The following is a 457232-nucleotide window of genomic DNA, read 5'->3' as shown; positions in this document are numbered from 1 at the left end:
TCACAAAACAAGATCGCTATGCAGTTGACAACATCAAAGACCAGATAGGTCAGCCTTAGCAGCACCCACCCGATCGGCTCATCCACTATTCAGGCACTTTCGTTGTCAACGCCAATGCGTGCAACTCACCAGCCGGGCCATCCATCTTGCCCTTCAGGGCCGCATAGACAGCCCTCTGCTGTTGAACGCGGTTCTTGCCGCGAAAGCTCTCGTCCACGACCATGGCGGACATGTGTACGCCGTCCTGACCACCGACCTGTATTTCTGCATCGGGAAAGGCTTCACGCAGCAGGTGTTCGATTTCGTGGGCGCTCATCGGCATGTAGGTAACTCCTAATGGTCTTTCTCAAGATGTAGAGCGCCGGAACCAAGCGTGCAAGAGCGCTTGGTCGTGCTGGAACAACGAAACCTGCGCCCTGTCCGGGCGCAGGTTCAGCGCTTTCCTGATACCGTGTGATCAGGCAACTGCATCGGCAAAGCTGCCCCGATAGGTTGCCGCCAAATCTTCCAGTGAGGCCTCGGAGGTACCGATCCTGACGGTGTTGTCCGTGAAGCGACCGACCGAGATCAGCGGGACCCCGGCCTGACCGGCGGTGATCATCAGTGCTTCGGCCTGATCGAAATTACAGGCCACCAAATAGCGGGCCTGATCTTCGCCGAACAGAAACTCGGTCGAGGCATCATCGAGACAAACGCCGACACCTGCGGCTTCGGCCAGTTCAAACGCTGCCAATGCGAGCCCGCCGTCGCTGAGATCAGTACAGGCCTTGATCATCTCACGGTTGGCACGGATGAAGTCGCCGTTGCGCGCCTCAGCATCCAGATCGACATGTGGCGCGTCGCCGTCTTCTCGGTTGAACACTTCAGCCAGCAGTGCGGATTGCCCCAGATGGCCATTGGTTTCGCCGATGACCAGCGCGACGTGGCCGTCGCGGACCTCGTTGCCAATGATCTCGTCACTATGGGCCAGCAGGCCAACTGCGCCGATGGTCGGCGTTGGCAAGATCGCTTGACCATCCGTTTCATTGTACAGCGAGACATTTCCCGAAACGATTGGCATATCCAGCGCGTCAACGGCTGCTCCGATACCCTTGATGGCGCCGACAAACTGGCCCATGATTTCGGGCTTTTCAGGGTTTCCGAAGTTCAGGTTGTCGGTGGTTGCCAGCGGCTTGGCGCCAACGGCAGTCAGGTTGCGATAAGCCTCGGCTACTGCTTGTTTGCCACCTTCAACCGGGTTCGCGCGGACATAGCGCGGAGTCACGTCGCTGGTAAAGGCCAGCACCTTGTCGGTGCCATGCACACGGACCATGCCTGCACCCAGACCCGGGATGCGCGCTGAATCCGCCATCACCATCGTATCATATTGCTCATACACCCATTGCTTGCCCGCGTAGTTGGGAGACGAGAGCAAGGCGCGCAAACCGTCGATCGGATCGATTTGCGGGATGTCGGCCAGGTCTTCGGCTTGTGGGGTAGGCGCCCAAGGGCGGTCGTACTCCGGAGCGGTCGAAGAGAGTTTGGACAGGACCAGATCGGCTTTGACCTCACCATTATGCATAATCAAGAAACGGTCTTCGGCAATCGTTTCACCAACGATGGCAAAATCCAGATCCCATTTCTCGAACACGGCACGGGCCTCGGCCTCAAGCTCGGGTTTGAGAACCATCAGCATCCGTTCCTGAGACTCCGACAGCATCATTTCATACGCTGTCATGTTCTCTTCGCGTTGAGGGACGCTTTCGAGGTCGAGGCGTACGCCGAGCCCGCCTTTGTCGCCCATTTCAACGGCCGAGCAGGTCAGACCCGCAGCACCCATATCCTGGATCGAAATCACGGCACCGGTCTGCATCAGTTCCAGCGTCGCTTCCATCAGGCGTTTCTCGGTGAAGGGATCGCCGACCTGAACGGTGGGGCGTTTTTCTTCGATGGTGTCGTCGAACTCAGCCGAAGCCATGGTTGCGCCGCCCACGCCATCGCGACCGGTTTTTGCGCCCAGATAAACGACCGGCATACCGACGCCCGAGGCCGCCGAGTAGAAAATCTTGTCACTGTCGGCCAGACCTGCGGCAAACGCGTTTACGAGGCAATTGCCATTATAGGCCGGGTGGAAGCGAACTTCGCCACCCACGCAGGGTACACCGAAACAGTTGCCATAGCCGCCGATACCTTCGACTACACCATTCACCAATTGGCGGGTCTTGTGGTGGCCGGGTTCACCAAATGACAGCGCGTTCATCGAAGCGATTGGACGCGCACCCATAGTGAACACGTCACGCAGGATACCACCTACGCCGGTCGCGGCGCCCTGATAGGGCTCGATATATGAGGGATGGTTGTGGCTTTCCATCTTGAACACCACAGCCTGGCCATCGCCAATGTCGACCACACCGGCGTTTTCACCCGGGCCGCAAATGACCTGAGGGCCCGAGGTCGGCAGGGTACGCAGCCACTTCTTCGACGATTTGTAGGAACAATGCTCGTTCCACATCGCGGAAAAGATGCCGAGTTCCGTAAAGGTCGGTTCGCGCCCGATGATCTCGAGGATCATATCGTATTCTTCGGGCTTCAACCCATGTGCGGCAATCAGATCCGGGGTGATGGCGGGCTCTTGCATTGTCTGTCCTGTGTCCATGGTAGCCGAGATTGCGCGCCTTTTATGACAAGGGGGCGCCCGTGGGAAGGGTCAAGTCAGCGCAGGTCTGCCTCGAAAAGAAAATACGGAACCGACAATACCGCCGGTTCCGTATGTTTATTTGTTGATTTCGGGATCAGCCATCGAAGCGATGATGACTGACCCGTCCAGTTTACGCCGGGTTTTGTGCTTTATTGACGGCGTCGGCAGCAGCAGCGCCGGCGGCTGCTTTTTGCTCTTCTGTAAGACTCTCTGCTTCTTCCAGACCCGGGATCGCCACCCGAACTTCACGGCGGGCAAAGTCGATGCCATTGGCATTGAACTCGGCCTTAACACGGTTGAAGATTTCCTTTCGTAGTGTGAATTGCTTGCCGGGTAGAGCCATGAATTTACCGCGGATGATCATGCCAACATCGTCAAAGTCAAAGACACCTTGCGATTTGAAGGGCTGCAGGAAACCATCCTTGTGGGTTTCGTCGGCCATCATCTCGGCACCGATCTTCTTAAAGATCTTCTTGACCTTGTTGGGATCTGTGTCGAAGGGCACGGTGAACTTCAGCTTCATGATCACCCAATCTCGGCTGAAATTGGTAAGTTTCTGAATCTCACCATAGGGGATCGTGTGAACCGGACCACGGTGGTGGCGCAGCTGCATCGAGCGGATCGAGATTTTCTCGACCGTTCCCATTGTGCCGCCTACATCGACATATTCGCCAACACGGAAGGCGTCATCAATCAGGAAGAAGATGCCGCCCACAATATCAGCCACCAACTTCTGCGCACCAAAGCCGATGGCCAGACCCAGAACGCCAGCACCAGCTAGAAGTGGTGTGATGTTGATGCCCAGCGCACCCAGCGCCAACAGGCCGAAAATGACTGTGATGGTAGCCTGCGCGGTGATCCGCAGCAGTGGTAGTACGGTTGCCAGACGAGATCCGCCCGCGCCGCCGCCTTCGCCACCGGCTTCTTCGTCCAATTCCTCGGCTGCGGTTTGCTCTTTCGCCAAACGGCGGTTGATCCAAAGCGAGACAATCTCGTTCAGGATGTAACCCACGGCAATGATCAGCAGGAACTCAATAATCGCTCCGCCGACTTCAGCTCCGATACCGGCAGATGCGACATGGCGCAGATCAAGATGCCAGACACGGGCAATCATGAAGACAACAAACAGCCCGGCCAGAACGCGGCCAATCCGGATGTAGCTGCGCTTGGTCGACCGATAAGCTTTTTCGGCCAACGGTCCTTCACCGGACATGGGGGGCTGAAGGTGACGTACGAGTCCGCGTATGAGCGTATCCAGCGCTGGTGCAATCAACAGCCAGAACATTGTCGTGAAGTGTGGCCCCTTAGAGAGCAGAGCGATGGTTGTGGGATCACGCTGTGCAATAAGAAACTCGACAAGAAACCAGATGACCGCTGAAACGCCGATAGCGAAATAGGGGTAATAGTGGGCCACTTCTTCGTCAAATTTGGTGTGATCCGGGTCGGTGCCCAGCATCATCTGAGACAACCCCTCCCGCGCCGTCCAGGCAATTACGCCGATATAGATGTGTATCGCTGCATTGAGCCAGAAACCGATCCGGGTATCCGCAGGTGTGACGCCGTTGAGCGCATTAAACCGGACGACGAACAGAGTTAACCCGACCAGGATAAGGAGGCCTATCAGATTTCGGTGCAGGTATTTCGCCCAATGATCATCAATATTGACCAACCGATAGTGCGGCTTGTTGGGGGCCAATATGAAACGTGAGGCTGCAGCACCCAATCGCGGAATCCAGATCAAGTAGAATACAAATGGAGCAGCAAACGTGATCTGTTCTGTCGTCAACAGACCACGCCCGAGCGCACGTATCACGACATAGAACACAACCAGTCCGGCGATCTCGCGACAGAACCGGCGAAACAGATACCGCACGGCACCCCAAAGGTCTGCATCGTCTTCACCGCCTGCGTGTTCGTGCCACTTGCGGGTGAGTAGGCTAAACAGCTTTTCGGCGACGTATCCGGCCACCAGAACCATCAAGATCAGTCCAAGAAGCTTCAACACGCCGCTTGACCCAAACGTCGTTGAAAAATTGTCGAACGCTTTGACCTGTGCGCTGACGATATTGGGTAGAGTCGTCAGAACCTGGGTCCACGATGTGACCATCTCAGCCCAGATTTCGTTGATCTCGGTCAGAGGGTCCTCATGATCTTCATTGGCTTTGGCGTGCTTTTCGGCAACTGCGTCAAGGCGTTCCAACAAAATTGCGCGTACCTGATCATCAGACATGCGAGCCACGAGGTCGTCGACCTGCTCGGGCGTTAGATCCTCGGGTATCGTTACCGTGGAAGTTGTGCTTGAGTCTTGTGCATGAAGCGGAACAGCCAGTAACAAGACAGATACCATCGCCAGCAATAGGCGGATTGAGTGGAACATGAATTTGCCCTCGAACACGAATTTTGATTGTTTTTCCGGGATCATAGGCCCGGGTGTTCGATTTTCCCAGTGCTTTCCTTGGAATTGCATCTGCCTGGTGCAAAAAAAAGGCCGAGCACTAAGCTCGGCCGTAGTCCAACAGGGAGGTATGAAGATGATGAGCGTTACAGCATCACCGCCTTCAATTGCCCATTTAGGGATCAGTTTGTTAACGATCAAGGTCTATTAGTGCATGCGAATGACATGCCCGCTATGCTCAGCGTGCATGGCTACAGTTTGCCCAATTGCCTCAGTTGTTTACGATGGGCGATAATCTCGTCTTGCACGAAATCCCGAAACGCAGCTATCCGTTTGGAATGACGCAATTCTTCGGGGTAGGCGAGGTATACTGGAACATCCGCGCTTTCAATATCTGACATGACGGGAACCAGGTCTGGGAAGTCCTCGGTCACATAGTCAGGCAGCACTCCGATCCCAAGATCATGAAGCACGCCCTGAAGAACTCCGAAATAATTGTTCACGGTCAACAACGAGCCAGGATTATAGGTCATCACGTGCCGAACCATTGATGCACTTGCGCCGACCTGCGGGGCCGATGGTGTTTGGCAGATCAATCTGTGCTTTGAGATTTCTTCCAGCGTTTCAGGAGCGCCGCCATGAGTATCGAGATAGCTTCGCGTTGCATAGAGCAGCATCTGAACCGTCATCAGGCGCTTGCGCACCAGATCGGCTTGGCTGGGCTCTTTCATGCGGATGGCCACGTCGGCTTCGCGCATGGGCAGGTCCAAAACCCGTTCTTCAAGCATGAGGTCGATATTGAGGTCGGGGTATTGCTCATAGAGTTTGGGCAGGCGCGGGGCGAGCCACAAGGTGCCAAATCCAAAAGTCGTGGTTACCCGTAGGACGCCGAACACCTCATCTTCGCTGTCACGGATGCGTGCGGCGGCAGCGTCCAGACGTTTCGACATTGCCGACGTGGCATCAAACAGCAATTCCCCCTGTTCGGTCAGGATCAATCCGCGCGCGTGCCGGTGGAACAGGGTCGCATCCAGTGATTCTTCGAGCGCCCGGATCTGACGACTCACGGCAGATTGGGACAAATTCAGCTTGTCCCCTGCATGTGTGAGGCTGCCTGCATCCGCAACCGCGTGAAATATTCTGAGCTTGTCCCAATCCATCGCCGCAACTTTCGTTATCTTTTGGCAGCCCTATATGAAACAGGTAACAAATTCCACATTCAAACCGGGAAATCGTTACGGCAATAGAGAAATTTGCTATACAGGTCAGTAATTATGACCTAATATGATACCAAATACAGCACACTAATCCGACGAGGGGAGACGTCAGATGAGTCAGCCGAAAATCACATTGAATGATCGGTTCGATCTGTCCAAAAGCCCGGTTCTTTTGAACGGCACACAGGCGCTGGTGCGACTGATGCTGATGCAAAAGGAACGCGACAGGGCGGCGGGGCTGAATACCGCGGGTCTTGTGACGGGATATCGTGGTTCACCGCTTGGGGCGGTTGACCTTCAGATGTCGCGTGCTGAAAAGCAACTGGCTGAAAGCGATGTAACCTTTCAATACGGTCTGAACGAAGACCTTGCGGCCACCGCACTGTGGGGCAGCCAACAGGCCGGATTGCGCGGGGACGGCAAATTCGATGGTGTGTTTGGTCTGTGGTACGGGAAAGGTCCCGGTGTCGACCGGTCGGGCGACGTCATGCGCCATGCGAATATGGCTGGTACCGCTCAGCATGGGGGCGTGCTGATGGCGATGGGGGATGATCATACCGGCGAAAGCTCAACCGTGTTGCATCAGTCGGAATGGTCTTTGGTCGATATGTATATGCCTGTTGTCAGCCCGGCTGGTGTTCAGGAAATACTGGATTATGGCGTTTACGGCTTTGCACTTAGCCGGTTCGCTGGCGTCTGGGTCGGATTGAAGACGATGAAGGACACAATCGAGGTCACCTCGGTTGTGGATGGTCACCCCGACCGGATGCAGTTGACGGTTCCTCCGTTCGATATGCCTGATGGCGGTCTGAACATTCGGTTGGGCGATACGCCTCATCTGCAAGAGGCACGTGTCATTGATTACAAACGCTTCGCGGCCGAAACGTTTTCTCACGCCAACAAATTGGACAAGCGGGTTTGGGGAAAACCTGGCGCGAAGATCGGTTTTGTTGCTGCGGGCAAGAACTGGTTGGATTTGGTTCACGCCATGTCGCTACTCAATATCAACGCCAGCGAAGCCGAGCGATTGGGTATAACGACCTACAAGATCGGTCAGACTTTCCCGTTAGATATGAAGGGGTTCCACGACTGGGCTGAAGGTCTGGATCTGATCGTTATCGTCGAGGAAAAACGCAAGCTGATCGAAGTTCAGGTCAAAGAGGCCATCTTTGACGACCGGCGCGGTCGTCGCGTGTACGGCTGGTACAAGGGTGGTGCCGGAACGCTGCACCGTGAAGAGCTGTTCCCGACCCGAGGGGCGCTTGACCCGATCATGATCGCCGAAAAGCTGGGCGAGATTTTGATTGAGGAAGGTCATGATACGGACGGCGTTCGCGCCGGACTAGCAAAACTTGATGAGGCGCGGCGAGCCGACAACGCACAAGAAATCGCGGCTCGATTGCCGTATTTCTGTTCGGGTTGCCCGCATAACAGTTCGACCAAGTTGCCGGAAGGCAGCCGGGCTTATGCGGGGATAGGCTGTCACTACATGGTGCAGTGGATGGATCGTGAAACCACCGGGTTCACTCAGATGGGTGGTGAAGGGGCAAATTGGGTAGGGGAGGCTCCGTTTTCGACCACCAATCACGTGTTCCAGAACCTCGGTGATGGTACATACAACCACTCGGGCGTTCAGGCGATCCGGGCTGCGCTGGCGGCGGGTACCAACATCACGTTCAAAATCCTGTTCAATGATGCCGTCGCCATGACGGGGGGGCAGGAAAACGAAGGCGGGTTGAGCGCCGAACGGATCGTGGCCGAGGTCAAGGCCATGGGTGTCAGGGACGTCGCGGTCGTCTATGACGAGAAAGAAGATGTGAATTTCAAGGCCATGCCTGCCGGTATCGAGACTTTTGAACGGGCAGACCTGATGAAGGTTCAGGGTAAGTTTCGCGAAATAGAAGGCGTATCGGTCATTGTTTACATCCAGACCTGTGCTGCCGAAAAGCGCAGGCGGCGCAAGCGGGGGATGTTCCCGGACCCGGACAAGCGTGTGTTTATCAATACCGATATCTGCGAAGGGTGCGGTGATTGCGGGGTGCAGTCGAACTGCGTCTCGATTGTTCCGAAGGAAACGGAGCTGGGACGAAAGCGGTCGATTGATCAATCAAGCTGCAACAAGGACTTCTCGTGTTTGAACGGATTTTGCCCCTCGTTCATAACCGTCGAAGGTGCAAAGGTTCGCAAAGAGGCAACGACCGAGATCGATCTGCCGGACCTGCCCGGACCGAGCCTGCCGCAAATTGACGGCACACATAACGTTGTCATCACAGGTGTCGGTGGTACCGGCGTTGTAACGATTGGTGCAGTTCTTGCGCAGGCCGCACAGATCGACGGTAAGGCTGCAGGCATGATGGAGATGGCGGGTCTGGCACAAAAGGGCGGTGCGGTTCACATCCATTGTCGCCTTGCGAACGCGCCTGATGATATCAGCGCAATTCGCGTCGCGACCGGAGAGGCTCATGCTCTGATCGGGGGGGATCTGGTTGTGTCGGCTGGCGCGAAGACTCTGGGGCTGATGCGCGCAGGCCAATCCGGTGCCGTGGTGAACAATCACGAAATCGTCACGGGCGATTTCACCCGCGACACTGATTTTAAGATCCCAGGCGACCGCCTCGAGCTGGCGTTGAGAGCACGGCTTAAGGATTCGGTTGATCTGTTTGATGCCACCGATCTGGCGCGCGCAGTAATGGGGGATTCGATCTATTCCAACATGATGGTGTTTGGCGCCACTTGGCAGCGTGGGTTAATACCAATCCGGCATCAGGCAATCATGGAAGCGATCGAATTGAACGGCGCTGCTGTGGAACGTAACAAACGCGCCTTTGAGGTGGGTCGTTGGGCGGTCACACATCCCGAAGAGGTCGAGAAGACTCTGCGCCCAAACGTGGCGGAACTGCCGAAGACTCTGGATCAGGTGATCGACTTTCGCGCCGCACATCTTGGCGATTATCAAGGCAAGCGGTTGGCGAAACGCTATCGCAAGCTGGTCGCGAGTGTAGAAGACAAATTTGTTCGCGAGGCGGTTGCAAAAGGGTATCACAAGCTCTTGTCCTACAAGGATGAATACGAGGTCGCGCGTTTGCTGCTCGACAGTCGTCAGAAGGCCGCGGCCGAGTTTGATGGTGACTTCAAGATGACCTTTCACCTTGCGCCACCGACGTTGGGCACAAAAGGCGAGAATGGTCGCCCACCTAAAAAGGCCTTTGGTGAATGGTTCTTGGGGCCTTTGGGGGTGCTTGCGAAGCTGAAAGTTCTGCGTGGCACGCCGCTGGATCTGTTCGGTTATTCGGCTGAACGCAGGATGGAGCGCGCCCTGATCCGTCAGTATGAAAAGGACATGAAAGAAGTTCTGACAAAGCTCACCCCAGAGACACGCGATGCGATTGCAACACTCGCGGCATTGCCATTGGACATTCGCGGGTTTGGTCAGGTTTTGATCGCAAACGAAGCCAAGGCTGCGAAACGGCGAGAGGAATTGCTTGCCGTGATCCAAAATGGTGGGCCCGAGATGCGGTCTGCGGCAGAGTGAAGCTTTGCAAGCAAGACTTAAAATCTAGGCAAATTGGTTGCTCGGTCGTATCAAGGCGATATCAAACCGGAGGAATCAATGCCCTCGCGTCATCACGTCGCTCGTGACATTTCCTACGCCCATTCCGCGGAAACGCGGAGCGGGCGGATGGTGATCAAACTGATGGAAAACACCACCGGCCGCCTGCGCCTGATCCGCCGCGCTGACGGGTATGAACAGGAGGTCGCGCAGGGGCGTGATTTTTGGTCGGTGATGGCGGATCGTTATGGGCTGACTCTGGACGTGGTTGGGGGCGCATTGTCGAACATCCCCAAAGATGGGCCGCTGATTCTGATCGCAAACCATCCCTACGGTATTCTGGATGGGCTGATGATGGGCCACATCCTTTCGCAGACGCGCAGAGATTTTCGCATTCTGGCCAATCATGTGTTTCGCAAAGCCGAAGACCTAGAGCGCATTGTCCTTCCGATCTCATTCGATGCCACCAAGGAGGCGATGAAGCTGAATCTGGAAACTCGAAAGACGGCCCTGAACTATTTGGGTGCCGGCGGGGCAATCGGGATATTTCCGGGTGGTACAGTCAGCACGGCTGCCAAGCCATTCTCTTACCCGATGGACCCGGGCTGGCGCGGGTTTACGGCGCGGATGGTAGCAAAATCGAACGCGACTGTGTTGCCTGTATTTTTTGACGGTCACACTTCGCGCCTGTTCCAGATTGCCAGCCATCTGCACAACACGCTGCGGATGGGCCTGCTGATCAAAGAGTTCAAGAAACGTGTTGATACGCCTGTTCGCGTGGTTGTCGGCGACCCCATTGGGCGCGACGTTCTGGACCCATTGGGCAAAGATACGCGCAAGATGATGGATTTCCTGCGCAAAGCCACGTATGAGCTGTCTCCAACACCGCTGAAGTCCTATGACTACGGCTATGAATTCGAGGAACGGCATCGCGCCTGAAGGGGCAAATGGCAGTAGGCATCTTTGATTCCGGGTTGGGCGGTCTGACCGTCTTGAACGCCGCGCAGAAACGTCTGCCCGACGTTGGTTTCCTGTATTATGCAGATAGCTTACACGCGCCTTACGGTGTGCGTGATGCCGATGATATCTATAACCTGACCCGCACTGCGGTGCAGAACCTGTGGGATCGCGGCTGCAATCTGGTGATTCTGGCCTGCAACACCGCTAGCGCTGCCGCTCTGCGTCGGATGCAGGAGGCTGGTGTGCCCGAGGGTAAACGGGTGCTGGGCGTCTTTGTGCCACTGATCGAGGCGCTGACGGAACGGCAGTGGGGGGACAATTCTCCTCCGCGTGAAGTTGAGGTGCAGCACGTGGCGCTTTTCGCGACACCTGCAACCGTCTCTAGCCGCGCGTTTCAGCGGGAACTGGCGTTCCGGGCGATTGGCGTGGATGTCGAAGCACAAGCCTGCGGGGGCGTCGTCGATGCCATCGAAGAGGGCGATATGATTCTGGCCGAGGCGCTGGTGCGCAGCCATGTGGATGCCTTGAAACGTAAGATGCCAGAGCCACAAGCGGCGATTCTGGGCTGCACTCATTATCCGCTGATGGCCGAGGCGTTCCAACAGGCTCTTGGGCCGGATGTGAAGGTTTACAGCCAGGGTGATCTGGTTGCTGAGAGCCTGACGGATTATTTGCAGCGCCACCCGAATATGCTGGGCGACAGTGCTGGCGGGTTCCTGACAACAGGCAAACCAGGTGTGGTGACGGATCGTGCGACGCAGTTCCTCCGACGACAGATCACCTTCGAAGCCGCCTGACCTAGGTCAAGGACGGCGCTTTTCCGATTTCGTAATTCGTTGACCGTCACAGCGGCGGTCACCCCATGTGAACATGAATGAAAGAGGTCTGATATGACCCATAAAATCGCAATTCTGGGTGCTTCCGGTTATACCGGCGCGGAACTCGTGCGGCTGATTGCCGGGCATCCGAACCTGGAAATCACCGCTCTGGCCGCTGAGCGCAAGGCAGGGCAGACCATGGCGCAGGTGTTTCCGCATCTGCGGCATATGGATTTGCCTGTTTTGTGCAAAATCTCCGAGATCGACTTTTCACAGATCGATTTGTGCTTTTGTGCCTTGCCGCATAAGACCAGTCAGGAAGTCATCCGGGATCTGCCCAATAGTTTGAAAATCGTTGATCTTTCAGCAGATTTTCGGCTTCGGGACGGTGATGAATACGAGAAGTGGTATGGCAATCCACATACTGCACTCGGGCATCAGCAAGAGGCTGTTTATGGCCTCACAGAATTTTACCGCGATGAGATTCGTGCCGCGCGGTTAGTCGCCGGGACCGGATGCAACGCAGCGACCGGTCAATATGTGTTGCGGCCGTTGATAACGGCGGGTGTGATTGATCTGGATGATATCATTCTGGACCTGAAATGCGCGGTTTCGGGTGCTGGACGTGCGATGAAAGAGAACCTTTTGCACGCGGAGCTGAGCGAAGGCGCGAATGCTTATGCAGTTGGCGGTACACATCGGCATCTTGGTGAGTTTGATCAGGAATTCTCGGAACTCGCGGGCCGTACTGTGCACGTACAGTTCACGCCGCATTTAATCCCGGCCAACCGGGGTATTCTGGCGACTTCTTATGTGAAGGGCGACCCGCAGAGCGTTTATGAGACGCTGCAATCGGCATACGAATCTGAACCCTTCATCGAATTGCTGCCCTTTGGCGAGACACCTTCAACCCATCATGTCCGTGGGTCAAACTTCTGTCATATCGGTGTAGTCGGAGATCGGATCGAACGGCGTGCAATCGTCGTGGCTGCATTGGATAATTTGACAAAAGGTAGCAGCGGGCAAGCCTTGCAGAACGCCAACCTGATGTTAGGTGAAGATGAAACCCAGGGGCTGATGATGGCCCCTCTGTTCCCGTGAGGACGGTATGAAAACGCTCAAGAAACGTCGTCGAGTTCAGGTCATTCTTCTGGCTGTCGTAGCCTTGGTGCTGGCGACGGGTCTAATCGGATTTGCGATGCGCGACGGCATCAACTTCTTTCGCTCACCCAGTCAGGTGATTGCGGAACCGCCCAAACCGACCGAGGTGTTTCGGATCGGCGGGTTGGTCGAAGAGGGTTCGATCATTCGAGGGCAAGGTGAAACTATATACTTCGTTGTCACTGATGGAGGTGAAAGCGTTAAAGTTGCGTTTACCGGTGTTTTGCCTGATTTGTTCTCGGAAAATCAGGGAATGGTCGGCACAGGTAGTTATGTGAATGGCGTCTTTGAAGCCACTGAAATACTAGCAAAACATGACGAAACCTACATGCCGAAAGAGGTCGTGGATGCGCTGAAAGAGCAAGGCGTTTATCAGGAAGCCGGCGATAGCTGAGCAGTTCCGAATTCTTACAAACGATAAGGGCGTTGCATGGGAAAGCCATGCAGCGCCCTCTGTTCTAGCGTCAGATTAATACAATTGCTCGACCGTCTGCCAGACCAGAGCAGAGGTGAAGAGAATGCGGACGGTGCGACAGATCGCAAACGGAATCGTGGCGCGGGAAGGCGGGTTTGTGGATGACCCCGATGACCCCGGAGGGGCAACGAAATACGGGGTGACGATCCACGCCATGCGTCGGTTGGGTCTTGATCTGGATCGTGATGGCGCGGTGACACAACTAGATGTGCGGGCGCTGAGCAAGGCACAAGCCGTCGACATCTTCCTTGAACATTATTTTGAGAAACCACGTGTGGGGCTTTTGCCCGGCGCAGTGCAGGCGTCTGTTTTTGACATGTATGTGAATGCCGGGGCGCAGGCGGTGAAGATCCTTCAAAACCTCCTGCGTCAGATGGGGTATGACGTCAGCGTTGACGGCATGATCGGGCCTCAGACTGCGCACGCGACTAAGGATGCCACCAAACCCAGACCGCTCGCCCTGCGAGACGCCTACGGGGTTGCGCGGAGAAACTACTATTTCCGTTTGGCAGATCAGCGGGCAACGCTGAGAAAATACGCTCGGACGCGCGCAGGAGGGAAAGGTGGCTGGATCAGGCGTGCCGAGGAATTTTTGTCCGCCAAGTACCATCTGAGCGACGATGATTTTCAGAAAAGGATTTCGGGATGGGTTTGATATCTGGTCTTCTTGGGTTTCTGTTTGGCGGAGGTCGCAACGTGATCCGCGAGACTGCTGAGGTCTTTCGCGAAAATGCAGATCAGGGCGCCGAGCGCTCCGCGGCATTGCGCAGTGCAGCAATGGCGCAATTCGGAACCGAATTCCAAAATCCCGCCAAGGGTGGTTTTGATCGTTTTATGGACGGGTTGAATCGCCTGCCGCGCCCTGCGTTGGCCCTAGGTACATTGGGGTTGTTTCTTGCGGCAATGTTTGATCCGCTATGGTTCGCTGCGCGAATGCAGGGGATTGCTTTGGTTCCGGAACCACTTTGGTGGCTTCTGGGGATTATCGTGTCGTTCTATTTTGGTGCGCGACATCAGATCAAAGCGCAGGAATTTCAACGGGAGATCGGCGCAACAGCACTGCGGGTGCCCGAAGTTATCGCCAATCTCGAAATGATCCATGAGCTGCGCGATGACAGCCCGGGTGTTGCGGATACTGGACCGGATGCAGCGCTGGCCGAGGTAGTAGGCCGGGCAGAATCAAATCCAGCACTTGAGGATTGGCGGCGCCTGCGCAAGACCTGAGGCGCGACACTATGTGCGGCGATCCTTGACGAATGTTAATGGCACATGCCGGGTCGCCGGAGTATAAGCGGGCCATGATTACAGAGCTCGGCCATTTCGCACTGATCCTAGCCTTCCTAGTCGCCATCGTTCAGACTGTGGTGCCTCTGATCGGGGCTGCCAACCGCTGGAACGGGTGGATGGTTTTCGCAGAACCCGCGGCGATCGCTCAGTTCCTACTGACGGCGTTCTCGTTTGGCGCTTTGGTCTGGGCGTTCGTGGCCTCTGACTTTTCGCTCAGGATCGTGGTAGAGAACAGTCATTCCGCCAAGCCAATGCTGTACAAGATCAGCGGAACTTGGGGCAACCACGAAGGCTCGATGCTGCTGTGGGTCTTTATCGTTACCATTTTTGGGGCATTGGCGGCGGTGTTTGGTGGGGGACTACCACCGACGCTCAAGGCGCGCGTGCTGTCGGTGCAAGCCGCAATCGGCGTGGCGTTTTTTGCATTCATTCTGTTCACCTCGAACCCGTTCGATCGCCTGCCGGTGCCGCCATTTGATGGTCGAGACCTGAATCCTCTGTTGCAGGACCCCGGTTTGGCGTTTCACCCTCCATTTCTGTATCTGGGCTATGTCGGCCTCAGCATGGCCTTCAGCTTTGCTGTTGCTGCGCTGATCGAAGGCCGCGTGGATGCGGCGTGGGGCCGTTGGGTGCGGCCCTGGACGCTTGCGGCGTGGATCTTCCTGACTATTGGTATCGCATTGGGGTCTTGGTGGGCCTATTACGAACTTGGCTGGGGCGGATTCTGGTTCTGGGATCCGGTAGAAAATGCCTCATTCATGCCATGGCTTCTGGCCGCAGCGCTGCTTCATTCAGCCATCGTGGTCGAAAAACGGGAGGCTCTGAAAAGCTGGACCATTCTGTTGGCGATCATCGCCTTTGGCTTCTCGCTGATCGGTACGTTTATTGTAAGATCGGGGCTTCTGACTTCGGTTCATGCCTTCGCAAATGACCCTGAGCGCGGTGTGTTCATCCTGTTCATTCTGGTGATTTTCATCGGCGGTGCGTTGACGCTGTTTGCGGCCCGTGCGCAATCGATGGAGGCCAAGGGCGTGTTCGGGATGGTTAGCCGCGAAAGTGCGCTAATTCTGAACAATATCCTGCTGGCGGTCAGTTGTTTCGTCGTGTTCTTTGGCACGCTCTGGCCGATGGTTGCCGAGATGGCCTTTGACCGTAAACTCTCGGTTGGGGCGCCGTTCTTTAATGCGGCCTTTACGCCGTTCATGATTGCCCTCGGTATCGTACTTCCTGTCGGGGCAATGCTGCCATGGAAGCGGGGCAGACTGGGACGGGCGGCGTGGTCTCTGCGTTATGCGTTTGTTCTGGCATTGGCGCTGGCAATATTGGTCTGGGTTATGCAGACCGGACGCAGCGCATTGGGGCCGGTGGGTCTGTTCCTTGGGGCTTGGATCACTTTTGGCGCGATTGTCGATCTCTGGAGCCGTACAGGTCGCAAAGGTAGCTTGACGCGTTTGTTCCGGCTGCCAGGAGCGGACTGGGGTAAGGCCGTTGCTCATACCGGACTGGGTGTGACGATATTCGCGATTGCCGGGCTGACCGCATGGGAGGTTGAAGATATCCGCGTGGTGCAACCAGGACAGCCATTCGAAGTTGGACAGTTCACCCTGACGCTAAAGGACGTGCGCCGGGTTCAGGGGCCGAATTACTTTTCGACAATGGCGGATGTGGTTGTCGAAAAGAATGGACGCCAGATAACGACGGTACATCCCGAAAAACGCGACTATCCGGTGGCGCGGATGCCCACGACCGAAGCCGCGATTGACTATCGGTTCCTGCGTGATCTGTATGTAGTGATCGGCGATCAGCAGGCAGATGGCGGTTGGGTGATGCGGACCTACATCAAGCCTCTGGCAAACTGGATTTGGGGCGGATGTATCCTGATGGCTCTGGGCGGTGTGCTCAGCCTGTCAGACCGCCGGTTCCGTGTTGCCGCCGGGGCACGGAAAGCGCCCGCAAGCGGAGTGCCTGCCGAATGAAATATCTGATTTTGACCCTTTTGCTGCTTGCGTCTCCGCTCTTGGCAGTTCAGCCGGACGAGGTGCTCGACGACCCGGCGCTTGAGGCGCGGGCGAGAGATATAAGCACCGGCTTGCGCTGTCTGGTCTGTCGAAACGAAAGCATTGATGAAAGCAACGCCGAGCTTGCACGTGATCTGCGTATCCTGCTGCGCGAACGTCTTGTCGCGGGAGATACGGATCAGGAGGCGGTGGAATTCATCGTTGATCGCTATGGCGAATATGTCCTTCTGAAACCGACCACGACCGGAGCCAATCTGATGCTTTGGTTAGCAGGACCGATCATGTTGCTGATCGCGGCAGGCATGGGATGGAGCTTTTTGCGGAAACGCTCGCAACATCAAAAAGCGGCCCATTCTGACGCTCTGAGCGAGGAAGAACAGGAACGCCTGCGCCAAATATTGGAAGACTGACGCGCGGTTCTGCTTTTCCTTTTTCCACATTTACGTCAGGGTTTTGCACAACGCTGCGCAGGTGAGGTTTAAATGGAATACGAAGCGGTCCTTCTGGATATTACCGACGATTTGGCGGTTCTAACATTGAATCGGCCAGACAAGATGAATGCGCTGACAACGCAGATGCGGGCCGAGATTACCCACGCAATGAAAGAATCAGCGCGTCACGCTCGGGCAATTGTTGTGACGGGGGCAGGGCCTGCATTCTGTTCTGGTCAGGATCTGGGCGACGCGTCAAGCACCGGAAAGATCGATCTCGAACGCGCACTGCGGGATGAATACGAACCGATGCTTGAGGCGATCTATGATTGCCCGGTTCCAACCATCGCGGCTGTTAACGGCGCGGCAGCAGGGGCAGGGGCCAATCTCGCGCTCTGTGCCGATGTCGTAATCGCAACCGAGCGGGCGTATTTCCTGCAGGCATTCGCTCGGATCGGATTGCTGCCCGACGCTGGCGGTACCTGGTTCATGCCGCGTCAGATGGGAATTGCCAAGGCAATGGGGGCTGCTTTGTTTGCGGATAAGATCAGCGCGCGTCAGGCAGATGACTGGGGGCTGATCTGGGAGGCGGTTTCTGACGATCAGTTTGATGCGCACTGGCGTGAGCGCGCTGCCTATCTGGCCAACGGTCCAACTGCCGGTTTCCGGGCGATCAAACAGGCAATCAGGGGTACTTACGATAGAACATTGCCGAAACAACTCGCTGCCGAGGCGCATCTTCAGGGCGAATGCGGCAGAACCCGCGACTTTGCCGAAGGTGTGGTGGCCTTTCTGGAAAAACGCCCCCCGAAATTCGAGGGGCGTTAATCAATCATTCAGGCGCGGCGGCGGCGGCGCGTGCGTCGTTCAGGCACGGCCTCGTCTCCGGTGCCATCTGAGGCTGATGAAAACGGGCCAAGCGCCGATGTAATCTGATCCAGTGTCGGGCGCTCTCCGCGCCGGCCGCTATCCAGTGCCTCACGCATCTTGCGCAAATGCGCGGACATGGTGCCACAGCAACCACCAATAATGGTCGCACCCGCATCTCGGGCCATGGCGGCATACTGCCCCATCAGTTCGGGCGTTCCATCATAATGGATATGGCCATCCACGTATTTCGGAATGCCCGCGTTGCCTTTGGAAATCAGCGGACGTTCACTTCCCTGAGCGGCGAAACCCAGCACCGTACGCAGAATATCCGACGCGCCGGTGCCACAGTTAGCCCCAAAGGCCACAGGTGGGTTGGGCAGGGTTTCCACCATCATTGCCATATCCGATGAAGTAACACCCATCATGGTGCGGCCAGCCGTGTCAAAGCTCATGGTGCCGCACCACGGCATGTCGGTCAGCGCAAACGCTTCGGCGGCTGCCCTGAATTCTTCCGGTGCGCTGATGGTTTCAAGCCACAGCACATCCGCGCCCCCGGCCTTCAACGCCTCGGCCTGTTCATGAAACATCTCGACGGCCGCCGCATGAGACAGGCTGCCAACCGGTTCCATGATCTCTCCGGTTGGACCGACAGAGCCCGCCACAACAATCGGGCGACCCGCTTTATCGGCAACCTCGCGACCCAGCTCTGCTCCGATACGGTTCAGTTCTGCCACGCGGTTCTGGGCGTCGTGCAATTTCAGTCGCGCGGCTGTGCCGCCAAACGTGTTGGTCAGAAACATATCGCTGCCTGCATCGACCGAGCCCTGATACAAAGCCCTGATCTTGTCGGACGCATCGACGTTCCACAATTCCGGCGCGTCACCGGGTTGCAGGCCCATGTTGAACAGGTTGGTGCCGGTCGCCCCATCCGCAAGAATGACGTCGACGGTTTCCAAAAGGGTGCTGAGCGCGTTTGTCATTGAAGTATTCCAAATATGAGGTCAAAGCCCATCAAAATGAGACGCCCCGTGTCTCATGACCGGGGCGTCAAATCAAACTCGTAAAACTCATGAAGATCATGAGCTTTGTATCTCAAGCCATCAGTCTTCGGCTTCTGCGATGACCTGTTCTTTGGCTTCAACCAGCAATTCTGACATTTTCTCACGAATCTTGGTCTCATCCGCAAGATCGCCAAGGTAGCCTTTGACCGCTTCTACGACATCATCTTCGCTGACATTCTGAAGATCAGTATGGACCAGCTCCTGACCGTATTTCCGTGCTTGCTCTACGGTTTCGCCCTTCAGTGCCGAGGCCCAGACGGCCATAAACCGGTTGCGGCGCATCCGTGCGATAAACTGCATTTTTTCATCATGAGCGAATTTGCTTTCAAATGCGGCTTCACGTTCGTCGAATGTGGTCATTGGTTGGGGACCTCTTGGCTTGAATTCTCTTTAGTGATGATATGACTATACGACGCCTCGGGTGCAAGGTATTTGCGCTGCGTCAAAGCCTCTCGGGGTCGCGAACTTGCGGGAAGGCGGGGCTTGCACTATGAGGGCGCCAACGTAAGGGGACTCATTCCCTTTCCCCAGCCTGGAAAGGTCGCTCATGGCGCGTCGCAAGAAGATTTACGAAGGTAAGGCCAAGATCCTGTATGAAGGCCCCGAACCCGGAACCATCGTGCAGTATTTCAAGGACGACGCCACCGCATTCAATGCCGAGAAAAAAGACGTGATCGACGGCAAGGGTGTTCTGAACAACCGCCTGAGCGAGTACTTTATGACAGGCCTATCGCAGATAGGCGTGCCGACCCATTTCATCCGCCGTCTGAATATGCGGGAACAGTTGGTTCGGAATTGCGAAATCATTCCGTTGGAGGTGATCGTTCGCAACTATGCCGCCGGGTCGATGTCCCAGCGTCTTGGTATTGCCGAGGGTACTCAGCTGCCGCGTCCGATTGTCGAATACTGTTATAAGGACGATGCGCTGGGTGATCCGCTGGTCACCGAAGAGCACATCGCCGCTTTTGGTTGGGCGAGCCAGCAGGATATGGACGATATTCTCAGCCTAGCCCTGCGTGTGAATGATTTCATGAGCGGTGTAATGCTTGCTGTCGGCATCCGTCTGGTCGATTTCAAGATCGAAATCGGGCGTGTGTACGAAGGTGATTTCCAACGCCTGATCGTCGCAGATGAGATCAGCCCCGATAGCTGCCGCCTGTGGGATATCGAAACGGGTCAGAAGCTGGATAAGGATGTATTCCGGCGCGATCTTGGAAATCTGACTGACGCGTATTCGGAAGTCGCCCGACGCCTAGGTGTTCTTCCCAAAACCAATGTGGCCAAGCCAACGCTGATCAACTGATCCTGCCCAAGATGGGCAGGGTTGTCCGACACGCCCAAGCGGGGTATCCCGCGCGCATAGAAACGGATCGGGGATCGGTCCACCAGTGGAGTTTTCGAATATGAAGGCACGTGTGCATGTGATGCTCAAGAACGGGGTTCTGGACCCGCAGGGTGAGGCTGTGCGTCACGCATTGGGTGCGATGGGTTTTGATCAGGTCGAAGGTGTTCGTCAGGGCAAAGTAATCGATCTGGAACTGGCAGAGGGCGCGACCAAAGCGGACGTTACCGAGATGTGCGAAAAGCTGCTGGCCAACACGGTCATCGAACGCTTCGAGATTGAACTGCTCTGAGTTTTCCAACCTAGGAGGGTCCGCCATGCGCGCAGCTGTCATCGTTTTTCCTGGTTCCAACTGCGATCGTGATCTTGCCGTCGCATTCGAACAGGCCGGTTTTTCCGTCGAAATGGTTTGGCATAAAGATGCCGTGCTGCCCGACGGTATCGACATTGTTGGTGTACCGGGTGGATTTTCCTATGGTGACTATCTGCGCTGCGGCGCGATTGCAGCCCAATCGCCGATTTGCAAGGCACTTACCGCACATACCGAGCGTGGTGGCTATGCTGTTGGTATCTGCAACGGGTTTCAGGTTCTGACCGAAACCGGAATTCTGCCCGGCGCGCTTCTGCGCAATGCCGGTCTGAAATACATCTGCAAGACAATCGGCCTGAAGGTGGAAACCAGCGACAGTGCCTTTACAGAAGGGTATAATTCCGGGGATGTGATCGATATCCCGATCGCGCATCACGATGGGAATTATTTCGCCGACGATACGACTCTGGCGGAGCTGAGAGATCAGGATCGCATTGCCTTTACCTACGCCGAGAATCCCAACGGTTCACGCGACGATATTGCAGGTATCTTGTCACACAACCGTCGCGTGTTGGGTATGATGCCCCACCCCGAACGGGCGGCGGATTCAGGCCACGGAGGCACTGATGGGACGGCGCTCTTCCGCGCATTGGCCGGGGTGCTGGCGCCTGTGTGACTTGAGGTCAACGGTCCGGACGATTAGCGTCGGGACATGAGTGCGGAAGATCTATCAGACGGAAACGGGTTTTTGAACCGGCTGCGCGGATCGCCATTGGGTTGGCGATTGCGGCTTGCCGTGTTCCTGTTGCTGATTGCAACCGTCGCGACGGTATGGATCACTAACAGCCTGTTAACCAGTCGCTTTACCGAGTCCACAAGAAATAGGGCAGAACTGCGCCAGGCACTGTATTCCGGCAACTTGCTCAGTGAATTGCGGCGCAACTCTATCGTTCCGCAACTCCTCGCGCGCGATCCGACGCTGATCTCGGCGTTGCAATCCAGCGACTATACGCTGTCGACCCAGCGTCTGATTTCCTTTGTTGAAGAAATTGGTGCTGCCTCGCTTGTTCTTCTGGATGGAGACGGGCTGACGGTTGCGGCAACGGATCGTAGCCGTTTGGGCGAAGGCCACCGCGGCTCTCCGTATTTCATTGATGCGATGCGGTCGAACGCGACGATTTTCTCGGTCATTCCGCGCGAAGCGGGTGGCTACAGTTTTGTCTACTCGCGCCGGATCGAAGCCAATGCCGAGATTCTCGGTGTGATCGTGGTCGAGGTCGACCTGCAGAAGTTTGAACGCGCCTGGGCGGGAATTTCTGACGCGGTGATGGTAACGGACAGCACCGGTGCGATCATCCTGTCGACTGAACCACAATGGCGCGGGCTGGACGAAAGCAGTGCAATTCTGCGCCAGCCCCCGCAGACCGCCATCCAGCGGGCGATCCGGGCAACAACGGATTGGAACGCGCTGCCTCCGGATGCCTATCTGCAAGGTGAAGCGGTGATGCGGATGGAGACACGTATCCCATTCCGCGGCTGGCAGATGACCTCGTTCACCACCTATTCGCCGATCCGGGAAAAGGTGAACAGCGTGCTGGCACTTGAGATCATGGCCTTCGCGATTCTTCTGGCGCTGGCTTTCTATGCGCTCAGCCGCCGGGCCACGTCGCGTATGACCTTGTTCCAGCGCGAGTCGGCGGAGCTTCGCGCATTGAACGCAAGGCTGCAGCGGGAAATTGCTGAGCGGGAACGGGTTGAAAAGACGTTGGAAGTTGCCGAGCAGACCCTTGCGCAAAGCTCGAAACTGGCGGCCTTGGGTGAGATGTCTGCCGCAGTCAGTCACGAGTTGAACCAACCGCTAGCCGCGATGAAAACTTATCTGGCTGGCGCACGCCTGTTGCTGCGACGCAACCGACCCGAAGAGGCGCTGGCCAGCTTTGGCCGGATTGACGGCCTGATCGAACGGATGGGCGCGATTACGCGTCAGTTGAAATCTTATGCCCGCAAGGGTGCAGACGCGTTTTCCCCAGTAAACCTTAGCGAAGCGCTTGCCTCATCCCTGTCGATGATGGAGCCGCAGTTGCGGCAACGTCATGTGAAAATTACTCAGATTCTGCCGGAAGATCCTGTTATAGTGATGGGAGATCGGATGCGGATTGAACAAGTTATGGTCAATCTCTTGCGCAATGCGCTGGACGCAACCAAATCAGTTGAAGACCCGGATGTTGAGATCATTCTCGCGGCAGGTGACACTGCGGTGCTTACTGTGCGCGACAACGGGCACGGGATCGATGACATCGAGAGCCTGTTTGAACCGTTTTATACGACCAAACGCCCGGGGGATGGCGTGGGTCTGGGGCTTGCCATCTCGTCCGGGATCGTGAACGACCATGGCGGACGGCTTACCGCACGCAACGGCCAGCAAGGCGGTGCGGTGTTTGAGATGCAAATGCCCATTTTGGGAAGCGACGGCCTTGAGGCCGCAGAATAAAAGGGAAGACTATGGCACAGGCCATGAAGATCGCCATCGTGGATGACGAACAGGACATGCGTCAGTCGATCAGCCAATGGCTTGCGCTGTCCGGCTATGACACCGAGACCTTTTCGAGCGCCGAGGATGCGCTCAAAGTACTTGGTCCGGATTATCCGGGGATCGTGATTTCGGACATCAAGATGCCTGGAATGGACGGGATTCAATTGCTGAAAAAGCTGATGGGCGCGGACAGTACGCTGCCGGTCATCATGATCACCGGCCATGGCGATGTGCCCATGGCGGTTGAAGCGATGCGGGTCGGCGCGTTCGACTTTCTGGAAAAACCGTTCAACCCCGACCGGATGTCCGAACTTGCCAAACGCGCCAGTAATGCGCGCCGTCTGACATTGGACAACCGCGCCTTGCGGCGCGAGCTGTCGGGTGGAACCCAGATCATGAACAAACTTATCGGCGCGAGCCCGGTGATGGAGCGTCTGCGCGAGGATATTCTGGATCTGGGCCAGGCTGATGGCCATGTCCTGATCGACGGTGAGACCGGCACTGGCAAGACCCTTGTTGCCCATGCCCTGCACGCTGTCGGCAGTCGGGCGGGCAAAAAATTTGTCCTGGTCTCCTGCGCCGCGCTTGAGGAAGAAACGCTTTCCAAACGCCTGTTTGGTCCGATGCTACCGGAAGACACCCAACTGCCTGCGGTTGAAGAAGCGCGCGGCGGGACGTTGGTTCTTGAGGATGTCGAAGCTCTGAGCGATACGCTTCAGGCCCGCCTTCTGAGTGTGATGAACGAACAGGGCACCCCGGCGGAAACGCGGATCGTTGCGATTTCGAACCTGCAGGAGGCAGGCAAGACTTCGGAGGACGTTCTGCGCCCGGACCTGTTCTACCGGCTGGCTGCGTTGCGCATCACGATGCCGCCGCTGCGTCAGCGGGGCGAGGATATTCTCACACTTTTCACACGTCTCAGCGAACAGTTTGCCGAAGAGTATGGCTGTGATGCGCCTCAGGTCAGCGCGCAGGAGGCGGCGCAACTATTGCAGGCACCGTGGCCGGGCAATGTGCGCCAATTGATCAATATCGCTGAGCGGGCCGTGTTGCAGTCGCGACGCGGGTCGGGGACGATAGCCTCACTTCTGATGTCGGATCACGAGGAAATGCAGCCGGTGATGACGACCGAAGGCAAGCCGCTTAAGGAATATGTTGAGGCGTTCGAACGGATGCTGATCGACAATACGATGCGGCGTCACAAGGGCTCGATCGCGTCCGTCATGGATGAACTGTGCCTGCCGCGCCGGACTCTGAACGAGAAAATGGCGAAATACGGACTGCAGCGTTCGGATTATTTGTGAGGGCAGGGAGGGGGTCCGCCCCCTCTTGAACCTGCGGCTTAATTCGTCTCCGGAGTATTTTTGGCCATATGTAGAGATCAGCGCGCGGGTTCTGTGCGCGGTGATGCAGTTTGACCATTGTCTTTTCCACAGGACTGCTTTTATTGTGTGCAGACGGGCCGGGTGATTTGACACTCAGAAGTCCCGAATCTTTGAGTTTCGCTGCTGATCCGGCGTTGAGGATCATACCCATGCGGTTCAGCAGACCGATTATGCCCCAAACGGGGCAGCTGAATACCTGAGCCCGTTCTGACGGGTGAAAGGAATAAATGGGCAGGCAGCGGCCCTATCCCGCGCCTGTCGGAGAAGAACCGCGATGACGCGCGCGCAACGATTGAGTATACGGGCAGGGGGCCACAGCGCCAGACCCTGCCGCGCGCCGTCTGATATCGCCCTGACAAGACACCTCCCCAAAAGCGCCCGTCCGCCTGGACAGGTCAGGACAACGCGTTTGGCGCGGTGCACCAAGGACACATGGCTAAGAAAATGCTTATCGATGCCACCCACGCGGAGGAAACTCGCATTGTGGTGGTCGACGGAAACAAGGTTGAGGAATTCGACTTTGAATCCGAAAACAAACGCCAGCTTGCTGGCAACATCTATCTTGCAAAAGTAACACGGGTCGAGCCGTCGCTACAGGCGGCGTTCGTGGATTATGGCGGAAACCGGCATGGGTTTCTGGCGTTTTCCGAGATACATCCGGATTATTACCAAATCCCCGTCGCCGACCGTGAGGCGCTGATGGAGGAAGAACGCGCTTATGCCGAGGCAATGAAAGCGCGGGATGAGGCGGAAGAACCCAGGCCTAAGAAGCGCCGGTCGCGTTCGCGTAGCAAGGCAGCGGATGTGAAATCTGACGATCCGGTCGAAACCTTGGAACTTTCGTCCGAACCTACCGGCATGGAAACCATTGATCTGGGTGATGAAGCCGAGGACGCCGATCTATCGGTACCCGAGGGTACTTCGCCCATGGATACGGTTGCTGAGACCCCGGTTGAAGAGCCGAAAGATGACGCGGTTGATCAGTCGGAAGAGGAAGCCGCTGAACTGGTCTCCGAGGAAGCGACGCCTGGCACAGAAGAAACGGCCGAAGAACAAACTGAAGTTGTTGCAGAAAGTACATCTGAAGAGGCTGTTGCTGATGCCGCTCAGGAAGAGAGCACCGGAGATTCTACTGACGTAGAGACTCCTGAAGACGCTGATGATGGCGAGGATGCTAAGGCCTCGGACGCTGTATCAAAAGACGACTCGATCGAATCCGTAGCGGATGAAGATGACAGCGAAGATATTCGCCCTCCGCGTAAGCCGCGTCCACGCCGGTACAAGATTCAGGAAGTCATTAAGGTGCGCCAGGTTCTGCTGGTGCAAGTCGTTAAGGAAGAACGCGGCAACAAGGGTGCGGCGCTGACGACATATCTGTCTCTGGCTGGGCGCTATTGCGTATTGATGCCCAACACCGCGCGGGGTGGTGGAATCAGCCGTAAAATCACCAATGCGGCAGACCGAAAGAAACTTAAGGACATTGCGTCGGAAATCGATGTGCCGGTTGGTGCGGGCCTGATTGTGCGAACTGCAGGGGCCAAGCGCACAAAATCCGAGATCAAGCGCGACTATGAATACCTGCAGCGTTTGTGGGAGCAGATACGCGAACTGACGCTGCAATCGATTGCACCGGCGAAGATCTATGAAGAAGGCGACCTGATCAAACGCTCGATCCGAGATCTGTATAACCGTGATATCGACGAGGTTCTGGTCGAAGGCGAGGGCGGGTATCGCATCGCTAAAGACTTTATGAAGATGATCATGCCGTCGCACGCCAAGAACGTGAAACGGTACGAGGATGCCTTACCTCTTTTCGCGCGCTATCAGGTAGAAAGCTATTTGGCGGGGATGTTTAACCCGACCGTTCAGCTGAAATCGGGCGGCTACATCGTGATCGGCGTGACCGAAGCGCTGGTGGCGATCGACGTGAACTCAGGTCGGGCGACCAAAGAAGGCTCGATCGAAGAAACGGCGCTTAAGACCAACCTTGAGGCGGCCGAAGAAGTCGCGCGCCAATTGCGGTTGCGTGACTTGGCTGGTCTGATTGTCATCGACTTTATCGATATGGACGAGCGCAAAAACAACTCGGCCGTCGAAAAGCGTATGAAGGACAAGCTGAAGACCGATCGCGCCCGCATCCAGATGGGTCGCATTTCAGGCTTTGGCCTGATGGAGATGAGCCGTCAGCGGCTGCGTCCAGGTATGCTTGAGGCGACGACCCAGCCTTGCCCGGCTTGCCACGGAACGGGCCTGATCCGATCCGATGACAACATGGCGCTTTCGATCCTGCGTCAGATTGAAGAAGAAGGTACTCGCCGCCGTTCGCGCGAGGTTTTGGTGCGCTGCCCGGTCAGCATCGCCAACTTCCTGATGAACCAGAAGCGCGAGCATATCGCACAGATCGAGGCCCGCTATGGCCTGTCTGTTCGGATCGAAGGTGATGTGCATCTGGTCAGCCCTGATTTCTCGATGGAGAAGTTCAAGACTGCCAGCCGCGTTGTCCCCGAGGCCACGGCACCTGTGGTGTCGGTAGATGCCTCGCTGATGGATATGATCGACGCGACCGACGAGGACGAGAGCGAAGAAGACACTGCAGTCCAGAGCGAGGAAGAGGCCAAGCCCAAGCGTAAGCGGCGTCGGCGTCGGCGCAAGAAGGGCTCGGGCGGGGGAGAAGCGTTGGACGGCAATGCCGACGACCCTGATGCGGTCGCCAACGCGGAAACGGACGATCAGGCCGAGACCGTCGAACCTCAGCAGACCGAGGATGAGCCAGCCGCCGAGGAAGAGGCCGAAAAAGCAGCCAAACCCAAAAAGCGCCGGGCACCGCGTCGTCGAAAGAAAGATGTCGAAGCAGAAACAAAGGTCAGTGAAGCGCAGCCTGCAACTGATGAAATAGCTGCAGAGCCGGTTAAAGCTGAGGCTGAAGAGGCGGAACATTCTGAACCCGCAACCGAGGTTGAGACTTCCGAGAAAGCACCTGAACCCGAGGTTGCCGAGGCTCCGACAGAGACCGCGGCTGAATCCGAGGTGGTCGCAGCTCCGAGCGAGGATGCGGTTGAACCAGAGGTTGCGGAAGCTGAAATTCAGCTCACTCCCGTTGAACCCGAACGTGTTGAGGCCGAAACACCCGCACCGGTTCTCGAAGTTGTGACGGAAGAACCTGATCCGTCACCTGACAAACCCAAGCGACGCGGATGGTGGTCTTTGGGACAATAAATGAAAAGGCGGGCCATGCGGCCCGCCTTTTTCATTGGCCAAAGATAACCTCTATTCGCTTTTGCGTATCAGATAGATTTGATGCCCGTCCGCGCTGTTTTGTGAGACCAGCGTATGGCCTGCCTCAGAACAGAAATGCGGCACGTCGATAATTGCCGCCGGATCATCTGCCAACAGTCGCAGCAGGCCTCCGGCGGGCAGAGATTTGAGCCGTTTGCGGGCTTTCAGGACGGGCAGAGGGCATAGCAACCCCAAGGCATCCAGCGTTTCTGTCTCATCAGTCATTTGGTTGAGATATTTCGATCAAACGATACTGTCCAGCGTGCAACCACGAGGATGTGACCGAATGGCCCCGTGACGAAACCGATGCGATGCCATATGTCCTGATTCATGTTCGGAATTGAAATCATCGATGCAGGTCTGTTGCCTGCCATGTTTGTTGCCATGCTTGGCGGGCTGATCAGCTTTTTGTCACCCTGTGTGCTGCCGATTGTGCCGCCATACCTCGCGTATATGAGTGGTGTAACCATCAACGAGATGCAGGACGAGGCACGTGCGCGCCGCAAGGCGACGCTGTCTGCGCTGTTTTTCGTGCTGGGTCTGTCGACCGTCTTCCTGCTGCTTGGGTTCACGGCGTCAGCTTTTGGCGCTTTTGTTCTGCAGAATCAGGAGCTTTTTGCCAAGCTGTCAGGCGCTGTCGTGATTGTCTTTGGTCTGCATTTCCTGAACGTTTTCCGCATTCCTTTGCTGGATCGTGAAGCGCGGGTTGATGCCGGTGAATCCGGTGGATCAGTTTTTGGGGCGTATATCCTCGGGCTGGCCTTCGCATTTGGCTGGACTCCGTGCATTGGGCCGCAACTAGGTGCGATCTTGTCGCTGGCCGCGTCTGAGGCCTCGGTTGCGCGGGGCACATTACTGTTGGGTTTCTATGCGGCGGGGCTTGGTATTCCGTTTTTGCTGGCCGCAATGTTCCTCAATCGTTCGATGGCGGTGATGAACCGCATCAAGCCGCATATGGGCGCGATCGAAAAGGTCATGGGCGGGCTGCTGCTGTTTGTCGGCATCATGCTTGTCACCGGGCTGTTCACAGAATTCAGTTGGTGGTTGCTCGAGACCTTTCCGGCTTTGGCAACCCTGGGTTAACCCTCTGACGTTAAATGCTGTTGGGCGTACGGCAGGTCTTACTTTGGCCGCTTCGCTGCGCTAATCTGCGGGGCAGAGGGCCGGGTAATGAGCAGTCAACAACCCCATCCGCAGGTGCGAACGCGCCGGGTGTTTTACATTCCCGGATATGATCCGATTCACCCACGCCGGTATCGTGAACTATACCGAAAAGAAGGGTCTGCGCAGGCGGATATCTCAGGCTACAAGATTGATATCCGTGCCAAGCCTGGTGACGGGCCATATGGTTGGCACGTGACCTCACGGCAGGGCAACCACAATGTCGAGACGGATGTCGACGTACTGGTTTGGTCCGATATTGTGCGTGACAGTATGGCTCAGTCGATCCCGGCGACCTATCTTCAGCTGGCGCGGACGGCTTGGATCTATATCGCAACAGGTACGCTTTGGCGGCTGACGCGGTTGCGCAAAGGTCCAGTGATCGCGGCCCTTTATCCGGTTGGGATGTTGCTGGCGCAACTCACATTTTCATTGCTGGTTGCTTGGGGTTTGGCGGCCGCACTATTGACGATTATCGGATGGATGGCGCTGTTTCCGGCGGCAGGGTTGGCCTACGCGTTGATGCACTGGTTTCGAAAGCTCGATAACCGGTTTTTCGCCTATTATCTGATGCATGATTACGCCCATTCCGCACGGTTGCAAGGTGCCTGTTCGCCTGATCTGCAGGTCAGGTTGGGGCAGTTTTCCGACCTGATCGCACAAGCGTTGAAGACAGATGTCGATGAGGTGTTGATCGTCGGTCACAGCTCGGGTGCCCATATGGGCGTATCCGTTCTGGCAGACCTGTTGCGACGCCAGGATGGTGCATTAGATCAGCCAGTATTGTCTTTTCTGACATTGGGGCAGGTGGTGCCTATGGTGTCGTTTCTGCCTCAGGCACAAGCTTTACGCGCCGATCTTCAGTATCTGTCAGAACGAAAGGACATTACCTGGATTGACGTATCGGCACCGGGGGATGGCTGCGCGTTTGCGTTGTGCGACCCGGTCGCGGTCAGTGGTGTTGCCAGCCCCGATAAACGCTGGCCTCTGGTTCTTTCGGCAGCTTTCACCCAGACTCTGACCCCCGCACGATGGCAGCAATTGCGGTGGCGATTCTTTCGCCTTCATTTTCAGTACCTTTGCGCATTTGATCGGCCCGGTGTATACGACTATTTCCGCATCACTGCGGGACCCAAGACATTGAGGCAACGATTTAAGGGGCGCACGCCGTCGCGTTCACGTATCGATCGTGCCGTTTCAAAATACACCTCGGTGTCTGCATGAAGCCACCAAAACCCATGGCGCGTCCCGACAAGATCTCGCTCTGGCGGTATCTGCGTCTGTTTCGGCAGGATCTGTTATCTGCACAGCCACAGCGCCTATACCGGGCGTGGATGGCTGAGTTCCGAACGCCATTCTTTCGTTCGTATATGATCAATCAGCCTGATCTGATCCACACGGTGCTGAAGAAACGACCCGATGCATTTCCCAAATCAGGCCGCATCAGCGAAGGTCTGCGGCCCTTGCTGGGTCAGTCGGTGTTTCTGACCAATGGTGAGATATGGAAACGCCAGCGACGGATCATTGATCCGGCCTTTGAGGGCGGACGGCTGAAAGAAACGTTCCCGGCGATGGTTGAGGCCGCTCAGGCCTGTGTAGATCGGCTTGGAGTACGTGTTGGGCAGGTGGTGGAGTGCGAAGAAATTACCAGTCACGCCGCGGCTGACGTCATCTTCAGGACCTTGTTCTCGGTTCCGATCGAACATGAGGTTGCGGCTCAGGTGTTTGATAAATTCCGCACTTATCAACGCGAACAGCCCCTGCTGAATCTTGCTGCTTTTATTCCTGTTCCCAATTGGGTGCCCCGTTTCCATTCCCGCAAGACGCGCCAGACTGCCCGCCGGATTCGGGAGTTGATCAGCCGTTTGACCACGCAGCGCGCCAACGCGATTTCGGATGGGACAGCGCCCGACGATCTTGCGACCAAAATCATGACGACTCCGGATCCGGAAACCGGGGAATGCTTCGACACACAGGAAATGGTTGATCAGGTCGCAATCTTCTTTCTGGCAGGTCATGAGACCAGCGCCTCGGCGCTGGCTTGGACCCTCTATCTGATGGCCTTGTATCCAGAGTGGCAGGACAAGCTGGCTAAGGAAGCGCAGGCGCTGGACGCGCCTGACTTTTCCGCCATGTCCCGGCTGAAACTCAGCCGTGATGTATTTCGCGAGGCGCTCCGCCTGTATCCTCCGGTTCCGATGATGGTGCGCGAGGCAAGCAGCCCTGAACAATTCCGCGACCGGGACGTCGCGAAAGGGTCTCAGATCGTACTCAGCCCCTGGCATTTGCATCGGCACGAACGGCTTTGGGACAATCCGGACGATTTCGACCCGACGCGGTGGTCGACTGAAAATGGCAAAAAATGCCAGCGCGAGGCCTATATTCCCTTTTCGGCGGGGCCCCGCGTCTGCACGGGGGCCGGATTCGCGATGGTTGAGGGGCCATTGATCTTGTCGACGCTGTTGCGCCGGTACCGCTTTGAAATAGTCGAAGGAAAAACACCTGTTCCGGTTGCGCATCTCACGGTCAGATCAAAAGACGGAATATGGTTGCGCTTGGTTGAGCGCTAACAAACTACCATCGTTCTGCGGCATGCTGTATGCGATTGGCAAATGCGGAATCATATTGAACGGGAATGAGTTATGTCGAAAGCAGAACAGCACGCACAAATGTCCGACGGCGCAGGATTTGTCGCAGCCCTGGACCAAAGCGGCGGTTCAACCCCCAAAGCGCTGGCGCTGTATGGTGTTGAAGCATCGGAATATGGTTCGGACGAAGAGATGTTCGGCGAAATCCAAAAGATGCGTGCGCGGATCATTCTGGCTGATGATTTCACCAACGATAAGGTGATAGGCGCGATCCTGTTTGAACGGACGCTGGGTGAGGAAATTGATGGCAAGAAAGTTGCAGACTACCTCTGGTCCGTCAAAGGCATCGTACCCTTTCTGAAGATCGACAAAGGGCTTGAGGATCAAGCCAATGGCGTTCAAATGATGAAACCGATCCCTGGTCTGGCCGGTACATTGGCCAAAGCAGAAGGTGTTTTTGGCACCAAGGAACGTTCGGTCATTCACGAAGCCAACGCGCAGGGTATTGCTGACGTTGTTGCACAGCAGTTCGACGTGGCGCGCGTGGTAACCGGTGCAGGTAAGGTGCCAATTGTCGAGCCCGAGGTGAATATCCATTCGGAAACCAAAGCCGAGGCCGAAGATATTCTGAAATCGGAAATCCTGAAGAATCTCGATCAACTGTCCGAAGGGCAGGAAATCATGCTGAAACTGACCATTCCAAATCAGGCAAATCTGTATGACGAACTGGCCAATCACCCGCGCGTTCTGCGTGTCGTGGCGCTGTCCGGTGGTTACTCGACCGAGCAGGCCTGCGACTTGCTAAGCCAGAACGGCAAGATGATCGCGTCATTCTCGCGCGCGCTGACTGAAGGATTGTCCAAACAGCAATCCGATGCGGAATTCAACGCAGCACTCGGTGGCAATATCAACAATATCTACCGCGCGTCGGTTTGATCTGAGGCGAAATTACACGGGTTTGAAGAAATCGCGGCGCAACTGCGCCGCTTTTTCGCGCATAATACACCCTTTGGCGTGATCATTGATCAACCCCATGGCCTGCATGAAGGCAAATACAGTCGTAGGGCCGACAAATTTCCAGCCACGTTTCTTCAAGTCCTTGGACATTGCGACGGATTCAGCCGAGGTGGACGCGGTCTGAGGCGCTGCTGGAGGTTCGGCTTCAAATCTCCAGACATAAGCAGCCAGAGAACCCTCAGCGGCGATCAGGTCCTGTGCGCGGCCGGCATTATTGATTACGGCCTCGATCTTGCCGCGGTGACGTACGATACCACTATCGGACAACAGCCGTTCGACATCGACATCAGAAAACTCGGCTACCTTGTTGAAATCAAAATTACAAAACGCCTCCCTGAAATTCTCACGCTTGGCGAGGATCGTTCGCCAGCTCAGGCCGGATTGAAAGCTTTCGAGACAAAGTTTTTCGAAAAGCCGACGGTCGTCTGCAACGGGATATCCCCATTCATTATCATGATACTCAAAGAATTCTGGTGCCGAGTTACACCATGCGCAGCGTGGTTGTCCGTCAGGACCTGGAACTGTATCGCTCATAAATGTACACCCTTTGTTCCGAATGAACATAGGCGATGCGATCAGCTCAAATCAAGGGGTTACTCGGCTTGACGGTACCAATCCAAAATGAACACACGAATGGCCGACGCCAATCCAGTATCGGGATCGCGATCTGCGTCAATTTGTGCTGCCAAAACATTGATCGGAAGCTCTTTTTCACGAGCGATATCGCGAAAGGCCTGCCAAAATTCATCCTCTAGTGAAACCGAGGTGCGATGACCTTGCAAGGTCAGCGAGCGTTTGACAGGGCGTCCTTTCATTCGTCAACCTTGTGGCCGTCAAGATCTCGTCGTTGCTTGTCCTTCTCCAGCTTCACAACCGTCTTGTTTGCCTTGGATTGCCCGAACTTAGCAGCGTTTACATCAGCGCGGACCTTTTTCTCGGCCCGCGCCTTTTCTTTTCGATACCGGTTCAGGTTGACCGGTTTGCCCATTATAACTCTTTCGGCCCGATCATATGTTCAGGGCGTACGACGGCGTCAAAAGTTTCTTCATCCACGAAACCCAGCGCAATTGCTTCTTCTTTCAGGGTCGTGCCGTTTTTGTGCGCCGTTTTGGCGACGGTGGTGGCATTGTCGTACCCGATGGTCGGCGCCAAAGCGGTAACGAGCATCAGTGATTCCATCATCAGTTTTTCGATACGTGGCTCGTTGGCTTTGATTCCAAGTAACATACGTTCCGTAAAGCTGTCGGTCGCATCGCCCAGTAATTGTATCGATTGCAGTAGGTTATAGGACATCATCGGGTTGTAGACGTTCAACTGGAAATGCCCCTGCGATCCAGCAAACTTGATCGCAGCATCATTTCCCATCACATGGGCTGCAACTTGGGTCAAAGCTTCGGCCTGTGTCGGGTTCACTTTCCCGGGCATAATCGATGACCCAGGTTCGTTTTCGGGAAGAATGAGCTCGCCTAGACCAGAGCGGGGGCCAGAGCCCAGCAGGCGGATATCGTTGGCAATTTTGTAACTTGATCCAGCGATAGTGGCGAGCGCACCGGACAGGAATACCATCGCGTCATGGGCTGCCAAGGCTTCGAACTTGTTGGGTGCAGTAACGAACGGCAGGCCCGTAATCTCAGCCATGTTGGCGGCTACAGCTTCATCCCAGCCGTGATGTGTATTCAGACCAGTGCCGACTGCGGTGCCACCCTGTGCCAGTTCATAAATACCCGGCATCGATGCCTCGACCCGCGCGATGCCCTGACGAATCTGATGTGCGTAGGCACCGAATTCCTGTTCCAGCGTCAGGGGTGTCGCGTCCTGCGTGTGGGTGCGGCCGATCTTGATGATGCCCGCAAACTCGTCGGCTTTTTGTTCCAGCGCGGCGGCCAGCTTGTTTAGACCGGGCAGCAGCACGTCGCGTACACTGACGGCGGTGGCGATGTGCATTGCGGTTGGGAAAGTGTCGTTTGATGACTGGCCCATATTACAATGATCATTTGGATGTACCGGATCTTTTGAGCCAATCACACCGCCCAGGATCTCGATCGCACGGTTCGCGATCACTTCGTTCGAGTTCATGTTCGATTGCGTGCCAGATCCGGTCTGCCAGACGACCAAAGGGAAGTTGTCGTCGAACTTGCCCTCAACTACTTCGCCTGCGGCCTGAATGATCGCATCAGCAATTTTGGCATCCAGTTTGCCGATGGCCTTGTTTTCCATCGCGCAGGCTTTCTTGATCACGCCCAGTGCGCGCACGATGGCAACAGGTTGTTTTTCCCATCCAATGGGAAAGTTAATGATCGAGCGTTGCGTTTGTGCGCCCCAATATTTGTCGGCAGGTACTTCAAGCGGGCCAAAGCTGTCGGATTCGGTGCGGGTTCGGGACATCGGTCACTCCGGTCTGGTATGCAGTCGTATGCCGTTTACCCGCAGCAAAGCCGGGGTGCAATCGGCCAGTTGTGCGCACATTAAACGCGGGTTGATTAAAGGTATAGGTGATGCGCTGCCAAAAAAATTCTGTTAGCGAAAACAGTGCCATTGTACGTCAGCGGGCTAAAGTTAAGATGAGGGAACAAAAATAGCGGAGGCAGCCATGCGCGTATCAATTCCGGAACGAGCCATACATGCGGTCGTATTGGCGCTTGCTGCAAATATCTGGATGACGGTGTTTGCACTGCAAGCGCTGGCTGGCGAAATCGATCCGTTTGTTGGCGACTATACCGGATCAGCCGATGTCATCGATGCGGATGGAACTTCGACACCTCGGGATATGAGCGTCTCGATCCATGAAATCAAAAGCGGTTTCAATGTGAGCTGGTCAACAACAACGTACAAGGATGATGGGCGGATCAAGGACGAGAAGTACTCGGTTGATTTTCAACAATCGGACCGGCCGGACGTCTATTCAGCAGCGATGAAGCGCAATGTATTCGGCCATGAGGTCCAGCTTGATCCCATGAAGGGCGAGCCGTTCGTTTGGGGGCGGATCGAGGGGGGTACTCTGACCGTGTTTTCACTGTTTATTGCGGAAAATGGCGGTTACGAGCTGCAGCAATTTGATCGAACGCTGGCCGAAGGTGGGCTGAACCTGTCCTTTACCAGATTCCGCAATGGCGATAAATCCCGCTCGGTCGAGACATTCCTGACAAAGAAATAAACTCCAATTTAATGGGTTTTTTTGCAGTCTATTTGCGGAAGCTGTCCAGTGAAACCACATCCGCATCATGATGGGATTCGGGCTCTTCTACCCCGATCTCGATCGGGGCTTCCTCGATCAGATGATCTTCTTCATTCTCATCCTCGGGGCTTTCAAAGCGCAGGCCGAATTCAACCGAGGGGTCGACGAAGGTTTTGATCGCCAGATACGGGATATAGAGCGGTTCAGGTGCGTCGCCGAAATTCAGGGTGATCGAGAATCCCTCATCCCCGACTTCCAGATTTTCGAACCAGTGCTGCATGACAATCGTCATCTCACCCGGATACCGCTGACGTAGCCAATCGGCGAGTTCGACACCCTCATGTCGTGTATCAAAGGTAATAAAGAAATGATGTGCACCGGGCAGGCCTGTTTCGGACACGCCGGTCAGGACGGTCTTTATCAGGCCACGCATGGCCGTGTGCATCAGATTCCCGTAGTCGATGTCTTGCGACATGATTGATCCTCGAAAGTGGTTATTCCCAGCATAGGGCATTCAGACGGAAACGAAAGACCGTGATGGGCTGTATTGGTTACAAAACCTGCAATCCGATTCCGGCTAAAACCATAATACTCAACGTGGTCGCTAAACCGGATTTCATACGGAAAATCAACAGGCCAGCTGCAACGGTCAGAATCAATGCCCTGATATCAAGCGTTGTCAGATCGGGCAGGGGTAAAGATACAGGTCCCAACTGCCATCCCGGGAGGCTGGCGAACAAGACATTCAGTCCGAACCACACGGACAGGTTGAGAATCACTCCAACAACAGCAGCCGTGATTCCATGCATAGCCGCACCAAGACGCGGGCGTGCGGCAATTCTATCCAGATGCGGCGCTGCAAGGAAAATCCACAGGAAACATGGGACAAACGTTGCCCACAGCGCCACGAGCCCGGCAGCCAGCGCGAGGGAGGGGCCTCCGGCAATTTGCCCGCTGAGCATGGCGACAAACTGGGTCACCAGAATGAGGGGACCGGGCGTGGTTTCAGCCAGCCCCAGCGCGTCAATCATCTGGTCAGTGTTGATCCAGTGATAGGTTTCGACAACGGTTTGCGTCATATAGGCCAGAACTGCATAGGCACCACCAAAGGTAACAACCGCGAGACGGGCAAAGAACCAGCCCAGATCACTGAGCAGTTCCTGCCCGCTCAGATGCAGCAGAACCAGCGGCGCCAGCCAAAGGATCAGCCAGAAGACCGCTGTTCGAACCGACCCGACAAGAGCTGGGCTTGTCTGGATGGTCGCAGGCGCAAGATCTTTCGATGTGGCATACCCCCAAGTTGCAGCCCCGAGGATGATCAGCGGGAATGGCAGATTGAATGCAAAAATGCCAAGAAAGGCGAGGCCGGCGATCACCTGATGTTCGGTGCCAATCAACGCCTTCCGCGACAGGTTTCGCAGCGCTTTCAGGACAATGATGATGACAGTGGCCTTGATGCCCAGAAAACCGGCCTGAACCAGCGGTAAGGTGCCATAAGTCGCATAAAGCGCAACAAGAACCGCGATCACCAAAGCACCGGGCAGAACAAACAATGCACCTGCGATCAGCCCTCCGGTCACGCCGCGCAGCCGCCAGCCCGCATAGGTGGCCAGTTGCATGGCTTCGGGGCCGGGCAGCAACATACAAAGCGAAAGCGCGCGCAGATAAGTTTGCTCATCCAGCCAGGGTCGATTCTCAACCAGTTCCTGATGCATTAGGGATATCTGTGCGGCTGGCCCGCCGAAAGAGAGCAGGCCAATGCGCCCGAACACCTTAATCAGTTCTCGGAAAGATGGAGTCATTGACCGTGACCTGCGGGCCAGTCATGGGTTTCACCTGTTCCATCCCGCGCCCAGCGATAGAGCGCGTCGTACAGGTGTAGCCCAGCCTCCAATTGCTGTTGATCGTCCCGATATTGGCGAGACAATCCGACAGATAAGGCCAGCAGCCCGGCTGCTTCCGGCGACAGATCATGTCGATTTGTATCAGCCGCGCGTACGATGGTGGCCATTCGGTCCAGCGGCTCGGAATGCAGTCTGAAATCATCCAGCATCGTGTCAAAGGTACATTTGTCGCCGCGATGGCTCCACTCGGCCCCTTCGACATCAAAAGGGGTGGCGCCAAAACGTTCGGCGACGCCCTCAACTTCGGCAGGCGCAACAAAGAGGAACCGGGCGCGAGTATCGACAAACCTGCGGATGAGCCACGGACACGCGATACGGTCGATTTTGGGGCGGTGCCGGGTCACCCAGAGTGTGCTGCCACCGACAGGTGCCGGCAGATATGAGGCCGGGACGGATTGCGCGCCCGCCGTCGCACGCCACGCAACCGTTCCGCCTTCGAGATATTCGGCCCGCACCCCATCCGCCTGCAACCAGGAGACGACGCCCTGACTCAGTTTCTTGCCTTTCTGACAGATTACAACGCAAGCGCGATCACCGGTCAGCTTTCGGATGCCTTCGATATCTTCATAGGAATGTCGGATCGCACCCGGGATCAGGCAGGCATCGTCATTGAAATCTTCTTGTGTTCGTACATCAACAAGCAGAGGTGCTTGAGGTGTACCGATCAGCCGCAAGAGTTGTCGGGGCGTAATAGCATTGGGGGCAGCCATAGCATGTTTCCTTGTCGCTTTGGATACATGCGAACTTGGGCTGCCGCCTCACGGGGTGTTCGCAAGCTTACCCCTTAATGCTCTGCTATCGTGCATAAGCGGTATGGGTCAAGCTTGTGATCTCGATTAACCGGCCCAGTCCAGCCTTTGCCCAGTCATGCAGACAGGCAGCGTATCCTGTGGAAACTGACCCAGCTGTTCGAAGAATGATACGAAATCGAACTGATTATAGGCCTCGACCATCTTGTCGCCCTTGAATCGGGCCATGACCTGGCCCGTAACCTCAAGCGGGGCGCCATTGTCAGCTCGGAACGTTCGGACATGCAGGATGCCGGAAACCCAATCTCCATTCTCGATGATCTTGGGTAGTTCGACAGTGATGTCGCCCAGCACATGACGGAATGCCATGACCAGATCGCGGAAGTCATCCGCACCGACCTGCATTTCAGGGATCAACCCTTCGGCCATCGTGTCAGGGGCGAAAAAATGATCGATCGCATCGGTATTGCCCTTTTCCCAGACCTCCGAATACCACGCCCTTAACCTATCAGAGTTCGTCATCTCAGCCCTCCTGTCGTATAAACAGGAAAATGGCCGAGAGAAATGAACAAACCCTGAATCTCAGATCAGTTATGGGCTTTGAATAGGCATAATTTGGAAAATGCAGGTTTCTGTTGCCAGGTACCTGCGAACCCCGCCTTACGCGGCTAGGCGCAAGGGCTTAAGTTTCGGTTTTGCTACTGCTTACGCAGCAACAGCAACCGGAGCACGATTGTCGTTTGCAATTGTACTATTTTCGCCGGTAACGGTGGCAGACAGCCGAGACAAAGCTAACCCCTTTAGACGTTCGTCGATCCTATTTCGGCCCCAAAATCCCCAAACGAAGGATGGTTGGTGGAGCCGCCGGGTACCGCCCCCGGGTCCGATCCGCTTATTACGAGCGCGTTTATGTCCATAGTCCCGAAAGACATTCCATATATAGGTGAGGACGAGGCGGGATGCAAACTCGGATTATTTTATCAGGCTGTTAAGTAATTCAGATGCTTACGGTGTTTTGCTTATGTTGGCGAAGATGAGCCAGATGGCGAGAGCCAGTTCGATTCCACCAAAAGTCAGGGCCTTGGTCATTGGTGGATTGTCCAGAAAAACGGAAACGAACCGACCCAGTGCGGCCCCGGCATAAACAACGCCCAACATTGCATAGGCCATCGGAGTGTTAAGCCAGAGTACAGCAGCACCGGTTACAACAAACAATCCGCCCACCGAGGCGCGCATCTCACTGAGACCCATGGTGCTTTTGGTTGGGGCCAGATCCAGCGCGTTGGCGGTGAACGCAGGGGCCAGAAAGCCAAAGAGGCCAAAACCTATCGTCAACAAGGCGGCTATCACGTTGAGAGTTGCGGTCATTCTGTCCTCGTGTCCCATTTGATCTGCACGGATAAACTAGCGTGGTATCGGGCGAAGAAAAGCACCTAAATTGCTGACCAAAGGCCTAAAACTCCGACCAGTATCAAGCTGAGGGCCCAGATAAGTTCAAGATTGAACCAGCTGCGAGACAGAAACTGTAGGCCCAGCCAGCGATAGACTGCGAACGCAAGGATTGCTCCACCCAGGATCATAGCGGTGGTATGGAGAGCGGCGACTGCCAATACCAGCAGCCCGTTTGTGGTCATGATTTCCGATACCGCCCGATGCCCGGCATCCAGTTCATCCAGACCGCAAAGCCCAAGATAAATCGGGACCAACATTAACGCGGCACCGTGGGCCAGAGCCACAAGGAACGACCAGAGCGCCAGTTTGCCGGGCGGTATCCGTGACAACATTCGCGGGTGGCGACGCGTTATCGCGATGTATGTGCCCATGGTGATCACAATCAGAGCGGCACCGATACGAATTTCGCGCTGATACTCGACCAAAGCCGCCATCAGGGCGAAGGGCAGCAAGACCCCCAGCATCGCCACAAAATGCCCGCCTGCCAGTGCCGCCAATGCGCGCCAGAGGGCCGATTGACGTTGTTCCATCAATGCGGAAGACACAGCAAGCGGCCAGCCCATGCCGGGGTTCAGACCGTGATAGGCGCCGCTGAGTACAACGGCCAGCCAGAGGCCAGCCGTTGATGTCATCAAAATCTCCAACTCAAACTGATGGGTAGCAGAAGCTGTCGGTCGAGCAGTCTCCGCCTTCCAAACGGATTTGGTGGGCGCGATAGCCGTCGGGAAAATCGACCCAGAACTTCGGGTCGAGAGTCAGGCTTCCGTTCTCTCCGACATCCGCTTTGACCATGGCAGCACCACCCTCGCCGGGATAAAACTGATCGTCCCATGTGGAATAGAGAGAGTTGGTCCAATAGACGCGTTTGCCATCGCGGCTGATCTCGACCATCTGCGGGCCATATCCAAATTCCTGACCGTTGGGATGCTTGGTTTTCTTGACGATGCCACCAATTTCTACCTTGCCCGCTAGTTTAGGGTTCATCGGGTCTGAGACATCATACTGATGCATCTCTCCCGTGCCCCAGCACGCCACATAAAGGTATTTATCGTCCAGGCTAAGGTCGATATCTGTCACCAGCGGCGGAACGGCTGAAAAGCCTTTCAGCAATTCGGGCAGGTCATCGGGGTCAGCGGGCTCCGGATCAATCGTGATGGTCTTCTTGGCCTCAAATGTGCCGTCCTCGTTGCGCCACCAGGTGAAGATTGCGCCTTGCAGATTTGTGGTATCCACCACAACGCCGCAGAAGCCATATTGCTTGACCGGATCATGTGCGGGACGGATTTCCAGCGCCATCTGGTGGTTTTCCCCCAGATCGATCGTTTGAATGTTCGTCCGGTCCCGTAGATTCCAGAAATGGATGCTGTGGCCATACTTGTTGGATAGCAAATCCTCGGCCACGATCCCGTTCTCGAATTGCGGTGGCAGGCCCCACTCGGAACTGACCATGTAATCGCGCGGCAGGTTCCACCAGAAATCATAGTGCTTGTCCTGCACCCCGCGCTCAATCTCATAGCGCCCGATGATTTCGAAGCTTTCGCAATCCATGATGAAGATACCCGGAGGTCCATCGGTGCCATCTTCACCACCGCCACCCAGGGTGCTGACATATATACCTTCAGGACCACAATGGATCGTATGAGGGCGGGAATATCCGGTTTTAGCAAAGACTTCTTCTGGTTCGATGATCTTGTGGATCTTAGCTTCCAGTGGGTTTTTGACGTCGATGATATAAATCCGGCTCGACCGAATGCCAGGGACGATCAAATACCGGCGTTCCAAAAACGCATGACCGCTGAGCGGTGACAGAGAAGAAGAGCAGGCGTTCCATCCGAAGTGGTGAAATTCATCGCCTTTTTCCGGCATAATCACCTGATGAACAATCTTTCCATAGTCATCTGAAGTTGGGTCGACATTCACAACGGCCAATCCGTCCGGTTGTGAAAAATCAGGGCTGAGCATCAGCGTGAAGGCCAGAGTCTCAGTGGGGCCCTCCATCGCCAGCTTGGCTGATGGATAAAAGGTTGGGTCCGGTCTTTGGTTCATAACGTCCTCCCGTAAGCAATTGATATTCAATTTTTTGAGAGTTCCGGTCTTTCCGCCGGATGTCATGCTGCCTGCTCGGGATCCTCGTTAGTTTCGGTCTTCTTTCTTATGCGGGTCTGCGCCGCTGTTCGGCCACGTCTTGCGCCAGTTGTCTTGTATAGCTCTCCAGTTTGATCAGCGCGGCATCCACGGTCGCCGCATCGCGTGCCTCCAGCGCGTCGGCGATATCTGTGTGCAAAGAGATGATCTCCTCGCGGGAGCGTGCGCCAAAGGTGATCATGTTCATCAGCGGCTGCATTGCTTCGACAGCACCTGCAAGTTGGTACGATAGCACCGGATTGCCTGCGCCATCGACCAGCGCGCGATGAAAGGCCACGTCCGAGGCGCAGAAAGCCTCATCTGTCAGACCCGGTTGTGCCTGTCGAAAGATCTCGGCCCGCATCGTTGCAAGTTGATCTGCGGTGCGTCGTTGTGCCGACAGAGATGCACAGGCGCGCTCCAGCGCATAGCGGGCCTCGCAGGCCGTATCAAAGCTGACTGCGTTCATCGAAAGTAGCAGGGTTGAGGTTGTGATCTGCTGTGAATAGGCGTCCTCAAAATTCAGTCGGTTCACAAAAGCCCCACCTGACGCGCCGCGTTGCGTGCGGATCAGCGACTGCGCAGCAAGCCGTTTCAACGCTTCGCGCACTGTTGGGCGAGAGACCTGAAACTGGTCAGCGAGCTCAGACTCGGACGGTAACCGCTCATCCACGATCAACCGCCCGGACACAATCGCATCCCGAATTGCCTGCGCAATTTGGGCCGATAGATCAGCAGGGCTTCGTGGGTCAATTTTCATGGTCATCGTTCGGATTCGTAAATTTTCATTTGTCTGACATTTAAAAGTCTGACATTTGAAAAGCAAGAGAGTTGAGTCGGGAGGCGCAAGTGAGTCGCTCAGTTTTCCGCAGTGCGCTTTGGTTGGGCTTCTACATCGCGATCCTTTGGGCGTGGTGGATGATGGTCTCGATGAGCCGCGATATGGACCTGGACTGGATTGGTCGGCCCGGGCCGATGGGGCAGGTCATGGCGGCGATGGATCCGCGCATGGACATGTACATGCCCATGGCCGAGTTCGGGCCTTTGTTTTGGATGTGGGCGATTATGATGGCCGCGATGATGCTGCCAACATTGGTCCCAACCTTACGCAGCTATGATGACCTGATCCGCAGCGCCAATGGCACTCGGGCAGGGTGGTTGGGTGTATTGCTGGGATACTTCTTTGCCTGGGTCGGTTTTGCTGCTTTGATCACCGGCCTACAACTTGCGTTATTGTTCGGCGGTGCGATCGATATGCTGGGGATCGCAAAGTCTCCTTATCTGGCAGCCGGTCTTCTGATCGTGGTTGGAGCATTCCAGTTTTCCCGCACGAAAGAGGTCTGCCATGGTGTGTGTCATGCACCTATGACCTATTTCCTAGGCCATTGGAGAACCGGATTCGCAGGCGGGGTGCGCATGGGGCTGGGGCTGGGAGCGTTCTGCGTCGGCTGTTGTTGGGGGTTCATGGCGTTGGGTTTTGTCGGCGGAGTTATGAGTCTGTTGTGGATGGGCCTCGCAACCCTATTCATGGTTTTGGAGAAAATTCCCCAGATTGGGCATGCGGTGACGCGCCCTATGGGGGTCATCTTGATTGCGGGTGGCTTAGGATTGCTCGTGCATCACATTGCTTACGGAGGATAAGTGAATGGCTAAGAACAGAAAACCGGAGGCGGATAAGCTGCCGATCAGTCAGCGGATTGACAGCCGGATGCCCAATCCCAAACGGCGCGAGATGAGCCCGACGGACTGGGCAATTAAGGGTGAACTCATCCTGAACTGCTCCTGCGATGTGTTCTGTCCTTGCGTGGTTTCGCTGGGTGCGCACCCTCCGACCGAAGGGCATTGCCATGCGTGGATGGGCATCATCATTGATGAGGGTCACTATGAGGGCGAAGACCTCTCCGGTCTGAATGTGGGACTGCTCGTCGATATTCCGGGCCGTATGGGAGAGGGGCAGTGGAAAGTCGCAGCGTATGTTGATGAACGCTCCAGCGGGAAAGCCTATAACGGGTTGCTGCAGATTTTCAGCGGTCAAGCGGGTGGAACAACTGGCCTGTTCACTATGTTGGTCAGTGAAATCATCGGGGCCGAGCGCGCGCCTGTTCAGATTGAAAGGGATGGCACAAAACGCCGGATCACGATCGGGCGAAAGATTCAGGGTGAGATCGAGATGCTGGCGGGAAAAGACCCCGAGCATCCGGTGATGGTTTCGAATTCGAAATACTGGATGGGCCCGGACATTATCGTGGCCAAAGGGACAAAATCCAAAGTGCGCGATTATGGTCGTGTTTGGGATTTTGGCGGCAAATCGGCTGAGATTTGCCCCATCGACTGGCACGGGCCCAAGTGATGATAACCGGAGCTTACGCGCGTGAGATGGCGCGATATAGCCGTTGGCAAAACAAACAGTTAAAGGGATTTCTTCAATCGCTACCTGCCGAAGAACTCACCCTTGATCGCGGTGCCTTCTTCGGATCAATCATGGGAACGGCCAATCACTTGCTTTGGGGGGATTGGATCTGGATTTCACGGTTTGATAATGGACCCGGACCAGGTGGTGGCATCCCCGAGAGTGTCTCAATTTGCACCAATATGTCCGACTGGTTGCCGTTGCGCGACACGATAGACGACCGGATCACCAGATGGGCGGATACGCTGGGAGATGACGAAATATCCGGCTCGTTCACGTGGTTTTCAGCGGCAAAAGAGAGTGATGTAACAAAGCCTTATGCGCAATGCATTATCCATATGTTCAACCATATGACGCATCATCGCGGGCAATTGCATCAAATGCTGACAGAGGCGAGATCTCAGGCGCCGGTCAGTGATCTTGTCTTTCTGCCCGAGGATTTATGACATGGCAGTCATCATGCCGAACCGACGTGTACGAAAAACCCCATTTACGTCAGGCGTCGAGACCGAAGGGGTCAAGGCTTACACGGTCTATAATCACATGCTGCTACCAACGGTCTTCGAAAGCGTTGAGGCCGATGCCGCGCATCTGAAACAGCATGTGCAGGTCTGGGATGTCGCGAGTGAGAGACAGGTTCAGATCAAAGGTCCCGACGCGCTCCGGCTGATGAAGATGCTCAGCCCGCGCGATATGGACAAGATGCAGGCAGACCAGTGTTACTACATACCGATTGTCGATCATAATGGCGGCATGTTGAACGATCCTGTCGCGGTTAAACTGGCGGATGATCATTATTGGTTGTCGGTTGCCGATGGCGATCTTTGGCAATTCGCTTTGGGCATGGTGATTGCGTTGGGGCTGGACGTTGATGTCACTGAGCCGGACGTGTCGCCGCTGGCCGTGCAAGGTCCCAAGGCAATTGATCTGATGGCGCGCGTTTTTGGCGATGCGGTAAGAGACATAAAATTCTTTCGATACAAACGGTTGGCGTTCGAAGATACATCATTTGTTGTTGCCCGGTCCGGTTGGTCGAAACAAGGTGGCTTCGAAATTTACGTCGAGGGGGCCGAATATGGAATGCCGCTTTGGAACGCTTTGTTTGCGAATGGTCGCGATCTAAATGTGCGTGCGGGATGTCCGAACGGAATAGAACGGATTGAAAGCGGTCTTTTGAGTTTCGGATCGGACATGCGGCGTGAGAACACGCCATATGAATGCGGGTTGTCGCGGTTTTGCAACTCACCATTGGATTATGTCGGAAAGGCTGCTCTGGTCGATCAGGCAGAGAACGGGCCTTCAAGGCAAATCCGTCCGCTTGTAATCGAGGGTGAAATCGGCCCGTGCACTGAATCCTGGACCTTGATGGCCGGGGGGCATCAGGTCGGGCAGGTGGCCTCGGCTGGGTATTCGCCCGAGTTTGGCGTGAATGTTGCTATTGGAATGGTTGACCAGTCACATTGGACTCCTGGTACGCGGATCGAGTTGATGACCGAACATGGAATGCGGTGGGTCGAAGTGCAGAAGAAGTTCTGGCGCTGAGTCCGAGATTCAGGAACACAGCCCATTGAGGCAATAAAAGGAGCAAGTTTATGTTTAACGCACTTGTTGTTGAAAAAGATGAAGAAAGTGGTTTGGCAAGCGCTTCGGTAAAGCAATTGTCGTTGGATGCATTGCCCGAGGGTGAAGTGACCGTCGCTGTTGAATACTCGACAGTGAACTACAAAGACGGGCTGTGCATGTCGCCAAAGGGCGGTGGCCTGGTGCGAAGCTATCCACATATTCCGGGCATCGATTATGCGGGCACGGTCGAGCAATCATCGGATGACCGCTACAAACCCGGTGACAAGGTTGTTTTGACCGGCTGGCGTGTGGGTGAGGCGCATTGGGGTGGATATTCCCAGAAAGCCAACGCCAGGGCAGATTGGCTGGTTCCTTTGCCGAACGGGTTGGATACACGGCAGGCCATGGCGGTTGGGACCGCCGGGTTTACTGCGATGCTGGCCGTCATGGCGCTTGAAGATCACGGAATGCAGCCGGGACATGGTCCTGTGCTTGTCACAGGTGCTGCGGGCGGTGTTGGCTCGGTCGCGACCGCCATTCTGGCGCATCTGGGCTATGAGGTCGCGGCGGTTACCGGTCGTCCGGAAACCGCGAATTATCTTAAATCTCTGGGCGCAACCTCGATCGTTCCACGCGATGAACTGAACGAGACCATCAAGCGTCCATTGGAAAGTGAAAACTGGGCAGGGTGCGTCGATGCAGTTGGCGGAGCCATGCTTGCCCGTGTTTTGGGGCAGATGAAATATGGCGCTTCGGTCGCTGCGGTTGGTCTGGCCGGTGGGGCGGCGCTGCCGGCAACGGTGATCCCGTTCCTGCTGCGCGGTGTGAGCTTGCTGGGCATCGACAGCGTCATGCAGCCCTATGACAACCGGGTACGTGCCTGGCAGCGCATCGCGACCGATCTGCCAATGGACAAGCTTGAAGCGATGGTTCAACCGGCAACCTTGTCCGATCTGCCGAAATTGGGTGCGGACATTCTGCAGGGACAGGTGAAGGGTCGTGTTGTCATCGACGTGAACGCCTGATCAGAAAATTGGATGAGCAACCGGCTGGATCGCGTATCTGGCCGGTTACTTTGAAATGAATGATGGCAAAACACCGGAAACAGTTCTGGTCATTGCCACAATTCGTGAGCATGATTGCTATACATCCCAATTGTGATGGCTTAAGACCCATCCAAACATCACCTGAAGACGGGGAGTGAGCAGCATGTCTGATGATTTCGAACTCGATACTGATGATCTGAAACGCCGTATGGACGGCGCTATGGCAAACCTCAGAACCGAGTTCGCCTCATTGCGGACCGGGCGCGCGTCGGCCTCGATGCTTGAGCCGGTGATGGTTGATGCTTATGGATCAATGACCCCGATCAATCAGGTTGGCACCGTGAACGTCCCTGAACCGCGCATGGTCACCGTGAATGTCTGGGACAAGGGTTTGGTCGGCAAGGTCGAAAAAGCCATCCGTGAAAGCGGTTTGGGTATCAATCCGCAACTGAACGGAACGATCATCATGCTGCCGATTCCTGAACTGAACGAAGAACGCCGCCGCGAGCTGGGTAAAGTGGCGGGCCAATACGCGGAAAGTGCACGTGTTTCGGTCCGCAATGTGCGACGCGATGGGATGGATCAGATCAAGAAAGCCAAAGGTGACGGAATGTCCGAGGATGACCAGAAGTTCTGGGAGACCGAGGTACAGGAACTGACGGATTCGATGATCAAATCCGTCGATGAGGCGCTTGAGAACAAACAAGCTGAGATCATGCAGGTTTGAGCCCGGAAAATGCCCAAAGATCCCGATAACTCACCGCTTGCCGGACCGCGCCATGTGGCGATCATCATGGATGGAAACGGTCGTTGGGCGCAGGCAAGGGGACGGCCCCGGCTATTTGGTCATCACGCAGGCGCACGCCGCGTTCGCGAGGTGGTTGAGGCCTGTCCGGGACTGGGGATCAAGTACCTGACGATCTTTGCGTTCTCCACTGAGAACTGGAAACGTACGCAGGTCGAAGTTGCAGGTCTGATGAGCTTGTTCCGACGCTATATCGTCAAAGAAACCAACACGCTGAAATCGAGCGGCATTCGGGTGCGCTTTATCGGGGATCGTGTGCGGTTGGATGCCAAGCTGACCGAATTGATGGATGCGCTCGAACGCGAGACGCAGGATAATGATCTTGTTCATCTGACAGTCGCCTTGAATTACGGCGGTCGGGACGAAGTGGCGCGCGCGACCAAGCGTCTGGCGCGTGACGTGGCCGACGGTGTGTTGCGCCCCGAGGATGTTGATGAAGAGACGTTGCCCAGATATCTGGACACGCGTGTACTGCCCGATCCGGATCTTGTGATCCGCACCAGTGGCGAAGCGCGGATTTCGAACTTTCTGCTCTGGCAGTCGGCCTATTCCGAGTATGAATTCATCGATACTTTGTGGCCCGATTTTACCGCCGCCGAACTCGAACGTCTGTGCCGAAGCTATGGATCGCGCGAACGGCGGTTTGGAGCGGTTCCGGCATGAGTGACGGCCGATGGTCTGATCTGACTGCCCGGGTTTTGTCGGCGGCAGTATTGGTGATCATTGCGGCCATCATGGTTTGGCTCGGCGGCCTGTGGTTCGAAGCATTCATCGCCACGGCTTGTGGGTTGATGACCTGGGAACTGGTACGCATGATCGATCCCCAGCGGCGCGGGGTGGCGGTTCAACTGGCTATCCTGACCGGCGTTGCAGTTGTATTGAGCTATCATCTGGCCCCGCTTTACAAGCTGCCGATCCTGCTGGCACCGGCATTGGTCGGGGCAGGGCAGATCGGTCGGGCGCGTGGTACGTACATATTGTTTGCGATCTGGATCGCTACATCGGGGCTGGGATTCATCTCGATTCGCGAAAATCTGGGCTTTGGCTGGATGGTCTGGCTGATTCTTGTGGTCATAGCGACGGATGTCGCCGGGTATTTTGTGGGCAAGACGATCGGAGGACCTAAGTTCTGGCCCAAGGTAAGCCCCAAGAAGACCTGGTCAGGTACTGCCGGCGGGTGGGTTGCCGCGGCTCTGGTTGGGACTGTTTTTGCGATCCATGCCGGGTTTGGCGTTCCTTTTGTGCTGGTATCGGTATTGGCCTCGATGGCCAGCCAGGCGGGCGATATCGTCGAAAGCGCCACGAAACGCGGCTTTGGGGTCAAGGACAGCTCGAACCTGATACCAGGCCATGGCGGATTTCTGGACCGGTTCGATGGGATGATGGGCGCATCGGTCTTTGTTCTGATCGCGGGGCTGATTTACGCGCCCGGGGGTATGTAATGCGAAAAGTATCCATTTTCGGCGCGACCGGTTCAGTTGGTCAGAATACGCTCGATTTAATCTCGCGAAATCCGGATGACTATGATGTCATCGCGCTGACAGGTGGTGGGAATATCGCGCAACTGGCGAAAGATGCTGTGCGTCTTGGTGCCGACGTGGCGGTGACGGCGTTTGACGACAAGCTCGATGACCTTCGCTCCGCCTTGTCTGGCAGTGGTGTGCAGGCGGCAGCGGGACAGGCGGCGTTGATTGAGGTCGGCGCGCGCCCCGCTGATTGGGTCATGTCTGCGATTGTTGGTGCAGCTGGACTTGCACCGGGGATCGAAGCTTTGAAACAGGGCGCGACACTGGCACTGGCGAACAAGGAAACGCTGGTTTGTGCAGGGCCTCTGGTATTGGAAATGGCTCGGACCCATGACGCCCGGCTGCTTCCCGTGGACAGCGAGCATTCGGCTGTATTTCAAGCCCTCGTGGGCGAAGATATGACAAGCGTCGAGCGGATCATTATCACTGCAAGCGGCGGGGCTTTTCGGGATTGGCCGCTAAGCGATCTGGCAGGTGCGACTGTTGAGCAAGCCTCAAACCATCCAAATTGGAACATGGGCCAGCGGATTACCATCGATAGTGCATCTATGTTTAATAAAGCATTGGAAGTCATAGAAACAAAAGAATACTTTGACGTTCACCCGTCAAAAATTGAAGTACTGGTACATCCCGAGTCTATGGTCCATGCACTGGTTGGTTTTCAGGATGGCGCATTGATGGCACATCTGGGAGCGCCGGATATGCGCCATGCCATTGGATACGCCCTGCATTGGCCTGAGCGGCGCGACTTGCCGGTTGAACGGCTGGATCTGGCTCGGTTGGGACAGTTGCGTTTTCATGCTCCCGATGAGGCCCGTTATCCCGCTTTGCGCCTAGCGCGCGAGGTGATGGAACGCGGTGGCCTGTCAGGCGCGATCTTTAATGCCGCCAAAGAGCGTGCTTTAGATCATTTTATCGAGCGCCGGATACGGTTTCTGGATATGGCTGATGCGGTTTCGGATGTGCTGGAACGATTTGAGGCCGCGGACGGCCTCATTGATGCACCTTTGACACTTGATAATGTACAACAAACGGACCATCTCGCACGGAAGTGGGTCGATGAAACCGTACTTGAACGAGCAGGATAATACTTTTGGACATACTCTCTTTGATCCCGCAATTCGGCAATCTGCTCTATACGATCATGGCTTTTGTTGTTGCGCTTTCGGTGATTGTCGCGGTGCATGAATACGGACATTACATCGTGGGTCGATGGTCCGGCATCCATGCTGAAGTTTTCTCGATCGGATTTGGTCCGGTATTATGGAGCCGCGTTGATAAGCGTGGGACACGTTGGCAGGTCGCGCTGCTACCGTTTGGCGGTTATGTCAAGTTTCTGGGCGATTCCAATGCTGCGTCCGGTAAAGACGCAGATGCGATTGGCGAAATCGCCACGCAAAACCCTGAAGAATTGCGCCGCACCATGCATGGCGCCCCGTTGTGGGCACGCGCCGCCACTGTGGCGGCCGGGCCGGTTTTCAATTTCGTGATGTCGATATTGGTATTCGGCCTCATATTCTGGTCCCAGGGCGTGTCGCGTGAACCGTTGACCGTAAGCGCACTGCAACCGCTGCCGGGTACTGCGCAAGGTCTGCAGGAAGGCGATGAGATCGTTGCAATCGCGGGCATTCCGACACCAGATTTCGATGACACGGCCAATTGGTCAGGCTTCATCCGCGCGCTACCGGTACAACCGACGCTGGACTATTCTGTGATCCGTAACGGAGAGACCTTTGATGTCGAGGCACCTTGGCTGTTTCCGCCGCTTATTCAGCAGGTTGCGCCGCGCAGTGCAGCCATGGATATCCAGTTGCAACAGGGTGATGTGATTACTGCCGTCGATGGCGATCCGATCTTTGCCTTCAAGCAGCTCAAGGAATATGTCGAAGGATCTGACGGGCGTGTATTGCTTTTGAATGTATGGCGAGATGGCGCGGATCTAGAGTTTGCCCTCGCCCCACGACGGACGGATGAACCCAAGGCGGACGGTGGATTTGTCACCCATTGGCGTATCGGCATCGTCGGCGGCATGATGATCGAGCCTGAAACTGTTCCAGCGGGTATCTGGGATTCCGTCAAGGGTGGTGTGGATCAGACCGGACGCATCATAGAAGGGTCTCTGTCCGGCATGTGGCACATGATCACCGGCGCGATCAGCACCTGCAATATCTCGGGCCCGATAGGCATCGCCGAGACGTCAGGGGCGATGGCCAGCCAGGGGGCGCAGAACTTCATCTTCTTCATCGCAGTATTGTCCACAGCGGTCGGGCTACTGAACCTGTTCCCAATTCCGGCGCTGGATGGCGGGCACTTGGTGTTCTACGCGTATGAGGCCGTGTCCGGCAAACCACCGAGCGACAAAGCGTTGCGGTTGCTGATGGGGATCGGAATAACATTGATTCTGTCGCTGATGATTTTCTCAGTCAGCAATGACTTGTTCTGCTGAATAAGGCGGCCGCGGCACTGTTCCGACGCAAAATTGCCGTATTTCTAAACTAACATATTTGGGGTGTTTCCCGGTGAATGGGCGTGAGAGCGATGACCAAGGCATTTCATAAATCCTACCAGAGTGTGAGTGTGCTGCTCGAACTGAACTGGGATGTTCTCCTAAGCTTTGGCGTAACCGCTTTGGCGTTGGCCGCTGGTGGTTATCTCGTCGGTTTGTGATTCTTCCGAACATGTTCGGTTGCTGCTTAACGGCCCGCTGGGCAGTTTTTGCGTTTTCGTCTTTTGACATGGCCTCACAATCGGGCTACTCAGCAGCTAAAGTCTGAAAATTCTGGGTAGCGATAAAAATGACTGACAGCAGGGGTACGGGCACATTCTGCGGCTCTCATGGGCGGCGAAGCAACATTTTGTGGCAGGCACTAACATTCTTTTTTCTCTTTGCTACACCGGGTTTGCTGGTTCTGCCGCAACCCGCGCAAGCGCAATCCTACACGATCAACAACTTCGAAGTTGAGGGAAATCGACGGATCCAAACCTCGACGATTATTTCGCGTACGGGAATCGAACCGGGGCAGACGGTCAGCGCCGGTCAGCTGAATGATGCCTTTCAGCGTTTACTTGACAGTGGTGTTTTTGAGACAGTTGAGCTGACCCCGCGCGGCAGCACTCTGGTCATCGAGGTCGAAGAATATCCAACGATCAACCAAATCAGCATTGAGGGAAATCGACGCGTCAAAGACGGGGTTCTGCTCGACGTGATCTCATCCGAGACCCGCCGTGTCTTTACGCCGCAAGTCGCCGAAGCGGACGCGGATCTGATTGCCGAGGTGTATTCAGCGCAGGGCAGGGTGTCTGCCACCGTGATTCCGCGCATCATCCGTCGCAGCGACAACCGCGTCGATTTGGTGTTCGAAGTTGCCGAAGGCACAACGATCGAAGTCGAGCGTGTCAGCTTTGTTGGCAACCGGGCCTATTCGGACCGCCGTCTGCGTCGTGTGCTTGAAACCAAGCAAGCGAACATTCTGCGGACCTTCCTGCGGGGTGATACGTTTATTGCAGACCGGATCGAATTCGACAAACAGGTGATCCGCGATTTCTACCTGTCGCGTGGATATATCGATTTTCGCGTTAACAGCGCCAATGTCGAATTCACCCGTGAGCGCGATGCATTCTTCCTGGTGATGAACATCACCGAGGGTCAGCGCTATTCCTTCGGCCAGATTTCGACAGTCAGTGAGATCCCGGGTGTGGATGCGGCCAAATATCAGGCTGCGTTGAAGGTCAAGCCCGGTGTCGTCTATTCGCCAACGGTAATTGAGAACTCGATTGCGCGGTTGGAACGTCTGGGTCTGAAAGAAGGCGTCGATTTTCTTCGGGTCGAGCCGCGTGTTACACGCAACCCACGTGATCTGTCGCTGGATGTGCAGTTCGTCCTTACCCGTGGGCCACGCATCTTTGTTGAACGCATCGATATCGAGGGCAACACCACCACGCTGGACCGTGTGATCCGCCGCCAGTTCGACACCGTTGAAGGCGATCCGTTCAATCCGCGCGAAATCCGCCAGAGTGCCGAGCGTATCCGTGCTCTTGGTTTCTTCGCGGTCGCTGATGTGGAAACACGCGAGGGCTCGTCGCCTAGCCAGGTCATCGTGGACGTCGATGTAGAAGAGCAACCCACCGGCTCGCTGAGCCTTGGCGGTAGCTACTCGGTCTCGGACGGTTTCGGGATCGCGATTGGGCTTAACGAAGCGAACTTCCTTGGTCGTGGTCAGAACCTGGGCGTCACCCTATCGACCGCGCAGGATGCCGAACAATATACGATCAACTTTACCGAGCCCTACCTGCTTGGGCGCAAGCTGCGCTTTGACCTGGGGCTTGGGCTCTCCAGCACCAACTCCAGCTTCGCCAGCTACGATACAAAGACCGTGTTCTTCCGACCTCAGCTGAGCTATGCGATCGGTGAATTGTCCTCGCTGCGTCTGCGGTATGGTTGGAATAACAGCGAAATGTCTCAGCAGAGCAATGAGACGAACGGTGCGGTAATCTCCTCGGAAATCGACCAGGGAAAACGAACCACCAGCTCATTCGGTGTGTCCTACGTCTATGACAGTCGTCTGGGTGGCCTGAACCCGACAGCGGGTGTCTTGTTCGAAGTCGGCGTAGACGCTGCCGGCGTCGGGGGGGACAATGAGTTCATTAAAACCACTGCCCGGGCGATTGCGCAGCAACGTGTTCTAAACGAAGAAGTCGTATTGCGCGCGTCTCTGGAACTTGGGGCACTGAACTGGACCGGCAATGATTTCAGTCGGACTCTTGACCGATTTGTTCTGGGACCCAACACGTTCCGCGGGTTTGAACCTGCGGGTATCGGACCGCGTGACCTTTCGAACGGTCAGGATGACGCTATCGGTGGTAACTACTATTGGGTTGCGCGTTTCGAATCCGACTTCCCGCTGGGACTGCCCGAGGAATTGGGATTGCGTGGTGGTGTGTTCTATGACGTCGGCAACCTCTACAACATCAACAATGTGGACACTACGGGTGCCGAAATTGTTGGTGCAAACGGTTCGATCCGGCATGTGATTGGCGTTTCAGTTCTGTGGGAAACGCCGTTTGGACCGCTCCGCTTCAACTTCTCGAACGCTCTCAAGAAAGAGGAGTTCGATAAAGCACAGAGCTTTGACCTGACCATTCAAGCCCGGTTCTGATCTCTGATGATCGACAAAGCTAAGAAAATCCTACAGGGCCCGTTCAGGGCCCTGTGTGTTTTGGCTGTGCTGTGGGCCGCAATGCCGACGGCTGCGCAGCAGTTGGGATTGCCACAGACGGATGTTCTGACAATCTCGAGTGACCGGTTGTTCGCCGATTCAGCTTTTGGGCAGCGCGTTTTTCGTGAAATCGAAGCTGAAAGCGCACTGTTGGCCGAAGAGAACGAACGAATCGTGGCCCAGCTAAGCCAGGAAGAAAAAGATCTGACCGAAAAGCGGGCTACACTTTCAGCAGAAGAGTTTCGCCCGATGGCTGAGGCTTTCGATGAAAAGGTCCAATCGCACCGTGACGGGCAACGTGCAAAACTGGACGCTCTGGCACGGCTGGGGGAGCAGGCCCGCGACCAGTTTTTTGAGATGGCGCAACCTGTATTGATTGAACTTCTGCGCGACTACGGGGCGTCCATTGTCATCGAACGAGCCAATGTTGTGCTCAGTTCGGACGCCTCTGATATCACCCAGGCCGCAATCACGCGGATCGATGCAGCAATCGGCGACGGCGCGGTGCTTGAAATCAATAACAGCGAATAGGCTGGCTTGCCCTTGGGTACGTGTATTGCTAACCACGCTTGAAAGAGACATCCAGAACAGGACATCTGCACTATGACCACGGAAACCAAGAGCGCCGACATTCAGCTGATTCAGCGTATATTGCCGCATCGCTATCCGTTTTTGCTGGTCGACAAGGTTGTGGATATCGACGGCTATCAATCGGCGGTTGGCATCAAGAATGTCACCATGAATGAACCACACTTTCAGGGCCATTTCCCTGGAACTCCGATTATGCCGGGTGTGACCATTGTAGAGGCGATGGCGCAAACCGCCGGGGTTATGCTGGGTGTCGGTATGGATGTGATCGATAGCGAGCTGCTGATCTATTTCATGAACATCGACAAATGCAAATTCCGCCGCAAAGTGGTGCCTGGCGACGTGCTTGCGATGCACGTTGAGACGGTGCGCGGCAAGAAGGGCGGCAAGATCTTCAAATTCAGCGGTCGCGCGACCGTTGACGGAGAAGTTGCCGCCGAGGCTGAGTTCTCGGCCTATGTCGATTGGGACATGGAAAAAACGACATGAGCGGTATTCATCCCAGCGCAATTATCGAAGACGGTGCGCAAATTGGTGAGGGCTGCACGATCGGGCCGTTCTGCCATATCGGCCCTCAGGTTCGTTTGGGCGACCGGGTTGAGCTTAAATCCCATGTTGTTATCACCGGAGCGACCTCGATCGGTGAGGACACGGTGATTTTCAGCTTTGCCGTTGTCGGAGAAATTCCGCAGGACAAGAAGTTTGGCGGCGAAAACACGCGGCTTGAGATCGGAGAACGCAATCGCATTCGCGAGCATGTGACCATTAATACCGGCACCGATGGCGGTGGCGGCGTTACCCGGATCGGCGATGACTGCCTGCTTATGGCCGGTGTCCATGTGGCGCATGACGTGCAGATCGGCAACCGAGTCATTATGGTTAATCACGCAGGCGCAGCAGGTCATTGCATTATCGAGGATGACGTCATCGTTGGTGGCATCTCGGGCTTGCATCAATTCGTGCGTGTTGGTCGTGGCGCCATCATCGGTGCGCTGACCATGGTTCCGAACGACGTGATTCCCTATGGTCTGGTTCAAGCGCCTCGCGGAGAGCTGGACGGCTTGAATCTGGTTGGGTTGAAACGGCGTGGTGTAACGCGTGAAGATATCTCGGCATTGCGAGCGGCATTCAAAGAATTGTCGGAAGGCGACGGGACTTTCATGGATCGTGCCCATCGGATGGGCGAGGATGTCGACAACGAATATGTGCGCCAGATCGTCGAGTTCGTGACGGGCAACACAGATCGTTCCTTCCTGACACCGAGGAAGTAAGACCATGTTGGCATTGATCGCGGGAACTGGGGCTTTGCCAGACGAGGTGGTCACGTGTTTGCCGAACCGGCCATTGGTTTGCGCGTTGGAGGGGTTTGAACCGGATACGCTAACTGTTGATGTGGTTTTTCCGCTTGAGCAATTGGGCAGCTTTATCGCTGATCTCAAAGCCCGGGGCGTGACCGAGATTTGCATGGCGGGGGCCGTGCGCCGCCCAACAGTCAATCCCGCGCGCATTGATGCCGCGACGATGCCGTTGGTACCGATCCTGCAAAAGGCCATTATGGCCGGGGATGATGGCGCCTTACGAGCGGTCATCGGAATTTTCGAAGATGCTGATCTAACAGTCCGTGCGGCGCATGAAATCGCACCGAATCTACTGCCGCCCCTTGGCGCATTGACCGAAGCCCAGCCCTCTGATGTGGATCACGAAGACGCAGACCGCGCCGCAGGTATCCTTCGCAGCATGGGGGTTGTGGATATCGGTCAGGCCTGTGTGGTTCACAAAGGCCAGGCGCTGGTGATCGAGGGGATCTATGGCACAGCCTGGATGCTACAGTCATTGACTCAACGCCCCGACGCGGGCGGAGGCATTCTGTTCAAAGGCCCAAAACCCGATCAGGATCGGCGCGCTGATATGCCCGCAATCGGGCCCGATACCGTGTCAGGTGCGGTTGCTGCTGGTCTGTCGGGCATTGTCATCGAAAAGGGCGGCGTCATTGTGCTGCAACGTGACTGTGTGATCGAAGAGTGTAACCGCCTCGGGCTGTTTCTCTATGTTCGCGAGCGCACGGTCTGATGCGCGTATTCCTGGTCGCCGGTGAACCTTCGGGCGACCGATTAGGGGCAGCGTTGATGGAGGGTCTTAAAACCCTCGTGCCAGAAGCGGAGTTTGACGGAGTCGGCGGGCCGCTGATGCAGGCTCAGGGGTTAACCAGCCGGTTTCCCATGTCCGAACTCAGCGTCATGGGCTTGGTCGAAGTTCTTCCAAAGTTTTTTCACCTCAAGCGTCGCATTGCCGAAACGGCTCAGGCCGTTCTGGACACACAGCCGGATGTGTTGATCACCATCGACAGTCCCGATTTCTCGCTTCGTGTCGCAAAGCTTGTGAAGGCCTCAAGCGATATTCGCACCGTCCACTACGTTGCGCCCAGCGTCTGGGCCTGGAGGCCGGGGCGAGCGGACAAGATGGCGAAGGTGATCGACCACGTATTGGCGCTTTTGCCGTTTGAACCACCGTACATGGAGCGGGCAGGGATGGAGTGTGATTTTGTCGGTCACCCCGTCGTCAACGAACCGATCGCGTCAGACCAAGACATCCAGAATTTTCGTGTGGAACAAGATTTAGGCGACGCACCTATCGTCCTTGCATTGCCCGGCTCTCGGCGGGGTGAAGTCGAACGGCTGGCCCCTATTTTTGGCGCTGCTCTGCAAAAGTTCCTGATGGATCGCCCGGACACTCGTGTCGTAGTGCCAACGGTTGCGCACATGGTAGATGTGGTTGCCGAGCATGTACGGAACTGGCCGGGTAATCCCATCGTTGTTGATCCACGAGAGTTGCCTTCGGACGACGCTCAGGCACAGAAAAGGGCGGCCTTCGCGGCAGCCGATCTTGCGTTGGCGGCATCGGGTACGGTGTCGCTAGAGTTAGCGGCACAGGCAACGCCGATGGTGATCGCTTATAATCTGAATTGGCTGACCACGCTGATTGCAAAGCGCATGGTCAAGCTTGATACGGTCACACTGGTCAATCTGGTCTCGGACACGCACGCTGTACCCGAATGCCTTCTGGATGACTGCCAACCGTTCAAGATCGCTGAGGCCTTGGAGCAGGTTGCCGCTATGCCTGACGCTCAACATCAGGCAATGGCGACCACGATGGAACAGCTTGGGCGGGGCGGAGAAGCACCGGGCCTGCGTGCGGCAAAGGCTGTATTGGATAGAATGAAACCGTAATGCTGGATCACGTGATCTTTGCCGCCTCTGCCTTCATGGCGCAGGTACTGACAAACCTGGACAATCTTGCGGCACTTGTTGCGCTGATGATGGTGTCCGGCCCACGCCGGACTGTTGCTGGATTTCTGCTCGCGCAGATGCTGATCATCGCTGCTGCCTTGTTGTTGGCTTTGGGTGTCGATGATGTGGTGCCACATTGGGCTGGTTTTCTGGGTGTGATACCGCTTGGCCTCGGCGTGATCGGGGTTGCCCGTCAATTCCGGGGATCAGAGTCCGGGGAGACACCGCAAATATCCTCGGGTGCCTCGACCTTTGTAACGATGCTGCTGTTCATAAGTCTGTCGATGGACACATTTGCTGTCCTCGCGCCGCTCTTGGCCGACTCGGCCCCCAGCTATCGTATCGCAGGCGTCACAGGTGCGGTGGTGGCGGCACTGACGCTGACCATGCTGGGGCTATTGGGCGCGCGTTCTCCGATCATGACCGGCGGGTTTGCGCAGCGGCTTGAGAGACTCGTGCCATACGTGATGATCTGCGCCGGGATCTATATCCTCAGCAATTCATGGACTGACGCGATTTAATAACCGCGCCAGATCCAGCCGCCACCAAAGATACGGCTGCCACCGTTTTCATAAAATACGCAAGCCTGCCCCGGAGAGATGCCTTCCTCGGGTGTCAGCAACTCGACCTCAGCCGTTGTGTCGGATAAGGGCCTAATGATCGCCTCACGCGGTGGGCGGGTTGAGCGGACCTTGACCGAGACATGCCATTCATCCAGCGACGTGAAGGGTTCGTCGCCAAGCCAGTTGATTTCACGCACAGGAACGGTCCGTGTGGCCAACAGTTCTTTCGGCCCGACGACAACCTGCTTTTTGTCTACGTCCAGTCTGACCACATATAAAGGCTCACTTAGACCGCCGATGCCGAGCCCGCGGCGCTGACCGATCGTATAGTGAATAACCCCATTATGCTGCGCCAGAACGCGGCCATCGGCATGCACGATTTCACCCGGCTCGGCAGCGCCGGGGCGCAGCTTTTCGATCACGCTGGCATAGTTGCCGTCGGGTACAAAACAAATGTCCTGACTGTCTGGCTTGTCTGCGACCGCCAACCCGTATTGCGCCGCCATCTCGCGCGTGGCGTCCTTGGATGGAAGATGGCCCAGAGGGAAGCGCAGGAAATCCAATTGTTCAGGCGTGGTCGAAAACAGGAAATAGGACTGATCCCGGTTTGCATCCTCAGCACTGTGCAGTTCGGCCCCGTCGGGGCCCATCTTGCGCTGGATATAGTGACCGGTGGCCATACAGTCAGCTTCAAGGTCCTTGGCGGTTTCCAACAGGTCCTTGAACTTCACACGCTCATTGCAGCGAATGCAGGGCACCGGAGTCGCACCTGCCAGGTAGCTATCGGCGAATTCGTCGATGACTGCATCCTTGAAGATGTTCTCATAGTCCAAAACGTAATGAGGGAAGCCGCGCTCTTCGGCCACGCGTCGTGCATCGTGTATATCAATCCCCGCGCAACAGGCGCCTTTCTTGGCCAGCGCTGCGCCGTGATCGTATAGCTGCAGCGTTACCCCCACGACATCGTATCCCTGATCGGCCAGATAAGCCGCAACTACGGAACTATCCACACCGCCGGACATAGCAACAACAACCCGCGTTTCCGAGGGCGGTTTGGCGAAGCCAAGCGAGTTCAGCGGTGTCTCGGTATCGAGGGCCATAGTCGGTTCCAGTCCGGAGTAAGAAAGACCGGCAGAATATAGGAAAATTCTACACACTCTCAAGGGGTGGTTTCACGTCCTTTTAAGTAGACTTGACGCAGCTTTGTCGCAGCAGAAAGGGTATGAGAGATGTATTTGCACAAAGTGGAAGGACCTAGGTCAGTCACCCTACCGGATGGAAGCGTGCTGACACGGGCCGATTTACCTCCGGCGGACACGCGGCGTTGGGTGGCATCGCGCAAGGTGATCGTGGTGCGTGGTGTGCTTTACGGGCTGATTTCTCTGTCAGAGGCGAAAAAACGTTATGGCATCAGTGATGAGGAATTCAATTCGTGGGTTTCAGCAGTCGCTGAACATGGGATCGACGCATTGAAAGCGACGACTTTAAAAAGATATCGACAACCTAAAGGAGAGAGTGAATAAATGATTCAACGGTAACGCCAGATTAACCATTTTTATTCAGGCTCAGATCAGTTGAAGAATTTGACCCAAATTGGAGCAGTAAAAAATGCGCATACTTCTTGTTGAGGATGATCCTACCACGTCCAAAAGCATCGAGCTGATGCTGACGCACGCTAATCTTAACGTGTATGCGACGGACCTTGGCGAAGAAGGCATCGATCTGGCAAAGCTTTATGATTACGACCTGATTCTGTTGGACCTTAATCTTCCGGATATGAACGGCCACGAGGTGCTGCGTCAGCTACGGATCGCACGGGTCGAAACGCCGATCCTCATCCTGTCGGGCGCTGATGACACCGAAAGCAAGATCAAGGGCTTTGGATTTGGCGCCGATGACTATTTGACCAAACCGTTCCATCGTGAGGAACTGGTGGCACGCATTCATGCCATTATCCGCCGCTCCAAAGGGCATTCACAGTCTGTCATCCACACCGGGCAAGTCGCCGTCAATCTGGATGCCAAGACCGTTGAGGTGGAAGGAAAGACTGTGCATTTAACGGGCAAAGAATATCAGATGCTCGAGCTTCTAAGCCTGCGGAAGGGCACAACCCTGACCAAAGAGATGTTTCTGAACCATCTCTACGGCGGTATGGATGAGCCTGAGCTGAAAATTATCGACGTATTTATCTGCAAGCTACGCAAAAAACTTAGCAACGCCACCGGCGGCGAGAATTACATCGAAACGGTCTGGGGCCGTGGATATGTTCTGCGTGATCCGCAATCCAGCAGCATGGGTGAAACCCGGATGGCGGTCGGCGCCTGACTTGATCTGACATATACCGTCGATGGTCCGGGGCGGTAATTCCACTCGCGTCTTAGCACAGCACTGGACCTGACCATGGCCTCGCCCTATCACTGAGGTTCAAGACGACGTGACAGGGCGGGGCCATGAGCGATACCATTGCAATCGCAGATCTAACGGGGGACGAAGCGAGGGATGAATTGGCCCGGCTTGCCAAGCTACTGCTGCGGGCAAATCAGCTTTATCACACTGAAGACGCTCCGGAATTGTCGGACGCAGACTACGATGCGCTCAAGCGACGCAATGCCGGGATCGAGGCGCGATTTCCTGACCTGAAACGCGCAGACAGCCCTTCGGATCAAGTAGGTGCACGGGTCTCGGATGGGTTTGCAAAGGTAACACATGCAGTACGAATGATGTCATTGGGCAATGCGTTCGATGACACTGATGTTGCCGATTTCGACCGTTCAATTCGCAAATATCTGGGATTAAGCGATGATGCACCGCTCGGCTACACCGCCGAGCCCAAAATTGATGGCCTCTCGTTATCCTTGCGATACGAACACGGTGAATTGGTTCAGGCCGCAACCCGAGGCGATGGTGAGAGCGGCGAAAACGTAACGGCGAATGCGCGAACGGTGTCGGATATTCCGCATCGAATTGAGGGCGCACCAGACGTTCTTGAGGTTCGTGGTGAGGTTTACATGTCTCATCACGATTTTGACGCGCTAAATGATCGGCAGACAGAAATTGGGGGCAAAACCTTTGCAAACCCTCGCAACGCGGCTGCTGGTTCTCTTCGCCAATTGGATTCGGAGATAACCCGATCGCGTCCGCTAAGATTCTTTGCCTATGCCTGGGGCGAACTGTCCGCGCCTCTGGCTGAAACACAGATGGGGGCGATTGAGCGTCTCAAGGCATTGGGGTTCCAAGTCAACGCGCTGACGCGCCTCTGTTCCACGACTGATCAGATGCTGGATCATTACCGGGCGATTGAAATACAGCGCGCAACCTTGGGCTACGATATAGACGGGGTTGTCTACAAAGTAGATGATCTGAGCTTACAAAACCGGTTGGGATTCCGCTCGACCACGCCGCGATGGGCGATTGCGCATAAGTTTCCGGCCGAACTGGCCTGGACTCGGCTTGAAGCGATCGACATTCAGGTGGGCCGGACCGGAGCGATCAGCCCGGTTGCACGTTTGCAGCCAGTGACCGTTGGTGGGGTGGTTGTGTCAAATGCAACCCTGCACAATGAAGACTACATCGCAGGTCGGGACGCCAAAGGCGGGGTTATTCGCGATGGCAAAGACATACGCGTCGGCGATTGGGTGCAGGTCTATCGGGCAGGTGATGTGATCCCTAAGATTTCGGATGTTGATCTGTCGAAACGACCGGATGATGTGCAACCCTATGTTTTCCCAACGAGATGCCCGGAATGCAGCAGTGATGCGATCCGCGAAGAAGGGGATGCAGTGCGCCGCTGTACCGGAGGTCTTATTTGCCCTGCGCAGGCGGTTGAAAAACTGAAGCACTTCGTCTCGCGCAAGGCGTTCGACATCGAAGGGTTAGGGGCAAAACAGATCGAGATGTTCTATGGCGACAGTGTTCTACCGATTAATACACCTGCGAATATCTTTACGTTGAAAGAACGGGACGCTGGAAACCTTGCCCGATTGAAAAATCGCGATGGCTGGGGGGAAACGTCCGTCAGCAATCTATTCGCAGCGATTGATGACAAGCGAACGATACCTTTCGCTCGCCTCTTGTTTGCACTTGGGATTCGCCATGTGGGCGAAGTCGGGGCAAAGGATCTTGCTCTGTTCTATCGCGATTGGGATGTCATGGCTGCATCCATCGATACCGCGCGCTCAGCCGCCCTTGCACAACGCGCTGCTGATGAAGCCGAAGATGCTGAGAGGATCACGGCAACAGCTGAAGGTCGGCGTGCAAGGATCAAAGAGGTTCGGGATGCGGCGGTGGCCATTTTGAATGTCCCGTCATCCTCTGCGAGCGCCTGGGCCGATCTGATTGGTATTGACGGCATAGGGGCCACACTTGGGCTGTCTCTCTCGGATGCATTTGCAAACCCAGAAGAGCGCGAGGCATTTGATGATTTGCGCAAGCATTTGACGATCGTTCCGCCAGACGCCCCTGCATCGGACAGCCCGGTAGCGGGAAAAACCGTTGTGTTCACCGGAACGCTTGAGAAGATGACCCGCGCCGAGGCAAAAGCCCGCGCCGAGGCCCTTGGGGCCAAAGTTTCGGGTTCTGTCAGCCAGAAAACCGACTTGTTGGTGGCGGGTCCGGGCGCAGGATCCAAGGCAAAGAAAGCAGCTGATTTAGGGATTGAGACCTTGGACGAAGACGGCTGGCTTCAGTTGATCGGCGATCTATGAGCGGAAGGCCTGAGCAACTCTTTCCACTGTTCGCAGGGCTTGAAACTCTGGATGGTGTGGGTCCGAAAACAGCACAACTTCTCGGTCAACTGGATATCGAGTCGCCACGAGACGTGTTGTTTTCCTTGCCTTACGCCGTCATCGACCGACGCCGACGCGATACCATACAAGGGGCCGATCTTCCGACTGTTCTGACGGTTGAAGTCACGATCGGTCCCCACCGGCCTCCGCGTAACAAAGGAGGAGCATACCGCATTCATGTAGAGGACAGTCAGGCGGATTTTCAACTGGTGTTCTTTCACGCGCGAGGGGACTATCTGAAGAAACTGCTGCCTCAGGGTGCACGCCGTGTGGTTTCAGGTAAGCTGGAACTGTTTGATGGCATGGCCCAGATGGTGCACCCTGATCACATGGTTGCACCTGAAAATTCCGGTGAATTGCCAGAGTTTGAGCCTGTTTATCATCTGACCCAGGGCGTGACGCAGAAAACGGCGTACAAAGCGGCGCAAAGCGCGCTGGATCGGGTGCCAGTTCTGGCTGAATGGGCGGATCCGGCTCAGGTGGATCAGCAAAACTGGCCCGAGTGGTCTAACGCAATTCGTGCTGCACACTATCCGAACGGGGCAGATGACGTGGCACCATTTGCGCCGGCAAGGGAGCGTCTGGCCTATGATGAGCTTCTCGCGCATCAACTAACATTGGCGTTGGCACGGCAACGCGAACGAAAGGCGCGTGGGATTGTCAGTCTCGGCACAGGAGCACTGCAATCGAAGGTGCTTGCAAGTTTGCCCTATCGACCGACTGATGCTCAAACGCGCGCGGTTGAGGAGATTTCGGAAGATATGGCCTCGGGCTCTCGCATGAACCGATTGCTGCAAGGCGATGTGGGTGCGGGCAAGACGCTTGTGGCGTTTATGGCGCTTTTGATTGCGGTCGAAGCAGGCGGGCAGGGGGTGATGATGGCACCTACCGAAATCCTTGCCCGACAGCATCTTGAAGGGCTGCGGCCATTGGCCGAAGAGGCTGGTGTTGTTCTTGAAATCCTGACCGGGCGTGACAAAGGTGCCGACCGCAAGGCAAAGTTGGCCGCACTGAAACGGGGTGACATTCAAATACTGGTCGGCACCCATGCGGTGTTTCAGGGCGATGTCGAATTCAAGGCCTTAAGACTGGCCATTGTCGATGAACAGCATCGTTTTGGCGTTCGCCAACGCATGGAACTGTCCGAGAAAGGCCAGCGCGCGGATGTGTTGGTGATGACCGCAACGCCCATCCCTCGCAGCTTGGCGTTGGCACAATATGGTGACATGGATGTCTCGGTTCTTGATGAAAAGCCACCCGGTCGCAAACCCATCAAAACAGCCATCGTCAGCACGCAACGCATGGACGAGGTTGTGGCCCATCTACGCGGGGCGATTGACGCGGGCAAACAATGCTATTGGGTGTGCCCTCTGGTCGATGAATCCGAAGTCTCGGACCTGACCGCCGCCGAGGAGCGCTTTAAACGTCTACGTGCAATCCTGGGGGATGATGTTGGCCTCGTGCATGGTCAAATGCCACCAGCCGAGAAAGACGCAGCCATGGCGGCGTTTCAGTCTGGCCAAACCAAGGTTCTGGTGGCGACCACGGTGATCGAAGTTGGTGTGAACATTCCCAATGCAACGATCATGGTCATTGAACGCGCCGAGATCTTTGGTCTGGCGCAGTTGCACCAGTTACGGGGTCGTGTTGGACGAGGTGAAGATGCCTCAACCTGCCTGCTGATGTATCAGCCGCCACTCAGCCAAGGGGGGCGCAAACGTCTGGAGGTTCTGCGTGAAACTGAGGATGGGTTTCGGATCGCCGAGACTGATTTGCAAATGCGTGGGTCTGGTGATCTGATCGGGACGGCGCAATCGGGCCTCCCGAAATTTAGGATTGCTGATCTGGAAAGACAGGCCGGATTGATGGCGGTGGCGCAATCTGACGCGCGCGCCTTGTTGTCCGCGGACCCAAAATTGACCTCAGACAGGGGGCAGGCGGCGCGTGTTCTTTTATGGCTTATGAAGCAGGATCAGGCGATCCGTTTAATTTCAGTGGGTTAGGCGGAAACCCCTATAAAGTTCACAAATGTTCTATAAAAGTTCTTTACCGACTCACTGAAATATGAGAACAAAAGGTCAACAAAGGATTAAACCTGACCGGAGGTGAGACCATGCTGAGCCAGATCAAGACTACCTTTACCCGTTCGCAATCCACGATATTGCAGGATGCGGCGGGCGCGGTTTCTCTGATTGTGATGCTGGTGGTTGCCCTTCACCTGCCAAGCGGGTTCTAAGCCTTTCTGCCTGCGATCTCGTGCCGATCACACCGCGCTTGTCTCCCCGTCATGATCAAGGGTGACCTGCCTGTCCCATTTCCCTTGAAGGGGCCAGCCTCGGCCCCGTGCGGTTATCCGGACCCTACATGAGAAACGCATGACTTGCCGCCGCCCTTTCCGCCCGGAAGGAGCGGCGGTTCTTTTTACAGCTCTCCGGTTTTTATGATTTCTATCGTCGCCGACAGGACAGAGTTGACCGCGACTGAGGCCAGGATCATGCCCATCACACGGCTGATGATCGCGGCACCGGAATGTCCGATCAAACGGATGATCGGCTCGGCCAGCAACATCAATACAAACGCTATCGCAATCACAACCAGCATCACCAGTGCGGTAATGCTCTGATCTGCGATGCTGAACCGGTTGTTGTCGGTCAGAACAACAATTGCCAGCATCGCGCCGGGTGACGCCAGTGAAGGCACGGCAAGGGGAAATATGGCTGGGTTCGTCTTGTGCATTTTGTCATCCAAGTCTTCCTCGGCCTGACGCTGTTCAATCTCTTGTTTGCTTTCCCCAAAGATCATGGTCAGCGCGAACAGGAACAGGATGATTCCACCCGCGACCTGAAAAGAGTTCAGGCCGATATCCAACGCTTCGATTACCACTTGGCCGAAGACGAGAAAGAAGAGCAAAATGCCCGCGCTTACCAATGCGGCCAGCAGGGCGGTTTTTCGACGCTCACCAGCGGCAATTCCTGCGGTGACGGCGATAAAGACGGGGATCGTGCCGATCGGGTCGATGACAACCCAGAGCGTTACAAAATGTTCCAGCAAATTGTTCACGTTAGCCCCCCAAGACAGTTGAGGAACCCTATACGGCTTTGCCGAGAAAAGCCACGTTCAGGCGCAATTTGCTTGTTCGGCTTGCTCCATCGCATCGGCAGTCGCGTCAAGTGCCAACAGGATCGAAGCATGGCGGTTCTTGTAATCCCGCGCAGGCAAAAGAACTTCGAGCCCGTCAAAGGGCGCATCGGGGGCAGGGCCGTCTTTCTTTAGCATCGCGGTAAGCTGATCGCGCGCGGTTTCGACCTGCGCCTGTGTCGCTCCGATCATTGCACTGCCTACGACCGAGGCCGATGCCTGACCCAGCGCACAGGCCTTGACGTCCTGCCCAAACTCCGTGATCCGCCCGTCTTCAACCTTGACGTCGACTGTCACGGTTGATCCACATAGAGGCGCGCGTTTCTTCACCGTCGCATCGGGATTGTCCAATCGGTCCAGATGCGGAATATCCGCCGCAAGTGCAAGGATGCGTCCGGAATAAAGCTTGATCAGATCGGTTTCGCCGCTCATGGCTTTCCCTCGTTGTTTATTCCCCATACATAATGGCGGGATTTTGGGATGCAAAAGGTTTTTGCGATGGCTAACGCAGTCTTGTTCGATCCGTCGACACTGAAATACAACGAGGCGGGTTTGCTCCCTGCGATCGCGCAGGACGCAGAAACCGGAGAGGTTCTGATGATGGCCTGGATGAATGCGCAGTCCATCGAGCGCACGCTGCAATCCGGGCGTGTTACCTATTGGTCGCGGTCGCGACAGGCGTTCTGGGTCAAAGGAGAGAGCTCGGGCCACGTGCAGGAACTGGTGGATTTTCGCATCGACTGCGACCGTGACTGCCTGCTGGTTGTGGTGAATCAGACCGGGCCTGCCTGTCACACCAATCGACGCAGTTGTTTCTACACAGCTCTACGCGACGGAAACGAAGTTGAGCTTATGTCACCGATGGTGTGAGGCTACTTGTTATGCAGTCTTTGACTATACTCTGGTCAAAGACCAACCATCTCTCTGATCTCTGTAGGTGAGGCACCCTGTTGCCGATATAGCGAGATTGCACGCGCGTCATCGCGCTTTGCCAGCCGTTTGCCGGCCGCGTCCCGGATCAGCTTGTGGTGATGGTAGACCGGCGTCGGTACCCCAAGCACGCCTTGTAACAAGACATGTATCTGCGTGGCTTCGAACAGGTCTTCGCCACGCACGACATGCGTGATATTCTGATCCGCATCGTCAACGACAACGGATAAATGGTAAGAACTGCCCATATTGCGCCGGACGAGAACGATATCGCCCACAGTGCCCAGAAGGGCGTCAATATTAAGAGCATGGGTTCCTGAATGGGTCGCTCCGGTTTCATTGAATGTTCGCAGGTTAGATGTTTTTACGGCCTTTTGCATATCTAGGCGCAGAACATCATCAGGGGCTGCATCCGACAAAGTGCGCTCACGGCAGGTTCCGGGATAGATGCGCCCGTCCGGCCCAAATTGTGGCACACCCTCCTGAGGAGCCCCAGCGGCAGTCTCGATATCGGTGCGCTTACACCTGCAAGGATAGACCAGTCCCATATTGATCAGTGTTTCGAGGGCCCGACGGTATCGCGGTAGCCGTTCTGACTGGCGCACCACCGGTTGCGGCCAGCTTAGGCCAAGCCAATGCAGGTCATCGAAAATTTGGGCTTCCCAATGGGGGCGTGACCGGGATTGATCGATATCCTCTATCCGCAAATGGGAGATGCCCGCCGCACACTGCGCAAAATCATATGCTAGAAGCGCTGAATAAGCGTGCCCCAAATGCAGTGGGCCTGTCGGAGATGGTGCAAATCGAGTTGTGAAAGTCACGCTTTTTCAACAACGTAAACGTCAGATTTCATGTCCATTCCAGGTAGATGCGGGCCATGCTCGCGAAATAACAATCTTGCATACCCCATGTCCAGCCAGTCGTTAAGCCGCTCGGTATAGGCAGGTTCGGACAACGTGTGGTCATTGAAGGAAAAGGCCAGATACCCACCACGGGGCAGCGCGTTCATGAGCAGATCGAAGGTTTCAGGCGGGGCCGCGCCAACGCCGATTACACCGATTGATGTGATGGCAGAGTAGGAGCCAGCCTCGATCGGTTCCGGGTCGGTGACGTCAAAGCTGATCAGTTTGCGATAGACACCTTTGGCGGCAGCACCTTCCAGCATTGCGAGCGTCGGATCCATTCCATCGATCACGCGGAACCCGGCCTTGCTTAACGCCACACCGGACAACCCGGTCCCACATCCGTAGTCCAACACCGGGACCTCAGCATCAGAAACAAAAGACCCAAGCGCCGCCGCCACACGATCCGGAGTGACATAGCCGTGATCACCGACATCTTCGTCGTAAGAGGTCGCCCATTTCTGGTAGTGGTCATGGGTGTCCCGCGCAGTGCGCAGATTGTATGTGTCTTTCAGAAACTTGTTACTCATACCTTACATGTTAGGCGCAGGCCGGGCGGGGCGTCCAGTCAACACTGCTTTACCCAGTCGCTCCAGACGGCTTTCGCCCGATCTGTATAGGCTTTGTAACGATCCTTGCGACCCCGGCGTCCGCCTTTCAGGCCATCGACCGGACGGAACAGGCCGAAGTTCACGTTCATTGGCTGGAACGTCCTGGCTTCGGCGCCGCCCGTGATGTGATGGATCAACGCGCCCATGGCGCTGTCCTGCGGCACATCGGGCAGGGTGCGACACTGAATCTCAGCGGCAGCCAAACGCCCCGCCAGCAGACCCATCGCGGCGCTTTCTACATACCCTTCTACCCCGGTGATCTGACCTGCAAAGCGGATATTCGGCTGTGATTTCAGCCTCATCTGCTCATCCAGTAAGGTCGGAGAGTTGATGAATGTATTGCGATGAATACCGCCCAAGCGCGCAAAGCTGGCGTTTTCCAGCGCTGGTATCATTCGGAACACATCAGTCTGAGCGCCATACTTCATCTTGGTTTGAAAGCCGACGATATTGAACAAAGTGCCCAAGGCATTATCGCGGCGCAGTTGTACGACCGCATGGGACTTAACATCCGGTTGATGCGGATTGGTAAGACCAACAGGTTTCATCGGGCCGTGGCGCAGAGTTTCTCGGCCACGCTCGGCCATAACCTCAATCGGCAGGCAACCATCAAAATAGCCTGCCGTTTCGCCTTCGTGGAACTCGGTCTTATCCGCTGCCAGCAGCGCATCAATGAACGCTTCGTACTGATCACGATCCATTGGGCAGTTGAGGTAGGCCGTGCGTTCTTCCTCGGTCTCACCTTTGTCATAGCGGGACTGCATCCAGGCTTTGTCCATATCAATGCTGTCGGCATAGACGATCGGCGCGATTGCGTCGAAAAAGGCCAGTGCGTCAGCACCTGTCGCGGCTTGAATGGCCTGACCCAAATCTGGCGAGGTCAGCGGCCCGGTGGCGAAAATCCAGTGATCGTCTTCGGGCAGTGAGGTGACTTCCTCACTTGTGACCGAGATCCGGGGGTGGGCGTTCAGCCTGGCGGTGACGGATTCGGCAAATGGATCACGATCAACCGCAAGCGCGCCGCCGGCTGGCAGGCGATGGCGATCGGCAGTGGACATGATCAGTCCGTTTGCAGTGCGCATTTCCCAGTGAAGCAATCCGACGGCGTTCTGTTCATCATCGTCTGAACGGAACGAGTTCGAACACACCATTTCGGCCAGATTGCCGGTTTGGTGCGCAAAAGTGCCCACGTTGGGTCGCATTTCGTGGATCACAACATCCACGCCCATTTCCGCCGCCTGCCATGCGGCCTCGGACCCGGCCATGCCGCCGCCCACGATATGCAATTTGTCTGTCATGCGCTGCCAAATAGGGCAGAGCAACGCCATGCGCAATGCACAGATATCAGCTTATTTTTCGGGTGGAGTCTTGGGGTCGCCGCTGCGGGGATGTCTGCGCCGGTGAGAGAAACCAGGCTGGAGGGACCTTCCGCCCACGGCGACCCAAAAGTGTATCAAGGCCTTGGCCTTGTCCCAGCTTTGCCACAGTGTCGCCCTTTTGAAAAGTGAAAAAATGCGAACAGTAGGCAAAAATGTATAAAATAATTGCGTCACTGACGCCAATCAGGCGGGCGTTTTTCAATAAAGGCACTTATGCCTTCCTCGGTATCCCGATCCATCATATTCTGTGCCATTACTTCGGCGGTATAGGCATAAGCTTGGTCAACAGGCATCGGAAGCTGCTGATAAAAAGCACCTTTTCCTATTTTTACCGCACTGCTTAACTTGGTTGCCAGCTTCTCGGCCAGCGCGTTTGTTTCCTCTTCCAGTTGCTCTTTGGGGACGGCCCGATTGATCAGGCCCAGCTCAGCCGCACGTTCGGCGGTAATGAAGTCGCCGGTCGTCAACATCTCAAATGCCTGTTTTCGCGATATATTCCGACTTAACGCCACCATCGGCGTTGAACAGAACAAGCCGATATTCACGCCGTTTACGCCAAACCGCGTCCCTTCGGCCGCGATGGCCAGATCGCAGGTTGCAACCAATTGGCATCCGGCGGCGGTGGCGATGCCATGCGTTTGTGCGATTACAGGCTGGGGCAGGGACTGAATCGACATCATCATTCGGGCACATCGGTCGAAAAGGTCCTGAAAGTAGGAAAGCCCCCCGTCGCTGGCCTGTCGGCCCTGCGTCATTTGTTTCAGATCGTGCCCGGCGCAAAAGGCCTTACCGGACCCTGAGAGAATGACAGCACGAATTGAGCTGTCTTCACGCAATGCGTCAAATTCGGCCTGCAGTGCCGCCAGCATTTCGTCGCTCAGCGCGTTCAATCGCTCGGGCGAGTTCATTGTAAGACGTGTTATGGCGCCTGTGTCGCTACGTTCCAGAATTGCCATCTTGCCCTCCTGCTGGCGTTCGGGCCAACTCTAGGCGGACAGAGGCAGGAGGGGAAGCATGTCATTAGCGCTGAACAAACAAGAGTTGACTGAGTATCTGGCGCAGGTTTTTCCGCAGGTTCACAAGGACTTTGTTGTGGAGGATCTGACTGAGACTGCGATCACCATGCGCCTGAAGGTGGAGGATCGCCATCTGCGGCCGGGCGGCACCGTGTCAGGGCCGTCCATGTTCGGGCTAGCCGATGTCTGCGTTTATGCGATGGTTCTGGCGCGCAAGGGGCGGCAATCTCTGGCAGTTACAACCAGCAGTTCGATGGACTTTCTGCGCAAACCCGAAGGCGGAGCGGACATGATTGCAGAATGCAGGTTACTGAAATTGGGGCGAACTTTGGCTGTCGGGGATGTGCTGATGTACTCTGATGGCTCGGACAAACCTGTCGCGCGGGCCAGCCTGACGTATTCCATTCCTCCCGTAGGGTCCGAGGCAGCAGCGTTTGGATAAAAAGGGCCGGGGACAAGCCCCGGCCAGGAAGAGGTCCCAAAAAATGGGACTGGGGATAAACTATTTCATCCAGAAGTAACGGCTTACTTCGGCATCGGCGTGATGTCGGGTCAGTCCGACATCACGAAGCAGCCTGTCATCCAACCTGCCTAAATTTAGGCGGCTGCGGCGGCGTTGTTCCCACTGTGTGACAATCGCCGCAAACCGCACGGCCAGCGCGGCGATCAGCGGCAGCCGAGGGCTGGCGTTCAGCAGCAAGAGGGCGGGGTTGTGCATTGCGCGTGTCATCTTAGGTATCCTTTCAAATTGTATTGACACAAAGTAATATGCTCGGTACACTATTTTGATACATTCAATATTGTGTCGAAATCAAAGGAAGAATTGTAATGGATACAATTTGGCCAGAGGCGCTACCGAAATCCAAAGGTCCAAAGTATACTCTGGTCGCCGACACGATCCGAAAAGCAATAGAAAACAAAGCGCTGGAAGTTGGAAAGAAACTGCCTCCGGTGCGGGATTTAGCGTACCGACTAAAAATAACGCCCGGCACGGTCGCGAGGGCATATACGATTTTAACCAATGAAGGCTTACTACAAGCTGAGGTTGGACGTGGTACATTTGTTGCCCCACCGCGATCGCCCATTTTGGATGATGTCTGGTCGCGGCAGCTGCATCTGAGGGACGACAAATATGAGTCCAACGTAAGCCTGTTTAGTCCCCGCCTGCCAGACGTGGGGCAGGTGACATTGATCCGCGAATGCCTTGAAAAGGTTGCAAAAGGTGATCCGCGGATGTTCATGAACTATCCCACCCGAGACGCCTATCAGCCGGTTCGCCAGGTCGTGGCCGACTGGTTGTCTGATCTCCCGCTCGGTTCGTTGAGTGCAGATGATATTGTACTGACACACGGTGGGCAAAGTGGAATTTGCGTTGTTTTCCAGACCGTTCTGAGAGATGCGAAACCAGTCGTTCTGGTTGAAGACTTGTCCTACGCTGGCTTCCGGCGGGCAGGTGAGTTGATGCGTGCTGAGATTGTCGGGGTAAAGATGGACAAATGGGGTATCAGCCCCGAAGCTCTGGATCACATCCTCAGGCAAACAAAGGCACAGGCCATCTGTGTCTCACCCGAGGTGCAAAACCCGACGGGCGGGCATTCTCCGTTAGAGCGACGTAAAGAAGTTGTCGAGATCGCGCGCAAGTATGAATTGCAGATCATCGAAGATGATTGCTATCGCATGGGCGAGGCCCGCGCACCCAGCTATCGTGCTTTGGCACCCGAGCGGGGTTGGCATGTTTCCTCAATTTCCAAGACCCTGACGCCGGCGCTGCGCGTCGGCTTCGCGATTGCGCCAAGGGAACGGAGTGTAGATCTGCGCCGATCCGCCGAATACGGATACTTCGGATTGGCCCAGCCTTTGGCCGAACTGACGCGGTTGCTGTTAGGGCACCCGGATGCGAGGCAACTTGCACGGGATGTTCGCGTCAAAATGGGGGAATATGTGCGGGTCGCTGTAAATGCCCTGGGCGGATTCGATCTGAATTGGGATTCCGAGATTCCCTTTGTTTGGCTGCATTTGCCTTCGGGTTGGCGTTCTGCCGCGTTCAGTCGCGCGGCTGAACGTGAAGGTATTCAATTGCGATCTGCCGACGAATTCGCGCTCCGAGACGGCAGGGCACCGAATGCGGTCCGCATTGCTGTGAACGGGCATGTCTCGCTGGGCAAATTCGAAGATGCCATGCTGCGTCTGCGAGCACTGTTGGATAATCCACCCGAGCAAATAAGCGTCTAACTGCTAATTCAACGAGACGGGATCGCCAAAAAAACCTGCAAGATGTGCAATCTTGCCGTCGATATCAAGACGAATGAAGTCATGTCCAGCAACCATGATCGACCCATCAGGCGCAACCATATGCCAGGTGAAGTGAACCACATCGTGGTGTGAGGCGGGCGCGCTGGTAAGCTCAACGCGTCCTCGCGTGTCTTTCAGAACCGCTCCGATATGGTCAGACAGTTGATTTCTGCCGGATACCTCAGCGGTTGGATCCACGTAGTGAGCAGTTTCAGCAAAACACTGGTTAAGCAGCTCTAGCCGTTTGTTCGGCTCTGTTTCCCGCCATGCTGCACCATAAGCGGCAATTACTTGGTTTAATTCTTGCATTGTAACCTCCGGCACTTGTTGAAATTGATGAGTGAGTTACGCCTGAACTTCTTAAAGTTGGATATGACATGTGAAATTGTGGGGTAAAATAATACCTATTTTATAAAGCACTGATTTTGCGTAATTAAATCTAGTTCACGTGTATTGACCTGCATAACGAGTAGGTCTAAACCCCCTCCATCGAATTCGGGCCGCTCCGCCACGGGGCGGTCTTTCACATCAAACAGGACTATCCTGCCATGAAAACTTTTTCTGCAACACCTGCAGACATCGACAAGAAATGGATCCTGATCGACGCCGAGGGCGTAGTTCTGGGCCGTCTTGCTTCGATCGTCGCCATGCGTCTGCGTGGCAAGCACAAGCCGTCGTTCACTCCCAACATGGACATGGGCGACAATGTCATCGTGATCAACGCTGACAAAATCCAGATGACCGGCAAGAAGCGCGAAGAGAACTTCTACTGGCACACTGGTCACCCGGGCGGCATCAAATCGCGCACCAAGCAGCAAATCCTTGAAGGCAAGCACCCCGAGCGTGTCGTGACCCAGGCGGTCAAGCGTATGCTGCCGGGTAACCGCCTGTCGCGTCAGGTTATGACGAACCTGCGCGTTTATGCCGGTGCCGAGCATCCTCATGAGGCGCAAGCGCCCGAAGTTCTGGATGTTGCATCCATGAACAAGAAAAACACCCGGAGCTAATGACCATGGCTGATCAGATCAATACTCTCGAAGAGCTGAGCGCCGTTGCAGGCGTTGAAGCCGTGGCCGAAGAAGTCATCGTGCGCGAACCCGTACGTGACGAACTGGGCCGCTCCTACGCCACCGGCAAGCGTAAAGACGCTGTTGCCCGCGTTTGGATCAAGCCGGGTTCCGGCAAAGTCACCGTAAACGGCAAAGATCAGGACGTGTATTTTGCGCGCCCCGTTCTGCAGCTGATCCTGCGCCAGCCGTTCCAGATTGCTGGTGTTGAAGGTGAGTTCGACGTTGTTGCAACCGTTAAGGGCGGTGGCCTGACCGGTCAGGCCGGTGCAGTCAAGCACGGCATCTCGAAAGCGCTGCAACTGTACGACCCCAGCTTGCGTGGCGCACTGAAAGCCGCTGGCTTCCTGACCCGCGACAGCCGCGTTGTGGAACGTAAGAAATACGGTAAGCGCAAAGCGCGTCGTTCGTTCCAGTTCTCAAAGCGTTAATCGCCACAGACTACGAATTAGAAAGGGCTCGCAACTGCGAGCCCTTTTTCTTTGCATTGCTGATTTGCTTACTCTTCGTAAACCAGCTTCCACGCACCATTTTCTACGACGCTGACAAAGACAGTATCCGCGCCCTGATGGTCGTCGGGCCCATAGGTGATCTGGTTGCCAACCAGCTCATCCTTGTAGTCCAGCGACTCCATCGCAGCGATAAAGCTTTCGTGGGATAGGTCGGGGCCTGCGGCCTCAAGCGCTTTGACCATCATCTCGGCGGCTGAATAGCCCAGCATCGAGAAACCGACCGGATCCTCACCCGTGGCCTCTTTGTATTCCGCGATAAAAGCTGCCGGGGCGGGTTCTTCGGCGCGTGCCCACAGATCCAGCCACGACGCGGCGGCATAGAACCCATCTGTTACGCCACCCGGAACCTGCGCCACGACGGTTAGGAAGCTGGCCGAGGTGCCGAGGAACTTCATATCCTCAAGGCCCATTTTCTTGGCCGTTCCAACAACTGTGATCGCCTGACGTACGCCCAAAGCCATCGTAACGATATCGCAGCCTTCCTCTTTGAGCTTGCTCAGAGAGCCCACGAAATCTGTCTCGTCGGGTTTATGGGTCGTTTCTGTGCCAAAGGTGATGCCAGCCTCTTCGGCCCCGGCTTTGCTGCCTTCAAGGATTTCCGCGCCAAAATCGGTGGGCAGATACATGGTGCAGACGGTTTGCGATCCGAACTCACCGTTCAGATACTTCACCCCGATCCGCGCCTGATCGTAATAGGTCGAGAACGAGGTGAACTTGTTCTTCACCGGCTCCTGCAGCATTTGCCGCGCAGCGGTCAGAGGGGCGACGTTGGGAATCCCTTTCGGGTCCAGCAGCTTGAACCCGGCCAGATTCATAGGCGTTCCCAATGATTGCAACATGGCAAACACCTTGTCGCGGTTCAGCAGCTTGTTGTACCCCTGCATCGCGCGCGGCATCTGATAGCCGTTGTCTTCGACCACATAGCGGATTTTGCGCCCGTGAACGCCGCCCGCTGCATTCACGCGGTCGAACACCACGTTAGCGCCCTTGGTGGCGGGTACACCGACAGCCGCGAATATACCGCTCAGATCGTTGACCGAACCGATTACGATCTCATCATTGGTGACGCCTTGGGTCTGTGCTAAGCCCATGGTTGCCGACAAACTTAGTGCGGCGGCCAGCCCTTTTATTGCGTTGCTCATCTTTATCCTCCCTGTAAGCCTTTAACTAATTGTACATGTCTTCAATGAGATGTGCGTGTTTTTGTTCCACCAGCCCGCGCTTCAGTTTCATCGTTGCGGTCAACTCTTCGTCTTCGGCGATCAGTAGCACGTCGATCAGGCGGAAATCCTTGATCTGCTCGACCCTTGCGACACGCTTGTTCACAGCCGTCACTTCGTCCCCGATTAGGGCCGCCACTTCGGGTGCAGCGCAAAGAGATGCGAAGTTTGAGAAGGGTATCTTTCGCTCCTGCGCGAATTTCTCGACGTTTTCCTGATCGATCATGATCAACGCGGTCAGATATTTGCGCCTGTCGCCGACGATGACTGCATCCGAGATATACTGGCTGAATTTCAACCCACTTTCGATCTCAGCGGGTGAGATATTCTTGCCGCCCGTCGTGATGATGATATCCTTGAGGCGACCGGTGATTGTAACATAGCCGTCATTGTCGATCTGCCCCACGTCGCCGGTACGCAGCCAGCCATCGGCTGTGAAGGTTTCGGCGGTTTTGGTGTTGTTACGCCAGTAACCTTGAAACACGTTCAACCCTTTAATCTGGATTTCTCCATCCTCTGAAATACGCAGATCATTGCCGGGCACAGGCCGGCCTACGGTACCGACACGATTATCGTTCAGAAGGTTCAATGCGGCGATGCCCGAGGTTTCGGTCATCCCAAATCCCTCAACCAGCGGCACACCTATTGCCCAGTACCATTTTAACAGTTCGGGCGAGATCGGCGCAGCGCCTGAGCCACCACGGCGCAACCGATCCATACCCAGCATCCGGCGCAGATTGCGTAAAACAAGCCGGTCCCACAGCAAAAATCGCAGCGCGACCGCGGTTGGGACCGGTTTGCCCGCAAGAATGTATTCGGCCCGCGCCATACCCGCCTTTAACGCGCAGGCGAAAGCGAGGCGACCTGTAGGGGTGGCCTCATTTTCCATGAACTGGACCTGAGAATAAATCTTCTCCCACACGCGCGGGACGGCGGTGAAGGTGCTAGGAGAGACCTCTTGCATGTTGGCGAATACCGTCTCGGGGCTTTCCGCGAAATTGACTGTGCTTTTGGATGCCAGGGGGAAATAGATTGACACGTCGCGCTCAAGGATATGGCAGAGCGGCAGAAAGCACAGTTGTTCATCTGTATCACGTGCGGGCAGGGCGTGGGCGCCGGATTCAATCGCGGCCATGATGTTCTCATTGCTCAGCATCGCGCCCTTGGGTTTTCCCGTGGTGCCGGAAGTATAGACCAGCAGCGCAGTATCCTGAGACGTGCCGAGCGCGATTTCAGCTTCAAACGCTCCAGGCTCTTCGGTTTCTGCCTGACGGCCCAGGGCGTACAGGTCCCCAATCAACATGCAGCGGGGATGATCCAGATCGTGCAGCCCCTCGTCTTCGAGGATGATAACTTTGCTCAGATCGGGCAGGTCGTCTTCGGTTTCAAGGAACTTGTCCAACTGCTCTTCGTCTTCAACGATCAGAAACCGGCTACTGCTGTCATTGATAAGATATTTCAGTTGGCTGGCGGAATCGGTCGTATAAACGCCTGAGGCAATTCCCCCAACGCATTGGATGCCCATATCGAACCACGCCCATTCCTTGCGATCCTCAGACAGGATCGAGACAACCTCGCCACGTTGCAGGCCCAGCTTGCGCAGCGCTAATCCAATCCACTTGGCGTGTTGCCAGTAATCGGCCCAGGAATAGGATTTCCAGATGCCGAAGTCCTTTTCGCGATGCGCCGTACGCGATCCCAGCTCAGCGCAGCGTTTCTGAAACAGCTCGCAAATCGTGACACAACCATCGACACGCAACGGTCTCTGACCCGGCGTTGCGTTGAACTGCACACCGTCGATCGTGATCTGAGGGGGCAGGGGGTTTGTGTCCATCCGGCTCACCTCCAGGTCTTTTTGCGTTTCCAGCGGCGGCTTTCCCGCGCACCTTTTTCCTGAACGCCCAGATAGAAGTTCTGAATGTCTTCAGACAGCAGCAGCGTTTCGGCCGCACCATCCATGACGATCCGCCCGATCTCCATCACATAACCATGATGGGCGAGTTTCAGAGCGGCGTTAGCATTCTGTTCGACCAGCATCATGGTCATATTCTGTTCGTCGTTGAGGCGTTTGAGGATGCCAAAAATCTCTTGCACCAGAAGCGGCGAAAGGCCCAGCGAGGGCTCGTCCAACAACATGATCCGCGGGTTGGCCATAAGGCCGCGTCCGATCGCCAGCATTTGTTGTTGCCCACCCGAAAGCGTCCCGGCCTCTTGTGTGCGACGCTCTTTCAGAACCGGAAAATATGAGAAGACCAGATCGCGGTCGTGATCGATTTGACCTTTGTCAGAAAGGGTATATGCCCCGAGACTCAGATTTTCATCGACGGTCAAAAGCGGAAATACCTCGCGCCCTTCGGGCACATGCACAATACCTTTCTGAACAACCTTGTGAGGTTCCGATCCTTGTATCTGCTGGCCATCAAATGTGATCGTACCTTTCTCGGGATCCATCACGCCCGAGACGGTTTTCATCAGCGTTGTCTTGCCCGCGCCGTTTGCACCCAGGATCGAGACGATCTTACCCGGATGCACATCCAATGATACGCCGCGAATGGCCATGATCGGGCCATAGAAGCTTTCGATATTGCGAATGCTGAGGATCGGCTGGCTCATGAAGCTTTGCCCAGATAAGCCTCGATCACAGCCGGGTGGGACTGGACCTCTGCCGAGGTTCCGAGCGCAAGCTTCGCACCATCTGCCATCGCAAGAACCCGGTCAGACACGCCGGACACAAGTCCCATGTCGTGTTCCACCATCAGCACCGTAATCCCCATTTGCCGCCGGATGTCCTCGATCCACCAGCGCATATCGGTGGTCTCTTCCACCGACAGGCCCGAGGCGGGCTCATCCAGCAACAGAAGTTTCGGATCGGTGGCCAGGGCGCGGGCGACTTCGACCACCTTGCGGACACCATAGGGCAGGCCCGAGATCATCTTGTCACGGAAGGCCTGAAGGTCGAGAAAGTCGATGATTTCTTCAACCCTTTCGCGGCTTTCGATCTCTTGCCTGCGTGCTGATGGCATAAACAGGATTTCCGAGATCATGTTTGTTTTGCGGTGCCGGTGACGCCCGACCAGAAGGTTCTGCAAAACGGTCGCGTGCTCGAACAGTTCGATATTCTGAAACGTTCGCGCGACACCATAGGCTGCGACGCCCGAGGGTTTGACGCGCAGAAGATCATGATCATCAAATCGGATCGCTCCTGCATAGGGGTCATAAAAGCGCGAGATCAAGTTGAAGACCGTGGATTTGCCAGCTCCGTTGGGGCCGACGATGGCGAAGACCTCACCTTGCTGCACATCGAAGGACAGATCATCCACCGCGGTCAAGCCGCCGAATTTGAGCGTTACGTTTTCAAACTCAAGCAAACTCATCTCAGACGTTCCGTCTTGAGGTAGGACTTCTGCCGTTTGAACATATCCTTGCGGTAGAAGGGGAACAGTTCGAACCACGTTCGGATTTTCAGCCATCGGCCATAGAGACCCATCGGTTCGAACAGGATGAATGCGATCAGGATCATCCCGAAGATGCCGAACTCCAGTCCCGGAATGGCGACCGTACTACCGCCGAACAGAGCAGCGGCGTACTCTTTCGAGATAGAAAGGAACTGCGGCAAGAATCCAATCACGATCGCCCCCAGAAACGCACCGTGGATTGAGCCTAGCCCGCCGATCACGATCATCATCAGCAATTGGATTGAAATGACGACGCTGAAGGTCTCGTTATTGAACGCCCCGGCAAACATCCCCATCAGTGCGCCCGCCAGCCCGGTGACTGCACAAGACAATGCGAAAGAGATCGCCTTGGTGCGCGCAATATCCACGCCCATCGCCTGTGCTGAGACCTCTGAGTCTCGTACAGCGATAAAACTGCGGCCCAGCGGCGCGCGCAGCAGATTGATGTAACCAAGCGTCACGATCACGGCGACGGCCAGCACCAGCCAGAAGAACGGACCCGGTGTGGCCCATCGATCAACCAGATGGCCAAAGATTTCGACACCGCCCAGATACTTGCCAGAGACGCCACCGGTGATGGGTTCGGCAAGAACAATGATGTCGTCCATGAGTACTGACAAGGCTAGCGTAAAGATCGCCAGATAGATGCCGTGAAGACGTAGCGCGGGTATGGCAACTGTCGCGCCCACGATGCCGGTCAAAAGGCCCGCCAGTGGGAAAGCGATGAGAAACGGAACACCGGTCTCGATCAGTATGACATTCGCATAGCACCCAACGGCCAGAAACGCAGCGTGGCCAAGGCTGGCCTGCCCGGTATGGCCCGTCAGGATCATCAGGCCAAGACCCGCTATGGCCCAAATCAGGACGTTGGTCAGTTCGCCCAGATAAAAGTCATCCAGCCACCACGGCGCGGCAGCCACGGCAGCCAATAGGATCAGATAGAGGCTGAACTGGTAGCCATCCTTCCAAGGACGAATGTCCTGCATATAGTTGGTTTTGAAAATGATCCGCATAGTGGTCAGACCTTTTTGACGCGCACTTGGCTGAACAGCCCGTGCGGACGAAAGATCAAAACGGCCAGTAACAGTGCATAGGGTGCGATCTGGCTGTAGCCGGCGGCGATGTAGCGGCTGGCGAAGGGCTCAATTACACCAACGATCAGACCTCCGGCCAATGCGCCAGGCAGGCTGCCGAACCCACCAATCACCGCAGCTGCAAATGCCTTGATTCCAAGCAAGCCAGTTGTGGGATCAACGGACCCCTTGGCAGCAAACAATATTCCGGCGATCCCGGCGACAACGCCCGCCAAAGCCCAGATGAAACCCTGAACGCGTTTGACCGGGATACCCATGTAATATGCCGCCAACTGGTTCTGAGACGCGCCCTGCATGGCGAGCCCCAGCTTGGTCTTGCTGAAGAACACATAAAGACCCCAAGTCAGCAGGACGGTGACGACAATAACCGCGATATCCTCCAACCCCAGCACAAGCCCACCGAACCGGATTTCCTTTCCGGCCAGAGGGTTCTGCAATGTCTGCGGCTCATGCCCCCAGATCAGCCCGGCGGCAAACCGGATCACAAACCCCAAAGCGATGGTCAGGATCACAACGGCAGTCTGGCTTTCGCCAAACAGGCGGCGGATGATCAGCCGATCAACCAGATACCCCAGCCCCCCCATGATCCCCAGCGAGATCGGCAGCGCTAGCCAGAAGGGAAGGCCCATATATTCGGTATTGGTCAGACCGATGGTGACAAACGCACCCAGCATCATGAAGTCGCCTTGCGCGAAATTTACCGCCTCGGTCGCTTTGTAAATCAGAACAAAGCCAAGTGCGATCAGGCCGTAGACGCAGCCATTCGCCAGCCCGCTGATCAGCAGCTGTGCGTTATCCAATCTCACCCTCCCTCAGCCGGTTACCTCCGGCGCTTTGTTCTACTATGGCGTGATAATTACCTTGCCGTCACTCTTTTTCAGAGCGTCTGCCAGACCTTGCACCACGTCGCGCAGGGTAAGCCGTTCAGATATGTCAGTTTTCCAGCGTCCATCGGCAAAGCGTGCCTGCACTTCGGCAACCACGCGCAACTGATCGGCGGGTGGGGTCTCCATCATCCAGCGCGTCAGCCAGAACCCCTCGATCTGTTTACTCATAAAGATCAGCTGTCCCATCTGGGTCAGCTTTGGCAATTCCGAGCTGAGTTTACCGTAACACACCCAGCGCGCACCGTTGGGCATCGCGCAAAATATCTGTTCCGAAAGCTGGTCGGCTACCGCATCAAGAAAGACCCGAGGCTTCAGATTAGCGCTAATGTCAGCGAACTGCCTGGCGGCGTCGGGGTCACCGGTCACCAAAACCTCTGCCGCGCCCAGGCTTATCAGCGTATCGACTGTATCGGCTCGGCGCACCAACGCGATCGGCTTCAGGCCAAGATCCCGTCCAAGGCTGCACATCAGCTTACCCAACTGACTGGTAGCAGCAGAAACCACAAAAGCATCACCGACATCTCGCGCAATATCGACCATCGCCATGGCGGTCAGCGGGTTTACGATCTGCGCAGCGCCGTCTTCGTCTGAGATATCAGGCCGTAACGGAATACACATCTGCGCCTGTGCCACGACATACTCGGCCCAGGCACCTGCGCCTGCGGCCACGAACGCAACCCGCTGACCCTGCAACGCTTCCGCTCCGGCGCCGGTGGCAACGACGTCACCACATCCCTCGAAACCGGCTGCAGTGCCTTTGACCCGGGGTTGACCATATTCGCCTTTGATAAAGTGGATATCGGAAGGGTTGACCGAGGCTGTGCGCAATTGGATCAACACTTGGCCCGGTCCTGGGCTTGGCAATGGCACCTCAGCTTCCGCCAGCCAATCCGAGGCGGTTTCTAGGGTGGGGCCCGTCGCAGTTCCGGAATATCCGTCATGCGTCTGAACAACTGCAAACATGGTGTCAGGCAAATTGGTCATCATACGATCCTTCTTAGATGCAAGTTCAGCACAAGACCGTTAACGGAACAATGTAACTCTCTGACAAACGATCTGAAATTTGGAACTCAATTCCACAACGGCAATCAAATGAGACGTGTGCTGTCAATCAGATATTGCCGCATGATCACGGAAATCGCGCGATGCCCGGTTGGGATGAACCAGCCCGCAAGGGGCTGGTTCCAGTTTTGTTTATTGCTGCGTCAGCAAATTGCGCAGGTCCTGAATCTTTTCGACAATCAGCTCAGGTGAAGCTTTGATGTCGTCAATAATCTTTAGGGCCTGTGTTTTGATTTCCTGAGTCAGCGTGCTGTCCTGAACAGATGCGACCATGGCGTCATAGTCGAAATTCTGCGCGGTCAACGTACCGTCCTGAACCCAGGAATTGAACAATTCCTGCCCCTGACCCGCAAGTGCAGCAACCTGATCGCCGGCTTCCGAGGCTGCGTCAGTGGCTTGCTCGGTCAAGGATGCCGCAGCGTCGCTGGCCTGTTCCGAGACCGAAGATGCAGCTTCAGTGGCCTGATCCGCCACCGACGACGCAGCTTCGGATGCTTGTTCGGTCGCCGCATCGACCGCATCGCTTGCGGCCTCTTGCACGGCTGAGGCCGCCTCACCAACCGCTTCCGAGGCTTCTTCCGCAGCTGATTGAAGCTGTTCTGCGGGTGTGGGATCTGGTTTCGTGGCAAAATAATAGGCGCCAGCACCGACTACGGCGATAGCTACGATAAGCAATAGACGCGACATTGAGTGTCTCCTTCAAATGATGTGTCGCCGAGATGGCGGTAAAATACTCCAATGCCAAGGGGAAAACCCGTGAATTTAAAACACATTCCGGGTTTAAGCCACACTGCGCTGATTGGCGCGTAGGCAGTGGCAACATCATGCCATCTCGGGTCAATGCTGTGGCCGAAAGGTCAAAACTGCCTTGAAGGATTGAAAGTTTTGTGGCGGAGAGACAGGGATTCGAACCCTGGGTGGGCTTGCACCCACAACGGTTTTCGAGACCGCCCCGTTCGACCACTCCGGCACCTCTCCGCGGGGGTCTGTGAGGGGGGGATTTAGTGAGGAACGGGCAGGGGTGCAAGCAGAAAATTCGGGAATTCGATGATCCCGGGATTTTCCATTGCCAGAGACCAGAAAACACCTAGGCTGATAAGTATGACCTACTACATACGCCAGTTCGCCTTCGGCCTCATTCTCGCGCTTGCAGCCTTGGCGCCGCCGTCGCAAGCCGCCAGCCGAGATCAGATAGAAGCTTTTCTGACCACAACCGGGTTTGACGTCGCACTTGAGAGCATTGCACAGGCCTCTGCCTCGGCTCCGCAGATGCTGGGGGTTGATCCCGATGGATTCGGGTCGGATTGGGCGCGGCTGACCGAAGAGGTGTTCGATACCGCACTGATGCACGAAACCGCCGTATCAATCCTTGAGCAGACGCTCAGCGACGAAACGCTGACCCATGCGGTGTCCTTCTATGCCTCTGAACTGGGGCAAAGACTGGTTGTTGCGGAAAACGCGGCTCATATGGATGACGATGATGACGCCAAGCAACTTGCCGGACAGGAAATCATTTCGAACTTGATCAAGGATGGATCATCCCGTGTAGAGAGTCTGAAACGGATGAACCGAGCCGTTGACGCAAGCGGGACTTCGCTGCGAGCGCTGCAGGAGATTCAGGTAAGGTTTTTGCTGGCGGCGAGTGCGTCTGGCATCATTGACCTTCAGCTCAGCGCGGACAAGTTGCGAGAAATGATGCGCCATAACGAAGCCGACATGCGTCGGGCGCTGCAACTGTCAGCCTTGGCTGGGGCGGCCTATACCTATCAGGACTTCTCGGACGAGGATGTTGACGCCTATGTCGTGGCGCTGGAACAACCTCTGATGCAAGAGGTGTACGAGCTGCTGAACGCCATCCAGTACGAGATCATGGCCATGCGGTTCGAAGTGCTGGCGACGCGTATGGCTGAGTTACGTCCGGCACAGGATATCTGATGCGGATTCTGGCCACTGCAGTTGCCCTGATCATCTGGGTCGTCCCGTTGGCGGCAGAAGAAAATGCTGACCGCCTGATGAGCGCCATGCACGTGTCGGACTTCATGGAAATTCTGAGTGACGAGGGCGTAGCACAGGGTCTTGTGATGAATGAGGCGATGCTGGGCGGTTCAGGAGGGTCATATTTTCAGGCGCAAGTTGAGGATCTGTACGATCCAGAGGCCATGCACCGGCAACTCTCTCAGTCGGTTGGGCGCTTGATGACTGATGCCCAGTTGGAGCAGGCATCAATCTTTTTTGAAAGCGATCTGGGGCAAAGCATCGTTTCACTGGAGAACTCGGCGCGACGAGCGATTACAGATGAAGCGATCGAGGAAATGGCGCGCACCGCCTACAAACAAGCGAGCCGTGAAGATGTGTTCTTTCGATTGGTGGATGAATATGTTCAGGTCAATGACCTGATTGAAAAGAATGTCGAAGGTACGCTGAGCGCAGACTACAGCTTCTATAGGGGTCTTGCTTCGGGGCAGAATGATACGATCGACGAGGCCTCGGTTCTAGAGGAATTGTTGTCTCAGCATGAACATACCACGGCGGAAACGACCGAATGGATGTATTCCTTTCTTCTTTTGGCGTATCAGCCTTTGAACGAATCCCAGATGCGCGAGAATATTGCCTTTTCGCGTACCGATGCCGGGCAGGCCTTGAATACGGCTTTGTTCAAGAGTTTTGACGAGATGCTCAACAGCATTTCGTTTCAGCTTGGGCAAGCCGTTGCGCAGGCGATGCGGGCCTCGGAACTTTAGCGCTGGTTTATGGTTGACTTTCGACCCCCATGCTTGGATAAGCACGCATCCCGGCCGGTTTTCTGCGCCGGGTATCGTTATTCTTTGACCTGATGCCATTGCGCTGAGGGTCATTCACACGGCCCGAAAAGGGCGCGCTGTTCGAGGTGGCGTAAGCCGGTAACACCCATTCGGGGACCACAGAACGCGGTTTAGACAAAGGAAAGACGCATGTTTGCGGTCCTCAAGACTGGCGGCAAGCAGTACAAAGTTCAGGCGGGTGATATCCTCCGCGTTGAAAAATTGGCTGCCGACGCAGGTGAAAAAGTTCAATTCAACGATGTTCTGATGCTGGGCGGTGACGCTCCGGTTGTTGGTGCACCTTTCGTTGAAGGCGCAGGCGTACAGGCCGAAGTGATCGAACAGATCAAAGGTGACAAGGTCATCAAATTCGTCAAGCGCCGTCGTAAGCACAGCTCGAAGCGTACCGTTGGCCACCGTCAGAAACTGACACTGGTCAAGATCACCGACATCCTGTCGTCGGGCGCTGACAAGTCGGGCATCAAAGTTGCAACCGGCTCGGCTCCGGCTGGCGAAGCTGTTCCGGCGGCGAAAAAGCCTGCCAAGAAAACTGCAGCCAAAGCAGAGGCACCCGCCGCTGTTGCTGCTGACGATCTGACCGCGCTGACTGGTGTAGGCCCTGCCGCCGCCAAGAAGCTGAATGAGGCCGGTATCGAGAGCTTTGCTGCTCTGGCCGCCTTGTCGGACGAACAGATTGCTGCTATCGAAACGGTCAAAGTGAAACCCGAATGGGTTGAGCAGGCCAAAGAGCTGGCTCAAGGCTAAGGAGAGAGAGAATGGCACATAAAAAAGCTGGCGGTTCCTCCCGTAACGGTCGCGACTCAGCGGGTCGCCGCCTTGGCGTGAAACTATATGGTGGCCAGGCCGCCATCCCGGGCAACATCATCGTGCGTCAGCGCGGCACCAAGTTCTGGCCGGGCGAAGGCGTAGGCATGGGCAAAGATCACACAATCTTTGCAACTGTCGATGGCGCCGTAAAGTTCCACAAGGGACTTAAAAACCGCACCTTCATTTCGGTCCTGCCAGTGGCGGAGGCCGCAGAGTAAGCCGAAACCCAGAAGGTTTAATAAAAATTCATGGGGGACCGGCACAAAGTGCCGGTCCCTTTTTTGTTTTAACGCAGTCGTGATCCAACGCTCAGATGACAGTCGCAACCACCAGTTTCCTGATTTTTGCCGCCTCGCAGGTTGGCACACCGGGACCAGCCAACATGGTTCTGCTGGGTACAGGTGCGCGCTATGGCTTTCGGGCGGCGCTGCCCTTTGTGGGTGGGGTCATTCTGGGTAAGCAGTTGATCATCTGGCCGGTTGGTTTCGGTCTGATGCAGGTGGCCGATCAGGCACCGCTGGTGTTCGAGGCTTTAAAATACGCTTCAGCCGCCTATATTTGCTGGCTCGCATGGAAGATTGCCAATTTGCGGCTGTCACGCGGCCATGCAGAAGGTGACGTTCCAGGGTTTTGGGCGGGCTTGATTGTCCACCCTTTAAACCCCAAGGCATGGGCGATGATTATCGCGGGTTTCACCGGGTTTGTTGCTGCAGGGACCCCTAGTTTCGAGGCGACTCTCACGATCGCTCTCTGTTTGTTGATCTGCCAGATCGTATTGCACCCGATCTGGACATTTGCAGGAGATCGGATTGCCCATGTGGTTGAAGGTCGGCCTGCGGAAAAATATCTGATGTGGACGTTAGCCAGTTTGACAGTTGCGTCCGTACTTTTTGTGTTGTTCGGAGGAGGAGCGCACTTATGAAACTTGAGGCAATAATAAATCAGCCGGTCATTGAAACCGAGCGGTTCGACCTGCGCCCTCTGCGCCGGTCGGATATGGGACTGATCGAGCATTATGCAGGCGATGAGCGCGTTGCGCGCATGACGACATCGATCCCGTATCCTTTACCACCGGGCACAATAGATGCGTTTGTGACGCGTGCGATGGCCGATGACCGAGACGAAGATGTCTGGGCCATGGATGCCATCAAAGATGGTGGACCGGAGCTGATCGGCCTGATTTCACTGACACGGCTAGATCGCAATCAATCCGAGGTCGGCTATTGGGTTGCTCCGGTGTATTGGAATACCGGCATCGCGTCGTTGGCTGTCGAGACGCTGGTTCTTGCCAACCCGCTGGAGAACTCCTCGATGTTCGCCAGCGTGTTTCAGGACAATCCCGCTTCGGCCCGGGTGCTGACCCATTGCGGGTTCCAGTATCTTGGTGATGCCGAAATCTATTCAGTGGCGCGCGATGCGAATGTGCCCACCTGGACATATACAAAGAAACTCTGACTTGTGGCCGATGGGGCCTTTGCAGTAGGGGACACACATGAAATTTCTCGATCTTGCAAAGGTCTACATCCGGTCCGGGGCCGGAGGTGGCGGTTGCGTCAGCTTCAGGCGCGAAAAGTACATTGAATATGGCGGTCCCGATGGCGGCGACGGCGGTAAAGGCGGATCGGTCTGGGTCGAGGTCGTGGATGGGCTGAACACCCTGATCGACTTCCGGTACCAGCAGCATTTCTTTTCCAAGAACGGCCAGCCCGGTCGCGGCCAGCAGCGCACCGGCAAGGATGGTGACGACATCATTCTGCGCGTGCCGGTGGGCACCGAGATTCTGGATGAAGACCAAGAAACCGCGATTTGTGACCTGACCGAGGTCGGGCAGCGGATCTTGTTGGCCAAAGGTGGCAATGGCGGGTTTGGCAACCTGCATTTTAAATCCGCAACCAATCAAGCGCCGCGCCGTGCCAATCCGGGACAGGCGGGGATTGATCGCACCATTTGGTTGCGGCTGAAGCTGATTGCAGATGTTGGTCTGTTGGGGATGCCTAACGCCGGTAAATCAACCTTTCTGGCCACAACGTCCAATGCGCGACCGAAGATTGCGGACTACCCGTTTACCACACTGCACCCGAATCTTGGGGTTGTTGGCGTGGACAATGTGGAGTTTGTTGTTGCCGACATTCCCGGCCTGATTGAAGGCGCGCATGAGGGGCGTGGTATCGGAGATCGCTTCCTTGGCCATGTCGAACGTTGCGCCGTTCTGCTGCATCTGGTCGACGGCACTTCCGAAACTGTGGCCGATGACTATCGCACCATCATTCACGAGCTTGAAGCCTATGGCGGAGAGTTGGCGGACAAGCCGCGCATCACCGTTCTAAACAAGGTCGATGCGTTGGATGAGGAAGAACGAGAACAGGCCAGGGGCGAATTGGAGCAGGCCGTTGGTGGGCCGGTCATGATCATGTCAGGTGTGGCGCATCTCGGCGTGACAGAGGTTCTTCGCGCATTGCGGGCTCAGATCGATGAAAACCGTCTGAGGCAAAAACCCACCGAGGAGGCGGAGTCTTGGCAACCCTGACGACCGCAAGCCGCATGGTGGTCAAGATCGGGTCCGCCTTGTTGGTAGACCGGAACACAGGCCAATTGCGGTTGGAATGGTTGCAATCGTTAGCGCAGGATGTGGCCTGGTTGAAGGGGCAGGGGACAGATGTCATCCTGGTGTCTTCGGGTTCGATCGCGCTTGGGCGTGGCGTTCTGGGATTGCCGATGCAGACCCTTCCGCTTGAGCAATCTCAAGCCGCTGCGGCGGTTGGTCAGATCCGGTTGGCTCGCGCCTATGAAGAAGCATTGACACCGCATGATATCACGACCGCGCAAGTTCTGGTGACGCTGGAAGACAGCGCGGATCGCCGACGATATCTGAACTCTCGCGCGACGCTTGAGACATTGCTGGGGTTGGGCGTTGTGCCAATCGTGAACGAGAACGATACGGTTGCGACCGATGAAATCAGATACGGTGACAATGACCGATTGGGGGCACAGATTGCAGTGACGGTCGGCGCGGATCAATTGATCTTGCTGTCGGATGTAGACGGATTTTACTCCGGCAACCCAACCGAGGATGCGACCGCCACGCGCTATGATGTCATCGAACAGATCACTCCCGAGATTGAAGCAATGGCCGGTGATGCGGGGTCGGGTCTGTCCAAGGGCGGCATGAAGACCAAGCTGCTGGCCGCCAAGATGGCGACGGCTGCCGGATGTGCCATGGCGATCACCGAAGGGTCACCCCTGAACCCGCTCAAAGCGCTTGAGAAAGGCGCAAACTGCACCTGGTTCACTGCAACACTTGATCCGCACGCCGCCCGGAAACGCTGGATATCGGCCATGAAACCGCGTGGCGAGATATTGATTGATGACGGTGCGGTTACCGCTCTGACGAACGGCAAAAGCCTTCTGCCTGTTGGAATTGTCGATGTGACTGGCGAGTTCGGACGCGGTGACCCGGTTACAATCCTCGACGCCGCAGCCCGACCTCTGGCGCAAGGGCTTAGCCGCTATACGGCTTATGAGGCCAACGCGATCAAAGGGCGCAAATCTTCCGAAATTGAGGCGACCTTGGGCTATCCGGGCCGTGCGGTGTTGATTCATCGCGACGATCTAGCGCTGTGATAGATTAGAAAAGACCACCTGAAAGGCATATGAGATGAAAGATTTCGACAGCATTCCCAGCCTGATGGACGATCTTGGTAAGCGCGCCAAAGGGGCCGCGCGCGAATTGGCCTTTGCAAGTGCCGAACGTAAACACGCTGCTCTGATCGCTGCAGCCGATGCCGTCTGGGCCAATCGCGCTGGGATCATCGAAGCAAACCAGAAAGATCTGGAATTCGGTCGCGACAAAGGCCTGAGCCCGGCCATGATGGATCGTCTGATGCTGGACGAGTCGCGTGTACAGGGAATGGTGGACGGGTTGCGCTCAGTCGCGGATCAGGCCGATCCGGTGGGTGAAGTGCTGACGGAATGGGACATGCCCACGGGCCTCAATATTCAGCGTGTGCGCACACCCTTGGGTGTGATCGGGGTGATCTACGAAAGCCGCCCCAACGTGACGGCAGATGCCGGCGCTTTGTGTCTGAAGTCCGGCAATGCCGTGATCCTGCGAGGAGGTTCCGAGAGCTTTCATTCGTCAACAGCCATTCATGCTTGCCTTGTTGCAGGGTTGAAGGACGCCAACCTGCCCGAGGACGCCATTCAACTGATCCCGACGCGAGATCGCGCAGCGGTGCAAGAGCTTTTGACGATGACGGACTATGTTGACGTCATTGTCCCGCGCGGCGGCAAAGGACTGGTAGGGTTGGTCCAGCGCGAGGCGCGGGTTCCCGTATTCGCTCACCTTGAAGGCATCGTTCACATCTACGTCGACAAGGCTGCCGACCCTCAGAAGACGCTGGATGTGGTGCTGAATGCCAAGACACGACGCACCGGTATCTGTGGCGCCGCCGAGTGTCTGCTGGTGCATCAGGACGTGGCCGAAGGGCTTGGGCGCGACCTCGTGGCGGCCCTTCAGGCGGCGGGTGTTGAGGTTCATGCACAGGGCATTCTGGCCAATGACAGAACAATCCCGGCCACGGATGAGGACTGGGGCAAAGAGTTTCTGGATAGCATCATCGCTGCCAGACCCGTCGCTGATATCGATGAGGCAATTGCGCATATCAGCCGGTATGGTTCAAGCCATACAGATTGTATCATGACTGAGGATACGGCCGCCGCCGCGCAGTTCTTTGAACGCCTCGATAGCGCGATCCTGATGCATAATGCCTCAACCCAATTCGCCGATGGCGGAGAATTTGGTATGGGGGCCGAGATCGGTATTGCGACGGGCAAGATGCACGCACGTGGTCCGGTCGGGGCGGCACAGCTGACCAGCTTCAAGTATCTGGTGCGTGGGAACGGAACGACGCGCGCTTAAAAACGCAGCATGACCTGGGTCGAGGCGGTCTCTGCTGCAACCCGGCGACTCATTGTCGATGCGGTGTTGGGCAGCAGTGCGAACTGTACCTGAGCGGGGTTCAACTTGTCGGCAAACCGCCCCGTTGCAACCCCTGCCCACAGACCGGTATCGATGTTCATCTTGTCCGCCTTACCGGTCACAGTCCAAGCGGCGCCCAGGGCCTCTATATCCACCTCGCCGCCAAACGGCATCGCGCTTTCGCAGCACATCACCGCAAGGAATGCGAGCTTTACCTGATTGCGCGGCACGGGCTCGGTCAGGTTCCAGTTGATCCGGACCCGGCCTGCACGCTCTACATCCCTGAGAAGCTCAACGACCTCGGAGCGTCCCAGAGGTTGGTCGCTGGCCGGCCCGAAAGCCACGCGGAAAAACCGTATCCGGGCCCCGGCACTGCCGACGCTTCCGGAAATCAACTCCATTTCCGGACCTTGGACCGTGCCAACCATCTCCAACAGCTCAAGCCCGTTGGTGATTGCCCCAATCGGGCTGATCAGATCATGACAGATCCGAGAGCCGATCAGTTCGGCCAGGTTGACGTCTGAAGCGCCCATGCGTACCTCCTGCTGTATCTGCCACAGGACCCGGAGCCCAACATGACAGATTTGAATGCCATTCTTGCACCGGGCATGTATGTCCGCCACCCTGATTTCCCCGATTGGGGCGTTGGACAGGTGCAGTCCAACATCGGAGGCAAGATTACCGTTAACTTTCGCGAGCAGGGGAAAGTGGTAATCGACGGAACACGCATAGCCCTGATGCCGATCTTTGATCCGTGAAACTGGTTTAGGAAAGGTTAACAACTCAGGTGAATCCTGGGCTAGTTGCCTTTCTCCGCGCAATCGCGCTATCTGCGCGCAACCACAAACAACGGACCATTCTTTGATGCCGGACACAGGCCCCTCATTCACCGTAAAACTGGCTGAAACCGAGGCCGAGCAGCGCGCGGCCCAGCGTCTGCGCTATGATGTCTTTGTGCGCGAACTCGGCGGCGGTGGTGAGATGGTGGACCATGAGGCCGGGCTCGAGAAAGACCGGTTCGATCCGTTTTTCGATCATATGCTGGCCATTGACGATTCAACGGGCAAGGTTATCGGCGTATATCGATTGCTTCCCGGTGAGCGAGCGGCTGAGTTGGGGCAGTTCTATTCCGAGGATGAATACGATCTCACCGTCCTGAAGCAAAGCGGGCGTAAACTGCTGGAACTTGGTCGTTCTTGTGTGCATCCTGATTACCGTGGTGGCACCGCGATGTATCATCTGTGGAATGGGCTGGCAGCCTACGTCACGGAACGCGATATTGAGGTCCTGTTCGGCGTCGCCAGCTTTCATGGCATTGATGTCCAGGAGCTGGCGCAACCGCTGTCGATGCTGCATCACAACCATCTGGCCCCTACGGATTTGAGGGTTAGGGCACAGCCGGACGTGTTCCAACCCATGGACCTTATGCCCGTCGATGCACTGGATCGACGCGTGGCAATGGTGCAGGTGCCATCGCTGATCAAGGCCTACCTTCGCCTGGGCGGATTCGTGGGCGAGGGGGCCTTTATCGATCATGCCTTCAACACAACCGACGTGTGCCTGATCCTCGACACCGCACGCATGAACGAGCGTCAGCGGCGTATATACAGCGGAGCGTAACTCGGTGAGCGATCCCTCATGGCAGAGCGAAGACGAACCTGATCCAATCGAGCTTGGTGTTTCAGGCTGGATACTGGTGTTTTTGCGCGGTGTTCCTCTGGCAGTCCTTGTTTTTGGAGGTTTGATCGCTCTGTTGGCGATACGCCTGATCGAACGCCCATTGTTCGGCGTTCAGCGTCCGGTTACGCCGTACATCTCTCAATTCGTATGCCGCAATGCGTTCAGAATCCTCGGGATCGGGTTTTGCAGTTCTGGGGAATTGATGCAGGAACGTGGCGCAGTGGTGGCCAACCATACATCATGGCTGGACATTTTCGCGCTAAATGCCCGCAAACGCGTTTACTTTGTCTCGAAAGCCGAGGTCGCAAAATGGCCGGGGATCGGCTGGCTGGCGCAGGCAACTGGTACGGTTTTTATTGAGCGAAATCCCCAAAAAGCCCGAGAACAGACCCTAATATTCGAAAAGCGCCTGAAAGCTGGACATAAGTTGCTGTTTTTCCCGGAGGGCACATCGACCGATGGGTTGCGTGTTTTACCATTTAAAACAACGCTCTTTGCCGCGTTCTTTACAGATGAACTGCGAGATATCATGTATGTGCAGCCTGTTTCGGCCATCTTTCATGCACCAGTGGGGCAGCCTGACCGTTTTTACGGTTGGTGGGGCGATATGGAGTTCGGGCCGCATCTACTCAAGACTTTGGGTGCGCGGCGACAAGGCAAGGTTGAGTTGATATACCATGTGCCAGCCAAGGTCAGCGACTTTGAAAACCGCAAAGCTCTGGCGGCACATTGCGAGCAGGCCGTGCGCCACGCTCACAGCTTGATCCGACTTGAAAAATAAGGGCATTTGACCCTTGCACTGTCTCAAATCCTGCCGTATACGCGCGCCATTAAAACCCGCAGGCGGGGTTTGGGCTTTATAGGGGAGACATCCTTATCTGGCCCGCCGGTTGGAGCATCCGCTTCTTTCACCCCCGCCGAGGCGTAAACCGGAAAAGGAAAATAGCATGGCTCTTCCCGAGTTCACCATGCGTCAGCTGCTGGAAGCTGGCGTTCACTTTGGTCACCAGACACAGCGTTGGAATCCCCGCATGGGCCCGTTCATCTACGGCTCGCGCAATGGCATCCACATCATGGACCTGACCCAGACCGTTCCGATGCTGGACCAGGCTCTGCAGGCCGTTCGTGACACCGTTGCAAAAGGTGGCCGCGTTCTGTTCGTCGGCACCAAGCGTCAGGCGGCTCAGCCGATCGCTGAAGCGGCTGAAAAGTCGGCTCAGTACTATATGAACCACCGTTGGCTGGGCGGCACGCTGACCAACTGGAAAACCGTTTCCCAGTCGATCAACCGTTTGAACCAGATCGACGAAGCGATGGAATCGGGCGCCGAAGGCCTGACCAAGAAAGAGCGTCTGGGCATGGAGCGTGACCAGGGCAAGCTGCAGTCTTCGCTGGGCGGTATCCGCGAGATGGGCGGTGTTCCTGATCTGCTGTTCGTCATCGACGTTAAGAAAGAAGCACTGGCCATCGCCGAAGCCAACAAACTGGGTATTCCGGTTGTGGCCGTGGTTGACACCAACTGCTCGCCCGACGGCGTTGACTACATCATCCCCGGCAACGACGACGCTGCTCGTGCAATCTCGTTGTATTGCGATCTGGCCGCACGTGCTGCTCTGGACGGTATGACCGCGCAGATGGGTGCAGCAGGCGTTGACCTGGGTGCATTCGAAGAAGCTCCGGTTGAAGAAGTCGTTGCAGAAGAAGCACCTGCAGAAGCAGCGGCGGCGGAAACCAAAGCCGAAGCGTAAGCTGCCCGTCACGTAATTGACATATGGGGCAGGGTAGACCTGCCCCAATTCCGTTTGAATTGAGGAGAGCCAAAAGATGGCAATCACAGCAGCAATGGTTAAAGAACTGCGCGACTCGACCGGCGCAGGCATGATGGACGCGAAAAAAGCGCTGACCGAAACCGGTGGCAACATGGACGAAGCCGTTGACTGGCTGCGTACCAAAGGTCTGGCCAAAGCAGCCAAGAAATCGGGCCGTACCGCGGCAGAAGGTCTGGTGGCCGTTCACGTAAACGGTGGCAACGGCGTTGCTGTCGAAGTGAACTCGGAAACCGACTTTGTTGCGAAGAACGCCGATTTCCAGGAAATGGTTGGCAAGATCGCATATGCCGCCGAAGGCGTCGACAATGTCGAAGCACTGCTGGCTGCTGACCTGGGCGGCAAAAACGTTGCAGACACCCTGACAGACAAGATCGCCACCATTGGCGAAAACATGTCGGTGCGCCGTATGGCTAAACTGTCCGGTGATACCGTGGTTTCCTATGTCCACAACGCGGCCACCAACGGCATGGGTAAAATCGGCGTACTGGTTGCTCTTTCGGGTGGTGACGAAGCCATCGGCAAACAGGTTGCAATGCATATCGCAGCGCAGAACCCAGCCGCCCTGTCCGAAGCAGACATGGATCCGGCCGTTGTCGAGAAAGAGAAGCAGGTTCAGATGGACATTGCCCGCGAATCCGGAAAGCCGGAGCAGGTGATCGAAAAGATGATCGTTGGTCGCATGAAGAAATTTGTGGCTGAATCAACTCTGCTGAACCAAGCGTTTGTTGTGAATCCTGACCTGACCGTCGAAGCAGCGGCTAAAGAAGCAGGCGCTACCATCACTGGTTTTGTCCGTTTGGAAGTAGGTGAAGGCATCGTCGTCGAGAAAGAAGACTTTGCGGCCGAGGTTGCCAAAGCAGCCCAAGGCTAAGTGTTCTAATGCAGCCTCGTTGCGGGACTGCACATGACAATATACCCGGTTGCGTTGCGCAGCCGGGTTTTTTTGTACCTATACGCCAGCGAAAGCGCGGCGTTCAACAATTGGACAAAGGTGTTGGATTGAGGGGCCCCGCATGATGGGGATGGAAGGGCCCCTCAAAAATTCCGACAGAAAGACGCGGACGAATAGGCGCCTCAGAGTCAGAGCGACCAGAGAGCTTTGGTATCGCAAAGATCCGATCAAAATGTTCCCTGGCTAAAGCCACCACTCACGGAACAATACCAACTTGCAATTTTAGAGAGAGATTCGGAAAGTCATGTATTCCTTACCCTAGGTCAATTTGACGCAAGTTAGCGTCAAATTAGGGTCATGCTTCCATCACAAACATCTGATTCTGTAGTGCGGCTTTGAGTACGGCCTGTGCGGTTGTTTCAACCGAAAGCGCCTCACGTGCCAAACGAAGATGTTTTTCGACGGTTGCCGCTGTCAGTCCCATCAGCAAAGCGATGTCCTGTGTGGTTTTCCCATCACCTACCCATTGCAGAGCTTCACGCTGACGTTTTGTCAGGGCACGGTTCGGAGCGTTATAGGGCAGGGTCAGGATCTTCAGATGAGCAACATTGTTCATCAGCAAGATATCCTCGCCATGTTTTTTCCAAACCTCGTCCATCTCTTCCTGGCTGTTGTTACGTGCCGCCAGCGAGATCGCGCCTTTGGAACGCATCGAGACAGAGTTGAAACTGACCGTATAACCGACTGTAACTCCACGTGATTTGTTGAAATCAAAAACTCTGCGTTCTTCGGGCGACATAACACCACTGGACATCATATCCTGGATCATGCTCCAACTTGCCGCCCCTTCATTGTTCAGTGCCCATTTCAGCATCGGGGCATGAAAATAGAGACCAGATTGAAGGAAACCATCCAGATATTCGGTGCAATGATTGGTCAGGATCACGAAGTCTTCGGGGTCGCCCAATGACGTCGCTGTCCGGTACTGTGTGTACCCATACAGCAGCCGATCGAAGCCGAACTTTTCCATCTGGCGGCTATGTGCGTCCCACAACTCTTCCAGCGTTTTTGTGTAGCTCAGAAAACTCAGATATTCCTTGAGGTTCATCCCGCGCCCCTCTCAGCCAAATAAGCGGCAAGGGCGTTTAGGGCCAGAACATAGCTTTGGGCGCCGAAACCGCAGATCTGTCCAATGGCGACAGGTGCAATATGGGATTTGTGCCGAAACTCCTCACGAGCATGGATGTTAGACAGGTGAACCTCGACCACTGGCACTTCGGCCGAGGAAATAGCATCCATCAGCGCGACCGAGGTGTGTGTGAATGCGCCCGCGTTCAGCACGATCCCGTCTTGCTTGCCCCGTGCGGCATGGATTGCGTCAATCAGTGTGCCTTCGTGATTGGACTGGAGATGGCTAACATTCTGATCCAGAGTTTTGCCATGTGAGGTGCACAGATCTTCGATCATCTTTAAAGTCGTCGCGCCATAGACCTCGGGTTGCCGCGTACCAAGCAAATTCAGGTTCGGGCCATTCAGAACCAGGATATTGTGCATCTTCAAACTGTCCCCATCTTCCTTTTTTCATAAACCCGAATTTCCGGGGCGTCTAGCCGCCTTCGCTCTTATGGGTAGAGCTGTGTTGCCACATATTGGCCTACGGGTTCTGCCTAGAGTGTAAAACTCTTCACATATCGGCAATTTAGTTCACAACCATACCGAGAGTTCATGCGGGCCTAACGTGGGCTTGACCAGAATTTCCGTTGGACAAACTCATCAGTCCTGAGTTTCAGCGCGGACAGCGAGACCCGCTAAAAGCCTCAAGGTCGTCTGGTTTGACGCGGAGTAATGTCCGAATGTCTTCTACTTGTCCCTTGCTTCGGTTGAGTTGAAGTCGTTGGATTGAAGGCAAGCATTGCCACAATGACGACCTGGCAGGTTCCACAGCGACAAATTCAATCCGAAAGGGGATTTAATGACGCCCGAGACACTATTTTCACTCAGTGGCAAGACTGCGTTGGTGACAGGCGGTGCCACTGGTATCGGTCGTATGGCCGCCGAAGCGATGGTGCGCGCCGGAGCTCATGTACTGGTCGCCTCGCGCAAGGGACAGGCGTGTGAGGCAACCGCAGCTGAATTGAACGCCCTGGATGCGCCGGGATCTGCCGAAGGTTTTGCGGGTGACCTAAGTGATGAGGCAGGGATTGATGCATTGGTTGATGAGGTTAGTAAGCGTTCGCAATCGCTTGAAATCTTGATGAATAACGCGGGTGCTACCTGGGGTGCGCCGATGGGTCAGTTTCCCTATGCCGCATGGAACAAGGTCATGTCCGTCAATGTTGCGGGAATTTTTGATCTGACCCAAAAACTGCTGCCGCTGCTGATGAAGTCCGCATCCGATGATGACCCTGCGCGCGTTATCAACGTAGGTTCGGTTATGGGTGAAGTCCCAATGGGCGATGGAGCCTATAGCTATTCTGCGTCAAAGGCGGCAGTGATTCACCTGTCGAAAATCATGGCTAAGGAACTGGCGCCCTATCGGGTTACGGTAAATGCGCTGGCTCCGGGGCCGTTCGTGTCGCGCATGACAGCGTTTGCAACCGAAGACGAAACCAAGCGCGAGCGCGTGGGTAAGGGTGTACCGCTGGGCCGGGTGGGTCGCGCCGATGATATCGCCGGTTGTATGTTGTTCCTGTGTGGCCGTGGGGGTAGCTATATCACCGGAGCGGTTTTGCCTGTTTCCGGTGGGATCAATGTGCAGACCGCCGGCAATATTTTTTCTGATGCTCTTTAGCTGCTGTACTAAACACAGGTGGCCCAGATGACCAGAGCAGATAATTCTTTGGATATTAATGCGGTAGATGCTTATCTGAAAGCGAATCTTGAGGGATATCGCGGCCCGCTTGAAGCTACAAAGTTCGCTCTGGGCCAGTCCAATCCAACCTATTTGTTGCGCACCCCGGACCAAGCTTTTGTGCTGAGACGCAAGCCGCCCGGAACCTTACTGAAATCCGCCCACGCGGTGGATCGGGAATTTCGCGTGCAAGCCGCGCTTGCCAATAGCAGTGTACCGGTTCCACAAATGTATATTCTATGCGAGGACGATGGCGTCATAGGCTCTGCCTTCTACGTGATGGAGCATTTGCAGGGGCGCACGTTTGTCGATCCGGTCATGAAGGGTGAGAACAACGCCACGCGCGCCGGGGTGCTGGATCAGATGAACCGTGTGCTGGCCGACCTGCATACGGTCGATATCGACGCTGTGGGTCTTTCGGACTACGGCCCCCCCGGCAACTATTTCGAACGTCAGATAGCCCGCTGGACCAAGCAATACCGCGCCTCGGAAACCAACAAGATCAGAGAAATGGACCAGTTGATTTCGATGCTTGAGCAACAGGTCCCCGAGGATGACAACCAAAGGACGCTGGTTCATGGGGACTATCGCATCGACAACCTGATGTTCGAAACGAATGATACCGCCTGTATAGGGGTTCTGGATTGGGAGTTATCGACCATCGGTCACCCCTATGCAGATCTCGCCGCTGTTATCATGCAATGGCAACTCCCTCCCGGAAGAGAAGGCCGGGGGCTGGCGGGCGTGGACCGGGCTAGTCTCGGGCTGCCGTCTGATCAGGCGTTCATAGCTGATTATTGCGCACGTCGCGGTCTTGCAGGGGTTGATAATTTCGGTTTTTACCTCGCCTTCAACTTTTTCCGGATGGCCGGCATTCTGCAGGGCGTCTATAAGCGTGCGCTGGATGGAAACGCGTCAGACCCGGCCCGCGCACGGGCGTTTGGCGCCTATGTTCCAATCTTTGCGCAAAACGGCCTGTCTGCGCTGGAAAGGGCGTAAGGGGAAATCTCCGGCGCTTATATCAATTCTGTAGATACCGGCAGATCGCAGCAAATATCGCTGTTACTGCGGTCTACATAAAGGCAAGATCGGCGCAATCGATACGGAGCAACCTCATGGGATTTTGTTCGACCGCGCAGGGCAACATCTGCAACTGGATGCACAGATACATAGATCAGAGGAAGTACGCAGGCAGCGCACTCCTGATCTGCCAGAATGGGCAAGAGGTATTCTTTCATGCCTGTGGCCACCGTTCGATCGAAAACAATCTGAGATTTCAGCGCGATAGCCTAGTGCGGATATATTCGATGACCAAGCCTGTGACCTCGGTCGCCCTGATGATGCTGGTGGAACAGGGCTTGTTTCATCTTGATGCACCGCTTTCTGACTTCCTGCCGGAATTTGCATCCATGCAAGCCCTGATCCCGGGCGCAACACGTATTGATCAGACCGAAGATGCACCGTCGCCCAGCCTGCATCAGTTGTTGACGCATACCAGCGGCCTAAGCTACCCGTTCAACCTTGGCGTTTTGCCCATGGCCATGGACGAGCTTGATCTGATATTCTCTCCCCAGCAAGGCCCGCTGGCTGACCGGGTAAAATTGCTGGCGCAACTGCCGCTGGCATTTCAACCCGGCGCGCGCTGGGAATATGCGGTCGGAATCGACGTCATCGGTCACGTTATCGAGGTCGTTACGGGAAAGTCGCTGGACGTATTTCTGGCCGAGCATATCTTTCAACCACTCGAAATGACTGAAACCGCGTTTTCAGTGCCTTCGGGGGCAGGGGATCGGTTCGCCTCTCTGTATACGCCGCTTGAAGGTAACGCCATGGCGTTGGGCGCGGCCAAAACCGGCAGCGAAACACTTCGCCTATTCGATAGCCATGGGAAGTCACCGTTCGAGGCGGCAACGACCTTTTCCGGTGGTGGCGGGCTGGTCAGCACGATTGACGATTACAGCAAGTTTGCAGAGATGTTGCGGAACAAAGGAACCGGAAAAGGCGCCAGATTGCTTGGACAAAAGACAGTAGAATTCATGTTTTACAATCACTTGCCGGGCGACATTGCATCCATGGGGCCGCAGAGCTTTGCCGAGCAACCCATGGACGGCACAGGTTTCGGCATCGGAGGTGCAGTAGTCCTGAACCCAGCGCGCGCCAGGTGTCCCGGCTCGGTCGGCGATTTCGGCTGGGGGGGCATGGCGTCAACCTATTTCTGGATCGATCCGGTCAACCATCTTTCGACCGTGTTCTTTACTCAACTTTCACCGTCCAGTTCCTACCCATCCCGTGCCGAATTGAAAGCACTTGTACATTCGGCACTCGTTGATTGATCGGTCCACAGATGATACCCGGAAAGACCCAATCGCCGGAGAACCCTGGATGACCGAAGCCGAACGCATATTGCTTGATCTGCTGGATATCGAACCGCTCGAAGTCGACCTGTTTCGGGGAACCGGTTCAGGCGGGGAAACACCAACACGCATATTCGGCGGGCAAGTGATCGCACAAGCACTTGCCGCCGCCTACAAAACAGTCGCGGACCGGTTGTGTCATTCCCTGCACGCTTATTTTATCCGCCCCGGAGATCCATCTATTCCTGTTATATATCAGGTAGATCGCGCCCGAGATGGAGGTTCTTTTACAACCCGTCGCGTTGTTGCAATCCAGAATGGCAAGCAAATCCTGAACATGTCTGCCTCGTTCCATAAACAGGATGACGGTTGGGAACATCAACATCCGATCCCTGTGATTGACGCGCCTGAGCACCATCCGTCACGCGACGAGTTGCGGCAAAAGTATCTGGACCGTGTTCCCGAGAACCTGAAATCAGAACTGCTGCGTGAGCGTCCAATCGAGGTGCGTGAGGTAGATCCACTGGACCTGTTTACTCCTTCCAAGGCAGATGACAGGAATTATCTGTGGTTTCGCATGAATGCAGCCAACCATGCGGATACGATTACGCAGCATCTTCTATTGGCATATGCGTCGGACATGGGCTTGCTCAGTTCGGGAATGCGGCCCCATGGGCTGAGCTGGTTTACCGGTGAGATTGATGGCGCCAGCCTGGACCATGCTATATGGTTTCATGCACCTGTTCAGTTCCAGAACTGGCATCTCTATTCCATGGAGGCGCCTTGGACGGGGCAGGGGCGTAGTTTCAATCGTGGCTCGATATACTCTCAGGATGGAAGACTTGTTGCCTCTGTCGCGCAGGAAGGCTTGTTGAGGCAACGTATCGTACGTTAGATATTTCCGGTAAATTGCTGATTAAGCTTACTCATACCAGAAATCCAGCGATCGTAATCTGCAGATTTCAATCGCATGTAATCAAGCACTTGTGGGTGTGGCAGAATTAAAAAACGCTCTTCTGCCAAAGCCTCGACGCAGGTCTGCGCGACGTCATCGGGTTCAAGTATACCGTCGATTGCTGCGACCGATTCCTCATGTCCACGTATCATCTCTGATCGAACGGCTTGCGGGCACAATACAGAAACCCGAATTCCCTGGGCGCCATATGTCAACGCGATCCATTCCGCGAAACCCACGGCTGCATGTTTCGTCACGCCATAAGGCGCAGCACCGGGCTGGTTGAGCAATCCAGCTGCAGAAGCCGTGATCATCATATTACCGCCACCACGCGCGATCATCCTCGGGATCAGATGCCGACCCGCCCAGACGTGGGACATGACATTGATCTTCCAGATATGATCCCAGTCAGCGTCAGGTACGTCGAGCCCGCCCAAAGTTAGAATTCCGGCATTCGCGCAGAATAGATCAATCGGGGCAATCGTGTCCTCAACGGTCTCGATCAGTGCGCGAACATCGTTCTCCACGGACACATCACATTTGATGGCATGGCCGTCGATTTGCTTCGCAATAGCTTGCGCTCCGGTAAGATCAATATCTGCGCAGACCACAAGCGCACCATCTTGTGCAAACCGCTCCGAAAGACCTCGACCAATTCCATTTGCTGCACCGGTGATTACGACGGTCTTCTTGCTAAGGTGCATGATATTGTCCGTGGTCTACATTTCGAACACAGCGTAACATATTGGCAAACCACAGCCAATCAGTGAGTTGCGGCCGTGGTTTGCTTGATCATTATATTACATAATACTGATTATACGTATTATTCTAGATGCTTCAGTAGAACGCCTGAAGTCCAGTTTGTGCCCGCCCTAGGATCAGTGCGTGGACATCATGTGTCCCTTCATAGGTATTCACTGTCTCCAGATTGATCATGTGGCGAACCACATGAAACTCAAGCGAGATTCCGTTGCCGCCGTGCATATCCCGAGCAACCCGTGCGATATCCAGAGCTTTACCGCAGTTATTCCGCTTGATGATCGAGATCATCTCGGGTGCGGCCTCGGCCTGGTCCATCAGGTGTCCAACGCGCAGGCTCGCTTGCAAGCCCAGCGAGATTTCAGTCTGCATCTCTGCCAACTTGCGTTGGAACAGCTGAGTTTGCGCCAGTGGTCGATTGAACTGTTTGCGGTCCAACCCGTATTGCCGCGCCGAGTGCCAGCAACTCTCTGCAGCACCCATCGCGCCCCAGCTGATGCCGTAACGTGCTCGATTCAGGCAGCCAAACGGACCTTTGAGGCCTTGAACATGTGGCAGCAAAGCGCCCTCGTCCACTTCAACGCCGTCCATGACGATTTCGCCGGTAATCGAAGTTCGCAGGCTCAGTTTGTTTTCAATTTTCGGTGCGCTCAGACCTTTGGCGCCTTTGTCCAGAACAAACCCCCGGATCTTTCCGTCATGCGCATCCGACTTTGCCCAAACGACAAAAACATTCGCAATCGGAGCGTTTGAAATCCACATTTTGGTACCGGTCAAACGGTAGCCGCCATCGATTTTTTCCGCACGGGTTTTCATCGCCGCCGGGTCCGATCCGGCATCCGGTTCGGTTAACCCAAAACAACCAATCCACTCACCGCTGGCCAATTTCGGCAGGTATTTGCGTCGCTGTTCTTCGCTTCCGTAAGCGTAGATCGGGTACATCACCAAAGAGCTTTGCACCGACATCATCGAGCGGTAACCGGAATCAACACGTTCAACTTCACGCGCGACTAATCCATAGGATACGTAGCCCGCGCCGATACCGCCATATTCCTCGGGGATGGTTGTTCCAAGAAGGCCCATTTCCCCCATCTCACGGAAGATTTCCGGGTCCGTCTTTTCATCCTGGAAAGCCTGCGTGACACGCGGTTGCAGTTTCTCTTGTGCATAAGCGCGCGCGCTGTCGGCGATCAGGCGTTCCTCCTCTTCCAGTTGATCGGACAGACGGAATGGATCGTCCCAGTTAAACCTTCCGAGTTCGGGCGCATCCTTGGCGCGCAGGGCGGGTCTTGTGTCTGGAGCGTTCACTCTACTTCTCCTGCTAAATTGAGTTTAGCGGATCATATCCTGAGAGAACGTCAAAAAACAGCGAGACATTTGCATTGTTTCATGATCAAAGCGCATAGATGAGAACAAATCGCCCCATTCTGCCACCAATATCGGCACTGCGCGCGCTTGAGGCACTGGACCGCCTCGGATCAGCCTCTGCAGTTGCTGATGAAATGGCTCTGACGCAAAGCGCCGTCAGTCGACAACTTCAGACACTTGAGGCGCATCTGGGCGCTGAACTGGTCAGCCGCGATCGCAAGAGATTGTCGCTGACAAAAGCAGGTGATGATTATGTCAGGGAAATTCGACCAGCATTGTCGCAGATCGCCCAAGCGGCGCTAAAACTGCACATCGCTCCGGTAGGAGGTACATTGAACCTTGCGATCCTTCCAACCTTCGGAATGCGTTGGCTGGTGCCGCGTCTGCCGGATTTCGCGCGCCTCCATCCGGATATCACGATCAACATGACAACGCGGCTGCGGCCGTTTAGTTTTGTGTCTGAACCCTTCGACGCGGCACTGCATTTTGGAGAACCGGATTGGCCGGGGACTGATCGGCTGTTGCTGAGTATGGAACGTGTTCTGCCCGTGTGCGCGCCCGAGTTGCTGCCGCAAGGGGTACCAGAATCTCCGCGCGATCTTCTCAAACTGCCTTTGTTGCACATCCAGACGCGGTTACGCGCGTGGCAGGACTGGTTTCGGCAAATGGGGGTCGAACATCCACATCCCCTGCCCGGCACGGTGCATGATCAGTTCAACACCATCAATCAGGCGGCGTTGCATGGGTTGGGCGTAGCCTTGTTGCCGAATTATCTGGTCGAACAGGACTTGGCGACGGGCAGATTGGTGGCAGCTTTCCCTGATGCGGTAGAGGCCATGGACGCATACTATCTGGTTTGGCCGCGCGAAAAATCAAATGACGAATCGCTGCGGGAATTCCGACACTGGCTTGCCTCGCAAGCACAGCCCGAAGAAGCGCTGCCGCGTTAGCCCAACGCGTACCCTGCCCCGCGAACCGTCCGAACCGGATCTTCGCCACCGTGTTGGGTCAGCGCCTTGCGCAAGCGTCCGATATGGACGTCTACGGTGCGCGTATCTACATAGATATCCCGACCCCAAACGCGATCGAGCAATTGCTCGCGGCTCCAGACCCGGCCGGGCTTTTCCATGAAGGTGCTCAGCAGCCTGAATTCGGTCGGACCAAGTTTGAGCAGCCTGTTGTCACGGCTGACCTTGTGGGTTTCTGAATCCAGAATGATGTCATCGTACTCCAATCGGATACCAACAGTCGCAGGCCTCACCCGCCGCAGTTGCGTTCGAACGCGTGCCATCAATTCCACGACCGAGTACGGCTTGACCACATAATCATCCGCGCCCGTTTCAAGGCCGCGCACCTTGTCGACCTCTTCGGAACGTGCCGATAGCATGATGATCGGGATCGAGCGGGTGTCGGGGCGTGTTTTCAACCGACGGCATACCTCGATGCCGCTGAGATTGGGCATCATCCAGTCCAGAACGATAATGTCAGGGCAGTCTTCTTCGACCAGCAACAGGGCTTCATCTCCGTTTTCCGCACGTATTACACGGAATCCTTCGGCGTCCAGATTATAGGCCAGCACCTCACGCTGAGCCAGTTCATCCTCAACCACCAGAACCGTCGGTTGATCAGCGGACATGACAGCGGTCTCCTAGATCGTTTGCGAGGTGTTGTCGGCTTTGGGCCGGGCTTCACTGGGCCTTTCGCCAGTGACGAGATAAACCACTTGCTCGGCGATTGCAGTGACGTGATCCCCCATCCGCTCGATATTCTTCGCAATGAAATGCAGGTGCATACAGGACGAGATGTTGCGCGGATCCTCTGCCATGAAGGTCAGGAATTCGCGGAACAGACCATTATACATCTGATCCACCTCGTGATCGCGTTCAATCACATCAGCGGCCAGTTCCGCATCCCGCTGGATATACGCATCCAGTGCGTCGCGCAGCATCCGTTCCACCTCGCGCGCCATGCGGCGTAGGGCGGCGGCGCTGCCGTTGATCTCACCCGCGTTGACCAGAACAGTGGTCCGCTTGGCAATATTCTTCGAATAATCGCCAATCCGTTCCAAGTTGGCCGATACCTTGAGCACAGACAGCACCAGCCTCAGATCGCCTGCTGTTGGCGCGCGCAATGCAATCAGGCGTGCGGTTTCCTCATTGATCAACTCCTCCAGCGCATCGATGGCTTTGTCGCCTTGTCGCACCTCTTGCGCCAGTTCCTGATCGCGGGTTTCCAGCGCGCGGGCTGCACTCATGATCGCCGCCTCGACCAGTCCGCCCATCTTCATGATTTGGGCCTGTATAGTTTCGAGGTCCCGGTCGAAAGCGGATGCAATATGTTGTTCGCTCATGTCTGAATACCTGTTCTCAGCCGATCCGGCCAGTAATGTAGCTTTCGGTCCGGGGGTCTTCCGGATTGGTGAAAATCTGTCCGGTCTCTCCGAATTCCACCAGATTGCCCAGATGGAAGAACGCCGTCTTCTGGCTGACCCGCGCGGCCTGTTGCATCGAGTGCGTCACAATCACAACCGAGTATCGCTTGCGCAGATCGTCGATCAGTTCTTCGACTTGCGCCGTCGCAATCGGGTCCAGTGCCGAGCATGGTTCGTCCATCAACAGAACCTCGGGTTCTGTTGCAACTGCGCGGGCAATGCACAGGCGCTGTTGTTGACCGCCCGACAGGCCGGTGCCGGGGGCATCCAGACGATCCTTGACCTCATCCCAGATCGCGCCGCGACGCAGGGATTTCTCAACCAACTCATCCAGTTCCGCCTTGTTCTTGGCCAGGCCATGGATGCGCGGGCCGTAGGCTACGTTGTCATAGATCGACTTTGGGAACGGGTTTGGCTTCTGGAACACCATGCCGACCTTGGCCCGCAGCTGAACCGGGTCAACACGCTTGTCATAGATATCTTCGCCATCCAGCAGGATATCCCCGGTGACGCGGCAGATATCGATGGTGTCGTTCATCCGGTTCAGGCAGCGCAGGAACGTGGATTTACCGCAGCCCGAAGGGCCGATGAAGGCGGTGACCGTCTTATCCTCGATCTCGACATTCACGTCCTTGATGGCGTGGGTGTCGCCGTAATGGACCTGAACATCGTTCGCGGCGATCTTGATTGCTTTGGAGTCCACGGTTCTCTCCACTCGTGTCATATCGTTCATCATTGCCCCTCTTACCAGCGGCGTTCAAAGCGGCGGCGCAGGATGACCGCAATGGTGTTCATTGTCACAAGGAAGATCAACAGGATGATGATGCCTCCCCATGCGCGTTCGTAAAAGGCCGGATCAGCGCGTTTGGACCACTCGTAGATCTGCGCCGGCATGGCCGAGTTGGGTGATAGAAATCCAGCGACAATCCCGTCTGGTGGGTTCGATGCGATAAAACCCACCATACCGATCAGCAGCAGCGGCGCGGTTTCACCCAGCGCCTGCGCCAGCCCGATAATCGTACCGGTCAGAATACCGGGTGCGGCCAGCGGCAGAACATGGTGGAACACCGACTGCATTTTCGAGGCCCCTACCCCAAGCGCGGCATCCCGGATCGACGGCGGTACCGCTTTTAGCGATGCACGGGTCGAGATGATGATCGTCGGCAGCGTCATCAACGTTAGTACCAGACCACCCACCAGCGGTGCTGAAGTCGGCAGGTGCATGTAGTTGATGAACACCGCCAGACCCAGAATACCGAATACGATGGACGGCACAGCGGCCAGGTTCGAAATGTTTACCTCAATGATATCGGTCAGCCGGTTCTGGGGCGCGAACTCTTCAAGATAGATCGAAGCGGCAACACCGATGGGCAACGCCAGTGCCAGAACCACCAACATCATGAACAGCGATCCCAGCATGGACACACCGATCCCGGCAGCCTCGGGCCGTTGGTCGGACGCGTCTGAACCAAAGATGAAATCCGGATTGAAGGTTTTGTACAGAACGCCAGCGTCCCGCAATTGGTCAACCAAATCCAGCTGCGGGACCGAGATGCTTTTGTCATTGGCGATAGACTCGCGGGTCACACGACCCTTCATGTAACCATCGACACGGCTGTTGACCAAAAAGCGGAAGCTGACCGTATTGCCGATCTCATCCGGATTGGCGATGACATAATTTCGCAGATCAGCTTGTGTAGCTTTGGACAGAATCTTACCCATCCCCTTGGGCTTCAGATCCGTCTGAATGCCTAGCTTCTGAACTTCGGCTTCCAGTGCTGCGGATATCAAAGGCGCATAGCCAAAGGTCGAAACCTTTTTGATATCCTCGATATTACGGTTGCCCTTCTTGTCCAGCTTGTCTTCTTTCAGCTCGACACTCAGCTCAAGAAAGCTTTGCTGGAACGCGCCCGTGCCAGCGGTCACGATTTTGGTGACCAGAACGACCAGCATCAACAGACCGATGCCAATAGCTGCGATGCCATACAGCTTGAACCGGCCTTCTGCGGCATTGCGACGTTTGGTGCGTGCGTCCTTGTCAAACAGCGACCCTTTGGGTTTCGCAACAGGTGTGGTGTCAGGCGTTTGGGAAATATCGGTCATTCGTACTGCTCCCGGTATTTGCGTACGATGTAGAGCGCGAAGATATTCAGCCCCAGCGTGATGATGAACAGGGTCAGACCCAGTGCAAAGGCCACCAGCGTCTCGGGGCTGGCAAAATCGGTATCGCCGGTTAATTGGCTGACGATGCGGGTTGTGATGGTTGTCATCGCCTCGAACGGATTGCCCGAGAATTTCGCAATCGCACCAGCAGCCATCACGACAATCATTGTTTCACCAATGGCGCGACTTGCCGCCAACAAGATCGCACCAACGATTCCCGGTAGCGCCGCAGGCAGAACCACCTGACGCACGGTTTCAGACTTGGTTGCCCCCAGCCCCAGTGAACCATCGCGCATCGATTGTGGTACTGCGTTGATGATGTCATCCGACAGCGACGACACAAAGGGGATCAGCATGATCCCCATGACCAGACCAGCAGTCAGAACCGCGTTGGAACTGGCCATCCAACCCAGGCCCAAAGCTCCGCCATCCCCAAACAGGGACACCAGCGCCGGACCTACGGTAAGCAAGGCAAACAGACCATAAACGATGGTCGGGATACCGGCGAGAATTTCCAGCAGTGGCTTGGCAATCGACCGGGTTGCGCCGGTCGCATATTCCGACAGGTAAATCGCCGCAAACAGGCCAACAGGCACCGCAACCAGCAGCGCAACGAGTGATATGTATAGAGTACCCCACAACAGCGGCAGGATTGAAAGCTCGCTCCCGCCCCGGAAGTTCGGCGCCCATGTGCTGCCAAGGAAAAAGTCCTTCCACGAATGCAGTTGGAAGAAGTTCATCGTTTCGAACAGCATCGACAGAACAATGCCGACCGTCGTTAGGATGGCTATTGAGGCTGCCAGCAAAAGCAACGCCAGAATGCCTTGTTCGACTACGTTACGAGCGCGAAATTCCTTGTGCGTACGAATATAAGCCAACGCAGCACCAACAAGCGCAACGATCAAAACGGCCATCTGCATCGCGATCGAACCAGTAGAGGTGATGCCACGGTACTTTTGCGCAGCCAACAGAATGGGCTTTGAGATGTCCTGAGTCAGCACTTGCCCCGCATCTTTCAGTGACTGTGTCAGTGCTTGGACATCTGCATCGGCGTTGCGTGCCTGCGCCTCGGACAGCAGGCCAGAAGCAATTGCACCGTCCAACCCATAGGCGACGCGGCGGACTTCGCTCATGACCAGACCACGATCCGAACCTTCAGAGATCGCAGTATCCGGGATCATTCCAGACACAGTGTTTTCAACGATCAACGGCTGGGCCAGCAACCAAATGATCAGTATTCCCAGCGCAGGGATCAGCGCGGTCAGCGCGACGTTGTACCCGTAGTAAGATGGCAATGAATGCAATGCACGTGCATCACCGTCGGCACTTGCCAAAGCGCGGGACCGACCCGCAAAATAACCGATCACCGCCAATGCAAGCAGAATGAGCAACAGCCAGGATAACGCCATGTGAACTCCGTAGGGATGACAGTGGTGGAGTCAAATGAACCGGGGCGCATAGGCGTCGCCCCAGTTCAAGATTAGGGTTTAGGAACCGCCGCCCAGTACGGTTTCATTTGCAACCGCTTCCTGAACCTCAACCAGTTCCGGATCCGACACCAAGCCGTATTCGGCCAGCGGGCCATCAGGACCTGCAATCTCGTCCGCCACGAAAAATTCAGCGTATTCTTTCAGGCCAGGGATCACACCGATATGCGCTTTTTTCACGTAGAAAAACAGCGGGCGAGAAACTGGATATTCACCGGTTGCAATCGACTCGGTCGACGGAACCACGTCCGACATGGTGGCAACCTGCAGCTTGTCGGTATTGTTCTCGTAAAACGCCAAACCAAAGACGCCGATACCGTCCTTGTTGCTGTCGATACGCGCCAGAGTCTCGGTGTAGTCGCCGTCGATATCGACCGAAACGCCATCGGTACGCAGTGCGATACAGGCCTTTTCTGCTGCTTTCTCGTCATCGCCATTGGCAGCTTTGTAGGCTTCAAAGTCACCTGTGTGCTCGCAACCTGCCAAAATCACTTTGTCTTCAAAAACTTCACGGGTGCCGTGCTTGGTGCCCGGTACGAAGGCTGCAATGGGTTGCGCCGGGAAGTTCGGGTTTACCTGGTCCCAGGTCTTGTAAGGGTTGTCGACCAGTTGGCCGTCAACAACAACCTGAGCGGACAGCGCTTTGTACCAGTCATCCGGTGTAAACGCGAAAGTGTTGCCGTTAATGTCGGATGCGAAAACGATCCCGTCGTATCCGATCTGAACTTCGATGATATCTGTTACGCCAGCGTCAGCGCAGGCTTTGATCTCGTTTTCGCGGATTTTGCGCGATGCGTTGGCAACGTCGATGGTGTTTTCACCCACACCTTCACAAAAACGCTTGAGACCTGCGGATGAACCGCCGGATTCAACAACGGGTGTCGGGAAATCAAAATTCTCACCGAAGGCTTCAGCAACAATCGAAGCGTAAGGCAGAACGGTCGACGAGCCGGCAACCTGAACCTGATCACGAGCAGCAGCAGTAGTCGCCGATACGGCAGCGATGGCAAAAGCCGAAGCCGACAGTTTTACAAAGGACATCTCAGTCTCCTTGAGAAAGATACGTTCTGATCATCCCCATGATGATCTGAACGCAGCACTATGACGCGTGCGTAAGTCTTTTGTGACAGGTGTGTAACAGTTTCATGACAACACACGAATTTCCCAGAATATCTTAAATTGACGAGGCTTCAGCGTTCGAATTTCAGCGTCGCACTCGCTTTCAACGCGGCAGGATCACAGTGAAAATCGCACCTTGGCCCAACTCGCTTTCCACCCGCAGCCGTCCGCGATGGCGATTGACGATATGTTTCACGATTGCAAGGCCCAACCCCGTGCCGCCCAACTCGCGTGAGCGGTGGCTATCGGCTCGATAGAACCGCTCGGTCAGCCTGGCTAGATGCTTGGCATCAATGCCGGGTCCCTGATCTATGATCTTAATCCGTACGGCAGGTCCGCGCATTGCCGTATCTCGGTCGGACAGGTTCACGAACACATCAACCTGACCGCCGCTCCCGCCGTATTTGATCGCGTTTTCTACAAGGTTGGTGAAGACCTGACGCAGCTGGTCGCTGTCTCCAATCATCGTGATTGGCTCGCTTGGCGCATCCAGTGAAAGGTTAACGCCAGCATCATCGGCCAACGGTCGCAGCGTGTTTAACGTCGATTGAATCAGCCTGGTCAATTCCAAGGGCTCCTTTGGCCTGACCCTCTCTTCACTTTCGACGCGATTAAGCGAAAGCAAATCCCCCACCAACCGGTTCATTCGATTGGCCTCATCAGCCATAATCTGCAAAAACCGATCACGTGCCGCAGTGTCATCGCGGGCTGGGCCCTGCAGGGTTTCGATGAACCCCATCAGCGCAGTCAGTGGTGTGCGCAGTTCGTGGCTGACATTGGCCACAAAATCGCGTCGCATCTGACCTGCCTGTTCCAGATGCGTGACGTCCTGAAACACCACCAGAACGGCATCGGTCCCATTGACGGGTCTGCTCTGCACTTCAAAGCTGGTATCCTGTGCGCCGTCGTTTGACAAATGTCGCGCCCTGCCCGGTTCTTTTGACCGAAGGCTCTGCTCAACTGTGTCGATGACCTGTGGCTGTCGCAAAATCGTTGCAAAGTGCCTGCCTTCGATCGCTTGGCCCAACAGCGACTGAGCCTCAGTGTTCGCAGCAACAATCCGCTCGGTTTGGCCGACCAGAAGCGCAGGCATTGGAATGGCTGAGATAAGATCGGTGAGCAGAGTGTCGGTCATATGAACTCAGACAGATCGCAAATTTTCGCGAAATTTACGCATGTTTTCCTGATAGTGCAGAGCACTTAAGGTCAGCTTCTGAGCCGTTTCATCATCAATCTGTCGCACGATCTTGCCCGGCGAGCCCATGACAAGTGAGTTATCGGGGATCTCTTTACCTTCTGTGATAAGTGCCCCCGCCCCGATCAGACAGTTTTTACCGATCTTCGAGCCGTTCAGAACGATGGCCCCCATACCGATCAAAGAGTTTTCCCCAATCGTGCAGCCGTGCAGCATGACCTTGTGACCGATGGTGCAGTTCTGACCGATCGTCAAAGGGTATCCTGCATCGATATGCATCACGCAATTTTCCTGCACGTTGCTGCCAGCCCCCACACGGATTTCTTCGTGATCAGCGCGGATAGTGCAACCAAACCAAACCGAGGCGCCCTGTTCTAACACCACTTTGCCGACCAGGTTGGCATCAGGCGCAACCCAGGTGTCTTCGTGAATCTGTGGCTTATGTTCACCTAATGCGTAGATCGTCATGATAGCCCGTCGAACTCGGTTTGCAGGGTGCGGATGTGGTTTTGCAAACTAGGTTGCTGAATGCGGCGCATACGCTCAGCGCTGACAATGGTCTTCAGCTTTTCTTCGGTTGCATCCAGATCGTCATTGATTAGGACGTAATCGTAATACCCCCAGTGGCTGATCTCGTCCCAACTTTTCAGCATCCGTTTTGAGATTACATCCGCACTGTCTTGCCCGCGCTCTTCCAGCCTGCGCCGAAGCTCACGGATCGATGGCGGGAGAATGAAGATCGACAGTGCATGTTTGCCAAGATCGGAATTGCGGATTTGCACCTCACCTTGCCAATCAACATCGAACAGCACATCGCGCCCCTGCGTGATTGAATCACGTACCGGTCCTGCTGGTGAACCATAGAAATTACCGAAGACATGCGCGTGCTCCAGCATTTGCCCGTCCGCAACCTGCTGCCTGAACGCGTCCTCGGACAGGAAATAATACTCCCGCCCATGCTCCTCACCCGGGCGCGGGGCCCGCGTGGTAGCCGAAATCGAAAACTCAAGACCGGAATCCCACTGCATCAAGCGGCGGGCCAGAGTGGATTTGCCCGCACCCGAAGGCGAGGACAGAATGATTAATAGACCGCGGCGATCCGCCATTTGATTTTCCCGTCCTTATTCCACGTTCTGTACTTGCTCGCGCATCTGATCGATGACGGCCTTCAGCTCTAGCCCCACCGAGGTCAGCTCGGGGTTCTGCGATTTCGAGCAGAGCGTGTTGGTCTCGCGGTTGAACTCCTGCATCAGGAAGTCCAGCTTGCGCCCGACCGGTCCGTCCTGAGACAACAGCGCGCGTGCTGCTGCGATATGTGCAATCAATCTGTCGATCTCTTCTGTGATGTCTGCCTTGACCGCAATCAGCGCAAGCTCTTGCGCAACTCTTTCAGGATCGGCACCTTGCGCATTGTCGAGAACCCGCGCGAGATTGTCGCGCAGGCTCTGTTCCATCTCATTTCGGCGACGCTCGGCCAGCTCCGCAGCTTGATCCGTCAATTTTGCGATCTGGTTCAACTGCCCGCCAAGAATTCCTGCCAGCGCCTCCCCTTCAGCGCTTCGCATTTCGATAAACGCCGAGAGCAGGCCGCCAAATTCGATTTTTAGCTGTTCAACAAGCGGTTCTGGATCATCAGAGTCACTCCCGGCCTCCATCATCCCTTTCAGGGCGAGCAGATCGCTGGCTTTGGATGGTGCCAACAAGACCCCGCGCGTACCAGCCATGGCTTCGGTTTGAGCCAAGGCATCCAACGCAGCCTCCATCGCAGACGTGTTCAATTGGATATCCGCAGTGGCTTCCTCGCGGGTGAGCCGAAGGGACAGCGTGACGTTACCTCGGTTTACCTGCTTTGACAGGTCGCTTCGTAACGCGGCCTCAAGCCCGGTCAGCCAATCAGGCAATCTAAGGCGCAGATCCAGCCCCTTGCCGTTGACGCTGCGCAACTCCCAAGTCCAGCTATGAGGGCCGAACGCCCCCTTGCCCGAGGCGAAACCGGTCATGGATTTGATCATGCCTGCCCTTTCAGTCAAATTTACTCGTCGCACCTAAAGCCATTGACCAGTAAGGGGCAAGACCTTGCTCATCCCAGGCTCAATTCAGAGAGGTTAACCATTCGTTAAAGAATTGCTCCAAAATTGTATTAACCCATGTCAATCTGACAGCCAGAAGAGCTGGAAGATCGCAGCTTTGCCCATTAGTGGGCATTTTAGACAAATCGTGAGTGATTGACGGTAGGGTGATGAAATGAAAACCTTTTTCGGGACTGGTTCCGGCTCAGAATTTGGAAAGATCGTCACAATGGACCGATTTGACAGCGGGCGAAGCCTGTCTCCTATCCGTCAGGCCGAGGCCTATTGGACCGCACTGCTGACCGGCGACGGGGTTCCGATGCGATCGCAGATCGACCCGCGCGGGCTTGAAAATATTCTTGAATACACATTTGTCCTGGAACGCATCGCGCCCGGCTTGGCCCGATATCGGCTGGCCGGGAGCCATCTGAACAAACTGGCAGGGATGGAAGTTCGCGGTATGCCGCTGACCGCCTTTTTTGAACCGGCCGCGCGTGATGACGTCAAGACCCTTCTGGATCAGGTTTTTTCCGCACCCGCGATTGCCGAGCTGGGTTTGGTTTCGAAAGGCAAGCTGGGTCGGACCAGCCTGCAGGCTCGCATGATTCTGTTGCCATTAAAGAGCGATCTGGGCGACGTCAGCCGGGTTCTGGGGGTCATGATCAGCGACGGCGCCATCGGTGCAACACCACGCCGGTTCATCGTATCCGATCATCGTGTGCGTAGTGTTTCTGCGATTCAGCACCCTCCCACCCCAGCGCCACAGCCTGTCGAAGGCTTTGCCGAGAACCAGCGCACGTTCAAAGGCGCCCCGCATCTGCGGCTGGTCTCGTCACGCGACGATTAACAAAAAACGGCGGGCACACGACCCGCCGTTTTCAACTTGGGAAGTTACTGATGTTAACTCGCGGCGCGCTTGATCCGGTCGCGGCGCAGGTTGGTCAATTCTTCCGCAACAAGGAAGGCCAGTTCCAGTGATTGCGACGCGTTCAGACGCGGATCGCAAGCGGTGTGATAGCGATCCGAGAGGTCCTCTTCGGTGACGGCGCGGACACCGCCCGTGCATTCGGTGACATCCAGTCCGGTCATCTCGAAATGTACACCGCCGGGGATCGTGCCCTCGGCCTGATGTACGCCGAAGAAGTCGCGAACTTCGCGCAGAACAGAATCGAACGGCCGGGTCTTGTAACCTGTCGCCGACTTGATCGTGTTGCCGTGCATCGGATCACAAACCCAAGTGACCTTTGCGCCCTCTTCTTTAACGGCTTTGACCAAACGCGGCAGATGTTCACCCGCGTTGCCCGCACCGAACCGGGCGATCAGTGTAAGACGCCCCTCTTCGTTTTCCGGGTTCAGCTTGGCCATCAGAACCTTAAGGTCCTCTGCCGTCGTTGTCGGTCCGCACTTTAAGCCGATCGGGTTCAGGACGCCGCGGCAGAACTCGACATGCGCGCCATCGGGCTGGCGGGTGCGATCGCCGATCCAGATCATGTGACCGGATCCCGCCAACCAATTGCCCGAGGTCGAATCAAGACGGGTCAACGCCTCTTCGTACTCAAGCAGCAGGCCTTCGTGGCTGGTATAGAATTCAACCGACGAGAATTCGTGGGTGGTATCTGCCGTAATTCCTGCGGCGCCCATGAAATCAATGGAATCCTGGATACGGTCAGCAATTTCCGAATACTTCTGAACATCCTGCCCATCAGCAAAGCCCAGCGTCCAGGAATGTACGTGGCTCATGTCCGCGAAACCACCGGTCGAAAACGCACGCAGCAGGTTCAGCGTTGCTGCCGCCTGGGTGTAGGCCTGCAGCATTTTGTTGGGGTTCGGGATGCGCGACTCAGGCGTGAAGGCCAGCTCGTTGATGATATCGCCACGGTAGCTGGGCAGCTCTACGCCATCCACCATTTCAGTAGGCGCACTGCGTGGCTTGGCAAATTGGCCAGCCATACGGCCGACTTTAACCACAGGCACCTTTGCGCCATAGGTCAGAACCATTGCCATCTGAAGCATCACTTTGAACGTGTCGCGGATCGCATCCGCGCTGAATTGTTCAAAGCTTTCGGCACAGTCACCACCTTGCAACAGGAACGCTTCGCCACGACCGGCGGCCCCCAGATGTTGCTTAAGGCGGCGCGCTTCTCCCGCAAAAACCAGCGGGGGATACTGCGACAGCTGCGCCTCGACTTTGGCCAGTGCGGCCTCGTCGGTATAATCTGGCATCTGAACCCGTGGCTTGTTGCGCCAGTTCGTTTTTTGCCATTCGGTCATAGCTCATATCTCCGCTGAGGTATTTCAGGAGGTCTCTATACAAAATGCTTAGATGAGAGGCCATATCCCATTTGCGCCCCTTGACGCCGCAAACAAGCTTTGAGCATGTTGACTAGCATACCCGCCGCCGTAGAAATCCGGCGTGCGCCGAATCAAGGACAGTTCGCCATGCAAGAGCAACGCCAAGTTGTCACTGTGGATAATAGCACGAGCAAGCCGCATAACTTTGTATTTGTGCTTCTCGATAAGTTTTCTCTGCTGTCTTTCGCTTCGGCTTTGGACAGCCTGCGCATCGCGAACCGGATGGCCAACCGTGAGCTCTATACTTGGACGCTGTCGGGTGAAGGCGGCGAAACCGTTAGTTGTTCAGCCGGAACCACCTTCAAGCTGGATGCCGACCTTTCCGAGTTGCAGCGTGATGAAGTCATCCTGATCTGCGGCGGCGTTGATGTACAGGCGGCGACCACCAAGCGCATCTTAAATTGGGTGCGCCGCGAGGCACGCAAAGGGCTGAAAATTGGCGGGCTATGCACTGCTGCCTATACGTTGGCAAAGGCCGGGTTGTTAGAGGGCAAGCGCGCAACGATTCATTGGGAAAACTCGGACAGTTTCTCTGAAGAGTTCGACACGGTCGAACTGACCAAATCGGTGTTTCAGGTCGATGGAAACCGGATGACGACAGCGGGCGGAACGTCTTCCATAGACCTGATGCTCAAGATCATAGCCGAAGATTACGGCGAAGACCTCGCCAACGCGGTTGCGGATCAGATGATCTATTCCTCAATTCGCACCGATCAGGATACGCAGCGCCTGTCGACCCCGACACGGATCGGCGTCCGTCATCCCAAGCTCAGCCAGGTCATTCTGATGATGGAAAAGAACATAGAAGAGCCGATCTCGCCTTCTATTCTGGCCAAGGACGTTGGCATGTCCACGCGCCAGCTTGAGCGCCTGTTCCGCCGCTATCTCAGCCGATCGCCCAAGCGATACTATATGGAGCTGCGTCTACACAAAGCGCGCAATCTGCTGATGCAAACCGATATGAGTGTCATCAACGTGGCGCTTGCATGTGGCTTTGCCAGCCCTTCGCATTTCTCAAAATGCTATCGGGCGCATTACAACACAACGCCCTATCGCGAGCGCGGAGCGCAGAGCGGGCGGCTGTCGGTATAACGTCAGAACCTTGTAAAAAGTTCTTCAGGACTGGTGTTAATATAAAATTGCACAACCACGAAATCATAGTCGCGTTCGTGTAGCAGAGCATAAAAATAGATGTAACTATTCTTGTCATTCCAGTAGCCCCGCAGTTCCTGCGAGAAACCGTTCTCCAACTCAACCCGCTTGATAATTCCGGTGTCCGTCAGATAAAACGGAACTACATCACGAAGCTGGGCTTGGGCGCGGTCCAACTGATGTTCAGTGTATTCATCCGCTCCGCCCAAATCTCTGATTACAGTAGAGAACTCACGGTTCTTCATCTTCTTGTCTAAGAAGTTCTGATATTCTTCATAGGATGAAAACTCTTGGGCAAGAACCGGCATTGCGCACAGAAGCACGGCAACAAAAGTTAGAATTCGAGTCATGGAAATTTTCGATAGGTGGCGAAATGTCTGTGTTACGTCGCAGGCGTCATCTTGTAAACTGCCCCCATCCCAACCGAGATAAACCAGATCGATCCATCAGGCCCTTCGACAATGTCGCGAATGCGTTCGGTCTCAGGGCCTTTGATTTGCTCAACCTCGCGCAACGCCTTTCCTGACAGCCGCGCGATATAGTCAAACTTCAATGAACCCACGAACAGATCACCCTTCCATTCTGGCCAAAGCTTGCCCGAATAGACCATCAATCCAGAAGGCGCGATGGATGGGTCCCAATAGTGCATAGGCTGCTCCATCCCCGGTTTCGATGTGCCTTCGCCAATCTTCTGACCCGAATAATGCACACCAAAAGAAATCACCGGCCAGCCGTAATTGGCACCAGGGCGGATCAGGTTGACCTCATCACCGCCTTTGGCCCCATGTTCCGACACCCACAGTCGTCCTTGCTGATCCAGATCCGCCCCTTGCGGGTTTCTATGGCCAAAGGACCAGATTTCGGGACGGAAACCAGTATCGCCAACAAACGGATTGTCAGGAGGTATCGAGCCATCGCGGTTGATCCGGATAACCGTTCCCATGTGATTTGACCGATCTTGCGCAGCCGGTCGATCGCCCCGATCACCAATGGTGACAAACAAGGTACCATCACCAGCCTCGACAACCCGAGAGCCAAAATGCCGCCCCGCCGACCCGCCGGGGACGGCCTCGAACAGTACGCGCAGGTTGGTCAGGCGATCTCCGCCCTCTGACAGACGCGCGACGGCAACAGCCGTGCCCGCGCCGCCCCGCTGCGGCTTGGCGAAAGTCAAAAAGAGCTCACGGGATTGATTGAAATCCCGCGCGATGGTGACATCAAGCAGACCACCCTGCCCGTCGGCTGCCACTTTCGGCACACCCTTGACCCGCTTTACATCCTTGCCGTCGATGGACAAAAGCGCGCCGTCTCGCTCAGTCACGACAAAATTTCCACTTGGAAGAATACCCACGGCCCAGGGAGTATCCAGGCCCTCGACCATCGGCGTGACCTGAACCGGCCCTGCCGAAGTTTCCAGAACTTCAGCCCCACCGGCAATTGGTAAGCAGGACAGGATGAGAATCACAAAAACTCTGATCATTTCTTTTCGCTCCGCGCTTGCTGCCCAGCACCGTCGTGGCAATCCTATCAAATCAGATAGAACCACTGCGCACAAAAGCACTTTTTGTTAGGACTTTTCTTTTTCGAACAGCTTGCCTAGGGTCATGCCCAGAACGACGACGTTCATACAATAATAGGGAGTAACCTAATGAAAAAGCTGCTTACCGCGACCGCAGCAACCGCTTTGCTGGCGGGCACCGCAATGGCCGACGATGTCAAGCTGGGTGTTCTGTTCGGCTTTACTGGCCCAATTGAATCACTGGCACCGGCAATGGGCTCGGGCGCCGAGATGGCAATGGCCGAAGTTACCGAATCCGGCAAGTTGCTGGATGGCGCAACCGTCACCGGATCGCGCGCTGACACCGGCTGCATCGACAACGGTCTGGCCACTTCGAACGGCGAACGCATGATTGCGGACGGCGTTTCAGGCATCATCGGTGGCGACTGCTCGGGCGTGACTGGCGCGATCCTGCAGAACGTGGCGATCCCGAATGGCATGGTTATGATCTCTCCTTCGGCTACCTCGCCGGGGCTATCGACCATGGAAGATAATGGCCTGTTCTTCCGCACCGCTCCGTCGGATGCGCGTGAAGGTCAGGTAATGGCCGATATCCTAAAAGACCGAGGCATCAGTTCGATTGCGCTGACCTACACAAACAACGACTACGGCAAGGGCTTGGCAGACGCGATCCAGTCTTCGTTCGAGGCAGCCGGTGGCGAAGTCACCATCGTTGCCGCGCATGAGGACGGCAAGGCCGACTATTCGGCTGAAGTTGGCGCGCTGGCTTCGGCCGGTGGCGATATCCTGGTTGTTGCGGGCTATCTGGATCAGGGTGGTCTAGGCATCATTCAGTCAGCGCTGGACAGTGGTGCATTTGACACTTTCGGTCTGCCCGGTGGCATGATCGGTGACTCGCTGCCTTCCAATGTCGGCCCCGACCTGAACGGCTCGTTCGGTCAGATCGCCGGTTCGGGTGGCGAAGGTGCTGAAAAGTACTTTGCCATGGCCGAAGCTGCCGGATACGACGGTTCGTCGCCCTATTCGCCTGAATCGTATGATGCTGCAGCGCTGTTCATGCTGGCCATGCAAGCCGCAGGCTCGACCGCTCCGGCTGAGTACGGCGCAAAGATCATGGACGTTGCCAACGCCCCGGGTGAGAAAATCTATCCCGGTGAGCTGGCCAAGGGTCTGGAACTGTTGGCTGCGGGTCAGGAAATCGACTATGTCGGCGCATCGGGCGTTGAACTGATCGGACCTGGTGAAAGCGCGGGTTCCTATCGCGAGATCGAAGTGACCGACGGCGAGAACAAGACCGTAAACTTCCGTTGATCCGGACTTAACAGTCATAAAATCAAGCAGCCCGGGCCTTGTGTCCGGGCTGTTTCAATGACAAAAGGCCGCACCCATTCTAATGGGACAGGGCAACAAGAACGCCGAACAGGGCGGCAAGGGGAAAAGATGATCGTCGTCGAAGACGTGCACAAGCATTTCGGCGGGTTTCATGCGGTGGACGGGGCATCGCTGGAAATCCAAAACGGGTCCATCACCGGCCTGATCGGTCCGAACGGGGCCGGAAAGACCACTCTGTTCAATGTGATCGCGGGTGTACTTCCGCCAACCTCTGGCCGTGTCTTCATGGATGGTGAGGATATCACCGGCCTGCCCCCGCACGAGCTGTTTCACAAAGGTTTGCTGCGCACTTTTCAGATCGCGCATGAGTTCTCGTCGATGTCCTGCCGCGAAAATCTGATGATGGTGCCCGGCACGCAATCGGGTGAATCGCTCTGGAACACTTGGTTCGGGCGCAAACGTATCGCAGACGAGGAGCGCGCGCTGAGGGCCAAGGCCGATGAGGTGTTGGAATTCCTGACAATCGAACATCTGGCAGATCACAAGGCTGGCCAAGTCTCGGGCGGGCAGAAGAAACTGCTGGAACTGGGCCGAACCATGATGGTCGACGCCAAGATCGTGTTTCTGGACGAGGTGGGCGCGGGCGTAAACCGTACACTGCTGATGACCATCGCCGACACGATCCTGCGCCTGAACAAAGAGCGTGGATATACTTTCGTCGTCATCGAACACGACATGGATTTCATCGGCAAGATCTGTGACCCGGTTATCTGCATGGCCGAAGGTAAGGTTCTGGCCGAAGGCACTCTGGACGAGATCAAAGCCAATGAGCACGTGATCGAGGCCTATTTGGGCACTGGTCTGAAGAACAAAGACAAACTGGAGGCGGGCGCATGAGCGACAACCCCTACCAGGACGACCACGGCAACAAGGATGCTTCGATCACCAATACACATGGGGTCGGTTCCATGACGCCGGCCCATCGAAAAAGCGGTGAGACCCACAAGGTCGAGGGCGGGCCGTTTCTGATCGGCGACACGATGACCGGTGGCTATGGCAAAGGGCCCGATATCCTGCACGACTGCACCATCGCTGTCGACAAGGGTGAAATTGCAGTGATTGTTGGCCCTAACGGCGCGGGCAAATCGACCGCGATGAAGGCCGTGTTCGGGATGCTGGATGTGCGCGCCGGTTCCGTGCGGTTGGATGGTGAGGACATCACCAACCTCAGCCCGCAAGACCGCGTGGTGCGTGGCATGGGATTTGTGCCGCAGACATCGAACATCTTCACCTCGATGACCGTAGAAGAGAACCTAGAGATGGGGGCCTTCATCCGTCGAGACGATTTTTCGGACACGATGGAGCAGGTCTATGACCTTTTCCCCATCCTACGCGACAAGCGCAATCAGGCTGCGGGAGAATTGTCGGGCGGTCAGCGCCAACAAGTCGCCGTGGGCCGCGCGCTAATGACTCAGCCCAAGGTGCTGATGCTGGATGAACCGACCGCCGGTGTCTCGCCCATCGTGATGGATGAGTTGTTCGACCGGATCATTGAGGTGTCGCGCACCGGCCTTCCGATCCTGATGGTCGAGCAGAACGCGCGGCAAGCGCTGGAGATTGCGGATAAGGGATATGTGCTGGTTCAGGGGCGAAATGCCTATACGGGCACGGGCAAGGAACTGCTGGCTGATCCCGAAGTGCGTAAGAGTTTCTTGGGAGGGTGAGGTGAGATCTGCAATGACGATCGCATTTGCCTCAATGTGCAGCACAGCTTGGGCGGCGCCTTGCGTCCTGCAAGAGACCTGCGCAGACGTGCAAAACTGTGAGGGTGGGGAGCTCATGCTTGTGCTGTTAGGCACCCCGCCCGAGCGCATAGAAAGTAACTTTGGTGACTTTTCAGTCGATCGGATTGCCAAGGCCGGTGAAATCACTTCCAAAATTCGCTTGTCCGATGGGCAAGAATGGACAGCCACTTCACAAAACGACTTGCTGACGGCGTCCCGGATCGAAGGCGGTAAACACGAGTATATGTATGTGACAAAGACTTCGACCACCGAACTAACGGTAACATTGCTGACCCAACCGCTGCGTTATGCCGACTATACGAAAGCTAACAACGGACGACGCGCATTCTCTGGCAAATGCGAGCAGGAGTTTTAATGGACTTCCTCAACGCCCTTGTGGCGCTCTCCAACTTCGTCCTTGTTCCCGCAATCGCCTATGGCAGCCAGTTGGCGTTGGGCGCGTTGGGTGTGACATTGATCTATGGCATTCTGCGGTTCTCGAACTTTGCCCATGGTGACACGATGGCCTTTGGCGCGATGATCGCCGTTATGGTCACGTGGGCTTTGCAGGCCGCCGGGGTCAGTTTAGGACCTTTGCCGACCGCATTGCTCGCCCTGCCCTTTGCCATTCTGGGCTGTATCGTTCTGGTGCTGGTCACCGACCGGCTGGTCTATCGCTTTTATCGAGAGCAAAAGGCAAAACCGGTGATTCTTGTGATCGTATCGATGGGCGTGATGTTCATCATGAACGGCCTCGTACGGTTCATCATCGGACCGGATGATCAAAGGTTCTCGGACGGTGCGCGGTTCCTGATCAAAGCGCGGGACTTCAAGGCCTGGTCGGGCCTAAGCGAGGGACTGGCCATCCGGACCTCGCAAGTGATTACGGTCGTGGTTGCTGTGATTGCCGTGGCCGCACTGTTCTGGTTCCTCAACAAGACCCGCACTGGCAAGTCGATGCGCGCCTATTCGGATAATGAAGATCTGGCGCTGCTGTCCGGCATCAATCCCGAACGTGTTGTGATGATCACTTGGATCATCGTCGCCGCGCTGGCGACCACGGCGGGCGTTCTTTACGGCCTCGACAAGAGCTTCAAGCCCTTCGTCTATTTTCAGCTGCTGCTACCAATTTTCGCCTCGGCCATCGTTGGCGGATTGGGCAATCCGCTGGGCGCGATCGCGGGTGGGTTCATCATCGCGTTTTCCGAGGTGACCATCACCTATGCATGGAAAAAGGTGCTGACCTATCTGGCACCCGAAAATCTTGAGCCATCCGGATTGGTTCAGTTCCTGTCCACCGATTACAAATTCGCAGTCAGCTTTGCCATCTTGCTGATCGTACTGCTGTTCAAGCCGACGGGCCTGTTCAAAGGAAAAGTGATATGAGCGAGCCCCTCAAAAACACGCTGCTTTTTGTTGTCGTCGGTGCTCTGATCGTGCTGACAGGATTCACGCAAAGCTGGAACGCGGCGATTTTGATCATAAACATGGGTCTGATCTCGGCCATCATGTCGATCGGAGTGAACCTGCAATGGGGTTTTGCAGGCCTGTTTAACGTCGGTGTCATGGGATTTGTCGCGCTGGGCGGGCTTGCGGTGGTTTTGGTCTCGACCCCGCCGACACCCGGTGCTTGGTCCGGTGGAGGATACGGAGTCATCCTTTCGCTTTTGCTGGGCGCGGCAACAGTGGTTGCAGCCGTAATGGTTGCTCAGAAGATGCCCAAGGGGCGTACGCAAACCTTTGCGATCATCGGCATATTGGTCGTTGGATTCTTTGTTTATCGTGCAATCTTTGATCCAAACGTCGCTTCTATTGAGGCGATTGATCCTGCTGTCGCGGGCAATATCGGCGGTCTGAACCTGCCTGTCCTATTCGCCTGGCCCGCCGGAGGGTTGCTTGCAGCGGGTGCTGCTTGGCTGATCGGCAAGACAGCGCTGGGTCTGCGTTCGGACTATCTGGCGATTGCGACGTTGGGGATCGCCGAGATCATCATCGCGGTCATGAAAAACGAAGACTGGCTGGCCCGAGGGGTCAAGAACGTCTATGGCATTCCGCGCCCGGCACCTGTGGTTGGCTATGAGGTTGAGCTGCAGCAAGACCCCTCCTTCCTCGCACGGGCCGAGTGGTTCGGACTTGATCCCGTCACCGCCTCAACCCTTTCAGTGAAGCTGGGGTATTCTCTGCTTTTCTTGATCGTCTTGCTGGTGTTGCTCTGGATGGCGCAGATGGCATTGAAAAGCCCATGGGGCCGTATGATGCGCGCCATTCGCGATAATGAGGTCGCGGCTGAGGCGATGGGCAAGGACGTCACCCGCCGCCACTTGCAAATCTTCGTTCTCGGCTCGGCCATCTGTGGCATTGCCGGTGCGATGATGACTACGCTGGATGGGCAACTGACACCAGGCACTTACAACCCGCTGCGCTTTACGTTCCTGGTCTGGGTGATGGTGATCGTCGGCGGGTCGGGCAACAACTTTGGCGCTGTTCTGGGGGCTTTCCTGATCTGGTTCCTGTGGGTTCAGGTTGAACCGATGGGCTTGTGGCTGATGAACCTGATCACCTCTGGCATGCCGGATGGCAGCGCGCTTAAGGCGCATCTGATCGAAAGCGCTGCACATATGCGCCTGTTCACTATGGGATTGATTCTGTTGATTGTCCTCAGATTCAGTCCAAGAGGGTTGATCCCCGAGAAATAAGCAAAAATTTGTGAGAATTTCCCCTACCGCGCCGCCAAAAGGCGCGGTTTATTGTGCGGGAGATCAGAAAGATCTAAACATGTATACCGCGATCCACCACATCGCTGGCGTGCCCTGCGCAAACCTGGCGCAGAGTTTTTAACGATCTGACAGTTACCAGAATGAAAGCATCGTAATCGCAATGAAAAAACCACTCAGATTACTCGCAGTCGCTGTACCGCTGATGGCAACTCTTACAGCTTGTATTCCATCGCCCGAGGACCTGGAGACCACCCCAGTCAAGGTTCAGACACCCAAAGGGGTCGTGACCTGCCAGCTTTACCGCCAAAACCGCGTCAACTGGGATCGAGCGATTGATTTCCCCGCAACAAAGATGTCAGTGCCCGAAGCAGATAACTACTGTAAACAGGAAGGTCTGCGCCGTTTGAAGCGCTGACCACAACGGCGCGCGTCCTGTAGATGGAGCGCGTCACCCAAATCCTCAGCGATTTCGGAACAATCCGCCCAAAATACCCCGGACGATGCGACGGCCGGTTGTCCCTTTCAATTCCTTGATTACGGCCTCGCCCATGGCGGTGGCAAAGGTATCCTTTTTGCGTGAGATACGTGAGGATGACCGCCCGACCCGGCTGCCCGAATACCGGCGGGCCGAGGCATATTCGCGTTCAACTGGATTCTGTTGTTCAAGCGCTTCATCAGACTCAGCCTGTTCAGCGGCGCTGGCAGCTGCATTGGCGCGCGCCTGTAGAATCTCAAACGCCGATTGGCGATCAATACGCTTGCCGTATTTTGCATCCATCGAAGACGCTTTGATAACCGATTGCCGCTCGACCTTTGTAATCGGTCCGAGTTGCGAACCCGGCGGCCTGATCAGCGTCCGCTCGACCACGCCCGGAATACCCTTCTTTTGCAGCATCGAGGTCACCGCTTCGCCAACGCCCACTTCCCGAATTGCGGTTTCGGTGTCAAAAGCGGGGTTTTCTCGGTAAGTCTCGGCAGCAAGGCGCAAGTTCTTGCGGTCGCGTGCTGTGAACGCCCTAAGCGCGTGCTGAACCCGATTGCCCAGTTGGCCAAGGATATCCTCGGGGATGTCAGCCGGGTTCTGGCTGATAAAGTATACCCCTACGCCTTTGGACCGGATCAGCCGCGCCACCTGTTCGACCTTGTCCACCAACACTTTGGGCGCGTCGTCGAACAACAAATGTGCCTCATCAAAGAAAAACACCAGCTTGGGTTTTTCGGGATCTCCGACCTCGGGTAATTCCTCAAACAATTCACTAAGGAGCCACAACAGAAACGTTGCATAAAGGCGCGGGGATCCCATCAGCTTATCTGAGGCCAGAATGTTCACCATCCCCTGCCCGTTCGCATCGGATCGCATCAGGTCAGAAAGGTCCAGCGCAGGTTCACCAAACAGATTTGTTCCACCCTGGTTCTCTAACACCAACAGGCGACGCTGAATGGCACCAATAGACGCCGTCGAGACATTGCCATACCGGAGCGACAATTGAGCCCGGTTCTCGCCAATCCAGACCAGCAACGCTTGCAGGTCTTTCAGGTCCAGCAGCGGCATCCCCTCTTCATCGGCGACCCGAAAGGCAATATTCAGAATACCCTCTTGCGCCTCACTGAGTTCCATCAGGCGTGCAAGCAGAAGCGGGCCCATTTCGGTGATGGTGGTACGAACTGGATGGCCTTGCGCGCCAAACAGATCCCAGAAAGTAACGGGACAAGCTGCGTATGAGAAGGCGTCAAACCCTATCTTTGCTGCCCTGTCCTGAAAGGCCTGGTGCAATTTGTGCCCATCAGATCCGGGCAGCGCCAGTCCAGACAAATCGCCTTTGACATCGGTCAGAAACACGGGAACGCCAGCTTGTGAAAACCCTTCGGCCAGAATTTGCAGTGTCACTGTTTTACCCGTACCGGTCGCACCCGCGATCAGGCCGTGGCGGTTTGCATACTTCAACGATAGCCCCTGTTGCACCGAATACTCTTCGCCGCCACCGCCTATGAAGATCTTGTTGTCCATTAAAAAACTGTCCCGATAACTACCGATCTGCTGCAAGCATACAAAGTTAACCTTTCGCTGCGAGTGTAAATGTTGCCTTTCGCGGTCTGACTGCGAGGGGCAAACTTCCTCCCTGTCGACTGGCCGTGCCTTCGGGCACGGCTTTTTTCGTCATATGGGTCGAAACCGTAATGCAGCGTTCAATTTTTTCCGGTTAGGAGTTGACCGCTGGGTTCCCCTTTCGTAACGTCTGCGCATAACTAAGTCGGCCAGTCCGACGGGGAGAAAAATTCATAAAGGGAGCCGCTCTACCGGCTCCCTTTATTACTGAATATGTTCAACTCTGCGCATTTCGGCAAAAAAGGATCAATTCCCGGTCTGGTATTCGGTTTTATCCTGACACCACTGAATTGCGGTGATACACGAAACAAAAAACTGAATCTGCTAGATGAGGCATTCATGATCAGGAAGCTTGTTCCCTTTACTATGGTGGCCGCGCTATTGTGCGGAACGGCCATTGCGCAAGAAACCACGGAAGCGCCCGAAGCCGGTACCGAGACCGAAGCCGAAGTTGGCAGTGATCTGGATCTGGGACAGTCCGGCCCCAGAGTCGGTGAACAATACGTAAAAGAGCAATCTGGCGACTGGAATATTTCCTGCATCAAGGCCGAAGGCGCAGAAGATCCTTGCGCCATGGTTCAGATTCTAAGCAACCAGCAAGGTGATCCGATCGCCGAAGTCTCGATCGGGAAACTGCCCGAAGGCGGTGCTGCTGTTGCTTGGGCGAATGTGGTCGTTCCGCTGGAAACACTGCTGCAGGCGCAGCTGGCAATGTCGATCGACGGGGCGCCGCGCAAGCTCTACAACTATCACCACTGTGTTCCGGTTGGATGCGTGGCTCAGTTGGGGCTTACACAAGGTGATATCGATGCGATGAAATCAGGTTCAAAAGCCGTGCTGTCGCTGGTACCTGCACGTTTGCCAGATCAGATTCTGAATATGGATATGTCGCTTGGTGGTTTCACTTCCGGCTATGACGGGTTGAATGTCTCGGTAAACTGAAACCCGTAGCATCCAAAGCCAAAGCCAAAGCCGCCGTGAAATTACGGCGGCTTTGTTCGTTTTACATCCGCTTCAACGCCAAAACTGCATTCAGCCCACCAAACGCAAAAGCATTGCTAAGCGCGACATCAACTCTCGCCTCGCGTGCTTCGTTCGGTACAACATCCAGCGCACATTCGGGATCTGGCTCTTCATAACCGATGGTCGGGGCAATCACCCCATCGCGCAGCGCCATTATGCACGCCAACAATTCAACCGCACCAGTTCCACCGATGAGATGGCCGTGCATAGATTTAGTGGACGAAATCATAAGATCATCCGCATGAGGGCCGAACACATCAGCAACGGCCGCGCATTCCGTTTTGTCATTGGCCGCCGTACCAGTGCCGTGCGCGTTGATATAGCCGACGTCGCTGGCATTCAGCCGCGCATCTGACAGTGCCCCCGCCATAGCGCGTGCGGCGCCCTGTTTGCTGGGCATTACGATGTCCGACGCGTCCGAGGACATGGCAAAACCCACCACCTCACACAGAATATCAGCCCCCCGCGCGCGCGCGTTTTCGTATTCCTCGAAGACAAAGACGCCGGCTCCTTCGCCTTGTACCATGCCATTCCGGTTGGCGCTGAACGGCCGGCAAGCATCTTTGGACATGACCCGCAGGCCTTCCCACGCTTTGACACCTCCGAAACACAGCATCGATTCAGAGCCTCCGGTCACCATTGCCGGAGCCACGCCGCTTCGTACCATTTGGAACGCCTGTGCCATAGCGTGGTTGGACGAGGCGCATGCGGTCGACACCGTGAAACTTGGGCCTTTGAGGTTGTGTTCCATCGACACGTGGCTGGCTGCCGCATTGTTCATCAGCTTGGGAACCACAAACGGGTGCACCCGGTTTTTGCCGTCTTCGTAGACAGAACGGTAATTGTCATCCCAGGTAGAAACACCGCCACCAGCTGTTCCCAAAACAACGCCCGATCGCGCCGCCGTATCACCCGAGAAGACGATGCCGGATTGATCGACCGCCTCTTTCGCAGCGGTTAGTGTGAATTGGGTAAACCGGTCATACAGGGTCATCTGTTGCCGGTTGAAACGGCCTTCGGCCTCAAACTTTCGTACCTGGCCGCCGATCTTGATCGACAAACGGTCAACATCGCGAAACTCAAGCTCTGAAATACCGCAACGACCTTCGCGCATGGCTTCCAGAGTATCAGGAACGGAATGGCCCAACGAGTTGATGGTGCCTGCACCCGTAATGACGACGCGTTTCATACCGATGGTCAGACTTTTTCGGATACGAGTTTTTCAATACCCGTAATGATCGCGGCCACGTTTGAGATGTCAAAATCGCTGGCGGTGGGTTCGTTCGCGTTGAAGGGCACGGTGATGTCGAATTCCTCTTCGATGGCAAAGATGCTTTCGACCAGGCCAAGGCTGTCGATGCCCAAGTCCTCAAGCGTGCTGTCGGGCGTCACATCCGAAGGCTCCAGCACGGCCTGTTCGGCAATAATCGCAATGACGCGGTCGCTGATGCTCATCTCAATCCCCTGATTGTCGCGTTGGGCATGACTTAATCGCTTGAAGGCTGTTTGAAAACCGCCTTTTTCAATGCCTCGACGTCGCGCGATAATCGGGGCAGTCGTCGTTGCGCTTTATAGATATCGGTGTGACTTTCCATTTTGATCCCCGGATATCCCATTATCACACGACCCGCCGGAACATTGGATAGAATTTTGGTACCACCACCGGAAACCACACCATCTCCGATGAAAATATTATCGACCACACCAGTTTGACCGCCCAACACAACATTGTTGCCGATCTCAACCGAGCCGGACACGCCGGTCTGGCCACACAGCAGGCAATCCTGCCCTACGCGCGTATTGTGACCAACATGCACGAGGTTATCCAGCTTTGACCCGCTGCCGATCACCGTATTGCGTATTGTGCCGTTATCGATTGTGCAATTCGAGCCGACTTCGACGTCATCGCCGATCTCGACCGCGCCGAGCGAATGGATGCGCAGCCAGCTTTGCGCCTTGGCGTCCCCCTGATCTCCTAGTGATTTCCGCGCATTCTCGGCGCCAGAAACCTCGGGTGTGACATAGCTGAACCCGTCCCCACCGATACGGGCCCCGGGTTGCGCAATGAAACGATCACCGATTTGTGCCCGCGCACCAATGCTCACCATTTCGCGCAGAAGGGCATTCTCACCCAGCGCGGCGTCCATGCCGATTACGCAATGCGCCCCGATGATCGAACCTGCTCCGATTTTCGCCCGCGCGCCTATGACCGCGAGCGGACCAATTGACACATTCGGCCCGATCTCGGCAGTTTCATCAATCACAGCAGAGGGGTGAACGCCTGGCGCAACCCCCTGCCCCCGATCCAGCATTGATGTGATCCCTGCCATCGCCATTCGCGGGCGCTGAATAAAGATTGCGGCCTCAAGCCCCAGTGCCTTCCAGTCCGCCCCGTCCCACAGAACCGCCGCCCGCGCTGCGCCATTTGTCAGGGCCTCGGCGTATTTGGGTGACATCGCCATCGCAAGATCTGTTGGCCCCGCATCCCCGGGTTCGGCTGCGCGCAGAATGGTCAGGCCTGTCTGGCCCTCGGCCTGGGCACCAAGCGCTTCGGCGATTTGCTGTACGGTGAGCTGCATGTCAGGCTTCCTCGTGGCGGGATTAGCCCCGTGATTACCCCTGAACGTCCGGCAGGACCACCCCTGCCTTTTGCAATGCCTCCCAGATCTTGCGATCCCGGTCATAAACGTCGCGGCGGTACTGAACCTCTCCTTTGGGGCCGATATAGGCAGTGCGATAAATCAGGTGCACCGGTACCGGTTTGTCCAGATTTACCTTAGTCTCTTTCCCTGTGTTAAGTACGCGGTGGAAGAATGCTTTTGGATCCTCCTCCTGACGGGCAAGCAACGCATATGCAAATTCAAACGGTTGCGCCAACCTGATACACCCATGAGAAAACGCCCGCACCTCACGCGCGAACAGAGTTTTCTGAGGAGTATCATGCAGATAGATGTTGTACTTATTAGGGAACATGAACTTCACCAGACCCAGCGCATTGCTTTTGCTCGGCGGCTGACGCATGGAGAACGGGAAGTTCCGCGCAGTGAACTGATTGAAATCAACGGCACCGCGATTGACCTGCCGCCCCCTTCGATCCGTGATCTGGATATGTCCGACGGCGTTCGGATTGGCCCGTAATTTCGGCAGATACTCTTTGGTGATGATCGAGCGCGGAACATACCAGCTCGGGTTGATCACCATATGCTCCATCTCGTCCGAGAATTCGGGGCTGCGGCGGTCATGAGTGTTCTTGCCAATCACCGCGCGGGTCTCGAATGTGACCCGCCCCTCATCGACGATTTTTGCCGAAAAATCGGCCTGATTCACCAGAATGTGCCGCTCACCACGCTTTTCGGGCAGCCAGCGTTCTCGTTCGAGCGCCACGTAAACTGCTTTCAAGCGATCTGAAACTGGCCGGTTGATCTCGGTTATTGTGCCATTTCCTGCAACGCCATCCGGCTCAAGCCCGTGTGCAGTTTGAAAGGACTGAACTGCGGCGGTCAATGAATCGTCATAGGCTGGGCTCGCTGTGGGCCTCAGAAAACCCATCGCAACAAGTCGATTGCGCAGCTTGATGACGTTCGCCCCTGAATCTCCGCGTTCGAGCTTGGTGACAGGAACGGTTTCCCCCCAACCACCTTGCACCATCAGGGTTTCCAGCACCTTTTTCTGTTTCAGCAAAGCACGATACTGCCGCGATTGCGGCATCAGTTCCCTGAAATAGCCATCGCCCTTGCTTGCGGTGAGCAATTCAAGATGCTCAGTGGCTGAACGCCGTTCTACCGTACGCACCAGCCCCTCGTCGATTTGCGAAGGGCGCACAGAACCGGATTGTAAGTCACTGGCAAATTTTATGAAAACAAGTGTCAGCTCGGCTTCGAGCAACCCGAGGTCGCGCGTGGTGCGAGCCTTTTGCATGTTAGATATCAACGTCTGGATATCGTAGCGCCCGCCCGGCAAACCATGCAACTCGGTCGATGACAACGCCTTGATCAAAGCCGTGCGCCGCGCCGCATGTTCCGGGGTGTCACCGACCCAAAGAGCATCGAACCCGTTCTCGCGATAGAACTCGGCCACCGCCGGGCTGGACGTCGCGCTTTCAGCCACAGCCATCTGAAACGCCGTCCCGTTTGTTCCGGCCTGCACAAATGAGGCAGAGGCAGCCAGAAACGCGGCAATAAAAACACTGGAACGGGCACGGGTAACAAACGTCATGTGATGACCTTGATTATTCAATGACTTTACCACCTTTTAGCAGGCGTCCGAAAATAATGTTTTGCTGCGCGTCAGATGTCTATTCACAAATTCATCACTTGACCGCTTCTTCTACCCGTGGTGCGCGTTTGCATCGCCACGGCGCTAACTGCGCCAAAAGCAAGCATACTTGCATCAGTTGCGCAAAAAACTGCCGAAAATTCCCCCTTGAACACCCTGCGACCAAAGATTTCTTGGCTGTTGATTCTGACTGTGCAATAAATCCCACATCTGGGATGGGAAAAAATTAAGATCGCGCGCGTAACATCGTGTGCAGGCAGGAACAGTACGGGACGAAACAAGAAATGACCAAGAGCAGTACATCGGGCATGACCCGGCGTGCCCTATTGGGCGCATTCGCGGCAACCGCAGTTGTAGCAGCACCGACATATTCCAAAGCAGCCGGATTTCTACGCGGCGGTGGCGACATCCGCCGTATCCGTATGTATTCGGGCCGCACCGGTGAACGTATCGACATGGTTTACTGGGTTGATGGCAAGTACATCAAAGGCGCGGTGAAAGAGGTCAATCAATTCATGCGTGACTGGCGCAGCGATCAGGTCAAGGACATGGACCTTCGCACCATCGATATCATGGCAGCCGCACACAACATGCTGGACGTCAGCGAGCCTTATATGCTGCTTTCGGGCTACCGCTCACCACAAACCAACGCAATGTTGCGCAGGCGCTCGCGGGGTGTTGCGAAAAATTCACTCCATATGAAGGGTCAAGCCGCGGATCTTCGACTGTCGTCACGCTCGGTCTCGCAAATGGCAAAGGCAGCAATGTCCTGTCGCGCTGGCGGTGTTGGCCAATATTATGGCTCGAATTTCGTACACATGGATTGCGGTGTAATCCGTACATGGCGCGGCTGAACAAGCTTTCCTTCCAGTACTGCTAAGCTACCCCCATCGGATAATTCTGGCGGGGGTTTTGTTTTGCCTGAAGGTCACCAATCTGTGCACCGTAAACACCGCGCCTTATGACTACCAAAATCGTGAATTGGCGCACCTGAGAGGATTCGAACCTCTGGCCTCTGCCTTCGGAGGGCAGCGCTCTATCCAGCTGAGCTACAGGTGCCTTGGCCGTTAGCTATCCTCGTTCCAATCCGGGTGCAACTGCAAATCCGCACTACGATCAGGCAAACAGATCGTGGGCCAGTTCCAGTGCATCAATCAGAGTATCGACTTCTTCGGTCGTGTTATAAAGCCCAAAGCTGGCGCGGCAGGTGGCGGTGACGCCCAGGTGATCCATCAGCGGCCCGGCACAATGGTGGCCGGCACGTACGGCGACACCTTTCTTGTCCAGAATGGTTGAAACGTCATGGGCATGCCCCGCCCCATCCAGCGTAAAGCTGAAGATTGCAGCCTTGTTTGCCGTCGTTCCCTGAACCTGCAGCCAATTCAATCCGTTGAGGCGCTGCACAGTATAATCGCGCAAGCGCGCTTCGTGTGCTGCTATGTTCTCCATGCCGAGGTCCATCATGTAATCCAGAGCAACGCCCATACCGATGGTCTGCACAATGCCTGGCGTTCCGGCCTCAAACTTCATCGGAGGATCATTATAGACCACCTGATCTTTAGAAACCTCTTTGATCATATCGCCGCCACCGATAAAGGGGCGCATCTCGGCCATACGCTCTGACTTGATATAGATCGCGCCAGACCCGGACGGACCATAAAGTTTGTGCCCGGTGATGGCGTAGAAGTCACAGCCAATTTCATTGACGTTGACCGGCATATGCACCGCGCCCTGACTTCCGTCGACCAGAACCGGAACGCCTTTGGCTTGAGCGCCTTGCACGATCGCTTTGACGTCGACAACTGTGCCCAACACGTTGGAACAATGGGTTACCGCAACCAGTTTCGTCTTCGGGCCAATTGCATCAATCACGGCCTGAGGGGCCAAATGGCCGGTTGAATCCACATCGACCCATTTCAGAATTACGCCCTGCCGTTCGCGAAGAAAGTGCCACGGTACTATGTTTGCATGGTGCTCCATCACGCTGAGGACAATCTCATCCCCAGCCTGAAGATTTGACATCGCCCAGCCGTAGGCGACAAGATTGATCCCTTCGGTCGTGCCCGAGTTCAGGACGATCTCATCCTCGTTCGGCACGCCCAGAAACCGCGCAACGGTGCCGCGGACAGACTCGTATTTCTCGGTCGCGAGATTTGACAGGTAGTGGAGCCCGCGATGAACGTTCGAGTATTCATGCGCATAGGCCTGCGTGACCGCATCGATCACCGCCTGTGGCTTCTGCGCAGAAGCCCCATTATCAAGATAAGTCAATGGCTTACCATTAACCTGACGCGACAGGATCGGAAAGTCGGCGCGGATTTTCTGAACGTCATACATGGAAAAGACTTCCCTATACAGGCCCGCTTGGGGACAGCCAAAGAACAAACGGGATGGCCACAAGGGCAGACAACAGGATCACCAGAAACGATTTTCCCAGCGATGCAAAACGATGTGCCTCATTAAGGAAATGAAGGGTGATATAGAGGCTCAGTGCCAACATTGCGAGGCTTGCCGGTAGAAACAGGAACGGAACGATTGCGACCAGAACTAACACGATCGCCTGCCCCACAATTTGCAGGATTTGCAGCCATACAATCAGAGTCATGATGTCATTGAACGTTCCGGTGCCACCCAACGTCCGTCCGACAAGCAGGAAAGTCATAACACTGATCAGAATCGCCGCGACGGAAACGAACAGCGTTCTCGACAACGGTTCGGCAAGCTGCTGAACATCCGGGCTTATTAAAGGCAGGACAAAGCCCGACGCTGACTGAACCATCGCATTCAGAATGACCGCAAGAAAGAAGGCCAACCACAACACATCCGCCCCAAGGCGCATGGCCAGTAGCCGCCGAGCAGCCTCTGCTGGATCTCGCAGGGTCAGGATCACCATATTCAACAGCACTGCGGAACTCATTTGATGGCCTTTTGCGATTGTCTTAACCCGGACAACCAGAACCAGACGAAAATCGCAACCCATAACAGCCCGGCCAGTGTTTGCGCCGGGCCCGGGCCGATGAAACCGGCCACCAAACCGTTCAAAAGCACCAATGGCGTCGAAGCCAAAAGCGCCCAGAACAGAGCGAGCCGCGCCCCATAACTGGTTCCAGCACCACCAAACATCCGGGCCACAAGATGGGTAAGCCACGCCAGAAGATAGAAAAACAGCGGCAAGATGAAGACTGAGCCTAACAAGGCCCCACCCATCAGCATGTTCAGTTCCAGCCCTTCAAGATGGGCGCGACGCGCAAGACTTGGGAGTTGCGCAATAAAGCCTACGACACAGAATGCCATCACAAATGCCAGCGCCCGATCTTCACGTGGACCCATATCCAGCAAGCGACGCACAACACGCCCCGGCCCACGATACGTGGCCACGATATCTGTGGTGACAGGCATCAGCGGCGGCGTGCCAGCCAATCTTGCAAACGAGCGACGATCACATCGGCCAGAGCTTCATCCTCGATCTCCTGTACGGCTTCGGCCAGAAAAGCCAGCGTCAGCATATCGGTCGCCTCACGGGTTGGAATCCCACGTGAGCGCAGATAAAACATGGCTGTTTCGTCTATCGCGCCAGACGTTGATCCATGTGAGCAGGCCACATCATCGGCGTAGATTTCCAGTTCGGGCTTGGCGAGAAACTGGCTGTCGCCATCCAGCAACAGGGATTGGCTAATCTGATAGCCATCCGTTTTCTGCGCACCTTCCTTCACCAGAATTTTGCCCTGGAACACACCGGTTGCGCCGTTGCGCAACACCTTCTTGAACACCTGACGGCTTTCGCAGTTCACCGCGTCATGCGTAACGAATACCGTGTCATCGTGGTGGAACTCACCATCGCCCACACAAGCACCCGCAACATGGGCTACCGCATCATCGCCAGTCAGCTCAACCACCTGTTCGTTCCGTGTCAGCACGCCGTTCACGGTGAGAGTAAACGATTTGTAGACCGACTCGTGCCCCATACGGGTGAACATATGCGTGGCTGCACGACGCTGATGATCACGACCTTGCGCGCGCACATGATGAAGCGTTCCACCATCAGCGATATCAATCTCCATACATTTGTTGAAGCGTGATGCGGCTGGACCGTTTTCAAGAATGGTTACCTCGGCCCCGCTTTCCACGCGTATGACATGATGCAGAATTGCGTCCGAAGTTTCCGAGGCGTGGCGGTAGATCAGGCTGATCGGTTTTGACGGTTTGCCAGTGACGTGAATCGCAACACCATCCGAGGCAAACGCCGTATTCAACGCTGCCAGAGGTCGTGGCACCGGATTCTGACCATTCGCTTCAAGAACACCATATAACTCTTTAGCCCAATGGATATCTTTGCAGCAGATGTCTTCCAGCCGGTCGATGGAAACGCCTTCCAAAGACAACTCATCTGACTCTTCGGGGCTGAATACACCGTCAATGAAAACGATCTTCAGCCGGTCGAATTCGTCAAACATGGGCGACTCGTCATTCACGAACAAAGCCGCAGGCAGCGCATCGGCCGAGATCAGTGTATCGGGTCGAGTGTATTTCCAATACTCATCGCGCCGGCCAGGCAGACCCATCTGGCGCAGGCGCTCAAGCGCAGCCTCACGCGCCTTTCGCGTACAACCCGCATCCGGCATACGCAGCACGGCCAACCTTTCTTCGGTCGCTGTTTGTTTTGCTTGGGGCAAAGCCATCAGTTCACCTCGGCCAGAATGTCGGCATAGCCGTTATGTTCTACTTCCAATGCCAGTTCCGGACCGCCCGATTTCACAATGCGACCCTCGGCCATGATATGAACCACGTCTGGCTTGATGTGATCCAGCAGGCGCTGATAGTGCGTAATCACAAGAAATCCGCGCTGCTCATCCCGCAAGGCATTCACGCCTTCCGCAACCAGTTTCATTGCATCCACATCAAGGCCCGAATCCGTCTCGTCCAGGATGCACATCTTTGGTTCCAGCATGGCCATCTGCAGAATTTCGTTGCGCTTTTTCTCACCGCCCGAAAAGCCCACATTGACCGGGCGCTTCAACATTTCGGCGTCGATTTTCAACGCCTTGGCTTTGGCGCGTACTTCTTTCAGGAAGTCCGTCGCCGACAGTTCATCCTGACCGCGCGCTTTTCGTTGTGCGTTCACTGCGGTGCGCAGGAAAATCATATTGCCCACACCCGGAATTTCTACTGGGTATTGGAACGCCAGAAACACGCCTGCAGCCGCACGTTCTTCGGGCTCCATTTCAAGCAGGTCCGCACCGTCGAGCGATGCTGTACCCTCGGTCACCTCATAGCCATCACGCCCCGACAGCACGTAGCTGAGCGTCGATTTACCCGAACCGTTCGGCCCCATGATCGCGTGCACCTTGCCAGCCTCGACTGTCAGGTCGACGCCTTTCAGGATTTGCTTGTCTTCTTCCTCAAGTTTGACGTGCAGGTTTTTGATTTCCAGCATTTTTTGTCCTTTTGCGTATCGCAAGGGGGCATATTTTCAGCCCCGATAAGTTCCTATCCCAGCGTTTTGCGGATCACCCGGGCGATGATCCAACCAAGCAGTGCACCACCGCCCACTGCCCAAACCGGGTTAATGAAATCCATGTAGTTGGTGTTGACATAAGCAACCCCCAACAAGCCGCCAAGCACCGGCAGTGCATAACCGAGCACGGTCAACACATCATCCTTCCGGAAACGCTGGCGTGGTTTTGGCGTCATCAGCCCACTGATCCTTCAAGACTGATCGCCACAAGCTGCTGCGCCTCCATGGCAAATTCCATCGGCAATGCCTGCAGCACATCCTTGCAGAATCCATTCACAACCAGCGCCACAGCTTCTTCTTCGTCCATCCCGCGTTGGCGGCAATAGAACAGTTGATCATCATCTACCTTTGAGGTCGTCGCCTCATGTTCGACCCGAGATGAGTTGTTCCTGACCTCGATGTACGGAACCGTATGCGCCCCGCATTTATCGCCAATCAGCAGGCTGTCGCACTGAGTATAGTTGCGGCTGTCCTTGGCTTTAGGGTGCATCGAAACCAATCCGCGATAAGTGTTCTGCGCTTTACCCGCACTGATGCCCTTCGACACGATCCTAGATTTGGTATTCTTGCCCAGATGCACCATCTTCGTGCCGGTATCAGCTTGCTGATAGTTATTGGCGATGGCGATCGAATAGAACTCTCCCTGGCTATCATCGCCTCGAAGGATGCAGGAAGGATACTTCCACGTCACGGCCGAACCGGTTTCCACCTGGGTCCACATCACTTTGGAACGGTCACCACGGCAATCGGCGCGCTTGGTCACAAAGTTGTAAATACCGCCCTTGCCGTTCTCATCACCAGGATACCAGTTCTGAACGGTCGAGTACTTCACCTCAGCATCTTCTTCGATGATGATTTCAACAACGGCAGCGTGCAACTGGGTCGTGTCGCGCTGCGGGGCAGTACAACCCTCCAGATAGGACACATACGAGCCCTTGTCAGCGATGATCAGAGTGCGTTCAAACTGGCCGGTATTTTCGGCGTTGATTCGGAAGTAGGTACTCAACTCCATCGGGCAGCGGACGCCTGGGGGCACGTAAACGAACGAGCCGTCCGAGAACACGGCCGAGTTCAGTGTAGCATAGAAATTGTCGGACGCTGGAACGACGGTGCCAAGATATTTCTTCACCAGTTCGGGATGCTCCCGGATCGCCTCGGAAATTGAGCAGAAGATAACACCAGCTTTCTTGAGCTCTGCCTGAAAGGTGGTCCCGACCGAAACCGAGTCAAACACCGCATCCACCGCAACTTTTCGCCCTTCGGCAGGGGCAGTTTCAGCACCTTCGACACCAGCAAGAATTTTCTGCTCTTTCAGCGGGATACCCAGCTTTTCGTAAGTAGCCAGTAGCTTGGGGTCCACGTCGTCCAGAGATTTTGGCTTTTCTTCCATCGATTTCGGGCGGGCATAGTAATACTGATCCTGAAAATCGATCTCGGGATAGCTGACCATGGCCCATTTGGGCTCGTCCATCTTGGTCCAGCGTTCAAACGCGCTCAGGCGCCACTCCGTCATCCACTCGGGCTCTTGGTTCTTGTCCGAGATCAGGCGCACGATGTCTGGATTCACGCCCTTGGGCGCATATTCCATCTCGATTTCGGTTTCCCAGCCATACTTATAGGTTCCGGCCTCGCGCACCGCATCCACGGTTTCCTGATCGACACCTTCTTTTACCTGGGTCTGGTCCAAAGCGGCCATTTGACACCCTCCGTCAGATCACGCGGCACGCGCGCGATGCTTTTTCTCTTTTTCTAGCCACGTTTCCGCGAAACGCAGCACATCTTCTTCCGTTGTTTCCGGCCCCAGCGATACACGGATTGCGTTGGCCGCCGTCTGGCCATCAAACCCCATGGCTGTCAACACGGCACTTGCGCGCACCTTGCCACTGGAACAGGCCGAGCCCGCACTGATCGCGAACCCTGATAAATCCATCTGCATGACCTGGGTTTCTCCCTTCCAACCCGGAGTGACAAAGCACGAGGTGTTAGGAAGCCGCTCCTGATCTTTCCCGACAAAAATAGTAGCTTTCGAACCGGCCTCAAGAGCGTCTTCTAGAATATTTCTAAGTTCGCTCACTTTTTCCCAAACACCATCGGCCAATGCCTTGGACGCTGCTTGAGCTGCTGCCCCGAACCCTACGATTCCAATGACATTTTCCGTACCTGAACGACGCCCCATTTCCTGTCCGCCGCCCTTGATCTGTGCGGCAAGATCGGTGCCGCGTTTCATCACCAACGCTCCGATCCCTTTTGGTCCGCCAATCTTGTGCGCGGAGATCAACGCCATCTCAGCACCTAGCCAGTTGAACGCGATCGGCAACTTGCCAAAGGCCTGAGTTGTATCAGTTACCGCCAGACCAGACGGCAAAGCCTGAACAATCCCGGTTTCCGAGTTTGCCAGTTGAAGGGTCGATTGAGACGCCTGTGAAACCGCAATACGCCCTTCAGTTGAAGTCGGTAAAACCTCGCTTGTCCAAGCTCTTACCGCGTCATGTTCAATTGCCGCGCCCTGTAGGTCGCGCCCCGCCATGGCCAATGCTGCGGCCTCGGTCGCACCCGAGGTGAATATAATGTCGGCGCCGTCCGCGCCAAAGGCGGTTGCAATTTGCGCGCGAGCGTTTTCAACAACCGCTTTTGCTGCGCGTCCTTCGGCATGAACCGAAGACGGATTTCCGACCAGATCCATCGCCGCGCTCATCGCGGCCCGAGCTTCGGGCCCCAGAGGGGCTGTCGCGTTATGGTCGAGATAAACCCGTTTCATAGATGTATCTTTTTCAGCATAAGTTTTTGCAGAGCAGTCCAGCACTTCATTAGCTTAGTCGTCCACGACCGCAAACAGATTGGGCACAGCCGGACACGGCGCCAGATCATTTCGGATCACATCCGACAATCGCGTCTGATGCAGGAATACATAAACGGTCGCGCTGAGGCTTTCCCAAAGTCGATTGGTCAGTGACTGCGCCCGACTGCCAGACGATGCACCCGAGGCACCGGCACCCTTGTGCATTGCATCCACTGTCTCATCAACGGCTGCCAGTATTTCAACTACACGAATTTCGGATGCAGGGCGGGCCAAACGATATCCCCCACCCGGCCCTCGTACTGAACTGACCAAATCAGCCCGGCGCAACTTGACGAAAAGCTGCTCTAGATACGGTAAAGAAATATCCTGACGCTCAGATATTTCGCCTAACGTGACCAACTTGTCAGAGGATTGTAACGCAATATCCGCAAGTGCAACCATCGCATAGCGGCCTTTGGTCGACAGCTTCATATTATTCCCTCTAGGCAAGAACTGCGCGAAAACATTGACGCCGCCGCAGCCAGTGCGTATCTCCCACTGACAGCGCTTTCATGCGACACAATGTAATTAGAACCGTTCTAAGGTACCTGATGATTACCGTCAAGATAATCTCAGGGCCGACGCGTCAAAAAACAGGACCAATGCACACATGCCCGAGGTGATTTTTCCCGGACCCGAAGGCCGCCTGGAAGGCCGCTACCACCCGCAAAAGGAAAAAGACGCACCGATCGCAATCGTGCTGCATCCGCACCCACAATTTGGCGGGACCATGAACAATAAGGTGGTCTATAACCTTCACTATGCCTTCTACAACATGGGCTTCACAGTTCTGCGCTTTAACTTTCGCGGCGTGGGCCGCAGCCAAGGTGAATATGATCAGGGCATAGGCGAACTGAGCGATGCCGCCTCGGCGCTGGACTATCTGCAATCGATGAACAACAATTCCAAGCACTGCTGGGTCGCAGGATTCTCGTTCGGCGCCTGGATCGGTATGCAGCTATTGATGCGTCGACCGGAAATCACCGGATTCATCAGCGTCTCACCGCCTGCGAATATGTATGATTTTTCGTTCCTTGCGCCCTGCCCGTCTTCGGGTCTGATCATCAACGGGTCGTCTGACCGCGTTGCCCCACCGGCAGACACCACGTCACTGGTTGGGAAGCTGCACGAGCAAAAGGGGATCACTATTACTCATAATGAGGTCGAGGGCGCCGATCACTTTTTCCAGGACCGCCACATGGACACGCTGATGACCGATGTGACGGATTATGTAAAACGCCGCCTGACCGAGAATACGCGCTAATGTCTGACACCATCACCTCCCTCGCCGCCAGACTGGCTGAGGACACGATGAAGGTTATGGATGAGACTGGTGAGGACCGATTCTTTGTTGAAGTTGGCGAAGTCCTCGGGGCGGCGTCACAATCACTGGAAGAAGCGTTTCTGACCGAAATCCGGGTCAGGTTGGCGGAACGCAAGGCTCGGCAGTTTGTAGTGAAAAAACTGACCGAGCATCGCTCGAAGGTTAAGGCAATCGAAAAGCAGTGATTGCCATCCCCGGAACAGCGCCCGACAACAAAGAAAAGGAGCCCGAAGGCTCCTTTTCGCGGATATCGTCCGATCGGCGCTTAAACTGGAAAACCCGATAACCTATCAACATTCTGGGCTGCATCAATGTCGACGGACCCCCCGTCTGCAAGCCACCCTAACGCCACAATCAATATCGAAACGATAACGACGGATTTTGCAAAAGCAGTCATTTTATCAAACTCGTTAAAAACAAACTAAAATCTGTAAACCAGCTAACACAAATGGCAAATTCAGAATAGTCAGGTTTACCTGACCTTTGGTAAAGATACAGCGTCGGCCTGAGCTACCCGAATTCGCTTGCCCGAACGCTGGCAAATATGCTCAATCTTCCGCGACATTTCGGAAAGACCACTCTCGTGCCCAAGACCTATCTGATCCTGCTATTGGCAGTCATCGCTGAAACCATCGGCACCACAGCGTTGCAGGCAAGTCATCAGTTCACCCGCTTCTGGCCATCGGTTCTGGTTGTGATTGGCTATGGTTTCGCTTTTTACCTTATGGCTCTTACGCTCAAGGTCATGCCGGTCGGTATTGTCTATGCGATCTGGTCTGGCCTTGGGATCGCCCTAATCGCGCTGATCGGGTTTCTGGTCTTCGGTCAGCGACTCGATTGGCCAGCGGTTCTGGGTCTGGCCATGATTCTTGGCGGTATCCTTGTCATCCACCTGTTTTCTGCAACTGCAGGTCACTGAGCGGCGGTTAGGGCTGGTATATTTTGTCGCGCCGCGTTATGCGCGCGGCAACTTCCCGTTCAAAGGCTGACCTCTCATGGACCTGCGCAATATCGCAATCATCGCTCACGTGGACCACGGCAAGACGACCCTGGTGGATGAGCTGCTCAAACAATCCGGCGCGTTCCGGGAAAATCAGGCTGTTGCTGAACGCGCCATGGACAGCAACGATTTGGAACGTGAACGTGGCATCACCATTCTAGCCAAAGCGACTTCGGTCGAATGGAAAGGTACGAGGGTCAACATCGTCGACACCCCCGGCCACGCCGATTTTGGCGGCGAAGTTGAACGTATTCTTAGCATGGTGGATGGGGTTGTTCTGCTTGTGGACGCCGCAGAAGGTCCCATGCCGCAGACCAAGTTTGTGACCTCCAAAGCTCTGGCGCTGGGTCTGCGCCCGATCGTCGTACTGAATAAGGTCGATAAGCCCGATGCCGAACCTGATCGCGCGCTGGATGAGTGCTTTGATCTGTTCGCCAACCTTGGCGCCGACGATGATCAGCTGGATTTCCCGGCCATGTATGCCTCGGGCCGATCTGGCTGGGCCGATATGGAACTTGATGGTCCGCGGCAGGATCTTTCTGCCCTATTTGATCTGATTGTCGAGCATGTTCCGGCCCCAAAGCAGGCCGAGCAAAAAGACGACCCCTTCCGAATGCTCGCCACCACGCTGGGCAGCGACCCGTTCATCGGCCGCATCCTGACTGGCCGTGTCGAAAGCGGTACGCTGAAAGCGGGTGACAGCCTCAAGGCACTCAGCCGCGACGGCACGCTGATCGAGAGTTTCCGCGCCTCGAAGATTCTGGCTTTCCGTGGCCTCGCACAGCAGCCGATCGAGGTTGCCGAGGCAGGCGATATCGTCACCATCGCAGGCATGAGCAAGGCGACCGTGGCTGATTCACTCGTTTCTCCTCAGGTGGATGAAGCTCTGCCTGCTCAACCAATCGACCCGCCGACCATCACGGTGACCTTCGGCATTAACGATTCCCCACAGGCCGGACGCGACGGCAAAAAGGTCCAGTCCCGCGTCATCCGCGAACGGCTGATGAAAGAGGCCGAATCGAACGTCGCTATCCGCATCACCGACACGCCCGGCGGCGAGGCTTTCGAGGTCGCAGGCCGCGGAGAGCTTCAGATGGGTGTTCTGATCGAGAACATGCGCCGCGAAGGATTTGAGCTAAGCATCTCGCGCCCGCAGGTTCTGTTCCGGGAAGAAGATGGCCAACGTCTTGAGCCGATCGAAGAGGTCACGATCGACGTCGACGATGAATTCTCGGGCGCCGTCATCGAAAAAATCACAGGCACGCGCAAAGGCGAGTTGGCCGAGATGCGCCCTGCCGGTGCTGGCAAGACCAGGATCATTGCGCACGTGCCCTCACGTGGCCTGATCGGATATCACGGAGAATTTCTGACAGATACCCGTGGTACCGGCGTTCTGAACCGCGTGTTCCATGGCTGGGCGGCTCATAAAGGTCAAATCCCCGGTCGACGCGCAGGGGTTCTGATCTCGATGGAGAACGGACAAGCAGTTGCTTATGCGCTTTGGAACTTGGAAGAGCGGGGTCGCATGTTTGTCGGACCGCAAACGGACGTCTATCAAGGCATGGTGATCGGCGAACATTCCCGGGACAATGATCTAGAGGTGAACCCACTGAAAGGTAAGAAACTGACCAACGTGCGCGCCAGTGGCTCGGACGATGCGGTTAGGCTCACGCCTCATATCCAGTTCTCTCTGGAAGAAGCCATCGCCTATATTGACGACGACGAACTTGTTGAGGTCACACCAAACGCAATCCGTCTTCGCAAACGTTATCTTGATCCGCACGAGCGTAAACGGATGTCCAGATCAGCCTGATCACTGTCAATTCGCCCGAGATTTGGAAACAATGCCGCATTTGTGACATTTTTGCGCCAAACAGGAAACGATATCTACAAAGAAGACCTGCCGCTACGTCAGGTCTTCTTTTTGTTTTTATGAGAAAATCACCTTGTGAGTGAGCTAGGTTACAGATTCGCGTTAAAAAGTTTGCTTGAAACTAGGCAGTAGAAAGAGGAAATTGTGTTCGAAGTGTGACGCCGGTTTTGTATACGGCAATATAGTTAACGAGTACCTGAGGAGTAGCGCAATGCGCATCAAATCCAAACTTTTGTCAGTTTCATTTGCTATCGCAACATTACCCCTGATCTCGGCGAACGCTGCGCAGGCTTCCGACATGTGCACGGCGAAAACAGCCAAAGAGTCCGTGTCGTCAAGCGTATTGTGCGGCTGCGGCACTGTCAGCACACTTATGCTGAAGTACATTCAGCGACGCTCTGATTTTGAAGAGATCCTCGAGAGAACTTCAAATGATTGCCCCGGTTTCGCCGCTGTGCTTACCGACCTTCCGACCGCAAGCCTTAATGCACGTGAACGCCGCTCGGGCGACGGTCATGCAGATGAATCGCGTGATGACGGCTTTGGCGGCCCGTCTGAACCTGATCGTGAAACTTCCGATAAAGGCGGTTCAAAACCCGATCCTGAACCCCCGACAAAAGACGATGGCGGCCCAAAAACCGGCGGCCCGGGTGGTGAGAAGCCTGGCCCTGGAGGGGGAGGTCCGGGTTCGAATTCAGGCAACACCTGAACACGCTATTGGTGCAGCGACCGAGCAAATGGTTGCCTGCTAAATGTCAGAACGAGGCAATGCCGCTTTCGCATTACCTCGTTCCAACAATTCTCAGAGCTGTTTTAAGAAGTATTCCGGCCCTCTAATGGTCAGCTTCGTCCATATATGCCAACCCACTTCCTTGGCTGTTTGGGATCTTGCATTCTAAGAAACAGATAGCGTGTCGCAGACCATGGTTTGATGCTATTTGTCAGATTATCCAAGACCAGATCACCTTGGCTTGATCGATAAACCAACACAGCATGTGAGTTTCTGCGGGTATCAAGCACGGTCGCGATCAACAGCTTCCGAGGGTCGATCCCCGCCCTGATCAGGTCACGCTTCTTCAACAAGGCAAAGTCTTCGCAATCACCACCCATTGATGTGGGCAACGCCCATAACTCGCGCGTCTTGTATTGGGATTGGTCCGTCACCGCCCGGGTTGAGGCATTTACCTGCCTGTTGATCTGCTTAACTAGTTGCATTTCCTGCGTATTGGAAAGCGAAGCTGCACCCTTCTGCGCGCAGGCCCAGGAATATTGTCTGCAAAGCTGCCGCGCCCCTGAAGGTGGAGGAGAGGCAGCGATCGTTTGAATGAATGCACCATCTTTTGCGGATGCTTCTGTACCGATTAAGAGTGATCCAGCGACCAATGCAGCCATGCTGAGCTGGCCACCCAGCTTGGCGGCGCCGTTAAAAATGGCGTCAATGCTTGTGCCTACTATTGTCATGCCGATCCCTCGAGTCCTGCTCAATCCATACGATCAGCGTGGTTCAGACCCATATCAGTTCATCGGATCATATCCGTAAACCGTGGGTCTCACGCAATCGCTTCCGAGATTGAGCAGGAAAAGCGGCGGAAATTCGTCACTTTTCATGACCATTTCCGCGCAAGATCATGGCGCAGTTCGCCACAATCACAACGCCCGAAGTCGTTTTGGCTTGAAGACTTTGAAGGCTAAATTATTGTAATAAATACTAAATATGTGATTTTGGGTATAACAAACACCGGCCCCAATGTTGTCGAAGGATCGACAGGTTTACAAAGGGACCGACCTTGTCTCGTCACCTAAAACAGAAGCAACCTGATTCTCAGTCTGTGATTTCGACAACAACCAGCTCTCGCTCGCTGGCACCTCGGGCATGGTCGAGCGCTTGTTGATAAGCGGCAGAATTGTAGCACGCCACCGCATCCTCGACCGACGGGAAGCGGGCAACCACATTGCGAGGTCGTTCTTTGCCTTCCAATTGCACGTATCGCGCGGCCCGTGCGATGAACTCACCACCATGCGCAGCGATCGCAGGCCCGGCGAGTTCGGCATACTTTCCATAGGCCTCAGCATCCGTCACTGTGACATGCGCTATCCAGAGAGCAGGCATATTATCCTCCCAATACCTGTTCGGCGGCCTTGATTGCCGCGTCCGCGTTCGAAGCATCCTTGCCCCCGCCCTGCGCCATATCGGGCCGACCACCACCGCCTTTGCCACCCAATTCGGCAACAGCGGCCCGAACCAGATCCACCGCCGATACCGTGTCCGTCAGGTCCTGTGTTACACCCGCAGCCACCGCTGCTTTGCCACCGGTATCCGCTATCAACAACACCGCACCCGTCCCCAATCGGCTTTTGTGTTCATCTATGAGTGCGGGCAAATCCTTCCCGGATACGCCCGTAAGCGCCTGTGCAATGAACGCCACGCCATTCACATCGCGTGTTTCAGACCCGCCGCCCTGCCCCGCACCGCCGGCCATTGCCAGATCCCGGCGCAATTGAGCAACTTCATTCTGCAAAGCTTTGCGCTCATCCAGCAGCGATTTCACCCGCGCAACAACATCATCCGGCTGCGCTTTCAACTCTAGTGCAAGCGCGCCAAGGCGATGATCCTGCGCCGACAAGTACCTGAACGCTTCGTCACCGGTCAAAGCCTCGATCCGACGCACACCGGCGCTGCTGGCGCTATCACCAAGCACGACAAAGGTTCCGATATCGCCGGTCTGACGCACATGCGTACCGCCGCACAACTCGATCGACCAGGTATCACCGTCCTGTCCTTTGCCAGTGGGCGCTTTGCCCATCGAAACTACACGCACCTCATCCCCGTACTTCTCGCCAAACAAGGCTTGCGCACCCAAACCGCGCGCGTCATCCGGCGTCATGATACGGGTCTCGACCGTTGAATTCTGACGGATGAACGCGTTTACCTCTCGCTCAACCTTTTGCATCTCTTCCAGAGTCAGAGCCTTGGAATGGCTGAAGTCGAACCGCAAACGATCCGACGCGTTCAACGAGCCGCGCTGCGCCACGTGGTCCCCCAGCGTTTCGCGCAGAGCTTCATGCAGCAGATGCGTTGCCGAATGGTTCGCGCGAATGGCGGTGCGGCGGGCATGATCCACTTCCAGCCCAACCGCGTCACCTTTCGAGATCGTACCGTGATCGACCGTAACCTTGTGTGCATAGATTTTGCCGTCGGCGAACTTTCTGGTGTCGGCGACGCGCGCCACATCCCTAGTTTCATCCAGACGGCGGATTTCACCCGAGTCCCCGACCTGACCGCCCGCTTCGCCATAGAACGGCGTCTGATTGACCACGACCCAACCACTGCCATCTTGTTCGATCTTGTCAACCAAAGCGCCATCAACCACCAGAGCGGCTACCTGACCTTCGGCTTTCTCAGTGTCGTAACCCAGAAAATCCGTTGCGCCGGCTAAGTCCAGCACATCGAACCAAACGACCTGATCCGCAGACTCTCCGGATCCGACCCATGCGGCACGCGCCTTGGCCTTTTGCTCGGCCATGGCAGTGTCGAACCCGTCTGTATCGACGGTCCGCCCCTTCTCGCGCAGCGCATCCTGTGTCAGATCAAGTGGGAAACCGTATGTATCATACAGCTTGAACGCCGCATCTCCGGGCAGAGGATCATTTTCGGACAAGCTGGCGACTTCATCATCCAGCAGTTTCAGACCACGATCCAACGTCTGCTTGAACCGGGTTTCTTCCAGCAGCAATGTCTCCTCGATCAGCGGTTGCGCTTGGCCGAGTTCGGTGTACTGCGCGCCCATCAACTGAACCAATATCGGCACCAATCGGTGCATGACCGGATCTTTGGCCCCCAACAGATGCGCATGACGCATCGCGCGCCGCATGATACGGCGCAGAACGTATCCACGCCCGTCATTTGATGGCATAACCCCATCCGCGATCAGGAACGAAGTCGAGCGTAAGTGATCCGCAATTACCCGATGGTGCACGTTCTGATCCCCATAAGGATCGACATTGGTTACATCGGCCGAGGCCTCGATCAGGGTTTTGAACAGATCGGTGTCATAATTGTCATGGCTGCCCTGCATCAGGGCACCTATCCGTTCAAGCCCCATGCCGGTGTCGATCGACTGCATGTCGAGTTCCACCATCGAGCCGTCTTCGAACTGTTCGTTCTGCATGAAGACGATGTTCCAGATTTCAATGAACCGGTCGCCATCTTCCTCGGCAGAGCCCGGAGGGCCACCCCAGATGTGATCACCGTGGTCATAGAATATCTCGGTGCACGGGCCACACGGACCGGTTGGACCCATCTGCCAGAAATTGTCATTCGTGGCGATACGGATGATCCGATCCTCGGGAACGCCGACCTTTTTCCAGATCTCAAATGCCTCGTCATCGGTGTGATAGACTGTAGCCAGCAGACGGTTCTTGTCGATTCCGAATTCTTTGGTGATCAGTTCCCACGCAAAGGGGATCGCTTCAGGTTTGAAGTAGTCTCCGAACGAAAAGTTCCCCAGCATTTCAAAAAACGTATGGTGGCGCGCGGTATAACCTACATTGTCCAGATCGTTGTGTTTTCCACCCGCGCGTACGCATTTTTGCGCCGTCGTGGCACGCTGATAATCGCGGGTTTCAACGCCAGTGAACAGATTCTTGAACTGCACCATGCCCGAGTTCACGAACATCAGTGTCGGATCGTTACGCGGCACCAACGGGCTGGATGCAACCACTTCGTGGCCCTGCTTGTCAAAATAGTTCAGAAAGGTCGATCGAATATCGTTCAGCGTGGGCATTTGGGCTCTCTCAGCGCGCAATCAGTTTATCCGCAAAGGTTTAGCTGCGCGCCTTCGGAGTGTCCACAGGCGAGGCGCGCCTGAACGAAACAAGGCGGCCCGATGAGACCGCCTTGTTCCAGATATTCTCGGCACCATCAGGACGCCGGAAGATTTCCGCTGTTCCCATCAGAAACTGATTAGGCTTCGAGGATATCATCCTCTTCCGCTTCGGGCGGCATCTCGAATTCCAGACCGTGCGCCGCGCGGATCTTGTCTTCGATCTCGAGCGCAGCGCGACTGTTATCGCGCAGGTATTGCTTGGCATTCTCACGCCCCTGCCCGATCCGTTCGTCCCCATAGCTGAACCATGATCCCGATTTCTCGACCACGCCAGCCTTGACACCAAGATCCAGCAACTCACCCATTTTGCTGATGCCCTCGCCATACATGATGTCGAATTCCACCTGCTTGAACGGCGGCGCCACCTTGTTTTTGACGACCTTGACGCGAGTCTGGTTGCCAACAACTTCATCGCGGTCTTTGATCGCGCCGATGCGGCGAATATCCAGACGAACCGAGCTGTAGAACTTCAGGGCGTTGCCACCAGTCGTGGTTTCGGGGCTGCCAAACATCACGCCGATCTTCATCCGAATCTGGTTGATAAAGATCACCATGCACTTCGAGCGGCTGATCGAGCCCGTCAGTTTCCGCATGGCCTGGCTCATCAACCGGGCCTGAACACCGACGCTGCTGTCGCCCATATCGCCCTCGAGTTCAGATTTCGGCGTCAGCGCCGCAACCGAGTCGACGACGACCATGTTCACCGCGCCCGAGCGTACCAGTGTATCGGTAATCTCAAGTGCCTGTTCACCGGTATCGGGCTGCGAGATCAGCAGCTCGTCCAGATCAACACCCAGCTTGCGCGCATATTGCGGGTCAAGCGCATGTTCTGCGTCCACGAACGCACACACACCGCCACGTTTTTGCTGTTCCGCAATACAATGCAGCGTCAGCGTGGTCTTGCCCGAACTTTCCGGGCCATAAATTTCAACAATCCGCCCCATCGGCAGACCACCAATTCCCAGTGCGATGTCCAACCCCAGCGAGCCGGTCGAGCTGGCCTCGATATCTTGCTTGGAGTCTTCGCCCAGCTTCATGATCGAGCCTTTGCCAAACTGCCGCTCAATCTGTGCCAACGCGCTGTCGAGCGCCTTTTGCTTGTCCGCGTTTTTCTTGTCGCTCATTGTCAGAAGATCCGCCATTGTCCTGTCACTATCCCTTTTGTCACACCCTTTGACGGGCGGCAATCGCTGCTTTGTTCGCCTCTTGTTCCTTATGGGACCAAAAAGAGAACATTTCAACTAAAACTTATGCAATCAACATTTCAACAATTGTGTTAAAGAGTCGTTTACGACAACCTGCGACACGAAAAAGCGTTGAAGAGAAAAGATAAATGCTTGTTTTCTATGAAAAGCGGCTGGCGCTTTTGTCCGTCCCCAAAACTGGCAGCACCGCTTATCAGACCGCCTTACGCGACTGGGCAGATATCGTTGTATCTGGGCCCACCGACCTGAAACACGCGAACATGCGCCGATATGATCGCTTCTTTCAGACCATGTTTCGAAAAATGTTCGATACCGAGATGGAGGTGATGGCGATCGTCCGCGAGCCCATCGACTGGCTGGGAAGCTGGTATCGGTATCGCTCGCGCCCAGAATTGACCAACCACGAGCATTCCACACAAAACCTGAGCTTCGATGCGTTTTTGAACGCATACATGCAAGGACCCCGCCCGGCTTTCGCAGATGTCGGATGTCAGAGCGATTTTCTGTTACCTCGCAGCAATGGTGCGGGTGCAACCCATGTCTTCAAGTACGAAAACCAAGAGAAGATATTGGAGTTCCTGCGGGAACGACTTGAATGCGACATTGAGCTTCGGCGTGAAAATGTCTCCCCTGACCGCCCGATGGACCTTTCGACAGACACCAAACGGCAGTTTCAGTCACTCCACACAGCGGAATTCGCCCTGCATCAGGCCGCAAGATAGTACACTCAGTTCAGCTGCTGAAACACCGCTTCGGTCAATTGCGTCAGCGAGAAAGGCTTCGGCAGGAAGGTAGAGTTCTCAATCTCGGGACCTGCTTCGCCAAATGCGCCTTCGGTGTAACCTGACATGAAGACCACCCGCACGTCCGGGCGCGTCTTCATGGCTTCGCGTACCCAGGTCGGGCCGTCCATGCCGGGCATGACCACATCGGTAACGAAAACATCCACCGAAAGGACTGGATCATCCAGCAATTGCAAAGCATCCTCGGCCGATTCAGCCTCGAGCACGGTGTAGCCTTTCAACCGCAGCGCTCGCGTCGCAAAGGCCCGAACCGGAGCTTCGTCTTCGACCAGAAGAACAACGCCTTCTCCCTGCCCCGAGCTCTGTTCATCTATAGCTGCCGGAGCAACCGGCTTGGGCGTTTCAACAGCGGCGCTGACGGGCAAAAGGACGGTAAACTCGGTTCCCTTGCCCTGAATGCTGTCGACAAAAATAAAACCGCCGGTCTGCTTTACGATCCCGTAGACAGTGGACAGACCCAAGCCTGTACCTTCGCCGGTGCGCTTCGTGGTATAAAATGGCTCAAACACTTTCTGCAACTTGTCCGCAGGAATGCCGACACCGCTGTCGATGACCTTTACCGTCACATACTCGCCCGGCTGCACCGTTGCCCGATCGCGTGAGATGGGCCGGTCCAGCGTCACCACTTCGGTTTCGATCCGAATCTCTCCGCCCTCAGGCATGGCATCGCGCGCATTGACGACGAGATTCATCAACACCTGCTCGAGCTGGCGTTTGTCGGCGCACACAGGCTTGAGAACCGGATCATGGCTGAGGGTGAGACGCACCTTTTCGCCGACCAACCGGTTCAACAGATGAATGAGATCGGAAATCGTGTCGCGCAGATCCAGAACCTCGGGTCGAAGGGTCTGTTTGCGAGAAAATGCCAGCAACTGGCTGACCAGAGCCGCCGCGCGATTAGCGTTCTGGTTGATCTGCACAAGATCACCGTAGTTCGGGTCGTTCTGATCGTGGCGCAATAGCAGCAGATCACAGTGGCCTGAAATCGCGGTCAGCAAATTATTGAAGTCATGCGCAACACCACCGGCCAACTGCCCGACGGCTTGCATCTTTTGGCCCTGAACAAATTGCGCCTCCAGCGTTTTCAATTCTGTCGCATCGTTCAGAACGGCGATCAGGCAGACCTGACCATCGCTGAAAATACGCGACAGTGTGACCTGTACGAAAACCTCTTTGTCTTTTCGTGCCAGACGCAATATTTCCGACCGCGATGCCGAGCCCTGCTCGGCGGCATGGGTCAGCCAGTCCCGGATCGGGTAGCCCAACCCCTGCATCATTTCTTCAATATTGGATGTGCCCGGCTGTATCTCACCCACCAGTTCCTTAGCGAGCCGGTTTGCTTCCCAGATTTCACCGTGCGGAGACAAACGCATGATCGGAACCGGCAGGTCGGCGAACGACGCTCTCTGCTCGGTTACTTCTGCCTCGCAAACCGGCGTCAAAAGCAATTCACGCGCAATCCCGCTGTGCCTTAGGGTTGAAATCTCGTACGCCCTTTCGGCATCAGTCGCACCGACCCGAATGATATTTTTACTCTCTTCGTTATCGGCCTGAGGAATTTGATTCAACACTGTCGGGATCTGACCAAACAACTCAATCGCCGCTTCGTTGGCATCAAGGACAATTTCATTTCTCCCGACCGTCACGACGGGCAGTTGAACGTTACGCCACAATCGCGGCGCACCCAGCCTAAAGCGCCAACAAAAACGGTCATTACTTATCTTTGAAACGGAAACTGGTACTGATTGTCCTCGCGTAACAATGTCTTCCTCGGCAGTGCCTGTTACCTGAGCAAGCGACTGCAATCGCAGCAGAACGGCGGACGGATTTGCGAACACGGATCCGAGACATTCATCGAGGCGCGTTCCTGTGTTCTTTACCAAACGGGCCTTGGCGTGTGAATTTACCAGCTGAATCTCACCGGCAATATCGGTAATGACACAGGCGTCGGGTTCCTGTTCCAGAAAGGTCGATAGTGCTGCATAAGTTTGCGCCTGGATCAACGTAGCAATCCTGGCACGTAGCAGCGCGACGGCCACCACCACGAGAAACGACAAGCCAACTGCTGAGACCCCCGCGTTCAACTGAGGCGGCAGGACACCCAAAATGGGCAATGAGCTTAGGAGAACGGCGATAAGAGCAAGCGAGACATAGCGCCCGCGATCAATCCCCCATCGACCTGGACGGTAGGGAAATACTTCAGAAACACTAGACATAAATAGCTCGGGTTATGATAATTTCTGACCTTTATCGGCCAGTAATGGTTAATCATCGCTTAATAGTTTTGCGACGTAAACTCCCCAGAGTTGTTTTTTATTACCTAATCTCGCGTCAAGTGTGCGCTATAAAACCCGTCGGTTCCTTCTGAAACCAGCCATGTTTTGCGAAATCCGCAGTGCCAGCTTGGGTGTCTGCTAAGGAAATCATCAACAATTCCATCGTTTTCGGCGGTCAACATCGAACAGGTCGCATAGACAAACACGCCTTTTTCAGCAACCAGCGGCGCGGCATTCCTCATGATCGAAGCCTGGGTCTGTGTCAGCGTGTCCAACCCATCTGGCGTCAGTGCCCATTTACCCGCCGGAGCGCGCCGCCACGATCCGCTGCCGGAACAAGGTACATCAATCAATACCACATCAAACGGAGCCTGATCTGCAACCTGATCAGTGGTCAGTATCGTGACCTCGGCCCCGGCTCTTTTTGTACGCGCCGGCAGGTCACGCATACGGTCTGGATTGGCATCATGAGCAAAGACCTGAACGTCCTGCGCCCTTGCTGCCAAGGCCAGAGTTTTGCCACCGCCACCTGCGCAGTAATCTAGGACCCGCATTGCCGGACGCAATTCCAGCGCCGCAATAACCGCCTGACTTGCGGCGTCCTGCAGCTCGACAATCCCATTGGCATAGGCCTGGCTGTGAGAAATCCGGCGCGCGCCCTCCGTGACTTCAAGTGCAGTGTCGCAAGCCGGATGAGGATGTGTTTGTATGCCGTCATCCGACAACGATTGCATGGCCTGTGGCAGATCTGCCTTGGCCAGATTTACTCTCAGATGCACAGGGGCGCGGGATTGCAGTGAATTGGCGGCAGGTTCAGCCTCATCTTTCAGTGCGGCCTGAAATGACGGCCAAAGCCATTCTGGAATGTCCAGGCGCTCTGCGTCGGTCTGAAACGCCCGGCCCTTTTCGGCTTCGGTCACCTGCGCAGGGGCATAACGCGCGCCAGTAAATACATCCGCAAGATTGCCCTCTGCGGACCGAACAGCGCCGATCATCAGACCGCGACCTGTTTCCGACCCTCCGTAAGCTGCGAAAGATCGCCTGCATCGCAATGCGTCGAATACATGGTCGCGTATTGCCGCTCGGTCTTTTGAACCCGCAAACCGGCTGCGCCGTGCCCAGCCGGTTAATGCCTTCTCAACCGGGGCGCCGGAAAGAATATCGTCGAGAATCTCGATCGAGGCTTGAACACGGGCAGCAGGTGTCATCGCGGTTTCCGTTCGTCTGCGCCAATAGTTTTGCAATGCCCCGATCAGGGCATCGCTTCCTTACATCACCCGGTAGTTGGGGCTTTCACGAGTGATCTGGACGTCATGCACATGGCTTTCTTTCAGGCCCGCACCAGTGATTTTGACGAATCTGCAGTTACGGCGCATTTCTTCGACTGTCGCACATCCGGTATAGCCCATCGCAGCGCGCAGGCCGCCGACCAACTGGTGAACAACGGCGCTGGCTGAGCCTTTATACGGCACCTGACCCTCAATCCCTTCGGGCACCAGCTTGTCGTTAGCGGCATCCTTCTGGAAATACCGGTCGGCTGAGCCGCGCGCCATGGCGCCCAGACTGCCCATCCCCCGGTAGGATTTAAACGAACGGCCCTGATATAGGATCACCTCTCCTGGGCTTTCGTCCGTGCCTGCGATCATCGAACCGACCATGGCGCAGGATGCGCCCGCGGCAATGGCCTTGGCGAAGTCACCCGAGAATTTGATGCCGCCATCCGCGATGACCGGCACATCGCCCGCCGCAGTCGAACAATCCATGATCGCGGTCAGTTGCGGAACACCAACACCTGCCACCATCCGGGTCGTGCAGATCGAGCCTGGTCCGATTCCAACCTTGATTGCATCTGCACCAGCGTCAATCAATGCCCGAGTCGCCTCGCCTGTGGCGACATTGCCAGCGATGATCTGTACTTCGTTCGAAAGGGACTTCACGCGTTTGACCGCATCCAAAACCCCTTGAGAGTGCCCGTGCGCAGTATCGACAACAATAATATCGACCCCCGAGTCCACCAGCTGTTCGGATCTCTCAAACCCAGCATCGCCGACCGACGTGGCGGCGGCGACACGCAGACGGCCCAGCCGATCCTTGCAGGCGGTCGGGTTTAATACGGCCTGCTCGGTGTCTTTCAAGGTCAACAGGCCGGTCAGCTTGCCTTCACCATCGACGACCAGCAGTTTCTCGATCCGGCGCGCACGCATCAGGCTTTTGGCTTCTTCCAGATCGGCGGGTTCTTGCAGCATCGCCAGATTGTCCGAAGTCATCATCGCCTTGATGGGCGTGTCGTCCGAAGTCGCAAAACGCATATCCCGGTTTGTGACGATACCCACGACCCGACCGCTTTCGTCAATGACGGGAAAGCCGGTAAAGTTGTAACGCTCGACCAGAGCCTGCGCATCCGCCAGGGTTTGATTCGCCCGCAATGTCACCGGGTTATAGACTATGCCTGATTCAAAGCGTTTGACCCGGCGTACCTCGCGGGCCTGTTCTTCGATCGATAGGTTTTTGTGCACCACGCCGATGCCGCCCGCCTGCGCCATGGCAATCGCCATGCGCGCCTCGGTCACCGTATCCATCGCTGAACTCAGCAGCGGGATGTTCATGGAAATTTCGCGCGTCACGCGCGTTGTTGTATCCGCCGTCGCCGGAAGCACAGAAGATGCGCCCGGAACCAGAAGAACGTCGTCAAAGGTGAGTGCCTCACGAATCTGCATCTGATAACCCCATGCAAAAGCCCGTTTGACGGTGACCCTATTACATGGATTTCCCCCAAGGGAAAGCCCTGAACCCAAGTTGTTTTCACATGCGGGCTTCTGCCGCGCCCGAAAACGACGCAAGCTGTGCAAAACGTGCCGCGGAATACCCTTTCCCTTTGCGTTCAAACTCATATGTTCCCCGACATACGCGCGAACACAAAGGCAGGCCATTCATGACCACCGATCCCCTTGTCGTCTTCACCCCTTCCGGCAAACGCGGGCATTTTCCCGTTGGCACTCCAATCCTGACAGCGGCACGCCAGTTGGGCGTCGATCTGGATTCGGTCTGCGGTGGGCGCGGGATTTGTTCGAAATGTCAGATCACCCCCAGCTATGGCGAGTTTCCCAAGCATGGCGTCACCGTCTCTGAGGACGCGTTGAGTGAATGGAACGCAGTTGAACAGCGCTATGATGATAAACGCGGACTGAAACCGGGCCGTCGTTTGGGCTGTCAGGCATCAGTACAAGGCAACGTAGTGATCGACGTACCACCTGAAAGTCAGGTCCACCGCCAGGTTGTTCGCAAGGCTGCAACAGCCAGAGCTATCATCATGGACCCCGCGACCCGTCTGTATTTTGTTGTGGTGGAAGAACCCGACATGCATTCCCCCACCGGTGATCTTGAGCGACTGGAACGCGCGTTGCGCGAGCAATGGAACATCGAAGCCGTGACTGCAGATCTGTCGTTGATGTCCAAACTGCAACCCGTCTTGCGCAAGGGCAAATGGGAGGTCACGGTTGCCGTTCACAAAGGCCACAAGGATACTGTGGCGCGTGTCATCGAAATCTGGCCCGGCCTGCACGAACAGGGCCTGTATGGACTAGCCATCGACCTGGGCTCGACAACCATCGCGGCGCATCTGACCGATCTGGACACAGGCGAAGTCAAGGCATCTTCGGGTCTGATGAACCCGCAGATTCGTTTTGGCGAAGATCTCATGAGCCGTGTGTCCTATGCCATGATGAACCCCGGCGGTGATCAGGAAATGACCAAAGCCGTGCGCGAGGCGATCAATGATTTGACCACCTCGATCGCTGACGAAGCCGGGATTGACGCCGCGCTGATTGTCGAGACGGTTTTCGTGTGTAACCCGGTCATGCACCATCTGTTGCTGGGCCTCGATCCGGTCGAACTGGGTCAAGCCCCGTTCGCATTGACAACTTCCGAAAGCATTTCCCTGCCTGCCCGCGAGATGGGCCTGACCAACATGAATCCACGCGCTCAGGTTTATATCCTGCCTTGTATTGCGGGCCATGTGGGGGCTGACTGTGCTGCGGTCGCGCTCTCTGAGGAGCCGGGAAAATCTGAAGACCTCGTGCTGATCGTGGATGTCGGCACCAACGCTGAAATCCTGCTGGGTGACACGCGCCGGGTGCTGGCCTGTTCCTCGCCCACCGGGCCCGCCTTTGAGGGGGCCCAGATCAGCTCTGGCCAGCGCGCCGCGCCCGGAGCCATTGAGCGGATCGAGATTGACCCGGTAACCAAAGAACCCCGGTTTCGCGTCATCGGATCTGAAAAATGGTCGGATGAAGACGGCTTTGATCTGGATATCGCGACCACCGGCATCACCGGCATCTGCGGCTCGGGCATTATCGAGGCTGTGGCCGAGATGCGTATCGCCGGGTTGCTGGATGAAAGCGGATTGATCGGATCGGCCGAACAGACCGGCACAACCCGCAATGTCCCCGAAGGACGAACGCACGCATATCTGATCCATGACGCCAGCGCCGAGGGTGGCCCACGTATCACCGTCACCCAAGGCGACATCCGCGCCATCCAATTGGCCAAATCCGCGCTTTATGCCGGTGCGCGGTTGTTGATGGACGAAATGGAGGTCGACCGAGTCGATCGCGTGGTGCTGGCCGGAGCTTTCGGAGCACATATTTCAACCAAACACGCGATGGTGTTGGGCATGATCCCCGATGCGCCGTTGGAGAAGGTTTCCAGCGCAGGCAACGCCGCCGGAACCGGCGCGCGGATTGCGCTGTGCAATATCGGATCACGGGTTGAAATTGAACGCGTTGTGCGCGAAATCACCAAGGTTGAAACCGCTATCGAGCCAAAGTTCCAGGACCATTTCGTCGCGGCCAACGCGATTCCGCACAAAACCGACCCATTCCCTGAACTGGCACAGATCGTCACCCTGCCCTCGCCGTCTTTCAATACCGGCGGCGATGATCAAAATACTGGTCGTCGACGTCGCAGGAGGTCATAGTCCCCCCAGAAACGGAGGATGACATGCTGTCAATTAACGGAGATCAGGAAGAATTCTGGGGTAAATCCGAAATGGGCGGTCGCTGGCTGACCTTCGAGGATCAGTTGGATCACCTGTTCTCACCGGTTCTGGATCTTTTGCTCGATCGCGCAGCCCTTACCCGGGGGATGCGCGTTGTCGATATCGGATGCGGAACCGGAGCAAGTGCGTTGACCGTGGCGCAGCAGATTGGGCCTGAGGGGCATGTTCTGGGCGTCGACATCTCGGAACAATTTCTTGAACGCGCGCGCAGGCGCGCGGATCAGGCCAATCTCAACAACGTGAAATTCAGATACGCGGACGCACAGGTTGCTGCGCTTTCAACGGGTGATTGCGACGCGCTGATCTCGCGTTTTGGCGTAATGTTCTTTTCGGACCCGGTGGCAGCCTTCGCCAACATGGCGCGGGCACTGAAACCCGGTGGGCAGATAACCTTTGCCGCCTGGGGTGCCCTGTCCGAAAACCCGTGGTTCAAGACCCCTCATCTGGCCGCAGTCAAGCAACTGGGACAACCGCCAAAGGTTGATCGAAATGCGCCCGGGCCGCTTGCATTTCATGACCGAGACCGAGTGTCGGACCTGATGTCCCGCGCAGGATTGGCCGATATCAAAGTCAAAGCGATCCCACTGACACTTGCAGCGCCCTCCAGCGCCAAAGAGGCCGCAACACTGTGCACACGCGTCGGCCCTGCGGCTCGGGTCATAGCTCATTTCGAGGGGGAACAGGGTGACGTTGACGCCATCATCAATGCAGTGGCTGACGAATTTGAAGCTTATCGCACCCCAGAAGGCGTACGTGTACCTGCAGTCATAAATCTGCTTCAAGCACGAGCATCGTAAGAAAACTGAAACCTGGAGCGGGTAGCGGGAATCGAACCCGCGCGTTCAGCTTGGGAAGCTGACAGGCTACCATTACATCATACCCGCCGCGCCGCCCTGACTAACATCGCTCATTGCCGGGGTTCAAGAGCAAGCAACGTTCTTAATCGCCAAAACACTCTTCGGAAGATGAAAAAGGCCGGATCATTAATCCGGCCCAATTACTTGAATTCAAACGCTTACGCGCGGCGGCGACGACCCCCGCCACGACGGCCACCTGCCGCACCAGCCTCTTCAGGAGATTTGTTGAACCTGATCCAATCACCACCATGCGGATCATTGTTGGTCAGCAGGTTTGCGGCGCGGATGGCTTCCATCTCTTTGCCTGCACGCGGCATGGTCGAACCCAGACCAAACAGCTGGCAAAAGGTTTCATCGTCCATGTCTGCAGGCAGGATGATGCCTTTTGCCTCAACCTCGGCCTTTTTCTCGGCCAGTTTCTTGGGGCCAACAGGCAACGCCACCGGGTTCATGATCGCCGAAGTCATGCCTGCACCCATTGCCATCGGCAGGAACGCGTTGTTGATGCCATGACGGTTCGGCAGACCGAAGGACACATTTGACGCGCCGCATGTGGTGTTTACGCCCAGCTCCTCACGCAGGCGACGAACCAGAGCGAACACCTGCTGTCCAGCGGTCGCCATCGCACCGATGGGCATGACCAGCGGATCAACCACGATGTCATGCGCCGGAATGCCGAAGTCGGCTGCACGCTCAACGATCTTCCTGGCCACTTCGAACCGCACGTTTGGGTCTTCGGAAATACCAGTGTCGTCGTTCGAGATCGCAACGACCGGCACATTGTACTTCTTGACCAGGGGCAGAACCAATTCCAGGCGATCTTCCTCACCCGTGACCGAGTTCAGCAGCGGACGGCCTTCTGCCGCTTCAAGACCGGCCTCCAGTGCACCAGGAACCGAGGAATCGACGCACAGCGGCACATCGACAAGACCCTGTACCAGCTCAACGATCTTGCGCATCAGCGGCGGCTCGGTTTCGTTGGGATTGGGGTTCGAGTTGTAGACAACGCCCGCATTGATATCCAGAACGGTTGCGCCTGCTGCAACCTGAGCAACAGCGTCCTTCTCGACGGTTGAGAAATCTCCCGCTTCCAGCTCGGCAGCCAGTTTCTTGCGCCCTGTCGGGTTGATCCGCTCACCGATCACGCAGAACGGTTCATCAAAGCCCAGAATGGCGGTTTTTGTTTTCGATTCTACAACTGTTCGGGTCATGTCCGTTCCTTAGGAGTTTACGGGCTTTGCCGAAGCGCCGCCATTGTTGATCGCCCAGTTGGCGTTGGTCTTGATGCCGCCAAGCGGGAAGAAGTGTACATTGGTGATGTTGAAATCCGGGTTGGCGGCCTTGTGGTTTGCCAGCTCGGTAACCACGTCGGTCGGCTCGTAGGGCAGCAGCAGCTTGGATACATCCATGGCACGCTTCTGCAGTACCTTGAGCGACGGACCAACGCCACAGGCGATCGCGAACTTGATCAGGGTCTGCAGTTTGGCGGGTCCTGCAATGCCAATATGGATCGGCAGGTCGATGCCAGCCTCTTTCAGGCTGTCGGCCCAGGCGATGATCGGTTTGGCGTCGAAGGCGAATTGAGTGGCCAGCGCCATTTCAGCATCGGTGGTCTCGTTGAACTTCTGTTTCCAACGCAGCGCGTCCTCGACATTCTTGGTCGATCCATCCGGATCAATGTCCTTGTTGCCCTCTGGGTGACCCGCAACATGCAATTTCTTGAACCCAGCCTTGTCGAACAGACCGGTCTCCATCAGTTGCATCGAGCTGTCGAAATCACCATGCGGCTGAGCAACACCACCGGCCAGCAGCAGAGCCTGCTCGACCCCGGCTTCGCCCTGATACATCGAAATCCAGCTCTCAAGTGTCGCCGCATCCTTGATGATCCGCGCCGGGAAGTGCGGCATAACCGGGTATCCTTCGGCCGCTATGCGCTTGGCGGTTTTCACCATGTCTTCGATTGGCGTGCCCTCGATATGGGCGATATAAACGCGTGTGCCTTCGGGCAGCAGCGCGCGGAAATCTTCGACTTTTTCAGCCGTACGCGGCATCACCTCGATCGAATAACCTTGCAGGAAGGCTTCGACGGTCGGGTTCACCGGGGCCTTGGCGGCCGCATCACGATTCTTGAAGTTCAGCAAAGCCATTTTTGGCCTCCCATTAAGATTTGGGGCTTAAGCCCAACCGTCATTGGCGATCAAGGCCTTGATGCGATCCTGATCGTATTCAGATTCCAAACGCGCGGCCTCGGCCTCGGCAATCTCGGACGGGTCGCCTTCGACTGCAAAAGGTTTGGCTTTGCGCCACTCGGCCAGATAGGCATCACTGTCCTTGGCATTCACCTTCATGGCGGCCCGGTCGATCGCTTGTTCGAACCGTTCCTCCAATTGCCGCTTGGCACCTCGACGGCCTTTGCCGACGATGACCTGAGCGGGAATGTCGCGCCAGTAAACGATGGTGACGTCAGGCATAGCTGTGATTCCTCCTAACCCTATGGGCCGGTTCTAAACTTCAATATGGGCGTAGGTCGGTCGATTTTCGACACAAGGCGTATTTGCAGCGACCTTTTTGCCCACGGCTGCATACTGCAGCTTTTAACGACTGGATCATCAAAACCGAACATCAAAATCCTAATGACTTTAATGAGCATCTTGCGTGATCGAAGCGCGCGACCTATGGTCGAGTTAACTCGAAAATTGGAGGGCGTTTCAGATGGCGCCCAAGCGTCCCAGAGGTGCGGGCGCGTTCCCAAAAGCGGTCGAAAGCCCCGCGCCGGCAAGACCCGATCCGGATGCTCTCTATGCGGCACTGGATCTGGGAACAAATAGCTGCCGCATGTTGATTGCCCAGCCCAAGGGCAGCGGGTTTCATGTGGTGGATAGCTTCTCCAAATCGGTGCAATTGGGCGCCGGTCTGGAACGCACCGGGCGGTTGTCGCGTGCGTCTATGGCGCGCACCGTGCAGGCCCTTCGGATCTGTCAGCAAAAGCTAAAGCGCAATAGGGTCAGGCGGATGCGCCTGATCGCGACCGAAGCCTGTCGTCGCGCCAAGAACTCTCGTGACTTCATCCGTCAGGTCAAACGTGAGACTGGGCTGACGCTAGATATCATCCAGCCCGAGGAAGAGGCACGTCTGGCCGTCATCTCGTGTGCGCCGCTTGTTTCGACCAAGACCGAGCAATTGCTGGTCGTTGATATCGGCGGCGGCTCGACTGAGCTGGTTTGGATCGACATTTCTTCGGTCCCGCGGCGCGATCGGCCGGCGGCGATCATGCGGCTGCATAACGGTTTCCACCCGTCCGACAGCCCTTTTCCTGCGGCCAAGGTGGTTGACTGGATCAGCGTACCGCTGGGGGTGGCCACTTTGCGGGACCAATTTAACGATGTCGAAAACGATGCCGCGCGATTTGCTCTCATGAGCTGGTTTTTCGAAGAAAATCTGGCAGATTTTGCGCCTTACAAAGATGAACAGACACGCGAAGGGTTCCAAATCGTGGGAACCAGCGGCACCGTGACCACGGTCGCAGCCTCACATCTGGGACTAAAGCGTTATGACCGCACCAAGGTGGACGGGCTGCGCATGACGAGCGATCAGATTGACAAGGTCATACGAGGCTATCTAGAACTCGGCCCTCGTGGGCGCCGCCGCGATCCCCGGATTGGGGATGACCGGCAGGCGCTGATCATGTCCGGCTCGGCTATTTTGCAGGCTTTGTTGCGTTGCTGGCCCACCGACCGCCTTTCTGTAGCGGATCGGGGGCTGCGCGAAGGTCTGCTTTATGCGCAGATGAGCGCGGACGGTGTATTGGAAGACGGACCGTTTTGATGGCGAAGACACCGACTGGAAAAAGCAACTCGGGTCGCGGGCAACGTGATCTGAAGGTCAAAGTCAAGACCGCACGCGGGCGCAAGATCAGCTCGACCCGCTGGCTTGAGCGGCAGTTGAACGACCCTTATGTCAAGCGGGCACAGGTCGAAGGATATCGTGGGCGCGCGGCATTCAAAATACTGGAGCTAGACGATAAATTCAGGTTCCTTGTTCCGGGCGCACGTGTGGTTGATCTTGGGTGCGCCCCTGGCGGTTGGCTGCAGGTGGCAGTGAATCGCGTCAACGCTCTGGGTGAGAAAAGCGGCAAACGTATAGGCACGGTTCTGGGAATTGATATCCAGGAAGTTGAACCAGTTGCTGGTGCAACGGCCCATGTGCTTGATTTCATGGAAGATGACGCCGATCAGAAGGTCAAAGACTGGCTGGGCGGCAAAGCGGAAGTTGTCATGTCCGACATGGCGGCCTCGGCCTCGGGTCACAAGCAGACCGATCATTTGAGGATCATGGCACTGTGCGAAACAGCGGCCTATTTCGCGTTTGATGTACTGGAAGAAGGCGGCACATTCGTTGCCAAAGTTCTTGCAGGCGGAGCCGAGGGTGACCTTCAAAAACTGCTTAAGCAGAAATTTACCAAGGTCGCCAATGTAAAGCCCCCTGCGTCACGCTCGGACAGTTCCGAGAAATTCGTGATCGCGACCGGTTTCCGCGGTTAAACAAGACTAGTCCAGATCAATCTTTCTTTGCGCGATAAGTTGCTTTCGCAAAGACGCCGTGGCGATGCCTTGTAACAACAGCGCCTCGCCGTGATTGATATCGACTGGCTCACGCGCGCGCAGTTCCTTGATACGCTGATCCAGTGTCGATTTTCGTGCGGCCATTGGCGAGTTTGTAAACGTTGCTGTGCGATCCGTCATGCATCACCCTAGAAAATCCGAGATCTTACTGTGGATATCTAACTGGACATTGGGTCTGTAACGTGGCGCAAATCTGCCGGTTCGGTGCCGGTCAACGTTCAAATTCCTGCGCCAATTGCCTCAGATTCGGATCGTCCGGAAGCAATGACAGAGCCTCGATCAGTACCGCCTGCGCTGCCTGAGGTCCGCGATTGATATGGGCCAATTGAACCAGCATCGGCCAGGCTTCGGCGCGTTGAGGGTCCAATGTCACGACTTCGCGGAACGCCCGCTCTGCAGCGGGTGCGTTTCTGAGCGTCAGCGCCCAACCGCCAAGCACCATGTGGATTTCAGGAAAGTCCAACCGATGCGAGATGCTGCGCTGCCAGTCGGCCATTCCTTGCTGTGCGCTTACGCGCTGTTCCGGCGTCATGGCCTGCGCGGGAATGGCCAGAAACTCTTTGGCGGCCGATACGCGAACATTGCGAGTTGGGTCAGACAAAAGCGACTCGAGCCGGGAAATCCGCTGGTCCAGAGGCGCGGGCCGTTGCAGCACTGGCCCGTTCGCCCGCACCAGCGGGTCGGAATCGGCTAGAAGCGGTGCAAGCCGATCTGCCAGATCAGGCGTGGCAAAGGGTTGCAGCAGATACAACGCAGTCGCCCGGACGATACCCGCCTGCCCATTATCCAGCGCGATCGCGATCAAGGTCTCAGGATCGTCTAGTTCACCGCTGCCAACGGCAGCAAACGCAGTTCCATAATGCGCGGTTCTTCGCGTGGAGTCCGGAAACCAACTTGCGATCTGTTGCGCGGCCCAGGGCTGCCCTTCGTCCGCATGACAATCCGTACAGGCGTCGGTTCCAAGCCTCAGATCAGGCCGGGGAATGCGAAAGCTGTGATCGCGCCTGCCATCCACCCCCATGTAGGCGCGTTCGATCATGTGACAGCTTTTGCACTGGGCACCCTCGGTGTCTTCGATATGGTTGTGATGTTCTGGCGTGTCGTAACTGGCTTGCCGCAGGGTTGGGAAATCCGGGTTCCCAGCTGGTGAGTGGCATTGGGTACAAAGGCCATTCCCCTCGGCTTTCACCTCTGCGCGGTGTGGATCATGGCAATCCATACATCCGACGCCCTGCGCATACATACGCGACTGCAGGAACGAGCCGTAAACGTAGACCTCATCCAAAATCTGGCCATCAGGATGATAGAGACCCGGTCGCAACACTGCCAGATTGTAGGCGTCATGATACGGTGTGCCGGGGTCTGGGTTGCCATCCTCAAGTGCCTCACGCCGAGAGTGGCAGCCTGCGCATTGCTGTACCTCGGCTTCGGTTTGCCCCCTGCCCCAGTTCATCGGGAATCCGAACGTGCCCAAACCGTCCTGCAACGCTTTTCCTGTCGTCCACTCCAGATGCGCAGACCCCGGCCCATGACATGCTTCGCAACCCACGCCAATTTCAACTTGCGTCGAGTTATAGCTCTTAGTGTCTGCGTCGTACTTTTTCACATAACCTGTCGCGTGACACTCGGCACAGCGCGCATTCCAGTTTTTGTACGGCCCCGTCCAGTGCAACCCGTCATTCGGAGGCAGGTCCTGCTCGGGGTAGAGATGGTACCAGCGGCCCTTTTCCGTGTCCCAAACGACATCGAAACTCTGCAACCTACCCGGCTGGGTTTCAAACAGGTACTGCTGCAGCGGTGCTATGCCGACCGCCGAATGAACCGGATATTCTGTGGTGGTGCCATCCTTTTCAGTGACTTGCGCCGACAGAACGCCCATTTGATCCACAAAAGCTACGCGCATCCCATCGTGGGAAAAACTGGTGCCATCAAAATCTGCAAGGACATGACCGTCTTCCACTTCGGTCCAGGCGAGTGCGTGATGCGAGTTTTGCCAGGCCTCGGTCTGCTCGTGATGGCAATCCGCGCAAACCTCGGACCCGACATAATCCTGCGCACGGCCTTCCTGTGCCATCGCCCACAATGTCGCGGCAAGCAATGCTATCCGGGTAAACATCATTTGATTTCAGAATTTTGAAGATCAATCAGGGCACCATTGTACTCGGCACCGAGGATCAGCATGGCGGAACACAGGTATAGGAAAATCAAAGCCGCCATCGCCCCCGCAAGCCCGGCATAGGTTGCGCTATAGGTGGCAAACTGGGCGATGTAGATCGAGAAACCCCATCCCCCCGCTGCCCACAATGCCAAAGTCAGGATCACACCCGGCAGAATTTGCAGCAAACTGTGCCGCCGGGTGGGCAAGATCAGATGGGCCAGAAGGACGGTGCCAGCAGGGACCGCAACAGTGAAGGTCCATCGCAAGCGGTCCACCGACAGCCAATTGTCAACATCCACTGCTGTTTTCTCTGAAACCAGACGCGTGTAAACCGGCAAAACAACTTCGACTGCGGCGATCGTCAAGATGGCGGCGCCACCGATGATCACAAGCGCAAAACACAACAGACGAGTCTTCCAGAACGGCCAGCTGTCTTTGTCATGATAGGCCTGCGTCATCGCGCGGCGCACTGCAGCAACCCCGTTAGAGGCAAAATAAATCGCTAACAAGCCACCCAAAGTGATCACACCAGAGCCCGCACTGGCCAGAACGGCACGCAGTTCTGCGACAATGGGATCGGCCACGTCTTTCGGCCAGGCACCAAAAATCAGATCGATCAATTCGTCCGTCACATATCCTTGCGACAGCGTTCCTGCCAGCGCAACGGTGAACAAAACAAAGGGAAACAGTGCCATCATCAGCGACATTGCAACGTGGCTGCTCATGACAAAGCCGTCCTTGTCGTTGAAGCGGCGAACGGCAAGCCATAGAGCGCGGACGAACTGGTTGGATGAAGGAATCGAAACACGTGACATCACCCAAGACTAGCCTGCCTTTTCCCCGGGCAGAACCGCCAATCAGCCGAGGATGTTAATTTCGCGTACTTAACCTTCTGTATGGATTGCATAAACCCGTCAGCCTGTGCAGGATCGTGTCAAACGCCAAAAACACCCAAGAACGGCATCCAGAGCAAGGCCATCACATGACCTCTGACCCACAAAGCAGCCCATCCAAAGCCCGCCTGCAGCTGAGCGTACTGCGGGACGTCGTGATCGTGGCCACTCTGGTTGTGCTCGGCCTTTATGCGGGGGCCAATTTCCTGGTGCCGCTGACCATGGCGTTGCTGGTCAATGTGCTGATCCTGGCCCTCAGCGACCGGGTCATTGCGGTGACTCGAGCACCGATCTGGCTGGCAAACTTGGCGGGCGTCACGGTCGTTCTGGCTGGGTTATTCATGATCATGTACATTCTTGGCAGTCAGGCCACACAGTTTGCCCGCTCGATCAACACGTATGAAAGCCAGTTCGATGGGGCGGTTAACAGGATTACCGGATTGGTCGGCAATGACGTCACCAGCTTTATCCGGGACAATTTGGTCAGCATCGACATGTCCTATGTCGCGCGGGTCATTCTGGGTAGCGCCACCTCGCTGCTGAACCAGTTCTTTCTAATCAGCCTCTACGTCGCGTTTCTGATGGCCGAACGGTTGGCGTTTCGTAAGAAAATCCAGCTTGCTGCAGGCAATCCCCGGCTTGGCGCAGACCTTGCAACGGTTCTGGATGCGATCTCGTTCAGCCTGCAACGTTACGTTGGCGTGAAGACATTCATCAGCTTGATCACCGCAACCATAAGCTATGCTGTCTTCAAAGCTTTGGGCTTGGAATATGCCGAGACCTGGGCCGTTCTGACTTTTGCCCTGAACTTTATCCCTTCAATCGGGTCGATCATCGCGGTCATCTTTCCTGCGATGATCGCTCTGGTTCAGTTTGACACCATCGGCCCGTTTCTGATCATCGTTCTGGGTTGCGGCACACTCCAGTTTGCCATCGGTAACTTTCTGGACCCCGCAATGCTGGGCCGGTCTCTGAATATGTCGACCTTCCTTGTCATTTTGGCACTTACGTTCTGGACCACAGTCTGGGGCCTGATCGGCGCGTTTCTCAGCGTGCCTCTGACCGTATGTATCCTGATCATCTTCAGCCACATCCCCGCATTGCGTCCAGTAGCTATCCTGATGTCCCTTGACGGGCGCTTGGGTGAAGATGAACAGTCAGCCTAAGTTATTGTCATCTAGATATATAAGCTTTATTATATATATTGAGTTCCTATCAGCCAGGCTGAACTACATTACTGCCAAGCGTTTCCAAAAACCAATTAGTTTGAACGGGAAATGCACAGCATATCGACTGTAACTGATCCTGTTTCGGCCGCAGATTTTTCGTAACTCGCAAGGATAAATGTTCATAAATTCAGGAGCAAGACATGTTACCCAACACACGGTTCTTGGAAAGCTGGCGCGCTGGACTGCGACGCGCCTCAGCTGCATCAATCGCAATTGTGATGGCCCTACCTGCGTGGGCGCAGGATCAAAAGCCAAACATTCTGGTCATTTGGGGCGACGATATCGGCCAGTCCAATATTTCGGCCTATACGATGGGTATGATGGGTTACAGAACCCCCAATATTGATCGCGTCGCCGACGAGGGCATGATCTTTACCGATTATTATGCCGAGCAATCCTGCACCGCGGGGCGATCCTCTTACATCATGGGGCAATCAGTGTTCCGGACCGGTCTTTCCAAGGTCGGTCTGCCCGGCGCCAAAGAGGGAATGCAGATTGAAGACCCCACAATTGCCGGCCTGCTGAAGGACCAAGGCTATGTCACTGGTCAATTCGGCAAAAACCATCTGGGCGACAGGGATGAACATCTTCCGACAAACCACGGATTTGATGAGTTTTTCGGAAACCTGTACCATCTAAATGCCGAAGAAGAACCCGAACATGAAGACTATCCAGGAGACGCCCTTCTGCCAGACGGACGCACGTTTCGCGAGGCATATGGTCCTCGTGGCGTAATCAAATCCAAAGCGGGCGGTGCGATCGAGGATACTGGTCCATTGACACGGAAACGCATGGAGACGGTCGATCAGGAAACACTTGAAGCTGCCGTGGAATTTATCCGCGAGGCAAATCAAAGCGGAACGCCCTTCTATGTCTGGTGGAACGGCACACGGATGCATTTTCGCACCCACGTAGGCGATGAAATGCGCGAACGCGCAAACGAAATCTACGGCGGCCCTGCTGATGAATACACCGCTGGTATGATCGAACATGACATGCAAGTGGGTCAACTGCTTGATCTTATTGATGAGTTAGGCATTGCCGACAACACCATCGTGCACTACTCAACCGATAATGGCCCGCATTACAACACGTGGCCGGATGCTGCCTCGACGCCGTTCTGGGGCGAAAAGAACACCAATTGGGAAGGTGGCTGGCGCGTGCCATCCATGGTGCGCTGGCCCGGCAAGATCGAAGCGGGCTCGGTCTCGAACGAGATCGTGCATCACATGGATTGGCTACCAACCTATCTGGCCATAGCCGGAGACAGCGAGATCAAGGAAAAGCTGAAGGCCGGATATTCGTCACCCGCAATGGCGCGCGACTACAAGGTGCATCTGGACGGTTACAATATTCTGCCGCTGCTAACGGGTGAAACCAAGGAAAGCCCGCGCCGCGAGATATTCTATTTCACTGACGATGGCGATCTATCGGCGCTGCGTTTCGATGACTGGAAGCTGATCTTCCTTGAGCAAAAAGCCTGGGCCACCTTCCGCGCGTGGATGGAACCGTTCACTGAGCTCCGCGTGCCGATCATCGTCAATCTGCGTCGTGACCCCTATGAGCGTGGTTACCGCACGTCCAACACCTACTACGATTGGATAATCGATCGTGCCTACTTCTTGGTGCCTGCCCAGCAATATGTCGGTCAGTTCCTGAGCACATTTCAGGAATTCCCGCCCAGGCAGGAGGCCGCGAGCTTCAGTCTGAATCAGGTGATGGAAAAACTTTCATCACCCACGTCCAACTGAGACAAAGCAAGCGGGGCCGCGCAATGATGCGGCCCCAAGCCTACACAATCCGAGGCCTTTCATGAGCATTCTCAAGCTAAGCGCATTTATCGCCACTGTCCCATTCGCATCATTGGCAGATCCCCTGCCCAGTTGGACTGAATCGGATTCGAAACAGCAGATCATAGGTTTTGTCGAAGCGGTCACTGATCCGGCGAACAAGGACTATGTGACCCCCGCCGAACGGATAGCGGTGTTCGACAATGACGGCACGCTCTGGGCCGAGCAGCCGGTCTATTTTCAGTTCATTTTTGCAATGGATCGCTTAACTGAGATGGCCGAACAGGACCCATCCATACTGACAACCCCGGCCCTTAAGGCCGCGGCCAAAGGCGATGTAGCGACCGTGCTGGACGGCGGCCATGACGCACTGATTGAGGTCGTGAATGCCTCACATTCCGGGGTAAGCGTTGATGCGTTTCAGGATTCGGTGACCACTTGGCTTGAAATCGCCCGGCATCCCGAGACCAATTTGCCTTATGACCAAATGACCTATCAACCGATGGTCGAATTGCTGCGTTATCTGCGCGACGAAGATTTCAAGACCTATATCGTTTCGGGCGGAGGACTGCATTTTATGCGTGTCTTTGCAGACCATGCCTACGGCATCCCGCCAGAACAGATACTGGGCACCTATGGCGAGACCACCTATGACGCCTCGGGCGGCTCTCCGGTGATCAACAAAACCCCCGGTATCGCCTTTGTCGACGACAAGGACGGCAAACCGATCAATATTGAGCGCACCATAGGCAGGCGTCCTATTCTTGCCGGAGGGAACTCGGACGGAGACTTTGCCATGATGGAATGGACCACCGCAGGCGAAGGGCCAAGGCTTGGTGTTTTGATCCATCATACGGACGCGGATCGCGAATGGGCCTATGACCGTGAAAGCGCCGTGGGACGACTAGTCGACGGGCTGGACAAAGGTCCGGAAATGGGCTGGGTCATGGTTGATATGGCCAACGACTGGTCTCGCATCTACACTGGAGCAAACTAAACAACCCGATCGGCACGCATCAATGTGGGCATTGCTCGTCTCGTTTTTTCTGTTTGCTCTCTACTGTGTAGCGGTCATCTTTGCGATACGTGCCGCGCAAACTGCGCGCACTCCGCAGGGCGCGGTTGGCTGGGTTGTGTTCCTGCTGTCCGCCCCAATGTTTGGTGTTCCGTTTTATCTGTTTCTGGGGCACCACCGCTTTGCGGGGTATCGCATCGCCCGTCAGGAAAGCGAGCGCGTAGTCGAAGGGATCAAGACCTTTGCCGATTACTCCAAGCCTGATCCCGATACGATGCGGATCAACCCCCGCCCGTTCGAAGCGCTGGCGCATTTACCCGTCTCGCGCGGAAACGGTGCAGAGCTGCTGATCAACGGAGACGCGACATTCAAGTCAATTCTCGATGCTATCGACACTGCGAAGAACTATGTACTGATTCAGTTCTACATCGTCCGCGACGATGATCTTGGGCGAAAGGTACAAGACAGGTTGATCGCCGCAGTCAAGCGGGGCGTGCATGTGCGATTCATGACCGACGCGGTAGGCAGCTACGGTCTGCCTACAAGCTATCTTGATAAAATGCGCGAGGCCGGTGTTGATGTCGCCAATCCCCGCAAGCAGCGCGGTCCAAATTTCCGTTTTCAGCTCAACTACCGCAATCACCGAAAGACCGTAATCGTGGATGGCGAGACCGGGTTCATCGGGGGTCACAACATCGGGGTCGAGTATCTGGGACAAAGCCGCCGGTTTGGCAACTGGCGCGATACGCATATCAGGATGACTGGCCATATGGTTCGTCAGTTGCAATTGATTTTCTGCGAGGATTGGCATTGGGCGCGCAGCGAAGACCTGATCGACCAGCTTGATTGGGCAGGCAGCGAGTCTGATCAGGATATGAACGCATTATTGGTGGCAACAGGTCCGGGTGACGACACGGAAACGGGCGCGATGATGTTCTTCTCGGCCATCACCGAAGCAAAAGAGCGTCTGTGGATCGCCTCGCCGTATTTTGTGCCGGACATCGACATCATGACTGCACTGCAACACGCGGCTTTGCGTGGTGTGGATGTACGTATTCTTGTGCCAGATGTGATCGACCATCGCCTACCATGGCTGGCCGCTTTCGCTTATTTCGACGACATCCGCGACTGCGGTGCCCGCGTGTTTCGATATACGGATGGTTTCATGCACCAGAAGGTGTTTGTCGTCGACGATACGCTTGCTGCTGTTGGCACTACCAATCTGGACAACCGATCCTTCCGCCTGAATTTCGAGGCGATGGCCCTGTTCTTTGACGCCCGCGCAGCGAATGCGGCGGCGGCTATGCTGGAAACCGATTTCTCGTCGAGCTACGAATTGACCCGCACCCTGCCCCAACAACCGATCTATATCCGGTTTGGCGCGCCGCTTGCTCGTCTGTTTGCCCCGATCCTCTAATTCAAGAACCGCTCTTCGAATACGCGCGTCATGAGGGCCACGAGGAACGCTGTGGAAAGCCCGAATGCCAACAGCCCGGTGACCGAGGCGAACGCACCGAAGATACGCAGCCCTTCGCCAAGCACAATATCGCCGTAACCCAGTGTCGTGAAAGTCACCAATGAGAAGTAGAGCGCCGAATTCCAATCGGGCAGCACATCACCCATCACCCAGACAATCGCCCATATCCAGACCTGCACAGTATGGGTCAGAACGATGAATAAAAGCGCCACCGAAATTGGGCCGGCGGTCGCAAGTATGGTGCTGCGAACCTCCCATTTTTCGACCAGTTTGCGGATGACCAGAACACACCATGTCAACAGCATGATTTCGATCAGAAAACAAATACCTAGATAGAAGCTGCCCCATATGATCTGCTGCGACAATGTCATGAAAACGGCCTTTGTTCTGATCACGGATGACACCGCAAGCATGGGGCTTTCGCGCGCTGTCGACAACCCCGCTCTGGACACAGCTGCGCCACGTTGCACATTGTGACAGGAACAGATGAGAATTCACATGCTGCTATCGATTGAACACGTTAGAAAATCCTATCCCGGCGGGAGGCCCGTGCTGAACGATGTCTCGCTGACATTGGAACAGGGACAGACCTTGGCGCTGACCGGAGAAAGCGGCAGCGGAAAAAGCACTCTGCTGCATCTGGTTGCCGCGCTGGACGGTTTTGACAGCGGAGAAATCACTCTGGATGGTGGGCCCATGTCACCACTGGACGATGCTGCGCGTGCAGCCCTGCGTCGCAACACCCTGTCGCTGGTGTTTCAGCAGTTCAATCTTATCCCGTCGTTGACCGTTGCCCAGAATCTGTCAATTCACGCACGACTTGCAGGTCGGGATAATCCGGAATGGATCACGCACCTGACCGAGCGTCTGGGTCTGATCGATCTACAGGATCGGTATCCCGAAAACCTCTCGGGAGGACAACAGCAGAGGGTCGCAATCGGACGTGCGATGGCAATTCGACCACGGCTGCTGTTGGCAGATGAGCCGACGGGCAATCTGGACGAGACGGCCAGCGCTGTGGTGCTGGACCTGATGCTCTCGCTGGTTGCAGATACCGATGCCGCCCTCTTGCTGGTTACGCATTCAACCGAGATCGCCAGCCGACTTGACCGACGCGCCCATCTGACGGGCGGGTGTATCGAATGATACCTCCAGCGATCCAGGCATTGCTGTCCCATTGGCGAACGCATCCTCTACAATTGGTGACCCTACTGACTGGCATCGCATTGGCAACCTGCCTTTGGTCGGCCGTACAAGCCATCAATGCCGAGGCGCGCGCCAGTTATAAACGCGCTAACGCGCAGCTTGCCATCGGGCAGTTTGACGAACTACGCGCAACTGGTTCCATGATCCCCCTGTCGCGTTACGCAGAACTCAGGCGTGCAGGCTGGCAGGTTGCGGCGGTGCTTGACGGATCGCTGCGCGTAGATGGCCGATCGGTGCGCCTGATGGGTGTGGATATGGTAGCCTATCCTGCTCTGCCCGCGATTACTCAGATCGAACAAGGCGCGGATGCCCCAAACCCTGCCGATATCCTGACCGCACCGGGACGGCTGTTGATGTCACCCGAGCTTGCGCCTCACTTTCAATCCGATGACGAATTTCCACCAATCCTAACCAGCATGGCGCTCCCTCCTGATCTGGTGCTGACTGATATCGGCGTGGCAGAACATCTTCTTAACCGCTTTGGTCAGATTTCCCGGCTGGTGGTCCTGCCCGATCAACCTCGTGACCTGCCACCCCTTTCAGATATTGCGCCTGACCTTCAACGGATCAGCCCGTCAGCGCAGTTGGATACTGCGCAACTGACCGACAGTTTTCACCTGAACTTGTCCGCCTTCGGCCTGCTCTCATTCGCCGTTGGTCTATTCATCGTGCATGGGACCGTTGGGCTCGCCTTTGCACAGAGACGCGGGACGATCCGAACGCTGCGCGCATTGGGCCTTCCGATGAGGCATCTGATTGGGATCGTTCTGGTTGAGCTGCTTTTATTGGCCCTGATCGGAGGTTTGTTCGGACTGGGTCTGGGGTACTTTCTTGCAGGCGCATTGTTGCCGGATGTCGCGGCCACCCTGCGCGGCCTATACGCAGCGCCCATTGACGGCCAGATGTCGTTGCGTCCGGAATGGGTTGCAGCAGGGCTTTCTATGGCGATCGGCGGTACGCTGGGGGCTAGCGGTCACGCCCTTTGGCGGCTTTCAAACATGCCCATACTCACCGGACCGGGCCTGCAAGCTTGGGGCGGAGGAAAGACCCCCGCTCGTATCACTGGCGCGTTGGGTTTTGGTCTGCTTGTTGCAGGCATCCTTGCGTTCTATGCTTTCCAGGGATTGATCGGCGGGTTTGCCCTGCTTGCCGGGTTACTGACCGGGGCGGCACTATTGCTACCGATTGTTTTGTCAGGCGTATTGGCGTTTCTGCAAAAGCGGTCAAATACACCCGTTGGCCAGTGGGTATTGGCCGATATGCGCGCCCAGCTCCCCGGTTTATCGCTCGCGCTGATGGCTTTGCTGCTGGCTCTGGCCGCGAATATCGGTGTCGGAACAATGGTTTCGAGCTTTCGATTAACCTTTACTGGCTGGCTGGATCAACGCCTGACCTCCGAGCTTTATCTGACCGCCGCCGATGATCAACAGGCAGAATTCATAACCGCATGGCTGACCCCGCAGACCTCGGCAATTCTGCCCATCCGCAGCACCGAGTTGACCCACGAAACGGGGCCGTTGTTCCTTTATGGGGTCATTGATCACGAAAGTTACCGCCGAAACTGGCCGCTGATCGACGAGGGGCCGGATGCCTGGGATCACGTCCTGAACCGTGGCGCGGTTCTGATCAACGAACAACTCGCACGCCGTGCGGATCTGTGGCCCGGAGATACGGTCGCGATTACACCAAGGCATACACTACCGATCGCGGGCGTGTATTCCGATTATGGCAATCCGACTGGCCAGGCGATTGTCTCAATGTCTGTGCTGGATGAGATTGCACCCGGCACGCAAACCCGACGCTTTGGTATCCGCATCACGCCCGATCGGGCCTCTGATCTAGCTCAGGCGCTGCGCGATAGATTCGATCTGGCCCCCTCGGCAGTGGTGCAGCAAACAGCCATGAAAGCGCAATCTTTGGCGATATTCGAAAAAACCTTCGTGATCACCTCAGCGCTGAACGTGTTGACGTTGGGCGTGGCGGGTTTTGCGATCCTGACCAGCCTGCTGACGTTGTGGACCCAGCGTCTGCCACAGGTCGCGCCGGTTTGGGCGCTAGGCCTGACGCGCGCGAAATTGGCCCGGCTGGAGCTTCTGCGCAGTGTCCTGCTCGCAGCGATGACGGCCTTTCTGGCACTTCCACTGGGCCTGATTCTCGCTTGGGTTCTGCTAGCCGTGATCAACGTTCAGGCCTTCGGTTGGCGCCTGCCCATGAACCTGTTTCCCGCAGATTGGCTAGGCCTGTTCGTATTGACCCAGATTGCCGCTTTTCTTGCCGCCGCACTGCCGGCCTGGCGGTTGCTACGCCTGCCACCAGCTGCCTTGCTGAGGGTTTTCGCCAATGAGCATTAGAGCGTTCATCCTGTTTGCCTTGATCCCAATAACCAGTTGGGCGCAGGGTTTTGCCGGGCTTGGCGGCAGCGCCGAGGGGTTCTCTCGACCGATGCCCAGGTACAGTTTTGAGTTTCCAAGGGATCATGGCCCACACCCGACTTATCGGATCGAATGGTGGTATCTGACCGCCAATCTCAAAGACTCTGAGGGTCAAGACTATGGTATCCAATGGACGTTGTTCCGATCTGCCTTGAAACCCTCTGAGACTGACGGCTGGCAAAGCCCACAGATTTGGATGGGACACGCCGCGGTGACAACGCCGGATAACCACTATTTTGCAGAACGCCTTTCGCGCGGTGGCGTCGGACAGGCCGGAGTTACAGCACAACCATTCGAGGCATGGATTGATGAGTGGCACATGCGCGGTGATGATCTGGACACCCTGAACCTGACCGCAAATGGCGCGGATTTCGGCTATGATCTTGACCTGCAGGCCCAGGGTTCATTGATATTTCACGGCGACGCGGGCTATTCGGTGAAATCCGCTGACGGTCAGGCGAGCTATTACTATTCGCAACCTTTCTACGCAGTCGAAGGCACACTTCACCTGCCTGACCGGGACATTGAAGTATCCGGCCAGGGCTGGCTGGATCGCGAGTGGTCCTCGCAGCCACTGGCCGAAGATCAAAGCGGCTGGGATTGGTTTTCGCTCAGTTTTGACGGTGGAGACAAGTTGATGGCCTTCCGTCTGCGTGGGGATCGAGGAGACTTTACCGCTGCCACGTGGATAGAACCTAACGGCCACGCAACACCCCTGCCCGACGGTTCTGTGGCATTGACGCCGCTTGAAACCACACGCGTGGAACAACGCGATGTTCCGACCAGATGGCAGGTGTCATTGCCCGATCGCGGAGTAGATGTCGAAGTTTCTGCCATCACATCCAAGGCCTGGATGGGAACCCGATTCGAATATTGGGAAGGTCCGGTTAGCATCTCGGGCAGCCATGAGGGACGCGGATATCTTGAAATGACCGGATACTAAGGTGCGTTTCCTGTGGTTTGTCATGCAGAAGTTCAATCCCATTCGCCCAGTATCGAGGGCAGAATTTTGCTGACTTAGTTGCTGCACACGCAACATACCGCCAAGAGTCTAAAGGGCCGTGGCAGCCACCTTGAATCGCTAAGGGCGCCAGGTACGGTTCGGGCGACTTTATAATTTCACTATCAGGCCGTACTCTTGCTAAATTCTTCCACACACACTGTTCGAAGCCGCAAACAGGCAAAGGCAGATGTCGTGCTTTCCGATTACATCATAGTTGGACCAAAGCTGGAGAAGTGTTTCCGCACCAGAGACCCGGAGATCACTTTTGTTCTTGCGGTATCTTACCTGTCCTTGGGTGTATTTATTCTTATTCTCGCGACATTTGTGCTTCGGGCAGCAGGAATTCCCAGTTTGAGCTTCCTTTGGGAACTGATCATGTCGCTTTGCGCCTAGCACGCCGGCCTCAAACAAAACCGCCCATTTGAAACAACAGGGCTCATGGCACCACGGCCTTTTCGACGCTTTCTTTCTAGTGTCTCAGCACTGAGAATCCTGTCGTGGATTCAAGTGAAATCCACCTGCACACCACCCCGCACGCCAACGCGACGCACATGATTTAAACGCGGATCTCTGGGATCGGTATCTGAAGTCTTCGAGTTTCTTGATTGCTATTCAACTTTAGCAGGCCCGAGATGAATTTACTCAGACCTCAGAATAGGTTTCTGCATCTGTTGAGGTGTGTACAAAATCAGAGAATATGCTAAAATAATACAAGTTTCGTTGGACAGTGACTTTGTTGGAGAGTGATGATGGGTATCAAGTCTATAGCGGCTGCTATGTGTCTTACAGTTTTAGGAACCGGAGCGTCCGCCGCCACTTTGAACGCGACTGACAATTTCCTGGATTTCAGATTCTCTGTGCCCAGCCAGCCTGCATCACACAACGCTATTCAGTTTTCATTTGATACTGTGTCAAGAATCGGAAGCCTTACCGGGATTGCTTCCCTATATGATGGGACAACGCTACTTGCCTCTCATACAGTAACCGATCTTCTCGGGGGGCGGTTTTTTGATCCCGCATCTTTCTTTGCCTCAGTTCCCTTTGGGACGAGCACCGATTATTCAAGCGTAGCCGACGGAACCATTGATGGCCGTTTCACTTTCTTGGTCACTTCAACATCCGCTGGCGCTGCATACAATTTTGACCTTGCAGACCTAAGAGTCCGCACATTTGGAGACTCTGGGAACTTGGGTTCCGATGGGTCAATCACTGAAAGGCCAACTATTACCAGCGTGACCATCGCGCCAGTCCCGCTTCCTGCGTCCGTTCTCATGCTTATGGGGGCACTTCTGGGTCTTGCAGGACTTCAACGGATGAGCCCAAAGCTTGTACGCACAAGGTCTGCGGCCCCGGCTTGAATCTGCTTTCAGCATAAAAATTCTCGTCAGTTTCTCTGTGAACGACTTCTGTTGATCAAGTCGACAGAAAAGAACCAAATTGTCCTCATTGCGGACCTTCGGTGGAATCGCTGTTTCCTGTTCGAACGTCGATCAATACGCTTCAATTTCACAGTAAGATTCGTGGCTGTGTCCTGCTCGTGTGTCAGGAGGCAAGCCCAGGACCCTTATTTTCAAGTATTACAGATCAAAAAGGGTTGATGTGGTGCCCAAGGAGAGATTCGAACTCTCACGCCCGTGAAGGCGGGGGATTTTGAATCCCCTGCGTCTACCATTCCGCCACTTGGGCCACGATCACTGGATTAGCGCTCAACCGAAGGAAGGTCCAGAGGCAAAAAACAACCACCCTGTCGATTGTTTCCGCGCCAGAGGTTGACCGTCAGGCAGGTGCATGGTTTGGCTTGCTGCAACTGTTACCGGGACAATTGTTCTTTATGTTGCGATCACTTTATGCTTGGACGCTTCGTCTGGCCGAACACCCTCATGCGCTCTGGGCATTGGCAATCGTGGCCTTTGTCGAAAGTTCGGTTTTTCCGATCCCACCCGATGTTCTGATGATCCCCATGATCATCGCGCGACCATCGCGCGCGTGGCTGATTGCTACCGTGGCACTGGTCGCGTCAGTGTTGGGCGGGATGCTGGGCTATGCCATTGGCGCATTTTTCTACGAAAGCCTCGGACAACCCATTCTTGAAGCCATGGGCAAAGCCCATGCGATGGAAGAGTTCAATGAGCGTTTCAATGATTTCGGGTTCTGGGCCGTGCTTGCGGCCGGCGTGACCCCCTTTCCTTACAAGGTTATCACCATCATGTCGGGCTGGACCGGAATGCCGTTGGGCACGTTCATCGCGACTTCGATCCTGGCGCGTGCGTTGCGGTTTTTCGTTGTCGCCGGGCTGCTCTGGGGTTTTGGTGAACCGATCCGAGGCTTCATTGAAAAACGGCTGGGTCTGGTCTTTACCCTGTTCGTCGTGCTGCTGATCGGGAGTTTCTTTTTGGTGAGATACCTATGACGAAGAAAACACTCATCCTGATCGCGACCGCAGGCTCGGCAGTTCTGTTGCTGAGCGCCTGGGGCTTTCAGTACATCGGTGGGCTGGCGCCCTGCAAGATGTGCATTTGGCAACGCTATCCGCATGGTGCTGCAGTCGTTCTGGGTGTGCTCGCATTCGCGTTTCCCGGAATTCGCCCGCTACCTCTGCTGGGCGCACTGGCCGTTTCCGCAACCGCCGGGATTGGCATTTATCATGCAGGGGTCGAGCAAAGCTGGTGGGAGGGTCCATCGACCTGCACGTCAGGCGATATCGGCGGATTGAATGCCGAGGAATTGATGAATCAGATCATGTCCGCCCCACTCGCGCGCTGCGATGAAATCCCATGGGAGATGTTCGGGGTTTCAATGGCAGGTTGGAACGCTTTGCTTTCGGCCGGCTTGGTCCTGGTCTGGATTGCGGCCTGGCGGGCGCGATAGGCGTTATTGCTGATCCAGTTCGGCGTCCCAGTAAAGGAAGTCGATCCAGCTGTCATGCAGGTGGTTGGGTGGAAATTTCCGCCCGATGTTCCGCAACGCTTCGGCATCGGGTTGGCGGGGCGGTTTGTTAAGCGACATTCGCGCCTGCCTCAACGATTTAGACCCTTTGCGCAGGTTACAGGGGCTGCAGGCCGCCACCACGTTCTGCCAACTTGTGACGCCACCCGCAGCACGTGGTACCACGTGGTCAAAGGTCAGGTTTTCGCGGCTGCCACAGTACTGGCAACGAAATTCGTCCCTCAGAAATAAATTAAAGCGCGTGAAGGCCACGCGCTTTCTGGGTTTTACATAATCTTTAAGGACAACGACCGAGGGTATTCGTATCTCGGTACTCGGGCTTCGGACCACTTCGTCGTATTCGGCAACGATGTCCACCCTGTCCAGCCACGCGGCTTTGATTGCTTCTTGCCAAGGCCAGAGAGACAGCGGGTAATAGGATAGCGGGCGATAATCGGCGTTCAAAACCAATGCCGGATGATGCTTGAGCGCACCGGTTTCCCTGACAAACTCGGTCCTGAAGTCTCCGTCCATAACAGAATCGCTCCTCACTCTGTACTGCCCGTTTGTGACATCAGAGCGGGGAACACCCGCCCCGACCTTTATTCAACTATATATCGTGTTAAATCTCTGACAAGTCCCGAGTTTACACAACATCTCGAGTATTGATTAGGCCTGTTCAGTAACAGATAAGTGACAGTTATCCACAGGTTGCACTGATTTGACTGGCGGGCTATGGCGAGGTCCATGTCCTGGTTCATCCGCTTCAACAAACCGTACAATGTACTGCCGCAGTTTACCGACCGCGCGAACACAGATTCGCCTCGCAGTACTTTATCGGATTTCATCGACCTGCCAGGTGTCTACCCGGCGGGCAGACTGGATCGAGATAGCGAAGGCTTGATGCTTTTGACCGACGACGGTCGCTTGCAGGCCCAGATCTCCGACCCCAAACACAAGATGGCCAAAACCTACTGGGTGCAGGTTGAAGGTATCCCGGATGCGACGGCGCTTAAGGCTCTGCGGGATGGAGTTGATCTGAAGGACGGGATGACACGTCCCGCCAAGGCGCGCCTGATTGATGAGCCCGAGAACTTGTGGCCGCGCACCCCACCCATCCGTGTCCGCCAGACAGTACCGGACAGTTGGGTAGAACTGACCATACGCGAAGGTCGCAATCGTCAGGTACGCCGAATGACAGCAGCAGTCGGGCACCCAACCCTGCGCCTGATCCGATCCCGGATCGGAGACTGGTCTCTGGACGGGCTCAATCCCGGCCAGTGGGACAGCCTGCCGGTACCAGCAATAAGCGCCACGCCATCGCGCAAACGGGACCGGCGCCAGCGCCGATGACAAAAACAGCGTGATGTGATACACTTACGGCATGAAAGTCACTCCGGACATTCCTGCCCCATCGGCAATTCTTGAAGCCGCACTTTACGTCGACGATCTGGACGCGGCTGAAGAGTTCTATGGCCAGATACTGGGATTGGAAAAAATCCAACGCGTACCCAACCGTCATGTATTCTATCGGATCGGTGAGTCGGTTCTGTTGTTATTCGTTGCTGACGAGACCGAGAAACCGCCAAGCAACCCGGACCTGCCTGTACCACCGCATGGCGCACGTGGACCAGGCCATGTCTGTCTTGTCCTGACCCGCGATGAAATTTCTTTGATGCGCAAACATCTGTTGGATTGGAATATTCCCGTTGATGCCGAGTTCGACTGGCCTAACGGGGCCCGGTCTCTTTATGTGTGTGACCCCGCTGGAAACTCGGTCGAGTTTTCAGAAAGCAGGCTGTGGGATTGATCGATTAGCGCAGCGGTTGCTTCTCGCCCCTGACCACGCGATAGACTTCGCTGAAGATCACACCGACCTCGCCCAAAGTGGCTTGAAATTTTGCCATATGCGGAGTCGCGAAATGGGCCTCTAGCGCGGCCTGATCCTGCCATTCTTCATAAACCCGAAACCGAGTTTTTTGCCCCAGAAGCTGACTGAACTCATAGACTAGGCATCCGGGCTCTTTCAGGGTCTCCGCAACCATTTCCTGTGCAGCGGTCGAGGCTTTCTCGACCCCTGCTTCAGAAACTTCCACCACTCCTGTCACGATCAGCATCATGTGCTCCTCGGATCAACGCGCAAAGGTCAGAAACTCAGCTTGTCCCGCATGAAGGCCAGCGCCACGCTCAGGCCATCTGGTGCAATCCCGTGGCCGGTACCTTTCATCACATGGGCGTAAACTTCTTTGAAACCAGCGGTCTGAAGTGCCTCGGCAGCTTCGGGCAACGATTGTGGCGGCACCACATCGTCAGCATCGCCATGGACCAGCAGAACCGGCATCCGGCTGACCACCTCATCGGGCAACAGATCGGGTTCCAGCAACCGGCCAGAAAAGGCGACGATCCCGGCTACGGGGTCTTCACGGCGTGGCGCAACGTGAAGACTCATCATTGTGCCCTGTGAGAAGCCGAACAGCACAACCTGCTCGGGCAGCACATCTTCGTCCACCATCAGGGCATCCAAGAATGCGTTGAAATCCTCGACCGCCATTTCCATACCCCGGCGCGCTTCTTCCTCGGACGAGCCATCGATCCATGGGATCGGGAACCACTGAAAGCCGTTGGGCATGCCAGGGATCTGTTCAGGCGCGTCAGGGGACACGAACAGCGTATCCGGCAAATGTTCCGCCAATGGATCGGCAAGCCCGAGCAGATCAGCCCCGTTGGCGCCATAGCCATGCACGAACACCACGACCGAGCGTGTATCGCCCGAAACCGGTTCTTTCCTCAGCGCATTCAAAACCCGTGTCATCTGATCCCTTCTCTGTCCTTTGCGACCCGGTAATAGGCCCACAAAACCCGAGCTGCAACCGATCGCCAAGGCGACCAAGCCTCAGCCATCTGGCGTAACTCTTTGTCGGTTGGTCGTTTTGGCAAGTCATAAAGGATGCGTGCAGCTTCTTGCAGGGCCAGATCACCTGGTGCGATCACATCGGCACGGCCCAGCGAAAACATGGCATAAATCTCGGCGGTCCAGACACCGATGCCCGGCACCTCGGTCAGGATAGCCACAACTTCGTCATCCGGGGCGTCTCGCAAAGCCGGGTAGTCGATCCGCGCCTCGGCCAATGCGCGGGCATAGCGGATTTTCTGACGGCTGAGACCCACGGCCCGCAGGTCATCATCCGTGGCCCACATGATCTTGCGCGGGCCGTTCAGTTTGGCATCCTGCAGCCGCTTCCAGATCGCATTGGCCGAGGCCACGCTGACCTGTTGGCTGACGATTGCACTCAGTAGCTGAGCAAACCCATCGGGCTTGCGCCGCAACGGCAAAGGACCGGTTTGCTCAATAGCATAGGCCATCCTTGGGCAAGCCTTGGCCAGCCATTCGGCCCCTTCGGTCACGCAGTCCGGTGTTTCGATGATACGTCCGACGGACATGCGCTCTCCGATAGGTGATCCTTGTCCGCACGTTAGGCGGATGTGCCGCATATGCAACCCGCTTGTGCCAAGTCTCAATCGTAGATAACCATTCGCCTATGACAATGATCGCCGCCACCCCTGACGACAGTCGGGCCAGACGCAACGTCACCGTATTGGTGGCGGCGCAGGCGATTTTGGGCGCGCAGATGCCGATAATGTTCATCGTCGGTGGCCTGGCCGGGCAATCGCTGGCCAGTAATGCCTGCCTCGCGACGCTGCCGATTTCGCTGATCGTTCTGGGTTCAATGCTGGCGGCCACACCGATTTCGGCGATTATGCAACGCTGGGGACGTCGCGCCGGGTTCCTTGTCGGATCGACAGCAGGCGCTGCGGGCGGCATTATCGGGGCCTACGGTCTGTTTCTGGGATCGTTCCCGATCTTCTTGGCTGGCAGCTTTTTGACCGGCATCTACATGAGCGCGCATGGCTTTTATCGTTTCGCCGCCGCCGACACCGCATCCGATGCGTTCCGGCCCAAGGCGATATCCTACGTTATGGCCGGAGGTCTCGCAGCGGCCATCATTGGCCCGCAGATCGTTAAGCTGACCTCACAGGCCTATGTGATCCCATTCCTGGGCACCTATCTGGCCGTGATCGCGATCAACGTAATCGGCTCGGCCCTGTTCTTCTTCCTCGACATCCCCACGCCGCCGAAACCAACCGAGGACGAACCCAAAGGTCGGACCCGGCTGGAGCTGCTGAAAACTCCGCGCATCGCTGTGGCGATCATCTGCGCCATGGTCTCTTATGCGCTGATGAACCTTGTGATGACTTCGACTCCGCTGGCCGTTGTCGGGTGTGGCTTCACCGAAGGCGATGCGGCAGATATCGTGACCAGCCATGTGCTGGCGATGTACATTCCCAGCTTTTTCACCGGCCACCTGATCGCACGGTTTGGTGTAGAGAAGATCGTTGCCCTCGGATTGGCGATTCTGGGCGGGGCGGGCGTTGTGGCCCTTCAGGGCGTTGATCTCGGCAACTTCTTCATCGCCCTGATCTTGCTGGGCATCGGTTGGAATTTCGGCTTCATCGGCGCCACCAGTATGCTCGCCGCCTCGCATGAGGTGCACGAGCGTGGGCGGATGCAGGGCCTGAACGACTTACTGGTCTTTGGAGGTGTGACCTTCGCTTCGCTGGCCTCTGGCGGGTTGATGAACTGCTCGGGCGGCTCCGCCGTCGAGGGCTGGACGGCCGTAAACCTCGCCATGATTCCACTGCTGACGTTGGCAGGCGGCGCGCTGCTATGGCTGGTTCTGAGGTCGTCAGACCCTCAGGCTGCCTGACTTACCAGCGCCCCGTCGCTGCGGTCTTCATCAAAGAAAACCGGCGGCGAATCTCACCCTGCGCCAAGGCACCCGCGGCCACACGGCCCGGCCGTGTCAAAGCCGCCCGCAACACCCATTCCGTCTGCCACCCTGTATAGAGCGCAGGCCGTGCTTTGGCCGATACATCACCACGCGCAGATCGCGCACGCTCCAGTCGTTCCAACGCTCTCTGCGCCAGTGCCTGCACCCCCTCTGGCGTCCCATTAAGCAACGGGATACGGCCGCGCGCCTCAAGCTCAGGAGCAGCGCGCAACCAATTCGCAATCCCTGAGGCATAACCAAAATCCCGAAGCACAAACTCATCTGCCGCGCCCAAGGCCTGCCCGGACACCACCATCAGCGTACCGGCGCTGTGGTCAATATAGGCGTCAAAATGCTCTTCATCCTCGAACGGATCACGATAAATATCCCAACGCCTTACGGCCACATATTCATCCAATTGCGCAGCTAGATGCGGCGAGAGAACGCGTGACAACGGCGTGACCACTTCGTGCCGTCGAACCGTTGGACCTTCAACAATCTCCTGCAAGGCGTCCCGCCACCATTGCAGGCGCATCTCGGCGATCATGCTCTCTTGCGTTACCCATGGTGCGCGGGCTACCTCGACATTTAACGCATAAATGGGGAATAGAACCGCCCGCGCAGCCACTGGTGCAGCCATGGCGGCCATGAACCGATCTGGATCAGCCCGATGCACCAGCGCCGCACAGGCCTTTATGTCATCGTCGAATTCCACGTTATTCGGCAGCCGCCGAGTGTGGGGCACAATCGCTCACCAGTTTCCACTGGATTGCATCCAGCAAAGCCTCGAAAGATGCATCGATTATGTTGGCGCTCACGCCAACGGTAGACCAGCGCCGCCCCTGCCCGTCCTCGCTGTCGATAATCACGCGGGTCACCGCCTCGGTCCCGCCCTGAGTGATGCGCACTTTGAAATCAACTAGCCGCATATCCGATAATATCTGCGAATACTGCCCAAGATCCTTGGCCAAAGCCTTGGCAAGTGCGTTCACCGGGCCGCGATCATTACCGCTCTCATCAAGTGATTCACTAACCGACAGCTTCTTCTCGCCATCCACTTTCACGACAACAACCGCCTCTGACAGGCTGACCATTTGGTTGTATTTGTTTTTCCGGCGCTCAACGGTCACCTTATACCGCTTTACCTCGAAGAACTCGGGCAGCTGACCCAATTCATCGCGCGCCAACAGCTCGAAACTGGCTTGCGCGGTGTCATAGGAATAACTCTCCGCCTCACGTAGTTTGATCCGCTCAAGGATACGCCCCAGTGCCGGGTCACCCGCGTCAACCGCCAGCCCCGCATCGGTCAGACGTTTGCGCAGATTCGACTGACCGGCTTGGTTGGACATCGGTATGATGCGCGTGTTTCCGACGCTTGCCGGGTCGATATGCTCATAAGTGGCCGGGTCCTTAAGAATCGCACTGGCGTGCAATCCGGCCTTATGCGCAAACGCCGACGCACCGACATAGGCGCTCTGCTTACGGGGTACACGATTCAGGATATCGTCCAGCATCCGGCTGATGCGCGTCAGACTGGCCAAAGCGTCAAATTTGATCCCGACCTCATAGCGCGATGCATAGGGTTCCTTCAGCATCAGCGTCGGGATCAGAGCGGTCAGATTGGCATTACCACACCGTTCACCCAGCCCGTTCAAAGTGCCCTGAATCTGCCGCGCCCCTGCATCAACGGCGGCCAGTGAACACGCCACTGCGTTTTCGGTATCATTATGCGTGTGAATGCCAAGACGATCACTGGGCAGACCAGCTGCGATCACTTCGGAAACGATCCGACCAACCTCGGCCGGTAACGCACCGCCATTGGTATCGCACAATACGACCCACCGCGCCCCTGCTTCCAAAGCGGCTCGGCATACCTCTACCGCGTATTCCGGATTGTCTTTGTAGCCATCAAAGAAATGCTCGGCATCGAACAAAGCTTCCCGGCCCTGCGCCACGATATGCGCAACCGAAGCACGAACGTTCTCGGTGTTCTCCTCCAGCGCAATGCCAAGCGCTTGGGTTACGTGATAATCATGCGATTTGCCCACCAAACACACGGCAGGCGTTCCGGCATTCATCACTGCGGCCAGTACATCATCATTCTCTGCCGACCGGCCCGCGCGCTTTGTCATCCCAAACGCGGTCATACAGGCCGCTGTCTTGGGAACGTTTTCAAAAAAAGCACTATCGGTCGGATTGGCCCCGGGCCAGCCACCCTCAATGTAATCAAGACCCAGCGAATCCAACGCCCGCGCGATCTGTACCTTCTCTGCGGTCGAGAACTGCACACCCTGCGTTTGCTGCCCGTCCCGCAGCGTAGTGTCATAGAGGTAGAGGCGTTCCTTATTCATCGCTCGCTCCCGCTGGCTTTCCATTAACTGCTGCGCCCGAACAGGGCAGTTTCAAAGTTGGAACCTGTCATCAGACGCATCCGAGCTTTGCAGCATCGAAACCTGCAACCGGGACCAGCTCGATGCCGTCTTTGCTCATCCGGACCTCCAGGCCCGCCGCGACATATGCGGCCTTAAGTCGATCTACTTCCGAAAAGTCCTTGCTCTGCATTGCCACTGCTCGTGCATCAGCCAATCGATCGGCATATGAGGACAGATCAATGGCACCTGTCTCGGCCCAACCCGCAAGCTCGTCCGTCAAAAGCCCAAGTAGCCGAGCACCTGCAAGCAGTCCCGCAGCGTCGCCACCCGCAGCAAATCGGTGAAGTTCGGCAATGGCGCCTGCTGTGTTCAGGTCATCCGCAAGCGCGTCGACCACCGCAGGGGCTGCGGTGACGGCGGGCTCGATGTCCGCCGTCAGCGCCCGCCACTTGCGCAAAGTTGCCTCGGCCTCACGCGCCTTCTTCTCGGTCCAATCCATCGGCTTGCGGTAATGGGTCTGCAGGAAAACGAACCGGATGATCTCACCCGGAACACCCTGTTCCAACAGGTCATGCACTGTGAAGAAATTGCCCAGTGATTTGGACATCTTCTTGCCCTCGACCTGCAGCATCTCATTGTGCAGCCAGTAATTTGCAAAAACGTCCTGCTCATTTGCGCAGCAGCTCTGGGCAATCTCGTTCTCATGGTGAGGAAACATTAAATCGTTGCCCCCACCATGAATATCGATGACATGAGGATGTTGCAGCGCTTGTTCAGACAAAGCGCCCACAGCCAACGGTTGCTTCCACAACAAATCATCTGCCATCGCCGAGCATTCAATATGCCAACCCGGACGACCCCGGCCCCACGGGCTGTCCCAACCGGGCAGCTCATCCGTCGAAGGTTTCCACAGAACAAAATCCATCGGATTTTTCTTATAAGGAGCGACCTCAACCCGGGCACCGGCAATCATGTCATCTACTGACCGACCGGACAGCGCTCCGTAATGGTTCTTCCAACTATCCACCGCAAACAGCACATGACCCACGGCGGCATAGGCATGACCCTTGGCAATCAGATCCTCGATCATGGCAATCATCTGGGCGATGTATTCCGTGGCGCGCGGCATGGCATTAGGTTCCATCGCCCCCAGCGCACCCATGTCGTGCAGATACCATCCAATGGTTTCGTTCGACCGCTCCTGAACCAGCTGCTCCAGCGAACCCTCAGCCCCGGCCCGTTTGCGCGCCAGAGCGGTTGCGTTGATCTTGTCGTCCACGTCCGTGAAATTGCGCACATAGGTTACGTGATCCGGCCCGTACGCATACCGCAACAAACGATAAAGGACGTCGAACACAACAACAGGGCGCGCGTTCCCCAGATGGGCACGGTCATAAACCGTCGGCCCACAGACATACATCCGCACATTATCTGGATCGATCGGAACGAAATCCTCTTTCGTCCGAGTCCTTGTGTTGTGCAGTTTGATTGTCGTCATCGGGTCGTGCTCCTGAAACAGCATATACGTCACGCGTTGGCGCGGGCTTAGCAACTTGTCTCAGGGAAGAAAACGAAAGAAACCGGCCCGCTTGAGAAATCAGCAGGTAATGCAGCAGATAATGATGCAGGTATTCGGGTTCATGCACATCCGATATCACGGGTTTGCATCTGAGCCAAGACTTGAGTTTGCACCGCTCTTGCCTATCAGCCCGAAGCTGATTGACAAAATTGTGGTGCTCTGACCCATTCGGCACAAGGGCTGGTTGGGAAGGCGCCATGAACCTATCACATCGCATCAGGCATCTGACCGGCAGCAGTTCGGACGGCTGGGAAGTATTCTATCGCGCACGACGCATGATTGACGCGGGCCATGCGATAACCGAGCTGACCATCGGCGAGCATGACACGCGAACTGACCCCTCGATACTGGCGGTGATGGAGGCTTCGGCCCGCGCCGGGCACACCGGATACGCAATGGTCCCAGGCATCGATCTGCTGCGCGACACCGTGGCTGCGCGCATCCAGCTGAGAACAGGTGTCCCAACGACCCGCGATAATGTAATCATCACTCCGGGCGGTCAGGCAGGGCTGTTTGCAGCGCACACAGCGGTTTGTGATCCGGGCGATACCGGCCTGTATCTGGACCCGTACTATGCCACCTACCCCGGTACGATCCGCGGTGCCGGTGCCGTGGCAAAACGCATCGAGACGCGAGCCGAGGACGCTTTTCAACCCCGCGCATCAGATATCGATGCCGCAGCTCATGGCGCGGTCTCATTGCTCATCAATACCCCGAGCAATCCGACGGGGGTGGTGTATTCCCCTGAAACGCTTTCCGCTATTGCTGACGTCTGCCAGCACCGGGATCTTTGGCTGATCTCGGATGAGGTATATGACACACAGGTTTGGGAGGGCGAACATCTGTCGCCCCGTGCTTTGCCGAACATGGTCGAGCGCACTCTGGTCGTTGGGTCGATGTCAAAATCCCACGCAATGACCGGTTCGCGCTGCGGTTGGATCGTGGCGCCCGAAAGCGTCATTGAGCATCTGATCACCCTAGCGACGCATACAACTTATGGCGTACCCGGCTTTATTCAGGATGCCGCAAACTTTGCGCTGAGCGCGGGCCAATCACTGGAGGACAAGATCGCTGAACCGTTTCGCCGTCGGCGGGCCCTTGCGGTTGAAGTTCTTGCCGCGCAGCAGACTGTCAGCCTGATCCCGGCACAAGGTGCTATGTATCTGATGCTGGATATCCGCGCGACCGGCCTCAGCGGAGAATCCTTCGCCAACGCCTTGCTGGATACACACGCGATCGCGGTGATGCCCGGTGAGAGCTTTGGTGCCGCTGCTGCGGGTCATATCCGTGTCGCCATGACGATCGCAGATGAAAAATTCGTCGCATCCCTGCAGAAGCTCTGTGATTTCGCATCACAGCTTGCAGAGTCGCGCTGATCGTCCGAAAGCTGTGGGTCAGAAACGAAATGTCGTGCGCAGGTTGAAAACACTTGTGTCGAGGCTTCCGCCGGACTGTGGAACATTGTCGAAGTCCTGCCGCAAAGCCTCGCCACTGATGACAAACCGATCGCCAATTGGATAGGCAACACCGATCCCATAAACGGCGGCCGTATCGCTGTCGCCAGATGTACTGGCCCGTGCGGTCCCCAACACAATATAACCAAGGGCCGAGCCAAAATCGTAGCCTCCCCGAAGCTTGAGACGTGAAAGGCTGTCAAGGCTACCTTCTGACTGGCCCAGATCAAGGTTCAGGCGGTTATACTCCAGTTCGCCACCCAACACGAAACTACCGAAATCATGATCATACCCAATCAAAGGGCCAAAGCTGGCGCTGCTGCCGCCTACCCCGCCGGATCCATCGGTATCTGCATAGCCAAAACTGAAACCGGCATATGGTCCAGTCCAGTCTTCCGCCACGACCGACCCGGCACTTGTTACTAGTGCAGCGACGAGAACGGTCGTAATTGACTTCATGCAGACCTCCAAACAATCGATGCCGGTTTGGGCACATCTGAGGGGCCGTGATCATTGGTCAGCAAGCCCCGAATTATATATAAACTTAGGGTCCTTATTCAAATACCTAAGAGCAGGTTAACAGATTCTTGTCATGACGTGAAAAAAACATTTATGAGCGGGGTTTTGCGATGAATTCAATGTAGGTGACCCCGAAAGAAAAACGAGCGCAGGTCGCAAATGGAATAGATTGTGACGAAAAGGCTTGAAACACTTGCTGCATCGAACTGAGGAAGTTGATGCAAAACGAGGTTTGGAAAATCTGTCTGATCAGCCGCACCATTGGTGCGGATCGTGGTCGTGCGGCACGTGGGCGACCAATGGCGGTCTGAGTACACTCAACCCTACACGTACTATTTCGACCGGACCCATACTATGAACGAACAAACCCGAAACTCATCGCGCAGCGGCGGACGCGCCGCGCGCCGAGCAGCGCGCGCCACGGCACTACCGGAACATCTGCGGCCCATTCGGTCTGGCATGGAAGGCGGAACTCTTAAAGTTCTGACCCAGACACAGATCGAACGCATCCACGAGGCTGCCCTGACCGCACTGGAAACCATCGGCCTGGCTGACGCACCGCAAAGCGGTATCGATTATCTCGTCGCCGCTGGCTGCACCTTGGGCGACGATGGCCGCATTCGATTCCCACGTGCTTTGGTCGAAGACACTATTGCCAAGGCCAATCGCTCGATCACGCTGCACAGTCGGGACGGAAAATCCGATCTGGAGCTATCGGGTAACCGTGTCCATTATGGCACCGCCGGGGCGGCCGTAAGTATGGTCGACGTGCACGGGCAGGAATATCGCGATTCGACTCTTCAGGATCTCCATGATGCTAGTCGCATCTGCGAACAGCTTGAAAATATTCACTTTGTTCAACGCCCTATGGTGTGCCGCGATATTGCAGACAATCTTGAAATGGACCTGAACACCGTCTACGCCACCACATGCGGTACGTTCAAACATATAGGCACGTCCTTCACTGAACCCAGCCATGTGGCCCCCGCCATCGAAATGCTGCACATGATCGCGGGTGGAGAGGACAAGTGGCGCGAGCGACCTTTCATGTCCAACTCCAACTGCTTTGTCGTGCCGCCGATGAAATTCGCCACCGAAAGCTGCGAAGTGATGGAGGAATGTATTAAGGCCGGTATGCCGGTATTGCTGCTCTCTGCTGGCATGGCCGGGGCGACAGCGCCTTCGACAGTCGCTGGGGCGATCGCTCAAGCCACAGCCGAATGCTTGGCCGGGTTGGTTTATGTAAACGCCGTAAAGCCCGGTGCTCCCGCAATTTTTGGCACTTGGCCCTTCGGTCTTGATCTGCGCACAGGTGCGATGTCAATCGGTTCGGGCGAGCAAGCACTGCTGACCGCCGGTTGCGCCCAGATGCACCATTTCTACGATCTTCCCGGCGGTGCTGCCGCCGGTGCCTCGGACGCGAAACTGCCGGACATGCAAGCCGGGTGGGAGCAGATGTGTTCAAACGTCATGGCGGGTCTTTCAGGTCTCAACATGGTGTATGAGGCCGCAGGTATGCACGCCTCATTGCTGGGGTTCTGCCATGAAAGCCTGATTCTAAGCGATGACCTGATTGGGCAGGCACAGCGATGCGTACGTGGAATCGAGGTATCGGACGAGACCTTGGCACTGGATCAGATGGCCGAGGTTTGTTTGGGTGGCCCGGGCCACTATCTTGGGACGAGCGCGACTTTGGGCCGAATGCAGGCAGATTATGTTTATCCTACCTTTGGTGACCGGTCGTCTCCGAAAGAATGGGTGGAGCTAGGCAAGCCGGGCCTGATCGAAAAAGCGATAAACCGGAAGGAAGAGATCTTGGCGATCCCATCTCCAGCGCGGTTCGATGCGCTTTTGGATGCTGAAATACGCAGCAGATTCAACATTTACCTACCCGCGTAAGATACTGATAATAGACGGCCCGAGACATTCGGGCCGTCTGATGTCTTACGCGATCAACCGTTTGAAGGCGGTAGAAGCCCTGCTTCCTGAGCTATGGTGATTTCATCCTGATCCAACGCGCCGTCGCCGTTTGCGTCCATCAACGCAAAACCTTCGGCATCGACCTCTGGAACGACCGCCTGAACTTCGTCAATCGTCAGTACGCCATCGCCGTTGGTGTCGGCTGCGCTCTGGGCGATCGCCAATGTCGGCAGACCTAGTGCCAATGCCGAGATTACGGCCAGTTTTTGCGGTTTCATGTTATGCCTCCTGATTGCATTTTCTTAAGTGTTTGTGTCCGGACAGGCGCCAGATAAGCGCCACCTGCCAGCCGCGTCACCCGCACAGATTGATTTCGCAGCATTCGCGCCAATCTCCGCGTGTTTGGCAGAGTCGCATATGCGAAGGATTGCCGGACAAAATGGACAGGTACGGTTTCGGCGACTCTTGCCCGATCCAAACTGGATGATCCGGCAAAGCCCTGCTCAAAACCCGACTCGGAGTTGAAAAAAGAAAGGGGGCCGAAGCCCCCTGTCAGTTTCGCCCTCCAGGCTCATTTCGTTGACCGCCCGGTATTTTTTTGCCTGCGGCCTGGACTGCGCATGGGGCGAGCGCACCCGCCCCGTGAGAGAGTGGGAAAGAGCAAATATTCCGCCCCACCCTGTTCCCGGCCAACACGGGCATGTCGGCCGAGTGGATCAAGGCATTGAAGGTAAGTCTCAGCGCCTTGCTCCGTATTCGTCGGGGCCGGTTACTGCGGCAGCATCCGACCCCTGCACCCCGGTTTGCCGGGGCGTTTAACTCAGCTACACCCGCTTGTGGAACCGCAGGTGTTGCATTTCATGCAGGTGCCATTGCGCACCAGCGTGTAGTTTCCGCATTCTCCGCAGGGGTCACCTTCATAACCTTGCATCTTCGCTTTGATGCGGGCGTCCATTCCGGTTGCCACTGCAGTTTCGGCGGGCGCTTCGAACGGCGCCGCGGTTTCTGCCATTCCGGTCGTGTCAGACTGACCCCCATTGAACACCATCAGATCCTGAGGCAAACGCTTACGAAGATAGCCAGTCGAGCTGATTTGTTTCAGCACTTCCAAAGACTTGGTTGCGGCACTGTCACTGATCTCCGAGACGTTTGACAGACCGTCCTCTTCACCACGCCCCAAATCGTCAAAGCTTGCGCCTTCGGGTTTCACATGGGCCAGATCGGTGCGATCAAGGTAGGACACGGCCAACTCGCGGAAGATGTAATCCAGGATCGACGTCGCATTCTTGATCGAGTCGTTGCCCTGCACCATCCCAGCCGGTTCGAACTTGGTGAAGGTGAAGGCATCCACGAATTCTTCCAGCGGCACACCATATTGCAGGCCAACAGACACCGCGATGGCAAAGTTGTTCATCATCGCCCGGAAGCCAGCGCCTTCCTTGTGCATGTCGATGAAGATCTCACCCAATTGGCCGTCTTCGAATTCACCTGTGCGCAGATAGACCTTGTGGCCCCCGACGATTGCCTTTTGGGTATATCCCTTGCGGCGATGCGGCAGTTTCTCGCGGTGGCTGCGGATGATTTCTTTGACCACAACCTTTTCGATCACCTTCTCGGCGAGAACGAGGGCTTTTTCCTGAGGCGATCCGCTTTCCAGCACTTCCGCCGCTTCGTCGTCATCTTCAACCAGTGCCGCCGCCAGTGGCTGCGACAGTTTCGAGCCATCACGATACAGGGCGTTGGCCTTCACACCCAGCGACCACGACAGTTCGTATGCCTTCTGGCAATCCTCGATGGTTGCATCATTCGGCATATTGATCGTTTTCGAGATCGCGCCAGAGATGAAGCTTTGCGCCGCTGCCATCATGGTAATGTGGCTATTGACCTCAAGGAAACGCTTGCCCTTTTTGCCGCACGGGTTGGCGCAATCGAAGATCGAATAGTGCTCTTCTTTCAGATGCGGCGCCCCTTCCAGCGTCATGGTTCCACAAACGTGATCGTTGGCCGCGTCAATATCCGCTTTGGTAAAGCCAAGATGGCGCAGCAGGTCGAACGTCGGGTCGCTCAATTTGGTCGCCGGGATGCCTAGAACGCCGGTGCAGAACTCTTCGCCCAGCGTCCACTGGTTGAAGACGAACCGGATGTCGAAGGCGCTTTCCAATGCAGCATCCACTTTGGCCAGCTCGTTCGGACCAAAACCATGGCCCGTCAGCGAAGTATGGTTGATGCCCGGCGCGTTGCCGATGGTGCCGTGACCAACCGCATATCCAACGATCTCTTCAATCTGAGACGAGGAATAGCCCTGCTTTTCCAACGCCGCAGGAACCGAGCGGTTGATGATCTTGAAGTAGCCACCGCCGGCCAGCTTTTTGAACTTCACCAATGCAAAATCAGGCTCGATCCCGGTGGTATCGCAATCCATCACCAGACCGATGGTGCCGGTCGGGGCGATCACTGTGGCCTGCGCGTTGCGGTAGCCATTCTTTTCGCCAAGACTCAGCGCCTCATCCCAGGCCGACATAGCCAGATCAACCAAACGCTTGTCCGGGCAGTTGCCGTGATCCAGAGGCACGGGCTTTACGGCCAGCTTCTCGTATCCGTCGGTCACGCCCTGCGACGCACGGCGGTGGTTCCGGATGACCCGCAGCATATGGTCTGCATTGCGCTCATAGCCTTTGAATGGGCCAAGTTCGCCAGCGATCTCAGCCGAGGTCGCATAGGCCACGCCTGTCATGATCGCAGTCAGTGCGCCACAGATCGCCCGGCCCTCGTCCGAGTCGTAGCTGTAGCCCATGTTCATCAGCAGACCGCCGATATTGGCATAGCCCAGACCCAAGGTGCGGAAGTCATAGGACAGTTGCGCGATTTCCTTCGACGGGAACTGCGCCATCGTCACTGAAATTTCCAGTGTCAGAGTCCACAGGCGCGAGGCGTGCATATAGTCCGCCGCCTGGAATTCATCATCCTTCAGGAATGTCAGCAGATTCATCGACGCCAGATTACAGGCCGTATCATCAAGGAACATATATTCCGAGCACGGGTTCGAGCCGCGAATCTCACCGTCTTTGGGGCACGTGTGCCATTCGTTGACAGTGTCGTGGAACTGGATCCCCGGATCGGCACAGGCCCATGCCGCGTGGCCGACCTTTTCCCACAGATCCCGCGCCTTTACGGTCCGGGCAACCTTGCCATCCTTACGATTGATCAACTCCCAATCGGCGTCTTTTTCAACAGCCGTCAGGAACGCATTCGTCACACGGATCGAGTTGTTTGAATTCTGGCCCGAAACCGAGCTGTAGGCTTCCGAATCCCAATCTGTGTCGTAGGTCGGGAATTCGATGCTGTCATGGCCCTGTTTGGCATAATCCAGAACGCGCTTGATGTAAGTTTCTGGGATCGCAACCTTTTTCGCCTCGCGAACGGCGGCTTTAAGGGCGTCATTCTTCATGGGGTCATACGCGTCGTCCTGCGTTCCGTCCCATGTGCGGATGGCCTCGAAAATGCCGTTCAGCATCTTTTCGTGCATCTTCGATCCGGCAACGATCGAGGCCACCTTCTGCTCTTCGATCACCTTCCATTCGATGAATTTCTCGATGTCAGGGTGATCAGCATCGACGATTACCATCTTTGCTGCTCGACGGGTTGTGCCGCCTGATTTGATCGCGCCAGCGGCGCGGTCGCCGATCTTGAGAAAGCCCATCAGGCCCGAGGATTTGCCGCCACCCGAAAGCGCTTCGCCCTCTGCACGCAAATGGCTGAAATTGGTGCCGGTGCCCGAGCCGTATTTGAACAGGCGCGCCTCACGCACCCACAGGTCCATAATGCCGCCTTCGTTCACCAGATCATCATCGACCGACTGAATGAAGCACGCGTGCGGCTGCGGATGTTCGTAGGCGGATTTCGATTTGGTCAGCTTGCCGGTTTTGTAATCTACATAGTGGTGCCCCTGTGCAGGACCGTCGATTCCATAGGCCCAGTGCAGGCCAGTGTTAAACCATTGCGGCGAGTTCGGAGCCGCGCGCTGGGTCGCCAGCATATAGCGCATCTCGTCAAAATAGGCGCGCGCATCTTCCTCGGTCGAGAAGTATCCGCCCTTCCAGCCCCAATAAGCCCAGGCACCAGCCAAACGGTCAAACACCTGCTTGGAAGACGCCTCGCCATCAAATTCTGCATCTTCCGCAGGAACTGAACGCCACAGGAACTCAGGAACGTCTTTCTCTTTGACTTTCTTCAGCTTGGACGGGACGCCAGCTTTGCGGAAATACTTCTGTGCGATGACATCGCTGGCAACCTGGCTCCACTTTGCGGGAACCTCAATCTCGTCCAGGCGGAATACGATGGTCCCATCGGGATTACGGATTTCAGACGTCGCAGACACAAAGTCCAGATCGTCATATGCATCCTGTCCCGGTTTGGTGAATTTTCTTTCAATCTTCATATCCGCTGCCCCAGCTTCGATCTGTCCAAATCTTTATTCTCGGCACCAATCTCAGATAACGTGGGGTGCCGCCCACATTGCCGTTAAAATCAAGACGAAAGCGACCGGGCGCTGCCCGCAGCAGCGCGGAACCGTAATTACGGGTTCACGTCTTACTGGTTTGCTTTCCGTCCCTAGCCCGATGCCCCTTTCCGGTCATTGTCTACCAGATTTAGTGGCTCGTCATTCGGCCCATACAATCTGGCGTATATTTCCATAGTTGGTCAACGGGCTTTTTCAGCCAATTAGGGAATCTTTTAGCTTGACCCGATTTAGAATTCCGGCGGATTTCCGCCAGATCGCGATTCCCGATCTGACAAGTTTAGGGCTGCACCGCAGCGGTCTACAAAAGGGCCACCGTGAATTCTCTTTTTTTCCGCCACAGTTAGAAGCAATTGATCAACTGGGCTAACGTTAAGGACCCTTTCAGAGAATCATCGTCACGACGATGCAGCGCATGTCATAATTGGAATGCCACGACATTTCTGGATGGGAATTCTGTTCAACATGCGTTTGTTTTCATTGTTAACTATTCTGGTCGTGATCGTGTCTTGCACATCACAGGAAAGCCCTCCTGCGTCTCGCAGTGCGCAATTCACAGGATACCCGCAGAATCTGTTCAATTCCTTCAAGACAGACTGCGCCGGCCCCGGTGACAAATACATCAAGACCGCAGCAGGCAGTTTTGAATGCCGCGAGACCCTTTCGCCCGAGGCAACAGCCTATCTGATTCTCAGTTTTGACGGATATCCACAAAACCTTCCGCAAATTGTGACGCAGCTGAAATCAACAAAGAATCAGGCGGGATATCGCGTCGATGCAGAACTGTTTTTTCTGGTGCCGCAGAAAAATGGGTCCACTCTGCGGATACCCATCGAAAGCGAGCAATTGGACAGGGATTTTTCCAGACTCTACACCGATTATGGTGGGACACCGGTGTAGAGAGGAAATGGTCGGGGCGGCAGGATTCGAACCTACGACCCCCTGTACCCAAAACAGGTGCGCTACCAGACTGCGCCACGCCCCGGACCGTGCGCCTTCCTAAACGTGCCAATCTGATTTGAAAAGCCCTAACAGGGCCAAATAGCGGGCCCTTGCGAAAAAACTTCATGGCGCATCTGCGTTCCGGCTCGAATACCATAGCGCTCGGCAAGCCCTGCGTTGATTTCCAGAACCGCATAGACCGAATCGCCACCCTCGATCGGGCTCAGATCACCCGGGATCGCGCCCTCATGCACACGTGTCACCGTACCTGCGCGATCTACAAAAATCATATCAAGTGGAATCAGAGTATTCTTCATCCAGAACGCCACAGGCTGCGGGGGATCAAAAACGAACAACATCCCTGACCTGCCGGGCATACTTTCGCGGAACATCAAACCGCGGGATCGATCTTCGTGGGTCAATGCCAGTTCGATGTCGAAACGAATCTGTGCCAGATCATTCCGCAGTTCGACGCGATCCAGACGGCATTCAGCCTGTGCGACCCCGCCGGACAACAGTGTCAGGATCACCAATACTAATGCTGTTCTCATCATTCGGAACCTAGTTGTTCAGAGCGGATTCCCAAGCCAGAACTTGCGCAGCCATCCGGCCTCTCTTGCCATCGATCACCCGCATGGCCAACGCCTCGCCCGGTTGCAGATCAGCCAGGCCCGAGCGGCGCAAAACCTCGATATGCAAGAACACGTCTTCGCTGCTGCCGAAGACATTGGCAAAACCGAACCCCTTGCCCTTGTCGAACCATTTGACGCGCGCAGCCTCCAGCGGGGCGCTGCCAATTACAGCTGGATCAAGCTCGGCGAAATCGGCCAGCATCATCGTTTCCGCCCGTTCGGGCGGGTCGACGCTGACCACCTCGACCGCCTGAACACCACGGTCGGTTTTGTGGGTCATAATCTCTATGCCCGCGCCATCCGCGACCGAGCTTTGCCCGAAGTTCCGCAGCACGTTGACATGCAGTAGAATGTCCGGACCGCCTTCGTCGGACACAACAAATCCGTATCCCTTCGCGGGATCGAACCATTTTACGTGTCCTCGGACGCGATACATGCTGTTCAAATCTTCTGGCACTGTTTTCCCATTACGATGATACGCAAGTCGTTAAGGGTCTGTTGTTTATGGCATTGGCCCGCAAATTCAAGCTGAAAAAAGCTTTTATTTGCAACCATTTGCATTTCACGATACGCGAGCGTCATGGATTCAACCTCTGCACTTGCCAGTCGGAATCGGCGCTGGACCTTTTCCACTGAAACCTGTCATGCAACCTAAAGGCACCATCAGCCCAAAATTCTACCTCGACCGGCGAAATCCGATACCCTCCCCAAAACTCAGGCCGAGGCGGATTGGTGCCAAGCTTGGCTGTCACCTTGGCCACTTCAGCCATCAGGGACGCTCGGCTATCCAAAGGTTGCGACTGGTGCGATGCCCAGGCGCCCAGACGGCTTTTTAGCGAACGTGATGCATAGTATTCGTCCGCCTGCGGCCCTTCTTCTTTGGTAATTATACCACGAACACGGATTTGACGCCGCAAAGATTTCCAATGCATCACAAAGGCTGCTTTATGGGCGCTATCCAGCTCCTGCGCCTTGGCACTTTGATAGTTCGTGTAAAAGACAAACGCGTCTTTTTCGATCTCTTTCAGCAATACCATGCGAGCATTTGGCAAACCATCTGAATCCACGGTTGCCAAAGCAATCGCGTTAGGGTCATTCGGTTCGGTCTTTTCAGCCTCAGCCAGCCACCGCCCCGCGATTTCAAACGGATCGGACCCGGCAAAGATGCCACTATGCTCGTTCATTTCCATCCCCTGGAAATAATTAACCCGACCCTAAGGCGAGAACCCGCTGCGGGCAAGAGCACATGGCCTTGCCGCAGGACAATCAATGGCATAAACCAACCCAACACAATGCGACGACAGGCGGAGAACCGAAGATGTCAAATCAGTTGATGGCCGGAAAACGCGGCCTCATCATGGGACTGGCCAATGACAAATCAATCGCTTGGGGGATTGCCCGCGCCCTGTCCGACGCCGGGGCAGAGCTGGCTTTCTCTTATCAAGGAGACGCACTGAAGAAACGCGTCGATCCTCTGGCCGCGCAACTGGGCAGCGAAATCGTGCTTCCCTGCGATGTCAGTAACGAAGATTCGATCAACGTGCTGTTTGCTGCGCTCGAACAGAAATGGGGCAAACTGGACTTCGTTGTTCACGCCATCGGCTTTTCGGATAAGAACGAACTGCGTGGTCGCTATGTCGATACTTCACGCGCAAATTTCAATCTAACCATGGATGTCTCGGTTTATTCGTTCACAGCCGTCATGCAGCGCGCGGAAAAGATGATGAACGAAGGCGGCAGCGCAGTCACCCTCACCTATTACGGCGCCGAACAGGTCATGCCGCACTATAATGTGATGGGTGTCGCCAAAGCAGCGCTTGAGGCGTCCGTGAAATACCTGGCCGAAGATCTGGGCAAGGACGGTATCCGTGTCAATTCGATTTCAGCAGGCCCGATCAAGACGCTCGCCGCCAGCGGCATCGGCGATTTCCGCTATATCATGAAGTGGAACGAGTATAACTCGCCCCTGCGCCGGAACGTGACCATTGATGATGTTGGCAAATCGGCACTATATCTGCTGTCCGATCTCAGCAGTGGCGTGACCGGAGAGAATCTGCACGTGGATTCGGGATATCACATCGTCGGAATGAAAGCCGTCGATGCGCCGGACGTTGAAAAGGGATAAGAAAGCATGAGCGCTAAGGACCGTCTGCCGCACGAAAAAGGATTCCATATCAGCTGGGATCAGATCCATCGCGACTCGCGCGCATTGGCTTGGCGTCTGGATGGACAAGGGCCCGACGATGGCGCATGGCGCGCAGTCGTGGCGATCACCCGCGGCGGCATGGCCCCTGCGATGATCGTCAGCCGTGAACTGGATATCCGTACGGTCGACACTGTAAGCGTGAGATCCTATCACCACCAGTCACAGGGTGAGGCTGAGGTACTCAAAGCCCCAAATGCCGAACTGATGGGCGATGGAACCGGCATCCTGATCATTGACGATCTGGTCGACAGTGGCAAAACACTGGAACTGGTCCGCGAGATGTATCCCAATGCGCATTTTGCAACCGTATACGCCAAACCCAAAGGCCGCCCGCTGGTGGATACTTTCATCACCGAGGTCAGCCAGGACACCTGGATCTTCTTCCCATGGGACATGGCGTTGCAATATGTCGAGCCCTACAGAGGCACAGACTGATCAAGCCTTTTTGCTTGGACGCTGAAAACACGGACTTTCCATGAAAGCAACTCGAACCAACGCCACCTTTGCCCCTCCGGTGATGGAGGCGCGGCGCTGGCTTGATGGGGTTGTTTTTACTGCCGACCGTCCGCTGATCAATGTTAGCCAGGCCGCACCAGTTGATCCTCCTCCATTGGCTCTGCGGCAGGCGATGGCCGAGTTCGCAATCGAACAGGACAGCGCCCATCTTTATGGCCCGGTTCTGGGTAACAACGACCTGCGGTCCGAGTTAGCTATTCAGATCAGTGCCCATTATGCAGCAGAGGTTTCGGCGGATCAGGTCGCGATCACCTCAGGCTGTAATCAGGCTTTTTCGGCCGTGATCTCGGCAATCACTGATCAAGGTGATGAGGTGATCCTGCCAACGCCGTGGTACTTCAACCACAAAATGTGGCTTGATATGGCTGGTGTTAAAGCTATCGATCTGCCTGCTGGCGATGATTTACTACCAGACCCCGAGAAAGCTCGCACGCTTATCAACGAAAACACGCGGGCCATTGCATTGGTCACGCCGAACAATCCCGGCGGCGTCGAATACCCTTCGGATCTGGTGCATCGCTTTTATGATCTGGCGCGGGAAACGGGGATTCGTCTGCTCGTTGATGAAACTTATCGCGATTTCGACAGCCGATCCGGTGCTCCACATGAATTGTTCCAACAGGCGGATTGGGACGATACCTTTATACATCTCTACTCGTTCTCGAAAGCCTACCGACTAACCGGGCACCGTGTCGGCGCGATTGCCGCCGGTTCACCGCTTCTGTCTGAAATTGAGAAATTTCTGGATACTGTTGCGATCTGCCCTGGCCAGATCGGCCAGTTTGCCGCTTTATGGGGAATGCAAAACCTGACCCAGTGGGTTGCAGGCGAAAGGGATGAAATTCTCGACCGCCGGGCCGCAATTGCAGAAGGAATGCCACGGCTAGAGGCAAAAGGCTGGCGCTTGCTGGGGTTGGGTGCCTATTTCGCTTATCTTGAACACCCGTTTGAGATCGCTTCAGACGATCTGGCACGGCAATTGGTGCCCGAGGCAGGTATTCTGCTGTTGCCGGGCACTATGTTCACGCCCTCAGAAGATCCGGCAGGAAAGCGGCAGGTTCGCATCGCATTCGCCAATCTCGACCGCGCTGGAATCGCGCAGTTGTTCGACCGATTGCAGGCCCTGTCCTTCTAAGCTTGCCCCTCGGCTGCACGCATCGTATTCAGGGCCGCAACCGACAGGGCAGACACTTGCCGACAAAACCAAGAGGGCACCATGGCCGCAGGCATGAAAAACCTATCCAAAACCTTTGTCTGGATTCTTATGGGCCTTCTGATGCTGGGCCTTGCGGGCTTTGGCGCCACCAGCCTGACCGGAACCGTGCGTACGGTTGCGCAGGTCGGTGATGAAAGCGTAACGGTCGATGCCTACTTTCGCGAACTTCAACGCGAAATCCGCGCGGTTGAGGCGCAAACCGGACAGCCAATGCAGATTTCGCAAGCCCATGATATTGGCCTTGACCAACTGGCCTTGTCCCGCCTGATCGCTCTGGCAGCGCTCGATAATGAGGTCGGGCAGCTTGGCATCTCGATCGGGGATGAAAACCTGCAAAACGAAATCGTCCAAATTCCGGCCTTTCAGGGCGTGGATGGCACCTTCGACCGCGAGGCATATCGCTTTCAACTGGAACAAGTCGGCATGTCCGATACCGAGTTCGAATCGGATTTGCGAAAGGAATCAGCCCGCACGATCGTACAGGGCGCGGTGATGGGTGGTGTTGAAATGCCGCGCACACTGACCGACGCATTGTCGAGCTTTGTGCTCGCCCGCCGCAGCTTTACCGTTGCAACCCTGTCCGCCGACGCCTTGGAGTCCCCAGTGGCAGAACCGACAGAAGATCAAATCCAGACTTTCTATGATGAAAACACTGATCAGTTCACCCTGCCCCGCACCAAGCAACTAACATACGCTATTTTGTCGCCAGAGATGCTGCTTGATACGATTGAGGTCGATGAAGACTCATTGCGCCGCCTCTACGATCAGCGTGCCGAACAGTACTTTCAGCCCGAACGCCGTTTGGTCGAACGCCTGACCTATCCCAACGAAGAAGCCGCGACTGAAGCGTTGGCTCAGTTAGAGGTCGGCGGAGCGGATTTCGAACAATTGGTCCGCGATCGGGAGCTTGAGCTGAGCGACGTTGATCTGGGTGACGTCACGCGCGAAGACCTGGGCGATGCCGCCGATGCTGTTTTCGCAGCCGAGATCGACGATGTAGTTGGCCCGCTTCCTTCGGTATTTGGCCCAGCCTTGTTCCGTATCAACGGGTCGCTTGCCGAGAATAACGTAAGCTTTGAAGACGCCGAGCCCGAGTTGCGTGAAGAACTCGCCGCAGACCGCGCGCGTCGCCAAATCGAAGCGCAGGCCGAAGACATCAACGACTTGCTAGCCGGCGGCGCGACGCTGGAAGAACTGGTCGGTGAGACCGAATTGGAACTGGGCCAGATCGACTGGACCCAGCAGAACGACGATGGCGTTGCCGCATATGACGGCTTTCGCTCTGTCGCCGAAGCTGTGCAAGAGGGTGATTTCCCCGAAGTCGCATTTCTTGAGGACGGTTCGATCTTTGCCTTGCGCCTGAACGAGGTACTGGAGCCACGCCCGGAACCATTGGAAAGCGCACAGGCGCGTGTTGCCACAGCTTGGACACGGGCAGAGACCGCGAAGGCGCTGCAAAATCAAGCCAACTCAGTTCTGACCCAGCTGGCGACCGATGGCGATTTCACTGCAACAGGCCTGCCCTTCCGGGTCGAAAATGCACTGACGCGAACCGCGTTCCTTGAGGATGCTCCAGTAGATTTCATGACGCAGGTTTTTGAGCTGGAACCAGGTGAGTTGCGCGTCATCCCAGGAAACGGCACTGCGCTGATCGTTCGTCTGGAAGAAGAACTGCCACCGGCCGAAACCGACGAACAACGTCAGATGCAGGATGCTCTGGCCGCGCAGCTTGATCAGGCGTTGGCACAGAACATCTTCGATATCTATGTGCGCAACGCCCGGACACGCGCGCGCCCTGTGCTGGATCAGCAAGCGCTGAACGCGGTACGGGCAAGCTACTAAAGAGACAGCACATGGCCCTGACCCCGGAATTCGAAACCTTCGCACGCGCCTATGACGCGGGTGAAAACCAGGTCGTCTACACCCGGCTTGCCGCCGATCTGGATACGCCAGTGTCCCTTATGCTCAAACTGACGGGCGCACAGAAAGACGCCTTTATGCTCGAGTCGGTAACCGGCGGCGAAGTACGCGGGCGCTATTCGATCATTGGCATGAAGCCCGATCTGGTCTGGCGTTGCCACGGCGAAACATCTGCCCTGAACCGATCGGCCCGGTTTGATGCCGACGCGTTCCAGCCGCAAGACGGCAACCCGATGGATAATCTGCGCGCCCTGCTCGCCGAAAGTCGCATCGCGCTACCCGATGATCTGCCGCAAGCTGCTGCCGGGCTGTTTGGGTATCTGGGCTATGACATGGTGCGACTGGTAGAATACCTGCCGGATGTGAACCCTGACCCGCTGGGCCTGCCCGATGCGATCATGCTGCGGCCTTCGGTCATCGCCGTGCTGGATGGCGTCAAAGGCGAGGTCACCGTGGTGTCCCCCGCATGGGTCAGCGATGGGCAATCCGCCAAGGCCGCGTATGCGCAAGCCGCCGAACGCGTTATGGACGCCGTTCGCGATCTGGAACGCGCAATGCCCGCAGAAACACGTGATCTGGGCGATGCGATTGAAGTTGGAACTCCGGTATCCAACTTCACCAAATCGGGCTATATGCAAGCTGTTGAAAAGGCCAAGGAATATATCCGCGCGGGCGACATCTTTCAGGTCGTCCCGGCCCAACGCTGGACACAGGATTTTCCGCAACCGCCGTTTGCGCTCTACCGCTCGCTGCGGCGTACGAATCCGTCACCATTCATGTTCTATTTCAACTTCGGCGGTTTTCAGGTTGTGGGCGCGAGCCCGGAAATCCTCGTGCGTGTGTTCGGTGATGAGGTCACGATCCGCCCCATCGCAGGCACCCGTCCGCGTGGCGCGACGCCCGAGGAAGACAAAGCCAACGAAGTCGATTTACTGGCCGACAAAAAGGAACTGGCCGAGCACCTCATGCTGCTTGATCTCGGCCGCAACGACACGGGTCGTGTGTCAAAGATCGGAACCGTGCGCCCCACCGAAGAGTTCATCATCGAGCGCTATAGCCACGTGATGCACATCGTATCAAATGTGATCGGAGAACTGGCCGCGGACAAAGACGCTCTGGATGCCTTCTTTGCCGGGATGCCCGCAGGCACGGTTTCTGGCGCGCCAAAGGTTCGCGCAATGGAGATCATCGACGAGTTGGAGCCCGAAAAACGCGGCATCTATGGCGGCGGCGTTGGATATTTCAGCGCGGGTGGTGACATGGATATGTGCATCGCCCTGCGCACGGCCATCGTGAAGGACAACAAGCTCTATATTCAGGCGGGCGGCGGCGTGGTCTATGACAGCGACCCTGAGGCTGAATATATGGAAACCGTCCATAAATCTAACGCGATCCGGCGCGCCGCGGCTGATGCAGCACGGTTCACCGGAAGTGGAAACAGCTAATAATGGCGGCGCATAATAGGCGCCGCTTGTTCATCAGGACCCGGAGTCGTCCTGCTGGACCTCTTGCATCATCACAGCTGAGATCGGTGCCATCGCCACACGGTTGCCGCGATCTTCAAGCCCCCAGAGCAACAAAGCCGAAATCGTCTCGGGGCGCAGACGGCCCAGCATTACCACAGCACCTTCCTGACCGGCGCGGAATGCGGCCTGATCCAGAAAACGCCGCATGATCTTGGGGTCTTGCTTAGCTCCGTCAAAGTCCCGAAATACGACGCTGGACGGGACTCCGTTGCGCGCAGCCAGCTTTTGCACGGTGTTCAATCCATTATCCTGCGTCACCAGTCCCCGTCCGGTATCACCGGCTATCGCAGCAACCTGATCGGCCAGCTTTCTGTTTCCTTGAATGCCGCTTTCGACGCCTTCCAGAATGCCAACCGTTTGGGGTAATTCATCCAACCACACAGACAATGACACTTCTGCATCCTGTGCACTGGCGGCTTCGTGTAGATCAATCAGGGCAAGCACTTCGAATCCGGCTTCACGATGACGCGCCATCTTCTCGGCGGCTTGCGGGTCGGAAGGGCTGACGGCAAAGCTCAACGGGTATGGAAAGTCCTGCAGGGCCTCGGCGCCAAACGCACCCACATCGTCAATCAGAATGATCGACATCAGCGGTTTGGACTCGGTGTTTTCGAAGGTGGCCGCATGTTCCTCGATCGGTTTTGATACCGTTGTCGTCACCAGCCCGGGCTCTTCGGCAATCGGATCATCCCGCTCGGTCAGCGGGATGACACGCTTTCCGACCAATGTGCCCGAGCTTGTGGCGCCGTCCCCGTCGATCTGAGGCAGGGTCAACACACGTGGCTGGCGTACGGGGCGGGTATTTTCTTCGCCTTCGACGGCAATCGGGTTGCGCTCGGGTTCGGTTTCAGCGTCCGGTGCTTCCGGCGCGACATCGGGGAGTAGTTCGGGCCTTGGCTGAAGGGCCGCGACCTGAGGGGCAGTTTCTTCAGGCGTCTCTTCCACCACCTGCGGTTCTGGTTCTTCCACAGGCTCTGATGGCGACGGAGCGTCTGCAAGAATCGCAGGCTCAGCCTCCTGCTGTGGCGTTTCCGGGGTCGCGGGCGGCGCTGGTGGCGCCGTTGGTGCATCGGTCTGGACGGCCACGGCAGGCGATGAAACGCTTACCGGCGCTTCGGTGTCAGTGGGCGTCTGCCCCGCCGCCGGCGGCGCGCCCGGATCGGTTTCGATATCGGCCAGGCTATCCAGAGAATCAGACGATTGCGCCGGGCTTTCTGGGCCTGCGGGCGGCAGTTCAAGCAAATCGGCATCAACACCGGCTTCACCCACCTGCGCCGTCTGAACCTGTTCGGGCGCATCGGCCACTTCGGGCGCCGTGGCTGCAACTTCAGGTTTGCGCGACAATGGGGTGCTCAGCGACAGGATCGCGCCCAGTGCCAATACAGAGACCGCCCCGGCGATCAGTCCACCATAAAATCCGCCCATCGAAATCTCGCCTCTCGCGTTGTTTCGTGCCTCAATCGCCCGTGTGCCATCTTCTGTGGCGCTCACTTGCACATGGGCCAAGTTGGGTATGTCCTCTTGACGCTGCCGTACAAGCCTGAGCATGTATGTCCCGACATTATATCGTGGCAAGGGGCTGCATCGCCAGCCTGAAATGCCCTCAGGAAGATAAGTGCCTAAATGCTGCTGCTGATCGACAACTATGACTCGTTTACCTACAACCTCGTTCACTATCTGGGCGAACTGGGCGCCGAGATGGTCGTACGCCGGAACGACGCGCTGGATGTGCAGGAAGCGATGGCGATGAACCCGGCCGGAATATTGCTCAGCCCCGGCCCATGCGACCCGGATCAGGCCGGCATCTGCCTGGCCCTGACCGAAGCCGCAGCCGAGACGCAGACCCCGCTGATGGGTGTCTGCCTGGGCCACCAGACCATCGGTCAGGTTTTTGGCGGCAATGTCGAGCGCTGTCATGAGATCGTGCACGGTAAAATGGGAACCATGCATCACACCAACAAAGGCGTGTTTGCGGGCTTACCGTCTCCGTTTGAAGCGACGCGATACCACTCGCTGATCGTGGATCGGGACACCCTGCCCGACTGTCTTGAGATAACAGCTGAACTAGAAGATGGCACAATCATGGGCCTGCAACACAAGAATCTGCCGATCCATGGCGTTCAGTTCCACCCTGAATCCATTGCCTCCGAACATGGGCACGCCCTGCTCAAGAACTTCCTGAATGAAATGAAAGTCCCCGCATGAGCGACGCTTTGAAACCGCTGATTGGTGCTGCGGCCGACCGCGCGCTGACCCGGGCCGAGGCTGAACAGGCCTTTGGGATCTTGTTTGATGGCGCTGCAACACCCAGCCAGATCGGCGGGCTGTTGATGGCCATGCGGACCCGCGGAGAGACGGTGGAGGAATACGCCGCAGCCGCAGCCGTTATGCGCGCCAAGTGCAATGCCGTCACCGCCCCAGCGGGTGCGATGGATATTGTCGGAACCGGTGGCGACGGCAAAGGCACACTGAATATATCGACCGCGACCGCATTCGTGGTGGCAGGTGCCGGTGTCACTGTCGCCAAGCATGGCAATCGAAACCTGAGTTCAAAATCCGGCGCAGCAGATGCGTTGGGGCAACTTGGCATCAACGTGATGGTCGGGCCGGAAGTGGTTGAAAAAGCGCTGGAAGAGGTCGGTATCGGCTTCATGATGGCTCCGATGCATCACCCGGCAATTGCCCATGTCATGCCTTCGAGGCAGGAACTTGGAACGCGCACTATTTTTAACATTCTGGGCCCACTCACCAACCCTGCTGGTGTTAAGCGCCAGCTGACCGGCGCTTTCAGCCGGGACCTGATCCGTCCCATGGCCGAAACTCTGGGTTTGCTGGGCGCAGAACACGCATGGCTGGTGCACGGGTCTGACGGCACCGACGAACTGACCATCACCGGGATCAGTTGGGTCGCATCGGTCGAGGACGGCACCATCAAAGAGACCGAACTTCACCCGGAAGACGCAGGTCTACCGGTGCATCCGTTCGAGGATATCATCGGTGGCACGCCTGAGGAAAACGCCATCGCATTCCGCGCTCTGCTGGATGGGGCTCCATCAGCCTACCGCGATGCGGTGCTGTTGAATTCCGCCGCCGCTCTGGTCGTGGCCGACTCGGCAGGAGATTTGCGCGAGGGTGTCGCCATGGCCACCGAAAGCATCGACAGCGGCAGCGCGCGGGACAAGATCTCGGCTCTGGCGCGCATTACACAGGAAGCCGCATGACCGAAACCGTTCTGGACAGGATCAAAGCCTACAAGCTGGAAGAAGTTGCCTCAGACAAAGCGAATGTGTCGCTGGAGACGCTGGAATCTGAGGCCCGCAATGCACCAGATGTGCGTGGCTTCGCCGAAGCTTTGCACAATGCGACCCGCACCGGTTATGGGCTGATCGCCGAGGTCAAAAAAGCCAGCCCATCCAAAGGGCTTATCCGCGATGACTTCAACCCGCCGGAATTGGCCCAAGCCTATGAAACGGGAGGCGCTGCCTGCCTGTCAGTGCTGACCGACACACCCAGCTTTCAGGGTGCAAAAGAGTATTTGACCGAGGCGCGCGCAGCATGTTCTCTGCCCGCGTTGCGCAAGGATTTCATGTATGACCCGTATCAGGTGGTCGAGGCCCGTGCATTGGGCGCCGATTGCATCCTGATCATTATGGCGTCGGTCAGCGACGCTCAGGCCGCTGAGCTGGAGCAGACGGCTTTTGACTGGGGTATGGACGTTCTGATCGAAGTCCATGACGCCGAAGAACTGGAGCGCGCGGCGCAGCTGAAAAGCCCCTTGATCGGGATAAACAACCGCAATCTCAAAACCTTCGAGACCAGCCTTGATACAACGCGCGATCTATCCAAATTGGTTCCCGAGGGCCGCACAATTGTTTGCGAGAGCGGCCTGAGTACCCCTGCTGACCTTGCCGATATTGCCCGTTATGGAGCACGGTGCTTTCTGATCGGTGAAAGCCTGATGCGGCAAGAGGATGTCGCCACCGCCACCCGCTCGTTGCTGGCCAATCCGCTCATCCCCGGAGTCATGTGATGCCGCTGACCCATTTTGATGCCAAGGGTGAGGCCCATATGGTGGATGTCTCCGACAAGGCTGTCACCGACCGGGTTGCGGTTGCATCTGGTCACATTAGGATGGCGCAGGAAACCTTTGATATCATTTCAGAAGGTAGGGCCAAAAAAGGCGACGTTTTGGGTGTCGCCCGACTTGCTGGCATTATGGGGGCCAAGAAGACACCGGATCTGATTCCGCTTTGCCATCCTCTGCCGGTTACTAAAGTTGCAGTCGAATTGACCCTGGACCCCGATCTTCCCGGTGTGCAGATCGCGGCGACAGTCAAGACCTCGGGTCAGACCGGTGTTGAGATGGAAGCGCTGACTGCTGTTTCAACTGCGGCCCTGACAGTTTATGACATGGCCAAAGCCGTAGACAAATCTATGGAGATCAGCGGCATTCGCGTTCTTCTGAAAGATGGCGGTAAATCAGGTCGTTACGAGGCATCATGATCACAGTAGAAGAAGCGCGGGCGCTGCTTTTCGATCTTGTTGCACCTCTGCCCGCAGAAACGACCCAATTGTCCGAGGCTTCCGGTCGCATCCTGGCCAAAGACGTTGAAGCGACACGCGATCAGCCACCTTTTGCAGCTTCTTCGATGGATGGTTACGCTGTCAAATCGACTGAGGTTGAATTGCACGCGATGTTCAAGGTGGTGGGCGAAGCAGCGGCGGGTCAGCGCTTTGACGGGACCGTTGGGCCAGGTCAGGCCGTGCGAATTTTTACCGGCGCGCCCGTGCCCGACGGAGCAGATTTTGTCGTCATTCAAGAAGATGTCGACCGCAGAGGCGATCTGATCACCATCACTGATGGCCCGGGAGCCAAGGCCAATATTCGTCCCGCTGGTGTTGATTTCACGATCGGCGCACGGATCAGCGCGCCTCGTCTCCTCCGGCCCGAAGATGTCGCCTTGATGGCAGCGATGAACATCGCCTCGGTTCCCGTGACGCGAAAACCTGTGGTCGCCCTGATTTCAACCGGCAACGAATTGGTGATGCCCGGCGAAATGCCCGGGCCCGATCAGATCATCGCGTCGAACACCTTTGGCCTTAAGGCACTGCTTGAACAAAACGGTGCACATGTACGGGTTCTACCGATCGCTCAAGACACGGTAACCTCGCTGGAAACAGCCTTTGACTTGGCGCAGGGTGCAGACCTTGTGGTGACCATCGGAGGGGCATCCGTCGGCGAGTACGATCTGGTCGCCGACGTCTCGGAGGGGGTTGGGCTGGAACGGTCGTTTTACAAGATCCGTATGCGCCCCGGTAAACCGCTGATGGCTGGTCGTCTCGGCGATGCCGCAATGGTCGGCCTTCCTGGCAACCCGGTCAGCGCCATGGTGTGTGGATATCTGTTTCTGGTCCCGATGGTGCGCCGAATGCTGCGAATTGATCAAGTGCTTCCCCCTCTGCAGCGGGCCCGACTAATTGCACCTCTCGCTGAAAATGGTGGGCGCGAACACTACATGCGCGCGATTGTGAACCATGATGGAATTCGGGCTTGTGACAATCAGGACAGCGCGTTGCTAAGTGTGCTGGCGCAAGCAAATGCATTGCTGGTCCGCCAACCGCACGATCCCGCACGAACAACCGGTGATGAGGTCACCTACCTGCCCATCCAGTAAATCCGTTGACACAAAACGTGAACATGCGTAGAACAAAAGAAAACGCATAAGCGATGAGGTGCGAGCGATGCTGACCAAGAAGCAATTGGATTTGCTGGAATTCATCCACAAACGCGTTCAAGCGGTCGGTGTTCCACCCAGTTTTGACGAGATGAAGGCCGCTCTGGACCTTCGATCGAAATCAGGAATTCATCGCCTGATCACCGCATTGGAGGAGCGTGGCTTTATCCGCCGCCTTGCCCACCGTGCCCGCGCTATCGAAATCGTCAAGCTACCCGAAAGCCTTGGTGGTGAACCGACCGCAGGCTTCAAACCGCGCGTGATCGAGGGGAATCGCCCGGAAGGTCCACGCCCGGCCAATTTCGAGCCTGTAAGAGTTGACGCTTTGGAGTTGCCGGTCATGGGGCGGATCGCTGCCGGTGTGCCGATCGAAGCCATCAGCCATGTCTCGCACCACGTCGCCGTACCGGGGTCGATGGTATCGGGCAGTGGTGAACATTATGCGCTTGAGGTGCGTGGCGACTCGATGATCGAAGCCGGGATCAATGATGGGGATGTAGTAGTAATCCGCGAGACCACAGCGGCCGATAACGGCGATATCGTGGTTGCATTGGTCGAAGATCAGGAAGCCACGCTGAAACGGTTCTTCCGCCGGGGTCAGGCTATTGCACTTGAAGCTGCAAATCCGGCCTATGAAACCCGTGTGCTGCCCGAGGACAAGGTAAAGGTACAAGGTCGCTTGGTCGGTCTGATCCGAAGCTACTGACGCGTGTGCGGCGACCATAGGCGGCGACCCGTGGCTTCGGAGCTGGTGAACATACGTCCTTTGGACAAGGCCAGACTGCCCGTTTTCTGCAATGTGTCGGGATCGTACACGCTGCACTCTCCGTTCAGGGTCAGCGATACGGATGCGACAATGATCTGATCCGGCCTGCATTCCTCAAAGGTCTGCGCGACCCGCTTTCCGGTCAGGTGAACAAGCTCTTTGCCGCCGATCAGGTAGCGTTGAACACCGCCCGATGCATCCGGCCATCGCTGCGCCGCCTTTGGTTGATCCGCACCATCACCGTCATTCTCCAGCCAGACCGATGCAACGAAACCACTTCCCTTGTGCTTGCTGAGAGCCCGCCCTTGTTCGGTCATTACGCCAACTAGCCCCCCGGTTTCAGCAATTAGCACGTCCGGGCGATGCCCCGGCCCCCACATCGCAATTGCCATGACTGCGGGCGCAACCCCAAACCACCTTGCGCGCCCTTGCCACAGCATCAACCAAAGAAAAGACATCGCCAGCACAGGCAGAACAAAATCCGCTGGGCTCACTACATAACCGCGCGCACCATCCAGGTCCGAAACCCAACGCGCGACGGCCAGTATCCAGCGTAGACCGGCGCCCATCACCTGCAGCGCCAGTGCTTCAAGCCCGAATGGCGCCAAAAGTGCGGCGACGACCGCGGCCGGAACCACCACCGTACCCATGACTGGCACAGAAACCAGATTCGCCAGCAATCCGTAGTGTGACATGGTATTAAAATGTGCCGCTCCGATCGGCGCCGTCGCGACCCCGGCGATAGCCGAGGACATCAGCAGAGCCAACACAGGTCGCAACCATTTCGGGCCGGGCATCGGACCGTAACCCCGCAGCCCGCCAAATGCCGCCACCAACGCCGTCGTTGCTGCGAACGACATCTGGAAACCAGGGCTCAGCAGGGTCTCCGGGCGTAACACCAGCACGATCAGCGCCGCCAACGCCACGGCCCGCAGCGAGATCGCACGGCGATCCAAAAGCACAGCGCCAAACATGACGCAAACCATAACAAAGGCACGCTCGGTTGCGACGTTGCCGCCGGACAGGAAAAGATAGACCGTCGCGGCCACCAGTGCACAGATTGCAGCCACTTTACGTACTGGCAATCGAAGGGCCAAGACTGGGATCACCGACAGTCCGACGCGGCAGGCCATAAATACGAAGCCCGTCAGCAAACCCATATGCAAACCCGAGATCGCAAGAAGGTGCGCCAGATTAGAGGCGCGCAATGCCTCCAATGAGGTCTGACCAATCCCACTGCGATCACCGGTGGTGACGGCAGCGGCAAATCCCCCAACCTCGCCGGGTAAAATTGCACGCACCCGATCCGAGATCGCCATTCGCCACACCGTGATATGTACTCCGTCACGCCCGGCCCAGGGTGGCGCAACGCTCAGAACCGGAACCCGTGTGTAACCGACAGCGCCCAGCTCCTGAAACCACGCATGGCGGCGAAAATCAAAGCCTCCGGGTTCGACAGGCCCTTGTGGCGGTGACAGATGGGCGGTGGTCATAATTCTCTGCCCCGGTGACAGATTCACGGTTGCTCCGTGTATGGACAGCCGGATGCGCCGGGGTCTCTGATCAGCAGGAACGTCCCCGATGCGTACCTGATCCAGTGTTACCCGCAGCGCATCCGACGCAGAGCGGTCCAGCGCCACGACCCTCCCCTCGACCGGGCCGTAATAGCGCCATTGCAGAACCGGCTCTGCAACCTTGTGAGCCCGTGCGCCCGCCAACAGGAAACCCACAGCAATCAGGGCTAGACCTATGGCCAATGGTGCCCATGCCACACGCAACCAGCGGGTGATGACAATTGCCAGCAACGCAAAAGCCAAAACCCCGTCATAAAGATTGACCCCGGGTTCAAACCTCAGGCTGAAATAGCAGCCAATTCCGACCGCAAGACCAACCGGAGACCAAGGAAACAAATGTCCCCGCTGGGTCAGCAGCGCAGTCTCGACCCGTGTCAGAACACGCATGGTTGCCCCCGTCCTTCGGGCTGGGTAGATAGTCGCCAAACTATGCCCGCTTAGGTTACCAAAAGGTTAATCCATACAATGTCCGATCAGGTCGTCACCCGCTTTGCCCCCTCTCCCACCGGATTTCTGCATATCGGCGGCGCGCGTACCGCGTTGTTCAACTGGCTCTACGCGCGGGGTCGCGGAGGCAAATTCTTGTTGCGGATTGAGGATACGGATCGGGAACGGTCCACCCCTGAGGCAACGGCTGCAATTCTACAGGGAATGGAATGGCTGGGGTTGGATTATGATGGAGATGTTATCAGCCAATTCGAAGGCGCCCTCCGACACGCCGAGGTTGCGCATCAGTTGCTGTCTGAAGGCAAGGCGTACAAGTGTTTTTCAACGCAGGAAGAGATCGCGTCGTTCCGCGAACAGGCGCGAACCGAAGGGAAATCGACCCTGTTCCGCAGCCCATGGCGAGACGCTGATCCGGCATCGCACCCTGACGCACCCTATGTGATCCGCATTAAGGCACCGCAGGACAGTACCACGGTGATCGGCGATCAGGTGCAAGGTGATGTGACCATTCGCAATGATCAATTGGACGATATGATCTTGCTGCGCTCGGATGGAACTCCGGTCTATATGCTGGCAGTTGTGGTTGACGACCACGACATGGGCGTCACCCATGTGATCCGGGGCGACGACCACCTCAATAACGCGGCACGCCAAATGATGATCTATGAGGCCATGGGTTGGGAAGTGCCGGTCTGGGCCCATATTCCTCTGATCCATGGGCCGGATGGCAAAAAACTTAGCAAACGCCATGGCGCTTTGGGCGCGCAGGAGTATCAGGCCATGGGATATCCCGCCGCCGGGATGCGCAACTATCTGGCGCGACTGGGTTGGAGCCATGGGGATGACGAGTTTTTCACTGACGCGCAGGCCAAAGAATGGTTCGATTTGGATGGCATCGGCAAGAGCCCTGCCCGGTTTGATGTAAAGAAACTGGAAAACCTGTGCGGGCAGCATATTGCCGTAGGGGAAGATGCTGCATTGCAGCAGGAAATCGTGGCCTACCTGGCTGCGGCAGAGTTGCCAGCCTTGACCGACACACAATCTGGTGATCTGGCCCGTGCGATGTATTGCCTCAAGGATCGCGCACGAATTTTCCCGGAACTCCTTGAAAAAGCACATTTTACACTGATTTCCCGCCCAATTCGACCAGACGAAAAAGCTGCTAAAGCACTGGCATCAGTATCCGATGGTATACTGAAAGAATTGACGCCGCAGTTGCAAAATGCTAGCTGGTCTCGGAACGAACTGGAGGAGACCCTGAATTCGTACGCAGAGGCGAATGGGGTTAAGTTCGGCAAATTAGCCGGCCCGCTGCGGGCGGCGCTGGCAGGCCGAGCAGTAACACCTTCGGTATTTGACATGATGCTCGTGCTTGGGCGGGATGAAACCCTGGCGCGGCTTTCTGATGTAGCAAACCCTGATTAGTTTCGCATTAGGGTAACGCTGCTCCGTTAATAACGGACTGCGCGACGAACGCAGTCGTTGCCTGCTTTGTCGGACAGCGATCCGGCACATGCACGAATGAAGAAGGGATAAACATGACCGAGAGCAAAAAAACAGCCACTCTGACTGTAAACGGCGAAAGCTATGAACTGCCGGTGTTTTCTCCGACTGCGGGTCCCGATGTAGTCGATATTCGCAAGCTCTATGGTCAGGCCGGTGTATTCACATATGACCCTGGCTTCACCTCGACCGCGAGCTGTGACAGCACCATCACCTTCATCGATGGCGACAAAGGTGAATTGTTGCACCGCGGCTATCCGATCGAACAAATCGCTTCGAAATCACACTTCCTGGAACTCAGCTATTTGCTGCTCTACGGTGAACTGCCTTCGGCAAAAGACCTTGAGAACTTCGAGACCACGATTACCCGACATACGATGCTGCACGAACAGATGCAGTATTTCTATCGCGGTTTCCGCCGGGATGCGCACCCCATGGCCATCATGGTGGGCGTGGTCGGAGCCATGTCAGCCTTCTATCACGATTCCACCGACGTCTCGGACCCGCGCCAGCGCGAAATCGCGTCGCATCGATTGATCGCGAAGATGCCAACCATCGCGGCCTGGGCTTATAAGTACCACATCGGTCAGCCCTTCGTGTACCCGCGCAACGACCTGGACTATGCATCGAACTTCCTGCGCATGTGTTTCGCGGTTCCCGCCGAAGATTACGAGGTGAACCCGATTCTGGCGCGTGCCATGGATCGTATATTCATGCTGCAGGCTGACCACGAACAGAACGCCTCAACTTCGACGGTTCGTCTTGCGTCGTCATCGGGTGCCAATCCGTTTGCCTGTATCGCGGCAGGTATCGCCTGCCTCTGGGGGCCGGCGCATGGCGGCGCAAACCAGGCTTGCCTTGAAATGCTGGAAGAGATCGGCAGCGTAGATCGAATCCCTGAATTCATCGAACGCGCCAAGGACAAGGACGATCCGTTCCGCCTGATGGGCTTTGGACACCGCGTTTATAAGAACTTTGATCCGCGCGCGACTGTGATGAAGCAGTCTGCGGATGAGGTTCTTGACTTGCTGGGTATCGAGGGCAACCCCAAGCTGCAGGTCGCGAAGGCACTGGAAAAGCAGGCGCTGGAAGATCCGTATTTCATCGAAAAGAAGCTGTTCCCGAATGTCGACTTCTATTCGGGCATCGTGATGGAAGCGATGGGTTTCCCAACCTCGATGTTTACCCCGATCTTTGCATTGTCGCGCACGGTTGGATGGGTCAGCCAGTGGAAGGAAATGATCGCCGATCCACAGAACAAGATCGGCCGTCCGCGCCAGCTCTATCTGGGTGCGACTACGCGCGATTACATGGATATCGAGAACCGCTGAATCACCACTGGAACTCAACGAATAGGCCCCGGTTTTCCGGGGCCTTCTTTTGTTTCGAAGCGTTACCAAAATGAAACCGTTCAGAGGCAATCATTATCCATCAAGATGTTCGTTCTTTTTGCTAATGCCCTCTCAGCCTAGGGTTGCTGCGTCCTACGAATGGTTTTCAAATCCTCATGCGTTTCGCCTTAATATTCTTATCATTGTTGTTCGCTCAGACTGCATCCGCACAAAGCTTGCTTGAAAAGGCCTTTGAAAAGCAGCAGCAAGAAAACGCTGCCGGGTCACTGGCGATTTTGGGTCTGGCGGGCATTCCGGACGATTCTGCCAGTACTATCTCGTTGCGATCAAATACCGACAATCGCGATTATGATTTCAAATCCGCCCAGTTGGGTGGTGGTTTTCGTCTGGCTGAAGGTGTTCCCATTTATCTCGAAGGTTACATTGGCTACGCGCGCTATGACCCTGTTTTGACTTTCAGCGGCACCGGCGAGACGACCCGCATTCCGCTGAAGTGGACCAGCCTCGCCCTCACCGGTGGTGTCGGCTATCAGTTCGATATTGGCGAGTATTGGAAACTGACTCCGATGGCCCATATCTCGGTCGGGCGCACTCAATCCGATGCGTCGGTCGGTGCGCAAGCCATCGCCAACCGCCTGGGGCTTGATCGGGATTTTCTAGAAAGCGGTGGCATTTGGGCGGGTGGCGCGGGCGGTTCGATGACCGCCTCATACGAGCAACCGATGTCCAATGATCGGGATTTTGAAGCGAGCCTGCGTTACACACACATCGAATACTGGCCCATCGGCGACAGTAAAGACCTGCTGGTCGAGTCAACCGCTGCAAACGCGGTTCTGTGGTCACGGTATCGTTTTCCTACAGGCAAACGCATGTTCGGGCGCCCGGTCCGCTGGGTTGGCGATCTGTCTCTGTCTTATCTAATCGGGGACCAGTCACTGGTTTTGGGCACCGATTGGCTGGCCCGCGTTGGTGGCGGGATCGAGGTTGATCTGTCTGATACTTGGGTGCCCTGGGTATCAACAACCCGTTTCATGGTCCGTTATTATGGCAGTGATACAGTAAACGGATTTTCCGCAGGGATCGGGATCAGCTTTTGATCAACAGCATCAAAACAACGACAACTGATCCCCGGGCTGAGGCGGAGGCGCAAAAGCATCGCAGTTCAGTGGCGGCAGATTGACCGCCAAATCCAAACGTTTCACAGCGGCCTTGAACCGTTGTGCAATCATCTCGGCATAGTTGCCTTCGCCGCGCATCCTGTGCCCCCAACGGGGATCATATTCTTTGCCGCCATGCATTTCACGCAGCCGCGCCATGACTTTCTCTGCCCTGCCCGGTTGATGCTCGGCCAGCCATTCGCGCCACAGATCAGACACTTCGCGCGGCAGCCGTAACATGATCCAGCTTGCGGAATCAGCACCAGCCTGCTTTCCCGCCTCCAGCAGGTTCTCAAGCTCATGATCGGTCAGACCTGGTACGACGGGCGAGGTCATGACGCGCACGGGCACCCCTTCCCCGGTTAGATTACGAATCATGCGCAGCCTGCGCTGCGGCGACGGTGCGCGCGGCTCCATCCGCCGGGACAGATCCGGATCCAATGTGGTCAGAGAAATCCCGACCCGCACAAGGCCCTTCCGAGCCATCGGCGCCAGAATATCAAGATCACGTTCAATCAACGTGCCTTTCGTCACAATACCGACAGGGTGCCGGAAATCCCTGAGAACTTGCAGGCAGCCCCTTGTTATTTCGTGACTTTTCTCAATCGGCTGATAGGGGTCGGTGTTGGTGCCCAAAGCAATCGTTGCCACCTTGTATGATCGCGCAGAAAGCTCTCGGCGCAGTATCTCGGCAGAATTGGGGCGCGCGATAAGACGTGTTTCAAAATCCAAACCCGGTGACAGGCCGAGATAGGCATGGGTTGGCCGGGCAAAGCAGTAGACACACCCATGCTCGCATCCTCGATACGGGTTGATCGAACGATCAAAGGGCAGATCAGGTGATTTGTTATAGGTAATCAGGCTGCGGGCCATCTCATTTCGAACCTCGGTTCGCAGCGGCGGCAAATCGTCGGGACCATCCCAACCATCATCGGCCGCTTCGGTTGCAAAGCGTTCGAACCGGCCTACCGCGTTCGAGGCTGAACCACGCCCCGGATTCTTCACGTTGGCAGCCATTTGTTCACAGTTTGTTCCATAAACTGGATGTAATCGAATCCCGGTTCACTGGCAAGTTCCATGACCTGCAAACGACAATCGCGGAATACGAAGCCAGGCAAAGCAGTTGACAGAGGACGAGTTTGCCGTGGCTGATGAAACAAATGCAGGATGATCTTGCAAAATTCGATATCGCTGGGTGCGATAATTCGGCCTATAGGTCGGTCTCGGAACGACCAAGGTCGCAATCGTCTCAGTATAACTGCGACGAAATGGCCAAAACGGAAAAAATGCCACCCGGGCCACAGGCCCACTCAGCTCAGGGAAACACCCATGTCCGATGAAGAAGACATCGTCCTGTCCGAACTGAATGACGACGAACTTGTCGAACAGATGTTCGATGACCTCTATGACGGTCTGAAGGAAGAGATCGAGGAAGCTGTGAACATCCTGCTAGAGCGCGGATGGGTACCCTACGACGTCCTCACCAAAGCGCTGGTCGGTGGTATGACTATCGTTGGCCACGACTTCCGTGATGGCATCTTGTTTGTGCCCGAAGTGCTGCTGGCCGCCAACGCCATGAAAGGCGGCATGTCCATCCTCAAGCCGCTGCTGGCCGAGACCGGTGCCCCGCGCGTCGGCAAGATGGTCATCGGCACCGTCAAGGGTGACATCCATGACATCGGCAAGAACCTTGTCGCCATGATGATGGAGGGCGCCGGGTTCGAGGTTGTTGATATCGGCATCAACAACCCGGTTGAAAACTATCTTGAAGCGTTAGAGAACGAGCAGCCCGACATTCTGGGCATGTCCGCCCTTCTGACGACGACCATGCCCTACATGAAGGTTGTGATCGACACTTTGGTCGAACAAGGCCTGCGCGAAGAATACACTGTTCTGGTTGGCGGAGCCCCACTGAACGAAGAGTTCGGCAAGGCAATTGGCGCTGATGGCTATTGCCGTGATGCAGCCGTCGCGGTTGAGATGGCCAAAGACTTCATGTCGCGCAAGCACAACCAACTGGCCGGCTAAAGCACGAGACCATACCGTGAGACAGGCCGCCCTATTTGGGGCGGCCTTTTTTGTCCAACGCCCGCAATCATGTATGATACTTGCCAGCCAGAGAGATCAGATGACAGACACCCAAATGCCAGATGATGACAGCCTGACCCAGCAGGGTTACGTCGCGCCTCGCGCTGCTGAGTCGATTCTTTTGATCGCCTGCGGTGCACTCGCGCGGGAAATTCTGGATTTGAAAGAGCGCAATGGCTGGGATCACATGGCGCTGACCTGCTTGCCCGCGATTCTGCATGTACACCCGGAAAAGATTACTCAGGCGGTTGAGGATGCCGTCGCCAAGCATCAGAACACATATGACCGAATCTATGTAGTCTATGCTGATTGCGGAACCGGCGGCCTGCTACAGGCGGCTTGTGAACGTCTGGGAGTCGAGATGATCCAGGGCCCGCACTGCTATTCTTTCTTCGAGGGGAATCTTACCTTTGCCGCCCATAGCGACGAAGAGATCACGGCCTTTTATCTGACTGACTTTCTCGCTCGGCAATTTGATGCGTTTGTCTGGAAGCCGCTTGGTCTGGACCGGCACCCCGAACTGCGCGAGATGTATTTCGGAAACTATACCAAACTTGTCTATCAGGCCCAAACCGACAATCCGGACCTCACCCGACGGGCGCAGGACTGCGCCGAACGGATGGGACTGGCGTTTGAGCGCCGCCAGACCGGTTATGGCGATCTGGAAAGCACACTGTCTGATTGGGCGGCACGTAAAGCATCGGACAAACCAGACTGAGGGTCAGGCGCTGGCCAGCGCCACTTCGCGAATCCGATCAATCATCGCACGTAGCCCGTTCGAGCGCTGCGCCGACAAGTGGTCATGCAACCCCAGACGCGCCAGTTCACCCCCGGCATCCACCTTCGGCACATCACCCACAGGTAAGCCGTTATAAAGGGTCCGCAAAACCGCGATCAGCCCCCGCACGATCAACGCATCACTGTCACCGTCAAAATGGAACTGGCCATTCTCGATGGTCGGCTGCAACCAGACCTGACTGGCACAGCCATTCACTTTGGTCGCAGGAACCTTGAACGCGTCATCCAGTGGCTCCATCGCTTTGCCTTGCTCGATGACATGGCGATAGCGGTCTTCCCAGTCCTCAAGGAACTCGAAATCTTCGACTATCTCTTCAAAGGCGGGCGTTGCCATAGTGGGCTGTCCTTGCGTTATGCGGTCACAAATGTGAACTATGTCCAGCTTAACCGGCTGTCCACCCCTTTGCGTGGCTTTTCAAGTGGTCGAAATTGCGATAACCCCAATGCATGTAAAGTTGCGCAAAGTGTTGGGTCCATGCACAAAACTCTGTCCGTTCTTCTGATCTCCACAATGGTTCTCTCCGCTTGCAGCAGCTGGCGCAATTCACGAGCGAACCCATCAAACTGGTTTGGCAGCAGCACACCCAGCCCAACCGAAACCTCTCCCAATGATGCCAATGCGTTGCTTCCCGATAAAGCTGAAGAAAAAGGGCTGTTCGCCAAACCGGATGCGGAGGATAACAGTGTTTCGATCGCGGTAATCAATGAGCTGCGGATCGATCCCACCCCCGCGGGTGCGATAATTTATTCTGCCGGGACTGCAACACGACAAGGCGCCTACAATGCGCGGCTTTCGCGGGTAAATTCCGAAGAACTTGCGAAAGATGGCATTATGGAATTCACTTTCCGCGTGGATTATCCGGAATATGCCACAGCGCAGGGCACCGAACGGTCACGCATGGTGTCAGACGCTATCAACGTCACCACTCAGGAACTGGAAGGCATTCGTCTGGTCCGGGTTAAGGGCCAGCAAAATGCGCTGGAATCACGTCGCCGCTAAAGCGAGACGACCTGTACGGCCTGCCCCTTTGCGGCCAGCGCGATCTTGCCTTCGCATAGCTTTAGTGCGTCTTCGCCAAACACCTCGAACCGCCAGCCGGACATTGCTGGCACCTCACGCTCACCGGCGGCGATCTGATCCAGATCGGCGCTGGAGGCGATCAGTTTCGCCGCAACGCCTGCACTTTCGGTTTTGGATTTCAACAGCACCCGCAACAAATCTGCCAGTGCCGGATTGACCTTCAACTTGTCGCGACTGTTGTCGATCTTGGGTAACTGATCCTGAGGGCAATTCACACCCCGTTTCACCGCCGCCAGAATACCATCCGCAATCGCCCCTTTGCGCCCCTCGCGCAACAACAACCGTGAGCCACCCAAATCCGAGGGTGTTTTGGGCTTGGTCGAAGCCAACTCGATCAATGCGTCATCCTTGAACACTCGGCTGCGGGGCACATTGTTTTCCTGCGCGTAAGCTTCGCGGAACTGCGCCAGCTCGCGCACCACGGCCAGAAACTTAGCAGAATTGGTGCGGGTCTTGACCCGGCGCCACGCCTCTTCGGGGCGGATGTCGTAGGTCTCGGAACGTGTGAGGATGCGCAATTCTTCCGCCACCCAATGATCCCGCTGCGTTTTCTTCAGTTCACCAGCCAGATGCTCGTAAATATTCCGTAGATGGGTTACGTCAGCCAGCGCATAGGTCTTCTGCGCCTCCGTCAGGGGGCGGCGCGACCAGTCAGTAAAACGGGATGTTTTGTCCACGCCTTCCTTGCAGATCTTTCGCACCAGTGTCTCATAGCCGACCTGCTCTCCAAAGCCGCAGACCATCGCTGCAACCTGCGTGTCAAACAGCGGTGTCGGAAAGACGCCTGCATCGACCCAGAAAATCTCCAGATCCTGTCGTGCCGCGTGGAACACCTTGACCACGCTTTCATTCCGAAACAGTTCATACAAAGGCTCCAGCGACAGGCCGTCAGCCAAGGGATCAACCAGAACGGCACTATCTTCGTCTGAGGATGGCACCGCGAGCTGCACCAGACAGAGTTTGGAATAATAAGTTCGTTCGCGCAGAAATTCGGTATCTACAGTGACATAGGGGTATTGTGCAGCAGCCGTGCAGAATGCGGCCAGCTCTTGCGTCGTTTTCAAGGTTTTCATGCGCGGTGCTGTTCTTGTTTTTGGTTCTTGTGACTGCCCGTGCCGTCCTCGTCCCGAGCGATATCGGACCATAAGACGAATACCCTGCGCGTGTAAATCACCCCTTGGTGTCAGGGCAACAGAACTGGGTCTTTGTTGCCCAAAGAGAACTGGCGCAGAACGGCGGGATAGAGTTTGTGCTCTTGCACCAACACACGGGCGGCGAGGTCTTCGGGCGTGTCTCCTGCCCTTACCTCCACGCGCGCCTGTCCCAGAACCGGGCCGTCATCCAGCGCGGCGGTGACTTCGTGAACGGTGCAACCATGTTCGACATCGCCTGCTTCGATGGCACGGGCATGGGTGTTCAGACCTTTGTATTTAGGCAACAGCGAGGGGTGAATGTTTAGCATTCGCCCATGGAATCGTGACACAAAATCACCGGTCAGAACGCGCATGAACCCAGCCAGACATATGATATCCGGTTGTGCTGCCAGCAGCGGTTTAAGCAATTCAGCCTCAAACGCGGCGCGATCGCCGCAAAACGGCCGATGGTCGATGGCTGCGGTGGGAATGCCACGCTCGGCCGCTTTTCTAAGACCGCCCGCCTGCGCTTCGTTCGACATTACCAGACACGGCCGCGCCGGGTGATCTCCGATCATGCTGTCGACCAGCGACAGCATGTTTGACCCGCCACCGGATATCAGGATTGCGACGCGCTTGTGGCTCACAGCAGCTTGCCTGAATACGCCACACCCGGTGTTTCGGAAACAGACCCGATCCGGGCAACGGTTTCGCCCGCGTCAGTCAGCATCTTTGACAGGTCGTCGGCCTGCTCTGCCGCGCAGACAACGATCATACCGATACCGCAGTTGAAAGTCTTGAGCATTTCGGCTTCGGCCATCCCGCCGGTCTCACCCAACCACTCAAACACACGCGGTAGATTCCAGGAGTTCAGATCGATTTCGACCCCAAGCCCTTCGGGCAGAACGCGCGGCAGGTTTTCGGTCAGACCCCCGCCAGTGATATGGGCCAAAGCATGGACGCCCCCTGCCCGGATCGCCTGCAGAGCGGGTTTTACATACAGCCGCGTCGGTGTCAGCAGCGCCTCGCCCAAAGTGCCGTCGCCAAAAGGAGATTGTGCATCCCAACCCAGTCCAGATATCTCGACCAGTTTACGTACCAGTGAATAGCCGTTGGAATGCACACCGTTCGAGCCCAACCCCAGCAGGACATCGCCCTGTTGCACACCTTCAGGCAGCGCCATTCCGCGTTCCATCGCACCAACAGAGAACCCGGCCAGATCGAAATCACCCTCCGGGTACATGCCCGGCATCTCGGCTGTCTCACCGCCGATCAATGCGCAACCAGACTGAACGCACCCTTCGGCTATACCTTCGATGATCCGCGCGGCTGTTTCTGCGTCCAGCTTGCCAGTGGCGAAATAATCCAGAAAAAACAGCGGCTCAGCCCCTTGGCAGATCAGATCGTTGACACACATCGCCACCAGATCAATGCCAACGCCATCAACTACGCCAGTATCAATCGCGATTCGCAACTTGGTTCCCACGCCGTCGGTAGCGCCCACCAAAATCGGGTCTTCATACCCAGCTGCTTTTAGATCGAACAGAGCGCCGAAACCGCCCAGCCCGCTCATCACACCCGAGCGATTGGTGCGCTTCGCCGCAGGCTTGATCCGGTCGACCAGAGCGTTGCCTGCATCGATATCCACACCTGCGTCGGCATAGGTGATTCCGTTCTTGCCCGCTGTCATGGCCAATCCCTCATGAGTGCTTTGCGCGCGGGTTATTCGATTGTGGACGATGTTGCAACGGTCAGGCTTGACGCGGGCAGCCATCGTGATACGCAAGGCGCATCGGCGGGCCTGTAGCTCAATTGGTTAGAGCAGAGCGCTCATAACGCTTTGGTTGGGGGTTCGAGTCCCTCCGGGCCTACCATATTGCTGTTTTTTCAAGCGCTTACGCGCTGGTTAGCCATAATCTATGGTGGCTAACCAACTGATATTGTTGAATTGTAAGCTTTCTTGAACGTTAGCGTGCAGTCCGATCAGGAACTCAATCTCACATTCTGTCCATCTCTCAGGACCATTCTACAATCATATATAGAAAGATTATCCTTTTACTAAACTTGGGATTGCAAATCAATTCCCAAGATGATTTGTGGCTTTGTCAGCCGTGGAAAGGAACAGGTTTTGCCTGTATACTGTTCCAGACTGGGTACCTCCGGAGGTCAGCTTCTCAGGCCACCTCTGGAGGTACCATTTCAACTGACTTTTGGCCTGTTGCGGAACTAAAAAGCCCACAACTGACGGCTTCGATTGTTAATCATGTACCACCACACAGCACAAAGTTGATCTTATTGGGTTAGCCAACTCGAAGATGCATTTGGGTTGAGGTGCGCCCACTTAACAGATTGTTACAAAATGATTTTCTACGCCCCTCCGGGCCTACCAAATCACCGCCCAATCACGATATCCGCGCATAACCCGCCCAATCTTTCACTGCTGCCAAGCCGCAAGATACCGCCGTGCACACGTGCAATGTCGGCGACAATCGCAAGACCCAGACCAACTCCGCTACCCTGATTCTGGTTTCGAGCCGGGTCAAGACGCGTGAAGGGTTTGACGGCCTCGGTGCGCAGCTCAACTGGAATACCGGGACCGTCATCTTCGACCCGAATGCGGAGCGATTTTGGGGTCATCGACAGACTGACTTCGGCCCGAGAGCCATAGCGAATCGCGTTTCCGATCAGGTTCTCGACTGCCCGGCGAATCGCGGTCGGACGCACCATCGCGGTGCCTTGTCCTTCGACCGAAACCAGTTCGACATTCTGGCCCGCGCGCTGCGCATCATCAATAATCTGGCTCAACCAGTACTCAGGCTCTACCTCCTCGGGTGAACTTTCCGCAGTTCCCCGCGAAAAATCCAAAAACGCATCCAGCAGCGATTGCATCTCGTCCACATCCTGCAGAAGCGGGGCTGCCTCTTCTTCCGGCAGCAAAGCCAGACCTAACTTAAGCCGCGTCAAAGGCGTCCGCAGGTCGTGGCTGACACCAGACAGCATCAAGGTGCGCTGTTCGATCTGCCGTTCGATTCGGGCGCGCATGTCGACAAAGGCATTGCCTGCTGCGCGTACCTCGATTGCGCCGCCGGGTGAGTATGGCACCACGCGCCCACGACCGAACGCCTGAGCCGCATCTGCAAGTCGGGTGATTGGCCGCAATTGATTGCGCATATATAGAAACGAGATCGTGGTGATCAGAGCCGCAAAGAAAACCATCGTTACGATAAGCTGATGCGGTGCCGTCGGTGACAGGCGTCGTCGATCGAAACTCAATTCCAACGTGCCGAGATTTGTTCCCAGATAAAGCCGTACCTCATGCCCATTTGGCAATGCTATTTCTTGCATTTGGGGCAGCAACACGCGCATTTCAGCTTCAACCTGTGGTGCGATGAAATCATACCACCGACGCTTGTCAATCTGTGGTTCTTGATTCAGCGGTAGGAATTTTGCAGTCATGTTCAGAGCCGCAAGATCTGACCGCGCAGCAGCCAGCGCCTGCTGCTGGGTCTCAGCACCCTCCATCACATTCTGCACCAACGTCACCTCACGCGCCGCGGTGCGCGTCATTTGGGCGGTAACTTCCTCAAGGTGCCTTTGCAGAAATGCAATCGCCACAACCAGAAGCACAACTATCACCGGCAGCACCAGAATAAGTGCGGCGCGCGCGTAAAGACTGCGCGGCATATAGAGTTTGAGCCATTGGGTCGTCATGCGCTAAACCTAGCGGGCTGCCCGGGCAAGAGGAAGAGGTCAGAATGCAAACCCCCGACGATTTCAACCCGCCCCCCGGACGGGTCGATGAACTTGCCCCCGGCCTCAGACGGGTGCTGGCGCCCAATCCTTCCCCAATGACTTATCGCGGCACGAATACGTATCTGCTGGGCAACAAAGACATTGCCGTAATTGACCCGGGACCGCTGAGTGACGTGCATTTGCGGGTCATTCTGGATGCGCTGCAACCCGGTCAACGGATAAGCCACATTTTTGTGACCCACACCCATCTGGATCATTCCCCACTGGCGGCCCCACTTTCGGGCCGGACAGGCGCCCAAGTTCTGGCATTTGGCGGTCCACAGGCCGGGCGCAGCGATGTGATGACCGAATTGGCACAAAACGGTCTTGCGGGTGGTGGTGAGGGAATCGATTCTGATTTCCGTCCCGATATAGAATTGGAAGACGGCGAAGTCGTCTCGACCGGCGACTGGCAGCTCGAGGTCATTCACACTCCGGGCCATCTGGGCAATCATATCGCACTGGCATGGGGAGATGCCTGTTTTACGGCAGATCACGTGATGGGATGGGCCAGTTCGCTGGTCTCACCTCCGGATGGAGATCTGACAGATTTCATGGCTGCCTGCCACCGCCTGCGCGCGCGGGAATGGTCGGTGTTTCATCCCGGCCATGGCGCGCCCGTTTCCGAACCGGGTGAACGGCTGGACTGGTTGATCCAGCACCGCCTGACGCGCGAGACCCAGATACTCGAGGTCCTCGCGCAAGGCCCTGCCACGGCCCGACAACTGGCGCAACGAATCTACGCCGAGACACCAGATGCATTGCTTCGGGCCGCCGAAAGGAATGTCTTCGCCCATCTGGTCGATCTGACGGGAAAGTCGCGCGTGGCACCTGATGACACGATTTCGGCTACTGCCCGATTTCGAAGGATCAGCTGAGCGCGAAAAAAGTTTGCAGCCATGCGCTTCCCCTCTGGACGGCGAAAAACCGGGTTGTTATACGCCCCTCAGTTCCGGCGTAGCTCAGCGGTAGAGCAGTTGACTGTTAATCAATTGGTCGTAGGTTCGATCCCTACCGCCGGAGCCAATTTCTCTTAAAATACTGCTTACATCGTACCGCCAAGAGCGGGCAGAGATTTTTGAAGAAAAACACCACCACCCCTCTGGACGCCGCAAAACGAGATTGCTATACGGCGCGAACCGTTCCGGCGTAGCTCAGCGGTAGAGCAGTTGACTGTTAATCAATTGGTCGTAGGTTCGATCCCTACCGCCGGAGCCATATTCCCTAAGGCAAACGATCACCCCATCAGGATATCGCTGAAATCAGCACGCAGTTGGCGTTTCAGAATCTTGCCCGTCGCGTTCAACGGTAGGGCATCCACGAACACGACCTTGTCAGGCACCTGCCAGCCCGCAATTTTACCGTCAAAGAAGGCCAGCAAATCCTGCTCGGTGGGGTCTTCGCCTTCCGCTTTGACGGCGATCAGCAGAGGACGTTCGTCCCACTTAGGGTGCGGGACCCCGACCACCGCGGCGGTGGCAAGTTGTGGGTGGGCAACGGCAATGTTCTCTAACTCAACCGAACTGATCCATTCGCCCCCCGATTTGATGATGTCTTTTGATCGGTCTCGGATCGTCATGTAACCATCCGCATCCAGCGTTGCTACGTCTCCGGTTGCGAACCACCCATCCTGCAGTATGTCCTGGTCCTTCAAAAGATAGTAACTGTCCAGAACCCAATGCCCCCGCACCATCAGATCGCCCTGAGTTTCGCCGTCATGCGGCAGGTCGTTGCCGTTATCATCCACAATCTTCAACTCGACACCAAAAGGTGGTCGCCCTTGGCTTTCGCGCAACTTGTGCTGGTCCTCGACTGGTAGGTCCAGGTGTTTGGCGAGCGGAAAGTTCGTGCTGCCCAGAGGGCTCATCTCGCTCATCCCCCAGGCATGAATGGTATCGACGCCGTAGGTTTCGCGGAATGTCTCGATCATCGTTGGTGGACAGGCGGCCCCTCCGATGACCGTACGCTTGAGGCTTTCCAGCTTGGAGCCGCTTTGGTCAGCATGTGCCAGAAGCCCCTGCCAGATGGTCGGAACCCCCATCGCCAGCGTTACCCCATAAGTATCGATCAGATTGACCAGCGCCTCGCCATGCAGGTCGGGTCCGGGCATCACCATGCGTGACCCCGACATGGCACAGGCGTAAGGCGATCCCCAGGCATTGACGTGGAACATTGGCACGACTGGCATCACCACATCTACGGCTGAGTACCCAATCACATCACAGGTATTCGAGGCAAAGCTGTGGAGCACGGTCGAGCGATGGGAATACAGAACCCCTTTGGGATGGCCGGTGGTACCAGAGGTGTAACACAGGCTCGAGGCTGTATTTTCGTCAAAGCTGGGCCAGGCGTAATCCGGCTCGCCTGTTTCAATAAGCTCATCGTAAAACATCAGGCCGGGCACCTGCGATAGCGCTGCTTCGTCCCGCCCCCCCATCAGTACGAAATGGTGCGCCTCAGTCAGTTGATCACGCAACGCAATAACAAGCGGCAGGAATGTCGTGTCAAAGAACAGCACCCGATCCTGAGCGTGATTGATGATGTATGTCATTTGCTCGGGGAAGAGGCGTGGATTGATTGTATGGCAGACAAATCCCGCACCTGAGACGGCGTAGTAAATCTCGAGATGCCGACGATTGTTCCAGGCAAGCGTGCCCACACGATCCTGCGGTCTAAGCCCCAGCTTGGTTAAAGCCGAACCCATCCGCCGAGCGTTTTGCGCAACGTCCGCCCAATTTGTCTCGAAGATCGTTCCATCTGCTTCAACCGATATGATCTCGGTCTGATCGTGATAGCGTTCGGCGTGATCAATCAGTGACGAAATCAGCAGCGGCTGTGTCATCATCTGTCCCAGCATGGACATCCCTCCCGTTGCCAGCGCTTTTCCGCAGCGGTCGCGCCGTGTCCTCAGACACGACCCTGCCAATGTTTCAATTGTCTGACAATAAAAGAGTGCGGCTTAAGACAAAATCAATCGCGATGCCGCAATGCGTAGCCCACCAGCGCTGCGGTCGATCCGTCCTTGCCTTTGGCGCTGACTTCACCCTCCACAATCGGTCCCAGCGAGGTCGCCAGTTCCTTTCCCAGTTCAACCCCCCACTGGTCGAAGGAATTGATGCCAAGCAGCACGCCCTCGACAAACACCCGGTGTTCATACAGCGCGATGATCTGACCCAGCACATAGGGCGTAAGTTGCGGATAAATCAGCGTCGTCGAAGGACGATCCCCGGAAAACACCCGATGGCGAGCCTGGCGTTCAAGCTCAGCACCGGTCAGGCCCTGTTCGGCCATTCGCGCGCGCGCCTCATCCAATGACCGCCCCTGCATCAGAGCCTCGGACTGGGCAAGGCAGTTTGCCAGAAGCAGGTGATGGTGATGGACAAGCTCTGGTTCGTGTCCGTTTGCAGCCACCATGAATTCGCAGGGGATCACATCAGTGCCCTGATGGATCAACTGATAAAAGGCGTGCTGCCCGTTGGTGCCGGGTTCACCCCATACAACCGGACCCGATGGCATGGTCAAAGCGCTGCCATCCATTGCCACGGATTTGCCATTCGATTCCATCTCAAGCTGCTGGAAATACGCAGGCAGCCGCACAAGGCGCTGATCATAGGGCAAAACCGCGCGGCTGGTATGTCCAATTACCTGTCGATGCCAGACACCCACAAGCGCCAGCATGACCGGCATGTTTTCAATCCACTCGGCAGATTGGAAATGCAGATCCATCGCCTGCCCGCCCCTTAGAAAGGCGTCAAACGCGTTTGAACCGACGGCGATCATTACGGGCAAACCGACCGGTCCCCAGACCGAATAGCGCCCGCCGACCCAATCCGCGAAACCGAACACACGTGCCTCGGGAATGCCAAACGCCTGCGTTTTGTCGACCGCGCTAGAAACCGCCGCGAATTGCTGCGCCGGATCGCCACCGCCATCGATCATCCACGCCCGCGCCGTTCTCGCATTGGTCATTGTTTCGATGGTCGTAAAGGTCTTGGACGCGACGATCACCAGCGTTCGCGTCGGATCAAGCGGCCGCAATGTATCCGCAATTTGCGCCCCGTCTACGTTCGAGACGTAGTGCAGCCTTGGCCCATCGTGATAAGGCGCCAGCGCATGGGTCGCCATGACCGGGCCTAGGTCCGAGCCTCCGATCCCGATATTCACTACATCGGTAAAGCTGCCTCCCGTCCCCGTGATCGTGCCGCCGCGCACTTCTTCAGCGAAGACACGCATCCTTTGCAGGGTGTCCAGTACGTCTGGCATCACGTCCTGACCATCGACCTCGACTGGCCCACCATCGAGGTTGCGCAATGCTGTATGCAACACCGCACGCCCTTCGGTTTCGTTGATCTTGTCACCCGCGAACATCGCCGCCCGCCGGTCCGACAGATTTACCTTATCACAAAGCCGGATAAGAGCCGCACGGATATCGTCGTCGATTTGCGTCTTTGAATAATCAAACAACAAATCACCGGTAGAGGCGGAAAAGCCCTGCGCCCGGTTGGAATCTGCGCCGAACAGATCGAGTATCCTGCGGCTGTTCACGGACCCCACAAGGGATTTTAATTGATCAAGCTGCATCGCGCCTACTCCGCCCAATGGACCGACATGCCGCTCAGAACGGCTGCGATTGGCGCCTCTTCGGGCGGCAACGACGTGGCGCGGCCAAACGCATTGCGCTTGGCTTCCCCGAATATGACGAGATGCTTCGACAACGCGCCCTCTAGTACTGGCGCTGTCAGCGTGATCCGCGCCTCAGGCTGTACATCCGTACGCGCCACGGCCAGCGTGGGCGCATGACTGTCCAACGCGGCGGACAAGCCCTCCATCCCGGGGAAAAGTGAAGCTGTATGCATATCTTCCCCCATACCCAGCACAAGAACCGATAAGGGCAGGATCGGGGTGATCAGGCTTTCAATCTCGGGCAGGACCGCCTCGGGCTCATGGCCCGCAACAAACAAAGGAATGTACTGCGCGACAGATGCTCGGTTTGTCAGCAACCGGTCACGGATCAACCGCTCATTCGAGCGTTCGTGATCGCCCGGCACACACCGTTCATCGGTGGGCAGAACACACACACGATCCCACTCAAGATCAGCCGCACATAACCCATCGAAAACGGGGCCTGGAGTTGTGCCTCCGGGCACAGCCAGCGAGACCGTATCATGATGTAGCAACGCAGCCTCAAGATCCCCGGCCAGTGCATTCGCGACATCAATAGCAAGCATGTCGCGGTCGGCATATTCTTTGATATTCATGGGTTTATTCCTTGCCAGCGGCGGTGGTCTCGTTTCATCAACAGCTCGGCGTCACCGGGGCCGGTACTGCCGTTCTCATAGGGTTTGGGCACGTCTCCGCGCGCCTGCCAGCCCGCGATGATCGGGTCGGTCCAGGCCCATGCGGCCTCAACCTCATCACCGCGCATGAACAGCGTCTGGTTGCCACGAATGACATCCATCACCAACCGTTCATAAGCGTCGGGCGGGTCCTGGCTCTCTGGACCCAGTGCCTCGGCAAAACTCATGTCCAGCGGGACGTCGACCAGACGCATTCCACCCTGCCCCGGTTCTTTGATCGTCACCGTTAGGGTAATGCCTTCATTCGGCTGCAACCGGATCGACAAAGCATTGGCATGGCGCCCGGCTTCCTCTCCGAAGATCGAGTGCGGTGCGTCCTTGAACATCACATTAATGACCGAGGATCGTGCCACCAGTTCTTTGCCCGTGCGCAGATAAAACGGAGTGCCCGCCCATCGCCAGTTGCTGACATGCGCGCGCAATGCGACATAGCTTTCAGTCGTGGATCGCGGATTTCCGGCAACCTCGCGATATCCCCGGCCATTCGCGCCCCCGGCAAACTGACCCCGCACGATGTGGTGCGGTTCAACCGGGTCCAGTGCGCGGATCACCTTGAGCTTTTCATCGCGCACCGCGTCGGGATCGAATTTCGCAGGCGGCTCCATTGCGATCAGACACAAAAGCTGCATCAAATGATTCTGCATCATGTCGCGCATCGCACCAGCGCGCTCATAATATTCCTCGCGCCCGTCGATACCGACTGTCTCGGCCACCGTAATCTGAATGTGGTCAACATACTGGCTGTTCCAGAGCGGTTCGAACAACATGTTCCCAAACCGCACAGCCATCAGGTTCTGGACCGTCTCTTTGCCCAGATAGTGATCGATCCGATAGATCTGCCCTTCGTCAAAATGCGCCGCCAGCGTCGCGTTCAGCGCACGCGCGCTCTCTAGATCGTGCCCAAAGGGTTTTTCAACAACGATTCGGGTTTGGGCGTTGGCCAGATCATGCGCCCTTATCCGTTCAGCCAGCGGGCCGAACAATCTCGGCCCGACCGAGAAGTAGAAGGCCCGCACACGTTCAGTTCTCAGCGTCTTGGCCAATTGCGCCCAGCCGTCTTCGGACAAAGCGTCCAACGCGACGTATTCCACCCGCTGCAGAAAACCTTTTACGGCTTCGGGGTCTTTAGAACGCTTGGGCGCGTGTTTGCGCAACGAGTCGGACACCATGTCTCGGAATGCATCAGTGGTTAATCCGGCCCGGGCAGCTCCGATGATCCGCGTGGCGTTAGGCCACTGCCCGGCGCAATAACGACGAAACAGCGCCGGCACGATCTTGCGCTGTGCCAGATCGCCGGTTCCACCGAAAATGACCAGATCAAACGGGTCTACAGGGATAACGCGAGAAACCATGGCTTTTCCTTACCTTGCCGCTTGCGGCATGTCCAATGTTAGCGCAATCAATCTGCGATTTTGTTCCGACATCAAAACTCTGTCAGCAAAGGATGATCGCACTTAACTAAACCGTCGCTAACGGTTAAGTCGGATCGGTCACTGCACAAAACCGGATGCCGGAATGAAAGACAACGCCCCTCAGGCAGCCAATATCGGAAAGTTCCAAAACTGTCTGGTGACAGCGGACGGACAGACGCGCGCGTCCGTTGCTCTGACCAAGCCCGAGACTTTGTGGTTCAACACCGGTACGCTGTGCAACATCGAATGCGTGAACTGCTATATCGCCAGCAGTCCGACCAATGATGCGTTGGTTTACATCACGGCGGATGAAGTGCGCGACTATCTGGACCAGATCGACTTGCGCCAGTGGCCGATCCACGAGATTGGTTTCACCGGGGGTGAACCCTTTATGAACCCCGAGATGATCGAGATGACCCGCGCCGCCCTAGAGCGCAGATACGAGGTTTTGATCCTGACCAACGCCATGTTGCCTATGATGCGCCGCAAGATGCGTGAAGGCTTGTTGGAATTGCAGCGCGATTACGGCGACAAGCTGACGCTGCGGATCTCTGTCGATCATTACCGCCCTGCGTTGCACGACGAAGAGCGCGGCAAGGGCAGTTTCGCCAAAACTGTGACGGGAATGGAGTGGCTGCGGGACAACGGCTTTAAGATGGCCATTGCCGGGCGGACAGTCTGGGGGGATAGCGACGCCGAAAGCCGCGCGGGCTATGGCGCGTTCTTTGCAGAGCACCGCTTTGACATCGATCCCCATAATCCCGGGCAAACTGTGCTGTTCCCCGAGATGGATGAGACCGTTGAAGTTCCTGAAATTACAACCGATTGTTGGAACATTTTGAACAAATCCCCCGAATCGGTCATGTGCGCCAGCTCGCGCATGGTCGTCAAACGCAAAGGCGCGGATCGACCTGCGGTTCTGGCGTGTACCCTGCTGCCCTACGCACCCGAGTTCGAGTTGGGCACGACCCTCGCCGAGGCTGAATCCGAAGTCTATCTGAACCACCCGCATTGCGCGAAATTCTGTGTTCTCGGCGGGGCTAGCTGTTCGGCCTGAGGCTTAGTTTACCCGGAACTCACCCACCATGTTGCGCCATTCGCCCGGCGCGATCATCTTGCGATGCGTGAATTTGACCGAGTGCAACGGACCTTCGATCTCGCGCTGCCAGAATTCAATAAACTTAAACAGTTTCGGATGGTCAGGCGCCAGATCATATTCCTGCCATATGAAGGTGTTCAGCACGTGAACATAGTCAGGCATATGATAGAAAAATTCCGCCGTCGTCAGCCCGTACCCCTTAAGCATCAATTCGGTTTCGTTTTGCTCCATGCAGACCTCCAAAATCATGTAAGGTCTCTTCAGCGTACCACGAAAATTACCTAATACTTATATAACAATATGTTACTCTGGCGTTACCGACCTAATTTACCCACGGGACAGTTGCTTGCTTGCACCTTATATGCCGCGTCTGATAAGGTGCATCCACAAGATATAGATCAAAAACAAGACACAGGCAGCCTACGTGAGCGATACGCCAGAAACACCTGAAAACATGGATGAAACTCCGCCAGAACGCCCGGTCTATGATGGTCCGACGGTCTCTATCGAATCCGAGATGCGCACGTCCTATCTGGACTATGCCATGTCTGTCATCGTTTCTCGCGCGATCCCCGATCTGCGCGATGGGTTGAAACCGGTGCACCGCCGCATTCTCTATGCGATGCACGAGACCGGAAACACGCATGACAAATCCTATCGCAAGTCGGCCCGCCCGGTGGGTGACGTGATGGGTAAATACCACCCACACGGCGACAGTGCGATCTATGACGCCTTGGTACGGATGGCACAGGACTTCTCGATGTCGCTGCCGCTGCTGGATGGTCAGGGCAACTTTGGCTCGATGGACGGCGATAACCCGGCGGCCATGCGTTACACCGAAGTGCGGATGGACAAGCCCGCTGCATATCTTCTGGCTGATATCGAAAAAGATACGGTCGATTTTCAAGACAACTATGACGGCAAAGACAAAGAACCGACCGTCCTGCCCGCCCGCTTCCCGAACATGCTGGTCAATGGTGCCGGTGGTATCGCTGTGGGTATGGCAACCAACATTCCTCCACACAATCTGGGCGAAGTCATCGACGCGACGCTGGCACTGATCGACGATCCGGACCTGACATCAGAGCAGTTGATCGAATACGTTCCCGGCCCCGACTTTCCGACCGGCGGTGTGATGCTGGGCCGGTCCGGCGCGCGCAAAGCCTATCTGGAAGGCCGCGGCAGCGTCATCATCCGCTCCAAGACCCGCGTCGAGGAAATCCGCAAGGATCGCTATGCCATCGTCGTGGATGAGATCCCTTATCAGGTGAACAAAGCCTCGATGATCGAGAAAATCGCCGAAGCAGTGCGCGAGAAACGCATCGAAGGCGTCGCCCACGTGCAGGACGAATCCGACCGCAACGGTGTACGTGTCGTAGTCGAACTTAAACGCGATGCAACACCCGAAGTGGTCTTGAATCAACTGTTCCGCTTCTCGCCGATGCAGACCTATTTCGGCTGTAACATGCTGGCACTGAATGGCGGACGGCCCGAACAGTTGACGTTACGTCGCTTTTTGACCTCGTTTATCGATTTCCGCGAGGATGTCGTCGCCCGTCGAACCGCGCATCTGTTGCGTAAGGCGCGCGAACGCAGCCACATTCTATGTGGTCTGGCCGTGGCCGTCACCAATATCGATGAGATTGTTACGACGATCCGCCAATCTGCAGACGCCGCCGAAGCCCGTGAAAAGCTGATGACCCGGCGTTGGCCCGCGCAGCCGATCCTGGAATACATCGCACTGATCGATGATCCGACCCACACGGCAAACGAGGATGGGACCTATAACCTGTCCGAAACACAAGCCCGCGCCATTTTGGAATTGCGGTTGCAGCGCCTGACCCAGATTGGCGTGAAAGAAGTCACCGACGAGTTGGAAGAACTAGCAGGCAAGATCAAGGAATACCTTGAAATTCTTGGATCTCGCGAACGCATTATGTCCATTATCGGTGACGAACTGCGTGAAGTACGCGAACAGTTTGCTGTGCCGCGACGCACGGAAATCGTCGACTGGTCTGGCGACATGGACGACGAAGACCTGATCGAACGCGAAGATATGGTCGTGACCGTCACCTCAGGCGGCTACATCAAGCGTACCCCGCTGGCCGACTTCCGTGCTCAGAAACGTGGCGGCAAGGGCTTGTCGGGTATGCAAACCAAAGAAGAGGACGTTGTCACCAACCTCTTCGTGGCCAATACTCACACGCAACTGTTGTTCTTCACCACCGATGGCATGGTCTACAAGCTCAAGACCTGGCGTCTGCCGCAATCGGGGCGAACCGGCAAAGGCAAGGCTATCGTCAATATACTGCCAATCCCGACCGGGGTTTCCATCGCCGCGATCATGCCAGTGGATGTGCCGGATGAAGAATGGGAAAACTTGCAAATCGTGTTCGCCACCAGTGCGGGCACCGTGCGACGCAACCGCCTGTCGGATTTCACCAATGTGAAACGCAACGGCAAGATCGCCATGAAGTTCGAAGAAGATCATGCGGATACCAAACTGATCAACGCACGTATCTGCTCGGATGATGATGACGTGATGCTGGTCACCAAATCCGGTCGTGCAATTCGCTTTTCAACAACGGATGTACGCGTCTTTAACAGCCGGTCCTCGGTCGGTGTGCGCGGTGTGCGCCTGACCGGCAAGGATGAGGTAGTCTCGATGTCTGTTATCCGCCACTTCAACGCCACTTCAGATGAACGGGCCGCCTACCTTAAGATGCGCCGTCTGATGGCTGGCGTGACGGATGAGGCCGAGACAGATGAAGATGAAGGCAATGCCGACAGCGTCCTGCCTCAGGAACGCTATGCCGAGATGTCGGCGGCCGAGAACCTGATTTTGACCATCACCGCTGGTGGCGCTGGCAAACTAAGCTCCAGCCACGACTACCCCGTTCGCGGGCGTGGCGGTATGGGTGTTGCGGCCATGGACAAGGCCATGCGCGGCGGTGAATTGGTGGCATCCTTCCCGGTTGAGATTGACGATCAGATCATGCTGGCCACCTCCAAAGGTCAGTCGATCCGGGTGCCAGTTGATGGAATATCCTTCCGCTCCCGCAGCGCCGGGGGTGTGAAGGTCTTCAACACCGGCAAAGGCGAAGAGGTCGTCAGTGTGGCCTGGATCGCCGAACAGGGTGACGAAGAGGTCGAAGAGTGAACTCACCACGGATCTCAGGGCGCAGCGGCCCAGTGATCCGTTGTTGTACAGCCTCCCTAGTTTTTGGCCGGCAATTTCTCGAACCAGTCAAGCACAAGAGTCATCCAACCTTGGGGAATTCCGTGGCCACCTTCAAACCCAAGCAGGGAAATTTTGCTTCCGGTTTCGCATTCGCTCCAGTTTCTTCGATCGTGTTTCTCGGTCTGAATAAACTCGTTTGAATGGCATTTCGATAGTATTGCAAGGCCACCCGCGGACTCCACCGCCCCCAGATAGCCCGGATAGACTTCGCGAGAACTGGCCCCTTCGAAGGGGATGACTGTGTCCGAGTAGCCATGGCTGTAGAACATGTTGAATTCGAAATCCGAGGTGGTGCAACCGCCGGGATTGTTTCGTTCCAGCGTCCCGCCGATCGGTGCAAAGGCTGTCAGGCGTGGGTCACTACCTTCACAGGCAAGGTACCAGGCGAACGATCCTCCTCGTGAGTGGCCGGATACCAGGATACGCGAAGCATCGAGAGGAAACCGCTTGGCGGCATCATCGATCACCTGCGTGACAAAATCAAAATCCGTTCTGCCATATGTCGACATATCCCAAACCCAACCAGTGCCGGGCCCGTTCACATAGTTGATGTCAAGCGCCGTCGGGGAAATGATTGCATAGCCACGTTCGAGGATCGGTCGAACCAATCTCTGCTTCCGGATGAGACCTTGGCCGGTTCCGTTCGATCCGGGAAAGAAAATAACAGCAGGAAATGGCCCAACGCCTTTAGGAAACAGCGCGCTGTATTGCCGATTAGAAACATAGCAAGGAGCACCAACGCCACCACAGTCAAACGTCTGAGATAACCGCGCAAAGTACGCGTCAGTGGATCGACCTTTCAAAGCCAGGAAAAGGGCCAGCGCGGCCACGGCAATCGCGGCCAACCTGATGCCAGATTTCGCGCGCCATTTCGTCAAAGCTCGTAAAGCCCACCAAATTTCTGCTCAAGATAAACCAACAAAGGCTCCGGCCCTGGCTCTACCCCACTGGCGCGCTTGATAATTTCACGAGGCGCATAAAGCCCGCCGAATTGCTGGACGTTCTCGCGCAACCAACCCGTCGCGTCCGAGGTGTCGCCCTTTGCCAATTGTGTATCCAATTCCGGAACAGCTTTCTGTAACGCTTGGTTGAGGCATCCCGCGTAGACATTACCCAGCGAATAGGTTGGGAAGTACCCAAACAGGCCGACAGACCAGTGCACATCCTGCAGACATCCATTCGATGGCTTGTCGACCGCATATCCGAAATCGGCAGCGAAACGATCGTTCCACGCGGCTTCAAGGTCGCCGACCTGAAGATCACCCGCCATCAGCGCCCGCTCAAGATCGAAGCGCAGCATGATATGCAGGTTGTACTGAACCTCATCCGCTTCGGTTCGGATATATCCGTTGTGCACACGATTAACCGTTGCGTAGAAGGCATCAGCATCAGCGATACCAAAATCGCCAAAGGCTTCTTTCATCTGGTCGAACAGCCAGCCGGTAAACGCGCGAGACCTGCCCAACTGGTTTTCGTAAATCCGGCTCTGGCTTTCATGCACCCCCATGGATACGCCGCGTCCCAATGGCGTCAGCAGATAGGCCGGATCAATGCCTTGTTCATAGGCCGCATGCCCCACCTCATGAATCGTCGAGTAGAAACAGTTGAACGGGTCGGTCTCGCTGGTTCTGGTGGTGATCCGCACATCCAACCCACTGCCCGAACTAAACGGGTGCACCGCTTTGTCCACGCGGCCATTGTTCAGGTCATACCCAAATGCTACTGCCAGCTTTTGCGTCAGTCGCATCTGGGTCAATTCGTCAAAGCTGCCGGTCAGTGCCGCGGGTTCGGGCCGATCCAGTACTGCCGCGCGCAAGGCGACCAAACGCGGGCGCATCTGGTCGAATATCTCGGCAATCTGGGCGCCTGCTGTATGGGGTTCGTAATCCTCGACCATTGCGTCATAGATATCGCCCCCTTGGGCAAGCGCCGAGCCCTCCTCACGCTTGAGCGCAACAACCTCTTCCAGAACAGGTAGAAATGCTGCGACATCCTCGTTCGCGCGGGCCTGCGCCCACTTTCCCTGAGCCTCGGACGTCAAGCGCGCAATCGCTGTTGCCAGATCCGATGGAACCTTTACCGCCCGATCATATTCACGGCGTATTTCGCGCAGCTGGGCCTTGTCCGCTTCGCTGGTTGCATATGCGCTTTCCAACCACTCTGCCACGCGCGGATCTGATCGGCGCGCGTGAAGCACGGCTTCGATCGCGGCCATCTCCTCGGCCCGCTGCGGGGCGGCGCCACGCGGCATTACGGTTTCCTGATCCCAACCCAGACGTCCGGCAATCTGACCAAGGGCCGAGGTTTGGCGCTGATAGGCCATCAAGTCGTTGAAAGCTGTCATCTAGATCATGCTCCGCGCAGAGAGGTTGAAATGGGATAGGCCGTCAGAAAACGTGCGCGCAGGATCAGTGTCCAGACCACAACAGCCATGAATTGGTGGAATATCGCGATTTGCCAGGGTGCTGCATAGATCACGGTCATGATCCCGACCACAACCTGCAGCGATAGCGCAGCGAACAGCGCATTAAAGGCGAACCGGGTCTGCGGATGCGCGCTGGCGCTGCCACGCCGCCAGACAACGACTCCGAAAGCGAACAGCAGATAGCCAGCGCAGCGGTGGATGAACTGCACCAGACCCGGACTTTCAAAGAAATTACGCCACATCGGTTCAAGCATCGTGGCATCTGGTGGTAGGAGTTGACCTCCGATCAATGGCCAATCCGTATAAGATCGGCCGGCGTCGATGCCAGCCACCAGCGCGCCAATGAGTATTTGTAAAAAGGCGAAATGCATCAGGCCTGTGGACAGCGAGAACAACCGCGTTTCTTTCGCGCGCCGGGCCTGCATCAGATCGCGTTCCTCGCGTCCCAACATGAAGATGTACCAGGCCAGAAATCCGAGTATGACGAAGGCGAGCCCCAAATGAACGGCCAGCCGATAGCTGGCGACTGCGGTCATCCCTTCGCCCTGTGTCACGCCCGACGCGACCATCCACCATCCAACTGCCCCCTGAACGCCGCCAAACGCTCCGGGGATCAGCAACCGGCCGGTCCAACCTGTCGGTATCTTGCGGGCGATAAGAAAACCAAAGAAACCAAGCGCCCAGACCAAACCGATCACGCGGCCCAGTTGGCGGTGGCCCCATTCCCACCAGTAGATTGATTTGAAGTCAGCCAGCTCCATCCACTGGTTCTGGATACGCCATTGGTCGATTTGCTGGTACTTGTCGAACTCGGCCTGCCATTCGGCTTCAGAGGTCGGCGGGATGGCTCCTGTGATCGGGCGCCATTCGGTGATGGATAGGCCGCTATCCGTCAGCCGGGTCAAGCCACCGACCGCAATCATGATGACCACTAGCGCGAACAGGATCATCAGCCAGATGCGAATGGCCTGACGCGCGCCGCCACGCCCGCGATCAATCATGCCCGGTTGAATCGCCTCTTGTTTTTCCGTGTCTGAGACGTCTTCGAAGATGCTGCGCTTACCGCTCATGCTGTCCTCTTATGCCTTGGATTTCGTCGCAAGCTAGGTCTACTTGGGCGTGAGGTCCAGCCTCAGCCCCGATCCTTCCAGCGGACCATCTGACGCATCACCCCGTGCAGCATCTGCACATCCGCCCGCGTCATCCGCATTCGCGACCATAGGTTGCGCAGGTTGGTCTTCATCCCTTCAGCCTTTTCGGGCGGGTAGAAGAAACCAGCTTCCTCCAACCGATCCTCGTAGTGCTCGACCAGTTTTTCGACCTCGATCCCCGTCGCCCAATCGCCCTTACCCAGATCGGTGGCTTCATGCACCACATCCCCGGCCTGGCGCATCCACTCATAAGCGGTCAGAAGCACACATTGTCCAAGATTCAACGAGGCATATTCAGGGTTTACCGGCACCGAGATAATCGCGTTGGCCTTGGCTATGTCCTCGTTTTCAAGCCCGGCCCGTTCAGGTCCGAACAACACAGCAACCTTTTCACCTGCAGCCACCTTTTCCGCAGCAATCTGCATCGCGCGTTCGGGGCTGAACACAGGTTTCGTCAGACCCCGCTGCCGGGCCGTGGTTGCAAAGACATAGGTGCGGTCCCCTAATGCTCCGGCCAGATCATCGAATAACTGCGCCTCATCCAACAACCGCCCTGCCCCGCTGGACATCGCCACGGCCTTGGGGTTCGGCCACCCATCGCGGGGTGCAACGATCCGCATCCGGTCCAGCCCGAAATTCCACATCGCCCGTGCCGCGGCACCAATGTTTTCGCCCATCTGCGGGCGCACAAGAACGAAAGAAGGTTGGGATGTATCGCTGGGCATCGCTATCTCCGAAAAGGTCTGCCTGCTCTAATCCCGACGCCTGCGCAGGGCAAGGCACCCTGCGTGCCAAATCACGCGCATAAGGGCATAAAAGTTTGCTTCCCGGCCGCAATCCGCTAAACCGCGCGAAAGACTAAAAACCAAGGACGCGCCAATGGACACCCCCGAGCAGCCGCAGATTTATCTGATTACTCCGCCAACGATCACCCTGAGCACGTTCCCCGACCAACTGTCCCGCGTTCTGGACGGGGTCGAGATCGCTTGTATACGGCTGGCGTTAGCGGGAAGCGATGAAGACACCATCGCCCGTGCTGCCGATGCCTGTCGCGAAGTTGCTCATGCGCACGACGTGGCGCTTGTGATATCGAACCATGTGTTGCTGGCCCAACGGCTTGGACTGGATGGGGTGCATCTGGAAGATGCAGCACGCTCGGTCAGGGCCGCACGTAAGGAGCTGGGCCCGGATGCCATCGTCGGCAGCTTTTGCGGAACCTCCAATCACGATGGCATGTCCGCTGGCGAAGGCGGAGCGGACTATGTTTCCTTTGGACCGGTCGGCAACGTCGCTCTGGGCGACGGAACCCACGCCGAGCATGATCTGTTCCAGTGGTGGTCCGAAGTGATCGAGGTTCCGGTGGTGGCCGAAGGCGGGCTAACCCAAGAACTGGTCCGTGACCTTAGCCCCTGCACTGATTTCTTCGGCATCGGGGATGAAATCTGGTCACAGGACAACCCACTGGATGCATTGAACACCCTGATCGCCGCAATGCGCTGAAGACTGTGAGCGTTAACCCTTGCACCGGCTCCGGGGCTGCGGCATGACACGAGACATGACTCAGAACAACGAAATCCTGTGTATCGGATCGGTCCTGTGGGACGTGATCGGTCGGTCTGCCAGCGTAATGCGGCAGGGATCGGATGTGCCGGGGCGGATTACCCGCTTACCCGGCGGAGTTGCCATGAACATCGCCATGACGCTGGTGCGCTTCGGGATGACCCCAACGCTACTGACTGCGATTGGTCGCGATCCCGAAGGGAACGAGCTGGTTCACGCCTGCACACGGCTGGGTATGATCACCGACCACATCTACCGCTCGCAAGACCTGCCAACTGACCGCTATATGGCTGTTGAAGGCGCTAACGGGTTGATCGCGGCGATTGCAGACGCCCATTCTCTCGAGGCGGCGGGCGCCAAGATTCTACGTCCGTTGATGCATGGTCCATTGGGTTTTGAAAACACACCCTTTGAAGGCCCCATCGCGCTGGATGGGAACTTGACCTTGGACCTGCTGAAAGAAATTGCGCAAAGCCCAGCCTTTGCCCGCGCCGATCTTCGCGTGGCCCCTGCATCACCCGGCAAGGCCGAACGTCTGTTACCCTTTCTGAAACATGCCCGCGCGACACTCTATGTGAATCTCGAAGAAGCGGGCCTGCTCTGCCAGCGCGAATTCACCGATTCCGAAAGTGCTGCCAAGGGCTTGCTTGAGCGCGGCGCGTTACGCGTTCTGGTGACCGATGGCGGCAACTCGGCCACTGTCGGCAGCGCCGAGAGTGTTCTGACCCACAAACCTCCATCCGTACTGGTCACGCGCGTGACTGGCGCAGGTGATACTTTCATGGCCGCCCATATCGCCGCCGAGGCAGACGGTGCAGACAACGACGCTGCGCTCAAGCGCGCCCTGCACGCTGCCGCAACCTACGTTTCCGGAGAAACCCCACTGTGATCAACATCCAATATTCCGCCGAGGTTCGCGCCGCAAAGGACGCAAGCCAACCCATCGTTGCACTTGAAAGCACCATCATCACCCACGGGATGCCCTACCCTCAGAACATCGAGGTGGCTGCTCAGGTCGAACAGGATATTCGCGATGCAGGCGCGGCACCCGCTACGATTGCTGTGATCGACGGCGTGTTGAATGTTGGCCTGGAGCCCGACCAGCTTAAGGCATTGGGTCAGGCGCAAGGGGTTGCCAAGTTATCGCGCGCCGATATGGCTGCCTGCCTTGCTACTGGCGGAACAGGGGCCACCACCGTCGCTGCCACCATGATAGCTGCGCATTATGCGGGTATCGAAGTCTTTGCCACCGGAGGCATCGGCGGTGTGCATCAAGGCGCTGAAACCTCGTTCGATATCTCTGCCGATCTGCATGAGCTTGCGCAAACCCCCGTGACCGTTGTCGCGGCAGGAGCCAAAGCTATCCTGGATCTGGCCAAAACGCTTGAGGTAATGGAAACGCTGGGTGTGCCTGTCATCGCGCACGGGCAGGATGAGTTTCCTGCTTTCTGGTCCGCCAAATCCCCGCTTGTTGCACCCTTGCGCATGGACAGTGCGGCAGACATTGCCAGGGCCCATGCCACCCGCCGCGCGCTGGGCCTGCCCGGCGGTCAGTTGATCGCCAACCCAATCCCGCAGGCTGATCAGATCGCAGCCGAGGAACTGGCCCCGATCATTGCATCAGCTCAGGCCGATGCCGAAACGCACAGAATAACCGGCAAGGGCGTTACCCCCTATCTGTTGCAGCGCATTTATGAACAAACCGATGGTCGTTCGTTGATCGCCAACATCGCGCTGGTGCGCAACAATGCGCGTCTGGCAGCGGGCATTGCAAAGGCGCTGGTCAAAAGCACTGAGTGACATAAGCCTATTGTACCAACGCTTAGGACTGCTTAACTAATTCCGCAAACCACTCAGGCCCGTAATGAACACACCATTTGACGAAGAACCTCATCGCCGCTCAGGCCTATTATCCGGGTTGCGCGCGTCATTTCTGACGGGCATCGTCGTCATTGCACCGGTCTGGCTGACGATCTGGCTGATCTGGTCGGTCGTGGGCTGGATCGACAGCGCCGTGCTGCCGCTGATCCCTCAGCAATTCCAGCCTGCCGAATATGTGGGGATCAACCTGCGTGGCGTCGGCGTCGTCATCTTCCTGATCTTCACGGTTGTCGTCGGGTGGGTTGCCAAAGGCATTCTTGGCCGCTCGTTGATCCATTTTGCCGAAAGTCTGGTCAATCGGATGCCCGTCGTCCGCTCAGTCTATTCCGGCATCAAGCAAATCTCGGAAACGGTTTTTGCGCAGACCGAACGCTCGTTTGAGAAAGCCTGCCTGATCCAATATCCACGCCGGGGCATATGGGCGATTGGATTTGTCTCGACCACGGCCCGGGGTGAAGTCAGCCAGCGTGCCGAAACCGGTGGCGAATTGCTGAGCATCTTTGTCCCGACCACTCCGAACCCGACTTCGGGATTCCTGCTGTTTTTTCCAGCCGAAGATGTGATCCTGCTGGACATGTCCATCGAAGACGCAGCCAAATTGGTGATTTCGGCAGGGCTTGTATACCCCAACGACAAAGATCCGACACAGCCGCCCGAGTAATTACCCTGTAATCACCCAAACATTGCGGGCAGATCGACTGTACTGCGCTCACCCAGATCAGATTTATGAGCGCGCAAAAACCGGTTGGCAGCGGTGCGACCAGCCTGTTTCAACCGGTTTAGTACAACCGGGTTCGGAACAGTCTTAGTTGCTGCTGACAGATCATTCATCAGTTCGTCATCCGCGATCATATGAACCAGAACCCGGCTCATCTCGCCCGCCCTCAACTTTCCCTCGCGCAGCAGCCGCTGCACGAAACTGATCGCCCGCAACTCACGAAACAGGGATGAGTTAAAGCTGATCTCGTTGATCCGGTTCTGTATCTGCTGTGGTGTCTTGGGCACTTCATCCCGCTCAAGCGGATTGATATTTACAATCACAACATCATCCGGAAGGCCACTGTCGAACAGAGGGTAAAGCGCCGGATTGCCGGTATAGCCTCCATCCCAATACGCCTCGGTACGGTTGGTATCCGGATCGAAAATCTCGACCGCTTGAAACAGATTGGGCAGACATGCCGAGGCCAATATCGCATCCGTCGAAATTTCATCACCCGCAAACACTCGGATCTTGCCACTGCGCACACAGGTCGCGCAAACGAACAGGCCTGGCCCCTCATCCGCACAAATTTCATCAAAGTTGAACTTGTCGACGACCGGTTCCAAGGGGTTGCGATAGAACGGCCCATAGGCGTAGGGCGACACCAGCCGCGACCATGTATCGGCGATCGAATACGGCAGCGAGTATTCCAGCGCCTGAGCGATCTGAGCGGGCTCGATGCCCCGCATCCAATGGGTGATCCGCATATCCCCCACGGCTCCCATGCGCTTCCACAATCCGTCAAGACCGGCCCGCGCGCCTTCGCGCCCTGCCTGCACCATACCGGATTTGAACGCAGCACCGTTCAGAGCCCCAGCCGAAGTTCCGGTGATCGCAGCGACCTCGATATCCTCTTCATCCAGCAGACGGTCCAGTACCCCCCAGGTGAATGCGCCGTGGGCACCGCCGCCCTGCAAAGCCAGATTGATCCGTTTCATGTTCCCGCCTCTTCATCTGGCCCAAAATGCTCCGGGATGGGTATGGGGGCTGAGCCCCCATTTAACATCAAAGTGCTGTCCAGCCTCCATCAACTGAAATCGTTGTCCCGGTAATCTGTGCCGCCGCATCCGAGCACAGGAAGATCGTTGTCCCCCCCAATTGCTCTACCGTGGCGAACTCTTTTGACGGTTGCCGCGTCAGCAGAACGTTCTTCACCACATCCTCGCGGCTCATGTTGTATTCTTTCATTGTGTTCGGGATCTGCGCCTCGACCAGCGGTGTCAGCACATAGCCCGGGCAGATCGCATTGCAGGTAATCGGTTCCTGTGCGGTTTCCAGAGCCACTGTTTTGGTCATCCCGACCACGCCGTGCTTGGCCGCGATGTAAGCCGCCTTGAAGGGTGATGCCGTCAATCCATGAGCCGAGGCGATATTCACAATCCGGCCCCACCCCGCCGCACGCATCATCGGCAATGCCGCCGCCATCGTGTGGAAGGCCGAATTCATATTGATCGCAATGATCGCGTCCCACTTATCGGCTGGAAACTGATCAATCGGGGCCACATGCTGAATACCAGCATTATTCACCAGAATGTCACAGGCACCCGCCTGCTCGATCAGGGCGCGGCATTCATCACCTTTCGACATGTCCGCCTTGATGTAGCGCGCCTTGGTTCCGGTCTCTTGCCCTATCTCGGCTGCCAGCGCGTGATCCTCATCCCGGTCAGTGAACGAGTTCAGAACCACGTCCGCACCGGCCTTGGCCAGCTCACGCGCAATGCCCAGTCCAATCCCTGAATTCGATCCCGTTATGATGGCCGTTTTTCCCGACAAGCTCATGACCGCACTCCGTCCTGATTTCATTTTCGGACACACAGTGCCATGCTGCACCTGCAAAGGAAACGGGGAATGATTTTGCGTGCGTATCCCCGCAATTTCAGCCAAAAAAAACGCCCGCACGAAGCGGGCGTTAAGTTATTGAGGCAGGTTTCATACAGGCAAGAAACCTATCGAGCAGTGCAACCTTTATAAGCAATTCTGCGCCTTCGTCCAAGCTAAAAGTTTGATAATAAGAAAAATCATGGCTACGGTGAATCCCAAATAAAATAAGGCCAGAGCAGGATTGTTTCCAAAATGAGCCCCGATTATCTTCGCCCCCTTCGTCCTGCGATTGTGGGAATCGCTTCCATTTTGGCCGCCTCGCTGGCCTCGGCAGAATCGGCCCATGGCATAGCTATGTACGGAGACCCGGCCCTACCACCGGATTTTGTGTCGCTACCCTACGCAAACCCTGACGCGCCAAAAGGTGGCAAGGTCGTGTTCGGCAATACCGGCGGCTATAACAGCCTAAACCCGTTTGTGCAAAAAGGCACCAGCCCCTGGCAGCTACGATTTTGGACTCATGAAAGCTTGATGGGCCGGTCCTGGGACGAACCTTTCTCTCTTTACGGGTTGTTAGCCGAATCAGTTGAGACCGATTCAGACCGGTCCTGGGTCGAATTTACCCTGCGTGACAACGCCCGATTCTCGGATGGTTCTCCGGTCACCGTCGATGATGTGATCTGGTCATATGAGACGCTGGGCACCGAGGGTCACCTGAGGTACCGCGGCTTGTGGGGCAAAATCGAAAGCATAGAACAGACCGGCCCGCGTAGCGTTCGGATCACCTTTAACGAGCCCGATCGGGAGCTGGCACTGATCGCCGGGTTGCGCCCGATCCTGCAGAAGGCGCAATGGGAAGGGAAATCATTCGCTGATGCCCAGTTGCACGACATTCCCATCGGGTCGGGACCTTACGTGATTGATGATTACGAAGCCGGTCGTTACGTGAATCTGCGCCGCAACCCAGACTATTGGGGAGCAGACATCCCCTACCGCAAGGGTACGATGAACCTGGACGATATGCGGATTGAATTCTACGGCGACGGCACTGTCGCCTTCGAAGCCTTCAAAGCCGGTGAACTTTCCGCTGTGCGCGAGTTCAACGCAGACAAGTGGAACACCCAATACAACTTTCCCGCAGCTCAGCGTGGCGATGTCGTGAAGACGGAAATCCCTCATCAAAAACCATCGGGCATGACCGGGTTCGCCATGAACACGCGCAAAGCTCCGTTCGACAACTGGCGGGTCCGCGAAGCCCTGACGCTGGCGTTCAACTTCGAGTTCATCAACGACACGATCACAGGCGGCGCGCAGCCCAGAATTGCCTCGTACTTCTCAGGCTCCAAACTGGGTATGAAGCCCGGCCCTGCCTCGGGACGTGTCGCCGAATTGCTGCAGCCCTATGCTGCCGAGTTACCGCCCGGAACACTAGAAGGCTATGTGCCACCACAGGGAGATGGCACCGAACGCAACCGCCGCAATGTTCGTAAAGCGCTGAAACTGCTGGAAGAGGCAGGTTGGACGGTTCAGGATGGTCTTCTGCGCAATGCCGACGGTGCGCCGTTCCGGATTGATCTGGTCATCAGTCAGGGCAGCCTGAACGTCGTGCAGGACGTCAGTGTGATCGCCGAAATCTATGCGCGCGCCCTAGAGCGACTTGGCATCCAGCTGACGGTCGAAAAGGTCGACGACGCGCAGTATACCTCGCGTATCGACGCACAAGATTTTGATATGACGCCATTTCGGCGCGCACTTTCACTGTCACCGGGCAATGAGCAGCGTTTGTACTGGGGCAGCGAAAACGCTGATACAGCAGGAACACGGAACGTGATGGGACTGACCTCACCAGCCGTGGACGGGTTAATCGACGAAATGCTGGCCTCGGAAAGCCACGAGGATTTCGTTGCCGCGACCCGAGCGCTGGATCGTGTTCTGACTGCAGGTCGATATGTCATCCCGGTCTGGAGCTTTGATGTCGGTCGCATCGCTCATATCAAAGAGCTTAAGCAACCTGAAACCTTGCCGATCTATGGCGACGGACCTGAATATATGCCTCAGGTCTGGTGGTATCAGGATTGACCACCGCTCATTATTTCCATATTTCTTGAAATATGGAAATAATGATTCACGACAGACTTGGCGCCCTTGCGCATCCTAAACGGCTGGACCTGTTCCGGCTGTTGATGCGGCGCTATCCCGATTCCGTCGCGGCAGGTGAAATTGCCGAGGCTTTGGCATTTAAGCCAAACACCACGTCGACTTACTTGAATGCACTCAAAACCGCCGGCTTGATCGAGCAATCCCGCAGCGGCACATCATTGCAATACACGGCGAACCTGCCCGCAGTGCGCAGCATGTTTGACGAGTTGTTGGGTGGATGCTGCCAGAATCGCCCCGATCTTTGCCTGCAGACCTCAGAGACACGGGTCAGATTGAACCCACACCGCATTATGAACGCCCTTTTTATCTGCACCGGAAATTCTGCCCGCTCGATCATGGCCGAAGCCATACTGAACACCGAAGGCAAAGGCCTGTTCCGCGCCTTTTCCGCTGGTACTGCGCCGTCTGAAAGTCCGAATCTGAACGTCCTCGAGTTGCTGAGGCAGAAAGGGTACGACACCTCTCTGCTCCGTTCGAAATCGGTAGATGAGTTCACGGCTCCTGACGCTCTGGAAATGGATTTCGTGTTTACCGTCTGCGACCATGCTGCAAATGAGTCCTGTCCGGCATGGCCAGGCCAGCCTATGAGCGCGCATTGGGGGCTGCCCGATCCGGTCAAGGCAGAGGGGACTCATGCCCAAAGGCAATTGGCGTTTCAACAAGCTTATGGCTTGCTTCGCAATCGCATCACTGCCTTTGCGAACCTGCCGTTTGAAACGCTTGATCGTATCTCACTGCAACACAAGGTGGACGATATCGGTCGCATGGCTGACTAACCCCCGATCAATTCAAGGATTTCCCGATGAACATACTGGTTCTGTGTACCGGCAATTCGGCCCGGTCGATTCTGCTGGAGTCGATCTTCAATCACACGGCAAAGGGGCGTGTGCGTGCTTATTCCGCAGGCTCCAATCCGGCCGGGAAGGTGCATCCGCAATCTCTGGCGCTGCTTGGTGCCAAAGGCCATGACGTCCGCGATGCGCGCTCAAAAAGCTGGGATGAGTTTGCAGTCGGGGATGCGCCTGAAATGGACGTGGTGATCACTGTCTGCGGCTCTGCTGCAGAAGAGACCTGTCCCGTTTGGCCCGGCACCCCGCTCCGTGCCCATTGGGGCGTCGAAGATCCGGCTGCTGCATCCGAAGCAGACTGGGATCGCGCCTTTCGCACAGCCTATGACATCCTGGGCCGCCGTGCCGAGGCCCTTTTGGCTCTCCCCATCGAGTCCATGGAAAGCGGCGAACTTGGCGCGCATCTGAAACGCATCGGAAGTAGCCTATGAGCGCCCGCCAATACTTCGCTGAGTTTCTTGGAACCGCTTTCCTGCTGATCGGTGTCGTCGGATCGGGCATCATGGCGCAAACTCTGTCCGATGGGAACATCGCGCTGGCTTTGCTGGCAAATGCAATCGCAACGGGCTGTATGCTCTATGCGATCATCACCACACTCGGCCCAGTCTCAGGAGCGCATTTCAATCCGGCGGTAACTTTGGCTTTCGCGCTACGGGGCGAGCATCCGTGGCGCGCGGTTGCCCCATATGTACTGGTTCAAATCGCGGGTGGTGTCATTGGTGTCTGGGCCAGCCACTACATGTTCGACCTGCCGATTCTGCAGACCTCGGGAACCCTGCATCGCACCGGATCACACCAGTGGTTCTCAGAAATCATCGCGACACTGGGTCTGCTGTTCGTTATTTTCGGCGGAATTCGGCACAAACCGGACACGGTACCAGCACTTGTGGGTCTCTATATAACGGGCGCCTACTGGTATACGTCATCCACAAGTTTTGCTAATCCTGCCGTAACCATAGCAAGGGGCTTTACGGATACGTTCGCTGGGATATACCTTGCGCATATTCCGATGTTTATATTAATGCAGATAATTGCTGTATTTATCGGACACTTGACACTGAACTGGCTGTTCAAGCCAGAAGAATAACGGACCGGCCGCCACTCACTTAACTGCAGGTCCGTAGGCCCGTTGCGGTTTCTCCGCAGCGGGTTTTTTGCGCTCGGTTGCCCTTACGGCAACATGCGACATTTTGTCATGTCTTCTACCATACCCGAACCTTCCTACGCTGGTGTCGGGGAGAGCAATCCTGAGAACATTGACAAAGGAAGGCTCGCAGATGCTGAACTGGGCTGATCTGACACAAGACTGGGGCGCGTCCTATGCACGCGCGAAACGCAGGTTTCCGAACCTGCTGGATAGGGATATGGCGCGCGTCGGCGAAGATCGCAAACGATTCGAAGCTTATCTGGCAGAGCGTCACCACCTGACGGTCAACGAAGCGCGCGAAGAACTTGAGGATTTCTTGTTCACCGAGGCTTTGAACCGCGAAGCCTCCCAGGTTTTAAGTAAGTGACGTCACCCACAAGATCGTAGCGTCTTCGTCGCTGACCGAAATAACATTGTGACCCATGCTGCCATCGTAGTATGCACTGTCGCCCCGGCGCATATCGACGGGCTCGTAGAACTCGGTAAACAACTGCACCACTCCCGTCAGAACGTACAAGAATTCCTCACCATCGTGACGAACCCAACCATCGAATTCTTCCATCGATCGTGCACGTACGCGGGCGCGGTAAGGAAGCATCTGTTTTTTGGTTAGTGTTTCGGCCAGCAGTTCGTGTTCATAGGTCGTGGTCGGGTGTGCAGCACCCTCGCCCATCTTGGTCACCGCCATCCGGCCAATCACCTGATCGCGCTGCGGCGGGGTGAACAACTGAGGCACCGATATCTCCAGCCCGATCGCCAGCTTCTTCAACGCATCATAGGTCGGTGACATCTGGCCGTTTTCGATCTTGCTGAGTGTCGATCGCGCCAACCCTGCCTGGCCGGCGGCCTGTTCCAGCGTCCAGTTGCGTGCCTTGCGCAATTCGCGCACGCGCGCGCCGAGGTCAACCGGTTCAAGCTCGGTGTTTACGCCGTTGTCGCGGGCGATGCGGACGATAGAGTTTTGATCTTTGACGGTCATGGGTCTTTCTATAGGGCCAGCCTGCCCCGCTTGCAACGCGCCTCGCGCGGCGGTAGCCAGTTCTCATGTTGTCGATTTTTGATCAGGGGCCGCCAGAGCCCTGCCCGACCCCTTTCAATCTTGCCGCACATGTCCTGCGCCATGCACAAACTTCTGCCGAGAAGACGGCGCTGTCGGTGCTGGGACCTAATGGCGCGACAGATTGGACATATTGCGCGCTGCAATCGGCGATATTGGGAACCGGCACAGGATTACTGCAGCGCGGTCTAAACGCCGGAGACATCGTTTTGATGCGGCTTGGGAACACGGTCGATTTTCCAATCGCTTATCTGGGTGCAATCGCCGTCGGGCTGGTCCCGGTACCAACCTCGTCACAACTGACCGACGCAGAAACGGCAAAGATCATCGAAGATCTGAAACCAGCCGCCATTTTGCGCGACCCCGAGGTTCCCTGCGCCCCACACCCCGATCAGATACTGCTGTTCGATTTGGTCGGGATGCGGTCATTGCCCCCGGCAACCTTTGCGATGGGCGATCCCGATCGGTTGGCCTATGTCGTCTACACCTCGGGCACATCGGGCAAACCCCGCGCGGTAGCCCATGCGCACCGTGCTATATGGGCACGGCAGATGATGGTTGACGGCTGGTACAGCCTGCAGCCTTCGGACCGTCTTTGTCACGCTGGGGCATTCAACTGGACCTATACACTGGGAACGGGGTTGATGGACCCCTGGACCATTGGCGCAACCGCCCTGATTCCAGAGGCTGGAACGGAAATCCGCGATTTACCTGCACTGCTTGGACAACACCGCGCGACCATCTTTGCCGCCGCGCCAGGTGTCTTCCGGAAGATGATGCAACGACAGGCGCCTATCAGCTTGACGGATTTGCGCCACGGCCTTTGTGCCGGCGAAAAGCTTTCGCGGCGCCTGCACGAGCAGTGGTTGGCGACCACCGGGACCGAACTGTATGAGGCATTTGGCATGTCCGAATGTTCGACCTTCATCTCATCCAGCCCCTTACACCCCGCACGTGGAGATGCATTGGGTCAGCCACAGCCGGGACGTCGCGTGGCCATTCTGGGGCCGGATGGGCCAGTTCCATGTGGACAGGAAGGCACGATTGCGATTCACCGCAATGACCCCGGCCTGATGTTGACCTACCTGAACGCGCCCAAAGAGGCCGAGGCGCGCATGGTAGGCAACTGGTTCCTGACCGGTGATCAGGGCGCGATGGCAGCAGATGGGCAGATCACCTATATGGGCCGTGACGATGACATGATGAATGCTGGCGGCTACCGGGTCTCTCCAGTCGAAGTTGAGGCAGCCTTGTCCAAACACCCCCACATCACTCAGGTCGGTGCTGCAGCGGTTGAAGTAAAGCACGACAGTTCGATCATCGTTGCCTTCTATACTGGCCCCGAAGAACTGGACGCGGCGGAACTGCGCGCCTATGTGTCTGACAAGCTGGCGCGCTACAAACAACCGCGCGCCTTTGTTCATATGTCTGCGCTGCCAACCGGGGGCAATGGCAAACTCCTGCGCCGCGCCCTGCCGGCCTATTTCAAGGCGACGTCCGAATGACCCAAACCGTCAAGCTTGACATCATGTCCGATCCGATCTGCCCCTGGTGCTATATCGGCAAAACCCATCTGGACAAAGCATTGGCCGCGGTGCCTGACCACCCATTCGTGATCGAGTGGCACCCGTTTCAGCTGAACCCCGAGATGCCGGAAACAGGCATGGACCGGCGTGCGTATCTCGAAACTAAGTTTGGTGGCAAGGAAGAGGCCGTGCGCGCCTATGCGCCCGTGGTTGAACATGCTGAAAACGCAGGTTTGAAGATCGATTTTGAAGGCATGAAACGTACGCCCAACACATTGGATGCCCACCGCCTGATCCACTGGGCCGGGATCGAGGGCAAACAGAACGCGTTGGTCGATGCGTTGTTCAATGCCTATTTCGTCGAAGCACGTGATATCGGCGACGCCGAGGTTCTGGCCGATATCGCCGACAGCGTTGGTATGGACGCAGCAGTCGTGCTGAAACTTCTGAAATCGGATGCCGACCGCGAGGACATTCGCACCCGTGACAGCCATTCCCGCGAGATGGGCGTGACCTCGGTCCCCACGTATATCGTTGCAAATCAGCACGCCGTTCCGGGTGCGCAACCTCCTGAACTATGGGAAAAAGTGATCTCGGACATCATGTCTCAGATTGAGGCTTCCCCTGCAGAATAGCACATACCTCTGTGCATTTCTGATCTAGTCCAACCCGGTGCGCCGTGATAGCGCATTTGGGAAGGAGTTCCCCATGACTAACCGCATGTCCCGGGGCGAATTCATTGCGCTGGTCGCGATGATGTTCGCCACGATTGCATTTTCGATCGACTCAATGCTGCCCGCCCTGCCCGAGATCGGGGCAGAGCTTAGCCCCAATGACATGAACAATGCGCAGCTTATTCTGACTTCGTTTGTTCTGGGCATGGGCATCGGAACCTTCTTCACGGGGCCGATTTCGGATGCAGTTGGGCGCAAACCGGTGATCTATGGGGGCGCTGCCCTCTATATTCTGGCATCGGTTGTAGCATGGTTCAGTTCGTCGCTGGAACTGGTATTGGCTGCGCGTGTTGCACAAGGGCTAGGTGCGTCAGGGCCACGCGTCGTTGCCATGGCGATTATCCGGGACCTCTTTTCAGGGCGCGAGATGGCTCGCATTATCTCAATCGCGATGATGATTTTCACGCTGGTTCCAGCGATCGCGCCATTGCTCGGCGCGGGCGTCATTGCACTGGCCGGTTGGCGCAGTATCTTTGTGTCTTTCATTTTGTTCGCGTTCGTCATTGTCGTCTGGATGGCCACACGACTGCCCGAGTCTCTGGCCCCGGAAAACCGCCGTCCCTTCCGCCTTCCGCTGATGATCGCAGCAGTGCAGGAAATGTTAACCCATCCTACCGTGCGTCTCTCAATACTGGTACAGACGCTTTGCATGGGGCTGCTGTTTACCATGCTGACGATGGTGCAGCCAATTTTTGACGTGGTGCACGACAGGGCCGAAAGTTTCCCTTTCTGGTTCGGCGTCGTGGCACTGATCTCTGGCTCGGCCAGCCTTCTGAATGCCGCTTTGGTGGTGCGAGTAGGTATGCGCCGCATGGTGACGTGGGCCTTGGGCGGCCAGATCTTGATCACAAGCTGCGTCATCGTCTTGAACATGTCACCACTTTCGCCCGACACATCCTTCGCAGTGTTCGTGGCGTGGCAGACCTCGATCTTTTTCATGGCTGGTGTAACCATGGGCAACCTGAACGCGATAGCGATGGAGCCGATGGGCCACATTGCGGGTATGGCAGCCTCGGTCATAGGATCAATCGCCACCGTGTTGGCAGCAGCGATTGCAGCCCCGATCGGGCTTCTGTTCGATGGCTCGATCACGCCACTGACGACCGGAGTGCTGGCCATGTGCATTCTTGGCTTTGGCCTGATGCTGCATATGGGTCGGATCGAAAACAGGCTGCTCGCCTGATCTGTGCAGAACCGCTGAAACGCGCTAACCTTCCCTCCATTCGTCGGGAGGGGGCGTTATGAGCGACTATTATGATCTGGGCACGTATTCCTGTGCCGTTACCACTGCATCACCCGAGGCGCAGCTTTGGTTTAATCGCGGTCTGATATGGACCTATGGTTATAATCATGACGAGGCGGTCGCCTGTTTCCAACGCGCTGCCGAAATTGACCCCGATTGCGCCATGGCCCAATGGGGTGCCGCCTATGCGGCAGGACCGAACTACAACCTGCCATGGGATCTTCGCGATGATCAGGGACAGGCCAAATCATTGGCCATTGCCTATGATGCCACGCAAAAAGCCATTGCCCTTCTGGATAGGTGCACACCGGTTGAGCAAGCACTAATCCGGGCACTACCATCTCGCTATCCGCAGCGTGATCCGGTTAAGGACATGCACGCTTGGGACTATGATTTTGCCGATGCCATGCGTGCAGCATTTGCCGAGCAGCCCGGCGATCTGGATCTGCGTACAATTTATGTTGAGGCATTGATGAACCTCACGCCTTGGCAGATGTGGAATCTGAAAACCGGACAAGTCGCCGAAGGTGCGGCCACGCTTGAAGCGCAACAGACGCTGGAAACGGCGATGGCTGAAGACCCCGCGGCGATGTCACATCCCGGCCTGTTGCACCTCTACGTACATCTGATGGAAATGTCACCGACACCAGAGAAGGCCCTGAAGGCCGGGGATATCCTGCGCACGCTGGTTCCGGATGCGGGGCATCTGGTACATATGCCGACGCATATCGACGTGCTGTGTGGCCATTATCACAACGTCGTCCATTGGAATGAACAGGCGTCAGTCGCTGATTTGAAGTATTACGAGCGCGAGGGCGCGTTCAATATCTACACCGGCTATCGTCAGCACAATTACCACTTTGCAATCTATGGTGCATTGTTTCTGGGCCAGATGGAGCCAGCCTTGCGCGCCAACAAGGGTCTGTGGGACACCACACCCGAGGAGATGCTGCGTACCGAAAGCCCGCCAATGGCGGATTATTTCGAAAGCTATATGTCCATGGGTCCGCATATCTTGATCCGTTTCGGGCGGTGGGAGGAGGCAAAGGTGCTGGAACTTCCCGAAGACCCCGACCTTTACCGCACACTGACCGCAACAACGCATTACGCACGTGCAATCGCATTTGCTGCGACCGGACAGATTCCCGAGGCAGAAGGCGAAGAGAACCTGTTCCTCGCCGCAAAAACCTGCGTGCCCGAGACGCGCCGCCTGCACAATAATCGTGTCATTGATCTGCTTGAAATCGCAGCAGAAATGTTGCGCGGTGAGATCGAGTATCGCAAGGGCAACTACGATATCGCCTATGCCCATCTGCGCCGGTCCGTCGAATTGGATGACACTCTGCCCTATGACGAGCCATGGGGCTGGATGCAGCCCACCCGCCACGCGCTTGGCGCGCTGCTGTTCGAGCAGGGCCATGTCGCTGAGGCCGAGGCGGTCTATCGCGAAGATCTGGGCCTCGGAGGTGACCTCAGCCGCGCGTCGATCCACCCCGACAATGTCTGGAGTCTCAAGGGCCTGCACGATTGCCTGAAAGCCCGAGGAGAAACCATAGAGATCGGGCAGATTCAACAGCGTCTTGAACTGGCACTTGCCCGCGCAGACGGGGTGGTCGGCGCATCCTGTTTCTGTGCCCAAGCCGCGATGAGAGCCGCCGAATGAGAATAGGGCCCTGGGTTCTGGCCCTGCTGCTTTGCGGCCCGGCAATTGCGCAGCGGCAATCGTTTCCGCCTATTGATGAGGCCGAACAGGACCCCTCACTACTGGCCTTCAAGGCCGACTTGCTCAAAAGGATCGCGGCACGTGATACCGAGGCCGTGGTGGCCGCTGCCTGCCCCGATATCTACCTGAGCCATGGCAGCGCTGATGGCCCCGACGCGTTCCGTACAAACCTAACTGTACCACCCGAGTTGCTGGGCGAAGAATTCAGGGATGAGGCCGACGAACTGCGCGAGACCTACTGGGCCGATCTGCAGAATACGCTTTCAAAACCGGGCTATTTTGACGATCAGGGTGAATTCTGGATGCCGTCTCATTGGCGGATCGCCCTGCCCGCCTCGCTTGATCCGTTCACCGCGTATTACGTGTCGGCCGAGCAGGTTTCGCTGCGCCGATCGCCCTCGATCAGCGGCGGAATCGTCGACCTGATCAGCCATGAGGTAGTCATCGTTCCCGATTATCAGTCAGAGGAGCCCTATCAGAAAATTAGGCTGACGGACGGAACCACGGGTTACATGCATAGCGACTTTTTGACCTCCATGGTCGGGTATCGCGCGGCACTGGTGATATCCGACACCGGCGACTGGCAGCTCTGTACCTTTGTAACGGGTGACTAAGCCTTAGCCTTTTTCTTCGCGGCCACAACTTTTTCGGCCAGATCGCGGGCGATTGCGAAGGCTCCCTTGATCTTATCGCTGTCCTTCTTCCAGTCGCGCCGCACAACGATCTTGTTGTCTTTGACCTTTGCCAGCCCGTTTTGATTCTGGATGAATTCCACCAACCCCTGAGGTGAGGCGAATTTATCATTGTGGAACTGGATCGTCGCGCCTTTCGGACCTCCATCCAACTTGGCAATGCCTGCCCGCTTGCACATTGCCTTGATACGCACGACCAACATCAGAGTGTTGACCTCTTTCGGCAAAGAGCCGAAGCGGTCGATTAGTTCAGCGGCAAATCCTTCCAGCTCTACTTTGGTCGAAAGTGACGAGAGACGACGATATAGGCCCAGACGCACGTCCAGATCGGGCACATAATCCTCGGGGATCAAAACTGGTACACCCAGATTAATCTGCGGGGCCCATTGATCGTCGGCATCTGACAGCCCTTCCATCTCGCCGGCTTTGATCTTGGCAATCGCCTCTTCCAGCATCGACTGATAAAGCTCATAACCCACGTCGCGCATCTGGCCGGACTGTTCCTCGCCCAGCAGATTGCCCGCGCCACGAATATCCAAATCCTGTGAGGCCAGCGTAAAACCGGCCCCCAATGTATCCAATGAACCAAGTACGCGCAGACGTTTTTCGGCTGTTGTCGTCAGGCGCGCGCGCGGTTTGGTGGTCAGATAAGCATAGGCCCGAGTTTTCGAGCGCCCCACCCGACCCCGGATTTGATAAAGCTGCGCCAGACCGAACATATCCGCCCGGTGCACGACCATGGTGTTTGCCGTGGGAATATCCAGTCCGCTTTCCACGATCGTTGTAGCCAGAAGCACGTCGTATTTGCCGTCGTAGAACGCGTTCATCCGGTCGTCGAGCTCGCCCGCCGCCATTTGCCCATGCGCCACCATATAGGTCAATTCAGGCAACTGCTCTTTCAGAAACTCCTCAATATCCGGTAGGTCTGATATGCGCGGCACCACGTAAAAGCTCTGACCACCGCGATAATGCTCGCGCAACAGCGCCTCACGGATCGTGACCGCATCGAACTCGCTGACATAGGTGCGGATGGCAAGGCGGTCGATAGGCGGGGTGCCGATGATCGACAGATCACGCACCCCCGTCAGCGACAGTTGCAGCGTCCGAGGGATCGGAGTGGCAGTCAGCGTCAGGACATGAACGTCCGAGCGCATCTGCTTTAACCGTTCCTTGTGTGCCACACCGAAATGTTGCTCCTCGTCGATGATCAACAGACCCAGATTATTGAACCTGACCCCCTTGGCCAACAGCGCATGGGTGCCGATTACAATGTCCACAGTCCCGCGCGCCATCCCGTCACGGGTTTGTTGCGCGTCTTTCGCGGACACAAAGCGTGACAGCTGCCGCACCTCCAACGGAAAGCCCCGGAACCGTTCCTTGAATGAGGCCGCGTGTTGGCGCGCCAACAGCGTGGTTGGCGCAATAACGGCGACCTGCACACCAGACATGGCTGCCACAAAAGCGGCGCGCATGGCGACCTCGGTTTTGCCAAAACCAACATCGCCGCAAATCAGGCGATCCATCGGCGCACCGGAGTGCATGTCTTCCATGACTTCCGATATCGCGCGCAACTGATCGTCGGTCTCCTGATAGGGAAACCGCGCGCTGAACTCTTCCCACGCATGGGTCGGTGGGTCCATGACCGGAGCTTTTCGCAATGCACGTTCGGCGGCGATGCGGATCAACTTGTCCGCCATCTCTCGGATGCGCTCTTTTAGCTTGGCTTTTTTGGCCTGCCATGCGCCGCCACCCAGACGGTCCAACAGCCCTTCATCATGGCCGTATTTCGACAGCAATTCGATGTTTTCGACAGGCAGGTAAAGCTTGGACTGTTCGGCATATTCCAGCAGCAGGCATTCATGCGCGGCCCCCGCAGCCGTAACGACCTCCATCCCCTGATACCGCCCGATGCCGTGGTCAACATGCACCACCAGATCCCCAGGGCTGAGCGACTGCGTTTCGGTTAGGAAGTTCTCGGCCTTGCGGCGTTTCTTCGGTTGGCGGATCAGACGGTCACCCAGAACATCCTGTTCCGAGATCACGGTCAGATTTGGCGCTTCAAACCCGTGTTCCAATGCCCAGACGGCCAGATGCAGGCCGCGCTTGCCAACCCGCGTGCCGTCATTCACAGGGATTGCCTCGGCCAGACCTTCATCTTCGATCAGCCCGGTCAACCGTTCGCGGGCGCCTTCGGAATAAGAAGCGATGAGGACTGGACCCTTGTCCAATTTGTCGGTGATATGCCCCGCCAATGCGCCAAACAGGCTGATGCTTTCCTGCTGACGCTCTGGCGCAAAATTACGCCCAATTCTACCGCCCGCGTCGATCACACCGGGTCCACTGGATTGCGGCAAAGGATTGAATTGCAATACCCTTCGATCGCCCACAGCCTGCTCCCAAGCGGTGTCATCCATGTAGAGTAAACCGGGTGGTGTGGGTTTATAGACGGTATCCATACGCGCCCGGTTTTCGAGTGCCAGCCGCCTGGTTTCGTATTGATCCTCGATGCTGTCCCAGCGCGCCAATCTTGCGGGTGTGACCTGATCGTCCAGCGAGACCGTCGCCCCAGGCAGATAGTCGAACAATGTTTCAAGCTTTTCATGGAAAAAGGACAACCAGTGTTCCATACCCTGTTGCTTACGACCGGCGCTGACCGCCTCGTACAATGGGTCATCGGTCCCCGCGGCGCCGAATTCGATACGATAATTCTGACGGAACCTGGTGATGGCGGCGTCATCCATAATGACCTCGGACACCGGGGCCAGTTCTACCAGGTCAAGCTTTTCTGTAGTCCGCTGGGTCGCAGGATCAAACCGGCGTGCACCATCCAGAACGTCTCCGAAAAAATCCAGTCGAACGGGGCCACTGTCACCCGGGGGAAAAATATCGATTATGCCACCACGAACGGCGTAATCGCCCGGCTCCATCACCGTGGGGCTTTGGGTGAAACCCATCCTCACCAGAAATGCGCGAAGGGCCGCTTCGTCAATGCGCTGATCCACGCGGGCAGTGAACGCAGCCTCGCGCAAAACCTCGCGGGCGGGAACTCTCTGTGTCGCCGCATTCAGGGTTGTCAGCAGAACAAATTGCTGCGGCATCTGATGCACCAGCGCCGCCAGAGTCGCCACACGCGCTGCGGAGATATCAGCATTGGGTGAAACCCGATCGTAGGGCAGACAATCCCATCCGGGGAACACGAATACAGGCATGTCCGGGGCGAAAAATGTCAATGCAGCCCGCATCGCCTCCATCCGCTTGTCATCGCGGGCGATATGGCAAACCGGGCCACCCGAGCGGGCGATCTCATTCAAGACCAGCTGTGCGTCAAACCCCTCGGGGGCGCCGCCGACTGTTACGTGGTTCGGAGCCTTCATTGTCTCGCCTTTTTTGATTTCACCAGCCCAGCACACCGACTGTAAAGTTCTGATACATTCCCCAAAACGCTGTGACCAGAATGGCAAACATGCCGATAATCTGCGTAAAGACCCGACAGCGTGTCAGCGTTTTGGATACCGTCTCCAACGTTGCCTCTTGTCGTCGCAGCCGCCTTGCAGCCGAAATGTTGACCAGCATCACGAAACAAGCCGGAAACAGCAGCAGAAAAATAGCTTGGGCGAATTCCACTCCGTAAAAGAAGCCCAGTATCGCCAGCCCCGAAAAGACAAAGCAACACACGGCCATGATGATCAGCCCTGAAGTATCAACAATGTATAACAATCTGTTCGAGTTGATCCTCACAATGTCCAGCAGATCTTGTTCCGACTGGCCACCAACCCGACGTGCGCGCGTAACAAGGTCATAGGGGACGCCCATCACCCAGTGGCTGACCGATGACCACATAACAGCCAAAGCGATCCAATACCAAAGATTCGAAAAGCTTCGCATGTCGATGTGTTCGAATATCGAAGAGTATATGTCCAAGCGTCTGCCCTTTATTACTGTCCGCAGGGACTCTCATCGCAGCGATGCGTCCATTGTTACCCTTGAGACCACCCGGAATTCATGCCACCCAATGCGCAATTGTTCAAGGAGAGTGCGCCATGAAACCGACCATCGCCCCTTATCCCCGGACACGGTTCCGCCGGACCCGTCAATCCGAGGCGGTCCGTGGACTGGTACGCGAGAACTTTCTGACCGTGGATGATTTCATCTGGCCTGTTTTTGTCCGCGATGGTGAGGGCATCGAAGAGCCCGTCCCCTCGATGCCCGGTGTCGTGCGCCGTTCGGTCGATATGATCGCCAAGGCCGCCGTTGAGGCGCAGGCTCTTGGCATCCCGGCGATTTGCATCTTTCCTTACACCGATCCCAGCCTGAAGACCGAGGATTGCGCCGAAGCCTGGAACCCCGACAACCTGTCGAACCGCGCCACTCGCGCGGTCAAGGCCGCCGCGCCGGACATTGCGGTGATGACAGATGTGGCGCTTGATCCCTATAATATCAACGGCCATGACGGCTATGTGGTCGACGGTGAAATCGTGAATGACCAGACGGTCGAAGCGCTAGTTAAGATGACGTTGGCGCAAGCCGAGGCCGGGGCCGACATCATCGGCCCTTCTGACATGATGGACGGCCGCATCGGGGCAATGCGCCACGCACTTGAGGCCGCGGGGCATCACAATGTCATGATCCTGAGCTATGCCGCCAAATACGCCAGCGCCTTCTATGGCCCGTTCCGCGATGCCGTCGGAGCCTCTGGTGCGCTGTCGGGTGACAAAAAGACCTATCAGATGGACCCTGCGAACTCGAACGAGGCTCTGCGCCTGATCGAACGTGACCTGACCGAGGGCGCAGATATGGTCATGATCAAACCCGGAATGCCCTATCTGGATATCTGCCGCCGGGTTAAGGACACTTTTGGCGCGCCGACCTACGCGTATCAGGTATCGGGCGAATATGCGATGATCCAGGCCGCCGCCCAGAACGGCTGGATTGATGGAAAAAAGGTGATGCTTGAAAGTCTGCTGGCATTCAAACGCGCGGGCTGCGACGGCATTCTGACCTACTTTGCCCCCGAGGCCGCACGCATACTACAGAGCTAACACCGCAGTTTGTCGCAATTTTTCGCCGATTTGCTGCGCTTGCAGCGTAGCTTTCCCGTGACAGGCGGGCGCAATCGGCGTATTCTTGCAAACAAGATCGGGACTACCCGACATTTCAGGCACATATACAGAGACAGAGAAACATGAGCAGTTCAATCTCCCCCCGACTCAGCCGTCGCGGTTTTACTTTTGGCATGGCAGGACTGACGCTGACAGCCGCCTGCAGCAACGGCGTCGGTAATTCCAATGCGGTGGCGCTCGATGCCCGTGTTGATGCGACGCTAAATGAAATGTACAGCAAGTACCCCAATACCGTTGATATCGCCAACAAAGCCAACGGGATGCTGGTCATGCCGTTGATCACCGATGCCGGGTTAATCTTCTTTGGCGGTGCCTATGGTCAGGGTGCACTGCGTATTCAGGGTGCAACGGTAGATTACTATTCGGCCATCTCCGGCACGGCGGGCCTACAGATCGGCGCACAACAATATGCGCATGTTCTTTTCTTCATGACCGAGGATGCGCTGAATGACTTCCGTCGATCCAGCGGTTGGACCGCAGGCGCCGATATCGGGTATGTCGTTGACGCAACCGGCGAGTCGCTTTCGACTGATACCAATCAACTGGGCAAACCCGTGCTGGCGGCGGTCTTCGGGCAAGCGGGCTTGAAATTCGGTGCCACCATCGAAGGCACCAAATACACGCGCATTATCCCCTGATCTGCAAAATACCACCCTCCCCCCTCTAACGAGCCCTGCTACATCTTGTGGCAGGGCTCAGAGTTTTGGTGAATTTGCACAATTTCAGGTAGCATTTCTCTTTCGATCCGGCAGGGGTTCCAGTAATCTCCGCGTGAACGAATACACTGATTTCTCGGGGGACAGATGGGTCTGGTTTTTCGCTGGCTGGTGAGAATTACAACGAGCCTGATCCTGCTTGCGGTCGCCGCCGTCGGGCTGATCTATTTTCTGGCAAGCCAATCCTTACCCGAATACAATCAAACTCTCGACGTCGAAGGGGTATCTGCCCCGGTCGAAATCATTCGCGATACCGCAAATGTGCCGCATATCCTGGGCCAGTCCGACCCCGATGTGTTCTTTGGCCTTGGATATGCACACGCACAGGACCGGCTGTGGCAGATGACTGTTCTGCGTCGCACCGTGCAGGGCCGCTTGTCCGAAGTGTTTGGGCAACGCACGGTACATATCGACAAATTACTGCGGCGGCTTGATCTCTACGGTCTTGCCCATCGCTCGGTCGATGTGCAGGACGAGTACACCATGGCGGCGTTGCGGGCCTACTCCAATGGTATCAACGCCCGCCTGACCGAGATAAATGAACAAGCACTTGGACGCGGCGCGCCAGAAATGTTTCTGTTCAACGCTCCGGTCCCTCCTTGGCAGCCAGGCGACAGCGTTGCCATCATCAAACTGATGAGCCTGCAGCTATCCGGTCATCTCGAAGATGAGGTGCTGCGCGCGCGTACCTCTTTGATGTTGGAAGACCCTGCGCTGCTGGCCGATATACTGCCCGACGTGCCCGGCTCCGGAATCGCCGCCCTGCCCGAATACGCCGCGCTGTTTCCGAACTTGCCCCGCTATGCCCGGGGTACGCCCTTGTCCGAAACGCCATTGTCACCGTTTCCCGAACGCGGATTGGCCGGGGCGTCAAACGCATGGACTGCGGCACCGTCCCGCTCTGCCAGCGGCGGTACGTTGCTGGCCAACGATCCACATCTGGGTTTCACAGCGCCGGGCATCTGGTATCTGGCGCGACTGGAGCTGGCCAGTGGCGGCGTGATCGGCGCAACCATTCCCGGCGTTCCCGCCATTTCTGCGGGACGCAGCGACCGTTTAGGATGGGGGTTGACCTCGTCTTATTTGGACGATCAGGACGTTCATATCGAACAGCTGAACCCAGACAATCCCGAAGAATATTTGACGCCAGATGGCTACAAACGATTCCAGACCCGCCCTTCGATCATCGAGATCAAGGACGCAGCCCCAATCACCCTGACCCTGCGCTGGACCGATAACGGACCCGTTCTGCCGGGCACTCACTATGATCTGGGAACCATCACCCCCCCGGGCCATGTGGCCTCATTGTCCTGGAGCGCGCTGAGCCCGCGTGACACTTCAATGAGCGCATCTCTGGCATTGATGAATGCCGATACAGTGCGACAGGCGATTGATCTGGCTGAGGATTTCATCGCTCCGTCCCAGAACCTGTCACTGGTCGATGAGAACACGATTGGCCTGAAACTTGTCGGTGCCATGCCTCGACGAGACCTGAACAACCAAAGCAGGGGGCGCATCCCAACCCCCGGCTGGCTGGACCGGAACCGCTGGCAAGGCCGCCTGCCGTATGCGGACAATCCAGAATTTGTGGCACCGGTCGGAGGGGTGCTGGGCAATACCAACAACAAGATCATTGATCGTCCGTTCCCCCGGCATGTGTCCTACGAATGGGGCGACACGCAGCGGGTCCACCGCTGGGAGCGCCTGATGCAATCGCGTGAGGTACATACCCGCGACAGCTTCATCGAGGCACAGCTGGATACCGTCAGTTACACCGCACGATCCCTGCTGCCCCTGATCGGAGCCGATCTCTGGTTCACCGGAGAGGCCGCACCCGAAGGCACCCCGGAACGTCAACGCCAGATCGCGCTGGACCTGCTTGCCAACTGGAACGGTGAGATGAATGAACATCTGCCCGAGCCCCTGATCTACGCCGCATGGCTGCGTGCGCTGCAAATCCGCCTGACCTCGGATGAGCTCGGGCCGTTGGCGGCGGAATACAAACATGTCGAACCACTGTTCATCGAACGCGTTTACCGCGATATCGACGGCGCATCGGTCTGGTGCGACGTGCGACAGAGTGCCCCTGCCGAAACCTGCACCGACATGGCGCGACTGGCGCTTGACGACGCGATCATCTGGATTTCGGAACGATATGGCACTGCGCTGGAATCTCTGCGTTGGGGCGACGCGCATCAGGCCACCCATGATCACCCGGTACTGGGCGAGGTCCCAGTGCTGCGTTTCTTTGTGAACATACGACAATCGACCAGCGGCGGAGACAACACCCTGCTGCGCGGGCGCACCTCAGGCGAAGGGCCGGATCCGTTTCAGAACGTGCACGGCGCGGGTTATCGTGGGGTCTATGACTTCGCCGATCCCGACAGCTCGGTCTTCATTACCGCAACCGGTCAATCCGGCCACTTCCTGTCACGCTATTATGATGATCAGGCGCAGCTTTGGCGGCGTGGAGAATATATCCCGATGTCGCTGGACATCGGGCTGGCCCGCGCTGCCTCGGTTGGGGTGACGGTGCTAAACCCGCGCTAAGATCTACCCCTTCGGCAATTCCCCGCCCCTTTCAAGACATCGCGTGGACGCGGGTCTTTGTCTTCGCCTAAAATCATCGGGCAGCCACATTGGCATAAAGGGGGAAATGCATGGGCAGCATTCGCGATACATTGAACAACCTCGCCCGCGACTATGCCATCGCCTGGAGTTCGGGCGACGCCGACGCTGTGGCCGGATTCTTTGCGCCCGAAGGGCTGATCAGCGTCAATCGGGGCGAACCATTACAGGGTCACGCTGCCATTGCCGGGATGGTACGGGGTCTTTATTCTGAGTTCCCCGATCTTGAAGTCCGTTGCGACATGATGCGATGGGCAGGACCCCATGCATTATTTGTCCGAACGCTGGAAGGGCACCATGCCAGAACCGGGAACCCGGTCGTTACACGTGGCTGGGAACAGTGGGAACTGACCTCCGACAACAAAATCCAATCTGCATCCGAGTGGTTTGATGCGGCAGAGCAACAGCGTCAGATTGACGGGGCATGACAACAGCTGCTGTCCACTGCAGCAGATCTGTTTCTAACCTTTGGTAATGGAATATTCGCGCGGGAGACCCTGCGTGATCTGATACCAATCCGATGCGCGCGTTCGCTTCTGGTGTGAATCGAATGCGGCTTGGTTTGTGAACAGCTCCGCAACGTTGAAGCGCCCCGGATGATCACCGTCTTCGACCACCTCGAAGGAAATGCAGCCCTGTTCCGCGCGTGTCAGTGCGATATGTTCCGGCAATGCGTTGCGGACTTCTTCAAGCCTGTCGGCTGGAACCGTGATAAACCCGTTCAGGTGGACTTTTGCATTGTCGTGATGCGCCATCGCCAGCTCCTTGTCATCAAACCACGCACTGATCAAAGCGCTGCGAACTTCGACGCCTGCTTGTCCGTCCACAGAACAGTGATTTCGAATCCCTGCTCGGTTTGTTCTTCCTCACGCACCACGTCCTGACGGTACAGCCAGGCGCGCTTGTCACCTTCGGTAAAACCAAGTGTCAGTTTGGCTTGATTCCGGGTGCCCTGCAGAACTTTCGCAATCTCGTTCAACAGGGGCTCAACCCCCTCGCCCGTCACTGCCGAGATAGCAAAAATGGCCGGATCGCGATCCGCCCGCGCCAGTGTCGCGTCGCGGTCTTCCGGGCTCAGAAGGTCGATCTTGTTCCAGACCTCAAGTCGGGGGCGATCATCCTCGACGCCTAACGAAGTCAAGATCGTCTCGACATCTTGTGCTTGTGCCTCAGAATCTTCGTGGCTGATGTCACGCACATGTACGATCAGGTCAGCGCCCAGAACTTCTTCCAATGTGGCGCGGAAGGAAGCAACCAGTTCCGTTGGCAGGTTCGAAATGAAACCCACCGTATCCGACAGGATTACCTCGGGTCCGTCGGGCAGTTCGACACGTCGCATAGTCGGGTCCAGCGTGGCAAACAGCATGTCCTTTGCCATCACTTCAGCCCCGGTCAGGCTGTTGAACAGAGTGGATTTACCTGCGTTGGTATACCCGACCAAGGCGACAATCGGATATGGCACCTTGGCGCGCGCGGCGCGGTGCAATGTGCGTGTCTTGACCACCTTCTGCAATTGGCGGCGTAAACGCACCAGTTGTTCATCAATCGCACGACGGTCAGCCTCGATCTGGGTTTCCCCTGGTCCACCAACAAACCCCAGCCCACCGCGTTGCCGTTCGAGGTGGGTCCAAGCCCGCACCAATCGCGTACGCTGATAGCTGAGCGCCGCCATCTCGACCTGCAACACACCTTCCCGGGTGCGTGCGCGGTCGCTGAAAATCTCCAATATCAGCCCGGTTCGGTCGAGGATTTTGACCTTCCATGCCTTTTCAAGGTTGCGTTGCTGCACCGGTGTCACCGGTCCGTCGATCAGAACCAGCTCGACCTCGTTCTCTCGAAATCGTTCGCCCAGTTCCTCGATCTTGCCGCTGCCGAACAGAAAACCGGCTTGCGCGCGCGGAAGGCGTACGACTTCCGAACCGATCACATCCAGATCGGGCAACGCGGCAGCCAGTGCAACCGCCTCGTCCAGCGCTGGTTCAGGAACGCGGCGCTGTTCATCTGACTTGATTTCCGGATGCAACACCCAAGCCCGGGTGTGCGTCCTGTCATGTTCCATCAAGAGGCGTCTTCGCCCTCATACAGGCTGATCGGTTGCGACGGCATGATGGTCGAAATCGCGTGTTTGTAGACCAGCTGCGACTGTCCGTCGCGGCGCAGCAATACACAGAAATTGTCAAACCAGGTGATTACACCCTGCAATTTCACGCCGTTGATCAGGAATATCGTGACCGGGACCTTTGCTTTACGTACATTGTTCAGGAACGCGTCCTGCAGATTCTGTCTGTCCGAAGCCATATTTTGTTAACTCGCCATTGTTCTTGCTACGCGCTGCGGACCAACGCGCTCCCTCTGGCTGAGTATGGAGTGCTGTGAACAGATATTCCAGATGAAAAATCAGGCAGTAACGCCAGCAGCTTTCCGTAAGGTCAATCGCGCCACAGCGTTGGCGTGATCAGCGCAACGATCGCCAGCGTTTCCAACCGTCCGATCACCATCGCTGCGCAGACAGTCAGTTTGGCCGCACCGGATAAATCAATCAGGCGGATGGGCACATCTGTGGCCAACTCAATAAGCGGTCCGGTCGTGCTCAGCGCAGCAACGCTCAGCACCATCGCCTGCTCAAACCCAACACCCATCGCTGCCAGTAGCAGATCGAACAAAGCCAGCGTAAGGGCGAACATCATCAGGAAGATCCAGGCGATGAAGGCCCCGTCGCTTCGGATACGGCGGCTACCACCGCCCTCGCCGCTGACGGAGGAAGGATAGATCAGCCGGTCGATCTCACGCTTACCATTGAGGTATAGCGCAAAGACACGCAGCAGTTTTACCCCCCCTGCAGTGGTGGCCACACCGCCGCCGATCAGGGCCAGCCCCATCAGGATCAGACCGGGCGTCCCGAGGCCAGACAATTGCTGCGCATCGTTCCAGTTGGCGCTTTCAAACCCGGCGGTGGTCAGGAAAGACATCACGGTGAACACCATGCCCCATGCCACATGCAATGCCTGTGCAATCTCGATCTGGATGCCAAGCTCTGCCGTTCCCGCCAGAACGCGGATAAACAGCATTGCCGCAACCACCAGCACGATGAAGAGACCGATCCGGAACTCGGGGTCTTTGTCCAACCGGGAATAGCCCGAGGTTGCCGTATCAGTCGAAAAGGTCAGCCGCGACAGGGCGAAGAACAGGAACAGGAACAGGATCGCTTCACCGGTGATGCCCGCGGTCGAGCCTTCCAGCCCACCAACTGGCGAGATACCGGAGGTCGCCATCACCGACATCGCATGGCACACGGCGGTCAGCCCCTGCTCGCCCGCGATCAGAAGCAAAATCCAAATCACCCCCGTCAGACCCGCATAGACCGGCGTCAAAGTGCTTGATACCCGGATCAGATGACCGCGCGGGTCCGCCCGTTCGCTTTGTGCCACGCCCGAGACCGGACGACCTGGTTGCCCTCTGGTTGTTACCTCAAAACCGCCCAACGACAATGGTGCAAGGATCGCAGCAGCCGAAATCCACATGAGCAGACCTCCCATCCAGCCAACCAATGCACGCCACAAATGCAGTGGCGCCGACAGGCGTGCGGGATCGGGGAACAGATCGGCTCCAGTCGTGGTCAGCGCACTGACCATATCGAAATACGCGTTCAGGAAACTGGTCGTCCCCAGTGCATCATGGAATGGTATGGCGAGGAATATCGGCAATATAGTGAAGGCCGCCAGCAACACGGCCAACTGACCAAGCGTTCCGCGCCTTGGATTTCGGTTCGACATTGCCAACGCGATGATCGAAACCGCGAAAACACCCAGCAACCCTGAATAAAAGAAGGATCGCGACGTATCGTGATCATCAAGCGCCAGCGCATACACTGCCGGTATCCACATCGACAGCGAGACAATCCCCCAGATCATCAGCAACAGCGGCAGCCGCCGCATTACCCCAATCCGTTGCTGTCCGCGCACCTGCACCATCAGAAGAAATCGATCGAAACCTGCATCAGGCGCTCGACCTCGGGTACATCCTTGGTCATCGCAAAGATCGCAACGACGTCTTTCTCGTCAATGCGCAGGCTGCCGGTCGGACGTATGACCTCGTCGCCTTTGCGTACGGCTCCGACTAGAACTCCTTCAGGAAACCCGATGTCACGCAACCTCTGCCCCGCCATGGGTGAGGTCGAGAGCACTTCGGCCTCGATCACTTCGGCTTCGGCGTCGCCAATGGAATAGACCTGTCGAACACGCCCGTGACGGATATGGCGCAGGATCGAACTGACGGTTGTGGCGCGCGGATTGATATAGGCATCGATGCCCAGCGGACCCATCAGGGCGACCATGCTGGGGTCGTTGATCAAGGCGATGGCCAGAGCGCAGCCATCGCCCTTGGCACGCACCGCAGCCAACATATTTGTACGATCATCATCCGTGACCGCCAGCATCGCATCGGCCCGTTCGATGCCTGCCTCGCTCAGTAGCGAGGAATCCAAACCATCCCCGTTCAAAACGATCGTACGCTCAAGCGCTTCGGCTGCAATTTCTGCACATCGTCGGTCGCGCTCGATGATCTTGGCGCGCACCCGGCTTTCACGCTCTTCCAGCGTGCGGGCGACTTCCAGCCCGACATTGCCGCCGCCAACGATAACCACGCGATCCTGCTTGCGCTGCGCTTTGCCAAACACTTCCATCGTGCGGTCGACGTCTTTCACATTGGTGAAAACGTAGCATTCATCGCCGACAAACAGCTGATCCTCGGATTCAGGCGCGAACAGAGTACCGTCACGCCGAACACCGACTACAATCGAACTGAGCGTCGAAAACAGATCGGTCAACTGGCGCAGCGGTGTGTTAACGACGGGGCAATCCTCTTCTACGCGAATGCCAAGAAGCTGCGCTTTGCCGTCCATGAAAATTTCGGTGTCAAAAGCCGAAGGCGCCGACAACCGACGCATAGCGGCAGCCGCGACCTCGCGCTCGGGGCTAATCACGACGTCGATGGGCAGATGGTCACGGCGATAAAGATCCGAGTGAATCGCCTCAAGATAGGATTTCGACCGAAGGCGTGCGATTTTGCGTTGGATCGAGAACACTGAATGGGCCATCTGACAGGTGACCATATTCACCTCATCTGAATGGGTTGCGGCGATGATCATGTCAGCGTCCCGTGCCCCTGCGCGTTCCAGCACATCCGGATAGCTGGCAAACCCGGCGATCCCCTGCACATCCAACGTCTCGGTCGCGCGACGCACCAGATCAGGGTTGTTATCGACCACAGTCACATCGTTCAACTCGCCCGAAAGGTGACGCGCAATCTGCCAGCCCACCTGACCGGCACCGCATATGATGACCTTCATGCTCTTGGCCTTTCTGCCTGAAATCTTTGAATGACAGATGCCCCTAAAGCGGTCAATTGAATTGTCATGCTTCCAAAGCTGCGCCAAAGTAAGTGTATGAAAACAGTTCTACCCGCCCTGGTTTGCCTGCTGACACTCTCGGCCTGTGGCCCGCTTTCACTGTATTATCGCGAGGGCGAGAGCGTTTCGCGTATGCAGACCGAGACAACGAATTGTCAGGTGCAGGCCCTCAGGGACGCGCCGGTCGCTAATCAGGTTCGGCAGAGCCCGCCGACCTACTGGCCCGGGCGCACATATTGTGATGGCCGGGGGCGTTGTTATCGCAACCCCGGGTGGTGGCAACCGGGGCGTGTTTATACCGTAGACGTCAATCAGGGTCTAAGAAGCAAAGTCGAAGCACAGTGCATGGCCCAGAAAGGTTATCGCCCGGTCAGCCTTCCGCCCTGCAAACAGGGCGTCAAATCGCGGGTAGCACCGACGCGCACCACGACGTTCCCACCGTTGAGCACCGAATCCTGCTTTGTGAAATTCGATGATGGGTCATTTCAAATCATTACTCCCGGGCAATCCGGTTGATTTGCGGCGCTTCGCCAGCGCTAGGTGAACAAGTATCGCGATGCCGTAAAATGCGGCCACGGCCACAAACATGCTGGCCTCATTTGCGCCCATAAGTATCGCCAGCAATACTGGCGCACCCAACAGATTTCCGGCATTTCCCATCTGAGCCATTGCGCCATAACTGAGCGCTTGGGTCTCGGCGGTGTCATTTAACTCGGGAACAGCAGCGAAACTGCCGCCCTGAACAAGCCCAAGAACCGCAAACAACGCAATACACCCGAAGGCGAGCGGCGCCCCCAGAAACAGCGCAATAATCGTAATAATACCCAGTGCGAACCCCAGATTGACGACACTGATGCAGGATAGCACGGTCAGAAGAAACGGGACCAACAGCCAAGACAACACGATCCCTGCCAATGGCATCAGCGCAGCGATTGATGCACCCTGCCCCTCGGGCAAGCGCCCCGGTAGAATCGCCAAAAGCGAGACGAAGGTCAGTGTGTAGAAGAACCAGCCGATCGCTGGCGCTGAGATGAATGGCGAGCGATAGGTTCTGAGATGTACGCCAAGAAAAGCGGTTAAACCCCAGCCCATGTCGTCGGGCTGGTCGATGTCGATCTTCAGTTTGCTGAGCGCAACCAGTATGGCAATCACCAACATCAATCCACCATGCAGGGCAAAATACGCGGGCAATCCGTAGTGATTGACAATTGGCAGCCCCAACCAGGCATTCAGCGCGAAGGCGACGCCGAAAAACGTGCTCCACAGCACCATGGCGTTATACCGCGCGCGTCCAGTTGTGATCTGAGCAATCAGTGTCGGCGCAGCTACCACAATCGCAAGATGGGACAGCCCTTCGATCACCCGGCTGAGCAACATCAGTTGGAACCCCGGCAGGTTCGCCTGTAAAAAGGACAATGCACCCCCAAGGAACAAACCCGACAAAAGCAGACGTTTCGGCCCAATCCTTGCGGTGAATGCCCCGGATATCGCACCCAGTGCTGCTCCCATCAGGCTGATTATCGATAACAGCCAGCCAATCACCGCCGCATGATCGGGATACAGCAAGCCAATATCAGCGAACGGAACGGCGATTTTGGCGAATTGGGTCGCAGCCCCAAGGCCTGCGAACCAGATCAGTATAACTTGCAGAAATATGCGGAAAGAGTCGCTCATGACCCCGGTTTATCGCGACCACCGCAACAGCGGAACGCATAAATTATGCGGCACCCTCTCGCCGCCCGCTGACCAGACGAACCGGGGTGCCATCCGAAAGGTACAGCCGCTCCCAAACAATCTGCCCGGCGCTGATCCTGATCTGGTCATGTACGGCCTCTGAGGTCAGAAAAGCCTTGGGCGAAGGCGCGTGCAGATCCCACCAGCCATCTTGTTGGAGTTCCGCTTCGGCCTGCCGGATCTCATCCGTGGCAAATTGCCAGAGCGATACGCCCAGCAACGCGTTCTGAGAGGTTTTCCAATCCCGCGCACGGCTGGCCGAATAGGCAAGGCAGGTGTGTGTGACTTCTTCAACAAGGTGGAGGCACTCGGACGAATTCACCACCAGCCGTTTCAGCCCGGAATCCTGAACCCTGACCGGGCCGAGGGCGGAAAAGACCGCCTGCTGAACATGCGCCGAGGGTATCTGAGTGCCATTTTCCCAACGAGAAATCGTGGTCTGATCGACCTCCAACAAATCAGCAAGGGCGGATTGCTTCAACCCGACCGACCGGCGCAAACGCTTCAGCCTTTTCCCAAAAGCCGGGAAGCCAACGGAAACGGCTTTGGTCTTCGCATTCCTTACGGTCATTGAGGCAATTCTCGTTGCTTAAATCACTCAGCGGGTTCAGGCTCATCAATCTGCGCCACACGTGCGCCCGATTTGTTTGACGTCACTACGCCCAAGGACTTGAGCTTGCGATGCAAAGCGCTGCGCTCCATGCCGACAAAGCTGGCAGTACGACTGATATTGCCGCCAAACCGATTGATCTGGGTCAGTAGATACTCACGCTCAAACGCTTCGCGGGCCTCGCGCAGCGGCAGCGTTGCCAGCGCACCAGACAGAACCACCCGCCCGGATTCATCGGCTTTCTCTTCTTCATTGGGCAGTTCGCGCGCCTCGATCGGGCCGGTGCTGTCCCCAAGGATCAGCACTCGTTCGATCAGGTTCTTGAGTTGGCGCACATTGCCCGGCCAAGTCATCGTTTGCAGCAGCGCTACAGCCTCATCCGAAAGCTCACGCACCAGCAGGCCCTGCGTTTCGTTGCAGACTTCGATGAAATGTTGTGCCAGAACCGGGATATCCTCGCGCCGTTCTTCCAGCGAAGGTACGGCAATCGGCACCACGTTCAGCCGGTGATAAAGTTCTTCACGGAACCGATCGGCTGCAATTTCAACCTCCAGATCACGGTTGGTCGAAGAGATAACGCGCAGATCAACCCTTACTTTGTCGGAACCTCCGACGCGCTGGAATTGCTGATCGACCAGCACACGCAATATCTTGGATTGCGTTCCCAGCGGCATATCCGCGACTTCATCGAAGTACACAACGCCGCCATGCGCCTCTTCCAGCAGACCCGACTCGACACCTCGTTCAGAGGATTCGCGTCCGAACAGAACCTCTTCGACCCGCTCAGGCTCAACCCCGGCACAGTTCACAGTGACAAACGGGGCATTGGCGCGATTGGAATGGGCATGGATGTATCGCGCAGCGATTTCCTTGCCCGATCCCGCAGGTCCGCTCAGCATGACCCGACCATTGGATTTGGTCACTTTGTCCAACTGGCCTTGCATTGCCCGGAACGAAGCCGACTTACCAATCATATCCGAACAGCTGACTTCCTGCCGTTTCAACGAGGCATTCTCGCGGCGCAAGCGCGAAGTTTCCATCGCGCGGCGGATCACCACCATCAGCTGATCTATATTAAAAGGCTTTTCAATAAAGTCGTAAGCACCTTGCTTGATGGCAGCCACTGCAATCTCGATATTGCCATGGCCAGAAATGATCACCACCGGCACATCCGGGTTATCTCTCTTCACCGTTTTCAGGATGTCGATCCCGTCCATACGGCTGTCCTTAAGCCAAATATCCAGAATCAACAGCCCCGGAGGTTCGGCATTGATCGACGACATACACTCATCCGAGTTTGCCGCCAGCCGGGTGGAATAGCCTTCGTCCTCTAGAATATCGGACACCAGTTCGCGAATATCGCGTTCGTCATCTACGATCAGAATGTCGCTCATCTTTGGCCTGCTTTCAGTTTGTTGGTTTTATTCGCCTGTTTTACCAGCGCATCTGTCGGGCCGCCTGAGGCCCCAGCGAGACGAATGACAGCCATTGCGCCGAAATGGTTCTGTCCGTCAAAGACGGGCGCGTCTTCTAATGTCAGCGCTCCGCCATGTTCTTCGATGATCTTTTTGACGATGGGCAAGCCAAGGCCGGTACCCTCGTCGCGCGTGGTTACATACGGCTCAAACAACCGCGCCCGATCCTCGGGCAGGCCGATACCGTTGTCGGCAATGGTAATTTGCGTTCCTCCCGCATCATCGCTGGATACCGCGACTTTGATCTGAGGCTTCAGATTGTCAGGTGCGCCCTTTTCTTTCAGGGTTTCAATGGCCTCGCCCGCGTTCTTGATCAAATTCGTCAGGGCCTGGCTCAACATGGTCGAATCCACATCTGCCAGAATAGGTTGTTCCGGAAGGTCAGCATCTATCTGAACTTCGGGCTGACCAGCCTGTTGTAACAACACAGCCTCGCGAACCAGTGTAACGATATTTTCTTCGCGCCGTTCCGGCTCCGGCATCCGCGCGAATTTCGAGAACTCGTCCACGATCCGCCGCAGATCATTGGTCTGACGTACGATCACATCGGTCATCGATTCCAGGCTGGTGCAGTCTTCTTCATCCAGCTTGCGCGAGAACTTGCGCTTAATCCGCTCAGCGCTCAACTGGATCGGGGTCAACGGGTTCTTGATCTCATGCGCAATACGGCGGGCTACATCACCCCAAGCTGCCATTCGCTGTGCACTGACCAGATCGGTCACGTCGTCAAAGGCGACCACGTAGCCCTCCAACCCACCGTCCTCACCACGCCGCGTGGCCATGCGTACCAGCAAATTCTCTAATTGGCCCTTTCGGGTAACTTTCACTTCGCCTTGTACCGCCTCTTGGCCACTGTCCTTGAGCGTTTCAAACAATGGCAAAAACTCGGGCACGGCTATGCCTATCGCGAGATGATGCTCACCACCGGACCAACCCAACAGGCGTTCCGCGGATCGGTTCACGAAAGTCACGCACCCTTCGGAATCAACACCCACAACCCCGGATGTCACCGAACTGAGCACCGAATCGAACAACCGCCGCCGACGCTCGATCTGGCGCGTGTTCTCCAGCAGGGTATCGCGCTGTCCCTTCAACTGGCGGGTCATCTGGTTGAAGTATCGGCCCAGCATCGCGATCTCGTCATCGCTGGCCTCTTCGATGACCTGAACACCCAAATCCCCGGCTCCAACGCGCTGCGCGGCCGTCGTTAGTCGCCCCACAGGGCGTGACAACCGCTCGGCGAACCACATACCCAGCGACATTGCGGCAAGGATCAAGATCACCGCAAATCCAAGGTATAAAAGACCGAACTCGAACAGCACCCTACCCCGCTCGCTTTCGAGCTGACTATAAAACTGCGCGGTTTCCTTAGTCTCATCCAACAAGGTCAGAAGCTGCCCATCAACTTCGCGGCTGACATAGAGATATCGATCCAGATAAGCCTGCAACGGTACCAGAGCACGAAACTCGCTATTTTCCCAATCCGCAATGATAGCCACACCTTGATCGCTGGCTTCGACTAACTCTTCGGGGGTTGGTGCCTCATAGTCGAACAGGTAAGACCGATCCCCCCGGGATCGTATTTCTGCACTGCCATCAATCACATAAGCTTCGCGCAGACCGCGCTGAATCTGCGCTTGTCCCTGCGCAAGAACCTCACGCAGCTCGGCATCCGAGATGAAATAATCCAGCGAGCGCGCGTTATCGAGGAAACGCGCCAGAACAACCGCATCCTGTGTCAAACCCTCGCGGTGTTCTTGCTCATAGGCTTCGGCGGCCGTCAGAGAGGACCCGACGACCTGTCGAACCCGATCCGAGAACCAGCCTTCAAGGCCAATATTTACCGTGAGCCCGGCGAAGATCGCCACCGTAACGGTCGGCACCAGAGCCAACAGCGTAAACGCGCCAATCAGGCGCAGGTGTAGCCGAGAGCCTGCCGACTTTGCGCGCCGGGCGGCAATCAGGCTGAATAATTGCCCCAGCACCAGCGCGGCCACAACCAGTACATAAACCAGATCAGCTAACAGAATCAGCCGCAGCGTTGGCGCTGCCGCGCCAAGATCAAAAGGACCGATGACCAGATACGTCGCAAGTGCCAGAATGGGGCCCAGGATGACCAGACCCAATGTACTGAAATTGCGCATCCTCCGGGACTTGCGCCACCGGTTGATCGATAGGATCGGCCCGCTCTGTGCCCGAGTTGCCACCGTCTGCCCTCATTCTGATGTGCTGCTTGCGCAGCTGACCGCCATATGTCGTGGTCGTTCCCGAGCGCGAACCCGAATGCCACGGCTTGTGTGGCGATATTACATCAGTTTGCGGCGACGTGTCACCTGAATATCGAGGTCAGTGATCTTTTTCCGCAGCGTATTCCGGTTAATCCCCAGAAGATCAGCACATTTTGCCTGATTGCCCCCGGTCGCATCCAATGCGATTTCGATCAAAGGCGCCTCTACTTCGCGCAAAATACGTTGATAGAGGCCGGGTGGAGGTAGGATATTCCCGTGCAAATCAAAGTACCGTCGCAGATGGCGGCCCACCGAAGAAGACAGCTTCTCGCGCTCTCCATCGCCCAGAACCGGCTCAGCCTCGGGCTGGCTGCCCAGTACCATCTCAACTTCTGTGCGTGAGATTTCCTCGGCCCGACTGGTCAAGCTGAGACGGCGGATTGCGTTTTCCAGCTGACGCACATTGCCAGGCCAGGAATACCGGCGCACGAGTTCCACCGCTTCGGGGCTGAGGCTACGTTGAGTGCCGCTTTCCCGCTCCTCCCGCGTCAGAAAGTTCTCGGTCAACAGAGTGATATCATCAACACGCTCGCGCAGGGCCGGAACGTGTATCGTTGCGCCGCAGAGGCGATAATACAGGTCCTGCCGGACGCGGCCGCTCTCCATCGCATCGGTCATATCCGATTGGCTGGTGGCAATGAAACGCGGCACATGATCACCCGGTGTGTCCATCATTCGCACGATACGGGCCTGAATCTCATCATCAATATCCGCGATTTCGTCGATCAGCAGCGTCCCGCCCCGAACCCGAGCCATGACTCGCGCCGGACCTTCCAGATCGCGCAGATCAGCAGCCGTTGCAGTGACAAACGGCAACGTCCGACGGTCTGAAAAATCATGAATTGCGCGCGCGATCAGGGACTTACCCGTACCGCTTTCGCCCGAGATCATCACCGATAAATCTGTGTTCATCACCCGCGCCACAAGACGATACAACGCCTGCATCACCGGCGTACGCCCGACCAGCGGCAGCTCGTCGGGTCGTTCACTGATGGCTTCGGCAGGTTCGACCAAGGCACGCTGTTTCTGATCCAATGCGCGCGCAGTGCGTTTCATCAGATCGGGCAAATCGAAGGGCTTGGGCAGATAATCATACGCATCCGCCTCAGCCGCCTGAATCGCCGTCATGATGGTATTCTGGGCCGAGATCACAATGACCGGCAATCCGGGCCGGTCCTGTGCAATTTTTGGCAACATCTCAAGCCCGTTTCCATCCGGCATCACCACGTCCGAGATCACAACGTCGCCCTTCCCTTCGGCCACCCAGCGCATCAGAGTAGTCAGCGACGAGGTTGCATGTACCTTGCACCCCGCCCGCGTCAAAGCCTGCGTCAGAACCGTGCGGATCGTGCGGTCATCATCTGCAACCAGAACTGTGCCATCCATCAGATGCTCTCCTTTTCATATGCGTCCGGCGGCGCGCGCCGCAGGGACAGGCGGAAAACAGTGCGCCCTGGCACGGATTCCGCCGAAATCCAGCCGTCATGGTCGGAAACGATCTTGCTGACTAAAGCCAGTCCAAGCCCGGTACCGTTTTCCTTGCCCGAGACGAAGGGATCGAAAATGTCGCCCTGAATCTTCTCAGGCAGGCCCGGCCCATCATCTATGATCTCGATCTGCAGGGGCAGAGAATGGCCAGAGCCGTCGCTGCGCCGCAGCCGGAACGAGTGTTCGAAATAGGTGCGCAGTCGGATCGTGCCGCCGCCCTCTGCCGCCTCGGACGCGTTTCTGAGCAGATTCAGAACCACCTGCAAAAACTGATCCGGGTCACCATATGCCAGCGGTAGCGACGGGTCGTAATCCTCGATTATGGCCATATGCGCACCGAAGCCCAGCAGTGCCGACCGGCGCGCGCGGTCCAGAACGTCGTGGATATTGACCGGTTTGAAATCGGGTTGAGACAGGTTGCCGAACTGCTCCACCTGCTCCAAAAGCTTTACGATCCGGCGGCTTTCTTCGACGATAAGATCTGTCAACTCAAGATCTTGCGGCGTGATGTTCATGCTAAGCAACTGCGCCGCACCGGTGATCCCGGCCAGAGGGTTCTTGATCTCATGTGCCAGCATTTCTGCCATGCCGATGGCTGATTGCGCCGCCGATTTCACCGTATTGCCGCGGGTCATGCGCCCGGCTAGTTCGCGCGGTGAGATGATCATAATCATCGAACTGGGATGGCCCACCAAAGGTGCGATCTGCAACGCACATTGCAGCGGTGCACGATTACCCGACCCTACATCCACATCATTGACGAACAAGGGCGTCCCCTGTTGACGGGCGCGCAGGAACGCTTCTTCCAGCGGCGCATCCACCGCGATCTGATCCCAGACCGGATGCCCCAAGACCGCCTTTCGGGACACGTTCAGGAAACCCTCGCCCGAAGAGTTTACGTCCGTTATCCGATCCGCGGCATCAATGATGAAGGCCGGAACGGGCAGCGAGGTCCAGATGCTATGGTCCGAGGTCATGCCGCAACCTCAGCAGAGACGCTCAGAGCATCGCCAATCAGCCGCAGCACTTCCTGCGGATCGCGTGAGGTCAGGACGGCGCGACGCGTGGGCGAATGCGTTCCTGCCTCATCCATGTACCAGCCCAGATGCTTGCGCGCGACGCGCAGACCAAGATCAGTGCCATAGAATACGAGCATGGCCTGATAATGGCCGCGCACCATTTCAATCAGGTCGGGACCCGTCGGTTTTACCGGCGCCGCAGCACCAAACAGATCATGGCAGATTTGCGCCAAAAGCCATGGCTTACCTTGCGCGCCGCGGCCCACCATCACGCCGTCAGCGCCGGACTGATCCAGCGCGGTCCGTGCGGTATCGGAATTCACAATGTCACCGTTTGCGATGACAGGAATGGAAACTGCGTCCTTCACTGCCCGGATCGCCTGCCAATTGGCGTGACCCTTATAGAACTGACACCGCGTCCGGCCATGGATCGTGACCATCCGGATGCCTGCATCCTGCGCGCGCCGTGCCACATCCGGCGCGTTCAGCAAACTATCATCCCAACCCAAACGCGTTTTGAGTGTCACCGGCACATCCACCGCGCGCACCACAGCCTCAATCAAGGTCAAAGCGTGATCCGGCGTCTTCAAAAGCGCCGAGCCAGAATAGCCATTGGTCACTTTCTTGGCCGGGCATCCCATGTTGATGTCGATCACCCGCGCGCCCCGGTCAGCCACCTGACGGGCGGCCTCGGCCATCCAGTGCGCTTCGCGTCCGGCAAGCTGAACGGCAGTGTTTTCGACATCCGCCGAAAGTTCGGCCCGCTCACGCACGCCGGGCTTGGCCTGCACCATCTCCTGGCTGGCGACCATCTCGCTCACGACCATGCCCGCACCGAAGCGCATCACCAGATCGCGGAAAGGCCGGTCGGTGATTCCAGCCATGGGCGCCAGCAGCACCGGAGGCGCTAGGAGTTTGTCAGCAAGACGCAGGGTCAATTTGCCTAATCCTTGTGCATGTGCGGTTTTGATATCGAAACAGCAGCGTATGAACAACAAAACGAAGCCCTTCAAGCCCGCAAAATCATCATTTGCACAATTTTTAGGCATATTGACGTGGGTGATTGCCTCTGCATTCACCGCCCCCTAAACATTGCCCCATTCAGGAGGGCTTGCGCCTATGACCACAGCCGCCATCATCGTCGCCGCCGGACGCGGCCAACGCGCCGGAGGTGGCACGCCCAAACAATGGCGCACACTGGCCGGCCGCCGCGTGGCTGACTGGACGATTGACCAATTTCGGGGCCTCGTTGATCACATTGTCCTCGTGCTTTCACCACAGGACGCGCCCGCATGGGAAGAGTTCGGCGCTCTGGACATGATCCTCACCGCAGGCAGTACCGACCGCGCGGGATCGGTGCGCAGCGGACTCGATGCACTAGAAGCGTTTGGCATCGAGAAGGTGTTGATCCACGATATCGCGCGTCCCTGCGTTAGTACTCGGGTCATTACTGACACGCTCGGCGCGCTCGACACTCACGCCGCCGCCGCGCCGGGTCTGGCGGTGACGGATGCGCTTTGGACCGGTGACACAGATCTTGTGACCGGAACACAGGATCGCACCGGGCTTTATGCGGCACAGACACCTCAGGGGTTTCGATACGATGCCATTGCAGCAGCCCATGCCGCCCACCCGGGAGGATCGGCCGATGATGTCGAAGTTGCCCGCGCCGCAGGGATTGAGGTGGCGATTGTACCGGGTGATCCGGATAACATAAAAATCACCCGCCCCGAAGATTTTGATCGGGCGGAGCGCATAATGGGAATGAATATGGATGTAAGGCTGGGCAATGGCTATGACGTGCACCGCTTTGGTGACGGAGATCACGTAATCCTGTGCGGTGTGAAGGTCCCGCATAATCGCGGTCTGCAGGGGCATTCGGATGCGGACGTAGGGATGCACGCGGTGACGGACGCGATCTATGGCGCACTGGCGCAAGGCGATATAGGCCAGCACTTTCCCCCGACCGATCCCCAATGGAAGGGTGCAGCCAGCGAGATCTTCCTGCGCCACGCGGTCGAACTGGCCGGGCAACTGGGATATCGCATCTCGAACGTGGATTGTACTCTGGTCTGTGAGTTCCCCAAGATCGGGCCTCATGCCCATTCGATGCGCGACCAGATGGCCCTTATCATGGACCTACGAGCCGATCAGATCTCGGTCAAGGCGACAACCTCCGAGCGGCTGGGCTTTACGGGCCGTGGCGAGGGCATTGCATCCCTCGCGACTGCTTGTCTGGTGAAGTCATGAACGCCGCGCGCCTGATCGGAACCTTCGGCGGAGTGGGCTATATGCGCCCGGCACCGGGCACTTGGGGGTCTTTGGCAGCGCTGCCGGTTGCGTGGCTGCTGCATGTGATCGGAGGGTTCCCGCTGCTCCTTCTCACTACCGTCGTGGTCTTCGCCGCCGGGCTCTGGGCTACACGCGTCATGACGGCAGGACAGGATGACCATGACCCATCGGAAATCGTGATTGATGAGGTTGCAGGACAATTCATCGCCATTTGGGCGATCTCGTATCCGTCATGGTCGCACGGGATCGAGATTACAGCCCTTTGGCCTGGCTGGATCGCTGCATTTGTCCTGTTCCGCCTTTTCGATATTACCAAACCCGGCCCGATTGGTTGGGCGGACAGGCGAGGTGACCCAATGGGCGTGATGCTGGATGATGTGATTGCCGGTGTCTTTGCCGCGATCGGCGTGGTTGCTCTTGCGGGTCTGTCACATGGAGTGCTGGGACTATGAACGTAGCCGACCTGCTTGATCGGGCCAAAGCACGGGGGGTGAGGATTGCCACTGCAGAAAGCTGTACGGGCGGCATGGTCGCCGCCGCGCTGACCGATATTCCGGGCAGTTCCGCCGTGGTCGAGCGTGGTTTCATCACCTACACCAACACCTCCAAGCAAGAGATGCTGGGTGTGCGGGCTGAAACGCTCGACGCCGTGGGTGCTGTCTCAGAGCAGGTCGCACGCGAAATGGCCGAAGGGGCTCTGCGCCATTCACACGCACAGCTTGCGGTCTCGATCACTGGCATTGCCGGGCCGGGCGGGTCAGAATTCAAACCCGAAGGACGTGTCTGTTTCGGAGTGGCGGCCGAAGGTCATCAATCGACAACCGAAACCGTCGAATTCGGTGCCCTTGGTCGTAATACAGTGCGCCAACAAGCGCGCGATCGCGCGTTAGCTCTGCTGCTGCACGGTCTTTCAAACTTTGCCTAAAAATACGGCCATTCACGCAAATGGCGCACGTTTCTTTACCAACTGACAAATTGGCGCCGATTTAATCGCCCCTCGGCGCAATCGCTTCTTTTTTCCCCAACCTCTCTCCGTTTCAAGACGGCGCATACCACTCACGTGGCGTGCGGACAGCGAAAGTCTGGGAACCGGACGCCCCTTCAGGGAAAGGAGCACGTCCATGAACGGAGCCGATACAGCGTGGATCATTGTAGCGACAGCATTGGTCCTGTTCATGACATTGCCGGGGCTTGCCCTGTTCTATGGCGGCCTTGTGCGTGCCCGAAATGTACTCAGCGTGTTCATGCATTGCTTTTCTATTGCCTGTTTGATGAGCATCCTTTGGCTTGTTGCGGGATACTCAATCGCGTTCGGGCCCAGTGAAAGCAACCTCTGGGGTGGTCTGGACAAAGCGTTCTTGAACGGCGTGGATGCCGAAAGCCTTGCAGGTACCCTGCCCGAAGTTCTGTTCTTTGCCTTCCAGATGACCTTTGCCATCATCACCCCTGCGCTGATCGTCGGCGCCTATGTCGAACGCATCGGGTTCGGTTTCGTCATGACCTTCTCAGCGCTTTGGATGCTGCTGTGCTATGCGCCGGTGGCGCATTGGATCTGGGGCGGCGGCATTTTGTCTGACGGTGGCATTCTGGGCGAAGTCGGTGTGCGCGACTTTGCGGGCGGAATCGTAGTGCATGAAACGGCGGGTCTGGCCGCACTGATCATTGCCGTTATCCTTGGGCCGCGCCGCAACCGCACAACACCTCCGCACAGTCCCGGCTTTGTCATGATCGGCGCAGCCATGCTCTGGGTAGGTTGGTTTGGTTTCAACGGCGGCTCGCAACTGGCGGCCGACGGCGGTGCGGCAATGGCGATGACGGTGACGCACCTGTCCGCCGCCACAGCCTCGCTAACCTGGGCGCTGTGGGAGAAAATCCGTTTCGGCAAAGCGTCGATGGTGGGTCTGGTCACCGGCACAATCGCCGGTCTGGCATCGATCACCCCAGCCTCTGGCTTTGTAAGTCCGGTGCAGGCGCTGATCATCGGGGGCGTCGCAGGCATCCTGTGTCAGGAGGCCGTCTATGTCATCCGCAACGTGTTGAAAATCGACGATACGCTGGATGTGTTTGCAGTGCATGGCGTCGGCGGCATATTCGGGACCATCATGATTGCCTTGTTCGGCCTTGGCACATGGACCGCGCAACTGGGCGGTTTGGTCATCGTGGGTGTCTTTACGACAGTTGTCACGATTGTGCTGGTCAAGGTGGTTGCGCTGATCACACCGCTTCGCGTAGATGCTGAAACCGAAACAAACGGGCTCGATCTCTCGGTACACGGAGAGCGCGCCTATGATATCAGCAGCTGAGCCCACCTTGGCTGCTTGATCACCCGCAAGGGTAAAAGCGGACCTCTTTGGAGGTTCGCTTTTCTTTAAGCACTCCCTCTCGACTCTGGCCTTAAGGTCGGGCTATCAGCCCGCAACGTCATTTCAGCGCCGAGGTCCCGACATGATCCCCAGTTCCTATCCCGACAGCACCGAAATCGCCCGCCTGACCGCGCGGATGCTGCTGGAGATCAAGGCCGTCCACTTCAATTCGCGTGAGCCTTTCACGCTGGCCAGCGGTTTGCCCAGCCCCACATATATTGACTGTCGCAAGCTGATCTCTTACCCGCGCATCCGCTCGACGCTGATGGATTTTCTGACCGTTACGGTGATGCGCGATGCTGGCTTCGAGGCCTTCGACAATATCGCTGGTGGCGAGACAGCAGGCATTCCGTTCGCGGCCATGGTCGCCGAACGCATGGCACTGCCAATGACCTATGTGCGCAAAAAGCCCAAAGGATACGGCCGCAATGCCCGGATCGAAGGTGCGATGAGCGAGGGTGAGCGCGTGCTGCTGGTCGAGGACCTGACTACCGATGGCGGCTCGAAATTGTCTTTCGTGGATGCAATCCGCGAAACCGGCGCGACTTGCGGACATACGGCCGTGATTTTCTATTACGGCATCTTCCCCGAGACTGAAAAAACGCTGGGTGATCATGGCGTACAACTGCATCACCTGTGCACCTGGTGGGATGTTCTGGCCGAGGCCAAGGCGCAGAAAACCTTCGATCAAGAGACGCTGGATGGAGTCGAGGCATTCCTGAACGACCCACGCGGCTGGCAGGAAGCGCACAAAGGTTGACGTTGCGCAAACTGTTTCCAAGACGAAAACATTGACTCCCAAGTCAATAGTTTCATCCGCAATATGTTGACGTAGCCCTTACTAATCCTTCAATATGATGGGGCAAAGAGATATGCACAGCATATCCCCAGAAAACATACAATTTGCGCCGACTCACGGGGCCGCGTTATGGCATCTGCCCAGGGGACAAAGAGAACAGCAATGAACGAGATCAGCAGCATCGAGCAGGCCGCCGCACAGATTCAGAATCCGGAAACCATGCCGCACTCCATCGAGGCAGAGCAGCAGCTTCTGGGTGCGATTCTGACGAATAACGATCTGTATGACCGGGTGGCGTCAATCATCGGGTCCGAGCACTTTTATGACCCGGTTCATGCGCGCATCTACGAGGTCGCATCGACTCGTATTGCCAAGAATGCGCTCGCCTCACCAGTCACCATTAAATCCTTCATGGCCGAGGATGAAGGACTGAAGGAACTGGGCGGCCCGGCGTATCTGGTCAAACTTGCCGGGGCTTCGATCAGCGCCTTCGCGGTGCATGACTACGCTCAGATGATCTATGACCTCGCCATCCGGCGCGAATTGATCCGGCTGGGCCGCGATATTTCGGACAAGGCCGCACGGGTTGATGTCAGCAGCGAGCCAAAGGAACAGATCGTCGAGGCTGAGCAGCAGCTTTATCAGTTATCCGAGCAGGGTCAGACCGAACAGGGTTTCCAATCCTTCCTCAAGGCGGTCACAGAAGCCGTCAACGTCACCAACGAGGCCTACCAGCGCGGTGGTGGCATGGCGGGGATTTCCACCGGTCTGGCCGATCTCGACAAACAGCTAGGCGGATTGCACCCGTCCGACCTGATCATTCTGGCTGGCCGTCCGTCGATGGGAAAAACATCGCTGGCGACCAACGTGGCGTTCAACGTGGCCAAGGCCTACAAGCGCGGCGCCAAATCCGATGGCTCAGAGGGTGCGATTGACGGCGGCGTGGTCGGGTTCTTTTCACTGGAAATGAGCGCCGAACAACTTGCGGGCCGTGTTCTGGCCGAAGCTTCCGAGATTTCTTCACACAAGATTCGCCAAGGTGATATGACCGAGGCCGAGTTTCGCCGCTTCGTAGAGGCCGCAAAAGAACTGGAAGCCTGCCCTCTGTTTATCGATGACACGCCCGCCCTGCCGATTTCTCAGTTGGCCGCTCGTGCACGCCGATTGAAGCGGACACATGGCCTGGACCTGCTGGTCATCGACTACCTGCAGCTTTGCCGCGGGATGGCTGAAAACCGCGTCAACGAAATTGCCGAGATTTCGATGGGCATGAAAGCCATCGCCAAGGAACTGAATATCCCGGTCATCGCCCTGTCTCAGCTGTCCCGTCAGGTTGAAAACCGCGATGACAAACGCCCGCAACTGTCCGACCTGCGCGAATCGGGTTCGATCGAACAGGACGCCGACGTGGTGATGTTCGTTTTCCGCGAGGAATATTATAAAGAACGCGAAAAACCCGGCGATCATGAGCTGGAGAAGATGGAAGAGTGGAAACAGGCCATGGAACGCCTGCACGGCAAGGCCGAAGTTATCGTCGGCAAGCAGCGGCACGGTCCCATCGGCACGGTTGATCTTTCGTTCGAGGCCCAGTTCACCCGCTTTGGCAATCTGGTCAAACCCTGGCAGCAGGATGGCCAGATCGAAGGGTACTAACGTCTACCAAAGCTCGGGCTGGTTCAGCGCATCAACACAGCGAGACGCCCCTCGGTATGGCGCCGTCCCGCGTTCCGACAACGATTGGCCCAACCAGCCGTGCGGATGACTGAGGGGCAATGGTGCCCGCGCGAATGCCTCTGAGATCAGTTGGAACCCTGTTTTGCAGTAATACTCTGGATCTCCGTAAGTCAGCGCATAGTCAACACCGTCCTTGCGCAACCTCTGCAATCCGAACCGGATCAGCGTCTGCCCCACGCCCGTTCGCTGCCGATCCGTCCGAACGGCCACGGGTGACAGGATAAAAGCCCGCCTGTCATCTTCCGCAAAATCCACGCGGGAAAAGAAGATGCAGCCGGTCATAACGTCGCCGTCCCGCGCGGAAAACACATAAAGATCATTCTTCGGTGCCGTCGCCATCATGACTTGCGCCAGAGTACCGATCAAAGCCCCCTCTGCCGCCCCTTCCGATGCCGAGAAAACATCCCGAAACAGCTGTGGGATGTCAGCCTCGTGCTGCGTATACCCTGTGACAAACTCCATCTTCCCCTCCATCCAGCGCCTCAGCCAGCCCGGTCCGTGATATCACCAGCCGCAAACCTGAATTTTTCCTGAACCGCCGCAAACCCATGAACGATGGGTACGGAACGACCGGTTTAATACCCAAGTGAATACAATCGAAAAACAAAGGACGCATGGATGCAAGCCATCAGCACCCTTTGATTTTCAGCGTTACGAGCCAGATTTTGCCGACTGTCGCAATAAAACCAGAAATTATGAACGCATTCCCTCTTGACGTCGCAAAGAGCAGTGGCATGAACAGCACTTATGAGTACCGCACATCTGACCATTAATCTGCATTCCCTAACCCATAACTGGCGCGCGCTTGACGCGAAAACCGATGTCGAAACCGGCGCGGTGGTCAAGGCGGATGCCTATGGGCTTGGCGCGGAACCTGTTGCATGGGCTTTGGCCGAAGAAGGTGTGCGCAAATTCTTTGTCGCAGCCGCCGAAGAAGGCGCCATCGTACGTGAAGCCGTGGGGCCCGGGCCAATGGTCGCCATCTTCTCGGGCCACATGGAGGGTGACGCCGACCTTTTGCGCAAACATGATCTGACGCCGCTGATCAACTCACCCGAACAATTCAAACGTCATCGCGAGGCCCTGCCCGACCACCGCTTTGGTATCCAACTTGATAGCGGGATGAATCGTCTGGGCCTTGAACCTGCTGATTGGGCCGAACTTCGACACGACGCGCTTGCGCTGGACCCGCTGGTGGTGATGTCCCATTTGGCGTGCGGGGATGAAGCTGAACATCCAATGAACCAACAGCAACTGCAGACCTTCAAGCAAATGACAAATGGGGTTCTTGTGCCGCGCTCATTGGCGGCAACTGGTGGCACATTGCTTGGGCCCGAGTTTCACTTTGACTTCTGTCGTCCGGGAATAGGTCTGTATGGCGGAATGCCATTTGCCGGGGCCAAACCTGTTGTCACCGTCGATCTGCCCGTCATTCAGGTGCGCGATGTCGCCATGGGCGAGACAGTCGGCTATGGCAACAGCTGGACTGCACGGCGCCCGTCAAAAATCGCAACCGTAGCGGCGGGTTATGCCGATGGGCTGCATCGTGCCATCGGAGGCGGTATCGACACATTCGCTGGTGATCAGCCCTGCCCGGTGGTAGGACGTATCTCGATGGACCTGATCACCGTGGATGTTACCGACTTGCCGTACAAACCTGATCGCCTGCGTATCCTGAACGGGCACCAAACCGTTGATGATCTGGCCGAGGCCGCCGGCACCATCGGCTATGAGATTCTGACCTCGCTGGGCAGCCGCTATTCGCGGGGCTACGTGGAATGAACCCCATCTCATTGCTGGGTGAGCTGGGGCGTGCAATCCTTACGATGTTGGCAGCCTTTGGCCGCGTCGCGCTGTTCGCGCTCGACGCGGTTTCGCATATTTTTCGCCCTCCGTTCTATCCGCGCGAATTCGGTATTGCCCTGCTGAATATCGGCTGGCTGTCGCTGCCCGTAGTTGGACTGACCGCCATCTTCACCGGCGGCGCGCTGGCTCTGCAGATCTACGCAGGCGGCGCACGTTTCAATGCCGAGGCCGTGGTGCCCCAGATCGTCGCCATTGGCATGGTGCGCGAACTTGGCCCGGTGCTGGTCGGCCTGATGATCGCAGCCCGCGTGACTTCATCCATCGCCGCCGAGATCGCGACAATGAAAGTGACCGAGCAGATTGACGCTCTGGTCACGCTGTCCACGCACCCGATGAAATACCTGACCGCTCCGCGCGTACTGGCGGCGCTGCTCACTGTTCCGGTGCTTGTCGCGATTGGGGATATCATTGGGATTGCAGGCGGTTACACCGTCGCCACGCAAAATCTGGGTTTCAACCCGGCGGCCTATCTAAAAAACACCGTCAATTTCCTTGAACTACGCGATATCGTCTCTTCGCTGGTCAAAGGCGCTGCTTTCGGTGTGATCGCCGCCATCATGGGCTGCTATTACGGCATGTCCTCAGGCCGCGGAGCGCAAGGCGTGGGCCGCGCCACCAAAGGCTCAGTCGAGGCCGCCGCTGTGTTAATCCTCGCCGCCAATTTCGTACTCACAGGGGTGTTCTTCTCGCTATGATCCGGATGGAGAACGTAACAAAAGCCTTTGACGACAACCATGTCCTGCAAGGCATGAACCTTGAGATTCCCAAGGGCACCTCGATGGTCATAATCGGTGGCTCGGGCACCGGCAAATCCGTGGCGCTGAAATGTATCCTCGGGTTAATCAAGCCTGACAGCGGCATGATCTATGTCGACGGCAAGGACGCCCAGAAAGGCGACCGGGATGCGTTTCTGGCGCGCTTCGGGATGCTGTTTCAGGGGGCAGCGCTGTTTGATTCCCTGCCCGTCTGGCAAAACGTCGCCTTCCGACTGCTGCGCGGTTCGCTAAAACGCCAGGCGGACGAAGCGCGTGAAATCGCCATCGAAAAACTGCGCCGTGTTGGCCTGAAATCCAACGTCGCAGACCGGCTGCCTGCCGAACTGTCCGGTGGCATGCAAAAACGCGTCGGCCTCGCCCGCGCCATCGCCGCCGAGCCCGAGATCATCTTTTTCGATGAGCCCACCACCGGCCTCGACCCGATCATGTCCGGCGTCATCAACGACCTGATCCGAGAGATCGTGACCGAGATGGGCGCCACCGCGATGACCATCACCCACGACATGAGCTCGGTCCGCGCGATAGCCGACAACGTCGCCATGCTGCACGGAGGTGTGATCCAGTGGACCGGCCCGGTCGGTCAGATGGATGCCTCGGGAGATCCGTATGTGGAGCAGTTTATCAGTGGGAGTGCAGAGGGGCCGATTGAGGCGGTGCGGTGACAGGTTGTCGACTAAGCCGTTAGTCCCAAGTTCGGTCAGTGCTTTTCATCCATTTAGTGATCTTGTCAGAGAAGTTAGTTGCCCAATGTTCATGCAAACGGATCACCAACAACTGGTCGCCGCTATCTAGGACCTTTTTCAAATCATCTCGGACGTCCGCAGGATCGGAGCTCGTATCAATGAGCCACACCGATTCAAGCGCGTGTGCCCATGCACCATAAGATTTGATCTTTTCATACAACTGATCATAGTTTCGATTTGGTGCATCTAAATCATAGGAAACTAATAGTACCGACATGCAATGAAACCTCTACATGCTGTATGAATGTTCACGCAAACATAAGAATAACGAACTCACATTCAAGGATTATTATTTATCTAAATCAGATACATATTAAAGAAATATCCTATGAAGTCGCCGTAGGCAAAACAGAAACTAAGTCGCCATAGATACCAGATTTAGTTATCTTGAGTTAAGATTGAAAAATGACCCTCCGCCTCGCCACCCTCTCTCTCCTGATCCTCTACCCCATCGCGTGGTTCGCCCCGCTGATGCGCGCGGGCCTCCTGCCGATCTTCGGCCTCAGCGAAATCAGCGTCATCACCGGACTCCAATCCCTCTGGCGCACAGACATCTTCCTCGCGCTGATCGTCACCATCTTCGCCCTCTTCGCGCCCTACATCAAAACCATCGGCACCGCGCTGATCCAATGGAACCTGCTTGACCCCCGCGTTCAGCCAGCACTCAATATCCTCGGCAAGCTGGCGATGGCCGACATTTTCCTGATCGCGCTCTACATCACGCTGGCCAAGGGCATCTCTTACGCGACCATAGAAACGGCATGGGGCCTCTACCTGTTCACGGGGTGCATTCTGGCCTCCCTCGCCTTAGGCCATATTACAGAGATGACATTTGGATCACGAAAACCTCAGACCTAATTGATTGAAAACAGATTTCTGAGTATCATCTTAGTATTTCGAGCAGTTAGTTTTGTAGTTTGCGGGTCCGTAGCGGATCACTTTGAGTCTGATTATCCCTCCGCTTCGGCCCAGGTTTTGTACCCGGTTGAAGAAGGAGAACGACGATCATGGCCGCCCTCCACACGATGACTTTGCAATTTCAGAGTGCTTTTTTAAGACTGACCTTTTTCCTGATCTGCGCCGCAGCGTTGTTCGCGGTCATAGCGACTGTATTATCCGCCTTTGGTCTCCTCCCTTGGCTTTCCATGCAGGCTGGTTTCAGTGGCGGTGTCTCAATCGACGCAGGCATCTATGTTCAGACAGGGTTAACCGCCCTGGTCCTGATGCTGGCCTTCTATCTGCCTTCCAATGCCCGCATGATGGCCCTTGAGAACACCCATCGAAAGTTTTCACTGAACATGCAGGACGTAGCCGGCGCCTATCAGGTCGCCCATGCCGCTGACCGCAACGGCGCCTTTGCCTTGGCCTCTGAATTCGATGCGGTAAAGGAACGGATGGCTTTCCTGCGCGACCACCCCGATCTGCAATCGCTTGAGCCGCAGGTGCTGGAACTGGCCGCGCAGATGAGTCAGATCAGTCAGGAACTCGCTGATACGTATTCTGAGGCCAAGGTTTCCCGCGCGCGCACTTTCCTGCAGCAACGCCAGGAAGAAGTAGAGCAATTTCAGCATCGCATTGAGGAAGCCCAGGTCATCCAGCACGAGTTGCGCCAATGGACCCGCGATATCGAGATCGAGGAATCCATCGCCAAATCCCAACTCGCGCGCCTCAGGGACGAATTGTTCGACCTGCTGCCAGAACTCTCGGCACAACTGCAATCGTCCACAGATGATAAAACACCCGCCAGCGTGGTCGCCATGACCCCACCTCGGGCTGCGGAATAGGCGCGCTCAGCGCCCGCCGCAGACGATGGCCCGCAGGGCCTGAGGATTCGGCACCCCACCGGTGGTGAGGAAAGCCTGCAAGGGCTTGAAGAACCGCCCTTCCTCGGGCACCAAGGGCGACATGGCAAAAACACAATCCTTCTCCTGCTCCGCCTGCGGTGCGTCGCACACCAGATGGTCCGGCCGCTGCGATGCCTGCGGCGATTGGAATACCATCATTCAGGCTACGCCCCTTTCCTCAGGTCCAGCCAAGAAATCCCTTGGCGGCAAACGCGGACAATCCATCGTCCTCTCTGATCTGTCGACCGAAGAAACGCCCCCTCCGCGCACGCTCTGCGGTGTAGAAGAGCTTGACCGGGTTCTGGGTGGCGGCCTTGTCCCTGCCTCGGCGCTGCTGGTGGGCGGCGACCCCGGTATAGGCAAATCAACCCTTTTGCTGCAGGCTGCTGCACGCTTTGCGCGCCAAGGTGTCAAAACCATCTATGTGTCAGGCGAAGAAGCCAGCGCTCAAGTCCGTATGCGCGCGCGCCGTCTGGGGCTTGAGGATTCTCCGGTCCAACTGGCTGCCGAGACCAACCTGCGGGATATCCTCACCACTCTTGAGGTTGAAAAGCCCGGCCTCGCCATTATCGATTCGATCCAAACCATGTGGGCCGACAATGTGGACAGCGCACCGGGCTCGGTGTCACAAGTTCGCGCCGCAGCCCATGAACTGACCACCTTTGCCAAACGCCACGGCGTGTCGATCATCATGGTGGGCCATGTCACCAAAGATGGCCAGATTGCAGGTCCGCGCGTTGTCGAGCATATGGTCGACACTGTGCTCTATTTCGAAGGCGAACGCGGCCATCAGTTCCGTATCCTGCGCGCCGTAAAGAACCGCTTTGGCCCGGCTGATGAGATCGGTGTTTTTGAGATGACCGGCAAGGGTCTGGCACAGGTAACCAACCCCTCGGCCCTGTTCCTTTCGGAACGCGGCACGCCCAGTCCAGGTTCAGCAGTTTTTGCCGGCATCGAAGGCACCCGCCCCGTTCTGGTGGAATTGCAGGCATTGGTCGCGCCCTCGCCCCATTCTCAGGCCCGTCGCACAGTGGTCGGCTGGGACAGCGGGCGGCTCGCGATGATCCTCGCGGTGCTTGAGGCTCGCTGCGGCATCCCCTTTGCCGGGCTTGATGTCTATCTGAACGTAGCCGGAGGGTTGAAAATCAGCGAACCCGCCGCTGATCTTGCGGTGGCCGCTGCACTCCTTAGCGCCCGCGAAGACAAGGCGCTGCCCTCAGATACCGTAGTTTTTGGAGAAATCTCGCTATCTGGGGCACTTAGACCGGCCCCGCAGACAGAAAACAGGTTGAAAGAAGCGCAAAAACTTGGTTTCACAGCGGCAATTGCTCCGGCGGGTGGCAAAACTGGCACTGTGGCAGGTCTGACACTCACCCGACCCTCTGATTTGGTTGGGTTTGTTGGCGAAACCTTCGGAGCAGGTTAAGGTCGCGTCCCAAGGGGCAGAAAAACGAACAGGCGAGGGCCATGGAAGGTTTTACAATAATTGACGGGGTTGTCGCCCTGATCATCGTGCTGTCGGGCTTGCTGGCCTATTCGCGTGGTTTCATGCGGGAAGTTCTGGCAATTGCAGGCTGGGTCGCCGCCGCAGTACTGGCATTCATTTTCGCCCCGCAAGCCGTACCGCTGGTCAAAGAGGTTCCGGTGGTCGGAGAGTTCCTGCGCGATAGCTGCGAGCTTTCGGTTATCACGGGCTTTGCTGCCGTCTTTGCCATTGCACTTATCGTGGTCAGCATCTTCACGCCGCTGTTCTCCTCACTTGTGCAGCGCTCGGCGCTTGGCGGTCTGGATCAGGCGCTTGGGTTCTTCTTCGGCATTGCCCGCGGCATCTTGCTGGTTGCCATTGCTTTCTTCGTCTACGACACCGTGATGACCGGCCAATCCTACACCATGGTTGACGAAAGCCGCTCGGCAAAAGTCTTTGAACAATTCAGTGGCAAGATCGAAGAACAAAACCCCGAGGCTGCGCTGGGTTGGGTCACCGCTCAGTACGAAGAGCTGGTTGCAAGCTGCACCGCAGATAATGCGACGGACGCGTCCGAGGGCTGATCACGCTTTTTGAGCCCGAAAAAAAAGAAGCCCGGCGATCGGCCGGGCCCTTTTCAGCAATTGTTGCGGACCACGATAGCTGGTCTGCGACAAAGCCAATTTACGCGAAGCATATGGCTGCTATGAGCCCACTTTGACGGATGCTGCTGCATTGAACAGATGTACGGTTTTTCAAACCTTTAAGGCAAGGCGGTACGCGTGGTCATCCGTAACGACATCTGGTTGTTGAGTGCTTGTCTTTTCCTTGGGCATTAACTTAGGCTCCAATAATCAAAAGTGGTGTATTCACATTTCAACTGGAGAACAAATTGGACAGCGAAACTAGTGCCTTCGAAGTTGACGCCGCTTTCACCCGCACGAATCTTAAAGGTTCACAAATCGAGTCAAGCTACGCTGGGGCGCTTAGCTTCATGCGTCGAAAATATACCAAAGATTTGTCAGGAGTAGATGTAGCCGTAACCGGCGTCCCTTTTGATCTTTCTGTTAGCAACCGGCCTGGTACGCGGTTTGGCCCGGAAGCCATTCGCAAGGCGAGTGCTCAGCATTCCTGGGGACCGGTTTGGCCTTGGAGATTTGATCCGTTTGATACACTGGCGACAATTGATTTCGGAGACTGCGCATTCGATTGGGGAGCGCCCGGAGATATCCCTGCCTGCATCGAGCAGCATATCGCCCGGATTATTGCAAACGGAGCCTCCAGTCTGGTTCTGGGCGGAGATCACTTCACCACATACCCGACCCTGAAAGCCTTCGCGGCCAAATATGGCCCAATTGGATTGGTCCAGTTTGACGCCCATCGTGATGTAGAGCCGGACGAAGGTGGACGCATAGATCACGGCAGCATGTTCAACTACGCAGTGCGCGAAGGCCTTATTGATCCAGCCCGAACCATTCAAGTGGGTATAAGAACCTGCTTTGAAGGCGAAGAAACTTATGGCATGAAAGTCGTCTACGCGGATGAAGTTCATACGTCATCCGCCACGGGCATTGCGAACATGATCAAAGAGCGTGTCGGAGACGGCCCGTCCTACCTGACCTTTGACATTGATTGTCTAGACCCCTCGACAGCGCCGGGAACAGGAACGCCAGTTCCGGGCGGTTTGACCAGCTATCAGGCTTTGGCGATTATTCGAGAATTAAAGGGATTGGATTTTCTTGGCATGGATGTGGTGGAAGTCTCTCCGCCTTTTGATCACGCGGAAATGACGTCCAACGCTGCAGCCATGGTTGCCATAGAACTTCTTTGTCTGAAAGCCTGGGCCAAAGGTGCGCGCTGAAAGTCCACGATTGTCTAAGAACTTGCCAATAGAGGTCTTTCGGGTGGTCGCAGCGAAAGGTCAAGTTGTTGCACATACCTGAAATCACTCATTGGTCTTGGATCACCAAGGTTCCAAAATATTCTTGCGAGAGCAGAGGGTGGTCTCAATTGTAAACTTTGGGTGATTGGGACGATTAAATACCGCGCTTTACGACACGCACCCTAAAAGATCCGGCGTTCGAGCGGGCTGTATTACGTCAGTTTCATCGAAGATCAAACGAACCCTTCGCCACCGCAGATATTGCAGCGGGTGTTTTTCAATCCAAAGCATCCATCGCAGCGGCTTGAGATTGGTTTTCCATACTGGTCGCGGCTCTTGACGACCATCCCAGACCCTTTGCAGATCTCGCAGGGCGCGCGGCCTGATCCACGGCATCTATGACACCGACGCTTGACGGGCTTTTCCTTGGGATTGTTTTGCTTGTGCTGCCACATGGCCAGTTTCCATCCCAACCTATTGGGGCGCCCGGTTCAGACACCTGATCTAAAGCACAACACAGGTCGGTTCATTTGTCATCTGAAACCCGCGAGCAGTAAGTTTCTGGCCTGCGGCAAATCGCGAATGTGATCCTTTGGTGACACGCGCGGCAATAGGCAGTATGTGGGGGCCGTACCGACATGGAATCGGAGCTGCCGACCTTGCTGTATCAGTTTTATTTTGCACTGGCCGCCACGGCGCTTGTGCTCGCACTCCGTACATTCGGGCTGCAAAAAACCATTCAGATACGCAGTAACCGTCGATCCGACCTGAACGCCATCCTAAGCAAGTCATAGAAATTGGAGCCCGTGTATGTGTGGGATTTTGGGGATCGCAAGCCGGACACATGATGTGTTTGCGGAAATCTATGACGGCTTGCTGATGCTGCAGCACCGGGGCCAGGACGCCTCGGGGATCGTCACCTATAACGGCGAGTTCTTCCGTGAGAAAAAAGCCAATGGTCTGGTCAAGGATGTATTCAACCCCAGTGACGCCGATACCCTTCTGGGCAAGATCGGCATGGGTCATGTCCGCTATCCCACCGCTGGCTCACTAAGCGCAACAGAGGCACAGCCTTTCTTTGTAAACGCGCCGTACGGAATCTATCTGGTTCATAACGGCAACATCACCAATACCGAAGAACAACGCGAGAAGGTCACCGCGAAATACAGCCGTCACCTGCGTACCACCTCGGATTCCGAAGTTCTGCTGAACGTGCTAGCCGACAAGGTGGCGGATGCCATCAAGGTCAACGGCAATGCCGACCCTATCCGCAATCTGTTCGCAGGCGTGAAGATGACGATGGAGCGGGTACAAGGTGCCTATTCGGTGATCTGCCTGGTCGCCGGTGTCGGCATGTTGGCTTTCCGAGACCCGTTTGGCATCCGTCCCCTTTCAGTCGCGAAGCGCGAAGCAACGGGTGACGGCGACGATTACGCCTTTGCCTCGGAAGATGTGGCCTTTGGTATCAACGGCTTCGATAAGCTGCGTGATCTGAACCCCGGCGAGGCGATCCTGATTGATCTCGATGGCAATATGCACGAGTTCCAGGCCGTGGAAGGCAAGCTGACGCCATGCATCTTCGAATATGTCTATCTCGCGCGTCCGGATTCACTGCTGGATGGCGTGTCGGTCTACAAAACCCAGATGCGCATGGGGCAGACGCTGGCCAAGCAAATTAAGGACTCGGGTCTTGAGATCGATCGGATTATCCCCGTTCCAGACAGCGCCCGCCCGGTTGCGCTTGAGGCCGCCAAGATTACCGGCATCCCCTACCGCGAGGGTTTGGTGAAGAACCGTTACGTTGGCCGAACATTCATCATGCCAGGTCAGGCCGAGCGTCAGAAGTCAGTTCGCCGCAAACTGAATGCGGTGCCGTTGGAGTTCGATGGGCACAATGTGCTGCTGATCGACGACTCGATCGTACGTGGCAACACGATCAAGAAGATCGTCCAGATGTGTCGCGAGGCTGGGGCAAAGAAAGTCTACATCGCCAGCGCCTCGCCGCCGGTGAAATATCCCAACGTCTATGGCATCGACATGCCGACCCGTCACGAATTGGTCGCGGATGGCAAAGATATCGAAGAAATCCGCGAAGAATTGGGCGCAGATGCGCTGTTCTACCAAAAGCTCGACGACCTCATCTGGGCTGCCAAGGAAGGTAACCCCGAAATCGAAGCCTTCGATTGTTCCTGCTTTGATGGACGCTATGTAACCGGGGTGAATGAGGATTATCTGGATAGCCTCGAAAACAGCAGTCGAGTCAGCAAAAAGCGTGAGGACATGCAGGTCGTCGGCAGTTCATGGAACGCGGCCAAACTGGCCTCGGGCTGATTACTTTCTGGCAGACGAATCACCGAACCGGAACGAGGATGCGCTCACGTCCTCGTTTCCGGCAATAGGTCAGATTCCGCCTACAACCTATTGCTGAACCTATCGGTTTTGCAGTGGCTTCCCGGCGTATCACTCTGACCATTCGGGATCAGGCTCACCGGCTCTTTTTGTTTGTTGAGACCCGTGTTACCCGAGCATTTCGATCCACTCACAACACAGGGTTCGAGCGCCTAGCTTGACCGCAGATCATGGCAAATTCGACGGTAAAAAGCGCCGCGACGCAAAGCGGGGCGCTAAAGAAGAATTCGGTATCTGTCTTGGGCATTTTTGGTCCCAAGGCCGATTTACAGGCCCTCATGCGCCTGTCTTCGGGACGAGTGAAGAAAGTCAAACCTGGCAGCCGCGTCGCATCAGGCAAGGTGATTGCCATTGATGAGGATGGCATTGTGCTGCGACAAAGCGGCCAGAACCGCCGGATTGGCATTCCGGGCAGCTGATCCCGACTTGACGCCCTGCGCAGACGGGTTCAAACCCCAGCCATGACCGATCAGACTAAAATCGCCCTTGTCACCGGGGCCTCACGCGGACTGGGCGCGGCGTTGGCCGAAGCCCTGTCCCCCGATTATCATATCGTTGCCGTTGCCCGCACCCAAGGCGGGCTGGAAGAGCTGGACGATCGTATTCAAGCCAAGGGCGGTTCGGCCACTTTGGCGCCGATGGACATCGCCGATCCGAATGCGATGGCGACTCTGTGCCGGGGTATACATGACCGTTGGGGCAAGGTTGATCTTTGGCTGCATACGGCGATCCATACATCGGCCCTAACACCTGTACATTTTGCCGATCCCAAGGAATGGACCAAGGCAATCAACATCAATGCAACAGCCACATCTGTGCTGATTCCATATATCGCGCCATTGCTGGGCGAAGCCGGTCACGCTGTGTTTTTCGAAGACCCCAAGGCCGGTGAAAAGTTCTATGGCATCTATGGTGCAACCAAAGCGGCGCAGATGGCGCTGGCGCGTAGTTGGGCCATCGAGACCGAGAGGACCGGTCCGCGGGTGTCGATCGTTGAACCTGCTCCGATGCCCACTGCCGTGCGCGCCAGATTCCATCCCGGTGAAGATCGGGATGCGCTGGCCAGCACAGCAGATGAGGCTTCACGGATACTGGCGCAGCTTTAGGAATGGCCCGTTCCGGGCCATGCCTCTGGCGGAGGTATTTTTGGCCAGATGAAGCAGGCGGTTTAAGCGATATGCACGCCGTTGCGCCCGGCAAGGTCGACGAAGAATTGCCATGCAACACGGCCTGAACGGGCGCCTCGGGTGGCTTGCCATTCAATGGCCTCGGCACGCAGGATTTCTGGATCGACCTTGACGCCGTGGGCACTGCAGTAGCGGTCGATCATGGCGAGATATTCGTCTTGGTCGCAGGGGTGAAAGCCCAGCCACAAACCGAAGCGGTCCGAGAGCGAGACCTTTTCCTCAACAGCCTCAGACGGGTTTATTGCGCTGGAGCGTTCGTTTTCGATCATGTCTCGCGGCATCAGGTGACGGCGGTTCGAAGTGGCGTAGAACACCACGTTTTCGGGGCGGCCCTCGATGCCGCCATCCAGTACCGCCTTGAGCGATTTATAATGCTGGTCATCGTGACTGAACGACAGATCATCGCAGAACAGGATGAACCGATGCGGTGCCGCGCGCAGGTGGTTCAGCAGGCGCGCGACCGAACCCATATCTTCGCGCTGCAGCTCGACCAGTTTCAGGTCGGGATGTTCATCCTGCAACGTCCCGTGTACCGCCTTGACGAGGCTAGATTTCCCCATCCCCCGCGCGCCCCACAGCAGCGCGTTGTTCGCCTTGAACCCGGTCGCGAACCGGCGTGTGTTGTCCAGCAACGTATCGCGTGAGCGGTTGATCCCCACCAGCAGATCCAGATCGACGCGGTTGACCTGACTGACGGGTTCCAGTCTGTCGGGCCCGACATGCCAGACGAAAGCCGGGGCCGCGTTGAAATCGGGTGCGGCGAGCGGCGCAGGTGTCATGCGCTCTAACGCGTCTGCGATGCGGTTCAGGGCTTGATCGTCCATTGGTTTCTCCGGGGTGTTCCGACGAATTTCAACCATGTTCCGACCCACACAACAAGGGGCGCACATAAAAAAGGCGCGCCTAAACCGGACGCGCCTTAATTGATCAATTTACAGGTTACTTGGTCTCGTCGTAATCCTGCATCATGTCTGCATCAGCCTCGGCCTCTTCATCGTCATAGTAACCATCGGCGCGCAGCTGCTCTTCGCGTTTCTTTTCGACACGGGCGACCAGGAAGATCGATACTTCGTAAAGGCCATAGACCACGACAAACAGAATCAGCTGAGTGATAACGTCCGGTGGTGTCACCAAAGCAGCCAGAACCAGAATCCCGACCATCGCGTATTTGCGAACGGCCCCCAGACCTTCGGCCGAGACCAACCCTGCTTTACCCATCAACGTCAGAAGAACCGGCAACTGGAAACACAGGCCAAAGGCCAGAATGAACTTTAGCGTGATATCCAGGGATTCATTGACCTTCCCGAAGAAGGTAATTTTTACACCTTCAGTTGTTTCGGGAACGACAATAATCTCTTCCGGGACATCATTGGCTGCCGGAGCCAGCAGGTTTGCGAAGATCGAACTGACATCGGCGAACCCCAGGAAAAACTGCATCGCCAACGGTGTTACCACAAACTGCGCAAAGGCCGCCCCAAGCAAGAACATAAACGGCGACGCGACGAGGAATGGCAGAAAAGCCCCCTTCTCGGACTTGTAGAGCCCCGGAGCTACAAACCGCCACAGCTGATAAGAGATCACGGGGAATGCCAGCGCAAACCCGAAGACCATCGAGATCCGAAACAAGGTGAACAGATATTCCTGCGGAGAGGTATATTGCAGCGTCGGTGAAGGATCACCGAGTTCGCGCAAGGTTGCCTCGATCGGTTGCACCAAAAACTGGAGGATCGGTTCGGCTACTATGAAGGCAAGGACAATACCCACGATAAAGGCGAGCACCGAACGGATCAGCCGTGTGCGCAGTTCGGCCAAATGCTCGATCAGTGGGGCCGAGCTATCCTCGATCTCGTCGGTTTTAGTCATGATTTGCTTTCGGTATTCAACGCGGCTTCGGCCTCTTCCGCCTTGGCGAGCGCATCCGCGGCTTCCTTGGCCTTGCGTTCAGCAGCAGCGCGCGCTGTGGTGGCCTGAATTTTCTTGGCCTGCTCCGCGCGTTCAGCGGCCAGTTTGCCGGTCTCGCTGTCAGGATCAAACTTGGTCGGGTCGATAGACTTGGCGACATCCCGCGCCGCTTCATTGATCCCATCCATGGCAGTGCTAACCGGATTGGTTGCCGCGTTCAGGCCCTTCTTGATCTCATTGACGCCAGCCTCGTCCGCCGCTTCGTTCATCGCGGTGCTGAACTCGCGCGCCATGCCGCGCGCCTTGCCAACAAAGCGCCCGACATTGCGAAACAACACAGGCAGGTCTTTCGGCCCCACCACGATTAACGCGACAACGCCAATGACCAGAAGCTCGGTCAAGCCCAGATCAAACATCGACGCTTAGACCTTGTCTTTGTCGGTCTCGGGGGTGACGTCCTTGGCCAGCTCGGATGCGTCCTGCTCAAGTTCATCCGCGCCTTCCTTAACGCCTTTCTTGAACGAAGTGATGCCCTTGCCCACTTCCCCCATCAGCGAGCTGATCTTGCCGCGGCCAAACAGCACCAGAACCACAACTGCAATCAGCAGCAGGCCGGGAAGGCCGATATTGTTGAGCATGTCTTTTCTCCTTCTACGTCAGCGCAGCGCGCCGGGAATATGTCTGGCCCCGTGTCTACGCCCGGACATGCGTCAACAAAAGTGCGGCAGATCAATTCTGCGCACGAATTTGAGCGGATTACGCACTTTTTGCGGGCTGGCCTTTCTCAACTGACAGGTTTATGTCAGTTGGATCGACTTAGGAAGACGATATCGAAACCTGGTCAACGGAGAACCACATGACCCATGTTGCAGAAATCGTCACCTTTACCCTTGCCGATGGCACAATGCCCGAACAATTCGTTAAACTCAGCCAAGCCTCCGAGGCCTTCGTCCGCGCGGCCCCCGGCTTTGCCCATCGCCAACTGAGCCAGGGCGAGGACGGCCGCTGGACGGATTATGTCGTCTGGACGGATATGAAATCCGCAAAGGATGCAGCAGCTGCATTCATGCACCAGGATTTTGCACCCGCCCTGATTGCAGCAATCAATCCCGACAGCGCTCAGATGCGCCACGAGACCGTGCAATGGAACATGACCGCATAAATACGGTCAAGGCGGCGCCTGATGCGCCGCACTGATCGCCTGTTCGATATCATTCAAATCCTGCGCGACGGTAAACTGCACCGCGCGCAGGACATTGCCGAGCGGCTCGAGGTGTCGGTTCGCACGATCTATCGTGATATGGATACGCTGACGGCCTCGGGCGTCCCGGTCGAAGGTGAACGCGGTGTGGGGTATATGGTGCGGGAACAGATCACTCTGCCCCCGTTGAACCTGACACCCGCTGAACTCGAGGCCCTGAACCTCGGAATGGCAATTGTGGCTGAGGCCGCCGATCCCGATCTCAAATCCGCGGCCGAATCCCTTGCTGAAAAGATCGACACCGTATTGCCCACACAAGTCGTGGCCGAGGCTGACAGCTGGAAATTTGCCGTCTACCCCTTCGCCGATGCCGCACGCGGACTGGCCCACATGGCGCCGATCCGCGCCGCAATCAAATCACGCCAGAAACTGCAGCTCAGCTATCGCCGCATAGATGGCACACCGACCGAACGCACAATCCGTCCGCTACACATGGAATACTGGGGCCGCGTCTGGACCCTTACCTCTTGGTGCGAGCTGCGCGACGACTTCCGTGTCTTTCGCATCGATCTGATCGAAACCGTCACGCCCCTGCCCGAGCTTTTTGCAGACGAGCCCGGCAAAAGGCTCAGCGACTACGACCCCTACGGGTGATCCGCTCTTCATCTGGTCAAAAATACCTCCGCCGGAGGCATGGCCCGTTCAGGGCCATTCTGTTCACTTCAGGTAAGGCTCAGGATCAACCGATTCAAACCCTTTACGCACTTCAAAATGAACATATGCATTGTCGCCCCCGCGCAGTGAGGCAACCTTCTGCCCCCGCCGCACCCGGTCACCTTTCTTGACGGTGATCTTCTCGACGTTGGCGTACACAGTCAGCAAATCGTTGTTATGCTTGACCACGATGATCGGAACCTGATCCGCATCTTGGGTAATTGCTGCAACCGTTCCAGATTCGGCTGCGGTGACCGAAGCACCTGCCGCAGCTGCAATGTCGATCCCCTCATTCTTGCCTTTGGCATAGGTACGAATAATCGTTCCGTTCACCGGCATCGCCAGCGCCGAACTGCCCGAATTGGTCGGTGCTTCGGCGGTAACATCAGGCGCAGGCGCTGCTGCGGTCACCTTCTCATCCGGCAAAGGCTGCGTTGCGCTTGGTGGCGTTGGCGTTGGAGAGCCTTCTCCCGGTTGGGTAACTGCGGTCGCAGTCGCCGCAGGTGCAGCAGCACGCGGTGCGGCCTGATCCTTTACCGGGATCAGCAAATACTGGTCTTCACGCACGGTAAAATCCGACCCAAGCCCGTTCCATTCGGCCAACGACTCCACAGACACCTGATAGAGTCGCGAGATCGTATAAGCCGTCTCGCCCCGCTTTACCTTGTGTCGGATGGGTTCAGGCCCGGACGCAACTGGCGCCGGGGCTGCCGTAGGTTGCGCAGGCTGCAAGGTAGAGGTCTGAACCGAACCGGTATCGGGCGCCTGATCAATTGCCGTGCCGGCGATGGTCGCAATATCGACACCACTCGCGGTACCAACCGAACGCGGCAGGGCAAGCACTTCACCATCGCGCAACGAGTCATTGGGCTGCAATCCGTTAAACCGGGCCAGCTCGGCCACGGGCATTCCAATGCGGGCGGCCACACTGCCCACGGTGTCGCCATTGCGGGCCACGGCCACCTGATAGTTCGGATAGGTTATGACGCCGCGCGCATCTGGTGCCGGTCGGCTGGCAGTGGCTGCCAGGGCCGCATCGGTGGTGGAAAACCCCCCGACATTCCCGCGCAGGTCGTAATCGAGTGGGCCTTCGCATCCGGCCAGAATTGCCAGCATTGCAATACAACTCGCACAACGGCGCATTTCTGATTTGGAAACTGCTCTCATTTTATTGTCCTCAACACCTGCCCCTGTTCTCCGGGGTTCCGGCACCTAATGAATATACCTTTACGCCCCGTCTTTTCCCAGCCCTTCAAGCAAGGGCACAAAACGAACCGGCAACAATTCGTCGTAGTCCAGACCGGTCTCGGTGCGTGTGACCCTGATCAAGGTCTGCACCGCATCCGACTGCCCCACGGGTAACACCATGATACCGCCGATTTTCAATTGCGCCAAGAGAGGTCCCGGAGGATCTTCGGCGGCAGCGGTCACAATGATACGGTCAAACGGGGCCTGTTCCGGCAAACCAAACGATCCGTCCGTCAACATCGCCGTCACATTTGTCAGTCCCATCTCGCGGAACAACTGCCCGGTTTCGCGCACCAGCCGCTTGTGCCGTTCAACGGTGTAGACCCGGCGTGCCAGCTTGGACAGGATTGCCGCCTGATAGCCCGATCCGGTACCAATCTCCAAAACTGTATCCCGAGGGCGCACCTGCAAGGCCTGCGTCATCAGCCCCACGACTGATGGCTGACTGATCGTTTGACCGCAGGCGATCGGCAGCGGCGTATCTTCATAAGCACGTTCCGAAAACAGTCCTTTCACGAACCGCCCCCGGTCGATCTGCTCCATCGCGGCCAGAACACGCGCATCCGTCACCCCGCGCGAACGCAGTGCAAACAGGAACTGCATGGTGGTTTCTGCGCCCGGCCCGGTCATTCGATTGCCTTCAGTGCCTCAAGTGCATCATGCGCGGTCAGATCGGCCCGCATCGGCGTGACCGAGATATAACCTTCCAGATTCACCGCCGCGTCCGTGCCCGGAGCAGTCGGATTGTGCTGATAGCCGCCCTTGATCCACAGAAACCGGCGCCCCGAAGGCGAACTGTGCGGCTCGACCCCAAAATGAGTATCGCGCCGGAACCCTTGTGGAGCCACCCGTGTGCCCCGCACATCATCCGCAGGAACGGGTGGGAAATTCACATTGTAGAACAAGCGGTAATCGCCCTGCTCTTTCGGCGTCGCATCCAGAATACGACGCACCAGATCTGAACCAAATTTGCCCGCAGCTTCGAACGGATCATCCAGCCCCAGATTGCGTGGTCCGAAATACTGCGACAAGGCAATGGCGGGAACGCCCTGCAATGCCGCCTCCATCGCACCACCGATCGTACCGGAATAGAGTGTATTTTCAGCCGAGTTGTTACCCCGGTTCACCCCCGACAACACCAGATCCGGCGGAGAATCCTTCATCACGTCATGCAGTCCTGCCAGCACACAATCCGCTGGTGATCCTTCGGCGGCATAACGACGTTCACCCAGCTTGGCGACCATCATCGGGTGGGTATAGCTGATGCAATGCCCGACGCCAGACTGCTCAAAGGCAGGGGCGACAACCCATACCTCACCGTCAGGACCTGCCAATTCGGCCGCAATCGCCTCAAGAACGATCAGCCCCGGCGCATTGATGCCGTCATCATTGGTCAGAAGAATTCTCATGCCCGTTCCACACATCGTTTTGCCCTTGATAGACCCGCCTCTGCGCTGCGACAAGCAATGCGCATACGCATTCTGAGGCTTTCACGCACCACTTGGATGAAAATGCAGGGTCAGAGCATCAGGTCGGGAACACAAAGCACCGGTCACGGCGGATTGTCAGCCACATGACCCGGCCCGCTTTGGGCACAAACACATTCGGCACGGTCGCCTTCAATATAGAGCCATCGTAGTCCATGCGGAATTCAACAAGGCTTTCATTGCCCAAAAAACGCGCACGTTCGACAACACCCCGGGCCGCGACCCCGTCTGTTGGCGTGGGCGCTGGACCTTTGCCATTTCGGTCGAAATCCAATTTGACGTGCTGAGGCCGGAATACGATCTCAACATCAGTTCCATCCGGTACGCCCGGCGCCAGAAAACGGCCAAATGGTGTATGCGCTAAAGCTCCATTAACTTGCGATCTTAACACATTGACATCACTAAAAAATGCCACAGCCGCCTTGTCCGCCGGTCGAGTGTAAACGTTATAAGGCGCGCCCTGCTGAACGATCTTGCCACGCCGCATCAGGGCGATCTCATCCGCCATCCGCATGGCCTCGTCCGGCTCATGCGTGACCAGCAGAACCGCGGCGTCTTCTTCTTTGAGAACTGCCAGCGTCTCATCCCGAATACCGTCGCGTAAGCGGTTATCCAGTCCCGAGAACGGCTCATCCATCAACATGATCCGGGGACGTGGTGCCAGCGCCCGTGCCAAAGCAACCCGCTGTTGCTCACCCCCTGACAGCTGATGTGGATACCCATCGATAAATCGCATCAAATCGACCTTGGTCAACAATTCTTCGACTCGCGCGCGTTTCTGCTCTTTGTTGCCTTTCAGGCCGAACGCGACGTTATCTGCCACACTCAAGTGCGGAAACAGGGCAAAGTCTTGAAACATAAGCCCGATTTCGCGCCGTTCAGGGGGTACGCGAAACACCGTGTCACAAATCAGTTTACCGTCCACGTAAATCTCGCCCGAAGTCTGCATCTCGACCCCTGCGATCATGCGCAAAGTGGTTGACTTTCCACAGCCTGACGGCCCCAGCAGGCAGGTCACCTGCCCCGCCTGTACGGTCAAGGACACATTATCCACTACCGTCCGCCCAGCGAAGCGCGCGACCAGATTGCGGATTTCCAATCGAGGAGGAGATGTTGTCACTGTCACCGATGGACCCCGTTACCTTTCCCGATCAAATCCATCGGGCTTAGGCGGGGATAACAACCCCGCCCCTCAGGCGCAAGGGATCAGCAACACCCGGCCGAGGCTGCCTCGCCCTGAACCAAAAACGGGCTATCCCCTCCGCAACCTTCAAAAATCCCATAATGAGTCGAGAAATCGCCAATGAATTCGAAATGACGCGCAAACCGCGTGTCCTGCAGCATCATCCAAGTATTCCCACAGACCGGAAACACCTTACCCGTCTCGATGGTATGGTGATCATCCAACGCGAAAACATGAGGCGCATGAGGCACTGTGCCTTTGTAGATCACGGCCTGACCATAGTCTTCGCAAGCGGGCTCAAGCGCAGGAAGCTTGAACAGACGGTATGTGGCCGAGATAAAGCTAAGAGGCGCAACCCGTTCTTCCAGAATTGGGTTCTCGATGGTCAGGGGTCGATGCGTGACCCTGCGCGGATCGCCGAACCCCGCTGCGCGCGACAACGATAGAAAATCGTTCCAATAAAGCGCCCCCGACAAACATTCGCCATACAGCACTTCATCTTCGGCCATGGCCTTTGGCACTCGGCGATCGGCATAGACGTCCGAGAAATACATCTCTCCACCCACTTTCAGCAGCCGATTGGCGCCACGCAGCACAGCGGCCTTGTCGGTTGCTAAATTGATCACGCAATTCGAGACAATGATATCAAACGAACCCGGTTCAAGGCCCAACTCATCCAGCTTTTCGATATAGCCGTGATGAAATTCTACATTGCTTTTGGAATACTCGAACGCCTTTGCATGATAATCTTGGTGGGCACGGGCGACATCCAGTTGCTCGGGCGTCATGTCCACACCGACCACCCGACCGGTCTCACCCACCATGGCGGACAATGCGTACACATCGCGCCCGGTACCACAACCCAGATCAAGGATATTCATCCCTTTCAGGTCCAATGGCGCGATCAACCCACAGCCATAGTAACGTGTGAGGACATCATCTTGAATTTGCGACAGAATTTTCTTTAGGTGATCCGGCATGTCATCCGGGGTACAGCAGGCATTTGTCTGCAAATCCGCACTGCCTTGCAACACCTCACCATAGTAGTTCTGCACAGCCTCATGCTTCATCGGGGCATTCCTTTTATCTCTGATTGCTTCGCAGCTAGTGCAGCAAGCTACACCGCGCAATCCACCAGTGCCCGTTCTGACGAAACCGTGACACTATTCAGGCCAGCAGTTCGAACTCTACCCCCGTGCGCACACGCCCGTTCACCTGAACTTCCAATCGATGCGGCCCCGGAACCAACTTGAACGTGGTAGCATTACCTTTGAGCTTATGACGTTTGGTGACGGACAGCCTCCCGTCCGCAAGTTCTGCCTGCTTCAGCTTGTGGACCTTGGGCGAGATTTTTCCTCCTGGGCGTTGAAAATGAACGATATAATCGATCAAAACTGGTTGATCCTTCACGCCGCTTAGCGTGACTTCGAACTCCAGCGCATCGCCGATCCGAGCCGATCCGTTCACCAGAACCTCGACCATCATCTCGGCATCCGGATCGTATCCCAAAGCTTTCATCGCCCCCGGATGCCCCGATTTCACAAGCCCCCGCAACGCATGAGAGGTCATCCAGTTCAGTTCATCCTTTTCCTGACGTCCAGCCTCAGCCCAGTTTCGCAGGCGGTTCAGCACCATATCGGGGTCTTTCTTGGTGATGTCATTCAGATGATTGGCAACCGAGCGCGTCACATAGCGCGTCTGGTCCCCATTCAGCCGATCAAGCAATGGCAACGGGTCCGATAGCGTCAGACCAACGGCCTGGCCCCAGGGCAAACGTGGCCGCGTCCCTTCACTGACCAGACGGCGCACATGATAACTGGGATGCGTGCACCAATCCCGCATCCGCGCCATCACCAGATCGGGATGGTGATTAAGAAACGGGCGGATCGCCCATTCCATTGAAAATCTCTGAGTTATCTCTTCCAAGACATCCAGCGACAAATCGGGGTGGTCCAGACCGATTGCACACACCCAATCCCCCAAAGGCGCAAAGATGAAATCCCCGAAATCGTCATCCGTTTTTTCAGGGTCAAGCGGCGGTGGCAGCGCCCGCAGGATGACCGGAGCAACCGTTGGCAAATCACCAGGCACGGCTTGTTGCAGGCACTCAGCGATCCACGCCATCCGCTCTTTCAGCTCAAGCTCAGGCAAGCGCGACATCACCGCGGCCTCGAATGCTTCCGCGTCAAATCCAGCTTTGGCATCCGCAAACAAAGTCGCAAGATAGCGGGTTTTTTCCGCGTTGAATAACTGATCTTTCAGTGAGAAATTCTGCGTCATACTTACATCGTCAGATTTGTGCTGCCACCGTCCAGCAGGATGTTCTGCCCAACAATGAACCCGGCATATTGCGAGCATAAAAACGCACAAGCAGCCCCAAATTCCTGTCGGGTTCCATAACGGCGCGCAGGGATTGTCGCAGCACGTTCGGCCCGTGCCTCGGCCATCGAGATGCCCTTTTGCGCCGACACGCCGCCATCCAGTGAATCCGCCCGATCGGTTGCATGGATGCCCGGTAACAGGTTGTTGATTGTAACCCCTTTCGGCGCAACCTGGCGCGCCGTTCCGGCGACATACCCAGTCAACCCAGTACGCGCCGCATTCGACAGGCCCAACACCGCTATCGGCGCGCGCACGGATTGCGACGTGATGTTCACCACCCGGCCCCAGCCTTTATCCATCATCCCCGGCAGCAACGCCTTCATGAAGGCAATCGGCGTCAGCATGTTGGCGTCCAGTGCTTTGATGAAATCGTCCCGTTCCCAATCCGACCACATACCGGGCGGTGGCCCACCAGCATTTGTAACAAGGATATCAATACCCTGCGCAGCATTGATCACCTCAGACTGACCTTCAGACGTGGTGACATCGCAAGCGACAGCCTGCACTGCGACACCATAGGTCGACCGCAGGCGTGTGGCCTCGGCCTCAAGCACTTCGGCACCCCGCGCATTCATTACTAGGTCGACACCGGCCTCGGCCAGTGCCTCGGCACAGCCCAAACCCAGCCCTTTGCTGCTGGCGCAAACCAACGCGCGTTTTCCACGAATTCCCAGGTCCATTCTGACACTCCCTTACCTTGCCACACATCTAGCACCGGCCTGGCAAGGAAGGCCAGAATGGGATTGTTGGATCAGTAGAAGAACTCTTCCCGCACGATCTTGCCTTCGGCAACGTGATAGACACCGACCTCGCGCATATCAAAGCTTTCGCCGGATTCCTTCACCTTGCCCTGAACTTCAAAAATTACGGCAAACCGGTCGTCACCATGCGGGAACGGGTCACTGACCGATGCACCTGAGACCTCATGCGCGCCTTCCCACCATTCGTGTTTGCCTCGGATCGCGTCCCGGCCATGTGTTTCTCGCCCCATACCCATTGCATCCGCAGCCTCAACTGAAACCGCATCCGCTGCATAGAGCTTATCCAGATTTTCCTTGGCTCGGTTCTCACGGCATCCGGCAACCAGTTCGTCAGCAATCTCTTTCAAATTCATCGGTCCACTCCACAATTTGTTCACTATATGTTCTTAATGCCACAGAGACATGATTCGAACCAGTCCCTTTGTCTTGCTTCGGCAGGATTCACCGCCTATACGCGCGTGCATGCTTGATACCTCGAACCAACCCGTTTTACCGCCCGAGATCGCCCGGCGCAGAACATTCGCCATCATCTCGCACCCGGATGCGGGCAAGACGACGCTGACTGAAAAGTTCCTGCTGTATGGCGGTGCCATTCAGATGGCCGGTCAGGTGCGCGCCAAGGGTGAGGCACGGCGGACGCGATCAGACTTTATGCAGATGGAGAAGGATCGCGGCATCTCGGTCTCCGCCTCGGCGATGTCGTTTGACTATGGGAACTTCCGGTTCAATCTGGTGGACACACCCGGCCACAGCGATTTCTCAGAAGATACCTATCGCACGCTGACCGCCGTTGATGCAGCCGTAATGGTGATTGACGGTGCGAAAGGTGTGGAAAGCCAGACGCAGAAATTGTTCGAGGTCTGCCGCCTGCGCGATCTGCCGATCCTGACCTTCTGTAACAAGATGGACCGCGAAAGCCGCGATACGTTCGAGATCATCGATGAGATTCAGGAAATGCTGGCCATCGACGTCACGCCCGCCGCATGGCCCATTGGCGTGGGTCGCGATTTTATCGGCTGCTACGACATGCTGCGCGACCGGCTGGAACTGATGGACCGCGCCGACCGCAACAAGGTGGCCGAGAGCATTCAGATCAACGGGCTGGATGACCCCAAGTTGGCCGAACACGTGCCCGAGCACCTGCTGGACAAGCTGCTGGAAGAGGTCGAGATGGCGCGCGAATTGCTGCCCAAACTTGACCCTCAGTCGGTTCTCGAGGGGCACATGACCCCGATCTGGTTCGGCTCGGCCATCAACTCGTTCGGCGTCAAGGAACTGATGGAAGGCATCGGTGCCTATGGTCCGCAGCCTCAGGTACAGTCCGCAGAACCACGCCAAATTGCGCCGGATGAAAAGAAGGTCTCTGGGTTTGTCTTCAAGGTGCAGGCCAATATGGACCCCAAGCACCGCGACCGGGTGGCCTTTGTCCGCATGGCAAGCGGTCACTTCAAACGTGGCATGAAGTTGACCCATGTGCGGTCAAAAAAGCCCATGGCGATCTCGAACCCCGTGTTGTTCCTCGCCTCTGATAGGGAATTGGCCGAAGAGGCTTGGGCCGGTGATATCATCGGTATTCCCAACCACGGTCAACTGCGCATCGGTGACACACTGACCGAGGGCGAGGCAATTCGCGTGACTGGCATCCCCTCTTTCGCACCTGAGCTGCTGCAAACTGTGCGCCCGGGCGATCCGATGAAGGCAAAGCATCTGGAAAAAGCCCTGATGCAATTTGCCGAAGAAGGCGCGGCCAAAGTGTTCAAACCTTCAATCGGGTCAGGCTTTATCGTGGGTGTCGTAGGCGCGCTGCAATTCGAAGTCCTCGCCAGCCGGATCGAGATGGAATACGGCCTGCCAGTACGGTTTGAGGCATCCCAGTTCACTTCGGCCCGCTGGGTCAGTGGTGACAAGGTTGAGGTCGAGAAATTCGTCAACGCCAACAAGCAGCACATCGCGCATGACCATGACGGTGACATCGTCTATCTGACGCGCCTGCAATGGGATATTGATCGGGTGGTGCGCGATTATCCTGCACTGAACCTGACCGCGACAAAGGAAATGATGATCTGACGGAGACTGCGGATAAACCAGATATGACGCCGACCAAGACGACTTGGGGAATTGTATCCACGATCCGCGCCCCGCGTGAGGACATTCTGCGCTTTGCCGCCCACCATCTCGATATTGGGGCTGACCGAATCCATATCTTTCTGGACGAACCGGTCCAACAAGACATGACAGCATTGCGCGAGCATCCCAAAATCAGGGTACGCACTTGCGACGCGGCATTTTGGAAACGTCGCGGGCGCGAACGGCCGGACAAGCATCAGGTCCGGCAATCCTCGAATGCCAACCTGATCTACAACCGAACTGATCTGGACTGGGTCACCCATATCGATGTCGACGAGTTTCTCTGGCCGATGTCTCCGGTCCCCACCCTGCTGCGTGACATTCCGGATGACATACCCGCCGTCCGCGTTCGTCCGATCGAGGCACTGGCAGGTGGAGATGATCTTTATAAAGCGTTCATTCCTGAAAGCGAAAATCGACAGGCACTTGTCGAGTCGCTGTATCCCAAGTTCGGCGCTTACGTGTTGGCCGGATTCATGAGCCACATCCAAGGCAAACTTTTCGTGCGTCGCGGCCTAAAAAAGCTGAGTGATCGTATCCACAACCTTTATCAACACGGCGAATTTCTTCCGGTCAGGACCGAGATCCCTCAGATCGACTTGTGCCACCGACATGCGCCGGATTGGGAACACTGGCAGGCACATTACCAGTTTCGGCTCGAACGCGGTTCGTATCAGGCGAGTCCGACTCCCAACCGCCCGAGGAAAATCGGTGGATTGAACAAGTTCGAACTGCTCAGCCTGATCGAGGACGAATTTGGCCTCGAAGGCCTTAAAGAGTTCTATGATGAAATCAGCGCCGCCGACCCAGACGTGCTGAGACGGCTTGAAGATAACGACATGATCCGGCACCGCCCCCTTGATTTAGATCGGAAAATCGAGAAACACTTTCCCGGAACCATCTGAATTGTTGAAGTAATCCCTGTTTTTGGCGGATATACCACAGGTTAAGCCGTCTTCATTTGACCCTGCCCCGCGTTTTTGTTATGCCCCGCGTCAGCCGATATGCGCATGACGCGCATGGCCATCCGGGCCCGGCATATTTCATACGCGCGGGCCAGGTATAGTGTCCGCATGAACCGGACATACATGACAAAGTTTAACGAACTGAACCTGAACCCGAAGGTCCTCAAAGCCATTGAGGAAGCTGGATACGAAACTCCGACCCCGATCCAGGAAGGCGCGATTCCAGCGGCCCTTGAAGGGCGCGATGTTCTGGGGATCGCCCAGACCGGGACTGGCAAAACCGCCAGCTTTACCCTGCCGATGATCACCCTGCTGGCCCGTGGCCGTGCCCGCGCACGGATGCCACGGTCGCTAGTGCTGTGCCCAACGCGCGAACTGGCGGCACAGGTGGCCGAAAATTTCGACACCTATGCCAAGCACCTCAAGCTCACCAAGGCGCTGCTGATCGGGGGTGTTTCTTTCAAGGAACAAGATGCCCTGATCGATCGGGGCGTCGACGTGCTGATCGCCACGCCGGGCCGTTTGCTGGACCATTTCGAGCGCGGCAAGCTGCTGCTGACCGGCGTTCAGATCATGGTGGTGGATGAGGCCGATCGGATGCTCGACATGGGGTTCATCCCCGATATCGAACGCATCTTCTCGCTGACGCCGTTCACCCGCCAGACGCTATTCTTCTCGGCTACCATGGCGCCCGAGATCGAGCGGATCACCGATACTTTCCTGTCCGGCCCTACTCGGGTCGAGGTTGCCCGTCAGGCCACTGCTTCGGAAACCATCGAACAAGGTGTGGTGATGTTCAAAGGCGGCCGCCGCGACCGTGAGGCCAGCCAGAAACGCAAGACTTTGCGCGCGTTGATCGATGCAGAAGGTGACAAGTGCACCAACGCCATCATCTTCTGCAACCGTAAGACGGATGTGGATATTTGCGCCAAGTCACTGAAGAAATACGGCTATGACGCTGCCGCCATCCATGGCGATCTCGATCAGTCACAGCGGACGAAAACACTGGATGGCTTCCGCGACGGGACGCTGCGTCTGCTTGTCGCCTCGGACGTTGCCGCGCGTGGGTTGGATGTGCCCTCGGTCAGCCATGTGATCAATTTCGACGTCCCCGGTCACCCCGAGGACTATGTGCACCGGATCGGCCGTACAGGTCGCGCCGGGCGCGAAGGCAAGGCGATCACGATCTGTTCGGGTCGCGATGAAAAGGCGCTGGCCGCGATCGAGAACCTGATCCAGAAAGAAATTCCGCGCTTGGACAACCCGGTCAAGGTCGATGAGCCGAAGCCTGATGCGACAAAGCCTGATGCGCCAAAGCCTGAGAGAAAGGCCAGACCCGCCGAAAGCAAAAAGAGCGAAAGCCGCAAAGAACGCGAACCCAAAGGGCGCGGTCGTGGCCGACGGGATGATAGCGGTCGTACCGTTGTAGGCATGGGCGATCACTTGCCCAGCTTTATTGCGCTCAGCTTTGACGAGCGTCGCACCGGCTAGATCGCCAGCACAAGCGCCAGTATCGACAAGCCTAGCAGCGACATTCCGGCGACTTCGCGCCGGGTGATGGTTTCGCGGAAAAACAGCAGCGATGCGAACAGGCTGAGGATCAATTCCACCTGCCCCAGTGCTTTGACGTAGGCAGCGTTCTGCAGCGTGAACGCAAAGAACCAACAGAACGATCCGCACAGGCTTGTTAGGCCAACGAAAACACCGGTCTGGCGCGTCTCCCAGACCGCGCGCAGTTCGGCCCGGTCTCGCCACATCAACCACAGCCCCATGCTGAGGAACTGGAATGTGACCACCGCCGCCAGCGTCACCAATGCCCGAAACCAGGCGTCGATGTCACCTAGCTGCAACGAGGCACCACGATAGCTGACCGACGAAAAGGCAAACAACACCCCGGACCCCAGCCCAAGACGCGAAGCTTTGTTGGTAAGATGCTGCCACCACACACCGCTGCCTCCGGGTGTCTTTGACAGCAACAGGACAGCAAACAGCCCAAGCAGGATAGCCCCAAACGCTCCGGTCGAGACCTGATCTCCGAGGATGAGGAATCCAACTATAGCGGTTTGAATTACTTCGGTTTTCTTGAAGGTGATCCCGACCGCAAAGTTGCGCTGTTTGAACAGAGTAACCACACAGATCGTCGCCAGGATCTGCGATGTTCCACCGATCACGGCAAACACCCAGAATCGGGCCGAAAGCACGGGCAGTTCGTACCCCGTCACCCGCAATGCAATAAACAGCGCCAACATCGCCAAAGGCAACGAAAAGGCGAACCGCGCAAAGGTCGCCCCAGCGGCCGAGAGTTTCACCCTGCTGAGCGATTTCTGCAACATGAACCGCACCGTCTGGAACGTGGCGGCGGCGATGGTGACGGGAATCCACAAGCTCATGGCTTCCCTTCTGTCGTTAAATCAAGACTTTGGCCAGAGCGGATGTGCCACCGGGTCTTTGACACGCCAGAAAAATTCCCGGAATATCTGCGCGTATGAGCGGTAGACATATGCCTCATTGCAAGCCAGATAGCGCTCTTTATCAGTGCGGTATAGTGCAGGCAGCCGATACCATGGTGCGGCAGGGTTCATGTGATGAACGACGTGCAGATTATTGTTCAAAAACAGAAATGCCAAAAGCCCACGGTCTTCTACAATCACCGTTCGTGCCCGAGATTTCTCGTGTGCGCGATGCTCCAGAAAGGTGCGGATCTTGACCAATCCCAGCCCGACATAGGCGGACAGAACAAAAGCCCAAACCGGCATCGGAGACAACATAACGATCCAGATCACCGTCATGACGCCAGGCACATGCAATGCCCAAGCAAGCAAAATCGCCTGATCTCCGCGCAGGGCACCGTGCAATTCATCTCGCAGGAATGCCATCAGTCCAATTGCTGGGCCCAGTACCATTCGCCCCAGCAAAGTATTGTTCGCCCGATATAGTCGCTTCTGCCAACTTGCCAACGCCGCCCATACCTGCGGGTCGAGATAATTGGTCTCGGGGTCATCATATGGATCGGTCAGATTGGCATCGCAATGGTGCGCCAGATGCAGGTCGCGGAACCGGTTATACGGAATGAACAAGGTCAGCGGCAGCGCCATCATCGCCTCATTCAGCCATTTCTGGCGGAAGGGATGCCCGTGCAACGCCTCATGCGTCAGCGACGAATGCATCGCAGCCACCAACCCCATGAAAGGAACAGCTAGCCACAGAGATACGCCAGCCAGCCAGAAAATCGCACCAAGCCAAGTAGAATAACACGAAACGATCAGGACAAAAGTTACCCATTCGGGCGATTTGGATGTGACGGGCTCAGCCATTGCGACCCCACGAAATTCCCGCCCAGATGCGCTCGTAGATCACGTACATTGTCAGACCGATGGCCGTATTGACCAACGCAACCATTCCCCCAAGCGCTGCCGAGCCAGTAGCAATCAGGCCCACCAGCGTCATCATCGCCAACCCCATTGCATTCCACACCAGTGCCTTCACGACCGACCTGCGTCGCGTTTCCATTCCAGACCCCATTCTTGTTTTGTTACATCAGCGTTACAGACACACTCACAGACCGGGAATTCTGAATATGATTAACAATTCTAAACGAACGTGATAATTATCAACACATGATAGATAAAATCGACAAACGGGACCGTGCTTCGCGATTTCGCCAACGTCTGGCCCGGGCGATGCAAGAACGCGCCATCAGCCAAAGTGCATTGGCCCGCGACATCGGTGTTGACCGGTCGACCGTCTCGCAGTTGCTGACCGGTTCGGGCGCGCGTCTGCCCAATGCGCATGTGGTTGGTAGCTGTGCTTCGGCGCTTGGGGTGTCGGCTGATTGGCTGCTTGGGCTATCCAACAGGCCCGAAAGCGCGGCAGAACTGCTGGCAAGCTCCCTCACCCTGACCGAAGCTGCCCGTGCATTGGTCGATGAACGTATATTTGAATGGCACCAAGAGGCCGCAGGCTACAAAATACGTTATGTTCCTGCCACTCTGCCAGATATGCTCAAGACCCGCGCCGTGCTGGAATGGGAATACGCGCCGCATCTTGGACGCACAGCGGATCAGGCCATCGGCGCATCACAAGACCGTCTGGCCTGGATGCGCAGAGCTCAGTCCGACTATGAAATCGCTATGCCATTCTTTGAGCTCCAGAGCTTTACCCGTGCGACCGGCTATTATGAAGGGTTGCCCCTTGAAGTTCGGCTGGATCAAATTGATCATCTGCTGCAGCTTTGCGAACAGCTTTACCCTCGTCTTCGCATCTATCCATATGATGCAAAACGACTTTATTCGGCTCCTGTCACGATATTTGGCCCACTTTTGTGTGTGTTTTACGCCGGTAGCCACTATATGGCTTTCCGCGATCGAGACCGGATTGAAGTGTTTACGCTCCATTTCGACCGCTTGGTGCGCGAAGCCGAGATGACCGCACGTGATTTCCCGGATCATCTACATCAATTGCGGGCAGAAATCACCAAGACATGACCTGAGTTGCAACCTGTAGTATAGTCACCTTGCGCGAACCCTTAGACATTCCGATCTGAGATGGAGGATGACAGGAATGGACGCACTCAAAACCGCTCAATACGCACGTGCCCTATACACAGCCCACGGTGATCGGGCCGAGGCCGAAGCCGCGCAGAAGATGCGCGAATGCGAAGCCGCCGGAAACCAGCAAGAAGCAAGAGACTGGCAAGCTGTTCGCGGCGCGATCCGTCAGATTCGTGGCCCCAATCAGAGCTAGCTCACAGTTTCGGATCGGGATTGACTGTATGGCCATCCACCGCGATCACCTGACCCGACACCAGCCGCGCCGCATCTGACGCCAGAAACACAGCCATGTTTGCAATGTCCCGCCCCTCGACGAAGCGGCCCATTGACGTGCCCGATGCGTATCCTTTGTAAACCTGATCCCGGGTCATGCCCTTGGCAGCGGCCTCACGTTCTAGCACGCCTTCCATTCTTGGGCCTTCAACTGAACCCGGGCAGATCACGTTGCAGCGGATACCATGGGACCCAAGCTCCATGGCGAGCGTCTTACCAAGCCCGACCATGCCCCATTTTGCGGCCGCATATGGCGCGCGGTTGGGATATCCGTATTGGCCTGCTGTCGATGCGGTAATCAATACCGCACCATTGCGCTGCCGCTTCATCATAGGTGTTGCGTATTTCGAGCATAAAAACGCACCTTCAAGGTTGATAGAAAGGCAAGTGCGCCAATCGGTTAAAGATATATCTTCAACCGCAGCCGTTGGCCCTGCGATCCCGGCATTGGCGCACAGGACGTCGATCCCGCCCCATTCGGTCTCGAGATCGGTCAACATGGCCGCGACAGCGGTTTCATCCGATACATCCAGCTGGCTCTGCTTCCAATGCGACGGGCATTCAGCCAGAGCTTTCGCATCGACATCCGCAACCCAGACCTGCGCCCCCGCCGCATCAAACGCTTCGGCCATCGCTCTGCCGACGCCCGAGGCCCCGGCGGTAATCAGAACGCGGCCAGTCATGCGGGCCTGCGGATCGCAGCGCCCGCACCTTCGGGATATGGCAATCCGGCCTGCGCCTCTGCAATCCGCGCCATCGCGGCCTCAATCTCGGGTGATGGTGGGCTGGGTCGCCGGGATTCGAGGCTGACGTGCAGCAAAAAGCTCTCACCAGTCGCCAACAGGGTCTCGCCCTCATACATGCTGTGGAAAACATGTAGCTTCTTGCCCTGCCCCAACAGCATCTGCGTACGGCATTCAATCCGTGAACCGGCGTGCGTCTCTTGCATGTAACGGATGTGATTCTCGGCAGTGAAATAGCTGCCGCCCGTGGCGATATATTCCATGTCGCAGCCGATGATTTCCATGAACCGATCGGTGGCTGCAGCGAAAGCCTCAAGGTATTTCGCTTCGTTCATATGGCCATTGTAATCAGTCCAGTCCAGCGGCACCGCGCGGGATAAAGTCAGGATCGGTTGGCTCAGATCGGCCTGATCCAGCGTTGGCAGCGCCCCGGGCTTCAAAGCCGCGTCATGCTGGTTCAAAACCGCCCCCGCACCATAATTCTGCGCCTTGAGCGCCCGCATCATGCCAACCAGATTATTGTCGCGAATACGCTCCAATTCGCGGATCGAGTGCATGCCCGATTGCGCATCCGACTGATCCGCGATCATGTCCACCAGTTCATCGGTAAACTCCGGCACGTCCATCAGCTTGGTCCATGGCCATTTCAGCGCGGGCCCGAACTGAGCCATGAAATGCCGCATCCCGGCTTCGCCCCCGGCCACGCGGTAGGTCTCGAACAGGCCCATCTGCGCCCATCGGATACCAAAACCCATACGGATGGCTTCGTCGATTTCCTCGGTTGTCGCGATACCGTCCTTGACCAACCACAAAGCCTCGCGCCAGACGGCCTCAAGAAAGCGGTCAGCGATATGCGCGTCGATCTCCTTCTTGACGTGCAGCGGAAAGAACCCGACCGAGGTCAACAGCTCTTTGGCCCGCTCGATCAGATCGGGCGCATTCTTGTCGGTCGGCACCAGTTCGATCAGCGGTAGCAGATAAACCGGGTTGAACGGATGTGTTACAACGATTTGCTCGGGCCGAAGCGCACCTTCCTGCAGCTCGGACGGTTTGAAGCCACTGGTTGAAGACCCGATGATGGCTTCTGGATCACAGGCCTCTTGTAGACTTTGGTAAACCTTCAGCTTCAGGTCGAGCCGTTCCGGCACGCTTTCCTGAATCCAGATGGCGCTGTCTACGGCGTCGCCAATCTCTTCATGAAAACTCAGCGCGCCCTCCGGCGGCAAAGGCACATCGCTTAGCCCTGGCAAAGAACGACGGGCGTTGTCCAACACCTCCCCGATCTTCCGCTCAGCCTCGGGATCGGGATCAAACACTCGAACGTCCCAACCGTTAAGCAAAAACCGGGCGGCCCATCCTCCGCCGATGACTCCACCACCAATGATTGCTGCAATCTTATTCATATCGCTTGATCCAATCGTAGGGCGGGCTTCAGCCCGCCACCCCTGTAGGTGCCCGCTTCACCAGACCTAGTTTCTCACGCACTTCCTGCGGTCCGATCACCCGCGCACCCATGTTTTCGATGATGCTGCCTGCGCGTTCGACCAACTGCCAGTTCTCAGCCAACACACCCTTCTCCAGCCACAGATTGTCCTCTAAACCGACCCGCACATTACCACCGGCGAGAACCGAGGCTGCCACATAGGCCATCTCATTGCGCCCGAGCGAAAACGCGCTGAACGTCCAATCATCGGGCACATTGTTCACCATTGCCATGAAGGTGTTCAGATCGTCGGGCGCACCCCACGGCACACCCATGCACAGTTGCACCAACGCATTTGGTTCCAGAACACCTTCTTTCACCAGCTGTTTGGCGAACCACAGGTGACCCGTATCAAAAGCCTCGATCTCGGGCTTCACCCCCAAATCGGTCATCATCTGCCCCATCGCCCGCAACGCACCGGGCGTGTTGGTCATCACATAATCAGCCTCGGCAAAGTTCATTGTGCCGCAGTCCAATGTACAGATTTCCGGCAGACACTCGGCCACATGCGCCACGCGTTCCGTCGCGCCCACCAGATCGGTTCCGGCATCTGCTAAGGGCAGCGGATTCTCTATACCCCCGAACACCATGTCTCCGCCCATACCAGCCGTCAGGTTCAGTACGGCGTCGACTTCGGCATCCCGAATGCGGTCCGTCACCTCACGATACAGCGCCAGATCACGTGACGGCGCACCCGTCTCAGGGTCGCGTACATGGCAGTGCACCACCGCCGCACCGGCCTTGGCCGCAGCAATCGCACTGTCGGCAATCTGCTTGGGTGAGCGTGGCACATGAGGGCTGCGATCCTGCGTCCCACCCGACCCGGTAACGGCACAGGTGATAAAGACTTCGCGGTTCATTTCCAAAGGCATGACGTTATCCCCAGCTTATACCCGGTTTTGCCGTGGGTTTTCCCCAGGCTTCTCCCCGGATTCCGATTTGCTTCGGCGTCAACTCTGACGCAGCTTTGAGGAAACCACTTGGCAGAATGCGAATCAGACTTGATGAAATCCGCAAAAAACATACTCCAGCCTGAACATCGTGCGCTAAAAACGACCGTGTTGGTGCTGGACGAATGCAACACACTCAGCTTCGCCGCCGCTGTCGATCCGATGCGCGCGGCCAACCGACTGGCGGACCGGCCCGCTTTTGACTGGGATTACGTCACCGCCACAGCAGAGCCCGCGATGTTGACCAGCGCCCTGAATGTACAGGGCATTCCATTGGCTCGACTGCAAGGCTGTGACCTGATGATCGTGGTCGCCGGTTTCCAATTGGCACGCCATGCAACGCCCAGCTTGCTGGCCGGGCTCCGCCGGATCGCCGCCACCGGAGCCACCATGGCCGGGATAGATGGCGGTCCTTGGTTGCTGGCCGAAGCAGGCTTACTTGATGGTCACGCGGCCACAACTCATTGGGAGGATCTGGAAAATTTTGCCTCTCGCTTCCCCAATGTTGATGTGCGCCCCGACCGGTTCACAGTATCTGAAAACCGCCTGACCTCTGGCGGAGCCGTCCCAGCGATCGACATGATGCTGCACATCATCGCCGCCCGCCATGGCGCAGGATTCGCCGCCCGAGTCTCCGGGCTGTTCCTCTACGAAGGCACATCCGAACCCACAAAACCTCAAAGCCGCACAGGGGCTCCGCATCGCCACACTGCCCTGACGGCCAAGGCCAACTCGCTCATGGAAACATCGCTGGATGAACCACTGCCACTGGCACACATCGCTGACACGCTCGGCACCAGCACGCGTACCCTGCAGCAACAGTTCCGCCTACGACTGAACACGACGCCGCAGGATCATTACCTGCAATTGCGTCTCGCCGAGGCCCGCCGTCTGGTCACCGATACCGACATACCCTTGATGGATGTGGCACTCGCCACCGGCTTCGCGTCACAATCCAGCTTCGCCCGCGCCTTCCGCACCGCCCACGGTCTCTCTGCCCGCGATCTCAGACAAGATCGCACACAACCGACCCATCACTGACGCGATCCAACTTCATCTGGCCAAAAATACCTCGGGGGAGTCGCCAAAGGCGACGGGGGCAGCGCCCCCATACCTTCAGTACGGCATCGGAAACGCACGATGCACCGCGCTGATCTCTGCCAACACCGCCGGCGACAGCTTCAAATCCTTGCCCGCCAGAACATGCTCCAACTGCGCGACAGTCGTCGCGCCAAAAATGGTCGACCCCATGAACGGTCTACTGCAGCTCCACGCCAGAGACATATGCACCGGGTCCAACCCGTGCCGCTCAGCGATATCCACGTACGCCGCCACCGCGTCAAATACACGATCCGTCTTGCGCCCACCCATATTCGGAACCAACGCCATGCGCGATCCTTCTGGTACAGCACCACCCTGATACTTTCCGGTCAGGAAACCCGCCGCCAATGGAGAAAATGACAGCAACCCGACATCTTCGAGCAGGCACAATTCAGCCAAATCCGTATCGAACAACCTGCAGAGCAGAGAATACTCGTTCTGGATCGACGCAACACGAGGGCCTCCGACCTCATCCGACGCCCGCAACCACTGCGCAGTCCCCCATGCGCTCTCGTTCGACAAACCAAAGGCGCGAATATTACCTTTATCCACCTGCGTCTGCAGCGCGATCAGGCTTTCGCGCATCTCATCCACAATCTCATCCCGGTTGTTACCCGAGGGCGTAAAGTCCCAGTTCTGCCGGAACATATAGCTGCCGCGATTTGGCCAGTGGAACTGATAGAGGTCGATGCAATCCGTCTGCAAACGGCGCAGCGATCCTTCGATCGCATCGGGAATGGTCTCTTTCGAGATCGGTGCGCCATTGCGCGCATGAATGAACCCCTCGCCGGAATGCTTTGTCGCCAGCACATAATCCCCGCGCCGGGATTTGTTGGTAGAATTCCAGTTACCCAGAATCTCTTCGGTTCGCCCAATTGTTTCCTTGGAAATCGGATTGACCGGATACATCTCTGCAGCGTCAACAAAGTTGATCCCACCCGCAAGCGCAATATCCATTTGGTGATGCGCATCAGTTTCTGATGTTTGTGTGCCAAAGGTCATCGTTCCAAGGCACAGATCCGACACCATGATCCCGGTGCGGCCCAAAGGCTTCATATCCATCTAAAATCTCCCTAAAAAAACTTGCGCCGATCAAGCCTCGGCCTTCTTCTCCCATCGTCCGGATTCCTCGGACCAATATTGCGCCGAGCATCCTGCCCCGGTCAGTGCTTTCCACTGCCCGCGCGCATGTTGAACTGCTTCCGGGTCATTGCCATCAAACAGAATACAAACCCGCTCCAAAGCCGCAACTTCATCAGCCTCGATCACTGCGCCATCCACTGCCATCACGCAGGTCGCCTTGTTTGCGGCCTTTGGTCCCGTCGTCAGCAAAATGGGCTGCGCCGCATCGTGCGGCCCACCTTCCCGACCATGCGGCTGGAACCCATCTTCAGGGCCCAGCCACAGTCGTTCATCCAGCCAGTCCATGCGCGCGGGATCAATGCCCCGCACGGCGATCCGCCACCCGGCCTGCCGCGCCTTATCCAGCAGCACGGGCAACGTGTGCTCCAGTGGTTGGCGGGTCAGGTGGTAGAAATAGACGGCTCCCACGGGTCTATTCGCCCGTGGTCTCGAAATTGTCTTGTACGAACCGGCTCAGCGCACGGACGCCCCAACCAGTGGCTCCTTTGGGCGCGTAAGACGTCTCTGACGACACCGACGCCACCCCCGCGATATCGAGGTGAATCCATGGCGTCTCGTCCTTGACAAAACGCTGCAGGAACTGCGCGGCGGTGATCGAACCCGCAGGCCGTCCGCCGACATTTTTCATATCAGCGATGCGTGATTTCAGCTGTTTGTCATAGCCTTCACCCAACGGCAGCCGCCATGCGCCTTCGTCCTCGGCCTTGGCAGATTTCAGGAAGGCGTCACAGAATGTGTCGTTGTTTGAAAACACACCTGCGTTTTCATGTCCAAGGCCAATGATAACCGCTCCTGTCAGAGTGGCCAGATCAACCATACCAACCGGCTGAAACCGATCCTGCGCGTACCACATTACGTCGCACAGTACCAAACGGCCCTCGGCATCAGTGTTGATGATCTCGACGGTATCCCCCTTCATCGATGTGACCACATCACCGGGACGGGTGGCATTGCCCGAGGGCATATTCTCAACCAACCCAACCAGCCCGACGACATTGGCCTTGGCCTTGCGCTTGGCCAGCGCGCGCATTGTCCCGGCGACAACGCCAGCACCGCCCATATCCATAGTCATGTCTTCCATACCCGCCGCAGGTTTGAGCGAGATACCACCAGTATCAAACACCACTCCCTTGCCGACCAGCGCCAGCGGCGCATCATCCGTATCGCCCCCATTCCAGTGCATCACCACAACCTTCGAAGGGCTTTCAGACCCCTGCCCAACGCTCAGCAATGTGCGCATTCCGAGCTCAGCGAGCTTGTCTTCCTCCAGAACCTCAACCTTCAGGCCAAGCGACTCCATCTCGGCCAGCCGGTCTGCGAACTCGGTCGTGGTCAGTACATTCGCTGGTTCATTGGTCAGATCGCGGGTCATGTGCACGCCATCTGCGACTGCATAAAGCGAGGCAAAGGCAGCCTCGGCCTCATCTGCTTTGGAATAGCTGATGACAATCTCACCCACCGGATCAGAGTCTTTGGTTTTGTGCACGTCGAAATCGTAAGCCCGCAGCACCATTCCCATGGCCAGGTCTTCCACCCGCACCTGATTGGCCGCCATAACCAGAACAGATTTGCCCGCTGCCAGCTTAACCAACTTGGCCCCGGCTTTGCGCGCCTCGTCAGCATCGGGGCGGCGCGGCAGGATAAGCACGTCCAGCGCTTCGGCCACCATTCCGGCGGGCCAGGCCAGCGAAATCACATCACCCGATTTGACCTTGCTGAATCGTTCGCTTGCGACCAGGCGCGCCACCGCGCCCTTGGTCAGACGATTGGCCCGGCGCGCGGCGGGGTTCATCTTGCCATCGGCGGGGATGAGAATCGCGATGCGCCCTTCGGTCTGTGCCATCGTATCCAGATCAAAGGGGGTAAAACGAACCGGAACCAGACTGCTCATATCATTCTCCTGAAAAATGCGTTGCCCAAGACCTAGCCCGCGCAGTCGATCTTGACCAGATAGCAGTTTTCCCCGCCGGGCAATTGCATTATGGTCCCGAAAAAATAATGGCAGGCTCGGGGGAGAGAACGTGACAATAATCGGCAGCTACAGGCCGTCGCGCATGAAACCATGCCTCGACGTGATTCCCGTATGCCGGGGCCTGACGGGGATGCCCGCGTGATCCTCGACCGATATTTTGCCCGCCGCTTTCTCCAAAGCTTTCTTGTGATCGGTGGCATCTTTCTGACCCTGATGATTTTGATCGACCTAATTGAACAGGTGCGAAGGTTTGATCAGGTCAACTTATCCTTTGGTCAGCTATTGCAATTGACATTGCTGAACACACCCGCCGCCATCAGCGAGATGCTGCCCCTGCTGATGATCCTGGCCACGATTGCGCTGTTTGTCGGCCTCGCCCGCAGTTCCGAACTGGTGGTGACCCGCGCCATCGGACGCTCAGGCATCCGTGCGTTGCTGGCCCCGGTCCTGCTGGCACTGGCCATTGGCACGCTTGCAGTGGCGCTGCTGAACCCGATCGCTGCCGCCACATCCGAAGAATTCCAGCGCCTGTCCGATGACTATCGCAATCAGGGCAGTTCGGCCTTGTCGATCAGCCGCGAGGGTTTGTGGTTGCGGCAAGGCTCGCCCAACGGCCAGTCGGTGATTCACGCGACCGGCACGGTCAACGGCGACAGATTCGCCTTACAGAACGTGACCATCACCACATTCGCGCAAGACGGCAAACCGAACCAACAAATCTCGGCTATTCAGGCAGATTTGGAGGATGGATACTGGGCCCTGCATCAGGCCAAAGTCTGGCCCCTTCAAGATGGTCTGAACCCCGAAATTCAGGCAAGCACCCACGAGATTCTGAATCTGCCCACCACGCTGACCCGGGACCGGATCATCGACACTCTGGGACAGCAGGATTCAGTGTCAGTCTATGATCTGCCTCAGTTGATCCGTGACCTAAGCGAAGCTGGCTTTTCAACAAAGCAGTATGAGGTCTGGCTGCAGGTACAACTCGCACGACCTCTGTTTCTGGTGTCCATGGTGCTAATCGGTGCTGCTTTCACCATGCGCCATGTCCGGTTTGGCGGCACCGGCGTTGCCGTACTGACTGCCGTTTTGCTGGGGTTTGGCATCTATTTCATCCGCAATTTTGCTCAGATACTTGGAGAAAACGGACAATTGCCGATCCTCGTTGCCGCCTGGGCGCCTCCGTTTGCAGGGATACTGCTGTCTCTTGGCCTCTTACTACACGCAGAGGATGGCTGATGCGATCCGTCCTGCCCCTGCTGCTGTCCAGCGCATTGATCCTGTCGCTGTCAACCGCGATAGCGGCGCAATCCGAAGGCGCTGGCCCAAACAGTGACGCCAGCGCGTCCGAACAGAATCAGCCTGCCCTTCTTGTGGCTGACGAAATATTCATCACCCCCGACCGCAAACTGGTCGCGGAAGGCAATGTCGAAGCCTATCAGGGTGATGTAAAATTGACTGCCCAAGGCGTCACTTATGACCGAGAGACCGGTGAACTGACCCTGACCGGCCCAATCCGAATCGATCAGGGCGGGGAAACCACTGTGTTGGCCGATTCCGCGCAACTGGACAGCGGTATCCAGAATGGTCTGTTGATGGGCGCGCGGATGGTGTTTGACCAACAGTTGCAAATAGCCTCGGTTCAGGCCACACGGGCCGCGGGGCGATACACACAGTTCAGCAAAGTTGCGGCGACTTCGTGCCATGTCTGCGCCAATGGCAAACCCCCGATCTGGCAAATTCGTGCCCGTAAGGTCACCCATGATCAGCTAGAACGGCAGCTGTATTTCGAGGGTGCTCAATTCCGCATTCTGGATGTACCGGTTTTCTATTTCCCCACGCTGCGCCTGCCGGACCCGACGCTCGAACGTGCGACCGGTTTCCTTGTGCCTTCGATCCGTACCACCTCGCAATTGAGTACCGGCGTAAAAGTGCCATATTTTTTCAAGATCGGCGATCACAAGGACCTGACGCTGACACCCTACCTATCGAAAAAAACCCGCACACTTGGGTTTCGCTATCGGCAGGCCTTCAAACGCGGACGCATCCGGCTGCGAGGCGCCTATACCCGCGACGACGTACAGCCCAATCAGGATCGCGGTTATTTCTTCGCTGATGGCCGGTTCAGTCTGGGCAACAGCTATCGGCTTACATTCGACATCCGGACAACCTCGGATGATTCGTATCTGGCTGACTACGGCTTGCCTGATTATGACCGTCTGCGCAGTGAGATTGCGCTTGAACGGATTAAACGCGATACGGCCTTCAAGACCAGCTTCATTCACTACAAAAGCCTGCGCGACAGTGAGGAACAGGACGAAATCCCATCCCGCGTTCTCGATATCAATTATCGCAAACGTTTTTTCCCCACGGCAGTCGGCGGCGAAGTCGAGTTGGCATTCATTGGTCACACCCACACGCGCACCAGTGATGAGAACATCACAGGCCGCGACGTCGCCCGTGCGACATTTGACGCCGAGTGGCTGCGCAGTTGGACCTTTGCAACCGGGTTACGCGCCGAGGCGCAATTGGGCGCAGCTGTTGATACGTTCGACATTCGCGATGACAGCAATTATCCGAACAATGTGACCCGCTTGACCCCGCGCGCCGCCTTTACACTGCGCTATCCGATGCTGCGCCGTGAGCAGAACGGAGCCACGCAGATTCTAGAGCCGATCGCACAAATCGGCTGGACAAATGTTTCAGACAACAACGTGCCCAATGACGAAAGCACATTTCAGGATTTCGATCAGGGCAATCTGCTGTCGCTCTCGCGCTTTCCAGCCGAAGATCGGCGCGAAGACGGCACAACGGCTGTTGTTGGCCTGAACTGGTCCCGATACAACGCCGATGGCTGGCGCGCGCTGGCAACGGTAGGCCAGGTCTTTCGATCAGATGCGGACCCGGATTTCACCCTGACCTCCGGACTGCAGGGTACCAAGTCAGACATTCTGCTGGCTGGGCAGCTAAACAACGGCAAAGGGTTGACCCTGGCGGCGCGCGGATTGCTGAACAGTGATTTCAGCTTTACCAAGGCTGAACTACGCGCCGGCTGGTCCAACGATGACACAGCGCTTTCCGCAGGTTACATCTGGCTGGAACCGGATCCGGCCGAAGCAAATGAAAAGGAAATTTCGGAATTGCGTGTCGGTGGACGTTATCGCATTGATCAGAACTGGCTGACCCGTGCCAATGCACGCTATGATTTCAGCGAATCCGAACCGCTCCGCCTTGGGTTTGGCGTGACGTATGAAAATGAGTGTGTGCAGGTAAATTTGAACATCAACAGACGCTTTACCTCCACATCAAGTATTGAGCCTTCGACAGAATTCGGCTTTACCGTAGCCCTGACAGGGTATTCCGTCGAAGGCGATGGACAGAAGTTTAAGAGAAGATGCAGTTGATCTCAGGTTTCACAAAATCTCTCCGCTCGGGCTGCCATAAATCGGTGCTACCGGTGCTGGCCGCCACGCTAATTGCGATGACCACACCGCAAGCGCAGGGCCAAAGCCTTTTCTCGCCGGCGATCCGGGTCAATCAGGACATCGTGACCTGGTATGAATTGCAGCAGCGTCAGCAGTTTCTCGAACTGCTCGGCGTTCCCGGCAATTCCGAGACCGAGGTCCGCGAGGCCCTGATCGACGACCGCCTGCGAAAACAGGCCATGCGCGATGCCGGAATCGAGGCCGCTCCCGAGGACGTTCAAACCGGGATCGACGAATTCGCCTCACGCGGCAACCTCAGCAGTGAAGAGTTTCTGACACTGCTCAATGATGCCGGTATTTCCAACGAAACCGTACGGGACTTTGTGGCGGATCAGTTGTCATGGCGTGATTATGTCAGCGCGCGTTTTCTGTCACAGGCCCGGCCCACCGAAGATGAAATCAACCGCGCGCTGGGTCAGGGCGGCGGCGGTGGCCTGCAGGTCCTGCTGTCTGAGATCATTATTCCTGTCACACCTCAGACTGTGGCACAGGCCGAGGCTCTAGCCGAAGAAATCTCGCAGCTTCCCGATCAGCAAAGCTTTTCCTCTGCCGCCGTGCAATACTCCGGCGCCGCCACACGCGAAAACGGCGGGCAGTTGGACTGGCTTTCGCTTGGCAACCTGCCACCAGCCCTGCAACCCGTCATTCTGAGCCTGAAGAACGGTGAGATTACCGATCCGCTGTCGCTGCCGAACGCCGTTGCCCTGTTTCAGATGCGCGGCATCCGAGAAGTCGCCACCGGTGCGCCGCGCTTCTCAGAAATTGACTACGCAATGTACTACCTGCCCGGTGGTCGCAGCGCCGATACGCTTGCGCAAGCCGAAAGCCTCAAGGAAGAGATCGACACCTGCGATGACCTCTATGGCCTCGCCAAGAAGCAATCGCCCGAGGTACTGGACCGCATCACCGCCAGCCCTTCTGATATTCCGCGTGACGTGGCATTGGAACTGGCCAAGCTTGATCCGAACGAAGCGTCAACCACTCTGACCCGTAACAATGGACAGACACTGGTGTTCCTGATGTTGTGCACCCGAACCCGCGAACTGGGCGAGGATACCACCCGTGTCGACGTGGCCAATGCGCTGACCCAACAGCGGCTGCAGGCCCTTGCCGACAGCCTGCTGGAACAGCTGAGGGCCGACGCCGTTATCATCGAACAATGACCACCCCGATCGCGCTGAGTTGCGGAGAGCCCGCCGGGATAGGCCCCGAGATCGCGGCCAAGGCCTGGGCCGCTCTGCGCGACACTTGTCCGTTTTTCTACATCGGCAACGCCTCACACCTGCCTGCAGATACACCCACAGTCCAAATTGAAACACCAAGCGAGGCCAAAACGGTCAGCGCCACCGCCCTGCCCATTCTGCATGTTGATTTCCCCGCCCTGAACACGCCCGGTCATCCCGATCCCATGAACGCACTTTCTGTTGTTGATGCCATCGAAAAGGGCGTCGAACTGGTGCAGGCCGGTGCGGCCGCTGCGCTATGTACGGCCCCCATCCACAAAAAGGCATTGATCGATGGCGCCGGTTTCTCCTTCCCCGGCCACACCGAATTTCTAGCCGCACTGGCCGGTCGCAGTCGGGTCGTGATGATGCTGGCCAGCGAACAGCTGCGCGTGGTTCCAGCCACCATCCACATCCCCCTGTCTCAGGTTCCTAACGCACTAACCCCCGAGGTCCTGCGCGAAACCATAAAGATCACAGCCCATGGTCTGCGCGACCAATTTGACATTGCCTATCCCCGGATTGCCGTGGCTGGCCTGAACCCCCATGCCGGTGAAGGCGGAAAGATGGGCACGGAAGAGCTTGACTGGATCGCTCCGCTGATTGCAGAACTCAATCCTGATGGTTATTCGGTAACCGGCCCCCACCCGGCGGATACCATGTTCCATGCCGCCGCGCGCACCCGCTACGATGCAGCCATCGCAATGTATCACGATCAAGCCCTGATTCCGATCAAAACACTGGATTTCGACCGGGGCGTGAATGTGACACTGGGCCTGCCCTTTGTCCGCACCTCACCGGATCATGGCACAGCTCTGGACATTGCTGGCCAAGGCCTTGCGAACCCGGCCAGCCTGATCGAGGCCCTCAAACTCGCCCAACGTATGGCGCAGTCCCGCTAATGCTTCATCTGGCCAAAAATACCTCCGCCGGAGGCAAAAAATCTCTGGCGCTCCCTCTCCATTTCGAACCACGGTAAAGCATGAGCGCCATAGACAATCTCCCACCGCTGCGCGAGGTCATCGCAACCCACCAGCTCTCGGCCCGCAAATCGTTGGGCCAGAACTTTCTGCTCGACCTCAACCTGACCGCCAAGATTGCCCGGCAAGCCGGTGATCTGACTCAATGCGATGTCCTCGAAATCGGCCCCGGCCCCGGTGGCCTGACACGGGGCTTACTTTCTGAAGGCGCGCGCAAAGTGGTGGCGGTGGAAAAAGACACCCGCTGTATCGCGGTCCTGAACGATATCGCCGCCGCCTATCCCGGCAGGCTTGAAGTGATTAACGGTGACGCGTTGGAAATCGATCCGCTCGCCCATCTTACGCCCCCGATCCGCGTCGCTGCCAACCTGCCCTATAATGTCGGCACCGAGCTGCTGGTGCGTTGGCTCACACCACCCGACTGGCCCCCCTTCTGGCAAAGTCTGACCCTGATGTTTCAGCGCGAAGTAGCCGAGCGCATTGTGGCCCAACCCGGCAGCAAAGCCTATGGTCGCCTTGCCATTCTTGCACAATGGCGGGCCGAGGCGCGCATCGCCATGTCGTTGCCCCCTGGCGCATTTACACCGCCGCCGAAGGTCTCCAGCGCAGTTGTCCACCTGACCGCCCTGCCCGAGCCCCGCTTTCCGGCTGACCCCGCCACCCTGTCGCGTGTCGTCGCCGCCGCCTTCAATCAACGCCGCAAAATGCTGCGCGCCTCGCTCAAAACTGTCGCACCGGATATTGAGGACCGTCTGATTGCAGCCGGAATCAAACCCACAGACCGGGCCGAACAAATCCCACTCGAATGTTTTTGCGCGCTGGCCCGTGAGGTTCGCAAACCCTGAACGACAAAACCCCGAGCGATTGCCCGGGGTCATGTGTCTCATCACGCATCCAGAGAGATATTACTCTGCGACCTCAGGCGCGTCGCCATTGTTTGCCGCCGCCTGTTGTTCGGGTGCGGGTTTCGGTTTACGGGTGCGTGGACGGCGCGGTTTTTCCTTGCGCTCCGTCGCCTCCGGCTCAGCATCCTTGCTTTCCGGCGTCTCGACCAGTCCGCTTTCAGCTGCCGCAGTTTCATTTCCGAATTCTACAACATCCGGTTGCGGTGCTTCGGCAGGATCTGCCTGACGCGCTGCTTCACGCTCCTGGCGCTCCGCGCGTTCACGGTCACGCTCGGCCTGACGTTCGCGGTTTTGGCGCTCCTGCTCTTCGCGGCGGGCCTCCATCTCGCGCTGCGCCTCGCTCAGCATGCGCAGGTAATGCTCGGCGTGCTGCTGAAAGTTCTCAGCCGCCACACGGTCATTCGCCAGTTGGGCGTCGCGCGCCAGTTGATTGTACTTGTCTATTATTTGCTGTGGCGTGCCACGCACTTTGCCCTCGGGTCCCGAGCTGTCAAAAACACGGTTTACGACGTTGCCGCCAGAAGGACGATTGCGGTTGTTCTTGGTCCGCGAGCGGGATTTAGAAGATCTCATCTTACTTTACGTCAGCCTTATCAATTCACTGTCGATCAACCCGTATCTAACGCTGCTCAGTGGCTTGTGCCTTAACGCGTCATCGACTTTTTGGGCTTGGCGTCAGGGGTGCGCTGAAACAGCGTCAACCTCGCCGACTAATCCTGAGTAAACATGTCCTGAGCCCTCAGACAAGGGGATTCTCTCAATTGTCGCAGCTTTTTTACTTCAATCGGCACTTTTCAGCCTCAGTTCCGTTTCGTCAGCGGCAATCTGGCCCCTACTACCCGATCACGCCCATCCAGATCGGGGATCACCCGTATATCTGACAACCCTGCCGCGTCAAACAAGGCGGAAACATAAGCGCCCTGAGTTGGGCCTATTTCAACCAGAATACGCCCACCGGGTATCAGGAAATCCGGGGCGGAGGCCGCAATGCGGCGATACGCATCCAACCCGTCGCCCTCATCCGTCAGAGCCATACGCGGCTCGTGCTCGCGCACTTCGGGCGAAAGCGCGCTCATCTCTTCCGCTGCTATATAGGGGGGATTCGAAACAATCAGGTCGAATTGCCCTTCAATGTTCGCGAACCAATCAGATTGTCGAATCTCTGCCCGCGCCTGCACTTGATGCTGTACCACATTGGCGCTGGCCTGCAGGCAGGCAACTTCGCTAAGGTCAACGCCTACGCCCGAGGCACTGGCCCGCTCCGCCAGCAAGGTGATCAGGATACAGCCCGAGCCCACCCCCAGATCAAGCACATGATCGAACGGTTCGCTCAGCGCGGCTTCGATCAAAGCTTCGGTCTCGGGGCGCGGGTCCAGCACGTCGCGGCTGACCTGGTACCGGCGACCATAGAATTCGCGTTCCCCAAGCAAATGCGATACCGGCACCCGAATGGCGCGCAGCGAGATCAACTGGTCGTAACGTTCGGCAATATCGACCGGCAACTCCTCGGGCGCGATCAACGTCACCCGGCTGGCCTCGATTCGCGCCGCATGGGCCAAGAGCACCCGCGCATCCCGCGCCGGATCAGGTACGCCTGCGGCCCGCAGACGTGCGGTGGCGGCAACCATGGCCTGAGCCGCTGTCAATGCCGCGATCATAGCGCCATCTCCGCCAACAGCCGCGCCTGATCATCTGCGGTCAGCGCATCGATCACTTCATCCAGATCGCCCTGCATGACCTGATCCAACTTATACAGCGTCAGATTGATGCGGTGATCCGTCATCCGGCCCTGCGGAAAATTATATGTGCGAATACGTTCCGACCGGTCGCCCGAGCCGACTTGACTGGCCCGATCCGCCGAGCGTTCACTGTCGATCCGCTGCCGCTCCAGATCATATAGGCGTGTTTTCAGCACCTGCATCGCGATCTCGCGGTTGCGGTGCTGGGATTTCTCGGAACTGGTCACCACGATACCGCTAGGCAAGTGCGTGATCCGCACCGCCGAATCTGTGGTGTTGACGTGCTGCCCGCCCGCGCCCGAGCTGCGCATCGTATCAATGCGGAGGTCGTTGGCGTCGATCTGGATGTCCACATCCTCGGCCTCAGGCAGAACCGCAACCGTCGCCGCCGAGGTATGAATCCGCCCGCCGCTTTCGGTTTCCGGAACGCGTTGAACGCGGTGCACACCAGATTCGTATTTCATCCGCGCAAACACATTATCGCCTTTGATGTGGGCGACCACCTCTTTGATGCCGCCCAGATCGGACACCTGTTCTTCGATAATATCCACCTGCCAGCCATGCGCTTCGGCATAGCGCTGATACATCCGCAGCAGGTCGCCCGCGAACAAGGCCGCCTCATCCCCACCGGTGCCGGGGCGGATCTCAAGCATAGCCGGGCGCGCATCTGCGGCATCCTTGGGCAACAAAGCCAGTTGCAGCGCATGTTCCGCCTCAGGAATTCGCGCCCGCAATTCCGGGATTTCTTCTTCCGCCAGCTCTTTCATGTCCGGATCGGCCAGCATGGCCTCTGCCTCGGCCAAATCACCTGCCAGTTGACGCCAAGCCATGATCTGATCAACCACCGGCCTGAGGTCCGAGTATTCCTTGGCCAAAGTCGCGATATCTCCGCCCGAGGCACCATCAGCCATGGCCGCTTCGAGGTATTGGAATCTCTGGGTGATCTGTTCTAGGCGTTCTTCGGGGATCATCCGCGCGGTGTCTCTCATCCGGGGGCTTTGGTCAAGGCCCTGCCTTGTGCTAGGCTTGGCTTATGAAACGACTGATCCTAGCCCTGACACTCGTTGCGACCCCCGGTTTTGCCGACGTTGTTGGCCCCGGAGGCAAGGTGCAGGACTGTTATTGCACCGACAAATCCGGCACCCGCGTCGAGTTGGGGGAAATGATCTGCCTGCAAGTCGACGGCCGCATGTTTATGGCCCAATGCCAGATGTCGCTGAACGTGCCCATGTGGCGCGAGGTGCAGGAAGGGTGTTTGTCGTCAGGGTTGGGTCAAAGCAAGCCAACCGTCGACCCGATCTCGATTAACGCCGAAATCTTTCCGGCCAAATCTTAAACGAGCGTAAACGCGCAGAGTATCTCTGTCTTGCTGCGCAGTGGTGTAGTCGGGAAAACCGAACACCTTGGTGCGGGTGATATAGGTGATCATCCCCTCTTCTACCGATCCAGCCAGCACTGTGGTGCGTGGTGTCGCGAGGGCGATGGAGTGGAGACGCGTCAACCCATCGGGGCCGGTTTCAACGGCCCGGACAACCCCACCTTTCAGATTACGATCCGCACCTTGCGGAACTACATGCCAACGCGCAGGGTCAGACGGAGCAAGACGGATATAGGCAACCATCGCAACGCCCACCGCAATCAACAGCCACAATACCATTTTCATCAGCCTATTCCATCCCTCTACGCCTAACTTAGTCGGTCGGAGGGTAGCTCACACCCCTATCGTGACGTCACACCGGGCAGGATGCACAGCATCTCGAACAGCAGGTTCGCCGCCGTCAGCGCCGTATTGCCCGAAGGGTCATAGGGCGGAGAGACTTCGACAAGATCGCCACCCACTACATTCATGCCTGCCAGCGCATGGATCAGCTGCAGCGCCTGAGGGGTGGTCAGGCCCGCGATCTCGGGCGTGCCAGTACCGGGCGCGTAGGCGGGGTCAAGGCTGTCGATGTCATAGGTGATGTAAACCGGATGATCCTCGACCGTCTTGCGGATCAGCGAGCCGATCTCGGTCAGGTTCTGCTGCCACAGCTCCCACGCGGGATATTGGCGAAAGCCCCAGCCCTGCGCCTCGGTAAAGTCGCTGGCCGCATAGCCCGAGCCGCGAATGCCGATCTGAAAGGTCTTGTCGGGCACGATCAGCCTTTCCTCATAGGCGCGGCGGAAGACGGTGCCGTGGGTTTCCTTCTCGCCGAACATCTCGTCATTCACGTCGGCATGGGCGTCCACATGGACCAAGGCCACCGGCCCATGCTTGGCTGCCATCGCCCGCAGGATTGGCAAGGTGATCGAGTGATCACCCCCCATCGCCATCGGGATCACATCCTGCGCCAGAATGCCATCATAGCTGTCCTTGATGATCCTCAGACTGTCCGCCAGCGAGAACGTGTTGATCGCCAAATCCCCGATATCGGCGATCTGCAGATTGTCGAACGGTGCCGAGCCATTGGCCATGTTGTAGGGCCGGATCATCGCGCTTTCACTGCGGATCTGCTTGGGCCCGAACCGTGTACCCGAGCGCCACGAGGTTCCGATATCCATCGGAACCCCCAATACCGCCACATCCAACCCTTCCAGTGAGGATGCCTGAGGCAGGCGCATGAACGTATTCGGCCCGGAAAACCGCGCCAGATCATTGCCGCCAATCGGTTGGTTGTATTGGGTCATCTGCTTTCTCCGATACGGTTCCTCATCAAGCAGATACCGGGATTATGCCTAACCAAAGGTTAAGGCTGCATCAGCTTGTTCCAACCCAGCAAACAGATGATCTGCATCGCCACATGAGCCCCTGCAATCGCTGTTGTTCCAGTGGTGTCAAATGGCGGTGAGACCTCGACAATATCGCCGCCCTTGATGTTGATGCCTGCTATGTCGCGCAGGATGATCTGTGCCTGCGCTGAAGTCAGCCCACCCCAGACAGGTGTACCGGTTCCCGGCGCGTAGGCTGGATCCAGGCCGTCGATATCAAAGCTCAGGTAGACAGGGTGATCGCCCAGAATATCCTTGATCTTCTGGGCCACGGCGACGGGGCCGGTTTCGTGCACTTCGCGGGCATCAATAATGTTCACGCCCAGCGTGTCATCATTGGTCGTACGAATCCCAACCTGAACCGAGCGTTTCGGATCGACGATGCCCGATTTGACCGCCTTGTAAAACATGGTGCCATGATCCACCCGATCCATATTGTCATCGGCCCAGGTATCCGTGTGCGCATCGAACTGAAGTAGCGAGATTGGCCCGTATTTTTCGGCATAAGCCTTCAGGATCGGAAAGCTGATATAATGATCCCCACCCAGCGTGACCGAGGCCACGTCAGCGGCCAGAATAGTACGAATGTGATCCGTTAGCGTATCGGGAAAGGCCGGAATATTGGCATAGTCGAATGCAACATCCCCGTAATCGGTGATCGCAAGTTCGGTCAGCGGTCCAAAGGGCCAGCCGTAAGGTTCATCCGGAGATTGCAAGGTGCTGGCCTCTCGGATCGCGCGCGGCCCAAGACGGGTGCCGGGCCGGTTCGTCACAGCCTGATCAAACGGCACGCCGGTCACGGCGATATCAACGCCGGTAAGGTCCTTGGTGTAGCGACGCCGCAGAAACGATGTCGCCCCACCAAACGAGTTTTCGAACGAGACGCCCTTAAGCTTGGGGTTTGTAAACGCCTCATCCACGTAGTTTTTTGAATCTTCCAGTCCCATTTCCGTACCTACCAGTTGTTTTCTTTGCCAAGCCTGTTCAGCTCAGCGGTTGTGCAGTTTCGACTATCCGCGCGAAAAACGATGCGCCCACCGGAGCCACATTGTCATTGAAGTTGTATTTAGGGTGGTGAAGCCCTGGGCCCTCACCCTGACCCATAAACAGATAGGCCCCGGGTCGCGCCTGCAACATGTATGCGAAATCTTCGGCCCCCATATCGCGGCCCATATTGTCGACCACCCGTTCCGGGCCAGACACCTCTCGTGCAACATCCGCGGCAAAGGCGGCTTTTTCGGCGTCGTTGGTCGTCGCCGGATAGCCGATTTGATAATCCAACCGTGCCTCAACCCCGTACGAGGCCGCCTGCCCCTGAACGATCTGCTCCATCCGTTCGATCACCATCTTCTGCACCGCCGGATCGAAGGTGCGCACGGTACCGTTTAGAAAGGCGGTATCGGGGATCACGTTGTTGACCGTCCCGGCGTGGATCTGTGTGACCGAAACCACCAGATCTTCGACCGCATAGTGATTGCGACTGACAATGGTTTGGATGGCCTGCGCAATGCCGCAGGCCGCCATTACCGGATCCTTGGTCTGATGCGGCATGGCCCCATGACCACCAACACCCTGAATATGGATGTCGAACGTATCAACCGCTGCCATGATTGGCCCCGGCGTGGTGTAAAAGGCACCCTCAGGATTGCCCGGATCATTGTGAATTCCGTAGACCTGAGAGATATCGAACCGCTCCATGATGCCTTCTTTGACCATCACGTCTGCACCGCCGCCTTCTTCTTCGGCCGGTTGAAAGATCAGCGCCACACGGCCTGCGAAATTCCGCGTCTCGGCCAGATAGCGCGCCGCGCCCAGCAGCATCGTGGTATGCCCGTCATGCCCGCAGGCGTGCATTTTTCCGGGGTTTCGCGATGCGTATTCAACACCCGTTTCCTCGGTAATCGGCAGCGCATCCATATCGGCGCGCAAACCAATGGTCGGACCATCCCCCTGCCCGTTGATGATGGCGACCAAGCCGGTCTTTGCGATCCCCTCGTGCAGCTCATCCACGCCGAAGTCGCGCAGACGCTCGGCCACGAAGGCCGCAGTTTCATAGCATTCGAACTCCAACTCGGGGATCGTGTGCAGGTGTTGGCGCCACTTGGCCATATCGGTGGCGTAATCGGCAATTCGGTTGACGACGGGCATCTGGGGTGGACTCCTGATCGGGACTGCGGGATGGATGCATCTGACACCGGAACGAAAGGGTTCGCAATGGCCGAAAATCCTCTGATCCACGATACGGACGCGGGTATCGAGCGTCTGCTGGAAATCATGCGCCGCCTGCGTGACCCTCAATCCGGCTGCCCGTGGGACATCGAACAGGATTTTGCGACGATTGCGCCCTATACTATCGAAGAAGCCTATGAGGTAGCCGATGCCATCGAGCGCGAGGCCTATGATGAGCTGAAGGGAGAATTGGGCGACCTGCTGTTCCAATCCGTCTTCCATGCGCAAATGGCTGAAGAGGCCGGGCATTTCACTTTTCAGGACGTGGTGCGCACCATGTCGGACAAAATGGTCGCCCGCCACCCACATGTGTTCGGCGACGAATCCCGCGAGAAGTCCGCTGAACAGCAGACGTTGGATTGGGAAACCATCAAGGCGGCTGAGCGCGAGGGTAACAAACAGAAAGGTGCGCTGGACGGCGTGGCTGCCAACCTGCCCGCCCTGCTGCGCGCCCACAAGCTGCAGAAACGTGCCGCGCGCGTGGGGTTCGACTGGCCCGACGCCAGCCATGTGCTGGCCAAGATCACCGAAGAGGCCGCTGAACTGGAAGAGGCACGCGACAACATGGACGCCGACGCATTAGAGGACGAGTTCGGCGATCTCTTGTTCGTTATCGTCAACCTTGGCCGCCATCTGGGCATCGAACCCGAGGCCGCCCTGCGCCGCACAAACGCCAAGTTCACTCGCCGCTTCGAAAAGGTTGAATCCCGGCTGGCCGAACGCGGTAAAACACCCTCACAAAGCGACCTGGCCGAGATGGATGCGCTTTGGGACGAGGTGAAAATCGAAGAACATCGCGCCAACGGCAAACTCCCGCCGGTGGATGCGCCAGCAGACGCGGAAATCGGCTAGACAAGTCCCGCGACACTTGCGAGTGTCCGACCTTCACGTCCCCTGGAGACAGCAATGCCCCGCAAGATCATCATCGACACCGATCCTGGCCAGGACGATGCCGTCGCCATTCTGCTGGCGCTTGCCAGCCCCGAAGAGATCGAAGTTCTGGGCATCACTGCCATTGCCGGAAACGTCCCACTGGAATTGACTGCCAAGAACGCCCGCATCGTCTGCGAACTGGCCGGTCGCACTGATATCCAGGTCTACGCTGGCTGCGATCGACCGATGAACCGGCCCTTGATCACCGCTGAACATGTGCACGGAAAATCCGGGCTCGACGGCCCCGTTCTTCCCGATCCGGAAATGCCTCTGGCCCAAGGTCATGCGGTTGATTTCATCATCGAAACCCTGCGTGCGCACGCGCCGGGCACGGTGACGCTCTGTCCTCTGGGACCACTGACCAATATCGCTACTGCCTTCCGTAAGGCCCCCGATATCATCGACCGGGTGCAGGAAATCATCCTGATGGGAGGCGCCTATTTCGAGGTTGGGAACATCACGCCCACGGCAGAATTCAACATCTATGTCGACCCGGAAGCCGCTGATATCGTGTTTAGATCCGGAGTTCACATCGTCGTGATGCCGTTGGATGTGACCCATGATGCGCTGGTCACACCCCATCGCAACGATGCATTCCGGGCATTGGACAGCAAAGTTGGACATGCGGTGGCCGAAATGACCGATTTCTTCGAACGCTTCGACAAGGAAAAATACGGCTCGGAAGGCGCGCCGTTGCACGACCCTTGCGTGACCGCTTATCTGATCCAACCGGACTTGTTCTCGGGCCGCCACATCAATGTTGAGATCGAAACCCAATCAGAATTAACCTTGGGCATGACTGTGGCCGACTGGTGGCGGGTCACCGATCGCACACCAAATGCCATGTTCATGGGCGACGTGGACGCCCAGGGTTTCTTCGACCTGCTCACCGAAAGGCTGGCCCGCCTATGACTGCTGCACTTCGCCTTGCCCGCCCCGACGATCTGGACCGCCTGATGGCGCTGGTCGCGGCATTTCATTCGGAATCAGGCATCGCACAGGATGACGAGATACGCCGCAACGCGCTGACCCCTCTGCTGGACGGCATACCGCATGGGTGCATATATCTGATAGGACCGGGCCGCGCACCGCTGGGATACATCATCCTCACCTTCGGCTGGTCGATCGAGTTCGGCGGCATGGACGCATTCGTAGATGAAATTTACATCCGACCAGCCGTTCGTGGCCGTGGGATCGCCACCGAAGTTCTGCAGGACCTCCCCAAAGCCCTGGCCGAGGCCGGGCTGACCGCCCTGCATCTTGAGGTCGACCGCACGAATGAAACCGCACAAAAGCTCTATTTGCGGTCAGGCTTCAAACCACGCGACCGCTATGTTCTGATGAGCAAGATGCTCTAGCGTGCCTCGCCCCTGAGGAACGAATCTGGATTGTTCATTTTCTTCACCGGATCGTCCTGCGAGACCTCCATCCCTGTGATCGGATAGGTCCCCGGCTCTGAACATGCGGTCAGAACTCCGACGGAAAGCATTGAAATTACGAGAAAGACCTTGGAAGCAGACATGATGATCCCCTTTCTGCAATGCGGACAGAATAAAGGGAGCTATCAGGCGGCAATAGGAACAAGTTCACACATAATGACATTAATGTCAGTTTTTCGCAGGCAATAGGCCCGCCCTGAAAACAAAACATGCTTGAACCCACAAAAAAGGCCCCGGCATCAAAGCCGGGGCCCAATCGGTGCCACTGCAATCACACAGTTCAGCGCTTCAGGATCGAAGCACCGGCATATTCCGCGACCTCGCCCAGCGATTCCTCGATGCGGATCAACTGGTTATACTTCGCCAACCGATCCGACCGCGCCAGCGAACCGGTTTTGATCTGCCCGCAATTGGTCGCCACCGCCAGATCGGCAATCGTGGCGTCCTCTGTCTCGCCCGAGCGGTGCGACATTACGTTGGTGTATCGCGCACGATGTGCCATATCGACAGCGCGCAAGGTTTCGGTCAGCGAACCGATCTGGTTCACCTTGACCAGCATCGAGTTGGCACAGCCGCGCTCAATCCCTTCGGCCAGACGCGCCGGGTTGGTCACGAAGAGGTCGTCACCAACCAATTGCACTTTGTCGCCGATGGCGTCGGTCAATGCCTTCCAGCCGTCCCAGTCATCCTCGGACATGCCGTCCTCGATCGAAATGATCGGATAATCATTGACCAGCGCAGCCAGATAGGCCGCGTTTTCTTCGGATGACAGCGAGATGCCTTCACCCGACAGGACGTACTTACCGTCCCTGAAGTATTCGGTCGCTGCGCAATCCAGCGCAAGGTGGATTTCCTCACCCGGCTTATAGCCCGCTTTTTCAATGGATTTCAGGATGAAATCCAGTGCTTCGCGGGTGCTGGCAATGTTCGGGGCAAAGCCGCCCTCATCGCCCACGCCGGTGGCCAGACCAGCAGCTGACAGTTCTTTTTTCAGCGTGTGGAACACCTCGGACCCCATACGCACCGCTTCCCGGATATTCGAAGCCGAGGTCGGCATGATCATGAATTCCTGAATGTCGATGGGATTGTCGGCGTGCTCACCCCCGTTGATGATATTCATCATCGGCACTGGCAGAACCCGCGCCGAAGTGCCGCCCACATAGCGGTACAGAGGTTGAGTCGTGAAATCCGCCGCGGCTTTGGCCGTCGCCAGTGAGACCCCCAGAATGGCATTTGCGCCAAGGCGACCTTTGTTCTCGGTGCCGTCCAACTCGATCATGGCCTGATCAATGGCGACCTGCTCAGTCGCGTCGAAACCCATCAGTTCCTCAGCAATCTCACCGTTCACTGCGGCGACGGCCTCCAGCACGCCTTTGCCCATGTAACGCGCCTTGTCGCCGTCACGTTTCTCGACCGCCTCGTAAGCACCGGTTGAAGCGCCCGAGGGCACAGCGGCGCGGCCCATGGTGCCGTCTTCCAGGATCACATCTACTTCGACGGTCGGATTACCCCGACTGTCCAGAATTTCGCGCGCATGGATGTCGATGATGGTGCTCATGATACGGGTCCCAATGAAGCCAACGGTTGAATGCCTCATACCAGCACGCGGCGAAATGTAAACCGGGTCCGTTAACGCTAACATACATATTTACCGACCTTTAGGGCTAACAATTCATTGTTTGCGCCAACAGGTTCCTTGGCCTTAGGCCACCGCCAATGCGCGCGCCAACCGCCGTTCGCGGATAAAGGTGTAGAGACCCGAACCGATGATCAGCCCTGCGCCGGCCAGCGTCATGCTGTCTGGCCGTTCACCAAACATCAGCATCCCCGCAGTGATCGAGAACACCAGCCGCGTGTACCGAAATGGTGTCAGCGCGGATGCTTCGCCGATCCGCATCGCCGTGACGATACCGTAATATCCCAAGACGCCAAACCCGATGGCACCCAGATAGGGCCCGATCTGGAACGATTGCAGCGGTACAACGGATTGCGCCGAGAACAGCATCAATGCAGCACCCGCCAGCGCCACCCCGATATAGGCCTGCAGTGCCACCACCGACGAGGCGACACGAACGTCCAAACGGCGCGTGATCAGATCGCGCGCGGCAATCGCGACGACCGAGACCACAACGAACAGCGATTCCGGCTGGAACCCCTCGAACCCGGGGCGAATGATCATCAGGACACCGACGAATCCAATGCCGATGGCGCTCCAGCGGCGCCAGCCGACTTGCTCACCCAGAAACAGCGCCGCCCCCATCGTCACGAACAGCGGCATCGCCTGAAAAACGGCGGCCACGGTTGACAGGTCCACCAGCGACAGCGCGGTCACAAAGCTAAGCGCCCCAAAGGCTTCGGTCCCCGCCCGGATCAGCGGCAGGGGCTTCCACGCTACAGGGTCGAACATGCGTTTGCGTGTGACCAGCGACATCAACACAAAAACGAACCCGCAGAACAGGCCCAGCACGATCATGATCTGCCCGGTCGAGACACTGACCGAGAGATACTTGATGAACATATCCTCAAGCGCGAAGGCCGCCATCGAACCGATGATCAGCATAATGCCGTTTACGTTTTTCATGCGCGTTTCCATTGGAGCGGGTCGCGAACCGGCGGACCCTTCCGGCACAGAAATCGTAACCTTTGCGACCTCGCAAGCAGTATTACGACAGTTTCGATGAATTCCCGTGCGCCGACCTATCGCGTTTCGTGATAGATCAGTCTTTTTCCAGCGGTACGCCGTAAAGCTCCAGACGATGACCTTTCAGCCGGTACCCAAGCTTGGCCGCAATCTTTTCCTGCAATGCCTCGATATCAGGGTCGACGAATTCGATCACCTCACCGGATTGCATGTCGATCAGATGGTCGTGGTGGTCACGCTCTGCATCTTCGTACCGGGCGCGACCGTCACCAAATTCCAGCCGCTCAAGAATGCCTGCCTCTTCGAACAGCTTCACAGTGCGATAGACAGTTGCAATCGAGATGCCCGAATCCTCGGCCGAGGCGCGGGCAAAAAGCTCTTCCACATCCGGGTGATCCACGCTCTGCTGCAATATCCGCGCAATGGTCCGGCGCTGACCGGTCATGCGCAAGCCCTTGGCTTCGCAACGGGCGATAATCGTGTCGGACATAGTGACCCCCGGAACTGTTCGGTATTCTGTCTTAATATGTCTGCGCGCCATGCGCTACAGACGATTTTCCCATCAGGCGATGCGCCGCAGATCGGCCCAGACCGGAAGGTGATCCGAGGCGATATGTGCCGGTCGCGCGTCATGTACCCCATGCAGTGCGGCCTCAAGCCCCTGACCCAGCGCGATTCTGTCCAGCGCCCCCAGAGGCTGTGCGGCAGGGAAACTTGGTACAGGAGGCAGAAACCGCATGTCGGGCGCCAGATGGTCCAGAACCGGTTGGCGCGACCATTCGTTGAAGTCCCCGGCCCAGACCGTAGGCATACGATCCAGATCAGAATCACATCGGCGAATATGGGTGATCTGCTGACGGCGCGATGCGGGAAACAGCCCCAGATGCATCCCCATCACGCGCAGGGGTCCAATATGCGTATCAAACTCAACCCGTACAGCGCCTCGAGGCTCCAGCCCCGGCAAATCATGATGTCCGGTCTGGCACACCTGAATGGCGTCCCCCCGCCAGATCACCGCGTTGCCATGCCATCCGAGGCTACCCGCGCCACCCAGATCAACGATCTGCCACCCCGCTTCGTTCAGCATGAAATGCGGCAAGGCGGCCGGGCGCGGCGGCAGTCGCTTGTCGGCCTCCTGTAGCACAACGATATCGGCCTGCATGGATTCGATGACCTGCAATATCCGCTGCGGCTGTCGCCGAAAATCGAGGCCAACACATTTCTGAATGTTATAGCTGGCAAGGCGCAGGGTTGACGATAGAGACATTGGCTTCCGTTAGAGTTTCGGCGCGAAGGCTGCGGTAATCGATATTGGAGGCAAGTCCCTAGATTGACCAGATCACAATGGGGCAATGCTGAATTTTTAGGCAGCCCGATCAATGATACTGCGGTAGCCAAAGTTTTGACTCTTTCTTATGAAACCCACATCGGCATGAAGCAAGCACAGAACACGGCTATCGAAGATGCACCGCGGTTTCTGCGGACTTGGGGTTTCTGGGCGGTTTTGGCCGGTGCCACCGCTTTGGTTCTTGTCTTTGTCCATATCGTCGGACCCACATTCGAAGCCAAACCATCAGCAGCCACCCAAATCGGTGAGATTGCGGGCGAAATCAAACGGTCCGCCTGGCGTTCATTTCTCGGCCTTCCGAAACCAGAACCTGAGGTGGTCTCAACACCTGTCCTGAGCTATGTCGCGATCGCCATCCCCATATTAGGCGCAATTGCAATCCTCCTATCTGTTTTGTCGGGCATTGCGCGCGAAAACTGGCGGTATTCGGTATACGGCACCACTTTGGGGGCAACTGCTGTACTGTTTCACTATTTTTGGTGGCTTGCAGTGCTGGCAGCGGCAGTCATTCTGCTTGTGACCATCATTGAGAATATCGGGGACATCTTCAGTTTCTGACCCAAGCCTACGCGCCACTTAGATCCCGCAAAACGTCGCCTGCACCACCTCATTCTCAGCCGGGGGTCGCATCAGATCAGCCGCTTCCGGCTGATCCTCGTAGGGTCGCATCAGCACGTCATTCAGCCGTTGAAATGGGGCATAATCCCCTTGCACCGCAGCCTGTATCATTTGCTCAACCCGGTGGTTTCGCGGAATGAAAGCCGGGTTCGCGCCTGCCATCACCTCAGACGGCGCATCTTCACGCGTCAGCCGAGCCTGCCATCCCTTGGCCCAGCCATCATAGGCGGCCGGGTCGGCAAACTGATCACGCGCGCGGTCACTGCCCAGCGCCCGGAACGTATTGGTGAAATCCGCCTGGTTCTGCGCCATTCGGATCAGCAGATCCGAAATCATCTCCAGATCGCCCTCCTCGGCCCGGACCAATCCGATTTTGGCCCTGAACCGCTCTAGCCAGTGTTCCTGCATCAGGTCGGGCATGGCATGGACAATCTCGGTCGCCTCTTCCACGGCCGCGTCTTTGTCCTCAAACTGCTGGATCAGCGCGGTCGCCAGTTGCGCCAGATTCCACACCGCAATCTCGGGCTGATTGGAATAGGCATATCGCCCCATCCGGTCAATCGAGCTGTAAACGGTATTCGGGTGATAACTATCCATAAAGGCGCATGGACCATAATCGATGGTCTCACCGGCAATCGAGCTATTGTCGGTATTCATGACCCCGTGAATGAAGCCCACACTCATCCACTGGGCAATAAGCCGCGCCTGCGCATCCCGCACCGCACGCAGCAGGCCCATCGGTCCTTCCACGTCAGGATAGTGACGCTGGATCGCATACTCGGTCAGTTGCCGGAGGTTCTCCATCTGCCCCCGCGCCGCAAACACCTGAAACGTGCCCACCCTTAGATGGCTTTGCGCGACACGAGTCAGCACCGCTCCGGGCATCGGTCCCTCACGCAGCACGATTTCTCCAGTCTCTACAGCGGCCAAAGCGCGTGTTGTAGGACTGCCCAGCGCGTGCATCGCCTCGGACATTACATATTCACGCAGCACCGGCCCCAGCCAGGCACGCCCATCGCCCTGCCGCGAAAACGGCGTCTGGCCTGAGCCTTTCAACTGTATATCCCGCCGGATACCATCCGTCCCGACCGTCTCGCCCAGCAAGACCGCGCGCCCATCGCCAAGCTGAGGGTTATAGGTGCCAAACTGATGCCCGGAATAAAGCTGCGCCAGCGGCTGCGCTCCTTCGGGAACCGCATTGCCCGCAAAAGTTTGCGCCATTTCTTCTACGTCACCGGGTGAAATCCGCAGCAATCGAGCCAAATCGGTATTGAATGTGATCAGCTTTGGTGCACGCACGGGTACAGGCGCCTGCCGCGCATAAAACGAGTTGGGTAGGCGGACATAGCTGTTGTCAAACGGAATTGTCAGGGTCATGCGGCAAACATATGTCCTACATACACAATTGCCATAGCAGATCGCACGTGCACATGCATAATCTGAACAAACGATCCGAGATATCCATGACCGCACAAGAGATCATCAAGCACCTGAGCCTGCAACAACACCCTGAAGGCGGCTGGTTCAAGGAAACCTGGCGCGCCGACAATCCTGGCCGTGCATCTGGCACATGCATCTACTTTCTGCTGGCGGAAGGGGAACACAGCCACTGGCACAAAGTCGACGCAACCGAGATCTGGCTCTACCATTCGGGTGCTCCGCTGATCCTCTCTCTCAGTAAGACCGATGACGGACCCGCCAAAGAACACACACTTACGCCCGACTTGCACAACGGTGCACCGCAAATCATTGTGCCCAAAGGCCACTGGCAGGCAGCGCGCAGCAGTGGAGATTATACTCTGGTCAGTTGCACCGTTTCCCCGGGCTTTGAATTTGATGGGTTCGAACTTGCGGAACCCGGCTTCGATATACCAGGAAAGTAACAACATGGACCACCGCGCTCTGATCACTGCGATCCCGCCTGAGGCCAAGGGCAAGCTGCAACAGCGGTCAGACATGGCGGGTCTCAAACATCTAGCGATCTATTTCGGAACTGTGGCAGCAAACAGCTCGGGTATCGTTCTGCAGATCCCCTTTTGGCCACTGCTGATCCTGCCGCAAGGTCTTCTGCTGGTCTTTCTGTTCACGCTTAGCCACGAATGCACACATAAGACTCCGTTTAAAACCGGATGGATCAACGAAGCGGTCGGACACCTCGTATCAATTCCCATCTGCCTACCATTCACATGGTTTCGCTATTTTCACCTTGCCCATCACAAATGGACAAACCATCCGACAAAAGACCCTGAACTTGATGGCAAACCCCGCCCCGACAACTGGCGCAGTCTCGCTGTCTATCTCAGCGGCTGGCCATACTGGGCGGGTATGGCACGTGTGTTGGCGGACAACGCGCGCGGAAAGATTGACGCGCCGTATCTGCCTGCCCGCCAGCACCGCGCCATCAAAACTGAAGCCCGCATATTGTTCGTCTTCTACACCTTGGCAGGACTAAGCTTGTTTCTCACGCCAGTAATGTTCTGGCTGTGGCTCCTGCCTGTGGTTATTGGCCAGCCGTTCTTGCGCATCTACCTACTCGCCGAACATGGCCTTTGTCCTGCGGTGGCAAATATGCTCGAAAACTCTCGCACGACCTTTACCAACCGACTGGTGCGATTTCTGGCGTGGAACATGCCCTACCACGCGGAACACCACGCCTTTCCAAACGTGCCCTTCCACCAACTCCCGTCCTTCCATCGCTGGACCCAAGCCCACCTGAAATCCACCTCGGACGGCTACGCAGAATTCACCGCAGACTACGCCCGCGCCCTCAAGCGCTAGATCCGCCTCTTCATCTGGCCAAAAATACCTCGGGGGAGTCGCGCAGCGACGGGGGCAGAGCCCCCTACCCGCTCACTACAGCACCCCTTATCGGCGACGACACAACACCGCCCCCAACCAGTGCACTGACCCCGGTCGTGCCCGGACATGATGTCGGAAGTCCTCGTGCCACCCGGACAGCAAGATAGGCAAATGCCTGTGCCTCCAGCATATCGCCGTCCAGCCCAACCGCCTCAACCGGCTCCACCGGACAATCCAGTGACACCCGCAACATCTCCATCAGCACCGGATTATGACGCCCACCTCCTGTCACCAGCAGGCGTGAAGGCGACTTGGGACAATGCTCCATCCCCTTTAATACGCCTGCAGCACACATTCCCGTCAGCGTGGCGACCGCATCGGCATCGCTCAATTCCTGCACCAAACCAATCATCTCAGAGAAATCATTTCGGTCCAGCGACTTAGGCGGCATCCGGTTGAAATATGGCTCAGCCAAAAACAGTTCAAGCGCGCCGGTTTCGACCGTGCCATCCCGCGCCAGCGCCCCGTCCCGATCCATCGGCAGACTCAGCCGCTCCTGCATCAGATCATCAACCGGAGCGTTGGCAGGCCCGGTGTCGAAGGCCAGTAACGCCCCCGGTGCTTCGGGCCCGCCAAAGGACGGATCGACATAGGTCAGGTTTCCCACACCACCGAGGTTGAGGAAACACAAAGGCGCCTCTGCGCCGATCCATTTGGCGCAGGCAAAATGAAAGAACGGGGCCAGAGGCGCGCCTTCACCGCCCAGTGCCACGTCATCACTGCGAAAGTCCCACACCACCGGCAACCCCAATGCCTGAGACAGGCCTAACCCGTCGCCCACCTGAAGCGTCCCGCGCCCGCGTGGCTCATGCGCCAACGTCTGACCATGGAAGCCGATCATGTCGACCTCATCGAACTCTGCCAAAACCTCGGCATGTGCGCGGGTCACCAGCTCGGCCGAGATATCTACATCCGGTCCATGCCAAAGACCCAGCGCCGCGCGCAGGGTGGCGCGTTCCTCGTCGGAATAGGCGCGATACCCGCTGGGACCAAATCCAAGTATTTCCTGCCCGTCGGTTTCAACTACTGCAGCATCAACGCCATCCATTGACGTACCCGACATGGTCCCCAACGATCTGATCACACCCGTTTTGCTGATGACCCTGCCCACGCCGACCTCGTTTTTATTCGTATATCCACCCGTTGCGCCGGGCTCTGGGCACAACCTGCACGGTAATACAAAGCCAAGGCAAGACACATCCGGCCCACACCGCATATTTCTTGGAAAAGGTGCCTTTTCCTTGCCTCTGGCGCCGCCTATACAGTGCTCCGCAATAGTAACCCCGAGGGCACGATATGACCTACCACCCTAAATCGGATTTCATCGCCACGATGATCGAGCGCGGCTTTCTCGCCGACTGCACCGATTATCAGGGCCTTGATGAGGCGCTGATCAGCGGGGTGCAAACGGCTTATATCGGGTATGACGCCACCGCGCAGTCGCTGCACGTGGGTCATCTGATGAACATCATGGTGTTGCGTTGGCTGCAAAAGACCGGTCACAAGCCAATCACTCTGATGGGCGGCGGTACTACCAAGGTGGGCGATCCCTCGTTCCGCTCGGATGAACGCCCCCTGCTGGGTCCCGAACAGATCGATGCCAATATCGCCGGGATGCAAAAGGTCTTCGCCAAATACCTGTCCTATGACGACAGCGAAACCGGCGCATTGATGCTGAACAATGCCGAATGGCTGGACAGCCTGAATTACCTCGACTTCCTGCGCGATATCGGGCGGCATTTCTCGGTCAACCGGATGCTCAGTTTTGAATCGGTGAAATCCCGGCTGGATCGTGAGCAATCGCTGTCGTTCCTCGAATTCAACTACATGATCCTGCAGGCCTATGACTTCCTTGAGCTGAACCGCCGGTATAACTGCGTGTTGCAGATGGGTGGTTCGGACCAATGGGGCAACATCATCAACGGTATCGACCTGACCCGCCGCGTGCTGGATCATGAAATCTATGGTCTGACGACCCCTCTGCTAACCACCAGCGATGGCCGCAAGATGGGCAAATCACAGGGTGGAGCAGTCTGGCTGAACGGCGAAATGCTCAGCTCTTATGAGTTCTGGCAGTTCTGGCGCAACACAACCGATGCCGATGTGGGCCGGTTCCTGAAAATCTTTACCGAGCTGCCGGTCGACGAATGCGACCGCATGGGCGCGCTGGCAGGGTCCGAGATCAACGAGGCCAAGGTGCGCCTCGCCAATGAGGTCACCACCCTGCTCCACGGGGCCGCGGCAGCGGCCACGGCCGAAGCCACAGCGCGCGAGGTGTTCGAAAAAGGCGGCGTGGGCGGAGACCTTCCGACCCTCACCCTCAGCGCCGCTGAGCTGGGCGACGGTATGTCCATTGTACAGCTGATCGTCAAAACCGGCCTCGCCAAATCCGGCAAAGAGGCCAAGCGCCTGATCGCCGAAAACGGCGCCAAACTGGACGATACCCCGTTGACTGACGCGGGCCTGATGATCGACGCAGGTGCGCTATCCTCGCCCATCAAACTCAGCGCGGGCAAGAAGCGTCACGCGCTGGTGCAATTGGGCTGATCCAATAAGACGGCTGCGTTCGGGCGCCGGCGATGAATGGTGGACGTTGCAGATCGAGGAACTCGAACTGCAACAGCTTCGGCGCGCACCCTGCGACAGTCTGCTTTGAGCCCAAAGCGTCCGGTCAACGAGTGGGCCGCTTGCGCCTTAGGTGATTAAGAAATTCAGCCATCACCAAGACTAAGTGTCTCTCTCTTCATTGGGGTTTGAGCAATGATAATTTGCTGAATGGTTAATGAGAGCGTCCCTAAACAGAACTAGGTTGCTACGCTCATGATACGTCATCCGAAATACAGGGGGGAGCAATGTCAATGAACCGGTCCTCCTATGACTGGTCCACCGATTCAGATACTTGATCTGCGGCAATCTGTTCCATAATTCAGCTTCAATTTCTGCTGCCTCGTGACCTTCAATGTTTGAAGAAGTATGCGGCCAATTCGACTTTGGGTAATTGCGTAGAACCCAGTACCTGAAGCTGTCTATTAGAGACTCGTACTGGTAATACTTTTTGTTTAGGGGCACTTCGGCAACGTAGAGATATCCGTGATCAGTTGCTCTGACGCGAACTTCATATGCTTCGCTGAGGTCTAACGTTCTTAGGTTAACGTGTCGATCATACTTCGTTAGATAACTGTTGCCTTCCGTTGGAACGGTCTCTCTTGAAAAGGAAACTGTACATCCATCGATGTGAATATCGGAGTAACCCATGCCTTGTAGCGAACTGAGAACCTTCGCATCGCTGGATGATTCAGAGGTCGACAGACTTGGAGCGAACGCTGCAGCCCAAAAAGCGATACCTGAAATGGCTAGAGTTACTCGCGACGGCCTTTTTGTCATGTTCGACTCATCTTAGTTCATTGTGGCTCAGACGGTGTAATATGTCGTGACCAGGCAGTAGCTTCAACGGCGGTTTTGTCCCGCTTATCCGCCATTGAGCAATGCCAAACACGAAAGCCCTTACAAAGGTATTTTCGGATATATTTTTTGTCTGAACGTGCCAAATTCGACATAACCATGAGGTCAACAATACCACTCTATGGGCCCACCTTTGGGTGGTCGTTTTTCATTGCGATCCCACGGCGTCGCATTTCGCAATAGTCTTTCGCATTCCTGCATGTGGCGCCCACCCCATCCGTTTCACACTGAACAGGAAGGGAGGCACCATATGACCAGAACCGCAACAGCCACACGTAGCGGAGGGCGCGCGGCCCGCCGCGCCCTGCGCACCGCTCCGAACTTCGAGATGTTGCCCGGACTGACACGCGGTATTCCGCTATGCGAGGTTATGGACGGTGCACAGGTTGAACGCATCGATACGGCCTCGATGGATGTTCTGGAAAATGTAGGCGTTCAGTTCCGTGACCCCATCGCGTTGCAAGACTGGAAGAAGGCCGGTGCCAAGGTCGAGGGTGAGTTGGTCTATCTTGATCGGGGATTGGTGCGCGAGTTGATCGCAACCATACCGTCAGATTTCACCTACCACGCGCGCGATCCAAAAAAGAACGTTCGACTTGGTGGCAAACACTCGATCTTCGTGCCGATGACCGGCGCGCCGTTCCTGCGTGATCTGGACAATGTGCGCCGCAACCCGATGCTGGATGATCTGGCGATGTTCCACATGCTCAGCCATATGCTGCCCGCGATGCATTCCTCGGCCCATCACATCGTCGAGCCTTATGATCACCCGATCAGCCAGCGGCACCTGCGGATCACTTATTCGTCGATGAAACACTCGGACAAGACATTCATGGGCATGACCACCAGCCCCAAGAATGCCGAGGATGTCATGGACATGTGTGCCATCCTGTTTGGCGAAGATTTCCTTGATGATCACCCCGTCACCACCGGCAACTGCAATGGCAACTCACCGCTGGTCTGGGATGAAACCATGCTGGGCGCGATGCGCGCCTTCTGCCGCCGCAATCAGCCGGTGCTGTGTTCACCCTTCGTGCTGGGCGGGGCCAATACGCCCGCCAGCGTGCCAGCCACCGTGGCGCAGCTGAACGCCGAAGCGCTCAGCGCGCTGGCCTATACGCAGGTGATCCGCAAGGGCGCGCCCGCGATCTACGGGCATTACCTGTCGACTGTCTCGATGAAATCCGGCGCACCAATGGCCGGCACGCCCGAGATCAGCCTGATGAACTTCATGATCGGGCAGATGGCCCGGTATTACGACGTGCCATGGCGCACCTCAAACACGCTGGGCGGGGCAAAGACGTTTGACGCGCAGGCGGGTTACGAGTCCGCCACCACGTTGCAGGCGGTGATCCATGCGGGCGCCAACTATATCTGGCACTCGGCTGGCTGGAACGAGGCCGGGATGCACTGTTCGACCGCCAAATTCATCGTAGACGCGGAACAATGCGCCATGGCTTACCGCATGGCCGAGGGCCCAAAATGGCATGACTTTGATCAGGCTGTTTCCGCCGTTGGCGATATCGGTCCCGGAGGTCACTATCTGGGCCATCCCCATACCCAAGACAACTTTCAAGAGGCGTTCTTTATGCCTGACATGTTCGACAACAACTCAATCGAGCAATGGCAAGCCGAAGGCTGCGTCGAAATCACCGAACGTGCATTGAAACACGCCCGCAAACTGCTTGCTGAGTATCAGGAACCAACGCTCGACATCGCCAAGAATGAGGAACTGCTGGACTACATCGCGCGACGCGAACGGGAAATTCCGGCGGCTGACGAGTTGAATCAGGCTTACTAGCGCACACTCCCCTAAACTCACCCGCCCCGAATCATGGGGCGGGAATTTTCCATTAAAAACAGCGGGAAACGCACACAGTGAAAATCGCGGAAATCCACATCTACAGCCACGATCTGCCGGTCAAGAACGGCCCCTATACAATGGCCCGGGCGCAGGTCTGGGCGTTGGATACAACTCTGGTCAAACTGATCGCCGAAAATGGCCTCATCGGTTGGGGCGAGACCTGCCCGGTTGGCCCCACCTATGCCGAATCGCACGCATCCGGTGCCCGCGCCGCGCTTGCGCAGATGGCCCCTGATCTACTGGGGGCCGAGGTTTCACCGCTGGGGCTGCATCGCCGCATGGACGACCTGTTGAACGGGCACAATTACGCCAAGGCGGCGATTGATATTGCAGCGCATGATCTGCTGGGCAAGCTCTATGGTATCAGCGTCTCGACCCTGCTGGGCGGTGCAGTAACGGACAAGGTGCCCTCCTACTACGCAACTGGTATCGGTGCCCCGGACGATATTGCAAGCTTGGCGGCAGAGAAACAGGCCGAGGGCTATCTCCGCCTGCAGATCAAGGTCGGCGGTCGCCCAGTCGAGTTGGACATCGAAACCATCCGCAAAGTCTGGGAGGTGATCGGCGGATCTGGCATGCGCCTTGCCGTGGATGGCAACCGGGGCTGGACTACCCGCGATGCGCTGCGTGTCAGCCGCGAATGCCCCGATATTCCGTTCATCATGGAACAACCCTGCAACACGATCGAAGATCTGCAGAAGATACGGCCTCAGGTTGGCCACGCGATCTACATGGACGAAAACAGCACCAGCCTGAACACCATCATCACCGCGGCAGGTACCGGGCTGGTGGACGGGTTTGGCATGAAAGTCACGCGTATCGGTGGCCTGCACCCGATGCGCGCCTTCCGCGACCTCTGCGAGGCGCGCAACCTGCCCCATACCTGTGATGACAGTTGGGGCGGAGACATTATCGCAGCCGCGTGCACTCATATCGGCGCGACGGTAAAGCCGGAACTGCTCGAAGGTGTATGGCTGGCGGCACCTTATATCGAAGGCAACTACGATCCTGAGAACGGCATCCGGATCGAAGGCGGCCGTATCCGCGTTCCAACCGGACCGGGGCTTGGAATCACGCCCGACGAACGCCGATTTGGTGTGCCGGTCGCATCGTTCTGATTGGAGGCGGATTTGGAATTCACAGGAAAAACAGCCCTGGTGACCGGCGCCGCTGGGGGTATCGGAGCCTCTCTGGTACAGCGCTTGCGGGCAGCAGGTGCGCGCGTGGCCGTTGCTGACCGCTCGGTCGACGGGATCGACGCCGAGGTGCATTTGCCCGGTGACCTGTTGGACCCGACCTATGCCGACGCATTGCCCGCGAAAGCCGCAGAGGCGCTGGGCAGTCTCGATATCGTCGTCAACAATGCAGGCGTCATCACGCGCGGGGCCGTGACCGCAACCTCTGACGACGATTGGGCCTTGTCACTAGGTGTGAATGTCGAGGCCCCGTTCCGCATCTGTCGCGCTGCGATCCCGATCATGGCAGCGGCTGGTGGCGGTGCAATTGTCAACACCGCGTCCTGCTGGGGTCTCAGACCCGGCCCCGATCACGCGATTTACTGCATGACCAAAGCGGCCATAGCCAGCCTGACCCAGTGCATGGGGCAGGATCACGCGCATCAGGGCATCCGTATCAACGCCGTCTGCCCGAACGAGGTGAACACGCCCATGTTGCGCTCGGGCTTTGCCAAACGCGGGTTTGATCCCGATACTGCCGTTGCCGAGCTGGGCAAATCGGTGCCGCTGGGCCGGATCGCCGAGCCTGCGGATATCGCGGATGTGATCCTGTTTCTGGTCTCGGACGCGGCGCGCTATATGTGCGGTGCGCTGGTCGAAGTGAACGGAGGCAAGCCGGTCCAATGAACAGATTTGCCGGAAAAACCGCCCTTGTGACCGGCGGGCGCAGCGGTATCGGCCGCGCCATCGCCCAACGCCTGCGCGACGAAGGGGCCAATGTTTACACCGCTCAACGCGGCGCGGATGACGACTTCCCCTCGTTCCCGGCGGATTTTTCAGACCCGGACAGCCCCGCTCGGATCATCGAGCAGGTCATTGCTCAGGCAGGCCAACTGGACGTACTGATCAACAACGCCGGCATGATGCAGGAAGCATCGGTCGACGACATGTCTCTGGCGGATTGGCAGCGCAGCCTGACTGTCAATCTAACCGCCCCGTTCCTGCTGATACAGGCCGCGCTGCCGCATCTGCGCAAAACCAAAGGCAGCATCGTCAATATCGGCTCGGTCGAAGGATTGGGCAGCAATCCGGGCCACGCCGCCTATTGCGCCTCAAAGGCCGGGCTGCACGGGCTGACCCGCGCGGTTGCAGTTGATCACGGCGCAGAGGGCATCCGCTGCAATGCGGTGGCACCGGGCTGGATCGATACCGATCTCAACCTCGATTTCATCGACAGCATGGACGACCCCGACGCGTTCCGCCGGGATATCGCCCGCATTCACCCGGTAGGCCGCACAGGCGATCCCAAAGAAGTGGCCGCGCTGGTCGCTTTTCTGGCCGCCGAAGAGGCGGGTTTTGTCACCGGCCAGATTTACACAGTCGATGGCGGACGGATGGCAAAACTCAGCCTGCCTTGAACAGTCCACCGGCTACTCCGCCCCCGAACGCCACCCCTTCCAGCGTAGATACGTATTGGCCCCCACCGACGCGAAGGGTTCGGGCGGTAGCCGAGGTGGTATCGGCTGCGCCAGAAAATGATCGGCAATATCCGACCTGCCCTGCACCATCAGTTCCGCCGCACCCATCCCTTGCAGCGTGCCGCGCGCGATCCCCAGCCCGTTTTGACAGCAGGCGGCAAAGACCCCCTGCTCGACCTCACCAAACGCGGCCGAGCCATTGCGGCTGAGGCACAGCATCCCGGCCCAGCGGTGCTCCATCCGCACATCTGGCAGGTTCGGAAACCGTTCCTGAAACTTTTGACCATGCACCTTGCCAGCCCGGCTCAAATGGCTGTCGCTGCTTTGCATCGAAGGGTGAAAACTCGAACAGGTTCGGATCAGTATACGATCTCCGCAGCTGCCAGAAATCCGCCGAACCGAGGTGCCCATCGGATCCGCCGGGGTCACTGACCAGCGTGGCTGACCACCCAGCGTGGCGATTTGCTCGGCCGTCAGCGGTTCAGTCAGCGACGCGTAAAGACAGATATGCATCAAACGCCGCTGATAGAATCCGAAGCTTTCGATATGTCCGTTGTTGGCCAGTACGATCCGCCCGGTCGAGACTTTTGCCTTTTTGGTTTCAACTTCCCAGGCGCCGCCCTGCTTGCGAAAACCGGTCACACCCGAGTTCTCATAAACCCCGATCTGCCCCTCCAGATGCGCCGACAGCGCACGCACGTAAGCCGCAGGTTGCATCATCACAGTCCCCGGCGCAAACAGGCCGGACGTGTAATGCGGACTGCCTGTCAGGGCCTGCATCTGGTGCGCATCATACAGCTCAAAAGGCTCTCCCAGCCGTGTCAGATGCGCGGCGTAATCCGCATTGTGCCGATCCCCTGCCGGTGTCGCGGCGGCATTGATCTTGCCGCACGGATCAAACACCTCAAGCGGCAAATCACACTCTTCTGCTACCTGCCTCGCAAAGGAAATGGCCTGCCGGTTCAGCCCGATCGTGGCCCGGTCCGCCTCCAACCCGTCGCTGGCATAATTGTCCGAGGCCAGATCATGCGGCAGGTCGATCATAAAGCCCGAATTGCGCCCGGCAGAGCCTTCGGCAAAGCGCCCGGCTTCAAGCACAACAACCTTCAACCCCGGATCAAGCTGATGTAGTCTCCGCGCTGCCGAAAGCCCCGCAAAACCGCCGCCGATGATGGTCACATCTGCGGTCTGGTCTTGCGCGAGCCGGGGCAGTTCCCGCTGCGGTGGCAGGATGGCGTTCCACCCTGCCGTGCCAGTCTGCTTGGGCAGACGTTTGGCAGAGTACGCCGTCAATCCACGGCCTCATCTTCATCGTCGGCCAAATCGATCCAGATGGTTTTCAACTGTGTGTATTGGTCATGGGCGTGGAGCGAGTTGTCCCGACCGCCAAAGCCCGACTGCTTATAACCGCCAAAAGGTGTGCTGATATCGCCTTCACCAAAGCTGTTGACCGTGACAGTTCCTGCGCGGATCGCGCGCGCAGCCCGGATGGCCCGTTTGGCGTTTGATGTGAAAATCGAAGCGCACAGGCCGTATTCAGTGTCATTGGCGATGCTGATCGCTTCGTCATAGCCAGAGACTTCGATCACCGACAGCACCGGGCCGAATATCTCCTCGCGCGCCAATGTGCTGTCATTGCCCGGCACCTCAACCACAGTGGCTTCGACAAAGCCCCCGGCGGCTTTGCCGCCAGAACTTACCGCGTCGGTCTTGCCACCAATCAGAACGTTTTCGGCCTGATCCAGATAGCCGCACACCTTGGTGTAATGCGCTTCGCTGACCAGTGCGCCCATACGGGTTTCCGGATCCAGCGGGTCGCCGATATTCCACTGCTTGGTATGATGCGCAATCCGCTCCAACAGCTCTGCCTTCACATCCTTGTGCACGATCAACCGCGACGAGGCCGAGCAGTTCTCGCCCATATTCCAGAACGCGCCATTGACGATATGCGCCGCCACGCGGTCCAGGTTCTCGGCGTCCTCCATCACGATGGCGGGGTTCTTGCCGCCCATCTCCAGCACCACTTCCTTGGCGTTGCTTTCTGCCGAATAGCTCAGGAACCGCTTGCCGGTGACTGTCGAACCGGTGAAGGATACCATGTCGATATCCATGTGCCGCCCGATGGGTTCACCGACCTCGGCCCCACCGCCGGGAAGGATGTTCAGAACGCTGCGCGGCAACCCGGCTTCCATCGCCAGTTCTGCCAGTCGCAAAGCGGTCAGGGTCGTTTCCATCGCCGGTTTCACAACCACCGAACAGCCCGCCGCCAGCGCTGGGCCGATCTTCCACGCCAACATCAGCAGTGGGAAGTTCCACGGCAACACTAATCCGACAACACCAATGGGTTCCCGCACCACCATTGCGATGTGATCATCACTAGCCGGTGAGACCTGATCATAGATCTTGTCAATCGCCTCAGCATGCCATTTCAGGCAATGGATTGTCTCGGGCACATCGACGGTTTCGCAATCATAGATCGTTTTGCCGCTGTCGATGCTTTCTATCACAGCCAGCTCTCGCGCGTTTCGGGTGATCAGCTTGCACAGGCGGATCAGCACATCCTTGCGATCCGACGGGTGCGTCTTTGACCAACGCCCATCCTCAAACGCCTCACGCGCCTTTTCGACAGCGAAATCCACATCCTCCGCTCCGCAGGCGGCAATGTTGGTCAGCACCGCACCGGTGGCCGGGTTCACGGTCTCAAACACCTGACCCGAGATCGCCGGGCGGTAACCGCCATCAATGAATGCACCTGTCGGCAAATCCAAATTCGCAGCGATCGAGTCGTATTCGTCTTTCGTCAGCAAACCCATGCCTCAATCCTCCGCCACGATATCTGCGATTTTGCGTTTCAGAACGCGCGTCACCTGTTCCAAAGCGCGTTTATCATCTTTGTTCAGATCTTTCAGAGGCGGCCTCACCGACCCTGCATCGATCCCATTCATGGTGACCCCATGCTTGATCGTCTGGATGAACTTGCCCCCCTGCTCCAGCACCCGCATCAGCGGCATCAGGGCAGACATGATCCTGCGTCCCTTGGCAAAGTTACCCTCGACCACACAGGCCTGATACAGCGCCACATGTTCAGCGGGTAAAAGGTTCGATCCGCCGCACACCCAGAAGGGTGCGCCCCAGGCAAAGAACTCCAGCGCCTGATCGTCCATGCCGCAGCCCAGCTGGATATGCGGGTAATCCCGCGCCAGCAGGTGTACCCGGTTGATATCGCCCGAGCTTTCCTTGATACCGCAAAAGTTCCGGCTGCGCCCCACACGATCCAGAAATTCTTCCCCCATCATCGTGCCGGTGCGGTGCGGATAATTGTACAGCATCACCGGCAGATCGGCGGCCTTGTCGATCGCCAGCGCGTTCAGCGCATTCTCACGGTCTGTCGGCACCGAATACGGAGGGCTGGCCAACAGGATCGCATCCGCGCCCAGTTCTCTCGCGCCGGTGGCCAAGGCTATGGAATCACCGGTTAGCATGGCGCCGGTGCCGACAACCAAGGGCAGACGGCCTTTGAGCTGGTCATGGGTAAAGCGCGCCAGTTCCAGCCGTTCATCAACCGTCTGGGCATAGTTCTCACCGGTCGATCCGCCCGAGATCATCCCGTGAACGCCCTTCTCAACCAGAAAGTCGATCACCTCGGCTAACGCGTCCCAATTGACGTCGCCATCTACCGCGTAGGGTGTCACCACCGGAGTATAGATACCCTCAAATCTGAAGATCGGAGTCATAAGTCCCTCATGCAGGTGTCATGCCAGGGACCTGCCCCAGCGGAAAATCCAGACCCTCGGGCATCACGAACAGCTCGATCTGATCGCGTGACAGGGTCCAGTGGTCGTCGGCCAGCTGCGCAGCAGCCGCCTCATCGCCCGCCTCGATGGCGGCGATTATGGCGTCGTGCTGGGTGCTCGCCTCCGACAGGTTCTCGGCCACCCGCTTGGTTTGCGGGCGATAAAACGTCATCCCGATCCGCGCGTGATCGATCAGCAACCGGTTGAACGAAGGGGATAAATAGACATTCCCTGCCATCTCTCCGGTCACCTCGTGAAACCGCGTGTTGGCCAGCGTTCGATCCTCAGCCGAGCCTGTACGCAAGGCCTGCCGAAACGTCTCTTGCGCTTCTTTCAACTGGTCAATCTGTGCCGACGTCGCATTGGCCGCCGCCAGCCGCAGCACCGCCCCGTAAACCATCGGTGCCACCAGAAAGAAATCGCGCAACGTGGTATGAGACATCTCGGACACCCGCGCCCCACGATGGGTGCGCAAGTCCAGATAGCCCTCACCCGCTAACTGCCGGAACACTTCGCGCAATGGCGTGCGCGACAGACCAAAGGCCTGCGACAACTGCGCCTCGTCCAGATCCTCTCCGGGATGCAAACGCAGGGTCAGAACTGACATCTTTAGATGATCAGCCAGTTCCTGCTTGGGTGATCTTCCCTCGTCCCTCATCCAATCCCTTTCGCCATCTCTTCACGAATCGAACTCTAGTCCTGTGGTAGCTTATAAAAATACATGTTGTATACAGTGAGTTTTCGTGCAGCATACCCGAAGTTCTCGAAACACCAATGATTCCGGTCCAGCCAATGAGACAAACGCAGCACTTTGTATTCATTCTGGTCAAAGAATTCTCGCATCTCGCCTTCTCCTGCGCGGTCGAACCTTTGCGCATTGCCAATTGGGTGGCAGGCGAAGAACTTTACAAATGGTCCTTCCTGTCCGAGCACGGGGAACAGGCTATTTGTTCCAACGGTTCTATCACGCTGGTGCATGGCGGGCTAAGCCCGGTTCCAAAATGTGACCAGCTGTTTGTTCTGTCGGGCATCAACATGCGCAATCATGTCACGAAACCGCTCCTTGCTGCGCTGCGCCGCGAACGCGCGCGTGGGACCAGTATCGGCGCACTGTGTTCTGGCGCCTGGCTGCTGGCCGAAGCCGGGTTTCTGGACGAAATGCAGGCTGCAATCCATTGGGAATACCACGATTCCTTCATGGAGGCTTTTCCTGAAATCAACCTGGTTCGCAGCGTCTTTGTCGCCGATGAAAAACACATGACCGCCTCGGGCGGCACAGCTACCGCCGATCTGATGCTGCACCTGATTGAACGCGACCATGGCAATGATCTGTCGGTCGCGGTGGCCGATCAGATGGTCTATAACGCCGTGCGCAACGCCACCGCCGATCAACGCGTTTCTCTGCAATCGCGCAATGGGATGCGGAACGCGCATCTGGCGAAGGCCATCAACATCATGACCAAAAACATACAAAGCCCGCTGTCACCTTCGATCATTGCCAGCGATATTGGCATCTCGACCCGCCAACTGGAACGCTTGTTCGGAAAATTCCTGAACACATCGCCCAAGAAATATTTCATGGAACTGCGACTGGAACGGGCCCGAAATCTGTTGCTGCAAACCGAATCTTCAGTGACCCAGGTTGCCTTTGCCTGTGGGTTCGAAAGTGCTGGCCATTTCTCGCGTGTCTACAGGGCCGCCTTTGGCATCACACCGATGCAACAACGCGCCAGACTCGATTGATAGAAACCGCGACTGGACACAGCCCCACGGTTGCGATTATCTGAACAAGTGTTCAGATCAAGAAGGAACCTGCCATGAATCTCTCAACCACAGCTGCGGTTATCACCGGCGGAGCCTCCGGTTTGGGTGAGGCCACGGCCCGTCACTTTGCCGAGAACGGCGCGCAGGTCACCATCCTTGACCGCGATGCCGAGCGCGGCCCGCAGATCGCGACCAAAATCGGCGGTCATTTCGCGCAAACCGATGTGACGGATGAGGTTTCGGTTTCAGCGGCCATTGCGCAGGCGATGGACAAGATGGGCCGCATCACCGCCGCCGTGAACTGCGCCGGAATCGCGATCGGCGCCAAAACGGTTGGCAAAGACGGCCCCCACCCTCTGGATGCATTCCAGCGCACCATCGACATCAATCTAGTTGGCTCCTTCAACGTCTCGCGCCTCGCTGCGGCAGAAATGGCTAAAAACGATCCCGAACCTGACGGTGCGCGCGGCGTGATCATCAACACCGCCTCCATCGCCGCCTTTGATGGGCAAAAGGGTCAGGCGGCTTACGCAGCCTCCAAAGGCGGCGTGGTTGGCATGACGCTACCCATGGCGCGCGATCTGGCCTCGACCGGTATCCGTGTGATGGCCATCGCGCCGGGCATCTTCATGACTCCGATGCTGGCGGGTCTGCCCGAAGAGGTACAACAGCAACTCGCCGCCGACGTTCCCAACCCCGCCCGCCTTGGCGATCCGCGCGAATACGGGCGCCTAGCCGGGTTCATTGTCGAAATGGGCTACCTGAACGGAGAGGTCATCCGCATCGACGGTGCACTGAGGATGCGTTAAACCACTGACCATGACCGAGAGGCAAAAAATGGAGGCAGGTGCATGGTATCGCTGCCTTGACCCCGAACTCGATACGCTGCGTGCTCAGGCGCGTCGTGCCATCCATGCCCATAACACCTGCCCGCCTGATGACAGGGGTCCGATGGCACCGGAACTCGCTGCACTGTTCGCCAATATCGGTCAGGATTGCCTGATCGAGGCTCCATTCCATTGCGCCTACGGAATAAACCTGTCTCTGGGTGATCGGGTGTATCTGAATGCAGGCTGTGTTGTGCTCGACACCGCCCTGGTTCGCATCGGCAGTGACACGATGCTTGGACCCACGGTGCAGATTTACTGTGCCGAACACGCAAAAGATCCTGCCCTACGTGCGCAAGGTCTGGAAATCGCCCACCCGGTTACAATTGGCGATAATGTCTGGATCGGTGGCGGTGCGATCATCATGCCCGGCGTCACAATCGAAGACCGTGCCATCATCGGCGCCGGCAGCATCGTCACCAAAGACGTCCCAAACGGAGCGACCGTCGTTGGGAACCCGGCCCGCCCCGTTTGACCAATTGTAGAACTCGTGTGAAGCCACTGTTACGATTTTGTATTACTCAGAAAACTCAGTCGACTGAGGTTGTAAAACTCATACTCAACCGGCTTCGGCCTTCTCTTCGAGAATCAGCCACTCTTCCTCAACGGCTGACAGCTTTGTCTGCCGTTCGACCAAAGCGTCGGTCGCTTTCCGAAACTTGACCGGTTCGCGGGCAAACAGTTCAGGGTCCGACATCAGTTCTTCTAGCTTGGCAATCTCGGCCTCAAGCCGCGCGATCTCGGCAGGCAGTTTCTCAAGCCGGTGTTTTTCAGAGAATGAGAGGCCAGCCTTGGGCTTCGCCTCCTGCTTCACTTTAGACTTTGAAGCCTTTGTTATATTTTCTTTTTTCTGATCTACATCACCACGCTGCGCAATATAATCAGACCAACCGCCGGCATAAACAGTCGCCTGCCCGTTTCCCTCCATGGCGATGGTTGTAGTTGCGACCCGATCCAGAAAATCACGGTCGTGGCTGACCAACATGACGGTTCCATCATAATCGTCCAGCAGTTCCTGCAACAAATCCAGTGTCTCGACATCCAGATCATTTGTTGGCTCGTCCAACACCAGCAGGTTCGAAGATTTCGCCATCAACTTGGCCAACAACAACCGCGCTTTTTCGCCTCCGGACAAGGACTTAACAGCCGCTCTTGCCTGCGCGTCATCGAACAGAAACTCTTTGAGATAGCCCACAACATGCTTGGGCTGCCCGCCGACCATCACCTGATCGGCCTTACCCGAAACCCGCATTTCAGGATCGCCAGTCAGGCTGTCCCACAGACTCATTTCCGGATCCAATTGCGCACGGGCCTGATCGAACACGGCGACCTCAAGGTTGGTGCCCAGCATAACCGAGCCCTCGTCAGGATCGACCTGACCCAGTAACATTTTCAGCAACGTTGTCTTGCCCACACCGTTCGGGCCGACAAAGGCCACCCGGTCGCCGCGCTGCACCAGCAGATCGAAATTGCGCACGATCTGCTGAGACCCAAACGCCTTGCAAACACCCTTGGATTCGATGACTTTGCGTCCCGATTTCGGGCCAGATTCCAATGCCATAGCGGCAGAGCCCTGACGCTTGATCTGCGAGGCACGTTCGGCCCGCAAGGCCTGCAGCGCCCGTACCCGACCCTGATTGCGCTTGCGACGAGCGCTGATGCCTTCGACCGCCCATCGTGCCTCGGACTTGATCAATCGGTTCAATTTGTGGCGCTGTTGATCTTCCTCATCCCAGATCTTATCCCGCCAGCTTTCAAAGGCTGCAAACCCCTGCTCCTGGCGCCGTACCATCCCGCGGTCAATCCACAGCGTCGCGCGGGTCAGCGCGCGTAAAAACGCTCGGTCATGCGAGATCAGAACAAAGGCCGCGCGGGTCGATCCCAGCTCACGCTCAAGCCATGCGATCGCTTCGATATCCAAATGGTTCGTAGGCTCGTCCAGCAACATCAGGTCTGGCGCTTCTGCCATCAGCTTGGCCAATGCCGCGCGCCGTCTCTCGCCGCCGGATGCGGTTTCAACAGCATGTTCGGGGTCAAACTTCAGACCCTCACCAGCACGCTCAACCTTATAAAGCTCACCGGGCTCCAAGCCGCTGGATGCATAATCTCCAAGCGTTGCAAATCCGTGCATATCGGGTTCCTGCTCCATGTAACCCACTGATTTGCCTGGTGGGATGACAATATCCCCCTGATCCGCCTCGACCAACCCGGCCATCACTTTCATCAGAGTGGATTTGCCGGATCCGTTCCGCCCGACCAACGCCACGCGATCAGCGGGCTGGACCACCAGATCCAAACCGGAAAACACTGGGTCCCCTCCGAAAGTCAGAGAGATACCGGACATCTGCAACAAAGGAATTCTCGCCATGCCCGCCAGCTAAACCGGCTGGGACAGTGCGTCAACGCCCGCGCTTCACCTTTTGCAAAATACTCGGGTCACCTGGCAACAGCGCGCAGCAAACGTTTTCGTTTATCGGGAATCGCTCCGATCTCGAGGCCGGTGAACACGTGCAGCGTGTTCATGTTCCGATCCACCACCGCATGATCACTGACCCACCCCCCCATCATCAGATAGGTGCGCAGCAAGGGCGGCATCCGCAGCATTGCCTGTTTTAAGTTGGGACGTCGGCGCAGCCGTGCCGCAAATCGAAAAACATCCGGTGCTTTAACACGAGGCAGCCAGCGTTTCGGCGCCAGATGCCGGTGTTTGAGCATGGCAAAGGCATCCAGGTACTCGGCAGTCTCGGTCCCCGCGAAAGACGAGCAACCGAACAGCATCTCAACCCCGTTCTGATCGACATATGCTGTCATGGCCCCCCACGCGACGCGCAGAATATCCGGATCAGCCCAGTCCGGGTGGACGCAGAATCGGCCCATCTCAACCATTGGTCCCGAGAAATCGTTCAGCGCTGACAGGTCATAGAACTGCGCCGAATAGCTCAGCCCGATCTCGCTGCCGTCCTGCATCGTCAGCATTCGGAAACAGCAGACCAATTTGCCACCCGCCCGCATGTCTTCGACCAGCACATGCTTACAATGCTGATCAAAGGGATCACAATCCGGCCGATCCGTCCCGAAGGCCAGCATCCGCAGTGCCTGTGCCGCAGCGACGTCCTGCCCGGATTGCGCCAAGCGGGCGCGATAGCGGCTCTTGTCCAACAAAACAGCCAAGATCGCATCCTCCGGTTGCCGACCAGTCACATCTGTCTGCTCCATACCACAGTATGTGTGACTGTCGTGTGACCGTCGCAAGGGGATTGGGCGGCTTAGTTGTTTACGCCGGGTATATTCGCCGGATTGAAGTTGCCGATATTGCCCAGAAGCTGACGCAGGAAGCCTTTGTCTTCCACGCTGGAATCGGTCACGCGACGATCGAGCACGATGACATAACCATCTTCCAGACCGAACCGCTCGATATTGCGCACCACTCCACCCTGGTCAAAGCTGATCGCCACCAACTCACGCGAGACGACCTTGGGCCGTTTGGGGCCATAGTGGCGTACGCGAGACGTGACATAATAGTAACCAGAATCCCGCACAACACCAGACGAGCTGGGCGCACCGATGGTTTCTTCAACACTGGTGCGGGTATCGACGCCAACCTTGATCTTGGCCAGATCCTCCGGCGGCGGCACATATCCGTGATTCTTGAAGATCGGCGAACACGCGCCGATGGCCGCCATACAGGCAGCAAAGACAAGCGCTTTCGATGCCGGTTTCACCCTGTTCACAACCTTCAACATTCACACCCTCTTGCCTTGGCCCGTTGCGGCCCCTATCCGATTACAGAAACCAGCGCTCCGGTTCAACACAGGAAAGACTCAAGAAATGAGCAACCAGACATCTTTGCGCGTGGCCGACCTGCCGCAAAACGCATCCACCCCGTTTGAACTGCGGCCCGGCAACGACGTCCTAGAGGCAATCAGGCAGGATCTTGGCCTGCTGGGGCTGCGCAAGCTGAGCTTTGCAGGTGAGCTGTGCGCGCAGGGAAAACGTGACTGGGCGCTGACCGGCAAACTGGGTGCAACGGTGATCCAACCTTGCGTTGTTACCCTTGAACCGGTGACGACCCGGATCGACATCCCTGTTGCCCGCATGTTTCTAGCCGACTGGGCAGACCCGGACGAGCCGGAATTCGAAATCCCCGAGGATGACGAAACTGAACCGCTGGGCCCTGAAATCGACCCCGCGCAGGTCATGATCGAGGCACTTGCGCTTGCGTTGCCACAATACCCCCGCAAGGACGGTGCTGAACTGGAACAGGCCAATTATACAGAGCCGGGAAAACAGGCCATGACCAACGAGGATGTCAAACCCTTTGCCGGGTTGGCCGGACTGCGGGATGCGCTGAAAAAAGACAAGTGACAGGCGTGGGATTTCCTGTCATAGCAGGCGGTCAGAAAAATCGCTTGAACATGACGAGAATCGCAGTATTTTCGCGCGCTCATCGGATTTAAGGTTGGACATTGCGGGGCGAGCCCCTTAAACGCGCGTCAAACCACGAGAAAACAAAGAACGTAACCCGGCTGACAGCGATTCTGTCGGCCCTTATCAGACAAAGGTTGAGACCATGGCCGTCCAACAGAACAAAGTTTCCAAGTCGCGCCGCAACAATCGCCGCGCACATGACGCTCTGGTTGCTGCAAACCCGAACGAGTGCGCAAACTGCGGTGAACTGAAGCGCCCGCATCACGTTTGTGCGTCCTGCGGCCATTATGATGACCGTGAAGTCGTCGCTCAGGCCGACGAAATCGACCTGGACGAAGACGCGGCCTAAGCCTGATTGGACGCAGGCCAAGGCATGACGGATCAGCCTACGCAAACCGAACGGATCATCATCTCGGTTGACGCTATGGGCGGAGATTCGGGGCCGTCTGTCGTTGTGGCAGGTATTGCCAAATCGGCGGACAAGAATCCGAAGATCGGGTTCATCCTGCACGGCCCGGAACAAGTATTGCGAAAACTGGTTGCCAAACGGCGTGTCCTTGATGGGCGCGTCGTTTTTCGTGATTGCCCTGATGTGGTCACGATGGAAGACAAACCCAGCCAGGTTGTGCGCAGCGGCAAGAATACCTCAATGTGGTCAGCGCTTGAGGCCGTACGTCAGGGTGAGGCGCATGGCGCCGTTTCCTGTGGCAATACCGGCGCGTTGATGGCGATGTCCATGCTGCGGCTGCGCAAGCTGCCAGGAGTGAATCGCCCTGCCATCGCAATCCTTTGGCCCTCACGCAATCCTCACGGGTTCAACGTGATGCTGGACGTGGGTGCGGATGTACGCGCCGACGCCAAGGACCTGCTGCAATACGCTTTGATGGGCGCATCGTATGCACGCAACGGTATGGCGCTGGGTCGCCCTCGTATCGGTCTGCTGAATGTCGGCACCGAAGAACATAAGGGTCGGGCCGAATTGAAAGAGGCTCACTCGATGATCGCTGATTTTTCCGATCAGGCGAATTTTGAATTCGTTGGCTTTGTCGAAGGCAGCGATATCCCCGGCAACAAGGCCGATGTGATTGTGACCGACGGGTTCACCGGCAACGTCGCGATCAAAACCGGCGAAGGTACGGCCAATCTGATCGGAGACTTGCTGCGCGAGGCGTTCAAGTACTCACCGCTGTCACGCCTGGCCTCGATACTTGCGATCACATCGCTCAACCGCCTGAAGAAACGGATCGACCCGCGCCGCGTCAACGGCGGCGTGTTTCTGGGACTCAACGGAACCGTGGTCAAATCCCACGGCGGAGCGGATGCAACCGGCGTTTCCGCGGCGGTCAAGCTAGCCTTCACGCTGGCCGAATCCGGCTTTGCCGAAAAATTGGCGGCACGGGTTGCATCAACAGCCGCACTTGCACAAGATGCGGCCCATTCCGCGTCTCAATCAGAATAAGAACAAAAAAGGCAGTACCCCAGCATGGCAGGCCGTTCAGTTGTTGTAGGTGTCGGGCATTATTTACCGGAACGTGTCGTCCAAAACGCCGAGTTCGAGAATACGCTGGAAACGACGGATGAGTGGATTCGAACCCGCTCGGGTATAGAGCGGCGGCATTTCGCGGCCGAGGACGAAACCACTTCTGATTTGGCCACCAATGCAGCCAAAGCCGCTCTGGCCGATGCCGGGCTGACTGCAGATGATATCGACGCCATTGTTCTGGCGACATCGACAGCTGATCTGACCTTTCCTTCGGCAGCGACCATGGTGCAGGCGCGCCTGGGAATGACACGCGGATTTGCCTTTGACGTTCAGGCCGTCTGCGCCGGCTTCGTCTTTGCGCTCAGCAATGCCAACGCTCTGATTCTGTCGGGTCAGGCCAAGCGCGTGCTGGTGATCGGGGCCGAGACCTTTTCGCGAATCATGGACTGGACCGACCGATCAACCTGTGTACTGTTTGGTGATGGTGCTGGTGCGCTGGTTCTGGAAGAACAACAAGGGCAAGGCACCTCGGATGATCGCGGCATTCTGGCGACCGACCTCAATTCGGATGGGCGCTACAAGGATTTGCTCTATGTCGATGGCGGTGTTTCGACCCAATCCACCGGCCATCTGCGGATGCAGGGCAATCAAGTGTTCCGTCACGCGGTCGAGAAACTGGCAAAAACAGCCGAAATCGCGTTGGAACGTGCAGGTCTGAACAGCGATGATGTGGACTGGATCGTGCCACACCAGGCCAATATTCGCATTATTCAGGGTACGGCCAAGAAAATGGGCCTGCCGATGGATAATGTCATTGTCACCGTGCAAGATCATGGCAACACATCCGCTGCATCGATTCCCCTGGCTTTGTCTGTTGGCAAGCAACGGGGCCAGATCAAACAAGGCGATCTGATCGTTACCGAGGCGATCGGTGGCGGGCTGGCGTGGGGGGCGGTTGCGCTTCGCTGGTAACCGGCACAATCCGGCTTACAAAGCCGCCTGCAATTCATTGATATTGACAGCGAATTTCGCATCGCCATATGCTCTACCATCAACAGGGGAAAAAATATGGGCGACAAAACACTGACCCGAATGGATCTGAGCGAGGCCGTCTTTCGTGAGGTTGGCCTGTCACGCAACGAAAGCGCGCAACTGGTCGAAAGCGTTCTGAACCACATGTCTGACGCGCTGGTGCGTGGCGAACAGGTCAAGATTTCGTCTTTCGGCACCTTCAGCGTTCGGGACAAGACCGCCCGTATCGGTCGCAATCCAAAAACCGGTGAAGAGGTTCCGATTCAGCCCCGCCGGGTTCTGACCTTCCGCCCGTCGCACCTGATGAAGGATCGCGTCGCCGCAGGGAACCGCAAATAAGTTCAGGACTATTTGGTTATGAGTAAGTCGCCCGATGCCTTTCGCACCATAAGTGAAGTTGCGGACTGGCTCGGTGTCCAGGCTCATGTTCTGCGCTTTTGGGAAAGCCGCTTTTCGCAGGTCAAACCCGTCAAACGTGCTGGCGGGCGGCGGTATTACCGCCCCAATGACATGCGTCTGCTGGGCGGCATCAAGAAGCTGTTGCACGAAGATGGTATCACCATCAAAGGCGTTCAACGTATCCTGCGCGAACAAGGTGTTACGCATGTAGCGTCGCTGTCGCCAAGTCTGGATGAAAACGCGCCCGAACCAACGGCCGATGATACTGTGATCCCCTTTACCGCACCACCGCAGGAACCTGTGAACCAAATCAATATGGATTTGGGCGAACCCGCCCACTCACGGGCGGCAGAGACCACGAAGCCCCAGGTCCCCAAACATTCCGGGCCTCAGCCCGATGAGGTGGATGCCGCACCGCTGATGGGGGGGATCGCATCGCTGGCGTGGAATCGGTCCGAGTATGACGACGAGCTACTGCATCAGATCGCACCGATCGCCAAAGACCTGCGCAAGTGGCTGGATCGTGTCGAAAACCACGCAGCGGGATAGCAAAAAAGGCGATGATTTGCTCTTGCCCCTGCCGGGAAAGTCTTTATGAACACCTCAACGTCGGGCTATGGCGCAGCCTGGTAGCGCGTCCGTCTGGGGGACGGAAGGTCGCAGGTTCGAGTCCTGCTAGCCCGACCAAATCACACCGACGTTTATGGCACATAGGCCAGATCCCGCTCTGGCATCAGAGGGGATCGAAATGACAGGTGTATGCCCAAATCAGCAGCTTGAGGCGATGATTGAGCGAGGTGAAATCACCGCAAGCCCGGATATCATCCCGGCACAGGTGCAACCCGCCAGTCTTGATCTGCGTTTGGGAACAGTGGCTTACCGAATACGCGCATCCTTTCTGGCTGGCGAAGGCCGTTCAGTCGCAGATCGCCTGACCGAGTTCGAGATGCACCGCATCGACATCACTGACGGGGCCGTTCTGGAAAAAGGTTGCGTCTATCTGGTGCCGCTGATGGAATCACTTGCTCTGCCTCGCGATGTCAGCGCAGTGGCCAATGCCAAAAGCTCGACCGGGCGGCTTGACCTGTTGACCCGCACCATCACCGATGGCGGGGCCGAGTTCGACCGGGTGCCTGCTGGCTATTCCGGCCCGCTATATGCCGAGATCTGCCCACGGTCTTTCTCGGTTCTGGTAAGACCCGGAATGCGGCTGAACCAGATCAGATTCCGCAAAGGTCAGGCTGTTCTGAGCGATGCCGAACTGACCGCGCTGCATGATCAGGCCCCCTTGGTCGACGGGCCCGCCGTCATTCATGATGGTCTGGGGTTCTCGGTCGATTTGCAACTGCCCGATACCGATCTGGTCGGTTATCGGGCCAAGCCCCATACCGGCGTGATCGATCTGGACCGGATCGGCGAATACGACCCGCAGGAATACTGGGAAGAAGTGCGCACCAAGGACGGCCGCATCATCCTCGACCCCGGCGCATTCTATATTCTCGTCAGCCGCGAGGCAGTGCATATCCCGCCGATGTATGCAGCCGAAATGGCCCCCTATCTGGCCATGGTTGGTGAGTTCCGTGTGCATTACGCAGGATTCTTCGATCCCGGTTTCGGTCATGCCGAAGCAGGCGGCGCCGGATCACGCGGTGTTCTGGAGGTCCGCTGCCACGAAGCACCCTTTGTGCTGGAACACGGGCAGGTCGTCGGGCGGCTTGTCTATGAGAAGATGGCCGAGATGCCCACCCAGCTTTATGGCGCGGGTATTGCCTCGAACTATCAGGGTCAGGGCCTCAAACTCTCAAAGCATTTCAAGGCTGTAGGCTGATTTTCAGAACTTCATGAACCGCCGCATCTGGCGCGTCAGCTGTTTTATCTGCTTTGTGCTCTGCTTCTGGCGCACGGCGGTGTCACGCATCTGACGGTCAGCTTCCGGACTGCCCGGAGTTTCTGCCCGGCCAGGCTTGCGCCCCACCCGGCTTGCCAAATCAATCCCTTTGTCCACTCCGTGATTCATTAGGCGACGCATAACCCTTCGTACGATCATGTCGATAATGCGGTTGGCGTTCATGGGTGCAACTCCGTTTCCTTTGTCCTGCTATAGGCGGACTTTGCGGCGGCAAAAGGGCTGTTCGATCACTCTTCCTCGAACAACTCTGTCTGATCGTCATCCTCGCCTTCGTCCTGCCCCTCGCCCAGTGGCACCGCACCCGGAGGCGGTCTATTCTCCAGCAGCCCGGCGGCGCGCAACTCTTTCAGGCCCGGCAGGTCGCGGGCATTTTCCAACCCGAAATGATCCAGAAACTCGGGCGTCACCACAAATGTCACCGGGCGGCCCGGCGTCATGCGACGACGACCCAACCTGATCCACTCCATCTCAAGCAGCTGATCTATGGTGCCGCGCGAAACAGACACGCCGCGGATTTCTTCGATCTCAGCCCGAGTGCAGGGCTGGTGATAGGCCACGATCGCCAGTGTTTCGATTGCCGCGCGGCTCAACTTGCGGGTTTCAACCGTTTCCTTCTGCATGAGAAAGCCCAGATCGGGGGCCGTTCGTATCGCCCAAGACTCTCCCACACGAACTATGCGCACGCCACGTCCCTCATAGCGCTTCTGCAATAATTCAACAGCTTGTGCCGCATTGCTGCCATGGGGCATCCGCGCCTCGAGATCAGCAATTGTCACCGGCTGGGCGCTGGCAAACAACACGGCCTCGACCATACGCTCCTGTTCTGCTAAGGGCGGCGCTTCGAATAATGTGCCGGTCTCTTCTGGGGCGTCACTCACGTGTATCGGTCCTTTTACGCAGATGGATTGGGGCAAAGGTTTCGCTTTGCTTGATCTCCATATGTCCTTCTTTCACCAGCTCCAGCGAGGCCGCAAATGTCGCAGCAGTGGCCGAACGGCGGCGCACCGGATCGGCGTCCCAGCCTTCGGGCAGATAGGTCTCCATGTCCGTCCAGGCGCCTGCAAAACCGATCAGGGGGCGCATCCGCTCCAGCGCCTGCTCCATCGTGAAAACGGCATCGCGGTCCATGACAAAGGGGCGGAACTCGTCGCGTGTACGGATACGCGCATAGCCCTGCATCAGGTCCAGCAGCGTTGCGGAATAAGTCACGGTGCGGAGACGGGTGATATCCTCACTCTGCCCGCGCCTGAAAAAATCGCGGCCCAGTTGGTCCCGCGCCATAAGGCGAGCGGCGGCGTCGCGCATGGCCTGCAGACGTTCAAGCTGGAACGCGAGGTGCGCGGCCAGTTCCTCACCCGTGGGGCCTTCGTCATCCGGGTCGGGTGGAAGCAGCAAGCGGGATTTAAGAAAAGCAAGCCACGCTGCCATCACCAGATAATCCGCCGCCAGCTCGATTCGTAACTGACGCGCCTTCTCGACGAAGGTTAGATATTGCTGTGCCAGCGCCAGAACCGAAATTTTACGCAGATCCACCTTTTGCGTGCGCGACAGGGTCAGCAGCACGTCCAAAGGGCCTTCAAACCCGTCGACGTCAACAATCAGCGCCTCGGCGGCAAGCCGATCCGCGACCGAAACCGGGTCTTCGCTGAAAAGGTTATCCTGCATATACCTGCCCGCCCATTAGGGCAGATAGTTCCGCCTCGGCGGCTAGGATGTCAAGTTCCTGTGGCGGTTGTCGGTGTGCCAGCGCGCGATCTGCGCGGGCTTGCGCCGCCTCAGTCATCTGACCGGCGGCTTCAAGCACCTGTGCGCGTTCTTCAAAAGCGCCGTTGCAGTGCAAAACCACATCACACCCGGCGTCCAAAGCCTGGCGGGTCAGCTCAGCGGGCGCACCGTTGAGCGCCTTCATTGTGATATCATCAGTCATGATCAAGCCGTCAAAGCCGATGCGATCACGGATCAGCGTCATCATGGCTGCGGATATCGTTGCCGGCCGAGGGTCGATTTGGTCATAAACCAAATGCGCCGTCATACCCATTGGCAAGTCATTGAGTGCACGGAAGGGGGCAAAATCTGCGTCTTCCAACGCTTCAAGCGGCAGGTCCACATGCGGCAGGTCGTGATGGCTGTCAAGCGTCGACAGGCCATGGCCGGGCATGTGCTTCACCACTGGCAGCACGCCACTATCCAGATGGCCGTCGGCGACTGCTCTGCCAATCGCAGAAACCTGTTTCGGGTCAGAAGCATAGCAGCGGTTTTTCAGAAACGCATGGGTTTCGTCGCGGAACAGATCAACCATTGGCGCGCAGTTGCTGTCGATCCCAAGATCCAAAAGCTCATGCGCGATCAGGCGATATCGCAAATACATCGCGCGCTCTGCCTGGTCTCCGGCGCGGGTGACATGATCCAGCGGAGGCACCCATTCGCGGGCCAAGGGAGAGCGCAGGCGCTGTACACGGCCGCCTTCCTGATCAATGGTTATCAGACAGGTTCGGCCAACGGCCTCGCGGAAATCCTCGCACAGAGCACGGGTCTGGTCAGCGGTTTCAATATTGCGGGCAAACAGAATGAACCCGAACGGGTTCATCTCTTTGAACAGGGTTTTCTCATCCGACGTCAGGCGCAGCCCTTCGGCATCGGTGATAGCCGCGCCAAAGCTCACCGGACGGCGACCGGGATGCAGTCGGCACCTTGTGCAACCAGTGCGGCGCAAAATTGACGCGAGTCGCTCAGATCATCGAACCCCATAACGCGCAGGCGATAAAAGGTGCGACCCCCGCTTGAGGTTTTCTGGATAACACGCTGTTTTCCATCCATATACTCACCAAACCGACCATTCAGACGCGCCCATTCCGCCTGCGCCACATCGGTGCTTTCATAGGCACCGAGCTGCGCCAGTCGCGTGCCTTTGGCCAGCGTGTTTGGATCGACCTCCAAACCGACGGCCGCTTTTACGGCCGCGTTGATCGCGGCCTCGGTTGCGCTGTTGGACGAGATTGAACTGGATATTACACGAGCCGGACGCAGCGTCGGACGCAGCGATCGGCGTACCCCCGGTAGTGCCGCGATCTTTGGGTCAGGCTGTTGGGCCGCCAGATCAGCCGGGTCAATTGCGGGTTCTTCCTCGGGCGCGACCAATGAGGCCAACTGTACACCCGGCTCTTGCTCGGGCTGGCCCTCGGTGGTGAGCCCCTCAACCAGCGCATTCACGACGGCCTGATCTGTGGTGGGTTCTTCGATCACCTGTACGGCATTTGTAGCCTCGAGCGTGCCCATGGGCGTATCTTCATCGGTCAGCGACACGGGACGCGGTGCAAGGATCAAACGATCCGCCGGAGGCGCAGCAGTGCCGACAGCGGCCACCGTGTTCACTGCCAATCCCTGATGATCCGCAGGTGTTCCGCCTGGTTTTTCAGGTTGAATACGCATCGGGCCTTCGGCGGCACGGACCACTGGTACTCCACTGACATCGCGCATCACCAATTGATAACTCCAGACGCCTACGCCTGCGACCAGCGCCAGTGACGCCACCGCCCCAAGTACATTGACAATACGACCCAGCCCCCCAGCTGTGTGCGGGGCCTCGTAATCATTGTAGGCCTCATCGGAATAATCATACGCATCCTGCGTGTGCGCTTGATTCGAGTAATGCATCTGCTCGGGGCTGTGCTGCCCCGAGTAATCGTAACGTGCCATATCCGCCTCACCGCCCGATTGCGCCTTACAAAAGTGGCGCGCGGGTCATTTCTTGTCTGCCTCAGACCGGCGGTTCGGGCGATATTGTTTACCGCATCTCCTGCGCCGGGGTAACGCCAAGAATACCCAAGCCCGCTGAAATCACAACAGAAACAGCGCGGGCCAGTGCGATTTTCGACTGGCTTGTGGCAACATCGCCATCCTGAATGAAGCGTAGCTGGGTTTCGTCATTGCCCTTGTTCCACAAGGCGTGAAAATCCCCAGCCAATTCATATAGATAGAAGGCGACCCGGTGCGGTTCATTCGTGCGCGCGGCGATTTCTACCAGACGTGGCCATTCTGCCAGTTTCTTGGCAACCGTCAGCTCGGAGGCGTGATCAATCTTGCCCAGATCGGCCTCAGTAAGGGTTGCATCATCTGCGGCAATCCCGGCCTCAGCCGCGCGGCGCAACACGCTCATTACGCGTGCATGGGCGTATTGCACGTAGAACACTGGGTTCTCGCGGCTCTGCTCCAGAACCTTATCGAAATCGAAATCCAAGGGCGCGTCGTTCTTGCGCGTCAGCATCACAAACCGGGTCACATCCGGCCCGACCTGATCAACCACATCGCGCAGGGTGACAAAGTTTCCTGCCCGCTTGGACATCTTGAACGGCTCGCCATTCTTCCAAAGCTTCACCAACTGGGTCAGCTTGATATCCAGCGACACCGTGCCATCGGACAGGGCCGATACAGCCGCCTTCATCCGTTTGACATAACCGCCATGATCCGCGCCGAACACATCGATCAGCGCGTCAAAGCCACGGGTCACCTTGTCATAGTGATAGGCGATATCCGGGGCGAAATAAGTCCAGCTGCCGTCCGACTTTTTAACTGGTCGGTCAACGTCATCGCCATGCTCGGTCGATTTGAACAGTGTCTGCTCGCGCGGCTCCCAATCCTCGGGCTTCTTGCCCTTGGGTGGTTCCAGAACACCCTCGTAGATCAGGCCCTTATCGGTCAACGATTTCAGCGCCGCCTCAATCCGACCGGTGCCATAGAGCGATTTCTCCGAAAAGAACACGTCCATCTCGACACCCAGCGCCTTCAGGTCAGCCCGGATCAAATCCATCATCGCTTCGGTCGAAAACTCGCGCAGCTCTTCCAGCCATTCGCTTTCCGGCTTATCGATCAGGCTATCGCCATACTTTTCTTTCAGCGCTTCACCGATCGGGATCAGATAATCGCCGGGATACAGACCTTCGGCAATCTCAGGGCTTAGACCATTGGCCTCGCGATACCGCTCATAGGCAGACCGCGCCAGCACATCCACCTGTGCGCCACCATCGTTGATATAGTATTCGCGGGTCACGTCGTGGCCGGAATACGCAAGCAAACTCGCCAGAGCATCACCAAATACGGCACCCCGAGTATGGCCTACATGAAGCGGGCCGGTCGGGTTCGCCGAGACATATTCGACATTTACCTTCTGCCCCTGCCCCATGGCCGAGCGACCATAGTCGGTGTCCTTTTCTAGCACAGCCGCCAGAACACCCTGCCAGACAGCCGGAGCCAACCGCAGGTTCAGGAAGCCCGGCCCGGCAACTTCGGCGCTGGTGATCCGTTCATCCGTCGCCAGTTTCCCCGCCAGCACATCCGCAATGTCGCGCGGCTTCATCTTGGCCGGTTTTGCCAATACCATCGCAGCGTTGGTCGCCATATCGCCATGCGCTGCATCGCGCGGGGGTTCTACCGCCACATTGACAAAGCTCAGCCCTTCAGGCAGCGCGCCATCTGACTGCATCTGCGCCAGCGCGTCCAGTACCAGGCCGCGGATCTCGGAAAACAGGTTCATTTCGGATGTCCTTTTGCTTGCCCGGCGGTTTACCACGCAAAGCGCCAAGGTCAATGGACGCCTAAAGTTTGCGCTTGGCTTGGCACGCAGTCCGGGTAAGCTCGGCCCGATCAGAATGACCGGAGACCTGTTTATGCGCCGCGCCCTACCCTTTGCCCTGCTTCTGTCCACCGCGCTGCCCGCCTGGGCCGAGCTGGCGCCCCCCGAAGGCCACGTCATCCTGACCATGGGCGGCGCGGTTGACGAGACCAACCTGCCCGCACGCGGTGAAGACGACGGCGGCCTCTTGGGCTTTCTTGAGATTACGCACGACGGAGCAGCAGGATTTGACGCGTTCATGCTGGACGGGTTGGAGCAGATCGAGATCACTATCCCCTACGGCCCCCCGGACAATCAGCGCATCTATACGTTCTCAGGGCCGCTACTATCCGACGTGATGGCGCTGGCCGGCGCCGCAGGAAAAACTGCGCTACCTATGGCGATGGACGGCTATCAGGCAGAAATCCGGTGGCAGAGCATCGAAACGCACCAACCCATTGTGGCCACCCGCGCAGATGGAATACCCATGGGAATCGGTGGCTATGGCCCCACAATGATCGTCTTCCCACCCACCGACGACTCTGAGCTGGCACAGGAGCAGGCCAGTCAACAGGTCTGGGCCATCGCCTATATCGCGATCGAGTGATCTCCGGTCAGCCGGGCGTGATCCTGCAGCGCAAACCTGTCGGTCATGCCCGCGATGTAATCCGAGACAATCCTGGCCAGAGCGGTTTCATCGGCCGCCGCCTCAATGTCGCGATGCCAATGTCCAGGCATCTGTTTCGGGTCGTTCAAGTAAATCGGAAACAGGTCCTCAACCACCTTGCTGACGCTTGCGCGCACCTGCATCACGCTGGGTGCGCGATACATGCGCGAAAACAGGAACGCCCGAATCTGTTTGAGGTGCGCCCAAAGACCATCCGAAAATTGAATGACCGGATGGCCCAGATGCCTGATCTCTTCAACAGACTTCGCACCTGACGCGGCGATCAGCTCCTGAGATGTGTCGATCACATCCGAGACCATCACGCCAAAAACCCGCCGCAAGGCCTCATGCCGGCGGCGATAGGTCTCCAGCCCCGGATACCTGGCGTCCACCTCGGCAAAACAGGCATCGACAATCGGAAGCTGCTGAATATCAGCGTCGGTAAACAACCCTGCACGCAACCCATCAAAAAGGTCGTGATTATTATACGCAATGTCATCCGAAAGCGCGGCCACCTGCGCCTCGGCACTCGCATGGGTGTGGAGTTCAAGTTCAAAGCCCTGATTGCACTCGGCCAACGCCCAGGGTAATTCGCCTACAACTGGACCGTTATGCTTGGCGATCCCTTCCAGACATTCCCAGGTCAGGTTGCATCCATCGAAATCGGCGTAATGACGTTCTAGTTTGGTCACGATGCGAATGGCCTGCGCGTTATGGTCAAAGCCGCCGTAAGGCACCATCAATGCGTGCAGTGCATCCTCGCCTGTATGGCCGAACGGTGTGTGCCCCAGATCATGCGCCAGTGCCACGGCCTCGGTCAGCTCAGGATTCAACCCCAGAGCACCTGCAATCGTTCGCGCCACCTGCGCCACTTCGATGGAATGCGTCAGGCGCGTGCGATAACTATCGCCCTCATGTTCAACAAATACCTGAGTTTTATGCTTGAGCCGGCGAAACGCGCTGGCGTGAATGATCCTGTCCCGGTCGCGCTGAAAGCATGACCGGAAACTGCTCTCCTCCTCGGGCACAAGCCGTCCTCGCGTGCGGCCTGGATCCGAGGCAAAACCTGCTCTGTCCAAAGGTCTTGTCCTTGTCGCCTGTCCTAAGGTTTCATATATTGTACGTTGCTAAGGAAATAAACCTTTGGAGCCCGGCATGAACCTGCCCCCCACAGTCACAGAACGCGCCTTTGATCGTCTGGCCGAAATTGGTGCCGCGGATCAGGGCCAAGCCCTGCGCGTCGCAGTGGAAGGCGGCGGATGTTCCGGATTCCAATACGAAATCGCGCTGGATCAGCCAAAAGAAGATGATTTAGTTCTGGAAGGCAAAGGCCAGAAAGTCATCGTTGACTCGGTTTCTCTGCCGTTTCTGGAAAACGCGGTGATTGATTTTACACAGGAACTGATCGGCGCGCGATTTGTGATCGAGAATCCCAACGCCACTTCTTCCTGTGGCTGCGGCACGTCATTTTCGATGTAGCGCCGGTGTGGGCTTTGCCCCCACACCCCCAAGGTATATGCAGCCAGATGAAGTGGGATCCGCTCTCTGACCATCAAAGTCAGAGAGCCTCACCTGGCGCGGTCATCGGCGCCTCCGCCTGTACCGCAATGTCTTTTTCAGAGAAATTGGTTAAGAATCCGTTTCTTCATCTGGCCCCAAATACCTCGGAGCGCGAGGCAGAGCCTCGCTAACCTGTTCTGATCCTTGCCGTTGGGTGCATTCTGCGCGATAGGTTGCTAATGGCACCGGAGGATCGCGCATGAAAATCGCCACGTTCAATATCAATGGTATCAAGGCGCGGGCCGAAGCTCTTCCCCGCTGGCTAGATGACGCCCAACCCGATGTCGCGCTCCTGCAGGAAATCAAATCGATCGACGAAAATTTCCCTCGCGAGATATTTGAAGAACGCGGATACAATGTGGAAACACATGGGCAAAAGAGCTTCAACGGCGTCGCGATCCTATCGAAACTGCCGCTTGAAGACGTGTCTTTCGGGCTACCGGGTGATGATGAAGATGAGCAGGCGCGCTGGATAGAAGCAACCGTCATCGGAAAGCGAGCATTGCGTATCTGCGGGTTGTATTTGCCTAATGGCAATCCGGTACCGGGTCCGAAGTATGACTACAAACTTGCCTGGATGGAGCGTCTATTCGACCGGGCGCGCGAATTGCTGGCATCCGAAGAACCTGCACTTATGGCCGGGGACTACAACATCATCCCCCAGGCCGAGGATGCAAAGCGGCCCGACGCCTGGCGCGAGGATGCGCTGTTTCGGCCAGAAAGCCGCGCCGCATTTCGGAAAATCTTGAATCTGGGTTTTACCGAAGCTTTCCGCGCCCGCACGCATGGCCCCGAACATTATTCATTCTGGGACTATCAGGCCGGCGCTTGGAACAAAAACGACGGAATTCGCATTGACCACTTCCTGCTGACCCCTCAGGCAGCCGATCGGTTGCGCGATTGCCGGATCGATTCCGAAATTCGGGGGCACGAAAAACCCTCGGACCATGTACCAGTCTGGATCGATCTCGACCTCTGAGGGCTTATGCCGTCGCGTCGTAGCTATAGATCCAATCGTATCGGCGCGCCAATCGCCGCCCCATTGCCATCAATGCGGCCTGCGCTGCCAACCTCATTGGGCCGCGCAGATGGAAGTTGCGGGCATTTGCCCCGGCGGCCGCAACCACTTGGCGTGCACGAGGTCGCCTGATGGCCTCGTAGGCGGTCAAAGCGCGTGTGACGCCAGAATGATCCTGAAAAGAACGGGTCAGAATCCACGCATCTTCAAGCGCCAGGCAGGCCCCCTGAGCCATAAAAGGCAAGGTCGGGTGCGCCGCATCTCCTAGCAAAGCCAACCGACCGTTCTGCCATTTCTGCGCTACGGGACGCAGGAACAAGGCCCACAGGTGAACATCTTCGACATTTGACAACATATCTCGCACCGGCCCACCAAAATCGGCAAAGCGGTCACGTAGGACGTCAGGATCACCCTGGCACCGCCAGCCTTCTTCCCGCCAATCGGAACGCTCTTCGATGGCTACGATGTTCATCAGGTTCTGATCCCGTAGCGGATACGTAACCACATGTCGGCCCGGCCCCATCGTGAGCGAAGCGCGTGGCAGCTTTTCTTTCTGGTCCCACGGAATTGTTGCGCGCCAGGCAACCTGATGGGTGAACTCAGGTGCCTCGGGACCGTTCAGGTGCGGGCGGATCGCGCTGCGACCGCCATCTGCGGCAATGGCGCATTCGGCTCGCAGCCTTTCACCACTTTCCAGAACGATCTCGACCTCGCCAGGATGTTTGCGGACAGTCGTCACCCGGGCGCTCAACCGGATATCCACGCCGGCATGTTCAGCCGCTTTGAACAACAGATCAAGCAGATCGGCCCGGTGATAATAATAGGTGGGCCCTGCTGCGGGGGCAGCAACCCGGCTTATCACGCGCCCTTTCCGATAGTCGCGCAGAACCGTACCGCCAGAGATTTGCCCCGCCTCCGGCGCACCCCCGGCAACGCCCAGGGCGCGCAGCACGGCCATCCCGTTGGCACTGATCTGCAATCCCGCTCCAACCTCGGTCAATGCGGGTGCCTGTTCCAGCACGGTCACCTGACCACCCTGCTTGCACAGCGCCAGCGCCGCCGCCAAACCACCAATCCCACCGCCGATGACACAGAATTTCAGACCATTGATATTCATGGCACTGCCATAACGTAAAAACGCCAGGGCGACAGGCCCTGGCGTCATTGTTTTTTCATGATTTTCCAGCGATCAATCGTCGCGGTGAACCTTTTCGCGGCGCTCATGGCGCTCCTGCGCTTCCAATGTCATTGTCGCGATCGGACGCGCGTCCAGTCGTTTCAACGAGATCGGATCGCCGGTTTTCTCGCAATATCCGTACTCGCCCTCTTCGATCCGGCGCAGAGCCGAGTCAATCTTGGCGACCAGCTTGCGCTGACGATCCCGCGTGCGCAGTTCCAGCGCGCGGTCGGTCTCTTCGCTTGCGCGATCAGCGACATCGGGAATGTTACGGGTGTTGTCCTGCAGCCCTTCGATCGTATCGCGGCTGCCTGCGAGTAGTTCTGTCTTCCAATCCATCAGCTTGCGACGAAAATACTCAAGCTGTCGATCATTCATGAAAGGTTCATCTTCAGCCGGGCGATAATCTTCCGGCAGAAAAACTTCCTGCTTCATATTTGCTCCCTCGGTATGGCCTGAAACGTCGGTCGCTGTTGTATTACCTGACATTCGGCACCCCCTTCTGCGGAGCGTTTATCCGACGACGCAGAGATTGTCACTACACAAACGTGCAGCTCGTCGCGGCGTCACTCCGCCTGCTCTAACACTGAGACTTGTAACAACAAAACCCTGTTTTTCTGTGGTTAACGCATGACGTTTTTAAGGCGTCTTCAACCAATGGGATATCCCGGCCCAGACGAATCGCCCGAAAGGGATTGAACAGATGGAAGAATTCACGCCGCTGCGACGCAGCGGTCCGACTTGTAAAAAATGCCGCCTCTCTGTAACCCGTGCAGAGCAAATCCAGCCAACCTATTACGCTAAATTACATGAGGGGTCCCATGACCGCACGTTTTCAAGGCACAGCAGAATATGTTGCCACAGACGATCTGAACATTGCCGTTAACGCTGCTGTCACGCTAGAGCGTCCGTTGCTGGTCAAAGGCGAACCCGGAACAGGCAAGACCGAGCTGGCGAAACAGGTCGCCGGCGCTTTGGGACTGACGATGATCGAGTGGAATGTGAAATCCACCACGCGCGCCCAGCAGGGTTTATATGAATACGATGCGGTCAGCCGTCTGCGCGACAGCCAGCTTGGTGATGAACGTGTGCATGACGTCTCGAATTACATCCGCAAGGGCAAGTTGTGGCAGGCGTTCGATGCTGAGGAAAAGGTTGTCTTGTTGATCGACGAGATCGACAAGGCGGATATCGAGTTTCCCAACGACCTGTTACAGGAACTCGATAAGATGGAGTTCCACGTCTATGAGACAGGCGAAACCATACGCGCCGAGAACCGGCCCATCGTCATCATCACCTCGAACAACGAAAAGGAACTGCCTGACGCCTTCCTGCGCCGCTGTTTCTTCCACTATATCCGTTTCCCGGATGAGGCCACGATGCGCCGCATCGTCGAGGTGCATCACCCCGGCATCAAAGACGCGCTGCTGACCACGGCGCTGACCCAGTTCTATGAAATCCGCGAAACGCAGGGCTTGAAGAAGAAACCATCAACCTCGGAAGTGCTGGATTGGCTCAAGCTGCTGCTGGCCGAGGATCTGAGTGCCGAAGACCTTAAACGCGACGGCGCCAATGCGCTGCCAAAGCTGCATGGGGCGCTGCTGAAAAATGAGCAGGACGTGCATCTGTTTGAACGGTTGGCCTTTATGGCACGTAGCAAGCGGTGATCGCGACTTGTCATCGGTCCGGTCGGATGTCAGCATCGCGGTAACGAAAGACCCCGCGTCAAGCGGGTCACCAGAGCAGGAAACTGAAGATGTCTAAATCCCCCTCGATCCGCCCTTTGCGCTCAGACGACCGGGATCAATGGGCCGAAATGTGGCGCGACTACCTAGCGTTTTATGAAACCGAGGTGCCGGATTCGACTTATGAAAGCACTTTTGCGCGCCTCTTAGGCGATGATCCAAACGACTTTTCCTGTTTTGTCGCCGAACTGGATGGTCGCTTGGTCGGGTTGACCCACTTCCTGTTTCACCGCCACGCTTGGAAGGAAGAACACGTCTGCTATCTGCAAGACCTCTTTGCCAAGCCTGAGGAACGCGGCACCGGCGTTGGACGCGCCCTGATTCAGGCCGTTTATGACGAAGCAGATCGGCAGAAAGCCCCCTCGGTCTATTGGCTGACGCAGGAAAACAACCATACCGCGCGCAAACTATACGACCGCATCGGCAAGTTGTCGCCGTTCCTGAAGTATCAGCGCACATGAGGCTTTTGGGCGTAACCCTCCTGCTTGCGGCGTTGTCTGCCTGTACCACGGTCGAGCGGATCGAGGTGCCGACCCGTACCCAGGTGATCGAAGCATCGCTGCCGCCGTCGAAATCCTTTGGCGCCACGCGGCCCAGCCCGCCTGCCCGTTCGAACAGGAATATTGCCGCCGATTTTCTGTCGCTGCATTTTGCGTTGGAAAGCGGAGCGGAACTTCCTGTCTTCACCCGCTTCGATGGGCCGGTGACGGTGCGGCTGACCGGTACGCCACCACCCTCAATGCAGACCGACCTGAGCCGATTGCTGACGCGACTGCAGCGAGAGGCGCGGATCGACATTCGCCAGATACCCGAGGGTCAGGCGAATATCACCATCGAGGCCGTAAGCCAGAAACAGATCCGCCGCATCCTGCCTCAGGCGGCCTGTTTCGTTGTGCCGAACTCTTCAAGTCTGGAAGAATACCGCCGAGACCGGCGCAAAACCAAAAGCAACTGGACCGAGCTGCGCAACCGCGAACAGATCGGAATTTTCATTCCTTATGATGCCAGCCCGCAGGAAATCCGGGATTGCCTGCATGAGGAACTGGCACAGGCGCTCGGGCCGCTGAACGACCTCTATCGACTGCCGGATTCGGTGTTCAATGACGACAACTTCCACACGGTTCTAACCGGGTTCGACATGTTGATCCTGCGCACGGCCTATGCGCCCGAATTGCAAAATGGCATGACACGCGAACAGGTCGCGGCGGTCCTTCCCGGTGTTCTCAGCCGTCTGAATCCGCGTGGCGATCGGGTCTCGCCGCGACCTGTGGCAGAGACACCGCGCGACTGGATCAACGCGGTTCAACGCTCTTTGGGGGCCAGCGCAGGCTCGGCCAAGCGGCTCAATGCGGCGAATGAGGCTGCACGGATTGGCCAACAGCAAGGCTGGACCGACCACCGTCGCGCTTATCCGCATTACCTGCTGGGACGGATGGCGCAGTTCGAAGATCCCGAAATCGCGCAACAGCAATATGACATCGCCATGAAGTACCTAAAGAACACACCGGGTACCGAAATTCAGCGCGCGCATGTCACCGCGCAAACCGCAGCATTCGCATTGGCGCAGGGTCAGGGAGCTGACACATTGCCGGAACTGAACGCAGCCATTAACGTTATGACACGGGCCGAGAACGCCGCCCTTTTGGCGACCTTGCTGCTGCTTAAGTCCGAGGTGCTTCGGCAGTCCGGGCAAATGGATCAGGCACGAAACGCCCGACTGGACAGTATCGGATGGGCACGTTACGGGTTCGGCTCGGAATTGGTGGTACGCTCGGTTTCACAGGACATCGCGCAGTCAGCTGCCACAGGCACGGGTGGATAACGTCTTATGATAGTGGTTTTGGGCATGGCGCTTTTGGGCGTTATTCTGGGCGTCCGAACAGCGCGGAAACGCAACGGCAGCGGCGCGGATATGGCCCAATATGCGGCTGGTTACGGGATCGCCTTTGCGCTGGTCGGTCTGGTGATCTCGCTGGTACTGGTACGCCTGGTCTAAAGCGATGTTCCTGCCCTTCTTCGAAAACCTCCGAAACGCTGGCATTCCCGTTTCCTTGCGCGAATACCTGACTTTTCTGGAAGGGATGAAAAAGGGGCTCGCCACCTACGATGTCGAAGCCTTCTACTACCTTGCTCGCGTGTCGATGGTGAAGGACGAACGTAACATCGACAAATTCGACCGTGCCTTTGCTGCCAGTTTTGAAGGTCTCGGTGAAATAAGTTTCGATCAGGTGCTTGAGGCTGTCGATATTCCGGCTGAATGGCTGGCAAAGATGGCAGAGAAGCATCTAACCGCCGAAGAAAAAGCCGAGATCGAAGCGCTTGGTGGTTTTGACAAGCTGATGGACACGCTACGCGAACGCCTGAAGGATCAGCAAGGCCGCCATCAAGGCGGCAACAAATGGATCGGAACCGCTGGTACCTCGCCATTTGGGGCCTATGGCTACAATCCCGAAGGTGTGCGCATCGGCCAGAAAGAAAGCCGGCATCAGCGTGCGGTCAAAGTCTGGGACAAGCGTGAATTCAAGAATCTGGACGATACGGTTGAACTGGGTACTCGCAATATCAAGGTTGCTCTGAAACGCCTGCGTCGCTGGGCACGCGAGGGTGCGGTGGAAGAACTTGATCTGGATGGCACAATCCGCGCCACCGCCGAACATGGCTATCTCGACGTCAAGACCCGCCCCGAGCGTCACAATGCCGTCAAGGTTCTGTTGTTTCTCGATGTGGGGGGCTCAATGGATCCCCATATCAAAGTGGTGGAAGAACTGTTCTCGGCCGCGCGGACCGAGTTCAAGCATCTGGAATACTACTACTTCCACAACTGCCTGTATGAAGGCGTCTGGCGCGACAATCACCGCCGCTGGGACCAGCAGACTCCAACGCATGAGGTTCTGCGCACTTACGGACCGGATTACAAATGCATCTTCGTAGGCGATGCCTCGATGAGCCCCTATGAGATCGCCTATCCCGGTGGTGCAAATGAGCACTGGAACCAAGAGGCTGGTCAGGTCTGGCTTGCACGCGCGCGCGAACAGTGGACTTCGAACCTTTGGATCAACCCAGTGTCCGAAAAATATTGGGAATACACTCATTCGATTGGCATGATCCGCGAGATTTTCGAGGATCGAATGGTGCCGATGACATTGGCGGGCCTGGAACAGGGGATGCGGGAACTGACCCGTTAGCGCGGGTCGTTCGCAGGTCTGGGTAAAGTTCCTCTTGACCTAAAGCTACCTTGAGCTTTCACAGTGACCTGTTCCTATCAAACAACAGTTGAGCCTCACGTGCACATTCTGACAGTAATAGATCACCCGAACCCAAACTCTTTCACCGCAGCAGTTGCTGCACGATTCAACAATGGCGCCGAGGCAGCGGGCCATACAACCGAGATTGCGGATCTACACTCCGAGGGCTTTGATCCGCGCTGGTCGATGGCCGACATAGAAGGAGAATCGAGTTCAAAGGCACCTCCATACATAGTTTCCGAACAACAGCGAATAGCCCGAGCCGATGCAATCTGCCTTGCCTTTCCTCTGTTTTGGTGGGGAATGCCATCCATGATGAAAGGTTGGGTTGATCGCGTATGGACATGGGGCTGGGCTTACGACCAGCTGGGAAACCCGAAAAAATCGCTCCAGAAGGCGCGGACCGGCGTGTTGCTTGTGCCAGCCGGGGCGCGCTCTGACGAAATGGAAATGGCCGGATACCTGCAAGCGCTTGAGACAGCATGGACCAGAGGTACCTTTGGTTACTTTGGGTTCTCGCCCCGAAAGATCGAGTTGCTTCACGGCTCTAACGGATCAATAAAGCGGCGGCAGGCGCTTTTGGAGCGAAGCTATGACATCGGGTTTACTTTGCCTTCGCCCAGAGGATGAACACATTCCACTGAAGAGACTCAACATTCCATTTGCGCTTGTGGTGCGGTACTCCCATATCTAACCCATGCTGCGCCTAACACCGATCCTGCTGGCAATCGCCTATGCCGTCGTGATGTACCGGATTTCCGTCTGGCGCACCCATCGCGATTTGGACGCGAAGTCCACCGAGCTGGCCGATCCTGCCCTCAAACGCATGACTGACCGGTTGGCCGCAGCTTTGGAAATCGACCGGGTGCCTGTCTACATTTACGAAATTGATCCAGTGAACGGCTTGGCTGCACCCGACGGGCGGATATTCATTACGCGCGGGTTTTACCGCAAATTCCGCAATGGCGAAGTTTCGGCAGAAGAAATGGCCAGTGTCATCGCGCACGAGCTGGGGCACGTGGCTTTAGGCCATGCACGGCGACGGATGATCGATTTCTCGGGCCAAAATGCAATGCGGGCAGCGTTGATGATGGTTTTGAACCGCTTCATCCCGTTCATCGGTGCATGGATCGCAAATATGCTGACGCACTTGCTGGCCTCTCGTCTGTCTCGCAGTGATGAATATGAAGCTGACGAATATGCAGCCGCGCTTCTGACCAAAGCGGGGATCGGAATTGGGCCACAGAAGTCGCTATTTCACAAGCTTGAGGATTTGACCCAACAGCGTGCGGGTGTGGTGCCAGCATGGTTAATGAGCCACCCCAAAACGGACGAGCGCGTAGCAGCGCTTGAGGTTCTGGAACAAAAATGGGGTTCTGGCGGATAGGTCAGAAGCGAGGGGTCGGTGCTTGGTATTCCCCGGAGTACTTTTAACCAACTGAACCAGACGCGACGTTATGTGGCAAGCGCTTTGCCCAAGCGTGGCAAGCGGGCTTTCTTCATCAGCGCGCGCAAGGTCCAATGATCACCCGACAAGCGATTGGCCTCGGCCAATACAGAGGCCGCGATCTGCGCCATGCCTTCAGAGTCGGAGAGCCAAAAATCATGCAATAATCCGTCCGGGTCACGCCGATCAAGCCCTTCCTCAGCAAGAATATTCTTTGGGAAATCCTTGGTATTGACGGTAACTATAACGTCGGCCGAGCTGGTGATCGCCGTTGCCAGAACGTGGATATCAGCCGCATCCGGCAGCCACAGGCGTTGCTCGGTGCCGGGGTTGGCGGGCTGCATGGCGGATGGCCATTGCGACTGAACCAATGCGATTTCAGCGCGGGCTTGTACCTCACCTTCGGGGCCGAGCTTGCGTGCCGCCCGGGCCCATTCCTCAAGGATGCGCGAGGACCAGACGGGTGTGAAATGGCCAAGCCTGGCAGCACGCAGCAACATCTCTCGCATCACTGTTGGGTAGATGATGCAGGTATCCAGAACCGCTTTCACAGTCGATAGAACACGGCTTTGAGGTAACCGCTTTCGGCCAGTTGTGGCAGTTGCGGATGGTCCGGGCCAGCAAAGCCGGTATGGATTAGTTGGGCCTGCCTCCCTGCCCGGCCGATTCCGCGCGAGGACGCATCGCGGAACCGTCCCAGATCGGCGGCGTGTGAACACGAGCAAAGCCCCAGATAGCCACCCGGTTTGACCAGATGGGCCGCCAAACGCGCAATCCGCTCATAGGCGCGCAAGCCCGCGTCCAGCGCCTGCTTGGAAGGTGCAAAGGCCGGAGGATCGCAGATCACAACGTCAAACCTCGTGCCATCTTCACCCAGTTTGGTCAAAACATCGAACGCATCGCCCTGACGGGTCTGAAAACGTTTAGCGAATCCTGAGGCTTCGGCGCCTTTCATCGCAAGCTCCAGCGCCGCAGCCGAGCCGTCGACTGACAATGCCTGCGCTGCGCCACCTGCCAGCATGGCCAGACCGAAGCCACCGACATGGCTGAACACATCCAACACATCCGCACCGGGATGGATCAGTTTGGCGGCGAAGGCATGATTGGGACGCTGATCATAGAACAGGCCGGTTTTTTGCCCGCCGGTCAGGTCGGCCATGTAGGTAGCGCCGTTCATCGGCACAGGCAGGGGCGCCTCGGGCGCAACGCCGCGCAGGGTCAGACTCAGATCGTCCAAACCTTCGAGCCCGCGGGTGCGGCCCGAAGCATTCTTCAACACGGTGCCAACCCCGGTCACCTTGACCAGCGCATCCGTCAGCACATCGAGATGTGCCTCAGCCCAAGCCGCATTCGGCTGGATCACACAGGCATCGCCGAAACGATCGATGATGACACCGGGAAAACCATCCGCTTCGGCATGGATGAGACGGTAATATGGAGCGTCAAACAATCGTTCACGCAACTGCAGCGCATGGCGCAACCGAGTTTCAAACCATTCAGCATCCAACTGCGCTTTGGTATCGCGATCCAGCACACGGCACATGATCTTCGAGGCCGGGTTCACCGCAACCAAAGCGATGGGCGCGCGTTTGTCATCTTCCAGCACCGCCAAATCCCCTGCCGCGATTTTGCGGGTCCGGCGATCCGTCACGATATCATTCGCATAGACCCAGGGAAATCCATGGCGCAGGCCACGGGCATTGGCCTTCGGTTTCAGACGTATACGGGGGCGGTCGGATGAAAGTGTCATGCCGCCCTCATAGTCGTGAATGCCCAAGGGTGAAAGCCCTGTTAGCGGTTGCGATTGCGCCAGCCGCCCCGCCGTCTGGGTGCCTGAGCAGTCTGCAACCCCTCGGCCAGTACCTGCGTCATGGGATGATCTGCGGCCTGCATGGAATACACCGTATGCAGCGCGCTCAGCGCTTGCTTCTGGTCTCGGTCCTCGGGCAGGCTCAGCGCCCAGTCCAGAAAGATGCTGCGGCATTCGGGCAAGGTTATACCCTCGATACGATAGGCCTCGCGGATCAAGCCTTTGTGATCGTTCGGATCATCGCTGCGTACCATCTGTAACCTCCGTAACCACGCCGCCTATCAGAGTAGCGGCACTGGCGTAACACTCCTGCAATGCGGCCTGCAGCTGGTCGACCTGATCAAACCCGGTGGCCCGGCACAGAAAGGCCGTACCACCCTCGCCGATCTTGTCGGCCTCAATGGTTTTTCCCGACAGCAGACGTGCCGCACATTGCACCGACCAGCATAGGTCGTAACAATGTTTGAGCGTTTGCGCCTGCGCGACCTCCAAAAGCCCGGCAGCGACCGCCCCGTCCAGTCCCGACGAAACATCGTGCTGGGGAAGTCCGGCCAGCAATGCGCCGGTTTCGGCCAACAGTTCGATATCCATCAGCCGTCCCGGACCGTTCTTGGTGTCCCAAACCCCCACAGGCGCTTTGGCTGCGGCCAGCCTGTCGCGCATTTCGGCGACCTCTTTCAGCACCTTGTTGCGGTCCAGTGGGCGAGACATTAGTTCGGTCCGAAACCTTTCGATATCGTCAGCCAAGGCGGAATTCCCGGCGACCACATGGGCGCGGGTCAACGCAAGGTGCTCCCACACCCAGGCCTCATTTTGCTGATAGTTGATGAAGCTGGCCCAGCTGGTAGCCACAGGCCCCTGATTGCCCGAGGGCCGCAGACGCATGTCGACCTCATAAAGACGCCCTTGCGACATCGGCGCGCTCAGCGCTGTGATCAAAGCTTGGGTGAAACGGGCATAATATGTCCGTGTGGCCAGCGGGCGGGGACCGTCGGACATATCCTGATCCTGCGGATCATAGATGACAATCATGTCCAGATCAGATTGCGAGTTGATCCGCCCTGCCCCAAGCGATCCCATGCCCAGAACCGCTGCGCCACGCCCTGGGGCGGGGCCGTGCTTTTTTGCAAATTGCTCGACAACGCAAGGCAGCACCGCTGCAATGACGGCCTGCGCCAGTTCAGCATATTGCCGCCCGGCCTGCGCCCCATCAATCAATCCGCGCAGATGATGAACACCGATGCGGAAATGCCATTCCTTGCACCAGCGACGCGCCAGATCAAGCTGCGTTTCATAGTCATTTTCTTCCGACAGCGCCTGCATCAGATCGGCCTGCAAGGTAACCTGTCCAGGCCAATCGCTGAAGAAACTACCACCGATCACCGCATCAAAAACCGAGGCATTGCGCGACAAATGTGTGGCAAGCGCATGCGATGTTCCGACGATGTCGACCAAGAGATCGATCAGGTGCGGGTTTGCCTCGAACAAGGAAAACAGCTGAACCCCAGCAGGCAGCCCGGCCAAAAATCCGTCCAGCGCCAGCAGCGCTTCATCCGGTTTCGCGGTCTTCGCCAATCGCGACAATAGTTCAGGTTTCAGCCGTTCGAAAATCCGGGCACCTCGCTGTGACCGAAGCGCCGGATAGGCGGTCCAGCGGGCCAGCACGCCCTTGTCAAAATCAACCTCTTGGATGGGGGCGGGTGACGCGCCCGGACCGGGGGCAAAAAATCCCTCCGTCAACTCGTGCACTTCGGTCAGGCGGCGGGTCAGATCGGCGGTCAGTTCATCGCGGCTGATGCCCATCAGGCAGGCGACCCGTTCGATTCCGTCATCTGAGTTCGGAACCTTGTGGGTTTGCGCATCATGTATCATCTGGATGCGATGTTCGACCTCGCGATGGGCGCGGTAGTGATCGGTAAGCTTTTCGGTAACATCCTCGGGCACCCAACCCTTCGATGCCAGCGCGGCCAGACCGGGCACTGTGCCTCGTACTCTTAGCTCAGGGTCGCGGCCCCCTGCGATCAGTTGACGGGTCTGTGTGAAGAACTCGATCTCTCGAATACCGCCCTGCCCCAGCTTCATATCGTGACCGGGGATCGAAAGGTTGCCGCCCGTCCCCTTGTTTTCGCGGATGCGCAGACGCATGTCGTGAGCGTCTTGAATGGCAGCAAAATCCAGATGTCGCCGCCACACGAACGGACGCAACGCCTCCAGAAATCGTTGACCTGCGGTGATATCCCCGGCACACGGGCGCGCCTTGATATAAGCTGCGCGCTCCCAAGTGCGCCCCAGGCTTTCGTAATAGCGCTCGGCCGCTTCCATCGCCAAACACACGGGCGTGACCGCCGGATCTGGGCGCAGGCGCAGATCGGTGCGGAATACATAGCCATCCGATGTTTTATCACTAAGCGTGGCACAGAAGTTTCGCGTGGCACGCACCATCCCCTGTCGGGCTTCGTAGAAATCATCTGGATCGAACCGAGTCTCATCAAACAATACGATGAGATCGATATCCGAGCTATAGTTCAGCTCATGCGCACCCATCTTGCCCATCGCCAGAATGACCATACCGGCAGCAGTTTCGACTTCATCCTGTGTCATGCCCGGAAGCTTTCCGCGCCGGATCAATGCGGCAATCTCCGCTTTTGCCGCTACATCGGTGGCCAGAGCTCCGAAATCAGTCAGCGCTGCGGTCACCTTCTCCAACGGCCATGCGCCCGCCAGATCCGCAAGCGCGGTCAGCAGAGCCATACGTCGTTTTGCCTGCCGCAGTCCGGGTTTCAACTGGTCCGATGGCAGCTTACGTGCCGCCTCCATCACGTCGGTGAACGCCTGATCCGGGTGCTGCAGCGCTTGCACCAACCAGTCCCTCTCTTGGTCGATAAATCCTTTTAGATAAGGGCTGGAGCCTGCTGTTCCTTCGATCAACTCCCCCTGTTCAGCCGTCAATTCGGGCAGCGCAGCACGCGTTTCCTGTCCCAGATCAGGATGGAAGGCACGCGGCAGGCGGTTTATAGCGAGGGCCTCACTCATTCTTGATCCAACGGGGTGTCCTGGCTGAAACTGTTGATCCAGACGTCATGCCGCCGCTCCCACAAAGATGAGATCAGCATCACTTCCCACTCTTCTGCGTCAGGTCGCCGGTAATCAGCGCGGTACGAGAGTAAAACCACATCTGCGGATAGTACGCGCAGTCTGGTATCGCTGAGTTCAAACTGCGTCATCGTAGGTGCATCGGCAAACTGCCCGACGTGATCGTCGCGATTGGCAAATCCGGATGGGTAGACACCCAGGAAATCGGGGCTCAGCAATGCGCGGTCGGCCTCGGCATTGCCTTCAACCAGCGCGCTCCACACTTGTTTCTCCAGCGATAGAATCTGATCGAGTGATGGGGCGGGTTTGTTTTCAGTATCTTGCATAGGCTGAAATTGCGCCTGTTCCGTTACCGCGTCAACCAATCAGGTTCAGTGAATCGCAAAATGTAAATCTTTTTCACATACACCCCTTGCATTGATGATTACCCCCTCCCATCTAGGTAATGTGAAAAGTATTTACATCCAAACTGGAGAGAGCAAATGACCGCATTGTCCGACCACGCCGTTCCCCAAAATCCGGGGTGGCTGCACAGAACCGAAGCCTGGCTTGACAGCAAGGGCAAAGGCGCCTGGATCGCCGCAATGGTTCTTGGCTTTATCTTCTTCTGGCCCATCGGCCTCGCCTTTCTGGCCTATATGATCTGGAGCAAACGCATGTTCAGCAAATCCTGCAGCCGCCGTTCTTCGTGGAAAGGCCACATGAGCGCCATGAAACCTTCGGGCAACAGCGCCTTCGACGCCTACAAAACCGACACTCTGGCGCGGCTTGAGCGCGAACAGCAAGAATTCGAAGCCTTCCTGCGCCGTCTGCGTGACGCCAAGGACAAGGCCGAGTTCGATGAGTTCATGGATGAACGCGCCCGCGACAATCGCAGCGACGCTGAAAATGGCAAGCAACCTGCCTGATCTGACCTTGCCCTGTCCCGCCCGTCGGGACAGGGTGTTCCCGACAATCTACCGGACCACATTTCATGTCTCATCTGCCTGACCCCGACAGCCAACCCGAATTTTATCAATCCGTGGCGACCAAACGCTTTTTTGCATGGCTGTTCGACATCGCCTTTATCTCGCTTCTTTGCACGGTCGCAATTCTGCTGACTTTTGGCATGGGCTTTTTCATCCTGGCACTGATCTACGCCGTCGTCAGCTTCGTCTACCGCGTTGTCACCATTGCCAACGGCTCGGCCACGCTGGGGATGCGTTTCATGGGGATCGAATTGCGTGATGCGTTCGGTGCCCGGATGGATACAGGCAAAGCCATCGCACACACAGCAGGGTATTTCGTCAGCATGATGTTTCCGATTCTGCAGATCATCTCGGTTATCATGATGATGACCAGCGCCCGCTGTCAGGGCCTTACCGATGCTTTCCTTGGCACTGCGATGATCAACCAACGTGCCTGAAAAACACCTGAGTGAAACACTTGGCGGCACCAAGAACCGTTGTTATCATCGGCCCCGAGGAAATGCGGGACCTTCATGCGACACACGCTGCCAATTGCGCCACAATTCTATGTGACGGCACCCCAGCCCTGCCCTTACCTTGAGGGCAGGATGGAACGCAAGCTGTTCACTGCCCTTCAGGGGGACGGCTCGGATCAATTGAACAATTGCCTGTCACAACAAGGGTTTCGCCGCTCGCAGAACGTACTGTATCGCCCGTCCTGCACCGATTGTGCGGCCTGTTTGTCGGCCCGCATAGATGTTTCGGCCTTCCGACCGCGAAAGAGCCAAAAGCGCGCGTTCAAACGAAATTCCTATCTCAAACGACGCGCCACATCTCCCTGGGCAACGGATGAGCAATTCGATCTGTTCCGCCGCTATCTGGATGCCCGTCACGCCGATGGTGGCATGGCCGATATGGATGTGTTCGAATTTGCCGCGATGATTGAAGAGACCCCGATCCGCAGCCGTGTTGTGGAATATGCCGACCCCAAAACCGGCGAATTGATCGCCGTCAGCCTGACAGATGTGCTGGATGACGGGCTGAGCATGGTCTACTCGTTCTACGATCCGCAGTTTCAGCAGCACTCGCTGGGCACGTACATGATCCTCGATCATATCGAGATCGCGCGAGAGGCCGGATTGCCGTACATCTATCTGGGATATTGGGTCCCCGGCAGCCCAAAAATGGGCTACAAGGCCAAGTTTTCGGGACTACAGGTCTATATACAAGGCGAGTGGAAGCGGATCGATAACCCCGAGCAGTATGCCCAATCAGTCCACCACCCCCTGTCATCTGCCCCGATTGCCGAACAGGTGGCTAATATCCAACTGCCCGACCGCCACCCAACCAAAGGCTGAAACATCATGCGGCAAAGCCTTCATGCGGTGACGCTGGTCGTACCGGATTATGATGACGCGATTGCGTTTTACACCAACAGGCTGAAATTCACTCTGACGCAGGATATTGATCTGGGCGGTGGTAAACGCTGGGTGCGCGTGACACCGCCAGGTCTAACCGGTGCCTCATTGTTGCTAGCCAAAGCGGATGGCCCCGAACAGATGACCGCAATCGGCAACCAGACAGGCGGACGTGTAGGTTTTTTTCTCGAAACCGATGACTTCTATCGCGATCATGCCGCAATGCTGGAATCTGGCATCGGCTTTGAAGAGCGTCCGCGCCACGAACCTTATGGAATTGTTGCTGTTTGGTGCGATCCCTTCGGAAATCGTTGGGACCTGATCGAGTTTACGGCCGCTTCCGACGCTTCATAATCATTACTTTACAACAGCTTACAAATACCCCCAATAGGTGCGTCAATTTTAATCACTTCGCATATTTTTTAGGCAGTTGAAAACTGACCTTACGTCACCAAATAAGCCAGACTTCTTAATACACGACCCGGTTCAGACGCCTGCGATCTCATAAATATCTGCAGGGTTTGGTTTTTTGTTGCTGTGACAGGTTCCCAACCCGTCACGGAAGTACTTGAAGGAGGGGAAAATGATAAATGCCGCACGCCGTCTTCTTTCGACCAACCTGACGACCCAGATTCTGATCGCGCTGGCCTTGGGCTCGGTCTTTGGACTGGTATTGAACTATCTCGATATCGCTGCCCTCAATGCCACCCTTGTGCAGGGTGTCCTGTCGATGCTGGGGCAGATGTTTCTGAATGCGCTGCAGATGCTTGTGGTGCCGCTTGTTGTATTCTCACTGCTGTGTGGCGTTGTAGGGATCGGGGATGTTAAATTGCTCGGCCGCGTCGGAGGGCTGACCTTTGTCACCTATCTGGCAACCACAGCGCTGGCCGTGACCACCGCATTGATCTTTGCCGGCCTTATTGGTCCGGGCACGGGATTCGAAAGCCTGCATTTGGCTGGTGAAGGGCTGAGTGTCGCTAACCCACAAACAACATGGGAAATTTTGGCGAACATCGTTCCCAAAAATCCGATCCATGCGCTTGCCAATGGAGAGATGCTGCAGATCATCTTTTACGTGATGGTCGTCGGCATTACCGTTCTGATGATGGGCAGCCGCGCCAAAGCATTTGTCGAAGGCTGTGAGTTCATGAACGAACTGGCAATGAAGATCGCCAAGATCGTCATGGCCTTTGCCCCGATCGGTGTGTTCAGCCTGATTGCCAAGACTTTTGCGATGGAAGGGTTCGGACTGTTCGGCCCGGTCATCGGCTATCTGGCGACGATCAGCCTTACATTGGTATTCCATCTCTGTGTGACACTGATGGCGTTGCTGTATTTCACCACCGGTTTGAGCCCACGGATTTTCCTGCGCAAGATGCGCTCGGCCCAGATTTTCGCATTCTCAACCTCCAGTTCGAACGCGACAATCCCGGCCAGTATGCAATGCGTCACACAGCGGATTGGCGTTGACCGTTCGGTTGCCTCATTCGGTATCCCTCTGGGTGCAACGATTAACATGGACGGGACCGCGATCATGCATGGCGTGGCGACCGTGTTCCTTGCCAATGCCTATGGCATCGATCTGGGGCTGAGCGGTTATCTGACCGTAATCTCAATCTCGGTTCTGGCCTCAATCGGCACAGCGGGGGTACCCGGCGTGGGGATCGTGATGCTGGCGATGGTCCTGAACCAGTTGGGGATGCCGCTGGAAGGCATCGGGATAATTCTGGCGGTTGATCGGATACTCGACATGATGCGAACAGTCGTGAATGTCACCGGTGATGCCGTTGTCACGACCATCGTCGGGCAACGAGTCGGCAAGCTGAACAAGGCCGTCTTCGGCAATCCGGATGCCGGTGTGCTTGGTTCAACAGACCTTGCTATCGACGATGCCGCCGAAAAGGTGCTTGCAACGATGGCCCAACCACAACCACATTCCTGATAAAAAAAACGGAGGCCCGTTGGGGCCTCCGTTTCTGCTGACAGTCAAGTCGGATCAGCTTGGGATCAGATCAGGTACAATTGTCACGATCGAAGGGAAAAACCACAAGATCGCAATGCCAACCACCTGAATAATCACAAAGGGAATGATGCCTCGATAGATATGGCCGGTTGTGACTTCTTTCGGTGCAACGCCCCTCAGATAGAACAGCGCGAACCCGAACGGCGGCGTCAGGAACGAGGTTTGCAGGTTCACTGCCACCATGATCGTCACCCATTTCGGATCAAACGACCCGCCGTAAATCACCGGCCCCACAATGGGGATCACGATGTAGATGATTTCGAGGAAATCCAGCACGAAGCCCAGGAAGAACAGTACCAGCATCACGATCAGGAAGACCGTAAACTCGTTGTCGAAGCTCTTGAGGAACTGCTGGATGTAATGCTCTCCTCCGAACGAAATCACCACAAGGTTCAGCAGCTGCGACCCGATCAGAATGGTGAAAACCATTGAGGTCACCTTGGCCGTTTCGCGCACCACCGGGGTCAGCACCCCACTGGAGAACAGAACCCAGCAGCCAAACAGCAGACCAAACAAAGCATACAGATATGCCGAATAGGCGATGATAAAGGCAATCCAGCTTTCGACCGTTACGCCACCCTGATTGATGCGCAGATCAAAGTTCACCCCCATCAGCAAGGCTATGACGACGGCGAAGGTGGACCATATGATTACCCTGCCCGACCGCCCCTGATCCTGAAGCTTGCGATAGGCCGCCAGCATGATCGCTCCGCCTGCCCCCAGTGCCGCGGCGGGCGTTGGGTTGGTCACGCCGCCAAGGATCGAGCCCAGCACTGCGATGATCAGAACCAATGGTGGGAAGACCACGCGGATCAGATCATTCGTGGCACAGCGCGCAGCCGCTTCTTTGCAGCCATACATAGCCAGCGCAAAAGGTATGGCCAACAGCACGAATGTGGCCCCCGATGAGGTTGTCGGCGCGATCAGCAGCACATCCACCAGCAGCATCAGGAGAAGGCCGATGGCTCCCACGATCAAAGGCTGTGGCGCCCGCGACGGCGCGATACCACGGCCCAACACCAGCGTCAGGCCCAAAAGAACCACGATCACGGCCACACCGTTTCCAATCGGCGCAGCCGAAGCGATCTTGGCCTCCTGCGCGGCGGCCAGTTCCTCTTCGCTCAAGCGCTTCGCTTCCGCCGCGCCTCCGGCTGCGTCAATCGCGTCCTGCTCGGCAACAGCCTGATCCCATGTGGACTGTCCATGCAACTCGATCATCGAGGCTTTGCACTCTTCCGAGACATTCGTTCGCAGCGACGCGCCCTGCCCGATATCCGAGAAGGACGAGACCGAGATGTTCTGGCTGCCGATCACACCCGCGCTACCCAGCAGCACAGCGCCGACGATCACAGCAACCGGAGCACCCAACAGCCAGGTCAGGCCTTCTGCGCGTGTGATGGTCTCACCCGAGCCGCCCGACATCTCAACCGCCGGGGCCTTGTGCGGGTTCAGCAGCGCATATCCGAAGGCGTAGAGCGCATAGAGCAGTGCCAGCATGATCCCCGGCAACAACGCTGCTTGGAACAGCGTTCCCACCGAGACAACCGCAGGCTGACCCAGATAGGTCAGCGCATCGGTGCAACCTGCATCGACGGCGCGCGTTTCCTGAGCAGTCGAATAGAGGTCACCCGCCAGTGTTCCAAGCAAAACAATCACGATGGATGGCGGAATGATCTGCCCCAAAGTTCCCGAGGCGGCGATCACACCCGTTGCCAGTTCCGGCGAATAATTGTTGCGCAACATGGTTGGCAGCGCCAACAAACCCATTGTCACCACAGTCGCACCCACGATGCCCGTCGAGGCGGCAAGGAACGCGCCCACAACCACGATCGACACAGCCAAACCGCCGGGCAACGGGCCAAATACGCGCGCCATCGTGGTCAGCAGATCATTCGCGATCTTGGATCGCTCCAGCGTGATGCCCATCAGGACGAACATCAGAACGGCCAGTAGGGTTTCGATAGATTGCCCAGCCAGAACACGTTCGTTCATGCGGTTTACAATGAACGAGACGTTGCGATCTAGCGCAGTTTCCCAGCCTTGTACAAAGACCGGTTCGGCTATTCTGGGTAGGTCCGGGTATCGGAATATGGATATGACATCCGGTTTGATCCCTGAATTCACCAGATCCCGATACCCAGTTGACCCGGTATCAATCGCCTGATGGATCAACAGTCCGGCGCTGTCTAATGCAGCGATGATCCCGAACGAGATCACCCCGGCCCCGCCGATGGCAAATGCCACCGGAAATCCCGAAAGGATGCCTCCGAAGAGGCAGAAGAATACGATAATGAGGCCTATCTCGACGCCATCAAGTCCGAATAGCATTGTCTGGTTCTCCGTCCCTAATGCGCGCCTTCGTAGGCTTCTTCACCCTCACCAAGGCTGTCCTTGTCGAGGTATTTTCCAATGCTTTCCGGCCCTTCCACATATTCCAGATACGAACGGTACAGGAACGCGATAGCGTGGAGGAACACCATGGCAGCAAAAGCCACCAGCAGGATTTTAAACAGGAAATAGGCGTTGAACCCGTTTGGGCTGAACCCGATGGTTTCCACGTTCCAGCGCAGCGCGCGGGATTTGGTCAGCAACCGATCCAACGCGTCACTGGCCGATGGTTTCGGCACGATCAGGTGCCGCCACATGAAGTACCAGCCATACATCCAGGTCAACACGGCCATGGGCATCATAAACAGCACTGCACCGCACATGTCGACCACGCGCTTGGCTTTGTGGCTGATGCCCGCATAGATCAGGTCAACCCGGACGTGACCGCCTTGCACAAAGGTGTAAGTGCAGCACAGGCAGACGACCATGGCGTTATAAAGTTTAAGTTCTTCCGCGAACCAGCTGATATCCATCTGAAACGGAATACCCAGCCCGAAAGACATGTCGGGGCGCGTAAAAACCCGCTGCATGAAAACGATGACGATCTGCTGGATCACCATCAACAACCCGGCCCATGCAAAGAAGCGGCCCGTTGTATTGGCAAAACCTTCAAGCCCACGCACCATGCCCCACATGAATCCACGCCAGTAGAGCCCGATGGCTGTCAGCACGAGAAACAGCGTGAAGATCACAAAGAAGAACTCGACCGAACCGCCATAATAGACAAAGCGCATGATCGCTTCTTTGTCCGACCAGTTCAGCCAGAGTTGCGGATGCGTGATGGCATATCCGAAATTATAGAAGGCTTCGGCAATGTTCTGAATGAACCAGATCAGTCCATTCCACAGGGCGCCGAAGAACGAGATACCGTTATCGTCCTGCATGTTGTCCCCAGGTCGCATCGGTTGCACGTTTCATTGTTGCGATATGTCCGAACCGCTTATGTGCAACGGGAATGGCTCCCCCGACTGGCGGGGGAACCGATTGCATTGAGCGCGATCGCTTAGCCGCGAACGCGGTTGCGTTGTGCGGTGTAGACGCCCGAAGATAGACCCTGCCAGCCCGACGACGACGCCGATGACGCCATTGCGCTGTCGTGGATCTTCTTGAACAGTTCGTCGCCCATGTTTTCGTCCAGAACTTCTTGGCTGGCCGCGCCAAACGCATCCCAAACGCTGTCCGGGAATTCCATGACCTTGACACCACCCGACTGCAGACGCTGCAGTGCGGCACCGTTGTTTGCCAGGAATTGCGACAGATTCCATTGATGGCATTCGCCGGCAGCGATTTCGATGATCTTCTGTTGTGCTGCCGTCAGGCTATCAAACACCTCCCGGTTGGTTGCCAGCGACAGACCTGCATTCGGCTCGTGGAAACCAGCGGTGTAGTAAACCTTTGTGATTTCCTGGAAACCGGCCTTTTCATCGGCCCATGGACCAATCCACTCGGTCCCGTCGATCGCGCCGGATGACAGCGCCTGATACACTTCCGAACCCGGAATGTTCTGTACCGATGCGCCCAGTTTACCCAGTGCTTTGCCACCAAGACCCGGCATACGGAACTTCAGGCCATTGAAGTCTTCGGGGCTGTTGATCTCTTTCGAATACCAACCACCAGCTTGCGCGCCGGTGTTACCTGCCAGGAACGATTTCAGGCCAAAGATTTCGCCCAGCTCGTCATGCAGCTCCATCCCGCCATCCTGGTAGTACCAGTTGACCATTTCCTGAGCGGTCATGCCGAACGGAACCGCGGTGAAGAAAGCATAGCCCGGGTGCTGACCGACAAAGTAGTAGTCGGCCGCGTGGTACATATCGGCCTGACCGGACGAAACCGCATCAAATACTTCGAACGCGCCAACCAGTTCGCCGGCTGCTTTGATTTCCACGTTCAGGTTGCCATCCGACATCGTGGTGATGCTGTCGGCGCAACGCTGCGCACTGTCGAACACGCCCGCAAGGCCGCGGCCCCACGAGGTAACCATGGTTAGCGTACGCTTGCCCTGCGCATAGGCCGGTGCTGCCAGCGTGGTGGCTGCAGCAGCCGAGCCGCCCAGTGCCGACGTTTTCAGAAACTTACGACGATCCATATGAGTGATCCTCCCCTACTTATTCATTACCCAGATTTTCCCGGGCCGATCGTTTCTAGTGCGCGTCAGCCTAATTCCGCACACATGAATGTGAATACCTATTAATACGTAGCCGGGCCGGTTTTTCCGCGCTCAAGGCCGCAAATCAGGCTAATTTCACCTGTCTACCATCTAAAACGGCGGCTGAGACCACCAATCGCCCAATCTTTTTGCAATTTCCCGGTAGCGCGCGTATCGATTCGACCATGAGAGGAATCCGAAATCTCATTTCGCTGACCTATGCGCAGAAACTGTCGCTGGTTGCCGCAATTCCGCTGATCGCGGCAGTCGCGGCAATTGCGTTGGTGGTTGCGTACGAATCCCGTGCGACCGCCGAAAGCGAGATACAAGCCCTCGAACGCCGCCTCATCGAAGCTAAAAAAGAAGAGCTACGCAATTATGTAACGCAGGCCCGCAACGGATTTGCTTACATCTACGGCCGCGCTTCGCCCGACGATGAGGTGGCCAAGAGTCTCGTTGCTCAAATCCTGTCGGCGATGATCTACGGCAAAGATGGGTTTTTCTTCGTCTACGATTACGACGGCAACAATCTGGTCAGCCCGCGCCAGACTGAATTTATCAATCGCAACTGGGCTGACCTGACCGACAGCGACGGCACGCCGATTGTAAACGAATTCATCAGTCTCGCCCGTCAAGGTGCGGGATGGCACAGCTTTATGTGGCAAAAGCCTTCGACCGGCGAAGAGGCGCAAATGATTGCTTATGTGGTCGGCCTTCAAGACTGGCGCTGGTTGGTAGGCACCGGTGTCTTCATCGACGACATTGTTGCTACCGTTGCCAATGCGCGCGCCGAGGTCGAGGCGCGTGTGCAGCGTACTTTCCTGTATATCGGCGGCATTGTCTTGGCCGCTGTTTTGATCGTGTTCGCCTCGGGCATGTTGTTGAATTTTCGCGAGCGCAGACTGGCGGATGCCAAGCTCAAGGAACTGACCCAACGAGTGCTGGATGCTCAGGAGGAAGAGCGCGGACGCGTCGCCCGCGAATTGCATGATGGCATCAGCCAGATTTTGGTTGGCGTACGCTATGCGCTGGACAATGCCCGCCGACGGCTGGATCTCAGAGACGACGCAGCCGCGCAGGCCCCACTACAAACAGGTATCGACAATCTGGCTACCGCCATCACCGAAGTCCGCCGCATCAGCCGCGACCTGCGCCCCGGCGTTCTGGATGATCTGGGGCTTGGACCGGCACTTAAGGCATTGACTGACGATTTCAGAGAACGCACGGGTATTGAAACCGAATTCTCGACTGTGGTGTTCCGAAACAGGTTGGATCAGGACAGCAAGATTGCCCTCTACCGGATCGCACAGGAAGCCCTGACCAATATCGAACGCCACGCGGGCGCGACCCATGTTACCATTGACCTGCGGGGTCATAAGAAAGGCGCCACGATGCGGATCACAGACAATGGTCGCGGGTTGCGAAGTGAACCGGGCCACGTCAGCACCGGAATCGGATTGCGCAACATGCAAGAGCGGATCGAACAGCTTGACGGCACTTTGCGCATCCTTTCGTCGCGCGGCGGGCGCAGCGGCACTGTTATTGAAGTCAGCCTTCCGCTCAGCCATATGCTACCACCGCAGGAAGACCCCACGCCAAAACGAAAGGCCGGTATCTGATGCCCGACACAATCATCCGGGTCCTCATTGTTGACGATCATCCCATGGTTGCCGAAGGCATTCAGTCCATACTGGAAAGCTTTGAGGATATTGATGTGGTCGGAACACTCTCAAACGGGCAAGAGGCTGTCGATCAGGCAACCCATCTAAAGCCGGACGTAATTCTGATGGACCTCAATATGCCTGGCCTGAGCGGGCTCAGCGCCACCGAGATCATTCTGGAGCGCCTGCCTGATACCCGCATCCTGATCCTGTCGATGCATGACAGCCCTGAGTATATCTCGACCGCCCTCAGCCACGGCGCCAAGGGCTATGTGTTAAAGGACGTTCCCACCGAAGAAATCAAGCAGGCCATCGACGCAGTGATGCGGGGCGAACGTTACCTGTGCACCGGTGCCAGCGGGTCGCTGGAACCCAAGGACGGCAACACGCGTGAGGCACTGACAGGCCGCGAGCAAACGATCTTGCTGGAACTGGCGCAGGGTAAATCCAACAAAGAAGTCGCGCAATCGCTGGATATTTCGGTGCGTACGGTCGAAACTCACCGCAAAAACATAAAACGCAAACTCGGCATCTCCTCCACCGCCGGTCTGACCCGCTATGCACTGGAACATGGCGTCTTGCAGGGCACCAGCCCCGGGTTCTGACCGCAGCGCGGCACGCGCTGCCCGGCCCAACCGGAGGAGGCGCGCCGATAGGCGCGTTGACAACGGGCGGGAGCCCCTCGCTATCTCGGTCGGATACCCTGGCCAAAGAAGATCAGCGTACCATCCTCGTCGATCACATGAAACTCACGCTGCTGCTGAGGCTGATCGAAGGTGCGCGCACCCGGCCCTTGGGCAGATCTTCCAATCCCGGGCACAGGCTGTCGTGCAGCGCATCAATCCCATCAACATCGATATAGAAGGATTAATCATCCCCCAGGGGGAGACCATCCGTGCGCGGCGGGCATTCCAGCAAGCGGATGGCAACCGATTCAGGCCTTAGAAAAGCATATTTGTCTTGCTTGAAAGTGCAGGTAAATCCCAGGCGGTCACAATAGAATTCTATCTGCGCATCCAAAGACGAGCACAGAACAAATGGTGTTAGCTGCAATATCTGCGACATCAAAGGCGACTCCCCGGCAATAATGGGATCAGTTTTGAAGCCTGCCCGTCTCAATCCAATAATTCGTCACCCCTGAGCCCTGCGCGTTCATAGTGATGCGGCAGGACACGACCATAAAGTTGCCGCGTACGCTCGACCCCGCCGCACATGCCTTTGGTTTCAACAAATGAGAAGATACCCACATAGCGCTTCCGCGCGCCCTCGACCGGAGCGACCCGATGCAAGGCATAGCGCCCTTTGAATATCTGCAGATCTCCCGGTTGTAACTCCAGCCTGTGAACCCCGTCCATGCGTCCATCCAAAACCGCAGCAACGGCGTTGAAATTCTCGTCCTCACTGGTGCGCAGATTGGGCGCGTATTCAAATGCACCGCCGGCTTCGCCATTCTGGATTGCCAGCGTAACCGTGTAATTGTTGGTATCGAAATGCCAGGGAAAGCCCTGCCCCTCCTCGACCACATTGATAATCACATCCGCCAGCGGATCATCATATCGAAAGAACCGGTCCTCTGGCTCGTTCAAAGCTTCTCGGATGAACGGCATGAAACCTTCATACTCGTAGATCCGTCGCAGAGGGCTTGTGTTAGCGAAGTTGTCTGCTGGCACAAAGGCATTGGACCGGTCGAAAAAACGCCGGATTGGATGCCCGATGCCAAAGCTCGGGTCGTCCAGAGTGAAATAGGCATTCGTACGATTGAACGAGCGATGCGCCTTAGGAGCCACGTTGTCAGCCTCAGCAACAAGTTTTTCCAAACCCTCTTCATGAACAAAGCGCGACAGAATCGCACATCCATCAACGTCCAGATCCCGCCGCAGGTCCGCGATCAACTGCCGGTATCCAAAGGATTCTGGCCGGTCGATCGGATATCGCCCCAAATCTACAAGATCGTGCAACATGTCTGATCTCCCGATGTAGTGCTATGTTCATCAGCCTGCCTCAGCATCGGGGGGGTGCTCTGCTCTGTTTCAGACATGGACCTGACGCAATCAGACCACTCTCCTGCACGGCCACACACATAAAAAACCACTCGATCTTCGCGGATGTTTCCCCACCTGCGTCATTTTGCGCAACAAAATACTAAAATTTGCAAGCTGTGACTTACAATATTTTTTTAATTGCCTGTTGACGCCCCTTTCCCTCAACCATAATGTCCCTGCACGCAAAGAAGGAGCCTCTGGCGATGAGAACGCTAGTCGTAATCGTAGGATACACGCGCATGGGCCGGTGACGGTTAACCATAATCGAACCCATGCGCCTCCGAAAATCTCGGGGGCTTTTTTTTGGCAATACGCAAGACACATGTCGCGAACGGAGCAAAGCAGATGACACGTGAGATGACCGGCGCAAAGATGGTGGTTCAGGCCCTCAAGGATCAGGGCGTTGACACAGTATTCGGATACCCCGGTGGCGCCGTCCTACCGATCTATGATGAGATCTTTCTGCAAAATGATATCCGCCATATTCTGGTGCGGCACGAACAAGGTGCGGTACACGCGGCTGAAGGCTATGCGCGTTCGACCGGTAAACCAGGCGTTGCTCTGGTGACGTCCGGCCCCGGCGCGACAAACGCCGTGACCGGCCTGACTGACGCGTTATTGGATTCGATCCCGATTGTGGTTCTGACCGGGCAGGTCCCGACCTTTATGATCGGCTCGGATGCCTTTCAAGAGGCAGACACGGTTGGCATTACCCGCCCCTGCACCAAGCATAACTGGCTGGTGAAGGATACGGACTCTCTTGCCCCGACGATGCACGAAGCCTTCCACGTTGCCACTTCGGGCCGCCCCGGCCCTGTGTTGGTCGATATACCGAAGGACGTTCAGTTTGCCTCGGGTGAGTACGCGGCACCAAAGCCGTCGACCTCGCACTACCAACCGGTGGTAAAGGGCGATCTGGAAGAGATCACGGAACTGGTTGCGGCAATCGAGACCGCAAAGAAGCCGGTTTTCTACACCGGGGGTGGCGTCATCAACTCTGGCCCCGCTGCCAGCCAGTTGCTGCGCGAGCTTGTGGACGCAACCGGTTTTCCGATCACCTCGACTCTGATGGGGCTCGGCGCCTACCCTGCCTCAGGTGACAACTGGCTCGGTATGCTTGGGATGCACGGGCTTTATGAAGCCAACATGGCGATGCATGACTGCGACCTGATGATCAACATCGGCGCACGTTTTGACGACCGCATCACCGGCCGCATCGATGCGTTCTCGCCCAAGTCGATCAAGGCGCATGTGGATATCGACCCATCGTCGATCAACAAGGTTATCCGGGTGGATATCCCAATCGTTGGCGATGTTGCCCATGTGCTTGAGGATATTCTGAAAGTCTGGAAAGCCCGTGGTCGCAAAACGGACGTTGCCAACATCAAACAGTGGCAAGAACAGATCAGCGAATGGCGCAAAATCAATTGTCTTGCTTTTACCAACAGCGAGAAAACCATCAAACCGCAACATGCATTGCAGCGGCTTGAAGAGCTGACCAAGAATCACGACCGCTATGTCACGACTGAGGTCGGACAGCACCAGATGTGGGCAGCGCAATATCTTGGCTTTGAAGACCCCAACCGCTGGATGACATCGGGCGGATTGGGCACGATGGGCTATGGCTTCCCAGCATCCATCGGCGTGCAGATGGCGCACCCCGATGCGCTGGTCATCAACGTGGCCGGTGAAGCGTCGTGGTTGATGAATATGCAGGAAATGGGCACCGCGACACAGTACCGTTTACCTGTGAAACAGTTCATCCTTAACAACGAACGCCTTGGCATGGTGCGCCAGTGGCAAGAGCTGCTGCATGGCGAACGCTATTCCCACAGCTGGTCCGAGGCCTTGCCTGATTTTGTGAAACTCGCCGAGGCCTTTGGGGCCAAAGGCATCCTGTGTTCCGACCCGGCCGATCTGGACGATGCGATCATGGAGATGATCAACTATGACGGTCCGGTGATCTTTGATTGCTTGGTCGAAAAGCACGAAAACTGTTTCCCGATGATCCCGTCAGGCAAAGCCCACAACGAGATGCTGCTGGGTGAAGCCGAGACACAAGGTGTGATCGAATCCGGAGGCGCTGTACTCGTTTAGCCATCATAGCGCCCAACGAAAAACAAATGTCACCCATAATGTAGCCGCGCTGACCAACGAAAAAGGGAATGATCATGCGTGATCTCAGCAGTCAGTTCTCGACCAAGGCATCTAGTCCGATAGAGAATCTGTCAATATTTGCCGGACGTCGTGGTTGGCAAGTGGGGCTTATGGTTCCGCTCTTCGTCCTGGCATTGACTTTGTTCTGGGTCGGGTCTGGCTGGTATGCCGTTGTCGTCCAGGGTAAAATGTCATTATCCGTTGATTTCAAGGTGTTTTGGGCGGCTGGTCATCTGGCGCATTTGGGCGATCCACTCGCTGCATTTGATATCGACAGGTTATCAGAGGTCCACGAAGCATCGAAGGAAGATGACTGGATGCCATGGTCCTATCCTCCTTCCTTCCTTGTCGCGCTTATGCCGCTTGGTGCGCTGTCGTTTTCTCCGGCCTGGGCGATGTTTACGGTAATCTCTCTTGTCGCGATGCTTCTCGCGATACGACCTTTTGCCTGTGGAATTGTGCCGGTCTGGCTTGCGTTTGCCTTCGCCCCCGCCATGTTGCCGAATTTCTATATGGGACAAACCACCGCGCTATGGGCGGCTGGCCTACTAGGCGCCTTGGCAGCGCTAAAGCACGAACGCTTCGTGTTGGCTGGGTTTTTTATTGGATTGCTGACGCTTAAACCTCAACTCGGCCTGCTCATTCCACTTGCACTGATCGCGAGCGGCTCTTGGCGGACGATCATGTCAGCCACGGTCACGACGCTCGTCATATCGCTTCTATCCACTCTTGTTGTAGGCGTCGATTATTGGTCTGAAATGCGCCATATGATGGGCGTTCATTTCGAAGAGATCCAAGGATCTATCCATTTGAATACCCTCATGCTGAGCCCATATTCCCTAATTGCCGGTATCGGTTTGCCGGAACCCGTGGCGCTTGCCACGCAGTGGATTTTGACTGGATTGTCAGGGATTGCTGTTTTCGTCGCCTGGCGCAGCCCCAAAGTTGACTTCGACCTGCGCGCAGCAGTTCTTATACTGGGTATATCCTTGTCTACCCCCTACTTCTGGTTCTACGAGGCAGGATTGCTAGCGATCGCAACATTGTTCCTTTTGCGCGCGGGTGTTCTGACAAAGACGCCATTGCGTCTTGCCCTGGCCGCAGCGATGTGGATCGGCATCGGACCAGCAACACATTTGGTGCTGTTCAAAATGACCGATACACTTTCATTGCGGCTCGTTTTCGCCCCGATCCTGATACTGGCTTGCGCTGTATGCCTTCAGGCATTGATTTCCAAACTCCGCAAGCCGGCAGACACCTACCTAATTGATGAGGTCCTTCAATGACACCGCTAAACATCGTCAAAGGCTCCACGCGGCATTCTGCCTACAACCTGCGCCCCACCTTTTCGGACGTGCAGGAACAGCACACGATTGCGGTGCTTGTTGAAAATGAACCCGGTGTACTTGCCCGAGTGATCGGGCTGTTCTCGGGCCGCGGCTATAACATCGAAAGCCTGACGGTTGCCGAGGTGGACCACACCGGACATCTCAGCCGCATTACCATCGTCACCACAGGCACGCCGCAGGTGATCGAGCAGATCAAGGCCCAACTTGGGCGCATCGTCTCGGTTCGTGATGTGCATGACCTTACGGTCGAAGGTGCCGCAGTCGAGCGCGAGCTGGCGATCATCAAAGTTGTGGGCGAAGGTGACAAGCGTGTCGAGGCGCTGCGTCTGGCCGACATCTTCCGTGCCAACGTGGTCGACAGCACCCTGAATTCATTCATCTTTGAAATCACTGGTGCGCCGGACAAGATCGACGCATTTGCAGATCTGATGCGCCCTCTGGGCTTGGTCGAGATCGCCCGCACCGGTGTAGCTGCGTTGTTGCGCGGCGATTAAGTTCCACTCCTCCGCTCCGGCGCAGATTTTGTGATCGGGGCGGACGCATAGTGAACCATGCCGCCGTCTGCATGATACGCAGCTCGGATCACATATATTTGAGCAACAGCATGAAAAAGATCATGCAAATAGGCCAAATGCCAGTTGATTTTGCACGTTATCCCGCTAGCCTGTAAAGGTGGCGGGTCATTTACTGGCTTCCGCTGGGGTCATCTTTACGATTTTCTTGAATGATGTGCGGCCTACGCGCTGCCGCATTCGTGTTTTTTCTGAAAATACAAATGGAAATCTTAGACAGACGTGACCGGAATTAACCGCAGCCCCGCAGAATTGCGCAGCATGTTCGGTGCCAACCTCAGACAGCTTGCACGCAAGTACCCGTCAGTTTCCGAGCTGTGCCGCCAACTGGGTATCAACCGCACTCAATTCAATCGCTATCTGTCAGGTGAGAGCTTTCCGCGACCGGATGTACTCGACCGGATTTGCCAGTTTTTTAATGTCGACGCACGTATCTTGTTGAAACCTATGGACGAAATTGAGACGTCCAGTCACCACCCCGCTTCGCAAGTTATTGATCGGTTTCTCACCACCGGGACTGAAGAGTTCTTGGCGACGGGCTTTTATCATGCCGTCGAAACATCCCCTCACAAACGCAATCCGGTCCGAAACAAGCTGCTGTTTGTTCGCCGCATTCGCCATTGCACTTTGTTACGCTGCTATGATCCCAGGTCTCAGATGCCTGGGCAATCTGCCCCTGCGCGCGAGGTTCAGGGCATTGTGTCCTGCATCGGCAGTCAGGTTTTCGCGCTGATGTCCCGACCGGGCGCGCAGGATTGCAGGATGATGGTCCTGACCAAGCAGTCTGAACAGGCCGGGCAAGATTGGTCAGGATACATATACCATTTGGCAGCGAGTAGCGCGCAAGGAACTGGAGTGAGCCGCTTAAAGCTGCGTCACTTCGGACACGACCTGACGGCGGCTCTGCGGTTAAGGCGCGAGGTGCCCCATGCCCTTGATGAGGTCACCCCTACAGTTGCCTTAACCTGAATTCGCCCGGATCAAGCAGGTTTGTGCACGTCAGCGCCGCCATTTTCGGTGATCAGGCGATAAAGATGCCAGCTTGCATGACCCAGCAGAGGCAGAATGATAAACAGGCCCAGAAACCATGGTATCATGGCCAAAAATGTCGTGATGGCAATGAATGCGCCCCATCCCAACATGACTTGCATATTCGCTTTGACGTAACCAAAGCTAGAGATCATTGCGGTCACGAAATCCAGCTCGCGATCCAGCAGCATGGGGATCGAAAGCACCGTAATCATATACAGAATGATCGCAAAAATGGCCCCGACAAGCGTGCCTAGGGCTAACATGGTCAACCCATTCGGGGTCAGGAATACCTCGAACGATGACGAGATGTTGGTCATAGTCGACAGCCCCATGAACAGGGCAAAGATCATATGACCGAGAAAGAACCAGAACAGGAATATCACTACGATAATGGCGCAAATCGACGGCAGTTGCCTGCGGCTTTGCTGTATGACAACACCAAAGATCGCGCCGGGGTTCAGCGGGTCGCCCTGTTCCAGCCGATGAGATATCTCGTAAAGACCCACGGCGGCGAACGGGCCAATCAACGGAAACCCGATCGCGGCCAGCACCAGCCAGAACGACGTTCCCGTCATCAGCGTAACCCACGCCATCAGCCACCCCGCCAACACATAGAAACCTGCAAACAGAAGGCCGAAGAGCGGCGCGCGGCGATAATCCCGCCAGGCCCGGCGCAGCGCCTCTTTCAGCATCTCGGCATCGACGGGTTTCAGTGTCGGCACACCAAAGGGTTTGTCCATTCTTGTTCTCTCCTCCCGGGTGATCATGCTACAAGGCGGGTCGTTTCTGCGGCCATTGCGTTTCGGCATGATAGGCCGCGCCCATCGACAGCATCCGTGCATCCGAGCCACGCGGGCCAAATATCTGCAGCCCCATCGGCAATCCAGCCGCCCCGAACCCCGCAGGTGCGCCCAGACAGGGCAGACCCAGCAAACTGACCGGTGTGACGACCTGCATCCAGCGATGATAGGTATCCATGCCCTGCCCTTCAATCTCGGTCGGGTACGGCTTTTCGATCTCAAACGGCCAGACCTGTGCTGCAGGCAAAACTAACGCATCATAGTCGACGAACAACTCTGCCGCTCGCCTGTACCAGTCTGACCGGATGACGCTGGCGCGGTGTACATCCATCGCGCTGAACGCCAGTCCGCGCTCCAACTCCCATCGGGCCGTGTCCTTGAATACCCCTTCGTGCTCGGCCAGTGGTTCCAGCCCAGTGGCGACGCTCCAGGAGCGCAGCGTGATCCAGCTTTCCCAGATCAGTTCGGCATCAAAAGGGGGTGCAAGGGTGTCGACACGCGCGCCACATCCCTCGAATGCATCCAGCGCGTCGCGGCAAAGCTTTAGAATGCCGGCTTCGCACGGGAATGCGCCACCCCAGTCGCCCAGCCATCCGATCCGCATATCTGTCAGATCGGCCGCGTGTACGGGCGACACTTTGGGGTGGTCCACACTCAGTGGAACTCTGGGATCAGGGCCGGACAGTACGTCAAGCAAAATCCCGATATCCTCGGGGCTGCGCGCCATCGGCCCGAGTGTCGAAAGCTGATGCAGATAGCTGTCCCCTGCCGGTTCCGATGGAACCCGGCCCCAACTTGGTCGGAAGCCATAGACATTGTTCCACGCCGCCGGATTGCGCAGGCTGCCCATCATGTCGGACCCGTCTGCCAGCGCCAGCATCCCCGTTGCCAATGCCACCGCCGCGCCTCCGGAGGACCCACCACACGATCGCGCGGAATCATAGGGGTTACAGGTTGCGCCATAGACGGGGTTGAACGTATGCGAGCCTAACCCGAATTCCGGCGTGTTGGTCTTACCAATCAAGATCGCCCCGGCTGCCCGCAATCTGGCGGCCAGCAGATCGTCAGCTTGCGGAATGTAATCCTTGAAAATCAGAGACCCCTGTGTCGATGCAATGCCTGCCACATTCACCAGATCTTTGACCGCAATTGGCAACCCATGCAGAGGGCCACGTGCGGGCGCGGCATCTGCCTTTTGCGCTTCGGCCATCAGGTCCTCTTCATTTCGCAGCGCGACAATCGCGTTCACCTGAGCGTTCACTTCCGAGATCCGATCCAGGGTCGCGCGCATCAGGTCAGCCGCTGAAAGCTGGCGATTGGACAAACCATCTAGGGTGTCCTTAGCGGATGCTCTGGTCAAATCCATGTGGCTTGTTCCCTTGGCTGCTCATCATCAGCCTAGCCTCGTGGAAAGACCATTTAAAGCCACTGTTTAGATGTATCTTTTCGGCGTTGCGCCGTACACGAAGCCCACAGAAGGTTTTTACCTGACCCGGATGTCGAACCGGATGTTGCTGTCGCGGCCCAGCATGTTTTTCAGGCAGAAAAGATCATGACAATGCTCAGTACCAGCCACAGCCCGCCCCACAACATGGTTGTTCCTCCGAACTCTTCGGCCAACATGTAGGCATCTGACCGCAAGCCTGAACGCCGGATCGTATCGTCGAAAATGTCGAACGGAACGTAGATCATGCTGGTCAGGCCGATGACCCGCAGAATCTGGTCACATAGGTTGCGACTAAGGTACCAGGCGATGGCCAGCATCACCGCTCCGCTGCCAGCACAGAAAACAATGGCAAACGGATCACGGATATAGAGCATCGTCACCACCAGCATGACGCCGCCAAATAGGCCGAGCGCAACCCGGTCCGTATTTGTGCGCAATGCGATCGCCAGCAGGCCCATGCCAAGCAATAGCGACCCCAGATATCCGGCGGACAGGCTGATAAACCGATTGCCGCCTCGTCCGATCACCAGACCACCCTGTTGTGGAGAAACCGAGAAGCTTTCGACCGAGCCACCAGTCAGGACTACGGCCAGCGCGTGTGACAGCTCGTGCAGGAACACAGTCAGAATTTTTAAGGGCAAAACAACTGGTGAGTTCCAGAACACAAACACCAACGCGACCATGACGATCAGTTGCCAATGACCTTTGATCAGGTTCGCCGCAGAGGTCAGGTGCTGCCGCAATTAGTCTTCGCCCTGCGCCTCGGAACGGCTTTTGCCTGAGACGTTCAAGGCCAGTGTCGCCCCCATGAACCCATCAAGATCACCGTCCAGCACGCCTTTGGTGTCCGATGTCTCGTGATTGGTCCGCAGGTCCTTGACCATCTGATAGGGCTGCAACACGTAAGATCGGATCTGGTTGCCCCAGCCCGCATCTCCTTTGGCCTCATGCGCGGCATTGATCTCGGCGTTTCTGCGATCAAGCTCTTGTTGATACAGCCGCGATTTCAGCGCTTTCATGGCGATGTCGCGGTTCTGATGCTGCGACTTCTCGGAACTGGTCACGACGATGCCGGTTGGAATATGCGTGATCCGAACCGCCGAGTCTGTGGTGTTCACGTGCTGACCACCCGCACCCGAAGAACGATAGGTATCCACACGAATATCGGCCGGATTGACCTCAATCTCGATGTTGTCGTCTACTACCGGATAAACCCAGACCGAGCTGAACGACGTATGCCGCTTGGCCGCCGAGTCGAAGGGCGAAATCCGCACCAACCGATGCACGCCACTTTCGGATTTCAGCCAGCCATAAGCGTTGTGACCGGAAATCTTGTAGGCAGCGGATTTGATCCCGGCCTCTTCGCCTGACGTCTCGGATTGCAGCTCGACAGTATAACCCTTTTTCTCAGCCCAGCGGACATACATACGGGCCAACATCGAAGCCCAGTCACAGCTTTCCGTGCCGCCAGCGCCCGAATTTATCTCAAGGAAGGTATCGTTGCCGTCCGCCTCACCATCCAGCAGCGCCTCAAGCTCTTTCTTGGCCGCTTTCGACTGCAGCTTTTTGATCGCGCCTTCGGCGTCAGTGACGACCTCTTCGTCCTCTTCCATCTCACCCAGCTCGATCAGTTCGATATTGTCGCTGAGATCGGTTTTGATGGATTCGTAGGTTTCGATTGCATCGACCAGCATCTGACGCTCGCGCATCAGTTTCTGCGCGTTCTCGGGATTGTCCCACAGGTTCGGGTCTTCGACACGCGCGTTGAATTCCTCCAACCGGTGCGGTGCGGTTTCATAGTCCATGCGCTGCGCCAGCAGCTCCAGCGACTTTTCGATTTCCGCCACGATATTCTGGGTTTCGGCGCGCATGGTCAGGTCCCAACTTGCTCAATCAGGCTTGCGTGATAGCAAGAGGTGCAGGCCACCACAAGACGACTAAACCGGGAAACTTGGGCGGTTAGTAAAGCCCGCCACCCTGCAGGTCACCCTGACTGGCATTAGGGCCAACCGTGATCGTGTCACCGGTCGAGGTGGTCACCTGACGGCCCGAGCTGGCTTCCTCAAACAGCGGCAGATCCGAACCCATCGCAAAACCACCGTCGTAAACGCGGTCGATGAAACCATCCACGCCGTCGCGGAAGTACTCGGCCACGACATAGTCGCCGCTGGCATCCTCGGGCAAGCGCGCGCCACTGAACCGGTCAATCTTGATGAAGTGTCCACCGGGGGGAACCTCGAATGGGCCACCGCCGTATTTCTCGACCGCTTTTTCCATGAAGCCCTGGAAGACCGGGCCGCACAAGGTGCCACCATAAGCCCCCCGCCCCATCGGGCGCGGGCGGTCATAGCCGATGTAGCAACCGGCGACAATGTTCGACGTGAAACCGATAAACCAGGCATCCTTGGACTCGTTGGTCGTGCCGGTCTTGCCCGCGGTGGGCACCGGCAGATTGACAACTCTCGAAGCCGTTCCGCGATCCACCACGCCTTTCATCATCGACGTCAGCTGATAGGCAGTGATCGCATCCATAACCTGACTGCGGTCGGTGACAATCTGCGGGGCTTCGTCCGGTTCAAGCCAGCTGGAACTACAATCCAGGCATTGGCGGTCGTCATGACGATAGATCGTCTTGCCGAACCGATCCTGAATACGATCAACAAGGGTGGGTTCCACCCGTTCGCCGCCATTGGCAAACATCGCATAGGCAGCAACCATCTTGTAAAGCGTGGTCTCTTCGGACCCCAGTGAGTTTGCAAGGAATGCACCCATCCGGTCGTAGACGCCAAACCGCTCGGCATAGCCTGCAACGACGGGCATGGTGATTTCCTGCGCCAAGCGGATGGTCATCAGGTTCCGCGATTGTTCGATCCCGGTACGCAAAGGCGTTGGGCCATAGAACTTGTTGGTCGAGTTCTTGGGGCGCCATAGGCCCTGAGGAGTATTCACTTCGATCGGCGCATCCACAACAATGGTGGCGGGGCTGTATCCGCTGTCCAGAGCCGCAGCATAAACAAACGGCTTGAAGCTAGAGCCAGGCTGGCGCTGCGCCTGAGTGGCGCGGTTGAACACCGTGTCCTGGTATGAGAAGCCACCCTGCATCGCCAGAACACGGCCCGAATTCACGTCCATTGCGACAAAGCCGCCCTGTACTTCGGGCACCTGACGGGCGGACCACTGGCCCTCTTCCCCGGCCATCACAAGAATAACATCACCGCGTTTGAAATTGGCTGCGAAATCACCCTGCATCCACTTAATGTCCTCGCGAGGGATTACACCGTCTGCAGGACCGTCCTCGATGCCAACGGTCAGGGATTGCTCGACCACGTTCAGTACGACAGCGGGATGCCATTGCGTCGGCAACACCACGTCCCGTGGGATTTCCATGATCGCCAACGCCTCGCGCCATTGCGCCTCATCCGCCAGTTTCTCTTCGGGGATCACTTCACCGGTGCCCCGCCATTTCCCGCGCGAGCGGTCGTATTTCTGCAAAGCCGTGCGCAGGGCCTTGGCGGCTTCGACCTGCATCTGTTCGTCCACCGAGGCGCGCACGGTGAATCCACCGGTAAAGAATTCACCCTCACCGAAGTCTTCACTTAGCTGGCGGCGGATTTCGTCAGTGAAGTAATCACGCGGCGGCAGCGCTGTGCGGAAGCTTTCAAAATCGCCATTCTGGACCGAGCGCAGAGGCATCTCAACCTCGACCTCATAGGCCTCCTTATCGATATAGCCGTTCTGCTGCATTTCACGCAGCACATAGTTGCGGCGATTCAACAGGCGTTCTTTCTGCCGGACCGGATGATAATCCGATGGTGCCTTGGGCATTGCTGCCAGCATCGCAGCCTCATGCGGGGCCAGTTCTTGCAGCGTCTTGTTGAAATAGGTCTGCGCCGCAGCAGTCACCCCATAGGAGTTCTGGCCCAGAAAGATCTCGTTCATATAAAGTTCGAGGATCTGTTCCTTGTCGAGCGTATCCTCGAGCCGGGTGGCGAGGATGATCTCCTTGATCTTGCGCTCAGCCCGGCGGTCGCCTGACAGCAAGAAGTTTTTCATCACCTGCTGTGTGATCGTCGATGCACCACGGACAGTTTCGCCCTTCGAACGCACCGCCTCGACCCCTGCCGCGATGATCCCGCGCGGGTCATAGCCCTGGTGGGTGTAGAAATTCTTGTCTTCCGCCGAAATAAACGCCTGTTTCACCAGATCGGGGATTTCCTCGGACGGGGTGAACAGGCGGCGTTCCTGCGCGAATTCATCAATCAGCTGACCTTCACCCGAGTATATCCGGCTGATCGTCGGCGGCTTGTATTGCGCCAGTGACTCGTGGCTGGGCAGGTCGCGCCCATACATCCAAAACACCGCGCCGATCACCAGCGCCGCCATGAAAATACCCAAGGTTACGAGGCTGAAGATTGCCCCGAAAAACGAAAGAATGAACCGGATCACGTTACTGCCTTTTACTCGCGGTGAAGCCTATATAGTGTCGCCCCCCCGCAGGGTCAAAACACGAAAGGCTACAATGGCTATTTTGCGCCGCAGCGTTATTGCCCGATCAGGGAGCGCTTTACCAGATCGTCCTGACGCCAGTTCTCAAGCCCCTGCACGAGACCGCGGGCCATGGATGCCCGCCACTCCGGATCAGAGATGTTCTTGAAATCGCGTGGGCTGGACAAAAATCCCAGCTCAACCAAAACCGATGGAATATCAGCGGCCTTCAACACCGAAAACGATGCAGAACGCAGCGGGCGACGATTCATTGGGCCGCCCTGCTGCGACATGCCATCGACCAACGAGCGCGCCATCGCGTTGCTGCGTGGTTTGGTCTCTTGCCGAGCCAAATCCAGCAACACATCGGCCACCTGATCATCTGCACCACTCAGATCAATGCCCGCAATCAAATCACCCCGGTCATGCCGTTCGGCCAATTTCTGGCTGGCTACGTCCGACGCCTCATCCGACAGCGTGTAGACCACCGCCCCATGCGCCAACCCTTCGGACAACGAATCCGCGTGCAACGAAATGAACACGTCTGCCCCGGCCCGATGCGCCAATGCGATGCGCCGTTCCAGTGATACGAACTGATCGTCAACACGGGTCATAACCACTTCGAAATCACCGCTACGCAACAGCGCCTCGCGCAGTTCGCGGGCGAAAGTCAACATCAGGGTTTTTTCATTTGCATCAGCGACTTCAGCGCCTGGATCAATGCCTCCGTGACCTGGATCCAGCATGACACGCAAAGCATGTTCACCTGCGCGTCGAGGCACCGCCAGTGTCACTGCAGGTTCCGGCAGGTCCCATCCCGGCTGGCGGGGTGCGCCCGCACTGGCCGCGAAACTGTCAAAATCGATCCCTTTCAGGTGCAAGGACAAATGCGCGGCGCCCGTCGCCTGATCAACCCGCAGATCGGCGGTTTCCACCGCCAACGGAGCACCAAGCTCTAGCACCAAACGCGACCAGCCGGGAACATAGGCCCCAAACTGGACACCGCTGATACGACTGCTTTGCAGGAAAGCCTCGCGCTTCAGACCTGACCAGTCGACCTCTTGAAAATCCAGTACCATGCGGTAGGGATCGCGCAGTGTAAAAACGCGGTATGGTACGCCCTGGCTAAGACCAAGTTCGACCCGTACCCCGGTGTTGCCCTCATCAACGATGCGGCTTTGGTCTGGAAGAGCACGCGCAAGCGCGCTGAAGTCCTGCGCGACAGCAGCACCGGTCAGCGCCCAGATCAGGGCGAGTGCGTAGAAAATCCTGCTCATGGCCTCAAGTTATCCCGAGATCGTTTGTGGCAGACCCTATAGCAATCCCCTGCCTTTGTGAACGCTTTAGACCGTTTCCGAGATCACACCCCGTTCGGCCATGAAGCGCCGCAACCGATCCAGCCCGTCCTGAATGTCTTCGGTCGAGCGCGCATAGGAAAACCGCAGCGTCGTGTGCCCACGCACCGGATCAAAATCCAACCCCGGAGTCACTGCAACTCTGGCGTTGTCGAGTATCTCGGCCGCAAAGGACCGGCTGTCATCGGTCAATTCCGAGACATCCGCGTAGACGTAAAACGCCCCATCTGGCGGTGCAATTTTGGTGAACCCAGCTTTGGGTAAGCCTTCGAGCATCAGAAGACGATTGCGACGATAGACATCCAGATTGGCCTGAAGTTCTTCCTCGCAATCCATCGCGGCCAATGCCGCCACCTGGCTTGCATGAGGGGCGCAGATGAACATGTTCTGGGCAATACGCTCAACCACGCGCGCTTGATCTTCAGGCACGACCATCCAGCCAACCCGCCAGCCCGTCATCGAGAAATACTTGGAAAACGAATTGATCACATAGCACTCATCCGTCAGTTCCAGCGCGGTGACGGCTTTGGCTTCGTATTCCAGCCCGTGATAAATCTCGTCACTGATGAACGATGCGCCCTGCCCGTGTGCAGCCTCGATCAATGTCTGCATCGCGTCATGATCCAGCATCGTTCCTGTGGGGTTGGCGGGTGAGGCGACCATCAATCCCTGCAAATCAAGCCCCGCAAAATCGACAGGCACCGGTTGCAACCGGTTTTCCGGCGCGGTGGGCAGGTCGACCGGCACCAATCCCAGAGCTTTGAGAATTTGCCGATAAGACGGATAACCCGGCGCACCGATCCCCACCCGATCGCCGCTATCGAACAAAGCCGTAAAAGCCAGCAGAAATCCACCAGATGATCCCGGAGTGATCACCACCCGTTCAGGATTTAGATCAACGTCGTACCACTCACCATACATCTGCGCGATCCGTTGCCGAAGCGCGGGTAGGCCCAACGCCACCGTATACCCCAAAGGCCCCTGTTCCATGGCCTTCGCAAGGGCCTCGGTCGCTCCTTTGGGCGCACCGGTCCCCGGTTGGCCAACCTCCATATGAACGATATGCCGCCCGGCCTCCTCGGCCTTGCGCGCGGCCTCCATCACGTCCATCACGATGAAGGGATCGACCCCGGAACGGGTTGAGTTTCTCATGGCCATCTCCCATGTTGCAGCCATGGCTTTTGAACGCTTATCCCGGCTGGCGTCAATCCCGGCCGTGTTGCTGCTGGCAGTGACATGGTTGGTCAGCGCGATGCAGGCCAGCGCACAAAGCCTGATCCGTGATCCTGACATTGAACACGGCCTGCAAGAGCTTGCCTTTCCGATCCTGCGGGCCGCTGGCCTGAACACCAATCGCGTCCGGATTATGATTGTCAACGACGGTACATTCAACGCGTTCGTCATCGACTACAACACCATCTATGTGAACTATGGCCTGATCCTGACCGTTGATACGCCAGAGATGCTGCAGGCCGTGATCGCCCACGAGGCTGCGCATATCGCCAATGGTCATCTGGCCCGCCGTTCCGAAAACCTGCGGGCGGCGCAGCGCAACGCACAGCTTGGAACTCTTCTGGCGCTCGCTACTGCCGCTGCTGGTGGCGGCGAGGCTGCCGCTGGTATTGCGGCAGGGACGCAGGCCTCGGCACTGCGCAGCTTTCTGGGCCATACACGTGCCGAAGAGGCCTCGGCCGATCGCAGCGCCGCCAGCTATTTGCGTTGGGCCGGGATTTCTCCACGCGGGATGGTCAACCTGCATCGCAAGTTTGCTGGGCAAGAATTGCTGAACCCGGTCAATCAGGACCCCTACATGCGCTCACATCCGACCAGCCGCGAGCGTCTGCGCGCCGCCGAGTCGTTTCTGGATGAGTTCGGCGACAAGGCTGAGCAAAACGCAAATGCCGACTACTGGTTCGCGCGGGTCAAAGGCAAATTGTCTGCCTTTCTGCGATCCCCAACCTGGACAATGCGCCGGTCCGCTGAAGAGAAGGATCGTGACATCCGCCTGATGCGTGAAGCCGCGGCCCATCACCAGAACCGTGACCTGTCCCGCGCCCGTGCCGCAATCGACGGTGCGCTGAAGATTCGACCCGACGATCCGTTTTTCTACGAACTGAAAGGTCAGATCCTGCTGGAGAACCGGCGCGTGGGTGAAGCTGTGGATGCCTACGCTACAGCGGTTGAAATGGCCCCCAACAATGCTCTGATACTCGCCGGATACGGGCGCGCCCTGCTGGCCAACGGGCGGACGAAGCAAGCCTTGCAAGTGCTTGAAAAGGCACGGGCCCGGGATTATCGAAATCCCAGGCTCATGCGTGATCTCGGCTCTGCTTATTCAAAGGTGGGAAACAACGGGATGGCGTCCACTGTGACTGCAGAACGATTTGCGCTACAGGGGCGCCTTGTGGATGCGGGCATACATGCTAAACGGGCTGTTGCACAACTGCCCGAAGGTTCTCCGGGTTGGCAACGGGCACAGGATGTGCTGATTGCGTCGGAGCGCGAAAAGAAGAAGAAAAAGAGGAAACGGAAATGATCCTGAGACATGCTGCACCGGCCCTATTGGGTCTTTCCCTGATTTCCGGCCCGGCACAGGCGCTTGATCTGAACGCCATGAGCGACGCCGAGAAAGCCGAGTTTGGCACACAGGTGCGCGAATACCTGCTGGAAAATCCCGAAGTCATCATTGAGGCGATCAACATCCTGGAAGAGCGCAACGCCGCCGCCGAAGCCGATGCTGACAAAGAACTCGTCGCTGCCAATGCGGACGACCTGTTTAATGACGGCTACAGCTGGGTGGGTGGCAACCCGGATGGCGACATCACTCTTGTCGAGTTCATGGACTATCGCTGCGGCTATTGCCGCCGCGCGGTGCCCGAGGTAGCCACGCTGTTAGAGAGCGATGGCAACATCCGGCTGGTGATCAAAGAGCTCCCGATTTTGGGTGACGCCTCGGTCATATCCTCGCGCTTTGCTGTCGCGACCAAACAGGTCGCCGGGGATGATGCCTATAAGCAGGTGCATGATGCCTTGCTGGAATTCAGCGGTGAACCTTCCGAGGTCACCCTGCGCCGTATCTCGGATGGGTTGGGACTGGACAGCGACGCGATTGTCGCGGCCATGGACAGTGACGAAGTTTCCGAAGAGATCAACAAGTCTCGCGAGTTGGCACAAAAACTGCGGATTTCCGGTACGCCTTCGTTTGTTCTAGGCACCGAGATGCTGCGCGGCTTCCTGCCCGCTGACCAGATGCTGCAGATCGCAAATGGCGTTCGGGCTGAGCAGGGCTAAGGGATTGTGGAAGGGCTCTCAGATGAATCGGCGGAGCCTTTTACTTGCCGGAGGTGCGCTGGGTCTAATGGGCTTGTCTGACCAATCCATGGCAAAGCGCACGCCGGGTTTTTTCGTCCCGGCGGAAGAAACGCGCCACGAACGCACGTTCATGCAGTGGCCAGTCAGTCGCAAAGTGTACCGCGACCCGATTTTTCTGAACATGGTGCAACAGACCATCGCGGATATTGCCAACGCAATATCCGACTTTGAACCTGTGGCAGTGCTTGCTGCGGCAGAGCACCATCCGACTGCACGCCAAAAATTATCCGCAGCGGTCGAGCTTTGGGATATTCCAACCGAAGATTTGTGGTGTCGAGACTCGGGCCCCATCTTTGCGATCGACAATCATGGAGGGATCGCGCTCAGTCAGATTCAGTTCAATGGCTGGGGCCGGAAACAAGCCCATGAACAGGATGCGCAGATCGCCAGCAGGATTGCCGGGCGACTCGGGCTTCGCCTGATCCCAACCGAGCTGAAGGGCGAAGCTGGAGGTGCCGAGCAGGACGGCCACGGGTTAATCATGGCGCACGAAAGCTCTTGGGTTAACACTAACCGCAATCCCGGCCTGTCGCGTGATGAGGTCGAAGCCCGACTGCTTGCTGCCTATGGCGCCAAGCGCTTGATCTGGTCCGATGGTGTCTGGGGTGAGGATATCACCGATTACCATATCGACAGTCTGGCACGCTTTACCGGACCCGGGCGTGTACTGATCAACTTACCAGACGATCCGGACATGGATGACCCGTTTCACCTGGCCGCGCTTGACACTCATGACCGCCTCATTGCCGAGGGGTTACAGGTTGAGGTTATCCCCGAGCCCAACATACGCCGAATCAACCATCCGGAATTCGTGGCCTCTTATGCAAACTACTATGTTTGTAACGGCGCCATCGTGATGTCCCAGTTCGGTGACCTCAAAACAGACGAGATCGCGCAGCGCGCCCTCGCCCGCCACTACCCGAGCCGCGAGATCATTGCGATGAATGTCGATATTCTGGGCGAGTTGGGCGGCGGCATCCACTGTGCCACACAGCAGATGCCCGCTGTATAGCGCCTGCTACTCAGCAGCTTCCTGAGCCGCATCAATCTCAGCGGCTTTCTTTTCAACCTCTTCTACGATGTGGTCGATCATCTGGTCATTCGACATTTTGTGGCTGGCCTTGCCTGCAAGATAGACCATACCACTTCCGGCGCCGCCACCCGTAAAGCCGACATCAGTCATCAGCGCCTCACCCGGTCCGTTTACCACGCAACCGATGATCGACAGGCTCATCGGGGTTTTGATGTGCTCCAGTCGATGTTCCAGCGACTCGACGGTTTTAATCACGTCAAAACCTTGCCGCGCGCAGGATGGGCACGAGATGATGTTCACACCGCGATGGCGCAGACCCAGAGATTTGAGGATTTCAAAACCGACTTTAACCTCTTCGACCGGATCCGCAGACAAGCTGACACGGATTGTGTCGCCGATACCCATCCACAGCAAGTTGCCCAGGCCGATGGCGGATTTGATCGTGCCGCTAACCAGTCCGCCGGCCTCAGTGATGCCCAGATGGATCGGAGCATCGGTGGCCTCAGCGATCCCCTGATAAGCCGCAGCCGACAGGAACACATCGCTGGCCTTCACGCTGATCTTGAAGTTGTGAAAATCGTTGTCTTCAAGAATACGGATATGTTCCAATCCGCTTTCGACCATCGCCTCGGGGCATGGTTCGGCGTATTTTTCAAGCAGGTGCTTTTCCAGACTACCCGCGTTCACACCGATCCGGATTGAGCAATTGTGATCACGCGCGGCCTTAATGACCTCTTTCACCCGCTTTTCATCCCCGATATTGCCGGGATTGATCCGCAAGCATGCGGCGCCCGCCTCAGCGGCTTCGATACCGCGTTTGTAGTGGAAATGGATATCGGCCACGATCGGAACCGGACTTTCGCGCACAATTTCTTTCAGCGCTTTTGCCGAGGGTTCATCCGGGACAGATACCCGTACAATATCCGCTCCGGCTTCTGCCGCCGCCTGAATCTGTGCAACAGTCGCTGCCACATCGGTGGTCAGCGTATTGGTCATGGTCTGTACTGCAATCGGCGCATCTCCACCGACGGGCACATTGCCCACCATGATCTGGCGAGATTTGCGGCGATAGATGTCGCGCCAGGGACGTACGTGATTGAGGGACATGAGGATCGGTCCAGATCAGCCAGAGTTGACCCTTAGATAGTTCGCCAACCCATGAGGAGCAATGGCTAGATCACTCAGTCGGCGCTTCTGCTATCGTGGTCTGCAGCTCTGCGACCAATTGCTTGAGTGCACTGTTCTGTTCAGCCTCAAGATCAGCCACCGCAAAGCTTTCGGCGACGGCATCTTTGGACAGAACGACACCTTTGGTTACCGTACCGGGCGCGCCGACCGGTCCAAAGTGCTTACCATTCATCGAGAAATAGACCGAACCCGAGGCACCAGCCCGCAATTGCGGCGGTTCTTCGGTTAACGGAACTTCAAACGTGCTGCCTTGTTCGACAGTGCCCAGTGTACCTTCGAAGATCACACTGCCATCAGCTGCAGTGACCCGCATCCACGACGGGTTCACGGCGACGATTTTCAGCGTTGCATTAAGTTTTTCAACCACCTGAGGCAATGTAGGGCGTTCGACCGTATGAACCTCGGTCACATGAATCTGCGGGGGCTCAGGCGCGCGGAATGTTCCGACATTGCGCGGATCAAGGGTTGAGATCGGCGCATCGCGCGCGACCAGGACCGGTACATCCAGCGCCTGTGGACGATACAGACGATCCAGCGCCTCAGAACTCGGTGCCTTGGCGCCAGCCACTTCAATCCCTTCGGGCCGTGCCTGCGCGGCATCCAGCGGATCAAGATCGGTAAGCACGATTGGCGCCTGCTCGACCGGGCTGACCTGAACCTGCTGGATACGGTTCAGAACCGACCAGCCACCATAGCCAATACCACCGATGACGGCCAACAGGACCAGAGTTGATCCGATTGCACGTGGTTCGATCTGGCTAACGACGGATTCGCGGCCCGGAATATAGGGCGTGCTGGGCGAGACAAACGGATCACGCCCCATCGGTCCGCGCGAAGGCAGACCGCCCTGAGTTTTCTTGACCACGGACGCCTCGGCCGACATGCCATGCGCGACCTCAAAGCCACTTTCCTGGCAGAAGTTCGAGAAAGTTTCATCCGGGTTCATACCCAAATATCGGGCATAAGAACGCACATACCCGGCGATGAAGCCGGGTGTGTCAAATGCATCGGGATCAGCATTTTCGATGGCGGCGATGTAGTTGGCTTTGATCCGCAGTTCGCGCTGTACGTCCAGAAGAGATTTGCCCATCGTCGCGCGTTCACCACGCATGACATCGCCGAGCCGTACCTCGTAGTCGTCAAAACCCTTCGGCCTGACGTCCATACCTTCTTCGGAATCGCGCTGTGATCTGCGCCCAATCATCCCTGCTGCCCCATCTTTGCCTGTCGCGTGTTACGCGCCAACGCCGAATCGCTCCTATAACGATTCGTGCGTTGCTTTTGTTAGCCTAAGCTTAACACGCAGCAAACTCGTTGCACACTTTGGCGTGAGGTTATCCGGCAAGTTCGGCGCGATTTAGCGCACAATGTGACCAAAGTTCGTCCATCGCCTGTACCAGACGGTTCATTTCGTCGGGTCCGTGCACTGGTGACGGAGTGAACCGCAGACGCTCGGTTCCGCGCGGCACGGTCGGGAAATTGATTGGCTGTACGTAAATTCCATGATCATCCAGCAACCGGTCGCTGAGGATCTTGGTATGAACTGGGTTACCAACAATCACGGGCACGATGTGACTGCCGTGATCGATCAGCGGCAGACCCAATCCTTTGAGGCGCAGCTTCAAGATACTGGCCTGCGTCTGATGTTGCTCGCGCAGCTCCGGTGTGCGCTTGAGATAAGCGACCGATGCGGCCGCCCCTGCCGCAACCGCAGGCGGCAGCGACGTGGTAAAGATGAAGCCCGGTGCGTAAGAGCGGATGGCGTCACACATCTTGGCGCTTGCTGCGATATAACCACCCATGACGCCATAAGCCTTCGCCAGCGTGCCGTTGATGATGTCAATACGATGGGCCAGACGGTCACGTTCAGTCACACCACCACCACGTGGGCCGTACATTCCAACCGCATGAACCTCATCAATATAGGTCAATGCACCAAATTCATCAGCCAGATCGCAAATCTGTTCAATCGGGCCAAAATCGCCATCCATCGAATAGACCGATTCAAAGGCGATCAGCTTGGGGGCGGTCGGATCGTCGGCCTCCAGCAATTCACGCAGGTGGGCCACGTCGTTGTGACGGAAGATACGCTTTGCCCCCCCGTTACGCCGCACTCCTTCGATCATCGACGCATGGTTCAACGCATCAGAATAGATGATTAGGCCAGGAAACAGCTTGGGCAAAGTGCTCAGCGTGGCGTCATTGGCGATATAGGCACTGGTGAACAACAGCGCCTCTTCCTTGCCATGCAAGTCGGCCAGCTCGGCCTCAAGCCGTTTGTGATAGACGGTGGTGCCCGATATGTTACGCGTGCCGCCCGAGCCCGCACCGGTCGCATCCACTGCCTCGTGCATCGCGTCCAGCACAACCGGGTTCTGGCCCATGCCCAGATAGTCGTTGCCGCACCAGACGGTGATATTCTGCTGCGATCCGTCAGGGCATGTCCGCACCGCATGTGGGAAATGCCCGTTGCGGCGTTCGATGTCTATGAAGGTCCGGTAACGTCCTTCGTCATGCAGCCTGGCAATCGCAGTATCGAGCTGAGCAGTATAGTCCAACGGACCCTCCTTGGATGCCCGGTTGATATTATACCCGAGCGACTTTTTTCGCCACTCAGCAAATCGTGCGCTTACATGGCTTCGCGTTCCTCTGTTCAGACTGCCTACAGCCGAACCGGTGAACCCAACTTTGATTTGCATCAAATACCGGGTAAGGCGCGGCACGACAAGTAAAGTTACGGCAACCAGACGCGAGGAAACGACGCAGGCGTTTCAACTGCGATGTCGGCAGAACGGGCTGGACGGTCCCGCCTGCCCTGCTAGGCTCTGCGCAAATTCCAGACCTTCTAGGAGAACCCCATGTCGCTTGACGCCGTACTCAGCCGGATCGATACCGATCTGACCGCATCCATCGATCGCCTGATGGATTTTTTGCGAATCCCGTCGATATCGACAGACCCGGCGTTCAAAGAGAATGTTAACCAAGCCGCCGACTGGCTGGTGGCTGATCTGCAAAGCATCGGCATCAAGGCAGAAAAGCGCGAAACACCTGGTCATCCCATGGTCGTCGGCCATGTCGGCGAAGGCGGTGACGGCCCGCATGTGCTGTTCTACGGCCATTATGACGTGCAACCTGTTGATCCGCTGGAACTTTGGAACCGCGACCCCTTCGATCCGGCGCTGGAAGACACAGCACACGGGCAAGTGATCCGCGGGCGCGGGTCCTCCGATGACAAAGGTCAGTTGATGACCTTCGTCGAAGCCTGCCGCGCATGGAAAGCGGTTCACGGCACTCTGCCCTGCCGAATTACGTTTTTCTTCGAAGGCGAAGAGGAATCCGGATCGCCCTCACTAGTGCCGTTCCTCGAAGCGAACAAAACCGAGCTTCAGGCCGATCTGGCTCTGGTCTGTGATACCTCGATGGTATCGCGGGGCGTCCCGTCAATTGCTTCACAACTACGCGGAATGCTCAAGGATGAATTTACCATCATTGGTCCGCGCATCGACCTGCATTCGGGCCACTATGGCGGGCCGGGCCTGAACCCTCTGCGAGAGCTATCGCGTATCGTTGCCTCATTCTACGACGAAGAAACTGGCCGCGTGTCGGTCGACGGATTCTACGAAGGCGTACACGAAGTTCCGGCCGAGCAACTGCGCCAGTGGCAGAATTGCGGCTTCGATGAAGCAGAATACCTAAACTCTGTTGGCTATTCCCAACCCCACGGCGAAAAGGGGTACTCCACGCTGGAACAACAATGGGCGCGCCCGACACTTGAGGTGAATGGCCTCTGGGGCGGATATAACGGCGCCGGATCCAAAACCGTGATCCCGTCCGAGGCGCATTGCAAGATCACCTGCCGCCTTGTGGGCGATATGGACCCGGACGCATTGCGCAACAATATCCGCAAACATGTTGAAGATCGACTGTCACCCGATGCCAAAGTCGTCTGGGACAACGACCTGGAAGGGTCCCCTGCCTCGGTCATGAATCTCGACCGCCCCGAATTCGAAGCCGCGCGCGGCGCGCTTTCGGATGAGTGGGACCGCGAGGCCGTTTTCACCGGTATGGGCGGTTCAATCCCCGTCGTAGGGTTTTTCAATACGGTATTGGGATTGGATTCGATGCTGGTCGGTTATGCTAATGACGATGATGCCATCCATTCACCGAACGAGAAATACGATGTCAAAAGTTTCCACAAGGGCATCCGTTCGTGGGCGCGCATTCTGGAAGCATTGACCCGGAAATAAACTTGGAAACATGCGAGGCTCTGCCTCGCGCTCCGAGGTATTTTCGGCCAGATGAAGTACGGATCCCATGCTTCATCTGGCTGTAAATACCTCGGGGGAGTTGCGGCTTGCCGCAATGGGGGCAGAGCCCCCGTCCTTTACATATGGATCACACGCCCATAGGCATCCAGCACACTTTCATGCATCATTTCTGACAGTGTTGGATGCGGGAAAACGGTGTTCATCAGGTCTTCTTCTGTGGTCTCCAACTGGCGGCCAACCACGTAGCCCTGAATCAACTCGGTTACTTCCGCACCGATCATGTGCGCACCCAGCAATTCCCCGGTCTTGGCGTCAAACACCGTCTTGATCAGGCCCTCGGGTTCGCCAAGTGCGATGGCCTTGCCGTTGCCGATGAACGGGAAGCGACCGACTTTGATCTCATAACCAAGTTCTTTGGCCTTAGCTTCGCTGTACCCAACCGAGGCAACCTGAGGCTGACAATAGGTACAGCCTGCGATGCTTTCAGGTTTGACCGGATGCGCGTGTTTACCGGCGATCAGCTCAGCAACCATCACACCTTCGTGGCTGGCTTTGTGGGCAAGCCAAGGCGCGCCCGCGATGTCACCAATCGCATAAAGCCCCTCTACTCCAGTGCGACAGAATTCATCCGTCACAACATGGGTGCGGTCAATCTTGGCACCCAGCGCTTCGAGCCCGAGGTTTTCGACATTGCCGACAATGCCGACGGCCGAAATCACAGTATCAAAGTCATGCTTCTCAACCTTGCCCTTCACTTCGATATGCGCGGTGACTTTGCCTTTGGCGCGATCCAACTGCTTGACCATCGCCTTTTCCATGATGGTCATGCCCTGCTTGGTGAAGGCCTTCTTGGCAAACGCGCTTATCTCGGCATCCTCAACCGGCAGAACACGATCCATGACTTCGACAACAGTCGTGTCCGCACCCAGCGTGTTATAAAAGCTGGCGAATTCAATACCGATTGCGCCCGAGCCGATGACAAGCAGTTTCTTTGGCATACGCGGCGGTTGCAATGCGTGCTTATAAGTCCAAACCAAGTCTCCGTCGGCCTCAAGTCCGGGCAATTCCCGCGCGCGAGCGCCGGTGGCCAAAACGATATTCTTGGCTGTCAGCTCTTCCGTGCCTTTGTCGGTTTTGACGCTGACCTTGCCTTTGGCAGGGATCGTCGCCTCTCCCATCACAACGGCCACTTTGTTCTTTTTGAGCAGGTGACCGATGCCGCCGGAAAGCTGTGCCGCTACTCCGCGCGAACGCTTTACCACCGCGTCGAGATCATAACCGATCTTATCTGCCTTCAGTCCGAAATCCTTGGCACGCTCCATCAGGTGGAACACTTCCGAAGAACGCAAAAGCGCCTTGGTCGGGATGCAGCCCCAGTTCAAACAGATGCCACCCAGGTGCTCGCGCTCGACAACGACGGTCTTCAGGCCCAGCTGCGCCGCGCGAATAGCAGCCACATAGCCACCGGGGCCAGCCCCGATTACGATCAGATCATAGGATTGTGCAGCCATGTTTCCCTCTCGGCACAGGTCGGTTCAAAACTAGTTTACCGCTAAACTATTTCTTGCAACGCATCAACATAACAACCCGCGACATATATGACGCAGGGTTAGATCACGAATATGGAGCAGATTTCAGCCTATACCCACACTACCGCAAAGGCTAGAACTGAAGACAGCAGACCATCTGTTTCAAAACAAACCCAATTTTCGAAAGGCGTATCATGGCCAAAACGCTCAAAGATTTATTGCTCGCCCTTTTGAACGCAACCTTGATACTGCTGGCGCTGTGCCTGTTCCTTGGCTGGAAGCTCGCGCAATCGGTAGAACATATCAGATCCGGGTTTGCAGAGAATCTGCAACTTGTGGCTCCGCTACGCGAACAGGCGCAAGGCATCCGCGGAGAACTGACCGCACTGCGCAGCGATCTTGCAACCCTCAGCAGTCCGGACACACAGCTTGATGCCGCTGACCGCCAACAACTGAATGCAGCGCTGCAACGCCTGGGTAATGTGGAAGACAAGCTGGAAGATACCCAGGCCCGTCTGGCGAACCTGGTCGAAAACCCGGAAGATCTGATTGATCATGCCATCACGACATCCGCAGACCGTATCACCGACCGGCTTATGACTTTGAAAGGATGCGAGCCCGCGACTTAGGTCGCGGCCTGCAATTCACGCACTGTCGAGCCGTAGCCGCCACTGCTGACATATGCGGCTTCGTGTTCAGTCGTCGGGCGTTCCAGCGCATCGTTTCGATACGGGAAACGACCGAATTTTCGGATCACCTCTCGATGGGCCCGCGCGTGCAGCAGATTGCCGTCGCCACTTTCCGACATCCGTTCGAACATCAGGCGCACACAGCGTTCCTGATCACACAGATTTTCCGAATGCATCATCGGCAGATAAAAGAACTGCCGTGCCGGCTCGTCGATCTTGAGGTCCCAGCCCTTGTCGACCGCGCATTTCGCTGCAGCCAGTGCCGCCCGATCCGATGCGAACGCCTGCTTGTTGCCCCGGAACATGTTGCGAGGCAACTGATCCATAAGGACAATATAGGCAAGTGACCCGCTTGGATAGGTCAACCAGAGCGAGAACTTACCCTCGCACGCGGCTTTCCATGTTGTCAGAAATTTATCGCGGATTCGCGCATCCAGCGCTTCATCCTGCAGGTACCACCCCTTGGGGCCAACCTCATCCAACCAAAAACTCAATACTTCTTCAGGACTAACCATTGCCCTAGACTCCGTAATTGCCCTCCCCAGGACGTAACGTCATTAAAATCTCTTTTACAGATTTGTAACAGTAACATATTGCAACACTAGAGTCACATTTCCGGCGCTCAGGCGGGTTCTTGCGTATCCTGCTCGTCCTGCGCCGCCTCGATAACGACCTCTTGTGCAACTTCCATCGCAACGGGTGACGACGTTGGGTAGATCGGCATGATTGTCCCCGTTTCATCCACCGGCGCGTAAACGCGCTGTGTCATGCGGTAGGCGGCATACGCTGCCATGGCAAACATCAATGCGGCGATAAACATGAAAAAGCCCTTTGGGCCGATCACGTCCGTCCCCATCAGCCAACCCGTGATGATCGGCCCCGCGATAGCGCCTAGGCCGTTGATAAAGATCAGCCCGCCCGAAGCCGCCGACATGTCTTCGTATTCCAGATAATCGTTGGTGTAGGCGATCAGCAGAGAATAAAGCGGACTCGTCATGCCGCCGATGATGAAGGCCGCCACAAGAAGCATGGTGAAGGTAACGCCAAGGATCATTCCGATCAGGGCACCTACCCCGCCAACAGCGGCCACCAGCATGATCAGCAGACGTCGGTCCGTTCTATCGGACATCCAGCCCAGAGGATATTGCAACACAACAGCACCAACATAAAATACGGCGACAAAGGTCGAAATCTCGACAAGGCTCAGCCCCACCTGTGCACCGTATACGGCGCTCATCCCGAATTGCGCCGAAAATATCCCGCCCAACAAGAACATGCCGACACAGCCCAGCGGCGACGTTTCCATCAACTGGCGCAAGGTCATCGGCTTGGTGGTATCGAACGCTGGGGTCGGAGAGATGGATAGCAGAATGGGCGCGAATGAGATTGAAACAAGGATAGACGCGATAACAAAGGTTTCGTAGCCGGCAGGGTCCCCAACCAGCAGCAGTGCCTGCGCGCTGACGACACCGGTCATTTGAACCATCATATAGAGTGACAGCGCCTGGCCCCGGTTCTCATTGTTGGCTGCGTTATTCAACCAGCTTTCGGCGGTCACATACACGCCCGAGAAACAAAACCCTATCACTACACGGCCCAGCGACCACGCAATCGGATCGGTCAGCATCGGGTACAAGATCATGACGGCCGAGATAAAGGAGGCCAGTGCCGCAAAGACGCGTACATGGCCCACACGCCGGATCATCTCGGGCGCCAGACGCGAACCGCCCAGAAATCCAACGAAATAGGCCGACATCACAAAGGACATCTCAAGCGTCGAGAAGCCCTCAATCTCGCCGCGAACGCCCAGCAATGTGCCCTGCAGGCCGTTGCCGACCATCAGCAATCCCATTCCCAGAAGAAGCGCCCAAGCGCTGGAAAGAACCTGAAGCATTCCGCCTATCCAAAGTTACCGATGTTTTTTGTTCGCTTTGCAAGCAATTACGATCCACGTCGCGCCTGTATACGACATTGTTGAGACGCGGATGGCAAAGATGCGACTAAGGAATCAAGAGAGAGGCGTCGCCATATGAGAAAAAGCGGTACTCACCAGCAATAGCATGATCATAGATTGCATTGACCTGATCCTGTCCTATCAGTGCCGAAACCAGCATCAGCAGAGTGGACTTCGGCAAATGAAAGTTGGTCATCAGCGCATCGGTGACGTGGAACCGGAAACCGGGATAGATGAATATATCGGTCTCCCCCTCCCATGGTTCGATCCGCCCCGAGCGCGCAGCACTTTCGATCAGACGCAGGGCGGTGGTGCCGACGGGAATGATCCGTCCGCCCGCCGCTTTGGTCGCTGCAATCTCGGCTGCCGCCTGCGCGCTGACGCGCCCCCATTCGGCGTGCATCCTATGGGTGGTCACGTCGTCAACCTTGACCGGGAGGAACGTGCCTGCACCTACGTGTAAGGTTACATGAGTAAATTCGACACCGCGTTCCGCGAGCGCATTCAACAAAGCATCGTCAAAATGCAGCGACGCAGTAGGCGCCGCAACAGCACCGGAATTCCGCGCCCAAACGGTTTGGTAATCGGTCTTGTCCTGTTCATCCGCCGCTCGCTTCGCCGCAATATAGGGTGGCAACGGCATTGCGCCTGCCTGCTCCAGAGCGCGGTCGAAATCTTCTCCGGTCAGGTTGAAACGCAAATAGGCCTGGCCGTCGGCGACACGATCCAAGGTCGCGCTCAGATCATCCGAAAACACGATCTCCTCTCCGAGTCGGACCTTTTTCAATGGCTTGATCAGCGCAGCCCAGCAACTATCGGATTGCGGGTCCAGCAGCGTCGCTTCGATCGCAGCGGAAACAGGGCCTTGTGCGCTTTCGCGATGGCGGCGGCCACTCAGCCGCGCAGGGATCACGCGGGTGTCGTTCAACACCAGTCGGTCTCCGGGGCGCAGCATGTCAGGCAGATCGAACACATGGTGATCCTGAATCGAGTCCCCATGCGCAACCAGCAGCCGCGCCGACGGGCGCGGATTGGCGGGCCGCGTCGCAATCAGATGTTCGGGCAAGTGGAAATCGAAATCGCTGAGTTTCATGGCGGCGCCATACATCGACCTAAAAGATTCGGCCACCGTTCAGTTCAGCGATTTTCACCGCGCGTTTGAGTATCCGGACGAGGACCTGCGGACGGGTCTGTCGTGGCTTTCGGACCATCAGACACGGTTGGCGCAGGTTCGCGCAGCAGGTTGCGGAGAAACAATGGCGCAAGCCCCGACAGCGGGTTGACTGAAACTTGCGGCTTGGTCAGCGGGCCGGTCAGCGTGTAGTTGAAGGCAAATATCCCCTCACCCTTCTTGGTCAGAATGCTGCCAATCACGTTCACAAGATAGATTGGCGAAATTGCACCGCGCAGGTTCAGCATTCCGGCCACCGTGTCGATCGTTCCGTCAAATGACAACCCCATTGACGGACCAACGGCGCTGCCGCTCAGCACCTTCACCTCGGTCGGGGTGATGCGCATCTTGCTGTCGATGGCCGAAAAGAAAATGCCCTGTCCCGCCATTTCATCCAGCAGCCCAACCAGACTGATTGCGTTCAACAACGCAGCCATGGCGGGCGCATCTTTGATCCGCGTGTCCCGAATCTGTAGGTCCACATCATAATTTCCCGGTGCGGCGACAGGATCGAGCTGCACCTGCAATGATCCACCCCGAGCTTGCGTCAGAACTCCGGCCGAGCGCAGAACCGCCCCCGCATCATCCGAAGTCAAACCAACCGCTGACCGAGAAGCGCGTGGCGTGACCTGCCCTCTGATCGAAGCGCCCCCGTTGACCTGCGCCGCGAAACTACCGTTAAGCCCGCCGGTGGTCTGGAACGATCCGGTTAAACCGGTCAACGCAACCGTTTCAGTGACCTGCAACCGATCCAGCGTGACGTCAAGCCTTGGGCCTGGCCCTGCCTCATCGCCGCCATTGCTGCCTTCACCCAGACTGGACTTTCCCAGATCAAGTACACCGCCCAACACGCGGATATCCGGTAGCGCAGCCCCGCGCCCGATCAGCTCTGCCGGAACCGCAAGCCAATCCCCCAGCTCAAAGGAACTGAACTGAACCCGGTCAAATGTACCGTCGCGGAATGATATCTCCGCCGCGGTTCGCAGACCTGCCGTGTCAATCCGCAAGGCATCAACCTTAAGCTGCGCCCCCAGCGTCGCCTGGGCCATCAATGTGCCGCTGGTGTTGGCGGGTTTGCGCCAACCAAGCTCGGGGATGGCCAGTGCAACACCCACGAGATCAGAATCTGCGGTCAAGCGCGGAGGCTCGCCAGCGCCGAGGCTGAGATTGAATTCAGCGATCCCCTGCCCGACCAGCATCCCGCGCGGCAACCCGGCGTTGATCTGCTCCATCAGGCGCGGCGAGAGCTCGATCTCTCCCGTCAATTCACTGCGTTGCGGGGTGTCTCCGCCAATTGGCTGGCGCCAAGCGGCCACGACAGGAACTACGCCGAACAGCCCGTCGCCTTCGATGGCCACCTGCGACTGATCTCCGGTCAGGGTCAGGCGGTCAGCACTGATATTGAAACCCGGCACCAGTTTGTCGCTATCCAGATTCGACAGCTCTCCGGTGAAATGAAACCGGGTATCGTTGAGTTTCAGCCCCTTGATCAGGGGCAATGAAAGTGTCCCACCAAGCCTGACCTGACCATCCGCCAGATCAACCGGCAGATTGGCCTTGGTCAGCAATTGCAGCGGCGGCCTGTCCAGAAGGGACAAAGCCGCTGTTACGCTGCCGCTGGCCCGTATGCGCGCAATTCCCGGAGTTGTTTTCTTGATGCTCGTATCGGGGATGATGAACGAAGTACCCGAGGCGTCGACCGCCCCACCCTTATCCGCGATCACGATTCCCTGTTGCGCCGATACTGTAAAGCGACGGTTGAGCAAGCTGGCCTGCCCCTGCGCGTTCTCAATGGGCGGCAACGTTTTGGCAAATCGAACCTTGGTGTTTTCAAACTCGAAATCCAAGTAGATGTCGGGCTTTTCACCAGGCCGCAACCGCAGGGCGAAGTCCAGATCTGACATCTCGCCGTAATGTACATTTTCGGTGACCCAGAGGCGCGGTTTCGGGGCCAGCCGTTCGGGCCAGTATTTCAGCAGCTGATCGGATTTCATCCGATCAATCTGCGCATCGATTTCAGCCACCCAGCCTTCGGAGAGACCCGCCAGAGACCCGCTCAACCGCGCGCGGTGTGCACCATCTTCGATTGTCATCTGCCCCAGTTGCAACCGGAACGGCGCCAGCTTCATCTGAAAATCCACATCGGCCTTCGTCAGGTTCAGCGCCTCGGGGAACAAATTGGCCGGATTGACCTCGATCCCACTCAGTCGGAACTGCGCTGACATACTGTCCAATCCCCCGGCGTTGACCCCCTGCAGGAAAGCCTTGCCATCCGCCTGCACGGTTCCCCAGGCAGAACTGATCGAGACCTCATTGAAATCCAACACCTGCCGCGCTGGATCGTAAGTGAAATAGGTTCGCGCCGAATCGAATTTGATCGGGGTCGTTTCCAGTGTCGGCTGTACCGCACCCACACCCAGATTCAGCGTTGCAAAAACCGGCCCCAGCGCGCCCTCGGCATCAACGCTGCCTCGAAGAGCACCCGAGATCGGAGTTTTGAGCACCTGCATCCAGGCAAGGGCCGGGCTGTGACCGGCAATGTCCTCGGCCGGAAGATCGGTGATCGACACGCCAAACCGTGCGGTCGGACTGCCCAATTGGCTGGTATAGTTGGCCTCGATCATGCTGACGTAATCACGCCCGGCGAGAACTGAGAAACCTGTGGCCAGCCGGACTTCGCCCGCGCTGCGGGTGGCCTGAATGCGCCCGCCATCCAGAACCCAGGACCGCCCCAGCCGAAGATCCTGATAATCCAGCGTGATCGCATCCAACTCGACCGAGGTCAGGGCCGAGAGGATGGGCGACATGAAAACGGCGTCCGATCTTTCGATCAACTGCGCGAGGTTCGGCGCCTGTCCAACCGGAGCGCTGCCTGCACCAACGGTCAGCGACAAAGCGCCGTCGACACCTCTGGTCAGCGCAATTTGAGCGCCCTCCAGGATAATTCGTTTTGGCCGCACATGACCGCGCAGCAGTGGGCGCATCGACAAGCTGGCTCGCAGGTCCGACACTTCGGCAATCTGCTGTCCCGCCGCATCACTGATACGGACATCGGTCAGGCGCAATCGCGGACGCCAGCCTTCGTGGATTATGAAACTGACATCGCCGAACTGCACTTTTACACCGCCCAGCGCTGCATCAATACGTGCCTCTACCCGGTCACGTAACCAGACTGGCGCGTGTAAACGATGACCAATCGCCATGAACCCTGTGATCAGCGCCAGAAAAACAAGAATGAAGACGCCGCGCAATGTCCACAGCCCGGCCGTTCGCCGACGCGATCGGCGGCGCGGTTTGTTGCCCGCTTGCGCGTCATCCTGCTGTTCTTGCTGGACCAATTTGCGCCCCACGCCTTTCAACCTGCCAACGGAGCCCTATGATAAGCAGCAACCGTTAATTTCCCAGCCGGAGTTTGAATATGCCCGAAGTCTCAGACATCGCACCCGACTTTACTCTGCCCCGCGACGGCGGCGGCGAAGTGTCCCTGTCGGAACAGCGTGGCCGCGCAGTCGTCCTGTTTTTCTATCCCCGCGATGATACGCCGGGCTGCACCAAGGAATCCATCGGATTCTCGGAGCAGTTGCAGGCCTTTGCAGATGCGGGCGCTAATATCTTCGGCATCTCGCGCGATACTGTCGCCAAGCATGACAAGTTCGTGGCCAAACATGGTCTGACTACGCCGCTGCTGTCCGATGACGGCCAGACCGTGTGCGAGGATTATGGCGTCTGGGTCGAAAAGAACATGTACGGGCGTAAATCTATGGGTATTGAACGTTCGACCTTTCTGATCGACGCTGAAGGCAAGATCGCCCGTGCCTGGCGCAAGGTGAAAGTTCCGGGTCACGTGGATGAAGTACTTGAGGCGGTGCGCGCGCTCTGACCCTCTCGACCTGCGCGGGCATACGGTCTATGACCCGCGCGGATTGCAACAAAGGTGGGAAAAGAAGTGGCCAAGACACTAACCGAAATGGCGACCGAGGTTCTGACCACGGCGGTGGGGCACGAGAAAACAGCCCTGTCCAAGACATACGCAGCGGCCTGGTTCGCCGCCCGCAAAGGCGATACGCCAGAGATCGAAATCGGCACAGCCGCGCCGCCGCTTTATCCCGCGCGACCTGAGAAACCCGAATTGTTGTCCCCGCGCGACGTGCCCCGCCGCAAGCCGGGATCAGAGGTCGGCCGTATCGCCCTGCTGCACGCCGTTGCCCATATCGAATTGAACGCGGTGGACCTGCACTGGGATATCATCGCCCGGTTTGGCCACGTTCCCATGCCCATCGGTTTCTACGACGACTGGGTAAAGTGCGCCGAAGAAGAATCGCGCCATTTCGAGATGGTCTGCGACTGTCTGGAACGAATGGGCAGCCATTATGGCGCCCTGCCCGCACATGCGGGAATGTGGCGCGCTGCCGAAGACACCGCAGAAGACCTGATGGGTCGTCTTGCGGTAGTGCCCATGGTGCTTGAGGCGCGCGGGTTGGACGTGACCCCTGGAATGATCGACATCTTCCGAAGGGCCAAGGCCGAGGACGCGGTGGCCGCTCTTGAAGTGATCTATGCCGAGGAAGTGGGTCACGTAGCGTATGGCTCGAAATGGTTCCATTTCCTGTGCGGGCGCGAGAATGCCGATCCCAAGGAGGTCTTCCACCAGCTTGTCCGCCGCTATTTCCACGGCGCGCTGAAACCACCTTTCAACGAAGAGAAACGCGCCGAGGCCGGGTTGCCACCTGATTTCTACTGGCCACTAACCGAGGATCTGCCACCACCCGGAGTTGTGTCAGATTGATAGCAAACGCACGCGATCGGCAAATTCCCGCCGATCACGCGCGATAAAACTCCGTTCGTCGCCCTCGATTGGTTAACAAACTTGCCCGAACGGCCCGACCTCTCTATGCAATCGCGTCAAGGAGCGGCTACTCACTCACGACCGGCTCCGAGATATGGGGACAATTGAGGTAGGACGCGTGCGGACACGTCTGGCAATCAAACTACACTCACTGCTTGAGCGGCACTTTCCTGAGCGCCGGGTATTTCTTAAATCTGACGATGACACGCGGTTCATCCGATTAAGTTCGGAAACCCAGATCGCTGCAGTCGCGGGCGTTTCGGTCATGGTCGCATGGACCGCGATTGCGACCTCGATCCTGCTGATGGACAGCATCGGGTCGGGCAACTTCCGGGAACAAGCCAAGCGTGATCAGGCCACCTATCAGGAACGCCTGAATATTTTATCGCAAGAGCGCGACACACGCGCAGCCGAGGCTTTGGCAGCGCATGACCGGTTCAACGTAGCGCTCGAACAGATTTCTGTCATGCAATCCGAATTGCTGGAATCGGAAAATCGCCGCCGCGAGCTGGAAACCGGAATCGAAGTGATCCAGACCACACTGCGCGCCACGATGAAGCAGCGTGAGGATGCCCGCAGCGAACTGGCCGAGCTGCTACAAAGCACCGATGGCGGTGCGGCTTACATGATGGCGACGGCCAACCCCGAACAGATGGCGTTCATGACGGATGCTCTGTCGCGCACCGCCGCGCAGCGCGACCAGATCGCCGCTGACGCGCAAGGTGCATTGGATCAGCGCGACGAGCTTGAGCTTGAGATTCGACTGATGCAGGAACGCAGCGACGAGATTTTCCGCCAGCTGGAAGAGGCAATGGTGATCTCGGTCGAGCCCCTCGACAAGATGTTCCGCAAAGCGGGTATGCCAACAGATCGTATCCTCGACGAAGTTCGGCGCGGATATAGCGGTGTCGGCGGTCCGCTGACCCCTTTATCCTTCAGCACACGCGGTGAGGAACTGACCCCCGACCAGATCCGCGCCAACGTCCTGCTGGAACAGATGGACCAACTGAACCTCTATCGCATTGCTGCCGAAAAGGCCCCCTTCGCCAGCCCTGTGCGTGCCGCCGTCCGCTATACCAGCGGCTATGGTACGCGACGTGACCCTAAGACAGGCGGTCGTCGAATGCATAACGGTGCGGATTTCGCCGGTGCAACCGGTACGGATATCTTTGCCACAGCCGATGGCGTCGTCACTCATGCAGGCTGGCAATCTGGCTTCGGACGACTGGTCAAGATCAAGCACGCCTTTGGGATTGAGACACTTTACGCTCATAACACCAAGATACGCGTAAAGGTCGGTCAAAGGGTCTCGCGCGGGGATCATATTGCTGATATGGGTAGCACCGGACGGTCTACTGGCACGCATTTGCACTATGAGGTGCGCGTGAACGGAACACCTGTAAACCCAATGACTTACATCAAGGCTGCGAGAAATGTTTTCTAAGAGCAAAATCAACGAACCCGGATCGAAAGAGACTGAGGCAGCGAAACCGGCCGCACCGACCACTCCGGCGGCTCCTGCACCGGCTGAAACCAAGGCCAGCACCCCGCCCAAGCCAAAGCCGCCCGCATCAGTTCTGTCATCTGATCTGCACATCACCGGTAACCTTAAGACCTCGGGTGACATTCAGGTCGAAGGCACCGTCGAAGGCGACATCCGTGCCCACCTGCTGACCATCGGCGAGACCGCCACCATCAAGGGCGAAGTCACAGCTGATGACGTCGTGGTCAATGGCCGTATCGTAGGTCGTGTGCGTGGCCTGAAGGTCCGCCTGACCTCGACCGCGCGGGTTGAAGGCGACATCATCCACAAGACCATCGCCATCGAAAGCGGCGCGCATTTCGAAGGGTCCGTTCAGCGCCAGGACGACCCATTGAACCCAGGTCGCGGCGGCAAGCCGGGCGCCAACCCTGCTGCGGAAGTTAAGCAGTAACGCCGGAATTCACATTTTGATACGATGAACGCCGCAGGAAACTCTGCGGCGTTTTTGTTTGGTACGGACCAGTAAACAGGATGCTGCTGCACCTCTTTGCGAAACTCATTCGCTCCGCTAGCGTGGATACATTCCACAAATTCACCGGAGGTCCCCTATGATACGCAAATTAATCCAACGTCTTTCCATCGCGCTGGCTCTGGCTCTGGCTGCACCTGTATCGGCGAATGAGGGCGGCGGCTTCCCTCAGATCGTCGGGACTTGGACCGGGACGTATTTGGTCGCCTTCGCAAAATCAAATCCCAATCATGACAAGGGACTGTTGCGCACTGAGATGGAGCTAGAGATCGTCAAGCTTGACGGCAACCTCATCACCGCTACCAATCGCTGGCGCCGCATCGGCGATAAGGATTGGATCGTCGAAGAAGCCATGGGCACCTTCAGCCTTGCAGATCCCAACAGCTTTGTTCTGGCCGAGGCCGGAATTTCAGGCGACGATGTGTCATCCGGTATTTTCCAGGGCGTCTATATCGACGACGTAATAATGGTGACCTATGCAGGCCCTGGAACCGGCGTATCGTTTGCGGCGCAACTCGTAAGAAAGAAGGCCGACAAATAGCGTTAGCAGCGCGTTGGCGGCGTGGCGATGAACTCTCCAGCCGTCAGCGCGCCCGGTTACGAACAGCAGTGCGGCATCACTTAAAAAATTCCCCGCTGTGGCCCAGTTTCACAAAAAGTGATTTTTGAATTAATCTTAAACTCATTGTTTTCTGGAGGACTTTTAATGTCATCAAAACTCATGGCCGAATTCTTTGGCACGTTCTGGCTTGTACTTGGCGGCTGCGGTAGCGCGGTACTGGCAGCTGGCGTTGCAGATGTTGGCATCGGCTGGCTGGGCGTATCTTTCGCCTTTGGATTGACCGTACTGACCATGGCCTATGCGGTCGGGCATATCTCGGGCGGGCATTTCAACCCTGCTGTCAGCCTTGGCCTGATGATCGGCGGGCGGTTCGACGCCAAGGATCTGATCCCCTATTGGATCGCTCAGGTGATTGGCGCCATCGCAGCGGCAGCAGTTCTGTATCTGATTGTCAGCGGAGCACCCGGGTTCGAAGGGGTTGGAGGATTTGCCTCGAACGGGTATGGCGAAGCCTCCCCCGAGGGCTATTCGCTCATGTCGGCCCTTGTGATCGAAATCGTCATGACGGCGTTCTTCATCGTGATCATTCTGGGTGCAACCTCCAGCGGAGCGCCAGCAGGGTTTGCCCCGATCGCCATCGGATTGGGACTGACACTGATCCACTTGATCTCGATCCCGGTTACGAACACATCCGTGAACCCTGCCCGATCAACGGGCGTAGCCCTGTTTGCCGATGGTCCGGCGCTGGCTCAGCTTTGGCTGTTTTGGGTCGCACCCTTGATCGGCGGCGCGATTGGCGCGCTGATCTGGCGGGCCATGTCGACTGACGATTGATCAAATCACGTCAGAAAGCCCCGGCCTGCAGTCGCGGCCGGGGCTTTCTGTTTATTCGGTCACAGTGACCTTTTTCATCGCATCAGGTTGCCCGATCACGGCGCCATTCGGGCCATCCCCCCGCTTGATCGTATCAACCACGTCCATTCCGTCTGTCACCTGACCAACAACGGTGTACTGACCGTTCAGAAACGGGCCTGGCTCAAACATGATGAAGAACTGCGAGTTGGCACTGTCGGGGTCCTGCGCCCGCGCCATCCCTACAACTCCCCGTTCATAGTCAAAATCCGAGAACTCGGCTGGCAGATCGGGGCGGTCCGAGCCGCCAGTGCCCGCGCGACGCATGTCGCCGCCGACACGACCAAACTCAACATCACCGGTCTGCGCCATGAAGCCGTCGATCACGCGGTGAAATACAACGCCATCATACTGACCGGCTGCAGCCAGAGCAGTAATCTGCTCAACATGCTTAGGTGCAAGATCTTCGAACAGATCAACAGTGACAGTGCCATTAGCCCCCTCACCTTCAATCTCGATCTCAAGGCCCGTAGCCAGCGCAGGGCTGGCCATCAGGACAAATGCGGCGGCCAGCTTATGCATCGGCGGCCACCTTGACGCTGATCATCCGGTCCGGGCTTGCAGGCGGCTCACCGCGCACAATGGCGTCCACATGCTCCATCCCGTCGATAACGCGTCCGTAAACCGTGTACTGACCGTTCAGGAAGTGGTTGTCGCCGAAATTGATGAAGAACTGCGAGTTGGCCGAATCCGGGTTGGCCGAGCGCGCCGCACCCAAAGTGCCCCGGTCATGGGGTAATTTCGAGAACTCAGCCGGAACGTTCGGCAGCGACGAACCACCAGTACCAGCCATGCGCAGGTTGAACTCGTCTTCCATGTCACCGTGCTGTACGTCGCCGGTTTGGGCCATGAACCCGTCGATCACGCGGTGAAAGGCAACATTGTCATATTCGCCACCGCGGGCCAGCTCTTTCATGCGAGCCGAATGCTGAGGGGCTACATCGGGCAGCAATTCGATAACGACATTGCCGTCCTTCAGCTCGATGATGATCGTGTTTTCGGGGTCTTTGATCTCGGCCATCTGGCCCTCCTGTCTTTGAAACTTGCGCAAATACCTAAGACGCGGACGCGCGAAAGCCAAGTCACGCATTGACCTGAAGGCAAAATGCAGGAAAAGAACCGCTGACACAGGATGCAATGGGCAAGGATAGACGCGATGGGCTGGAAATCTCTGGACGATATGGATCTGAACGGCAAACGGATTCTGGTACGTGTGGACATCAATGTGCCCGTCGCGAACGGAATCGTCACCGATGACACCCGCATCCAACGCATCGTACCCACCATACGCGATATTCTAACCTCAGGCGGTAAGCCGATCTTGCTGGCGCATTTCGGGCGCCCAAAAGGCGAGCGCGTCGCTGAGATGTCCCTGAAACAACTGGTGCCCGCGCTTGAGGCCGCATTCGGTGCACCGGTTCGTTTTGCAGATGATTGCGTCGGCCCCGATGCAGAAGCCGCTGCCGCATCGCTAATCTATGGCGAAGTACTGCTGCTGGAAAACACCCGCTTCCATGCTGGCGAGACCAAAAACAGCAAGACACTGGCCGAAGGCATGGCCAAGCTGGGCGACATCTACTGCAACGATGCGTTCTCGGCCGCACATCGCGCCCATAGCTCGACCGAGGCGCTGGCCCGTCTGCTGCCGGCCTGTGCCGGACGTCTGATGCAGCAGGAGTTAAGCGCGCTGGAGGCCGCGTTGGGCGCCCCCAAACGGCCTGTCACGGCAGTTGTTGGCGGCGCGAAGGTATCAACCAAGTTGGACCTGCTCGGCAACCTGATCGAGAAGGTCGATTATCTTGTGATCGGCGGTGGCATGGCAAATACCTTTCTTGTGGCCAAGGGACAAAACGTCGGCAGATCGCTGGCCGAACACACCATGACGGACACAGCCACAAAGATCCTGAATAAGGCCAAAACCGCAGGCTGCACTATCCTCCTGCCCTGTGACATCGTGGTGGCCGAAGTATTTGAAGCTGACGCGCCACATCAGGTACTGCCCGCCGATCAATGCCCTTCCGATGCCATGATTCTGGACGCCGGTCCTGAAAGCGTGGCCGTAGTTTCGGAAGTGCTTGAGAAGAGCCGGACATTGATCTGGAACGGCCCTCTGGGCGCGTTCGAGCTCACCCCCTTCGACACCGCCACAAACGCTGCAGCGCTCAAAGCTGCGGCTCTGACTCGTGACGGCAAATTGACTTCGGTAGCCGGTGGTGGGGATACGGTCGCTGCACTCAATGCTTCCGGCGCTGCACAGGACTTTTCGTACATCTCGACTGCCGGTGGCGCGTTCCTTGAATGGATGGAAGGCAAAACTCTGCCCGGCGTCGCTGCTTTGGACCAGTAAGGCGCCTGCCGCCGGGCAAGCAAGCTTTGGCTTTTTGTTAACTGAGGGGATTCACAAGCCGAATCACCTGTGACATAGTGCAAACAGATGCCCGCCAAGGGCACGTTTCTGAGGCAGTTCTTTGTACGGTGGTTAACACGGTGACCCGTTCCTATCGGCCCGGTCTGGGCGCATTCATATTCTTTTCAATCGCCTTCATGCTGGGCGTCTATTTCACCTTTGCCGCCGTTCAGGGTGATTATGGCCTGTTCCGCAGGGTGGAAATCGCCTCCGAACGCGATGCGCTGTCACGCGATCTTACGCAGCTGAGCGATGAGATCGCGCGGATGGAAAACCTCACCCGCCGTCTGTCGGACACATATCTGGATCTTGATCTGCTGGACCAACAGGCGCGCTCTGTTCTTGGCATGATCCGTTCCGATGAGATTGTCATTCGCTAACCGGCCGACGGGACGGGGTTTTTCGTTGAAAGACCTCCTGCCGAAAATCTTCTCCAAAGTTTCTCTCGGGCCGCAATCTGTGCACACTGCCCCCGCGTCACATTAACACTCGCCAGATGGCACGAAATACTCTATGAAATAGTTTAACGCTAAACTATCTGTCCAAGAGGGGGAGATCGCCACAATGGCTGCGCGAAAAACCACAAAGAAACCAAATGTTTCTGCGGAGGAACTTAAGACCTATTACCGTGAGATGCTGCTGATCCGCCGATTCGAGGAAAAAGCCGGTCAACTCTACGGCATGGGTCTGATCGGTGGGTTCTGTCACCTGTACATCGGACAAGAAGCCGTTGTTGTGGGCCTTGAGGCCGCGGCCAGGGAAGGCGACAAGCGTATTACGTCATACCGCGACCACGGCCACATGCTGGCCTGCGGCATGGAGCCGGGCGGCGTGATGGCCGAATTGACCGGGCGCGAAGGCGGTCTGTCGAAAGGCAAAGGCGGCTCGATGCATATGTTCTCGAAAGAGAAGCATTTCTATGGCGGCCATGGCATCGTTGGTGCTCAGGTGCCTTTGGGTGCTGGCCTGGCATTCGCCGACAAATACAAAGAGAACGGCGGTGTGACCTTCACCTATTTCGGTGACGGCGCGGCCAATCAGGGTCAGGTCTACGAGACGTTCAATATGGCGGCAATCTGGGAATTGCCAGTTGTCTTCGTGATCGAGAATAATCAATACGCCATGGGCACCTCCCAGGCGCGTTCGACCTCCACTAAAGACATCTACCACCGTGGCGAGGCTTTCGGCATCCCCGGCGAGATCGTCAACGGGATGGACGTGCTGGCGGTCAAAGCCGCGGGCGAAAAAGCTGTTGCCCACTGCCGCGCTGGCAAAGGTCCCTATATCCTTGAGGTCAAGACCTACCGCTATCGCGGTCACTCGATGTCTGACCCGGCCAAGTATCGCACCCGCGAAGAGGTTCAGAAGGTGCGCGAACAAAGCGACCCGATCGAACATGTGCGCGAGCTGTTGCTGACCGGCAAACACGCGACCGAAGATGACCTGAAAGCGATCGATAAAGAGATCAAAGAGGTCGTCAACCAAGCCGCCGAATTCTCGAAAGAAAGCCCCGAGCCGTCGCTGGATGAGCTCTGGACTGACATTTACGCCTGAGAGGACGAATAAGACATGGCAACTGAAATTCTCATGCCCGCCCTTTCGCCCACGATGGAAGAGGGCACACTGGCCAAATGGCTGGTTAAGGAAGGCGACACCGTATCCTCAGGCGACATCATGGCCGAGATCGAAACCGACAAAGCAACCATGGAGTTCGAAGCCGTTGATGAGGGCATCGTCGGTAAGATCCTGATCGCCGAAGGGACCGAAGGGGTCAAGGTAAACACCCCAATCGCGGTTCTGGTCGAAGAAGGCGAAGACGCCTCGGCGCTTCCAGCGGCTGCACCCGCAGCCGCAGCGGTTGCCGAAGCCGCCCCTGCGGCGGTTGAGGCGCCCGCTCCTGCCGCGGCACCGGCTGCTCCGGTTGTGGACCTATCGCCTGACTGGCCAGCGGATGCTGAAATGGCGCAACAAACCGTGCGTGAATCCTTGCGTGACGCCATGGCCGAAGAAATGCGTGGCGACGAAGATGTTTATCTGATGGGCGAAGAAGTCGCCGAGTATCAGGGTGCCTACAAAATCTCGCAAGGATTGCTAGACGAGTTCGGGGCCAAGCGTGTGATCGATACGCCGATCACCGAACATGGGTTCACCGGTATTGCTGTCGGGTCTGCCATGGCAGGGCTGAAACCAATCGTCGAATTCATGACCTTCAACTTTGCCATGCAAGCGATGGATCAGATCATCAACTCTGCCGCCAAGACACTCTATATGTCCGGCGGGCAGATGGGTTGCCCCATCGTATTCCGTGGTCCCAATGGTGCAGCCGCGCGCGTGGCAGCCCAGCATAGTCAGGATTACACAGCCTGGTTCATGCAGGTGCCTGGGCTCAAGGTTGTTGCACCCTACTCAGCCGCCGACGCCAAAGGCCTGTTGAAATCGGCGATCCGCGACCCCAACCCGGTGGTTTTCCTGGAAAACGAAATCCTCTACGGCCGTTCATTCGACGTGCCCCAAGTGGATGACCTGACCGTCCCGCTGGGCAAAGCCCGCATCTGGCGCGAAGGCTCGGATGTGACCATCGTAAGCTTTGGCATCGGTATGCAATTCGCACTGGAAGCCGCCGACAAACTGGCCGAAGACGGCATCAGTGCCGAGGTCATCGACCTGCGGACCATCCGTCCGATGGATACGGGTGCGATCATCAACTCGGTGATGAAAACCAACCGTCTGGTGACTGTGGAAGAAGGCTGGCCGCAAGGCTCGGTCGGCAGCTACATCAGCTCGGTAGTGATGCAAGAGGCGTTCGACTACCTCGACGCGCCCGTCATCACCCTCACCGGCAAAGATGTTCCCATGCCTTATGCCGCAAACCTGGAAAAACTGGCGCTTGTCACCACGGATGAAGTGATCGCGGCGGTGAAACAGGTGACTTACCGGTAATGGAGATCAGGGGCCGCGATCCAGCAACCGAATGCTACCGTGTCGAGATTGATATCGACAACCGCATCGTGCGGGCCCTTGTGCCCGAGCGGCTGTCGGCGGATATGCATTTGATTGGCGCGCGCCCCTCTCACCAGACCGCCTATGTCTGGATGGCTGAGAACAAAGATAAAATCGAGGCCGCGATTGCAAAGCTTGCACGCGGCACCGGGCGCCCTCGGGCGCCTTTTGACCAAATTACTCTGATTGAGGAGCGCTGAGATGCCCACCGAAATCCTGATGCCCGCCCTGTCCCCGACGATGGAGGAAGGCACTCTTGCAAAATGGCTGGTGAAAGAGGGCGATACCGTCTCTTCGGGTGACCTGCTGGCCGAGATTGAAACCGACAAGGCCACGATGGAGTTCGAAGCCGTTGACGAAGGCACCATCGGCAAGATCCTGATCCCTGAAGGCACCGAAAGCGTCAAGGTCAACACCGCCATCGCGGTTCTGCTGGAAGACGGCGAAAGCGCCGGTGATATCGCGGCAACGCCAGCCAAAGCGCCAGAGGCGGCACCAGCCGCCGCGGGCAACGAGGTCGCCGCGCCAGCGGCATCCGAGGCGCCCGCCTCTGCTCCGGCAGCTCCTGCCAAGGCCGATGGAGGACGTATATTTGCCTCACCTCTGGCCCGTCGTACTGCCGCGCAGAAAGGTCTCGATCTCACACAGATTGCAGGTTCTGGCCCGCATGGCCGTATCGTCAAAGCAGATGTTGAAGGCGCCTCTGCAACCGCTCCGGCAATAGCACCTGTACAGCCCGCGGCCGTACCCGCCCCCGCTACCGCTCCAGCTGGTCCATCGGCAGACGCCGTGGCCAAAATGTACGAGGGTCGCGACTACGAAGAAGTCAAACTCGACGGAATGCGCAAAATCATCGCCGCGCGTCTGTCCGAGGCCAAACAGACCATCCCGCATTTCTACCTGCGCCGCGATATCAAGCTGGACGCACTACTGAAGTTCCGCAGTCAGCTGAACAAGCAACTCGAAGGCCGGGGTGTGAAGCTCAGCGTCAATGACTTCATCATCAAGGCAGTCGCCAACGCACTGCAACAGGTTCCCGAATGCAACGCCGTCTGGGCGGGCGACCGGGTGCTGCAACTGAAACCCTCGGATGTGGCCGTTGCCGTCGCCATCGAGGGCGGATTGTTCACTCCGGTTCTGCAAGATGCCGATACCAAGTCGCTGTCTGCTTTGTCGACCGAGATGAAAGACCTCGCTGGCCGCGCACGTGAGCGTAAACTGGCCCCGCATGAATATCAGGGGGGAACGTTTGCAGTCTCGAACCTCGGCATGTTTGGCATCGACAATTTCGACGCTATCGTGAACCCGCCGCACGCAGGTATTTTGGCCGTTGGTACAGGCATCAAGAAACCCGTCGTGGGTGAAGACGGAGAGCTGACGGTCGCAACCGTCATGTCCGTCACCATGTCGGTTGATCACCGGGTCATCGACGGCGCTCTGGGCGCTCAGTTATTGCAAGCCATTGTCGAAAATCTGGAAAATCCAATGGTCATGTTGGCTTAAACCACACCGACCTGGAACAGAAAAAGGCCGCCTTGTTGTTCAAGACGGCCTTTCTTAATTCAATCACACTACTGGTCCTTGCCCAGCATATGATCCATTGAGATCGAAGGTTGATCACACCCAGCTTCCCCAACGATCTTAGCGGGAATGCCCGCAACCGTCGTGCAAGGAGGCACTTTTTGCAAAACCACTGAACCGGCAGCGATACGGCTGCAATGGCCAACCTCGATATTGCCCAGAACCTTGGCGCCGGCACCGATCAGAACGCCGTCCCCAATCGTGGGATGGCGCTGTTCTTCTTCTTTGCCTGTCCCGCCCAGTGTCACCGAATGCAACATTGAAACATTATCACCGACAATTGCGGTCTCACCGATCACAATGGAATGTGCATGATCGATCATGATCCCTTTACCGATCCGGGCTGCGGGATGGACGTCGATCCCGAAAATCTCGGATGATCGCATCTGAAGGAAATAGGCCAGATCATGCCGTCCCTTGTTCCATAGCCAATGGGCCACACGATAGGCCTGCATCGCCTGATAGCCTTTGAAGTATAGGATCGGCTGCAACAGACGGTGGCACGCTGGATCGCGTTCATAGACGGCCATCAGGTCGGCGCGTGCGGCTTCGATCAACGCCTTGTCATCGGCATAGGCCTCATCCACGATCTCGCGTAGCACCATCATCGACATCTCGTTCGAGCAAAGCTTAGCCGAGATACGATAGGACAACGCCCTCTCCAGGCTGCGGTGGTGCAGGATACAGGCGTGCACCAACCCGCCCATCAGCGGCTCTGTCTCGACGGCGGCATGAGCCTCGGATGTGATGCGATCCCAAACCGGGTCCACAGGTGTCACTTGGCTGCGCGTTTCAAACATGGCTTTTCATCCTTTACTGCGCTTAGAATAGCCATCTAGTGGTAAAAACACCAAACGCAAACCCTTGATATGCACAACAACAAAAAATGAACTCAGCAGAATTGCAGCATTTCCGGCAGCTTATTCACCAGCGCCTGAGCGATCTGGCCGCACAGTCAGCCGCTGGTCACGAGGCGCAATCGGTAGTGGAACTGGATCAGCAGGCGGTTGGACGACTCAGCCGGATGGACGCCTTGCAAAATCAGGCGATGGCAAAGGCTCAGCAAGTCCGGCGCGACACCGAAAAGCATCGACTTCAGGCCGCGCTGATCCGGATGGAAGAGAATGAATTTGGCTATTGCGAAGATTGTGGTGAGGAGATTGCACAAGGACGGCTGGAACTAGACCTTGCCGCCTCCAAATGCGTCAGCTGCGCGTCCGGCTGATGTGATATCGGATCAATTTGCGCAGAACCATCTCGAAACACTGGCAATATTGCGGGTCATCGAAATTGGGCTCATCTGCCAGAGGGCGACAACGCGCGGCCGCCATCAGCGAGCCGTTTCCATAAACAGGATGCAACCGACCTGTCCGGGCGACATGCTGATCGGCCAGTTCGGCCTCGGCGATCATGCGGGCACTCAGCAGATCGCGCTCGGGCGGCGGCGCGACCAGCAAAGCCCGCGCCGCCGCGCTGATGTCTCCGTGCAGGATTGGTCGCACGATGGCCCTAGCCTACCGAATGCCAGGCGAATGCACCGGGCCCAAAGGAGGCTGAAACCTGCGCGACCGCGATGTCGTAGGCCCCCGTCAACCCATCCTCTGATTTCATCGCAGCGGAATACTGCCAATTCGGTGCGCTGGTGATCGTCTCGCGCAGCAAAGCACCCTCGGAGAATAGGCGAATTAAGTAGGATTCACTTTCTTCCCCCAGCGGCACCTCAAGCCCGCCCCAGTCTTCGCCATCCAATCGCGTCCGACGCACCCATGAAATGTCGTCACCAACAGCCGACGCAAAAACTCGCAGGTGCGCTGGCGCATAGGGCCTCAGCCCGTTTCCATCGAAGGCTTCGACCATATGCACATAAGCCGGATCCTCATAACCTCGCGTTGCGGGGCCGATGCGGTAATGCTTGGCCACGCGGCGTTCGGTGCGCAGCAGCCCAGTCTGATAGACTCTTTCATCCAGCAGCACAAATATTGACCCTTCAGGCCAAACATCGGGCATCAATGCATCTGTCCCCAGCTGCCCACGCAATCGACCCGACAGGTTGTATATGCCAGCCTCCTGCAAAGTCGCCTCAGAAAACTGAAACACTTCCCAATTGCCTGGCGTTCCGTCACCAATCGCGGCCAGATTGGCACCACTCAGAAGTGCTGAGCGGGCGCGCGACTCCAACACTCCATCGATCAGATTGACCCGCAATGCGGCGCCTTCGTCCCAAAGGCCAGCTCCGGTGCGCCGCAGCGGGGTTTCGGTGAAACCAATCACAGCCTGCCCCGCGATCACCTGATGCAGCGTGTAGTCCTCATCCTGTGCCGCCGAATATACGGCCACGCTTCCGGGCCAGGGCTCAGCCGAAATCGCCAGATACGGCGCATGGGGCGCTTCGGATCCGGTGATCAGCGGCAGATCCATAAACACCGGCAGAACCGGCACCGGAGCGATAAACGGCTTGGCCGCTGCCACGTCATCCTGCACTTCGGATGGCGTGTAGACGCCGGGCTCAATCCGCACCGCATCCGCCAGCTGCATCTCAGCCTGTTCCAGCCGGTCGATCCGATACAGCGTTCCGTTCCCGGCATCGGGCAGACGCACCACGTCTCCTGCCCCGACATTCAACAGCGACGGTGGCAGCGCAAACCGGGCCGTCTCGCGCGAGATCCGGGATTCGCTCAGCCAGCGCTCGACCGTCTGACGCCCTTCGGCGCGGGTCATCGACAACGGCATTTCATTAACCGCAACCGCGTGGGTTCTGTCGTCTGGCAAGACGACTTCTTCAGCGACCACATCATGGTCCGCATCCGACTGGACAAATCGTAATCGGACACGTCCGGTCATCTCTGCCTCAGCCTCGCGACGGTGTTCCACCGTCCCGTCGATATCCGAACTGATCGCAATCTGTTCAGGATCCAGATCATGCGCTTGACGCCCATCGCGGGTTCTGAACACCAACACCCCATCCCGTTCGATTGCATCAAACCCATAGCGCAGCATCAGCGGTTGCAACGCCTGTCGCGCATTCATCACGTCCTCGACCGCATAACCCCGCACCACACCATAGAGCTCGGAGACATCAATCGCTGTCACGCCTGCCTCATGGCAGATCTCTGTCACAACCGAGGCCAGGGTCCGCGACCCGGACCGTCCGTTCAACCAATGCCCGCGCGCATAGTTATCTCCGTCAGACCATTGCGAACGCAGATTGGGAAATGTCGGGAACGGACGTGCGTCCCACGCCCAGACAAAGGCGTTCGACAGGTCAACCATCGGACCATCATAGATATCCGACACTGGGTTGATCTGCGGATCACCCCAATACCCCAGAACTGCTCTGAGGTATTGAATCATGATAAAATCGTCCCGCACACCGTTGGAATAGCTGGGTAAATCTGATTCTGACGATTTCGGATCCAGAAACTTGTTCGGCTGGTTCGTACCCTTGTCGATGGCCGCACAGCCCAGTTCGGTGAACCAGATCGGCTTGGCCCCCGGCACCCAGTCCGTGGGCGTTTGCTGCCGCACCCCTCCGATCCTCTCGTGATGTCGGTTTGTCCA

The 457232-nt window shown here is 56.8% G+C and carries 442 protein-coding genes, 9 tRNA genes, 1 other RNA gene and 1 pseudogene (1 of these 453 only partly in view); 235 read left to right on the top strand and 218 right to left on the bottom strand.

Features of this window, described 5'->3' with window-relative positions:
* Positions 1–85: 85 nt before the first annotated feature.
* The 4 genes from BLU89_RS04320 to BLU89_RS04305 all read right to left on the bottom strand — a co-directional run bounded on the left by BLU89_RS04320 (position 86) and on the right by BLU89_RS04305 (position 6232).
* On the bottom strand, positions 86–322 hold the full coding sequence (locus BLU89_RS04320; RefSeq protein ID WP_074734745.1) for a BolA/IbaG family iron-sulfur metabolism protein: 237 nt from the start codon (positions 320–322) through the stop codon (positions 86–88).
* 135 nt (positions 323–457) lie between these two features.
* A complete protein-coding gene (purL, locus tag BLU89_RS04315) occupies positions 458–2617 on the bottom strand; it encodes a phosphoribosylformylglycinamidine synthase subunit PurL (RefSeq protein WP_074734743.1) in 2160 nt (719 codons plus the stop codon).
* A 190-nt stretch (positions 2618–2807) separates the two neighbouring features.
* A complete protein-coding gene (locus tag BLU89_RS04310) occupies positions 2808–5054 on the bottom strand; it encodes a mechanosensitive ion channel family protein (protein WP_074736380.1) in 2247 nt (748 codons plus the stop codon).
* A 269-nt stretch (positions 5055–5323) separates the two neighbouring features.
* Positions 5324–6232 (bottom strand): LysR family transcriptional regulator, encoded by a 909-nt coding sequence (locus BLU89_RS04305; RefSeq protein ID WP_074734741.1) that lies wholly within the window; start codon positions 6230–6232, stop codon positions 5324–5326.
* A gap of 169 nt (positions 6233–6401) precedes the next feature.
* On the opposite strand from BLU89_RS04305, the gene BLU89_RS04300 reads away from it, so the two are divergent.
* From BLU89_RS04300 to BLU89_RS04255, 10 genes are all read left to right on the top strand, one after another.
* A complete protein-coding gene (locus tag BLU89_RS04300; protein WP_074734739.1) occupies positions 6402–9821 on the top strand; it encodes an indolepyruvate ferredoxin oxidoreductase family protein in 3420 nt (1139 codons plus the stop codon).
* 78 nt (positions 9822–9899) lie between these two features.
* On the top strand, positions 9900–10778 hold the full coding sequence (locus tag BLU89_RS04295; RefSeq protein WP_074734738.1) for a lysophospholipid acyltransferase family protein: 879 nt from the start codon (positions 9900–9902) through the stop codon (positions 10776–10778).
* Positions 10779–10786: 8 nt separating this feature from the next.
* Positions 10787–11596: a glutamate racemase gene (locus tag BLU89_RS04290; RefSeq protein WP_074734737.1), complete on the top strand. Its 810-nt coding sequence runs from the start codon at positions 10787–10789 to the stop codon at positions 11594–11596.
* Positions 11597–11689: 93 nt separating this feature from the next.
* Positions 11690–12718 carry an N-acetyl-gamma-glutamyl-phosphate reductase gene (argC, locus tag BLU89_RS04285; protein WP_074734736.1) on the top strand — a complete coding sequence of 343 codons (1029 nt, stop codon included), beginning with the start codon at positions 11690–11692 and terminating at the stop codon, positions 12716–12718.
* Between the two features lie 7 nt (positions 12719–12725).
* Positions 12726–13172 carry a cytochrome c maturation protein CcmE gene (gene ccmE, locus BLU89_RS04280; protein ID WP_074734734.1) on the top strand — a complete coding sequence of 149 codons (447 nt, stop codon included), beginning with the start codon at positions 12726–12728 and terminating at the stop codon, positions 13170–13172.
* 124 nt (positions 13173–13296) lie between these two features.
* The gene (locus BLU89_RS04275; RefSeq protein ID WP_074734733.1) at positions 13297–13908 is read left to right on the top strand and encodes a holin-associated N-acetylmuramidase; all 612 of its coding nucleotides are present in this window, start codon (positions 13297–13299) and stop codon (positions 13906–13908) included.
* Positions 13899–14477: a holin family protein gene (locus BLU89_RS04270; protein ID WP_074734732.1), complete on the top strand. Its 579-nt coding sequence runs from the start codon at positions 13899–13901 to the stop codon at positions 14475–14477. The genes BLU89_RS04275 and BLU89_RS04270 overlap by 10 nt, the downstream gene beginning before the upstream one ends.
* A gap of 74 nt (positions 14478–14551) precedes the next feature.
* Positions 14552–16516: a heme lyase CcmF/NrfE family subunit gene (locus BLU89_RS04265; RefSeq protein ID WP_074736378.1), complete on the top strand. Its 1965-nt coding sequence runs from the start codon at positions 14552–14554 to the stop codon at positions 16514–16516.
* Positions 16513–16968 carry a cytochrome c-type biogenesis protein gene (locus BLU89_RS04260; protein ID WP_074734730.1) on the top strand — a complete coding sequence of 152 codons (456 nt, stop codon included), beginning with the start codon at positions 16513–16515 and terminating at the stop codon, positions 16966–16968. Before BLU89_RS04265 ends, BLU89_RS04260 begins: the two co-directional genes overlap by 4 nt.
* 72 nt (positions 16969–17040) lie before the next feature.
* Positions 17041–17817, top strand: coding sequence for an enoyl-CoA hydratase-related protein (locus BLU89_RS04255; protein WP_074734728.1), 777 nt, complete (start codon positions 17041–17043; stop codon positions 17815–17817).
* 8 nt (positions 17818–17825) lie between these two features.
* Here BLU89_RS04255 and bmt read toward each other — a convergent pair whose 3' ends face one another.
* Together bmt and BLU89_RS04245 are read right to left on the bottom strand one after the other, a co-directional pair.
* Entirely contained in the window at positions 17826–18839 is a 1014-nt protein-coding gene (gene bmt / locus BLU89_RS04250; RefSeq protein ID WP_074734726.1) for a betaine--homocysteine S-methyltransferase, read from the bottom strand.
* Between the two features lie 120 nt (positions 18840–18959).
* Entirely contained in the window at positions 18960–19280 is a 321-nt protein-coding gene (locus BLU89_RS04245) for a DUF1476 domain-containing protein (RefSeq protein ID WP_074734724.1), read from the bottom strand.
* Between the two features lie 187 nt (positions 19281–19467).
* On the opposite strand from BLU89_RS04245, the gene purC reads away from it, so the two are divergent.
* The 6 genes from purC (at position 19468) to BLU89_RS04215 (ending at position 27706) form a co-directional block, all read left to right on the top strand.
* Positions 19468–20223: a phosphoribosylaminoimidazolesuccinocarboxamide synthase gene (gene purC, locus BLU89_RS04240; RefSeq protein WP_074734722.1), complete on the top strand. Its 756-nt coding sequence runs from the start codon at positions 19468–19470 to the stop codon at positions 20221–20223.
* Positions 20224–20323: 100 nt separating this feature from the next.
* Positions 20324–20554: a phosphoribosylformylglycinamidine synthase subunit PurS gene (purS, locus tag BLU89_RS04235; RefSeq protein ID WP_074734720.1), complete on the top strand. Its 231-nt coding sequence runs from the start codon at positions 20324–20326 to the stop codon at positions 20552–20554.
* A 25-nt stretch (positions 20555–20579) separates the two neighbouring features.
* Entirely contained in the window at positions 20580–21248 is a 669-nt protein-coding gene (purQ, locus tag BLU89_RS04230; RefSeq protein WP_074734718.1) for a phosphoribosylformylglycinamidine synthase subunit PurQ, read from the top strand.
* A gap of 36 nt (positions 21249–21284) precedes the next feature.
* Complete coding sequence (locus BLU89_RS04225; RefSeq protein WP_074734716.1) at positions 21285–23063, top strand: sensor histidine kinase; 1779 nt, start codon at positions 21285–21287, stop codon at positions 23061–23063.
* A gap of 11 nt (positions 23064–23074) precedes the next feature.
* On the top strand, positions 23075–24409 hold the full coding sequence (locus tag BLU89_RS04220) for a sigma-54-dependent transcriptional regulator (protein WP_074734714.1): 1335 nt from the start codon (positions 23075–23077) through the stop codon (positions 24407–24409).
* Between the two features lie 513 nt (positions 24410–24922).
* Positions 24923–27706 carry an Rne/Rng family ribonuclease gene (locus BLU89_RS04215; protein ID WP_074734712.1) on the top strand — a complete coding sequence of 928 codons (2784 nt, stop codon included), beginning with the start codon at positions 24923–24925 and terminating at the stop codon, positions 27704–27706.
* A gap of 51 nt (positions 27707–27757) precedes the next feature.
* Here BLU89_RS04215 and BLU89_RS04210 read toward each other — a convergent pair whose 3' ends face one another.
* Complete coding sequence (locus BLU89_RS04210; protein ID WP_074734710.1) at positions 27758–27991, bottom strand: sulfurtransferase TusA family protein; 234 nt, start codon at positions 27989–27991, stop codon at positions 27758–27760.
* 105 nt (positions 27992–28096) lie between these two features.
* On the opposite strand from BLU89_RS04210, the gene BLU89_RS04205 reads away from it, so the two are divergent.
* The 4 genes from BLU89_RS04205 (at position 28097) to BLU89_RS04190 (ending at position 32451) form a co-directional block, all read left to right on the top strand.
* Positions 28097–28849, top strand: a complete 753-nt coding sequence (locus BLU89_RS04205; protein ID WP_074734708.1) for a cytochrome c biogenesis CcdA family protein — start codon at positions 28097–28099, stop codon at positions 28847–28849.
* 87 nt (positions 28850–28936) lie between these two features.
* The gene (locus tag BLU89_RS04200) at positions 28937–30151 is read left to right on the top strand and encodes a hypothetical protein (protein ID WP_074734706.1); all 1215 of its coding nucleotides are present in this window, start codon (positions 28937–28939) and stop codon (positions 30149–30151) included.
* Positions 30148–31497 (top strand): cytochrome P450, encoded by a 1350-nt coding sequence (locus tag BLU89_RS04195; protein ID WP_074734704.1) that lies wholly within the window; start codon positions 30148–30150, stop codon positions 31495–31497. The genes BLU89_RS04200 and BLU89_RS04195 overlap by 4 nt, the downstream gene beginning before the upstream one ends.
* Positions 31498–31569: 72 nt before the next feature.
* Positions 31570–32451 carry a fructose bisphosphate aldolase gene (locus tag BLU89_RS04190; protein WP_074734702.1) on the top strand — a complete coding sequence of 294 codons (882 nt, stop codon included), beginning with the start codon at positions 31570–31572 and terminating at the stop codon, positions 32449–32451.
* A gap of 12 nt (positions 32452–32463) precedes the next feature.
* Here BLU89_RS04190 and BLU89_RS04185 read toward each other — a convergent pair whose 3' ends face one another.
* The 4 genes from BLU89_RS04185 to fumC are packed head-to-tail and all read right to left on the bottom strand — an operon-like array spanning position 32464 to position 34917.
* Positions 32464–33066: a DNA-3-methyladenine glycosylase I gene (locus BLU89_RS04185; RefSeq protein WP_074734700.1), complete on the bottom strand. Its 603-nt coding sequence runs from the start codon at positions 33064–33066 to the stop codon at positions 32464–32466.
* Between the two features lie 59 nt (positions 33067–33125).
* Positions 33126–33347: a ribbon-helix-helix domain-containing protein gene (locus tag BLU89_RS04180; protein ID WP_074734698.1), complete on the bottom strand. Its 222-nt coding sequence runs from the start codon at positions 33345–33347 to the stop codon at positions 33126–33128.
* Positions 33344–33520 carry a DUF4169 family protein gene (locus BLU89_RS04175; RefSeq protein WP_074734696.1) on the bottom strand — a complete coding sequence of 59 codons (177 nt, stop codon included), beginning with the start codon at positions 33518–33520 and terminating at the stop codon, positions 33344–33346. Before BLU89_RS04175 ends, BLU89_RS04180 begins: the two co-directional genes overlap by 4 nt.
* A complete protein-coding gene (fumC, locus tag BLU89_RS04170; RefSeq protein ID WP_074734694.1) occupies positions 33520–34917 on the bottom strand; it encodes a class II fumarate hydratase in 1398 nt (465 codons plus the stop codon). The genes BLU89_RS04175 and fumC overlap by 1 nt, the downstream gene beginning before the upstream one ends.
* Before the next feature lie 205 nt (positions 34918–35122).
* On the opposite strand from fumC, the gene BLU89_RS04165 reads away from it, so the two are divergent.
* Entirely contained in the window at positions 35123–35686 is a 564-nt protein-coding gene (locus tag BLU89_RS04165; protein ID WP_074734692.1) for a hypothetical protein, read from the top strand.
* 28 nt (positions 35687–35714) lie between these two features.
* Here the strand turns inward: BLU89_RS04165 and BLU89_RS04160 are convergent, their stop codons facing one another.
* The 9 genes from BLU89_RS04160 to BLU89_RS04120 all read right to left on the bottom strand — a co-directional run bounded on the left by BLU89_RS04160 (position 35715) and on the right by BLU89_RS04120 (position 42696).
* Positions 35715–36182 carry an SspB family protein gene (locus BLU89_RS04160; RefSeq protein WP_074734690.1) on the bottom strand — a complete coding sequence of 156 codons (468 nt, stop codon included), beginning with the start codon at positions 36180–36182 and terminating at the stop codon, positions 35715–35717.
* Positions 36183–36258: 76 nt separating this feature from the next.
* Positions 36259–37509 carry a chromate efflux transporter gene (gene chrA, locus BLU89_RS04155; RefSeq protein WP_074734689.1) on the bottom strand — a complete coding sequence of 417 codons (1251 nt, stop codon included), beginning with the start codon at positions 37507–37509 and terminating at the stop codon, positions 36259–36261.
* On the bottom strand, positions 37506–38321 hold the full coding sequence (locus BLU89_RS04150; RefSeq protein ID WP_074734687.1) for a chromate resistance protein ChrB domain-containing protein: 816 nt from the start codon (positions 38319–38321) through the stop codon (positions 37506–37508). Before BLU89_RS04150 ends, chrA begins: the two co-directional genes overlap by 4 nt.
* Before the next feature lie 126 nt (positions 38322–38447).
* Positions 38448–38882, bottom strand: a complete 435-nt coding sequence (locus BLU89_RS04145; protein ID WP_074734685.1) for an ester cyclase — start codon at positions 38880–38882, stop codon at positions 38448–38450.
* A gap of 99 nt (positions 38883–38981) precedes the next feature.
* Positions 38982–39329: a transfer-messenger RNA gene (gene ssrA, locus BLU89_RS04140) on the bottom strand.
* Positions 39330–39365: 36 nt separating this feature from the next.
* A complete protein-coding gene (locus BLU89_RS04135; RefSeq protein ID WP_074736377.1) occupies positions 39366–39728 on the bottom strand; it encodes a DUF4345 family protein in 363 nt (120 codons plus the stop codon).
* A gap of 65 nt (positions 39729–39793) precedes the next feature.
* Positions 39794–40444, bottom strand: a complete 651-nt coding sequence (locus BLU89_RS04130; RefSeq protein ID WP_074734683.1) for a hypothetical protein — start codon at positions 40442–40444, stop codon at positions 39794–39796.
* A 13-nt stretch (positions 40445–40457) separates the two neighbouring features.
* A complete protein-coding gene (locus BLU89_RS04125) occupies positions 40458–41858 on the bottom strand; it encodes a selenium-binding protein SBP56-related protein (protein WP_074734681.1) in 1401 nt (466 codons plus the stop codon).
* A gap of 106 nt (positions 41859–41964) precedes the next feature.
* Entirely contained in the window at positions 41965–42696 is a 732-nt protein-coding gene (locus BLU89_RS04120; RefSeq protein ID WP_074736375.1) for a FadR/GntR family transcriptional regulator, read from the bottom strand.
* 89 nt (positions 42697–42785) lie between these two features.
* Here BLU89_RS04120 and BLU89_RS04115 point away from each other — a divergent pair, with 89 nt between their 5' ends.
* From BLU89_RS04115 to BLU89_RS04035, 17 genes are all read left to right on the top strand, one after another.
* A complete protein-coding gene (locus BLU89_RS04115) occupies positions 42786–43577 on the top strand; it encodes a DUF2182 domain-containing protein (protein WP_074734679.1) in 792 nt (263 codons plus the stop codon).
* A 4-nt stretch (positions 43578–43581) separates the two neighbouring features.
* Positions 43582–44286, top strand: coding sequence for a DUF1326 domain-containing protein (locus BLU89_RS04110; RefSeq protein ID WP_074734678.1), 705 nt, complete (start codon positions 43582–43584; stop codon positions 44284–44286).
* The gene (locus BLU89_RS04105) at positions 44286–44792 is read left to right on the top strand and encodes a DinB family protein (protein WP_074734677.1); all 507 of its coding nucleotides are present in this window, start codon (positions 44286–44288) and stop codon (positions 44790–44792) included. The genes BLU89_RS04110 and BLU89_RS04105 overlap by 1 nt, the downstream gene beginning before the upstream one ends.
* A gap of 1 nt (position 44793) precedes the next feature.
* On the top strand, positions 44794–45888 hold the full coding sequence (locus BLU89_RS04100) for a dimethylsulfoniopropionate demethylase (protein ID WP_074734676.1): 1095 nt from the start codon (positions 44794–44796) through the stop codon (positions 45886–45888).
* A gap of 50 nt (positions 45889–45938) precedes the next feature.
* Entirely contained in the window at positions 45939–46934 is a 996-nt protein-coding gene (gene acuI / locus BLU89_RS04095; RefSeq protein ID WP_074734675.1) for an acryloyl-CoA reductase, read from the top strand.
* 184 nt (positions 46935–47118) lie between these two features.
* On the top strand, positions 47119–47682 hold the full coding sequence (frr, locus tag BLU89_RS04090) for a ribosome recycling factor (protein WP_074734674.1): 564 nt from the start codon (positions 47119–47121) through the stop codon (positions 47680–47682).
* Between the two features lie 9 nt (positions 47683–47691).
* Entirely contained in the window at positions 47692–48423 is a 732-nt protein-coding gene (gene uppS, locus BLU89_RS04085) for a polyprenyl diphosphate synthase (RefSeq protein WP_074734672.1), read from the top strand.
* Positions 48420–49202, top strand: a complete 783-nt coding sequence (locus tag BLU89_RS04080) for a phosphatidate cytidylyltransferase (RefSeq protein ID WP_074734670.1) — start codon at positions 48420–48422, stop codon at positions 49200–49202. The genes uppS and BLU89_RS04080 overlap by 4 nt, the downstream gene beginning before the upstream one ends.
* The gene (dxr, locus tag BLU89_RS04075) at positions 49202–50374 is read left to right on the top strand and encodes a 1-deoxy-D-xylulose-5-phosphate reductoisomerase (protein ID WP_074734669.1); all 1173 of its coding nucleotides are present in this window, start codon (positions 49202–49204) and stop codon (positions 50372–50374) included. Before BLU89_RS04080 ends, dxr begins: the two co-directional genes overlap by 1 nt.
* 5 nt (positions 50375–50379) lie before the next feature.
* Positions 50380–51732 carry an RIP metalloprotease RseP gene (gene rseP, locus BLU89_RS04070; RefSeq protein WP_074734667.1) on the top strand — a complete coding sequence of 451 codons (1353 nt, stop codon included), beginning with the start codon at positions 50380–50382 and terminating at the stop codon, positions 51730–51732.
* A gap of 349 nt (positions 51733–52081) precedes the next feature.
* Positions 52082–54442 (top strand): outer membrane protein assembly factor BamA, encoded by a 2361-nt coding sequence (gene bamA / locus BLU89_RS04065; protein ID WP_074734666.1) that lies wholly within the window; start codon positions 52082–52084, stop codon positions 54440–54442.
* Positions 54443–54448: 6 nt separating this feature from the next.
* Complete coding sequence (locus BLU89_RS04060) at positions 54449–55033, top strand: OmpH/Skp family outer membrane protein (RefSeq protein ID WP_074734662.1); 585 nt, start codon at positions 54449–54451, stop codon at positions 55031–55033.
* Between the two features lie 72 nt (positions 55034–55105).
* On the top strand, positions 55106–55579 hold the full coding sequence (gene fabZ / locus BLU89_RS04055; RefSeq protein WP_074734660.1) for a 3-hydroxyacyl-ACP dehydratase FabZ: 474 nt from the start codon (positions 55106–55108) through the stop codon (positions 55577–55579).
* Entirely contained in the window at positions 55576–56361 is a 786-nt protein-coding gene (gene lpxA / locus BLU89_RS04050) for an acyl-ACP--UDP-N-acetylglucosamine O-acyltransferase (RefSeq protein WP_074734658.1), read from the top strand. The genes fabZ and lpxA overlap by 4 nt, the downstream gene beginning before the upstream one ends.
* Before the next feature lie 4 nt (positions 56362–56365).
* Positions 56366–57160 (top strand): LpxI family protein, encoded by a 795-nt coding sequence (locus BLU89_RS04045; protein ID WP_074734656.1) that lies wholly within the window; start codon positions 56366–56368, stop codon positions 57158–57160.
* Entirely contained in the window at positions 57160–58317 is a 1158-nt protein-coding gene (gene lpxB / locus BLU89_RS04040) for a lipid-A-disaccharide synthase (RefSeq protein WP_074734654.1), read from the top strand. The genes BLU89_RS04045 and lpxB overlap by 1 nt, the downstream gene beginning before the upstream one ends.
* A complete protein-coding gene (locus tag BLU89_RS04035; protein WP_074734652.1) occupies positions 58317–58898 on the top strand; it encodes a cadmium resistance transporter in 582 nt (193 codons plus the stop codon). The genes lpxB and BLU89_RS04035 overlap by 1 nt, the downstream gene beginning before the upstream one ends.
* On the opposite strand, the gene mnmA is transcribed toward BLU89_RS04035, so the two are convergent.
* Positions 58895–60040 carry a tRNA 2-thiouridine(34) synthase MnmA gene (gene mnmA, locus BLU89_RS04030; protein WP_074734650.1) on the bottom strand — a complete coding sequence of 382 codons (1146 nt, stop codon included), beginning with the start codon at positions 60038–60040 and terminating at the stop codon, positions 58895–58897. The genes BLU89_RS04035 and mnmA overlap by 4 nt on opposite strands.
* Before the next feature lie 129 nt (positions 60041–60169).
* Between mnmA and sciP the strand changes: the two genes are divergently transcribed.
* The 5 genes from sciP to BLU89_RS21875 all read left to right on the top strand — a co-directional run bounded on the left by sciP (position 60170) and on the right by BLU89_RS21875 (position 65960).
* Entirely contained in the window at positions 60170–60463 is a 294-nt protein-coding gene (sciP, locus tag BLU89_RS04025; RefSeq protein ID WP_074734648.1) for a CtrA inhibitor SciP, read from the top strand.
* Between the two features lie 85 nt (positions 60464–60548).
* Positions 60549–61265 (top strand): response regulator transcription factor CtrA, encoded by a 717-nt coding sequence (ctrA, locus tag BLU89_RS04020; RefSeq protein ID WP_074734646.1) that lies wholly within the window; start codon positions 60549–60551, stop codon positions 61263–61265.
* Between the two features lie 125 nt (positions 61266–61390).
* On the top strand, positions 61391–63643 hold the full coding sequence (gene ligA, locus BLU89_RS04015; RefSeq protein WP_074734644.1) for an NAD-dependent DNA ligase LigA: 2253 nt from the start codon (positions 61391–61393) through the stop codon (positions 63641–63643).
* Positions 63640–65727, top strand: coding sequence for an ATP-dependent DNA helicase RecG (gene recG, locus BLU89_RS04010; RefSeq protein ID WP_074734642.1), 2088 nt, complete (start codon positions 63640–63642; stop codon positions 65725–65727). The genes ligA and recG overlap by 4 nt, the downstream gene beginning before the upstream one ends.
* Positions 65728–65837: 110 nt before the next feature.
* Positions 65838–65960 carry a hypothetical protein gene (locus BLU89_RS21875; protein ID WP_281241182.1) on the top strand — a complete coding sequence of 41 codons (123 nt, stop codon included), beginning with the start codon at positions 65838–65840 and terminating at the stop codon, positions 65958–65960.
* 185 nt (positions 65961–66145) lie between these two features.
* On the opposite strand, the gene BLU89_RS04005 is transcribed toward BLU89_RS21875, so the two are convergent.
* Both BLU89_RS04005 and BLU89_RS04000 read right to left on the bottom strand, forming a co-directional pair.
* Complete coding sequence (locus BLU89_RS04005; protein ID WP_074734641.1) at positions 66146–66784, bottom strand: MarC family protein; 639 nt, start codon at positions 66782–66784, stop codon at positions 66146–66148.
* Positions 66785–66841: 57 nt separating this feature from the next.
* Entirely contained in the window at positions 66842–67294 is a 453-nt protein-coding gene (locus BLU89_RS04000) for an iron-sulfur cluster assembly scaffold protein (protein WP_074734639.1), read from the bottom strand.
* Between the two features lie 48 nt (positions 67295–67342).
* Between BLU89_RS04000 and hisI the strand changes: the two genes are divergently transcribed.
* Positions 67343–67732 carry a phosphoribosyl-AMP cyclohydrolase gene (gene hisI / locus BLU89_RS03995; RefSeq protein ID WP_074734638.1) on the top strand — a complete coding sequence of 130 codons (390 nt, stop codon included), beginning with the start codon at positions 67343–67345 and terminating at the stop codon, positions 67730–67732.
* A gap of 35 nt (positions 67733–67767) precedes the next feature.
* Here hisI and gluQRS read toward each other — a convergent pair whose 3' ends face one another.
* The 4 genes and pseudogenes from gluQRS to BLU89_RS03975 form a co-directional block, all read right to left on the bottom strand.
* On the bottom strand, positions 67768–68613 hold the full coding sequence (gluQRS, locus tag BLU89_RS03990) for a tRNA glutamyl-Q(34) synthetase GluQRS (protein WP_074734636.1): 846 nt from the start codon (positions 68611–68613) through the stop codon (positions 67768–67770).
* Positions 68610–69224, bottom strand: a complete 615-nt coding sequence (locus tag BLU89_RS03985; protein WP_074734635.1) for a class I SAM-dependent DNA methyltransferase — start codon at positions 69222–69224, stop codon at positions 68610–68612. The genes gluQRS and BLU89_RS03985 overlap by 4 nt, the downstream gene beginning before the upstream one ends.
* Before the next feature lie 38 nt (positions 69225–69262).
* Complete coding sequence (gene trmFO / locus BLU89_RS03980; protein ID WP_074736373.1) at positions 69263–70603, bottom strand: methylenetetrahydrofolate--tRNA-(uracil(54)-C(5))-methyltransferase (FADH(2)-oxidizing) TrmFO; 1341 nt, start codon at positions 70601–70603, stop codon at positions 69263–69265.
* 251 nt (positions 70604–70854) lie between these two features.
* Positions 70855–71649, bottom strand: a pseudogene (locus BLU89_RS03975) (enoyl-CoA hydratase); the annotation flags it as partial.
* Between the two features lie 49 nt (positions 71650–71698).
* Here BLU89_RS03975 and BLU89_RS03970 point away from each other — a divergent pair.
* Positions 71699–72142: a PaaI family thioesterase gene (locus tag BLU89_RS03970; RefSeq protein ID WP_074734632.1), complete on the top strand. Its 444-nt coding sequence runs from the start codon at positions 71699–71701 to the stop codon at positions 72140–72142.
* Positions 72143–72202: 60 nt separating this feature from the next.
* On the opposite strand, the gene BLU89_RS03965 is transcribed toward BLU89_RS03970, so the two are convergent.
* A complete protein-coding gene (locus tag BLU89_RS03965) occupies positions 72203–72430 on the bottom strand; it encodes a DUF1127 domain-containing protein (RefSeq protein WP_074734630.1) in 228 nt (75 codons plus the stop codon).
* A 98-nt stretch (positions 72431–72528) separates the two neighbouring features.
* On the opposite strand from BLU89_RS03965, the gene BLU89_RS03960 reads away from it, so the two are divergent.
* Positions 72529–73932 carry an aminotransferase-like domain-containing protein gene (locus tag BLU89_RS03960; protein WP_074734628.1) on the top strand — a complete coding sequence of 468 codons (1404 nt, stop codon included), beginning with the start codon at positions 72529–72531 and terminating at the stop codon, positions 73930–73932.
* Positions 73933–73935: 3 nt separating this feature from the next.
* On the opposite strand, the gene BLU89_RS03955 is transcribed toward BLU89_RS03960, so the two are convergent.
* Positions 73936–74301: a nuclear transport factor 2 family protein gene (locus tag BLU89_RS03955; protein ID WP_074734626.1), complete on the bottom strand. Its 366-nt coding sequence runs from the start codon at positions 74299–74301 to the stop codon at positions 73936–73938.
* A 239-nt stretch (positions 74302–74540) separates the two neighbouring features.
* On the opposite strand from BLU89_RS03955, the gene rplM reads away from it, so the two are divergent.
* Positions 74541–74999, top strand: a complete 459-nt coding sequence (gene rplM, locus BLU89_RS03950; RefSeq protein WP_074734624.1) for a 50S ribosomal protein L13 — start codon at positions 74541–74543, stop codon at positions 74997–74999.
* Between the two features lie 5 nt (positions 75000–75004).
* Positions 75005–75490, top strand: a complete 486-nt coding sequence (gene rpsI, locus BLU89_RS03945) for a 30S ribosomal protein S9 (protein ID WP_074736371.1) — start codon at positions 75005–75007, stop codon at positions 75488–75490.
* 68 nt (positions 75491–75558) lie between these two features.
* On the opposite strand, the gene BLU89_RS03940 is transcribed toward rpsI, so the two are convergent.
* The 9 genes from BLU89_RS03940 to BLU89_RS03900 form a co-directional block, all read right to left on the bottom strand.
* Positions 75559–76713 carry an ABC transporter substrate-binding protein gene (locus tag BLU89_RS03940; protein ID WP_143030513.1) on the bottom strand — a complete coding sequence of 385 codons (1155 nt, stop codon included), beginning with the start codon at positions 76711–76713 and terminating at the stop codon, positions 75559–75561.
* A 25-nt stretch (positions 76714–76738) separates the two neighbouring features.
* A complete protein-coding gene (locus BLU89_RS03935; RefSeq protein WP_083347672.1) occupies positions 76739–78625 on the bottom strand; it encodes an AMP-dependent synthetase/ligase in 1887 nt (628 codons plus the stop codon).
* A gap of 5 nt (positions 78626–78630) precedes the next feature.
* Positions 78631–79404, bottom strand: a complete 774-nt coding sequence (locus BLU89_RS03930) for an ABC transporter ATP-binding protein (protein ID WP_074734619.1) — start codon at positions 79402–79404, stop codon at positions 78631–78633.
* Positions 79401–80165 carry an ABC transporter ATP-binding protein gene (locus BLU89_RS03925; protein ID WP_074734618.1) on the bottom strand — a complete coding sequence of 255 codons (765 nt, stop codon included), beginning with the start codon at positions 80163–80165 and terminating at the stop codon, positions 79401–79403. Before BLU89_RS03925 ends, BLU89_RS03930 begins: the two co-directional genes overlap by 4 nt.
* The gene (locus tag BLU89_RS03920; RefSeq protein WP_074734616.1) at positions 80162–81259 is read right to left on the bottom strand and encodes a branched-chain amino acid ABC transporter permease; all 1098 of its coding nucleotides are present in this window, start codon (positions 81257–81259) and stop codon (positions 80162–80164) included. Before BLU89_RS03920 ends, BLU89_RS03925 begins: the two co-directional genes overlap by 4 nt.
* 5 nt (positions 81260–81264) lie before the next feature.
* Complete coding sequence (locus tag BLU89_RS03915; RefSeq protein ID WP_074734614.1) at positions 81265–82140, bottom strand: branched-chain amino acid ABC transporter permease; 876 nt, start codon at positions 82138–82140, stop codon at positions 81265–81267.
* A 42-nt stretch (positions 82141–82182) separates the two neighbouring features.
* The gene (locus BLU89_RS03910; protein WP_074736369.1) at positions 82183–83211 is read right to left on the bottom strand and encodes an alcohol dehydrogenase catalytic domain-containing protein; all 1029 of its coding nucleotides are present in this window, start codon (positions 83209–83211) and stop codon (positions 82183–82185) included.
* Positions 83212–83421: 210 nt separating this feature from the next.
* On the bottom strand, positions 83422–83976 hold the full coding sequence (locus BLU89_RS03905) for a hypothetical protein (RefSeq protein WP_074734613.1): 555 nt from the start codon (positions 83974–83976) through the stop codon (positions 83422–83424).
* Positions 83977–84177: 201 nt separating this feature from the next.
* Positions 84178–84267 (bottom strand) — tRNA-Ser (locus tag BLU89_RS03900).
* 123 nt (positions 84268–84390) lie between these two features.
* On the opposite strand from BLU89_RS03900, the gene BLU89_RS03895 reads away from it, so the two are divergent.
* From BLU89_RS03895 to BLU89_RS03855, 9 genes are all read left to right on the top strand, one after another.
* The gene (locus BLU89_RS03895) at positions 84391–85224 is read left to right on the top strand and encodes a DUF2059 domain-containing protein (RefSeq protein WP_083347671.1); all 834 of its coding nucleotides are present in this window, start codon (positions 84391–84393) and stop codon (positions 85222–85224) included.
* Entirely contained in the window at positions 85224–86030 is an 807-nt protein-coding gene (locus BLU89_RS03890) for a DUF2059 domain-containing protein (protein WP_074734610.1), read from the top strand. Before BLU89_RS03895 ends, BLU89_RS03890 begins: the two co-directional genes overlap by 1 nt.
* A gap of 210 nt (positions 86031–86240) precedes the next feature.
* Positions 86241–86855, top strand: a complete 615-nt coding sequence (locus BLU89_RS03885; protein WP_074734608.1) for a 50S ribosomal protein L21 — start codon at positions 86241–86243, stop codon at positions 86853–86855.
* An 11-nt stretch (positions 86856–86866) separates the two neighbouring features.
* Complete coding sequence (gene rpmA / locus BLU89_RS03880; protein ID WP_074734607.1) at positions 86867–87136, top strand: 50S ribosomal protein L27; 270 nt, start codon at positions 86867–86869, stop codon at positions 87134–87136.
* 95 nt (positions 87137–87231) lie between these two features.
* Positions 87232–87840 (top strand): LysE family translocator, encoded by a 609-nt coding sequence (locus BLU89_RS03875; RefSeq protein WP_074734605.1) that lies wholly within the window; start codon positions 87232–87234, stop codon positions 87838–87840.
* The gene (locus BLU89_RS03870) at positions 87837–88373 is read left to right on the top strand and encodes a GNAT family N-acetyltransferase (protein WP_074734603.1); all 537 of its coding nucleotides are present in this window, start codon (positions 87837–87839) and stop codon (positions 88371–88373) included. The genes BLU89_RS03875 and BLU89_RS03870 overlap by 4 nt, the downstream gene beginning before the upstream one ends.
* Before the next feature lie 37 nt (positions 88374–88410).
* A complete protein-coding gene (gene obgE / locus BLU89_RS03865) occupies positions 88411–89445 on the top strand; it encodes a GTPase ObgE (RefSeq protein ID WP_074734601.1) in 1035 nt (344 codons plus the stop codon).
* A complete protein-coding gene (proB, locus tag BLU89_RS03860) occupies positions 89433–90539 on the top strand; it encodes a glutamate 5-kinase (RefSeq protein WP_074734599.1) in 1107 nt (368 codons plus the stop codon). The genes obgE and proB overlap by 13 nt, the downstream gene beginning before the upstream one ends.
* Positions 90540–90573: 34 nt before the next feature.
* A complete protein-coding gene (locus tag BLU89_RS03855; protein WP_074734597.1) occupies positions 90574–91836 on the top strand; it encodes a glutamate-5-semialdehyde dehydrogenase in 1263 nt (420 codons plus the stop codon).
* Here the strand turns inward: BLU89_RS03855 and BLU89_RS03850 are convergent.
* The gene (locus tag BLU89_RS03850) at positions 91833–92429 is read right to left on the bottom strand and encodes a histidine phosphotransferase family protein (RefSeq protein ID WP_074734595.1); all 597 of its coding nucleotides are present in this window, start codon (positions 92427–92429) and stop codon (positions 91833–91835) included. The genes BLU89_RS03855 and BLU89_RS03850 overlap by 4 nt on opposite strands.
* A gap of 42 nt (positions 92430–92471) precedes the next feature.
* Between BLU89_RS03850 and BLU89_RS03845 the strand changes: the two genes are divergently transcribed.
* The 5 genes from BLU89_RS03845 (at position 92472) to tsf (ending at position 96276) form a co-directional block, all read left to right on the top strand.
* On the top strand, positions 92472–92654 hold the full coding sequence (locus BLU89_RS03845; protein ID WP_074734593.1) for a DUF3553 domain-containing protein: 183 nt from the start codon (positions 92472–92474) through the stop codon (positions 92652–92654).
* A gap of 106 nt (positions 92655–92760) precedes the next feature.
* Positions 92761–93516 carry an L-ornithine N(alpha)-acyltransferase gene (gene olsB, locus BLU89_RS03840; RefSeq protein ID WP_074734591.1) on the top strand — a complete coding sequence of 252 codons (756 nt, stop codon included), beginning with the start codon at positions 92761–92763 and terminating at the stop codon, positions 93514–93516.
* Positions 93517–93520: 4 nt separating this feature from the next.
* Positions 93521–94357: a lyso-ornithine lipid O-acyltransferase gene (olsA, locus tag BLU89_RS03835; RefSeq protein WP_074734589.1), complete on the top strand. Its 837-nt coding sequence runs from the start codon at positions 93521–93523 to the stop codon at positions 94355–94357.
* A 166-nt stretch (positions 94358–94523) separates the two neighbouring features.
* Positions 94524–95324, top strand: a complete 801-nt coding sequence (gene rpsB, locus BLU89_RS03830) for a 30S ribosomal protein S2 (RefSeq protein WP_074734587.1) — start codon at positions 94524–94526, stop codon at positions 95322–95324.
* A 76-nt stretch (positions 95325–95400) separates the two neighbouring features.
* Complete coding sequence (tsf, locus tag BLU89_RS03825) at positions 95401–96276, top strand: translation elongation factor Ts (RefSeq protein ID WP_074734586.1); 876 nt, start codon at positions 95401–95403, stop codon at positions 96274–96276.
* A gap of 376 nt (positions 96277–96652) precedes the next feature.
* Here tsf and BLU89_RS03820 read toward each other — a convergent pair whose 3' ends face one another.
* A complete protein-coding gene (locus tag BLU89_RS03820) occupies positions 96653–97405 on the bottom strand; it encodes an autoinducer binding domain-containing protein (protein ID WP_074734584.1) in 753 nt (250 codons plus the stop codon).
* Positions 97402–97851, bottom strand: coding sequence for a type II 3-dehydroquinate dehydratase (gene aroQ, locus BLU89_RS03815; protein WP_074734582.1), 450 nt, complete (start codon positions 97849–97851; stop codon positions 97402–97404). The genes BLU89_RS03820 and aroQ overlap by 4 nt, the downstream gene beginning before the upstream one ends.
* 418 nt (positions 97852–98269) lie before the next feature.
* On the opposite strand from aroQ, the gene BLU89_RS03810 reads away from it, so the two are divergent.
* From BLU89_RS03810 to BLU89_RS03795, 4 genes are all read left to right on the top strand, one after another.
* Complete coding sequence (locus BLU89_RS03810) at positions 98270–99088, top strand: SDR family NAD(P)-dependent oxidoreductase (RefSeq protein ID WP_074734580.1); 819 nt, start codon at positions 98270–98272, stop codon at positions 99086–99088.
* 27 nt (positions 99089–99115) lie between these two features.
* Positions 99116–100147: a phosphotransferase family protein gene (locus BLU89_RS03805; RefSeq protein WP_074734578.1), complete on the top strand. Its 1032-nt coding sequence runs from the start codon at positions 99116–99118 to the stop codon at positions 100145–100147.
* A gap of 116 nt (positions 100148–100263) precedes the next feature.
* Positions 100264–101481, top strand: a complete 1218-nt coding sequence (locus tag BLU89_RS03800) for a serine hydrolase domain-containing protein (protein WP_074734577.1) — start codon at positions 100264–100266, stop codon at positions 101479–101481.
* 49 nt (positions 101482–101530) lie between these two features.
* Entirely contained in the window at positions 101531–102397 is an 867-nt protein-coding gene (locus tag BLU89_RS03795) for an acyl-CoA thioesterase (RefSeq protein WP_074734575.1), read from the top strand.
* Here BLU89_RS03795 and BLU89_RS03790 read toward each other — a convergent pair.
* On the bottom strand, positions 102394–103161 hold the full coding sequence (locus tag BLU89_RS03790; protein WP_074734573.1) for an SDR family oxidoreductase: 768 nt from the start codon (positions 103159–103161) through the stop codon (positions 102394–102396). The two genes, BLU89_RS03795 and BLU89_RS03790, sit on opposite strands and share 4 nt — an antisense overlap.
* Positions 103162–103294: 133 nt before the next feature.
* The gene (locus tag BLU89_RS03785) at positions 103295–104524 is read right to left on the bottom strand and encodes an acyl-CoA dehydrogenase (RefSeq protein WP_074734571.1); all 1230 of its coding nucleotides are present in this window, start codon (positions 104522–104524) and stop codon (positions 103295–103297) included.
* A gap of 98 nt (positions 104525–104622) precedes the next feature.
* Between BLU89_RS03785 and BLU89_RS03780 the strand changes: the two genes are divergently transcribed.
* A complete protein-coding gene (locus tag BLU89_RS03780; RefSeq protein ID WP_074734569.1) occupies positions 104623–105534 on the top strand; it encodes a LysR substrate-binding domain-containing protein in 912 nt (303 codons plus the stop codon).
* On the opposite strand, the gene phoB is transcribed toward BLU89_RS03780, so the two are convergent.
* The 10 genes from phoB to BLU89_RS03730 all read right to left on the bottom strand — a co-directional run bounded on the left by phoB (position 105531) and on the right by BLU89_RS03730 (position 114991).
* Positions 105531–106220 (bottom strand): phosphate regulon transcriptional regulator PhoB, encoded by a 690-nt coding sequence (gene phoB / locus BLU89_RS03775; RefSeq protein ID WP_074734567.1) that lies wholly within the window; start codon positions 106218–106220, stop codon positions 105531–105533. The two genes, BLU89_RS03780 and phoB, sit on opposite strands and share 4 nt — an antisense overlap.
* A 12-nt stretch (positions 106221–106232) precedes the next feature.
* Complete coding sequence (phoU, locus tag BLU89_RS03770) at positions 106233–106934, bottom strand: phosphate signaling complex protein PhoU (RefSeq protein ID WP_074734566.1); 702 nt, start codon at positions 106932–106934, stop codon at positions 106233–106235.
* Between the two features lie 16 nt (positions 106935–106950).
* On the bottom strand, positions 106951–107748 hold the full coding sequence (pstB, locus tag BLU89_RS03765) for a phosphate ABC transporter ATP-binding protein PstB (protein ID WP_074736367.1): 798 nt from the start codon (positions 107746–107748) through the stop codon (positions 106951–106953).
* An 11-nt stretch (positions 107749–107759) separates the two neighbouring features.
* Positions 107760–109118: a phosphate ABC transporter permease PstA gene (gene pstA, locus BLU89_RS03760; protein WP_074734564.1), complete on the bottom strand. Its 1359-nt coding sequence runs from the start codon at positions 109116–109118 to the stop codon at positions 107760–107762.
* Positions 109115–110587 carry a phosphate ABC transporter permease subunit PstC gene (gene pstC, locus BLU89_RS03755; protein ID WP_074734563.1) on the bottom strand — a complete coding sequence of 491 codons (1473 nt, stop codon included), beginning with the start codon at positions 110585–110587 and terminating at the stop codon, positions 109115–109117. Before pstC ends, pstA begins: the two co-directional genes overlap by 4 nt.
* A 78-nt stretch (positions 110588–110665) precedes the next feature.
* On the bottom strand, positions 110666–111706 hold the full coding sequence (locus tag BLU89_RS03750) for a substrate-binding domain-containing protein (protein ID WP_074734561.1): 1041 nt from the start codon (positions 111704–111706) through the stop codon (positions 110666–110668).
* A gap of 181 nt (positions 111707–111887) precedes the next feature.
* Positions 111888–112919 (bottom strand): sensor histidine kinase, encoded by a 1032-nt coding sequence (locus tag BLU89_RS03745; protein ID WP_074734560.1) that lies wholly within the window; start codon positions 112917–112919, stop codon positions 111888–111890.
* A gap of 6 nt (positions 112920–112925) precedes the next feature.
* Positions 112926–113447, bottom strand: a complete 522-nt coding sequence (locus BLU89_RS03740; protein ID WP_074734558.1) for a gamma carbonic anhydrase family protein — start codon at positions 113445–113447, stop codon at positions 112926–112928.
* On the bottom strand, positions 113444–114085 hold the full coding sequence (gene gmk / locus BLU89_RS03735; protein WP_074734557.1) for a guanylate kinase: 642 nt from the start codon (positions 114083–114085) through the stop codon (positions 113444–113446). The genes BLU89_RS03740 and gmk overlap by 4 nt, the downstream gene beginning before the upstream one ends.
* Before the next feature lie 15 nt (positions 114086–114100).
* Positions 114101–114991, bottom strand: a complete 891-nt coding sequence (locus BLU89_RS03730; RefSeq protein WP_074734555.1) for a YicC/YloC family endoribonuclease — start codon at positions 114989–114991, stop codon at positions 114101–114103.
* A 232-nt stretch (positions 114992–115223) separates the two neighbouring features.
* On the opposite strand from BLU89_RS03730, the gene BLU89_RS03725 reads away from it, so the two are divergent.
* Positions 115224–115895, top strand: coding sequence for a PAS domain-containing protein (locus tag BLU89_RS03725; protein ID WP_074734553.1), 672 nt, complete (start codon positions 115224–115226; stop codon positions 115893–115895).
* Positions 115896–115948: 53 nt separating this feature from the next.
* Here the strand turns inward: BLU89_RS03725 and BLU89_RS03720 are convergent, their stop codons facing one another.
* Complete coding sequence (locus BLU89_RS03720; RefSeq protein ID WP_074734552.1) at positions 115949–117319, bottom strand: class II 3-deoxy-7-phosphoheptulonate synthase; 1371 nt, start codon at positions 117317–117319, stop codon at positions 115949–115951.
* A gap of 168 nt (positions 117320–117487) precedes the next feature.
* Here BLU89_RS03720 and BLU89_RS03715 point away from each other — a divergent pair, with 168 nt between their 5' ends.
* Positions 117488–118492, top strand: coding sequence for a GlxA family transcriptional regulator (locus tag BLU89_RS03715; protein ID WP_074736365.1), 1005 nt, complete (start codon positions 117488–117490; stop codon positions 118490–118492).
* 2 nt (positions 118493–118494) lie between these two features.
* Here BLU89_RS03715 and BLU89_RS03710 read toward each other — a convergent pair whose 3' ends face one another.
* Both BLU89_RS03710 and BLU89_RS03705 read right to left on the bottom strand, forming a co-directional pair.
* The gene (locus tag BLU89_RS03710; protein ID WP_074734550.1) at positions 118495–118902 is read right to left on the bottom strand and encodes a hypothetical protein; all 408 of its coding nucleotides are present in this window, start codon (positions 118900–118902) and stop codon (positions 118495–118497) included.
* Positions 118903–118934: 32 nt separating this feature from the next.
* Positions 118935–120032, bottom strand: a complete 1098-nt coding sequence (locus tag BLU89_RS03705; RefSeq protein ID WP_074734549.1) for a PQQ-dependent sugar dehydrogenase — start codon at positions 120030–120032, stop codon at positions 118935–118937.
* A gap of 168 nt (positions 120033–120200) precedes the next feature.
* On the opposite strand from BLU89_RS03705, the gene BLU89_RS03700 reads away from it, so the two are divergent.
* From BLU89_RS03700 to BLU89_RS03675, 6 genes are all read left to right on the top strand, one after another.
* Entirely contained in the window at positions 120201–121382 is a 1182-nt protein-coding gene (locus BLU89_RS03700; protein WP_074734547.1) for an ABC transporter substrate-binding protein, read from the top strand.
* A 129-nt stretch (positions 121383–121511) separates the two neighbouring features.
* The gene (locus tag BLU89_RS03695) at positions 121512–122300 is read left to right on the top strand and encodes an ABC transporter ATP-binding protein (protein ID WP_074734546.1); all 789 of its coding nucleotides are present in this window, start codon (positions 121512–121514) and stop codon (positions 122298–122300) included.
* Positions 122297–123127, top strand: coding sequence for an ABC transporter ATP-binding protein (locus BLU89_RS03690; RefSeq protein ID WP_074734544.1), 831 nt, complete (start codon positions 122297–122299; stop codon positions 123125–123127). The genes BLU89_RS03695 and BLU89_RS03690 overlap by 4 nt, the downstream gene beginning before the upstream one ends.
* A 115-nt stretch (positions 123128–123242) precedes the next feature.
* Positions 123243–123563 (top strand): hypothetical protein, encoded by a 321-nt coding sequence (locus tag BLU89_RS03685; RefSeq protein ID WP_143030512.1) that lies wholly within the window; start codon positions 123243–123245, stop codon positions 123561–123563.
* Positions 123563–124573: a branched-chain amino acid ABC transporter permease gene (locus BLU89_RS03680; protein WP_074734540.1), complete on the top strand. Its 1011-nt coding sequence runs from the start codon at positions 123563–123565 to the stop codon at positions 124571–124573. The genes BLU89_RS03685 and BLU89_RS03680 overlap by 1 nt, the downstream gene beginning before the upstream one ends.
* On the top strand, positions 124570–125883 hold the full coding sequence (locus BLU89_RS03675; RefSeq protein ID WP_074734538.1) for a branched-chain amino acid ABC transporter permease: 1314 nt from the start codon (positions 124570–124572) through the stop codon (positions 125881–125883). The genes BLU89_RS03680 and BLU89_RS03675 overlap by 4 nt, the downstream gene beginning before the upstream one ends.
* 481 nt (positions 125884–126364) lie before the next feature.
* Here the strand turns inward: BLU89_RS03675 and BLU89_RS03665 are convergent, their stop codons facing one another.
* A complete protein-coding gene (locus BLU89_RS03665) occupies positions 126365–127912 on the bottom strand; it encodes a helicase HerA-like domain-containing protein (protein WP_074734534.1) in 1548 nt (515 codons plus the stop codon).
* Between the two features lie 438 nt (positions 127913–128350).
* Here BLU89_RS03665 and BLU89_RS03660 point away from each other — a divergent pair, with 438 nt between their 5' ends.
* Positions 128351–128953: an invasion associated locus B family protein gene (locus BLU89_RS03660; protein ID WP_074736363.1), complete on the top strand. Its 603-nt coding sequence runs from the start codon at positions 128351–128353 to the stop codon at positions 128951–128953.
* 61 nt (positions 128954–129014) lie between these two features.
* Here the strand turns inward: BLU89_RS03660 and BLU89_RS03655 are convergent, their stop codons facing one another.
* Genes BLU89_RS03655 through BLU89_RS03640 form a run of 4 tightly spaced genes read right to left on the bottom strand, consistent with a single transcriptional unit; the run spans position 129015 to position 133249 of the window.
* Entirely contained in the window at positions 129015–130223 is a 1209-nt protein-coding gene (locus tag BLU89_RS03655; RefSeq protein WP_074734532.1) for a beta-ketoacyl-[acyl-carrier-protein] synthase family protein, read from the bottom strand.
* Between the two features lie 8 nt (positions 130224–130231).
* Positions 130232–130489, bottom strand: a complete 258-nt coding sequence (locus tag BLU89_RS03650) for an acyl carrier protein (RefSeq protein WP_074734531.1) — start codon at positions 130487–130489, stop codon at positions 130232–130234.
* A 32-nt stretch (positions 130490–130521) separates the two neighbouring features.
* Positions 130522–131613 carry a UDP-3-O-(3-hydroxymyristoyl)glucosamine N-acyltransferase gene (lpxD, locus tag BLU89_RS03645; protein ID WP_074734529.1) on the bottom strand — a complete coding sequence of 364 codons (1092 nt, stop codon included), beginning with the start codon at positions 131611–131613 and terminating at the stop codon, positions 130522–130524.
* A 34-nt stretch (positions 131614–131647) separates the two neighbouring features.
* The gene (locus tag BLU89_RS03640; protein WP_074734528.1) at positions 131648–133249 is read right to left on the bottom strand and encodes a L,D-transpeptidase family protein; all 1602 of its coding nucleotides are present in this window, start codon (positions 133247–133249) and stop codon (positions 131648–131650) included.
* A gap of 344 nt (positions 133250–133593) precedes the next feature.
* On the opposite strand from BLU89_RS03640, the gene mepK reads away from it, so the two are divergent.
* Positions 133594–134163, top strand: a complete 570-nt coding sequence (gene mepK, locus BLU89_RS03635; protein WP_074734526.1) for a peptidoglycan L,D-endopeptidase MepK — start codon at positions 133594–133596, stop codon at positions 134161–134163.
* Positions 134164–134291: 128 nt separating this feature from the next.
* Here the strand turns inward: mepK and BLU89_RS03630 are convergent.
* The 10 genes from BLU89_RS03630 to iscR all read right to left on the bottom strand — a co-directional run bounded on the left by BLU89_RS03630 (position 134292) and on the right by iscR (position 142095).
* A tRNA-Arg gene (locus BLU89_RS03630) sits at positions 134292–134368 on the bottom strand.
* 57 nt (positions 134369–134425) lie between these two features.
* Positions 134426–135646, bottom strand: a complete 1221-nt coding sequence (locus BLU89_RS03625) for a cysteine desulfurase (protein ID WP_074734524.1) — start codon at positions 135644–135646, stop codon at positions 134426–134428.
* A 13-nt stretch (positions 135647–135659) separates the two neighbouring features.
* Positions 135660–136226 carry a Yip1 family protein gene (locus BLU89_RS03620; protein WP_074734523.1) on the bottom strand — a complete coding sequence of 189 codons (567 nt, stop codon included), beginning with the start codon at positions 136224–136226 and terminating at the stop codon, positions 135660–135662.
* The gene (locus BLU89_RS03615; protein WP_074734521.1) at positions 136223–136708 is read right to left on the bottom strand and encodes a YIP1 family protein; all 486 of its coding nucleotides are present in this window, start codon (positions 136706–136708) and stop codon (positions 136223–136225) included. Before BLU89_RS03615 ends, BLU89_RS03620 begins: the two co-directional genes overlap by 4 nt.
* Positions 136708–137988 carry a Fe-S cluster assembly protein SufD gene (gene sufD / locus BLU89_RS03610; protein ID WP_074734520.1) on the bottom strand — a complete coding sequence of 427 codons (1281 nt, stop codon included), beginning with the start codon at positions 137986–137988 and terminating at the stop codon, positions 136708–136710. Before sufD ends, BLU89_RS03615 begins: the two co-directional genes overlap by 1 nt.
* Positions 137988–138743 carry a Fe-S cluster assembly ATPase SufC gene (gene sufC / locus BLU89_RS03605; protein ID WP_074734518.1) on the bottom strand — a complete coding sequence of 252 codons (756 nt, stop codon included), beginning with the start codon at positions 138741–138743 and terminating at the stop codon, positions 137988–137990. The genes sufD and sufC overlap by 1 nt, the downstream gene beginning before the upstream one ends.
* A gap of 53 nt (positions 138744–138796) precedes the next feature.
* On the bottom strand, positions 138797–138958 hold the full coding sequence (locus tag BLU89_RS03600; RefSeq protein WP_245709654.1) for a hypothetical protein: 162 nt from the start codon (positions 138956–138958) through the stop codon (positions 138797–138799).
* A 41-nt stretch (positions 138959–138999) separates the two neighbouring features.
* Positions 139000–140520, bottom strand: a complete 1521-nt coding sequence (sufB, locus tag BLU89_RS03595; protein ID WP_074734515.1) for a Fe-S cluster assembly protein SufB — start codon at positions 140518–140520, stop codon at positions 139000–139002.
* 18 nt (positions 140521–140538) lie between these two features.
* Positions 140539–141582: a cysteine desulfurase family protein gene (locus tag BLU89_RS03590; protein ID WP_074734514.1), complete on the bottom strand. Its 1044-nt coding sequence runs from the start codon at positions 141580–141582 to the stop codon at positions 140539–140541.
* A 54-nt stretch (positions 141583–141636) separates the two neighbouring features.
* Positions 141637–142095, bottom strand: coding sequence for a Fe-S cluster assembly transcriptional regulator IscR (gene iscR, locus BLU89_RS03585; protein ID WP_074734512.1), 459 nt, complete (start codon positions 142093–142095; stop codon positions 141637–141639).
* 178 nt (positions 142096–142273) lie between these two features.
* On the opposite strand from iscR, the gene BLU89_RS03580 reads away from it, so the two are divergent.
* The 5 genes from BLU89_RS03580 to BLU89_RS03555 all read left to right on the top strand — a co-directional run bounded on the left by BLU89_RS03580 (position 142274) and on the right by BLU89_RS03555 (position 146612).
* The gene (locus BLU89_RS03580) at positions 142274–142927 is read left to right on the top strand and encodes an alpha/beta hydrolase (protein WP_074734511.1); all 654 of its coding nucleotides are present in this window, start codon (positions 142274–142276) and stop codon (positions 142925–142927) included.
* On the top strand, positions 142927–143172 hold the full coding sequence (locus tag BLU89_RS03575) for a hypothetical protein (RefSeq protein WP_074734509.1): 246 nt from the start codon (positions 142927–142929) through the stop codon (positions 143170–143172). The genes BLU89_RS03580 and BLU89_RS03575 overlap by 1 nt, the downstream gene beginning before the upstream one ends.
* Positions 143173–143570: 398 nt before the next feature.
* Positions 143571–143906, top strand: coding sequence for a DMT family transporter (locus tag BLU89_RS03570; RefSeq protein ID WP_083347706.1), 336 nt, complete (start codon positions 143571–143573; stop codon positions 143904–143906).
* A gap of 76 nt (positions 143907–143982) precedes the next feature.
* On the top strand, positions 143983–145800 hold the full coding sequence (typA, locus tag BLU89_RS03565; RefSeq protein ID WP_074734506.1) for a translational GTPase TypA: 1818 nt from the start codon (positions 143983–143985) through the stop codon (positions 145798–145800).
* A gap of 491 nt (positions 145801–146291) precedes the next feature.
* Positions 146292–146612 carry a hypothetical protein gene (locus tag BLU89_RS03555; protein ID WP_143030511.1) on the top strand — a complete coding sequence of 107 codons (321 nt, stop codon included), beginning with the start codon at positions 146292–146294 and terminating at the stop codon, positions 146610–146612.
* 88 nt (positions 146613–146700) lie between these two features.
* Here the strand turns inward: BLU89_RS03555 and BLU89_RS03550 are convergent, their stop codons facing one another.
* The 4 genes from BLU89_RS03550 to recA all read right to left on the bottom strand — a co-directional run bounded on the left by BLU89_RS03550 (position 146701) and on the right by recA (position 151888).
* Positions 146701–147321 (bottom strand): transglutaminase-like cysteine peptidase, encoded by a 621-nt coding sequence (locus BLU89_RS03550; protein ID WP_074734502.1) that lies wholly within the window; start codon positions 147319–147321, stop codon positions 146701–146703.
* Positions 147322–147682: 361 nt separating this feature from the next.
* A complete protein-coding gene (locus tag BLU89_RS03545) occupies positions 147683–147970 on the bottom strand; it encodes a DUF1330 domain-containing protein (RefSeq protein ID WP_074734500.1) in 288 nt (95 codons plus the stop codon).
* 1 nt (position 147971) lies between these two features.
* Positions 147972–150644 carry an alanine--tRNA ligase gene (gene alaS / locus BLU89_RS03540; RefSeq protein ID WP_074734499.1) on the bottom strand — a complete coding sequence of 891 codons (2673 nt, stop codon included), beginning with the start codon at positions 150642–150644 and terminating at the stop codon, positions 147972–147974.
* 179 nt (positions 150645–150823) lie between these two features.
* Positions 150824–151888 (bottom strand): recombinase RecA, encoded by a 1065-nt coding sequence (recA, locus tag BLU89_RS03535; RefSeq protein ID WP_074734497.1) that lies wholly within the window; start codon positions 151886–151888, stop codon positions 150824–150826.
* A gap of 191 nt (positions 151889–152079) precedes the next feature.
* Between recA and BLU89_RS03530 the strand changes: the two genes are divergently transcribed.
* Complete coding sequence (locus tag BLU89_RS03530) at positions 152080–152673, top strand: sulfotransferase family 2 domain-containing protein (protein ID WP_074734495.1); 594 nt, start codon at positions 152080–152082, stop codon at positions 152671–152673.
* A 5-nt stretch (positions 152674–152678) separates the two neighbouring features.
* Here BLU89_RS03530 and BLU89_RS03525 read toward each other — a convergent pair whose 3' ends face one another.
* The 3 genes from BLU89_RS03525 to guaB form a co-directional block, all read right to left on the bottom strand.
* Entirely contained in the window at positions 152679–154970 is a 2292-nt protein-coding gene (locus tag BLU89_RS03525; protein ID WP_074734494.1) for a hybrid sensor histidine kinase/response regulator, read from the bottom strand.
* A gap of 104 nt (positions 154971–155074) precedes the next feature.
* On the bottom strand, positions 155075–156238 hold the full coding sequence (locus BLU89_RS03520; protein WP_074734492.1) for an RsmB/NOP family class I SAM-dependent RNA methyltransferase: 1164 nt from the start codon (positions 156236–156238) through the stop codon (positions 155075–155077).
* Positions 156239–156298: 60 nt separating this feature from the next.
* Positions 156299–157747, bottom strand: a complete 1449-nt coding sequence (guaB, locus tag BLU89_RS03515; protein ID WP_074734491.1) for an IMP dehydrogenase — start codon at positions 157745–157747, stop codon at positions 156299–156301.
* A 215-nt stretch (positions 157748–157962) separates the two neighbouring features.
* Here guaB and BLU89_RS03510 point away from each other — a divergent pair, with 215 nt between their 5' ends.
* Both BLU89_RS03510 and BLU89_RS03505 read left to right on the top strand, forming a co-directional pair.
* Positions 157963–160005 (top strand): ASKHA domain-containing protein, encoded by a 2043-nt coding sequence (locus BLU89_RS03510; RefSeq protein ID WP_074736361.1) that lies wholly within the window; start codon positions 157963–157965, stop codon positions 160003–160005.
* A gap of 23 nt (positions 160006–160028) precedes the next feature.
* Positions 160029–160883 carry a class I SAM-dependent methyltransferase gene (locus BLU89_RS03505; protein ID WP_074734489.1) on the top strand — a complete coding sequence of 285 codons (855 nt, stop codon included), beginning with the start codon at positions 160029–160031 and terminating at the stop codon, positions 160881–160883.
* Between the two features lie 13 nt (positions 160884–160896).
* Here BLU89_RS03505 and BLU89_RS03500 read toward each other — a convergent pair.
* The 4 genes from BLU89_RS03500 to BLU89_RS03485 all read right to left on the bottom strand — a co-directional run bounded on the left by BLU89_RS03500 (position 160897) and on the right by BLU89_RS03485 (position 163414).
* A tRNA-Gly gene (locus BLU89_RS03500) sits at positions 160897–160970 on the bottom strand.
* A gap of 131 nt (positions 160971–161101) precedes the next feature.
* The gene (locus BLU89_RS03495) at positions 161102–162154 is read right to left on the bottom strand and encodes a methyltetrahydrofolate cobalamin methyltransferase (RefSeq protein WP_074734487.1); all 1053 of its coding nucleotides are present in this window, start codon (positions 162152–162154) and stop codon (positions 161102–161104) included.
* Between the two features lie 9 nt (positions 162155–162163).
* Positions 162164–163090 (bottom strand): methylenetetrahydrofolate reductase, encoded by a 927-nt coding sequence (locus tag BLU89_RS03490; protein WP_074734486.1) that lies wholly within the window; start codon positions 163088–163090, stop codon positions 162164–162166.
* 27 nt (positions 163091–163117) lie between these two features.
* On the bottom strand, positions 163118–163414 hold the full coding sequence (locus BLU89_RS03485; protein ID WP_074734484.1) for a virulence factor: 297 nt from the start codon (positions 163412–163414) through the stop codon (positions 163118–163120).
* A gap of 241 nt (positions 163415–163655) precedes the next feature.
* Between BLU89_RS03485 and BLU89_RS03480 the strand changes: the two genes are divergently transcribed.
* On the top strand, positions 163656–164768 hold the full coding sequence (locus BLU89_RS03480) for a Ppx/GppA phosphatase family protein (RefSeq protein WP_074734483.1): 1113 nt from the start codon (positions 163656–163658) through the stop codon (positions 164766–164768).
* Positions 164768–165484, top strand: a complete 717-nt coding sequence (locus BLU89_RS03475) for an RlmE family RNA methyltransferase (protein ID WP_074734481.1) — start codon at positions 164768–164770, stop codon at positions 165482–165484. The genes BLU89_RS03480 and BLU89_RS03475 overlap by 1 nt, the downstream gene beginning before the upstream one ends.
* A gap of 6 nt (positions 165485–165490) precedes the next feature.
* Here BLU89_RS03475 and BLU89_RS21215 read toward each other — a convergent pair whose 3' ends face one another.
* The 3 genes from BLU89_RS21215 to BLU89_RS03465 all read right to left on the bottom strand — a co-directional run bounded on the left by BLU89_RS21215 (position 165491) and on the right by BLU89_RS03465 (position 168538).
* Positions 165491–165685, bottom strand: a complete 195-nt coding sequence (locus BLU89_RS21215; protein ID WP_143030510.1) for a hypothetical protein — start codon at positions 165683–165685, stop codon at positions 165491–165493.
* Positions 165686–165776: 91 nt separating this feature from the next.
* The gene (locus BLU89_RS03470; RefSeq protein ID WP_074736359.1) at positions 165777–167681 is read right to left on the bottom strand and encodes a cytochrome c3 family protein; all 1905 of its coding nucleotides are present in this window, start codon (positions 167679–167681) and stop codon (positions 165777–165779) included.
* Positions 167681–168538 carry a YihY/virulence factor BrkB family protein gene (locus BLU89_RS03465; RefSeq protein ID WP_074734480.1) on the bottom strand — a complete coding sequence of 286 codons (858 nt, stop codon included), beginning with the start codon at positions 168536–168538 and terminating at the stop codon, positions 167681–167683. Before BLU89_RS03465 ends, BLU89_RS03470 begins: the two co-directional genes overlap by 1 nt.
* Positions 168539–168705: 167 nt before the next feature.
* Between BLU89_RS03465 and BLU89_RS03460 the strand changes: the two genes are divergently transcribed.
* From BLU89_RS03460 to cls, 4 genes are all read left to right on the top strand, one after another.
* Positions 168706–169782 (top strand): AI-2E family transporter, encoded by a 1077-nt coding sequence (locus BLU89_RS03460; RefSeq protein WP_074734478.1) that lies wholly within the window; start codon positions 168706–168708, stop codon positions 169780–169782.
* Positions 169783–170063: 281 nt separating this feature from the next.
* Positions 170064–171596: an arylsulfatase gene (locus BLU89_RS03455; RefSeq protein ID WP_074736357.1), complete on the top strand. Its 1533-nt coding sequence runs from the start codon at positions 170064–170066 to the stop codon at positions 171594–171596.
* A gap of 61 nt (positions 171597–171657) precedes the next feature.
* The gene (locus tag BLU89_RS03450; protein ID WP_074734476.1) at positions 171658–172632 is read left to right on the top strand and encodes an HAD family hydrolase; all 975 of its coding nucleotides are present in this window, start codon (positions 171658–171660) and stop codon (positions 172630–172632) included.
* A gap of 22 nt (positions 172633–172654) precedes the next feature.
* Positions 172655–174067 (top strand): cardiolipin synthase, encoded by a 1413-nt coding sequence (gene cls, locus BLU89_RS03445; protein WP_074734474.1) that lies wholly within the window; start codon positions 172655–172657, stop codon positions 174065–174067.
* On the opposite strand, the gene BLU89_RS03440 is transcribed toward cls, so the two are convergent.
* On the bottom strand, positions 174064–174498 hold the full coding sequence (locus BLU89_RS03440) for an ion channel (protein ID WP_074734473.1): 435 nt from the start codon (positions 174496–174498) through the stop codon (positions 174064–174066). The genes cls and BLU89_RS03440 overlap by 4 nt on opposite strands.
* 127 nt (positions 174499–174625) lie before the next feature.
* On the opposite strand from BLU89_RS03440, the gene BLU89_RS03435 reads away from it, so the two are divergent.
* Genes BLU89_RS03435 through BLU89_RS03425 form a run of 3 tightly spaced genes read left to right on the top strand, consistent with a single transcriptional unit; the run spans position 174626 to position 178708 of the window.
* Positions 174626–175273: an ABC transporter ATP-binding protein gene (locus tag BLU89_RS03435; protein ID WP_074734471.1), complete on the top strand. Its 648-nt coding sequence runs from the start codon at positions 174626–174628 to the stop codon at positions 175271–175273.
* A complete protein-coding gene (locus BLU89_RS03430; RefSeq protein ID WP_074734470.1) occupies positions 175270–177684 on the top strand; it encodes an ABC transporter permease in 2415 nt (804 codons plus the stop codon). The genes BLU89_RS03435 and BLU89_RS03430 overlap by 4 nt, the downstream gene beginning before the upstream one ends.
* Positions 177674–178708 carry a lipocalin-like domain-containing protein gene (locus tag BLU89_RS03425; protein ID WP_074734468.1) on the top strand — a complete coding sequence of 345 codons (1035 nt, stop codon included), beginning with the start codon at positions 177674–177676 and terminating at the stop codon, positions 178706–178708. Before BLU89_RS03430 ends, BLU89_RS03425 begins: the two co-directional genes overlap by 11 nt.
* A gap of 1660 nt (positions 178709–180368) precedes the next feature.
* Here the strand turns inward: BLU89_RS03425 and BLU89_RS03415 are convergent.
* Positions 180369–180454 (bottom strand) — tRNA-Leu (locus BLU89_RS03415).
* Positions 180455–180599: 145 nt separating this feature from the next.
* Here BLU89_RS03415 and BLU89_RS03410 point away from each other — a divergent pair.
* Entirely contained in the window at positions 180600–181178 is a 579-nt protein-coding gene (locus BLU89_RS03410; protein WP_074734465.1) for a YqaA family protein, read from the top strand.
* Entirely contained in the window at positions 181175–181636 is a 462-nt protein-coding gene (locus BLU89_RS03405; protein WP_074734464.1) for a disulfide bond formation protein B, read from the top strand. Before BLU89_RS03410 ends, BLU89_RS03405 begins: the two co-directional genes overlap by 4 nt.
* Before the next feature lie 3 nt (positions 181637–181639).
* Here BLU89_RS03405 and BLU89_RS03400 read toward each other — a convergent pair whose 3' ends face one another.
* Positions 181640–182227: an HNH endonuclease gene (locus BLU89_RS03400; RefSeq protein WP_074734462.1), complete on the bottom strand. Its 588-nt coding sequence runs from the start codon at positions 182225–182227 to the stop codon at positions 181640–181642.
* Between the two features lie 213 nt (positions 182228–182440).
* Here BLU89_RS03400 and BLU89_RS03395 point away from each other — a divergent pair, with 213 nt between their 5' ends.
* A complete protein-coding gene (locus BLU89_RS03395) occupies positions 182441–183046 on the top strand; it encodes an rRNA large subunit pseudouridine synthase E (protein WP_074734461.1) in 606 nt (201 codons plus the stop codon).
* A 31-nt stretch (positions 183047–183077) separates the two neighbouring features.
* Complete coding sequence (locus BLU89_RS03390; protein ID WP_074734459.1) at positions 183078–183503, top strand: VOC family protein; 426 nt, start codon at positions 183078–183080, stop codon at positions 183501–183503.
* A gap of 4 nt (positions 183504–183507) precedes the next feature.
* On the opposite strand, the gene BLU89_RS03385 is transcribed toward BLU89_RS03390, so the two are convergent.
* Genes BLU89_RS03385 through BLU89_RS03375 form a run of 3 tightly spaced genes read right to left on the bottom strand, consistent with a single transcriptional unit; the run spans position 183508 to position 185134 of the window.
* Entirely contained in the window at positions 183508–183810 is a 303-nt protein-coding gene (locus BLU89_RS03385) for a putative quinol monooxygenase (protein ID WP_074734457.1), read from the bottom strand.
* A 29-nt stretch (positions 183811–183839) separates the two neighbouring features.
* The gene (locus BLU89_RS03380) at positions 183840–184505 is read right to left on the bottom strand and encodes an alpha/beta hydrolase (protein WP_074734456.1); all 666 of its coding nucleotides are present in this window, start codon (positions 184503–184505) and stop codon (positions 183840–183842) included.
* Positions 184502–185134, bottom strand: a complete 633-nt coding sequence (locus tag BLU89_RS03375; RefSeq protein ID WP_074734454.1) for a DNA-3-methyladenine glycosylase family protein — start codon at positions 185132–185134, stop codon at positions 184502–184504. Before BLU89_RS03375 ends, BLU89_RS03380 begins: the two co-directional genes overlap by 4 nt.
* Before the next feature lie 98 nt (positions 185135–185232).
* Between BLU89_RS03375 and BLU89_RS03370 the strand changes: the two genes are divergently transcribed.
* Positions 185233–186459 carry an MFS transporter gene (locus tag BLU89_RS03370; protein ID WP_074734453.1) on the top strand — a complete coding sequence of 409 codons (1227 nt, stop codon included), beginning with the start codon at positions 185233–185235 and terminating at the stop codon, positions 186457–186459.
* 1 nt (position 186460) lies between these two features.
* On the opposite strand, the gene BLU89_RS03365 is transcribed toward BLU89_RS03370, so the two are convergent.
* The 3 genes from BLU89_RS03365 to cysS all read right to left on the bottom strand — a co-directional run bounded on the left by BLU89_RS03365 (position 186461) and on the right by cysS (position 190392).
* Positions 186461–187237 carry a squalene/phytoene synthase family protein gene (locus BLU89_RS03365; protein WP_074734451.1) on the bottom strand — a complete coding sequence of 259 codons (777 nt, stop codon included), beginning with the start codon at positions 187235–187237 and terminating at the stop codon, positions 186461–186463.
* 1 nt (position 187238) lies between these two features.
* Positions 187239–188873 (bottom strand): citramalate synthase, encoded by a 1635-nt coding sequence (gene cimA / locus BLU89_RS03360; RefSeq protein ID WP_074734450.1) that lies wholly within the window; start codon positions 188871–188873, stop codon positions 187239–187241.
* A 70-nt stretch (positions 188874–188943) separates the two neighbouring features.
* The gene (cysS, locus tag BLU89_RS03355; protein ID WP_074736355.1) at positions 188944–190392 is read right to left on the bottom strand and encodes a cysteine--tRNA ligase; all 1449 of its coding nucleotides are present in this window, start codon (positions 190390–190392) and stop codon (positions 188944–188946) included.
* A gap of 278 nt (positions 190393–190670) precedes the next feature.
* Between cysS and BLU89_RS03350 the strand changes: the two genes are divergently transcribed.
* A complete protein-coding gene (locus BLU89_RS03350; RefSeq protein ID WP_074734448.1) occupies positions 190671–191849 on the top strand; it encodes a pyridoxal phosphate-dependent aminotransferase in 1179 nt (392 codons plus the stop codon).
* An 18-nt stretch (positions 191850–191867) separates the two neighbouring features.
* On the opposite strand, the gene BLU89_RS03345 is transcribed toward BLU89_RS03350, so the two are convergent.
* The gene (locus BLU89_RS03345; RefSeq protein ID WP_074734447.1) at positions 191868–192386 is read right to left on the bottom strand and encodes an outer membrane protein; all 519 of its coding nucleotides are present in this window, start codon (positions 192384–192386) and stop codon (positions 191868–191870) included.
* 414 nt (positions 192387–192800) lie between these two features.
* Between BLU89_RS03345 and BLU89_RS03340 the strand changes: the two genes are divergently transcribed.
* Positions 192801–194345, top strand: a complete 1545-nt coding sequence (locus BLU89_RS03340) for a trimethylamine methyltransferase family protein (protein WP_074734445.1) — start codon at positions 192801–192803, stop codon at positions 194343–194345.
* Positions 194346–194398: 53 nt separating this feature from the next.
* Here the strand turns inward: BLU89_RS03340 and BLU89_RS03335 are convergent, their stop codons facing one another.
* Positions 194399–194644 (bottom strand): EF-hand domain-containing protein, encoded by a 246-nt coding sequence (locus BLU89_RS03335; RefSeq protein ID WP_074734444.1) that lies wholly within the window; start codon positions 194642–194644, stop codon positions 194399–194401.
* 542 nt (positions 194645–195186) lie between these two features.
* Positions 195187–198804, bottom strand: coding sequence for a vitamin B12-dependent ribonucleotide reductase (locus BLU89_RS03330; RefSeq protein ID WP_074734442.1), 3618 nt, complete (start codon positions 198802–198804; stop codon positions 195187–195189).
* Between the two features lie 528 nt (positions 198805–199332).
* Here BLU89_RS03330 and BLU89_RS03325 point away from each other — a divergent pair.
* On the top strand, positions 199333–199785 hold the full coding sequence (locus BLU89_RS03325; RefSeq protein WP_245709652.1) for a hypothetical protein: 453 nt from the start codon (positions 199333–199335) through the stop codon (positions 199783–199785).
* Positions 199786–199793: 8 nt separating this feature from the next.
* Here the strand turns inward: BLU89_RS03325 and BLU89_RS03320 are convergent.
* The 4 genes from BLU89_RS03320 to pdxH all read right to left on the bottom strand — a co-directional run bounded on the left by BLU89_RS03320 (position 199794) and on the right by pdxH (position 201643).
* Positions 199794–199870 (bottom strand) — tRNA-Pro (locus BLU89_RS03320).
* Between the two features lie 43 nt (positions 199871–199913).
* Positions 199914–200381, bottom strand: a complete 468-nt coding sequence (locus BLU89_RS03315) for a DUF192 domain-containing protein (protein WP_074734439.1) — start codon at positions 200379–200381, stop codon at positions 199914–199916.
* Between the two features lie 7 nt (positions 200382–200388).
* Positions 200389–200916: a cold-shock protein gene (locus tag BLU89_RS03310; RefSeq protein WP_074734438.1), complete on the bottom strand. Its 528-nt coding sequence runs from the start codon at positions 200914–200916 to the stop codon at positions 200389–200391.
* A gap of 121 nt (positions 200917–201037) precedes the next feature.
* Positions 201038–201643 carry a pyridoxamine 5'-phosphate oxidase gene (gene pdxH / locus BLU89_RS03305; protein ID WP_074736351.1) on the bottom strand — a complete coding sequence of 202 codons (606 nt, stop codon included), beginning with the start codon at positions 201641–201643 and terminating at the stop codon, positions 201038–201040.
* Positions 201644–201777: 134 nt separating this feature from the next.
* On the opposite strand from pdxH, the gene fabI reads away from it, so the two are divergent.
* The 5 genes from fabI to trpE all read left to right on the top strand — a co-directional run bounded on the left by fabI (position 201778) and on the right by trpE (position 207762).
* Positions 201778–202584 carry an enoyl-ACP reductase FabI gene (gene fabI, locus BLU89_RS03300; RefSeq protein WP_074736353.1) on the top strand — a complete coding sequence of 269 codons (807 nt, stop codon included), beginning with the start codon at positions 201778–201780 and terminating at the stop codon, positions 202582–202584.
* Between the two features lie 6 nt (positions 202585–202590).
* Positions 202591–203100 (top strand): xanthine phosphoribosyltransferase, encoded by a 510-nt coding sequence (gene gpt, locus BLU89_RS03295; RefSeq protein WP_074734436.1) that lies wholly within the window; start codon positions 202591–202593, stop codon positions 203098–203100.
* A gap of 40 nt (positions 203101–203140) precedes the next feature.
* On the top strand, positions 203141–204316 hold the full coding sequence (locus BLU89_RS03290; RefSeq protein WP_074734434.1) for an aminotransferase: 1176 nt from the start codon (positions 203141–203143) through the stop codon (positions 204314–204316).
* Positions 204317–204397: 81 nt separating this feature from the next.
* Positions 204398–206239 (top strand): peptidyl-prolyl cis-trans isomerase, encoded by a 1842-nt coding sequence (locus tag BLU89_RS03285; RefSeq protein WP_074734433.1) that lies wholly within the window; start codon positions 204398–204400, stop codon positions 206237–206239.
* A gap of 11 nt (positions 206240–206250) precedes the next feature.
* A complete protein-coding gene (gene trpE / locus BLU89_RS03280) occupies positions 206251–207762 on the top strand; it encodes an anthranilate synthase component I (RefSeq protein ID WP_074734431.1) in 1512 nt (503 codons plus the stop codon).
* Positions 207763–207795: 33 nt separating this feature from the next.
* Here trpE and BLU89_RS03275 read toward each other — a convergent pair whose 3' ends face one another.
* Positions 207796–209340, bottom strand: a complete 1545-nt coding sequence (locus tag BLU89_RS03275; protein ID WP_245709695.1) for a divergent polysaccharide deacteylase family protein — start codon at positions 209338–209340, stop codon at positions 207796–207798.
* A gap of 126 nt (positions 209341–209466) precedes the next feature.
* Between BLU89_RS03275 and BLU89_RS03270 the strand changes: the two genes are divergently transcribed.
* The 6 genes from BLU89_RS03270 to lexA all read left to right on the top strand — a co-directional run bounded on the left by BLU89_RS03270 (position 209467) and on the right by lexA (position 214284).
* On the top strand, positions 209467–210048 hold the full coding sequence (locus BLU89_RS03270; RefSeq protein WP_074734430.1) for an anthranilate synthase component II: 582 nt from the start codon (positions 209467–209469) through the stop codon (positions 210046–210048).
* Complete coding sequence (gene trpD / locus BLU89_RS03265) at positions 210045–211064, top strand: anthranilate phosphoribosyltransferase (RefSeq protein ID WP_074734428.1); 1020 nt, start codon at positions 210045–210047, stop codon at positions 211062–211064. The genes BLU89_RS03270 and trpD overlap by 4 nt, the downstream gene beginning before the upstream one ends.
* Positions 211061–211873: an indole-3-glycerol phosphate synthase TrpC gene (gene trpC / locus BLU89_RS03260; protein ID WP_074734426.1), complete on the top strand. Its 813-nt coding sequence runs from the start codon at positions 211061–211063 to the stop codon at positions 211871–211873. The genes trpD and trpC overlap by 4 nt, the downstream gene beginning before the upstream one ends.
* Positions 211873–212346, top strand: coding sequence for a cyclic pyranopterin monophosphate synthase MoaC (gene moaC / locus BLU89_RS03255; protein WP_074734425.1), 474 nt, complete (start codon positions 211873–211875; stop codon positions 212344–212346). The genes trpC and moaC overlap by 1 nt, the downstream gene beginning before the upstream one ends.
* On the top strand, positions 212343–213518 hold the full coding sequence (locus tag BLU89_RS03250; protein ID WP_074734423.1) for a molybdopterin molybdotransferase MoeA: 1176 nt from the start codon (positions 212343–212345) through the stop codon (positions 213516–213518). Before moaC ends, BLU89_RS03250 begins: the two co-directional genes overlap by 4 nt.
* 67 nt (positions 213519–213585) lie before the next feature.
* A complete protein-coding gene (gene lexA / locus BLU89_RS03245; RefSeq protein WP_074734422.1) occupies positions 213586–214284 on the top strand; it encodes a transcriptional repressor LexA in 699 nt (232 codons plus the stop codon).
* Here lexA and BLU89_RS03240 read toward each other — a convergent pair.
* Positions 214278–216305 carry a ComEC/Rec2 family competence protein gene (locus BLU89_RS03240; RefSeq protein ID WP_074734420.1) on the bottom strand — a complete coding sequence of 676 codons (2028 nt, stop codon included), beginning with the start codon at positions 216303–216305 and terminating at the stop codon, positions 214278–214280. The genes lexA and BLU89_RS03240 overlap by 7 nt on opposite strands.
* A 78-nt stretch (positions 216306–216383) precedes the next feature.
* Here BLU89_RS03240 and gltX point away from each other — a divergent pair, with 78 nt between their 5' ends.
* From gltX to BLU89_RS03225, 3 genes are all read left to right on the top strand, one after another.
* Positions 216384–217790, top strand: a complete 1407-nt coding sequence (gene gltX, locus BLU89_RS03235) for a glutamate--tRNA ligase (protein ID WP_074734419.1) — start codon at positions 216384–216386, stop codon at positions 217788–217790.
* A gap of 113 nt (positions 217791–217903) precedes the next feature.
* Positions 217904–219199, top strand: a complete 1296-nt coding sequence (gene gltA / locus BLU89_RS03230) for a citrate synthase (protein WP_074734417.1) — start codon at positions 217904–217906, stop codon at positions 219197–219199.
* A gap of 176 nt (positions 219200–219375) precedes the next feature.
* Positions 219376–220317, top strand: a complete 942-nt coding sequence (locus BLU89_RS03225; RefSeq protein WP_074734416.1) for an autotransporter domain-containing protein — start codon at positions 219376–219378, stop codon at positions 220315–220317.
* A 9-nt stretch (positions 220318–220326) separates the two neighbouring features.
* On the opposite strand, the gene BLU89_RS03220 is transcribed toward BLU89_RS03225, so the two are convergent.
* Entirely contained in the window at positions 220327–221394 is a 1068-nt protein-coding gene (locus BLU89_RS03220; RefSeq protein ID WP_074734414.1) for a PA0069 family radical SAM protein, read from the bottom strand.
* A 312-nt stretch (positions 221395–221706) separates the two neighbouring features.
* On the opposite strand from BLU89_RS03220, the gene BLU89_RS03215 reads away from it, so the two are divergent.
* Positions 221707–222405 carry a corrinoid protein gene (locus BLU89_RS03215; protein ID WP_074734413.1) on the top strand — a complete coding sequence of 233 codons (699 nt, stop codon included), beginning with the start codon at positions 221707–221709 and terminating at the stop codon, positions 222403–222405.
* 100 nt (positions 222406–222505) lie between these two features.
* A complete protein-coding gene (locus BLU89_RS03210; RefSeq protein ID WP_074734412.1) occupies positions 222506–223183 on the top strand; it encodes a DUF1638 domain-containing protein in 678 nt (225 codons plus the stop codon).
* 3 nt (positions 223184–223186) lie between these two features.
* Here BLU89_RS03210 and BLU89_RS03205 read toward each other — a convergent pair whose 3' ends face one another.
* Positions 223187–223597 (bottom strand): SufE family protein, encoded by a 411-nt coding sequence (locus tag BLU89_RS03205; protein WP_074734410.1) that lies wholly within the window; start codon positions 223595–223597, stop codon positions 223187–223189.
* A gap of 33 nt (positions 223598–223630) precedes the next feature.
* Here BLU89_RS03205 and BLU89_RS03200 point away from each other — a divergent pair, with 33 nt between their 5' ends.
* Positions 223631–224263 (top strand): hypothetical protein, encoded by a 633-nt coding sequence (locus BLU89_RS03200; RefSeq protein ID WP_245709651.1) that lies wholly within the window; start codon positions 223631–223633, stop codon positions 224261–224263.
* On the opposite strand, the gene rnd is transcribed toward BLU89_RS03200, so the two are convergent.
* From rnd to purM, 3 genes are all read right to left on the bottom strand, one after another.
* Positions 224260–225417: a ribonuclease D gene (rnd, locus tag BLU89_RS03195; protein ID WP_074734407.1), complete on the bottom strand. Its 1158-nt coding sequence runs from the start codon at positions 225415–225417 to the stop codon at positions 224260–224262. The two genes, BLU89_RS03200 and rnd, sit on opposite strands and share 4 nt — an antisense overlap.
* Before the next feature lie 110 nt (positions 225418–225527).
* Entirely contained in the window at positions 225528–226124 is a 597-nt protein-coding gene (purN, locus tag BLU89_RS03190; RefSeq protein WP_074734405.1) for a phosphoribosylglycinamide formyltransferase, read from the bottom strand.
* On the bottom strand, positions 226121–227167 hold the full coding sequence (gene purM, locus BLU89_RS03185; RefSeq protein WP_074734404.1) for a phosphoribosylformylglycinamidine cyclo-ligase: 1047 nt from the start codon (positions 227165–227167) through the stop codon (positions 226121–226123). The genes purN and purM overlap by 4 nt, the downstream gene beginning before the upstream one ends.
* Positions 227168–227274: 107 nt before the next feature.
* Here purM and BLU89_RS03180 point away from each other — a divergent pair.
* Positions 227275–227351: transfer RNA gene (locus BLU89_RS03180), tRNA-Ile, on the top strand.
* Between the two features lie 517 nt (positions 227352–227868).
* On the opposite strand, the gene BLU89_RS03175 is transcribed toward BLU89_RS03180, so the two are convergent.
* The gene (locus BLU89_RS03175) at positions 227869–229188 is read right to left on the bottom strand and encodes an ATP-binding protein (protein WP_074734402.1); all 1320 of its coding nucleotides are present in this window, start codon (positions 229186–229188) and stop codon (positions 227869–227871) included.
* 44 nt (positions 229189–229232) lie between these two features.
* Between BLU89_RS03175 and BLU89_RS03170 the strand changes: the two genes are divergently transcribed.
* The 3 genes from BLU89_RS03170 (at position 229233) to BLU89_RS03160 (ending at position 230487) form a co-directional block, all read left to right on the top strand.
* Positions 229233–230147 carry an MBL fold metallo-hydrolase gene (locus BLU89_RS03170; protein WP_074734401.1) on the top strand — a complete coding sequence of 305 codons (915 nt, stop codon included), beginning with the start codon at positions 229233–229235 and terminating at the stop codon, positions 230145–230147.
* A 73-nt stretch (positions 230148–230220) separates the two neighbouring features.
* A tRNA-Asn gene (locus BLU89_RS03165) sits at positions 230221–230295 on the top strand.
* A gap of 117 nt (positions 230296–230412) precedes the next feature.
* Positions 230413–230487 (top strand) — tRNA-Asn (locus tag BLU89_RS03160).
* Between the two features lie 19 nt (positions 230488–230506).
* Here BLU89_RS03160 and BLU89_RS03155 read toward each other — a convergent pair.
* The 4 genes from BLU89_RS03155 to zwf form a co-directional block, all read right to left on the bottom strand.
* A complete protein-coding gene (locus BLU89_RS03155) occupies positions 230507–232126 on the bottom strand; it encodes a long-chain-fatty-acid--CoA ligase (RefSeq protein ID WP_074736347.1) in 1620 nt (539 codons plus the stop codon).
* A gap of 113 nt (positions 232127–232239) precedes the next feature.
* Entirely contained in the window at positions 232240–233850 is a 1611-nt protein-coding gene (gene pgi, locus BLU89_RS03150) for a glucose-6-phosphate isomerase (protein WP_074734399.1), read from the bottom strand.
* 5 nt (positions 233851–233855) lie between these two features.
* Entirely contained in the window at positions 233856–234527 is a 672-nt protein-coding gene (gene pgl, locus BLU89_RS03145; protein ID WP_074734398.1) for a 6-phosphogluconolactonase, read from the bottom strand.
* A complete protein-coding gene (zwf, locus tag BLU89_RS03140; protein ID WP_074734396.1) occupies positions 234524–235978 on the bottom strand; it encodes a glucose-6-phosphate dehydrogenase in 1455 nt (484 codons plus the stop codon). The genes pgl and zwf overlap by 4 nt, the downstream gene beginning before the upstream one ends.
* Before the next feature lie 163 nt (positions 235979–236141).
* Here zwf and BLU89_RS03135 point away from each other — a divergent pair, with 163 nt between their 5' ends.
* Positions 236142–237095: a radical SAM protein gene (locus BLU89_RS03135; protein WP_074734395.1), complete on the top strand. Its 954-nt coding sequence runs from the start codon at positions 236142–236144 to the stop codon at positions 237093–237095.
* A 3-nt stretch (positions 237096–237098) separates the two neighbouring features.
* Here the strand turns inward: BLU89_RS03135 and BLU89_RS03130 are convergent, their stop codons facing one another.
* Positions 237099–237368, bottom strand: a complete 270-nt coding sequence (locus BLU89_RS03130) for an usg protein (RefSeq protein WP_074736345.1) — start codon at positions 237366–237368, stop codon at positions 237099–237101.
* 223 nt (positions 237369–237591) lie between these two features.
* On the opposite strand from BLU89_RS03130, the gene gyrA reads away from it, so the two are divergent.
* Positions 237592–240297, top strand: a complete 2706-nt coding sequence (gene gyrA / locus BLU89_RS03125) for a DNA gyrase subunit A (protein WP_245709694.1) — start codon at positions 237592–237594, stop codon at positions 240295–240297.
* A 56-nt stretch (positions 240298–240353) separates the two neighbouring features.
* Here the strand turns inward: gyrA and BLU89_RS03120 are convergent, their stop codons facing one another.
* The 4 genes from BLU89_RS03120 to BLU89_RS03105 form a co-directional block, all read right to left on the bottom strand.
* The gene (locus tag BLU89_RS03120) at positions 240354–240986 is read right to left on the bottom strand and encodes an alpha/beta hydrolase family protein (protein ID WP_143030509.1); all 633 of its coding nucleotides are present in this window, start codon (positions 240984–240986) and stop codon (positions 240354–240356) included.
* Positions 240987–241252: 266 nt separating this feature from the next.
* Complete coding sequence (locus tag BLU89_RS03115; protein ID WP_074734389.1) at positions 241253–242722, bottom strand: carboxypeptidase M32; 1470 nt, start codon at positions 242720–242722, stop codon at positions 241253–241255.
* Between the two features lie 5 nt (positions 242723–242727).
* Entirely contained in the window at positions 242728–243873 is a 1146-nt protein-coding gene (gene ctaA, locus BLU89_RS03110) for a heme A synthase (protein ID WP_074734387.1), read from the bottom strand.
* Between the two features lie 62 nt (positions 243874–243935).
* Positions 243936–244679, bottom strand: coding sequence for an RNA methyltransferase (locus BLU89_RS03105; RefSeq protein WP_074734385.1), 744 nt, complete (start codon positions 244677–244679; stop codon positions 243936–243938).
* A 154-nt stretch (positions 244680–244833) separates the two neighbouring features.
* Between BLU89_RS03105 and BLU89_RS03100 the strand changes: the two genes are divergently transcribed.
* The 4 genes from BLU89_RS03100 to BLU89_RS03085 all read left to right on the top strand — a co-directional run bounded on the left by BLU89_RS03100 (position 244834) and on the right by BLU89_RS03085 (position 248056).
* A complete protein-coding gene (locus BLU89_RS03100; RefSeq protein ID WP_074734383.1) occupies positions 244834–245454 on the top strand; it encodes a thiamine phosphate synthase in 621 nt (206 codons plus the stop codon).
* Positions 245455–245509: 55 nt separating this feature from the next.
* Positions 245510–246403 carry a PfkB family carbohydrate kinase gene (locus tag BLU89_RS03095; protein WP_143030537.1) on the top strand — a complete coding sequence of 298 codons (894 nt, stop codon included), beginning with the start codon at positions 245510–245512 and terminating at the stop codon, positions 246401–246403.
* Positions 246400–247314, top strand: coding sequence for a pseudouridine-5'-phosphate glycosidase (locus BLU89_RS03090; protein WP_074734380.1), 915 nt, complete (start codon positions 246400–246402; stop codon positions 247312–247314). Before BLU89_RS03095 ends, BLU89_RS03090 begins: the two co-directional genes overlap by 4 nt.
* Positions 247315–247378: 64 nt before the next feature.
* On the top strand, positions 247379–248056 hold the full coding sequence (locus tag BLU89_RS03085) for a DUF502 domain-containing protein (RefSeq protein ID WP_074734378.1): 678 nt from the start codon (positions 247379–247381) through the stop codon (positions 248054–248056).
* Positions 248057–248067: 11 nt separating this feature from the next.
* Here BLU89_RS03085 and BLU89_RS03080 read toward each other — a convergent pair whose 3' ends face one another.
* Both BLU89_RS03080 and BLU89_RS03075 read right to left on the bottom strand, forming a co-directional pair.
* Positions 248068–249093: a patatin-like phospholipase family protein gene (locus BLU89_RS03080; RefSeq protein WP_074734376.1), complete on the bottom strand. Its 1026-nt coding sequence runs from the start codon at positions 249091–249093 to the stop codon at positions 248068–248070.
* A 67-nt stretch (positions 249094–249160) separates the two neighbouring features.
* The gene (locus BLU89_RS03075; RefSeq protein WP_074734374.1) at positions 249161–249934 is read right to left on the bottom strand and encodes a 3-hydroxybutyrate dehydrogenase; all 774 of its coding nucleotides are present in this window, start codon (positions 249932–249934) and stop codon (positions 249161–249163) included.
* Between the two features lie 294 nt (positions 249935–250228).
* Between BLU89_RS03075 and BLU89_RS03070 the strand changes: the two genes are divergently transcribed.
* The 5 genes from BLU89_RS03070 to BLU89_RS03050 all read left to right on the top strand — a co-directional run bounded on the left by BLU89_RS03070 (position 250229) and on the right by BLU89_RS03050 (position 254498).
* A complete protein-coding gene (locus BLU89_RS03070; protein ID WP_074734372.1) occupies positions 250229–252055 on the top strand; it encodes an extracellular solute-binding protein in 1827 nt (608 codons plus the stop codon).
* A 32-nt stretch (positions 252056–252087) separates the two neighbouring features.
* Entirely contained in the window at positions 252088–252912 is an 825-nt protein-coding gene (locus tag BLU89_RS03065) for an arsenate reductase/protein-tyrosine-phosphatase family protein (protein ID WP_074734371.1), read from the top strand.
* A gap of 26 nt (positions 252913–252938) precedes the next feature.
* Positions 252939–253415 (top strand): arsenate reductase ArsC, encoded by a 477-nt coding sequence (locus BLU89_RS03060; RefSeq protein WP_074734369.1) that lies wholly within the window; start codon positions 252939–252941, stop codon positions 253413–253415.
* A complete protein-coding gene (locus tag BLU89_RS03055) occupies positions 253412–254071 on the top strand; it encodes an aquaporin (RefSeq protein WP_074734367.1) in 660 nt (219 codons plus the stop codon). The genes BLU89_RS03060 and BLU89_RS03055 overlap by 4 nt, the downstream gene beginning before the upstream one ends.
* Before the next feature lie 190 nt (positions 254072–254261).
* The gene (locus BLU89_RS03050) at positions 254262–254498 is read left to right on the top strand and encodes a hypothetical protein (RefSeq protein WP_074734365.1); all 237 of its coding nucleotides are present in this window, start codon (positions 254262–254264) and stop codon (positions 254496–254498) included.
* Here BLU89_RS03050 and BLU89_RS03045 read toward each other — a convergent pair.
* Entirely contained in the window at positions 254487–255110 is a 624-nt protein-coding gene (locus BLU89_RS03045; protein ID WP_074734363.1) for a helix-turn-helix domain-containing protein, read from the bottom strand. The genes BLU89_RS03050 and BLU89_RS03045 overlap by 12 nt on opposite strands.
* 65 nt (positions 255111–255175) lie before the next feature.
* Between BLU89_RS03045 and BLU89_RS03040 the strand changes: the two genes are divergently transcribed.
* From BLU89_RS03040 to BLU89_RS03020, 5 genes are all read left to right on the top strand, one after another.
* Entirely contained in the window at positions 255176–256693 is a 1518-nt protein-coding gene (locus BLU89_RS03040; RefSeq protein WP_074734361.1) for a class I adenylate-forming enzyme family protein, read from the top strand.
* On the top strand, positions 256690–257349 hold the full coding sequence (locus BLU89_RS03035; protein ID WP_074734359.1) for a DsbA family oxidoreductase: 660 nt from the start codon (positions 256690–256692) through the stop codon (positions 257347–257349). The genes BLU89_RS03040 and BLU89_RS03035 overlap by 4 nt, the downstream gene beginning before the upstream one ends.
* A gap of 73 nt (positions 257350–257422) precedes the next feature.
* Positions 257423–258631 carry a multidrug effflux MFS transporter gene (locus tag BLU89_RS03030; RefSeq protein ID WP_074734357.1) on the top strand — a complete coding sequence of 403 codons (1209 nt, stop codon included), beginning with the start codon at positions 257423–257425 and terminating at the stop codon, positions 258629–258631.
* Between the two features lie 58 nt (positions 258632–258689).
* Complete coding sequence (locus tag BLU89_RS03025; protein ID WP_074734355.1) at positions 258690–260354, top strand: tetratricopeptide repeat protein; 1665 nt, start codon at positions 258690–258692, stop codon at positions 260352–260354.
* Positions 260351–261028, top strand: a complete 678-nt coding sequence (locus BLU89_RS03020; RefSeq protein WP_074734353.1) for an SH3 domain-containing protein — start codon at positions 260351–260353, stop codon at positions 261026–261028. The genes BLU89_RS03025 and BLU89_RS03020 overlap by 4 nt, the downstream gene beginning before the upstream one ends.
* Here BLU89_RS03020 and mfd read toward each other — a convergent pair.
* Entirely contained in the window at positions 261025–264480 is a 3456-nt protein-coding gene (gene mfd / locus BLU89_RS03015; RefSeq protein ID WP_074736343.1) for a transcription-repair coupling factor, read from the bottom strand. The genes BLU89_RS03020 and mfd overlap by 4 nt on opposite strands.
* A 19-nt stretch (positions 264481–264499) precedes the next feature.
* The gene (locus BLU89_RS03010; RefSeq protein ID WP_074734351.1) at positions 264500–265027 is read right to left on the bottom strand and encodes a component of SufBCD complex; all 528 of its coding nucleotides are present in this window, start codon (positions 265025–265027) and stop codon (positions 264500–264502) included.
* Positions 265028–265146: 119 nt separating this feature from the next.
* On the opposite strand from BLU89_RS03010, the gene hemB reads away from it, so the two are divergent.
* From hemB to BLU89_RS02990, 4 genes are all read left to right on the top strand, one after another.
* Complete coding sequence (gene hemB, locus BLU89_RS03005) at positions 265147–266145, top strand: porphobilinogen synthase (RefSeq protein ID WP_074734349.1); 999 nt, start codon at positions 265147–265149, stop codon at positions 266143–266145.
* Positions 266146–266288: 143 nt separating this feature from the next.
* Entirely contained in the window at positions 266289–266864 is a 576-nt protein-coding gene (locus BLU89_RS03000; protein WP_074734347.1) for a lipid-binding SYLF domain-containing protein, read from the top strand.
* 165 nt (positions 266865–267029) lie between these two features.
* Positions 267030–269492, top strand: coding sequence for a penicillin acylase family protein (locus tag BLU89_RS02995; protein ID WP_074734345.1), 2463 nt, complete (start codon positions 267030–267032; stop codon positions 269490–269492).
* A 110-nt stretch (positions 269493–269602) separates the two neighbouring features.
* Positions 269603–269998 carry a nuclear transport factor 2 family protein gene (locus tag BLU89_RS02990; protein ID WP_074734343.1) on the top strand — a complete coding sequence of 132 codons (396 nt, stop codon included), beginning with the start codon at positions 269603–269605 and terminating at the stop codon, positions 269996–269998.
* Positions 269999–270031: 33 nt separating this feature from the next.
* On the opposite strand, the gene BLU89_RS02985 is transcribed toward BLU89_RS02990, so the two are convergent.
* From BLU89_RS02985 to dusB, 12 genes are all read right to left on the bottom strand, one after another.
* On the bottom strand, positions 270032–270325 hold the full coding sequence (locus BLU89_RS02985; RefSeq protein ID WP_074736341.1) for a putative quinol monooxygenase: 294 nt from the start codon (positions 270323–270325) through the stop codon (positions 270032–270034).
* A 32-nt stretch (positions 270326–270357) separates the two neighbouring features.
* A complete protein-coding gene (gene hflX, locus BLU89_RS02980) occupies positions 270358–271629 on the bottom strand; it encodes a GTPase HflX (protein ID WP_074734341.1) in 1272 nt (423 codons plus the stop codon).
* A complete protein-coding gene (hfq, locus tag BLU89_RS02975) occupies positions 271629–271868 on the bottom strand; it encodes an RNA chaperone Hfq (protein ID WP_010440340.1) in 240 nt (79 codons plus the stop codon). The genes hflX and hfq overlap by 1 nt, the downstream gene beginning before the upstream one ends.
* A gap of 131 nt (positions 271869–271999) precedes the next feature.
* Entirely contained in the window at positions 272000–273541 is a 1542-nt protein-coding gene (locus BLU89_RS02970; protein WP_074734339.1) for a TrkH family potassium uptake protein, read from the bottom strand.
* A complete protein-coding gene (gene trkA / locus BLU89_RS02965; protein WP_074734337.1) occupies positions 273541–274917 on the bottom strand; it encodes a Trk system potassium transporter TrkA in 1377 nt (458 codons plus the stop codon). The genes BLU89_RS02970 and trkA overlap by 1 nt, the downstream gene beginning before the upstream one ends.
* A gap of 540 nt (positions 274918–275457) precedes the next feature.
* Positions 275458–276651 (bottom strand): MFS transporter, encoded by a 1194-nt coding sequence (locus tag BLU89_RS02955; RefSeq protein WP_074734333.1) that lies wholly within the window; start codon positions 276649–276651, stop codon positions 275458–275460.
* A 43-nt stretch (positions 276652–276694) separates the two neighbouring features.
* The gene (locus tag BLU89_RS02950; protein WP_074734331.1) at positions 276695–277282 is read right to left on the bottom strand and encodes a helix-turn-helix domain-containing protein; all 588 of its coding nucleotides are present in this window, start codon (positions 277280–277282) and stop codon (positions 276695–276697) included.
* A 23-nt stretch (positions 277283–277305) separates the two neighbouring features.
* Positions 277306–278715 carry a nitrogen assimilation response regulator NtrX gene (gene ntrX / locus BLU89_RS02945; protein ID WP_074734329.1) on the bottom strand — a complete coding sequence of 470 codons (1410 nt, stop codon included), beginning with the start codon at positions 278713–278715 and terminating at the stop codon, positions 277306–277308.
* The gene (locus tag BLU89_RS02940; RefSeq protein ID WP_245709693.1) at positions 278712–280940 is read right to left on the bottom strand and encodes a sensor histidine kinase NtrY-like; all 2229 of its coding nucleotides are present in this window, start codon (positions 280938–280940) and stop codon (positions 278712–278714) included. The genes ntrX and BLU89_RS02940 overlap by 4 nt, the downstream gene beginning before the upstream one ends.
* A 162-nt stretch (positions 280941–281102) precedes the next feature.
* Positions 281103–282470, bottom strand: a complete 1368-nt coding sequence (locus BLU89_RS02935) for a response regulator (protein WP_074734325.1) — start codon at positions 282468–282470, stop codon at positions 281103–281105.
* Positions 282470–283549 (bottom strand): two-component system sensor histidine kinase NtrB, encoded by a 1080-nt coding sequence (locus tag BLU89_RS02930; RefSeq protein WP_074734323.1) that lies wholly within the window; start codon positions 283547–283549, stop codon positions 282470–282472. The genes BLU89_RS02935 and BLU89_RS02930 overlap by 1 nt, the downstream gene beginning before the upstream one ends.
* Entirely contained in the window at positions 283546–284529 is a 984-nt protein-coding gene (dusB, locus tag BLU89_RS02925) for a tRNA dihydrouridine synthase DusB (RefSeq protein WP_425441365.1), read from the bottom strand. The genes BLU89_RS02930 and dusB overlap by 4 nt, the downstream gene beginning before the upstream one ends.
* Before the next feature lie 181 nt (positions 284530–284710).
* Here dusB and ispF point away from each other — a divergent pair, with 181 nt between their 5' ends.
* The 6 genes from ispF (at position 284711) to BLU89_RS02895 (ending at position 290698) form a co-directional block, all read left to right on the top strand.
* A complete protein-coding gene (ispF, locus tag BLU89_RS02920; protein WP_074734319.1) occupies positions 284711–285841 on the top strand; it encodes a 2-C-methyl-D-erythritol 2,4-cyclodiphosphate synthase in 1131 nt (376 codons plus the stop codon).
* Complete coding sequence (locus BLU89_RS02915; RefSeq protein ID WP_074734317.1) at positions 285838–286335, top strand: phosphatidylglycerophosphatase A family protein; 498 nt, start codon at positions 285838–285840, stop codon at positions 286333–286335. Before ispF ends, BLU89_RS02915 begins: the two co-directional genes overlap by 4 nt.
* Complete coding sequence (locus tag BLU89_RS02910) at positions 286332–286808, top strand: CinA family protein (RefSeq protein WP_074734315.1); 477 nt, start codon at positions 286332–286334, stop codon at positions 286806–286808. The genes BLU89_RS02915 and BLU89_RS02910 overlap by 4 nt, the downstream gene beginning before the upstream one ends.
* A 196-nt stretch (positions 286809–287004) precedes the next feature.
* Positions 287005–288186, top strand: a complete 1182-nt coding sequence (locus tag BLU89_RS02905) for an ammonium transporter (RefSeq protein ID WP_074734313.1) — start codon at positions 287005–287007, stop codon at positions 288184–288186.
* Between the two features lie 142 nt (positions 288187–288328).
* Positions 288329–289006, top strand: a complete 678-nt coding sequence (locus BLU89_RS02900) for an orotate phosphoribosyltransferase (protein ID WP_074734311.1) — start codon at positions 288329–288331, stop codon at positions 289004–289006.
* 201 nt (positions 289007–289207) lie between these two features.
* Complete coding sequence (locus tag BLU89_RS02895; protein WP_074734309.1) at positions 289208–290698, top strand: replicative DNA helicase; 1491 nt, start codon at positions 289208–289210, stop codon at positions 290696–290698.
* 3 nt (positions 290699–290701) lie between these two features.
* Here the strand turns inward: BLU89_RS02895 and BLU89_RS02890 are convergent, their stop codons facing one another.
* Positions 290702–291241, bottom strand: coding sequence for a GNAT family N-acetyltransferase (locus BLU89_RS02890; protein ID WP_074736339.1), 540 nt, complete (start codon positions 291239–291241; stop codon positions 290702–290704).
* Positions 291242–291526: 285 nt separating this feature from the next.
* Here BLU89_RS02890 and alr point away from each other — a divergent pair, with 285 nt between their 5' ends.
* From alr to BLU89_RS02875, 3 genes are read left to right on the top strand one after another with little or no spacing between them, the layout of a single operon-like run.
* Complete coding sequence (gene alr, locus BLU89_RS02885; protein ID WP_074734307.1) at positions 291527–292561, top strand: alanine racemase; 1035 nt, start codon at positions 291527–291529, stop codon at positions 292559–292561.
* Positions 292558–293340, top strand: a complete 783-nt coding sequence (locus BLU89_RS02880; protein ID WP_074734305.1) for an MlaE family ABC transporter permease — start codon at positions 292558–292560, stop codon at positions 293338–293340. The genes alr and BLU89_RS02880 overlap by 4 nt, the downstream gene beginning before the upstream one ends.
* Complete coding sequence (locus tag BLU89_RS02875) at positions 293337–294083, top strand: ABC transporter ATP-binding protein (RefSeq protein ID WP_074734303.1); 747 nt, start codon at positions 293337–293339, stop codon at positions 294081–294083. Before BLU89_RS02880 ends, BLU89_RS02875 begins: the two co-directional genes overlap by 4 nt.
* 19 nt (positions 294084–294102) lie before the next feature.
* Here the strand turns inward: BLU89_RS02875 and BLU89_RS02870 are convergent, their stop codons facing one another.
* Positions 294103–294381 carry a hypothetical protein gene (locus BLU89_RS02870; RefSeq protein ID WP_074734301.1) on the bottom strand — a complete coding sequence of 93 codons (279 nt, stop codon included), beginning with the start codon at positions 294379–294381 and terminating at the stop codon, positions 294103–294105.
* A 188-nt stretch (positions 294382–294569) separates the two neighbouring features.
* On the opposite strand from BLU89_RS02870, the gene BLU89_RS02865 reads away from it, so the two are divergent.
* The 8 genes from BLU89_RS02865 (at position 294570) to BLU89_RS02825 (ending at position 302870) form a co-directional block, all read left to right on the top strand.
* Complete coding sequence (locus BLU89_RS02865) at positions 294570–295022, top strand: paraquat-inducible protein A (protein WP_074734299.1); 453 nt, start codon at positions 294570–294572, stop codon at positions 295020–295022.
* Between the two features lie 149 nt (positions 295023–295171).
* The gene (locus BLU89_RS02860) at positions 295172–295948 is read left to right on the top strand and encodes a DNA repair protein (RefSeq protein ID WP_074734297.1); all 777 of its coding nucleotides are present in this window, start codon (positions 295172–295174) and stop codon (positions 295946–295948) included.
* 121 nt (positions 295949–296069) lie between these two features.
* Positions 296070–297434, top strand: coding sequence for a DNA repair protein RadA (radA, locus tag BLU89_RS02855; RefSeq protein ID WP_074734295.1), 1365 nt, complete (start codon positions 296070–296072; stop codon positions 297432–297434).
* A 41-nt stretch (positions 297435–297475) separates the two neighbouring features.
* Positions 297476–298057: a CvpA family protein gene (locus BLU89_RS02850; RefSeq protein WP_074734293.1), complete on the top strand. Its 582-nt coding sequence runs from the start codon at positions 297476–297478 to the stop codon at positions 298055–298057.
* 308 nt (positions 298058–298365) lie between these two features.
* A complete protein-coding gene (speB, locus tag BLU89_RS02845; protein WP_074734291.1) occupies positions 298366–299334 on the top strand; it encodes an agmatinase in 969 nt (322 codons plus the stop codon).
* 831 nt (positions 299335–300165) lie between these two features.
* Entirely contained in the window at positions 300166–301686 is a 1521-nt protein-coding gene (gene purF, locus BLU89_RS02835) for an amidophosphoribosyltransferase (protein WP_074734287.1), read from the top strand.
* Between the two features lie 248 nt (positions 301687–301934).
* Positions 301935–302183, top strand: a complete 249-nt coding sequence (locus tag BLU89_RS02830) for a hypothetical protein (protein ID WP_074734285.1) — start codon at positions 301935–301937, stop codon at positions 302181–302183.
* A 42-nt stretch (positions 302184–302225) separates the two neighbouring features.
* Positions 302226–302870, top strand: a complete 645-nt coding sequence (locus BLU89_RS02825) for an SDR family NAD(P)-dependent oxidoreductase (RefSeq protein WP_074734283.1) — start codon at positions 302226–302228, stop codon at positions 302868–302870.
* Positions 302871–302932: 62 nt separating this feature from the next.
* Here BLU89_RS02825 and BLU89_RS02820 read toward each other — a convergent pair whose 3' ends face one another.
* The 4 genes from BLU89_RS02820 to BLU89_RS02805 all read right to left on the bottom strand — a co-directional run bounded on the left by BLU89_RS02820 (position 302933) and on the right by BLU89_RS02805 (position 305491).
* Positions 302933–303775: an ATP-binding protein gene (locus BLU89_RS02820; RefSeq protein ID WP_074734281.1), complete on the bottom strand. Its 843-nt coding sequence runs from the start codon at positions 303773–303775 to the stop codon at positions 302933–302935.
* Positions 303776–303890: 115 nt separating this feature from the next.
* On the bottom strand, positions 303891–304814 hold the full coding sequence (gene tatC / locus BLU89_RS02815) for a twin-arginine translocase subunit TatC (RefSeq protein ID WP_074734279.1): 924 nt from the start codon (positions 304812–304814) through the stop codon (positions 303891–303893).
* Complete coding sequence (gene tatB, locus BLU89_RS02810; RefSeq protein WP_074734277.1) at positions 304811–305269, bottom strand: Sec-independent protein translocase protein TatB; 459 nt, start codon at positions 305267–305269, stop codon at positions 304811–304813. Before tatB ends, tatC begins: the two co-directional genes overlap by 4 nt.
* A gap of 6 nt (positions 305270–305275) precedes the next feature.
* The gene (locus BLU89_RS02805) at positions 305276–305491 is read right to left on the bottom strand and encodes a twin-arginine translocase TatA/TatE family subunit (RefSeq protein WP_074734275.1); all 216 of its coding nucleotides are present in this window, start codon (positions 305489–305491) and stop codon (positions 305276–305278) included.
* Between the two features lie 218 nt (positions 305492–305709).
* Here BLU89_RS02805 and BLU89_RS02800 point away from each other — a divergent pair, with 218 nt between their 5' ends.
* A complete protein-coding gene (locus BLU89_RS02800) occupies positions 305710–306015 on the top strand; it encodes a hypothetical protein (RefSeq protein ID WP_074734273.1) in 306 nt (101 codons plus the stop codon).
* A 21-nt stretch (positions 306016–306036) separates the two neighbouring features.
* Positions 306037–306708, top strand: coding sequence for a helix-turn-helix transcriptional regulator (locus tag BLU89_RS02795; RefSeq protein WP_074734271.1), 672 nt, complete (start codon positions 306037–306039; stop codon positions 306706–306708).
* A gap of 63 nt (positions 306709–306771) precedes the next feature.
* On the opposite strand, the gene BLU89_RS02790 is transcribed toward BLU89_RS02795, so the two are convergent.
* The 8 genes from BLU89_RS02790 to BLU89_RS02755 all read right to left on the bottom strand — a co-directional run bounded on the left by BLU89_RS02790 (position 306772) and on the right by BLU89_RS02755 (position 314182).
* Positions 306772–307935, bottom strand: coding sequence for a LysM peptidoglycan-binding domain-containing M23 family metallopeptidase (locus tag BLU89_RS02790; RefSeq protein WP_074734269.1), 1164 nt, complete (start codon positions 307933–307935; stop codon positions 306772–306774).
* 60 nt (positions 307936–307995) lie between these two features.
* Positions 307996–308646: a protein-L-isoaspartate(D-aspartate) O-methyltransferase gene (locus BLU89_RS02785; RefSeq protein WP_074734267.1), complete on the bottom strand. Its 651-nt coding sequence runs from the start codon at positions 308644–308646 to the stop codon at positions 307996–307998.
* Positions 308643–309425, bottom strand: coding sequence for a 5'/3'-nucleotidase SurE (gene surE, locus BLU89_RS02780; RefSeq protein WP_074734265.1), 783 nt, complete (start codon positions 309423–309425; stop codon positions 308643–308645). Before surE ends, BLU89_RS02785 begins: the two co-directional genes overlap by 4 nt.
* 118 nt (positions 309426–309543) lie before the next feature.
* Positions 309544–310629 (bottom strand): ABC transporter ATP-binding protein, encoded by a 1086-nt coding sequence (locus BLU89_RS02775; RefSeq protein WP_176797653.1) that lies wholly within the window; start codon positions 310627–310629, stop codon positions 309544–309546.
* Positions 310630–310709: 80 nt separating this feature from the next.
* Positions 310710–311756 (bottom strand): methyltransferase domain-containing protein, encoded by a 1047-nt coding sequence (locus BLU89_RS02770; protein ID WP_074734261.1) that lies wholly within the window; start codon positions 311754–311756, stop codon positions 310710–310712.
* A gap of 97 nt (positions 311757–311853) precedes the next feature.
* Positions 311854–312966 (bottom strand): hypothetical protein, encoded by a 1113-nt coding sequence (locus tag BLU89_RS02765; RefSeq protein ID WP_074734258.1) that lies wholly within the window; start codon positions 312964–312966, stop codon positions 311854–311856.
* A 2-nt stretch (positions 312967–312968) separates the two neighbouring features.
* Complete coding sequence (locus BLU89_RS02760) at positions 312969–313748, bottom strand: SDR family oxidoreductase (protein ID WP_074734256.1); 780 nt, start codon at positions 313746–313748, stop codon at positions 312969–312971.
* 71 nt (positions 313749–313819) lie between these two features.
* Positions 313820–314182 carry a SnoaL-like domain-containing protein gene (locus BLU89_RS02755; protein ID WP_074734254.1) on the bottom strand — a complete coding sequence of 121 codons (363 nt, stop codon included), beginning with the start codon at positions 314180–314182 and terminating at the stop codon, positions 313820–313822.
* A gap of 109 nt (positions 314183–314291) precedes the next feature.
* Here BLU89_RS02755 and BLU89_RS02750 point away from each other — a divergent pair, with 109 nt between their 5' ends.
* The 3 genes from BLU89_RS02750 to BLU89_RS02740 all read left to right on the top strand — a co-directional run bounded on the left by BLU89_RS02750 (position 314292) and on the right by BLU89_RS02740 (position 318412).
* A complete protein-coding gene (locus BLU89_RS02750) occupies positions 314292–315896 on the top strand; it encodes a peptide chain release factor 3 (protein WP_074734252.1) in 1605 nt (534 codons plus the stop codon).
* 23 nt (positions 315897–315919) lie between these two features.
* Positions 315920–316861, top strand: a complete 942-nt coding sequence (locus BLU89_RS02745) for a glycosyltransferase family 2 protein (protein WP_074734250.1) — start codon at positions 315920–315922, stop codon at positions 316859–316861.
* A gap of 183 nt (positions 316862–317044) precedes the next feature.
* Entirely contained in the window at positions 317045–318412 is a 1368-nt protein-coding gene (locus tag BLU89_RS02740) for a DEAD/DEAH box helicase (protein ID WP_176797652.1), read from the top strand.
* Here the strand turns inward: BLU89_RS02740 and BLU89_RS02735 are convergent.
* From BLU89_RS02735 to BLU89_RS02725, 3 genes are read right to left on the bottom strand one after another with little or no spacing between them, the layout of a single operon-like run.
* Positions 318409–319311, bottom strand: coding sequence for an EamA family transporter (locus tag BLU89_RS02735; RefSeq protein ID WP_074734248.1), 903 nt, complete (start codon positions 319309–319311; stop codon positions 318409–318411). The genes BLU89_RS02740 and BLU89_RS02735 overlap by 4 nt on opposite strands.
* A gap of 21 nt (positions 319312–319332) precedes the next feature.
* On the bottom strand, positions 319333–320235 hold the full coding sequence (locus BLU89_RS02730; protein ID WP_074734247.1) for a fatty acid desaturase: 903 nt from the start codon (positions 320233–320235) through the stop codon (positions 319333–319335).
* Positions 320228–320431: a DUF2061 domain-containing protein gene (locus BLU89_RS02725; protein ID WP_039535902.1), complete on the bottom strand. Its 204-nt coding sequence runs from the start codon at positions 320429–320431 to the stop codon at positions 320228–320230. The genes BLU89_RS02730 and BLU89_RS02725 overlap by 8 nt, the downstream gene beginning before the upstream one ends.
* Before the next feature lie 107 nt (positions 320432–320538).
* Between BLU89_RS02725 and BLU89_RS02720 the strand changes: the two genes are divergently transcribed.
* Positions 320539–321405, top strand: coding sequence for a helix-turn-helix domain-containing protein (locus tag BLU89_RS02720; RefSeq protein ID WP_074734245.1), 867 nt, complete (start codon positions 320539–320541; stop codon positions 321403–321405).
* A gap of 76 nt (positions 321406–321481) precedes the next feature.
* Positions 321482–321664: a hypothetical protein gene (locus tag BLU89_RS02715; RefSeq protein ID WP_074734243.1), complete on the top strand. Its 183-nt coding sequence runs from the start codon at positions 321482–321484 to the stop codon at positions 321662–321664.
* A 1-nt stretch (position 321665) separates the two neighbouring features.
* On the opposite strand, the gene BLU89_RS02710 is transcribed toward BLU89_RS02715, so the two are convergent.
* From BLU89_RS02710 to bcoG, 3 genes are read right to left on the bottom strand one after another with little or no spacing between them, the layout of a single operon-like run.
* Entirely contained in the window at positions 321666–322427 is a 762-nt protein-coding gene (locus BLU89_RS02710; RefSeq protein WP_074734241.1) for an SDR family oxidoreductase, read from the bottom strand.
* Positions 322424–323890, bottom strand: coding sequence for a carnitine 3-dehydrogenase (locus BLU89_RS02705; RefSeq protein WP_074734239.1), 1467 nt, complete (start codon positions 323888–323890; stop codon positions 322424–322426). Before BLU89_RS02705 ends, BLU89_RS02710 begins: the two co-directional genes overlap by 4 nt.
* 28 nt (positions 323891–323918) lie before the next feature.
* Positions 323919–324842, bottom strand: coding sequence for a 3-dehydrocarnitine:acetyl-CoA trimethylamine transferase BcoG (gene bcoG, locus BLU89_RS02700; RefSeq protein WP_074734237.1), 924 nt, complete (start codon positions 324840–324842; stop codon positions 323919–323921).
* 132 nt (positions 324843–324974) lie between these two features.
* On the opposite strand from bcoG, the gene BLU89_RS02695 reads away from it, so the two are divergent.
* Positions 324975–325961 carry a GlxA family transcriptional regulator gene (locus BLU89_RS02695; protein WP_074734235.1) on the top strand — a complete coding sequence of 329 codons (987 nt, stop codon included), beginning with the start codon at positions 324975–324977 and terminating at the stop codon, positions 325959–325961.
* A 75-nt stretch (positions 325962–326036) separates the two neighbouring features.
* Here BLU89_RS02695 and BLU89_RS02690 read toward each other — a convergent pair whose 3' ends face one another.
* The 3 genes from BLU89_RS02690 to BLU89_RS02680 are packed head-to-tail and all read right to left on the bottom strand — an operon-like array spanning position 326037 to position 329055.
* Positions 326037–327083, bottom strand: coding sequence for an aldo/keto reductase (locus BLU89_RS02690; RefSeq protein ID WP_074734233.1), 1047 nt, complete (start codon positions 327081–327083; stop codon positions 326037–326039).
* 30 nt (positions 327084–327113) lie between these two features.
* Positions 327114–327572, bottom strand: a complete 459-nt coding sequence (locus BLU89_RS02685) for a DNA polymerase III subunit chi (protein WP_074734232.1) — start codon at positions 327570–327572, stop codon at positions 327114–327116.
* Positions 327573–327576: 4 nt separating this feature from the next.
* Positions 327577–329055 (bottom strand): leucyl aminopeptidase, encoded by a 1479-nt coding sequence (locus tag BLU89_RS02680; RefSeq protein ID WP_074734230.1) that lies wholly within the window; start codon positions 329053–329055, stop codon positions 327577–327579.
* Positions 329056–329274: 219 nt separating this feature from the next.
* On the opposite strand from BLU89_RS02680, the gene lptG reads away from it, so the two are divergent.
* The 5 genes from lptG to rsmA all read left to right on the top strand — a co-directional run bounded on the left by lptG (position 329275) and on the right by rsmA (position 335669).
* Positions 329275–330375 (top strand): LPS export ABC transporter permease LptG, encoded by a 1101-nt coding sequence (gene lptG, locus BLU89_RS02675; protein WP_074736335.1) that lies wholly within the window; start codon positions 329275–329277, stop codon positions 330373–330375.
* A complete protein-coding gene (locus BLU89_RS02670; RefSeq protein ID WP_074734229.1) occupies positions 330375–332540 on the top strand; it encodes an LPS-assembly protein LptD in 2166 nt (721 codons plus the stop codon). The genes lptG and BLU89_RS02670 overlap by 1 nt, the downstream gene beginning before the upstream one ends.
* Positions 332531–333784 carry a peptidylprolyl isomerase gene (locus BLU89_RS02665; RefSeq protein ID WP_074734227.1) on the top strand — a complete coding sequence of 418 codons (1254 nt, stop codon included), beginning with the start codon at positions 332531–332533 and terminating at the stop codon, positions 333782–333784. The genes BLU89_RS02670 and BLU89_RS02665 overlap by 10 nt, the downstream gene beginning before the upstream one ends.
* Complete coding sequence (pdxA, locus tag BLU89_RS02660) at positions 333781–334746, top strand: 4-hydroxythreonine-4-phosphate dehydrogenase PdxA (protein ID WP_074734225.1); 966 nt, start codon at positions 333781–333783, stop codon at positions 334744–334746. Before BLU89_RS02665 ends, pdxA begins: the two co-directional genes overlap by 4 nt.
* 80 nt (positions 334747–334826) lie before the next feature.
* On the top strand, positions 334827–335669 hold the full coding sequence (gene rsmA, locus BLU89_RS02655) for a 16S rRNA (adenine(1518)-N(6)/adenine(1519)-N(6))-dimethyltransferase RsmA (RefSeq protein WP_074734223.1): 843 nt from the start codon (positions 334827–334829) through the stop codon (positions 335667–335669).
* Between the two features lie 60 nt (positions 335670–335729).
* Here rsmA and BLU89_RS02650 read toward each other — a convergent pair whose 3' ends face one another.
* The 3 genes from BLU89_RS02650 to prfA form a co-directional block, all read right to left on the bottom strand.
* A complete protein-coding gene (locus BLU89_RS02650; protein WP_074734221.1) occupies positions 335730–336302 on the bottom strand; it encodes a DUF4167 domain-containing protein in 573 nt (190 codons plus the stop codon).
* 227 nt (positions 336303–336529) lie between these two features.
* Entirely contained in the window at positions 336530–337387 is an 858-nt protein-coding gene (prmC, locus tag BLU89_RS02645) for a peptide chain release factor N(5)-glutamine methyltransferase (protein ID WP_074734220.1), read from the bottom strand.
* Complete coding sequence (prfA, locus tag BLU89_RS02640) at positions 337384–338439, bottom strand: peptide chain release factor 1 (protein WP_074734218.1); 1056 nt, start codon at positions 338437–338439, stop codon at positions 337384–337386. Before prfA ends, prmC begins: the two co-directional genes overlap by 4 nt.
* A gap of 62 nt (positions 338440–338501) precedes the next feature.
* On the opposite strand from prfA, the gene BLU89_RS02635 reads away from it, so the two are divergent.
* The gene (locus tag BLU89_RS02635) at positions 338502–338804 is read left to right on the top strand and encodes a hypothetical protein (protein ID WP_074734216.1); all 303 of its coding nucleotides are present in this window, start codon (positions 338502–338504) and stop codon (positions 338802–338804) included.
* On the opposite strand, the gene BLU89_RS02630 is transcribed toward BLU89_RS02635, so the two are convergent.
* Genes BLU89_RS02630 through BLU89_RS02615 form a run of 4 tightly spaced genes read right to left on the bottom strand, consistent with a single transcriptional unit; the run spans position 338730 to position 342364 of the window.
* Entirely contained in the window at positions 338730–339131 is a 402-nt protein-coding gene (locus BLU89_RS02630; RefSeq protein WP_074734215.1) for a DUF1499 domain-containing protein, read from the bottom strand. The genes BLU89_RS02635 and BLU89_RS02630 overlap by 75 nt on opposite strands.
* A gap of 56 nt (positions 339132–339187) precedes the next feature.
* The gene (speB, locus tag BLU89_RS02625) at positions 339188–340135 is read right to left on the bottom strand and encodes an agmatinase (RefSeq protein ID WP_074734213.1); all 948 of its coding nucleotides are present in this window, start codon (positions 340133–340135) and stop codon (positions 339188–339190) included.
* Between the two features lie 59 nt (positions 340136–340194).
* Entirely contained in the window at positions 340195–341163 is a 969-nt protein-coding gene (gene speB, locus BLU89_RS02620; RefSeq protein ID WP_074734211.1) for an agmatinase, read from the bottom strand.
* A 37-nt stretch (positions 341164–341200) separates the two neighbouring features.
* Positions 341201–342364 carry a M20 aminoacylase family protein gene (locus BLU89_RS02615; RefSeq protein ID WP_074734209.1) on the bottom strand — a complete coding sequence of 388 codons (1164 nt, stop codon included), beginning with the start codon at positions 342362–342364 and terminating at the stop codon, positions 341201–341203.
* Between the two features lie 66 nt (positions 342365–342430).
* Here BLU89_RS02615 and mazG point away from each other — a divergent pair, with 66 nt between their 5' ends.
* The 3 genes from mazG to BLU89_RS02600 are packed head-to-tail and all read left to right on the top strand — an operon-like array spanning position 342431 to position 344736.
* Complete coding sequence (gene mazG, locus BLU89_RS02610) at positions 342431–343297, top strand: nucleoside triphosphate pyrophosphohydrolase (RefSeq protein WP_074736333.1); 867 nt, start codon at positions 342431–342433, stop codon at positions 343295–343297.
* Positions 343298–343351: 54 nt separating this feature from the next.
* Positions 343352–344290: a nucleoside hydrolase gene (locus BLU89_RS02605; RefSeq protein WP_074734207.1), complete on the top strand. Its 939-nt coding sequence runs from the start codon at positions 343352–343354 to the stop codon at positions 344288–344290.
* Positions 344287–344736, top strand: coding sequence for a GNAT family N-acetyltransferase (locus BLU89_RS02600; RefSeq protein ID WP_074734206.1), 450 nt, complete (start codon positions 344287–344289; stop codon positions 344734–344736). Before BLU89_RS02605 ends, BLU89_RS02600 begins: the two co-directional genes overlap by 4 nt.
* Here the strand turns inward: BLU89_RS02600 and BLU89_RS21480 are convergent.
* The 5 genes from BLU89_RS21480 to BLU89_RS02580 form a co-directional block, all read right to left on the bottom strand.
* Positions 344733–344900 (bottom strand): hypothetical protein, encoded by a 168-nt coding sequence (locus BLU89_RS21480; RefSeq protein ID WP_176797651.1) that lies wholly within the window; start codon positions 344898–344900, stop codon positions 344733–344735. The two genes, BLU89_RS02600 and BLU89_RS21480, sit on opposite strands and share 4 nt — an antisense overlap.
* A 197-nt stretch (positions 344901–345097) precedes the next feature.
* Complete coding sequence (gene eno, locus BLU89_RS02595; RefSeq protein ID WP_074734204.1) at positions 345098–346375, bottom strand: phosphopyruvate hydratase; 1278 nt, start codon at positions 346373–346375, stop codon at positions 345098–345100.
* A gap of 144 nt (positions 346376–346519) precedes the next feature.
* A complete protein-coding gene (locus BLU89_RS02590; RefSeq protein ID WP_074736331.1) occupies positions 346520–347398 on the bottom strand; it encodes a DMT family transporter in 879 nt (292 codons plus the stop codon).
* Between the two features lie 136 nt (positions 347399–347534).
* Positions 347535–347948 carry a Fur family transcriptional regulator gene (locus BLU89_RS02585; protein ID WP_074736330.1) on the bottom strand — a complete coding sequence of 138 codons (414 nt, stop codon included), beginning with the start codon at positions 347946–347948 and terminating at the stop codon, positions 347535–347537.
* A 72-nt stretch (positions 347949–348020) separates the two neighbouring features.
* A complete protein-coding gene (locus tag BLU89_RS02580; RefSeq protein WP_074734203.1) occupies positions 348021–348725 on the bottom strand; it encodes an endonuclease/exonuclease/phosphatase family protein in 705 nt (234 codons plus the stop codon).
* 165 nt (positions 348726–348890) lie between these two features.
* Between BLU89_RS02580 and BLU89_RS02575 the strand changes: the two genes are divergently transcribed.
* Positions 348891–349364 carry a hypothetical protein gene (locus BLU89_RS02575; protein ID WP_176797650.1) on the top strand — a complete coding sequence of 158 codons (474 nt, stop codon included), beginning with the start codon at positions 348891–348893 and terminating at the stop codon, positions 349362–349364.
* An 18-nt stretch (positions 349365–349382) separates the two neighbouring features.
* On the opposite strand, the gene BLU89_RS02570 is transcribed toward BLU89_RS02575, so the two are convergent.
* Positions 349383–350801, bottom strand: a complete 1419-nt coding sequence (locus BLU89_RS02570) for a protein adenylyltransferase SelO (protein WP_074734199.1) — start codon at positions 350799–350801, stop codon at positions 349383–349385.
* Positions 350802–350887: 86 nt separating this feature from the next.
* Here BLU89_RS02570 and BLU89_RS02565 point away from each other — a divergent pair, with 86 nt between their 5' ends.
* Positions 350888–351307: a cupin domain-containing protein gene (locus tag BLU89_RS02565; RefSeq protein WP_074736328.1), complete on the top strand. Its 420-nt coding sequence runs from the start codon at positions 350888–350890 to the stop codon at positions 351305–351307.
* A gap of 4 nt (positions 351308–351311) precedes the next feature.
* Complete coding sequence (locus tag BLU89_RS02560) at positions 351312–352202, top strand: fatty acid desaturase (protein ID WP_074734198.1); 891 nt, start codon at positions 351312–351314, stop codon at positions 352200–352202.
* A gap of 64 nt (positions 352203–352266) precedes the next feature.
* Here the strand turns inward: BLU89_RS02560 and BLU89_RS02555 are convergent, their stop codons facing one another.
* Positions 352267–353364, bottom strand: coding sequence for an anhydro-N-acetylmuramic acid kinase (locus tag BLU89_RS02555; protein ID WP_281241185.1), 1098 nt, complete (start codon positions 353362–353364; stop codon positions 352267–352269).
* Positions 353365–353579: 215 nt separating this feature from the next.
* On the opposite strand from BLU89_RS02555, the gene tyrS reads away from it, so the two are divergent.
* From tyrS to BLU89_RS02530, 5 genes are all read left to right on the top strand, one after another.
* Positions 353580–354830, top strand: coding sequence for a tyrosine--tRNA ligase (gene tyrS, locus BLU89_RS02550; RefSeq protein WP_074734194.1), 1251 nt, complete (start codon positions 353580–353582; stop codon positions 354828–354830).
* 1165 nt (positions 354831–355995) lie between these two features.
* Positions 355996–357546, top strand: a complete 1551-nt coding sequence (locus BLU89_RS02545) for a trimethylamine methyltransferase family protein (protein WP_074734192.1) — start codon at positions 355996–355998, stop codon at positions 357544–357546.
* Between the two features lie 77 nt (positions 357547–357623).
* A complete protein-coding gene (locus BLU89_RS02540; protein ID WP_074734191.1) occupies positions 357624–358727 on the top strand; it encodes a mandelate racemase/muconate lactonizing enzyme family protein in 1104 nt (367 codons plus the stop codon).
* Between the two features lie 12 nt (positions 358728–358739).
* Positions 358740–359471 (top strand): SDR family NAD(P)-dependent oxidoreductase, encoded by a 732-nt coding sequence (locus BLU89_RS02535; protein ID WP_074736326.1) that lies wholly within the window; start codon positions 358740–358742, stop codon positions 359469–359471.
* Positions 359468–360202: an SDR family NAD(P)-dependent oxidoreductase gene (locus tag BLU89_RS02530; RefSeq protein ID WP_074734189.1), complete on the top strand. Its 735-nt coding sequence runs from the start codon at positions 359468–359470 to the stop codon at positions 360200–360202. The genes BLU89_RS02535 and BLU89_RS02530 overlap by 4 nt, the downstream gene beginning before the upstream one ends.
* A 12-nt stretch (positions 360203–360214) precedes the next feature.
* Here BLU89_RS02530 and BLU89_RS02525 read toward each other — a convergent pair whose 3' ends face one another.
* From BLU89_RS02525 to BLU89_RS02510, 4 genes are read right to left on the bottom strand one after another with little or no spacing between them, the layout of a single operon-like run.
* Positions 360215–361555: an NAD(P)/FAD-dependent oxidoreductase gene (locus tag BLU89_RS02525; protein WP_074734187.1), complete on the bottom strand. Its 1341-nt coding sequence runs from the start codon at positions 361553–361555 to the stop codon at positions 360215–360217.
* Positions 361552–363075 (bottom strand): aldehyde dehydrogenase, encoded by a 1524-nt coding sequence (locus tag BLU89_RS02520; RefSeq protein WP_074734186.1) that lies wholly within the window; start codon positions 363073–363075, stop codon positions 361552–361554. The genes BLU89_RS02525 and BLU89_RS02520 overlap by 4 nt, the downstream gene beginning before the upstream one ends.
* Positions 363076–363078: 3 nt before the next feature.
* On the bottom strand, positions 363079–363996 hold the full coding sequence (locus tag BLU89_RS02515; RefSeq protein WP_074734184.1) for a dihydrodipicolinate synthase family protein: 918 nt from the start codon (positions 363994–363996) through the stop codon (positions 363079–363081).
* Positions 363997–364003: 7 nt separating this feature from the next.
* Positions 364004–364714 (bottom strand): GntR family transcriptional regulator, encoded by a 711-nt coding sequence (locus tag BLU89_RS02510; RefSeq protein ID WP_074734183.1) that lies wholly within the window; start codon positions 364712–364714, stop codon positions 364004–364006.
* A gap of 134 nt (positions 364715–364848) precedes the next feature.
* Here BLU89_RS02510 and BLU89_RS02505 point away from each other — a divergent pair, with 134 nt between their 5' ends.
* The 3 genes from BLU89_RS02505 to BLU89_RS02495 all read left to right on the top strand — a co-directional run bounded on the left by BLU89_RS02505 (position 364849) and on the right by BLU89_RS02495 (position 367182).
* A complete protein-coding gene (locus BLU89_RS02505; RefSeq protein ID WP_074736324.1) occupies positions 364849–365799 on the top strand; it encodes a GlxA family transcriptional regulator in 951 nt (316 codons plus the stop codon).
* A gap of 74 nt (positions 365800–365873) precedes the next feature.
* The gene (locus BLU89_RS02500) at positions 365874–366629 is read left to right on the top strand and encodes a 3-hydroxyacyl-CoA dehydrogenase (RefSeq protein WP_074734181.1); all 756 of its coding nucleotides are present in this window, start codon (positions 365874–365876) and stop codon (positions 366627–366629) included.
* 28 nt (positions 366630–366657) lie between these two features.
* A complete protein-coding gene (locus BLU89_RS02495; RefSeq protein WP_245709646.1) occupies positions 366658–367182 on the top strand; it encodes a sugar O-acetyltransferase in 525 nt (174 codons plus the stop codon).
* Positions 367183–367266: 84 nt separating this feature from the next.
* On the opposite strand, the gene BLU89_RS02490 is transcribed toward BLU89_RS02495, so the two are convergent.
* The 3 genes from BLU89_RS02490 to BLU89_RS02480 all read right to left on the bottom strand — a co-directional run bounded on the left by BLU89_RS02490 (position 367267) and on the right by BLU89_RS02480 (position 370450).
* The gene (locus tag BLU89_RS02490) at positions 367267–369075 is read right to left on the bottom strand and encodes an ABC-F family ATP-binding cassette domain-containing protein (RefSeq protein WP_074734178.1); all 1809 of its coding nucleotides are present in this window, start codon (positions 369073–369075) and stop codon (positions 367267–367269) included.
* Between the two features lie 68 nt (positions 369076–369143).
* Positions 369144–369923 carry a GNAT family N-acetyltransferase gene (locus tag BLU89_RS02485; RefSeq protein WP_074734176.1) on the bottom strand — a complete coding sequence of 260 codons (780 nt, stop codon included), beginning with the start codon at positions 369921–369923 and terminating at the stop codon, positions 369144–369146.
* A gap of 50 nt (positions 369924–369973) precedes the next feature.
* Positions 369974–370450 (bottom strand): outer membrane protein assembly factor BamE, encoded by a 477-nt coding sequence (locus BLU89_RS02480; protein ID WP_143030508.1) that lies wholly within the window; start codon positions 370448–370450, stop codon positions 369974–369976.
* An 85-nt stretch (positions 370451–370535) separates the two neighbouring features.
* On the opposite strand from BLU89_RS02480, the gene BLU89_RS02475 reads away from it, so the two are divergent.
* The 8 genes from BLU89_RS02475 to BLU89_RS02440 all read left to right on the top strand — a co-directional run bounded on the left by BLU89_RS02475 (position 370536) and on the right by BLU89_RS02440 (position 375877).
* Positions 370536–371072, top strand: a complete 537-nt coding sequence (locus tag BLU89_RS02475) for a YceD family protein (RefSeq protein WP_074734175.1) — start codon at positions 370536–370538, stop codon at positions 371070–371072.
* Between the two features lie 205 nt (positions 371073–371277).
* Positions 371278–371484 carry a 50S ribosomal protein L32 gene (gene rpmF, locus BLU89_RS02470; RefSeq protein WP_037316137.1) on the top strand — a complete coding sequence of 69 codons (207 nt, stop codon included), beginning with the start codon at positions 371278–371280 and terminating at the stop codon, positions 371482–371484.
* 24 nt (positions 371485–371508) lie between these two features.
* Positions 371509–372594 carry a phosphate acyltransferase PlsX gene (gene plsX, locus BLU89_RS02465; RefSeq protein WP_074734173.1) on the top strand — a complete coding sequence of 362 codons (1086 nt, stop codon included), beginning with the start codon at positions 371509–371511 and terminating at the stop codon, positions 372592–372594.
* Between the two features lie 24 nt (positions 372595–372618).
* Complete coding sequence (locus BLU89_RS02460; RefSeq protein ID WP_074734172.1) at positions 372619–373590, top strand: beta-ketoacyl-ACP synthase III; 972 nt, start codon at positions 372619–372621, stop codon at positions 373588–373590.
* Positions 373591–373686: 96 nt separating this feature from the next.
* Positions 373687–373989 (top strand): integration host factor subunit alpha, encoded by a 303-nt coding sequence (gene ihfA, locus BLU89_RS02455; RefSeq protein WP_008755922.1) that lies wholly within the window; start codon positions 373687–373689, stop codon positions 373987–373989.
* A gap of 18 nt (positions 373990–374007) precedes the next feature.
* Entirely contained in the window at positions 374008–374598 is a 591-nt protein-coding gene (locus BLU89_RS02450; RefSeq protein WP_074734170.1) for a MerR family transcriptional regulator, read from the top strand.
* A gap of 61 nt (positions 374599–374659) precedes the next feature.
* Positions 374660–374736 (top strand) — tRNA-Pro (locus tag BLU89_RS02445).
* Positions 374737–374797: 61 nt separating this feature from the next.
* The gene (locus tag BLU89_RS02440; protein ID WP_074734169.1) at positions 374798–375877 is read left to right on the top strand and encodes a 2'-deoxycytidine 5'-triphosphate deaminase; all 1080 of its coding nucleotides are present in this window, start codon (positions 374798–374800) and stop codon (positions 375875–375877) included.
* Positions 375878–375880: 3 nt separating this feature from the next.
* Here BLU89_RS02440 and BLU89_RS02435 read toward each other — a convergent pair whose 3' ends face one another.
* The 6 genes from BLU89_RS02435 to argS form a co-directional block, all read right to left on the bottom strand.
* Entirely contained in the window at positions 375881–376120 is a 240-nt protein-coding gene (locus BLU89_RS02435) for a hypothetical protein (RefSeq protein ID WP_074734167.1), read from the bottom strand.
* Between the two features lie 65 nt (positions 376121–376185).
* The gene (gene scpB, locus BLU89_RS02430) at positions 376186–376836 is read right to left on the bottom strand and encodes an SMC-Scp complex subunit ScpB (RefSeq protein WP_074734166.1); all 651 of its coding nucleotides are present in this window, start codon (positions 376834–376836) and stop codon (positions 376186–376188) included.
* Entirely contained in the window at positions 376829–377623 is a 795-nt protein-coding gene (locus tag BLU89_RS02425) for a segregation and condensation protein A (protein WP_074734164.1), read from the bottom strand. Before BLU89_RS02425 ends, scpB begins: the two co-directional genes overlap by 8 nt.
* Positions 377613–378620 (bottom strand): beta-N-acetylhexosaminidase, encoded by a 1008-nt coding sequence (gene nagZ, locus BLU89_RS02420; protein ID WP_074734163.1) that lies wholly within the window; start codon positions 378618–378620, stop codon positions 377613–377615. Before nagZ ends, BLU89_RS02425 begins: the two co-directional genes overlap by 11 nt.
* Positions 378617–379654, bottom strand: a complete 1038-nt coding sequence (locus tag BLU89_RS02415; protein ID WP_074734162.1) for an SPOR domain-containing protein — start codon at positions 379652–379654, stop codon at positions 378617–378619. Before BLU89_RS02415 ends, nagZ begins: the two co-directional genes overlap by 4 nt.
* Positions 379655–379742: 88 nt before the next feature.
* A complete protein-coding gene (argS, locus tag BLU89_RS02410) occupies positions 379743–381488 on the bottom strand; it encodes an arginine--tRNA ligase (RefSeq protein WP_074734161.1) in 1746 nt (581 codons plus the stop codon).
* Positions 381489–381621: 133 nt separating this feature from the next.
* Between argS and BLU89_RS02405 the strand changes: the two genes are divergently transcribed.
* Positions 381622–382173, top strand: a complete 552-nt coding sequence (locus tag BLU89_RS02405; protein WP_074736321.1) for a putative pterin-binding protein — start codon at positions 381622–381624, stop codon at positions 382171–382173.
* On the opposite strand, the gene BLU89_RS02400 is transcribed toward BLU89_RS02405, so the two are convergent.
* A complete protein-coding gene (locus BLU89_RS02400; protein WP_074734160.1) occupies positions 382155–383312 on the bottom strand; it encodes a deoxyguanosinetriphosphate triphosphohydrolase in 1158 nt (385 codons plus the stop codon). The genes BLU89_RS02405 and BLU89_RS02400 overlap by 19 nt on opposite strands.
* A gap of 76 nt (positions 383313–383388) precedes the next feature.
* Here BLU89_RS02400 and BLU89_RS02395 point away from each other — a divergent pair, with 76 nt between their 5' ends.
* Positions 383389–383712, top strand: a complete 324-nt coding sequence (locus BLU89_RS02395) for a HesB/IscA family protein (RefSeq protein WP_074734159.1) — start codon at positions 383389–383391, stop codon at positions 383710–383712.
* A gap of 280 nt (positions 383713–383992) precedes the next feature.
* Positions 383993–384772 (top strand): exodeoxyribonuclease III, encoded by a 780-nt coding sequence (gene xth, locus BLU89_RS02390; protein ID WP_074734158.1) that lies wholly within the window; start codon positions 383993–383995, stop codon positions 384770–384772.
* Positions 384773–384776: 4 nt separating this feature from the next.
* Here the strand turns inward: xth and BLU89_RS02385 are convergent, their stop codons facing one another.
* On the bottom strand, positions 384777–385976 hold the full coding sequence (locus BLU89_RS02385; protein WP_245709645.1) for an FAD-dependent monooxygenase: 1200 nt from the start codon (positions 385974–385976) through the stop codon (positions 384777–384779).
* A gap of 24 nt (positions 385977–386000) precedes the next feature.
* On the bottom strand, positions 386001–386423 hold the full coding sequence (gene dksA, locus BLU89_RS02380; protein ID WP_074736317.1) for an RNA polymerase-binding protein DksA: 423 nt from the start codon (positions 386421–386423) through the stop codon (positions 386001–386003).
* 386 nt (positions 386424–386809) lie between these two features.
* On the opposite strand from dksA, the gene BLU89_RS02375 reads away from it, so the two are divergent.
* The 7 genes from BLU89_RS02375 to BLU89_RS02350 all read left to right on the top strand — a co-directional run bounded on the left by BLU89_RS02375 (position 386810) and on the right by BLU89_RS02350 (position 392365).
* Entirely contained in the window at positions 386810–387655 is an 846-nt protein-coding gene (locus BLU89_RS02375; protein ID WP_074734157.1) for an AAA family ATPase, read from the top strand.
* Between the two features lie 89 nt (positions 387656–387744).
* On the top strand, positions 387745–388194 hold the full coding sequence (locus BLU89_RS02370; RefSeq protein WP_074734156.1) for a GNAT family N-acetyltransferase: 450 nt from the start codon (positions 387745–387747) through the stop codon (positions 388192–388194).
* Positions 388191–389555: a DUF2927 domain-containing protein gene (locus BLU89_RS02365; RefSeq protein ID WP_074734154.1), complete on the top strand. Its 1365-nt coding sequence runs from the start codon at positions 388191–388193 to the stop codon at positions 389553–389555. Before BLU89_RS02370 ends, BLU89_RS02365 begins: the two co-directional genes overlap by 4 nt.
* Positions 389556–389561: 6 nt before the next feature.
* Complete coding sequence (locus tag BLU89_RS21475; protein ID WP_176797649.1) at positions 389562–389729, top strand: hypothetical protein; 168 nt, start codon at positions 389562–389564, stop codon at positions 389727–389729.
* Positions 389730–389733: 4 nt separating this feature from the next.
* Positions 389734–390918 (top strand): vWA domain-containing protein, encoded by a 1185-nt coding sequence (locus tag BLU89_RS02360; protein ID WP_074734153.1) that lies wholly within the window; start codon positions 389734–389736, stop codon positions 390916–390918.
* 99 nt (positions 390919–391017) lie between these two features.
* Positions 391018–391608, top strand: a complete 591-nt coding sequence (locus tag BLU89_RS02355; RefSeq protein ID WP_074734151.1) for an NAD(P)H-dependent oxidoreductase — start codon at positions 391018–391020, stop codon at positions 391606–391608.
* A gap of 67 nt (positions 391609–391675) precedes the next feature.
* Entirely contained in the window at positions 391676–392365 is a 690-nt protein-coding gene (locus BLU89_RS02350) for a M48 family metallopeptidase (protein ID WP_074734149.1), read from the top strand.
* A gap of 68 nt (positions 392366–392433) precedes the next feature.
* Here the strand turns inward: BLU89_RS02350 and BLU89_RS02345 are convergent, their stop codons facing one another.
* The 5 genes from BLU89_RS02345 to BLU89_RS02325 are packed head-to-tail and all read right to left on the bottom strand — an operon-like array spanning position 392434 to position 397654.
* On the bottom strand, positions 392434–392976 hold the full coding sequence (locus BLU89_RS02345; RefSeq protein ID WP_074734148.1) for an RSP_2648 family PIN domain-containing protein: 543 nt from the start codon (positions 392974–392976) through the stop codon (positions 392434–392436).
* On the bottom strand, positions 392973–394175 hold the full coding sequence (locus BLU89_RS02340; RefSeq protein WP_074734146.1) for an RSP_2647 family RNA methyltransferase: 1203 nt from the start codon (positions 394173–394175) through the stop codon (positions 392973–392975). Before BLU89_RS02340 ends, BLU89_RS02345 begins: the two co-directional genes overlap by 4 nt.
* A gap of 41 nt (positions 394176–394216) precedes the next feature.
* Positions 394217–394489, bottom strand: a complete 273-nt coding sequence (locus BLU89_RS02335) for a hypothetical protein (protein WP_074734145.1) — start codon at positions 394487–394489, stop codon at positions 394217–394219.
* Positions 394473–397268, bottom strand: coding sequence for a [protein-PII] uridylyltransferase family protein (locus tag BLU89_RS02330; protein WP_074734143.1), 2796 nt, complete (start codon positions 397266–397268; stop codon positions 394473–394475). The genes BLU89_RS02335 and BLU89_RS02330 overlap by 17 nt, the downstream gene beginning before the upstream one ends.
* Complete coding sequence (locus BLU89_RS02325) at positions 397265–397654, bottom strand: nuclear transport factor 2 family protein (RefSeq protein WP_074734142.1); 390 nt, start codon at positions 397652–397654, stop codon at positions 397265–397267. Before BLU89_RS02325 ends, BLU89_RS02330 begins: the two co-directional genes overlap by 4 nt.
* A 156-nt stretch (positions 397655–397810) precedes the next feature.
* Here BLU89_RS02325 and BLU89_RS02320 point away from each other — a divergent pair, with 156 nt between their 5' ends.
* From BLU89_RS02320 to BLU89_RS02300, 5 genes are all read left to right on the top strand, one after another.
* A complete protein-coding gene (locus tag BLU89_RS02320; protein ID WP_074734140.1) occupies positions 397811–398236 on the top strand; it encodes a DUF2852 domain-containing protein in 426 nt (141 codons plus the stop codon).
* Positions 398237–398301: 65 nt separating this feature from the next.
* The gene (locus tag BLU89_RS02315) at positions 398302–398733 is read left to right on the top strand and encodes an RDD family protein (protein WP_074734139.1); all 432 of its coding nucleotides are present in this window, start codon (positions 398302–398304) and stop codon (positions 398731–398733) included.
* Positions 398734–398808: 75 nt separating this feature from the next.
* Positions 398809–399633, top strand: coding sequence for an arginyltransferase (locus BLU89_RS02310; protein WP_074734137.1), 825 nt, complete (start codon positions 398809–398811; stop codon positions 399631–399633).
* A 6-nt stretch (positions 399634–399639) separates the two neighbouring features.
* Entirely contained in the window at positions 399640–400047 is a 408-nt protein-coding gene (locus BLU89_RS02305; RefSeq protein ID WP_074734136.1) for a VOC family protein, read from the top strand.
* 229 nt (positions 400048–400276) lie between these two features.
* Positions 400277–401635: a dicarboxylate/amino acid:cation symporter gene (locus BLU89_RS02300; protein WP_074734134.1), complete on the top strand. Its 1359-nt coding sequence runs from the start codon at positions 400277–400279 to the stop codon at positions 401633–401635.
* 54 nt (positions 401636–401689) lie between these two features.
* Here the strand turns inward: BLU89_RS02300 and BLU89_RS02295 are convergent, their stop codons facing one another.
* The 3 genes from BLU89_RS02295 to BLU89_RS02285 all read right to left on the bottom strand — a co-directional run bounded on the left by BLU89_RS02295 (position 401690) and on the right by BLU89_RS02285 (position 406190).
* A complete protein-coding gene (locus BLU89_RS02295; RefSeq protein ID WP_074734133.1) occupies positions 401690–404044 on the bottom strand; it encodes a TRAP transporter large permease in 2355 nt (784 codons plus the stop codon).
* A 17-nt stretch (positions 404045–404061) separates the two neighbouring features.
* On the bottom strand, positions 404062–404988 hold the full coding sequence (locus BLU89_RS02290; protein WP_074736315.1) for a TRAP transporter small permease subunit: 927 nt from the start codon (positions 404986–404988) through the stop codon (positions 404062–404064).
* A 119-nt stretch (positions 404989–405107) separates the two neighbouring features.
* Positions 405108–406190 (bottom strand): TRAP transporter substrate-binding protein, encoded by a 1083-nt coding sequence (locus BLU89_RS02285; RefSeq protein WP_074734131.1) that lies wholly within the window; start codon positions 406188–406190, stop codon positions 405108–405110.
* A 245-nt stretch (positions 406191–406435) separates the two neighbouring features.
* On the opposite strand from BLU89_RS02285, the gene BLU89_RS02280 reads away from it, so the two are divergent.
* Together BLU89_RS02280 and BLU89_RS02275 are read left to right on the top strand one after the other, a co-directional pair.
* The gene (locus BLU89_RS02280; RefSeq protein WP_074734130.1) at positions 406436–407869 is read left to right on the top strand and encodes a cache domain-containing protein; all 1434 of its coding nucleotides are present in this window, start codon (positions 406436–406438) and stop codon (positions 407867–407869) included.
* Entirely contained in the window at positions 407869–408516 is a 648-nt protein-coding gene (locus tag BLU89_RS02275; protein ID WP_074734128.1) for a response regulator transcription factor, read from the top strand. Before BLU89_RS02280 ends, BLU89_RS02275 begins: the two co-directional genes overlap by 1 nt.
* A 262-nt stretch (positions 408517–408778) precedes the next feature.
* On the opposite strand, the gene BLU89_RS21900 is transcribed toward BLU89_RS02275, so the two are convergent.
* A complete protein-coding gene (locus BLU89_RS21900; protein ID WP_342721923.1) occupies positions 408779–408976 on the bottom strand; it encodes a VOC family protein in 198 nt (65 codons plus the stop codon).
* Between the two features lie 50 nt (positions 408977–409026).
* The gene (locus tag BLU89_RS02265) at positions 409027–409872 is read right to left on the bottom strand and encodes a HalD/BesD family halogenase (RefSeq protein ID WP_074734127.1); all 846 of its coding nucleotides are present in this window, start codon (positions 409870–409872) and stop codon (positions 409027–409029) included.
* Between the two features lie 426 nt (positions 409873–410298).
* On the opposite strand from BLU89_RS02265, the gene BLU89_RS02260 reads away from it, so the two are divergent.
* The 4 genes from BLU89_RS02260 (at position 410299) to BLU89_RS02245 (ending at position 415000) form a co-directional block, all read left to right on the top strand.
* Positions 410299–412050: an acetolactate synthase 3 large subunit gene (locus BLU89_RS02260; protein ID WP_074734125.1), complete on the top strand. Its 1752-nt coding sequence runs from the start codon at positions 410299–410301 to the stop codon at positions 412048–412050.
* 74 nt (positions 412051–412124) lie between these two features.
* Entirely contained in the window at positions 412125–413396 is a 1272-nt protein-coding gene (locus tag BLU89_RS02255; protein WP_176797648.1) for a glycosyltransferase family 87 protein, read from the top strand.
* A complete protein-coding gene (ilvN, locus tag BLU89_RS02250; protein ID WP_074734122.1) occupies positions 413393–413953 on the top strand; it encodes an acetolactate synthase small subunit in 561 nt (186 codons plus the stop codon). The genes BLU89_RS02255 and ilvN overlap by 4 nt, the downstream gene beginning before the upstream one ends.
* A gap of 339 nt (positions 413954–414292) precedes the next feature.
* On the top strand, positions 414293–415000 hold the full coding sequence (locus tag BLU89_RS02245) for a helix-turn-helix domain-containing protein (protein WP_074734120.1): 708 nt from the start codon (positions 414293–414295) through the stop codon (positions 414998–415000).
* 11 nt (positions 415001–415011) lie between these two features.
* Here BLU89_RS02245 and BLU89_RS02240 read toward each other — a convergent pair whose 3' ends face one another.
* The 7 genes from BLU89_RS02240 to BLU89_RS02210 all read right to left on the bottom strand — a co-directional run bounded on the left by BLU89_RS02240 (position 415012) and on the right by BLU89_RS02210 (position 424302).
* Positions 415012–415803: a DUF2189 domain-containing protein gene (locus BLU89_RS02240; protein ID WP_074734119.1), complete on the bottom strand. Its 792-nt coding sequence runs from the start codon at positions 415801–415803 to the stop codon at positions 415012–415014.
* Positions 415804–415831: 28 nt separating this feature from the next.
* Positions 415832–417229, bottom strand: coding sequence for an amidase (locus tag BLU89_RS02235; protein WP_074734117.1), 1398 nt, complete (start codon positions 417227–417229; stop codon positions 415832–415834).
* Positions 417230–417399: 170 nt separating this feature from the next.
* Positions 417400–418053 (bottom strand): M50 family metallopeptidase, encoded by a 654-nt coding sequence (locus tag BLU89_RS02230; protein WP_245709642.1) that lies wholly within the window; start codon positions 418051–418053, stop codon positions 417400–417402.
* Positions 418054–419181, bottom strand: a complete 1128-nt coding sequence (gene prfB, locus BLU89_RS02225; protein WP_074734115.1) for a peptide chain release factor 2 — start codon at positions 419179–419181, stop codon at positions 418054–418056. It abuts the gene before it with no gap.
* Between the two features lie 88 nt (positions 419182–419269).
* Complete coding sequence (locus tag BLU89_RS02220; RefSeq protein ID WP_074734113.1) at positions 419270–421756, bottom strand: penicillin-binding protein 1A; 2487 nt, start codon at positions 421754–421756, stop codon at positions 419270–419272.
* A gap of 95 nt (positions 421757–421851) precedes the next feature.
* Positions 421852–423072, bottom strand: coding sequence for an N-acetylmuramoyl-L-alanine amidase (locus BLU89_RS02215; protein WP_074734111.1), 1221 nt, complete (start codon positions 423070–423072; stop codon positions 421852–421854).
* 66 nt (positions 423073–423138) lie between these two features.
* Entirely contained in the window at positions 423139–424302 is a 1164-nt protein-coding gene (locus BLU89_RS02210) for a pyridoxal phosphate-dependent aminotransferase (RefSeq protein WP_074734109.1), read from the bottom strand.
* Between BLU89_RS02210 and BLU89_RS02205 the strand changes: the two genes are divergently transcribed.
* The 3 genes from BLU89_RS02205 to BLU89_RS02195 are packed head-to-tail and all read left to right on the top strand — an operon-like array spanning position 424301 to position 427534.
* Complete coding sequence (locus BLU89_RS02205; RefSeq protein WP_074734108.1) at positions 424301–425686, top strand: M48 family metalloprotease; 1386 nt, start codon at positions 424301–424303, stop codon at positions 425684–425686. The two genes, BLU89_RS02210 and BLU89_RS02205, sit on opposite strands and share 2 nt — an antisense overlap.
* On the top strand, positions 425683–426441 hold the full coding sequence (locus BLU89_RS02200; RefSeq protein WP_074734106.1) for a DsbA family protein: 759 nt from the start codon (positions 425683–425685) through the stop codon (positions 426439–426441). The genes BLU89_RS02205 and BLU89_RS02200 overlap by 4 nt, the downstream gene beginning before the upstream one ends.
* Before the next feature lie 22 nt (positions 426442–426463).
* Entirely contained in the window at positions 426464–427534 is a 1071-nt protein-coding gene (locus BLU89_RS02195; protein WP_074734104.1) for an agmatine deiminase family protein, read from the top strand.
* A 6-nt stretch (positions 427535–427540) separates the two neighbouring features.
* On the opposite strand, the gene ispG is transcribed toward BLU89_RS02195, so the two are convergent.
* From ispG to hemA, 3 genes are all read right to left on the bottom strand, one after another.
* Positions 427541–428662 carry a flavodoxin-dependent (E)-4-hydroxy-3-methylbut-2-enyl-diphosphate synthase gene (gene ispG, locus BLU89_RS02190; RefSeq protein ID WP_074734102.1) on the bottom strand — a complete coding sequence of 374 codons (1122 nt, stop codon included), beginning with the start codon at positions 428660–428662 and terminating at the stop codon, positions 427541–427543.
* A gap of 70 nt (positions 428663–428732) precedes the next feature.
* A complete protein-coding gene (locus BLU89_RS02185) occupies positions 428733–429947 on the bottom strand; it encodes a helix-turn-helix domain-containing protein (protein WP_074734100.1) in 1215 nt (404 codons plus the stop codon).
* A 130-nt stretch (positions 429948–430077) separates the two neighbouring features.
* Positions 430078–431301 carry a 5-aminolevulinate synthase gene (gene hemA / locus BLU89_RS02180; protein ID WP_074736311.1) on the bottom strand — a complete coding sequence of 408 codons (1224 nt, stop codon included), beginning with the start codon at positions 431299–431301 and terminating at the stop codon, positions 430078–430080.
* Positions 431302–431601: 300 nt separating this feature from the next.
* Between hemA and BLU89_RS02175 the strand changes: the two genes are divergently transcribed.
* Positions 431602–432990, top strand: coding sequence for a dipeptidase (locus tag BLU89_RS02175; protein WP_074734098.1), 1389 nt, complete (start codon positions 431602–431604; stop codon positions 432988–432990).
* 137 nt (positions 432991–433127) lie between these two features.
* Here the strand turns inward: BLU89_RS02175 and lpdA are convergent, their stop codons facing one another.
* Positions 433128–434522: a dihydrolipoyl dehydrogenase gene (lpdA, locus tag BLU89_RS02170; protein WP_074734097.1), complete on the bottom strand. Its 1395-nt coding sequence runs from the start codon at positions 434520–434522 to the stop codon at positions 433128–433130.
* Between the two features lie 212 nt (positions 434523–434734).
* Here lpdA and BLU89_RS02165 point away from each other — a divergent pair, with 212 nt between their 5' ends.
* Positions 434735–435169 (top strand): hypothetical protein, encoded by a 435-nt coding sequence (locus tag BLU89_RS02165; protein WP_074734095.1) that lies wholly within the window; start codon positions 434735–434737, stop codon positions 435167–435169.
* Here BLU89_RS02165 and BLU89_RS02160 read toward each other — a convergent pair.
* From BLU89_RS02160 to BLU89_RS02145, 4 genes are all read right to left on the bottom strand, one after another.
* Entirely contained in the window at positions 435166–435744 is a 579-nt protein-coding gene (locus BLU89_RS02160) for a DUF924 family protein (protein WP_074734093.1), read from the bottom strand. The two genes, BLU89_RS02165 and BLU89_RS02160, sit on opposite strands and share 4 nt — an antisense overlap.
* Positions 435745–435851: 107 nt before the next feature.
* Positions 435852–437123, bottom strand: coding sequence for an MFS transporter (locus BLU89_RS02155; protein WP_074734091.1), 1272 nt, complete (start codon positions 437121–437123; stop codon positions 435852–435854).
* 106 nt (positions 437124–437229) lie between these two features.
* Positions 437230–438276: a tRNA preQ1(34) S-adenosylmethionine ribosyltransferase-isomerase QueA gene (gene queA, locus BLU89_RS02150; RefSeq protein ID WP_074736309.1), complete on the bottom strand. Its 1047-nt coding sequence runs from the start codon at positions 438274–438276 to the stop codon at positions 437230–437232.
* A 44-nt stretch (positions 438277–438320) separates the two neighbouring features.
* The gene (locus BLU89_RS02145) at positions 438321–441704 is read right to left on the bottom strand and encodes a YhdP family protein (RefSeq protein WP_245709640.1); all 3384 of its coding nucleotides are present in this window, start codon (positions 441702–441704) and stop codon (positions 438321–438323) included.
* Positions 441705–441772: 68 nt separating this feature from the next.
* Between BLU89_RS02145 and BLU89_RS02140 the strand changes: the two genes are divergently transcribed.
* From BLU89_RS02140 to aqpZ, 6 genes are all read left to right on the top strand, one after another.
* Entirely contained in the window at positions 441773–442234 is a 462-nt protein-coding gene (locus BLU89_RS02140) for a peroxiredoxin (RefSeq protein WP_074734087.1), read from the top strand.
* Positions 442235–442321: 87 nt separating this feature from the next.
* Positions 442322–443140 carry a ferritin-like domain-containing protein gene (locus tag BLU89_RS02135; RefSeq protein ID WP_074734085.1) on the top strand — a complete coding sequence of 273 codons (819 nt, stop codon included), beginning with the start codon at positions 442322–442324 and terminating at the stop codon, positions 443138–443140.
* A 178-nt stretch (positions 443141–443318) separates the two neighbouring features.
* The gene (locus BLU89_RS02130; protein WP_074736307.1) at positions 443319–444644 is read left to right on the top strand and encodes a M23 family metallopeptidase; all 1326 of its coding nucleotides are present in this window, start codon (positions 443319–443321) and stop codon (positions 444642–444644) included.
* Positions 444634–445134 (top strand): bactofilin family protein, encoded by a 501-nt coding sequence (locus tag BLU89_RS02125; RefSeq protein WP_074734083.1) that lies wholly within the window; start codon positions 444634–444636, stop codon positions 445132–445134. The genes BLU89_RS02130 and BLU89_RS02125 overlap by 11 nt, the downstream gene beginning before the upstream one ends.
* A 157-nt stretch (positions 445135–445291) precedes the next feature.
* Positions 445292–445753 carry a hypothetical protein gene (locus BLU89_RS02120; protein WP_074734081.1) on the top strand — a complete coding sequence of 154 codons (462 nt, stop codon included), beginning with the start codon at positions 445292–445294 and terminating at the stop codon, positions 445751–445753.
* A gap of 165 nt (positions 445754–445918) precedes the next feature.
* Positions 445919–446608: an aquaporin Z gene (gene aqpZ, locus BLU89_RS02115; protein ID WP_074734079.1), complete on the top strand. Its 690-nt coding sequence runs from the start codon at positions 445919–445921 to the stop codon at positions 446606–446608.
* 51 nt (positions 446609–446659) lie between these two features.
* On the opposite strand, the gene BLU89_RS02110 is transcribed toward aqpZ, so the two are convergent.
* Complete coding sequence (locus tag BLU89_RS02110; protein WP_074734078.1) at positions 446660–447208, bottom strand: peptidylprolyl isomerase; 549 nt, start codon at positions 447206–447208, stop codon at positions 446660–446662.
* Positions 447201–447707 carry a peptidylprolyl isomerase gene (locus BLU89_RS02105; protein ID WP_074734076.1) on the bottom strand — a complete coding sequence of 169 codons (507 nt, stop codon included), beginning with the start codon at positions 447705–447707 and terminating at the stop codon, positions 447201–447203. The genes BLU89_RS02110 and BLU89_RS02105 overlap by 8 nt, the downstream gene beginning before the upstream one ends.
* Before the next feature lie 135 nt (positions 447708–447842).
* Between BLU89_RS02105 and BLU89_RS02100 the strand changes: the two genes are divergently transcribed.
* From BLU89_RS02100 to BLU89_RS02075, 6 genes are all read left to right on the top strand, one after another.
* Complete coding sequence (locus BLU89_RS02100) at positions 447843–449033, top strand: phosphoglycerate kinase (RefSeq protein ID WP_074734075.1); 1191 nt, start codon at positions 447843–447845, stop codon at positions 449031–449033.
* Between the two features lie 140 nt (positions 449034–449173).
* Positions 449174–449473, top strand: a complete 300-nt coding sequence (locus BLU89_RS02095) for an FtsB family cell division protein (RefSeq protein ID WP_074734074.1) — start codon at positions 449174–449176, stop codon at positions 449471–449473.
* A gap of 184 nt (positions 449474–449657) precedes the next feature.
* Positions 449658–450647, top strand: a complete 990-nt coding sequence (gene pdhA, locus BLU89_RS02090) for a pyruvate dehydrogenase (acetyl-transferring) E1 component subunit alpha (protein ID WP_074734073.1) — start codon at positions 449658–449660, stop codon at positions 450645–450647.
* A gap of 15 nt (positions 450648–450662) precedes the next feature.
* The gene (locus BLU89_RS02085) at positions 450663–452033 is read left to right on the top strand and encodes a pyruvate dehydrogenase complex E1 component subunit beta (protein ID WP_074734071.1); all 1371 of its coding nucleotides are present in this window, start codon (positions 450663–450665) and stop codon (positions 452031–452033) included.
* On the top strand, positions 452033–452293 hold the full coding sequence (locus BLU89_RS02080; RefSeq protein ID WP_074734070.1) for a hypothetical protein: 261 nt from the start codon (positions 452033–452035) through the stop codon (positions 452291–452293). The genes BLU89_RS02085 and BLU89_RS02080 overlap by 1 nt, the downstream gene beginning before the upstream one ends.
* 1 nt (position 452294) lies before the next feature.
* Positions 452295–453596, top strand: a complete 1302-nt coding sequence (locus BLU89_RS02075) for a pyruvate dehydrogenase complex dihydrolipoamide acetyltransferase (RefSeq protein WP_074734068.1) — start codon at positions 452295–452297, stop codon at positions 453594–453596.
* A gap of 68 nt (positions 453597–453664) precedes the next feature.
* Here BLU89_RS02075 and cysE read toward each other — a convergent pair whose 3' ends face one another.
* Positions 453665–454474, bottom strand: coding sequence for a serine O-acetyltransferase (gene cysE, locus BLU89_RS02070; RefSeq protein ID WP_074734067.1), 810 nt, complete (start codon positions 454472–454474; stop codon positions 453665–453667).
* An 86-nt stretch (positions 454475–454560) separates the two neighbouring features.
* On the opposite strand from cysE, the gene BLU89_RS02065 reads away from it, so the two are divergent.
* Positions 454561–454899: a TraR/DksA family transcriptional regulator gene (locus BLU89_RS02065; RefSeq protein WP_074734065.1), complete on the top strand. Its 339-nt coding sequence runs from the start codon at positions 454561–454563 to the stop codon at positions 454897–454899.
* On the opposite strand, the gene BLU89_RS02060 is transcribed toward BLU89_RS02065, so the two are convergent.
* Both BLU89_RS02060 and BLU89_RS02055 read right to left on the bottom strand, forming a co-directional pair.
* Positions 454880–455176, bottom strand: a complete 297-nt coding sequence (locus BLU89_RS02060) for a DUF7742 family protein (RefSeq protein WP_083347665.1) — start codon at positions 455174–455176, stop codon at positions 454880–454882. The genes BLU89_RS02065 and BLU89_RS02060 overlap by 20 nt on opposite strands.
* Positions 455177–455183: 7 nt before the next feature.
* Positions 455184–457232, bottom strand: partial view of a baseplate multidomain protein megatron gene (locus tag BLU89_RS02055; RefSeq protein ID WP_074734061.1) — the 3' portion only. 1932 nt of this gene lie beyond the right edge of the window; 2049 of the gene's 3981 nt are visible here — the last part of the coding sequence; the start codon falls outside the window, past its right edge; its stop codon occupies positions 455184–455186.

Source organism: Ruegeria halocynthiae, assembly GCF_900106805.1.
Taxonomy (GTDB): domain Bacteria; phylum Pseudomonadota; class Alphaproteobacteria; order Rhodobacterales; family Rhodobacteraceae; genus Ruegeria; species Ruegeria halocynthiae.
Note: the sequence above shows the minus strand (reverse complement) of the source record. Positions and strands in the feature narration are given on the sequence as shown.

What these genes read in the sequence shown, in the direction of transcription:
- BLU89_RS04320 (WP_074734745.1), bottom strand. Translation starts at nt 322, where the DNA reads ATGCCGATGAGCGCCCACGAAATCGAACACCTGCTGCGTGAAGCCTTT.
- purL (WP_074734743.1), bottom strand. Translation starts at nt 2,617, where the DNA reads ATGCAAGAGCCCGCCATCACCCCGGATCTGATTGCCGCACATGGGTTG.
- BLU89_RS04310 (WP_074736380.1), bottom strand. Translation starts at nt 5,054, where the DNA reads ATGTTCCACTCAATCCGCCTATTGCTGGCGATGGTATCTGTCTTGTTA.
- BLU89_RS04305 (WP_074734741.1), bottom strand. Translation starts at nt 6,232, where the DNA reads ATGGATTGGGACAAGCTCAGAATATTTCACGCGGTTGCGGATGCAGGC.
- BLU89_RS04300 (WP_074734739.1), top strand. Translation starts at nt 6,402, where the DNA reads ATGAGTCAGCCGAAAATCACATTGAATGATCGGTTCGATCTGTCCAAA.
- BLU89_RS04295 (WP_074734738.1), top strand. Translation starts at nt 9,900, where the DNA reads ATGCCCTCGCGTCATCACGTCGCTCGTGACATTTCCTACGCCCATTCC.
- BLU89_RS04290 (WP_074734737.1), top strand. Translation starts at nt 10,787, where the DNA reads ATGGCAGTAGGCATCTTTGATTCCGGGTTGGGCGGTCTGACCGTCTTG.
- argC (WP_074734736.1), top strand. Translation starts at nt 11,690, where the DNA reads ATGACCCATAAAATCGCAATTCTGGGTGCTTCCGGTTATACCGGCGCG.
- ccmE (WP_074734734.1), top strand. Translation starts at nt 12,726, where the DNA reads ATGAAAACGCTCAAGAAACGTCGTCGAGTTCAGGTCATTCTTCTGGCT.
- BLU89_RS04275 (WP_074734733.1), top strand. Translation starts at nt 13,297, where the DNA reads ATGCGGACGGTGCGACAGATCGCAAACGGAATCGTGGCGCGGGAAGGC.
- BLU89_RS04270 (WP_074734732.1), top strand. Translation starts at nt 13,899, where the DNA reads ATGGGTTTGATATCTGGTCTTCTTGGGTTTCTGTTTGGCGGAGGTCGC.
- BLU89_RS04265 (WP_074736378.1), top strand. Translation starts at nt 14,552, where the DNA reads ATGATTACAGAGCTCGGCCATTTCGCACTGATCCTAGCCTTCCTAGTC.
- BLU89_RS04260 (WP_074734730.1), top strand. Translation starts at nt 16,513, where the DNA reads ATGAAATATCTGATTTTGACCCTTTTGCTGCTTGCGTCTCCGCTCTTG.
- BLU89_RS04255 (WP_074734728.1), top strand. Translation starts at nt 17,041, where the DNA reads ATGGAATACGAAGCGGTCCTTCTGGATATTACCGACGATTTGGCGGTT.
- bmt (WP_074734726.1), bottom strand. Translation starts at nt 18,839, where the DNA reads ATGACAAACGCGCTCAGCACCCTTTTGGAAACCGTCGACGTCATTCTT.
- BLU89_RS04245 (WP_074734724.1), bottom strand. Translation starts at nt 19,280, where the DNA reads ATGACCACATTCGACGAACGTGAAGCCGCATTTGAAAGCAAATTCGCT.
- purC (WP_074734722.1), top strand. Translation starts at nt 19,468, where the DNA reads ATGGCGCGTCGCAAGAAGATTTACGAAGGTAAGGCCAAGATCCTGTAT.
- purS (WP_074734720.1), top strand. Translation starts at nt 20,324, where the DNA reads ATGAAGGCACGTGTGCATGTGATGCTCAAGAACGGGGTTCTGGACCCG.
- purQ (WP_074734718.1), top strand. Translation starts at nt 20,580, where the DNA reads ATGCGCGCAGCTGTCATCGTTTTTCCTGGTTCCAACTGCGATCGTGAT.
- BLU89_RS04225 (WP_074734716.1), top strand. Translation starts at nt 21,285, where the DNA reads ATGAGTGCGGAAGATCTATCAGACGGAAACGGGTTTTTGAACCGGCTG.
- BLU89_RS04220 (WP_074734714.1), top strand. Translation starts at nt 23,075, where the DNA reads ATGGCACAGGCCATGAAGATCGCCATCGTGGATGACGAACAGGACATG.
- BLU89_RS04215 (WP_074734712.1), top strand. Translation starts at nt 24,923, where the DNA reads ATGGCTAAGAAAATGCTTATCGATGCCACCCACGCGGAGGAAACTCGC.
- BLU89_RS04210 (WP_074734710.1), bottom strand. Translation starts at nt 27,991, where the DNA reads ATGACTGATGAGACAGAAACGCTGGATGCCTTGGGGTTGCTATGCCCT.
- BLU89_RS04205 (WP_074734708.1), top strand. Translation starts at nt 28,097, where the DNA reads ATGTTCGGAATTGAAATCATCGATGCAGGTCTGTTGCCTGCCATGTTT.
- BLU89_RS04200 (WP_074734706.1), top strand. Translation starts at nt 28,937, where the DNA reads ATGAGCAGTCAACAACCCCATCCGCAGGTGCGAACGCGCCGGGTGTTT.
- BLU89_RS04195 (WP_074734704.1), top strand. Translation starts at nt 30,148, where the DNA reads ATGAAGCCACCAAAACCCATGGCGCGTCCCGACAAGATCTCGCTCTGG.
- BLU89_RS04190 (WP_074734702.1), top strand. Translation starts at nt 31,570, where the DNA reads ATGTCGAAAGCAGAACAGCACGCACAAATGTCCGACGGCGCAGGATTT.
- BLU89_RS04185 (WP_074734700.1), bottom strand. Translation starts at nt 33,066, where the DNA reads ATGAGCGATACAGTTCCAGGTCCTGACGGACAACCACGCTGCGCATGG.
- BLU89_RS04180 (WP_074734698.1), bottom strand. Translation starts at nt 33,347, where the DNA reads ATGAAAGGACGCCCTGTCAAACGCTCGCTGACCTTGCAAGGTCATCGC.
- BLU89_RS04175 (WP_074734696.1), bottom strand. Translation starts at nt 33,520, where the DNA reads ATGGGCAAACCGGTCAACCTGAACCGGTATCGAAAAGAAAAGGCGCGG.
- fumC (WP_074734694.1), bottom strand. Translation starts at nt 34,917, where the DNA reads ATGTCCCGAACCCGCACCGAATCCGACAGCTTTGGCCCGCTTGAAGTA.
- BLU89_RS04165 (WP_074734692.1), top strand. Translation starts at nt 35,123, where the DNA reads ATGCGCGTATCAATTCCGGAACGAGCCATACATGCGGTCGTATTGGCG.
- BLU89_RS04160 (WP_074734690.1), bottom strand. Translation starts at nt 36,182, where the DNA reads ATGTCGCAAGACATCGACTACGGGAATCTGATGCACACGGCCATGCGT.
- chrA (WP_074734689.1), bottom strand. Translation starts at nt 37,509, where the DNA reads ATGACTCCATCTTTCCGAGAACTGATTAAGGTGTTCGGGCGCATTGGC.
- BLU89_RS04150 (WP_074734687.1), bottom strand. Translation starts at nt 38,321, where the DNA reads ATGGCTGCCCCCAATGCTATTACGCCCCGACAACTCTTGCGGCTGATC.
- BLU89_RS04145 (WP_074734685.1), bottom strand. Translation starts at nt 38,882, where the DNA reads ATGACGAACTCTGATAGGTTAAGGGCGTGGTATTCGGAGGTCTGGGAA.
- BLU89_RS04135 (WP_074736377.1), bottom strand. Translation starts at nt 39,728, where the DNA reads ATGACCGCAACTCTCAACGTGATAGCCGCCTTGTTGACGATAGGTTTT.
- BLU89_RS04130 (WP_074734683.1), bottom strand. Translation starts at nt 40,444, where the DNA reads ATGACATCAACGGCTGGCCTCTGGCTGGCCGTTGTACTCAGCGGCGCC.
- BLU89_RS04125 (WP_074734681.1), bottom strand. Translation starts at nt 41,858, where the DNA reads ATGAACCAAAGACCGGACCCAACCTTTTATCCATCAGCCAAGCTGGCG.
- BLU89_RS04120 (WP_074736375.1), bottom strand. Translation starts at nt 42,696, where the DNA reads ATGAAAATTGACCCACGAAGCCCTGCTGATCTATCGGCCCAAATTGCG.
- BLU89_RS04110 (WP_074734678.1), top strand. Translation starts at nt 43,582, where the DNA reads ATGGCTAAGAACAGAAAACCGGAGGCGGATAAGCTGCCGATCAGTCAG.
- BLU89_RS04105 (WP_074734677.1), top strand. Translation starts at nt 44,286, where the DNA reads ATGATAACCGGAGCTTACGCGCGTGAGATGGCGCGATATAGCCGTTGG.
- BLU89_RS04100 (WP_074734676.1), top strand. Translation starts at nt 44,794, where the DNA reads ATGGCAGTCATCATGCCGAACCGACGTGTACGAAAAACCCCATTTACG.
- acuI (WP_074734675.1), top strand. Translation starts at nt 45,939, where the DNA reads ATGTTTAACGCACTTGTTGTTGAAAAAGATGAAGAAAGTGGTTTGGCA.
- frr (WP_074734674.1), top strand. Translation starts at nt 47,119, where the DNA reads ATGTCTGATGATTTCGAACTCGATACTGATGATCTGAAACGCCGTATG.
- uppS (WP_074734672.1), top strand. Translation starts at nt 47,692, where the DNA reads ATGCCCAAAGATCCCGATAACTCACCGCTTGCCGGACCGCGCCATGTG.
- BLU89_RS04080 (WP_074734670.1), top strand. Translation starts at nt 48,420, where the DNA reads ATGAGTGACGGCCGATGGTCTGATCTGACTGCCCGGGTTTTGTCGGCG.
- dxr (WP_074734669.1), top strand. Translation starts at nt 49,202, where the DNA reads ATGCGAAAAGTATCCATTTTCGGCGCGACCGGTTCAGTTGGTCAGAAT.
- bamA (WP_074734666.1), top strand. Translation starts at nt 52,082, where the DNA reads ATGACTGACAGCAGGGGTACGGGCACATTCTGCGGCTCTCATGGGCGG.
- BLU89_RS04060 (WP_074734662.1), top strand. Translation starts at nt 54,449, where the DNA reads ATGATCGACAAAGCTAAGAAAATCCTACAGGGCCCGTTCAGGGCCCTG.
- fabZ (WP_074734660.1), top strand. Translation starts at nt 55,106, where the DNA reads ATGACCACGGAAACCAAGAGCGCCGACATTCAGCTGATTCAGCGTATA.
- lpxA (WP_074734658.1), top strand. Translation starts at nt 55,576, where the DNA reads ATGAGCGGTATTCATCCCAGCGCAATTATCGAAGACGGTGCGCAAATT.
- BLU89_RS04045 (WP_074734656.1), top strand. Translation starts at nt 56,366, where the DNA reads ATGTTGGCATTGATCGCGGGAACTGGGGCTTTGCCAGACGAGGTGGTC.
- lpxB (WP_074734654.1), top strand. Translation starts at nt 57,160, where the DNA reads ATGCGCGTATTCCTGGTCGCCGGTGAACCTTCGGGCGACCGATTAGGG.
- BLU89_RS04035 (WP_074734652.1), top strand. Translation starts at nt 58,317, where the DNA reads ATGCTGGATCACGTGATCTTTGCCGCCTCTGCCTTCATGGCGCAGGTA.
- mnmA (WP_074734650.1), bottom strand. Translation starts at nt 60,040, where the DNA reads ATGGCCCTCGATACCGAGACACCGCTGAACTCGCTTGGCTTCGCCAAA.
- sciP (WP_074734648.1), top strand. Translation starts at nt 60,170, where the DNA reads ATGTATTTGCACAAAGTGGAAGGACCTAGGTCAGTCACCCTACCGGAT.
- ctrA (WP_074734646.1), top strand. Translation starts at nt 60,549, where the DNA reads ATGCGCATACTTCTTGTTGAGGATGATCCTACCACGTCCAAAAGCATC.
- ligA (WP_074734644.1), top strand. Translation starts at nt 61,391, where the DNA reads ATGAGCGATACCATTGCAATCGCAGATCTAACGGGGGACGAAGCGAGG.
- recG (WP_074734642.1), top strand. Translation starts at nt 63,640, where the DNA reads ATGAGCGGAAGGCCTGAGCAACTCTTTCCACTGTTCGCAGGGCTTGAA.
- BLU89_RS21875 (WP_281241182.1), top strand. Translation starts at nt 65,838, where the DNA reads ATGCTGAGCCAGATCAAGACTACCTTTACCCGTTCGCAATCCACGATA.
- BLU89_RS04000 (WP_074734639.1), bottom strand. Translation starts at nt 67,294, where the DNA reads ATGAGCGGCGAAACCGATCTGATCAAGCTTTATTCCGGACGCATCCTT.
- hisI (WP_074734638.1), top strand. Translation starts at nt 67,343, where the DNA reads ATGCAAAAGGTTTTTGCGATGGCTAACGCAGTCTTGTTCGATCCGTCG.
- BLU89_RS03985 (WP_074734635.1), bottom strand. Translation starts at nt 69,224, where the DNA reads ATGAGTAACAAGTTTCTGAAAGACACATACAATCTGCGCACTGCGCGG.
- trmFO (WP_074736373.1), bottom strand. Translation starts at nt 70,603, where the DNA reads ATGACAGACAAATTGCATATCGTGGGCGGCGGCATGGCCGGGTCCGAG.
- BLU89_RS03970 (WP_074734632.1), top strand. Translation starts at nt 71,699, where the DNA reads ATGTCATTAGCGCTGAACAAACAAGAGTTGACTGAGTATCTGGCGCAG.
- BLU89_RS03965 (WP_074734630.1), bottom strand. Translation starts at nt 72,430, where the DNA reads ATGACACGCGCAATGCACAACCCCGCCCTCTTGCTGCTGAACGCCAGC.
- BLU89_RS03960 (WP_074734628.1), top strand. Translation starts at nt 72,529, where the DNA reads ATGGATACAATTTGGCCAGAGGCGCTACCGAAATCCAAAGGTCCAAAG.
- BLU89_RS03955 (WP_074734626.1), bottom strand. Translation starts at nt 74,301, where the DNA reads ATGCAAGAATTAAACCAAGTAATTGCCGCTTATGGTGCAGCATGGCGG.
- rplM (WP_074734624.1), top strand. Translation starts at nt 74,541, where the DNA reads ATGAAAACTTTTTCTGCAACACCTGCAGACATCGACAAGAAATGGATC.
- rpsI (WP_074736371.1), top strand. Translation starts at nt 75,005, where the DNA reads ATGGCTGATCAGATCAATACTCTCGAAGAGCTGAGCGCCGTTGCAGGC.
- BLU89_RS03940 (WP_143030513.1), bottom strand. Translation starts at nt 76,713, where the DNA reads ATGAGCAACGCAATAAAAGGGCTGGCCGCCGCACTAAGTTTGTCGGCA.
- BLU89_RS03935 (WP_083347672.1), bottom strand. Translation starts at nt 78,625, where the DNA reads ATGGACACAAACCCCCTGCCCCCTCAGATCACGATCGACGGTGTGCAG.
- BLU89_RS03930 (WP_074734619.1), bottom strand. Translation starts at nt 79,404, where the DNA reads ATGAGCCAGCCGATCCTCAGCATTCGCAATATCGAAAGCTTCTATGGC.
- BLU89_RS03925 (WP_074734618.1), bottom strand. Translation starts at nt 80,165, where the DNA reads ATGAGTTTGCTTGAGTTTGAAAACGTAACGCTCAAATTCGGCGGCTTG.
- BLU89_RS03920 (WP_074734616.1), bottom strand. Translation starts at nt 81,259, where the DNA reads ATGCGGATCATTTTCAAAACCAACTATATGCAGGACATTCGTCCTTGG.
- BLU89_RS03910 (WP_074736369.1), bottom strand. Translation starts at nt 83,211, where the DNA reads ATGACCAATTTGCCTGACACCATGTTTGCAGTTGTTCAGACGCATGAC.
- BLU89_RS03905 (WP_074734613.1), bottom strand. Translation starts at nt 83,976, where the DNA reads ATGTCGCGTCTATTGCTTATCGTAGCTATCGCCGTAGTCGGTGCTGGC.
- BLU89_RS03895 (WP_083347671.1), top strand. Translation starts at nt 84,391, where the DNA reads ATGACCTACTACATACGCCAGTTCGCCTTCGGCCTCATTCTCGCGCTT.
- BLU89_RS03890 (WP_074734610.1), top strand. Translation starts at nt 85,224, where the DNA reads ATGCGGATTCTGGCCACTGCAGTTGCCCTGATCATCTGGGTCGTCCCG.
- BLU89_RS03885 (WP_074734608.1), top strand. Translation starts at nt 86,241, where the DNA reads ATGTTTGCGGTCCTCAAGACTGGCGGCAAGCAGTACAAAGTTCAGGCG.
- rpmA (WP_074734607.1), top strand. Translation starts at nt 86,867, where the DNA reads ATGGCACATAAAAAAGCTGGCGGTTCCTCCCGTAACGGTCGCGACTCA.
- BLU89_RS03875 (WP_074734605.1), top strand. Translation starts at nt 87,232, where the DNA reads ATGACAGTCGCAACCACCAGTTTCCTGATTTTTGCCGCCTCGCAGGTT.
- BLU89_RS03870 (WP_074734603.1), top strand. Translation starts at nt 87,837, where the DNA reads ATGAAACTTGAGGCAATAATAAATCAGCCGGTCATTGAAACCGAGCGG.
- obgE (WP_074734601.1), top strand. Translation starts at nt 88,411, where the DNA reads ATGAAATTTCTCGATCTTGCAAAGGTCTACATCCGGTCCGGGGCCGGA.
- BLU89_RS03855 (WP_074734597.1), top strand. Translation starts at nt 90,574, where the DNA reads ATGAAAGATTTCGACAGCATTCCCAGCCTGATGGACGATCTTGGTAAG.
- BLU89_RS03850 (WP_074734595.1), bottom strand. Translation starts at nt 92,429, where the DNA reads ATGGGCGCTTCAGACGTCAACCTGGCCGAACTGATCGGCTCTCGGATC.
- BLU89_RS03845 (WP_074734593.1), top strand. Translation starts at nt 92,472, where the DNA reads ATGACAGATTTGAATGCCATTCTTGCACCGGGCATGTATGTCCGCCAC.
- olsB (WP_074734591.1), top strand. Translation starts at nt 92,761, where the DNA reads ATGCCGGACACAGGCCCCTCATTCACCGTAAAACTGGCTGAAACCGAG.
- rpsB (WP_074734587.1), top strand. Translation starts at nt 94,524, where the DNA reads ATGGCTCTTCCCGAGTTCACCATGCGTCAGCTGCTGGAAGCTGGCGTT.
- tsf (WP_074734586.1), top strand. Translation starts at nt 95,401, where the DNA reads ATGGCAATCACAGCAGCAATGGTTAAAGAACTGCGCGACTCGACCGGC.
- BLU89_RS03820 (WP_074734584.1), bottom strand. Translation starts at nt 97,405, where the DNA reads ATGAACCTCAAGGAATATCTGAGTTTTCTGAGCTACACAAAAACGCTG.
- aroQ (WP_074734582.1), bottom strand. Translation starts at nt 97,851, where the DNA reads ATGCACAATATCCTGGTTCTGAATGGCCCGAACCTGAATTTGCTTGGT.
- BLU89_RS03810 (WP_074734580.1), top strand. Translation starts at nt 98,270, where the DNA reads ATGACGCCCGAGACACTATTTTCACTCAGTGGCAAGACTGCGTTGGTG.
- BLU89_RS03805 (WP_074734578.1), top strand. Translation starts at nt 99,116, where the DNA reads ATGACCAGAGCAGATAATTCTTTGGATATTAATGCGGTAGATGCTTAT.
- BLU89_RS03800 (WP_074734577.1), top strand. Translation starts at nt 100,264, where the DNA reads ATGGGATTTTGTTCGACCGCGCAGGGCAACATCTGCAACTGGATGCAC.
- BLU89_RS03795 (WP_074734575.1), top strand. Translation starts at nt 101,531, where the DNA reads ATGACCGAAGCCGAACGCATATTGCTTGATCTGCTGGATATCGAACCG.
- BLU89_RS03790 (WP_074734573.1), bottom strand. Translation starts at nt 103,161, where the DNA reads ATGCACCTTAGCAAGAAGACCGTCGTAATCACCGGTGCAGCAAATGGA.
- BLU89_RS03780 (WP_074734569.1), top strand. Translation starts at nt 104,623, where the DNA reads ATGAGAACAAATCGCCCCATTCTGCCACCAATATCGGCACTGCGCGCG.
- phoB (WP_074734567.1), bottom strand. Translation starts at nt 106,220, where the DNA reads ATGTCCGCTGATCAACCGACGGTTCTGGTGGTTGAGGATGAACTGGCT.
- phoU (WP_074734566.1), bottom strand. Translation starts at nt 106,934, where the DNA reads ATGAGCGAACAACATATTGCATCCGCTTTCGACCGGGACCTCGAAACT.
- pstB (WP_074736367.1), bottom strand. Translation starts at nt 107,748, where the DNA reads ATGAACGATATGACACGAGTGGAGAGAACCGTGGACTCCAAAGCAATC.
- pstA (WP_074734564.1), bottom strand. Translation starts at nt 109,118, where the DNA reads ATGACCGATATTTCCCAAACGCCTGACACCACACCTGTTGCGAAACCC.
- pstC (WP_074734563.1), bottom strand. Translation starts at nt 110,587, where the DNA reads ATGGCGTTATCCTGGCTGTTGCTCATTCTGCTTGCATTGGCGGTGATC.
- BLU89_RS03750 (WP_074734561.1), bottom strand. Translation starts at nt 111,706, where the DNA reads ATGTCCTTTGTAAAACTGTCGGCTTCGGCTTTTGCCATCGCTGCCGTA.
- BLU89_RS03745 (WP_074734560.1), bottom strand. Translation starts at nt 112,919, where the DNA reads ATGACCGACACTCTGCTCACCGATCTTATCTCAGCCATTCCAATGCCT.
- BLU89_RS03740 (WP_074734558.1), bottom strand. Translation starts at nt 113,447, where the DNA reads ATGACGATCTACGCATTAGGTGAACATAAGCCACAGATTCACGAAGAC.
- gmk (WP_074734557.1), bottom strand. Translation starts at nt 114,085, where the DNA reads ATGGCGGATCGCCGCGGTCTATTAATCATTCTGTCCTCGCCTTCGGGT.
- BLU89_RS03730 (WP_074734555.1), bottom strand. Translation starts at nt 114,991, where the DNA reads ATGATCAAATCCATGACCGGTTTCGCCTCGGGCAAGGGGGCGTTCGGC.
- BLU89_RS03725 (WP_074734553.1), top strand. Translation starts at nt 115,224, where the DNA reads ATGAAAACCTTTTTCGGGACTGGTTCCGGCTCAGAATTTGGAAAGATC.
- BLU89_RS03720 (WP_074734552.1), bottom strand. Translation starts at nt 117,319, where the DNA reads ATGACCGAATGGCAAAAAACGAACTGGCGCAACAAGCCACGGGTTCAG.
- BLU89_RS03715 (WP_074736365.1), top strand. Translation starts at nt 117,488, where the DNA reads ATGCAAGAGCAACGCCAAGTTGTCACTGTGGATAATAGCACGAGCAAG.
- BLU89_RS03710 (WP_074734550.1), bottom strand. Translation starts at nt 118,902, where the DNA reads ATGACTCGAATTCTAACTTTTGTTGCCGTGCTTCTGTGCGCAATGCCG.
- BLU89_RS03705 (WP_074734549.1), bottom strand. Translation starts at nt 120,032, where the DNA reads ATGATCAGAGTTTTTGTGATTCTCATCCTGTCCTGCTTACCAATTGCC.
- BLU89_RS03700 (WP_074734547.1), top strand. Translation starts at nt 120,201, where the DNA reads ATGAAAAAGCTGCTTACCGCGACCGCAGCAACCGCTTTGCTGGCGGGC.
- BLU89_RS03695 (WP_074734546.1), top strand. Translation starts at nt 121,512, where the DNA reads ATGATCGTCGTCGAAGACGTGCACAAGCATTTCGGCGGGTTTCATGCG.
- BLU89_RS03690 (WP_074734544.1), top strand. Translation starts at nt 122,297, where the DNA reads ATGAGCGACAACCCCTACCAGGACGACCACGGCAACAAGGATGCTTCG.
- BLU89_RS03685 (WP_143030512.1), top strand. Translation starts at nt 123,243, where the DNA reads ATGCTTGTGCTGTTAGGCACCCCGCCCGAGCGCATAGAAAGTAACTTT.
- BLU89_RS03680 (WP_074734540.1), top strand. Translation starts at nt 123,563, where the DNA reads ATGGACTTCCTCAACGCCCTTGTGGCGCTCTCCAACTTCGTCCTTGTT.
- BLU89_RS03675 (WP_074734538.1), top strand. Translation starts at nt 124,570, where the DNA reads ATGAGCGAGCCCCTCAAAAACACGCTGCTTTTTGTTGTCGTCGGTGCT.
- BLU89_RS03665 (WP_074734534.1), bottom strand. Translation starts at nt 127,912, where the DNA reads ATGGACAACAAGATCTTCATAGGCGGTGGCGGCGAAGAGTATTCGGTG.
- BLU89_RS03660 (WP_074736363.1), top strand. Translation starts at nt 128,351, where the DNA reads ATGATCAGGAAGCTTGTTCCCTTTACTATGGTGGCCGCGCTATTGTGC.
- BLU89_RS03655 (WP_074734532.1), bottom strand. Translation starts at nt 130,223, where the DNA reads ATGAAACGCGTCGTCATTACGGGTGCAGGCACCATCAACTCGTTGGGC.
- BLU89_RS03650 (WP_074734531.1), bottom strand. Translation starts at nt 130,489, where the DNA reads ATGAGCATCAGCGACCGCGTCATTGCGATTATTGCCGAACAGGCCGTG.
- lpxD (WP_074734529.1), bottom strand. Translation starts at nt 131,613, where the DNA reads ATGCAGCTCACCGTACAGCAAATCGCCGAAGCGCTTGGTGCCCAGGCC.
- BLU89_RS03640 (WP_074734528.1), bottom strand. Translation starts at nt 133,249, where the DNA reads ATGACGTTTGTTACCCGTGCCCGTTCCAGTGTTTTTATTGCCGCGTTT.
- mepK (WP_074734526.1), top strand. Translation starts at nt 133,594, where the DNA reads ATGACCAAGAGCAGTACATCGGGCATGACCCGGCGTGCCCTATTGGGC.
- BLU89_RS03625 (WP_074734524.1), bottom strand. Translation starts at nt 135,646, where the DNA reads ATGTATGACGTTCAGAAAATCCGCGCCGACTTTCCGATCCTGTCGCGT.
- BLU89_RS03620 (WP_074734523.1), bottom strand. Translation starts at nt 136,226, where the DNA reads ATGAGTTCCGCAGTGCTGTTGAATATGGTGATCCTGACCCTGCGAGAT.
- BLU89_RS03615 (WP_074734521.1), bottom strand. Translation starts at nt 136,708, where the DNA reads ATGCCTGTCACCACAGATATCGTGGCCACGTATCGTGGGCCGGGGCGT.
- sufD (WP_074734520.1), bottom strand. Translation starts at nt 137,988, where the DNA reads ATGGCTTTGCCCCAAGCAAAACAAACAGCGACCGAAGAAAGGTTGGCC.
- sufC (WP_074734518.1), bottom strand. Translation starts at nt 138,743, where the DNA reads ATGCTGGAAATCAAAAACCTGCACGTCAAACTTGAGGAAGAAGACAAG.
- sufB (WP_074734515.1), bottom strand. Translation starts at nt 140,520, where the DNA reads ATGGCCGCTTTGGACCAGACCCAGGTAAAAGAAGGTGTCGATCAGGAA.
- BLU89_RS03590 (WP_074734514.1), bottom strand. Translation starts at nt 141,582, where the DNA reads ATGAAACGGGTTTATCTCGACCATAACGCGACAGCCCCTCTGGGGCCC.
- iscR (WP_074734512.1), bottom strand. Translation starts at nt 142,095, where the DNA reads ATGAAGCTGTCGACCAAAGGCCGCTATGCGATGGTTGCACTTGCGGAT.
- BLU89_RS03580 (WP_074734511.1), top strand. Translation starts at nt 142,274, where the DNA reads ATGCCCGAGGTGATTTTTCCCGGACCCGAAGGCCGCCTGGAAGGCCGC.
- BLU89_RS03575 (WP_074734509.1), top strand. Translation starts at nt 142,927, where the DNA reads ATGTCTGACACCATCACCTCCCTCGCCGCCAGACTGGCTGAGGACACG.
- typA (WP_074734506.1), top strand. Translation starts at nt 143,983, where the DNA reads ATGGACCTGCGCAATATCGCAATCATCGCTCACGTGGACCACGGCAAG.
- BLU89_RS03555 (WP_143030511.1), top strand. Translation starts at nt 146,292, where the DNA reads ATGATTGCCCCGGTTTCGCCGCTGTGCTTACCGACCTTCCGACCGCAA.
- BLU89_RS03550 (WP_074734502.1), bottom strand. Translation starts at nt 147,321, where the DNA reads ATGACAATAGTAGGCACAAGCATTGACGCCATTTTTAACGGCGCCGCC.
- BLU89_RS03545 (WP_074734500.1), bottom strand. Translation starts at nt 147,970, where the DNA reads ATGCCTGCTCTCTGGATAGCGCATGTCACAGTGACGGATGCTGAGGCC.
- alaS (WP_074734499.1), bottom strand. Translation starts at nt 150,644, where the DNA reads ATGCCCACGCTGAACGATATTCGATCGACCTTTCTGAACTATTTTGAC.
- recA (WP_074734497.1), bottom strand. Translation starts at nt 151,888, where the DNA reads ATGGCGGATCTTCTGACAATGAGCGACAAGAAAAACGCGGACAAGCAA.
- BLU89_RS03530 (WP_074734495.1), top strand. Translation starts at nt 152,080, where the DNA reads ATGCTTGTTTTCTATGAAAAGCGGCTGGCGCTTTTGTCCGTCCCCAAA.
- BLU89_RS03525 (WP_074734494.1), bottom strand. Translation starts at nt 154,970, where the DNA reads ATGTCTAGTGTTTCTGAAGTATTTCCCTACCGTCCAGGTCGATGGGGG.
- BLU89_RS03520 (WP_074734492.1), bottom strand. Translation starts at nt 156,238, where the DNA reads ATGACACCTGCTGCCCGTGTTCAAGCCTCGATCGAGATTCTCGACGAT.
- guaB (WP_074734491.1), bottom strand. Translation starts at nt 157,747, where the DNA reads ATGCAGATTCGTGAGGCACTCACCTTTGACGACGTTCTTCTGGTTCCG.
- BLU89_RS03510 (WP_074736361.1), top strand. Translation starts at nt 157,963, where the DNA reads ATGACCACCGATCCCCTTGTCGTCTTCACCCCTTCCGGCAAACGCGGG.
- BLU89_RS03505 (WP_074734489.1), top strand. Translation starts at nt 160,029, where the DNA reads ATGCTGTCAATTAACGGAGATCAGGAAGAATTCTGGGGTAAATCCGAA.
- BLU89_RS03495 (WP_074734487.1), bottom strand. Translation starts at nt 162,154, where the DNA reads ATGACCCGAACAGTTGTAGAATCGAAAACAAAAACCGCCATTCTGGGC.
- BLU89_RS03490 (WP_074734486.1), bottom strand. Translation starts at nt 163,090, where the DNA reads ATGGCTTTGCTGAACTTCAAGAATCGTGATGCGGCCGCCAAGGCCCCG.
- BLU89_RS03485 (WP_074734484.1), bottom strand. Translation starts at nt 163,414, where the DNA reads ATGCCTGACGTCACCATCGTTTACTGGCGCGACATTCCCGCTCAGGTC.
- BLU89_RS03480 (WP_074734483.1), top strand. Translation starts at nt 163,656, where the DNA reads ATGGCGCCCAAGCGTCCCAGAGGTGCGGGCGCGTTCCCAAAAGCGGTC.
- BLU89_RS03475 (WP_074734481.1), top strand. Translation starts at nt 164,768, where the DNA reads ATGGCGAAGACACCGACTGGAAAAAGCAACTCGGGTCGCGGGCAACGT.
- BLU89_RS21215 (WP_143030510.1), bottom strand. Translation starts at nt 165,685, where the DNA reads ATGACGGATCGCACAGCAACGTTTACAAACTCGCCAATGGCCGCACGA.
- BLU89_RS03470 (WP_074736359.1), bottom strand. Translation starts at nt 167,681, where the DNA reads ATGTTTACCCGGATAGCATTGCTTGCCGCGACATTGTGGGCGATGGCA.
- BLU89_RS03465 (WP_074734480.1), bottom strand. Translation starts at nt 168,538, where the DNA reads ATGTCACGTGTTTCGATTCCTTCATCCAACCAGTTCGTCCGCGCTCTA.
- BLU89_RS03460 (WP_074734478.1), top strand. Translation starts at nt 168,706, where the DNA reads ATGACCTCTGACCCACAAAGCAGCCCATCCAAAGCCCGCCTGCAGCTG.
- BLU89_RS03455 (WP_074736357.1), top strand. Translation starts at nt 170,064, where the DNA reads ATGGCCCTACCTGCGTGGGCGCAGGATCAAAAGCCAAACATTCTGGTC.
- BLU89_RS03450 (WP_074734476.1), top strand. Translation starts at nt 171,658, where the DNA reads ATGAGCATTCTCAAGCTAAGCGCATTTATCGCCACTGTCCCATTCGCA.
- cls (WP_074734474.1), top strand. Translation starts at nt 172,655, where the DNA reads ATGTGGGCATTGCTCGTCTCGTTTTTTCTGTTTGCTCTCTACTGTGTA.
- BLU89_RS03440 (WP_074734473.1), bottom strand. Translation starts at nt 174,498, where the DNA reads ATGACATTGTCGCAGCAGATCATATGGGGCAGCTTCTATCTAGGTATT.
- BLU89_RS03435 (WP_074734471.1), top strand. Translation starts at nt 174,626, where the DNA reads ATGCTGCTATCGATTGAACACGTTAGAAAATCCTATCCCGGCGGGAGG.
- BLU89_RS03430 (WP_074734470.1), top strand. Translation starts at nt 175,270, where the DNA reads ATGATACCTCCAGCGATCCAGGCATTGCTGTCCCATTGGCGAACGCAT.
- BLU89_RS03425 (WP_074734468.1), top strand. Translation starts at nt 177,674, where the DNA reads ATGAGCATTAGAGCGTTCATCCTGTTTGCCTTGATCCCAATAACCAGT.
- BLU89_RS03410 (WP_074734465.1), top strand. Translation starts at nt 180,600, where the DNA reads ATGTTGCGATCACTTTATGCTTGGACGCTTCGTCTGGCCGAACACCCT.
- BLU89_RS03405 (WP_074734464.1), top strand. Translation starts at nt 181,175, where the DNA reads ATGACGAAGAAAACACTCATCCTGATCGCGACCGCAGGCTCGGCAGTT.
- BLU89_RS03400 (WP_074734462.1), bottom strand. Translation starts at nt 182,227, where the DNA reads ATGGACGGAGACTTCAGGACCGAGTTTGTCAGGGAAACCGGTGCGCTC.
- BLU89_RS03395 (WP_074734461.1), top strand. Translation starts at nt 182,441, where the DNA reads ATGTCCTGGTTCATCCGCTTCAACAAACCGTACAATGTACTGCCGCAG.
- BLU89_RS03390 (WP_074734459.1), top strand. Translation starts at nt 183,078, where the DNA reads ATGAAAGTCACTCCGGACATTCCTGCCCCATCGGCAATTCTTGAAGCC.
- BLU89_RS03385 (WP_074734457.1), bottom strand. Translation starts at nt 183,810, where the DNA reads ATGCTGATCGTGACAGGAGTGGTGGAAGTTTCTGAAGCAGGGGTCGAG.
- BLU89_RS03380 (WP_074734456.1), bottom strand. Translation starts at nt 184,505, where the DNA reads ATGACACGGGTTTTGAATGCGCTGAGGAAAGAACCGGTTTCGGGCGAT.
- BLU89_RS03375 (WP_074734454.1), bottom strand. Translation starts at nt 185,134, where the DNA reads ATGTCCGTCGGACGTATCATCGAAACACCGGACTGCGTGACCGAAGGG.
- BLU89_RS03370 (WP_074734453.1), top strand. Translation starts at nt 185,233, where the DNA reads ATGACAATGATCGCCGCCACCCCTGACGACAGTCGGGCCAGACGCAAC.
- cimA (WP_074734450.1), bottom strand. Translation starts at nt 188,873, where the DNA reads ATGAATAAGGAACGCCTCTACCTCTATGACACTACGCTGCGGGACGGG.
- cysS (WP_074736355.1), bottom strand. Translation starts at nt 190,392, where the DNA reads ATGACGACAATCAAACTGCACAACACAAGGACTCGGACGAAAGAGGAT.
- BLU89_RS03350 (WP_074734448.1), top strand. Translation starts at nt 190,671, where the DNA reads ATGAACCTATCACATCGCATCAGGCATCTGACCGGCAGCAGTTCGGAC.
- BLU89_RS03345 (WP_074734447.1), bottom strand. Translation starts at nt 192,386, where the DNA reads ATGAAGTCAATTACGACCGTTCTCGTCGCTGCACTAGTAACAAGTGCC.
- BLU89_RS03340 (WP_074734445.1), top strand. Translation starts at nt 192,801, where the DNA reads ATGAACGAACAAACCCGAAACTCATCGCGCAGCGGCGGACGCGCCGCG.
- BLU89_RS03335 (WP_074734444.1), bottom strand. Translation starts at nt 194,644, where the DNA reads ATGAAACCGCAAAAACTGGCCGTAATCTCGGCATTGGCACTAGGTCTG.
- BLU89_RS03330 (WP_074734442.1), bottom strand. Translation starts at nt 198,804, where the DNA reads ATGAAGATTGAAAGAAAATTCACCAAACCGGGACAGGATGCATATGAC.
- BLU89_RS03325 (WP_245709652.1), top strand. Translation starts at nt 199,333, where the DNA reads ATGGGAATTCTGTTCAACATGCGTTTGTTTTCATTGTTAACTATTCTG.
- BLU89_RS03315 (WP_074734439.1), bottom strand. Translation starts at nt 200,381, where the DNA reads ATGATGAGAACAGCATTAGTATTGGTGATCCTGACACTGTTGTCCGGC.
- pdxH (WP_074736351.1), bottom strand. Translation starts at nt 201,643, where the DNA reads ATGAACGAGCATAGTGGCATCTTTGCCGGGTCCGATCCGTTTGAAATC.
- fabI (WP_074736353.1), top strand. Translation starts at nt 201,778, where the DNA reads ATGTCAAATCAGTTGATGGCCGGAAAACGCGGCCTCATCATGGGACTG.
- gpt (WP_074734436.1), top strand. Translation starts at nt 202,591, where the DNA reads ATGAGCGCTAAGGACCGTCTGCCGCACGAAAAAGGATTCCATATCAGC.
- BLU89_RS03290 (WP_074734434.1), top strand. Translation starts at nt 203,141, where the DNA reads ATGAAAGCAACTCGAACCAACGCCACCTTTGCCCCTCCGGTGATGGAG.
- BLU89_RS03285 (WP_074734433.1), top strand. Translation starts at nt 204,398, where the DNA reads ATGGCCGCAGGCATGAAAAACCTATCCAAAACCTTTGTCTGGATTCTT.
- trpE (WP_074734431.1), top strand. Translation starts at nt 206,251, where the DNA reads ATGGCCCTGACCCCGGAATTCGAAACCTTCGCACGCGCCTATGACGCG.
- BLU89_RS03270 (WP_074734430.1), top strand. Translation starts at nt 209,467, where the DNA reads ATGCTGCTGCTGATCGACAACTATGACTCGTTTACCTACAACCTCGTT.
- trpD (WP_074734428.1), top strand. Translation starts at nt 210,045, where the DNA reads ATGAGCGACGCTTTGAAACCGCTGATTGGTGCTGCGGCCGACCGCGCG.
- trpC (WP_074734426.1), top strand. Translation starts at nt 211,061, where the DNA reads ATGACCGAAACCGTTCTGGACAGGATCAAAGCCTACAAGCTGGAAGAA.
- moaC (WP_074734425.1), top strand. Translation starts at nt 211,873, where the DNA reads ATGCCGCTGACCCATTTTGATGCCAAGGGTGAGGCCCATATGGTGGAT.
- BLU89_RS03250 (WP_074734423.1), top strand. Translation starts at nt 212,343, where the DNA reads ATGATCACAGTAGAAGAAGCGCGGGCGCTGCTTTTCGATCTTGTTGCA.
- lexA (WP_074734422.1), top strand. Translation starts at nt 213,586, where the DNA reads ATGCTGACCAAGAAGCAATTGGATTTGCTGGAATTCATCCACAAACGC.
- BLU89_RS03240 (WP_074734420.1), bottom strand. Translation starts at nt 216,305, where the DNA reads ATGCGTGTTCTGACACGGGTCGAGACTGCGCTGCTGACCCAGCGGGGA.
- gltX (WP_074734419.1), top strand. Translation starts at nt 216,384, where the DNA reads ATGTCCGATCAGGTCGTCACCCGCTTTGCCCCCTCTCCCACCGGATTT.
- gltA (WP_074734417.1), top strand. Translation starts at nt 217,904, where the DNA reads ATGACCGAGAGCAAAAAAACAGCCACTCTGACTGTAAACGGCGAAAGC.
- BLU89_RS03225 (WP_074734416.1), top strand. Translation starts at nt 219,376, where the DNA reads ATGCGTTTCGCCTTAATATTCTTATCATTGTTGTTCGCTCAGACTGCA.
- BLU89_RS03220 (WP_074734414.1), bottom strand. Translation starts at nt 221,394, where the DNA reads ATGGCTGCCAACGTGAAGAATCCGGGGCGTGGTTCAGCCTCGAACGCG.
- BLU89_RS03215 (WP_074734413.1), top strand. Translation starts at nt 221,707, where the DNA reads ATGTCCGATGAAGAAGACATCGTCCTGTCCGAACTGAATGACGACGAA.
- BLU89_RS03210 (WP_074734412.1), top strand. Translation starts at nt 222,506, where the DNA reads ATGACAGACACCCAAATGCCAGATGATGACAGCCTGACCCAGCAGGGT.
- BLU89_RS03205 (WP_074734410.1), bottom strand. Translation starts at nt 223,597, where the DNA reads ATGGCAACGCCCGCCTTTGAAGAGATAGTCGAAGATTTCGAGTTCCTT.
- rnd (WP_074734407.1), bottom strand. Translation starts at nt 225,417, where the DNA reads ATGAAAACCTTGAAAACGACGCAAGAGCTGGCCGCATTCTGCACGGCT.
- purM (WP_074734404.1), bottom strand. Translation starts at nt 227,167, where the DNA reads ATGACAGCGGGCAAGAACGGAATCACCTATGCCGACGCAGGTGTGGAT.
- BLU89_RS03175 (WP_074734402.1), bottom strand. Translation starts at nt 229,188, where the DNA reads ATGACGACCCAATGGCTCAAACTCTATATGCCGCGCAGTCTTTACGCG.
- BLU89_RS03170 (WP_074734401.1), top strand. Translation starts at nt 229,233, where the DNA reads ATGCAAACCCCCGACGATTTCAACCCGCCCCCCGGACGGGTCGATGAA.
- BLU89_RS03155 (WP_074736347.1), bottom strand. Translation starts at nt 232,126, where the DNA reads ATGCTGGGACAGATGATGACACAGCCGCTGCTGATTTCGTCACTGATT.
- pgi (WP_074734399.1), bottom strand. Translation starts at nt 233,850, where the DNA reads ATGCAGCTTGATCAATTAAAATCCCTTGTGGGGTCCGTGAACAGCCGC.
- pgl (WP_074734398.1), bottom strand. Translation starts at nt 234,527, where the DNA reads ATGAATATCAAAGAATATGCCGACCGCGACATGCTTGCTATTGATGTC.
- zwf (WP_074734396.1), bottom strand. Translation starts at nt 235,978, where the DNA reads ATGGTTTCTCGCGTTATCCCTGTAGACCCGTTTGATCTGGTCATTTTC.
- BLU89_RS03135 (WP_074734395.1), top strand. Translation starts at nt 236,142, where the DNA reads ATGAAAGACAACGCCCCTCAGGCAGCCAATATCGGAAAGTTCCAAAAC.
- BLU89_RS03130 (WP_074736345.1), bottom strand. Translation starts at nt 237,368, where the DNA reads ATGGAGCAAAACGAAACCGAATTGATGCTTAAGGGGTACGGGCTGACG.
- gyrA (WP_245709694.1), top strand. Translation starts at nt 237,592, where the DNA reads ATGGATGAAACTCCGCCAGAACGCCCGGTCTATGATGGTCCGACGGTC.
- BLU89_RS03115 (WP_074734389.1), bottom strand. Translation starts at nt 242,722, where the DNA reads ATGACAGCTTTCAACGACTTGATGGCCTATCAGCGCCAAACCTCGGCC.
- ctaA (WP_074734387.1), bottom strand. Translation starts at nt 243,873, where the DNA reads ATGAGCGGTAAGCGCAGCATCTTCGAAGACGTCTCAGACACGGAAAAA.
- BLU89_RS03105 (WP_074734385.1), bottom strand. Translation starts at nt 244,679, where the DNA reads ATGCCCAGCGATACATCCCAACCTTCTTTCGTTCTTGTGCGCCCGCAG.
- BLU89_RS03100 (WP_074734383.1), top strand. Translation starts at nt 244,834, where the DNA reads ATGGACACCCCCGAGCAGCCGCAGATTTATCTGATTACTCCGCCAACG.
- BLU89_RS03095 (WP_143030537.1), top strand. Translation starts at nt 245,510, where the DNA reads ATGACTCAGAACAACGAAATCCTGTGTATCGGATCGGTCCTGTGGGAC.
- BLU89_RS03085 (WP_074734378.1), top strand. Translation starts at nt 247,379, where the DNA reads ATGAACACACCATTTGACGAAGAACCTCATCGCCGCTCAGGCCTATTA.
- BLU89_RS03080 (WP_074734376.1), bottom strand. Translation starts at nt 249,093, where the DNA reads ATGAAACGGATCAATCTGGCTTTGCAGGGCGGCGGTGCCCACGGCGCA.
- BLU89_RS03075 (WP_074734374.1), bottom strand. Translation starts at nt 249,934, where the DNA reads ATGAGCTTGTCGGGAAAAACGGCCATCATAACGGGATCGAATTCAGGG.
- BLU89_RS03070 (WP_074734372.1), top strand. Translation starts at nt 250,229, where the DNA reads ATGAGCCCCGATTATCTTCGCCCCCTTCGTCCTGCGATTGTGGGAATC.
- BLU89_RS03065 (WP_074734371.1), top strand. Translation starts at nt 252,088, where the DNA reads ATGGAAATAATGATTCACGACAGACTTGGCGCCCTTGCGCATCCTAAA.
- BLU89_RS03060 (WP_074734369.1), top strand. Translation starts at nt 252,939, where the DNA reads ATGAACATACTGGTTCTGTGTACCGGCAATTCGGCCCGGTCGATTCTG.
- BLU89_RS03055 (WP_074734367.1), top strand. Translation starts at nt 253,412, where the DNA reads ATGAGCGCCCGCCAATACTTCGCTGAGTTTCTTGGAACCGCTTTCCTG.
- BLU89_RS03050 (WP_074734365.1), top strand. Translation starts at nt 254,262, where the DNA reads ATGCTGAACTGGGCTGATCTGACACAAGACTGGGGCGCGTCCTATGCA.
- BLU89_RS03045 (WP_074734363.1), bottom strand. Translation starts at nt 255,110, where the DNA reads ATGACCGTCAAAGATCAAAACTCTATCGTCCGCATCGCCCGCGACAAC.
- BLU89_RS03040 (WP_074734361.1), top strand. Translation starts at nt 255,176, where the DNA reads ATGTTGTCGATTTTTGATCAGGGGCCGCCAGAGCCCTGCCCGACCCCT.
- BLU89_RS03035 (WP_074734359.1), top strand. Translation starts at nt 256,690, where the DNA reads ATGACCCAAACCGTCAAGCTTGACATCATGTCCGATCCGATCTGCCCC.
- BLU89_RS03030 (WP_074734357.1), top strand. Translation starts at nt 257,423, where the DNA reads ATGACTAACCGCATGTCCCGGGGCGAATTCATTGCGCTGGTCGCGATG.
- BLU89_RS03025 (WP_074734355.1), top strand. Translation starts at nt 258,690, where the DNA reads ATGAGCGACTATTATGATCTGGGCACGTATTCCTGTGCCGTTACCACT.
- BLU89_RS03020 (WP_074734353.1), top strand. Translation starts at nt 260,351, where the DNA reads ATGAGAATAGGGCCCTGGGTTCTGGCCCTGCTGCTTTGCGGCCCGGCA.
- mfd (WP_074736343.1), bottom strand. Translation starts at nt 264,480, where the DNA reads ATGAAGGCTCCGAACCACGTAACAGTCGGCGGCGCCCCCGAGGGGTTT.
- hemB (WP_074734349.1), top strand. Translation starts at nt 265,147, where the DNA reads ATGAAACCGACCATCGCCCCTTATCCCCGGACACGGTTCCGCCGGACC.
- BLU89_RS03000 (WP_074734347.1), top strand. Translation starts at nt 266,289, where the DNA reads ATGAGCAGTTCAATCTCCCCCCGACTCAGCCGTCGCGGTTTTACTTTT.
- BLU89_RS02995 (WP_074734345.1), top strand. Translation starts at nt 267,030, where the DNA reads ATGGGTCTGGTTTTTCGCTGGCTGGTGAGAATTACAACGAGCCTGATC.
- BLU89_RS02990 (WP_074734343.1), top strand. Translation starts at nt 269,603, where the DNA reads ATGGGCAGCATTCGCGATACATTGAACAACCTCGCCCGCGACTATGCC.
- BLU89_RS02985 (WP_074736341.1), bottom strand. Translation starts at nt 270,325, where the DNA reads ATGGCGCATCACGACAATGCAAAAGTCCACCTGAACGGGTTTATCACG.
- hflX (WP_074734341.1), bottom strand. Translation starts at nt 271,629, where the DNA reads ATGGAACATGACAGGACGCACACCCGGGCTTGGGTGTTGCATCCGGAA.
- hfq (WP_010440340.1), bottom strand. Translation starts at nt 271,868, where the DNA reads ATGGCTTCGGACAGACAGAATCTGCAGGACGCGTTCCTGAACAATGTA.
- BLU89_RS02970 (WP_074734339.1), bottom strand. Translation starts at nt 273,541, where the DNA reads ATGGTGCAGGTGCGCGGACAGCAACGGATTGGGGTAATGCGGCGGCTG.
- trkA (WP_074734337.1), bottom strand. Translation starts at nt 274,917, where the DNA reads ATGAAGGTCATCATATGCGGTGCCGGTCAGGTGGGCTGGCAGATTGCG.
- BLU89_RS02955 (WP_074734333.1), bottom strand. Translation starts at nt 276,651, where the DNA reads ATGAGCGACTCTTTCCGCATATTTCTGCAAGTTATACTGATCTGGTTC.
- BLU89_RS02950 (WP_074734331.1), bottom strand. Translation starts at nt 277,282, where the DNA reads ATGACCGTAAGGAATGCGAAGACCAAAGCCGTTTCCGTTGGCTTCCCG.
- ntrX (WP_074734329.1), bottom strand. Translation starts at nt 278,715, where the DNA reads ATGAGCGACATTCTGATCGTAGATGACGAACGCGATATTCGCGAACTG.
- BLU89_RS02940 (WP_245709693.1), bottom strand. Translation starts at nt 280,940, where the DNA reads ATGCGCAATTTCAGTACATTGGGTCTGGTCATCCTGGGCCCCATTCTG.
- BLU89_RS02935 (WP_074734325.1), bottom strand. Translation starts at nt 282,470, where the DNA reads ATGGATGGCACAGTTCTGGTTGCAGATGATGACCGCACGATCCGCACG.
- BLU89_RS02930 (WP_074734323.1), bottom strand. Translation starts at nt 283,549, where the DNA reads ATGACCTCGGACCATAGCATCTGGACCTCGCTGCCCGTTCCGGCCTTC.
- ispF (WP_074734319.1), top strand. Translation starts at nt 284,711, where the DNA reads ATGACCACAGCCGCCATCATCGTCGCCGCCGGACGCGGCCAACGCGCC.
- BLU89_RS02915 (WP_074734317.1), top strand. Translation starts at nt 285,838, where the DNA reads ATGAACGCCGCGCGCCTGATCGGAACCTTCGGCGGAGTGGGCTATATG.
- BLU89_RS02910 (WP_074734315.1), top strand. Translation starts at nt 286,332, where the DNA reads ATGAACGTAGCCGACCTGCTTGATCGGGCCAAAGCACGGGGGGTGAGG.
- BLU89_RS02905 (WP_074734313.1), top strand. Translation starts at nt 287,005, where the DNA reads ATGAACGGAGCCGATACAGCGTGGATCATTGTAGCGACAGCATTGGTC.
- BLU89_RS02900 (WP_074734311.1), top strand. Translation starts at nt 288,329, where the DNA reads ATGATCCCCAGTTCCTATCCCGACAGCACCGAAATCGCCCGCCTGACC.
- BLU89_RS02895 (WP_074734309.1), top strand. Translation starts at nt 289,208, where the DNA reads ATGAACGAGATCAGCAGCATCGAGCAGGCCGCCGCACAGATTCAGAAT.
- BLU89_RS02890 (WP_074736339.1), bottom strand. Translation starts at nt 291,241, where the DNA reads ATGGAGTTTGTCACAGGGTATACGCAGCACGAGGCTGACATCCCACAG.
- alr (WP_074734307.1), top strand. Translation starts at nt 291,527, where the DNA reads ATGAGTACCGCACATCTGACCATTAATCTGCATTCCCTAACCCATAAC.
- BLU89_RS02880 (WP_074734305.1), top strand. Translation starts at nt 292,558, where the DNA reads ATGAACCCCATCTCATTGCTGGGTGAGCTGGGGCGTGCAATCCTTACG.
- BLU89_RS02875 (WP_074734303.1), top strand. Translation starts at nt 293,337, where the DNA reads ATGATCCGGATGGAGAACGTAACAAAAGCCTTTGACGACAACCATGTC.
- BLU89_RS02870 (WP_074734301.1), bottom strand. Translation starts at nt 294,381, where the DNA reads ATGTCGGTACTATTAGTTTCCTATGATTTAGATGCACCAAATCGAAAC.
- BLU89_RS02865 (WP_074734299.1), top strand. Translation starts at nt 294,570, where the DNA reads ATGACCCTCCGCCTCGCCACCCTCTCTCTCCTGATCCTCTACCCCATC.
- BLU89_RS02860 (WP_074734297.1), top strand. Translation starts at nt 295,172, where the DNA reads ATGGCCGCCCTCCACACGATGACTTTGCAATTTCAGAGTGCTTTTTTA.
- radA (WP_074734295.1), top strand. Translation starts at nt 296,070, where the DNA reads ATGGCAAAAACACAATCCTTCTCCTGCTCCGCCTGCGGTGCGTCGCAC.
- BLU89_RS02850 (WP_074734293.1), top strand. Translation starts at nt 297,476, where the DNA reads ATGGAAGGTTTTACAATAATTGACGGGGTTGTCGCCCTGATCATCGTG.
- purF (WP_074734287.1), top strand. Translation starts at nt 300,166, where the DNA reads ATGTGTGGGATTTTGGGGATCGCAAGCCGGACACATGATGTGTTTGCG.
- BLU89_RS02830 (WP_074734285.1), top strand. Translation starts at nt 301,935, where the DNA reads ATGGCAAATTCGACGGTAAAAAGCGCCGCGACGCAAAGCGGGGCGCTA.
- BLU89_RS02825 (WP_074734283.1), top strand. Translation starts at nt 302,226, where the DNA reads ATGACCGATCAGACTAAAATCGCCCTTGTCACCGGGGCCTCACGCGGA.
- BLU89_RS02820 (WP_074734281.1), bottom strand. Translation starts at nt 303,775, where the DNA reads ATGGACGATCAAGCCCTGAACCGCATCGCAGACGCGTTAGAGCGCATG.
- tatC (WP_074734279.1), bottom strand. Translation starts at nt 304,814, where the DNA reads ATGACTAAAACCGACGAGATCGAGGATAGCTCGGCCCCACTGATCGAG.
- tatB (WP_074734277.1), bottom strand. Translation starts at nt 305,269, where the DNA reads ATGTTTGATCTGGGCTTGACCGAGCTTCTGGTCATTGGCGTTGTCGCG.
- BLU89_RS02805 (WP_074734275.1), bottom strand. Translation starts at nt 305,491, where the DNA reads ATGCTCAACAATATCGGCCTTCCCGGCCTGCTGCTGATTGCAGTTGTG.
- BLU89_RS02800 (WP_074734273.1), top strand. Translation starts at nt 305,710, where the DNA reads ATGACCCATGTTGCAGAAATCGTCACCTTTACCCTTGCCGATGGCACA.
- BLU89_RS02795 (WP_074734271.1), top strand. Translation starts at nt 306,037, where the DNA reads ATGCGCCGCACTGATCGCCTGTTCGATATCATTCAAATCCTGCGCGAC.
- BLU89_RS02790 (WP_074734269.1), bottom strand. Translation starts at nt 307,935, where the DNA reads ATGAGAGCAGTTTCCAAATCAGAAATGCGCCGTTGTGCGAGTTGTATT.
- BLU89_RS02785 (WP_074734267.1), bottom strand. Translation starts at nt 308,646, where the DNA reads ATGACCGGGCCGGGCGCAGAAACCACCATGCAGTTCCTGTTTGCACTG.
- surE (WP_074734265.1), bottom strand. Translation starts at nt 309,425, where the DNA reads ATGAGAATTCTTCTGACCAATGATGACGGCATCAATGCGCCGGGGCTG.
- BLU89_RS02770 (WP_074734261.1), bottom strand. Translation starts at nt 311,756, where the DNA reads ATGAAGCATGAGGCTGTGCAGAACTACTATGGTGAGGTGTTGCAAGGC.
- BLU89_RS02765 (WP_074734258.1), bottom strand. Translation starts at nt 312,966, where the DNA reads ATGACGCAGAATTTCTCACTGAAAGATCAGTTATTCAACGCGGAAAAA.
- BLU89_RS02760 (WP_074734256.1), bottom strand. Translation starts at nt 313,748, where the DNA reads ATGGACCTGGGAATTCGTGGAAAACGCGCGTTGGTTTGCGCCAGCAGC.
- BLU89_RS02755 (WP_074734254.1), bottom strand. Translation starts at nt 314,182, where the DNA reads ATGAATTTGAAAGAGATTGCTGACGAACTGGTTGCCGGATGCCGTGAG.
- BLU89_RS02750 (WP_074734252.1), top strand. Translation starts at nt 314,292, where the DNA reads ATGCTTGATACCTCGAACCAACCCGTTTTACCGCCCGAGATCGCCCGG.
- BLU89_RS02745 (WP_074734250.1), top strand. Translation starts at nt 315,920, where the DNA reads ATGACGCCGACCAAGACGACTTGGGGAATTGTATCCACGATCCGCGCC.
- BLU89_RS02740 (WP_176797652.1), top strand. Translation starts at nt 317,045, where the DNA reads ATGACAAAGTTTAACGAACTGAACCTGAACCCGAAGGTCCTCAAAGCC.
- BLU89_RS02735 (WP_074734248.1), bottom strand. Translation starts at nt 319,311, where the DNA reads ATGAGCTTGTGGATTCCCGTCACCATCGCCGCCGCCACGTTCCAGACG.
- BLU89_RS02730 (WP_074734247.1), bottom strand. Translation starts at nt 320,235, where the DNA reads ATGGCTGAGCCCGTCACATCCAAATCGCCCGAATGGGTAACTTTTGTC.
- BLU89_RS02725 (WP_039535902.1), bottom strand. Translation starts at nt 320,431, where the DNA reads ATGGAAACGCGACGCAGGTCGGTCGTGAAGGCACTGGTGTGGAATGCA.
- BLU89_RS02720 (WP_074734245.1), top strand. Translation starts at nt 320,539, where the DNA reads ATGATAGATAAAATCGACAAACGGGACCGTGCTTCGCGATTTCGCCAA.
- BLU89_RS02715 (WP_074734243.1), top strand. Translation starts at nt 321,482, where the DNA reads ATGGACGCACTCAAAACCGCTCAATACGCACGTGCCCTATACACAGCC.
- BLU89_RS02710 (WP_074734241.1), bottom strand. Translation starts at nt 322,427, where the DNA reads ATGACTGGCCGCGTTCTGATTACCGCCGGGGCCTCGGGCGTCGGCAGA.
- BLU89_RS02705 (WP_074734239.1), bottom strand. Translation starts at nt 323,890, where the DNA reads ATGAATAAGATTGCAGCAATCATTGGTGGTGGAGTCATCGGCGGAGGA.
- bcoG (WP_074734237.1), bottom strand. Translation starts at nt 324,842, where the DNA reads ATGCCTTTGGAAATGAACCGCGAAGTCTTTATCACCTGTGCCGTTACC.
- BLU89_RS02695 (WP_074734235.1), top strand. Translation starts at nt 324,975, where the DNA reads ATGAAATCCGCAAAAAACATACTCCAGCCTGAACATCGTGCGCTAAAA.
- BLU89_RS02690 (WP_074734233.1), bottom strand. Translation starts at nt 327,083, where the DNA reads ATGGATATGAAGCCTTTGGGCCGCACCGGGATCATGGTGTCGGATCTG.
- BLU89_RS02680 (WP_074734230.1), bottom strand. Translation starts at nt 329,055, where the DNA reads ATGAGCAGTCTGGTTCCGGTTCGTTTTACCCCCTTTGATCTGGATACG.
- BLU89_RS02670 (WP_074734229.1), top strand. Translation starts at nt 330,375, where the DNA reads ATGCGATCCGTCCTGCCCCTGCTGCTGTCCAGCGCATTGATCCTGTCG.
- BLU89_RS02665 (WP_074734227.1), top strand. Translation starts at nt 332,531, where the DNA reads ATGCAGTTGATCTCAGGTTTCACAAAATCTCTCCGCTCGGGCTGCCAT.
- pdxA (WP_074734225.1), top strand. Translation starts at nt 333,781, where the DNA reads ATGACCACCCCGATCGCGCTGAGTTGCGGAGAGCCCGCCGGGATAGGC.
- rsmA (WP_074734223.1), top strand. Translation starts at nt 334,827, where the DNA reads ATGAGCGCCATAGACAATCTCCCACCGCTGCGCGAGGTCATCGCAACC.
- BLU89_RS02650 (WP_074734221.1), bottom strand. Translation starts at nt 336,302, where the DNA reads ATGAGATCTTCTAAATCCCGCTCGCGGACCAAGAACAACCGCAATCGT.
- prmC (WP_074734220.1), bottom strand. Translation starts at nt 337,387, where the DNA reads ATGATCGCGGCATTGACAGCGGCTCAGGCCATGGTTGCCGCCACCGCA.
- prfA (WP_074734218.1), bottom strand. Translation starts at nt 338,439, where the DNA reads ATGATCCCCGAAGAACGCCTAGAACAGATCACCCAGAGATTCCAATAC.
- BLU89_RS02635 (WP_074734216.1), top strand. Translation starts at nt 338,502, where the DNA reads ATGAAACGACTGATCCTAGCCCTGACACTCGTTGCGACCCCCGGTTTT.
- BLU89_RS02630 (WP_074734215.1), bottom strand. Translation starts at nt 339,131, where the DNA reads ATGAAAATGGTATTGTGGCTGTTGATTGCGGTGGGCGTTGCGATGGTT.
- speB (WP_074734213.1), bottom strand. Translation starts at nt 340,135, where the DNA reads ATGACCCAATACAACCAACCGATTGGCGGCAATGATCTGGCGCGGTTT.
- speB (WP_074734211.1), bottom strand. Translation starts at nt 341,163, where the DNA reads ATGGGACTGGAAGATTCAAAAAACTACGTGGATGAGGCGTTTACAAAC.
- BLU89_RS02615 (WP_074734209.1), bottom strand. Translation starts at nt 342,364, where the DNA reads ATGCCCGTCGTCAACCGAATTGCCGATTACGCCACCGATATGGCCAAG.
- mazG (WP_074736333.1), top strand. Translation starts at nt 342,431, where the DNA reads ATGGCCGAAAATCCTCTGATCCACGATACGGACGCGGGTATCGAGCGT.
- BLU89_RS02605 (WP_074734207.1), top strand. Translation starts at nt 343,352, where the DNA reads ATGCCCCGCAAGATCATCATCGACACCGATCCTGGCCAGGACGATGCC.
- BLU89_RS02600 (WP_074734206.1), top strand. Translation starts at nt 344,287, where the DNA reads ATGACTGCTGCACTTCGCCTTGCCCGCCCCGACGATCTGGACCGCCTG.
- BLU89_RS21480 (WP_176797651.1), bottom strand. Translation starts at nt 344,900, where the DNA reads ATGTCTGCTTCCAAGGTCTTTCTCGTAATTTCAATGCTTTCCGTCGGA.
- eno (WP_074734204.1), bottom strand. Translation starts at nt 346,375, where the DNA reads ATGAGCACCATCATCGACATCCATGCGCGCGAAATTCTGGACAGTCGG.
- BLU89_RS02590 (WP_074736331.1), bottom strand. Translation starts at nt 347,398, where the DNA reads ATGAAAAACGTAAACGGCATTATGCTGATCATCGGTTCGATGGCGGCC.
- BLU89_RS02585 (WP_074736330.1), bottom strand. Translation starts at nt 347,948, where the DNA reads ATGTCCGACACGATTATCGCCCGTTGCGAAGCCAAGGGCTTGCGCATG.
- BLU89_RS02580 (WP_074734203.1), bottom strand. Translation starts at nt 348,725, where the DNA reads ATGTCTCTATCGTCAACCCTGCGCCTTGCCAGCTATAACATTCAGAAA.
- BLU89_RS02575 (WP_176797650.1), top strand. Translation starts at nt 348,891, where the DNA reads ATGAAGCAAGCACAGAACACGGCTATCGAAGATGCACCGCGGTTTCTG.
- BLU89_RS02570 (WP_074734199.1), bottom strand. Translation starts at nt 350,801, where the DNA reads ATGACCCTGACAATTCCGTTTGACAACAGCTATGTCCGCCTACCCAAC.
- BLU89_RS02565 (WP_074736328.1), top strand. Translation starts at nt 350,888, where the DNA reads ATGACCGCACAAGAGATCATCAAGCACCTGAGCCTGCAACAACACCCT.
- BLU89_RS02560 (WP_074734198.1), top strand. Translation starts at nt 351,312, where the DNA reads ATGGACCACCGCGCTCTGATCACTGCGATCCCGCCTGAGGCCAAGGGC.
- tyrS (WP_074734194.1), top strand. Translation starts at nt 353,580, where the DNA reads ATGACCTACCACCCTAAATCGGATTTCATCGCCACGATGATCGAGCGC.
- BLU89_RS02545 (WP_074734192.1), top strand. Translation starts at nt 355,996, where the DNA reads ATGACCAGAACCGCAACAGCCACACGTAGCGGAGGGCGCGCGGCCCGC.
- BLU89_RS02530 (WP_074734189.1), top strand. Translation starts at nt 359,468, where the DNA reads ATGAACAGATTTGCCGGAAAAACCGCCCTTGTGACCGGCGGGCGCAGC.
- BLU89_RS02520 (WP_074734186.1), bottom strand. Translation starts at nt 363,075, where the DNA reads ATGGGTTTGCTGACGAAAGACGAATACGACTCGATCGCTGCGAATTTG.
- BLU89_RS02515 (WP_074734184.1), bottom strand. Translation starts at nt 363,996, where the DNA reads ATGACTCCGATCTTCAGATTTGAGGGTATCTATACTCCGGTGGTGACA.
- BLU89_RS02510 (WP_074734183.1), bottom strand. Translation starts at nt 364,714, where the DNA reads ATGAGGGACGAGGGAAGATCACCCAAGCAGGAACTGGCTGATCATCTA.
- BLU89_RS02505 (WP_074736324.1), top strand. Translation starts at nt 364,849, where the DNA reads ATGAGACAAACGCAGCACTTTGTATTCATTCTGGTCAAAGAATTCTCG.
- BLU89_RS02500 (WP_074734181.1), top strand. Translation starts at nt 365,874, where the DNA reads ATGAATCTCTCAACCACAGCTGCGGTTATCACCGGCGGAGCCTCCGGT.
- BLU89_RS02495 (WP_245709646.1), top strand. Translation starts at nt 366,658, where the DNA reads ATGGAGGCAGGTGCATGGTATCGCTGCCTTGACCCCGAACTCGATACG.
- BLU89_RS02490 (WP_074734178.1), bottom strand. Translation starts at nt 369,075, where the DNA reads ATGGCGAGAATTCCTTTGTTGCAGATGTCCGGTATCTCTCTGACTTTC.
- BLU89_RS02485 (WP_074734176.1), bottom strand. Translation starts at nt 369,923, where the DNA reads ATGGAGCAGACAGATGTGACTGGTCGGCAACCGGAGGATGCGATCTTG.
- BLU89_RS02480 (WP_143030508.1), bottom strand. Translation starts at nt 370,450, where the DNA reads ATGTTGAAGGTTGTGAACAGGGTGAAACCGGCATCGAAAGCGCTTGTC.
- BLU89_RS02475 (WP_074734175.1), top strand. Translation starts at nt 370,536, where the DNA reads ATGAGCAACCAGACATCTTTGCGCGTGGCCGACCTGCCGCAAAACGCA.
- rpmF (WP_037316137.1), top strand. Translation starts at nt 371,278, where the DNA reads ATGGCCGTCCAACAGAACAAAGTTTCCAAGTCGCGCCGCAACAATCGC.
- plsX (WP_074734173.1), top strand. Translation starts at nt 371,509, where the DNA reads ATGACGGATCAGCCTACGCAAACCGAACGGATCATCATCTCGGTTGAC.
- BLU89_RS02460 (WP_074734172.1), top strand. Translation starts at nt 372,619, where the DNA reads ATGGCAGGCCGTTCAGTTGTTGTAGGTGTCGGGCATTATTTACCGGAA.
- ihfA (WP_008755922.1), top strand. Translation starts at nt 373,687, where the DNA reads ATGGGCGACAAAACACTGACCCGAATGGATCTGAGCGAGGCCGTCTTT.
- BLU89_RS02450 (WP_074734170.1), top strand. Translation starts at nt 374,008, where the DNA reads ATGAGTAAGTCGCCCGATGCCTTTCGCACCATAAGTGAAGTTGCGGAC.
- BLU89_RS02440 (WP_074734169.1), top strand. Translation starts at nt 374,798, where the DNA reads ATGACAGGTGTATGCCCAAATCAGCAGCTTGAGGCGATGATTGAGCGA.
- BLU89_RS02435 (WP_074734167.1), bottom strand. Translation starts at nt 376,120, where the DNA reads ATGAACGCCAACCGCATTATCGACATGATCGTACGAAGGGTTATGCGT.
- BLU89_RS02425 (WP_074734164.1), bottom strand. Translation starts at nt 377,623, where the DNA reads ATGCAGGATAACCTTTTCAGCGAAGACCCGGTTTCGGTCGCGGATCGG.
- BLU89_RS02415 (WP_074734162.1), bottom strand. Translation starts at nt 379,654, where the DNA reads ATGGCACGTTACGATTACTCGGGGCAGCACAGCCCCGAGCAGATGCAT.
- argS (WP_074734161.1), bottom strand. Translation starts at nt 381,488, where the DNA reads ATGAACCTGTTTTCCGAGATCCGCGGCCTGGTACTGGACGCGCTGGCG.
- BLU89_RS02405 (WP_074736321.1), top strand. Translation starts at nt 381,622, where the DNA reads ATGCGCCGCGCCCTACCCTTTGCCCTGCTTCTGTCCACCGCGCTGCCC.
- BLU89_RS02395 (WP_074734159.1), top strand. Translation starts at nt 383,389, where the DNA reads ATGAACCTGCCCCCCACAGTCACAGAACGCGCCTTTGATCGTCTGGCC.
- xth (WP_074734158.1), top strand. Translation starts at nt 383,993, where the DNA reads ATGAAAATCGCCACGTTCAATATCAATGGTATCAAGGCGCGGGCCGAA.
- BLU89_RS02385 (WP_245709645.1), bottom strand. Translation starts at nt 385,976, where the DNA reads ATGACGCCAGGGCCTGTCGCCCTGGCGTTTTTACGTTATGGCAGTGCC.
- dksA (WP_074736317.1), bottom strand. Translation starts at nt 386,423, where the DNA reads ATGAAGCAGGAAGTTTTTCTGCCGGAAGATTATCGCCCGGCTGAAGAT.
- BLU89_RS02375 (WP_074734157.1), top strand. Translation starts at nt 386,810, where the DNA reads ATGACCGCACGTTTTCAAGGCACAGCAGAATATGTTGCCACAGACGAT.
- BLU89_RS02370 (WP_074734156.1), top strand. Translation starts at nt 387,745, where the DNA reads ATGTCTAAATCCCCCTCGATCCGCCCTTTGCGCTCAGACGACCGGGAT.
- BLU89_RS02365 (WP_074734154.1), top strand. Translation starts at nt 388,191, where the DNA reads ATGAGGCTTTTGGGCGTAACCCTCCTGCTTGCGGCGTTGTCTGCCTGT.
- BLU89_RS21475 (WP_176797649.1), top strand. Translation starts at nt 389,562, where the DNA reads ATGATAGTGGTTTTGGGCATGGCGCTTTTGGGCGTTATTCTGGGCGTC.
- BLU89_RS02360 (WP_074734153.1), top strand. Translation starts at nt 389,734, where the DNA reads ATGTTCCTGCCCTTCTTCGAAAACCTCCGAAACGCTGGCATTCCCGTT.
- BLU89_RS02350 (WP_074734149.1), top strand. Translation starts at nt 391,676, where the DNA reads ATGCTGCGCCTAACACCGATCCTGCTGGCAATCGCCTATGCCGTCGTG.
- BLU89_RS02340 (WP_074734146.1), bottom strand. Translation starts at nt 394,175, where the DNA reads ATGACACTTTCATCCGACCGCCCCCGTATACGTCTGAAACCGAAGGCC.
- BLU89_RS02335 (WP_074734145.1), bottom strand. Translation starts at nt 394,489, where the DNA reads ATGGTACGCAGCGATGATCCGAACGATCACAAAGGCTTGATCCGCGAG.
- BLU89_RS02330 (WP_074734143.1), bottom strand. Translation starts at nt 397,268, where the DNA reads ATGAGTGAGGCCCTCGCTATAAACCGCCTGCCGCGTGCCTTCCATCCT.
- BLU89_RS02325 (WP_074734142.1), bottom strand. Translation starts at nt 397,654, where the DNA reads ATGCAAGATACTGAAAACAAACCCGCCCCATCACTCGATCAGATTCTA.
- BLU89_RS02320 (WP_074734140.1), top strand. Translation starts at nt 397,811, where the DNA reads ATGACCGCATTGTCCGACCACGCCGTTCCCCAAAATCCGGGGTGGCTG.
- BLU89_RS02315 (WP_074734139.1), top strand. Translation starts at nt 398,302, where the DNA reads ATGTCTCATCTGCCTGACCCCGACAGCCAACCCGAATTTTATCAATCC.
- BLU89_RS02310 (WP_074734137.1), top strand. Translation starts at nt 398,809, where the DNA reads ATGCGACACACGCTGCCAATTGCGCCACAATTCTATGTGACGGCACCC.
- BLU89_RS02305 (WP_074734136.1), top strand. Translation starts at nt 399,640, where the DNA reads ATGCGGCAAAGCCTTCATGCGGTGACGCTGGTCGTACCGGATTATGAT.
- BLU89_RS02300 (WP_074734134.1), top strand. Translation starts at nt 400,277, where the DNA reads ATGATAAATGCCGCACGCCGTCTTCTTTCGACCAACCTGACGACCCAG.
- BLU89_RS02295 (WP_074734133.1), bottom strand. Translation starts at nt 404,044, where the DNA reads ATGCTATTCGGACTTGATGGCGTCGAGATAGGCCTCATTATCGTATTC.
- BLU89_RS02290 (WP_074736315.1), bottom strand. Translation starts at nt 404,988, where the DNA reads ATGCAGGACGATAACGGTATCTCGTTCTTCGGCGCCCTGTGGAATGGA.
- BLU89_RS02285 (WP_074734131.1), bottom strand. Translation starts at nt 406,190, where the DNA reads ATGGATCGTCGTAAGTTTCTGAAAACGTCGGCACTGGGCGGCTCGGCT.
- BLU89_RS02280 (WP_074734130.1), top strand. Translation starts at nt 406,436, where the DNA reads ATGAGAGGAATCCGAAATCTCATTTCGCTGACCTATGCGCAGAAACTG.
- BLU89_RS02275 (WP_074734128.1), top strand. Translation starts at nt 407,869, where the DNA reads ATGCCCGACACAATCATCCGGGTCCTCATTGTTGACGATCATCCCATG.
- BLU89_RS21900 (WP_342721923.1), bottom strand. Translation starts at nt 408,976, where the DNA reads ATGTCGCAGATATTGCAGCTAACACCATTTGTTCTGTGCTCGTCTTTG.
- BLU89_RS02265 (WP_074734127.1), bottom strand. Translation starts at nt 409,872, where the DNA reads ATGTTGCACGATCTTGTAGATTTGGGGCGATATCCGATCGACCGGCCA.
- BLU89_RS02260 (WP_074734125.1), top strand. Translation starts at nt 410,299, where the DNA reads ATGACACGTGAGATGACCGGCGCAAAGATGGTGGTTCAGGCCCTCAAG.
- BLU89_RS02255 (WP_176797648.1), top strand. Translation starts at nt 412,125, where the DNA reads ATGCGTGATCTCAGCAGTCAGTTCTCGACCAAGGCATCTAGTCCGATA.
- ilvN (WP_074734122.1), top strand. Translation starts at nt 413,393, where the DNA reads ATGACACCGCTAAACATCGTCAAAGGCTCCACGCGGCATTCTGCCTAC.
- BLU89_RS02245 (WP_074734120.1), top strand. Translation starts at nt 414,293, where the DNA reads ATGTTCGGTGCCAACCTCAGACAGCTTGCACGCAAGTACCCGTCAGTT.
- BLU89_RS02240 (WP_074734119.1), bottom strand. Translation starts at nt 415,803, where the DNA reads ATGGACAAACCCTTTGGTGTGCCGACACTGAAACCCGTCGATGCCGAG.
- BLU89_RS02235 (WP_074734117.1), bottom strand. Translation starts at nt 417,229, where the DNA reads ATGGATTTGACCAGAGCATCCGCTAAGGACACCCTAGATGGTTTGTCC.
- prfB (WP_074734115.1), bottom strand. Translation starts at nt 419,181, where the DNA reads ATGCGCGCCGAAACCCAGAATATCGTGGCGGAAATCGAAAAGTCGCTG.
- BLU89_RS02215 (WP_074734111.1), bottom strand. Translation starts at nt 423,072, where the DNA reads ATGAGCAGGATTTTCTACGCACTCGCCCTGATCTGGGCGCTGACCGGT.
- BLU89_RS02205 (WP_074734108.1), top strand. Translation starts at nt 424,301, where the DNA reads ATGGCCATCTCCCATGTTGCAGCCATGGCTTTTGAACGCTTATCCCGG.
- BLU89_RS02210 (WP_074734109.1), bottom strand. Translation starts at nt 424,302, where the DNA reads ATGAGAAACTCAACCCGTTCCGGGGTCGATCCCTTCATCGTGATGGAC.
- BLU89_RS02200 (WP_074734106.1), top strand. Translation starts at nt 425,683, where the DNA reads ATGATCCTGAGACATGCTGCACCGGCCCTATTGGGTCTTTCCCTGATT.
- BLU89_RS02195 (WP_074734104.1), top strand. Translation starts at nt 426,464, where the DNA reads ATGAATCGGCGGAGCCTTTTACTTGCCGGAGGTGCGCTGGGTCTAATG.
- ispG (WP_074734102.1), bottom strand. Translation starts at nt 428,662, where the DNA reads ATGTCCCTCAATCACGTACGTCCCTGGCGCGACATCTATCGCCGCAAA.
- BLU89_RS02185 (WP_074734100.1), bottom strand. Translation starts at nt 429,947, where the DNA reads ATGATTGGGCGCAGATCACAGCGCGATTCCGAAGAAGGTATGGACGTC.
- BLU89_RS02175 (WP_074734098.1), top strand. Translation starts at nt 431,602, where the DNA reads ATGTCGCTTGACGCCGTACTCAGCCGGATCGATACCGATCTGACCGCA.
- lpdA (WP_074734097.1), bottom strand. Translation starts at nt 434,522, where the DNA reads ATGGCTGCACAATCCTATGATCTGATCGTAATCGGGGCTGGCCCCGGT.
- BLU89_RS02165 (WP_074734095.1), top strand. Translation starts at nt 434,735, where the DNA reads ATGGCCAAAACGCTCAAAGATTTATTGCTCGCCCTTTTGAACGCAACC.
- BLU89_RS02160 (WP_074734093.1), bottom strand. Translation starts at nt 435,744, where the DNA reads ATGGTTAGTCCTGAAGAAGTATTGAGTTTTTGGTTGGATGAGGTTGGC.
- BLU89_RS02155 (WP_074734091.1), bottom strand. Translation starts at nt 437,123, where the DNA reads ATGCTTCAGGTTCTTTCCAGCGCTTGGGCGCTTCTTCTGGGAATGGGA.
- queA (WP_074736309.1), bottom strand. Translation starts at nt 438,276, where the DNA reads ATGAAACTCAGCGATTTCGATTTCCACTTGCCCGAACATCTGATTGCG.
- BLU89_RS02140 (WP_074734087.1), top strand. Translation starts at nt 441,773, where the DNA reads ATGCCCGAAGTCTCAGACATCGCACCCGACTTTACTCTGCCCCGCGAC.
- BLU89_RS02135 (WP_074734085.1), top strand. Translation starts at nt 442,322, where the DNA reads ATGGCGACCGAGGTTCTGACCACGGCGGTGGGGCACGAGAAAACAGCC.
- BLU89_RS02125 (WP_074734083.1), top strand. Translation starts at nt 444,634, where the DNA reads ATGTTTTCTAAGAGCAAAATCAACGAACCCGGATCGAAAGAGACTGAG.
- BLU89_RS02120 (WP_074734081.1), top strand. Translation starts at nt 445,292, where the DNA reads ATGATACGCAAATTAATCCAACGTCTTTCCATCGCGCTGGCTCTGGCT.
- aqpZ (WP_074734079.1), top strand. Translation starts at nt 445,919, where the DNA reads ATGTCATCAAAACTCATGGCCGAATTCTTTGGCACGTTCTGGCTTGTA.
- BLU89_RS02110 (WP_074734078.1), bottom strand. Translation starts at nt 447,208, where the DNA reads ATGCATAAGCTGGCCGCCGCATTTGTCCTGATGGCCAGCCCTGCGCTG.
- BLU89_RS02105 (WP_074734076.1), bottom strand. Translation starts at nt 447,707, where the DNA reads ATGGCCGAGATCAAAGACCCCGAAAACACGATCATCATCGAGCTGAAG.
- BLU89_RS02100 (WP_074734075.1), top strand. Translation starts at nt 447,843, where the DNA reads ATGGGCTGGAAATCTCTGGACGATATGGATCTGAACGGCAAACGGATT.
- pdhA (WP_074734073.1), top strand. Translation starts at nt 449,658, where the DNA reads ATGGCTGCGCGAAAAACCACAAAGAAACCAAATGTTTCTGCGGAGGAA.
- BLU89_RS02085 (WP_074734071.1), top strand. Translation starts at nt 450,663, where the DNA reads ATGGCAACTGAAATTCTCATGCCCGCCCTTTCGCCCACGATGGAAGAG.
- BLU89_RS02080 (WP_074734070.1), top strand. Translation starts at nt 452,033, where the DNA reads ATGGAGATCAGGGGCCGCGATCCAGCAACCGAATGCTACCGTGTCGAG.
- BLU89_RS02075 (WP_074734068.1), top strand. Translation starts at nt 452,295, where the DNA reads ATGCCCACCGAAATCCTGATGCCCGCCCTGTCCCCGACGATGGAGGAA.
- cysE (WP_074734067.1), bottom strand. Translation starts at nt 454,474, where the DNA reads ATGTTTGAAACGCGCAGCCAAGTGACACCTGTGGACCCGGTTTGGGAT.
- BLU89_RS02065 (WP_074734065.1), top strand. Translation starts at nt 454,561, where the DNA reads ATGAACTCAGCAGAATTGCAGCATTTCCGGCAGCTTATTCACCAGCGC.